Annotated in this window: 367 protein-coding genes, 10 tRNA genes, 3 rRNA genes and 14 pseudogenes (2 of these 394 running past the window's edge); 250 read left to right on the top strand and 144 right to left on the bottom strand. The window is 64.4% G+C overall.

Annotation, left to right across the window (positions count from 1 at the left end; all coding sequences use genetic code 11):
• The 3 genes in view from MB901379_RS17445 to MB901379_RS17435 are tightly spaced (each overlapping or abutting the next) and all read right to left on the bottom strand, a layout consistent with a single transcriptional unit that may run on beyond the window.
• Positions 1-1654, bottom strand: partial view of a dipeptide ABC transporter ATP-binding protein gene (locus tag MB901379_RS17445; protein WP_158017764.1) — the 5' portion only. Its footprint begins 185 nt before the window's first position; 1654 of the gene's 1839 nt are visible here — the first part of the coding sequence; its start codon is at positions 1652-1654; the stop codon falls past the left edge of the window.
• The gene (locus MB901379_RS17440; protein WP_158017763.1) at positions 1651-2550 is read right to left on the bottom strand and encodes an ABC transporter permease; all 900 of its coding nucleotides are present in this window, start codon (positions 2548-2550) and stop codon (positions 1651-1653) included. The genes MB901379_RS17445 and MB901379_RS17440 overlap by 4 nt, the downstream gene beginning before the upstream one ends.
• Positions 2547-3524, bottom strand: coding sequence for an ABC transporter permease (locus MB901379_RS17435; RefSeq protein WP_158017762.1), 978 nt, complete (start codon positions 3522-3524; stop codon positions 2547-2549). The genes MB901379_RS17440 and MB901379_RS17435 overlap by 4 nt, the downstream gene beginning before the upstream one ends.
• A gap of 266 nt (positions 3525-3790) precedes the next feature.
• Here MB901379_RS17435 and MB901379_RS17430 point away from each other — a divergent pair, with 266 nt between their 5' ends.
• A complete protein-coding gene (locus MB901379_RS17430; RefSeq protein ID WP_158017761.1) occupies positions 3791-4282 on the top strand; it encodes a beta-class carbonic anhydrase in 492 nt (163 codons plus the stop codon).
• A 6-nt stretch (positions 4283-4288) separates the two neighbouring features.
• Here the strand turns inward: MB901379_RS17430 and MB901379_RS17425 are convergent, their stop codons facing one another.
• Positions 4289-4678: a PaaI family thioesterase gene (locus MB901379_RS17425; RefSeq protein ID WP_174237112.1), complete on the bottom strand. Its 390-nt coding sequence runs from the start codon at positions 4676-4678 to the stop codon at positions 4289-4291.
• A gap of 152 nt (positions 4679-4830) precedes the next feature.
• Between MB901379_RS17425 and cysD the strand changes: the two are divergent.
• From cysD to MB901379_RS17410, 3 genes and pseudogenes are all read left to right on the top strand, one after another.
• A pseudogene (gene cysD, locus MB901379_RS17420) lies at positions 4831-5833 on the top strand (sulfate adenylyltransferase subunit CysD).
• Entirely contained in the window at positions 5833-7683 is a 1851-nt protein-coding gene (gene cysC / locus MB901379_RS17415; RefSeq protein WP_158017758.1) for an adenylyl-sulfate kinase, read from the top strand. Before cysD ends, cysC begins: the two are co-directional and overlap by 1 nt.
• Positions 7684-7957: 274 nt before the next feature.
• Positions 7958-8443, top strand: a complete 486-nt coding sequence (locus MB901379_RS17410) for an Rrf2 family transcriptional regulator (protein WP_158017757.1) — start codon at positions 7958-7960, stop codon at positions 8441-8443.
• Here MB901379_RS17410 and MB901379_RS17405 read toward each other — a convergent pair.
• The gene (locus tag MB901379_RS17405; protein WP_158019270.1) at positions 8440-8829 is read right to left on the bottom strand and encodes a VOC family protein; all 390 of its coding nucleotides are present in this window, start codon (positions 8827-8829) and stop codon (positions 8440-8442) included. The two genes, MB901379_RS17410 and MB901379_RS17405, sit on opposite strands and share 4 nt — an antisense overlap.
• 85 nt (positions 8830-8914) lie before the next feature.
• Positions 8915-9328 (bottom strand): VOC family protein, encoded by a 414-nt coding sequence (locus tag MB901379_RS17400; protein WP_158017756.1) that lies wholly within the window; start codon positions 9326-9328, stop codon positions 8915-8917.
• A gap of 39 nt (positions 9329-9367) precedes the next feature.
• Here MB901379_RS17400 and MB901379_RS17395 point away from each other — a divergent pair, with 39 nt between their 5' ends.
• On the top strand, positions 9368-10258 hold the full coding sequence (locus tag MB901379_RS17395; protein ID WP_158017755.1) for an LLM class flavin-dependent oxidoreductase: 891 nt from the start codon (positions 9368-9370) through the stop codon (positions 10256-10258).
• 107 nt (positions 10259-10365) lie between these two features.
• Here MB901379_RS17395 and MB901379_RS17390 read toward each other — a convergent pair whose 3' ends face one another.
• Positions 10366-12111: an NAD-binding protein gene (locus MB901379_RS17390; RefSeq protein WP_158017754.1), complete on the bottom strand. Its 1746-nt coding sequence runs from the start codon at positions 12109-12111 to the stop codon at positions 10366-10368.
• Between the two features lie 245 nt (positions 12112-12356).
• Between MB901379_RS17390 and MB901379_RS17385 the strand changes: the two genes are divergently transcribed.
• From MB901379_RS17385 to MB901379_RS17375, 3 genes are all read left to right on the top strand, one after another.
• Complete coding sequence (locus tag MB901379_RS17385) at positions 12357-12842, top strand: NUDIX domain-containing protein (protein WP_232022146.1); 486 nt, start codon at positions 12357-12359, stop codon at positions 12840-12842.
• A 169-nt stretch (positions 12843-13011) separates the two neighbouring features.
• Positions 13012-13533, top strand: coding sequence for an Rv2253 family sensor-like surface protein (locus MB901379_RS17380; protein ID WP_456319938.1), 522 nt, complete (start codon positions 13012-13014; stop codon positions 13531-13533).
• Positions 13534-13653: 120 nt separating this feature from the next.
• Positions 13654-14280, top strand: a complete 627-nt coding sequence (locus MB901379_RS17375) for a hypothetical protein (protein WP_408632299.1) — start codon at positions 13654-13656, stop codon at positions 14278-14280.
• 32 nt (positions 14281-14312) lie between these two features.
• Here MB901379_RS17375 and MB901379_RS17370 read toward each other — a convergent pair whose 3' ends face one another.
• Positions 14313-15746, bottom strand: coding sequence for a DUF2254 domain-containing protein (locus MB901379_RS17370; protein ID WP_158017752.1), 1434 nt, complete (start codon positions 15744-15746; stop codon positions 14313-14315).
• A gap of 179 nt (positions 15747-15925) precedes the next feature.
• Here MB901379_RS17370 and MB901379_RS17365 point away from each other — a divergent pair, with 179 nt between their 5' ends.
• The gene (locus MB901379_RS17365; protein ID WP_232021892.1) at positions 15926-17338 is read left to right on the top strand and encodes a lyase family protein; all 1413 of its coding nucleotides are present in this window, start codon (positions 15926-15928) and stop codon (positions 17336-17338) included.
• A gap of 130 nt (positions 17339-17468) precedes the next feature.
• Here the strand turns inward: MB901379_RS17365 and MB901379_RS17360 are convergent, their stop codons facing one another.
• The 3 genes and pseudogenes from MB901379_RS17360 to MB901379_RS17350 form a co-directional block, all read right to left on the bottom strand.
• Positions 17469-17804 carry a DUF732 domain-containing protein gene (locus MB901379_RS17360; RefSeq protein WP_158017751.1) on the bottom strand — a complete coding sequence of 112 codons (336 nt, stop codon included), beginning with the start codon at positions 17802-17804 and terminating at the stop codon, positions 17469-17471.
• Between the two features lie 418 nt (positions 17805-18222).
• Positions 18223-18518: pseudogene (locus tag MB901379_RS24775) on the bottom strand (hypothetical protein); the annotation flags it as partial.
• A 264-nt stretch (positions 18519-18782) separates the two neighbouring features.
• A complete protein-coding gene (locus tag MB901379_RS17350) occupies positions 18783-19460 on the bottom strand; it encodes a GAF and ANTAR domain-containing protein (protein ID WP_158017750.1) in 678 nt (225 codons plus the stop codon).
• Positions 19461-20500: 1040 nt separating this feature from the next.
• On the opposite strand from MB901379_RS17350, the gene MB901379_RS25085 reads away from it, so the two are divergent.
• The 13 genes from MB901379_RS25085 (at position 20501) to MB901379_RS17290 (ending at position 28729) form a co-directional block, all read left to right on the top strand.
• Positions 20501-20629 (top strand): hypothetical protein, encoded by a 129-nt coding sequence (locus MB901379_RS25085; protein WP_269462766.1) that lies wholly within the window; start codon positions 20501-20503, stop codon positions 20627-20629.
• Positions 20630-21117: 488 nt separating this feature from the next.
• Positions 21118-22245: a tyrosine-type recombinase/integrase gene (locus tag MB901379_RS17345; protein ID WP_158017749.1), complete on the top strand. Its 1128-nt coding sequence runs from the start codon at positions 21118-21120 to the stop codon at positions 22243-22245.
• 176 nt (positions 22246-22421) lie between these two features.
• Positions 22422-22601, top strand: coding sequence for a helix-turn-helix domain-containing protein (locus tag MB901379_RS17340; RefSeq protein ID WP_158017748.1), 180 nt, complete (start codon positions 22422-22424; stop codon positions 22599-22601).
• Positions 22598-23008, top strand: a complete 411-nt coding sequence (locus tag MB901379_RS24770) for a hypothetical protein (RefSeq protein WP_232021891.1) — start codon at positions 22598-22600, stop codon at positions 23006-23008. Before MB901379_RS17340 ends, MB901379_RS24770 begins: the two co-directional genes overlap by 4 nt.
• A complete protein-coding gene (locus tag MB901379_RS24255) occupies positions 23005-24747 on the top strand; it encodes an ATP-binding protein (protein WP_197717820.1) in 1743 nt (580 codons plus the stop codon). The genes MB901379_RS24770 and MB901379_RS24255 overlap by 4 nt, the downstream gene beginning before the upstream one ends.
• Positions 24747-25013 (top strand): hypothetical protein, encoded by a 267-nt coding sequence (locus tag MB901379_RS17325; RefSeq protein ID WP_158017747.1) that lies wholly within the window; start codon positions 24747-24749, stop codon positions 25011-25013. Before MB901379_RS24255 ends, MB901379_RS17325 begins: the two co-directional genes overlap by 1 nt.
• A complete protein-coding gene (locus MB901379_RS17320; protein ID WP_158017746.1) occupies positions 25010-25306 on the top strand; it encodes a WhiB family transcriptional regulator in 297 nt (98 codons plus the stop codon). Before MB901379_RS17325 ends, MB901379_RS17320 begins: the two co-directional genes overlap by 4 nt.
• 37 nt (positions 25307-25343) lie before the next feature.
• The gene (locus MB901379_RS17315) at positions 25344-25961 is read left to right on the top strand and encodes a hypothetical protein (RefSeq protein ID WP_158017745.1); all 618 of its coding nucleotides are present in this window, start codon (positions 25344-25346) and stop codon (positions 25959-25961) included.
• A 37-nt stretch (positions 25962-25998) separates the two neighbouring features.
• Positions 25999-26355: a hypothetical protein gene (locus MB901379_RS17310; protein ID WP_158017744.1), complete on the top strand. Its 357-nt coding sequence runs from the start codon at positions 25999-26001 to the stop codon at positions 26353-26355.
• A complete protein-coding gene (locus MB901379_RS17305) occupies positions 26339-26539 on the top strand; it encodes a hypothetical protein (protein WP_158017743.1) in 201 nt (66 codons plus the stop codon). The genes MB901379_RS17310 and MB901379_RS17305 overlap by 17 nt, the downstream gene beginning before the upstream one ends.
• A gap of 178 nt (positions 26540-26717) precedes the next feature.
• Positions 26718-27563, top strand: a complete 846-nt coding sequence (locus MB901379_RS17300; RefSeq protein WP_158017742.1) for a hypothetical protein — start codon at positions 26718-26720, stop codon at positions 27561-27563.
• A 358-nt stretch (positions 27564-27921) separates the two neighbouring features.
• Positions 27922-28305, top strand: a complete 384-nt coding sequence (locus MB901379_RS17295; protein WP_162334403.1) for a hypothetical protein — start codon at positions 27922-27924, stop codon at positions 28303-28305.
• Positions 28292-28729 (top strand): hypothetical protein, encoded by a 438-nt coding sequence (locus tag MB901379_RS17290; RefSeq protein WP_158017740.1) that lies wholly within the window; start codon positions 28292-28294, stop codon positions 28727-28729. Before MB901379_RS17295 ends, MB901379_RS17290 begins: the two co-directional genes overlap by 14 nt.
• A gap of 32 nt (positions 28730-28761) precedes the next feature.
• Here MB901379_RS17290 and MB901379_RS17285 read toward each other — a convergent pair whose 3' ends face one another.
• Both MB901379_RS17285 and MB901379_RS17280 read right to left on the bottom strand, forming a co-directional pair.
• On the bottom strand, positions 28762-30282 hold the full coding sequence (locus MB901379_RS17285; protein WP_158017739.1) for an AlbA family DNA-binding domain-containing protein: 1521 nt from the start codon (positions 30280-30282) through the stop codon (positions 28762-28764).
• Entirely contained in the window at positions 30279-31427 is a 1149-nt protein-coding gene (locus MB901379_RS17280; protein WP_158017738.1) for a hypothetical protein, read from the bottom strand. The genes MB901379_RS17285 and MB901379_RS17280 overlap by 4 nt, the downstream gene beginning before the upstream one ends.
• A gap of 430 nt (positions 31428-31857) precedes the next feature.
• Between MB901379_RS17280 and MB901379_RS17275 the strand changes: the two genes are divergently transcribed.
• Positions 31858-32301: a hypothetical protein gene (locus MB901379_RS17275; RefSeq protein ID WP_232021890.1), complete on the top strand. Its 444-nt coding sequence runs from the start codon at positions 31858-31860 to the stop codon at positions 32299-32301.
• Here MB901379_RS17275 and MB901379_RS17270 read toward each other — a convergent pair.
• The 7 genes from MB901379_RS17270 to MB901379_RS17235 form a co-directional block, all read right to left on the bottom strand.
• A tRNA-Leu gene (locus tag MB901379_RS17270) sits at positions 32296-32369 on the bottom strand. The genes MB901379_RS17275 and MB901379_RS17270 overlap by 6 nt on opposite strands.
• Before the next feature lie 5 nt (positions 32370-32374).
• Positions 32375-32448, bottom strand: a tRNA-Leu gene (locus MB901379_RS17265).
• Between the two features lie 61 nt (positions 32449-32509).
• Positions 32510-32983 carry an NADAR family protein gene (locus MB901379_RS17260; protein ID WP_158017736.1) on the bottom strand — a complete coding sequence of 158 codons (474 nt, stop codon included), beginning with the start codon at positions 32981-32983 and terminating at the stop codon, positions 32510-32512.
• A gap of 6 nt (positions 32984-32989) precedes the next feature.
• A complete protein-coding gene (locus MB901379_RS17255; RefSeq protein WP_158017735.1) occupies positions 32990-33307 on the bottom strand; it encodes a hypothetical protein in 318 nt (105 codons plus the stop codon).
• Positions 33308-33405: 98 nt separating this feature from the next.
• Positions 33406-34014, bottom strand: coding sequence for a DUF2510 domain-containing protein (locus MB901379_RS23915; protein WP_162334401.1), 609 nt, complete (start codon positions 34012-34014; stop codon positions 33406-33408).
• 185 nt (positions 34015-34199) lie between these two features.
• A complete protein-coding gene (locus MB901379_RS17240) occupies positions 34200-35069 on the bottom strand; it encodes a zinc finger domain-containing protein (RefSeq protein WP_158017734.1) in 870 nt (289 codons plus the stop codon).
• Positions 35070-35537: 468 nt separating this feature from the next.
• Positions 35538-35610 (bottom strand) — tRNA-Arg (locus MB901379_RS17235).
• Positions 35611-35735: 125 nt separating this feature from the next.
• Between MB901379_RS17235 and argS the strand changes: the two genes are divergently transcribed.
• The 21 genes from argS to MB901379_RS17130 all read left to right on the top strand — a co-directional run bounded on the left by argS (position 35736) and on the right by MB901379_RS17130 (position 57747).
• The gene (gene argS, locus MB901379_RS17230; protein WP_158017733.1) at positions 35736-37388 is read left to right on the top strand and encodes an arginine--tRNA ligase; all 1653 of its coding nucleotides are present in this window, start codon (positions 35736-35738) and stop codon (positions 37386-37388) included.
• Positions 37389-37468: 80 nt separating this feature from the next.
• A complete protein-coding gene (gene lysA / locus MB901379_RS17225) occupies positions 37469-38803 on the top strand; it encodes a diaminopimelate decarboxylase (RefSeq protein WP_232022145.1) in 1335 nt (444 codons plus the stop codon).
• A 2-nt stretch (positions 38804-38805) separates the two neighbouring features.
• Positions 38806-40131, top strand: a complete 1326-nt coding sequence (locus MB901379_RS17220) for a homoserine dehydrogenase (protein ID WP_158017731.1) — start codon at positions 38806-38808, stop codon at positions 40129-40131.
• The gene (thrC, locus tag MB901379_RS17215) at positions 40128-41210 is read left to right on the top strand and encodes a threonine synthase (protein ID WP_158017730.1); all 1083 of its coding nucleotides are present in this window, start codon (positions 40128-40130) and stop codon (positions 41208-41210) included. Before MB901379_RS17220 ends, thrC begins: the two co-directional genes overlap by 4 nt.
• Positions 41211-41535: 325 nt before the next feature.
• Positions 41536-42480: a homoserine kinase gene (thrB, locus tag MB901379_RS17210; protein WP_158017729.1), complete on the top strand. Its 945-nt coding sequence runs from the start codon at positions 41536-41538 to the stop codon at positions 42478-42480.
• 267 nt (positions 42481-42747) lie between these two features.
• Positions 42748-44613 carry a transcription termination factor Rho gene (gene rho / locus MB901379_RS17205; RefSeq protein WP_158017728.1) on the top strand — a complete coding sequence of 622 codons (1866 nt, stop codon included), beginning with the start codon at positions 42748-42750 and terminating at the stop codon, positions 44611-44613.
• Positions 44614-44804: 191 nt separating this feature from the next.
• Entirely contained in the window at positions 44805-45050 is a 246-nt protein-coding gene (rpmE, locus tag MB901379_RS17200; protein ID WP_158017727.1) for a 50S ribosomal protein L31, read from the top strand.
• An 88-nt stretch (positions 45051-45138) separates the two neighbouring features.
• Entirely contained in the window at positions 45139-46212 is a 1074-nt protein-coding gene (gene prfA, locus MB901379_RS17195) for a peptide chain release factor 1 (protein WP_158017726.1), read from the top strand.
• Complete coding sequence (gene prmC / locus MB901379_RS17190) at positions 46206-47099, top strand: peptide chain release factor N(5)-glutamine methyltransferase (RefSeq protein ID WP_232022144.1); 894 nt, start codon at positions 46206-46208, stop codon at positions 47097-47099. Before prfA ends, prmC begins: the two co-directional genes overlap by 7 nt.
• Positions 47092-47745: an L-threonylcarbamoyladenylate synthase gene (locus MB901379_RS17185; protein ID WP_158017724.1), complete on the top strand. Its 654-nt coding sequence runs from the start codon at positions 47092-47094 to the stop codon at positions 47743-47745. The genes prmC and MB901379_RS17185 overlap by 8 nt, the downstream gene beginning before the upstream one ends.
• Positions 47746-47808: 63 nt before the next feature.
• Positions 47809-49053 carry a UDP-N-acetylglucosamine--decaprenyl-phosphate N-acetylglucosaminephosphotransferase gene (gene rfe / locus MB901379_RS17180; RefSeq protein ID WP_158017723.1) on the top strand — a complete coding sequence of 415 codons (1245 nt, stop codon included), beginning with the start codon at positions 47809-47811 and terminating at the stop codon, positions 49051-49053.
• A 227-nt stretch (positions 49054-49280) separates the two neighbouring features.
• The gene (locus tag MB901379_RS17175) at positions 49281-49769 is read left to right on the top strand and encodes an ATP synthase subunit I (RefSeq protein ID WP_158017722.1); all 489 of its coding nucleotides are present in this window, start codon (positions 49281-49283) and stop codon (positions 49767-49769) included.
• The gene (atpB, locus tag MB901379_RS17170; RefSeq protein WP_158017721.1) at positions 49762-50514 is read left to right on the top strand and encodes a F0F1 ATP synthase subunit A; all 753 of its coding nucleotides are present in this window, start codon (positions 49762-49764) and stop codon (positions 50512-50514) included. Before MB901379_RS17175 ends, atpB begins: the two co-directional genes overlap by 8 nt.
• Before the next feature lie 78 nt (positions 50515-50592).
• Positions 50593-50838 (top strand): F0F1 ATP synthase subunit C, encoded by a 246-nt coding sequence (locus MB901379_RS17165; protein WP_003406686.1) that lies wholly within the window; start codon positions 50593-50595, stop codon positions 50836-50838.
• A gap of 47 nt (positions 50839-50885) precedes the next feature.
• Complete coding sequence (locus MB901379_RS17160; RefSeq protein WP_158017720.1) at positions 50886-51410, top strand: F0F1 ATP synthase subunit B; 525 nt, start codon at positions 50886-50888, stop codon at positions 51408-51410.
• A 6-nt stretch (positions 51411-51416) separates the two neighbouring features.
• Positions 51417-52757: a F0F1 ATP synthase subunit B/delta gene (locus MB901379_RS17155; RefSeq protein WP_158017719.1), complete on the top strand. Its 1341-nt coding sequence runs from the start codon at positions 51417-51419 to the stop codon at positions 52755-52757.
• A gap of 65 nt (positions 52758-52822) precedes the next feature.
• Positions 52823-54475 carry a F0F1 ATP synthase subunit alpha gene (gene atpA, locus MB901379_RS17150; RefSeq protein ID WP_158017718.1) on the top strand — a complete coding sequence of 551 codons (1653 nt, stop codon included), beginning with the start codon at positions 52823-52825 and terminating at the stop codon, positions 54473-54475.
• A gap of 18 nt (positions 54476-54493) precedes the next feature.
• Positions 54494-55408, top strand: a complete 915-nt coding sequence (locus MB901379_RS17145) for a F0F1 ATP synthase subunit gamma (protein WP_158017717.1) — start codon at positions 54494-54496, stop codon at positions 55406-55408.
• A gap of 39 nt (positions 55409-55447) precedes the next feature.
• Positions 55448-56899 carry a F0F1 ATP synthase subunit beta gene (atpD, locus tag MB901379_RS17140; RefSeq protein WP_158017716.1) on the top strand — a complete coding sequence of 484 codons (1452 nt, stop codon included), beginning with the start codon at positions 55448-55450 and terminating at the stop codon, positions 56897-56899.
• Between the two features lie 32 nt (positions 56900-56931).
• Positions 56932-57297 carry a F0F1 ATP synthase subunit epsilon gene (locus MB901379_RS17135; protein ID WP_158017715.1) on the top strand — a complete coding sequence of 122 codons (366 nt, stop codon included), beginning with the start codon at positions 56932-56934 and terminating at the stop codon, positions 57295-57297.
• A 6-nt stretch (positions 57298-57303) separates the two neighbouring features.
• Complete coding sequence (locus tag MB901379_RS17130) at positions 57304-57747, top strand: DUF2550 domain-containing protein (protein ID WP_158017714.1); 444 nt, start codon at positions 57304-57306, stop codon at positions 57745-57747.
• 139 nt (positions 57748-57886) lie between these two features.
• Here MB901379_RS17130 and MB901379_RS17125 read toward each other — a convergent pair whose 3' ends face one another.
• Positions 57887-58474: a cob(I)yrinic acid a,c-diamide adenosyltransferase gene (locus MB901379_RS17125; RefSeq protein ID WP_158017713.1), complete on the bottom strand. Its 588-nt coding sequence runs from the start codon at positions 58472-58474 to the stop codon at positions 57887-57889.
• 70 nt (positions 58475-58544) lie between these two features.
• Here MB901379_RS17125 and murA point away from each other — a divergent pair, with 70 nt between their 5' ends.
• The 4 genes from murA (at position 58545) to rrf (ending at position 65224) form a co-directional block, all read left to right on the top strand.
• Positions 58545-59801 (top strand): UDP-N-acetylglucosamine 1-carboxyvinyltransferase, encoded by a 1257-nt coding sequence (murA, locus tag MB901379_RS17120; RefSeq protein WP_158017712.1) that lies wholly within the window; start codon positions 58545-58547, stop codon positions 59799-59801.
• Positions 59802-60098: 297 nt separating this feature from the next.
• Positions 60099-61628: ribosomal RNA gene (locus MB901379_RS17115) — 16S ribosomal RNA — on the top strand.
• 283 nt (positions 61629-61911) lie between these two features.
• Positions 61912-65016 (top strand): 23S ribosomal RNA (locus tag MB901379_RS17110).
• Between the two features lie 94 nt (positions 65017-65110).
• Positions 65111-65224: ribosomal RNA gene (rrf, locus tag MB901379_RS17105) — 5S ribosomal RNA — on the top strand.
• Together the 16S, 23S and 5S rRNA genes form the textbook arrangement of a ribosomal RNA operon.
• 61 nt (positions 65225-65285) lie before the next feature.
• Here the strand turns inward: rrf and MB901379_RS17100 are convergent.
• From MB901379_RS17100 to MB901379_RS17080, 5 genes and pseudogenes are all read right to left on the bottom strand, one after another.
• Positions 65286-65783: a methylated-DNA--[protein]-cysteine S-methyltransferase gene (locus MB901379_RS17100; protein ID WP_158017711.1), complete on the bottom strand. Its 498-nt coding sequence runs from the start codon at positions 65781-65783 to the stop codon at positions 65286-65288.
• The gene (locus MB901379_RS17095) at positions 65780-67276 is read right to left on the bottom strand and encodes a DNA-3-methyladenine glycosylase 2 family protein (protein ID WP_158017710.1); all 1497 of its coding nucleotides are present in this window, start codon (positions 67274-67276) and stop codon (positions 65780-65782) included. The genes MB901379_RS17100 and MB901379_RS17095 overlap by 4 nt, the downstream gene beginning before the upstream one ends.
• A gap of 88 nt (positions 67277-67364) precedes the next feature.
• Entirely contained in the window at positions 67365-68948 is a 1584-nt protein-coding gene (locus MB901379_RS17090) for an adenylate/guanylate cyclase domain-containing protein (protein ID WP_158017709.1), read from the bottom strand.
• Positions 68949-68981: 33 nt separating this feature from the next.
• A pseudogene (locus tag MB901379_RS17085) lies at positions 68982-70040 on the bottom strand (adenylate/guanylate cyclase domain-containing protein); the annotation flags it as partial.
• Positions 70041-70397: 357 nt separating this feature from the next.
• A complete protein-coding gene (locus MB901379_RS17080; RefSeq protein WP_158017708.1) occupies positions 70398-72014 on the bottom strand; it encodes an adenylate/guanylate cyclase domain-containing protein in 1617 nt (538 codons plus the stop codon).
• Positions 72015-72059: 45 nt separating this feature from the next.
• Here MB901379_RS17080 and nucS point away from each other — a divergent pair, with 45 nt between their 5' ends.
• Together nucS and MB901379_RS17070 are read left to right on the top strand one after the other, a co-directional pair.
• Positions 72060-72731 (top strand): endonuclease NucS, encoded by a 672-nt coding sequence (nucS, locus tag MB901379_RS17075; protein WP_158017707.1) that lies wholly within the window; start codon positions 72060-72062, stop codon positions 72729-72731.
• 22 nt (positions 72732-72753) lie between these two features.
• The gene (locus MB901379_RS17070) at positions 72754-73047 is read left to right on the top strand and encodes a hypothetical protein (RefSeq protein WP_158017706.1); all 294 of its coding nucleotides are present in this window, start codon (positions 72754-72756) and stop codon (positions 73045-73047) included.
• 9 nt (positions 73048-73056) lie between these two features.
• On the opposite strand, the gene mce is transcribed toward MB901379_RS17070, so the two are convergent.
• Positions 73057-73518: a methylmalonyl-CoA epimerase gene (gene mce, locus MB901379_RS17065; protein WP_158017705.1), complete on the bottom strand. Its 462-nt coding sequence runs from the start codon at positions 73516-73518 to the stop codon at positions 73057-73059.
• An 82-nt stretch (positions 73519-73600) separates the two neighbouring features.
• On the opposite strand from mce, the gene MB901379_RS17060 reads away from it, so the two are divergent.
• Both MB901379_RS17060 and MB901379_RS17055 read left to right on the top strand, forming a co-directional pair.
• Entirely contained in the window at positions 73601-74794 is a 1194-nt protein-coding gene (locus MB901379_RS17060; protein WP_158017704.1) for an acetyl-CoA C-acetyltransferase, read from the top strand.
• Positions 74795-74971: 177 nt separating this feature from the next.
• Positions 74972-75892 carry a tetratricopeptide repeat protein gene (locus tag MB901379_RS17055; RefSeq protein ID WP_158017703.1) on the top strand — a complete coding sequence of 307 codons (921 nt, stop codon included), beginning with the start codon at positions 74972-74974 and terminating at the stop codon, positions 75890-75892.
• 372 nt (positions 75893-76264) lie between these two features.
• Here MB901379_RS17055 and MB901379_RS25080 read toward each other — a convergent pair whose 3' ends face one another.
• From MB901379_RS25080 to MB901379_RS17040, 3 genes are all read right to left on the bottom strand, one after another.
• Positions 76265-77599, bottom strand: coding sequence for a PE family protein (locus tag MB901379_RS25080; RefSeq protein ID WP_158017702.1), 1335 nt, complete (start codon positions 77597-77599; stop codon positions 76265-76267).
• Between the two features lie 218 nt (positions 77600-77817).
• On the bottom strand, positions 77818-80013 hold the full coding sequence (gene glgB / locus MB901379_RS17045) for a 1,4-alpha-glucan branching protein GlgB (protein WP_158017701.1): 2196 nt from the start codon (positions 80011-80013) through the stop codon (positions 77818-77820).
• 6 nt (positions 80014-80019) lie between these two features.
• Entirely contained in the window at positions 80020-82104 is a 2085-nt protein-coding gene (locus MB901379_RS17040) for an alpha-1,4-glucan--maltose-1-phosphate maltosyltransferase (RefSeq protein ID WP_158017700.1), read from the bottom strand.
• A gap of 219 nt (positions 82105-82323) precedes the next feature.
• On the opposite strand from MB901379_RS17040, the gene MB901379_RS17035 reads away from it, so the two are divergent.
• On the top strand, positions 82324-84936 hold the full coding sequence (locus tag MB901379_RS17035) for a glycosyltransferase family 1 protein (protein WP_158017699.1): 2613 nt from the start codon (positions 82324-82326) through the stop codon (positions 84934-84936).
• Between the two features lies 1 nt (position 84937).
• On the opposite strand, the gene MB901379_RS17030 is transcribed toward MB901379_RS17035, so the two are convergent.
• Positions 84938-86956, bottom strand: a complete 2019-nt coding sequence (locus MB901379_RS17030) for an ATP-dependent DNA helicase (RefSeq protein ID WP_158017698.1) — start codon at positions 86954-86956, stop codon at positions 84938-84940.
• A gap of 21 nt (positions 86957-86977) precedes the next feature.
• Entirely contained in the window at positions 86978-88294 is a 1317-nt protein-coding gene (locus MB901379_RS17025) for a nicotinate phosphoribosyltransferase (protein WP_158017697.1), read from the bottom strand.
• Positions 88295-88360: 66 nt separating this feature from the next.
• Between MB901379_RS17025 and clpS the strand changes: the two genes are divergently transcribed.
• The 10 genes from clpS (at position 88361) to rph (ending at position 95494) form a co-directional block, all read left to right on the top strand.
• Positions 88361-88666 carry an ATP-dependent Clp protease adapter ClpS gene (gene clpS / locus MB901379_RS17020; RefSeq protein WP_158017696.1) on the top strand — a complete coding sequence of 102 codons (306 nt, stop codon included), beginning with the start codon at positions 88361-88363 and terminating at the stop codon, positions 88664-88666.
• A gap of 24 nt (positions 88667-88690) precedes the next feature.
• The gene (aosR, locus tag MB901379_RS17015; RefSeq protein ID WP_158017695.1) at positions 88691-89278 is read left to right on the top strand and encodes an oxidative stress transcriptional regulator AosR; all 588 of its coding nucleotides are present in this window, start codon (positions 88691-88693) and stop codon (positions 89276-89278) included.
• The gene (locus tag MB901379_RS17010) at positions 89275-90363 is read left to right on the top strand and encodes a P1 family peptidase (RefSeq protein WP_158017694.1); all 1089 of its coding nucleotides are present in this window, start codon (positions 89275-89277) and stop codon (positions 90361-90363) included. The genes aosR and MB901379_RS17010 overlap by 4 nt, the downstream gene beginning before the upstream one ends.
• A gap of 1 nt (position 90364) precedes the next feature.
• Positions 90365-90778, top strand: a complete 414-nt coding sequence (locus tag MB901379_RS17005) for a Mov34/MPN/PAD-1 family protein (RefSeq protein WP_158017693.1) — start codon at positions 90365-90367, stop codon at positions 90776-90778.
• 21 nt (positions 90779-90799) lie between these two features.
• Entirely contained in the window at positions 90800-91072 is a 273-nt protein-coding gene (locus MB901379_RS17000) for a MoaD/ThiS family protein (protein WP_158017692.1), read from the top strand.
• Between the two features lie 9 nt (positions 91073-91081).
• Positions 91082-92053 (top strand): PLP-dependent cysteine synthase family protein, encoded by a 972-nt coding sequence (locus tag MB901379_RS16995; RefSeq protein WP_158017691.1) that lies wholly within the window; start codon positions 91082-91084, stop codon positions 92051-92053.
• Between the two features lie 49 nt (positions 92054-92102).
• Positions 92103-92789, top strand: coding sequence for a rhomboid family intramembrane serine protease (locus MB901379_RS16990; RefSeq protein ID WP_158017690.1), 687 nt, complete (start codon positions 92103-92105; stop codon positions 92787-92789).
• Entirely contained in the window at positions 92789-93604 is an 816-nt protein-coding gene (murI, locus tag MB901379_RS16985) for a glutamate racemase (protein WP_158019265.1), read from the top strand. The genes MB901379_RS16990 and murI overlap by 1 nt, the downstream gene beginning before the upstream one ends.
• Before the next feature lie 70 nt (positions 93605-93674).
• Positions 93675-94460 carry a cyclic nucleotide-degrading phosphodiesterase gene (locus tag MB901379_RS16980; protein WP_197717819.1) on the top strand — a complete coding sequence of 262 codons (786 nt, stop codon included), beginning with the start codon at positions 93675-93677 and terminating at the stop codon, positions 94458-94460.
• A gap of 254 nt (positions 94461-94714) precedes the next feature.
• Positions 94715-95494 (top strand): ribonuclease PH, encoded by a 780-nt coding sequence (rph, locus tag MB901379_RS16975; RefSeq protein ID WP_158017688.1) that lies wholly within the window; start codon positions 94715-94717, stop codon positions 95492-95494.
• Positions 95495-95616: 122 nt separating this feature from the next.
• Here the strand turns inward: rph and MB901379_RS16970 are convergent, their stop codons facing one another.
• Positions 95617-96717, bottom strand: a complete 1101-nt coding sequence (locus MB901379_RS16970; RefSeq protein WP_158017687.1) for a ferritin-like domain-containing protein — start codon at positions 96715-96717, stop codon at positions 95617-95619.
• 390 nt (positions 96718-97107) lie between these two features.
• On the opposite strand from MB901379_RS16970, the gene rdgB reads away from it, so the two are divergent.
• The gene (gene rdgB / locus MB901379_RS16965) at positions 97108-97719 is read left to right on the top strand and encodes an RdgB/HAM1 family non-canonical purine NTP pyrophosphatase (protein WP_158017686.1); all 612 of its coding nucleotides are present in this window, start codon (positions 97108-97110) and stop codon (positions 97717-97719) included.
• A 22-nt stretch (positions 97720-97741) separates the two neighbouring features.
• On the opposite strand, the gene MB901379_RS16960 is transcribed toward rdgB, so the two are convergent.
• The gene (locus MB901379_RS16960) at positions 97742-98104 is read right to left on the bottom strand and encodes a DUF3817 domain-containing protein (protein WP_158017685.1); all 363 of its coding nucleotides are present in this window, start codon (positions 98102-98104) and stop codon (positions 97742-97744) included.
• Positions 98101-98481 (bottom strand): hypothetical protein, encoded by a 381-nt coding sequence (locus MB901379_RS16955; RefSeq protein ID WP_158017684.1) that lies wholly within the window; start codon positions 98479-98481, stop codon positions 98101-98103. Before MB901379_RS16955 ends, MB901379_RS16960 begins: the two co-directional genes overlap by 4 nt.
• A 38-nt stretch (positions 98482-98519) precedes the next feature.
• Between MB901379_RS16955 and MB901379_RS16950 the strand changes: the two genes are divergently transcribed.
• Positions 98520-98601 (top strand) — tRNA-Leu (locus tag MB901379_RS16950).
• Positions 98602-98874: 273 nt separating this feature from the next.
• The gene (locus MB901379_RS16945) at positions 98875-99960 is read left to right on the top strand and encodes a phosphotransferase family protein (protein WP_232021889.1); all 1086 of its coding nucleotides are present in this window, start codon (positions 98875-98877) and stop codon (positions 99958-99960) included.
• A 17-nt stretch (positions 99961-99977) separates the two neighbouring features.
• Here MB901379_RS16945 and MB901379_RS16940 read toward each other — a convergent pair whose 3' ends face one another.
• On the bottom strand, positions 99978-101141 hold the full coding sequence (locus MB901379_RS16940; RefSeq protein WP_158017682.1) for an acyl-CoA dehydrogenase family protein: 1164 nt from the start codon (positions 101139-101141) through the stop codon (positions 99978-99980).
• 145 nt (positions 101142-101286) lie between these two features.
• Here MB901379_RS16940 and fabG point away from each other — a divergent pair, with 145 nt between their 5' ends.
• From fabG to MB901379_RS16905, 7 genes are all read left to right on the top strand, one after another.
• On the top strand, positions 101287-102036 hold the full coding sequence (gene fabG / locus MB901379_RS16935) for a 3-oxoacyl-ACP reductase FabG (RefSeq protein WP_158019264.1): 750 nt from the start codon (positions 101287-101289) through the stop codon (positions 102034-102036).
• Between the two features lie 10 nt (positions 102037-102046).
• Positions 102047-103258: an acetyl-CoA C-acetyltransferase gene (locus tag MB901379_RS16930; protein WP_158017681.1), complete on the top strand. Its 1212-nt coding sequence runs from the start codon at positions 102047-102049 to the stop codon at positions 103256-103258.
• 2 nt (positions 103259-103260) lie between these two features.
• The gene (locus tag MB901379_RS16925; protein ID WP_158017680.1) at positions 103261-104487 is read left to right on the top strand and encodes a CoA transferase; all 1227 of its coding nucleotides are present in this window, start codon (positions 103261-103263) and stop codon (positions 104485-104487) included.
• Positions 104480-105676, top strand: coding sequence for an acyl-CoA dehydrogenase family protein (locus MB901379_RS16920; RefSeq protein ID WP_158017679.1), 1197 nt, complete (start codon positions 104480-104482; stop codon positions 105674-105676). Before MB901379_RS16925 ends, MB901379_RS16920 begins: the two co-directional genes overlap by 8 nt.
• 4 nt (positions 105677-105680) lie before the next feature.
• On the top strand, positions 105681-106394 hold the full coding sequence (locus MB901379_RS16915) for a GntR family transcriptional regulator (RefSeq protein ID WP_158017678.1): 714 nt from the start codon (positions 105681-105683) through the stop codon (positions 106392-106394).
• A 423-nt stretch (positions 106395-106817) separates the two neighbouring features.
• Positions 106818-108239, top strand: coding sequence for an SLC13 family permease (locus MB901379_RS16910; protein ID WP_232021888.1), 1422 nt, complete (start codon positions 106818-106820; stop codon positions 108237-108239).
• Positions 108240-108278: 39 nt separating this feature from the next.
• Positions 108279-109502: a glycerate kinase family protein gene (locus tag MB901379_RS16905; RefSeq protein ID WP_158017677.1), complete on the top strand. Its 1224-nt coding sequence runs from the start codon at positions 108279-108281 to the stop codon at positions 109500-109502.
• Between the two features lie 258 nt (positions 109503-109760).
• Here the strand turns inward: MB901379_RS16905 and MB901379_RS16900 are convergent, their stop codons facing one another.
• The 7 genes from MB901379_RS16900 to MB901379_RS16870 form a co-directional block, all read right to left on the bottom strand.
• Entirely contained in the window at positions 109761-112325 is a 2565-nt protein-coding gene (locus tag MB901379_RS16900) for a PE family protein (RefSeq protein ID WP_158017676.1), read from the bottom strand.
• Between the two features lie 330 nt (positions 112326-112655).
• A complete protein-coding gene (locus MB901379_RS16895; protein ID WP_158017675.1) occupies positions 112656-114191 on the bottom strand; it encodes a class I adenylate-forming enzyme family protein in 1536 nt (511 codons plus the stop codon).
• Entirely contained in the window at positions 114184-115785 is a 1602-nt protein-coding gene (locus MB901379_RS16890) for a class I adenylate-forming enzyme family protein (RefSeq protein ID WP_158019262.1), read from the bottom strand. The genes MB901379_RS16895 and MB901379_RS16890 overlap by 8 nt, the downstream gene beginning before the upstream one ends.
• Positions 115775-117250, bottom strand: a complete 1476-nt coding sequence (locus MB901379_RS16885) for a class I adenylate-forming enzyme family protein (RefSeq protein ID WP_158017674.1) — start codon at positions 117248-117250, stop codon at positions 115775-115777. The genes MB901379_RS16890 and MB901379_RS16885 overlap by 11 nt, the downstream gene beginning before the upstream one ends.
• A complete protein-coding gene (locus MB901379_RS16880) occupies positions 117250-118056 on the bottom strand; it encodes an enoyl-CoA hydratase/isomerase family protein (protein ID WP_174237039.1) in 807 nt (268 codons plus the stop codon). The genes MB901379_RS16885 and MB901379_RS16880 overlap by 1 nt, the downstream gene beginning before the upstream one ends.
• The gene (locus MB901379_RS16875) at positions 118053-118865 is read right to left on the bottom strand and encodes an enoyl-CoA hydratase/isomerase family protein (protein ID WP_158019261.1); all 813 of its coding nucleotides are present in this window, start codon (positions 118863-118865) and stop codon (positions 118053-118055) included. Before MB901379_RS16875 ends, MB901379_RS16880 begins: the two co-directional genes overlap by 4 nt.
• 2 nt (positions 118866-118867) lie before the next feature.
• Entirely contained in the window at positions 118868-119689 is an 822-nt protein-coding gene (locus MB901379_RS16870) for an enoyl-CoA hydratase-related protein (protein WP_158017672.1), read from the bottom strand.
• A 130-nt stretch (positions 119690-119819) separates the two neighbouring features.
• Between MB901379_RS16870 and MB901379_RS16865 the strand changes: the two genes are divergently transcribed.
• Together MB901379_RS16865 and MB901379_RS16860 are read left to right on the top strand one after the other, a co-directional pair.
• Positions 119820-120500, top strand: a complete 681-nt coding sequence (locus tag MB901379_RS16865) for a hotdog family protein (RefSeq protein ID WP_158017671.1) — start codon at positions 119820-119822, stop codon at positions 120498-120500.
• Positions 120497-121399: an enoyl-CoA hydratase/isomerase family protein gene (locus MB901379_RS16860; protein ID WP_158017670.1), complete on the top strand. Its 903-nt coding sequence runs from the start codon at positions 120497-120499 to the stop codon at positions 121397-121399. The genes MB901379_RS16865 and MB901379_RS16860 overlap by 4 nt, the downstream gene beginning before the upstream one ends.
• Before the next feature lie 11 nt (positions 121400-121410).
• Here MB901379_RS16860 and MB901379_RS16855 read toward each other — a convergent pair whose 3' ends face one another.
• Complete coding sequence (locus tag MB901379_RS16855) at positions 121411-122214, bottom strand: TetR/AcrR family transcriptional regulator (protein ID WP_158019260.1); 804 nt, start codon at positions 122212-122214, stop codon at positions 121411-121413.
• A 181-nt stretch (positions 122215-122395) separates the two neighbouring features.
• On the opposite strand from MB901379_RS16855, the pseudogene MB901379_RS16850 reads away from it, so the two are divergent.
• From MB901379_RS16850 to MB901379_RS16810, 9 genes and pseudogenes are all read left to right on the top strand, one after another.
• Positions 122396-122905 (top strand): annotated as a pseudogene (locus MB901379_RS16850) (dihydrodipicolinate synthase family protein); the annotation flags it as partial.
• A 188-nt stretch (positions 122906-123093) separates the two neighbouring features.
• Positions 123094-123930 carry an enoyl-CoA hydratase gene (locus tag MB901379_RS16845; protein ID WP_158019259.1) on the top strand — a complete coding sequence of 279 codons (837 nt, stop codon included), beginning with the start codon at positions 123094-123096 and terminating at the stop codon, positions 123928-123930.
• Between the two features lie 18 nt (positions 123931-123948).
• Positions 123949-125151 carry an amidohydrolase family protein gene (locus MB901379_RS16840; protein ID WP_158017669.1) on the top strand — a complete coding sequence of 401 codons (1203 nt, stop codon included), beginning with the start codon at positions 123949-123951 and terminating at the stop codon, positions 125149-125151.
• Positions 125152-125166: 15 nt separating this feature from the next.
• Positions 125167-126795, top strand: a complete 1629-nt coding sequence (locus MB901379_RS16835; RefSeq protein WP_158017668.1) for an acyl-CoA synthetase — start codon at positions 125167-125169, stop codon at positions 126793-126795.
• Entirely contained in the window at positions 126792-127622 is an 831-nt protein-coding gene (locus MB901379_RS16830) for an amidohydrolase family protein (RefSeq protein ID WP_158017667.1), read from the top strand. Before MB901379_RS16835 ends, MB901379_RS16830 begins: the two co-directional genes overlap by 4 nt.
• Positions 127623-127624: 2 nt before the next feature.
• Positions 127625-128677 carry an acyl-CoA dehydrogenase family protein gene (locus tag MB901379_RS16825; protein ID WP_158017666.1) on the top strand — a complete coding sequence of 351 codons (1053 nt, stop codon included), beginning with the start codon at positions 127625-127627 and terminating at the stop codon, positions 128675-128677.
• A 15-nt stretch (positions 128678-128692) separates the two neighbouring features.
• The gene (locus MB901379_RS16820; RefSeq protein WP_158017665.1) at positions 128693-129874 is read left to right on the top strand and encodes an acyl-CoA dehydrogenase family protein; all 1182 of its coding nucleotides are present in this window, start codon (positions 128693-128695) and stop codon (positions 129872-129874) included.
• Between the two features lie 229 nt (positions 129875-130103).
• Entirely contained in the window at positions 130104-131807 is a 1704-nt protein-coding gene (locus MB901379_RS16815) for a PE family protein (protein ID WP_158017664.1), read from the top strand.
• Between the two features lie 119 nt (positions 131808-131926).
• On the top strand, positions 131927-133642 hold the full coding sequence (locus MB901379_RS16810; protein ID WP_158017663.1) for a PE family protein: 1716 nt from the start codon (positions 131927-131929) through the stop codon (positions 133640-133642).
• 133 nt (positions 133643-133775) lie between these two features.
• Here the strand turns inward: MB901379_RS16810 and MB901379_RS16805 are convergent, their stop codons facing one another.
• From MB901379_RS16805 to MB901379_RS16795, 3 genes are all read right to left on the bottom strand, one after another.
• Positions 133776-135785, bottom strand: a complete 2010-nt coding sequence (locus MB901379_RS16805) for a PE family protein (RefSeq protein WP_158017662.1) — start codon at positions 135783-135785, stop codon at positions 133776-133778.
• A 214-nt stretch (positions 135786-135999) separates the two neighbouring features.
• Positions 136000-137247: a cytochrome P450 gene (locus MB901379_RS16800; RefSeq protein ID WP_158017661.1), complete on the bottom strand. Its 1248-nt coding sequence runs from the start codon at positions 137245-137247 to the stop codon at positions 136000-136002.
• 68 nt (positions 137248-137315) lie between these two features.
• Entirely contained in the window at positions 137316-138968 is a 1653-nt protein-coding gene (locus tag MB901379_RS16795; protein ID WP_158017660.1) for an acyl-CoA synthetase, read from the bottom strand.
• Between the two features lie 307 nt (positions 138969-139275).
• Between MB901379_RS16795 and MB901379_RS16790 the strand changes: the two genes are divergently transcribed.
• From MB901379_RS16790 to MB901379_RS16770, 5 genes and pseudogenes are all read left to right on the top strand, one after another.
• On the top strand, positions 139276-140361 hold the full coding sequence (locus MB901379_RS16790; RefSeq protein ID WP_158019258.1) for an alpha/beta fold hydrolase: 1086 nt from the start codon (positions 139276-139278) through the stop codon (positions 140359-140361).
• Positions 140358-140735: pseudogene (locus MB901379_RS16785) on the top strand (nuclear transport factor 2 family protein). The gene MB901379_RS16790 and the pseudogene MB901379_RS16785 overlap by 4 nt, the downstream one beginning before the upstream one ends.
• On the top strand, positions 140732-141778 hold the full coding sequence (locus tag MB901379_RS16780; RefSeq protein ID WP_158017659.1) for a TIGR03857 family LLM class F420-dependent oxidoreductase: 1047 nt from the start codon (positions 140732-140734) through the stop codon (positions 141776-141778). The pseudogene MB901379_RS16785 and the gene MB901379_RS16780 overlap by 4 nt, the downstream one beginning before the upstream one ends.
• Positions 141779-141876: 98 nt before the next feature.
• Complete coding sequence (locus MB901379_RS16775; protein WP_158017658.1) at positions 141877-142770, top strand: SDR family NAD(P)-dependent oxidoreductase; 894 nt, start codon at positions 141877-141879, stop codon at positions 142768-142770.
• 25 nt (positions 142771-142795) lie between these two features.
• Positions 142796-143437 (top strand): carboxymuconolactone decarboxylase family protein, encoded by a 642-nt coding sequence (locus MB901379_RS16770; RefSeq protein WP_232021887.1) that lies wholly within the window; start codon positions 142796-142798, stop codon positions 143435-143437.
• On the opposite strand, the gene MB901379_RS16765 is transcribed toward MB901379_RS16770, so the two are convergent.
• Positions 143427-144923: an acyl-CoA carboxylase subunit beta gene (locus tag MB901379_RS16765; protein ID WP_158017656.1), complete on the bottom strand. Its 1497-nt coding sequence runs from the start codon at positions 144921-144923 to the stop codon at positions 143427-143429. The two genes, MB901379_RS16770 and MB901379_RS16765, sit on opposite strands and share 11 nt — an antisense overlap.
• Before the next feature lie 85 nt (positions 144924-145008).
• Here MB901379_RS16765 and MB901379_RS16760 point away from each other — a divergent pair, with 85 nt between their 5' ends.
• The 3 genes from MB901379_RS16760 to MB901379_RS16750 are packed head-to-tail and all read left to right on the top strand — an operon-like array spanning position 145009 to position 148100.
• Positions 145009-146031, top strand: coding sequence for an LLM class F420-dependent oxidoreductase (locus MB901379_RS16760; RefSeq protein ID WP_158017655.1), 1023 nt, complete (start codon positions 145009-145011; stop codon positions 146029-146031).
• A complete protein-coding gene (locus tag MB901379_RS16755) occupies positions 146028-147263 on the top strand; it encodes a cytochrome P450 (RefSeq protein ID WP_158017654.1) in 1236 nt (411 codons plus the stop codon). The genes MB901379_RS16760 and MB901379_RS16755 overlap by 4 nt, the downstream gene beginning before the upstream one ends.
• Positions 147264-147269: 6 nt before the next feature.
• Positions 147270-148100 (top strand): SDR family NAD(P)-dependent oxidoreductase, encoded by an 831-nt coding sequence (locus MB901379_RS16750; RefSeq protein WP_158017653.1) that lies wholly within the window; start codon positions 147270-147272, stop codon positions 148098-148100.
• Positions 148101-148166: 66 nt separating this feature from the next.
• Here MB901379_RS16750 and MB901379_RS16745 read toward each other — a convergent pair whose 3' ends face one another.
• The 4 genes from MB901379_RS16745 to MB901379_RS16730 all read right to left on the bottom strand — a co-directional run bounded on the left by MB901379_RS16745 (position 148167) and on the right by MB901379_RS16730 (position 152234).
• On the bottom strand, positions 148167-149324 hold the full coding sequence (locus MB901379_RS16745; protein ID WP_158017652.1) for a Zn-dependent alcohol dehydrogenase: 1158 nt from the start codon (positions 149322-149324) through the stop codon (positions 148167-148169).
• On the bottom strand, positions 149321-150556 hold the full coding sequence (locus tag MB901379_RS16740; RefSeq protein ID WP_158017651.1) for a cytochrome P450: 1236 nt from the start codon (positions 150554-150556) through the stop codon (positions 149321-149323). The genes MB901379_RS16745 and MB901379_RS16740 overlap by 4 nt, the downstream gene beginning before the upstream one ends.
• A gap of 215 nt (positions 150557-150771) precedes the next feature.
• The gene (locus MB901379_RS16735) at positions 150772-151431 is read right to left on the bottom strand and encodes a hypothetical protein (RefSeq protein ID WP_158017650.1); all 660 of its coding nucleotides are present in this window, start codon (positions 151429-151431) and stop codon (positions 150772-150774) included.
• Entirely contained in the window at positions 151428-152234 is an 807-nt protein-coding gene (locus MB901379_RS16730) for a hypothetical protein (protein ID WP_158017649.1), read from the bottom strand. Before MB901379_RS16730 ends, MB901379_RS16735 begins: the two co-directional genes overlap by 4 nt.
• Positions 152235-152429: 195 nt before the next feature.
• Between MB901379_RS16730 and MB901379_RS16720 the strand changes: the two genes are divergently transcribed.
• Both MB901379_RS16720 and MB901379_RS16715 read left to right on the top strand, forming a co-directional pair.
• The gene (locus MB901379_RS16720) at positions 152430-153572 is read left to right on the top strand and encodes an acyl-CoA dehydrogenase family protein (protein WP_174237038.1); all 1143 of its coding nucleotides are present in this window, start codon (positions 152430-152432) and stop codon (positions 153570-153572) included.
• The gene (locus tag MB901379_RS16715) at positions 153569-154804 is read left to right on the top strand and encodes an acyl-CoA dehydrogenase family protein (protein WP_158017646.1); all 1236 of its coding nucleotides are present in this window, start codon (positions 153569-153571) and stop codon (positions 154802-154804) included. Before MB901379_RS16720 ends, MB901379_RS16715 begins: the two co-directional genes overlap by 4 nt.
• 63 nt (positions 154805-154867) lie before the next feature.
• Here the strand turns inward: MB901379_RS16715 and MB901379_RS16710 are convergent, their stop codons facing one another.
• The 4 genes from MB901379_RS16710 to MB901379_RS16695 form a co-directional block, all read right to left on the bottom strand.
• Positions 154868-156826 (bottom strand): SpoIIE family protein phosphatase, encoded by a 1959-nt coding sequence (locus MB901379_RS16710; protein WP_158017645.1) that lies wholly within the window; start codon positions 156824-156826, stop codon positions 154868-154870.
• 512 nt (positions 156827-157338) lie between these two features.
• The gene (locus MB901379_RS16705) at positions 157339-158544 is read right to left on the bottom strand and encodes an amidohydrolase family protein (protein WP_158017644.1); all 1206 of its coding nucleotides are present in this window, start codon (positions 158542-158544) and stop codon (positions 157339-157341) included.
• Positions 158545-158615: 71 nt separating this feature from the next.
• Positions 158616-159635 (bottom strand): hotdog fold thioesterase, encoded by a 1020-nt coding sequence (locus MB901379_RS16700; RefSeq protein WP_158017643.1) that lies wholly within the window; start codon positions 159633-159635, stop codon positions 158616-158618.
• Positions 159636-159804: 169 nt separating this feature from the next.
• On the bottom strand, positions 159805-160278 hold the full coding sequence (locus MB901379_RS16695) for an Rv1419 family lectin (RefSeq protein WP_158017642.1): 474 nt from the start codon (positions 160276-160278) through the stop codon (positions 159805-159807).
• Positions 160279-160823: 545 nt separating this feature from the next.
• Here MB901379_RS16695 and MB901379_RS16690 point away from each other — a divergent pair.
• From MB901379_RS16690 to MB901379_RS16675, 4 genes are all read left to right on the top strand, one after another.
• Positions 160824-162260: a serine hydrolase domain-containing protein gene (locus MB901379_RS16690; protein ID WP_158019257.1), complete on the top strand. Its 1437-nt coding sequence runs from the start codon at positions 160824-160826 to the stop codon at positions 162258-162260.
• Between the two features lie 128 nt (positions 162261-162388).
• Positions 162389-163297, top strand: a complete 909-nt coding sequence (locus MB901379_RS16685; protein ID WP_158017641.1) for a class I SAM-dependent methyltransferase — start codon at positions 162389-162391, stop codon at positions 163295-163297.
• 347 nt (positions 163298-163644) lie between these two features.
• Positions 163645-164568, top strand: coding sequence for a class I SAM-dependent methyltransferase (locus tag MB901379_RS16680; RefSeq protein ID WP_158017640.1), 924 nt, complete (start codon positions 163645-163647; stop codon positions 164566-164568).
• Between the two features lie 25 nt (positions 164569-164593).
• The gene (locus MB901379_RS16675; protein WP_158017639.1) at positions 164594-165814 is read left to right on the top strand and encodes a peptidoglycan DD-metalloendopeptidase family protein; all 1221 of its coding nucleotides are present in this window, start codon (positions 164594-164596) and stop codon (positions 165812-165814) included.
• A 12-nt stretch (positions 165815-165826) separates the two neighbouring features.
• Here MB901379_RS16675 and MB901379_RS16670 read toward each other — a convergent pair whose 3' ends face one another.
• From MB901379_RS16670 to MB901379_RS16640, 7 genes are all read right to left on the bottom strand, one after another.
• Positions 165827-166861, bottom strand: coding sequence for a hypothetical protein (locus MB901379_RS16670; protein ID WP_232022140.1), 1035 nt, complete (start codon positions 166859-166861; stop codon positions 165827-165829).
• A gap of 147 nt (positions 166862-167008) precedes the next feature.
• Positions 167009-167992, bottom strand: coding sequence for an NAD-dependent epimerase/dehydratase family protein (locus MB901379_RS16665; RefSeq protein ID WP_158017638.1), 984 nt, complete (start codon positions 167990-167992; stop codon positions 167009-167011).
• A 162-nt stretch (positions 167993-168154) separates the two neighbouring features.
• Positions 168155-169648, bottom strand: a complete 1494-nt coding sequence (locus MB901379_RS16660; RefSeq protein WP_158017637.1) for a class I adenylate-forming enzyme family protein — start codon at positions 169646-169648, stop codon at positions 168155-168157.
• On the bottom strand, positions 169645-170580 hold the full coding sequence (locus MB901379_RS16655) for an acyl-CoA dehydrogenase family protein (RefSeq protein WP_158017636.1): 936 nt from the start codon (positions 170578-170580) through the stop codon (positions 169645-169647). The genes MB901379_RS16660 and MB901379_RS16655 overlap by 4 nt, the downstream gene beginning before the upstream one ends.
• Complete coding sequence (locus MB901379_RS16650) at positions 170577-171743, bottom strand: acyl-CoA dehydrogenase family protein (RefSeq protein WP_174237037.1); 1167 nt, start codon at positions 171741-171743, stop codon at positions 170577-170579. The genes MB901379_RS16655 and MB901379_RS16650 overlap by 4 nt, the downstream gene beginning before the upstream one ends.
• Positions 171740-172843, bottom strand: coding sequence for an acyl-CoA dehydrogenase family protein (locus MB901379_RS16645; protein ID WP_158017634.1), 1104 nt, complete (start codon positions 172841-172843; stop codon positions 171740-171742). Before MB901379_RS16645 ends, MB901379_RS16650 begins: the two co-directional genes overlap by 4 nt.
• Positions 172840-173889: an acyl-CoA dehydrogenase family protein gene (locus MB901379_RS16640; RefSeq protein WP_158017633.1), complete on the bottom strand. Its 1050-nt coding sequence runs from the start codon at positions 173887-173889 to the stop codon at positions 172840-172842. Before MB901379_RS16640 ends, MB901379_RS16645 begins: the two co-directional genes overlap by 4 nt.
• An 84-nt stretch (positions 173890-173973) precedes the next feature.
• Here MB901379_RS16640 and MB901379_RS16635 point away from each other — a divergent pair, with 84 nt between their 5' ends.
• The gene (locus MB901379_RS16635; protein WP_158017632.1) at positions 173974-174819 is read left to right on the top strand and encodes an LLM class flavin-dependent oxidoreductase; all 846 of its coding nucleotides are present in this window, start codon (positions 173974-173976) and stop codon (positions 174817-174819) included.
• Here the strand turns inward: MB901379_RS16635 and MB901379_RS16630 are convergent.
• Entirely contained in the window at positions 174797-175525 is a 729-nt protein-coding gene (locus tag MB901379_RS16630) for an SDR family NAD(P)-dependent oxidoreductase (RefSeq protein ID WP_158017631.1), read from the bottom strand. The genes MB901379_RS16635 and MB901379_RS16630 overlap by 23 nt on opposite strands.
• A gap of 14 nt (positions 175526-175539) precedes the next feature.
• Positions 175540-176361 (bottom strand): FadR/GntR family transcriptional regulator, encoded by an 822-nt coding sequence (locus MB901379_RS16625; RefSeq protein WP_158017630.1) that lies wholly within the window; start codon positions 176359-176361, stop codon positions 175540-175542.
• A gap of 99 nt (positions 176362-176460) precedes the next feature.
• Between MB901379_RS16625 and MB901379_RS16620 the strand changes: the two genes are divergently transcribed.
• Together MB901379_RS16620 and MB901379_RS16615 are read left to right on the top strand one after the other, a co-directional pair.
• A complete protein-coding gene (locus MB901379_RS16620; RefSeq protein WP_158017629.1) occupies positions 176461-178863 on the top strand; it encodes a CaiB/BaiF CoA-transferase family protein in 2403 nt (800 codons plus the stop codon).
• A gap of 16 nt (positions 178864-178879) precedes the next feature.
• Complete coding sequence (locus MB901379_RS16615; protein ID WP_158017628.1) at positions 178880-179071, top strand: ferredoxin; 192 nt, start codon at positions 178880-178882, stop codon at positions 179069-179071.
• Between the two features lie 8 nt (positions 179072-179079).
• Here MB901379_RS16615 and MB901379_RS16610 read toward each other — a convergent pair whose 3' ends face one another.
• Complete coding sequence (locus MB901379_RS16610) at positions 179080-180315, bottom strand: cytochrome P450 (RefSeq protein WP_158017627.1); 1236 nt, start codon at positions 180313-180315, stop codon at positions 179080-179082.
• A 141-nt stretch (positions 180316-180456) separates the two neighbouring features.
• Between MB901379_RS16610 and MB901379_RS16605 the strand changes: the two genes are divergently transcribed.
• From MB901379_RS16605 to MB901379_RS16585, 5 genes and pseudogenes are all read left to right on the top strand, one after another.
• Positions 180457-181584, top strand: coding sequence for an aromatic ring-hydroxylating oxygenase subunit alpha (locus tag MB901379_RS16605; protein ID WP_158017626.1), 1128 nt, complete (start codon positions 180457-180459; stop codon positions 181582-181584).
• A 65-nt stretch (positions 181585-181649) separates the two neighbouring features.
• A pseudogene (locus MB901379_RS16600) lies at positions 181650-182467 on the top strand (AMP-binding protein); the annotation flags it as partial.
• A gap of 63 nt (positions 182468-182530) precedes the next feature.
• Positions 182531-182956: a nuclear transport factor 2 family protein gene (locus MB901379_RS16595; protein ID WP_158017625.1), complete on the top strand. Its 426-nt coding sequence runs from the start codon at positions 182531-182533 to the stop codon at positions 182954-182956.
• A 67-nt stretch (positions 182957-183023) separates the two neighbouring features.
• Positions 183024-183494 carry an FAS1-like dehydratase domain-containing protein gene (locus tag MB901379_RS16590; protein ID WP_158019255.1) on the top strand — a complete coding sequence of 157 codons (471 nt, stop codon included), beginning with the start codon at positions 183024-183026 and terminating at the stop codon, positions 183492-183494.
• A complete protein-coding gene (locus tag MB901379_RS16585) occupies positions 183491-183937 on the top strand; it encodes a MaoC family dehydratase (RefSeq protein WP_158017624.1) in 447 nt (148 codons plus the stop codon). The genes MB901379_RS16590 and MB901379_RS16585 overlap by 4 nt, the downstream gene beginning before the upstream one ends.
• On the opposite strand, the gene MB901379_RS16580 is transcribed toward MB901379_RS16585, so the two are convergent.
• A complete protein-coding gene (locus MB901379_RS16580; RefSeq protein ID WP_158017623.1) occupies positions 183909-185399 on the bottom strand; it encodes an aldehyde dehydrogenase in 1491 nt (496 codons plus the stop codon). The genes MB901379_RS16585 and MB901379_RS16580 overlap by 29 nt on opposite strands.
• A gap of 110 nt (positions 185400-185509) precedes the next feature.
• Between MB901379_RS16580 and MB901379_RS16575 the strand changes: the two genes are divergently transcribed.
• Positions 185510-186871, top strand: coding sequence for a secreted hydrolase (locus tag MB901379_RS16575; RefSeq protein ID WP_158017622.1), 1362 nt, complete (start codon positions 185510-185512; stop codon positions 186869-186871).
• Between the two features lie 92 nt (positions 186872-186963).
• Here MB901379_RS16575 and MB901379_RS16570 read toward each other — a convergent pair.
• Positions 186964-187368, bottom strand: a pseudogene (locus MB901379_RS16570) (aromatic ring-hydroxylating oxygenase subunit alpha); the annotation flags it as partial.
• Between the two features lie 199 nt (positions 187369-187567).
• Here MB901379_RS16570 and MB901379_RS16565 point away from each other — a divergent pair.
• From MB901379_RS16565 to acpS, 3 genes are all read left to right on the top strand, one after another.
• Positions 187568-188290: a DUF1906 domain-containing protein gene (locus MB901379_RS16565; RefSeq protein ID WP_158017621.1), complete on the top strand. Its 723-nt coding sequence runs from the start codon at positions 187568-187570 to the stop codon at positions 188288-188290.
• A gap of 516 nt (positions 188291-188806) precedes the next feature.
• Positions 188807-198022 (top strand): type I polyketide synthase, encoded by a 9216-nt coding sequence (locus MB901379_RS16560; RefSeq protein WP_158019254.1) that lies wholly within the window; start codon positions 188807-188809, stop codon positions 198020-198022.
• A 43-nt stretch (positions 198023-198065) separates the two neighbouring features.
• Complete coding sequence (gene acpS, locus MB901379_RS16555) at positions 198066-198458, top strand: holo-ACP synthase AcpS (protein WP_158017620.1); 393 nt, start codon at positions 198066-198068, stop codon at positions 198456-198458.
• 18 nt (positions 198459-198476) lie between these two features.
• Here acpS and MB901379_RS16550 read toward each other — a convergent pair whose 3' ends face one another.
• Genes MB901379_RS16550 through macS form a run of 3 tightly spaced genes read right to left on the bottom strand, consistent with a single transcriptional unit; the run spans position 198477 to position 202127 of the window.
• A complete protein-coding gene (locus MB901379_RS16550) occupies positions 198477-200273 on the bottom strand; it encodes a DUF2339 domain-containing protein (RefSeq protein WP_158017619.1) in 1797 nt (598 codons plus the stop codon).
• Between the two features lie 59 nt (positions 200274-200332).
• The gene (locus tag MB901379_RS16545; protein ID WP_158017618.1) at positions 200333-200989 is read right to left on the bottom strand and encodes a response regulator; all 657 of its coding nucleotides are present in this window, start codon (positions 200987-200989) and stop codon (positions 200333-200335) included.
• Positions 200982-202127 (bottom strand): MacS family sensor histidine kinase, encoded by a 1146-nt coding sequence (macS, locus tag MB901379_RS16540; RefSeq protein ID WP_158017617.1) that lies wholly within the window; start codon positions 202125-202127, stop codon positions 200982-200984. The genes MB901379_RS16545 and macS overlap by 8 nt, the downstream gene beginning before the upstream one ends.
• Before the next feature lie 74 nt (positions 202128-202201).
• Here macS and MB901379_RS16535 point away from each other — a divergent pair, with 74 nt between their 5' ends.
• A complete protein-coding gene (locus MB901379_RS16535) occupies positions 202202-203494 on the top strand; it encodes a dipeptidase (RefSeq protein ID WP_232022139.1) in 1293 nt (430 codons plus the stop codon).
• Here the strand turns inward: MB901379_RS16535 and bcp are convergent, their stop codons facing one another.
• Complete coding sequence (bcp, locus tag MB901379_RS16530) at positions 203495-203968, bottom strand: thioredoxin-dependent thiol peroxidase (protein ID WP_158017615.1); 474 nt, start codon at positions 203966-203968, stop codon at positions 203495-203497. It abuts the gene before it with no gap.
• 106 nt (positions 203969-204074) lie between these two features.
• On the opposite strand from bcp, the gene MB901379_RS16525 reads away from it, so the two are divergent.
• Positions 204075-204302 carry a DUF3618 domain-containing protein gene (locus tag MB901379_RS16525; protein ID WP_158017614.1) on the top strand — a complete coding sequence of 76 codons (228 nt, stop codon included), beginning with the start codon at positions 204075-204077 and terminating at the stop codon, positions 204300-204302.
• 126 nt (positions 204303-204428) lie between these two features.
• On the opposite strand, the gene MB901379_RS16520 is transcribed toward MB901379_RS16525, so the two are convergent.
• On the bottom strand, positions 204429-205307 hold the full coding sequence (locus tag MB901379_RS16520) for a lysophospholipid acyltransferase family protein (protein ID WP_158017613.1): 879 nt from the start codon (positions 205305-205307) through the stop codon (positions 204429-204431).
• A 76-nt stretch (positions 205308-205383) separates the two neighbouring features.
• On the opposite strand from MB901379_RS16520, the gene MB901379_RS16515 reads away from it, so the two are divergent.
• Complete coding sequence (locus MB901379_RS16515) at positions 205384-205953, top strand: TetR family transcriptional regulator (protein WP_158017612.1); 570 nt, start codon at positions 205384-205386, stop codon at positions 205951-205953.
• A gap of 21 nt (positions 205954-205974) precedes the next feature.
• Here MB901379_RS16515 and MB901379_RS16510 read toward each other — a convergent pair.
• Positions 205975-206047: transfer RNA gene (locus MB901379_RS16510), tRNA-Lys, on the bottom strand.
• Positions 206048-206272: 225 nt separating this feature from the next.
• Here MB901379_RS16510 and MB901379_RS16505 point away from each other — a divergent pair.
• Positions 206273-207469, top strand: coding sequence for a L,D-transpeptidase (locus MB901379_RS16505; RefSeq protein ID WP_158017611.1), 1197 nt, complete (start codon positions 206273-206275; stop codon positions 207467-207469).
• Positions 207470-207511: 42 nt separating this feature from the next.
• Here the strand turns inward: MB901379_RS16505 and MB901379_RS16500 are convergent.
• Positions 207512-207587 (bottom strand) — tRNA-His (locus MB901379_RS16500).
• Between the two features lie 52 nt (positions 207588-207639).
• Positions 207640-208287: an oligoribonuclease gene (gene orn / locus MB901379_RS16495; RefSeq protein ID WP_158017610.1), complete on the bottom strand. Its 648-nt coding sequence runs from the start codon at positions 208285-208287 to the stop codon at positions 207640-207642.
• A gap of 109 nt (positions 208288-208396) precedes the next feature.
• Here orn and MB901379_RS16490 point away from each other — a divergent pair, with 109 nt between their 5' ends.
• On the top strand, positions 208397-209998 hold the full coding sequence (locus tag MB901379_RS16490; RefSeq protein ID WP_158017609.1) for a helicase HerA-like domain-containing protein: 1602 nt from the start codon (positions 208397-208399) through the stop codon (positions 209996-209998).
• Between the two features lie 4 nt (positions 209999-210002).
• On the opposite strand, the gene cmrA is transcribed toward MB901379_RS16490, so the two are convergent.
• Positions 210003-210809: a mycolate reductase gene (gene cmrA, locus MB901379_RS16485; RefSeq protein ID WP_158017608.1), complete on the bottom strand. Its 807-nt coding sequence runs from the start codon at positions 210807-210809 to the stop codon at positions 210003-210005.
• A 313-nt stretch (positions 210810-211122) separates the two neighbouring features.
• Here cmrA and MB901379_RS16480 point away from each other — a divergent pair, with 313 nt between their 5' ends.
• Complete coding sequence (locus tag MB901379_RS16480; protein WP_158017607.1) at positions 211123-212451, top strand: MFS transporter; 1329 nt, start codon at positions 211123-211125, stop codon at positions 212449-212451.
• Here the strand turns inward: MB901379_RS16480 and MB901379_RS16475 are convergent.
• Both MB901379_RS16475 and MB901379_RS16470 read right to left on the bottom strand, forming a co-directional pair.
• Complete coding sequence (locus MB901379_RS16475; protein WP_158017606.1) at positions 212448-213245, bottom strand: MmpS family transport accessory protein; 798 nt, start codon at positions 213243-213245, stop codon at positions 212448-212450. The two genes, MB901379_RS16480 and MB901379_RS16475, sit on opposite strands and share 4 nt — an antisense overlap.
• Before the next feature lie 134 nt (positions 213246-213379).
• Positions 213380-214021: an SACE_7040 family transcriptional regulator gene (locus MB901379_RS16470; RefSeq protein ID WP_158017605.1), complete on the bottom strand. Its 642-nt coding sequence runs from the start codon at positions 214019-214021 to the stop codon at positions 213380-213382.
• Between the two features lie 187 nt (positions 214022-214208).
• Here MB901379_RS16470 and MB901379_RS16465 point away from each other — a divergent pair, with 187 nt between their 5' ends.
• The 11 genes from MB901379_RS16465 to MB901379_RS16415 all read left to right on the top strand — a co-directional run bounded on the left by MB901379_RS16465 (position 214209) and on the right by MB901379_RS16415 (position 227097).
• On the top strand, positions 214209-215777 hold the full coding sequence (locus MB901379_RS16465; RefSeq protein ID WP_158019253.1) for an AMP-binding protein: 1569 nt from the start codon (positions 214209-214211) through the stop codon (positions 215775-215777).
• Positions 215778-215902: 125 nt separating this feature from the next.
• Entirely contained in the window at positions 215903-216649 is a 747-nt protein-coding gene (locus MB901379_RS16460; RefSeq protein ID WP_158017604.1) for a CoA transferase subunit A, read from the top strand.
• Positions 216650-216743: 94 nt separating this feature from the next.
• Positions 216744-217391 carry a CoA transferase subunit B gene (locus MB901379_RS16455; RefSeq protein ID WP_158017603.1) on the top strand — a complete coding sequence of 216 codons (648 nt, stop codon included), beginning with the start codon at positions 216744-216746 and terminating at the stop codon, positions 217389-217391.
• Positions 217388-218968, top strand: coding sequence for a carboxyl transferase domain-containing protein (locus MB901379_RS16450; RefSeq protein ID WP_158017602.1), 1581 nt, complete (start codon positions 217388-217390; stop codon positions 218966-218968). The genes MB901379_RS16455 and MB901379_RS16450 overlap by 4 nt, the downstream gene beginning before the upstream one ends.
• A 4-nt stretch (positions 218969-218972) precedes the next feature.
• Positions 218973-220970 carry an acetyl/propionyl/methylcrotonyl-CoA carboxylase subunit alpha gene (locus MB901379_RS16445; RefSeq protein ID WP_158019252.1) on the top strand — a complete coding sequence of 666 codons (1998 nt, stop codon included), beginning with the start codon at positions 218973-218975 and terminating at the stop codon, positions 220968-220970.
• Positions 220967-222133, top strand: coding sequence for an acyl-CoA dehydrogenase family protein (locus MB901379_RS16440; RefSeq protein ID WP_158017601.1), 1167 nt, complete (start codon positions 220967-220969; stop codon positions 222131-222133). The genes MB901379_RS16445 and MB901379_RS16440 overlap by 4 nt, the downstream gene beginning before the upstream one ends.
• Positions 222130-222618, top strand: a complete 489-nt coding sequence (locus tag MB901379_RS16435) for a MaoC family dehydratase (protein WP_158017600.1) — start codon at positions 222130-222132, stop codon at positions 222616-222618. Before MB901379_RS16440 ends, MB901379_RS16435 begins: the two co-directional genes overlap by 4 nt.
• Before the next feature lie 9 nt (positions 222619-222627).
• Positions 222628-223449 carry an HpcH/HpaI aldolase/citrate lyase family protein gene (locus MB901379_RS16430; RefSeq protein WP_158017599.1) on the top strand — a complete coding sequence of 274 codons (822 nt, stop codon included), beginning with the start codon at positions 222628-222630 and terminating at the stop codon, positions 223447-223449.
• 330 nt (positions 223450-223779) lie between these two features.
• Positions 223780-224871: a pyruvate dehydrogenase (acetyl-transferring) E1 component subunit alpha gene (pdhA, locus tag MB901379_RS16425; RefSeq protein WP_158017598.1), complete on the top strand. Its 1092-nt coding sequence runs from the start codon at positions 223780-223782 to the stop codon at positions 224869-224871.
• 10 nt (positions 224872-224881) lie between these two features.
• Positions 224882-225928, top strand: coding sequence for a 3-methyl-2-oxobutanoate dehydrogenase subunit beta (gene bkdB, locus MB901379_RS16420; RefSeq protein ID WP_158017597.1), 1047 nt, complete (start codon positions 224882-224884; stop codon positions 225926-225928).
• Positions 225925-227097, top strand: coding sequence for a dihydrolipoamide acetyltransferase family protein (locus tag MB901379_RS16415; protein WP_158017596.1), 1173 nt, complete (start codon positions 225925-225927; stop codon positions 227095-227097). The genes bkdB and MB901379_RS16415 overlap by 4 nt, the downstream gene beginning before the upstream one ends.
• Here MB901379_RS16415 and MB901379_RS16410 read toward each other — a convergent pair.
• On the bottom strand, positions 227094-228488 hold the full coding sequence (locus MB901379_RS16410; RefSeq protein WP_158017595.1) for an HNH endonuclease signature motif containing protein: 1395 nt from the start codon (positions 228486-228488) through the stop codon (positions 227094-227096). The two genes, MB901379_RS16415 and MB901379_RS16410, sit on opposite strands and share 4 nt — an antisense overlap.
• A 172-nt stretch (positions 228489-228660) precedes the next feature.
• Positions 228661-229365: a cutinase family protein gene (locus MB901379_RS16405; RefSeq protein WP_158017594.1), complete on the bottom strand. Its 705-nt coding sequence runs from the start codon at positions 229363-229365 to the stop codon at positions 228661-228663.
• A gap of 539 nt (positions 229366-229904) precedes the next feature.
• Between MB901379_RS16405 and MB901379_RS16400 the strand changes: the two are divergent.
• Positions 229905-230093 (top strand): annotated as a pseudogene (locus MB901379_RS16400) (polyprenyl synthetase family protein); the annotation flags it as partial.
• A 12-nt stretch (positions 230094-230105) separates the two neighbouring features.
• The gene (uppS, locus tag MB901379_RS16395; RefSeq protein WP_158017592.1) at positions 230106-230804 is read left to right on the top strand and encodes a polyprenyl diphosphate synthase; all 699 of its coding nucleotides are present in this window, start codon (positions 230106-230108) and stop codon (positions 230802-230804) included.
• Positions 230805-230977: 173 nt separating this feature from the next.
• Here uppS and MB901379_RS16390 read toward each other — a convergent pair whose 3' ends face one another.
• Both MB901379_RS16390 and MB901379_RS25075 read right to left on the bottom strand, forming a co-directional pair.
• On the bottom strand, positions 230978-231319 hold the full coding sequence (locus MB901379_RS16390; RefSeq protein ID WP_158017591.1) for a hypothetical protein: 342 nt from the start codon (positions 231317-231319) through the stop codon (positions 230978-230980).
• Positions 231320-231969: 650 nt separating this feature from the next.
• Positions 231970-232095, bottom strand: a complete 126-nt coding sequence (locus MB901379_RS25075) for a hypothetical protein (RefSeq protein WP_269462764.1) — start codon at positions 232093-232095, stop codon at positions 231970-231972.
• Positions 232096-232204: 109 nt separating this feature from the next.
• On the opposite strand from MB901379_RS25075, the gene MB901379_RS16385 reads away from it, so the two are divergent.
• From MB901379_RS16385 to MB901379_RS25345, 3 genes and pseudogenes are all read left to right on the top strand, one after another.
• On the top strand, positions 232205-233377 hold the full coding sequence (locus tag MB901379_RS16385) for a Fic family protein (protein WP_158017590.1): 1173 nt from the start codon (positions 232205-232207) through the stop codon (positions 233375-233377).
• A 50-nt stretch (positions 233378-233427) separates the two neighbouring features.
• Positions 233428-233802: a relaxase domain-containing protein gene (locus tag MB901379_RS16380; protein WP_331852718.1), complete on the top strand. Its 375-nt coding sequence runs from the start codon at positions 233428-233430 to the stop codon at positions 233800-233802.
• 80 nt (positions 233803-233882) lie between these two features.
• A pseudogene (locus tag MB901379_RS25345) lies at positions 233883-234713 on the top strand (hypothetical protein).
• 337 nt (positions 234714-235050) lie between these two features.
• Here the strand turns inward: MB901379_RS25345 and MB901379_RS16365 are convergent.
• Positions 235051-235124 (bottom strand) — tRNA-Arg (locus MB901379_RS16365).
• Between the two features lie 186 nt (positions 235125-235310).
• Between MB901379_RS16365 and lipQ the strand changes: the two genes are divergently transcribed.
• The 4 genes from lipQ (at position 235311) to MB901379_RS16345 (ending at position 242405) form a co-directional block, all read left to right on the top strand.
• The gene (gene lipQ, locus MB901379_RS16360; protein WP_158019251.1) at positions 235311-236564 is read left to right on the top strand and encodes an esterase LipQ; all 1254 of its coding nucleotides are present in this window, start codon (positions 235311-235313) and stop codon (positions 236562-236564) included.
• 227 nt (positions 236565-236791) lie between these two features.
• Positions 236792-238255 carry a WS/DGAT/MGAT family O-acyltransferase gene (locus MB901379_RS16355; RefSeq protein ID WP_158017587.1) on the top strand — a complete coding sequence of 488 codons (1464 nt, stop codon included), beginning with the start codon at positions 236792-236794 and terminating at the stop codon, positions 238253-238255.
• A complete protein-coding gene (locus MB901379_RS16350; protein ID WP_158017586.1) occupies positions 238252-240057 on the top strand; it encodes an HAD-IB family hydrolase/lysophospholipid acyltransferase family protein in 1806 nt (601 codons plus the stop codon). Before MB901379_RS16355 ends, MB901379_RS16350 begins: the two co-directional genes overlap by 4 nt.
• Positions 240054-242405 (top strand): glycerol-3-phosphate 1-O-acyltransferase, encoded by a 2352-nt coding sequence (locus MB901379_RS16345; protein ID WP_158017585.1) that lies wholly within the window; start codon positions 240054-240056, stop codon positions 242403-242405. Before MB901379_RS16350 ends, MB901379_RS16345 begins: the two co-directional genes overlap by 4 nt.
• Here MB901379_RS16345 and MB901379_RS16340 read toward each other — a convergent pair.
• Both MB901379_RS16340 and MB901379_RS24760 read right to left on the bottom strand, forming a co-directional pair.
• A complete protein-coding gene (locus tag MB901379_RS16340; protein WP_158017584.1) occupies positions 242402-243355 on the bottom strand; it encodes a sterol desaturase family protein in 954 nt (317 codons plus the stop codon). The two genes, MB901379_RS16345 and MB901379_RS16340, sit on opposite strands and share 4 nt — an antisense overlap.
• A 126-nt stretch (positions 243356-243481) precedes the next feature.
• Positions 243482-243637, bottom strand: a complete 156-nt coding sequence (locus MB901379_RS24760; RefSeq protein ID WP_232021885.1) for a hypothetical protein — start codon at positions 243635-243637, stop codon at positions 243482-243484.
• 374 nt (positions 243638-244011) lie between these two features.
• Here MB901379_RS24760 and MB901379_RS16335 point away from each other — a divergent pair, with 374 nt between their 5' ends.
• The 5 genes from MB901379_RS16335 to MB901379_RS16315 all read left to right on the top strand — a co-directional run bounded on the left by MB901379_RS16335 (position 244012) and on the right by MB901379_RS16315 (position 252246).
• Positions 244012-244530 (top strand): single-stranded DNA-binding protein, encoded by a 519-nt coding sequence (locus MB901379_RS16335; protein WP_158017583.1) that lies wholly within the window; start codon positions 244012-244014, stop codon positions 244528-244530.
• A gap of 67 nt (positions 244531-244597) precedes the next feature.
• Entirely contained in the window at positions 244598-246274 is a 1677-nt protein-coding gene (gene ettA, locus MB901379_RS16330) for an energy-dependent translational throttle protein EttA (protein ID WP_158017582.1), read from the top strand.
• Between the two features lie 55 nt (positions 246275-246329).
• Positions 246330-251174, top strand: a complete 4845-nt coding sequence (locus MB901379_RS16325; protein ID WP_158017581.1) for an NAD-glutamate dehydrogenase — start codon at positions 246330-246332, stop codon at positions 251172-251174.
• Complete coding sequence (locus tag MB901379_RS16320; protein ID WP_158017580.1) at positions 251171-251587, top strand: acyl-CoA thioesterase; 417 nt, start codon at positions 251171-251173, stop codon at positions 251585-251587. The genes MB901379_RS16325 and MB901379_RS16320 overlap by 4 nt, the downstream gene beginning before the upstream one ends.
• On the top strand, positions 251572-252246 hold the full coding sequence (locus MB901379_RS16315; protein ID WP_408632298.1) for a hypothetical protein: 675 nt from the start codon (positions 251572-251574) through the stop codon (positions 252244-252246). Before MB901379_RS16320 ends, MB901379_RS16315 begins: the two co-directional genes overlap by 16 nt.
• Before the next feature lie 22 nt (positions 252247-252268).
• Here MB901379_RS16315 and MB901379_RS16310 read toward each other — a convergent pair whose 3' ends face one another.
• Positions 252269-252835, bottom strand: a complete 567-nt coding sequence (locus MB901379_RS16310) for a hypothetical protein (RefSeq protein ID WP_232021884.1) — start codon at positions 252833-252835, stop codon at positions 252269-252271.
• Between the two features lie 318 nt (positions 252836-253153).
• On the opposite strand from MB901379_RS16310, the gene MB901379_RS16305 reads away from it, so the two are divergent.
• On the top strand, positions 253154-254875 hold the full coding sequence (locus MB901379_RS16305) for a GMC oxidoreductase (RefSeq protein ID WP_158017579.1): 1722 nt from the start codon (positions 253154-253156) through the stop codon (positions 254873-254875).
• A gap of 452 nt (positions 254876-255327) precedes the next feature.
• Here the strand turns inward: MB901379_RS16305 and MB901379_RS16300 are convergent, their stop codons facing one another.
• The 4 genes from MB901379_RS16300 to MB901379_RS16285 all read right to left on the bottom strand — a co-directional run bounded on the left by MB901379_RS16300 (position 255328) and on the right by MB901379_RS16285 (position 261405).
• Positions 255328-257151, bottom strand: a complete 1824-nt coding sequence (locus MB901379_RS16300; RefSeq protein ID WP_232021883.1) for a PE family protein — start codon at positions 257149-257151, stop codon at positions 255328-255330.
• A 227-nt stretch (positions 257152-257378) separates the two neighbouring features.
• Complete coding sequence (locus MB901379_RS16295; RefSeq protein WP_158017578.1) at positions 257379-259253, bottom strand: PE family protein; 1875 nt, start codon at positions 259251-259253, stop codon at positions 257379-257381.
• Between the two features lie 194 nt (positions 259254-259447).
• Entirely contained in the window at positions 259448-261019 is a 1572-nt protein-coding gene (locus MB901379_RS16290; protein WP_158017577.1) for a glycoside hydrolase family 13 protein, read from the bottom strand.
• Positions 261019-261405, bottom strand: coding sequence for a globin (locus tag MB901379_RS16285; RefSeq protein WP_158019247.1), 387 nt, complete (start codon positions 261403-261405; stop codon positions 261019-261021). Before MB901379_RS16285 ends, MB901379_RS16290 begins: the two co-directional genes overlap by 1 nt.
• 151 nt (positions 261406-261556) lie before the next feature.
• On the opposite strand from MB901379_RS16285, the gene MB901379_RS16280 reads away from it, so the two are divergent.
• From MB901379_RS16280 to MB901379_RS16270, 3 genes are all read left to right on the top strand, one after another.
• On the top strand, positions 261557-262198 hold the full coding sequence (locus MB901379_RS16280) for an HNH endonuclease (protein ID WP_158017576.1): 642 nt from the start codon (positions 261557-261559) through the stop codon (positions 262196-262198).
• A gap of 112 nt (positions 262199-262310) precedes the next feature.
• On the top strand, positions 262311-262538 hold the full coding sequence (ctaJ, locus tag MB901379_RS16275) for an aa3-type cytochrome oxidase subunit CtaJ (protein WP_158019246.1): 228 nt from the start codon (positions 262311-262313) through the stop codon (positions 262536-262538).
• Positions 262525-262992, top strand: coding sequence for a DUF5130 domain-containing protein (locus tag MB901379_RS16270; protein ID WP_197717818.1), 468 nt, complete (start codon positions 262525-262527; stop codon positions 262990-262992). Before ctaJ ends, MB901379_RS16270 begins: the two co-directional genes overlap by 14 nt.
• A 14-nt stretch (positions 262993-263006) precedes the next feature.
• Here the strand turns inward: MB901379_RS16270 and pepN are convergent, their stop codons facing one another.
• Positions 263007-265628, bottom strand: coding sequence for an aminopeptidase N (pepN, locus tag MB901379_RS16265; protein WP_158017574.1), 2622 nt, complete (start codon positions 265626-265628; stop codon positions 263007-263009).
• Between the two features lie 265 nt (positions 265629-265893).
• Here pepN and MB901379_RS16260 point away from each other — a divergent pair, with 265 nt between their 5' ends.
• The 5 genes from MB901379_RS16260 (at position 265894) to MB901379_RS24250 (ending at position 270364) form a co-directional block, all read left to right on the top strand.
• Positions 265894-267618, top strand: a complete 1725-nt coding sequence (locus MB901379_RS16260; RefSeq protein ID WP_158017573.1) for a PE family protein — start codon at positions 265894-265896, stop codon at positions 267616-267618.
• Positions 267619-267717: 99 nt separating this feature from the next.
• The gene (locus MB901379_RS16255) at positions 267718-268341 is read left to right on the top strand and encodes an Rv2466c family mycothiol-dependent reductase (protein WP_158017572.1); all 624 of its coding nucleotides are present in this window, start codon (positions 267718-267720) and stop codon (positions 268339-268341) included.
• Between the two features lie 75 nt (positions 268342-268416).
• Complete coding sequence (locus MB901379_RS16250) at positions 268417-268896, top strand: ribose-5-phosphate isomerase (protein ID WP_197717817.1); 480 nt, start codon at positions 268417-268419, stop codon at positions 268894-268896.
• 20 nt (positions 268897-268916) lie between these two features.
• A complete protein-coding gene (locus MB901379_RS16245) occupies positions 268917-269717 on the top strand; it encodes an Fpg/Nei family DNA glycosylase (RefSeq protein WP_158017571.1) in 801 nt (266 codons plus the stop codon).
• Positions 269718-270031: 314 nt separating this feature from the next.
• Complete coding sequence (locus tag MB901379_RS24250; protein ID WP_197717816.1) at positions 270032-270364, top strand: hypothetical protein; 333 nt, start codon at positions 270032-270034, stop codon at positions 270362-270364.
• Here MB901379_RS24250 and MB901379_RS16235 read toward each other — a convergent pair.
• Together MB901379_RS16235 and MB901379_RS16230 are read right to left on the bottom strand one after the other, a co-directional pair.
• Positions 270331-271518, bottom strand: coding sequence for a serine hydrolase domain-containing protein (locus MB901379_RS16235; protein WP_158017569.1), 1188 nt, complete (start codon positions 271516-271518; stop codon positions 270331-270333). The genes MB901379_RS24250 and MB901379_RS16235 overlap by 34 nt on opposite strands.
• Before the next feature lie 20 nt (positions 271519-271538).
• A tRNA-Gly gene (locus MB901379_RS16230) sits at positions 271539-271609 on the bottom strand.
• 145 nt (positions 271610-271754) lie between these two features.
• Here MB901379_RS16230 and MB901379_RS16225 point away from each other — a divergent pair.
• The 4 genes from MB901379_RS16225 (at position 271755) to clpP2 (ending at position 274691) form a co-directional block, all read left to right on the top strand.
• A tRNA-Pro gene (locus MB901379_RS16225) sits at positions 271755-271831 on the top strand.
• A 36-nt stretch (positions 271832-271867) separates the two neighbouring features.
• Positions 271868-273304 (top strand): trigger factor, encoded by a 1437-nt coding sequence (gene tig / locus MB901379_RS16220; protein ID WP_158017568.1) that lies wholly within the window; start codon positions 271868-271870, stop codon positions 273302-273304.
• A 161-nt stretch (positions 273305-273465) separates the two neighbouring features.
• Positions 273466-274056, top strand: coding sequence for an ATP-dependent CLP protease proteolytic subunit ClpP1 (clpP1, locus tag MB901379_RS16215; RefSeq protein ID WP_269462763.1), 591 nt, complete (start codon positions 273466-273468; stop codon positions 274054-274056).
• A complete protein-coding gene (gene clpP2, locus MB901379_RS16210; RefSeq protein WP_158017567.1) occupies positions 274056-274691 on the top strand; it encodes an ATP-dependent CLP protease proteolytic subunit ClpP2 in 636 nt (211 codons plus the stop codon). The genes clpP1 and clpP2 overlap by 1 nt, the downstream gene beginning before the upstream one ends.
• A gap of 27 nt (positions 274692-274718) precedes the next feature.
• Here the strand turns inward: clpP2 and MB901379_RS16205 are convergent, their stop codons facing one another.
• Complete coding sequence (locus MB901379_RS16205) at positions 274719-276245, bottom strand: MFS transporter (RefSeq protein ID WP_158019243.1); 1527 nt, start codon at positions 276243-276245, stop codon at positions 274719-274721.
• 788 nt (positions 276246-277033) lie between these two features.
• Between MB901379_RS16205 and clpX the strand changes: the two genes are divergently transcribed.
• The 18 genes from clpX (at position 277034) to proB (ending at position 299814) form a co-directional block, all read left to right on the top strand.
• Positions 277034-278314, top strand: coding sequence for an ATP-dependent Clp protease ATP-binding subunit ClpX (clpX, locus tag MB901379_RS16200; RefSeq protein ID WP_158017566.1), 1281 nt, complete (start codon positions 277034-277036; stop codon positions 278312-278314).
• A gap of 9 nt (positions 278315-278323) precedes the next feature.
• Positions 278324-279631, top strand: a complete 1308-nt coding sequence (locus tag MB901379_RS16195) for an MFS transporter (protein ID WP_232021882.1) — start codon at positions 278324-278326, stop codon at positions 279629-279631.
• Between the two features lie 260 nt (positions 279632-279891).
• Positions 279892-281853 (top strand): 2-oxoacid:acceptor oxidoreductase subunit alpha, encoded by a 1962-nt coding sequence (locus tag MB901379_RS16190; protein ID WP_158019241.1) that lies wholly within the window; start codon positions 279892-279894, stop codon positions 281851-281853.
• 66 nt (positions 281854-281919) lie between these two features.
• Positions 281920-283011, top strand: a complete 1092-nt coding sequence (locus MB901379_RS16185) for a 2-oxoacid:ferredoxin oxidoreductase subunit beta (protein ID WP_158017565.1) — start codon at positions 281920-281922, stop codon at positions 283009-283011.
• Position 283012: 1 nt separating this feature from the next.
• The gene (gene mobA, locus MB901379_RS16180) at positions 283013-283618 is read left to right on the top strand and encodes a molybdenum cofactor guanylyltransferase (protein ID WP_158019240.1); all 606 of its coding nucleotides are present in this window, start codon (positions 283013-283015) and stop codon (positions 283616-283618) included.
• 1097 nt (positions 283619-284715) lie between these two features.
• Positions 284716-285279 (top strand): transglycosylase family protein, encoded by a 564-nt coding sequence (locus MB901379_RS16175; RefSeq protein ID WP_158017564.1) that lies wholly within the window; start codon positions 284716-284718, stop codon positions 285277-285279.
• Positions 285280-285365: 86 nt separating this feature from the next.
• Positions 285366-286622, top strand: coding sequence for a saccharopine dehydrogenase family protein (locus MB901379_RS16170; protein ID WP_158017563.1), 1257 nt, complete (start codon positions 285366-285368; stop codon positions 286620-286622).
• Between the two features lie 117 nt (positions 286623-286739).
• A complete protein-coding gene (locus MB901379_RS16165; RefSeq protein WP_158017562.1) occupies positions 286740-287339 on the top strand; it encodes a DUF937 domain-containing protein in 600 nt (199 codons plus the stop codon).
• A gap of 81 nt (positions 287340-287420) precedes the next feature.
• Entirely contained in the window at positions 287421-288029 is a 609-nt protein-coding gene (locus MB901379_RS16160) for a LysM peptidoglycan-binding domain-containing protein (RefSeq protein ID WP_158017561.1), read from the top strand.
• A 76-nt stretch (positions 288030-288105) separates the two neighbouring features.
• The gene (locus tag MB901379_RS16155; protein ID WP_158017560.1) at positions 288106-290766 is read left to right on the top strand and encodes a valine--tRNA ligase; all 2661 of its coding nucleotides are present in this window, start codon (positions 288106-288108) and stop codon (positions 290764-290766) included.
• Positions 290763-292217 carry a bifunctional tetrahydrofolate synthase/dihydrofolate synthase gene (folC, locus tag MB901379_RS16150; protein ID WP_158017559.1) on the top strand — a complete coding sequence of 485 codons (1455 nt, stop codon included), beginning with the start codon at positions 290763-290765 and terminating at the stop codon, positions 292215-292217. Before MB901379_RS16155 ends, folC begins: the two co-directional genes overlap by 4 nt.
• On the top strand, positions 292214-292618 hold the full coding sequence (locus tag MB901379_RS16145; protein WP_158017558.1) for a DUF4233 domain-containing protein: 405 nt from the start codon (positions 292214-292216) through the stop codon (positions 292616-292618). Before folC ends, MB901379_RS16145 begins: the two co-directional genes overlap by 4 nt.
• A 112-nt stretch (positions 292619-292730) precedes the next feature.
• Positions 292731-293141, top strand: coding sequence for a nucleoside-diphosphate kinase (gene ndk, locus MB901379_RS16140; protein WP_158017557.1), 411 nt, complete (start codon positions 292731-292733; stop codon positions 293139-293141).
• Positions 293142-293467: 326 nt separating this feature from the next.
• Complete coding sequence (locus MB901379_RS16135; RefSeq protein WP_158017556.1) at positions 293468-296389, top strand: Rne/Rng family ribonuclease; 2922 nt, start codon at positions 293468-293470, stop codon at positions 296387-296389.
• 198 nt (positions 296390-296587) lie between these two features.
• The gene (gene rplU, locus MB901379_RS16130; RefSeq protein WP_158017555.1) at positions 296588-296899 is read left to right on the top strand and encodes a 50S ribosomal protein L21; all 312 of its coding nucleotides are present in this window, start codon (positions 296588-296590) and stop codon (positions 296897-296899) included.
• 14 nt (positions 296900-296913) lie between these two features.
• Complete coding sequence (gene rpmA, locus MB901379_RS16125) at positions 296914-297165, top strand: 50S ribosomal protein L27 (RefSeq protein WP_158017554.1); 252 nt, start codon at positions 296914-296916, stop codon at positions 297163-297165.
• Positions 297166-297268: 103 nt separating this feature from the next.
• The gene (gene obgE, locus MB901379_RS16120; RefSeq protein WP_158017553.1) at positions 297269-298711 is read left to right on the top strand and encodes a GTPase ObgE; all 1443 of its coding nucleotides are present in this window, start codon (positions 297269-297271) and stop codon (positions 298709-298711) included.
• The gene (gene proB, locus MB901379_RS16115; RefSeq protein ID WP_158017552.1) at positions 298708-299814 is read left to right on the top strand and encodes a glutamate 5-kinase; all 1107 of its coding nucleotides are present in this window, start codon (positions 298708-298710) and stop codon (positions 299812-299814) included. Before obgE ends, proB begins: the two co-directional genes overlap by 4 nt.
• 2 nt (positions 299815-299816) lie before the next feature.
• On the opposite strand, the gene MB901379_RS16110 is transcribed toward proB, so the two are convergent.
• Positions 299817-300455 (bottom strand): TetR/AcrR family transcriptional regulator, encoded by a 639-nt coding sequence (locus MB901379_RS16110; RefSeq protein ID WP_158017551.1) that lies wholly within the window; start codon positions 300453-300455, stop codon positions 299817-299819.
• A 131-nt stretch (positions 300456-300586) separates the two neighbouring features.
• Here MB901379_RS16110 and MB901379_RS16105 point away from each other — a divergent pair, with 131 nt between their 5' ends.
• A complete protein-coding gene (locus MB901379_RS16105; protein ID WP_158017550.1) occupies positions 300587-301846 on the top strand; it encodes a cytochrome P450 in 1260 nt (419 codons plus the stop codon).
• 30 nt (positions 301847-301876) lie between these two features.
• On the opposite strand, the gene MB901379_RS16100 is transcribed toward MB901379_RS16105, so the two are convergent.
• Positions 301877-302728, bottom strand: coding sequence for an NAD-dependent protein deacetylase (locus MB901379_RS16100; protein WP_408632297.1), 852 nt, complete (start codon positions 302726-302728; stop codon positions 301877-301879).
• Between the two features lie 109 nt (positions 302729-302837).
• On the opposite strand from MB901379_RS16100, the gene MB901379_RS16095 reads away from it, so the two are divergent.
• A complete protein-coding gene (locus MB901379_RS16095; RefSeq protein ID WP_158017548.1) occupies positions 302838-304880 on the top strand; it encodes an NAD(+) synthase in 2043 nt (680 codons plus the stop codon).
• 508 nt (positions 304881-305388) lie between these two features.
• On the opposite strand, the gene MB901379_RS16090 is transcribed toward MB901379_RS16095, so the two are convergent.
• A complete protein-coding gene (locus tag MB901379_RS16090) occupies positions 305389-306528 on the bottom strand; it encodes a hypothetical protein (protein WP_269462762.1) in 1140 nt (379 codons plus the stop codon).
• 900 nt (positions 306529-307428) lie between these two features.
• Here MB901379_RS16090 and MB901379_RS16085 point away from each other — a divergent pair.
• Both MB901379_RS16085 and MB901379_RS16080 read left to right on the top strand, forming a co-directional pair.
• Positions 307429-309621 (top strand): adenylate/guanylate cyclase domain-containing protein, encoded by a 2193-nt coding sequence (locus tag MB901379_RS16085; protein WP_158017547.1) that lies wholly within the window; start codon positions 307429-307431, stop codon positions 309619-309621.
• A pseudogene (locus tag MB901379_RS16080) lies at positions 309618-311052 on the top strand (mechanosensitive ion channel family protein); the annotation flags it as partial. The gene MB901379_RS16085 and the pseudogene MB901379_RS16080, both read left to right, overlap by 4 nt.
• Here the strand turns inward: MB901379_RS16080 and MB901379_RS16075 are convergent.
• Complete coding sequence (locus tag MB901379_RS16075; protein ID WP_197717815.1) at positions 311029-312462, bottom strand: B12-binding domain-containing radical SAM protein; 1434 nt, start codon at positions 312460-312462, stop codon at positions 311029-311031. The pseudogene MB901379_RS16080 and the gene MB901379_RS16075 overlap by 24 nt on opposite strands.
• 173 nt (positions 312463-312635) lie before the next feature.
• A complete protein-coding gene (locus tag MB901379_RS16070) occupies positions 312636-314069 on the bottom strand; it encodes a B12-binding domain-containing radical SAM protein (RefSeq protein WP_197717814.1) in 1434 nt (477 codons plus the stop codon).
• Between the two features lie 318 nt (positions 314070-314387).
• Between MB901379_RS16070 and MB901379_RS16065 the strand changes: the two genes are divergently transcribed.
• The 5 genes from MB901379_RS16065 to MB901379_RS16045 all read left to right on the top strand — a co-directional run bounded on the left by MB901379_RS16065 (position 314388) and on the right by MB901379_RS16045 (position 321817).
• Positions 314388-316571: an adenylate/guanylate cyclase domain-containing protein gene (locus MB901379_RS16065; protein WP_158017545.1), complete on the top strand. Its 2184-nt coding sequence runs from the start codon at positions 314388-314390 to the stop codon at positions 316569-316571.
• Complete coding sequence (locus MB901379_RS16060; protein ID WP_158017544.1) at positions 316568-317980, top strand: mechanosensitive ion channel family protein; 1413 nt, start codon at positions 316568-316570, stop codon at positions 317978-317980. The genes MB901379_RS16065 and MB901379_RS16060 overlap by 4 nt, the downstream gene beginning before the upstream one ends.
• A gap of 181 nt (positions 317981-318161) precedes the next feature.
• Positions 318162-319463, top strand: coding sequence for a glutamate-5-semialdehyde dehydrogenase (locus MB901379_RS16055; protein ID WP_232021881.1), 1302 nt, complete (start codon positions 318162-318164; stop codon positions 319461-319463).
• Positions 319464-319489: 26 nt separating this feature from the next.
• On the top strand, positions 319490-320365 hold the full coding sequence (locus MB901379_RS16050; RefSeq protein ID WP_158017543.1) for an AAA family ATPase: 876 nt from the start codon (positions 319490-319492) through the stop codon (positions 320363-320365).
• Positions 320366-320377: 12 nt separating this feature from the next.
• Entirely contained in the window at positions 320378-321817 is a 1440-nt protein-coding gene (locus MB901379_RS16045) for a vWA domain-containing protein (RefSeq protein ID WP_158017542.1), read from the top strand.
• Positions 321818-321909: 92 nt separating this feature from the next.
• Here the strand turns inward: MB901379_RS16045 and MB901379_RS16040 are convergent, their stop codons facing one another.
• Entirely contained in the window at positions 321910-322902 is a 993-nt protein-coding gene (locus tag MB901379_RS16040) for a class I SAM-dependent methyltransferase (protein ID WP_174237036.1), read from the bottom strand.
• Positions 322903-323115: 213 nt separating this feature from the next.
• Between MB901379_RS16040 and nadD the strand changes: the two genes are divergently transcribed.
• The 5 genes from nadD to MB901379_RS16015 are packed head-to-tail and all read left to right on the top strand — an operon-like array spanning position 323116 to position 326402.
• On the top strand, positions 323116-323793 hold the full coding sequence (gene nadD / locus MB901379_RS16035; RefSeq protein ID WP_158017540.1) for a nicotinate-nucleotide adenylyltransferase: 678 nt from the start codon (positions 323116-323118) through the stop codon (positions 323791-323793).
• Positions 323790-324170, top strand: a complete 381-nt coding sequence (gene rsfS, locus MB901379_RS16030; RefSeq protein WP_158017539.1) for a ribosome silencing factor — start codon at positions 323790-323792, stop codon at positions 324168-324170. The genes nadD and rsfS overlap by 4 nt, the downstream gene beginning before the upstream one ends.
• The gene (gpgP, locus tag MB901379_RS16025) at positions 324167-324841 is read left to right on the top strand and encodes a glucosyl-3-phosphoglycerate phosphatase (protein ID WP_158017538.1); all 675 of its coding nucleotides are present in this window, start codon (positions 324167-324169) and stop codon (positions 324839-324841) included. The genes rsfS and gpgP overlap by 4 nt, the downstream gene beginning before the upstream one ends.
• Positions 324831-325568 carry a diglucosylglycerate octanoyltransferase gene (gene octT / locus MB901379_RS16020; protein WP_158017537.1) on the top strand — a complete coding sequence of 246 codons (738 nt, stop codon included), beginning with the start codon at positions 324831-324833 and terminating at the stop codon, positions 325566-325568. Before gpgP ends, octT begins: the two co-directional genes overlap by 11 nt.
• Before the next feature lie 3 nt (positions 325569-325571).
• A complete protein-coding gene (locus MB901379_RS16015; protein WP_158017536.1) occupies positions 325572-326402 on the top strand; it encodes a DegV family protein in 831 nt (276 codons plus the stop codon).
• 10 nt (positions 326403-326412) lie between these two features.
• Here the strand turns inward: MB901379_RS16015 and MB901379_RS25070 are convergent, their stop codons facing one another.
• The 4 genes from MB901379_RS25070 to MB901379_RS15995 all read right to left on the bottom strand — a co-directional run bounded on the left by MB901379_RS25070 (position 326413) and on the right by MB901379_RS15995 (position 333039).
• Positions 326413-327954: a PecA family PE domain-processing aspartic protease gene (locus MB901379_RS25070; protein ID WP_158017535.1), complete on the bottom strand. Its 1542-nt coding sequence runs from the start codon at positions 327952-327954 to the stop codon at positions 326413-326415.
• 71 nt (positions 327955-328025) lie between these two features.
• The gene (locus tag MB901379_RS16005; protein WP_158017534.1) at positions 328026-330929 is read right to left on the bottom strand and encodes an MMPL/RND family transporter; all 2904 of its coding nucleotides are present in this window, start codon (positions 330927-330929) and stop codon (positions 328026-328028) included.
• Positions 330926-331369, bottom strand: coding sequence for an MmpS family transport accessory protein (locus MB901379_RS16000; RefSeq protein WP_158017533.1), 444 nt, complete (start codon positions 331367-331369; stop codon positions 330926-330928). The genes MB901379_RS16005 and MB901379_RS16000 overlap by 4 nt, the downstream gene beginning before the upstream one ends.
• Before the next feature lie 620 nt (positions 331370-331989).
• The gene (locus MB901379_RS15995) at positions 331990-333039 is read right to left on the bottom strand and encodes an NAD(P)H-dependent amine dehydrogenase family protein (RefSeq protein ID WP_158017532.1); all 1050 of its coding nucleotides are present in this window, start codon (positions 333037-333039) and stop codon (positions 331990-331992) included.
• A gap of 130 nt (positions 333040-333169) precedes the next feature.
• Here MB901379_RS15995 and MB901379_RS15990 point away from each other — a divergent pair, with 130 nt between their 5' ends.
• A complete protein-coding gene (locus MB901379_RS15990; protein ID WP_269462761.1) occupies positions 333170-334363 on the top strand; it encodes an enhanced intracellular survival protein Eis in 1194 nt (397 codons plus the stop codon).
• Positions 334364-334452: 89 nt separating this feature from the next.
• On the opposite strand, the gene MB901379_RS15985 is transcribed toward MB901379_RS15990, so the two are convergent.
• Positions 334453-335562 carry an NAD(P)/FAD-dependent oxidoreductase gene (locus MB901379_RS15985; RefSeq protein ID WP_158017531.1) on the bottom strand — a complete coding sequence of 370 codons (1110 nt, stop codon included), beginning with the start codon at positions 335560-335562 and terminating at the stop codon, positions 334453-334455.
• 342 nt (positions 335563-335904) lie between these two features.
• On the opposite strand from MB901379_RS15985, the gene MB901379_RS15980 reads away from it, so the two are divergent.
• Complete coding sequence (locus MB901379_RS15980; protein ID WP_174237035.1) at positions 335905-336573, top strand: AAA family ATPase; 669 nt, start codon at positions 335905-335907, stop codon at positions 336571-336573.
• Here MB901379_RS15980 and MB901379_RS15975 read toward each other — a convergent pair.
• On the bottom strand, positions 336552-337658 hold the full coding sequence (locus tag MB901379_RS15975; protein ID WP_158017530.1) for an acyl-CoA dehydrogenase family protein: 1107 nt from the start codon (positions 337656-337658) through the stop codon (positions 336552-336554). The genes MB901379_RS15980 and MB901379_RS15975 overlap by 22 nt on opposite strands.
• Before the next feature lie 7 nt (positions 337659-337665).
• A complete protein-coding gene (locus MB901379_RS15970; protein ID WP_158017529.1) occupies positions 337666-338832 on the bottom strand; it encodes an acyl-CoA dehydrogenase family protein in 1167 nt (388 codons plus the stop codon).
• Positions 338833-339163: 331 nt separating this feature from the next.
• Here MB901379_RS15970 and MB901379_RS15965 point away from each other — a divergent pair, with 331 nt between their 5' ends.
• From MB901379_RS15965 to holA, 3 genes are read left to right on the top strand one after another with little or no spacing between them, the layout of a single operon-like run.
• Positions 339164-340030 carry a ComEA family DNA-binding protein gene (locus tag MB901379_RS15965; protein ID WP_158017528.1) on the top strand — a complete coding sequence of 289 codons (867 nt, stop codon included), beginning with the start codon at positions 339164-339166 and terminating at the stop codon, positions 340028-340030.
• 31 nt (positions 340031-340061) lie between these two features.
• Positions 340062-341603, top strand: a complete 1542-nt coding sequence (locus MB901379_RS15960) for a ComEC/Rec2 family competence protein (RefSeq protein ID WP_158019233.1) — start codon at positions 340062-340064, stop codon at positions 341601-341603.
• Between the two features lie 30 nt (positions 341604-341633).
• Positions 341634-342608 carry a DNA polymerase III subunit delta gene (gene holA, locus MB901379_RS15955; protein WP_158019234.1) on the top strand — a complete coding sequence of 325 codons (975 nt, stop codon included), beginning with the start codon at positions 341634-341636 and terminating at the stop codon, positions 342606-342608.
• Position 342609: 1 nt separating this feature from the next.
• On the opposite strand, the gene rpsT is transcribed toward holA, so the two are convergent.
• Positions 342610-342873 carry a 30S ribosomal protein S20 gene (gene rpsT, locus MB901379_RS15950; protein ID WP_158017527.1) on the bottom strand — a complete coding sequence of 88 codons (264 nt, stop codon included), beginning with the start codon at positions 342871-342873 and terminating at the stop codon, positions 342610-342612.
• A 136-nt stretch (positions 342874-343009) separates the two neighbouring features.
• Here rpsT and MB901379_RS15945 point away from each other — a divergent pair, with 136 nt between their 5' ends.
• The 3 genes from MB901379_RS15945 to MB901379_RS15935 are packed head-to-tail and all read left to right on the top strand — an operon-like array spanning position 343010 to position 346502.
• Positions 343010-344686 carry a circularly permuted type 2 ATP-grasp protein gene (locus tag MB901379_RS15945; RefSeq protein WP_158017526.1) on the top strand — a complete coding sequence of 559 codons (1677 nt, stop codon included), beginning with the start codon at positions 343010-343012 and terminating at the stop codon, positions 344684-344686.
• Positions 344686-345663, top strand: coding sequence for an alpha-E domain-containing protein (locus MB901379_RS15940; protein ID WP_158017525.1), 978 nt, complete (start codon positions 344686-344688; stop codon positions 345661-345663). The genes MB901379_RS15945 and MB901379_RS15940 overlap by 1 nt, the downstream gene beginning before the upstream one ends.
• Entirely contained in the window at positions 345663-346502 is an 840-nt protein-coding gene (locus tag MB901379_RS15935; protein WP_158017524.1) for a transglutaminase family protein, read from the top strand. The genes MB901379_RS15940 and MB901379_RS15935 overlap by 1 nt, the downstream gene beginning before the upstream one ends.
• Here MB901379_RS15935 and MB901379_RS15930 read toward each other — a convergent pair.
• From MB901379_RS15930 to MB901379_RS15920, 3 genes are all read right to left on the bottom strand, one after another.
• Positions 346499-347914 carry a PE family protein gene (locus MB901379_RS15930; RefSeq protein WP_158017523.1) on the bottom strand — a complete coding sequence of 472 codons (1416 nt, stop codon included), beginning with the start codon at positions 347912-347914 and terminating at the stop codon, positions 346499-346501. The two genes, MB901379_RS15935 and MB901379_RS15930, sit on opposite strands and share 4 nt — an antisense overlap.
• Before the next feature lie 159 nt (positions 347915-348073).
• On the bottom strand, positions 348074-349678 hold the full coding sequence (locus MB901379_RS15925; RefSeq protein WP_158017522.1) for a PE family protein: 1605 nt from the start codon (positions 349676-349678) through the stop codon (positions 348074-348076).
• Positions 349679-349879: 201 nt separating this feature from the next.
• A complete protein-coding gene (locus MB901379_RS15920; protein WP_158017521.1) occupies positions 349880-350719 on the bottom strand; it encodes a ribonuclease Z in 840 nt (279 codons plus the stop codon).
• 185 nt (positions 350720-350904) lie between these two features.
• Here MB901379_RS15920 and MB901379_RS15915 point away from each other — a divergent pair, with 185 nt between their 5' ends.
• The gene (locus tag MB901379_RS15915) at positions 350905-351333 is read left to right on the top strand and encodes a CBS domain-containing protein (protein ID WP_158017520.1); all 429 of its coding nucleotides are present in this window, start codon (positions 350905-350907) and stop codon (positions 351331-351333) included.
• Positions 351334-351405: 72 nt separating this feature from the next.
• Here MB901379_RS15915 and MB901379_RS15910 read toward each other — a convergent pair whose 3' ends face one another.
• Complete coding sequence (locus MB901379_RS15910) at positions 351406-352020, bottom strand: type II toxin-antitoxin system PemK/MazF family toxin (RefSeq protein ID WP_158017519.1); 615 nt, start codon at positions 352018-352020, stop codon at positions 351406-351408.
• Between MB901379_RS15910 and lepA the strand changes: the two are divergent.
• Together lepA and MB901379_RS15900 are read left to right on the top strand one after the other, a co-directional pair.
• Positions 352014-354005: pseudogene (gene lepA / locus MB901379_RS15905) on the top strand (translation elongation factor 4). The gene MB901379_RS15910 and the pseudogene lepA sit on opposite strands and share 7 nt — an antisense overlap.
• 135 nt (positions 354006-354140) lie before the next feature.
• Positions 354141-354905, top strand: coding sequence for a sensor domain-containing protein (locus MB901379_RS15900; RefSeq protein ID WP_158017518.1), 765 nt, complete (start codon positions 354141-354143; stop codon positions 354903-354905).
• A gap of 16 nt (positions 354906-354921) precedes the next feature.
• Here the strand turns inward: MB901379_RS15900 and MB901379_RS15895 are convergent, their stop codons facing one another.
• Both MB901379_RS15895 and MB901379_RS15890 read right to left on the bottom strand, forming a co-directional pair.
• The gene (locus MB901379_RS15895; protein ID WP_408632388.1) at positions 354922-356901 is read right to left on the bottom strand and encodes a glycoside hydrolase family 15 protein; all 1980 of its coding nucleotides are present in this window, start codon (positions 356899-356901) and stop codon (positions 354922-354924) included.
• 146 nt (positions 356902-357047) lie between these two features.
• Complete coding sequence (locus tag MB901379_RS15890) at positions 357048-358304, bottom strand: FAD-dependent oxidoreductase (protein WP_158017516.1); 1257 nt, start codon at positions 358302-358304, stop codon at positions 357048-357050.
• Between the two features lie 35 nt (positions 358305-358339).
• Between MB901379_RS15890 and MB901379_RS15885 the strand changes: the two genes are divergently transcribed.
• The 5 genes from MB901379_RS15885 (at position 358340) to MB901379_RS15865 (ending at position 362776) form a co-directional block, all read left to right on the top strand.
• Positions 358340-358534, top strand: coding sequence for a hypothetical protein (locus tag MB901379_RS15885; protein WP_158017515.1), 195 nt, complete (start codon positions 358340-358342; stop codon positions 358532-358534).
• Between the two features lie 350 nt (positions 358535-358884).
• Complete coding sequence (locus tag MB901379_RS15880) at positions 358885-359940, top strand: sulfate ABC transporter substrate-binding protein (RefSeq protein ID WP_158017514.1); 1056 nt, start codon at positions 358885-358887, stop codon at positions 359938-359940.
• Positions 359937-360788, top strand: a complete 852-nt coding sequence (gene cysT / locus MB901379_RS15875; RefSeq protein WP_158017513.1) for a sulfate ABC transporter permease subunit CysT — start codon at positions 359937-359939, stop codon at positions 360786-360788. Before MB901379_RS15880 ends, cysT begins: the two co-directional genes overlap by 4 nt.
• On the top strand, positions 360785-361603 hold the full coding sequence (gene cysW / locus MB901379_RS15870) for a sulfate ABC transporter permease subunit CysW (protein WP_158017512.1): 819 nt from the start codon (positions 360785-360787) through the stop codon (positions 361601-361603). The genes cysT and cysW overlap by 4 nt, the downstream gene beginning before the upstream one ends.
• Positions 361604-361618: 15 nt before the next feature.
• Positions 361619-362776: a sulfate/molybdate ABC transporter ATP-binding protein gene (locus MB901379_RS15865; RefSeq protein WP_232021880.1), complete on the top strand. Its 1158-nt coding sequence runs from the start codon at positions 361619-361621 to the stop codon at positions 362774-362776.
• Here the strand turns inward: MB901379_RS15865 and MB901379_RS15860 are convergent.
• The 3 genes from MB901379_RS15860 to MB901379_RS15850 form a co-directional block, all read right to left on the bottom strand.
• A complete protein-coding gene (locus tag MB901379_RS15860) occupies positions 362740-364743 on the bottom strand; it encodes an OPT family oligopeptide transporter (protein WP_158017511.1) in 2004 nt (667 codons plus the stop codon). The two genes, MB901379_RS15865 and MB901379_RS15860, sit on opposite strands and share 37 nt — an antisense overlap.
• Positions 364744-364866: 123 nt before the next feature.
• Positions 364867-365607: a phosphoadenylyl-sulfate reductase gene (locus MB901379_RS15855; RefSeq protein ID WP_158017510.1), complete on the bottom strand. Its 741-nt coding sequence runs from the start codon at positions 365605-365607 to the stop codon at positions 364867-364869.
• Positions 365604-367271 carry a nitrite/sulfite reductase gene (locus tag MB901379_RS15850; protein WP_197717813.1) on the bottom strand — a complete coding sequence of 556 codons (1668 nt, stop codon included), beginning with the start codon at positions 367269-367271 and terminating at the stop codon, positions 365604-365606. Before MB901379_RS15850 ends, MB901379_RS15855 begins: the two co-directional genes overlap by 4 nt.
• Before the next feature lie 417 nt (positions 367272-367688).
• Between MB901379_RS15850 and hemW the strand changes: the two genes are divergently transcribed.
• A complete protein-coding gene (hemW, locus tag MB901379_RS15845; protein ID WP_158017509.1) occupies positions 367689-368861 on the top strand; it encodes a radical SAM family heme chaperone HemW in 1173 nt (390 codons plus the stop codon).
• Positions 368862-368886: 25 nt separating this feature from the next.
• Here the strand turns inward: hemW and MB901379_RS15840 are convergent, their stop codons facing one another.
• Both MB901379_RS15840 and MB901379_RS15835 read right to left on the bottom strand, forming a co-directional pair.
• Positions 368887-370116, bottom strand: coding sequence for a sodium-dependent bicarbonate transport family permease (locus tag MB901379_RS15840; protein ID WP_158017508.1), 1230 nt, complete (start codon positions 370114-370116; stop codon positions 368887-368889).
• 285 nt (positions 370117-370401) lie between these two features.
• A complete protein-coding gene (locus MB901379_RS15835) occupies positions 370402-370611 on the bottom strand; it encodes a hypothetical protein (RefSeq protein ID WP_158019230.1) in 210 nt (69 codons plus the stop codon).
• Between the two features lie 455 nt (positions 370612-371066).
• Here MB901379_RS15835 and MB901379_RS15830 point away from each other — a divergent pair, with 455 nt between their 5' ends.
• Positions 371067-372362, top strand: coding sequence for a salicylate synthase (locus MB901379_RS15830; RefSeq protein ID WP_408632387.1), 1296 nt, complete (start codon positions 371067-371069; stop codon positions 372360-372362).
• 316 nt (positions 372363-372678) lie between these two features.
• Here MB901379_RS15830 and MB901379_RS25065 read toward each other — a convergent pair whose 3' ends face one another.
• The gene (locus MB901379_RS25065) at positions 372679-372855 is read right to left on the bottom strand and encodes a hypothetical protein (protein ID WP_269462759.1); all 177 of its coding nucleotides are present in this window, start codon (positions 372853-372855) and stop codon (positions 372679-372681) included.
• 260 nt (positions 372856-373115) lie between these two features.
• Here MB901379_RS25065 and MB901379_RS25060 point away from each other — a divergent pair, with 260 nt between their 5' ends.
• Both MB901379_RS25060 and MB901379_RS15820 read left to right on the top strand, forming a co-directional pair.
• A complete protein-coding gene (locus MB901379_RS25060) occupies positions 373116-373271 on the top strand; it encodes a hypothetical protein (protein WP_269462758.1) in 156 nt (51 codons plus the stop codon).
• An 81-nt stretch (positions 373272-373352) separates the two neighbouring features.
• The gene (locus MB901379_RS15820; protein ID WP_408632386.1) at positions 373353-374357 is read left to right on the top strand and encodes an acyl-ACP desaturase; all 1005 of its coding nucleotides are present in this window, start codon (positions 373353-373355) and stop codon (positions 374355-374357) included.
• Positions 374358-374570: 213 nt separating this feature from the next.
• On the opposite strand, the gene MB901379_RS15815 is transcribed toward MB901379_RS15820, so the two are convergent.
• Positions 374571-375578, bottom strand: a complete 1008-nt coding sequence (locus MB901379_RS15815; RefSeq protein ID WP_197717812.1) for an alpha/beta hydrolase — start codon at positions 375576-375578, stop codon at positions 374571-374573.
• Between the two features lie 64 nt (positions 375579-375642).
• The gene (locus tag MB901379_RS15810) at positions 375643-377292 is read right to left on the bottom strand and encodes a (2,3-dihydroxybenzoyl)adenylate synthase (protein WP_232021879.1); all 1650 of its coding nucleotides are present in this window, start codon (positions 377290-377292) and stop codon (positions 375643-375645) included.
• 193 nt (positions 377293-377485) lie between these two features.
• Between MB901379_RS15810 and mbtG the strand changes: the two genes are divergently transcribed.
• Positions 377486-378772 (top strand): NADPH-dependent L-lysine N(6)-monooxygenase MbtG, encoded by a 1287-nt coding sequence (gene mbtG / locus MB901379_RS15805; RefSeq protein WP_158017505.1) that lies wholly within the window; start codon positions 377486-377488, stop codon positions 378770-378772.
• On the top strand, positions 378753-378968 hold the full coding sequence (locus MB901379_RS15800) for an MbtH family protein (RefSeq protein WP_158017504.1): 216 nt from the start codon (positions 378753-378755) through the stop codon (positions 378966-378968). The genes mbtG and MB901379_RS15800 overlap by 20 nt, the downstream gene beginning before the upstream one ends.
• Here the strand turns inward: MB901379_RS15800 and nbtC are convergent.
• Genes nbtC through MB901379_RS15785 form a run of 3 tightly spaced genes read right to left on the bottom strand, consistent with a single transcriptional unit; the run spans position 378965 to position 384130 of the window.
• Positions 378965-382066, bottom strand: a complete 3102-nt coding sequence (nbtC, locus tag MB901379_RS15795) for a nocobactin polyketide synthase NbtC (RefSeq protein WP_162334398.1) — start codon at positions 382064-382066, stop codon at positions 378965-378967. The two genes, MB901379_RS15800 and nbtC, sit on opposite strands and share 4 nt — an antisense overlap.
• Positions 382067-382070: 4 nt before the next feature.
• A complete protein-coding gene (locus MB901379_RS15790) occupies positions 382071-383375 on the bottom strand; it encodes a beta-ketoacyl [acyl carrier protein] synthase domain-containing protein (RefSeq protein ID WP_162334395.1) in 1305 nt (434 codons plus the stop codon).
• Positions 383372-384130 carry a thioesterase II family protein gene (locus tag MB901379_RS15785; protein ID WP_158019226.1) on the bottom strand — a complete coding sequence of 253 codons (759 nt, stop codon included), beginning with the start codon at positions 384128-384130 and terminating at the stop codon, positions 383372-383374. The genes MB901379_RS15790 and MB901379_RS15785 overlap by 4 nt, the downstream gene beginning before the upstream one ends.
• Before the next feature lie 232 nt (positions 384131-384362).
• Here MB901379_RS15785 and MB901379_RS15780 point away from each other — a divergent pair, with 232 nt between their 5' ends.
• From MB901379_RS15780 to MB901379_RS15760, 5 genes are all read left to right on the top strand, one after another.
• On the top strand, positions 384363-385301 hold the full coding sequence (locus MB901379_RS15780; protein ID WP_158017502.1) for a methionyl-tRNA formyltransferase: 939 nt from the start codon (positions 384363-384365) through the stop codon (positions 385299-385301).
• A 27-nt stretch (positions 385302-385328) separates the two neighbouring features.
• Positions 385329-390320, top strand: coding sequence for a non-ribosomal peptide synthetase (locus MB901379_RS15775; RefSeq protein WP_158017501.1), 4992 nt, complete (start codon positions 385329-385331; stop codon positions 390318-390320).
• Between the two features lie 7 nt (positions 390321-390327).
• Entirely contained in the window at positions 390328-394890 is a 4563-nt protein-coding gene (locus tag MB901379_RS15770) for a non-ribosomal peptide synthetase (RefSeq protein WP_158017500.1), read from the top strand.
• 21 nt (positions 394891-394911) lie between these two features.
• Entirely contained in the window at positions 394912-398394 is a 3483-nt protein-coding gene (locus tag MB901379_RS15765; RefSeq protein WP_158019225.1) for a non-ribosomal peptide synthetase, read from the top strand.
• Between the two features lie 232 nt (positions 398395-398626).
• Positions 398627-399145 carry a hypothetical protein gene (locus MB901379_RS15760; protein ID WP_158019224.1) on the top strand — a complete coding sequence of 173 codons (519 nt, stop codon included), beginning with the start codon at positions 398627-398629 and terminating at the stop codon, positions 399143-399145.
• A 36-nt stretch (positions 399146-399181) separates the two neighbouring features.
• Here MB901379_RS15760 and MB901379_RS15755 read toward each other — a convergent pair whose 3' ends face one another.
• From MB901379_RS15755 to MB901379_RS15745, 3 genes are all read right to left on the bottom strand, one after another.
• Positions 399182-400081, bottom strand: coding sequence for a sigma-70 family RNA polymerase sigma factor (locus MB901379_RS15755; protein ID WP_158017499.1), 900 nt, complete (start codon positions 400079-400081; stop codon positions 399182-399184).
• A complete protein-coding gene (locus MB901379_RS15750) occupies positions 400078-400677 on the bottom strand; it encodes a carboxymuconolactone decarboxylase family protein (RefSeq protein ID WP_158017498.1) in 600 nt (199 codons plus the stop codon). Before MB901379_RS15750 ends, MB901379_RS15755 begins: the two co-directional genes overlap by 4 nt.
• Positions 400678-400779: 102 nt before the next feature.
• Positions 400780-401094, bottom strand: a complete 315-nt coding sequence (locus MB901379_RS15745; RefSeq protein ID WP_158017497.1) for a type II toxin-antitoxin system VapB family antitoxin — start codon at positions 401092-401094, stop codon at positions 400780-400782.
• Positions 401095-401390: 296 nt separating this feature from the next.
• On the opposite strand from MB901379_RS15745, the gene hrcA reads away from it, so the two are divergent.
• The 4 genes from hrcA (at position 401391) to MB901379_RS15725 (ending at position 404969) form a co-directional block, all read left to right on the top strand.
• Positions 401391-402422 carry a heat-inducible transcriptional repressor HrcA gene (gene hrcA / locus MB901379_RS15740; protein ID WP_158019223.1) on the top strand — a complete coding sequence of 344 codons (1032 nt, stop codon included), beginning with the start codon at positions 401391-401393 and terminating at the stop codon, positions 402420-402422.
• Between the two features lie 72 nt (positions 402423-402494).
• A complete protein-coding gene (gene dnaJ / locus MB901379_RS15735; protein ID WP_158017496.1) occupies positions 402495-403643 on the top strand; it encodes a molecular chaperone DnaJ in 1149 nt (382 codons plus the stop codon).
• A 21-nt stretch (positions 403644-403664) separates the two neighbouring features.
• Entirely contained in the window at positions 403665-404426 is a 762-nt protein-coding gene (locus tag MB901379_RS15730) for a 16S rRNA (uracil(1498)-N(3))-methyltransferase (protein WP_158017495.1), read from the top strand.
• 12 nt (positions 404427-404438) lie between these two features.
• On the top strand, positions 404439-404969 hold the full coding sequence (locus tag MB901379_RS15725) for a nuclear transport factor 2 family protein (protein WP_158017494.1): 531 nt from the start codon (positions 404439-404441) through the stop codon (positions 404967-404969).
• Here MB901379_RS15725 and MB901379_RS15720 read toward each other — a convergent pair.
• Entirely contained in the window at positions 404958-405602 is a 645-nt protein-coding gene (locus MB901379_RS15720) for a maleylpyruvate isomerase family mycothiol-dependent enzyme (protein ID WP_158017493.1), read from the bottom strand. The two genes, MB901379_RS15725 and MB901379_RS15720, sit on opposite strands and share 12 nt — an antisense overlap.
• Positions 405586-406491, bottom strand: a complete 906-nt coding sequence (locus MB901379_RS15715; protein WP_158017492.1) for an alpha/beta hydrolase — start codon at positions 406489-406491, stop codon at positions 405586-405588. The genes MB901379_RS15720 and MB901379_RS15715 overlap by 17 nt, the downstream gene beginning before the upstream one ends.
• A 74-nt stretch (positions 406492-406565) precedes the next feature.
• On the opposite strand from MB901379_RS15715, the gene MB901379_RS15710 reads away from it, so the two are divergent.
• From MB901379_RS15710 to era, 6 genes are all read left to right on the top strand, one after another.
• Positions 406566-407231: a TetR/AcrR family transcriptional regulator C-terminal domain-containing protein gene (locus tag MB901379_RS15710; RefSeq protein WP_158017491.1), complete on the top strand. Its 666-nt coding sequence runs from the start codon at positions 406566-406568 to the stop codon at positions 407229-407231.
• A 70-nt stretch (positions 407232-407301) separates the two neighbouring features.
• A complete protein-coding gene (locus MB901379_RS15705; protein ID WP_158017490.1) occupies positions 407302-408360 on the top strand; it encodes a PhoH family protein in 1059 nt (352 codons plus the stop codon).
• A gap of 18 nt (positions 408361-408378) precedes the next feature.
• The gene (ybeY, locus tag MB901379_RS15700) at positions 408379-408915 is read left to right on the top strand and encodes an rRNA maturation RNase YbeY (protein ID WP_158017489.1); all 537 of its coding nucleotides are present in this window, start codon (positions 408379-408381) and stop codon (positions 408913-408915) included.
• Positions 408912-410234, top strand: coding sequence for a hemolysin family protein (locus tag MB901379_RS15695; RefSeq protein ID WP_158017488.1), 1323 nt, complete (start codon positions 408912-408914; stop codon positions 410232-410234). Before ybeY ends, MB901379_RS15695 begins: the two co-directional genes overlap by 4 nt.
• Positions 410227-410547 carry a cytidine deaminase gene (locus MB901379_RS15690; protein ID WP_158017487.1) on the top strand — a complete coding sequence of 107 codons (321 nt, stop codon included), beginning with the start codon at positions 410227-410229 and terminating at the stop codon, positions 410545-410547. Before MB901379_RS15695 ends, MB901379_RS15690 begins: the two co-directional genes overlap by 8 nt.
• Positions 410544-411443 carry a GTPase Era gene (era, locus tag MB901379_RS15685; RefSeq protein ID WP_158017486.1) on the top strand — a complete coding sequence of 300 codons (900 nt, stop codon included), beginning with the start codon at positions 410544-410546 and terminating at the stop codon, positions 411441-411443. Before MB901379_RS15690 ends, era begins: the two co-directional genes overlap by 4 nt.
• A gap of 20 nt (positions 411444-411463) precedes the next feature.
• On the opposite strand, the gene MB901379_RS15680 is transcribed toward era, so the two are convergent.
• Complete coding sequence (locus MB901379_RS15680) at positions 411464-412975, bottom strand: amidase (protein ID WP_158017485.1); 1512 nt, start codon at positions 412973-412975, stop codon at positions 411464-411466.
• Between the two features lie 61 nt (positions 412976-413036).
• Here MB901379_RS15680 and recO point away from each other — a divergent pair, with 61 nt between their 5' ends.
• Genes recO through MB901379_RS15665 form a run of 3 tightly spaced genes read left to right on the top strand, consistent with a single transcriptional unit; the run spans position 413037 to position 415165 of the window.
• Positions 413037-413825 carry a DNA repair protein RecO gene (gene recO, locus MB901379_RS15675; RefSeq protein WP_158017484.1) on the top strand — a complete coding sequence of 263 codons (789 nt, stop codon included), beginning with the start codon at positions 413037-413039 and terminating at the stop codon, positions 413823-413825.
• On the top strand, positions 413826-414716 hold the full coding sequence (locus MB901379_RS15670; protein WP_158017483.1) for a decaprenyl diphosphate synthase: 891 nt from the start codon (positions 413826-413828) through the stop codon (positions 414714-414716).
• Positions 414716-415165, top strand: a complete 450-nt coding sequence (locus tag MB901379_RS15665) for a hypothetical protein (protein ID WP_158017482.1) — start codon at positions 414716-414718, stop codon at positions 415163-415165. The genes MB901379_RS15670 and MB901379_RS15665 overlap by 1 nt, the downstream gene beginning before the upstream one ends.
• Before the next feature lie 8 nt (positions 415166-415173).
• Here MB901379_RS15665 and MB901379_RS15660 read toward each other — a convergent pair whose 3' ends face one another.
• Both MB901379_RS15660 and MB901379_RS15655 read right to left on the bottom strand, forming a co-directional pair.
• Positions 415174-415566, bottom strand: a complete 393-nt coding sequence (locus MB901379_RS15660; protein WP_158019222.1) for a Fur family transcriptional regulator — start codon at positions 415564-415566, stop codon at positions 415174-415176.
• A gap of 43 nt (positions 415567-415609) precedes the next feature.
• Positions 415610-416011 (bottom strand): ArsR/SmtB family transcription factor, encoded by a 402-nt coding sequence (locus MB901379_RS15655; RefSeq protein WP_158017481.1) that lies wholly within the window; start codon positions 416009-416011, stop codon positions 415610-415612.
• 187 nt (positions 416012-416198) lie between these two features.
• On the opposite strand from MB901379_RS15655, the gene MB901379_RS15650 reads away from it, so the two are divergent.
• The 10 genes and pseudogenes from MB901379_RS15650 (at position 416199) to MB901379_RS24245 (ending at position 430005) form a co-directional block, all read left to right on the top strand.
• Positions 416199-417590, top strand: a complete 1392-nt coding sequence (locus tag MB901379_RS15650; RefSeq protein WP_158019221.1) for a glycine--tRNA ligase — start codon at positions 416199-416201, stop codon at positions 417588-417590.
• A 203-nt stretch (positions 417591-417793) separates the two neighbouring features.
• Positions 417794-418292, top strand: a pseudogene (locus tag MB901379_RS25340) (PPE family protein); the annotation flags it as partial.
• Positions 418274-419689 (top strand): beta strand repeat-containing protein, encoded by a 1416-nt coding sequence (locus MB901379_RS15645; RefSeq protein ID WP_408632385.1) that lies wholly within the window; start codon positions 418274-418276, stop codon positions 419687-419689. The pseudogene MB901379_RS25340 and the gene MB901379_RS15645, both read left to right, overlap by 19 nt.
• Before the next feature lie 175 nt (positions 419690-419864).
• Positions 419865-421052: pseudogene (locus MB901379_RS25450) on the top strand (PPE family protein); the annotation flags it as partial.
• A complete protein-coding gene (locus tag MB901379_RS25445; protein ID WP_456319953.1) occupies positions 421053-421772 on the top strand; it encodes a hypothetical protein in 720 nt (239 codons plus the stop codon).
• A 615-nt stretch (positions 421773-422387) separates the two neighbouring features.
• Positions 422388-423557, top strand: a complete 1170-nt coding sequence (locus MB901379_RS15635) for a PPE family protein (RefSeq protein WP_158019219.1) — start codon at positions 422388-422390, stop codon at positions 423555-423557.
• Between the two features lie 72 nt (positions 423558-423629).
• The gene (locus tag MB901379_RS15630) at positions 423630-423926 is read left to right on the top strand and encodes a WXG100 family type VII secretion target (protein WP_158017479.1); all 297 of its coding nucleotides are present in this window, start codon (positions 423630-423632) and stop codon (positions 423924-423926) included.
• A gap of 26 nt (positions 423927-423952) precedes the next feature.
• On the top strand, positions 423953-424237 hold the full coding sequence (locus MB901379_RS15625) for a WXG100 family type VII secretion target (protein ID WP_158017478.1): 285 nt from the start codon (positions 423953-423955) through the stop codon (positions 424235-424237).
• Between the two features lie 286 nt (positions 424238-424523).
• Positions 424524-425693, top strand: a complete 1170-nt coding sequence (locus tag MB901379_RS15620; RefSeq protein WP_158019218.1) for a PPE family protein — start codon at positions 424524-424526, stop codon at positions 425691-425693.
• Between the two features lie 292 nt (positions 425694-425985).
• Entirely contained in the window at positions 425986-430005 is a 4020-nt protein-coding gene (locus MB901379_RS24245; protein WP_158017477.1) for a protein kinase domain-containing protein, read from the top strand.
• Between the two features lie 8 nt (positions 430006-430013).
• On the opposite strand, the gene MB901379_RS15610 is transcribed toward MB901379_RS24245, so the two are convergent.
• The gene (locus MB901379_RS15610; RefSeq protein WP_232021877.1) at positions 430014-430736 is read right to left on the bottom strand and encodes a GAP family protein; all 723 of its coding nucleotides are present in this window, start codon (positions 430734-430736) and stop codon (positions 430014-430016) included.
• 522 nt (positions 430737-431258) lie between these two features.
• On the opposite strand from MB901379_RS15610, the gene MB901379_RS25055 reads away from it, so the two are divergent.
• The 6 genes from MB901379_RS25055 to esxN all read left to right on the top strand — a co-directional run bounded on the left by MB901379_RS25055 (position 431259) and on the right by esxN (position 436214).
• A complete protein-coding gene (locus tag MB901379_RS25055) occupies positions 431259-431393 on the top strand; it encodes a hypothetical protein (RefSeq protein ID WP_269462757.1) in 135 nt (44 codons plus the stop codon).
• Positions 431394-431454: 61 nt separating this feature from the next.
• Positions 431455-432990, top strand: coding sequence for a phospholipase C (locus tag MB901379_RS15605; protein ID WP_158019217.1), 1536 nt, complete (start codon positions 431455-431457; stop codon positions 432988-432990).
• Positions 432991-433306: 316 nt separating this feature from the next.
• Positions 433307-434833 (top strand): alkaline phosphatase family protein, encoded by a 1527-nt coding sequence (locus MB901379_RS15600; protein WP_158019216.1) that lies wholly within the window; start codon positions 433307-433309, stop codon positions 434831-434833.
• 225 nt (positions 434834-435058) lie between these two features.
• The gene (locus MB901379_RS15595; RefSeq protein WP_158017475.1) at positions 435059-435385 is read left to right on the top strand and encodes a hypothetical protein; all 327 of its coding nucleotides are present in this window, start codon (positions 435059-435061) and stop codon (positions 435383-435385) included.
• Positions 435386-435594: 209 nt separating this feature from the next.
• Positions 435595-435891 carry a WXG100 family type VII secretion target gene (locus tag MB901379_RS15590; RefSeq protein WP_158017474.1) on the top strand — a complete coding sequence of 99 codons (297 nt, stop codon included), beginning with the start codon at positions 435595-435597 and terminating at the stop codon, positions 435889-435891.
• Positions 435892-435929: 38 nt separating this feature from the next.
• Positions 435930-436214, top strand: coding sequence for an effector (gene esxN, locus MB901379_RS15585; RefSeq protein WP_158016881.1), 285 nt, complete (start codon positions 435930-435932; stop codon positions 436212-436214).
• Positions 436215-436443: 229 nt separating this feature from the next.
• On the opposite strand, the gene MB901379_RS15580 is transcribed toward esxN, so the two are convergent.
• A complete protein-coding gene (locus MB901379_RS15580; protein WP_158017473.1) occupies positions 436444-438441 on the bottom strand; it encodes a TPM domain-containing protein in 1998 nt (665 codons plus the stop codon).
• 107 nt (positions 438442-438548) lie between these two features.
• Here MB901379_RS15580 and MB901379_RS15575 point away from each other — a divergent pair, with 107 nt between their 5' ends.
• The gene (locus tag MB901379_RS15575; protein WP_158017472.1) at positions 438549-439823 is read left to right on the top strand and encodes a deoxyguanosinetriphosphate triphosphohydrolase; all 1275 of its coding nucleotides are present in this window, start codon (positions 438549-438551) and stop codon (positions 439821-439823) included.
• Between the two features lie 41 nt (positions 439824-439864).
• Entirely contained in the window at positions 439865-441835 is a 1971-nt protein-coding gene (gene dnaG / locus MB901379_RS15570; RefSeq protein WP_158017471.1) for a DNA primase, read from the top strand.
• A gap of 13 nt (positions 441836-441848) precedes the next feature.
• Here the strand turns inward: dnaG and MB901379_RS15565 are convergent, their stop codons facing one another.
• Positions 441849-442106 (bottom strand): hypothetical protein, encoded by a 258-nt coding sequence (locus MB901379_RS15565; RefSeq protein ID WP_158019215.1) that lies wholly within the window; start codon positions 442104-442106, stop codon positions 441849-441851.
• Between the two features lie 472 nt (positions 442107-442578).
• Between MB901379_RS15565 and MB901379_RS15560 the strand changes: the two genes are divergently transcribed.
• Positions 442579-442651, top strand: a tRNA-Asn gene (locus MB901379_RS15560).
• Positions 442652-442729: 78 nt separating this feature from the next.
• On the opposite strand, the gene MB901379_RS15555 is transcribed toward MB901379_RS15560, so the two are convergent.
• The 4 genes from MB901379_RS15555 to MB901379_RS15540 all read right to left on the bottom strand — a co-directional run bounded on the left by MB901379_RS15555 (position 442730) and on the right by MB901379_RS15540 (position 447033).
• On the bottom strand, positions 442730-443158 hold the full coding sequence (locus MB901379_RS15555; RefSeq protein ID WP_158017470.1) for a thioredoxin family protein: 429 nt from the start codon (positions 443156-443158) through the stop codon (positions 442730-442732).
• Between the two features lie 40 nt (positions 443159-443198).
• Positions 443199-443885, bottom strand: coding sequence for a serine O-acetyltransferase (cysE, locus tag MB901379_RS15550; RefSeq protein ID WP_158017469.1), 687 nt, complete (start codon positions 443883-443885; stop codon positions 443199-443201).
• Positions 443886-443887: 2 nt separating this feature from the next.
• A complete protein-coding gene (gene cysK / locus MB901379_RS15545; RefSeq protein ID WP_158017468.1) occupies positions 443888-444820 on the bottom strand; it encodes a cysteine synthase A in 933 nt (310 codons plus the stop codon).
• A gap of 566 nt (positions 444821-445386) precedes the next feature.
• Entirely contained in the window at positions 445387-447033 is a 1647-nt protein-coding gene (locus MB901379_RS15540; RefSeq protein WP_158017467.1) for an NAD-dependent malic enzyme, read from the bottom strand.
• Between the two features lie 442 nt (positions 447034-447475).
• On the opposite strand from MB901379_RS15540, the gene MB901379_RS15535 reads away from it, so the two are divergent.
• Positions 447476-449035: an MFS transporter gene (locus MB901379_RS15535; protein ID WP_158017466.1), complete on the top strand. Its 1560-nt coding sequence runs from the start codon at positions 447476-447478 to the stop codon at positions 449033-449035.
• Positions 449036-449072: 37 nt separating this feature from the next.
• On the opposite strand, the gene MB901379_RS15530 is transcribed toward MB901379_RS15535, so the two are convergent.
• On the bottom strand, positions 449073-453272 hold the full coding sequence (locus MB901379_RS15530) for a bifunctional nitrate reductase/sulfite reductase flavoprotein subunit alpha (protein WP_158019214.1): 4200 nt from the start codon (positions 453270-453272) through the stop codon (positions 449073-449075).
• A gap of 415 nt (positions 453273-453687) precedes the next feature.
• Here MB901379_RS15530 and MB901379_RS15525 point away from each other — a divergent pair, with 415 nt between their 5' ends.
• The gene (locus MB901379_RS15525) at positions 453688-454161 is read left to right on the top strand and encodes an LppP/LprE family lipoprotein (protein WP_158019213.1); all 474 of its coding nucleotides are present in this window, start codon (positions 453688-453690) and stop codon (positions 454159-454161) included.
• A 235-nt stretch (positions 454162-454396) separates the two neighbouring features.
• Positions 454397-455978: pseudogene (locus MB901379_RS15520) on the top strand (nitrate/nitrite transporter).
• Here MB901379_RS15520 and MB901379_RS15515 read toward each other — a convergent pair.
• Positions 455939-457879, bottom strand: coding sequence for an acyl-CoA dehydrogenase family protein (locus MB901379_RS15515; RefSeq protein ID WP_162334393.1), 1941 nt, complete (start codon positions 457877-457879; stop codon positions 455939-455941). The pseudogene MB901379_RS15520 and the gene MB901379_RS15515 overlap by 40 nt on opposite strands.
• 281 nt (positions 457880-458160) lie before the next feature.
• Here MB901379_RS15515 and MB901379_RS15510 point away from each other — a divergent pair, with 281 nt between their 5' ends.
• Both MB901379_RS15510 and MB901379_RS15505 read left to right on the top strand, forming a co-directional pair.
• Positions 458161-458895: a VIT1/CCC1 transporter family protein gene (locus tag MB901379_RS15510; RefSeq protein ID WP_158017463.1), complete on the top strand. Its 735-nt coding sequence runs from the start codon at positions 458161-458163 to the stop codon at positions 458893-458895.
• Positions 458892-460031, top strand: a complete 1140-nt coding sequence (locus MB901379_RS15505; protein ID WP_158017462.1) for an esterase-like activity of phytase family protein — start codon at positions 458892-458894, stop codon at positions 460029-460031. Before MB901379_RS15510 ends, MB901379_RS15505 begins: the two co-directional genes overlap by 4 nt.
• Here MB901379_RS15505 and MB901379_RS15500 read toward each other — a convergent pair.
• On the bottom strand, positions 459987-461373 hold the 3' portion of the coding sequence (locus MB901379_RS15500) for an ABC transporter permease (protein WP_174237106.1). Its footprint extends 1013 nt past the window's final position; the window shows 1387 of its 2400 coding nt (coding positions 1014-2400); its start codon lies beyond the right edge, outside the window; the stop codon is at positions 459987-459989. The genes MB901379_RS15505 and MB901379_RS15500 overlap by 45 nt on opposite strands.

Raw genomic sequence — 461373 nt, 5'->3', positions numbered from 1 at the left:
ATAGCTTGAACCGCTCTTGCAGGTCCAAGAGCAGGTTGATGATCCCGGCCTGGATCGAAACGTCCAGCGCTGACACTGGTTCATCAAGCGCCAAGATCTTGGGTTGCAACGCCAGTGCGCGCGCGATACCGATGCGCTGTTTTTGTCCGCCCGAGAACTCGGCGGGGTAGCGACTGGCGTCCATGCGCCGGAGCCCGACGGTGTCAAGTAGCTCGGCGATCCGGGCGTTGGTGTCGGCCTTGCCGAATCCATTGGCTCGTAGCGGTTCGGCTAGCAAATCTGAGATGGGGAGCCGCGGGTCCAGCGAGGCCACCGGGTCTTGGAAGACGACTTGAATGTCGCGGCGCAGCGATCTGCGGGCCGCATGAGTCAGGGTCGCGACATCGGTGCCGAGCACATCGATCGATCCTGATTGCGGCGCCGTCAGTTCCAGGATCTGGTGCAAGGTAGTGGATTTGCCCGAGCCGGATTCACCGACAATGCCGAGTGTATGACCCTTTTTTAGGTCGAAGCTAACGCCGTCGACGGCGCGAACCTCACCGATCGATCGGCGCAGCAACACGCCCTTGGTTAAGCGATAGGTCTTGACCAGATCGCGCACCTGGACGACAACGGACGAGTCGCCGGGTGCTCGGACGCTGACGTCGACGTTGACGCCGTAGATGTCCGCGGCGCTGCGACCGATGACCTGATCAGTGCGGATGCACGCCGCCCGGTGATCGGCTGCCACGTCGATTAGTTCCGGTTCTTCGCCCCGACATTCGTCAATCACCAACGGGCAACGCGGTGCGAACGGGCAACCCGGATCGAGACCTGCCAGCGACGGCGGTGCGCCCGGAATCGGCACCAGCCGCGTGCCCTGCGCGGCGTCCAGCCTGGGGACGGAGCCCAAAAGGCCTATGGTGTAGGGCATTCTACGATCGCGGTAAAGATCGTTGACCGTTGCCGACTCCACCACTCGTCCGGCATACATCACCAACGCCCGGTCGGCGAATTCGGCCACCACACCCAAGTCGTGGGTGATGATGAGTACCCCGGCACCGGTGACGTCACGTGCCGTCTTGAGCACGTCAAGGATCTGTGCTTGGACCGTAACGTCGAGCGCTGTGGTGGGTTCGTCGCAGATCAACAAGTCGGGGTCGTTGGCGATGGCGATGGCAATAACCACTCGTTGCCGCTCGCCGCCGGAAAGCTCATGCGGGAACGCGCGGGCGCGTTGTTGCGGCTGGGAGATGCCGACGAGGTCAAGCAGTTCCACCGCGCGCTGGCGCGCCGCCTTGTTGCCGACCCGCGGTTGGTGTACTTCGATAGCTTCGGCGATCTGGTCGCCAACGGTGTAGACTGGGGTCAGGGCGGACATCGGATCCTGGAATACCGTGCCGATAGTCTTGCCGCGGTACCGCGACATCGCGTCGTCGGCGAGCCCCAGGAGTTCAGTGCCGTGCAGCCGGACGGAGCCGCGGACGTCGGCGTACTGCGGCAGCAAGCCCACCACCGCCATTGCGGCTGCAGATTTGCCCGAACCGGATTCGCCTACCATCGCCACCACCTCGCCCGGGTTGACGTGGTAGCCGATGCCGCGCACCGCGGTCACTGGATCGCGGTCGGTGGGAAAGGTGACGGCCAGGTCGCTGACCTGAAGCAGCGGGCTCATCGGCCGCCTCGCCGCAGCGTTCGGCTAGCGGGGTCCAATGCGTCGCGTAGGCCATCGCCGGTCAGATTGGCGCACACCAGAATCAGCACCAGTACGCCGGCCGGGAATAGGAAGACCCACGGAAAGGTAGTCGCGGATTGGGTGCCATCAGCGATCAGGGTTCCTAGCGACACATCCGGTGGTTGGATGCCGAAACCGAGGAAGCTCAAACCGGTTTCGGCCAATATTGCCGCGGCAACGTTGAGCGCAGCGTCGATGATCAGAATCGACGCCACGTTCGGTATCACGTGGGCGGTGATGATCCTTCGGGAGGAAACGCCCATATACCTTGCTGCTCTGATGAATTCGCGCTCGCGCAGGCTCATGGTCATGCCACGGACCATGCGCGAGCTGATCATCCAGCCAAATCCGGCCAGCAACAGCACCAGGAACATAATGTTGGCGGAGTTCTTGGTCCGTGGGGTGACGATGGCGATCAGGATGAAGCTGGGGACCACTAGCAGCAGGTCGACCACCCACATCAGCGCCCGGTCCCGCCAGCCGCCGAAGTACCCGGAGATTGCCCCCACGGTGGCTGCGATCCCGGTGGAGATCACCGCCACGCAAACACCGATGAGCATCGACTTCTGCATGCCCCGTAGTGTCTGCGCGAGCAGATCTTGGCCCAGCGCATTGGTGCCCAGCCAATGTCGTGTGTTGGGTGGCTGCAGTAACGCGTCGAAATCAAGGTCGTCGTAGGAATAGGGCAGCAGCGACGGCAGCGTGTAGCAGCCGACGAACAGCAGAACCAGTACCACCAGCGAGGCGACCGCGGCCCAGTTACGTAGGAACCGGCGCAGCACCAGGGCGCGCCGTGACGTGAAATCCGCTGACTCGGTTTGGTCGGTGCTGGTCATGACACCCGCACCCGTGGGTCCAGAGCCGCATAGATGACGTCGGAGAGCAGGCCGGCCAACAAGACCACGGCTCCGGAGAACACGGTGATCGCCGCGACAATGTTGGTGTCCTGCGTTGCGATGCCGCGGACGGCCCATTCACCCATCCCATGCCAGCCGAAGATCTTTTCGACGAACACCGCTCCGGTGACCAGTCCGGCTACCCCGTAGGCGAACAGGGTGGCCATGGGTATCAACGCGGTCCGCAACCCGTGTTTGATCAGCGCGCGCCGGCGGGTGAGTCCTTTGGCGCGGGCGGTACGAATGAAGTCCTGGCCCAAAACGTCGAGCATCGCGTTGCGCTGATATCGGCTGTAACCCGCGGCGGCGCCCAATGCCAGCGTGAGCGAGGGCAGGACCAAATGCTTCAACCGGTCGCCCAAGGCGGCCCAGGTGCCGCCGGTGACGCCCGGTGAGGTCTCTCCGGTGTAGTCGAAAAGCTGAATACCCGCCGCCCAGTTGACTCGCAGCGCGCCCAGGATCAGCAGGTTGGCCACGACGAAGGTCGGCGTGCTCAACACCAGTAGTGCCAGCACGGTGACAACGCGGTCACTGAGGCGGTACTGACGGATCGCGCCCCAGGCCCCAATCGCCACGCCTACCGCGGTGCCGACTACCGATCCGATCAGCAGCAACCGCAGGCTGGTTGCTATGCGGCGGCCCAGTTCGGCAGAGACCGGCTGGCCGGTGATGGTGACTCCGAAGTCGCCCTGAACCGCGTGCGAGACCCAGTGCGCATAACGGAGCGGTATGGGCTTGTTCAATCCGAGTTCGGCGGCCTTGGCATCGATGACTGCTTGTGGAGGGCGCGGGCTGCGCTGCATGAGGCTTTCCAGTGGCGAGAACGCGAGCGACGTCAGGCAGTAGGTCAAGAACGACGCCAGCGCCAATAGCACGAGATAGTTCAGCAACCGGCGCGCCAGAAATCGTGTCATGCCCACCCACCGTGCCGCATTGGGACAGGGTAGCGAGCCAGGGGCGTAGCGCGCCGCCAACCGGCTCGGCTTGTCGATCAGGGGGGCAGATATCCGTTCGTCCTGCCGTCGGAGAGCGCTGCGGTGCATAAGTGACACCGCTTCGCGGTGGGGTCATTGCGATCTTGCTGATTCACATGGGTGAAATCCACGGGCCAGGTTGTTAAGCTCCTCCGCGGTATCGATCTGCGCAGCAAATCCCATCCGCGATACTCGAGGAGACCGGCGTGACGGTTACTGATGACTACCTAAGCAACAATGCCGAATACGCAAGCACGTTTCAGGGTCCGCTTCCGATGCCCCCGAGCAAACACATCGCAATTTTGGCGTGTATGGATGCCCGGCTCGACGTCTACCGCCTGCTGGGCATCAACGAGGGGGAGGCGCACGTCATCCGAAACGCGGGCGGGGTTGCCACCGACGATGCCATCCGCTCGTTGGCCATCAGCCAGCGCCTGCTGGGGACCCGGGAGATTGTCCTGATTCACCACACGGACTGCGGCATGCTCACCTTCACCGACGACGACTTCAAGCGCGCCATTCAGGAAGAGACCGGGGTCAAGCCGCCCTGGGCGGCCGAAGCGTTCCCGGATGCGGCAGAAGATGTCAAGCAATCCTTGCGCCGCATCGAGAACAGCCCGTTTGTCACTAAGCACGTCTCGCTGCGGGGGTTCGTCTTCGACGTCGCCACCGGCAAGCTCAACGAGGTCACGCCGTAGCGAGGTTTAGCCAACCTTGTAGGTCGCCAGGGCTTTGGCGAGCAGCCGGCTTTCGGGATCGAGGATGTCGGCCTCACAGTTGACCAGTGACCGGCCACGACGCAGCACCCGCCCCACCCCGATCACATCGGTGGCGCGCGCCGGAGCCATGAAGTCCACAGCCAACGACACAGTTACCCCGCGCAGGTCTGGCGGTGCCTTAGCGCCGCACCAGGCCGCCGCCATGACCGTGAGGTCGGCGAGGGTGGCGATGGCCCCGCCATGCACCATGTCGCCGATGGTCACGTTGGAGGGGTCCCACGGCAGCCGGAGTCGCACTTCGTCGTCGCCGAGGTGATCTGCGACGATTCCCAGCTTGGTCACGAATGGAGATTGCGGAAGGAACTGTGCGATCACGTCACGTCCGCTTGGAGGTTCGGTGGATCCGGAAGGGCTTGCCATCGGTCCATCCTTTCCTATGGCCTCCGATAGGCATAGGCCGTAGCGGTGCGGTGCACGAACTTTCGTTTAGCAGTCGTTGACACCGACGGGGCGGGCTGGTTCCATGGATGGCAATAACCATAAATATGGTCAATTCAGCCAGTTTTATCAAGTATGAGGCAGACTCATGACAGGTGAACCATGACCAGCGGCATAACGGCTGGTCCGGCGGTCGGGCAGTACGAGTTGAGTCATCTGCGCTCGCTCGAGGCCGAGGCAATGCACATCATTCGCGAGGTGGCTGCGGAGTTCGAGCGGCCGGTGCTGTTGTTCTCCGGCGGCAAAGATTCGATCGTCATGCTCCACTTGGCGCTGAAATCGTTTCGGCCCGGACGGCCGCCATTCCCGGTAATGCACGTCGACACAGGCCACAACTTCGACGAGGTCATCGCGACCCGCGATGAGCTGGTTGCTGCGTCCGGAGTGCGGTTGGTGGTGGCATCGGTGCAAGACGATATCGACGCCGGCCGGGTTGTCGAGACATTCCCGTCGCGCAACCCCATGCAAACGGTGACGCTGTTGCGCGCCATTGGGGAAAACAAGTTCGACGCGGCATTTGGGGGAGCCCGCCGTGATGAGGAAAAGGCGCGCGCCAAGGAGCGGGTGTTCAGTTTCCGCGACGAATTCGGCCAGTGGGACCCCAAGGCGCAGCGCCCGGAACTGTGGAACCTCTACAACGGACGCCATCACAAGGGCGAGCACATCAGGGTCTTTCCGCTGTCCAATTGGACCGAGTTCGACATCTGGTCCTACATCGGTGCCGAGGAGATAACCCTGCCGTCGATCTACTTCGCCCACCGGCGCGAGGTTTTTCAACGCGATGGAATGCTGCTGGCCGTGCACCGACACATGCAGCCGCGCCCCGATGAGCCGGTGTTCGAGGCCACCGTGCGATTCCGCACCGTTGGCGACGTCACGTGCACCGGATGTGTGGAATCGGAGGCCGCCACCGTCGAGCAGGTCATCGCCGAGACCGCGGTGGCCCGGCTGACCGAGCGAGGGGCGACCCGGGCGGACGATCGGATTTCGGAGGCCGGGATGGAAGACCGCAAACGGCAGGGGTACTTCTGATGGCCGCATCAACCACACTGCTGCGCATCGCCACCGCCGGCTCCGTCGATGATGGCAAGTCCACCCTGATCGGGCGGCTGCTCTATGACTCCAAGGCCGTGATGGAAGACCAGTGGGCGTCGGTGGAACGCACGTCGAAGGAACGCGGCCACGACTACACCGATCTGGCTCTGGTCACCGACGGCCTGCGGGCGGAGCGTGAGCAAGGCATCACGATCGATGTGGCTTACCGCTATTTCGCCACTCCCAAGCGAAAATTCATCATTGCCGACACACCCGGACACATCCAGTACACCCGCAACATGGTGACCGGCGCTTCCACCGCGCACCTAGTGATCGTGCTCGTTGATGCACGGCACGGGCTGTTGGAGCAATCCCGTCGACACGCGTTCCTGGCCTCGCTGCTGGGCATCCGCCACCTGGTGCTGGCGGTCAACAAGATGGACCTGATCGGCTGGGACAAAGAGAAATTCGAGGCGATTCGCGACGAGTTCCATGCCTTCGCCGCACGCCTGGACGTGCAGGACGTCACTTCCATTCCGATGTCCGCACTGCATGGCGACAACGTGGTGACCAAGTCGAACCAGACGCCTTGGTACGAGGGGCCGGCGCTGTTGTCCCACCTGGAAGAGGTCTACATCGCCGGTGACCGAAATCTGGTCGACGTGCGGTTCCCGGTTCAATACGTCATCCGGCCGCACACCCTCGAGCATCAAGACCACCGCAGCTACGCCGGCACAGTGGCCAGTGGCGTGATGCGACCGGGCGACGAAGTGGTGGTGCTGCCGATCGGCAAGACCACCCAGATCACCGCCATCGAGGGTCCGAACGGGCCGGTGCCAGAAGCATTTCCGCCGATGGCGGTCTCGCTGAGCCTTGCCGACGATATCGATATCTCCCGCGGCGACATGATTGCCCGCACCAACAACCAGCCCAGGATCACCCAGCAGTTTGACGCAACCGTGTGCTGGATGGCCGATTCCGCCGTCCTCGAGCCTGGCCGCGACTACCTCGTCAAGCACACCACGCGAACCACACGCGCCCGAGTTGTCGAGCTTGAGTATCGGCTCGACGTCAATACCCTGCACCGCGACAAGACCGCAACAGCATTGAAGCTCAACGAACTTGGTCGCATCAGGCTGCGCACGCAGGTGCCGCTTTTACTCGATGAATACAGTCGGAACGCCAGTACCGGTTCGTTCATCCTGATCGACCCGGATACCAATGGCACGGTTGCTGCGGGCATGGTGCTGCGCGACGTGTCTGCTCAGACGACAAGCCCGAACACCGTGCGGCACAAGTCGCTGATCACCACAGCGGAGCGACCGAAAGGTAAGACCGTGTGGTTCACCGGACTGTCCGGCTCGGGCAAGTCATCGGTGGCCATGCTGGTCGAACGCAAGCTACTCGAAAACGGCATTCCCGCCTACGTTCTCGACGGCGACAATCTGCGGCACGGATTGAATGCCGACTTGGGCTTCAGCATGGCCGACCGTGCGGAGAACTTGCGTCGACTTGCCCATGTGGCCACGTTGCTCGCCGACTGCGGTCACGTCGTACTGGTGCCGGCGATCAGCCCGTTGGCCGAGCATCGAGCGCTGGCTCGTAAAGTGCACGCCGATGCCGGATTTGACTTCGTCGAGGTGTTCTGCGACACGCCGCTCGAAGATTGCGAGCGGCGAGATCCCAAGGGGTTATACGCCAAAGCGCGGGCCGGTGAGATCACCCATTTCACCGGGATCGACAGTCCCTATCAGCGGCCCAAGAAGCCCGATCTGCGGCTCACGCCCGAACGTGACTTGGATGCGCAGGCGCAGAGGGTTATCGAACTGCTCGAGTTGCGGTCCTAGTCGTCGCTACAGGCGGGGTTTGATTGCCCCGCTCCTTCTCGCAACGCTTCGCGTTGCGCATCGTCGCTACAGGCGGGGTTTGATTGCCCCGCTCCTTCTCGCAACGCTTCGCGTTGCGCATCGTCGCTACAGGCGGGGTTTGATTGCCCCGCTCCTTCTCGCAACGCTTCGCGTTGCGCATCGTCGCTACAGGCGGGGTTTGATTGCCCCGCTCCTTCTCGCAACGCTTCGCGTTGCGCATCGTCGCTACAGGCGGGTGGCACAATCCTGAAGCATGCGGATGTCTGCCAAAGCGGAGTACGCGGTGCGGGCGATGGTCCAACTCGCGACCGTTGCCAGCGGCACGGTGGTCAAGACCGAAGACTTGGCGCAGGCACAGGGGATACCCCCGCAGTTTCTCGTGGACATCCTGACCAACCTGCGCACTGACCGGCTCGTGCGTAGCCATCGCGGTCGCGAGGGTGGTTACGAACTGGCACGTCCCGGAACTGAGATAAGCATTGCCGACGTGCTGCGTTGCATCGATGGACCGCTGGCCAGCGTGCGCGATATCGGGCTGGGCGACCTGCCCTACTCCGGGCCCACCGCGGCACTGACCGACATCTGGCGGGCGTTGCGGGCTAGCATGCGGTCGGTGCTGGAAGAAACAAGCCTGGCCGACGTCGCGACCGGCGCGCTACCGGCACACGTGGTGAAACTCGCCGATGACTATCGAGCGCAGGAGAGCAAGCGGCACGGCTCAGCGCGCTCCGGCGACTAGCTGCCAGAGCCGTATGGCCGGGTCAGGATCTCCAGCGAGTGTCCCGCGGGATCAGGGAAATAAACGCCGCGTCCACCGTCGCGGTGGTTGATCTCACCGGGCCGGTTGGCGCCTGGATCAGCCCAGTGCGGCAAGCCTCGTGACCGGATCTTGCCGTAGATCGCATCGAATTCCAGGTCGGAGACCAGGAATGCGTAGTGCTGGGGCGCGATCTCCTGATTGTCGGGCACATCGGCGTAGTCCAGAGTGGCGCCGTGCTCGAGCGTGACGACCATGAAGCGGCCAAACGACGTCGGATCCGGCAGGTCAAATAACTCGCAGAGGAACGCCGCGGACTCTCGCTTGTCGTGTGCTGCGACGATGGTGTGGTTGAAGCTGATCGTCATCTCGAAACCTCCCGCGACCGCCGCGGCGGTTGCACTCGCCGTGGCTACTGCCATTGTGCGCGCACCTGGCGCCCGAGCCCGAGTCCTATTTTGGCGCCGAGAGCTCCAAAGCGATGTTGTCGGGATCGCGGAATTCCAGAATGTATACCGGCCCAATATCTTTGACCTGTTCGTGTGCGATGCCGAGCTCGTCGAGATGTACCACTGCGGCGTCCAGCTCGGCCTTACTTCCCACCCGAAACGCCAGATGATCCAGGCCAGTGCGATTCTCGTCGAAGCGGTCGTTGCCGACCGGCCGCAGCCCCAGCAACGTGCCGCCCAGGTCGTAGATCACACCGCCAAACAGGAAGCTCAACTGCTTCCGCATCGCCTCGTCGGCATTCTCGGGAAGCTCGATCAGCACCGGCCAGTTGAATACGCTCTCGTAGAACTGTCGGGACCGTTCGATGTCGGTCACAGTGAGCCGGACGTGCGCAACGGAAGTCGTGGTTAAGCCCATCGGGCCCATGCTGCCAGAATCGCGTTCGTGCATATAGCTATGACCTTGCCCGTGATGGAGCCCGACCTCGATGCAACCGTATTGAAGAACTGGGCACGGGCCATCGACGACGGGCCATTTTCTTCGCTGTGCTGGGGGGAGCGGATCGCGTTCGACAATCCCGACAGTCCGACGCTGCTCGGGGCGGTAGCCGCGTGGACCGATCGCGTGCGGCTGGTCACCACCGTTGTTGTGCCTCAGTTGCACGCGCCGGTCATGCTGGCCAAAGCGCTAGCGACCGGCGACCTGCTCAGCGGCGGGCGGTTGACCGTGGGGCTTGGGGTGGGCGGCCGGCTCGAGGACTACCACGCTGTGGGTGCCGACCCCAACACGCAAACAATGCGCGGCATGGCCGAACGGGTCGCGCTGATGAAAAGGGTGTGGGCCGGTGAACAGATCGCCGAATTGGTGCGTCCGGTGGGACCGGCACCAATCCAGGCCGGCGGTCCGCCGTTGCTGGTTGGCACCATTGGGCCCAAGACCGTTCGCAGCGCTGCAACCTGGGCCGACGGGCTAGCGGGCACCACGTTGGACTTGGACGTCGCCAAGCAGAATGAGTTGTTTGACGTGGCCCGAGCCGCGTGGGCGCAAGCCGGCAAACCCAAGCCCCATCTGGCGACGTCGTTCTGGTTCGCATTCGGGCCGTCGGAACAGGCTCGCGCACAGGTTCATCGCCATTTGCGGCGATACATGACCTGGATTCCGCGGGAGTATGTCGATGCGATGGCGCCCACGACGGGCTGGGCTGGCGGCGAAGACGAGCTGCTGGCGGTGTTGCGGGGGTTTGCCGAGATCGGCACCGACGAGGTGCAACTCATCCCGACCTCGTCGGACCTCGAGCAACTTCGTCGCGCGGCCGACGTGGTCGCGAGGTTCCATAGCGCTGATTGACCGGCAGCGCCGGCGACATTCGGCTCTGGTGCGACAGGACGCACCCGATGGACGACGGTTCGCCCGGTCGCCTCGCATCGCACGGGTCGATCAGGACGCTGCCGGGGTCAACCCGTCGCCGCTTCGGGATAGCGCTCGCCGTCACCATCTTCGCCGACGGTGGTTTGTTGGGGGGGTTGCCCCTTGCGTAACGTCGCCAACAGCTCGCGATAGGCACCCACGAGGTAGACCGTGTCGCCCGCCCGCAACCGGGCATCTCGGCGCGGATGCAGCTGCGTTTGTTCGTCTCGCCTGGTGATCGCGATGACGCGTGTTTCGGTGGACAGTTCGTGCATCGGCAGCCCGTCGAGCTCACTGCCGGTCCCCACATGCATCCCACCGACCATGAAGGAGCTCTGCCCAACCGAAAACGTTCCCAAGACTCGCAGGCCCATTGCGGCGCCGATGAACCAGGGCGCCGCCAGTTCGACGGTCGAGCGCACTGCCTCGAATCCGAACCGTTGAGCCACCGCGCTGCCCAGCGTGCGGTCGTACACCCGCAGGACCAGGGGAAGATTGCGCCGGTTGCCGTCGAGGCCGCCCAACATTTCGCGCAGCACGATGCCGGCCTCAATGTTGACCATGTCGTCCTGGGTTAGCACCGCTACCGCGCGGGCGTGCTCAACGCGAGCCGACTCCAGTGTCTGACGCAGGGTCGCATCACCGAAAATGACCGGCACGTCGAGCTCGGCGGCCGTCGACAAGAAGCGGCTGTTCTCGTCGCGCTCGATAACGGCAACGTCGTAGCCGGCAGCGGTTAAATCGCCGACCACCCGGATGCCAAACGAGCCGAGCCCGACGACGATGACGTGATTTCGCAGTCGGCGTACGCGCCGGCGTCCGGCGGAACGCGTGAAGCGGCGCGACAACAGCAGGTCGGCGATGAACGCGACCAGGATCGCGGTGGTCGTCACGCCGGCAAACATCAATGTGATGCTGAAGATGCGTAGCCACGTGGGTTGATGAAAGAAGCTGAAGTCGCCGTAACCCACGGTCGCAATGGTCTCCGTGCTGAAGTACAACGCATCCAGCCACGTCATCCCCGGCGGGTGTCGGTAGGAAAAGCGCAATACCGCCGTCGACCCGGCCAGCAGGATCAGCATCGCGGCCAAAGCGCGAAAGAACATCGGGTTGACGTCGTTGCGCAGCGTGCGTATCGCATCGGTGAGGTGTCGAACCCTCAGCAAGCGAAAACGCGTGGCCGTCGGGCGCGGGACCTTGACACCGCGCGCGGCCAGCTCCTCCGCTGTGCCGATCACCGCGGTCTGGTCGCCGGCGTTAACCCGCAGATCGCGTCCGGGACAGGTGACCACCTCGCCGGGTGTGGGGGAGTTTTTGCCGCGGATCACCGCCACCGGCGCCAAGTCGCCGTAGAGGTCGCGCAGGGTCGCATCGTGCGCTGCCTCGGCGCGCCAGACGATGAAGTCGATGCCGGCCGCTTCGAACGGATGCGCGTTGCGCGCTAAACATGCCTCGACGACGGACGGCGCCGTCAGTTCGGCGACGTCAAGGATTGCGCCGGGGCCGTTGTCGGCTGCCATCGCTTCGCGCAGGACATCGTTGGCCAGCCGGGCAACCACCCGTACGTTCGGGTTGGCTTTCCTTGCCAACAAAGCGATTTCGAGATTTCGCGCGTCGTCGTCCCCAGCACAGATTACGGCGGCGGCGTGTGCGAGATCGGCATCGTTGAAATCGTCGGTAACCAGCTGGACGATGCCGATGCCGGCGCAGTTCAGCTCCTCGACGATCGTGGTCGCCAACGCGTCGTCGCCACTGACGATGACGTGGCGGCGCGCACCTACCTGTCTTGCCATGGCGTCGTACCGTCCGGCATCTGTCCCGCCTCTGCTGACGTTCACTCGCTGATACGACTATCAAGCACCGTGCCCATTTCTGCCAGCCGAGCACCCCGACCTCCGACGTTTTGGTGCATGAGATGTTCGCGAATCGATCAGGAGGTCGGGCCGTGCACTGTCGACGGCGCTTTCGCGTGCGCCAGACTGGCGGCGTGCCTTTTATCGAATCCCTTGCCTCGCGTGAGATCTATCGGAATCCGTGGATGGTGCTGCGCGAAGATGACATCCGCCGCCCGGACGGCAGCGCGGGCATCTATGCCGTCGTCGACAAGCCGGCATACGCGCTGGTTGTGCCCTACGACGGGCACCGGTTCAAGTTGGTCGAGCAGTTCAGATATCCCGTCGGCGCGCGGCGCTGGGAGTTTCCGCAGGGCACCGCCCCTGACCTGGCTCATGTCGAACCCGCCGAGCTGGCCGCGCGCGAACTACGCGAGGAGACCGGCCTGCGTGCGACATCGTTCGAGGCGCTCGGCCGGATTGACACCGCACCGGGATTGACCAGTCAACGCGGCTGGGTGTTTCTGGCCACCGGCATCTCCGAAGGGGAGGCGGACCGCGAGCACGAGGAGCAAGACATGCGCAGTGCGTGGTTCTCGCGTGCCGACGTTGAAGAAATGATGGACTCGGGTGTGATCGTGGATTCACAGTCCATTGCCGCCTACGGTCTGTTCCTGCTGCGCGGGCGATAACCTGGACGATCCGCGATCTTTGTCTACGGCACCTCGGAACCGTTCGGCACCAACATGTTTCAGCGAGGCGTGGCCGTTGTGGTGAACCTCGCGTCACGACTGGTCAACGCGTGATTGTGTCCATGCCGAGATCCCATTGCGTCATCTCACCGGCACCATGGACATCACCATGTGTCGACGAGGGAGATTTGCGGCCCACCTAGCGGGGTTGCTTGGCGCCGTCGCAATCGGGGCGCTTGGCATCCCGGCCGGTGCTGCGCACTCGGAGATGCCGGCGTGGATTGGCAAGTACTCGCTGGTGCGCTACGCCGACGAAAAGGTGGGCACCAGCATGGCCGCCAGCCAAACCGAACCCACGTTCAGCGCCGACTACGTCTTCACGACTTCGTGTTCGGCGGCCCAGTGCGTTGCCACCGCCACCAATGGGCCCACTCCTAGGAACCCGACGTTGCCGCAGCCCTCCCACTACGCCTGGGACGGAAGTAAGTGGGTGGAGCAGTTCGACTTTCAGTGGGATTGCTACATGGGCGAAGGGGCCGCGAAAGTGTGGGCGCCGGCGAGGTCGTGGGCCTACTACCAGCCCCGGTCCGACGGGTCGTTGCAGGGCACCTGGCACACCGACATCTACGGCGGGCCCTGCGCCGGAACCGTCGAAATGCCGGTTGCGGCATTTCCCGCAGAACAACGGTGACGACCGCGGCGAAAAACCTCACCTGGGGTTGCGGCCAGCTGCTTGCGCGCCCAAACGACAGCCGTCTCGTTCTCGGGTCCATGTTCGGGCGGCCAGCGGCTGACCGATACCCTCATCCGCATGACCGTCGGCGCATCAGTCAAGCAGTCGCTCGAACAGTGGGACCGGAAACTGTGGGACGTGGCGATGCTGCACGCCTGCAACGCCATTGATGAGACCAGCAGGAAGCGCTATCCGACGGCCGGCGTCGGCACTCGATTCCGGAGCGCGATACGCGACTCGATCGACATTTACGGTGTGATGGCCAGCCCCGGCGTTGACCTGGAAAAAACTCGCTTCCCGGTGGCCATCCGATCCGACTTGCTTCCGGACAAGCGTCCCGACATCGCAGACGTGCTATACGGGATCCACCGTTGGTTGCACGGTCATCGTGACGAATCAGCCGTGGAGTTCGAGGTGAGCCCTTACGTGAACGGTAGTTCGGTACTCCGCGTCGCCAATGACGGCAAAATCCAGTTGCCGAAATTCTCGATTTTGGGTCTGCTGGCGGCGGCCGTGTTCTCGCCTGAGAACAAGGGCGAAGTCATTCCCCCCGATTACCAGCTGAGTTGGTTTGACCATGTCTTCTTCATTAGTGCCTGGTGGGGCTGGCAAGATCATTTCCGCGAAATCGTCAACGTCGACCGGTCCTCGCTGGTGCCTCTCGACTTCGGTGACGCGTGGAGCAGGTGGACGCCGGTCTCGTGAAACCCGGCGATGCCGGGGGCATCCCAGGTTCGCTAGGTGAGCTCGCCAGATTCTGCGATTGTTGCGGCCGCTGCCTTCGCCGCAGCCACCTGCCCGAACGCGGACGACGGCGGCGCCAAGGTCCCCGGTCGTTCCAGCACCTGGGTAGCCTGGGCCGCGGCGTTGACCACCAGGGCCCGGTCTGATTCGTCCGCGAACTCGCGCTGTGCCGCTCGGACTACCAAAGCGATCTGGGTCCGCACCGCCGCCCGCCGCGATGGGTTTGCACAATTTTGGGCCACAGCGCTCAACAGCTGGAGCAGCGCCGCCAGTACCAGCGGTTCACGCACTCCGTAGCGGCGGATTTGGGAACATCCGACGTGCAGGTATGCGGCGAAGCCTGGATTGGGAACCCAGACGAGAAACTCTCCAGCGCCGTTCCGGCGAACGGTGTCTGGCAATGCCCGCGAGGCCAGCACCGATTCGACGGCCGAAAGATGATGTACGACTTGGATCGCCGTGTACGGGTCGTTGACCGCGGGGGACAGCGCCCGCAGCGCCACGTCGACCAGCTGCCGCAATCCGAACCGGACGTCCTGCTGCAAGGTGCGCTCGAACCCGATGTGCACATGACGCAAGCAGCGTTGCGGAAAGTCGGACACCGGCGCGCGTGGCGTCGTACCCCTGCGCCAGCACCATCCTAGTTGGCACCCGGCGGTGACGTAGTCGCCGACAAAGGTGACCAGCTGCACTGTGTGTCCGGTGGCCGCAGCACATTCGGCGAGGTCGGCGATGTCGACGGTCTGTACGTAGCCGGATTGCGGGGCCAACAACGGCGTCGCCGCCGCCGGTGGGTCAGGACGCGTTTCCTGTGGCCGGTCCCGGGCATCCGGCTTCGGATACAACTCGTCGATCAGGCACAGCGTCCGCTGCGCGACGTTCTCCATGATCGTGTCGATCTGGATCGAGTGCATGAGGTGGTGCAGAAAGTAGATCAGCGCGCCGATGCTCAGGAACGCCAACGCCAGCGAGCCGGTGACCGCGATCTTGGGAACGAACGCGCTGCCGTCGGCGTGCTGCCCCACGGTATGTAGCCCGCCGGTGCTGTAGGCGAAGGTGCAGGCGAAGATGGCCAGCACCACCTGGTTGGGCATGTCTCGCAGGAAGGTGCGCAGTAGCCGCACCGAGAACTGGCTCGACGCGATCTGCAGGGACAGGACCGTCAACGAGAAGACGATGCCGGTGGTGGTAATCATGGTGGCGGAGACCACGATCAGCACCCCGCGCGCATCGCCCGCGGTGCCCTGGAACATCAGCGTGTCGACCAACGAGCCGGATTTGACAGGGATCATCGACAAGACGGCCCCGGACCCGAGGCCTAACGCAACACCGATTGACGGCAGCGCCCAGACCGTGCCCTGCAGGTAATCCAATATGGCCTTACGGCGGCTGATCAGGCTGTTTGCGCTCACAGACCAAGCATGCACCTGTCGCGGACGTCAAGCGGAAGGTTTGCCATGATGACCACTTGTCCGACCGCGAAGCGCGTTCTACGGGGTTGACAGCAAGCCAAGACGAACAGCATTGTCGAAAGTCGATCCACGTCCGTGCGCCGGTGCGCATGACGTTTCCAATCGCTGGCGCACCTCCGAGGAGCATGAGGGGCATGCTGCCCACATTTTCCCTATTGACCGAGCTCGCGGGTGATCCCATCCAACTTGAGTTGTTCGGTCCCGACGGGTGTTTGCAGAGCTGGCTGGCCGCCGAGCGCGCGTTGGCGCTGGCCCAGTCGGAACTGGGCATCATCGATCCGGCCGACGCGACTGCCATCAGCGCCGCCGCGAGTCTGGACAACATCGATCGCGATGAGCTGTGGGCGTCGGCCAAGCACGCCGGCTATCCCATCCTCGGCCTGGTTCGCCAGATTTCCCGCTTGCTGCCCGCGGGACCGAACGGGCGGGTGCACTTCGGCGCCACCACTCAAGACATCATGGACACCGGGCTGGCGCTGCAATTGCAGCGCTCGCTGTACGAACTGGACAGCCGAGTCGCGCAGCTTGGGCAGGCACTGGCGCGGCAGTGCGAGGCGCACGCCCACACCGTGATGCCGGCTCGCACTCATGCTCAGCAGGCGGTGCCCACGACGCTGGGTGCCACTCTGGCTTCACTTCTCGCGCAGCTTGCCCGTCACCGCGAGCGGATGACCCAAGCGCTACCGCGCGTTGCATCGATCTCGATGTTCGGTGCTGGCGGTACGTCGGCGGCCTACGGTGCGCGATCGATCCAGTTGCGCGAGGGGATGGCGCGGTGGCTCGGATTGCGATCGACCAACGTGCCATGGCACGTCGCTCGCGACGGGCTGGCCGAGTACGGCTGGCTGTGTGTGGTCATCACGGCCACGTGCGCCAGGTTCGCCCGCAATGTCGTCGACCTATCGCGGACCGAGATCGGCGAGGTATCGGAGCCCTTCGTCAGTCATCGCGGGGCATCCTCGACGATGCCGCAAAAAGTCAATCCCATCTCGTCGGAAGCCATCATCGGCCTTTCTGCAACCGCGGGCGCCCTGGCGTCGTCGTTAGCCCGCATGCAAGAGGCAGGGCACGAACGTGCGGCCGGCGAGTGGCAGATCGAATGGCAGGTGATCCCCCAGCTCGGTGTGCTCGCGGGCAGCGCACTGGCAGAAGCGCAGGTCATCATCGACGGATTGCAGGTCGACGCCGACCGGATGGGTCGCAACCTCGACCTCGACGGCGGGCTGATCATGGCCGAAGCCCACATGATTCACCTCGCCCAGAAGTTGGGCCGGGAAGTCGCTCACGACCTGGTCTACGAAGCGGCGCAACGCGCTCGTTCCGAGCATCGAGTCCTGCGAGATACCCTGCCCGAAGTGCTGGCCGAGCATGGCCTGGCCGACGAATTGCCAGCGCCCATCAGGGTGGCCGACTACGTCGGCGAAGCACAACAGATCGTTGCCGAGGCCGTTCGCCTCTGGGGCGCTGCCCCGGCCGTCCCCGCGGTGCCGGCGATGTCGGAACTGGCCGGCGCGGGACCAGCGAGGGGAATACCGAGGGACGTGTAGCCGGCGCAAGTACCGGCCAAACCGGTGTGGCGGTGCTCAACGGTCGCTTCACCTGGAATTCCGCAGGGACTGGAATTCCGCAGGGGAAATGTGGGGACCGGCCGGGGTCCCCACATTGTGATCGTTGTCGCTAGCTTGAGGTCACGTATTCGGGGCAGTAGGCCGATGCGGCGTCAACTGCGAACGTCTTGGCGCCCTGGGCGCTCAGACCGGTCGACTTTGCAACCGCATTGATGACCTCCTTGGCCGAGTGGCCCTGGTCCAGTGCGGAGCAGACGGCGTGTGCGTCGCTGATCGCCCGGGATGCGCTTGGCGGCGTGATCCCATCCGCTTGGATCTGCGCGAGGAAGGCGTCATCGGTCGAGCTCGCGCCGGCGGTCGCGGCGAAGCCCAGTGCGGCCAGGCCGAGGGAGGCGGTGGTCAGTGCGGTGCCGGCCGTGGAGGCGGCGAAGCGGCGAGTGAACATTTGTGGATCTCCTTGTGCTGACGTGATTAGCGTTGGTTTGCTTGACCTCAGAATCAGCACCGGGCCTTTACGGATCCTCAATAACTTCTTGTCGAATTCGAGAACTTCTTGTCGAATTCGAGACCTCGAAGGGGCGCCGGCAACGCCGTATCCGCCGACCGAGGGGGATGTCGGCTGCGGCGGCGCGTTGCTCGTCAGATCCGCTTCCGCACGGTGCCTACTTGGGTAGTGCACTTTGGCTTACGAGAGGCATACCCTGTGTGTCAGTTGCGTGGCGGTGTTGCCGTCGGCATCCTTCGCGTCGCAATCTGGGCGATTGCCGATGTGCTTGCGGGGCAGCTGGTTTGGTGCGGTCTAATCCGGTGGTAGGCGCCGATCGGCGCCGCCATCCGGCCCGTTCGGCGAACGCGGATAGCGCTTCTTCTCCGACAGTAAACCCGGCGTTGTCGGCGGCCTCCACGCCGTACAAGACTCGGCGTTGTGCTGCGCTGATGTCCCTGGCGCCGCTGCGGGCTATTCCGGCGGCCGCAGCTGGTCGGCTTTGTCGCCGACCACGGATAGATCGGCCCCGTGCGGTCCCGCAACGCTTCACCGCCCGCACCATGCCAGGTGATGGAGTGCGACTGGTGCCGCATCGTCAAAAAGGCGTCCTCCCACCGCTCAGCCGTTTTGCGTCCAGTAGGCGGCGGCGGCGCGTGGGCGGCCCTCGAGCAGTGGTTGGCGACGTTGGGGCCGGGGCCTATTTGAACCTGTCACGCTGAGCCTGAACCGGATTTCACTCGCTCCACCGCTACGTTGCGCCGACATCCTTCCAGCCTGACTGCTCGTCAAGCGACCTCAGATGTCACAGATCCGTGCAGCAGCCCAGCGTGGCGGCGATCAAGCTCTTCAATACGCCGCCTCGCTCGCGCGGATACCTCGGCGAAGTGACCGAGTCGAGGAAATTGAGCGTCGGCGTTCATCGAACGATCAAGGGTGTCAGCGTGTTTGGATGATTCTTCGGGCGATGTCGACAAGCTTTTCGTTCGAATCTTGCGACAGTTTTCGAAGTAAGTCGAATGCGGCGAACGCGTCAACGGTGAAGCGTTCCATGATGATTCCCTTGGCCTGACCGATGAGATCGCGACTACTCAACGCATCACCGAATTGAACTTGCGCAGCCGCGCCGAACAACGCAACAGAAGCGTGCTGGGCCAGTAGCTCGCCTATAAAGACGGAATCCTCAGAAAAGACTCCGGCCTCGCCGCCGTATAGATTCAGCGCGCCGAGGTTGCGTTGCGTTACGAAAAGTTGGAACGACAGCAGGCTTCGTGCGCCGAGTTCGACGGCCATCTGACAGAACGTCGGCCAGCGGGTTTCAGTCGCCATGTCGTCAATGAACACCGTGCGATGCTCGCGGAGCGCACTCAAGCATGGTCCTTCATTAACTTCCGACTGATAGGTGTCGAGCTTGGTTACAAGGGGGTCGCTGGGGACGCGCGGTTCTACCTGGTGACCCTCAATCAGCGATATTCCTGCCCACCGTGCCCCCGGCACCATTACAACGGCACTGTCCACGATCGATTGAAGCGTCGCCTCGGCGTCCACCTGGCTCTGCATCTCAATAGCCAGTTCACCCAACTTAGCTGCCAGGTCGGAGTGCGATTCCTCGGCCATGGTGACAACGATAAGCGGTTCGTCAGTGCAAGGCGCAGAGTAAAGGCTGAACAATTGCGCTCAGGAGCGACCACGCGGTAACGCTCGCTGCGGTCGGTGCAAGCTTGCGTGCTCGGCGTTCCCCATGTTGTTGATCCGTGCCGCGCGGATCACGGCTTCATCAAGCGTCAGAAGCTCGTCAGGTGTCGGGTCGGTCCCTCCGAACGCGCTCAGTGTGTCGGCCATCGGATCGTATACGCGTGGGCGCTCGGCTGACTGCACATCGTCGCCGTCTGGTGTGGTCGCCGTCTGGTGTGATTGTGCGACCGTCGTCGTAACGCGGCGCTACGGGCGGATCACAGGCCGTTTCGTCTTGTTCTGCGTCGATCACTTCGGAGTCCATCGGTTGCGTTGGGTCGTTGACAGGCAACGCTTTCGATGGTTCGTCTGCGATGCCTTGGGAACGACGCCACTCGGCGCGACTGCCACCGTCAAGGCGGGGCATGCGAGTCAAAAGCTGTTCGTATGGCTTGGCCGTGACTTCAATATCGAAAGCGGTTCTCACCGCGACTCCGGCACGGTTTAAGGCGTCTTTGATCGCGTTGATTCGCACGTGTTCGGGCACGTTTGGAGTCCGTTGCCATCTTGGGCAGTTCGCGGGCATGCGGTCGGCGGATTCCTCAAGACGGCGGTGCGCGGCTCGCTTGTTCTGCGGTGCTCTCCCGCCATGGGTGCCGCATACGTGTTGACCGTCCATGGCGGCCTTTCCGCAGCGGTCGCCGTTCCTGCGATGTGCGGTGCAACGCTGAGCACCAGGACGGGCAACCGTGGCCCACCACTCGTCACACCATTTCGCGGGAGCCTTCGTGGCTGGCGTGGCCGGTGCCGGCGGAGGTCGCGAGGGCTGCGCGAGGCCGGACCGGCGCGAAAGGCCGACCGATGACGCGGGTGTGGCGCGCGGACCTGCCTGGGGCGCCGTAGGCCGCCCCAGCTGCCGCACGTGGTGAGCCTCACCACGTCGTGGAAGTGGCGGAAAACGAGCAAAAACGAGGTGACCAGAGATGATCCAGTCCAGTTACACCGCCGCTGATGCGTTGTTGCATACGGCCGCATGTATTGAGCAGATGCGGAACGAGTTCGCGCGTGTGCGTGATGCTGCGCCGGATCGCAACGGCCAGGGATTTCGCTGATTACGCAGTGGCGTACGTCGACAAAGTGTTTTAACTGGCATCCAGCAGCATCAGGTCTTGCGCGGCGCGCATGGGGACCATTACTCCAAACGGGCTCCCGGTGTCGACGACTCAACCGCACAATAGGCTCCAACGCGGCTGATTCTGGTTCATGGTCATTGCCACTCGCCTAGCTCGTCAGCGGCATGCAGCGGGGAAGAGGTCGACGTTGTCGTGGGGTGTGCCGGTCATCGTGGGCTCCATTCCGGTTGGAGCCACGCCGCATTAGTTGCTCAAATCTTGTGCGGACATCCATATGTCCTGGTCAAAGGGTGCCCCCGGCAGGATTCGAATTAGCCGTCTGTCATGAAGCCGAGCAGTGCCGGTACCAGCCATAATGATGCTGTCACCTGCTGTGATGCGTACGTTACGCTGTGTACGGGAGTAGTCGCAATACGCCGCGAGATATCTGCTGTATGGCACACAGATAGCACGCGAAAGGGCAGTGGATGGCTGGCAAGAGCGGGCGCCGCGGTTGGGGATTCATCCGCCAGCTACCTTCCAAGCGGTTCCAAGCTTCCTACATCGGCCCTGATCTTGTCCGGCACAAGGCCTCGATGACGTTCTCGACGCGCATGGATGCAGAGGGCTGGCTGACCCGTGAGCGCCGCAAGATCGAACTGGACAACTGGGAGCCGCCGGCGCTCGCCGTCGCGGAGGCGAAGGCCAAGGCGATCACGTTGGGGGAGTACGCGGCGATCTGGATCGAGCAGCGCAACATCAAGCCGCGCACCCGCTCCGCCTACAACGACATTCTGCGCCTTCACATCAAGCCGCTACTGGGCAATATCCCCCTGAAGAACCTCACCGCAGAATCCGTACGTGCTTGGTACGCCAGCCTGGGAACCGAGCATCCGCGGCGCAACAGCCACGCCTACGGCCTGCTGCACGCTGTGTGCGTCACCGCGGTCAATGACGGACTGTTGCCCTCGAACCCGTGCACTCTGCGCGGCGTGATGAATCCGCCGGCCAAACGCAAGCCGATTATCCTCACCGTGCCGGAGATCGCCGCCCTGGCCGACGCCATCAAGCCTGATCGCCTCAAGGCGCTCGTCTTGATCAGCAGCTGGTGCGGTCTCCGGTGGGGCGAGGTCAGTGAGCTTCGGCGCAAAGACGTCAGCGAGGACTGCCAAATACTGCATGTTGACCGGGCAGTCACCCGGCGTGACCGTGTGTACCGCGTCGACACACCAAAGAGCGGCAAAGGCCGCGCGATCGTCATCCCGCCCCACATTCGGCCAGATATCGAAGCTCACCTCAATAGTCACGTCCCACCCGGCCGTGATGCGTTGTTGTTTGCTGCTTCGCGCGGTGGTCACATGAATGATCGTGTATTCAGCCGCGAGTACTTCGCTGACGCATTGAAAGCTATTGGTAGAGAGGGTGTTCGGATACACGACCTACGCCATTTCGCGGGTACCCAGACGGCGCGTGTCGGCAATCTCGTCGAGACCATGGGCCGGCTCGGCCACAGCACGGTGAAAGCGAGCCTGCTCTACCAGCAGATCGTTTCCGGCCGCGATGCTGCTGTCGCTGAGGCGCTTTCGAAGCTCGCTACTGACACGCCCGAAAACTAATTCTGGACAGCTGGCGTCTATCGCTGATATGTTCGAATCACTGCTGAGCATCTGGCCCGCCATGGGCGCTCAGTAGAGGAAGCCGACAGGGCAACCGACGAGCCCGCCAGGGGCATTGCCTAGCCCGACAGGGGCACCCGTCCGTTAGCCCGCTTCCTCACCCGAAGGTGCCTCACATGGCCAAGTCAACCGTCGGCGATCCTGACATCGCCGAAGCCGCCAAAGAACTCAACGTTTCAAAGCAATTCATCCGCCGCCGCATCGCCGACGACACACTCGACGCATACCGGATCAAAGGATCGCGCTTGATTCGTGTCCGCCGGGCCAGCCTCGAAGCAATGAAGGTGTCCGTGTGAACGGCCCTCCGCAACGAGAAAGCCGCCCCGCGGACAACAGGGCGGCTCCCGCAACAACACCAGATACTGACACGATACCCGCCGGCAAGCGGGTCTGCTGGCTGCCCTGCACGTGGGAATTCCGCCAAGACGTGGCCAGCCAGTGGCGGCGACGACGCGTCGCGGCGGCTCGCAGCGTGCCGCTTGACTGTGGTTGCCGGGATCCGTTGCCGTGCCGGTGCACACAACCACCGCTTAGCGAGCATGCCGTCGACAGCTGGATCGACACCATCTTGCACCTGCTCGTCGTTGCCGATGCGATTCCTTCGGTGCCCTTCGAGGTTCTTCGCGAGCTGTGGCGCCGCGGAGGCGCAGACCGTGCCCTTGCTGAGCACGTTCATCGACTCAGCGGCCAGGTGATCAAGTGAGCGACAAGCCGCAACAACGGAGATCCCAATCAGCTCAGCTGGTGGACCTCGCACTGGCCCAGTACACGTTAGGTATTTCCGATCAGGAAGAGCCGTTCGGAACCCTTGGGGTACAGCCCCATATCGCGCTGCCGCTGCGCGGCGGACGGACCGGACTGCGGGCCGAACTCGCCCGCAAATACTTCGAGCTGCACAACGCGGTTCCCTCGCAGCAGGCGCTATCCGATGCCTGCATGGTCCTCGAAGGCCGCGCTGCCCAACAGGTCCGCACCCAGCTGCACCTACGTGTTGCAGAGGGCCGCAACGGGGCGGTCTATCTAGATTTGGGCGACAATTCGGGCCGCATCATCGAGATCAGCGACGGCAGTTGGAAGATCGTTGGTACCGCACCGGTGATGTTTCGGCGTACGAAGCTGACCGGACGGATGCCGCTGCCGCACTCGGGCAGTGGCGATCTGGACTGTCTATGGCAGTTCGTTCCCATCGATGAATCCGACCGCCCGATCGTGCTGGCTTTCCTCATTGCGGCATGGATCACGCCCAATGTGCCGCACCCGATCTTGGCCCTGCTGGCTGAACAAGGCAGCGCCAAGTCCTCGGTAACTCGGACGTTGGTTGATCTCATCGACCCCTCGCCGGTGCCGTTGCGGAAGCCGCCGCGAGACCCTGACAGTTGGGTGACTGCAGCAGCTGCGAGTTGGGTTGTCGCGCTGGACAATTTGAGCGGGAGCCTGCCGCAGTGGCTATCGGATTCCCTATGCAGGGCATCTACGGGAGACGGAGACGTCCGGCGCGCCTTGTACACCGACAGCGACGTCGCGGTCCTGAAGTTCCTGCGCTGCTTGATCCTTAACGGTGTCGATCTGTCCATCGATCAGGGCGACCTCGGTGAACGCATCGCCGCAGTCGACCTAGGTCGGATCTCGGCAAAGCGCCGCCGCACCGAGGCGGACCTGTCCACTTCATGGGCGAAGGTTCGCCGGCAAGTCTTCACCGGATTGCTCGACCTGGCCGCCGAAGTTCACCAACGCTTGCCGCATGTCGTGCTCGACGACTTGCCGCGGATGGCCGACTTCGGGCGTGTGCTGCAGTCGATCGACGAAATCCACGACACGTGTGGGTTGCACCGCTATCGGGAACGGATGCGACGTGTTGCCGCCGACACGTTGGGTGATCCGTTCATCGCGGCACTCATCGAGCACAACCAGCCCGTCGAAGACCTCTCGTCGGCCGAGCTGCTCCGCCTCCTGGAATCGGCCGCCGATCCCGAGTGGCGGCGGCCGCGGGACTGGCCCAAGCGCGCGCGGACCGTCACCGGACTACTCACGCGACATGCCCCAGCATTGCGCTCCCAAGGATGGGCAGTAGACCACGACGGCGGCCGCAATAAACGCAACGTCACGCTTTGGCGTCTCACGCCTCCCGAGAAGGACCCCGAAGCTACCTCGCCACCCTCGCCTAACTCGTCTTCGCAGTTCAACGACCTGGGCGAGGCGAGTCAGGCGAGGCAAGGCGAGTTAGGCGAGGTAGAGGCGAGCCTCACCGAAACCATTCCCTCGCCTGATCTTTGCGGCTTGACCAGCAACAACGAGGCGGCGAGTCAGGCGAGGCAGGCAAACGGTCAATCTCTGGATCCCGTCACCTGCGCATGCGGCGCTGAACTCAACCCCACGAACACCGCCGGCACTTGCGCCGAATGCCGACTAGTTGCAACAAACTCCGACGAGACGGCGAAGTAGTGACGGCGCTCCGTGCGAACCTCGACGGTTTCCCGTCGAAGTCGGTTGTCAGCCGGTCACGACTCCGCGGCGCCATCACGGACCTGCTGGGGCAGGGCTGGGAGCCATGGCGCACCGTGGCCGAGCTGGTGGCCGAGGACACCGGCGCGACCGCCGAGTCCATCGACGCCACGCTGTGGCGAATGTGGCGCGCCGGTGCCATCGATGTTCGCGGCCGCGGCCGCCGCCGGAAGATCCGAGTCCGCGCCGTGGGTCCGGCCCGATGACCGCGCCGTGGGTCTCGTTGGTCGCCGCGATCTTGCAGGGCACGCCGCGCCTCCCGGGCGCGTTGTGTCGCCAGCGCGCCGAGCTGTTCGACGGCGACGACGCCGAAGCCACGTGCCGGGCGCAGCAGCTGTGCCGCCGCTGCCCGGAACGCGAGCCGTGTGGCGCCTGGGCCGCGACATTGCGGCACAACCAGGCCAACGGCGTTCTGGCCGGCCAGATCCGCCAGTGGGTCAGCCACCCAAGCGAAATCCGCATACGCCAACAACAACCAGAAAACGAACCGTTGGCATAGCGCCACGGTTACCACCACGAAAGGAAACCGAGTCACGATGCCCACCAACCCAACCGACAACATGACCATCGACGAGTTCGAATCCGCTGCCGCGACAGCCAAGGACATTCTGCAACGCAGAGTCGAGCAGATCGAAGCCGCACGAGCGACGCAACCTCAACGCCTAACCGAAGCCCGAGCGAAAGCCTCAGTCGAATGCACGGCAACCCTGGAAGAGGAACCCTGGACCGACGCCTGGACAGCATGCCCAGTAACCGATGGCGACGGCTCACTATCGGGCATGATGGCGCTACCCTCGATCGACGGTAAGGAGCTGTGGGGCTGCCGCCTGGCGTACGACATCCTTGACGCCGGCACCGACCGCGCCCGCGTCGAGCATGTGCTTGACCGGTACTTCACCGCTATCGGCGGCACGCCAGATCACATGTTCCTGGTGTTCTCCGCGGCGCTGTGCACTGTTGCGGAGAATATCGTGCCCGTGCTTCTCGACAGCATCGAAAACCAGGGCGGCAATTACGACGCCAGGGTGCATCTCGCCGAAGCCGCAGCGAACGCCTGGGCTGTGCGGATCGACGACGCACGCAAGCGATTCGATGCAGAACACGCGACGAACGACGATCCAGACGAGCACCAACCAGAGTCCGATGCCCAGTAATCGTTACCCGCGGGAAGATCGACGAATCGCGTAAGAAATGAAGCTGTCCGAAGACGAGGCCGAGCAGGCGCTGTACTGCGCGAACGAGTTGATCGATCGTCGTCGCGGCGCTGGTGTTCCCGTGCCCGCTTGGATGATTCGACTAGCCCGCCGACTGGACCTCACCAGCGCCGTGTCCCCAAGGGGACATGAAATTGACAGCGGCAGTGCAGCATTAGAACCGGAGCACCTGATTGGTTCCAAGGAGGCGGCGGCGATTCTGGGCCTGTCGACCAGACAGACCCGCCGCCTCCGCTCCGACCTGGACGGCGAAATGATAAGCGACCGACTGTATTTCAACCGAGACACAGTTGTCGAATATGCTGAGGAAAGACTGAATGGGCGACATCGCTGAAGCGTTCCGAGACCATCTACGAAGCCTGTCCGACACCGAATGGGACGCGCTTGTCGCCGAAGTCCGCACGCCCAAGCCGTGCGCCAGTCCAACGATGGCCAGTGAAGTCACGCAGTCCGAGCGCATCGGCACCGGCCGCAACGAGGGCTTGGCCGAGGCACGCCGCCGCGGCTACATCGACTAGCGACAGAGATCCTGATGTGCCCGCCCAGCATCGACGACGCCGAACTTTCGCGCGCACTCGCCGAATCAAACAGGCGGGCTCGGGATCGACTTGGCCGACCAGATCCATTTCCCAACAACCCCGGCCTGTCTGAAGCATGGCGCCGCGGCTACATCGACGAGAAAGGCGACCCCATCAAATGATCGAGCCCGCAACCACACTCGCGACACTCCAACGAGAAGCACTCCACCCCCTCGACCGCAAAGCCGCCGACAACCAACTACTTCGCGAACTCATCAACGAAGTCATCCCCGAATACGCCGGCGTCAAAGACGTCGAGCGGGCAGTATCGCAGCTGCGGGCCGCAGATCACGACGCCGCAACCCACACCGCACCCTGGCCAGCCACCGCCAGCGAAGTCACCGACACCTGGCTCACCGGCGAAGTCGAACGACGCCACACTCTCGAAGCACACCACGAACGGGCCAAGATCCTCGCAGAAGTCATCATCGACAGCAGACAGCAAGCCTCCATGCTGATCGAAGAGCACGCCGAACAACTGATGAGCGCACTCGACGCCAGACTCCAAGCACTCGTTGCCCACGCAGAGCCCGCGGTCCAAGCCCTAGGCGGCGCCACCACCGCCGCTCAAGCGATCAAAGCCAACGCCGCCGAACACTGGAAGACCGTCGCCGAACTGCGCCCCCAGTACGACGAGATCCGCAGCGTCCAACGCAATCTCTACCAATACGTACTGCAATTCGACATGCTCCCCTTCGGCGACGGCATCCCAAGCGCACACCCCGAAGCCCGCATCTACTACCACCGAAACCTCGACGACATCGCACCACAATGGCGCGGCTGGACCTCCAACGGCGTACAACACCTTCCCGAATACCCATGGCCCACAGACCCCGTCGAGCGCCTCGTCTGGTTCGTACGCAACAACTCCGGGATGTGGTGCCCCGGCCGCATTCAGATGCACAACGACGTTCCGCGACGCTACAGTCTCGCCGAGCGCACAGCCGAGCTAGCCGCAGGCTAAGCAATGAAGACCAGGCACTCAGCAAAGGCAGGGGTACCACCTCCCCGGCCCCCAAAGGGCGGTACGCCGGGGGGTTCTGTGAAAAATGATCTCCGCACGCATAAACGCAGAGTTCTTGTCACAGATATCCGGCCTGAATCCGCTCGCAATCGGTTACTGAGTTCCCCCGAGGAACGCAGTTCGGCGGGTGGCGTCCATGGCTAAGCGCACGTGCGCTAGCTGCGGAAACGGGTTCCTCGGCCGTGCCGGCGCGAAGTACTGTTCGCCGGCGTGTAGGCAGCGTGCGCGGCGCGCCGGCGGGGGCGATAACTGTGACAACGCGGTCGATAAGTGTGACACCGATGTCACAGATACGGCGGTGGCCACCAGGGCGCCGCGGCGTAAGCGTGCGCCGGCTGCCGGCCACTGTCCGGAGGCGGTTGCGCTGCTGGAGAGGCTTGACTCTGAGCTTGCTGAGAACGCCAACGTGCTTGGGAAGGCTCTGAAGTGGTCAGCGAGTGAGACGGCGATTTTGGAGCTGGTAGCCGACACGATCGATCGTCGTGGCGAGCTGCAGAGGCTGTACGAGTCGACCAAGGACGACAAGCTGCGGCTCAAACTTGCCGGCGAGCTGCGGCTGATCGAGGCCGCGTTGTCGCGGTTGCTGGCGAAGATCAAAACCGATCTACCGGAGCCGCCGTCGAGGACGTCGCGCAAGGCTCAAGCCGCGGCGCGCACCAGGTGGGATCGTGCCCAGAATTGATCGCAGCGCCGTACGTCGCGAGCGGCGGCGTTCATCACCCGTCGCCAAACGTAGCGGCGGACTGAAAATCGTTGGCGCGTATGCGCTGTTGCTTGAGCAGGAGCGTGTGTACGGGGGCGAACCGGATCCGCGGTGGGCTTATTCCGAAGCGGGCAAACGGGGCGATCCGTACCCGGAGAGTGCGCGTGGGCCCGCTCTTCTGCTGCCGGCCATGGAGGCTGGCGAACCGGTCCAGGTCTCCGATAGTCGACTGTCCGCACTCCTCCGGAGGGCTGGCAGTCTCGGCCAGTTCCTCACGCCGCAGCGCCCCGACGGGCGCGTCGAGCAGCTCTTCTGGGACGTGTGGAGAGACCGCTCGATTGGCGGCCTGCTGGTGTACAGCGACGACATGGTGGTGCCAGTTCTTGGCGGTATCGCTAGATAGCTGAACGCGGACAATTTTGCGTCTAGAATTCGCTATGCCGAGCCGGTGTCGTATTGGTCAATGAAGTGTTGGATACTGGGGGGCGGCCCGCCCCACCATCCGCCGTATTTCAGGGATTCGCCGATTGCTCGGTCGTACGTTTCGCGAATCGCATGAGCAATGTCAGCATTACTGGTTTCCGGGATCATTCTGTTTCGAATGTCAGTCTCCTCGACGATGCGTCTAGCCATCGGAGTGACGCGCCGCTCGTCAAAAGCTACCGACGATGGCCATGCTTCGCCGTGGGCGGTGCCTTTGGCGAGAACGATTATGCAGTAGGCGAAGTCGAACTGGCAGAGGGAGTTCAGAAGCAAGTCATCGGTAGTGACATCGCTTTCGAAGGTTGCATCGGCCGCTGTGAGGTCTGGTCGCATCGCCGGATGCTCGACGATCAGTTCACGTGCCGCCGAAATGAGGAACCCGTGGCGCTCCTTGGTGAGATTGGCCCGTGAGGCAGCTACCTGGCCGTGTCTTATCCAGGAGGAATACATGTAATCGGCGCCGTAGGTCTCAGACGGGACGGGCTGCAAAGACAGGGAAGTGATTGTCTCCCACGCTTCCAATCTCACTGCGAGGCTTCCGATCACATAAATCCGAATGACGACTGCCAATCGCTTGCGGGTTGCATCTACACCAACTCCGAGTTTCGTATAGGCGTCGCATACCCTTCGGATCGCTTGCCCAACAAGATCAGCCCTTTCGAAGTAGAGTGCTTGGACGCAGAAGATGACCCACTTGTCCATTGCAGACTCGTAGTCGTCCAGGCTCAGGGTTGGCTTAGCGGACTGCGTCAGCGACCGTATGAAATGGCCGAGGCGAATGTTGTTGTTCGATCTCAGCAGTGCCACCTCTGCATTAGCGAACGTGTGGTCGTCCATGTCCATCAACAGCGGCACGTCGGCCGGGTCGCCCGCTGAGTCCACGCGTGCGGCAAGGAACTCTCGGAGCAGCTGCTGGGCAAACTCACTGGCTTCGTTTCTGATTCTCTGGTCGCGCGCGGACAAGATATCCTGCCAGTGGGCGTGACGGATTGGAACGTTCTGTGCACCTTCTCGGACGTAGAGTTCGCCGTCGCGGAAGACCGTGACGCTCTTTCCGTTCAGATCTGGGTACTGCCCGTCTTTGCTGAATGGCACGGGTAGGCCGTCACGGTGATGCTCTACGTAGATCATCACGATTTCGTAGGTGTTGTCGTGTTCGTGGATCTGAACCCTGAGGTGGATCTCGCCCTCTATACACTTGCGAACGAGGTCGCCCAACTTGGCCCCATCGAAATCGCGGCGATTCTGAATCGTTCCTATAGCCATGCATGGATTACCGGCGTCGTCGACGCCAATCAAAAGGTATCCGCCCGGCGGTCGGTTTGACATCGTGACGACGTCCTTCACGAACTTCAATCGGTCTTCGGCGGCGCCGAGATTCACGCTGGCTTTGAGGTCCAGGTGTGTTTCCTCTGGATTGCCTAGTAGCTCTTGAAGTTTCTCGTAGTCGGTTCGCCCGTCAGGAACGATCATGCCTGTCCGCCTGGGCCGTCGCTCTCGTCGATCCAATTTTTAATCGCGGCTTCAAGAGCTGCGCTTACTCCGAGTCCGCGTGCGCCAGCGGCCTTTTCGAACAGCTTTACCAATTCTGTCGGTACCTCGCCCTTAATTGCGCTGCGGTTTGGTCTGGCCTTCGGCACCGGTTGGTGCGCCAGTAGTGGAAGTTCGCGGTGAAGTTCATGCAATAGCTGGTCGTAGTTGGCTGATGTAGGGATCATCGCATCACCCCGGCTGAACCAGTTCAGACGTTTGTTTTTCGACGACCGCGACGTTGCGACTCCCCGGTTGTGCACGTAGTCCTGCCGAAACTTGTTTAGGTCTGCAAATAGTTCGGACACGACGTCATCGGGGTCGGCACCGTGCAACCTGGCTAGGAGAGGGCGATACAACTCGTCCCACTGTGTGATCAGATGCGTAACCCACAGAGAAGCAAAGTATTTCAGAATTGGAGCGCGGTCGGCCAGTTGGTCGCCGGCTATGAATTCCTCTGTTGTCATGACCCCGGGGTCAGCCATCGTCCGGATCTCGGCGTGGCTCATCGTCCGGTAGCTAAGTTGGTCAACTGATTCCAACGACACCAGATCCAACTGGGGTGGCGGTGGTTGTTCCCTGCGTGTCGCGGCCCGGCCGGCCTCGGCGATCCGGCGATCGATCAAGTGCATGATCCCGTTATGTCCGAGGCGTGCGGAGAGCACGGCAAGCTTGACATCCAACTCCAGGTCCTTGAGCACGCCGTCAACAGTAGTTTCGTCGGTCAAGTCTTCAGTCTGGTTCGACTCGCTCGCGGTCGCGTTCTGCACTTTCTCTCGCGCATCACGCACAAGCGCCATGAACTCGACAATCGGTGTCGAGTCAGGACTCGTTTGGTCTAGCGCAATCGCAACGGCGTATGCAGGCCTAATCCACTCGTACAACTGCGACCCGGTTCGCGGCGCATTTGCCTGCCATAAGTCCACCAAAGGGGCCATGATTGCGAGGTTGATAACCGGCCATGCGTGCGGCGGCACAGGCTTACCGGATTCGACGAGCAGTCGGACCCCGGAGGGCTTCATGTCATACGTAGTAACGATCTGCTCGAGGACCTTGCCCCAGCGTGTCAATTCGGCTTCCGTGGCCACAGCCGGCAAGCTTATCGCCACTCAACTCGAAGTATCCGGGCTGAGTGCGGCAGCCCGCTGAATTTTGTTACCGGGTGGTGTGGCGCTGAGCGAGACTGCGCGTCGACTTCGTCAACAAGCGGAATTACCATAAGAAGCTGTGACGAATCCAACGGAGAGCACCGAAAGCCAGCCGAGCTCCGAGGCTGGACCATCGGCTGGGTCAACGTCGCCCTCGCCGCCGCCTGATATTTCTTGGGTTGAATTCGAGACTGGGATCAGAAGCGAGGATCCTGGAATCGTTGAGCGCAAAGTCATTGACGGTAGGGATTAGCCGACCGCCCCCGAAATGACTACCTCTGGCAGCGAGGTTTACGCCTCTTTCATTGAAGCCGAGTTGAAGTCCGAGAACGACCGTCGGGATTCGGTGAACACTCGCGCAGCCTCTGCGGTGACCAGCGCAACGGCCCTAATTACCTTGGCGCTTGCGGTGTTCGGCTTGTTGGTCGGGAAGGACCACGCTTTCCCGGAGTGCGCGCAGCCGCTTCTTGTCCTGGCCTTGGCATTCCTGCTCGGTGCGGGCGCGTCAGCTGTCGCGGCCGGCTTTCCATGGCGCCAGCGGTTCGTCAAGGCCACCACCCTCGACGCCATGCTGAACTCCCGTCGCAATGATTCCGAGGAGGATGCGCGCTACACGGTTTCGTACTGCAACGTGGTGAGTCTCGTCTCGCTTCGATCCGGGACTAATACCAAGACTTGGCTTCTTCTTGCATCCGGAATCTGTCAAATCCTCGCAATCGGAGCCGTAGGTGCATGCATATGGGCGGTCGCGACGGCGGGCCAAGCCGAATATGACGATGCGGTTGTCCCGACTTGGTGCCAGGAATCGTGCTGAGGGTGAGATTCGAACTCACATACACCACATTTTGAGTGTGGCGGCTTTACCTATTTGCCTACCCCAGCAGTGATGCTTGGGGAGGGATTCGAACCCACAGCCACCAGCTTTTAAGGCTGGCCGCTCTGCCAATTGGCGTACCCAAGCAGCAGCTACGGCAACAATCGTGTTGCCGTGTACAGCTTCGGGTGGCTGTGGCGCATGGCGTTCATCCTATCGGAAGCCGCATCCGCACACTCATGAGAATGACGCCCAGGGCGTTGACGCCTGGGGTGCTGCGGTGTTCGTCGCAGCGACATGATCCCCAGGTTTGGTCGTGCCAGTCGTTGCCCTCCACCAGCAGGACGCCGGTGGTTGCGGCCAGCCGTTCGGCCAAGTCGGGGTTGTGGGTGAACTTGGCGGTGACGACCTCCTCCATGACCGCGAACCGCTGCTGCTCCCATCCGTCGACGAGCGGAGCCGCGCGCCCGATCCGCTGAGCCTCCGCCGGATCCGAGGCCGCGAGGATCGCATCGATTACGGCCCTGTCATCTGTCTTGGCGGCCATGTAGGCGTGTTCGCTGCTCGGAAACATGCGCCCGCGGTGCGGAGTGATGGCCGGGTAGAAGTTCGACAGGAAGAAATGCTCACCGCGGAACCGGTCGATCACCGGTACCCACAATTCCTCGGTGGCCGCTTGCATACCGTTTCAGTCGCTTGCTGTGCGTGATGCGAGGATGTCGTCGGTTTCGTCGGATTCGAGCCGGACGTCCCAGTCGGTGTGTTCGACAATGTGGTCGTAGATGCGTTGAGATATCGCGCGTTGTTGGTCCAGGTCGGCGCCGTAGTACACGTCAACGACGATCTCAGGATCGTCGGAGTAGACCGTCAGCGACGTGCGGTTATCGCCTGTGATCAATACGTTGCCGTTGACCAGGTCGGTAGCACCGGAAGCCAGCTTCACGGCATCGGTTACATCGGAGAGAGTCGGGCCAGGGCCGACGACGACATAGTCAACATTCGACATCACTCACCACCCCTTCCTCGTTTTCGCATCGCCGATCGCTATGAGTTGGACAGGCTGCCCGGAAGCCGGTTGCTGTAGGCCAGCAGCAGCAAGCTTCATCAGGAGCCGCCTATCTGGAATTGTCGTGTCGGCCATTGGGTGACGACGTGCCATGGCGCGGGGTTGTCTGGCCGGACTGGCTGCTGGTCGGGGAGGTCCGGCTGCCAGGCAGACTGGCGCATCTGCTCAGCGTCGGGCAGCTGCGGCGGCTGGCCCGATAGTTCGGGCTGGAAAGCCCCGAACACGCCGGCATCGAGGTCCCCGCGCAGCATCGCCTGATGCTCCCGGTCCGCGCGGGCCGCCAGCCCGGCCTCGTATCGACGGACCCGCGCGCGGTACTCGCGATGCTGTCTCGTCTGCCGCACCGCCAGCATGATCAATCCGGCCGGCACACCGACGAGCGCAACCAGGAAAGCCAGACCCAGTAGCGCCTGCCAGCCGCCGGCCACCCCGATCCAGAAAGCGAACGGAACGAAGAAGAGAACAAAAACAGCCTTCCCCGGATGCGCCGAAATCAGGCCACCAAGACGCCGCGCCAGGTCCAGGTCGCTGTCGCGGTACACCGGTGCTGGCGCACGGTGCACAGTCCAGCCCTGCCCGTTCCAGTACCGCACCATCGTCGCCCCGGGCGACTCCGGGTACCAGCCGGGCGGGATCGACTGGGTCACGGTGTGGACGCTACGCCGGCTAGCAACGCTTGGGGAACGGCTGAAGGGCCGCGTTTCAAAGGCGGCCCTTGGTTGGGGAAGGGCCGCATTTGAAATGCGACCCTCGCGCGGGCAGGGGTCTCCCGCGGAAGGCGCCCAATTTTGGACACCCGCAATCGGTGAGAACCCCTGCCCACGAAGGCTTGTCACTGGTCTGATCGTCGGCGTTCTGCTTGCCAGCGGCGGAATGTCCGGTCTGCGGCTTCCTGTAGGAAGGTCCGCAGCTCGCCGACCTCGGTAGCGTTGAGTCGCTCAGCCCTGACGAAGTACCAGCTGATCAGTCTGGCCAGGTCCTCACGAGCCCGCTCCAACACGCCGGCGTTGTACACCCGCAGGCAGTCCACGCAATCGCCGTCGCGCCACGACTCGCCGGTATCGAGGTCGGTGTACTCTTCAAGGCGCACCGGATTCGGCGCCAGATAGCTGGGCTTGATGCGCTCCCTTGCCGACGCGGATTCACCGCGCAGCTGGTGTACACCGCCACACAACGTGGGAACCTCCCGGGCCCCGGCGGTCCGGGCCGCTGTCTCGTCCCGGACCCACCAGATATGCCGCAGGTTCGGGTTCTGCGGCATGGAATCCCGGTACTCCCGCCGCAGCCGCTCGAGGTCGGTCAACTGCTCGTACCGGTTCCGTGGCTGGTCACCGAGCGCCAGGAGCTGTTCACGCTCGTCAGCATCACGGTAGCTCGAGTTCGGATCGACGAGCAGCGCGTGCGTGGTGATCGTCGCGCAGTGCGAGCACTTGAGCCGCCCAACCCAGCGGCGCTTCCACCGGTCTCCCGGGTTGTAGCCGCCCCGGGCGCGCCAAACGCTCTTGTAGGTACGCGGCTGGCCGCACTGGCAGCACAACGCCTGCTTGACCGGCTTCGGCGGTTTCGGTTCGGCCACTTCCCGCCGGCGGATGTGCGGCCAGTCGAGTTCGCGGCCACGGCTGGTGGCGCACGGCGTGCCCGGGTCGGCGCCGCAGAACGGGCACCGATGGGACAAGGACGGGTGTTCTGTTTTCGAGCGCACTGAGATAAGCTCCTCGTACTGAGAGATTGAACCCCCTGCCAGGGGTGAGGTCACAGAAGGCGGTTCCCCTGCCAGGGAGCCGCCTTCAGTCATTTGCGAGGTAGTCCGGCTACCGCACAACTGCGAAAGCGCCTGTAACGGGCTCTATCCCGCTACAGGCGCTGCGGTGGCGCTCGGGGCCAGGGGAGTGGTGGACCGTTCACGGCGGTTCGACTACCGGCCGGTACGTGCGGGTTGTGCGTCTGGTTGGGCGTCGACCCAGGCGGCCGGGATGCGAACGCGGCGGCCGTCGCGGATGGCAGGGCATTGCTCGGTGCGGACCCACCGCTTGACTTGGAGCACGTCTACGCCGAATCGCGCGGCGACTTCGCCGAACGTCAAGCCAGGGTCAGGTGACGTGCTACTTGGAGATAGCACGGGGATGACACGACGGTTCTTTGGTGGAGTGTTTGTGCTGGTCAAGGTGGGTGCCCCCGGCAGGATTCGAACCTGCGGCCTTCTGCTCCGGAGGCAGACGCTCTATCCCCTGAGCTACGGGGGCGCATCGACAAGCATGCTGCGCCATCGGGCATAAACAAGCCCCGCCAGACTAGCGCATGGTTGTCACTGCGCTGTCACCACTATGGATTCGGGGGACAAGCACCTCAGCCCATAGGATGGACGATCGTGACCCCCGCCGACCTGGCTGAGCTGCTCAAGGCCACCGCTGCTGCGGTGCTGGCCGGGCGTGGCCTTGACACCGCTGCTTTGCCGCACGCGGTCGTCGTCGAGCGGCCCCGTAATCCTGAACATGGCGACTACGCCAGCAATCTTGCCCTCCAACTGGCCAAAAAGGTCGGAGCAAACCCGCGTGAACTGGCCGGATGGATAGCCGAATCGCTGGCAAGGGCTGACGGTATTGCCTCGGCAGACATCGCCGGTCCAGGCTTCATCAACATGCGCTTGGAGACCTCGGCGCAGGCCAAAGTCGTCGACACCATCATCGACACCGGGGCGAGCTTCGGTCATTCGGAGCTGCTGGCCGGGCGCAAGATCAACCTGGAATTCGTTTCGGCCAACCCCACCGGGCCCATCCACATCGGCGGCACCCGCTGGGCCGCCGTCGGCGACGCATTGGGCCGGCTGCTTTCCACGCAGGGCGCCGACGTGGTGCGCGAATACTATTTCAACGACCATGGTGCCCAGATCGACCGATTCGCCAACTCCCTGATCGCCGCCGCCAAGGGGGAACCCATTCCGGACGACGGCTACGCTGGCAACTACATCACCGATATCGCGGCGCAGGTACTGCAGAAGGCGCCCGATGCGCTGAATCTGCCCGACGGCGAGATGCGCGAGACCTTCCGCGAGATCGGCGTGGACCTGATGTTTAGCCACATTAAAGAATCGCTGCACGAATTCGGCACCGACTTCGACGTCTATACCCACGAGGATTCGATGCACACCAGCGGTCGTGTAGATCAGGCCATCGCACGGCTGCGCGAAACCGGCAACATCTACCAGCAAGACGGCGCAACTTGGCTGCGCAGCAGCGCTTTTGGCGACGACAAGGATCGCGTTGTGATCAAGAGCGACGGCAAGCCGGCCTATATCGCCGGTGACCTGGCCTACTACCTGGACAAGCGGGAACGCGGCTTCGACCTGTGCATCTACATGCTTGGCGCCGACCACCACGGATATATCGCCAGGCTCAATGCCGCGGCCGCCGCCTTCGGCGAAGACCCGGCCACGGTCGAGGTGCTGATCGGTCAGATGGTCAACCTGGTCCGAGACGGCCAGCCGATCCGGATGAGCAAGCGCGCAGGTACCGTCATCACGCTCGACGATCTGGTAGACGCGATCGGCGTCGATGCCGCGCGATACAGCCTGATCCGCTCCTCTGTGGACACGCCCATCGATATCGACCTGGCGCTGTGGTCCTCGGCGTCGAATGAAAACCCGGTCTATTACGTGCAGTACGCACACGCCCGGCTCTCGGCGCTGGCCCGTAACGCCGCTGAGCTGGGCCTGATTGCCGACACAAAACACCTCGACCTGCTCGACCATGACAAGGAGGGCGTGCTGTTGCGCACCCTGGGTGGGTTCCCGCGGGCGCTCGAAACGGCGGCGTCCTTGCGCGAACCGCACCGGGTGTGCCGTTACTTGGAAGACCTTGCCGGCGACTACCACCGGTTCTACGACTCGTGCCGGGTGTTGCCGCAGGGCGACGAACAGCCCACCGACCTGCACATGGCCCGCCTGGCCCTGTGTCAGGCTACCCGCCAGGTCATCGCCAACGGGCTGGGCATACTCGGTGTTAGCGCCCCGGAGCGAATGTGAACGTCCACCCCGCCGGCCCTCGGCACGCCGAAGAAAGCCGCCTCCCCGACAGTCCGCAACAGCCGCGCTCGTCGGAAGAGTTGTTGGAGTTGGCGCCGAACGTGTGGCCGCGCAACACAACTCGCAACGACGTGGGTGTGGCATGCGTTGCCGGTGTCTCGGTCACCGATCTCGCGCAGGAGTACGGGACTCCACTCTTCATCATCGACGAGGACGACTTTCGCTCTCGCTGCCGAGAAATCGCTGCCGCATTCGGCGGGGGACACAACGTGTACTACGCCGCGAAAGCCTTCCTATGTACCGAGATCGCTCGCTGGGTCGAGGAGGAAGGTCTCTCGATCGACGTATCCACCGGCGGTGAGTTGGCCGTGGCGCTGCATGCCGGCTTCCCGCCGGAGCGGATCACCCTGCACGGCAATAACAAATCCATCGCTGAACTGACGGTTGCGGTCAAAGCTGGTGTGGGACATATTGTTTTGGACTCGATGACCGAAATCGAGCGCCTCGACACCATTGCTGGCGAGGCCGGCGTCGTCCAGGATGTCTTCGTTCGTCTCACCGTCGGCGTCGAGGCACACACCCATGAGTTCATTTCCACCGCGCACGAAGACCAGAAATTCGGGTTGTCGATAGCCAGCGGCGCGGCGCTGGCGGCGATACGCCGAGTTTTCGCCACCGATCATCTGCGGCTCGTGGGGCTGCACAGCCACATTGGTTCTCAGATCTTCGATGTGGATGGTTTCGAATTGGCTGCGCACCGCGTTATCGGTCTGCTGCGTGATGTGGTCGGCGAATTCGGTCCAGAAAAGACGGCACAATTGTCGACCGTGGATCTTGGTGGTGGCCTGGGTATCTCGTATCTGTCATCCGACGACCCACCGCCGATCGGAGACCTGGCCGCCAAGCTGAGCGCCGTGGTGAGCAATGAATCGGCAGCCGTGGGTCTCCCGACGCCCAGGTTGGTAGTCGAGCCAGGACGCGCCATCGCCGGACCGGGCACCGTCACGCTGTATGAGGTCGGCACCGTCAAAGACGTCGACGTCAGCGCCACCGCGAACCGGCGCTACGTCAGCGTCGACGGCGGCATGAGCGACAACATCCGTACCGCGCTCTATGACGCGCAATATGACGTCCGGCTGGTCTCACGAGTCAGTGATGCGCCGGCGGCGCTGGCCCGTCTCGTCGGAAAGCACTGCGAAAGTGGCGATATCATCGTGCGCGACGCGTGGGTGCCCGACGATCTACAGGCCGGCGACCTGGTTGCAGTAGCCGCCACGGGCGCCTATTGCTATTCGCTGTCGAGTCGATACAACATGATCGGCCGTCCCGCCGTGGTGGCGGTGCGCGCGGGGAAGGCGCGCCTGATCCTGCGTCGGGAGACGGTCGATGATCTGCTGAGTCTGGAGGTGAGGTAACCGTGTCCGGTGACGAAAAGCCGGTCGGTGTAGTGGTGCTCGGATTGGGCAACGTCGGTAGCGAAGTTGTCCGAATCATGGACGAGAGCGCCGAGGATTTGGCGGCTCGAGTGGGCGCCCCGCTGGTGCTGCGCGGCGTCGGGGTACGCCGGGTCGCAGCCGACCGCGAGGTGCCGCTAGAGCTACTCACCGACAACGTTGACGAACTCGTCTCGCGCGAGGACGTCGACATCGTCGTGGAAGTGATGGGCCCGGTGGAGCCGTCGCGCAAGGCGATCCTGACCGCCATCGAGCACGGCAAGTCCGTGGTGACGGCCAATAAGGCACTGCTGTCTACCTCCACCGGTGAGTTGGCGCAGGCCGCCGAAGGTGCCCACGTCGATCTCTATTTCGAAGCCGCTGTTGCCGGGGCAATCCCGGTAATTCGTCCGCTGACCCAGTCGCTGGCCGGTGACACCGTGCTGCGTGTGGCCGGAATCGTCAATGGTACAACGAATTACATACTTTCCGAGATGGACAGCACCGGCGCTGACTATGCGAAGGCCCTGGCCGATGCAAGCGCGCTGGGCTATGCCGAGGCCGACCCCACCGCCGATGTGGAAGGCTATGACGCCGCGGCCAAGGCCGCGATTTTGGCGTCCATCGCTTTCCATACCCGGGTGACCGCCGATGACGTCTATCGGGAGGGCATCACCAAGATCACCCCGGCCGACTTCGTATCCGCCCGGGCACTGGGCTGCACCATCAAGCTGTTGTCCATTTGCGAGCGCATTACCACCGACGAAGGTCAGCAACGGGTTTCGGCTCGTGTCTATCCGGCGTTGGTGCCGCTGTCGCATCCCTTGGCGACCGTTAGCGGTGCCTTCAATGCCGTCGTGGTCGAGGCCCAGGCCGCGGGTCGGCTGATGTTCTATGGCCAGGGCGCTGGTGGCGCGCCCACCGCGTCGGCGGTGACTGGCGACTTGGTGATGGCTGCGCGCAACCGGGTTCTCGGTAGCCGCGGTCCGCGTGAATCAAAATACGCTCAACTTCCGGTGGCGCCAATGGGTTTCATCTCAACTCGCTATTACGTCAGCATGAATGTCGCCGATAAGGCGGGCGTGTTGTCGGCGGTGGCAGCGGAGTTCGCCAAACGTGATGTCAGTATCGCCGAGGTGCGCCAAGAAGGTGTGGTGGACGACGAGGGCCAACGGGTGGGCGCCCGGATTGTGGTGGTCACTCACTTGGCCACCGACGCCGCACTTTCGGAAACCGTTGAAGCTCTTGCCGACTTGGACGTCGTCCAGCATGTGGCAAGCGTGCTGCGACTGGAAGGGACCGACCTGTGAGTGTCCCGCGGACAGCTACGCACCGGCCCTGGCCGGGCGTCATCGCGGCATACCGTGACCGGTTGCCGGTGGGGGACGACTGGACCCCGGTCACCTTGCTTGAGGGCGGCACGCCGTTGATCGCGGCGACCAGGCTCTCCAAACAGACCGGTTGCACCATTCACCTCAAGGTGGAGGGCCTCAACCCCACGGGTTCGTTCAAGGACCGGGGCATGACGATGGCGGTCACCGATGCGCTGGCGCGCGGACAACAGGCAGTGTTGTGTGCGTCGACGGGTAACACCTCGGCGTCGGCGGCGGCTTACGCTGCCCGCGCGGGCATCACCTGTGCGGTGCTGATACCCCAGGGCAAGATCGCGATGGGCAAGCTGGCTCAGGCGGTGATGCACGGGGCCAAGATCATCCAGATCGACGGCAACTTCGACGACTGCCTGGAACTGGCCCGCAAGATGGCCGCCGACTTCCCGACTATCTCGTTGGTCAACTCCGTCAACCCGGTGCGCATCGAAGGCCAGAAAACGGCAGCGTTCGAGATTGTCGATGCGCTCGGGGCCGCGCCGGATGTGCATGCGCTTCCGGTCGGCAACGCCGGCAACATCACTGCTTATTGGAAGGGCTACACCGAGTACCACCGCGAAGGCGTGATCGACAAGCTGCCCCGGATGCTGGGTACCCAGGCGGCGGGTGCAGCGCCGCTGGTGTTGGGCGAACCGGTGAGCCACCCGGAAACCATCGCGACCGCGATTCGCATCGGCTCGCCGGCCTCGTGGACCTCGGCCGTCGAGGCCCAGCAGCAATCCAAGGGGCGTTTCCTGGCCGCTACCGATGAGGAAATCCTGGCCGCATACCACTTGGTCGCAACTGCCGAAGGCGTTTTTGTCGAGCCCGCGTCGGCGGCCAGCATCGCGGGTTTGCTCAAGGCCATCGACGACGGCTGGGTGCCGCGCGGATCGAGTGTGGTGTGCACGGTCACCGGCAACGGCTTGAAGGACCCTGACACGGCGCTCAAGGACATGCCCAGTGTGACGCCGGTGCCGGTTGACCCGGGCGCCGTGGTTGAAAAGCTGGGGTTGGGCTAGTGGCGATCGCGAGTGCGGCGCAGCCGAGCGCTGCGGGTCGCCACTTGTTGGGTCGTGTGGCGATCGCGAGTGCGGCGCAGCCGAGCGCTGCGGGTCGCCACTTGTTGGGTCGTGTGGCGATCGCGAGTGCGGCGCAGCCGAGCGCTGCGGGTCGCCACTTGTTGGGTCGTGTGGCGATCGCGAGTGCGGCGCAGCCGAGCGCTGCGGGTCGCCACTTGTTGGGTCGTGTGGCGATCGCGAGTGCGGCGCAGCCGAGCGCTGCGGGTCGCCACTTGTTGGGTCGTGTGGCGATCGCGAGTGCGGCGGGTGCCGCGAAGGGCTGTCCGTGACCCACGTGCTGCCCGCCGGGTTGACGGCGACCTCCGTGGTATCGGCATCAAGTGCCAACCTCGGTCCGGGTTTCGACAGTGTCGGCCTCGCGTTGAGCCTCTACGATGAAATCATCCTTGAGACAACGGATTCCGGACTGGAAGTGGTGGTCGAGGGGGAAGGATCCGGTCAGGTGCCACTGGGCCCCGAGCACCTGGTGGTGCGCGCCATCCAACACGGGCTGCGGGCCGTGGGTGTCAGTGCCGCAGGCCTGGTTGTCCGGTGTCGCAACGACATACCGCATTCACGCGGGTTAGGCTCGTCGGCAGCGGCCGTTGTCGGCGGCCTGGCTGCTGTCAACGGCCTGGTTACACAATGTGATTGGTCTCCGATGGGCGATGCTCAGCTGATCCAGCTGTCCTCGGAGTTTGAAGGTCATCCCGACAACGCGGCGGCGGCCGTGTTGGGTGGTGCGGTCGTTTCCTGGATCGACCGCAGCGGGGATCTGTCCGATTACTCGGCGGTGCCGCTGCACCTGCATCCCGACATCCGGCTGTTCTCCGCGATTCCCGAGGAGCGCTCGTCCACCGCGGAGACCCGGGTGTTGCTTCCTGCCCAGGTCAGCCACCACGATGCACGATTCAACATCAGCCGCGTCGCGTTGCTGGTGGTCGCGCTCACCCAGCGGCCGGATCTGCTGATGCCGGCGACCGAAGACATGCTCCATCAGCCGCAGCGTGCCCGAGCGATGCCGACGTCGGCGGAATATTTGCAGCTTTTGCGGCGCCATAACGTCGCGGCGACCCTGTCAGGTGCCGGACCGGCGCTGATCGCTCTTACGACCCAACCGGAGTTGCCGGCAGAAGCGGTCGAGTACGGGGCCGCAAATGGATTCACGATCTCTGCGATGACCACGGGGAACGGAGTTCGCTGGAACCCGGGATCCGCCCTCACCGAGTGATCCGCCACGCGGTCGGGGGGTTTGCTTGCTTCCGGCCAGGAAGCGGGCTATTCTCGGAGCCGTCCAGCAATTGCAGCATCTGCATCTGCATCCATACTGCCTTGCCGCTGGGACAACCACCAATCCTTCTCGTGGACGAGGTTCGCCGTATTCGCCGCCGATCCGGGCGATCACCGTTAGAGAGTCGATGATTGGGCGCACTCGGCAATTTGGCTGACTGCAACGAACCCTCGTATGACGTAATCAGCGGGGGAAGAAAGGAAATCCGTGACTGATACGGACCTCATCACGGCTGGCGAAAGCACCGACGTCGACACGAAGTCGGATTCCGTGACAAAAGACACTTCTGACGTCGAGACCGCAGCGCCGGGCGATTCACTGTCCACGATGGTATTGCCCGAACTGCGCGCGCTGGCTAATCGAGCCGGCGTCAAGGGGACGTCGGGTATGCGCAAGAGCGAACTGATCGCAGCGATCCAGGAGACGAGGGGACGGGCTAACGGCGCCTCGGCGGCCTCTGAATCCGGCGCTGACTCGGACAACAACCAGTCGTCGAGCGGCGCCGAGGGATCCGCCGTACAGGCAACCGCCGAGGGGTCGGCCTCCGCGAAGCAAGGCGATGCTGCCGACGACACGACGGCTAATGACACGCCGCGCCGCGAACGCCGCAGGTCCGGCCGCGACGCGGGCGCATCGGCCCGCGGCAGCGCGGAGTCGGGTGGCGACGGTACCGCGGGCGGTGAGGACAACGCAGCCACCGGCACCGAGAACCGTCGAAAGGGCGGCCAGGACACCAAGGCCGACGAGCGCGGAACCGACTCGAGCAACGACCAAAGCGGTGACCAGCAAAGCTCGGGCGGGCAGCAGTCTCGTGGCGAGGAAGACGGCGAAGGGCGCCAGGGCCGGCGGGGACGTCGATTCCGCGACCGTCGCCGCCGCGGTGAACGATCTGGCGACGGCTCCGACGCCGAGTTGCGTGAGGACGACGTGGTCCAGCCCGTGGCGGGCATCCTTGACGTCTTGGACAATTACGCGTTCGTGCGTACCTCCGGTTACCTTGCCGGCCCGCACGACGTCTATGTGTCGATGAACATGGTGCGTAAGAACGGCTTGCGCCGCGGCGACGCGGTCACCGGTGCGGTTCGGGTGCCCCGGGAGGGTGAACAGCCCAACCAGCGCCAAAAGTTCAACCCGCTGGTACGTCTGGACAGCATCAACGGTGGGTCCGTTGAAGACGCCAAGAAGCGGCCCGAGTTCGGCAAGCTGACGCCGCTGTATCCCAACCAGCGACTTCGGTTGGAAACGACCACGGAGCGCCTGACCACCCGGGTCATCGACCTGATCATGCCGATCGGCAAGGGCCAGCGCGCGTTGATCGTGTCGCCGCCCAAGGCCGGTAAGACGACGATCCTGCAGGACATCGCCAACGCCATCACCAAGAACAATCCGGAATGCCACCTCATGGTCGTGCTCGTCGACGAGCGGCCTGAGGAGGTGACCGACATGACGCGATCGGTCAAAGGTGAGGTCATCGCCTCGACGTTTGACCGCCCACCATCCGACCACACATCGGTCGCGGAGCTGGCCATCGAGCGCGCCAAGCGCCTCGTGGAGCAGGGCAAGGACGTCGTGGTGCTGCTCGATTCCATCACCCGCTTGGGCCGCGCCTACAACAATGCGTCACCCGCATCGGGCCGCATTCTCTCCGGTGGTGTCGACTCCACAGCGCTGTACCCGCCGAAGCGTTTCTTGGGCGCAGCGCGCAACATCGAGGAGGGCGGCTCGCTGACCATCATCGCGACCGCGATGGTCGAGACCGGATCTACGGGTGACACGGTGATCTTCGAGGAGTTCAAAGGCACTGGTAACGCCGAGCTGAAACTCGACCGCAAGATTGCTGAGCGGCGCGTTTTCCCAGCAGTCGACGTGAACCCGTCGGGTACCCGTAAGGATGAGCTGCTGCTCTCGCCCGATGAGTTCGCCATTGTGCACAAGCTGCGCCGCGTGCTGTCGGGGCTGGATTCGCACCAGGCCATCGATCTGCTGATGTCGCAGCTGCGCAAGACGAAGAACAACTACGAATTCCTGGTCCAGGTGTCCAAGACCACGCCGGGCAGTATGGACAACGACTGACCGATAGCTGAGGCACGTCGCGCGGGAATGTGTGGGCACATCTCGGTGTTTGGGCAGGTGGTAGTTGACCTGGCATAATCGACGTTCGACCACTCCTGGACCGTCTCAGGTTCTCGAGGTAGGCCTGAGCGCCGCATGAACATCGGGGAAGCACCGGGGCCCACGAGCGGCCAACGATCGAAGAGGACAGTATGAAATCTGACATTCATCCCGCCTACGAGGAGACCACGGTGGTCTGCGGGTGCGGGAATACATTCCAGACTCGCAGCACCAAGCCTGGTGGCCGCATCGTGGCCGAGGTTTGCTCGCAGTGTCACCCGTTCTACACCGGCAAGCAGAAGATCCTCGACAGTGGGGGTCGGGTTGCCCGCTTCGAGCGGCGCTACGGCAAGCGCAAAGTCGGCGCCGACAAGAGCGAAGCGGCAACCGACAAGTAGCTGGATTACCGACGCCCGAACTGTGCACGTGCGGCACAGGCCGGGCGTCGGTTCGTGTTTGCGGTAAAGAGCTGGCGGGAGGTGTGACATGGCGCAGCCGGTGCAGACGATCGACGTCCTGCTTGCCGAACACGCGGACCTTGAGGTTGCGCTGGCAGACCCCGAACTGCATAGCAACCCCGCCGAGGCGCGCAAGGCCGGCCGCCGATTTGCCCGACTCGCGCCGATCGTGGCCACCCATCGCAAGCTGGTGGCCGCCCGCGAAGATCTCGAGGCCGCTCGCGAACTGGCGGCCGCCGACGAGTCCTTTGCTGCGGAGGCCGCCGAGTTGGAGGCTCAGGTAGCCGAACTCGATGCCCAACTCACCGACATGCTGGCACCGCGCGACCCGCATGATGCCGACGATATCGTGCTCGAGGTCAAGTCCGGGGAGGGCGGCGAAGAATCGGCCCTGTTTGCCGCCGATCTGGCCAGGATGTACATCCGCTACGCGGAGCGGCACGGCTGGACGGTGACGGTGTTGGACGAAACCACCTCGGACCTGGGCGGCTATAAGGACGCGACGCTGGCCATCGCCAGCAAAGGCGACACGGTCGACGGGGTGTGGTCGCGGATGAAATTCGAGGGCGGGGTGCACCGGGTACAACGCGTTCCGGTAACGGAATCGCAAGGCCGCGTGCATACCTCGGCCGCTGGTGTGCTCGTCTACCCAGAACCTGAAGAGGTCGGTGAGGTGCAGATCGACGAGTCCGACCTGCGCATCGATGTCTACCGGTCTTCGGGCAAGGGCGGCCAAGGTGTCAATACCACCGACTCGGCGGTGCGAATCACCCACCTGCCCACCGGAATTGTCGTCACCTGTCAAAACGAACGGTCGCAGCTGCAAAACAAGATACGCGCCTTGCAGGTGCTGGCGGCTCGGCTACAGGCGATAGCCGAGGAACAAGCGCTGGCTGACGCGTCGGCAGACCGGGCTAGCCAGATTCGCACCGTGGACCGCAGCGAACGGATTCGCACATACAACTTTCCGGAGAACCGGATCACCGATCACCGAATCGGCTACAAGGCATACAACCTCGATCAGGTCCTCGATGGTGACCTGGACGCGCTGTTCGACGCGCTGGCCGCCGCTGACAAGCAGTCCCGGCTACAGCAATCATGACCTCGCTGCGGCACGCGATTGATTCGGCTGCAGCGCTGCTCACCGCGGCCGGGATCGACTCCGCGCGTTGCGATGCCGAGCAGTTAGCGGCCCATTTAACGGGCACGCAGCGTGGTCTGCTGTCCGTGCAGGACGAGGCGCCCGGTGATGGCTTCTTGGGGCGATACCAGGACATTGTCGCCGCGCGTTGCCGGCGGGTGCCGTTGCAGCATCTCACCGGGACGGTGGCGTTCGGGCCGGTCGAGCTGCATGTTGGTCCGGGTGTGTTCATACCGCGCCCAGAGACCGAAGCCATATTGGAATGGGCTACCGCGCAACCACTTCCGGTGCGGCCGGTCATCATCGACGTGTGCACCGGAAGTGGCGCATTGGCTGTCGCGCTGGCCCAGTTGCGGCCGACAGCGCGAATCATCGCTATCGATGACTCCGACGTGGCCCTGGAGTATGCCCGTCGCAACGTTCAGGGCAGCAAGGTGGAACTGGTGCGAGCTGATGTCACCGAACCCGGCCTGCTGGGGGAGCTCGACGGACAAGTCGACCTCGTCGTCGCCAACCCGCCCTATGTCCCCGATGATGCGATCTTGGAACCCGAGGTAGCGCAGCATGATCCACGCCGCGCGGTGTTCGGTGGGCCGGACGGGATGGCAGTGATTCCGCACGTTGTTCGGCTGGCCGGGAGGTGGTTGCGCCCCGGTGGGGGGTTCGCCGTTGAACATGACGAATCCATGTCTTTGCCGACGGTTGAATTGATCAACGGCGCAGGGGTTTTCGATAGCGTCGTTGCTCGCCGGGATCTAGCCGGGCGGCCCAGGTTTGTCACCGCCTGCAGGCGAAACGGCCGTGCCGCGTGCCGCGATGATGATAGGGAGAGTGTCGGCTATGACTGAGGTGTTCGATTGCGCCGACCCCGATCAGCGTTCCGATGGAATCGCCGCGGCGGTCGGGGCGCTCAAGGCGGGGCGCTTGGTAGTCATGCCGACGGACACCGTCTACGGAATCGGCGCCGACGCCTTCGACAGCGCTGCGGTGAACGCGCTACTTGCGGCCAAGGGGCGGGCACGCGACATGCCAGTAGGCGTGCTGGTCGGCTCCTGGCACACAATCGAGGGCCTGGTCTACTCGATGCCCGACGGCGCGCGCGAACTGATCCGCGCCTTCTGGCCGGGTGCGCTGAGCCTGGTCGTCGTGCAAGCGCCCTCATTGCAATGGGATCTCGGTGATGCTTACGGCACGGTGATGTTGCGCATGCCTTTGCATCCGGTCGCCATCGAATTGTTGCGGCAGGTCGGGCCCATGGCGGTCTCCAGCGCAAACGTCTCCGGTCAGCCACCGGCGGGTGACGTCGTCGAGGCACGTCGCCAGCTCGGCGATCGCATCGACATCTATTTGGACGGCGGTCCATCCGCGCAGCAGGCCGCTTCTACCATCGTCGACCTGACCGGAGCATCCCCGCGCATCCTTCGGGCGGGGCCGGTCAGTGCGGAACGGATCGCCGATGTGCTCGGTGTGGACACGGAGACGTTGACCGCCTGAGCATCTTTTGCCCCACCGGCCCTTCGTGGTGAGGCCGGGCGCAGTTGTTGGGGTCTCAGGTTGGTGCAGTACGGTCTCGAGGTGTCCAGCGATGTGGCCAGCCTTGCCGGTGGCGTGCTCGCACTTTCTGCCCCCGGGGCCGGCGTCCCGCTGCGTGAGCTCGCCCTCGTCGGGCTGACCGCGGCGATCATCACCTATTTCGCAACCGGGCCGGTACGGGTGCTAGCAACCCGGTTGGGGGCTGTCGCCTATCCACGGGAGCGTGATGTTCACGTCACACCCACCCCACGCATGGGCGGCTTGGCGATGTTCCTCGGCGTTGTCTCCGCTGTCTTCCTCGCCTCCCAGCTTCCCGCGCTAACCCGCGGTTTCGTTTATTCCACCGGTATGCCCGCGGTGCTGGTCGCGGGTGCAGTGATCATGGGGATAGGTCTGATCGACGACAGGTGGGGTCTTGATGCGCTCACAAAATTCGCTGGCCAGATCACCGCGGCCAGTGTGCTGGTCACCATGGGGGTGGCGTGGAGTGTCCTCTATATCCCGGTGGGTGGGGTCGGAACCATTGTGCTGGACCAAGCCTCCTCGATCCTGCTCACGTTGGCGTTGACCGTGTCGATCGTGAACGCAATGAACTTCGTCGACGGCCTGGACGGTCTGGCGGCTGGGCTGGGTCTGATCACCGCGTTGGCGATCTGCATGTTCTCGGTGGGACTGCTGCGTGACCACGGTGGCGACGTGTTGTTCTATCCGCCCGCGGTGATCTCGGTAGTGCTCGCGGGAGCCTGTCTCGGCTTTCTGCCGCACAACTTTCACCGAGCCAAGATCTTCATGGGTGATTCCGGTTCGATGCTGATCGGGTTGATGCTTGCCGCGGCTTCCACGACCGCTGCCGGCCCGATCTCGCAAAATGCCTACGGCGCGCGCGACGTGTTTGCTTTGCTGTCGCCGTTCTTACTGGTGATTGCTGTCATGTTTGTGCCGATGCTGGACTTGTTGTTGGCGATCGTGCGTCGCACCCGCGCGGGCCGCAGTGCGTTCAGTCCGGACAAGATGCACCTTCACCACCGGCTGTTGCAGATTGGTCATTCCCATCGCCGAGTGGTGCTGCTCATCTACTTGTGGGTGGGCATTGTCGCGTTCGGAGCGGCGAGCACGATCTTTGTCGACCCGCGCCACACCGCGGCGGTGATGCTGGGCGCGATTGTCGTCGCGGGGATCGTGACCGCGATCCCGCTGCTGCGGCGTGGCGACGACTACTACGACGGCGACTACGACGGCGACCACAACAATGACTACGACAAGAAGTAGTAGTGGCATCTACCTTGTGGTACGGTGCAGGTAGAACCCCGAAACAAACCTCGCGGGTTGCCGGCCCCCTGGGCCTTCGGATTGGTTTCCGACCGCGCCCATTGACGACCGACACAGGGAGCTACCCCTTGGGTTATGCCACCGTGCCCTTTGCGATACGCTCGGCGAGCCACCGATCAGTCGATCAGGTGGTTTCCGCTCCACCAACCCGGGATTGAGGTGCTGCAGTGACAACACCAGCGCAGGACGCGCCGTTGGTGTTTCCCTCTGTTGCGTTCCGCCCGGTTCGCCTGCTTGTTATCAGCCTGGGGCTGACCTTGGCCGCGACGCTCATCGCCGGTTTCATCGGGCATGTCATGGTCGGGGTGTTCTTGGGTGTCGGGCTCCTGCTCGGTTTGCTCAACGCCGTGCTGGTGCGGCGTTCAGTCGAGTCGATCACCGCGCAGGCGCATCCGCTGAAGCGGTCGATGGCGCTCAATTCCGCGTCGCGTGTCGCGGTAATCACCATCATCGCGCTGATCATTGCCTACCTATTTCGGCCGGCGGGGCTTGGTGTGGTATTTGGTTTGGCGTTCTTCCAGCTGCTGTTGGTGTTGTCGACTGCCCTGCCGGTTTGGAAGAAACTGCGGACCGGTGTCGACGAGTCGGTGGAGTCGGCCGGCGGCGTTTTGACGGGATCTGAAGGGACGGAAGTGAGGAGCACCAGCGATGACTGAGTCCATCCTGGCCGCCCAGATCGAGGTCGGCGAGCACCACACCGCCACCTGGCTCGGTATGACCGTCAACACTGACACGGTGCTGTCAACAGCGATTGCCGGCCTGATCGTCATCGCCTTGGCCTTCTACCTGCGCTCGAAGGTGACGTCGACGGCTGTGCCCGGTGGGGTGCAGTTGTTCTTCGAGGCGATCACCATACAGATGCGCAACCAGGTCGAGGGCGCTATCGGGATGCGGATCGCTCCCTTTGTGTTGCCGCTCGCGGTGACCATCTTCGTGTTCATCCTGATCTCCAACTGGCTGTCGGTCCTGCCGGTGCAGTACACCGACAAGGACGGGCAAACCACCGAGCTGCTCAAACCGGCCGCCGCGGATATCAATTACGTGCTGGCGCTGGCCTTGTTTGTCTTCGTCTGCTACCACGCCGCGGGGATTTGGCGTCGTGGGATTGTCGGCCACCCCATCAAGCTGGTGAAGGGGCACGTGGCGATACTGGCGCCGATCAACCTTGTTGAAGAGATTGCCAAGCCGATCTCGTTGTCGCTCCGTCTTTTCGGCAACATCTTCGCCGGTGGCATATTGGTTGCATTGATCGCGCTCTTTCCGCCCTACATCATGTGGGCGCCGAATGCGATCTGGAAATCGTTTGACTTGTTCGTGGGCGCCATCCAGGCGTTCATTTTCGCACTGCTGACAATTCTGTACTTCAGCCAAGCGATGGAGCTAGAAGACGAACACCACTAAGACTGTCTCGACCTGTTAGGCACGTACCGATACCGAATCCTGGTAAACCGCTACCAGAGTTATCAAGGAGGATAAGGAATGGACCCCACTATCGCTGCCGGCGCCCTCATCGGCGGCGGACTGATCATGGCCGGTGGCGCAATCGGCGCCGGTATCGGTGACGGTGTCGCCGGTAACGCGCTAATCTCCGGCGTGGCCCGGCAGCCCGAGGCACAGGGGCGGCTATTCACGCCGTTCTTCATCACCGTCGGCCTGGTCGAGGCGGCCTACTTTATCAACCTGGCGTTTATGGCACTGTTCGTATTCGCCACGCCCGTCAAATAATTCGGCTGTAACGGCTGAAGTGGTTGTAGTGGTTGCAATGGGTAGCAATGAGTGACGTGAACTCTATTGTTCTGGCGCTGAGCCAGGCGGCTGCGGAAGGTGAGGAAGGCGGCAAGACCAACAACTTCCTTATTCCCAACGGCACCTTCTTCTTCGTGCTGGCCATCTTCTTGTTGGTCCTCGCCGTTATTGGCACGTTTGTCGTGCCACCGATCCTGAAGGTGTTGCGGGAACGCGACGCCATGGTGGCTAAGACGCTGTCCGACAACAAGAAGTCCGCCGAGCAATTCGCGGCTGCCCAGGCCGACTACGAAGAGGCCATGGCGGAAGCCCGGGCCCAGGCATCGTCCTACCGGGATAACGCCCGCGCTGACGGCCGTAAGGTCGTCGAAGATGCGCGCGCCCGTGCCGAGCAGGAAGTGGCATCAACGTTGCAGGTGGCCAGCGAGGAGCTGAAGCGGGAAAGGGACGCGGTGGAACTGGATTTGCGCGCCAACGTCGCGACTATGTCGGCGACGCTGGCCAGTCGGATCCTCGGTGTCGACGTCAGCACGTCAGCCGCGACGAGGTAAGCAACCATGTCGACATTTCTCGGACAGCTGGTTGGCTTCGCGGCCATCGTGTTTTTGGTGTGGCGCTATGTGGTGCCTCCTGTACGGCGGCTGATGGCTGCGCGGCAGGACACACTGCGACAACAGTTGGCTGATGCGGAAACCGCCGCCGAGCGGCTGACTGAGTCGACGGCCGCGCACAGCAAGGCCATCGAATCCGCCAAGAAAGAGGCCAAGCAGGTCGTTGAAGAGGCCAAGACGGATGCCAAGCGGATTGCCGAACAATTGCAGGAACAGGCCGGTATCGAGGCCGACCGTATCAAGGGACAGGGCGCTCGTCAGGTCGAGTTGATGCGGACCCAACTGGCCCGCCAGCTTCGGCTGGAGCTGGGCCACGAATCCGTCCGGCAGGCAGGCGAACTGGTCCGCAGCTATGTTGCCGACCCGACGCAGCAGTCCGCTACCGTCGAACGCTTCCTGGACGAACTCGATGCGATGGCGCCGGAGCCGGCAGAAGTCGAGCATCCGGTGACCGCGAAAATGCGTTCGGCCAGTCGACGGGCGCTGGGCAGCTTGGTCGGCAAGTTTGGCACCTTGTCGAAGGGCCTCGACAACCAAGCACTGTCGACACTGGCCAGCGACCTGGTCTCGGTTGCCCAAATGCTGGATCGGGAAGCTGTCGTCACGCGGTATCTCACCGTGCCCGCCGAAGACGCGGCGCCCAGGGTGCGGCTACTCGATCGGCTGATCACCGGCAAGGTTGGCGACCCCGCGCTCGAGATATTGCGGGCGGCCGTCTCGGAGAGATGGTCGGCCAATTCCGATCTGATCGATGCCATCGAGCACTTGTCTCGGCAAGCATTGCTGGAAGTCGCCGAGCGGGAGGGTCAGGCCGACGACGTCGAAGACCAGTTGTTCCGGTTTTCTCGAATCCTGGATGCGCAGCCACGACTTTCGATCCTGTTGGGCGACTACGCTGTGCCAGCCGAAGGTCGAGTTCAGTTGTTGCGCAAGGTGCTTGACAGCGCGGGCAGTAGCGTCAATCAGATCGCGGTCGCACTCCTATCCCACACGGTCGAATTATTGAGAGGTCAGCCGGCAGAAGACGCCGTGCTGCTCCTGGCCGAAGTGGCGGTGGCTCGCCACGGCGAAATCGTTGCGCAGGTCAGCGCGGCGGCCGAGCTCAGTGGTGCTCAACGCACCCGCGTTACCGAGGTGCTGAGCCGAATCTACGGTCACCCGGTGACCGTGCAGCTGCAGATTGATCCCGCGTTGCTGGGCGGTCTGTCAATCGCGGTGGGCGACGAGGTCATTGACGGTACGCTCTCTTCGCGCTTGGCCGCTGCCGAGGCTCAATTGCCTGATTGAAAATCGAGTGCCTGATTTGAAACCCGAACCAAGTCAACACAACCGAAGTAGGAAGACGAAAAGCCATGGCCGAGTTGACAATCTCCGCTGATGATATTCAGAGCGCGATCGAAGAGTACGTAAGCTCATTCACCTCGGATACCTCCCGTGAGGAGGTCGGTACCGTGGTCGACGCTGGCGACGGTATTGCGCATGTCGAGGGCTTGCCCTCCGTGATGACCCAGGAGTTGCTCGAATTTCCGGGCGGTGTGCTCGGTGTGGCGTTGAACCTCGACGAACACAGCGTTGGCGCGGTTATCCTCGGTGACTTCGAGAACATCGAAGAAGGCCAGCAGGTCAAGCGCACCGGCGAAGTCCTGTCGGTACCGGTCGGCGACGCCTTTTTGGGCCGCGTGGTCAACCCCCTCGGCCAGCCGATTGACGGGCGTGGAGACATCGAGGCCGAGACGCGGCGTGCGCTGGAGCTGCAAGCGCCGTCGGTGGTGCAGCGGCAAAGCGTCAAGGAGCCGCTGCAGACCGGTATCAAAGCGATCGACGCGATGACCCCGATCGGCCGCGGCCAGCGACAGCTGATCATCGGCGACCGCAAGACCGGCAAGACCGCCGTCTGCGTCGACACCATCCTCAACCAGCGGGAGAACTGGGAGAGCGGTGACGAGAAGAAGCAGGTGCGCTGCGTGTATGTGGCCATCGGTCAGAAGGGCACCACGATCGCGTCGGTGCGGCGTGCTCTTGAAGAGGGCGGCGCGATGGACTACACGACCATCGTGGCGGCGCCCGCGTCGGACTCCGCCGGCTTCAAATGGCTTGCGCCATACACCGGTTCGGCCATTGCCCAGCACTGGATGTACAGCGGCAAGCATGTGCTGATCGTCTTCGACGACCTGACCAAGCAGGCCGAAGCCTACCGCGCAATCTCATTGCTGCTGCGCCGTCCGCCTGGCCGTGAAGCCTATCCAGGTGACGTGTTCTATTTGCACTCACGCCTTTTGGAGCGTTGCGCGAAGTTGTCCGACGAGCTCGGTGGTGGCTCGCTGACCGGTCTACCGATCATCGAGACCAAGGCCAACGACATCTCGGCCTACATCCCGACCAATGTCATCTCGATTACCGACGGGCAGTGCTTTCTGGAGACCGACCTGTTCAACCAGGGCGTTCGTCCGGCCATCAACGTCGGTGTCTCGGTGTCCCGGGTCGGTGGCGCCGCCCAAATCAAGGCCATGAAGGAAGTAGCGGGCTCACTGCGTCTGGATCTGTCGCAATACCGTGAACTGGAAGCGTTTGCTGCGTTTGCCTCGGATCTGGACGCCACGTCCAAGGCGCAGCTGGACCGCGGTGCCCGGCTGGTCGAGCTGCTGAAGCAGCCGCAGTACCAGCCGATGGCCGTTGAGGAGCAAGTTATCTCGATCTTCCTGGGCACCGGCGGTCACCTGGACTCGGTGCCAGTCGAGGACGTCCGGCGATTTGAAACCGAACTGCTGGACCACGTGCGGGCTTCCGAAGAGAAGCTGTTGAGCACCATCCGGGAGACGCAGAAGCTGACCGAGGAGACCGAGGAAGCGCTGACCAAGGTCATCAACCACTTCAAGAAGGGCTTTGCCGCCACCGATGGCGGTTCGGTGGTGCCCGACGAGCACGTCGAGGCACTGGACGAAGAGGATCTCGGCAAAGAATCGGTGAAAGTCAAGAAGCCTGCGCCGCAGAAGAAGAAGAAATAACACACACAGGTATATGACATGGCTGCCACACTTCGCGAACTGCGTGGACGGATCCGCTCGGCGGGCTCGATCAAAAAGATCACCAAGGCCCAGGAGCTGATCGCAACCTCGCGTATCGCCAGGGCGCAGGCTCGGCTTGAGTCCGCCCGGCCTTACGCCGAGCAGATCACGCAGATGCTCACCACCTTGGCCGCTGACGCGGCCCTGGATCACCCGTTGTTGGTGGAACATCCTGAGCCGAAGCGGGCCGGCGTCTTGGTGGTGTCCTCCGACCGTGGCCTGTGCGGCGCTTACAACGCCAACGTATTCCGCCGTTCCGAAGAGTTGTTCTCCCTCCTGCGGGAGGAAGGTAAGCAGCCCGTTCTCTATGTGGTGGGCCGTAAAGCGTTGGCCTACTACACATTCCGTAACTGGGATATCACCGAATCGTGGACGGGTTTTTCCGAACAGCCCAAGTACCAGAATGCCGCGGAGATCGCTTCGACTCTGGTCGACGCATTCATGGTGGGCACCGGTGAAGCCGAGGGGCAGGGGATCGACAGCGACCAGGGCGTTGACGAACTGCACATCGTCTACACCGAGTTCAAGTCAATGCTGTCGCAGTCAACCGAGGCGCGCCGGATGGCACCGATGGTCGTGGAATATGTCGAAGACCAGGGTCCGCGCACGCTGTACTCCTTCGAACCGGACGCGACGACGCTGTTCGAGTCGCTGCTGCCGCGATACCTCACCACCCGGGTGTATGCGGCAATGCTGGAATCGGCGGCCTCGGAGTTGGCGTCGCGCCAGCGAGCGATGAAGTCGGCGACCGACAACGCCGACGACCTCATCAAAGCCCTGACGCTGATGGCAAACCGTGAGCGCCAGGCCCAAATCACCCAGGAGATCAGCGAAATCGTCGGTGGCGCGAATGCGCTAGCCGATGCCCGCTAGGCCCAACTACGTAAGGCCCACGAGGAAGCGAAGAAAGATATGACTGCAACAGCCGAAAAGACTGACAAGTCGACGAATTCAGAGACCAGCGGCCGAGTGGTACGGGTCACTGGGCCCGTCGTCGACGTCGAGTTTCCGCGTGGTTCCGTCCCGGAGCTGTTCAATGCTCTGCACGCCAAGATCGACTTCGAGTCGCTGGCGAAAACCCTGACGCTGGAGGTGGCACAGCACCTCGGCGACAACTTGGTCCGCACGATCTCGCTGCAGCCCACCGACGGCCTGGTGCGTGGCGTCGAGGTCACCGACACCGGCAGGTCGATCTCGGTGCCGGTCGGTGAGGCCGTCAAGGGCCACGTCTTCAACGCGCTGGGGGACTGCCTGGACAAGCCTGGCTACGGCGAAGACTTCGAGCACTGGTCGATTCACCGCAAGCCGCCGGCCTTCGAAGACCTCGAGCCCCGGACCGAGATGCTCGAGACCGGCCTGAAGGTCGTGGACTTGCTCACTCCGTACGTGCGTGGCGGCAAGATCGCCCTGTTCGGTGGTGCCGGGGTGGGCAAGACGGTGCTGATCCAGGAGATGATCAACCGCATCGCGCGCAACTTCGGTGGTACTTCGGTATTCGCCGGTGTGGGCGAGCGCACTCGTGAAGGCAACGACCTGTGGGTCGAGCTGCAGGAAGCCAACGTGCTCAAGGACACCGCGCTGGTCTTCGGCCAGATGGATGAGCCGCCCGGCACTCGTATGCGGGTGGCGCTGTCCGCGCTGACCATGGCCGAGTGGTTCCGTGACGAGGCGGGCCAGGACGTGCTGTTGTTTATCGACAACATCTTCCGGTTCACCCAGGCCGGTTCGGAGGTGTCCACGCTGCTTGGCCGGATGCCCTCCGCGGTGGGATATCAGCCCACCCTGGCCGACGAGATGGGCGAGCTCCAGGAACGCATTACCTCCACCCGGGGACGTTCGATTACCTCGATGCAAGCTGTGTACGTGCCTGCCGACGACTACACCGACCCGGCTCCTGCGACGACGTTCGCTCACCTGGATGCCACCACCGAGCTATCCCGCGCGGTGTTCTCCAAGGGCATCTTCCCGGCGGTGGACCCGCTGGCGTCCAGCTCAACCATTTTGGATCCCGGCGTCGTCGGCGACGAGCATTACCGGGTGGCTCAGGAAGTCATTCGGATTCTGCAGCGCTACAAGGATCTTCAGGACATTATCGCGATTCTGGGTATCGATGAGCTGTCTGAAGAGGACAAGCAGCTGGTCAACCGAGCTCGCCGCATCGAGCGGTTCCTGTCGCAGAACATGATGGCCGCCGAGCAGTTCACCGGGCAGCCCGGTTCGACGGTCCCGGTGAAGGAAACCATCGAGGCATTCGACAAGCTGGCCAAAGGCGACTTCGACCACGTACCCGAGCAGGCTTTCTTCTTGATCGGCGGGCTCGACGATCTGGCGAAGAAGGCCGAGAGCCTCGGCGCCAAGCTGTAGTGGCGTCCAGGTGAGTCGAAAGGTGGTGTGACATGGCCGAATTGAACGTCGAGATCGTTGCTGTTGACCGCAAGGTCTGGTCGGGCAAGGGAACGTTTCTTTTCACCCGCACTACCGTCGGTGAGATTGGGATTCTGCCTCACCACATTCCGCTGGTGGCCCAATTGGTCGACGACGCCATGGTGCGCGTAGAGCGCGAAGACGACAAGGACCTGCGGATCGCGGTGGACGGCGGCTTCATGTCGGTGACCGAGGAGGGAGTCAGCATTCTCGCCGAGTCGGCCGAGTTTGAGTCAGAGATCGATGAGGCCACGGCCAAGCAGGATGCTGAGTCCGACGATCCTCGCATCGCCGCCCGGGGACGAGCCAGATTGCGCGCTGTCGGCGCGATCGACTAACGCCCGATGAGCGCGCCCATGGTCGGCATGGTCGTGCTTGTCGTCGTTCTGGGTATGGCCGTGCTGGCCTTGAGCTATCGACTCTGGAAGCTGCGTCAGGGCGGGACGGCTGGGATCATGCGCGATATCCCAGCGGTCGGAGGCCACGGTTGGCGCCACGGCGTGATCCGGTACCGCGGTGGCGAAGCCGCGTTCTACCGGCTTTCCAGCCTGCGTCTGTGGCCGGATCGGCGTCTCAGCAGACGAGGCGTTGAGATCATTGCGCGGCGGGCGCCAAGGGGCGATGAGTTCGACATCATGACCGATGCGATCGTCGTGCTGGAACTGCGCGACACTACACAAGACCGGAGGCAGGGCTATGAGCTCGCATTCGATCGGGGGGCGCTGACCGCGTTTCAGTCTTGGCTTGAGTCTCGGCCTTCGCCCCGGGCTCAAAAGCGAAGTAGCTGAAGCACTCTGGGTCGGGTCGGATCTGCGGGCGTGGAGGACTTGGGCCGATGGTCGGTCATCCAGAGATCTTCGGGGCGACTCGGTCAGCCAGGCCCGTTGCCGAGCGACTGTGGTTTCGTTGTGGTGTTCTGGGGTTCAACTACGCCGTCGGTGCGCCGCCGCCCGGCCGCCACAGCACGTCACCGCTCGGATTGGCTACCCGCGACAGAATGAAGAGCAGGTCCGACAGTCGATTCAGATATTTCGCCGGCAACGGACTGACGCCTTGGGGGTGTGCGTCCATGGCGGCCCATGCCGATCGTTCGGCGCGGCGGACCACCGTGCGAGCGACGTGCAGAAGCGCAGATAGCGGTGAACCTCCCGGCAGAACAAAAGAATTCAATGCCGGTAGGCCTTCGTTGTATGTGTCGCACCAGTTTTCGATCCGGTCGATATAGCTCTGGGTGATTCGCAGCGGGGGGTGTTCGGGGTTTTCCTCCGGGTTCAACGGTGTCGACAGATCCGCGCCAGCGTCGAACAGGTCATTTTGGATCTGCCTTAGCACGTCCGCGACATGCCCGTCGGGGTGTCCCAGCGCTACCGCGACGCCGATCGCGGAGTTGGCCTCATCACAGTCCGCGTAGGCCACCAGGCGTGCGTCGTTCTTGGAGACCCGCGAGAAATCGCTCAATCCCGTGGTTCCGTCGTCACCGGTCCGGGTGTAAATGCGGGTGAGATGGATTGCCATAGGCAAACGGTACTCGGCCTGACTGCTCACCTGACTGACAAGCCGATAGCGCTTAACTAGACTGACCCGGGTGGCGGAGCGATTCGTGGTCACCGGTGGGAACCGGTTGTCAGGCGAAGTCGCTGTTGGGGGTGCTAAAAATAGCGTTCTCAAGCTCATGGCCGCGACGCTGCTGGCCGAAGGTACCAGCACCATCACTAACTGCCCGGACATCCTCGATGTGCCCTTGATGGCCGAGGTCCTGCGTGGGCTGGGTGCCACCGTCGAACTTGACGGCGATGTCGCCCGTATTACATCTCCCGACGAGCCCAAGTACGACGCTGACTTCGCCGCGGTGAGACAGTTTCGGGCCTCGGTGTGCGTGCTGGGACCGCTTGTTGGGCGATGCAAACGAGCCAAGGTCGCGCTCCCTGGTGGCGACGCGATCGGGTCCCGGCCGCTGGACATGCATCAGGCGGGTCTTCGGCAGTTGGGTGCCAACTGCAATATCGAGCATGGCTGCGTGGTGGCTCAGGCGGAAACGTTGCGCGGGGCAGAGATTCAGTTGGAGTTCCCCTCTGTGGGAGCCACCGAGAACATATTGATGGCCGCGGTCGTCGCAGAGGGTGTCACCACCATCCACAATGCGGCACGCGAACCCGATGTGGTTGACCTGTGCACGATGCTGAACCAGATGGGTGCCCAGATCGAAGGCGCCGGTTCGCCGACGATGACGATCACCGGTGTCCCGCGGTTGCATCCGACTGAGCACCGCGTCATCGGAGATCGCATCGTGGCCGCAACCTGGGGCATTGCCGCGGCCATGACCCGGGGGGACATCAGCGTGACGGGAATTGATCCGTCGCATCTACAACTTGTACTGCACAAGCTGCACGACGCCGGTGCGACCGTCACCCAGACCGACGACAGCTTCCGCATCGTCCAGTACGAGCGCCCGAAGGCGGTCAATGTTGCGACGTTGCCGTTCCCGGGTTTTCCGACCGACCTGCAGCCGATGGCGATCGCCTTGGCGTCAATCGCCGACGGCACGTCGATGATCACCGAGAATGTCTTCGAGGCCAGGTTCCGGTTCGTCGAAGAGATGATTCGGCTGGGCGCGGATGCCCGCACCGACGGGCATCACGCGGTCGTCCGTGGTCTGCCGCAACTATCCAGCGCGCCCGTCTGGTGTTCGGACATCCGGGCAGGCGCCGGGTTGGTGCTGGCGGGGCTGGTGGCAGATGGTGACACCGAGGTCCACGACGTGTTTCACATCGACCGCGGCTACCCGCTGTTCGTCGAGAACCTGGCAAGTCTGGGGGCCGAGATTGAGAGGGTATGCTCGTAGGGTAAGTTCGACAGGTCCCAACAGGCCCGACCAGCCCAAAAAGTTGGCCGGAACCGGGACTTGACTTCACTGCCGGAAATGTATTAAGCTGGCAGGGTTGCCCCGAAGAGGGTGAAAACAAGCAAGATTGTTGTTTGAGAACTCAATAGTGTGTTTGGTGTTTTTGTTTGTTGTTGTTTTTTCGACTACACCTTTCACTCCCCGTGTGAGGGAGTAGTCATATTTTATTGGATGCCAGTATTTGGCGTCTTGTCAGGTATCTCTGATTGTAAATTCACCTCGTTATCGAGGGGTTTTTGTTTGGAGAGTTTGATCCTGGCTCAGGACGAACGCTGGCGGCGTGCTTAACACATGCAAGTCGAACGGAAAGGTCTCTTCGGAGATACTCGAGTGGCGAACGGGTGAGTAACACGTGGGCGATCTGCCCTGCACTTCGGGATAAGCCTGGGAAACTGGGTCTAATACCGGATAGGACCACGGGATTCATGTCCTGTGGTGGAAAGCTTTTGCGGTGTGGGATGGGCCCGCGGCCTATCAGCTTGTTGGTGGGGTAACGGCCTACCAAGGCGACGACGGGTAGCCGGCCTGAGAGGGTGTCCGGCCACACTGGGACTGAGATACGGCCCAGACTCCTACGGGAGGCAGCAGTGGGGAATATTGCACAATGGGCGCAAGCCTGATGCAGCGACGCCGCGTGGGGGATGACGGCCTTCGGGTTGTAAACCTCTTTCACCATCGACGAAGGTCCGGTTTCCCGGATTGACGGTAGGTGGAGAAGAAGCACCGGCCAACTACGTGCCAGCAGCCGCGGTAATACGTAGGGTGCGAGCGTTGTCCGGAATTACTGGGCGTAAAGAGCTCGTAGGTGGTTTGTCGCGTTGTTCGTGAAATCTCACGGCTTAACTGTGAGCGTGCGGGCGATACGGGCAGACTAGAGTACTGCAGGGGAGACTGGAATTCCTGGTGTAGCGGTGGAATGCGCAGATATCAGGAGGAACACCGGTGGCGAAGGCGGGTCTCTGGGCAGTAACTGACGCTGAGGAGCGAAAGCGTGGGGAGCGAACAGGATTAGATACCCTGGTAGTCCACGCCGTAAACGGTGGGTACTAGGTGTGGGTTTCCTTCCTTGGGATCCGTGCCGTAGCTAACGCATTAAGTACCCCGCCTGGGGAGTACGGCCGCAAGGCTAAAACTCAAAGGAATTGACGGGGGCCCGCACAAGCGGCGGAGCATGTGGATTAATTCGATGCAACGCGAAGAACCTTACCTGGGTTTGACATGCACAGGACGCGTCTAGAGATAGGCGTTCCCTTGTGGCCTGTGTGCAGGTGGTGCATGGCTGTCGTCAGCTCGTGTCGTGAGATGTTGGGTTAAGTCCCGCAACGAGCGCAACCCTTGTCTCATGTTGCCAGCACGTAATGGTGGGGACTCGTGAGAGACTGCCGGGGTCAACTCGGAGGAAGGTGGGGATGACGTCAAGTCATCATGCCCCTTATGTCCAGGGCTTCACACATGCTACAATGGCCGGTACAAAGGGCTGCGATGCCGCGAGGTTAAGCGAATCCTTTTAAAGCCGGTCTCAGTTCGGATCGGGGTCTGCAACTCGACCCCGTGAAGTCGGAGTCGCTAGTAATCGCAGATCAGCAACGCTGCGGTGAATACGTTCCCGGGCCTTGTACACACCGCCCGTCACGTCATGAAAGTCGGTAACACCCGAAGCCAGTGGCCTAACCCTTTGGGAGGGAGCTGTCGAAGGTGGGATCGGCGATTGGGACGAAGTCGTAACAAGGTAGCCGTACCGGAAGGTGCGGCTGGATCACCTCCTTTCTAAGGAGCACCACGAGAAACATCCCAACTGGTGGGGTGTAAGCCGTGAGGGGTTCTCTTCTGTAGTGGACGAGGGCCGGGTGCACAACAGCAAATAAATCGCCGGACACACTATTGGGTCCTGAGACAACAACTCGGGCTTGTCTGAGTGGTTGTCCCCCCATCTTGGTGGTGGGGTGTGGTGTTTGAGAACTGGATAGTGGTTGCGAGCATCAAATGGATGCGCTGTCCGTAATGGCGGCGTGTTCTTTTGTGCAATTTTATTCTTTGGTTTTTGTAGTGTTTGTAAGTGTCTAAGGGCGCATGGTGGATGCCTTGGCATCGAGAGCCGATGAAGGACGTGGGAGGCTGCGATATGCCTCGGGGAGCTGTCAACCGAGCGTGGATCCGAGGATTTCCGAATGGGGAAACCCAACACGAGTTATGTCGTGTTACCCGTGCCTGAATATATAGGGTACGGGAGGGAACGCGGGGAAGTGAAACATCTCAGTACCCGTAGGAGAAGAAAACAATTGTGATTCCGTAAGTAGTGGCGAGCGAACGCGGAAAATGGCTAAACCGCACGCATGGGTAACCGAGTAGGGGTTGTGTGTGCGGGGTTGTGGGATTGATATGTCTCAGCTCTACTCGGCTGAGGGGCAGTCAGAAAGTGTCGTGGTTAACGGAAGTGGCCTGGGATGGTCTGCCGTAGACGGTGAGAGCCCGGTACGTGAAAACCCGGCACCTGCCTTATATCAACTCCCGAGTAGCAGCGGGCCCGTGGAATCTGCTGTGAATCTGCCGGGACCACCCGGTAAGCCTAAATACTTCTCGATGACCGATAGCGGATTAGTACCGTGAGGGAATGGTGAAAAGTACCCCGGGAGGGGAGTGAAAGAGTACCTGAAACCGTGTGCCTACAATCCGTCAGAGCCTCCTTGTGGGGTGATGGCGTGCCTTTTGAAGAATGAGCCTGCGAGTCAGGGACATGTCGCGAGGTTAACCCGTGTGGGGTAGCCGCAGCGAAAGCGAGTCTGAATAGGGCGTATCCCCGTAAGGGGTGTAGTGGCATGTTCTGGACCCGAAGCGGAGTGATCTACCCATGGCCAGGGTGAAGCGCGGGTAAGACCGCGTGGAGGCCCGAACCCACTTAGGTTGAAGACTGAGGGGATGAGCTGTGGGTAGGGGTGAAAGGCCAATCAAACTCCGTGATAGCTGGTTCTCCCCGAAATGCATTTAGGTGCAGCGTTGCGTGTTTCACCACGGAGGTAGAGCTACTGGATGGCCGATGGGCCCTACTAGGTTACTGACGTCAGCCAAACTCCGAATGCCGTGGTGTATAGCGTGGCAGTGAGACGGCGGGGGATAAGCTCCGTACGTCGAAAGGGAAACAGCCCAGATCGCCGGCTAAGGCCCCAAAGCGTGTGCTAAGTGGAAAAGGATGTGCAGTCGCAAAGACAACCAGGAGGTTGGCTTAGAAGCAGCCACCCTTGAAAGAGTGCGTAATAGCTCACTGGTCAAGTGATTGTGCGCCGATAATGTAGCGGGGCTCAAGCACACCGCCGAAGCCGCGACAACCGCAAGGTTGGGTAGGGGAGCGTCCCTCATTCAGCGAAGCCGCCGGGTGACCGGCGGTGGAGGATGGGGGAGTGAGAATGCAGGCATGAGTAGCGATAAGGCAAGTGAGAACCTTGCCCGCCGAAAGACCAAGGGTTCCTGGGCCAGGCCAGTCCGCCCAGGGTGAGTCGGGACCTAAGGCGAGGCCGACAGGCGTAGTCGATGGACAACGGGTTGATATTCCCGTACCCGTGTGTGAGCGCCCGTGATGAATCAGCGGTACTAACCACCCAAAACCGGATCGATCATTCCCCTTCGGGGGCGTGGAGTTTCGGGGCTGCGTGGAACCTTCGCTGGTAGTAGTCAAGCGATGGGGTGACGCAGGAAGGCAGCCGTACCAGTCAGTGGTAATACTGGGGCAAACCTGTAGGGAGAGCGATAGGCAAATCCGTCGCTCACTAATCCTGAGAGGTGATGCATAGCCGATTGAGGCGAATTCGGTCATCCTCTGCTGCCAAGAAAAGCCTCTAGCGAGCACACATACGGCCCGTACCCCAAACCGACACAGGTGGTCAGGTAGAGAATACCAAGGCGTACGAGATAACTATGGTTAAGGAACTCGGCAAAATGCCCCCGTAACTTCGGGAGAAGGGGGACCGGAATACCGTGAACACCCTTGCGGTGGGAGCGGGATTCGGTCGCAGAAACCAGTGAGGAGCGACTGTTTACTAAAAACACAGGTCCGTGCGAAGTCGCAAGACGATGTATACGGACTGACGCCTGCCCGGTGCTGGAAGGTTAAGAGGACCCGTTAACCCGCAAGGGTGAAGCGGAGAATTTAAGCCCCAGTAAACGGCGGTGGTAACTATAACCATCCTAAGGTAGCGAAATTCCTTGTCGGGTAAGTTCCGACCTGCACGAATGGCGTAACGACTTCTCAACTGTCTCAACCATAGACTCGGCGAAATTGCACTACGAGTAAAGATGCTCGTTACGCGCGGCAGGACGAAAAGACCCCGGGACCTTCACTACAACTTGGTATTGGTGTTCGGTACGGTTTGTGTAGGATAGGTGGGAGACTGTGAAACTCCAACGCTAGTTGGGGCGGAGTCGTTGTTGAAATACCACTCTGATCGTATTGGGCACCTAACCTCGAACCCTGAATCGGGTTCAGGGACAGTGCCTGGCGGGTAGTTTAACTGGGGCGGTTGCCTCCTAAAATGTAACGGAGGCGCCCAAAGGTTCCCTCAACCTGGACGGCAATCAGGTGACGAGTGTAAGTGCACAAGGGAGCTTGACTGCGAGACTTACAAGTCAAGCAGGGACGAAAGTCGGGACTAGTGATCCGGCACCTCTGAGTGGAAGGGGTGTCGCTCAACGGATAAAAGGTACCCCGGGGATAACAGGCTGATCTTCCCCAAGAGTCCATATCGACGGGATGGTTTGGCACCTCGATGTCGGCTCGTCGCATCCTGGGGCTGGAGCAGGTCCCAAGGGTTGGGCTGTTCGCCCATTAAAGCGGCACGCGAGCTGGGTTTAGAACGTCGTGAGACAGTTCGGTCTCTATCCGCCGCGCGCGTCAGAAACCTGAGGAAACCTGTCCCTAGTACGAGAGGACCGGGACGGACGAACCTCTGGTACACCAGTTGTCCCACCAGGGGCACCGCTGGATAGCCACGTTCGGACAGGATAACCGCTGAAAGCATCTAAGCGGGAAACCTTCTCCAAGATCAGGTTTCTCACCCACTAGGTGGGATAAGGCCCCCCGCAGAACACGGGTTCGATAGGTCAGACCTGGAAGCTCAGTAATGAGTGAAGGGAACTGGCACTAACCGGCCGAAAACTTACCAACACATAATCGCAACCACATATCCAGAACGACGAATTTGTTAGACAAATTGGTCGTGGAACGCCACACCCCCCACCAGTACAAATTTAAATAGAGTTACGGCGGCCACAGCGACAGGGAAACGCCCGGTCCCATTCCGAACCCGGAAGCTAAGCCTGTCTGCGCCGATGATACTGCCCAACTCGGGTGGAAAAGTAGGACACCGCCGAACATACACAAAAACACCCCCGTTATCGGGGGTGTTTTTGCATGTTGAGGTTGGCGTAGCAGCTTCAATCGAAAAGGGTTAGGTGCGCGGCTAGCCGACGTTTCTCCAGTTCGAGTAACGTCTGCTTCCGGTCGAGGCCGCCCCCATACCCGGTGAGCTTTCCGCTCGCGCCGATCACGCGGTGACACGGGACAATTATGGCAATGGGATTCCGGCCGTTGGCCAATCCGACGGCACGTGCCGCTCCGGGGGCTCCTACTTGTTCGGCGATTTCTCCGTAGGATCGAGTTTCGCCGTAGGGAATGGCTAGCAAGGCTTTCCACACCCGCTGTTGAAACTCCGTGCCGCGCAAATCCAGCTCGACATCGAAGTCGGTGCGGTCGCCGGCGAAATAAGCGTTGAGTTGGTCGACTGCGTCGGCAAAAGCGCCGTGGTCGACCTTCCAGCCGGCGCGGCTCGGTTCGTAGGTCTGGTCGACCATGCGCAGGTTGGTCAACACCGAGCCATGACCGGCCAGGGTCAGTGGCCCTATCGGGCTATCGATCGTGCGGCTGTGAATCATGCGATCTCCTTCGGACGTCCCGCTGGCCAATGGTTTACCGGATGCTCCAGGGTGGTCCATAGATGTTGTGTGGCGTAGGAGCGCCAGGGACGCCATCGGGCGCTGTGCTCGATGAGAGTCCGTTGCCCGTTGGGTAGCCCCAATTGTTTTGCCGCCAATCGGATACCGAGGTCGCCGACGGGAAACGCGTCCGGGTCCCCGAGACCTCGCATGGCGATCACCTCTGCGGTCCACGGGCCGATTCCGGGGATGTTGAGTAGCTGCGTCCGCGAGTATGTCCAGTCGCAGCCAGCATCTAGGTTCACCGTCCCGTTGGTGATGCCGCGAACAAGAGCGTTCACCGTGCGTTGGCGCGCGGCGGGGACCGCTAGGTGTTTGGGATCGATGTCGGCAAGCTCCGGCACCGACGGAAACGTATGGGTCAGGGTTCCCGTTGGATCGTTGACTGGCTGCCCGTAAGCGGTGACCAACCTGCTGGCATGGGTGCGCGCGGCCTTGGTCGATACTTGTTGGGCCAACACCGCTCGCACGGCGAGTTCAGCTTCGTCCACGGTGCGAGGAATACGTTGTCCGGGCGCCTTAGCGACCACTTGGCCCAGGTCTGGGTCAGCGCTAAGTGCCTCCACCACCGCCTCGGGATCGGCATCGAGATCCAGCAGCCGTCGACACCTGGCGGTGGCCGCCGCGAGGTCGCGAAAATCCTCGAGCATCAACAGACAGCGCACATGGTCGGGTGCCGGAGACAGGCTGACCAGCCCGTTGCCCCACGAGAGCCGTAGTGTGCGCCGGTACGCGCCGTCGTGCACCTCTTCGCATCCTGGCACCGCGCCGGCCGCGAGGTGGCCGAAGACACCTTCGTAGGCGAACGGCGTGCGGACCGGCAGACGCAGCGACACCGTCCCGGGGGATGTGACGGCAGAACCGAATCGGGTAGCGGCTCGCTTTCGCAACGCGGTTGGCGTGCTGTCGCAGACCACCCTAACGGTGTCGTTGAATTGGCGGATGCTGGCGAACCCGGCGGCAAACGCAACGTCGCCGAACGGCAGATCTGTGGTCTCGATTAGCACCCGGGCGGTCTGCATTCGTTGTGCGCGGGCCAGTGCGAGCGGACCTGCGCCGAGCTCGGCCTGCAACAGTCGCTCCAATTGGCGAGTGGTATAGCCGAGGTGAGCGGCGAGGCCGGTTACACCTTCGCGGTCCACGGCCCCTTCTGCAATGAGCCGCATTGCCCGTGCGACCACGTCGCCACGGATATTCCATTCAGGCGATCCCGGCGACGCGTCGGGACGGCAGCGTTTGCAGGCACGGAAGCCGGCTCGCTGAGCGGCCGCTGCGGTCGGATAGAACTGCACGTTACGAGCGAAGGGCGTCCGCGCGGGGCAGCTGGGGCGGCAATAGATCCGAGTGGTCAGGACCGCGGTGAAGAACCATCCGTCGAACCGCGCGTCCTTGGACTGGACGGCTCGATAGCATCGTTCGAAATCTTCATGCACCCTTCAACAGTTACACCTGAGCGCCGACAAGACTAGCGGAAAAGCGACATTGCAGTGCGGTGCGTTTGGCTTGGTCGCTAGCGAGGCGCTAGCCATCCGGCCTGGTGGGCTCGACGGGTGTGGCCAGCCGGGTGGGCGCGGCGAGCCCGCGGAGCGTCGTAGAATCGCCTAGACGCCAATGGGCACAAACGGTTTCGCTCGCGCCCGCTAGTGTTTCCGATGATGCCAACAAGCGGCTCGGAAATGATTTGGCCAGTTCGCAGAGGCGAGCCGCCTCGTTTACCGGTTCGCCGATCGCTGTGTACTCGAACCGCTCGTTGGCGCCGACATTGCCGGCGACGACCTGACCTGCCGCCACGCCGATCCCAGCCTGGCACTCGGGAACTTCGGTGGCCAGCCGGTCAGCGATGGCCCGCGCGGCAGCCAGTGCCTGATCTTCTGGGTGCTCAAGCCGATTCGGCGCGCCGAAGATGGCTAGCGCGGCGTCACCCAAGAACTTGTTGACCAGGCCGCGGTGGCGATCCACCTCGTCGACGACGATCGCGAAGAACCGGTTCAGCAGTTTGACCACTTCGGCCGGGGGTTGCGTGGTCACCAGCTGCGTAGAGCCGACGATGTCGATGAAAACGACGGCGATGTGGCGATCCTCCCCGCCCAGCTTGGGTCGTTCGCGCTCGGCCGCGGCCGCGACTTCACGCCCGACATGTCTGCCGAAAAGATCGCGTACCCGTTCGCGCTCGCGCAGGCCGGCGACCATGGCGTTGAACCCGCGCTGCAGTTCACCAAGTTCGGTTCCGTCGAACACCACCAGATCTCCTGGCAGTTCGCCCATCTCGACACGCTTGAGTGCCATGCACACCACCCGCACCGGTGTCGTGGTCAGCCACGACAGGATCCACATGAGCAGCAAACCGAATACCAGCGTTGCCGTGGACGCAATCAGAACCGATATCGCGAACTCGTCATCGCTGATTTCCCACAGTGACAGGTCGAAGATTGCCACCAGAGCCATGCCGACGACAGGTACACCCGAACTAGCGAGCCAGACGACTATCGTTCGACCGGTGATCCCCGGGGCCCACCGTCTCGGCGGTGGGCCTGCCGCTAGTGCCATCGCGGCGACGGGACGCAAGGCGAACTCGGTGAACATATAGCTGGCTGTGGTCACTCCAAGACCGCAAAAGGTCAGCGCGAAAAGGAATCTCGGGATAAACATGCTGTTGGCCATGCCGTAAAGGGTCGTCAAGAGCGCCGTGAAGATTCCCCACACAAGGAGATGGAAGACGGCAAACCGTAACGGAGCCAGGAGCGCATTGCGCTGGTCGGTGGGGCTGGGCTTTCGGCCTTCGGTTGCCCAGCGCAACATCTGCGTGGTTCGCCGGGTGAGCCAATAGCTGCCCAGTGCAAATGCGACCACGATGTAGGCCGGTACGACGGCGAATGGAATCCACAACGGCGCATCGGAGAGTACGTTTGGCGCCGGCACGGCGACCGTCGCGATCGCTATCGCGACGCAGATTCCGACTACGTTCGTGACCGCGATGACGGAGGTCAAGATGCTTTGGATGCGGATCCGATGAACCCGTTGGCTTTCGTGCACATGCCCAAGCAGCCAGGATCCGTAGGCCGGACCCTCCACGAACGAGCCGTCTTGATGTGTCACCGTCTCCACCGCCGAGCCGTCTCGTTGGCCAACATGGTGGCGTCAGCTTAATTTATTTGGCACGCCCCACGGCGCGTCCCGGCCGGATAGCCGGATGGCAGCGGGTGAGGCCAACCGGGTGGGCTGTTCGTGGCCGCGCAGTGTGACCGTCTCGCCCAAGCCCCATCGGTTGCGTTCGCCGATCACGGTGTATTCGAACCTTTCGTTGGCCCCGACGTTTCCGGCGACCACTTGTCCGGCTGCCACGCCGATGCCGGCCGGGCATTCGGGCACCTCGGCGGCTAGCCGTTCGGCGATGGCCCGCGCGGCGGCCAGCGCCCCATCCTCCGGGTGCTCAAGACGATTGGGTGCCCCAAAGATGGCCAGCGATGCGTCGCCCTGGAACTTGTTGACAAGTCCCTGACGGCGATCTACCTCGTTGACGATGATTGTGAAGAACCGGTTGAGCAACTGAACAACGTCTGCCGCGGGTCGATTGGTCACCAGCTGCGTCGAGCCGATGATATCGACGAAAACGGCTGCGACGTGGCGTTCTTCACCGCCCAATTTGGGTCGCTCCCGCTCCGCGGCGGCGGCAACCTCCCGCCCGACGTGTCGGCCGAAAAGATCGCGCACGCGTTCTCGCTCACGCAACCCGTCGACCATCGCGTTGAACGCGCGCTGCAGGTCGCCGAGTTCGGTGCCGTCGAACACCGCCAGATCCCCGCGCAGATCGTCCTGTTCGACTCGCTTAAGCGCTGCGCGCACGACACGTACCGGTGCCGCAGTCAGCCACGCCATGATCAACATCAAGAGAAACCCGCCGACCAGCGTCGCCGTTGCGACAATCAGCACACCGACCGCGAACTCGTATTCGGTAAAGTTTTCCTGCACCATCTCGAGGATCGCTAACAGGGCGATACCGAAGACGGGCACTCCAGAGCCGAGAAGCCATACCACCATGGTCCGTCCGACCACTCCGGGAGCTAATCGTCCCGGCGGTAGCCCTGCCTCAAGCGCCTGGGCGGCGACCGGGCGCAGGGCGAACTCGGTGAACATGTAGCAGGCGGTGGCGACCAGAACCCCGCAAAACAATGTCGAGAACATGACTTGTGAGATGAACCCAATGGGCGCACTCATTTCGGCCGCACCGTCCAGCGACTGCAAGGACGCTAGCAGTCGACCGGCTGATGACTTGACAAGCTTCGCAGGAGCACTTCGGCGGGCAGCAGGTGGGCGATGGCCCCTGCGTTGGTCAGCGCCCATCTTCCTGGCGTTCAAGATGATTCGGCGCCCAAAGATGGCCAGTGACGCGCCACCTTTGACCTTGTTTGATCAGTTCATGATGGCGATCCACCCCGGCCGCGATTACCGCGCAGAAAGCATTGAGTCCAATATGTCGATTACCGTTGGCGGCAGAATCGTTCGTCCACCCATGGTGCGAGTTCCGTACGTATGCCAGCCGGTACGGGAGTGCTCTCACACGGGTGTGGCCAATTGAGTGGGCTGGTCATGGCCGCGCAGTGTCACCGTTTCGCCCAAAGACCAACGGGCACGCTCGTTTTCGCTGGCTAAATCTACCGCCGCCGCCGAGGCTAACAGCTTGCCCGGATGATCCTTGGCAAGTTCGCACAAGCGCGCGGCCTCATTGACCGGCTCGCCGATCACGGTGTACTCGAACCGCTCTTTGGAGCCGACGTTACCGGCCACCACCTGCCCCGATGCCACGCCGATACCTGCCGGGCACTCGGGTACCTCTTTGGCCAGCCGTTCGGCGATGGCCCGCGCTGCCGCTAACGCCTCGTCTTCGGGGTTGTCTAGCCGGTTGGGGGCACCGAAGATAGCCAGCGAAGCGTCACCCTCGAACTTGTTGACCAGCCCGCGTCGGCGGTCCACTTCCTCCACCACGACCGCGAAGAACCGGTTGAGCAACTTGACGATGTCGCCTGGAGGTTGGCTGGTCACCAACTTTGTGGAGCCGACGATGTCGATGAACACGACGGCAACATGGCGTTCTTCACCGCCCAGTTTCGGCCGCTCGCGTTCGGCTGCGAGCGCGACTTCGCGCCCAACGTGCCGGCCGAAGAGGTCGCGTACCCTCTCGCGCTCGCGTAGGCCGTCGACCATTGCGTTGAAACCCCGTTGCAGTTCGCCGAGCTCGGTTCCGTCGAATACGACTAGGTCGCCGCGCAGATCGCCCCGCTCGACCCGCTGGAGCGCCGCGCGAACGACACGAACGGGTGTGGCCGTGAGCCACGACATGATCCACATCAGGATGAATCCAAAGACCAGTGTCGCCATCGACACGATGAGCACGCCGACCGCGAATTGAGTCTCCGAAAGATTCCGCAGCACGAGTTGGAAGATCGCAATCAGCGCGATGCCGACGACCGGAACTCCCGAACCGAGCAGCCAAACCATCATGGTTCGGCCCATGATGCCGGCCGCCAAGCGACGGGGCGGTCGGCCGGCCTCAAGCGCTTGTGCTGCCACCGGCCGCAAGGCGTACTCAGTGAGCAGGTAGCTGCCGGTGGCCACCAGTACGCCGCAAAACGTCACCGCAAAGAGGAACCGGGGGATGAAGAGGTGGTTGGCCATGCCGTAGAGGGTGGTCAACAACACCGCTCCGAATCCCCACAGGATCAGGTCACCGACCGCGACCCGCCACGCGACCAGAAACGTATTGTGCCCGTCCCGGCGGGTCGGTGGACGCTCTTCGATTGCCCAGCGCAACGCAAACACCGTTCGGCGGGTGATCCAATAGGTTCCCACCGCCAACGCGAGCACGATATAGGCCGGCACGACCGCGAAGGTGACCCATGATGGTGCTTCGCTAAACACACTCGGTTCGGGGATGGCGACTGTCACCAACACGATCGAGACTCCGATCCCGATCAGGTTGGCTGCCACGATGAGGACGGTCATGATGACCTGGATGCGCACCCGGCGCCGTTGTTGACTTTCCGATACCCGTCCGAGCAGCCAGGAGCCGTACGCGGGGGTCTCTTGCAGCCGGCCGCTCTGGCGGGTGACCCGCTCAAGTACCCGGCCCAGGCGTTGCGCCAGGGTCTTCTTTGAGGCCTTCCTCGACGACATGGTGGCGTCAGCCTAATTTGTTGGACAGGCTCTAAGGTGATTCGGGTGCGCTTAGTCATTGCTCAATGCACGGTCGACTACGTTGGCCGGCTCACCGCGCACCTGCCGTCCGCGCGCAGGTTGCTGTTGTTCAAAGCCGACGGGTCGGTCAGCGTGCATGCCGACGACCGCGCATATAAGCCGTTGAACTGGATGAGCCCACCGTGCTGGGTGACCGAAGAGCCGGTCGGGGACTCATCGGCGTGGGTAGTGACGAACAAAACCGGCGAGCAGCTGCGCATCACGGTCGAGGAGATCGAACATGATTCCAGCCACGAACTGGGCGTGGACCCCGGGCTGGTCAAGGACGGCGTGGAGGCACACCTGCAGGCGCTGCTCGCCGAGCACGTTCAACTGTTGGGCGACGGCTATACGCTGGTCCGCCGCGAATACATGACCGCGATCGGGCCGGTTGACCTGTTGTGCCGTGATGAACGTGGCGGCTGTGTAGCTGTGGAGATCAAGCGGCGGGGCGAGATCGACGGGGTGGAGCAACTCACCCGCTATCTTGAGTTGCTCAATCGCGACAGCGTTCTCGCGCCGGTCAAGGGGGTTTTCGCCGCTCAGCAGATTAAGCCGCAGGCACGCACTCTGGCTACTGACCGCGGGATCCGTTGTATAACACTGGATTACGACAAGATGCGCGGGATGGACAGCGACGAGTACCGACTCTTCTGAGACGCGCGACTAAACTGGCGCAATGGCACGGCGCCGAAAACCGCCACGTCGGCAGGGGTCGGTATCCGCGTCTCTGCCGCCGCGCAGGGTGGAGACGGGACCCGACGGCTACGACTACGAAGTGCACCTGGTAGCGGCTACGCGTGCGGTCAAGACGTATCGATGTCCCGGATGCGATCACGAAATCCGTTCGGGCACTGCACATGTGGTGGTGTGGCCGGCCGACTCGCCGGAAGCGGGGGAGCACCGGCGACATTGGCACACCCCGTGCTGGGCCAACCGCGCTACCCGTGGTCCGACCCGAAAGTGGTCTTAGGTCTGCGCCTTAGCGGGCCGGTTCGACCAATTCGATCAGGACGCCGCCGGCGTCCTTGGGATGGATGAAGTTGATTCGTGAATTTGCGGTGCCGCGCCGGGGAGTCTCGTAGACAAGACGGAGGCCTTGGGAACGCAGCCGCTGGCACAGAGTGTCGAGATCGCTTACTCGACAGGCGAACTGTTGAATGCCCGGCCCCCGCTTCTCCAGGAACTTTGCGATCACTGACGAGTCGTCGATCGGGGCCATCAACTGGATCTGGGCTCCGGTCGGGGCGCTAGGCGCGGCGAGCATCGCCTCGCGGATACCCTGATCGTCGTTGACTTCCTCGTGGACCAGAATCATGCCGAGGTGGTCGTGATACCACTCGATCGCCGCATCCAGGTCGGCGACGGCGATGCCGACATGATCCAAGCCGGTCACCAGGGAGGTGGCCAGCAGGTGACGGGCGTCAACTTGATCGGTCGTCATTACACAACGGTAACCTCATGGGGAAGAATCTGCTTCGCCGGGTTGGCCGGTTCGGCCGTTCCGCTGCGTTTAGGAGGTAGTCATGACGACGTCGGTGATCGTTGCTGGAGCCCGAACCCCGATTGGCAGGTTGATGGGCTCGCTGAAGGATTTCAGTGCCAGTGATCTGGGTGCAATCGCGATCAAGGGCGCCTTGGCGAAGGCCTTCCCGGGAGTAGCGGACCCGGCGTCCCTGGTCGAGTACGTGATCATGGGGCAGGTACTAACCGCGGGGGCGGGGCAGATGCCCGCGCGTCAGGCGGCGGTCTCGGCCGGTATTGGTTGGGACGTGCCGGCGCTGACCATCAACAAGATGTGTCTGTCCGGCGTTGACGCCATTGCGCTCGCTGACCAGCTCATTCGCGCTGGGGAATTCGACGTGGTGGTTGCCGGCGGTCAGGAATCCATGACGAAAGCGCCGCATCTGCTGACGGACAGCCGGTTCGGGTACAGGTACGGCGACCACCCGTTGGTGGACCACATGGCTTACGACGGGTTGCATGACGTCTTCACCGACCAGCCGATGGGCGCACTCACCGAGCAACGGAATGATATTGACCAGTTCACCCGCCGGCAGCAGGACGAGTACGCGGCCGCGTCGCACCAAAAAGCGGCTGCAGCCTGGAAAGACGGCGTTTTCGAGAACGAAGTGGTCCCGGTGAGTATTCCGCAGCGTAAGGGCGATCCGCTGCAGTTCAGCGAAGACGAGGGAATCCGGGCTGACGCCACCGCAGACTCTTTGGCGGGTCTCAAGCCGGCTTTCCGTAAGGACGGCACAATCACCGCCGGCTCGGCCTCCCAAATTTCGGACGGCGCGGCCGCAGTGGTGGTGATGAATAAAAACAAGGCACGGGAGCTGGGGCTGACGTGGCTGGCGGAGATCGGTGCACACGGCGTAGTGGCCGGCCCGGATTCGACGCTGCAATCACAGCCGGCAAATGCGATCAAGAAAGCGCTGGGCCGCGAGGGCATCGGGGTTGACCAGCTCGATGTGGTGGAGATCAACGAAGCTTTCGCTGCGGTGGCCCTGGCCTCGACCAAGGAGCTCGGGTTGAACCCCGAGGTCGTCAACGCCAACGGTGGTGCAATCGCCTTCGGCCATCCGATTGGGATGTCAGGAGCACGGATCACGCTGCATGTTGCCCTAGAGCTGGCGCGCCGCGGATCGGGATACGGGGTTGCCGCGCTGTGCGGTGGCGGCGGACAAGGCGACGCATTGATTCTGCGGGCCGGATAGCGGCTCGGGACTGGCTGGCCGGCGTTGCTGGCGCCACCCGCCGCAGGGGCGGGTGTGAGATTGATCATATTTGCCACCCCTCGGTGCCGGAAATGCGATTGTTCGTCGATTTGTCGTGTTCAGCGCCGGCGCCACCGGGTGCGTCGGTAGCCAATGCCCCGTGACAGACTTGACGACGTGACGCGTCCCCGACCTCCGATCGGGCCTGCCATGGCGGGTGCGGTCGACCTTTCCGGCCTCAAGCAGCGAGCCCAACAGTCCGCCTCGGCGGCTGGCCCCGCGGGCGGCCAGGCACCCGGACCGGGTGCCGCGAATGTCCACGAGATCTCCGAGGCAAACTTCGAAGACGAAGTAATTGGCCGCTCCGACGAGGTGCCTGTGGTGGTGTTGCTGTGGTCGCCGCGCAGTGAGGTGTGCGTCGAGCTGCTCGACGCACTGTCGGCCCTGGCCGCTGAGGACCAGGGCAGCTGGTCCCTGGCTTCGGTCAACGTCGATACGGCGCCCAGGGTTGCCCAGATCTTCGGCGTCCAGGCGGTTCCTACGGTGGTGGCTCTGGCGGCGGGTCAGCCGCTGTCGAGCTTCCAGGGCCCGCAACCGGCCGATCAGTTGCGCGGCTGGGTGGACTCGCTCCTTTCTGCCACGGCTGGAAAGCTCAAGGGCCCCAAGGGGTCGGAGGAGGCCGCGGCAGTCGATCCAGCCCTGGCGCAGGCCCGCACGGAACTCGAGGCGGGCGACTTCGTCGCGGCAGCAAAGTCCTATCAAGCGATCCTGGACTCCGATCCGAGCCACGTTGAAGCAAGGGCGGCCATTCGCCAGATCGAATTTCTCACGCGTGCAACCGCGCAACGGCCCGATGCGATCCAGGCCGCTGATACCGCACCGGAGGACATCGACGCCGCATTTGCGGCCGCCGACGTGCAAATCCTGAACCAGGATGTCGGTGCGGCGTTCGAACGTCTCATCACTCTGGTGCGGAATACATCTGGCGATGAGCGCACGAAGGTGCGCACTCGGTTGATCGAACTCTTTGAATTGTTCGACCCGGCCGATCCGGAGGTAATCGCGGGTCGGCGCAGCCTGGCCAACGCGCTCTACTGAACGGGCGGGCCTCGATGGGCCCATTTCTGCCCGGGTGGTCGGGTCGGACTGGTGGAATTGTGAAGTGCTATTAGCCGCCTGACGATCCGCTGATCCCGGGCGGGCCGAGGATCCCGCCCGCGCCGCAACGCACCGATGTTGGGCGTCCACTGGGTAGCGCCGGCGGCGAATGGCTCGCTTAGCTCGCAGACACCGCCGACGCGTTGCGCTACAGCCAGTGCTGGCTCTTCGCGGCCCTGCGATGACTCTAGGACCCGTTGCAGTGTGCTGCGGCAGCGCCATTCGTTGAGCCGCGGTAAGCATGCACTCATCACCCGAAGCGCGCGGGCGTACTGGTGGTCTTGGGTCCGGATTGCGCCTCTATCAGCCCGGTTACGACGCGTCCAATCCGTCCGACCCGCTGACGCCGAACAGCCCTCCCGCGCCGCCGGTGCCACCGGCGCCGCCGGCGCCAGGGATATTGACCAGTCCGCCGTTGCCGCCGTTGCCACCGTTGCCGATTAGTGCGGCGTCGCCGCCGACCCCGCCGTCACCACCGGTGAAGCCGTCAACAAGCGCGTTACCGCCGACGCCGCCGGCCCCACCGTTGCCGATCAGGCCGGCATTGCCGCCCGCCCCACCGGTCCCTCCGTTGGCGGAGGCGCCGGGCGCTCCGGCGCCGCCGGTCCCTCCGTTGCCCAACAGTGGTCCCGCGTCACCGCCGGCGCCGCCGGCTCCCACGCTGGTGGTGCCGCTGCCGCCGACGCCGCCCGAGCCACCGTTACCGGAGAGCATCCCGCCGTCGCCGCCGTCGCCCCCGTCGCCGCCGGCGCCGCTTACGCTCTGGCCTCCGCTTCCGCCAGCACCGCCGCCGCCGAGCAGCCCGCCGTCTCCGCCGGCGCCGCCGATCCCGCCGATCCCTCCGGCGCCGCTGGCCAGTCCGCCGGCTCCGCCAACACCGCCGACGGCGAGAAGTCCTCCGGTGCCGCCGACTCCGCCGCTGCCTCCGTGAAAGCCCAGCCCGCCCGCGCCGCCGGGACCCCCGAAGCCGAATAGGCCGCCGGTGCCGCCGGCCCCGCCGGTGCCGCCGATTCCGCCGGTTGAGCCGCCGAAGCCGCCGGTACCACCCGTGCCGCCGATGCCGAACAGCAGGCCGCCCGTGCCGCCGGCGCCCCCGGATGCGCCGTTACCCGTGCCGCTTGAGGCGCCGCCACCGGTGCCGCCGGGTCCGCCGTTGCCGAACAGTCCTGCAGCCCCGCCTGCTCCACCGGCTTGAGCCGTGGCTCCGGACCCACCGGCTCCACCGTTGCCATACACCAGTCCACCGTCGCCACCGGCTTGACCGGATCCCGGTGCGGCGTCGACACCGTTGCCGATCAAGGGGCGCCCCAGCAACATCTGGGTGGGCGTATTGACCAGATCGAGCACGCTCTGCAAAGGCGACGCGGCGGCGGTTTCGGCGCTGCCGTATGCGCTGGCAGACGCCGTTAAGGTCTGAACGAATTGCTCGTGAAAGCTTGCTAGTCGAGCGCCGAGCGCTTGATAGGCCTGGGCGTGCTCGCCGAACACTTCCGCGACAGCGGCCGATACCTCATCGGCGCCAGCCGCCAACACCCCCGTGGTCGGTGCCGCAGCCGAGGCATTGGCCGTGCTGATCGCTGAGCCAATGCCGGTCAAGTCCCAAGCCGCCGCCACCATGGTTTCTGCCGAGGTGAATACATACGACATTCCAAATGACCTTCCAATTATGTTTTAGGCCAAATGAATTCGCAATGACGACCGATATTGCCCGGTCGTGATCGACCATTTGGGCCGGGGCCAGCGTATCTTGCCTAGTGCAACATTATCCGGCATTTGGCATTCTTCTTTGTGCCTTCCGCTGGCCCACCGCTGTCCGCCATCGTCGACCCACGTCGAAGATCCCGGGCCCCCGGGTGCTTACCGCTCTACGCGGGCGCCAACCACAACGCGGAGTTGGGCGGTAGTACCAAGACCGCCGACGCTGGGCGTCCGTGCCAGGGATCGTTGGTCGCGTCGACCCCGCCGAGGTTGCCGATCCCGGAGCCGTGATAGACGGTCGCGTCGGTGTTGAGCACCTCACGCCACCGGCCGGCGCACGGAAGGCCCAGCCGATAGCCACCGTGTTCTGCACCCGAAAAGTTGAATACGCACGCCATTACCGAGCCGTTGTTGCCGTAGCGGAGAAAGCTCAACACGTTGTTGGCTGAGTCATTGGCGTCGATCCAGGAATAGCCTTCAGGGGTGGTGTCTTGACTCCACAGTGCGGCATGAGTGCAGTAGATGTCATTGATGTCGCGCACCAGGCGCGAAATTCCGTTGGAAAATCCGTTCTCGTCGAGTTGGAACCAGTCGAGACCACGCTGCTCGGACCATTCGGCGCGTTGGCCGAATTCCTGACCCATGAATAGTAGTTGCTTACCGGGGTGGGCCCATTGATAGGCGAGCAGGCTGCGCAGCCCGGCTGCCTTGGTGTGGTTGTTGCCCGGCATCCGCCCCCACAGCGTGCCCTTGCCGTGCACTACCTCGTCGTGGCTGAGTGGCAGCACGTAGTTTTCGCTGAAGGCATACAACATCGAGAACGTCATCTCGTGGTGGTGATAGCTGCGGTAGATCGGATCGCGACTGACGTAGTCGAGCGTGTCGTGCATCCAGCCCATGTTCCACTTCATCGAAAAGCCGAGGCCGCCGATGTTGGTCGGCCTGGTCACCCCGGGCCACGAGGTGGACTCCTCAGCGATGGTGACGATGCCCGGTGCCGCTTTGTGTGCGGTGGCGTTCATCTCTTGAAGGAACTGCACCGCCTCCAGATTTTCCCGTCCACCATAGACGTTGGGGGTCCAGCCGCCCTCGGGACGCGAGTAGTCCAAATAGAGCATCGATGCCACCGCGTCCACCCGGAAGCCGTCGATATGGAACTCTTGAAGCCAGTACAGCGCGTTGGCTACCAGGAAGTTGCGTACCTCCGGTCGTCCGAAATCGAAAACATAAGTACCCCAGTCGAGTTGCTCGCCACGTTTGGGGTCAGAATGCTCATAGAGCGGGGTTCCGTCGAACCGTCCCAGCGCCCATGCGTCCTTGGGGAAGTGGGCGGGCACCCAGTCGACGATGACGCCGATACCAGCCTGGTGTAGGGCGTCGACCAGAGCCCGAAAATCGTCGGGTGTGCCAAAGCGGGATGTCGGCGCGTAGTAAGACGTGACTTGATATCCCCATGACCCGGCGAACGGATGCTCGGCGATGGGCAGCAACTCAACATGGGTAAAGCGGTGTTCTGCCACGTAGTCGGTCAGCTCGCGGGCTAGCTGACGGTAGCTGAGCCCGGGTCGCCATGAGCCAAGGTGGACTTCGTAGGTGCTCATCGGTTCGAACACGGCATTGCGCTGTGCGCGGCGGGCCATCCATTGGTCGTCATCCCAGGTGTAGGTGCTGACTGTCACCCGCGACCCCGTCTGCGGCGGCACTTCGGTACCGAAGGCAAAGGGGTCAGCTCGATCGGAAACTACGCCGTCGGCGCCGTGCACCCGGAACTTATAGAGGCCGTCGGCGGGGAAGCCGGGCCAGAACAGTTCCCATACGCCAGAGGAACCCAGCACACGCATGGGGGCGTCGTTGCCGGTCCAGCCGTTGAAATCGCCGATCAAGCTCACGCCCTTGGCGTTGGGTGCCCACACGGCGAACGACACCCCCTCCACGACCCCGTCGGCCGTGGTGAACGAGCGAGGGTGAGCGCCAAGGACTTCCCACAGCCGTTCGTGGCGGCCCTCGGCGAACAAATGGAGATCCACTTCGCCCAGGGTGGGCAGAAAACGGTATGCGTCGGCGACCGTGTGCGAATCAGCGCCCTGGTAGCTGACCTGCAACCGGTAATCGATCAGGCCGGTGAATGGCAGCGCCACCGCGAACAGCCCCGCTTCGATGTGCTGCATCGAGAATCGGTCGTCACCGACGAGCGCAACGACGCCCACGGCATGGGGCCGAAACGCCCGGATCACGGTGTGGGCGCCGTATTCGTGGGCGCCCAAGATGCTGTGCGGGTTATGGTGTGCCCCCGCGACCAGGCGTGCCAGTTCGGCAGGGTCGGGCGCCAAGTGCGCCCCGGCCAGTTGATCTGTTCGGCTCACAGCCCCTCACCTCCTACGTAGCAGCGTGATTCGTGATTCGATGGGTACCAGTGGCATGTTGATGATGTGGGCAACGGCACGCCCGGGGTCGATGCGGATGTAATTGGCTTGCCCCCATTGGTATTCCTCGCCGGTGATTTCGTCCCGGACCCAAAACCGTTCGTAGGGCTCCATGCCTAGCGCCGGCATATCCAGCCGCAGTGTTGCTTCTTCCAGCCCAAAGGCGTTGAGGGTGACCACCACCAATACGCTGTCCCCGGTAGCTGGGTCGAACTTGCTGTAGGCCAGCAGAGCGTCGTTGTCGATGTCATGAAAATGGATCGTGCGCAATTGCTGAAGCGCGGGATGCAGCCGCCGAATTGCGTTGAGCTGTGTGATGAATGGCTCCAGCGAGCGGCCTTCGGCCAATGCGCCCGCAAAGTCGCGGGGACGCAGCTCGTACTTTTCTGAGTCCAGGTATTCCTCGCTGCCCTCTCGCACAGCGCGGTGCTCGAACAGCTCGTAGCCAGAGTACACCCCCCAGGCCGGCCCCATGGTCGCCGCCAGCACGGCCCGGATGGCGAACATGCCGGGACCGTGATGCTGCAGCACCGCATGCAGGATATCCGGGGTGTTGACGAACAGGTTGGGCCGGCGAAAGTCGGCGAATTTGGCTATATCGTTGCCGAATTCGGTGAGCTCCCACTTCGCCGTACGCCAGGTGAAGTAGCTGTAGGACTGGGTGAAACCGAGCTTGGCCAGACCGTACTGGCGAGCAGGTGGCGTGAATGCCTCGGACAAGAACAGCACGTCGGGGTCGACAGATTTGACTTCATCGATTAGCCAGGCCCAGAAATTGGGCGGTTTAGTATGAGGGTTGTCGACCCGAAAGAACTTGACGCCATGGTCAATCCAATGTCGCACCACGCGCAGGACTTCGTCGTAGAGCCCGCCGGGATCATTGTCGAAATTGAGCGGGTAAATGTCTTGGTACTTCTTCGGCGGGTTCTCCGCGTAGGCAATGCTGCCGTCCGGCAATTCGGTGAACCAGTTGCGGTGTTCGGTGGCCCACGGGTGGTCCGGCGCGCACTGCAGCGCGAGGTCCAACGCCACTTCCATGCCCAATTCGCGCGCTGCTGCCACGAAGTTGTCGAAGTCGTCGATGGTGCCTAGGCCCGGGTGCACAGCGTCGTGGCCACCCTCGTCGCTTCCGATGGCCCAGGGCGATCCCACATCGCCGGGCGCGGCGGTGGGGTTATTGTTGCGGCCCTTGCGGTGCACCTTGCCGATTGGATGGATCGGCGGAAGGTACACCACATCGAAGCCCATCCGAGCGATACGCGGCAGATCCGCCGCCGCGGTGGCAAACGTCCCGTGCACCGGGTTACCTTGGGCATCGCAGCCGCCGGTCGAGCGCGGAAACATCTCGTACCACCCACCGAACCGAGCCAACGGCCGATCCACCCAGATCCCGAACTGTTCGCCGCGGGTGATCAGATCCCGCAGCGGGTAGGCGTTCAACAGCTCGTCGATTTCCGGCGTGAGGGCCAGTGCGGAGCGGGTTACCGGATCTCCGGGTGTTCGCAGCGCCGTCGCGGCTTCCAAAAGCGGCCAGCGCTGTGCTCGGGGTACCCCCGTCGCGGCCCGTTCGAACAGTCCGGCACCCACCAACAAATCGTTGGATAGTTCGTTTTCACCCTGGCCGGCGTCGAGCTTGGCAACCAGTCCATGACGCCAGGTGTGTATGGGATCACCCCAGCCATCAACCCGGAAGGTCCACAGTCCGACGCTGTCGGGGGTGAACTGACCGTGGAAGACATAGGGCTCTTCGCCCATCGTCATGGGGGACAGCAGGGGTCTGACACGGTGCTGTTCGGCGGTCTTGGGTACCAACTCCGATTCCGGGGCGGTCGCCTTGATCCGGCGAACGTCCGTGACATGCGGATAGCGGGGGCCCAAGTAGCGGACGACCAACGTCGCTGCGACCGCCTCGTGCCCTTCCCGCCATACCGAGGCACGAACCGGGACTACTTCGCCGACCACCGCCTTGGCGGGGTAGGCGCCGCATGAGACGACGGGCTGGACGTCATCGATCTCGACACGACCGGGCACCAATCACTCCGTTTCTGATCTTCGGTCTCCTCGTGGCCCGCTGTTTGCCCCAACCCCGCACCCATTAACAGCGGTTGTCGCCAGGATGTCCTTCGTGTGTCGTTGTCTGCTCGGCTCATAGCGCCCCATACCCACCCTAGTGGCCGGCCACACCGTAGGCGGCGAAGCCGTCGTCGGCTAGCCCTGCACGCAGCGAAATCCTCAGTAAGGTAATGACGCGTGAGAGCCCTCCGCCGGTTTACCGTCCGTGCTCATCTACCCGAGCGTCTCGCCGCGCTGGACCAGCTATCGACCAACCTGCGATGGTCGTGGGAAAAGCCGACGCAGGACCTGTTCGCCAGCATTGACCCGGAGCTGTGGGCAAGTTGCGGGCACGACCCGGTAGCGGTGCTGGGCGCTGTCAGGCCCGCGCGGCTCGACGAGCTGGCTCTCGACGAAGAGTTCGTGAACCGGCTCGACGAGCTGGCGGCCGACTTGAACGACTATCTGACCCGACCGTTGTGGTATCAGCAGCACGAACAGGAGGGCGGCGAGGCCGGGACGTCCGGCTCTGCCATGCCGACCGGTATCGCGTACTTCTCCATGGAGTTCGGTGTCGCCGAGGTGCTACCCAATTACTCCGGCGGCCTCGGGATTCTGGCCGGTGACCATCTGAAGGCCGCGTCCGATCTTGGGTTACCGCTGATTGCCGTGGGTCTTTACTACCGCTCCGGGTACTTTCGGCAGTCGCTGACCGCGGACGGATGGCAGCAGGAAACCTATCCGTCGCTGGACCCGCAGGGGCTACCGTTGCGCCTACTGACCGACGCCAGTGGTGACCCGGCGCTGGTCGAATTGACGCTCCCGGACTCGGCGACGCTGCGGGCGCGGATTTGGGTCGCCCAAGTGGGCCGCGTTCCGTTGCTGTTGCTGGATTCCGACATCCCGGAAAACGAGCACGACCTGCGTGGTGTCACCGACCGGCTGTACGGCGGAGATCAGGAACACCGAATCAAGCAGGAGATCCTGGCCGGCATCGGCGGCGTACGGGCGATTCGTGCTTACACCGCAATCCAAGGACTGCCCGGGCCCGAGGTATTCCACATGAACGAGGGGCACGCGGGCTTCCTCGGAGCCGAACGGATCCGCGAGTTGATCACCGATGCGGGATTGGATTTCGATACCGCCTTGACTGTGGTGCGGTCGAGCACCGTGTTCACCACGCACACCCCGGTGCCCGCCGGAATCGATCGGTTTCCGGTGGAGATGGTGCGGCGCTACTTCGCCGATGACGGAACAACGCTGCTGCCTGGCGTGCCGACGGAGCGAATCCTCGCATTGGGCGCCGAAGACGATCCCACGAAATTCAACATGGCCCACATGGGTCTGCGGTTGGCGCAACGGGCCAACGGTGTCTCGCTATTGCACGGCAGGGTAAGTCGGGCGATGTTCAGCGAGCTGTGGCCAGGATTCGACCACGACGAAGTTCCGATCGGGTCGATCACCAACGGTGTGCACGCGCGTACCTGGGCCGCGCCGCAATGGCTGCAACTGGGTCGTGAGCTGGTGGGGTCGGACTCGTTCAGTATGCCGGCGGTGTGGCTGAGGTTGCAGCAGGTCGATCCCGGTCATCTGTGGTGGATCCGGTCGCAGCTGCGCACATTGTTGGTCGATGACGTTCGCCAGCGGCTGCGCCAATCGTGGCTGGAGCGCGGCGCGTCAGATGCCGAATTAGGTTGGATTGCTACGGCATTCGATCCTGAGGTGCTGACCGTCGGGTTTGCCCGCCGGGTCCCGACGTACAAGCGGCTGACGCTGATGCTGCGTGATCCCGATCGACTCGAGAAGCTGTTGCTCGACCCGGAACGGCCGGTACAGCTGGTCGTTGCCGGAAAATCGCATCCAGCCGACGACGGGGGCAAGGCGCTCATCCAGCAGATCGTGCGCTTCGCCGATCGACCAGAGGTGCGGCACCGCATCGCCTTCCTGCCCAACTACGACATGTCCATGGCTCGGTTGCTGTACTGGGGATGCGACGTTTGGCTGAACAATCCGCTGCGTCCGTTGGAGGCATGCGGCACTTCGGGAATGAAAAGCGCGCTCAACGGTGGGTTGAACCTGTCCATCCGGGACGGTTGGTGGGACGAATGGTACGACGGCGAAAATGGTTGGGAGATACCGTCTGCCGACGGCGTAGCAGATCCGGAAAGGCGCGACGACTTGGAGTCCAGCGCGCTTTACGACCTGCTGGAGCAAGCGGTGGCGCCAAAGTTCTACGAGCGTGACGACCGAGGTGTGCCGCCACGCTGGATCGAGATGGTGCGCCACACCTTGCAGACGTTGGGGCCCAAGGTGTTGGCCTCCCGGATGGTGCGTGATTACGTCGAGCATTATTACGTGCCGGCGGCTCAATCACGGCGCAAGACTATTGCCGGCGCCGATGGCCCTACCGACTTCACCGCAGCCCGCGAGCTGGCCGCCTACTGTCGGCGCGCCGAGCAAGCGTGGCCGAAGATCAGGATCACCGATGTCGATAGCACCGGTCTGCCCGACAGCCCGCTGCTCGGGTCGAAGCTGACCCTGACCGCGATCGTGCAGCTAGCGGGGTTGGCCTGCGATGAGGTGACGGTGCAGGCCGTGCTGGGCAGAGTCGACTCCGGCGATGTGCTGCTGGACCCGGTCACCGTCGAAATGTCGTATACCGGCGGCGCCGACGGGGGCGCCCACGTCTTCTCGACGACAACCCCACTGCCGATGGCAGGCGCGGTCGGGTACACGGTGCGTGTGTTGCCTCGTCATCCAATGCTGGCCGCTGGCAACGAACTTGGGTTGGTAACTCTGGCCACGGGCTAGGTCAGTCCAGCGTCGATAGCCGGCGCAGCGCCTGACGGACCTGGATGGCATCGGTGGTCTGCCAAAACGGCGGCAACGAAGCGCGCAGGTAGCCGCCGTACCGCGCGGTCACCATGCGTGAGTCCAGAATCGCCACCACGCCCCGGTCGGTAACACGGCGTAGTAGCCGACCCGACCCCTGTGCGAGCAGCAGCGCCGCGTGGTTGGCGGCGACCGCCATGAAGCCGTTGCCTCCGCGAGCGGCCACCGCACGTTGGCGCGCACTGAGCAGCGGGTCGTCCGGGCGGGGAAACGGAATGCGGTCGATCAGCACCAAAGACAGCGACGGTCCGGGTACATCGACGCCCTGCCATAGCGACAGCGTGCCGAACAGGGAGGTGGCGGCGTCGGCGGAGAACTGCTCGACCAGCGCAGACGTGCTGTCTTCGCCTTGGCACAACACCGGGGTGGCAATGCGTTCGCGCATGGCATCCGCCGCGGCCCGGGCCGCCCGCATGGAGGAGAACAGGCCGAGCGTGCGTCCGTTGGCCGCGGTGATCAGCTCGGCAATTTCGGTTAGTTGCTCCGCCGAGCCGGTTCCGTCCCGACCCGGCGGCGGGAGATGGGCTGCCACATAGAGGATCCCCGATTTCGCGTGCTCGAACGGCGATCCCACGTCGAGCCCACGCCAGCGGGGTGGTTGCGCGTCTTCGCCAGTCGCGGAGCCGGATTCGACTCCAGTCAGCCCCCAGGACGTCGCCATCGGGTCGAAGGTCCCGCCGACGGTCAGGGTCGCCGACGTCAGCACCGTCGTCGAGCGGGTGAACACGTGCGTGGATAGCAGCTCCGCCACCGATAACGGCGCCACCCGTAACGAGGTGCGTGGTGCACCGCGGCTTTCCTCGTGCGCCAACCACACCACATCGGTGCGATCGGGGATGGCCGGTGCGAACGACGTCAGGATTCGCGATGTGGTCTCGGAAATCTCGTCCAACGCCGCCGCCGCTTCGGCGCGGGCCGCGGCCGCCGCGGCATCGCTGGTGCTGTCTATCGCCGCGCGGGCCGCGCTGGCCGCATCGCGCAGCGCTATCAGGTGTGTCGCCAGTTCGTCGTCGAGATGATCGATACGGCCAGGGCTGGCGTCATGGATTGCCGACAGGAAGGTTGTTGATGCGGCCTCCAGTCGCTGGTTCAATTCCGGGCCGACCAACCGTGCGATCCTGCGGGCGGCGACGCTAAGGGTGGTCGCCGTCAATTCTGCGGTCGCTACCGAGGTCACCCGGTCGGCCAGCTCGTGCGCCTCGTCGACGACCAGTAGTGAATGCTCCGGCAGCACAGCCGATTCGGACACCGCATCGATGGCAAGCAGCGCGTGATTGGTGACTACCACGTCGGCCCGGCTGGCGGCGCCGCGCGCCCGTTCCGAGAAGCATTCGGCGGAATACGGGCAACGGGCAACGCCGATGCATTCCCGCGCCGAAACGCTGACTTGGGACCAGGATCGGTCCGGCACGCCGGGCTTGAGGTCGTCGCGGTCGCCGGAGTCGGTCTCGGTGGCCCAGTCGGTGAGTCGTTGCACGTCGCGGCCCAGCGCGGTAACGGCTACCGGGTTGAATAGTTCCTCTTGCGGCTGTTGGTCATTGGTGTCCGACTCGCCTGTCCCGGTACCGCTATGGATCTTGTTCAGGCACAGATAGTTTCGTCGACCTTTGAGCAGTGCGAACTGCGGTCGGCGGGGCAGCGCGTCAGCGAGCGCGTCGGCGAGCCGGGGCAGGTCACGATCCACCAACTGACGCTGCAGTGCGATCGTCGCAGTAGACACCACAACGGGGGTGTTGTCGTCGACCGCCCGGACGATGGCAGGAATCAGGTAGGCCAGCGATTTGCCGGTGCCGGTGCCGGCCTGCACCACCAGGTGCTCGCCTGTTCGAAATGCCTGCGCTACCGCATCGGCCATCTCCTGCTGTCCGCGCCGTGGGCTGCCCCCCAGCGCGGCCACCGCGGTGGCCAGTAGCGCGGGGACGGACGTCGACTCAGACACGCGGTGATGCCCAGCCTGCTCTTAGGACGCGACCGTTTGCGTCGGGATCGCCGGTTCACCGGGCGACAATTTCAACCCTTCCCACGGAAGGCCGCACAACCCCGCGGTCACAAGTTTTCGGGCCGCCGGCAGCGCGGCTGCACCGGTGTCGACGAGCACTTGCCCACCGCGAACCAGCGGTGTGGTTAGCACCCGATATGGCTCGGTGATGGCGGGTGGGCGGTCGGCCGGATGCACGATCTCCTCGGTGATCGTGCCGCTCGGGCGGGACACCCGTAGCGCCTCCTTGCGGCCGCCGCGGGATTCCTTGTGGCTGCTGCGCTTTTGCACCGGGATGCCGTCGACTTCGACCAGCTTGTAGACCATGCTGGCGGTGGGTGCGCCGGAGCCGGTGACCAGCGAGGTACCGACGCCGTAGCTGTCGACCGGCTCCGCGCGTAGGGCGGCGATGGAGAATTCGTCAAGATCGCCGGAGACCATGATGTGGGTGTTTGTGGCGCCGAGTTGGTCGAGCTGCTGCCGCGCTTGGCGGGCCAGCACCCCCAGCTCACCTGAGTCGATGCGGATCGCGCCGAGCGCGGTGCCGGCTGCCGCCACTGCGTTGGCCACCCCGCTGGTCACGTCATAGGTGTCCACCAACAGTGTGGTTCCGGCGCCAAGAGCTTCGACCTGGGCGCGGAACGCGCTGAGTTCAGCCATTTCTAAGGGTTGGCCCCGCTGGGTGTGCAGCATGGTGAACGCGTGCGCGGCGGTGCCTTCGGCGGGAATCCGGTATCGCCGCTGGGCCTCGAGGTTGGAGGAACCGGCGAAGCCCGCGATATAGGCGGCCCGGGCAGCTGCGACCGCGGCATGTTCATGGGTGCGCCGGGAGCCCATCTCGATCAAGGGGCGTTCCCCGGCGGCGCTGACCATCCGGGCGGCGGCGGAGGCGATGGCCGAGTCGTGATTGAAGATCGACAACACCAGGGTCTCCAGCAGCACGCACTCGGCGAAACTGCCGTGCACGGAAAGTACCGGGGAGCCCGGGAAGTACAGCTCGCCTTCGGCGTAGCCATCGATATCGGCGCCGAACCGAAAATCCCGCAGGTAATCCACCGTGTCGGGATCGAGGAACTCAGCCAGCAATTGACAGGCTTGGTCATCGAACCTGAACTGTGGCAACAGCTCAAGTAGTCGCCCGGTTCCGGCGACCACCCCGTATCGGCGGCCCAGTGGCAGCCGGCGGGCGAACACGTCCCAACTCGTCCGGCGATCGGCGGTACCGTCCCGTAGGGCGGCCGCCAGCATGGTCAACTCGTACTTGTCGGTCAGTAGGCCAGCCAAGACCGGGTCCTTCACACCGCAACCGTAGCGGTTCGCGTCAGGTACTCGGAATCCACGGCATTGGCTCGCTATCCTAGGGCTATGGTTGTTGCCTCAGCGCCCGCCAAGCCCGGCTCGACCGGGCAACGCGAGTCCGCGTCGGTCGATGTGGCGGCCAGTCCGTGGGTGACCATCGTGTGGGACGACCCGGTCAATTTGATGACGTACGTGACGTATGTGTTTCAGAAGTTGTTCGGCTACAGCGAGCCGCATGCCACCAAGCTGATGCTGCAAGTGCACAACGAGGGCAGGGCGGTGGTGTCGGCCGGTAGCCGGGAGGCCATGGAAGTCGACGTGTCCAAACTGCATGCCGCCGGTTTGTGGGCGACGATGCAGCGGGACCGGTGAGATTCGAGGGTATCCCGATCCACTGTGCGCAAATGGAAGCGCGTTGACACCCGCAACGGTCCCCGTTTTCGGTCGTCCTTGGCCCCACACGAGGCGGCCTTGCTCAAAAACTTGGTCGGCGCGATGATCGGACTCCTCGACGACCGCCAATCCTCCTCGCCGTCAGACGAACTCGAGGAGATCACCGGCATAAAGACCGGGCACGCAGAGCGTCCGGGCGACCCGACGCTGCGTCGGCTGTTGCCGGATTTCTACCGGCAGGACGAGGGTGACCCGATGACCCTCGACGCCTCCGAGACGCTCAACTCGGCGTTGCGCAGCTTGCATGAGCCGGAAATTATCGATGCCAAACGTGCTGCTGCACAGCAGCTCTTGGATACCGTTCCGGACAAGGGCGGCCGGCTTGAATTGACCGAGGAGAGCGCCAACGCGTGGGTCACCGCGGTCAACGACCTGCGGTTGACCCTCGGCGTGCTGCTTGACGTCGGTCCGCAAGGCCCCGAGCGTCTGCCGGCCGATCATCCGTTGGGCCCGCATTACGACGTCTACCAGTGGTTGACAGTCCTGCAGGAGTACCTGGTCCTGGTGTTGATGGGGAAGCCCGGCGGATGAGCTCCATCACCGACGTGGGGGGCATCCGCGTCGGCCACTACCAGCGGCTCGACGCCGACGCGTCGGTCGGCGCCGGCTGGGCTTGCGGAGTCACGGTTGTGCTGACGCCGCCAGGGACCGCCGGCGCGGTCGATTGTCGCGGTGGTGCGCCCGGCACCCGGGAGACCGACCTGTTAGCCCCGGTCAACAGCGTGCGGTTCGTGGACGCGGTGCTGCTGGCCGGCGGCAGCGCCTATGGTCTGGCCGCCGCCGACGGCGTCATGCGCTGGCTGGAAGAACACGATCGCGGGGTCGCGATGAGCGGTGGGGTGGTGCCCATCGTGCCGGGTGCAGTCATTTTTGATCTGCCCGTCGGCGGCTGGGATTGTCGCCCGACCGCCGACTTCGGCTATTCGGCCTGTGCGGCCGCCGGCGGGGGTGTGGGCGTCCATGAGCCACTGGCGGTGGGCACGATCGGCGCCGGGGTGGGCGCGCGTGCCGGTGTCCTCAAAGGCGGCGTCGGGACAGCGTCCATCACGTTGCCATCCGGGGTGACGGTCGGCGCGGTGGTGGTGGTGAACTCCGCCGGCGAGGTCGTCGACCCGAGCACCGGCCTGCCCTGGATGGCAGACCTCATCGGCGAGTTCAGGCTGACTGCCCCGCCAGCCGAGCAGATCGCCGCGCTGGCGCAGCTGCCGTCACCATTGAGTGCGCTCGGCAGCCCGCTGAACACAACGATCGGAGTGGTCGCCACGGACGCCGCGCTCAGTCCAGCGGCGTGCCAGCGCGTTGCGATTGCCGCTCATGACGGGTTGGCCCGCACGATCCGGCCGGCACACACGCCGCTGGACGGCGACACAATCTTCGCCCTGGCTACCGGGGCGCTCGACATGCCCCCAGAACCCGGTGTGCCCGCCGCACTGTCCCCGGAAACCGGGCTGGTCACCGCTGTGGGAGTGGCCGCGGCCGATTGCGTGGCTCGTGCGGTGGTGGGCGGTGTGATCGCCGCCAAGTCTTTGACCGGAATACTGAGCTATCGCGACATGTTGCCCGGGGCGTTTGGGGAATCTCGGAGTTCTTCGAAATCCCGGAGAGGCGAGCGGTGAGGTGTTGGTGATTCGTGCCGATTTGGTCGATGCGATGGTCAGCCATGCGCGCCGCGATCATCCCGACGAGGCCTGCGGTGTGCTGGCCGGGCCGGAGGGGTCCGACCGTCCTGAGCGGCATATCCCGATGACCAATGCCGAACGTTCACCGACGTTCTACCGCTTCGATTCGATCGAGCAACTCAAGGTGTGGCGCGCCATGGACAGCGCCGACGAGGTACCGGTGGTCATCTATCACTCACACACGGCCACCGAGGCCTATCCGAGCCGCACCGACGTCAACCTGGCCAGTGAGCCGCAGGCGCATTATGTGCTGGTGTCCACGCGTGATCCCGACCGTGACGAGCTGCGCAGCTATCGCATCGTTGGGGGCGCGGTGACCGAAGAGCCCGTCAATGTCGTCGAGCAGTATTGAACGACCCCGAGAAAGGCCAGCATGAGCGTCACCGTATCCATTCCGACCATCCTGCGACCCCATACCGGTGGGCAGAAACGAGTCTCGGCGACCGGAGACACGCTGGGCGCGGTCATCAACGATCTGGAGGCCAACTACTCGGGCATCTCCGGGCGCCTGATCGATGACGGCAAGTTGCACCGGTTCGTCAACGTCTATGTCAACGACGAGGACGTTCGATTCTCCGGAGGCCTGGACACCGCGATCGCCGACGGCGACTCGGTGACCATCCTGCCCGCCGTAGCGGGCGGATAAGCGGAGCGCATGACCCGATATGAGTCGCTGTTGGCGGCCCTGGGGAACACCCCACTGGTAGGCATGCAGCGCCTGTCGCCGCGCTGGGCCGACGAGGCCGGGGCACCGCACGTGCGGTTGTGGGCCAAACTGGAAGATCGCAATCCGACCGGGTCGATCAAGGATCGGCCGGCGCTGCGCATGATCGAACAGGCCGAAGTGGACGGGCGGCTGGCGCCGGGCGCCACCATCCTCGAGCCGACCAGTGGAAACACCGGTATATCGCTGGCGATGGCGGCCCGGTTGAAGGGCTACCGGCTGATTTGTGTGATGCCGGAGAACACCTCGGTGGAACGGCGTCAGCTGCTGGAACTCTACGGTGCGCGAATAATCTTCTCGGCTGCCGAAGGCGGATCCAATACCGCGGTGGCCACCGCAAAGGAACTTGCCGCGGCAAACCCGTCATGGGTGATGCTGTACCAGTACGGCAATTGTGCCAACAGCGATGCGCACTACTGCGGTACCGGACCCGAGCTGGTCGCGGACCTGCCCGAAATCACCCATTTCATCGCCGGCCTCGGTACCGCCGGCACGCTGATGGGTACCGGCCGGTTTCTGCGCGAGCGGGTTCGCGACGTCAAGATCGTGGCGGCCGAGCCCCGCTACGGCGAAGGGGTGTATGCCCTGCGCAATATCGACGAAGGGTTCGTGCCCGAACTGTATGACTCGTCGGTGCTGACCACCCGCTACTCGGTCAGCGCCCAAGACGCGGTGCGCCGCACCCGTGAGTTGGTGGACACCGAAGGCATCTTCGCCGGGATCTCGACCGGCGCGGTGCTGCATGCCGCACTCGGCATGGGAGCCAAAGCACTGGCCGCCGGTGAGCGTGCAGACATCGCTTTCGTGGTCGCCGACGCCGGCTGGAAGTACCTGTCGACCGGCGCCTACGCCGGTAGCCTTGAAGAAGCCGAGAACGCGCTGGAAGGACAGCTGTGGGCATGACGGGCGCCCACCACGATCAAGGAGGCGATGCGGTGGGGGCATCACCCGCATGCGGGGAAGGGCGTCGCTAATGAGTCGGAAGTCGCGCACACCCGCCAAACAGGCGGACAAGCGGCCGGACTGGATGATCGGCGGGGCCACGATCCTCACCTTTGTCGCGCTGCTCTACGTCATCGAACTGATCGACCAACTGACTCGCCATTCACTGGACATCAACGGCATCAGGCCGCTGGAAACCGACGGCCTGTGGGGGATCATTTTCGCGCCGCTGCTGCACGCCAACTGGCCCCACCTGATGGCCAATACGGTTCCACTGCTCGTGCTGGGTTTTCTGATGACCCTGGCCGGCCTGTCTCGGTTCCTGTGGGCCACCGTGATCGTGTGGATCCTAGGCGGCTTTGGCACCTGGTTGATCGGCAACGTGGGCAGCAGCTGCGGTCCCACCGACCACATCGGGGCCTCCGGCCTGATCTTCGGCTGGCTGGCCTTCCTGCTGGTTTTCGGGCTTTTTGTCCGCAAAGTGTGGGACATCGTGATCGGGTTGGCGGTTTTGTTGCTGTACGGCGGAGTGCTGCTCGGTGCGCTGCCGCGCATTGGCATGTGCGGTGGTGTCTCCTGGCAGGGCCATCTGTGTGGGGCGCTGGCCGGGATTGTGGCCGCGTACGTGCTGTCCGCACCGGAACGTAAGGCCCGTGCGTCGAAAAAGACCGGCACCCGATCGACGCCTCCGAAATGATGACTGCGGCGTTGGCGCCCGTCGGAGTCTTTGACTCCGGCGTCGGCGGGTTGACCGTCGCGAGGGCCATCATCGACCAACTTCCCGATGAGCACATCGTCTACGTCGGAGACACCGGAAACGGCCCCTACGGCCCACTGACCATCCCCGAGATTCGCGCGCATGCTCTAGCGATCGGTGACGACCTGGTCGAGCGCGGGGTGAAGGCGTTAGTGATCGCCTGCAACTCGGCATCGGCGGCATGCCTGCGAGATGCCCGCGAACGCTACGACGTGCCCGTCGTCGAAGTGATACTGCCGGCCGTGCGGCGCGCGGTCGCGGCCACCCACAATGGCCGGATCGGCGTGATCGGCACAAAGGCCACCATCACCTCACACGCCTACCAGGACGCGTTCGCCGCCGCGCGGGACACCGAGATCACCGCCGTGGCCTGCCCCCGGTTCGTGGATTTCGTCGAGCGTGGCGTTACCAGCGGTCGGCAGGTGCTGGGACTGGCTGAGGGCTACCTGGAGCCCCTGCAGCGCGCCGGGGTCGACACATTGGTGCTTGGCTGCACGCACTATCCGCTGCTGTCCGGACTGATTCAGCTGGCGATGGGTGACAACGTCACCCTGGTTTCCAGCGCCGAAGAGACCGCCAAGGAAGTTCTGCGAGTGCTGACTGAATTCGATCTGTTGCGTCCGCATGACGGGCCGCCGGCCACCCGGGTGTTTGAAGCCACCGGTGACCCGGAGGCATTCATTGCATTGGCGGCGCGTTTCCTGGGGCCCGCGGTTACCGGTGTGGAACCCGTTCGTCACACGGTTGTCAAATAACCGTGCGCAAGATTCTGCTGACCCAATGCGGCGATGTATTCTTCATCGCCCTATCGGGCATGGCACAGTAGTGTCCGTGCGAATAACCGTGCTCGGATGCTCCGGCAGCGTCGTGGGTCCGGATTCGGCCGCGTCCGGTTATCTGCTCCGGGCCCCGGATACCCCGCCGATCGTCATCGACTTCGGCGGGGGCGTGCTCGGCGCCCTGCAACGGCACATGGATCCCGCCGAGGCGCACGTGTTGCTGTCACATCTGCACGCCGATCACTGCTTGGATATGCCGGGCTTGTTCGTCTGGCGGCGGTATCACCCCTCACGCCCCAAAGGGAAAGCGTTGTTGTACGGCCCGAGCGACACCTGGTCGCGGTTGGGCGCGGCGTCGTCACCCTTCGGCGGGGAGATCGACGATTGCTCGGACATCTTCGACGTCCACCATTGGGTCGATGGTGAACCGGTGACTTTGGGCACCGTCACGGTGGTGCCCAGGGTGGTGGCGCATCCGACGGAGTCCTACGGTATGCGCTTTACCGATGCCACCGGCGCGTCCTTGGTGTACAGCGGTGATACCGGCATGTGTGACCAGCTTGTCGAGCTGGCTCGCGGCGCCGACGTTTTCTTGTGCGAGGCCTCCTGGACACACTCTCCGGACCGTCCGCCGGACCTGCATCTGTCCGGCACGGAGGCCGGACGGGCCGCCGCGCGTGCCGGTGTGCGCGAGCTTCTGTTGACCCACATTCCGCCGTGGACCTCGCGCGAAGATGTGATCAGTGAGGCCAAGGCCGAGTTTGACGGACCGGTGCACGCGGTGGTGTGCGACGAGACCTTCGAAGTCAGGCGGCCCGCGGCGGCCAGCTAGCCAAGTTTGGTGCTGACGTGGCGCATACCGCGTTGCTTCGCGCATATACGGTGTCTGCGAGACCTTAAGCAGCTGCGGCGATTTCGCGACCGAATGGACCGCGACTGCGCGCAGCCGTTGACCTGCTGGCGTTGGCCCCGCGATGTGCGTATGTCGGCCGGCGCAGCGCGCATCGTCGGCGGGCTGGGGTGGGATTGCCTGCCTCCTGCCCGCGCCTGGGAAGCGGGCGTCGTCGGCGGGCTAGGGTTGGCGTCGTGTCCAAACGAGAAGACGGCCGTCTCGACGACGAGCTGCGCGAGGTGGTCATCACCCGGGGCTTCACCGAAAACCCTGCGGGGTCGGTACTGATTGAATTCGGTCGCACCAAGGTGATGTGCACGGCCAGCGTCACCGAAGGGGTGCCCCGCTGGCGCAAGGGATCGGGTCTGGGCTGGCTCACCGCGGAGTACGCAATGCTGCCGTCGGCCACCCACACTCGCTCGGACCGGGAATCGGTGAAAGGGCGAGTCGGGGGACGCACCCAGGAGATCAGCCGGCTGGTCGGCCGTTCGCTGCGGGCGTGCATCGACTTGGCGGCCCTGGGGGAGAACACCATTGCCGTCGATTGCGATGTGTTGCAGGCCGACGGCGGCACCCGTACTGCGGCCATCACCGGCGCCTACGTGGCGTTGGCAGACGCGGTGACCTATCTGTCGGCGGCGGGCAAACTCTCGGATCCCCGGCCGTTGTCGTGTGCCATTGCCGCGGTCAGTGTCGGCGTGGTGGACGGCCGAATCCGGGTGGATTTGCCCTACGAGGAAGACTCCCGCGCCGAGGTCGACATGAACGTCGTCGCCACCGACACCGGGACCCTGGTGGAGATACAGGGCACCGGCGAGGGCGCGACGTTCCCGCGGTCAACGCTGGACAAGCTACTCGACATGGCGTTGGGTGCCTGCGACACCCTGTTTGCCGCACAGCGCGACGCGCTGGCGCTACCGTATCCCGGTGTGCTGCCGGAGGGGCCGCCGCCGCCGAAAGCATTCGGAAGCTGACCCGGCTGCTGATCGATCGCCGAGGCGGTGGCCACAACGCAAGCGATCGCCGGCCCGTTGACGCGTCGAACGCGTTCGCGATGGCTGGTCGGCGGTAGACCGAAACGAGTCGCCGGGCCCGCCTAGCTCGCGCCCGCCGTGATCATCTCGTCCACCTCGGCGGCCCGGTCGGCCATCTCGGCGTGCGCTTTGTCCAGCGCGTCGGCTTGATCCTCGTCGGCCTTCATCAGCTCCTCGATGTTGGAGCCGGCCATGTCCAGGACGCCCATGTCCCGGAAGGCCTTTTGCACCTTGTCGCCCCACAGCCCGATGTCCTTGACGATCGGCACGATGCGGCTGAATAGGTGCGAGCGGAACTGGATCATCAGCGGCGAGGTGTCGACCCACTCGGCGCACGCTTTGACGTCCATGCCGAGGGTCTCGAAAACTTCCTCGCCGCGGAACCGGTCGCGCATCAGGTAGCAGGCGTCGATGACGAACTCCTCCCGCTCGCCTCGCTCGGTTTCGGTCAACGCGGCGTAGTAGTCCTTCAGGGAGATGCGGCCGAACGCGACATGCCGGGCCTCGTCCTGCATGACGTAGGCCAACACCTGCTTGGCCAGCGAGTCCGGCGCCGCCATGTCACGCAGCACGCCGAAGGCGGCGAGCGCGAGCCCCTCGATGAGTACCTGCATGCCGAGGTAAGGCATGTCCCAGCGCGAGTCACGCAGGGTGTCGTCCAGCAGTGCCGTCAGGTGCTTGTTGATCGGGTAGACCACATCGACCTTCTCTTGCAGCAATCGTGAGAACGCCTCGACATGCCGGGCCTCGTCCATGGTCTGGGTGGCCGCGTAGAACTTGGCGTCCAGGTCCGGCACCACCTCGACGATCTTGGCCGCGCACACCATCGCGCCCTGTTCGCCGTGCAGGAACTGTGAGAGCTGCCAGGCCTGGAAATGCTGACGCATCTCGGCGCGACGTGCGTCGTCTGCGGCGTCCCACATCGGGCTGCCGAACAGCGGATGAAACTCGTCGGGCAGCGCGATCGGGTTCATCGGGTCGACGTCTTGCCCCCAGTCGATGCGTGACTGGGCGTCCCACTGCTTGTCCTTTCCCTTTTGGTACAGGGAAAGGAGCCGGGCGCGACCGTCGTCGTACTCCCACGTGAACCGCGCGTCGCCGGCGCTGGGGACCTCCCACGCGTACGGCTCGGGCACGGCCGTGTACTTGTCTTTCGTGCTCATGAGCTGCCGCCTTTCTGCGCCCCGGCGTGACCAGTGGTCATATGACGAGTATCACATTGTACCGCGTACGGGCCCGCCGGCCCTGACAGTCGTCGTACCGGTTGGATGCCGTCGGCTAGCGGATCTGGTCAACGCGGTTCGAGTCCGTGGGCGTTGTCGTGTTGGTCATTGGGTGGGCAGGGTCGACGGTGCGGTTGCCATCGTCGTCGACGCGTCCATCAGACTCGGGAAGTCGGGCGTGGGCTCCGGGGCCACAGCCGGTGCGGCTAAGTTTTGGGCAGTGATGACGCTTTGGATTCGACAACTGCCCGCGTGGCAGGCCGGCGCCCGCACCGGTTGCACGACGAGGTGGTTCCCGCAGCCGCTGATGACCTCCCTTTGGACGAGTAGGTGATCCGGCTGCTGGTCGCCAGCCGCAATCCCAAGAAGCTGGCCGAGCTACGACGGGTGCTCGACGGCGCCGGGCTGGCCGGGCTGACGCTGGTGTCGCTCAATGATGTGGCGCCCTTTGAAGAAGCACCCGAAACGGGCGCGACATTCGAGGACAACGCGCTGGCCAAAGCGCGGGACGCGGCCATGGCAACCGGTCTGCCCAGCGTCGCCGACGACTCCGGCCTCGAGGTGGCCGCGCTCAACGGAATGCCCGGGGTGTTGTCTGCAAGGTGGTCCGGTCGGCACGGCGACGACGCCGCCAACACCGCGCTATTGCTGGCCCAGCTGAGCGATGTGCCCGACGAGCGCCGCGGTGCGGCATTCGTCTCGGCGTGCGCGCTGGTGACACCATCTGACGCGGTGGTGGTGCGCGGCGAGTGGCCCGGCACAATCGCTCGGCGGGCGAGCGGGGACGGCGGATTCGGCTACGACCCGGTCTTCATCCCCGCGGGTGATGAGCGCACCGCCGCGCAAATGAGTCCCGCCGAGAAGGATGCGGTCTCGCATCGTGGCCGCGCGCTGATGCTGCTGCTGCCGGCGCTGCGAACCCTGGCGGCCGGTCGGCAGTGACACCAGTCACACCGCGGGGCCGTCACACGTCGAGGCGTGCCTTGATGTCTTTGGTCTGGAAGTGCTCGACGATGATGCCCAGCAGCGGGATCGTTCCGGCCAGCAGGACGCCGACGGTTTTGCCGATCGGCCAGCGCACTTTTACCGCCAGATTGGCGGTAAACAGCAGATAGGTGAAGTACACCCAACCGTGTACCACGCCGATCCAGGTTGGCGGGTTGTCCACCTTGACGACGTAGCGCACCACGATCTCGTAGCACAGTGCGATCAGCCAGATACCGGTTGTCCACGCCATGACGCGGTAGCCAAGCAGCGCGGTGCGAATCTTCTCGACGGGGAAGGACGCCGGAGTGTGCTGCGCTTCGGGGGTCTCCGGTGTGGTCATGCGGTGGTCCTGTTCTGTTTTTCGGCATCGTCGTGAGCGAGTTCGGTCAAATAGACGTTGTACTCCAGCAATGCGGGATCGTCGCTGGGCGGTTCGGCGGGCATGGGGCGCTCGGGCAGTAGTCCGGCGGGTATCTCGGTTATCGCGCCGGCGTTATGCGGCTCCGGCGGTGTTTCCTCATAGCGAACGAACTTGCGGTAGGCGTAGACGCAAAACCAGGCGAACAGCGGCCACTGCAGCGCATAACCCAGATTCTGGAAACTACCCGATGTCGATTGAAACCTGGTCCACTGCCACCAGCCGAGCGCCAGGCAGCCGCATGCGGCGATAATCACCAGGGCGATCAGCGCGGGCCTGCGACGATGTGTAGTGGACACCCCTCGACGGTACCGCGCGGTAGTCTATGGAGCGCCAGGCGCGAGTGGCGGAATTGGTAGACGCGCTGGATTTAGGTTCCAGTGTCTTCGGACGTGGGGGTTCGAGTCCCCCCTTGCGCACTTTTGTGTGACTGATATTGATCGGTGGCGGGCGGGCGGTTGGCGTAGACATGCGCTGCGTGTTCGGCATCCGCCTCCCCCGGGCTCTGGGGGTCGGTCAGACCGCCGGTCGCGCACGCGCCCGGGCCGCAGCCAATGCGCCGTCCTGAGCGCACCTCCGATCGACGACCAGCGGCCACCTTCGGGTCAGCGCGCACAACCCGGCAGCTGCCGTATGACTTACAGTTGACCAGTCGGGTCGGTTTGCTGGTTGGTGTCCTCCGGGAGGCGCAAGTGTCCACAACGGTGGGGGGACGGTCGACTCCCCGGTCCCCTGACGATGTGACCCCCGATTGGCTATCGACGGCGCTCAGGAGCCAGGGCACTCACGTCGAGGTTTCCGGCGTCGATGTCGCGCCCATCGGTACCGGACAGACCGGAGCCACCTACCGGGTAACCGCCAGATACGGGACGGATCCGGGTACCTTGCCGCATACGTTTGTGATCAAGCTGCCGGCCCAGGACGACACCGTACGCGACCGAGTCATCATCGGCTATCGCAGCGAATGTGCGTTCTACACCTCCGTTGTCGACCGGGTCCGGGTGCCCGCGCCTCGCTGCTTCTATTGCGAGATTACTGATGATGCAATGCAATTCGCGTTGCTGCTGGCCGACCAGGCGCCGGCGGTGCAGGGTGACCAGCTCGCCGGCTGCGACGCCCAGGAAGCCCGGTTGGCGGTGACGGCGTTGGCCGGTTTGCACGGACCCAGCTGGTGCGATGAGAGCTGGCTGAACCTCCCGGGGATCGCGTTCCCGCTTCCGGACGCGGAATCCGCCAAGGGCCTTGGCGATGTGGCCAAGATGAGCGCCGAGATCACCCTGGACAGGATCGGTACCAGGATCAACCCCGAAGACTGCGAAACATTCAATGCAGCAATGGGTTTGATCACCCCGTGGCTACTTGCCGAACCGCGACGGTTCGCGTTGCTACATGGCGACTTCCGGCTGGACAACCTGTTGTTCGACCCGGACGGCAGCTGGGTGAGTGTGGTTGACTGGCAGACCCTCGGAATAGGTCTGCCCGCCCGGGACTTGGCGTACTTCACGGCCACTAGCCTTGACTCACGCCTGCGTGCGTCGGTCGAGGAAAGCCTCGTCGACGAGTACTACCGAGCCCTCGTGGGCCACGGCGTTACCGGCTACGACCGTGAAACATGTTGGCGCGATTACCGGCTCGGGATGCCCCAGGCGGTGTTGATCTCAGCGCTGGGGTTTGCGTTCGCCACCGCCACTCAGCGCGGTGACGAGATGGTGCTGACCATGCTGCGGCGCGGTTGCCAGGCGATTCGCGATCTGAGAACGCTGGAGCTGATCGGCTGAATTGCCCCAAGCTTCGGCTATCGCTGCGCGGCCTTGACCAGGTTCGAGCCGATGATCAATTGCTGAATCTCGCTCGTGCCTTCATAGAGCCGGAGCAGGCGAACGTCACGATAGATGCGCTCGACCGGAACCCCGCGCATGTAGCCACTGCCGCCGTGGATTTGTACTGCGAGATCGGCTACCTTGCCCGCCATCTCGGTACAGAAGAGCTTCGCGGCCGACGGTGCGATCCGGCGATCCTGCTCGGTAACCCACAACCATGCGGCATCACGGACCAGTGCGCGGCCGGCTAGCACTCCGGCCTGTTGGTCGGCGAGCATCGCCTGGACCAGCTGAAAGTCGCCGATGGGCGTACCCCCCTGGGTCGCGGTGGCCGCGTATGCCACGGATTCGTCGAGCGCACGCTGCGCCGCGCCCACCGCGATCGCGGCGATGTGCACGCGGCCCCGCGCAAGTGAAGTCATTGCCGCGCGGTAGCCGATGTCCTCGGAGCCGCCGACCAGTGCACCGGCCTCGACGCGGACGTCGGTGAAGCTGACGTCGGCGGTCCAGGCGCCTTCTTGACCCATCTTGGCGTCCTTGGCGCCCACTTCGACGCCGTCGGCGTCGGCGGGTACTAGAAAGACCGCGATACCGGGACCCTGGTCGTCGGCGGGCCTGGTGCGCGCAAAGACGACGAACAGGTTGGCCGCCGGGGCGTTGGTGATAAAGCGCTTCTGGCCCGAGATCACCCAATCACCATTGTCACTAACGGCTTTGGTGCGCAGCCCGGCCGGATTGGATCCGGCGCCGGGTTCGGTCAGGGCGAAGGAGGCGACACAGTCACCTGCGGCCATCGGCTCCAGCCAGCGGCCCTTTTGCTCGTCGGTACCGTATCCGACGAGCACCTGCCCGGCGATGCCGTTGTTGGTGCCGAACATCGACCGCAACGCCAGCGAGGTGTAGCCCAGCTCCAGCCCCATCTCGACGTCCTGCACCAGATTGAGACCGAGCCCACCCCACTCCTGGGGAATGGCATAGCCGAACAAGCCCATCTTTTTGGCCTGATCACGCAGCTCGTCGGGTACCCGGTCATGGTCCAGAATCTCCTGTTCGCGCGGGATCACGACGGCGCGAACGAAGTGGCGCGTTTGGGCCAGGATCTGCTGGAAATCCTCGTCAGATACGTCGGGGGCGGTCATCGGTGGATGCTCCTTTGGCGGGTGTTCGGCGAAACCGCAGGTCGGGGGCCAGGGTTTATCGGATGGGCCAGCCTATGGCAGGATCATATATGAAATATGATATTTGAAACTGGAGCCCGGCTGCGGGCAAGAGACGTTGGGATGCGTGATAGCGGTGTCGTTACTGAGCGGTCAGACTGCGGTAGTCACCGGTGGAGCCCAGGGCTTGGGATTCGCCATCGCCGAGCGATTCGTCGCCGAGGGCGCGCGCGTGGTGCTCGGCGACGTGAATCTCGACGCGACCGAGATCGCGGCTAAGCGGCTCGGTGGTGAGGATGTTGCTTTGGCCGTGCGGTGCGATGTAACCAAGACGGACGAAGTCGATGCGCTCATCCAGACCGCCATCAAGCGTTTCGGCGGCCTGCACGTGATGGTTAACAACGCCGGAATCACTCGCGACGCGACGATGCGCAAGATGACCGAAGAGCAGTTCGATCAGGTCATCGACGTGCACCTGAAAGGGACGTGGAACGGCACCCGGCTGGCGGCCGCGGTCATGCGGGAGAACAAGCGCGGCGCGATCGTGAACATGTCGTCGGTATCGGGCAAGGTCGGAATGATTGGGCAAACCAACTACTCGGCGGCCAAAGCCGGAATTGTGGGGATGACCAAGGCGGCCGCCAAAGAGCTCGCACACCTGGGTGTGCGGGTAAACGCGATCGCACCCGGGTTGATCCGCTCGGCCATGACCGAGGCAATGCCGCAGCGCATTTGGGACCAAAAGGTCGCCGAGATCCCGATGGGACGAGCCGGGGAGCCCAGCGAGGTGGCAAGTGTCGCCTTGTTCCTGGCCTCCGACCTTTCCTCATACATGACCGGCACCGTTATGGACGTCACCGGCGGCCGGCACATCTAGGAGAGGAACCATGCGCGAAACCGTGATCTGCGAGCCGGTCCGTACCGCGATCGGTCGCTACGGTGGAATGTTCAAGTCGCAGAGTGCCGTTGACCTTGCCGTCGCCGCACTGCGGGGCCTGCTTGACCGTACGGGTCTGCCGCCCGGCGCGGTCCAGGACGTGATTCTCGGACATTGTTACCCCAGCAGCGAGGCGCCGGCCATCGGACGGGTAGTGGCATTGGATGCTGGCCTGCCGGTGAGTGTTCCGGGTATGCAGGTCGACCGCCGCTGTGGTTCGGGGCTGCAGTCGGTAATTCAAGCGTACTTACAGGTGAGCAGCGGAGATAGCGATCTTGTCATCGCCGGTGGCTGCGAAAGCATGAGCAACGTCCCCTTCTATTCCACCGACATGCGTTGGGGTGGTGCCCGCGGCGGCATCAAGGTGCATGACGGCCTGGCTCGGGGCCGCACCACCGCCGGTGGCCGGCACTACCCGGTGCCGGGCGGAATGCTCGAAACCGCGGAGAACCTGCGTCGCCAGTACGGCATTTCGCGGCAGGAGCAGGATGAGCTCGCCGTGACATCGCATCAGCGCGCCGTTGTTGCGCAAAAGGACGGCGTCTTCGCCGAAGAGATCATCCCCGTGTCGGTGCGCACCCGGCAAGGTGCGGTAGTGATCGATACCGACGAACATCCACGCGCCGACACTTCGGTTGAGTCGTTGGGCAAGCTCAAACCCGTGCTGCTGGAGAGTGATCCGGATTCGACGGTGACGGCGGGCAATGCCAGCGGGCAGAACGACGCGGCATCCATGTGCGTGGTGACCACGCCCGACAAGGCCGCCGACTACGGTTTGACGCCGTTCGTCCGACTGCTGTCATGGGGGCTTGCCGGTGTGCCACCCGACATCATGGGCATCGGGCCTGTTTTTGCTACCGAGACCGCGCTCGACAAGGCGGGCCTACGCTTGGCCGACATCGACATCATTGAACTCAACGAGGCCTTTGCCGCGCAGGCGCTCGCCGTGATGCGGGAATGGAATTTCGGTGCCACCGACCGGTCCCGGACCAACGTGCACGGCTCCGGAATTTCGCTAGGTCATCCGGTCGGCGCGACCGGCGGCAGAATGCTGGCCACACTGGCACGTGAACTCACTCGCCGCCAAGCACGCTACGGGCTGCAAACCATGTGCATCGGCGGCGGCCAGGGCCTGGCCGCGGTCTTTGAGCGGGTCGGGTAAACGTGCACAATCTGCCGCTCAGTGGTGTCAGTGTTGTCGAGGTGTCCAGTTTTGTCGCCGCACCGTTGTGCGGCATGACGCTCAATCAGCTGGGCGCGCGAGTCACCCGCATCGACCCGATCGGCGGGGCGTCGGACATACACCGCTGGCCGCTGACGGCAACTGGCGCGTCGGTCTACTGGACCGGGCTCAATAAGGGGAAGCGCTCGGCCACCATCGATCTGCGCTCGGCAGATGGACAGGAGCTGGTCCGGCGGCTGGTCATTGAGGGCGATGGCATTGTCGTGACCAACGCAAGCCTGTCTTGGCTCAGCTATGAGCTGTTGGCCGCCAAGCGCCCCGACGTGATCCACCTGCAGCTGCTTGGACGTGCAGACGGGTCCACCGGAGTGGATTACACGGTCAACGCGGCCATCGGCTTCCCGCTCGTCACCGGGCCGGTAGGGCACGCCGGTCCGATAAATCATGTGCTGCCGGCCTGGGACGTCTGCTGCGGTCTGTACGCCGCGCTCGCCGTTGTCGCCGCCGTTCGAAGACGTGACCAATCCGGGGCGGGCGCGCGCATTTCCCTTGCGCTGGAAGATGTCGCGCTGGCGACGGCGGGAAATCTGGGGCTGTTGACCGAGCCCCAGGTGAACGGGACACAACGCCCGCGGCTGGGCAACGCGATCTACGGCCAATACGGGCGGGACTTCACCAGTAGCGACGGGGAAGTGTTCATGGTTGTCACGCTGACCGGACGCCACTTTCGCGACTTGGTTGACGCGACGGGCACTGGGCCCGCGGTCTCAGCGCTGGCGGGGGCCCTCGGTGTCGACTTCCACGACGAGGGCGACCGCTACCGCTACCGCGATGTGCTTTCGGGTCTTTTTGCCGTGTGGTTCGGCGCACATACCGCGGACGAAATCGATGCGGCGCTGTCGGCTACCACGGTGCTATTTGAGCGTTACCGCACGTTCGCTCAGGTAGCCAACGGGCCGAAAGTAACTGCCAATGCGTTGTTTTCCCGGTTGCAGCAGCCTGGTGTCGGCGAATACTTTGCCCCCGCCCTGCCGGCTGCTTTCGACGGCCGTCACCCGACTAGTGCGCCGGCTCCGGCATTGGGAGGTGACACCGCCGACGTCCTGACCGAGTGTCTGAACTTGACCTCCGCCGACATCGCGCGTTTGACAACGGCTCAAACGATCTGGTGTCCAGAAGGCGTGAAAGGAGAGGCGGCGCATGACTAGGCTCGCCCAGACGCTCGGCCTGACCGAATTCCAAACCGAAATCCTAGCGGCGGTACGGCAATTCGTTGAAAAGCAAGTCATCCCCAACGCGCCGGAACTTGAACGCTCCGACACCTATCCGCAAGCCATCGTGGACCAGATGCGGGCCATGGGCTTGTTCGGCCTGATGATTCCCGAAGAGCATGGCGGGCTGGGGGAGTCGCTGCTGACCTACGCGCTGTGCGTCGAGGAGCTGGCCCGTGGCTGGATGAGTGTATCCGGTGTGCTCAACACTCACTTCATCGTGGCGTATATGCTGCGCCAGCACGGCACCGAGGCGCAACAGCGGCGGTTCTTGCCTCGGATGGCGACGGGCGAATCGCGTGGTGCCTTTTCGATGTCGGAGCCAGAGCTGGGCTCCGATGTCGCAGCGATCCGCACCCGTGCGCAACATAATTCGGACGGCACCTACACCATCGACGGCCAGAAGATGTGGTTGACCAACGGCGCAAGCTCGACCTTGGTCGCCGTGCTGGTGCGCACCGACAACGACGGCGCCGACGACCCGCACCGTAACTTGACGGCGTTCCTGGTCGAGAAGCCTGTCGGCTTCGGCAAAGTGGCGCCGGGTCTACTGATTCCCGGAAAGATCGACAAGCTGGGCTACAAGGGTATCGACACCACAGAACTGATCTTCGATGGCTACCGGACAGCGGCCGAGAACATCCTTGGCGGGGCTTTGGGGCGAGGCTTCTATCAGATGATGGATGGCATCGAAGTCGGGCGAGTCAACGTGGCCGCGCGCGCCTGCGGCGTCGGTATCCGGGCCTTCGAGTTAGCGATTCGCTATGCGCAGCAACGCCACACATTCGGCAAGCCGATCGCCGGACACCAAGCCATCTCGTTCGAACTTGCGGAGATGGCGACCAAGATTGAGGCGGCACACTTGATGATGGTCAATGCCGCGCGGTTGAAGGACTCCGGCGAGCGCAACGACGTCGCCGCCGGAATGGCCAAGTACCTTGCCAGTGAATATTGTTCAGAGGTAACGCAACAGAGCTTCCGCATCCATGGAGGCTATGGATACTCCAAGGAATACGAGATTGAACGGCTGATGAGGGATGCACCATTCCTGCTCATCGGTGAGGGGACCAGCGAAATTCAGAAGTCGATCATCAGCAAGCGGCTGCTTGCCGCGTACCGGATGTGAACCAATGATTGTCCCGGATTTCGCCGCACGGCCCCAACTTTCCGAAGGGGTGGCTCGTTTTGTCCGCAAGCGGATCTACGAGGGCAGCTATGCCGCGGGCGAGTACATTCGGCTGGACCAACTGGCGGCAGAGTTGGGCATCAGTGTCACACCGGTACGGGAGGCACTATTTACCCTGTGCGCTGAAGGTTTAGTCGCCCAACAACCCCGCCGCGGATTCGTGGTATTGCCGGTTACCAAAAAAGATCTTGTCGACGTAGCCAACGTTCAGGCCCAGGTCGGCGGCGAGCTGGCGGCCCGGGCAGCGATCAACATCAGCGACGAGCAACTACGGCAGCTCAACACGATCCAGGCCCGGCTCGAGGAAGCCTATGCCGCCGACGACGACGAGATGACGGTGCGGCTCAACCATGAGTTCCATCGGGCCATCAACATTGCTGCAGACTCGCCAAAACTGGCTCAACTGATGTCTCAGATCACCCGATATGCACCCGAATGGGTGTTCCCGACGATTGAGCACTGGCCCGCCCAAGCGGTCAGGGATCATCGGCGAGTGTTATCCGCGCTGAACAAGCGCGATGACAAACTGGCCCGCGCAGCGATGGCTGAACATCTTGCGGCCAGCGCAGTTCCCTTGATCGACCACTTGGTTGCGCGGGGGGTGGTTTCCGAGGCGGGGCCGTCGGACACCGGGATTGGCTCGCCGCGGCGCGGTTAGTGGGGTTTCGCCGAAACGCTCCATCGGGGTCGTTGTTACGCCCCGTCTGGTGACCATCGGCAGCGACGCGCCAGAGATGCGTGCCTCTGCGTTTGCCCATGGATCGGGGCGCCACGTGCTGTTCTGATCACCGCCTGCCGGCGTTCCAAGAATCCATCCAGGATCCGGGGATGCCGTCGGCAAAGCATCTACCCAGACGCCAACGGGCTTGAAAAGGGGACATAGATGCTGACCACGCCGACCACGCACGAGATTCTGACCAGCACCGAAGCCCAGTGGTCAACCATGAGAGCCCGTACCGGCTTGCGATCCACGTCGCTGCTTTCGCGCGCAGGCAGTCACCCCACGAGCAGCCCACCGCAGGTGGGCCCTTCGAGCACGCGTGGCACCGCCACCACAAGACAGCGGCCACGAGGACGGTACGTGGTTGTGGCAGTCGCTGCCATCGTTGCTCTGGCGGTCTTGTCAGGGATCATCGACGCGTGCCTGTCCGGCAGTTTGAGCCCGCGGGGTGCGATCACGTTGGTGGTCTTTCTTGCCGCGGTCTCGATGTGGATCGCGGCGCCGATCAAAGACGCGTATGTGGCGGTTGGGGCGGTGTTGGCCTTGGTCGTGACCGGCGCCATCGATATCGGCGATTTCACCGCAGTGTTGAGCCAGGATCTCATCTGGCTGCTGGTTGGCGCCTTCGTCATCGCCGCGGCGGTCACCGCGACGGGGCTGCCGGGCAGGACGGCCGCCCGGCTGGTGGCACTGGCACACACCCCTCGCCAACTCGTACACCTGGTCACGGCAGCACTGGTGGTCGCCACGTTCGCCATTCCGGCCACCTCCGGCCGTGCAGTGCTCGCCCTACCCGTATTCCTGGGCCTCGCCGCGGCATTGTCGGATCGAAAGCGACTGGTGCGTTGTCTGGCCATCGTGATCCCGACGGTCATTCTGCTGTCGGCCATCGCCTCTCCGTTCGGTGCCGGAGCCCATTTGGTGACCAACCAGATCCTGGCTCAAACGGTCGGTGAGAGCATCAGCTTTGTCCAGTGGATCGTTGTCGGCCTGCCGTTGGCGGTGGTGTGGTCACATCTTGCGGCCGAGATCATCCTGCTGCTCTTCACCCGTGCTGAGGACCGGCGGACGCGCATCAGCGTGCCGGTAGGCGCGCTGGCTGCTGGCCAATCAAGCACCGCCGGTGGGCAACTCGGCCCGCCGCAACGTCGAGTGCTCGTCCTGCTCGGAATCGTAATCGCCGGCTGGTGCACCGAGCCGATTCACCACATCGCCCCAGCTGTCATCGCTGTGGTCGGGGCGCTGATCACCGTGGTACCGCGGTTCGGCACCACATCGATGTCGGACGCGCTGAAGACACTGCCGTGGTCGCTGTTGATCTTCATGGTTGCCACGTTGGCATTGGGATCCGCCGTGACAGACAGCGGAGCGGCGGGATGGCTGGCACAAGCCGCCTTCCGTCCGTGCGGTCTCTTAGGGACTTGGGCCACAGACGGTTTCGTGATTGCTCTGATCATCGTTTCGATCGGCGCCCATCTGGTCCTGCAATCGCGCTCGGCACGATCAGCGGTGCTGATCCCGATTATCGTCACCATCGCACCGATGGCGGGCATCGCGCCGGTTGCCGCCGCGTTCATCTCGACGGCCGCAGCCGGGTTTTGCCTGACACTGACCAGCTCGGCAAAACCGGTCGCGATGTTCGCCGCAACCGACGAAATCCCCGGCTATACCAGCAGGGACCTGCTTCGGGTATCGGCCGTGCTTGCACCCGTATCGGCAATCTTGCTCGCATTCTTCGCCTTTCAGGTGTGGCCGGCTCTCGGCCTCTCCCTGTTTGGGTGACCGCCAAGCTGGCACACCGATTCGAACATAGGAGTGACAATGTTGATGTCCATGCCACAACGAATCCTCATCGCCCCCAGCGGATTCAAGGAGAGCCTATCCGCAGAGGACGTCGCCGATGCGATCGCTGCCGGGGTGCGGCGGGCGCTGCCCGGTGTAGCGATAGACATGGCGCCGATCCCCGACGGCGGCGAGGGCACCGCGTACACCCTCGCGATGGCAACCACCGGGCAGCTGGTGCGGGTCCGGGTCCATGGACCGGCCGGAGGTACCGTCGACGCGCACTACGCGCGTCTTGGTGGGGCCGCATCCGGCACCGCGGTGATCGAGATGGCAGCTGCCGCAGGGCTGTCCTTGGTTCCCCGGGATCGTCGCGACCCGTGTGCTACGACCACCTACGGCGTCGGACAACTCATTGCCGCGGCCCTCGACGACGGTGCCGAGCGCATCATCGTGGGTTGCGGCGATTCCGGTACCTGCGACGGCGGCGCCGGCGCGCTGCAGGCGTTGGGAGCTCGGGTGCTGGACTCCACCGGCGCCGATCTCCCGCCGGGCGGGCGTCATCTCGCGCGGGCAGCGTTTTTGGACCTCAGTGGATTGCATCCCCGGCTCGCCGACGTCGACATCGTGCTGGCCTGCAATCCAAATAACGTGCTGTGCGGCGAGAAGGGCGTTGCTCCGGTCTTCGCCAGACAGAAGGGCGCGACCGACGAAGACGTCGAGGTGCTTTCCCATGCCCTGAAGAATTGGGCCACGATCCTCGAGCGCGATGGCAATCCGGTCGCCGACGTGCGGACCGGCCTCGGGACCGGAGCCTCCGGCGGACTGGGCGCCGGACTCGCAGCCGGGATCGGCGCCACACTGCTGTCACGATTCGACGCCTTGCTCGACTCCGGTTTGTGCGGTATCGACCTCGACACCAGGATCGGCCAAGCGGACCTCGTCATCACCGCCGAAGGCTCGATTGACTTCCAGACACCCCGGGGCAAGGTGCCCGCCGAGGTTGCCCGGCGCGCCACCGATGCGGGGGTGCCGGTGATTGCGCTGGCCGGATCGATTGGCCGGGGCGCGGCGGCGGTACACGATGCCGGGATCGACGCGATGGCCTCGATCGTCGCGGCGCCGATGTCGTTGGCCGACGCTGTCGCCAACGGTTGGCGGTTGCTGTCCGACGCGGCCGAACAGACGATGCGAATGATCCTCATTGGCGCATCGGTCGCCAGCCGACAGAACGGGAGGCAGGCGGTGGCCGTTGGGGGCTGAGCCGCAGCGCTTCGTTCGCGATCTCCAGGCACCATCTTGCTGCCGGGCGCGCAGTCTTCAATTTATCGTCCAGTGCGGCTTCTCTGTAATTCACGTCCACCACTGTCACCGGGTTGCGGACAACATTAGTCGCAACTAAATCCGGCGCTACGGCGACTAGAGAGTGTTCGGCGTCCGGCCGGTTTCATAGACAATTCCTATTTTCGACGGTAAATGTGCCGCACCATTACCGTTGTGTCGCCTTGGTGCTGGAAACAGCTAGGGTTGCCCATTTTGCCCGCTGGCACCGAACAGCAACCCTCCTGTCCCGCCGCGGCCAGACTGACCCGGGGGTGTGCTGAATCCACCGTTGCCGCCGTTGGCTCCATTGCCCATCCATCCGGCGTTGCCGCCGGCGCCGCCAGAGCCACCATTGGTGGGACCGTCGGCGCCAGCACCACCGGCACCGCCGCCACCGAACAGCAGGCCAGCTTGGCCCCCGGCGCCGCCGCCACCGCTGGCGCCTGCGCTGAGCCCTCCGGCCCCGCCGACTCCGCCCAAGCCCACAAGGCCCCCGGCACCGCCGGCCCCACCGGCACCGCCGGTGACGAAACCGCCGAGTCCGCCACTGGCACCCGCACCGCCGATGGAGAACAACAGTCCGGCATTACCCCCGTTGCCCCCGGCCCCTCCGGTGGACTGGAGGGTCGCCGCACCGACTCCGCCCGACCCGCCAGCACCGAACAGCAAGCCGCCATTGCCGCCGTTGCCGCCGGCACCCCCGTTGGTGCCGCCGTTGCCGCCGCCTCCCCCGGCCCCGCCGGAACCGAACAGGGGACCGCCGTCGCCGCCGCCACCCCCAGCGCCGCCGGTGATATGGCCGGTTCCGCCGTTGCCGCCATTGCCGGCACCAGCGCCAAACAATCCGCCGAGCAAACCGGCGGTACCGCCGCTACCGCCGTTGCCGCCGACACCACCATCGGCGATCTCCAGGCTCTGGCCACCGGTCCCGCCGTTGCCGCCGCCGCCCAAAAGCCCGCCGGTTCCACCAGCCCCACCGACGCCGCCCACACCCGTCGAAGAGTTCCCACCGGCTCCACCTGCCCCGCCGCTGCCCAAGAGCAGCCCCGCGGCGCCGCCGGTCCCGCCGACCCCACCGGTTCCGGTCGGGGAGCTACCGCCCGCTCCGCCGGCCCCGCCGGTACCTATCAGTCCGGCAGCTCCGCCCGCGCCGCCGGACATGGCGCTGCCAGCAGCGGCGGAGCCGCCGGCACCGCCGTCGCCCAGCAAGATCCCGCCGAGCGCGCCGCCAGCCCCGCTGCCCGCCACCCCGTTGACGCCATTGCCAATCAGCGGGCGCCCGAGCAGTGTCTGAGTAGGGGCGTTGATCGCATCGAGCACCGCCTGCCTCATGGGCGGCAAGGGCGCAGCGGCGGTGGAACCATTGGCGCCGTTGGCGCCCAACACGCTCCCGGCGGAGCCACCCACACCGTCATTGCCCAGGAGCGCGCCCAGTCCGCCGTTGCCCCCATTACCGCCGTTGCCGACCCCTAGCGCACTGCCGCCCGCTCCACCGGCACCGCCGAAGTGGGCGACGGTCATTGAGCCCTGGCCGCCGGTTCCGCCGCCACCACCATTGCCGAACAGCAGGCCCCCTCTACCGCCAATGCCCCCGGCGCCGCCATTGCTCTGGATGCTGACTCCGCCGTTGCCGCCGGCCCCGCCGAAGCCGAAGAGGCCCGCCTTGCCGCCGTTGCCACCGATCCCGCCGTCAAAAGTGGAGTTCGTGCCGCCGGCCCCGCCGGCCCCGCCGTTGCCGAACAGCAGACCGGCGTTGCCGCCAACACCGCCTGCCGCACCGACTCCGCCACCGAACCCGCCTTCGCCGCCAGCTCCGCCCGCGCCGAACAGCATGCCGGCGGTTCCCCCCGCCCCGCCCATCCCGCCAGCGCCGGTGTACGCGGCCCCACCGGCCCCGCCCGCGCCACCAGCGGGGCCGAGGATCCCTCCGGTCCCGCCTGCTCCACCTGCCCCACCGTCAAAGCCCAGTCCACCGGAGCCGCCGTTGCCGCCCGCGCCGAACAACCCGCCGGCGCCACCAATGCCGCCGCCCCCGCCGCTACCGAGGGCGCTAAACCCGCCGACGCCACCGTTTCCGCCGGCGCCGAGCAGTCCACCCGCCCCGCCGGCACCGCCCGCCCCTCCGGAGTTGACGCTAAGGCCGCCCGCCCCGCCGAGTCCGCCATTGCCCCACAGCAGCCCACCAGCACCGCCCGCCCCACCGGCACCGGCGCCTCCACTGGAACCCTCGGTCCCACCCGCTCCACCGGCCCCGCCTGTACCGATCAATCCGGCTGCACCGCCGTTACCGCCGGGCTGGTCCGCGGCGCCGGAGCCGCCGGCACCGCCGTCGCCGAGCAGCCATCCACCCGGCGCGCCATCTTGCCCCGTATTCGGGGCCCCATTGGCGCCGTTGCCGATCAACGGACGTCCGGTCAGCGCCTGGATGGGCCCGTTGATCGCATCCAGCACTCCCTGTTGCGCAACGTGCAGTGGCGAGGCGTTGGCGACCTCGGCGCTTGCGTAGACAGCGCTGGCCGCCTTCAACGCCTGCACAAATTGGTGGTGGAAGCGCCCCGCCTGCGCGCTCAGCGATTGGTAGCTCTGGGCATGCACGCCGAACAATGCCGCCACGGCGCTCGACACCTCGTCGGCGCCGGCGGCCAAGATCCCCGTGGTGGCAATCCTTGCCGCCGCATTGGCCTGGCTGATCGCCGAACCGATGCCGGCCAAATCCGTCGCCGCTGCTGCTTGGATTTCGGGCCGTGCAAATAAAAATGACATGGCGAATCCCCTCATTTTGCGCGCGTTGAAGTGATGAACGAATCGTGACGGTAGTGAAAGTACAAGCAGATCTGTGGCTATAGCTATAGCATCCAAATGGATATCTTCATAGCGCCGCATCCCGGAACTGTGATCGAACCGTTATCAATGATCTTCGCGATGTAAAAACCTTTTACAATGGCGCTCCACGCCAGGTCAACTAATTGCATTGTCAACAAAGCATGCGGGTACCGTGGGTGTTCTGAGAGACCGTTTGGTGATCGATTCGAAGCGGGCGCACCCGCGACAACCTCGAGCGATTTCCCACCGGGATCGGTGACGCACAGACCGTCATGATGCGTCGGCCAGCATTTCTCGAAGGCGCCGGGTATCAACCTTGCCGGTAGAACCGCGCGGAATGTCGTCGTCGGAATCCAACAGCAGCCACACCGTCGGCACCTTGAATGCGCTCAGCAGTTGGCGGCTGGCAGTGGTCAGGCTTTCGACGGTCAACGCGCGTCTTGGGCACACGACCGCCGCTCCCACCTCTTCTCCTCGAGCGCTGGACACGTTGGTGACGAAGGCGCCGTCGACGCCGTCAATGGTCCGCAAGGCACGTTCCACCTCGCCTGGGTAGACGCTGGCCCCGCTGACTTTGAACATGTCGTCGGACCTGCCGTGGTAGAACAGGTAGCCGTCCCGGTCCAGGTGGCCGAGGTCGCCGGTGGGGTAGAAGCCGTCGGCGGTGAACACGTCTTCGCGGCTTCGGCCGTAGATGCCGCGCAACGTGTGCGGACCCCGGATTTGGATCATGCCAACGGTTCCCGCTGGCACCCCCACGCCCGTGTCCTTCCCTACGATGCGGACTTCCACGCCGGGAAATGGCTTTCCGCAACTACCCCATGCGGACCGTGGCAGGTCGGTGTCTGCCGCGTAGCCGCAGTACGGTCCGAATGCCTCCGTCATGCCGAACAGCGTGGCCCGCGCCCCCGGCCGAGCCCGCAGCTCGGATGGCAGCAGGGCGTCCAAGCTGCCGGGCCGGAGGGCCGAGAGGTCTACATTGGCTCTGCCCGGGTGTCGGGCCAGTGTTTCGGCCTGATCGGGCCAGCCGCGAAATAGCGTGACCCGCTCGGCTTCCAGCAGGCGCAGGGTGGTGTCGGGCCGCGGGCTTTCCTCGGTCACCAGCGTGGCGCCGGCCGACAGAACTGACAGGATCCCGCCGCCCAAGCCGCCCACCCAGAAAAAGGGCATCGGCAGATACAGACGGGTGGCAGAGGTGATGCAGCGGGCGTGCAGTCCCGATCGCACCGCACCCAATGCGCTGCCGTGGGAGTGCACGACTCCCTTCGGTGCTCCGCTGCTGCCAGAAGTGAACATGATGACGAACGGGTCCGCGGCAGTGACCGTCTCGGCCATCGGCGCAACCATCCGCCGGTACCGAACGCCGGGATCGGTGGCGGTGAGCCGGTCAGCTGTCCAAACCTGCTGCAAGGCTGGAAGTTCGGATCGCGGCATCGCATCGAGCTCATCGAGGTAACAGTGGCCGCGGAACTCCGGCACGCTCACCAAGAACTGCACCGCTGCGGTGCGCAGCTGGGTGAGCAGCTCGCTGGCACGCAACAGCGTGCTTAGCGGAACCAAAATCGCACCGATGCGTGTCACCGCGATGGCGATCTGCACCCAGCGGGTGCAGTTGGGCATGATCAGACCGACGCGGCTGCCCTTACAGACGCCGGCAGCCACCAGCGTTGCGGCTAAATCGGCTGTCGTCTTTTCGAGTTCGCGATAGCTGATCCGAGAATTCGGATCGATCACCATGGGATTGGTGCCGTCGGTGGCGGCGCGAAACCGCACCAAACCGTCAATGGTTCGTACGAGCTCAACCATCGAACAGAGTCTTCAATTGTTGTGTATCGATTTTGCCGCTGGCCAGGAGCGGGAGCTCGGTACGTGGCAGAGCGGCAAAGCGTTTGGGGATCTTATAGGCGGACAACTCGCTTTTGAGGCGCTCGCGCAGCACCGTTTCGTCGAGTCTGTCGACACCGTCGGGCAGGATGATGACCGCGGCCACCAGCGCCCCGCGCCGAGCATCGGGGAGCCCCACGACGTGCGCCTCCAGGCCGAGCCCGGCGATCGCGGTTTCGACTTCGGTGGCCGATACGTTGGCGCCTGCCGTCTTGATCATCGAGCCGCGCCGGCCGACGAAATAGAAAAAGCCGTCGTCGTCGGCGCGCACCAAATCACCGGTGTGGAACCAGCCATTGGCGTCGAAGACCTCTTCGCGGCAGCGCTTGTAGTAGCCCTGCATTACGAACGGTCCGTGGATCCAAAGCTCGCCGGTCTCGCCGACGCCGACAACCCGGGCGGTGTCGGGCTCGACGATCATGGTGTCGAATTCGGGTGCGGGCTTTCCAAACGACCCGCGTCGACTCTCCGGCTGGTCAGTTTCGTCTCCGCTGAGCAGTACGACGCTGCCCGCTTCGGTCATGCCGAGCATGTTGTGCCGCAGCCGCGGATCGGCCGGTCGTGTGTCGGGTGCCATGATCGGATACAGGTTGCCCCGGCGCGCCGACGAAAAGTTCCGTTCCGGGTAGCTGGGATGATTGGCCAGATGCGCGATCCCAGCCACGAAACCGTTAGTGATCGTCGGCTTTTCGGCTTCCAGTAGATCAAGTGTCGCCTCGGCTGCGCTCGCGTTGGAACACACCAGCGTCGAACCAGCAACCAGCGTGGCTAGCAGCCCGAACGCGAAGCCGCCGATCCAGAAAAACGGCGAATTGCAGAACAGCTTGTCTTCGGCGGTCAAACGCCGAATCATGTTGAGGTTCTGCTGATGTCCAAGCAGGCCGGCATGGGTATGCACCACTCCCTTGGGGGCGTTTGTGGAGCCCGAAGTGTAAACGATGGCCAATGGGTCACAGCCGTTGACATCGTCCTCAAACGCGCGCAGGAGCACGGGATCGACCGTGTCGGCGACCCGGTACATCTGTTCGATGTCGCGGACCCCCCGCGTCGCGCCGGCGTCATCGCCGATCCCGATGTGGCGTAGCTGGGGTACGGCGCTCGAGAGGAGCGGGCCCTCGCCCTCGAACTGGACATCGGCAAGTATCTGGGCCAGCGTTTGTACATAGTCGTGTGAGCGGAACGATGCCGCGCACAACAGGATCTGGACGTCGCTATCGACCAGCTGTTGGCGCAACTCGCGGGCGGTGACGAACGTGGAAATGGCAATGACCACCGCTCCGAGTCGGGCCGCAGCCAGCATCCCCACCACAAACTCGGCGCCGTTCGGATGGAGCAGGCCGACATGGGTGCCCTTCCCGGCGCCCAGCGCGATCAGACCACGGGCGAGCTTCGCTGAACGCCGATCGGCCTCGGCGTAGCTGATGCGTTCATCGTCGCTAATCAGCAGCGGATGGTCTGGTCGCGTACGGACTTGGCCGCGTAGCACCTCCGGGAGCGTGGGCGAGTTAGCGGGCATGGTCACCGTCGACCGCCGCTGCACTGAAGTAGCGTGCGATCGCCCCCAGATCCGGCTTGCCCGAGTCGGTTCGAGGGATCGCAGCGACGATCGCAATCGCGGTGGGGATCTCGTAGCCGGCCAGGCGGGTCCGTAGATACACCATGAGCTCGGTCGCGTCGGCGAAGGTGGACTCCCGAAGTTCCACCATCGCCACCGGTGTTTCGCCCAGCCGCTCGTCGTGACGGCCAACCACCGCCGCGCCGGCCACAGCCGGATGAGTTTCTAGCGCCGTGCGGACGTCATCGGGCATGACCTTGAACCCGCCCCGAATGATCGCTTGATCGGCCCGACCGACGATCCAGACAAAACCGTCCTCGTCGATGCGCGCCAGGTCGGTGGTTCGCATCCACTGCGCCTCGGGGCCCAGCTGTCCTGGCTTGACTTCGAGCAGACCGACCCGATCCCGACCCAGCGAGGCGCCCTCACTATCGACCACCCGAAGTTGGGTGCCGGGGTTGGCCCGGCCGACGCTGCCGCGTTTGGTTGACCAGTGCTGCTGGAAGTCGGCAAGATTCCACCCGGCGACTCCGCCGCCGAATTCTGTCGCCGCATAGGATGTCAAGACGGGTATTCCATACTTTTCGGCAAAGGCGTCGGCGTCATCTGCCGATAGTGGCGCGGTGCCGCAGGTGACCGCTCGAATGCCAGCCAGGTCGGCTCGGGTGAGATCGGAGCGCAACACGGTCCGTAAAGCGGCCGGCACCAGCGATACCGTTCGAGGTCGGTGTCTGCGTACTGCGGCTACCCAGGTATCGAGTTCGAATCGTTCCAGCAGCACAAAAGATCGTGCTTGGGTGACGCATTGCAGTACCCGAAATACGCCGCCGATGTGCACCAGCGGAGAGTTGATGATCGCGACGCCCCGTGGTGGTTTCGTGGGCCTCTGAGCGCTCTCCGGTGCGGGCCCCATGACGCTGCGGGCCAGCATGTCGTAGCTCAGGTCGACGCGTTTGGCTGCACCCGTGGTGCCGCTGGTCAACATCCGAACGGCGATGTTGGATCGAGTATGTCCGGCAAGCTCTGCTCGCGGCCGACCCGGCCGATCGCAAACACCAGAGATCGACATCGTGGTGCCCGAGGAGGCTACCAGCGTGGCGAGGTCCTCGGTCTCGCCGATCACCAGCGGGAGTCCCAACGCGGCAACATCGGCCCTGGCGCGCGCATCACCCCGCGCGGGATTGATGGTAACCACAGTCCCGCCTGCCAGCAGCACGCCAAGCAGAGCAGAAACGTGACCGGGCCTGTTGCGCAACAGCATTCCGACATCCGGGCGCAACTGTTCGGCGACTACCGCGGCGATGCGCCACGCTGCGGCGCCGATCTCGCCCCAGGAAAGCCACCGGCCGTCGTACTCGAGGCCGGGTGTCTGCGGCCGTAGGTCCAATGCATCGTCGATGCGTTGACTCAGTGGGTGAGCCGACATCAGCGGAGCTTTGGCTCGCCAGGGGCATGGGTGCTATCAGGGTGCTGCCGAGCGGCCAGTTCGGTCTTGCCCAACGGGTTGCCCAGCCGGGTGTAGATGAGCCCCTGCTCCAACGCCGCCCGGTAGGGCTTGTCCAGGGACTCCCAGATCGCCTTGACCGTACCCTGGGTGGCCGACGGTGGCTTGGCGGCAATGGCCGCGGCGAGCTCGTGCGCACGATTCCACAGTCGTTCTGGCTCAACCACTTCTGACACCAAGCCAATTCGCAATGCGGTGTTGGAGCCGATACGCTCGTCGTTGCCCATCAGGGCGATGCGCAACGTTTCCCCCAGGCCGATACGCCGCATCAGCCCGACCGGTTCCAACGCACAGACCAGACCCGCCGAAACATGCGAGTCGAAAAACGTCGCGTCGGTCGAGCAGATGACCACGTCGGACTCGTTGATGAAGTAGAACGCGCCCGCGGTGCAAATGCCCTGAACAGCACACACCACTGGCTTCCACATCTTCTGCCATTTCGGGCTCAGCGATTCGCCGGGGTCCTCATGGTTCCAGACATTTTCAGGCTGGCCGTAAGGAGTCTTGATATCGAGGCCGGCGCTGAAGGCCCGACTGCCGGCCGCCCGCAGGACGACCGCGTGCACCGATTCGTCATGCTTGACCAGCTTCCAGGCGGATGCTATTTCCAGACACATGTCGCGGTTGAACGCGTTGAGGTGCTCGGGCCGGTTCAGCGTGATGGTGGCGACGTGGTCGGTGGGGTCGACATCGAGCTGGATGGTCGCAAAGGCGGAAGTCTCACTCATTGACATCGCCACTCCGGTGGCCGTTTCTCGACGAAGGCCCGGGGTCCCTCCGCCGCGTCCTCGGTGCGTAGCACGCGCTCCCGAAAGGCCTCGGCGAGCATCTCGGCCTCGTGCAGCGGCAGATCCCGGCCCTTGAGAATAGCCAGACGGGTACCCCGAACAGCTAGCGGAGCATTGGAATTGACGATTTCTGCGATTTCGTGCGCCCGTTCCAGCAGCCGATCGTGGTCGACTATTTCACTGATCAGGCCGAGGTCGAAGGCGCGTTGTACGCTCATGCGTTCGTGCTTGCCCATTAATGCCATCCGCAGGGCGACCGAGCGGGGCAGTATCCGGGCCAGCCGGACCAACTCCCGTCCGGCGACCAGACCGATGCTGACGTGGGGATCGAAGAAGCTCGCCCGCTCCGACGCTATGACAATATCTGATGTGGTGACCCAGTCCAGACCTGCGCCGCAGCACAACCCGTTCACGGCGGACAACACCGGTTTTGCCATGCTCCGAAACGGGGGGGTGCCCTCCTGTGGGGCCTCCCACTGTTCATAGGTCGACAGATAGGGCCGTTCGTAGATGACCTTGCCGTCGCCGGGTATGGCCTTTACGTCGGCACCCGTGCAGAACGCCCGACCGGTACCGGTGACGATGAGCAGCCAAACCCTGTCGTCGTTCTCAGCCTCGTCGTAGGCCGCGCGCAGCTCGGTGATCATCTGCGGGCTTAGCGCGTTGAGCGCATCGGGTCGATTCAACGTGAGGGTGGCGGTGTGCCCGTCGACCTCGTAGCCGATGGTGTCAAACGACTCGACGTGCATGCTCATCGGCCTTCGAACTTTGCCGCCCGTCGCTGGCGAAAGGCCGCGAGCCCTTCTTTGAAATCACCGGTTCGACAAGATAGTTCGAGGTTGAACAACTCCTGGGTCATCGATTGATTTAACGTTGCATATTGACCGAGGCTCAGGGCCTGTTTGGTCAGACCGAGCGCCACCGTTGGCCCGGCGGCGAGTCGGGTCAACAGCTCGTCAACGGTATCGTCGAGCGCCGCCGCGTCGACGGTTTGATGAATCAATCCCCAGTCGGCCGCCTGGGTGGCGGGTACCCGCTCGCCGAGAAGGAGCATCCGTCGGGCCCGAACCAGACCGACCAGCCGGGGCAGCAGCCAGGTGGAGCCCGAGTCCGGGCTAAACCCACGGTCCACGAATGGTTCCCAGAACACGGCTGCATGCGTGGCCACGGCGAAATCGGCGGCCAACGCCAGGTTGCAACCGATGCCTACAGCCCATCCTTGAACGCTGCAGACCACTGGCAGGTGAATGCCGTGGATGAGCTCGATGACGCGGTGGGCAGCGTGCGGGATCCGCCGCACCAGGTCGCCGGCTCGCGGGCGTCGCTCGTCGGCGCTGTTTGCGGCCAACCAGTCGGCTCCCGCGCAGAAGTCTGCGCCGGCACCACGAATCAGAATTGCGCGCAACGAGTCCTCGGTCGCAGCATCGGCGAGCGTGTCTACCAACGTTTCTATCATCCTCTGGGTCAACGAGTTACGCTGCGAAGGGCGATCGAGCGTGATGCGCAGAACCGCACCGTCCCGGCACGATGTCACTGCACCCTCGGCCCCGGCCGAGTCGGCCTCGAGACTCACCGTCAAATCCGGCCTTTCTCTGCCGATATGGTTACCCATACAGTAGGCAATACGGTTGCTACGCTGTATAAGTTAGCAAGGAATCGTTGCTGACGGAACAGCCGGGTGAAACCCGGTGAAAGAGGGTCGCATGGCTGAAGGCGCACCTCGTGGAGACGCCGGCGTTGCGGGATTCGGCGAGGCCCCACTTGCTCAGACCGTCGCCGCGGCCGGTGCCATTCGCCGGCTGTCCTCGCTGCTGCTGGCGCTGGAACACCCGCACCCGACTGTGGATGTCATGGTCACGCGGTTCGCCGAATGGGAGGAGGACCTAGCGGCGACTGCTCGGCCGGATAGTGTGCCCCGCATGGGTGGGTCCGGTGACGCCACCCGACGTATCTACCTCGACCACGCCACCGATATCGGCGCGTACAATCCCTGCTTCCCCGAGTACCGGTTCGATCAGCTCGACATCGAAAAGGCCTGTGGCCGGGTCACCTTCCCATTGGTCTACGAGGGACCTCCGGGCCTGGTGCACGGAGGCTTTCTCGGCGTATTCTTTGATTGCGTTGTGCAGCACCATAGTTGCGTTAGCGCCCTGTCCGGAAAGACAAGGTCTCTTGCGGTGACGTTCCGTAGGCCGACACCGGTACTGACCGAGCTGCGCTTCGAGATTGTGCGCTCGCAGACGCAACGAGGTGTCAACGCGACCGCGCGGCTGCTGCACGACGACGAAGTGCTCTGCATCGGCGAGGTTGATACTGTGGTCTCACAGCCGGAAGGGCTTGCCCCCTCGCAATTCGCAAGGCGGCGAAAGGAGCCCGACTCATGACCGACCCAGGTACCTCGGACGGTCGCGTGCTTTTGGACGTGGATCCCGACCGCCGAATCGCGACGATAACGTTGAACAATCCGCAACAGCGCAACTCGTATGACGCCGCGATGCGCGATGCGATCGCGTGCTGTTTGGACAGCGTGGCCGACAACGACGACCTCACGGTGGTGCTCTTGCGGGGCGCGGGCGGAGTCTTTAGCACCGGCGCGGACATGAACAACGCGTACCAGTGGTACGGCCGGGAGGCGTCAACGGACCGGCCGCAAGAGTCGGAAGCCCGGCGCCGTCCAAGTCAACGTCGTCGACTTGCCGTGGACCGCAGGGCATTTAGTTTCTACCATAATTTCATGGGCTTTCCGAAAGTGACGGTGGGGGAGATCGCCGGCCACGCGCTGGGCGGTGGCTTCGAGATGGCACTGATGACCGATATCGCGGTCATCGCCCGAGACACAAAGATCGGTATGCCGGCGACGCGTTTCCTGGGGCCGGCACTGGGCAGCCTGCACATGTTTTTCTACCGGCTGGGGCCGGTGTTGGCCCGGCGTCTGCTGCTGACCGGCGACATCATCGCGGCGGGCGACGTAGAGCACCTCGGAATATTCACTGAGACAACGGATCCCGAATCCGTTGCAGCGCGAGCCAGATATTGGGCCGAGAAGGCGGCCAAAATGCCCGCCGACGGAGTCGTCATTGCCAAGGAAGCGTTTCGCTTGGTTGAGCAAACCCAGGCATACCATGGTGAGGAAGTCGCAAGCTACCTGTTCCACGCCTTCGGCACCAACCTGCAGTTCACACCCGGTGAGTTCAACTTCGTCAAGACGCGTGCCGAGCACGGGACTAAAGAGGCTTTCCGGTTGCGCGACGACTATTTTCACGTACCGGAACCAGAGGCTTGATGCCGGTGTGACTAGCGAGTGGCGGGCTTTGCCCGTGTCCGCGAAGTGGCAGATTTGGCCGCCTTGCGTGCTCGCGACGATGCCGACTTGGTTGATTTCGACCGCTGCTCAATCAGTCGGCCGGCATGGTCGAGGATGCAGTTGAGCCCGTATTCAAAGTTGGCTTCATCCGGGGTGGCGATGCGGTGCCCCTTGCCGGTAACTTGCGCAAGCAGTGGGGTGGTTTCGGGGTCGATGTGCATGGCGTCTTCGATTGCACGGGGTCCGTTGTCGGCCGATTGGTTCTTCTCGTAAAGCCGGTGCAGCACCACAGATCCGCGGACGTGAATCGAGACTGCGGCGTAGGTGTCGAAGGCGTCCTCCGGGGATAGGCCTGCCTCCACCAGATTGGCGATTGCTCGCTCCATCTCCTGGGCGCCGAGGCGGGCCGCTCGCGGGCTGAGCGCCGACCGGATCAGAATCAGGTCACACAGTATTGGGTTGCCCATGAAGGTTTTACGCATCAGGCGCGCGTGATTGCGCAACGTCTCCCGCCAGTCGTTGGCCTCCACGTACGGAGTGGCGAAGACGTACTTGCGCAGGGCACGGTCGGTCATCGCGTTGAGCAGATCGTCCTTCTTCCGGAAGTACCAGTAGATGCTGGTGACACCGACGCCAAGGTGTTTGCCCAGCAGCGGCATGCTCAGGTTGTCGATAGATACCTGTTCTGCGAGTTCGAAGGCTCCGGCGATGATGTCGTCAGGGTTGATGGAACCGCGTTCGCGTCGCTGACGCTTGTCGGCGGTCGCCTGCTTTGCCACTACGGGCACCTCCATCAAGATCTGTGCTACGTGTGCGGTCCCGGATAGGTTCGGACCGTCAACCTTACCGGTGGCCATCCAGACGGGCCTGCCCAGCGCTGCGTCGGGGCATCGTTACCTTTGTTACTGTAATACCTATCGTAGGCGTTTTGGTATAACCGGCTGGGCGGGCGAACATGACCGGGCGCAGGTAGCAGTGACAACTGCTGGCGAGGCGCGTGCCTGGGCACCAGGTGCATTGCGGGGTATCGGCGATTCGTTGTACACGCTGTTGTGCGGGGCTGATGGTGACGACATCGACTGGGATGCGTATAGCACCTTGGTTCGCTATTGCGTTAGCGATATGGGGCACCCAATGTTGTGGTGTACCAGTGGCATTGCCGAGTTCTGGTCGTTGACTCTCGACGAGCGGAAGAGCTTGCTCGAAGTCGCGATCGACGAAGGGCGCCGCGCCAATTCCGACGTCATTGTCCAAGCCTGCACCTCGGCCATGACGGCCAACGACTGTCTGGAGTTGACGTTGCACGCCCAGCAGACGAGCGCCGATATCGCCTACCTGCAGACACCGGTGATGGAAGTTCACGGAGGCGAAGGCGTGCTGAGGTTCTGGGTGGCGCGTTCAAGTACGCGGCGTCGTTACTGGGGCTGCCCATCGGGTTATTTCCGCACTCCCGGTCGCCGCAGGCCGAATTACCACCCGAGGCCAAGGCGCAGATCGACAACGCCTACGGCCGTCTCGGGCTTACGATGTGTGACCGAAGAATTGCCCTTCGACGAGGGCGAATTCGCCATCCCTCGCGGCCCGTGCGGCCGTTGTGGAATGCACTACCGATAGGTATACAGTATGTGTTCAGGGGACGCTGTTGTCCGGCAACCAAGGGCAGGGAGATACCGATGAGTACCGCCGAAGCCCAAGACGCGGTGCTCTATGAGGCCACCCCGAGTGGGATCGCAATCATCACGTTCAATCGCCCGGATCGCCTCAACGCTTGGGGGCGCGACATCGCCGCCGGGTTCTACACCGCCATCGATCGCGCAGAACAGGATCCCGGTATCCGGGCGATCGTGCTGACCGGTCGAGGCCGGGGTTTCTGCGCCGGCGCCTATCTAGGTTCGCCGGAATCGGTGGCGGGGTACGGCGCGACCATGGACAAGGCGAAGCAGACCAACCTCGCCGACCTGGTCGGTGACCGTCCGCCCCACTTCGTCACCATGCTCCGCAAACCGGTGATCGCCGCCATCAATGGGTCCTGCGTTGGCATTGGCCTTACCCAGGCGCTGATGTGCGATGTGCGATTCGCGGCCTCCGGCGCCAAGTTCGCCGCGGTGTTCGCCCGCCGCGGACTGATTGCCGAGTTCGGCATTTCTTGGATACTTCCGCGGTTGACCAGCCTGGGTGTCGCCCTTGACCTGCTGCTGAGCGGCCGGACCTTTCTCGCTGACGAGGCGGCCGAATTGGGGCTGGTCAAGGAAGTCGTCGCCCCGGACGAATTGCTGCAGCGCGCTATCGCATACGCAGAAGACGTCGCTCAAAATTGTTCGCCGGCCTCGATGGCGGTGATCAAGCGACAGGTCTATGGTGACGCCACTCGCGATGTCGTGGAAGCCACATCACGCGCCGAAGTTCTCCTGCACGAGGCAATGCCGAGACCGGACGTCATCGAGGGAATCGTGAGCTTCCTGGAAAAACGGCCGCCGGAGTTTCCTTCGCTCTCCGCGTCCGATGCTTGATGCCCCGAAAGGATGAACATGGGTAACTTGAGCTACAAGGCGATCGATGTCGACAACCACTACTACGAACCGCTGGATGCCTTTACCCGGCACTTGGACAAGAAGTTTCGGCGCCGCGGTGTGCAAATGTTTAGTGACGGGCGACACACCCAGGCGATCATCGGTGACCGGGTCAACCGATTCGTTCCCAATCCCACCTTCGATCCGATCATCGTGCCGGGATGCTTGGATCTGCTGTTTCGCGGCGAAATTCCCGAGGGCGTCGATCCGGCATCGTTGATGCAAGTCGAGCAGCTCGAGCTGCGACCGGAATACCAGGACCGGGACGCCCGCGCGGCGGTGATCGACGGCCAGGGCATCGAGACGGCGATCATGTTCCCGACGTTTGGTTGCGGGGTGGAGGAAGCGCTCAAAGACGATGCCGAGGCAACGATGGCATCGCTGCACGCTTTCAATCTGTGGCTGGATGAGGACTGGGGCTTCGATCGAGACGACCACCGGATCCTCGCCGCGCCGATGATTTCCCTCACCGATCCGCAGCGGGCGGTCGAGGAAGTCGACTTTGTGCTCGAACGCGGCGCTCGGTTGGTCCATGTGCGGCCCGCCCCGGTGCCGGGTGTCCCAAAAAACCGATCACTTGGGAATAAGTCAAACGATCCGGTCTGGGCCCGGTTGGCCGAGGCGAATGTGCCGGTGGCCTTCCACCTGGGCGATAGCGGATATCTGAAGATCGCCGGAATGTGGGGCGGCAAGGATACTTTCGAAGCCTTTGCCGCACCCGATCCACTCGACAAGATTCTGGTTGACGACCGCGCCATTCACGACACGATGGCCTCCCTGATTGTGCACGGTGTATTCGATCGCCACCCGAGGCTTCGGGTGGCCAGCATCGAGAACGGTTCAGAATGGGTGCACCGCCTCGCCAAACGGTTGAAGAAGGTGGCTAACCAACAACCTCGTTGGTTTCCCAACGACCCGGTCGACACCTTGCGTCAACACGTCTGGGTGGCGCCCTACTACGAAGAAGACCTTTCGACGCTCGCCGCGCGGATCGGCGTCGACCGCATTATGTTCGGATCCGACTGGCCGCACGGCGAAGGCCTGGAGTCACCACTTTCGTTCACCGGTGAACTATCCGGCTTCAGCGCCGAAGATGTCCGGAAGATAATGCGCGACAATGCATTGGACTTCCTGGGCGCGCATGTCGCTGCGATGGCCTAGGTCGGCTCGCGCCTCGTGACCGAATGGACCATCGGTGCCGTCCTCGACGCCATCGCGGACGTGATTCCCGACCGTCTGATGACCGTATGCGACGCTCGGCGAAGCACCTTCGCCGAGTCGGCACAGCGAACCACCCGATTGGCAAGTTACCTCGGCGACAAAGGCATTGGGATTCACCGCGAGCGTTCGGAGCTGCAGCGCTGGGAATGCGGACAGGACCGGGTGGCCCTCATCATGTTCAACGACCTCTACCCCGACATGGTGATCGGTTGTTTGAAGGCTCGTGCTGTCCCGGTCAACGTGAACCATTACTACTTGGCGGGCGAGATCAGTGACCTACTCGACTACGTGCGGCCCCGCGTCGTCATCTATCACCGCTGCCTCGGTGCGCGGTTCGGTGAAGTGCTGCCGTCCGCCGGAGCGGAGCTGATGATCTCGATAGAGGACGGAAGCGATGCGCCACCGCTTCCCGGTGCGGTTCCGTTGGACGACGTGCTGGCCGCCGGCGATCCGCAACTGTCGGTGGCCGGGTCGCCGGATGACCTGATCATGATGTGCACCGGCGGAACCACGGGGCGCCCCAAGGGCGTGCTATGGCGCCAGGGCGACATGTACGTGGCGTCTATGGTGGGGGCCGATCACGCTCACGTTGACGAGATCCACCAGAAGATTCGCGGCAGCGGTCGGCCGTGGTTCGCGGTGTCACCGCTGATGCACGCGGCCGGCATGTGGACCGCGTTCTCCGCTTTCCTCAACGGGGTGCCCGTGGTGTTGTACGACGACCGCAGAAAGTTCGACGTGAGGTCGGTATGGGCAACCGCGGAGCGCGAAGGGGTGAGCATGGTCACCATGGTCGGTGATGCGTACGCCGGTCCACTGATCGCCGAACTGCGGGCGCATCCCTATGGGCTATCTGCTCTGCAGGCGATTGGCACCGGCGGTGCTGCCACAAACCCGAAATACAAACGGGCACTGATGGAATGCTTGCCGCACGTGACGATCATCGAGGGCTATGGGTCATCGGAAACCGGTAACATGGCTTTTGGTCACAGTCGCGGCGGAGTTGCGAGCGAGGCCTTCGAAATGAGATCGGGCGGAGCGATTGCCTCCGCCGATCGCACCCGCTTTCTACGGCCGGGCGAGCGCGAGATCGGTTGGGCGGCAAGGATGGGACGGATCCCGCTCGGCTACTTCAACGACGCGGAGGCTACCCAACGTACATTTCCCGAAATCGAAGGGCGACGCGTCGTCATACCCGGAGACCGGGCCACCATCGAGGCGGACGGTAGCATCCGCCTGCTTGGTCGCGACTCGCTGGTGGTGAACACCGGTGGCGAAAAGGTATTCGTCGAAGAGGTCGAGGAGGTGCTGCGGGCGCATCCCGACGTTGCCGACGCGTTGGTGGTTGGACGGTCCAGCGAGCGTTGGGGCCAAGAGGTTGTCGGGCTGGTGGCCACACATCCGGGGGTCAGCGCCGATGAGCACGATCTCTACGCCTGCTGTATTTCGCGGCTGGCGCACTTCAAGGCGCCCAAGGCGCTTATCTTCGTCAAGCAGATTGAGCGGCTGGGCAACGGAAAGCCAAACTATCGGTGGGCTAAACAGCTAGCCGAACAACAGCTTTCGGCAAAGGAATTAGGATGACTCACACTGCCATTGACTGCCTGGTGAATGTTCACTTCGGCGAAGCCGAATCTCAGCCTAACTGGATGCTGAAGGTCCGCGACGACTATTTCAACCGACCGGAGTCGGTGTTTGCGCAGGTCGGCCTGGCCGAACTGCTGGCCGAGATGGACGAGCAGGGTGTGCGGAAAGCAATCTTGATGGACTCGCTGGCCAATCCGTCCAGCACGGCGCGCAAGTTCGTCGAAGCCAAACCGGATCGGTTTGCGCTGGCCATGGGCGGGGTCAGACTGCTGCGCCCGGTACGATCGTTGCGCGAATTGAGCGCGCTGGTCAAAGCGCTTCCGGTCGCATATGCCGTTGTGGGGCCTAGCTTTTGGGGTGACGGACAATATCCACCCAGCGATGCCGTGTACTACCCGCTCTATGCCAAATGCGCTGAACTCGAGCTTCCGCTCTGTGTTAATACCGGAATCCCCGGACCACCGATTCCCGGGGAGGTCCAGCATCCCATGCATCTCGACCGGGTGTGTGTCCGATTTCCGGAGCTTCGGCTATGCATGATCCATGGTGCCGATCCATGGTGGGATGTGGCGATCCGCCTGCTGCTCAAGTACGCCAATCTGCGGCTGATGACATCGGCCTGGTCGCCCAAGAGACTTCCGGAAAGCCTGCTGCATTTCATGCGGACGCGGGGCAAGAACAAGGTGATCTTCGCGTCGGATTGGCCGGTACTACCGATGCGCAGGGTCATACCCGAGGCACTTGCGCTGGATCTGCCCCCCAACGTGCTGGACAACTATCTGTGCGGCAACGCACGGGAATTCTTCTTCGGTGAGGAGCACTGACGATGGACCGTTTCGAACTGCGCAGGCTGGACTACAGTTTGTCCGGGGACCACGTAGCCGTGCAGACGGCGTATAGACAGTTCTTCAAGACCCACTGTCCGATCGAGACGGTCCGCGCGGCCGAGCCGACCGGATTCGACAAAAACCTGTGGGAAAGGTTGTGCGCCATGGGCGCCACCACCATGGCACTTCCCGAGTCCAGCGGCGGTGACGGAGCGACGCTGGTCGACCTGACCCTGGTGGCTGAAGAGATCGGTCGTGCCTTGGCGCCGGTGCCGTGGATCGACCATGTTTGCGCCGGAAGGCTTTTGGCGCGTGCGGGAGAACTTGATGCGCAGACCGCGTCGGTGGTCAGCGGGGAGCAAATCGCTGCCTTCGATCCACGCATCGACGAGGTGCCAGGCCCTCGGTTGATCCCGACGGGATCGCTTGCTGATCATATCCTGGTCCGGGACGGCGACAAGGTCGTGCGGCTGTCCTACAGCAGTCGGCCGGCGAAGGTAGACAACATCGGCCGGCTGCCGATGGCCTGGGTGGATCCGGACACAGCGGATTTGCGGGTGCTCGTTGCTCAAGGGCCATCCGCGATGGCGAGCTATGCTCGCGCATTGGATGAGTGGCGATTGTTGACCGCAGCGGCGCTGGTGGGCCTGGTGGAGGAGACCATGACCATCGCCGCGGAGTTCGCCAAGACCCGCTACACGCTGGGCGTTCCCATCGCGACGTTGCAGGCTATCTCCCATCCGCTGGCGAACATGGCTATCACCGTGCGCGGTGGCCGCAACCTGGTTCGGCGTGCGGCTTGGTTCCTGGACAACGAACCCGAGGAAAGGCCGGAGTTGGCGCTCTCGGCGTTCGTGTTCATGGCTGAGGAGGGGGTCAAAGCGGCGACCATGGCGGTGCACATTCAAGGGGGTCTTGGGGTTTCGGCCGAAGCCGCGGCAACCGCGTATTTGGTACGTGCCAGGGGGTGGCCGCTGGCCGGCGGCGATCCCGGTGCCAGCGCCCAGCGCATCGGCGAAATCGTGGCCGCCCGCGAGGGTGCTGGCGTCTAGGACAGGAGCCAAACGATGGATTTCTCCAGGGTCGAGCTGTCCGATGCGGACCAGGCCTTCCGCGCCGAGGGGCTTAGGTTCCTGGCCACTCACGTCACCGAAGAGGTCCATCGTCACGACCGGGAGACGGGCGACAACTTCGATGAAGGCCTCCACCTGAAGTTCGGCGCCGCAGGTTATTTGGCAGCCGAATGGAAGCCAGAGTCCGAGGGCGGTCTCAGCCGGACGCAACGACGGATCTGGGAGTTGGAGAAGCGGCGTGCGCACGTGCCGTGGGTGACCTGGGGGACCACCGCCATGGTGGCGCGGTCGGTGGCGAAATTCGGCTCGGCCGCACTCAAAGAGGAGGTACTACCCAAGGTGTTCAGCGGGCATGTGCGGCTGTGCCTGGGTTACACCGAGCCGGACGGCGGATCGGACGTGGCCACCTGCAAAACCCGCGCGGTACGCGACGGGGACAGCTGGCTGATCAACGGATCGAAGATGTTCACCACGGGAGCGCACAACTGCCAGTACGTGTTCCTGATCACCAACACGGACCCTGATGCGCGAAAACATAAGAGCTTGACCATGTTTCTTGTTCCGCTGGACTCTCCGGGTATCGAGATTCAGGGCATCCGGACCGTGGATGGTGACCGCACCAACATCGTCTATTACACCGACGTCCGAGTCGACGACAAATATCGGTTGGGCGATGTCAACGGCGGCTGGACGGTGCTGCGCGAGCCACTCAATGTCGAGCACGGCGCGGTTGCGGCGGCACCCGATGGATTGCAAGACAATTCGATCATGATGCACCAGGCCGGTTTCCTGGCCGAAGCGGTCGACCGCGCCGCGGCGCGGTCGACTGTGCCAGATCCTGACGGGCGTCGTCTGATCGACGATGGCTCGGTGGCGTATCGATTAGGCCGCAGCATCGCCCGGATGGAGGCGGCGCTATCCGCGCCAAGCATCTTCGGGCGGGTCGCCATCGCACAAACGATGCGCGACGTTTCGCCCGACCTGATGGATCTTCTCGGCACCGGCGCCGCACTGCCGTTCGGGGCCGACGGTGCGGCCGACGACGGCGCCGCCGAGTACGTCTACCGGTTCGCCCCGCTGGTGGGAATCTACGGCGGCACCCTTGAGGTATTTCGCAACATGATCGCCGAGCACGTTCTTGGGCTGGGCAAGCCAAACTACTCGCGCGCAACGTGAATTGGAATCCTCGAGCCCCGATACGGTGAACGCGTTGGCGGCAGTGCCGGCGAGCGGTGTGTCGGCGTCGCGGGTCGCATGCCTGCGCAAACTATTGCTAATCAATATGGATTTCGCCAAATCTACGAGATCGTGCGCCGAGGTCCACTAGCATCCACTTCGTATCTAGCGTGTCGGTTGCCCCAGCGGGCGACGGCCGAGCAGTCCCATGTTCTGGGAGGTTTTCTTAGTGTCTTATGTGGTCGCGGTGCCCGAGTATGTAGCGGCAGCGGCAACGGATTTAGCGAATATCGGTTCGACGCTCACCTCGGCCAACGCCGCAGCGGCGCTCCCCACCACCGGGGTGCTGCCCGCGGGTGCCGATGAAGTGTCGACGGCGATCGCTGGACTTTTCGACGCGCACGCGCAGGCATATCAGGCGCTGAGTGCTCAGGCGACGGCGTTTCATCAGCAATTTGTTCAGCTCATGACCGCCGGCGCCGGTCAGTACGCCGCCGCCGAGGCGGCAAACGCGGCACCCATGGGGCTGCTGGATTGGGTGAACGGGCCGGTGCAGGCGCTGACCGGACGTCCGTTGATCGGTGACGGCGCCGACGCGGCGGCCGGAAGCGGGCTCAACGGTGGCGATGGTGGCTGGTTGCTCGGTAATGGGGGCAATGGTGGTTCTGGCGCGGCGGGTACCGGCCAGGCCGGCGGCAACGGCGGGTCTGCAGGACTGTTCGGCGACGGGGGTCATGGCGGTCTCGGAGCGGACGGGGCCGCGGGTGCGGTCGGTGCCTCCGGCCAAGCCGGAGGTAACGGTGGCCTTGGTGGCGCCGGTGGATTGATTTATGGCCATGGCGGCAACGGCGGGTTTGGCGGCGCTGGTGGTGTGGCTGGTATGGCCGCTGCTGGCAACAATCCCGGCAACGACGGCGGAGCCGGCGGCACTGGCGGGGCCGGTGGCCGTGGCGGGCTGCTGTTCGGTGACGGTGGCAGCGCTGGTAGCGGCGGCGCCGGAGGGGACGGCACCGCCGCCCTCGTCCTCGGCCCCAGATCCGGTACCGCAGGCGCCGGCGGAGATGGCGGCAACGGCGGCCACGGCGGGTGGCTGTTCGGTAACGGAGGCGATGGCGGTGACAGCGGCGACAGCGGGACGTTTGTACCCGACGCCAACGCGTGGAGCGGCGCTGGCGGTGCCTTCTTCAACGGCAGTGGCGGTACCGGCGGGAACGCCGGGTTCTTCGGCAATGGTGGTGCCGGCGGCGACGGTGGATCGGGGGGAGCCGGCCAGTCGGTGACGACTCAGGGACTCAGTGCGGGCGCCGGTGGAGGTGGCGGCAGCGGGGGCCGCGGCGGCGACGGTGGGTTCTTCTTCGGCAACGGCGGTGCCGGAGGATCCGGCGGTGATGGAGCCGACGGTGGAGACTCCCCGAGCGGTTTCCAGTCCTACAACGGCTCCGGTGGTCATGGCGGCTATGGCGGCTCGGGCGGCCAGGGCGGGATCGTCGGCAACGGCGGTAACGCCGGGGCCGGCGGGAATGGCGGCAATGGTGGCAGCGGCGGCGATACCGCTGGTAACGCCGGCTCAGGTGGCAGCGGTGGCCGCGGCGGCGACGCGTTTGTGTGGGGTAACGGTGGTGCCGGCGCTGACGGCGGCATCACGGGACTACCCGGCAACGCGGGCGTCGTCATCGCGACCGGTGATGGGGGCGATGGCGGCGTCGGTGGGTTCTTCTGGGGTAGCGGCGGCGGCGGCGGTGACGCCGGGGCGTCCCCGGCGGGGCTTCCTTCGGGGTTCGATTCCGGCTACGGCGGACAAGGCGGCAACGCCCAGCTCGTGGGCAACGGCGGCAACGGTGGGGCGGGAATCCTTGGTCAGCCCGGCGGCACCGGCGGCAACGGCGGGCTGCTCTTCGGGCAAAGCGGGACGGACGGTCCATCGCAGCCGTAGCCGATGAGCCGAAGATACCGACGTCGGTCCTGTTCCAGTCGTCGGACCGAACGGCTGTCGTGGTGTCGCTTGCCATCTAGCGATTTGTCGGGTCAGCGCACTAGTCAGGGAGGGTTTTTTTGTCGTATGTGATTGCGGTTCCGGAATATTTGTCCGCAGCAGCAGCGGATTTGGCGGGTATCGGATCGACGATCAACTCCGCCAACGCTGCTGCCGCGGCACCCACGACGGCGATTCTGGCCGCGGGCGCCGATGAGGTTTCGGCGACGATCGCGGGTTTGTTCGACGCGCACGCCCAGGCATATCAGGCGCTGAGCGCGCAGGCGGCGTTGTTCCATCAGCAATTCGTGCAGTTGATGACTGCCGGTGCCGGCCAGTATGCCAGCGCAGAAGCCGCAAACGCCTCACCGATGCAACAGCTTCAGAGTCTGGTGAACTCGCCCGTGCAGGCCCTCACCGGCCGTCCGCTGATCGGTGACGGTGCCGACGGCGTCGACGGCACTGGGCAAAACGGTGGCGATGGCGGTTGGTTGTGGGGCAATGGTGGCAACGGCGGTTCGGGTGCTGCCGGGACCAACGCGGCCGGTCAAGCCGGCGGCAGCGGTGGGAATGCCGGGCTCATCGGCCATGGGGGTGACGGCGGCAGCGGCGGAATAGGTGCGTCGGGGGCGACCGGCCAAGACGGCTTCGCGGGCGGTAATGGCGGTCAGGCCGGCGCCGGCGGGTGGCTGTTTGGCCAGGGCGGAAACGGCGGAACCGGCGGTGCGGGCGGGGTAGCCGGCGCGGCCGGCTTCAACGCCGGCAACGATGGCGGCGCCGGCGGCGCAGGGGGTTTGGCTGGTCGCGGCGGGCTGTTCGTTGGCCACGGTGGAACCGGGGGTGCTGGCGGTGACGGCGGCGCCGGCACCGCCGGCACGGTCGCCGGCCAGATGGGCGGCACCGGCGGTGTCGGCGGCAACGGCGGTCACGGCGGAAACAGCGGATTGCTCTACGGCAACGGCGGGGCCGGTGGAAACAGCGGTGACGGCGGGTCCTTCGTGGCCAACGGGAACGCCCTGAACGGCGCTAGCGGTGCTGTCGTCGGCGGCGTAGCCGGCAACGGAGGCAACTCGGGACTGTTCGGTGACGGTGGAGCCGGTGGGAACGGCGGAACCGGTGGGGCCGGCCAGCCCGTTACCTTCCTCGGTTCACAGTTCGGCGGCCAAGGCGGAGTCGGCGGCTCCGCCGGATATGGCGGCGACGGCGGCTTGATCTTTGGCAGCGGCGGGACCGGCGGCACCGGCGGTGCTGGCGGCGATGGTGGTAGCGCCCCGATAGGTCAGACCACCAATGGCCATGGCGGCTATGGCGGCTATGGCGGCAGCGGGGGCCGCAGCGGCATGATCGGCAACGGCGGCAACGCCGGCAACGGTGGCAACGGCGGCAACGGTGGCGGCGGGGCGGCCCTGCAGGGCGGCGACGCGGGCGCCGGCGCGGTCGGGGGCGTCGGAGGCGATGCCTGGCTGTTCGGCAATGGTGGCGCGGGCGGCACCGGCGGCGACACCGGAACCCCGGGGTCGAACGGAACGGTCCTACAGACCAGTAACGGCAGCAACGGCGGCCGTGGCGGCTTCTTTAACGGCAGCGGCGGCAATGGCGGTGACGCGGGTACCGTGCCGGCGGGCTTTGTGGCCCCGGCGGGCAGCGGTATTGGTGGTGATGGCGGCGACGCCCAGATGATCGGCAATGGCGGCAACGGGGGCGCGGGTGCCGGAGCCGGCCAGGGCGGGACCGGCGGCTCGGGCGGGACCGGCGGTTACCTGTTCGGCGCCCGCGGTGCGAACGGTCCGGACTAGCGCACGCGCCGGCAGCCGTGTCGGTGGTGGCGCTTTCCGGTCAGCACGATGCTGATTTGGCTGCCTGCTAATGACTCGCCAGCCACTCCAGCCCCCGTGGGCGCTGCAAGAGGTAATACCCGTCGACGGCCGGCTACGACAGTCCGTCGAATCCGCTCTGGCCGAATAGCCCGCCCGTACCGCCGATGCCGCCGGCGCCTGCCGGGTTGCCGCTGCCACCGTTGCCACCGTTGCCGCCGTTGCCGAGCGGCGCGGTGCCGCCGGCGCCGCCGGTGCCGCCGGCTGTGGAGAAGCTCAGCCCGCCGGCCCCGCCGTCGCCCCCGTTGCCGATGAGCCCGCCATTGCCGCCGCGCCCGCCGGCCCCGCCGTCGCTGGAGACGGCCGTCCCGCCCATGCCGCCGGCGCCGCCGTTGCCGTAGAGGAGACCGGCGTTGCCGCCGTCGCCGCCGTCGCCGCTGTTATCGCCGAATCCGCCGGCCCCGCCGGAGCCGCCCGAGCCGGAGAATGCGCCGGCGTTGCCGCCGTTGCCGCCGTCCCCGCCGACCGAGCCCTTGCCGATGCCGTTGCCGCCGGCGCCGCCCGAGCCGCCGGAACCGAACAGCCCGCCGGTACCGCCGTCCCCGCCGTCAGCGCTGTTTCCGCCGGCGCCACCGGAGCCGCCCGTGCTGAATAGCCCGCCGGTACCGCCCTTGCCGCCAACACCACCGGCGGCATCGGTCGAGCCGACCCCGCTGCTCTGTCCGCCGGTGCCGCCGGCGCCGCCCGACCCGCCGGGCCCGAACAGCCCGCCGGTTCCGCCGCTGCCGCCGATCCCACCGGTCCCGGCGGTTGAGCCGTCGCCGGTGCTTTGCCCGCCGGTTCCGCCGCTGCCGCCGGAGCCGCCCGACCCGAGCAGGCCTGCTGCCCCGCCGGCTCCGCCGGCACCGCCAGCTCCGCCCGTCGAGTTGGCGCCCGTGCTGATCTCGCCGGCGCCGCCGGCACCGCCGGTCCCACCAGAACCGAATATGCCGCCGGCGCCGCCAGCGCCACCATCGCCTCCGGCCGCTGCGATCGCGTTGTCGTTGAAGCTGAACCCGGCGCTGGCGCCGCCGGCGCCGCCGGCCCCGCCCGAGCCGAACAGCCCGCCCGCGCCGCCGACGCCGCCGGCCCCGCCTGCCCCGTCGCTCTGCCCGCCGACGCCACCCGCGCCGCCATTACCGGTCAGCAGGCCACCGGCCCCGCCGGCGCCGCCCATCCCACCGGTGGCGCCGTCGAGGCCGTACCCGCCGTCGCCGCCGGCACCACCGGCGTTGAACAGCCCGCCGGCTCCGCCCGCTCCGCCGGCCCCGGCGGCGCTGCTTCCACCCTCGGCAAGCCCGCCGAGGCCGCCGGCGCCGCCGGTGCCGAACAGCTGGAATAGCCCGCTGTTGCCGCCGGCCCCGCCGACCCCGCCGACGTCTTCGCCCAATCCGCCGGTGCCGCCGACGCCGCCGAAGCCGAACAACAGGCCGGACCCGCCGGCACCGCCCGCCCCACCGATACCGCCGCCACCGAGGCCGCCGGCGCCACCGGTGCCGCCGGTGCCGTACAACAGTCCGGCGGTGCCGCCGACACCGCCGGCGCCCGCGGTGCCGCCAATCGAGTCACCCCCAGCGCCACCCGCTCCGCCGTTTCCGAACAGGCCGGCGGCCCCGCCGGCGCCACCGGCCTGGCCAGCGCCGCCCGACCCGCCGGCGCCGCCGTTGCCGTATAGCAGGCCTCCGTCCCCGCCGGCCTGTCCCGTCCCGGGTGCTCCGTTGGCGCCGTTGCCAATCAACGGACGCCCCAACAACAGCTGGGTGGGCGCATTTATCAGGTCGAGGAGGCCCTGCAACGGTGCCGCAGCGGCGGCCTCGGCGCCGGCATAAGCACCGGCGCTGGCGGTCAGCGACTGGACGAACTGCTCGTGAAAGGATGCCAACCGCATGCCGAGCGCCTGATAGGTCTGGGCGTGCTCGCCGAACAGCGCCGCGACGGCCGCCGACACCTCATCGGCCCCGGCGGCCAGGATCGTCGTGGTTGGGCCCGCCGCTGCCGCGTTGGCTTGGGTGATACCCGACCCGATACCGGACAAGTCCGAGGCCACCGCTGCGAACGCTTCTGGCGCGGCGATTACGTACGACACCTGCTACCTCCCACTGCAAAAAAGGACGCGTGTTACCCGATGTTTGCATGCAGCCTGGGCGAATATTCTCTTTTGGCACGATTTCATGGGTGGCTATTCGCGCGCGGTAATGGGCGAATACATACCGTTTACAAATCAATTGCAGAGATTTGGTAGTGGTATTGGCCGATCAGCAATATCGGTGCGCTCGGGCCGTGCCGTGCGCTCCTGATGTTCAGCACCGCCGTCGGGTAGCCGGTGAGCGCCCTGCCTTCGTGGCTTCAAATGTCACCGGCAGTGCTGTCGGGGAGCGGAACGGCTGACCGTGGATGTGCGGGTCTTCATCGGTGATCAAGTGCACGTTGGTCAACCGAGTGAGCAGACAGTCAAGTGCGACCCGGGTTTCCAGCCGCGAAAGGTGCAGCCCTAAACAGGTATGTTCGCCGGCCGCGAAGGAGATATGGGGGATGTGTTCGCGGAAGATGTCGAATTCTTCGGCACGATTCCAACGCCGCTCATCCCGATTCGCCGAACCCATGCAGACCCCGACGACCGAACGCGCCGGAATCGCTACGCCTTCCAGCTCGGTGTCTCGGGTGGTAAACCGCTGCACCGTGGTCAACGGTGTTTCATAACGCAACCCTTCTTCGATGGCTTGGGGTATCAGCTCACGATGGCCGGCTAGGACAGCGAACTGCTCTGGGTGGGAGAGCAATAGGTAGAGCAGGTTGCCCGCGGACCGGTAGGTGGTTTCCAACCCGGCTGGCAAGAGCAGGCGCAGGAACGAGTAAATGGCCTCGTCGCTGAGCTTTCCGCCCGCGATCTCAGCGGTGACCAGATCGCCGATAATGTCCCGGGTGGGCTTGGCCTTGCGTTCGTCGATCTGGCCGAGAAAGTATGCTTTGAGCGCCGCAGACGCTTCGAAGGCCAGCTCGTGGTTGACGGCGTAGCTGATCAACTGGACGGCCCACTTGTGGAACATCACCAGGTCTTCGTCCGGCAACCCCAGCAGTTTGGCGATGACCCGGGTCGGAAACTCGAAGGTGAAGTCCCGGACCAAATCTGCTCTACCGTCGTTGATGAAGTCGTCGATCAACGCATTGCAGATCGGCCGGATGATTGCCGGCTCCCAACGCGTCAGCGTCTTTGACTTGAAAGCAGCGGAGACCAAGTTGCGGTGGGCGCGGTGCTTGGTGCCGGTCATCGCAAGGATGGTCGGTCCCATGAACAGGCCAATTGTGGTGTCGTACGTCTCGGAGGTGTAGACCTGACTATCCCGGAAGACCTTGTTGACTGCGGCAAACGACATGGCCGAGAACTCGCGCTTGGGTCGCATGGACTCGGGCGTCTTTGAGTAGTCCAAGACAGTTCCTTGAAATACGCTGCCGGCCTTTCGCTTTCGAGCGAAAAACGGATACGGATTGCGCGGATCGAAGCTGTGATCGTCGCCGGTACCGGCGGCGGTATGAACTTGACTCGTCACCTGATCTCCAGCGCACTAGCCCTGTAGGAGATCATACTGTAATTACTACAGTAGGCAATATGGCAAGCTCAGCCGGTTGCCGCCTGCTCGCGCGCCCATCGGTAATCCGCTTTGCCCGATGGACTTCGCTCGATGGCCGCGCGAAACACGATCGCCTTGGGAAGTTTGTAGCGAGCCAGCGATTTCGCGGCATGCGCCACCAGCTCCCCGGCGTCGGCGTCGGCACCGGCATCCAGCGCGACCACAGCGACGACTTCTTGGCCCCAACGCTCGCTGGGCCGTCCGGCGACCACCACGTCGGCCACCGCGGGATGAGACGCGATGGCGGTTTCGACCTCCTCGGCAAAGATTTTCTCGCCGCCGGAGTTGATGGTTGCCGAATCGCGCCCCAACAGCTCAATGCATCCGTCAGCGCGATGGCGAGCCCGGTCTCCGGGAACCGCGTACCGCACGCCGCCGATCACCGGGAAGGTCGCCGCGGTCTTGGCTGCATCGCCCTTGTAACCCAACGGCACATGGCCACGTTGGGCCAGCCAGCCGATCCCTTCGTGGCCCGGGGGCAGGATTGCGGACAAGTCCTCGGCGGCTACGAAGGTATCCGGCCCGGGGTTGAACGTGCCGGTCGATACCGCACCCGACGTGGAGAGATGGTGCATCTGCGCGCCGGTCTCCGACGATCCGACGCCATCGACGACGACCGCGTTGGGCAGTGCCTCGATCAATCGTTGCTTGACGTACGGCGTCAGTAGCGCGCCGCCATTGGCAACCACGGCCAGCGACGACACGTCGGCGTTGCCCTGCTCGATGGCCGCGACCAATGGTCGCGCTATCGCGTCGCCGACGACTGTTAGCACCGACACGCGCTCGCGTTCGATGGTGTGTACGACGTCCTGCGCGTCCAAATGATCGACGACCGAGGGAAAGACCACCGACTGCCCGGTGGTCAATGCGGTCATTACCGTCCATTGTGCGGCGCCATGGATCAGCGGTGGCAACACCATTAGCTTGGTGCCCGGCCCCGCTGTCGTGCGTGCCACGATCTCGTCGACGGATTCGGCCGGCTGACCGCTGTAAAGATCACGGCCACCGAACGATGTCATGAAGATGTCATGTTGGCGCCACAACACGCCCTTCGGCATGCCGGTGGTGCCGCCGGTGTAGAGGACGTAGAGATCGTCGGGTGAGGGCTCCACCGGCGGTGGTGCGGGCGAGCTGTTGGCCAAGGCGCACTCGTAATCCACCGCGCCGCCTAACAAGTCGTTGTCCGAGCCGTCGGCGATCTGAATCAGCACCCGTAGCTGGGGCAGAGCTGGCAGGACCTCGGCCACCCGCGGCGCGAACGCGGCGTGGTAGATCAGCGCGGTTGCGCCCGCATCTGCCAACAGGTACTGCAGCTCGTTTTTTACATACCGGAAGTTGACGTTGAACGGGGCGACCCGGGCCGCAAACGTGGCGAACAAGGCTTCGACGAACTCGTTGCCGTTGTAGGCATAGATGCCGAGCAAATCTTGTCCCACCTGGTGGCCGGCAAGACCGGGTCGCTCGGTGTGGCAGCCCAGGCCCTGCGCGTGCAGGTATGAGGCGAGCCGGCGAGATCGTTCGAGGATTTGTCGGTAGCTGTGCCGCCGGCCGCCCTGGATGATCAGATCTCGGTCGCCAATCGCGGCCGCGACGGCACTGGCGACGGCGGGCACCGTGAATTGGGTTGCGGTCATGGACACGGTTCCCCTTTCTGCCGAGCAGACACAGAATCGCACTCGCGATGCTCTATGCGTGCGATTCTGTGTCTGCTCGCGCAATCATGGTGCGGGCGAGCATGTCGCCGCGCCGGCCGTCTAATACTAAATTCCTTACAGTATAGATTTCAGCTGCTTGGCATCTGTTCGTCCGGGTTGTCCCGGCGACGAAATCGGGGCACAGGTTTCAAGTCGAAGTAGAGGATGAAGTAGAGACTCAATCGGAGATGGGTGATTGGCTGTGTCGTCGAGTACGCGTGCCTGGGGTTTTGCTCGGGACCTGGTGCGGGAGATGGCCATGGTAGTGCCGCGGGCGGTGTCCGGACTCAACGAATCGACCGGTTGGTCTCCGGCCACGCCGCGTGGGGTACGGCAGCTGGCGGAGGTTGTGCTGGACGAGATTGTCCTGAGCGGCTTTTCATTGTTGGGGGCAACCCTGCCTACCATGATGAACCCATTGGACGGATACGCCGTGGCGGCAGAGGAAATCTCGGCACTGGGCATCGACGGTGCGCATGCCGACCCCAATCCGTTGCTGGTGCGCTCAATATGTCAGCGACGAATCGCGGGTATCGGCTACCAGCGGATGACGTTCGAGCATGATCCCGAACTGCCGGCGGCACTGGCGATGCATGGCCTGGGTGGCCCGGCGAAGGCGGTGGTACACCTTTATACGCACCGCGATGGTCCACGGCCATGGCTGGTGTGGGTACACGGCGCCGGTCAGGGCGGCCCGGAGGACCTGTTGCTGTCCCGCATCGATCGGGTACATCGCGGGCTCGGCTTCAACATCGCGATGCCGGTGCAGCCGGGCCACGGTAGCCGGCGTCGCCAGTGGCCGCGCTACCCGGATATGGATCCGTTGAGCAATGTCGCCGGCATGATGCGCGCGGTTTCGGAGGTGCGTGCCGTGGTGCGCTATGCGCGACCACACGCCACTGCCGTGGTGGTGGCGGGCATTTCGATGGGTAGTCCGGTCGCGGCCCTGGTTTCGCACCTGGAACGGGAAGTCGACGCGGTTGCGCTGTACACCCCGATCCTGGGGCTCAACTCGATGATCGCGCGACACTTGGCCCGGCGGGGGGACTCTGCTGCCCGTTTTCGCGAGCGTTTGGAGTCGCCGGCGACGGCGCGATTGACTTCGGTGATCGATCCGTTGGCCGTCGACCCGGCACCACCGCCGCATCGTCGGCTCATTGTGGGAGCGTGGCATGACCGGATGGCCATGCGTGAGCCCGCGATTGAGTTGCAGCAACGGTGGCGTGGTCAGCTGCATTGGTACGACGGCGGCCACGTCGGCCAACTGTTTTCTCGACGTGTCCAGCGGATTTCGGAAGGATTCCTGCGCGGGGTCGCCGAAAGCGCGGGTTCGCAGTGAACGCGGTCGCCCGGACCGCACGCGAATTCGTCGAGCTTACAACCTCGTCTGGAACGCATGCGACATCGGATTGGCCGAGGAACTGTTCGCGGACAAGGTCATCCGACATGAGGGTAGGGATGCATGTGCTGACTCGCGCGCGGGCGGTCCAACGGGTTGCCGACATGTGGCAACAATTCGAGTCGTTGCACTTCGACTTGAACGTCGTCGTTGGGGGTGAGCACGGTGAGCACGTGGCAATTGTTTACGACGCGACCGCCATCGGCGGCGATGGCACCGAAACCAAAATTGCCAGCATCGAGGTGTTCCGCGTCGTCGCCGGCGAGATCAGCGAAGTCTGGAACTGTGGATACCAGCAAGGAGTATGGCAGTGAGCGATCACACGTTTGACGAATTGGGCTACTACCTGTTGGCTGGCGCCGGGGGTGAGGGCCCGTCGACATTGATGGACGAGGCGCGGCGGGGCGAAGAGTTGGGTTTCGGTACCGCATTCATCTCCGAGCGGTGGAATGTCAAGGAGGCGTCCTCTCTGGCGGGGGCCGCATGTGCGGTCACCAACCGTATGCAGATCGCCACCGCCGCAACCAATCACAACACTCGTCATCCCCTGATCACCGCGTCTTGGGCGACGACGATGCACCGGCTGTCGGCCGGACGCTTTACGTTGGGCATCGGCCGCGGTATCGCCGCTATCTACGGAGCGTTCGGCATACCGGCGGTGACGACCGCACAGATGGAGGACTGGGCGCGGGTGATGCGCCGTCTTTGGCATGGTGAGGTGATCCTCAATCACGATGGTCCGATGGGCAGCTACCCGGTATTGGCTTTGGATCAGGACTTCGACGAGGATATTAGATTAGCGCTGGTGGCCTTCGGTCCCAACACCCTCGCGCTCGGCGGCCGGGTGTTCGATGACGTAATATTGCACACTTACTTTACGCCAGAAACGTTGCAGCGCTGCGTCGAGACCGTAAAGTCGGCGGCCGAGAAGGCGGGCCGAGACCGGGACGACGTCCGAGTATGGTCATGTTTCGTGACGGTGGGTGACCACCTTCCACAGCGGCTGCGGCTGAAGAAGACCGTCGCGCGGCTGGCCACCTATTTGCAGGGATACGGGGATCTGCTAGTGCGGACCAACAATTGGGATCCCGCTGTGCTGCAACGGCTCCGTGAAGACAAGGTGGTGACATCGATCGCGGGCGGAATCGACCACAAGGCCACACCGGAGCAGATCGAGCACATCGCCACCTTGCTACCCGAGGAATGGCTGGAGCCGTCGGCCACGGGATCCCCCCGACAGTGCGCGGAGCGTATCCGCAAAGAGTTCGACTACGGCGCAGACGCTGTGATCATGCACGGCGCGACACCTACGGAACTCGAGCCGGTTGTCGCGGCTTATCGAGAGAACCTCTCGTAAGTATCATTGCTCGTGATGCGTGAGTACTCAGCCGGTGGTGCTGGTAGCTCTTGCTGCGCGAAAATCGTTGGATCTCAATCTAGCTGGCGGGAAAGTAGATGAATTGCACACGTCAGCATGTGGTGGTCACCGGGGCATCCTCGGGCATTGGCCGGGCTACGGCACTTCGGCTCGCGGCGGCTGGCTGGCACGTCTACGCGAGTGTGCGCCGGACCGCCGATGGTGAGGCACTCCAGGCGGCCAGCCCGGGTGGGCGGCTCAGCCCGCTGCTGATGGATGTCACCATGGCCGACCAGATCGAAGCGGCGTTGCGCGTGGTCGGCGAGCATGTCGGCGACTCGGGCCTAGACGGCTTGGTCGACAACGCCGGTATTGGCGTTGCCTGGCCGGTTGAGCTTGTGCCACTGGATGCGCTGCGTCGGCAATTGGAGGTCAACGTGGTCGGCCAGATCGCGGTCACGCAGGCGTTTCTGCCGCTGTTGCGTCGCGCCGTGGGTCGCATCGTGGTCATCGCCTCGATCGGAGATCGGTTCACGCCACCATTCGGGGGGCCGCTGGCCGCGTCGAAGGCCGCGATCGCAACGCTGGCTGATGCCTTGCGGCAAGAGGCCGCACCGTGGGGGATAAGGGTAGTGATTGTGGAGCCGGCCAGCATCAACTCGGGGGCCGCCGACAAGCTCGAGCGCGACGCGACGCGCGCGATCGACGATTTCGGCCCTCATGGTGCCGAACTGTACGGCGCGTCTTACTCGGGCATGGTTAAGGCCGCGCTGACTCGCGAACGGCGGGGCAGTCCACCGACGGTCGTGGCCGATCTGGTCCTGAAGGTTCTGACCGTGTCACGTCCACGTGCGCGCAACGTGATCGGTAAGGATTCCCGGATGATGGCCGCTGCTTCCCGGTGGCTACCCATACCAGCTCTGGATGCCCTGCGCCGCAAGGTTTTCGGGCTGCCAAAACCGGGTTCACTGGTAACGCGCAAGGCGACCTAGGAGGACGGCAATGGACGCAGCAAAGATGCCCAACCAGGATCAGGTGGAGGCGCTCGATCCCGTCTTCGGAAAGATGGCCGTTGAACTTGGTCAGCACGCGTGGTCGTTGCCGCAGCTCACGATGCGCGAAAAGAGCTTCGTGTTCATGGCCGCCGACCTGTGCACGGCGAACCTGGGTTTCCCGCTGCTCACCCACGTCCAGATGGCGGGCTTCAACGGCGTGACGCCGGCTGAGTGCGCCGCGGGCATCCGCCACCTGGCGCCCTACGTCGGATACCCGACGGCCGCGGTCGCGCTGCAGCAGCTGCGCCAACAGCGCCCGATGGGTGAAGAGCCGGCTCAGTCCGTCGAACCGCAGACACTGCCGCCGCCCATCGCCGCGACACTCGAAGGGCTCGACGAGGACTTCGCGCGGTTCTTCGGCAACCAGTTCGACCAGCGGTGGGGCGCCGATGCCAGCCTGACGCCGCGCGAGCGCGCGCTCAGTTGCCTGGCCGCCGATGTGCTGAACCAGACGCTGGACGAATCCTTTGCGCTGCATGTCGAACTGGCGGTCGCGGCGGGTGCCGGCCGTGAGCAAGTTAAAGCCGTGCTGTTGTTGGTCGCCGAGTTTGGCATCGCAAAGTCGTGGCGGGCCTATCGCGCCCTGGATGGTCTCACGGCATGATCAGCGTGCGCGTCACCGGTTCGGCCGCGCCCTGCCGGCTGTAGAGACCTCGTTGCAGGGACGCGAGCAGCCCGTCACGGGTTTCCCTGGGGTCGATGAGCTCATCGAAACCCATGTGCGCGGCCGAGCGATACGACGCTTGCAATTCGGCGTCGCGCAGCTTGGTTGACAGGTCCTCATCGGCGTGCGACGCGCGACTGAGTGCCGCGGCGCCCATGGCGCCCATCGTCGCCCCTGGATAGGCGAAGGTTGCTACCTGGTCGTCGAAGCTGATCAGCCCCATGACCATCGACCCGAAGCCGTAGGCCTTGCGCAACGTCACGTGCAGCTTGAGCGTCGTGGCGGCGGTTTGCGCGGCGAACATGCGCGCCCCGCTGCGCAACACGCCATCGCGCTCGGACCGACTGCCCGGAAGCATGCCAGGGTTGTCGGCGAGGAAGACGATCGGTAGATGGAAGGAGTCGGCCACCATGATGAAGTGGGCGGCCTTGTCGGCGGCGTCGGCGTCGATGGATCCGGCGAGCACCTGGGGTTGATTGGCGACCACCGCAACGGGATGCCCGCCCAGGTGCGCCAGCGCACAGATGATCGCCCTACCGAACCGGGGTTGCACCTCCAACCAGTCCGGGCTGTCGAAGACCACATCGAGCACCGCGCGCATGTCGTAGACGCGGCGATTGTCGCGGGAAACGATGTCGAGTAACTCCGGCGTTGGCCGCGGTTCGGCCGCATCGGAGGTGGGCAGCATCGGCGGATACGACCATGCGCTGGGCGGGAAATACGACAGATAGCGGCGGATCGTGTCCAGCGCCGCTGCGTCGTCATCGGCGACGTTGTGAATGACCCCGCTGGCCAAGGCCACCTCCGGCCCGCCTAGGTCCTCCTTCGAAATGTCTTCTCCGGTGGACTCTTTGACCACGGGTGGACCGGCTGTGAAGATCGCGCCCTGACGGGTCATGACGGTGAAGTCGCAGACCGGGGCGACCAGGGCGCCGTGGCCCGCCGAGGGGCCCAACACCGCGGTAACTGTCGGAACTCGGCCCGAGCATCGCGCCTGGGCCAGCAGATCGGTCGGGGTGCGTCCGTAATGCACGCCGGTGGGGCGGAACCCGGCTCCTTCGAGCAGCATGATCAGTGGGATCTTGTCGCGCACCGCGAGTTCGGCGATGCGGTAGCGCTTGGAATTGCTGCCCGGCGCGATGGTCCCGGCTAGCGTGGTGAAATCCTCGGCACCCACCATCACCGGTACGCCGTTGATCCGACCGGTGCCGGCGATGATCGCGTCGGCGGCAATCTCTCCGCCGACCAGCGTGCCCAGCTCGTGGAACGTGCCAGGGTCCAGCAGCTGCTGCACGCGCGCGCGGGCGTCCAGCTTGTTGCTTTCGCGGTGCTTGGTGAGCCGCTGCGGCCCGCCCATGCTTCGTGCGTGCTGACGGCGACCCTCGAGATCCTCCAGCGTTTCCTGCCAGCCTGGGGCTTTTGTCATGCCTCTGTCCTACCTCGTCGGGATCCGGTCGCGCGCGCTGATGAGCAAGCCCGCATACTGGATTGCTTACTGTAAAGTTACCGACATGGCTAGCGGCCCCCGCCTCAAGATCGACGGGGGCATCCCCAATCAGCTTGCCCGAGTGGTCGAGGCCGTCAGCGCCTTGGAACGGAATGGCTATGACGGCGGTTGGGCGGCCGAAACCAGCCACGACCCGTTTTTACCGCTGTTGCTGGCCGCGGAGCACACGTCGCGACTCGAGCTCGGTACCAACATCGCGGTCGCGTTCGCCCGCAATCCGATGACCGTCGCCAACGTCGGCTGGGACCTGCAGACCTACTCGAAGGGCCGATTCATCCTGGGCCTGGGAACCCAGATTCAGGCTCACATCGAAAAGCGATTCAGCATGCCCTGGGGCCATCCGGCGCGACGCATGCGCGAGTTCGTTTCCGCGCTGCACGCGATCTGGTCAGCCTGGAAAAACGGCACCCAGCTTCGGTTCGAGGGCGACTTCTACACCCACAAGATCATGACCCCCATGTTCACCCCGGAGCCACAGCCCTATCCGGCGCCGAAGGTCTTCATCGCCGCCGTCGGTGTCGCGATGACCGAAATGTGCGGCGAAGTCGCCGACGGCCACCTTGGTCACCCGATGGTGTCCAGGCGCTACCTCGATGAGGTGACCATGCCGGCGCTGCTGCGCGGCATGGCCGCCTCCGGCCGCAGTCGCGGCGACTTCGAGGTGTCGAGCGAGGTCATGGTGGCCACCGGCGAAAACGACGCGGAACTGGAAATCGCCACCGCGGCCGTCCGCGAGCGGATCGCGTTCTATGGATCCACGCCCGCTTACCGGAAGGTTCTCGAACTGCACGGTTGGGGCGACTTGCAGCCCGAACTGCGACGCCTGTCCCTGGCAGGGGAGTGGGGCACCATGGGATCGCTGATTGACGATGAGATGCTCACAGCTTTTGCCGTGGTCGGTCCGGTCGCTGAAATCGCCACCGCCGTCCGCCGTCGTTGTGCCGGCGTGGTCGATCGGGTCTTACCGATCTTCTTTGCTGCGTCCCAGGAGTGTGTTAGCGCCGCACTGAAGGAGTTGAGCCAATGAGCGTCACGACGATAGACGACGCCGCCAAGTTGTTGGCAGATCCGTTGGCGTACACCGACGAACGACGGTTGCACGCAGCGCTGACCCAGCTGCGCGCCAACACCCCGGTGTCGTGGGTGGAGGTACCGAATTACCGGCCCTTTTGGGCGATCACCAGACACGCCGACGTCATGGGCATTGAACGCGACAACATGCTGTTCACCAATTGGCCGCGGCCCGTCTTGACCACCGTTGAGGGGGACGAGCAGGCGGCCGCTGTCGGGGTACGCACGCTGATCCATCTCGACGACCCGCGACACCGCGTCGTGCGGGCAATCGGCGCGGATTGGTTTCGGCCAAAGGCGATGCGAGCCCTAAAGATTCGCATCGACGAGTTGGCCAGGATCTATGTCGATAAGATGATGGCCGCAGGACCCGAATGCGACTTTGCGCAGCAAGTCGCGGTCAACTACCCGCTCTACGTCATCATGTCGCTACTAGGCATACCCGAGGTCGACTTTCCCCGCATGCTGAAACTGACCCAGGAATTGTTCGGCAGCGATGACAGCGAGTTCAAACGCGGCAGTACCAGCGAAGAACAGCTGCCGGCGCTGCTCGACATGTTCGGCTATTTCAACATGGTCACCGCGTCGCGCCGGGAACATCCGACCGAGGATCTTGCCTCGGCGATCGCCAACGCTCGCGTCGACGGCGAGCCGCTGTCCGATGTCGACACGGTCTCCTACTACCTGATAGTTGCCACCGCCGGCCACGACACCACCAGCGCCACCATCTCCGGTGGTCTGCATGCGCTCACCGAGAATCCGGACCAGCTGGCGCGGCTACGCGAGGATCTCTGCCTGGTGCCGCTAGCCACCGAGGAGATGATCCGCTGGGTCACTCCGGTCAAGCAGTTCATGCGCACCGCAGCCAAAGACACCGCTGTGCGCGGCATACCCATCGCCGCAGGCGAGTCCGTGCTGTTGTCCTACGTGTCGGCCAACCGCGATGAGGAGGTGTTCGAGGCCCCGTTTCGTTTCGACGTAGGGCGCGAGCCTAACAAGCACGTGGCCTTCGGCTATGGCGTGCACTTCTGTATGGGCGCCGCGCTGGCCCGGATGGAGGTTAATAGCTTCTTCACCGAGCTGTTGCCGCGCCTGAAGTCTATCGAACTGGCTGGTGTTCCGCAGTGGGTCGCGACCACGTTCGTCGGCGGGCTCAAGCACCTGCCGGTGCGCTACTCGTTCAAGTGAGGGCCGATGACACACAAGACGATTGTCATCACGGGGGCCAGTGACGGCATCGGCGCGGCCGCAGCTCGAAGGCTGAGTCGGAATGGCCAAAACGTGGTCGTGGTGGGCCGCTCGGAGAGCAAGACCACAGCGGTGGCCGCGGAAGTGGGTGCGGACCATTTTGTGGCCGACTTCGCTGACCTGGCACAGGTGCGGGTGTTGGCAGACAAGATCCGGTCGGAATACTCCCGCATCGACGTTTTGGCCAACAACGCCGGCGGCATGTCCAGAACGATCGAATTCACCGCCGACGGCTACGAGAAGACCTATCAGGTCAACTATTTGGCGCCGTTCCTGCTTACCACTCACTTGGCGGATGTGCTCGTCGATTCCCGCGCCACCGTGGTCAACACGACCAGCTCTTCGCAGACGTTGCTTCCCAAGAACTTTGTCAAAGACCTGGAGAATACGGGTCGACATCGACCCAGCGTTGCCTACGCTCTGACCAAACTGGCGATCGTGTTGTTCACCATGGAATTGCATCACCGATATCACGGCTGCGGACTGTCGGCCGCGACGTTTCACCCGGGCTACGTCAACTCCAACTTCGGTGACGCATCGGGATCACGAATGCTCGGTTTCATGAAGTACCACGTGCCGGTGACCGCCCGGTTCACCGCCACCGCGGAGCAGGGAGCCGAACAATTGGTCTGGCTGGCATCGAGCACCCCCGGCATCGATTGGAAGTCCGGCGAATACTATTCGAGACACCGGATCGCGAAGGCCAACCGCGTTGCATACGATCCCGGTCGTGCGCGCGAGCTATGGGAACACACCCTGGCCAGACTTTCCGACTGAAGTAGTCGGATATCTGCGCAAGCTCACCGGTGACGCCGATGCCAACGCCGGCGAAACGGTGGCTCTTCAAGCAATGCCGAAGTCGATTACGCCTCGGATGAGTTCACCGTTCAGCAGGTCGTGGTAGGCATCGTTGATGTTTTCGAGGCGATAACGTCTGGTGATCATCTCGTCGAGCTGGAGCTGGCCGGTCTGATAGAGCCGGGCTAACCGGAAGATGTCTGCGTTCGGGTTGCACGACCCGAATATGGTGCCCGCCAACGTCTTGTTCATCAGGATGAAGTCTTGCAGCCCGATCTTGACCGAGCGGGTGAGCTGCGACGTCATGCCGGTGAGTACACAGATCCCGCCCTTGCGGGTAAGGCTGAGCGCATCGCGGACATCCTCGGCCGTGATCAAGGACGGCGACACCACGACGGCGTCGGCCATGACGCCGTCGGTCAGGTCACGTACCACTTCGACGGCCTCAGCCGCCGTTGCCGCACTGTGCGTTGCGCCGAATTGCAACGATGATTTCTGTTTGAACTCCACCGGGTCAACGGCGACGATGTGCGCCGCACCGTTGATTCGGGCACCCTGGATCGCGCCGGTACCGATACCTCCGGCACCGATCACTACGACTGTGTCACCGCCGCGCACCCCGCCCCGATTCGCCACCGAGCCGTAGCCGGTGGGGATAGCGCAGGACAGCAGCGCGCTCGGAACCAGCGGCAAGTGCGGATCGATTTTCACGATCGAATTGGTTGCCACCACAGTGTGTTCGGCGAATGCGCCGATCTTCGAAATGTGGCCGAGGGGGCGGCCTTCGATGGTGTGGTGACGGAATGTTCCGTCAGTGGGCATTCCAGGAGTCAAGGTGCCAATGCCCTTGTCGCACAGGTACTCCATGCCGCTTGCGCACCACCGGCAGTGCCCGCACACGGCGACGAATGACATCACGACGTGGTCTCCGGGAGCGAAATCGGTTACCCCTTCGCCGAGTTCACGAACGATGCCGGAGCCCTCATGACCGCCGATGGTCGGAAACATGGCTGGCCGACCGAGCGATCGCAAAACGTCATTGGGGGCGGACATGTCGCCCTTGAGAATGTGATCGTCGGAGCGGCACAACCCGGCGGCCGCCATTTCGACTAGAACTTCCCCGGAGCGAGGGGCGTCCAGCTCGAATTCCTCGACGGACCAAGGCCCCCCGACGTCGTGCAAGATGGCCGCGCGGCTCCTCATGCGGCCGGGTCGAATGTCACCGGGAGTTTGTTGGGTGAGCGGAAGGTAAGTCCAATGATCCGGGACTGCGCACCGGTGCCATCGTCGGGGACGAACGCCAGGTTCGTGACCCGGTTGAACAGGCTGTTCAACATCACCCGGGTTTCCAGGCGTGCCAGGTGCATGCCGAGACACATATGGATACCACCCGCGAAGGCGATGTGCGCGTGCCGCGGCCGGCGAATGTCGAATGTGTTTGCGTCGGGCCAGCGGCTTTCGTCGCGGTTGGCCGACCCCATGCACAGGTCGATCTGTGCGTTGGGTGGGATTGTCTTGCCGCCAATTTCCACTTCGTCGGTGGTGGTCCGCATCACCATGGTCAGCGGGGTCTCGAACCGCAGGCCCTCTTCGATGGCGACGGGTATCAACGACCGGTCCTGACGGAGCATTGCCAGCTGCTCGGGGTGGGTCAGTAGCAGGTACAACAGGTTGCCTGAAGAGCGGTAGGTGGTTTCCAGCCCGGCCGGCAGCAGCAGCCGCAGGAACGCGATGATGGCCTCGTCATCGAGTTTCTCGCCCTCGATTTCGGCGGCGACCAGGTCCCCGATGATGTCGTCGGTGGCTTTGCTGCGCCGCTGCTCGACTTGACCGAGGAAGTAGTCGTGCAACTCTTCGGCGGCGTTCAACCCCGCCACGATATCGGTGGGGATCGAGATCAGGTCAAACGACAGCCGCCGGAACAGATCGAGATCCTCGGGGGGCAGCCCGAGGAGCGTGGCGATGATCCGGGTGGGAAACTCGAAGGTCAGTGCCGTGACCAGGTCGGCTTGGCCGTCGTTTTTGATTTCGTCAATCAGCTGGTCACAAACCGGGCCGATGACCACGGGTTCCCATCGTTCCAGTGCGGTGGCCCGGAATGCCTTGGCCACCAGGTTTCGGTGGTCGTGGTGTTCTTTGCCGCCCATCGCCAAGATGGTGTGGCCCATGACCAATCCGATGGTCTTGTCGTAGCCGGCCGACGTGAAGATGCGGTCGTCGCGGAAGGCTTGAAACACGCCGTCGTAATCGAACAGCACCCACTCGTCGTTGGGCCGCAGTTCCTCCGGCAGGTGTTCGTGATCCATCAGCGCCCCATGCCAGACCGGATCGGTACGCCTCATGTATTCGAAGAATGGGTAAGGGCTGGTGTCCCCGGTCAGGTCGAGAGTGATGGCCTGACCACTGGGACCGGGGTGGTGGGTGCGCAGTGTCATCAGCGCTCCTCCTGGGCAACCGGTTAAGCCCGCACACGCGGGCCCGACTCGAGTGGAATGTCGCTATCATAATATAAATAGCAACTAAGCCCAATGGCGTGCGGCGGCCGGAACCACCACCGCGCTACCTCGGCCACGTCAGAGGCTGGCCGTCAGCAAATTCGGTTGTCGCCCAAGAGGACCGGGCCTTTGCGAGCTGGCGGCTGCCGGCGGGCCTAGCTGGCCACCGGCGTGAATTTGGTGATCAGCCAGTTGCCGTCGACCCGGGCCAGACTCACCACCACGCTGATGGGTGTCAACGCCGGTTCGGGGTGGTCCTTACTCGTGGTGCTCTGATCTGCGAAGATCAGCACCTCCGCCGCGCCCGGGTGCAGCTCCGATACCGCGGCGCGTACCACGTGAGCGCTGGTCTTGAGGGCCTTTTCCTTGGCGGTTGGCGCGACAAACTGCTCGGTGAACTGGTTGTAGTAGGCCAAGAAGTCGCCGGTCAGGTGCTTCCTGGCCCTGGCAAAGTCCTCGTCGAGCGTGTCGGGTGAGTACGACAGAAGCGCGACGGTGCCGTCGGAGGCCGCGCTGACCGCGGCACGTTCGACGCTAGGGTCGACCTGCTGATCCGGTCGGTACAGCTTGACGTACAGCCAGGCGGCCGTGCCACCGGAGATCAGGATGAGCAGTGTCAAAATCACCGACAGGGGTCTCACGTTGACCTTGATTCGCAACAAGTCCCGTTTCAGGTCGCGTTTGGGTGGGTCGGATTCGGCTTCCGGCCCTTCTTCGTAAACCTCCGCATCGTCGCCGTCTTCGGGGTCGATAGCGGCCATCTCGGTGGTTTCGGTTGCGTCGGCGCCGTCAAGGTCGCGCACATCATCGGTCACGGTACGAAGTCAACCTTCGACATCTTGTATTGTCCGTCCTCCTCGGTCACGGTTACCCTGAGCCGCCACTCACGTGGTTCTTGTTTGCCGTCACCGCCTTCGGTGACACGTGATGTCGCCGACACGAGTACCAAAGCGGTGTGCCCATCCATGGACTCGACACCTATCGCGTTCACCGTTCCCTCGGTGACGACTTTGGACTGCTCGACGACCTTGGTGAAATCGTTTGCCCTTGCTGCAAACTCGTCTCGAAACTCTCCGGTCGAGCTGTCGATTACTCGCTGAACGTCCTCTTTGGCCTTTCGATAGTCCAGCGCAATCATGTTGATGACGCCCTTCTTGGCGCCCTCGGTGAACGCCGCGGCACGTTGCTGACGCTGGGTGGCATCGTGGTGCTGCCACACGAAGTAGGCGCTGAGCCCAGCAAAGCAGCAGATCACGAGGATCGCGGCAACCTTGGTGGCCAGCCAGATCCAATAGCGGTTTCGCCAGGAAAAGGGCTTGCCGGTCTCTTCGTCCTCGGTCTCGGTGGTTTCGGCATCTTGGTCGCCGGCGACGTAGTCGTCATAGTCGACGTACTCGTATTCGTACTCGTACTCGGCGTCGTCCTGGTCGGGGTCGAACTCCTCGCCGTTGGCTTCAGCGATTTCTAGCGCCTCACGTTTCAACTGGGCGGCGCGAGCACGCGCACGCGCCGCAGCGGCCAGCGCCTCCGCTTCGGCGGCTTCGGCTTCTGCCGCCAACGCCATCGCGTTGGCCTTCGACGTCGCCGAATCCGAGTGCGGTTCGTTCGTCTCAGTCATCGCGGTTACAGCCCGTCACCATCATTATCGACCGAACTCCGGTATCTCTTACGGTATACGCCATTGCTAACATCAGAGTCGCCAGCGAACTCCGCTTCAACGAGGACCGATCAGGCGGATGACTAGCCACCCGAACATTTTCCCCGCTGTCCCTCGCAGCGGCGAAGGATGCCCAGGGAAAGCCCGGCCGGCGTCATGACCGCTGTCGACTCTCCCGAAAACATACTCTTTACCTCTACCACCCACGCATTTCTGCAAAAAGAAGCGTCGCTACGGCATGTCCGGGAGCTGCACGCTTCGGGGAAGTCCTTTGACTCAAATTGGTGGCGGCGAGCCGCTGAGCTTGGATGGACCGGCCTGCTGGTTCCCGAGGAACTCGGCGGCGGGAGTATCTCTGGCAACGGCGTTCAAGATCTGGCCGCGGTCGCCGAACAGCTTGGTCGGACCGTGGCACCCGGACCCTTGTATCCGGTCAGCACCGTGCTTGCCGGGCTGGTCGATAGTGCCGATCGGCATGCGCACGCCGGCTTGATCGAATCGTTGATATCGGGTCAAGTGGTGGCCTCCTGGGCGGTTTGTGAGCCGAAGCGGCAGTGGGCCCCGCTGGACCCTACGGTCACGGCGACCCCCACCGGCAACGGCTACCGTATCCGGGGCGCCAAAGACCGCGTGGAAGCCGCGGCGCAAAGCGCGATGCTGTTGGTGGTCGCGCGATGCGGCCCAAATGACTCCGGCGTTCGCCAGTTCCTGGTCCCCACGGATGCGCAGGGGGTGCGGATCACCGGGCAGCAGTCGATAGACCTTGTCAAGCAGTACGCCCGGGTGGATTTCGACGACGTGGCGGTGGCCGATTCCGCCGCGGTGGGGAGCGCCACCGAGACCGCCGCGCTGGTCGACCGGCAGAGTCAGATCGCCCAGGTGCTGCAGTGCGCCGAGGCGGTCGGCATCGTGCAGACGGTCTTTGATTTCACCGTGCAATGGGCGCTGGACCGGCACACATTCGGACGGCCGCTGGCGTCATATCAAGCGCTCAAACACAAATTCGCCGATATGAAGATGTGGGTGGAAGCCTGCCGTGCCACCACCATCGCAGCGGTCGCTGAGGTGGCCGCTCGCTCGCCGGAGGCGGGACGGTTGGCCAGTACCGCCAAGTCCTACGTCGGAGAGATGGCCGGCCAGATCGTGCAGAGTTGTGTACAGCTGCATGGCGGCATCGGCGTCACCTGGGAACATGATCTGCATCTATACCTGAGGCGAGTTACGTTGTACCGCGCCATGTTCGGCACGCCGGAGGAACACAACCTCAGGGTCTATGAAGCCCAGAGGGCAGCGAAATGACGTCGAGCGAATCGGTTGCCCAATTTGCCGGCCGGGCAAGGGAGTGGCTGGCCGCCCATATGCCGCCAATCGATCCACTGTCCCCGCCGGCGGCATCGCGCGATGACGAGGGCTGCTGGCAACGCGCCCGAGAACTGCAAAGGCGGCTCTACGAAGGCGGATTCGCCGGGATCTGCTTTCCCCGAGAGTACGGCGGCCTGGGTCTGCCGTACGAATATCAGCGGGCATTCGACCAGGAGTCGTTGCGCTATGAGATGCCGTTAATCCTCAATACCCCGACGTTTACCATCTGCTGCGCCACACTATTGGACACTGGCAGCGAGGAACAGAAGCAACGACACATCTCGGCGGCACTGCGCGGTGAGGAGGTGTTGGTGCAGTTGCTGTCTGAACCAAGCGGTGGTTCCGACCTTGCCGGCGTGATAACCCGGGCCGAGCGCCAGAGCGATCGATGGGTGATCAACGGTGCCAAGACCTGGAGTACCAGCGCATTTGCCGCCGACTACGGCCTGTGCCTGGCCCGAACCAACTGGGAGGTACCCAAACACGACGGCCTGACCATGTTTCTGGTCCCCATCAATCACCCCGGCATCACATTGCGGCGCATCACCCAGGTGAATGGCTCCACCGAGTTCTGTGAGGAATTCCTCGACGGGGTCGACGTGGGTGACGACGCGGTGATCGGCGAGGTGAACAAGGGCTGGTCGGTGGCGTCTCGACAGCTGTATCACGAACGGCGTGCGGTTGGCATGGGCTCGGAATTCGCCAGCGGCGCCGGCAGCGAGGGCGGTCACTCGACGCCGGTCGACTACGCCCAACTGGCACACACGACCGGCCAGGCCGACAGCGATCGGGTGCGTGAGATGGCGGGCCGGGCGCTGGTGCACCGTGCGGTGGCCGAGCAGCTGATCGAACACGTCTATCGCAGCGTTCGGGACGGCGCATTACCGCCCGCCGGCGGCAGTCTGATACGACTGTTTCACGCTGAAACCGTGACCTTGGAAATGGACACCGCGCTGGCCATCGCGGGACCGGCCGGTGTTGTCGGGCAGCTTGGTGAAGGTTTGCAGACCGGATTGCGTTATCTGGCTCGGCAGTCGGTGGCCATCGGCGGGGGCACGACGGAGATGGCGCGCAACGTCATTGGGGAAAGGGTGCTCAACTTTCCGCGTGAGTACGCCGCCGATCGCGGCGTGCCCTTCAACCAGGTGCGGCGTGGACGCTCGCGGTAGTTCCCCGGAGAACCGGTACGTCACGGACGCCGGGCCTGCCCGGTCCACATCGCGGGTCGTGATCTAGTCTTCGGCGAAGACGTTCTCGGCTTCACCGCTGACCACCGGTATTTGGACCAATGACAAAACGTGGTGAGCCGGACTGCCGGGTGGTGCCACCAGCACACAATCGCCGCCCTGTTTGAGGGCCCGCTCGCGGGCGGCGACCAGCGCGCTGACACCCGCCGACCCAAGGTGGCTGACTGCGCTCAGATCAATTGTCAAAGATGCTATTCCGGAACGGCTTTCGACGGCTACCTGCCGGTCCAAGGTGGATGCGGTATTGGCATCGACGTCACCGCGGACAACGATGCGGCCCGCCTCGGAAACAAGGACGAAGTCGGTGTCGATCGACGGTGAGCGCGTGGTGCGGCCCGCCGCAGCATCGGTGACGAACTGCGCGGGTCGCGAGAGTCTTTGTGTCACAGTGGCCGTCGTCCCGCCCGAGTCATGGGTTACCTGCGACTCGGACACCAGGGCTTCGGCCATGGCCAGTCCGCGTCCCCGGCCCTCTTCTCCCTCTCGGTGGTCCTTCCACGTGCCATGGTCGACCACCGATGCCCGCAGGTTGCCGTCTCCGCCCAATGCCGCTTGGATTTCCAGACCTCCGGAAACGTCGGTGGCGTAACCATGCTCGACCGCGTTCTCCACGAACTCGGAGATGGCGTGGACAATGTCGGAGATATCGCTGAAATCAGCGCCCAGCTCCGACAGCCATTCGCGTAGCCGGGCGCGAATCGCCCGGGCCGCGCGAATGTTCGCATCCGCGGTAATGTGCAGCGGCGGCACCGGGATGCGGCGCTGCGCCGCCAGGAGTGTGACATCGTCGTTGTAACCGGTGGATCGGAGCAGCAGCTCGAGGGTCTCAGAACACAGGCGGTCGATAGGTCGGGATGGCGCATCGATGACAAAGCCGCCGCCGCTGGCAATGGTTGCGGCCAGGTCGGCAAACTCTGCCGTGCTCGCGCCTGGCGGCCGGCCGGGCCGTTCGATCAGGCCATCGGTGTACAGCAGGATCGAGTCGCCCACGCCCAGCATCTCGGTGCGCACCGGGAACCCGTTGCCGCTTCCCAACGGACCCCCGCCCGACGGCTCGACGTAGCGCGACTTGGCCTGGGCGGTCACCACCATCGGTGGCGGGTGCCCGGCGGTGCAGTAACGGAACTCTCCGGTGGCCAGGTCGAGGGAGCCGATGCATATCGTCGCCGACTTGGAGCCGGGCACCTGCTGGTGGAAATCGTCCAGTGCCTCGAGCGCTTTGCCGATCGTGTAGCCGGCCGAGATTTGCATCCGTAGGGCGGTGCGCAATTGCGACATCACGGCCGCGGCTTCGACGCCATGGCCCACCACATCTCCGACGATGAGCACCAGTCGATCGCCCAGCGCCATCGCGTCGAACCAGTCGCCGCCCGCAGCGGTGTCCTGAGCCGCGACGAGATACTGTGCGGCGATGTCGGCGCCCGAAACGACCGGCACTGACGGGGCCAGCAGCGCCTGCTGCATCACGATGGCCGATTCACGGACGTGCCGGTACCGCTCGGATAGTTCCGCCACCCGCGCCTCGGCGGCCAGCCGTGCCCGCACCCGATTGGTGACGTCATCGAAGAGAAGCTGCACGCCCTCTATCGATCCGTCCGGCCGACGCCGCGGTGTAACCACGAAGTCAAAGAAGCGTTCCTCGATCCCAGACCCGTCGAAATCGGCCTGCAGCCGCCACTCGGCCCCGGATTGTGTTTCGCCGGTCTGGTACACGCGGTCGAACATCTGGTAGATCTGCTGGCCCTCCAGCTCGGGATAGACCTCGCGCGCTGGCTGACCCACGGCGACAAATGTTGGGCTGAAGGCCCGATATGCGGCGTTTGCCGCGATGAAGCGATGGTCCGGCCCTTCCAGGCCCACCAGCATGGCGGGCGCGTTTTCGAAGATTCGCCGTACGTCTTGTGCCGCGCCGACCAGCTTGTCCCAGTCCATCTCGGCCGCCATGTGGCCGTCCCTCCTATGGACCGATGAGCTACACGAATCACACGCCCTGACGTCTCCGCCAACCGTTAACATCCAGGTTATCAATGTGTGTGCCCTGCTCGCGGCACCAAAATGTTTTCGCGTCGTCGGTGTGTTCAGCCAGCGCCCGGACGGGTGGGGAGGTCACCGGCGCACGAGCGGTCCCGGTCGGGACCGAACTCTGTGTCGAGCGCGAGTCGGGCGCGCCACCTGGTCCTGCTGGAAGTCGCCGTCCTGCAGTGCGGTTAGGCAGTCGCGTAGGTAGTTATTGTCCCGGTGCGGCAACGTTTTCGGGTGGGTTGGCAGCATTTTCGACGGCGATGATGCGGGACCTCTCGGCGAATTCCGGCCAATTGTGGACGCGCGACAACTGCCAGAAGGAGGGGCTCATACCAGCAGGTCCGGGCGCGATCATGCGCGTACACCATCACCCGACGCCATGTGCACTCCGTGGGGCGTTCTTCCGGACCAAGGGACCAGGGGAGTGGTCTCGGTTACGCGCTAACCGGCTTGGGGGCTGCCGTCCCGACCTTCATCACTTCCATCATGTTGCCGCCCATGATCTTTGCGACGTCTTCCTGGTCGAAATCGGACAGCTCGTCGACAAACGAAATGGGGTCCTTGAGGCCTTCGGGGTGCGGCCAATCGGAGCCGAACACCACGCGGTCGGTACCGACCATTTTCACGATCTCGGTGAACCGGTCCTCCCAGAAGGGGCTGATGTACACGCAACGTTTGAATGCCTCGATCGGGTCTTCGCTGAAAGCGTTCGGCATCTTCTTGTAGACGCCCTTCAAGCCCCGGAACAGGTGTGGCACCCAGTCGGCACCGTTTTCGATTGACAACACGCGCAGCTCGGGGTTGCGCGACAGCGCGCCGTGGCAGACCAACGCCCCCATCGCATCTTCGATCGGTCGGTGGCCCATCGCCAGGCTGCGGAATGCCGTCGGCTTAAAGGGCAGGAATTCGTCGCCGGGCTCCCACACGTTCATCAATTCGGAGTAGCCGCTGTCGGAGGCATGCATCGAGACCGGGATCCCAGCCTTGATGCAGGCTTGCCAGAACGGGTCGAATTCCGCAAAGCCGAACGACCGGCTGCCACGGTAGCCGGGTACTGGCGCCGGGCGCACCAGCACGGTGCGAGCGCCCCGTTGAAGGCACCACTCGAGCTCTTCGAGCGCCCGCCCGACGATGGGCAGCGTGATCACCGGGGTGGCGAAGATGCGGTCCTGGTAGTTGAACGACCACGTCTCATACATCCACTCGTTGAGTGCATGGATGACATCGTGCGTCATCTCCGGGTCGTCCTTCATCCGTTCTTCGACCAGGCTGGCAAGGGTCGGGAACATCAGGGCGTAGTCGAGGCCGAGTTCATCCATGACCTCCAGGCGGGGACCGGGTTCCCGGAAGGCCGGGATCGCCTTCATCGGCTCACCCATCACCTCGCGGTAACTCTTGCCGCCGCTGCCGTGCCGGAAGTACTCCTCCTGCGCGCCCGGTCGCGCCACCACCTCGAACGTCGGGTTCGGTATGTAGTCGCTGATGTGCCCCCGCACCACGATCTTGGTGCGACCGCGGACCTGCACGTAGTCGATCACGTGTTTGCGCTTGTCCGGGAGGAACTTGGTGAGGGCCTCCTGCGGCTCATACATGTGGTTGTCGGCATCGAATACCGGGAAGGGAAGCTCGCGAGACGCCATGGCGATCTCCTCGTAAAAGTCGCGATTGTCAGCTGATGGTAATGACGTTACCACTTGGTGACAGGCTGCCGCTAATCGCTTTCGTCGCCACCTTTCCTATTGATGATTGCAAAATTGAGGGTCGCCGTTGCCGCGAGCTCGCTGCGGCTGTCGCCGAAGATGTCGACCTGCATGACAAGCGCGCGCTGGCCGGCTCGCAGGACCCGAGGCACGGCCAGCGCCGAGCCACGCCTGATCGGACGCAGATATCGAATGACGAGGTCGGACGTCGTCATGGCAGTGCCCGGTGGCAAGTACTGCAAGCCAAGCTGACCACCTGCCACGTCGGCAAGGGTGGCGATCAAACCGCCTTGCAGCGCGCCGGACGTATTGACCACCTGCGGGCTGACCGGCATCGTCATCGCAAACTCGTCGTCGTGGCCGGTATCTTGGCGCATTCCCATGTGGGCGAACAAATCGGCCAGCGAGGACACCGTCGACTCGTCTGTCTCGCGAATCCCAAGGGCCCGGCTGCAGAACTCGTACAGTTGCCCAGCGTCGAGCGGTGTTCCATTCAATTCGGTTCCCAGCCAATGCAATCGCAGTGCGCCCAGCACCGTCTGCATGACAATCGCCGCCGCGGCTCCGACGTCGAGTCCGGGATGGAAGACCCCCTCGGTGATGCCCTGTGCGACGATGTCGCGGATCAGCCGATGAAGGGGAGAAAGGACGCGGGCGTATTCCCGGGGCCGGGTCTCGGCCAGGTGCTGGTTGTAGAGACTCAACGCCCGGTTGAGGCTGTCCTGAGTGGTGGACTCCGGTTGTGCGCTGATGCGATCGATCACTAGCTTTAGTGCGGCGGTGCTGTCGAGTCCGGAGGTTTCGGCCCGCCACAGGTGCGCGGTCTGGGACATGGTCCGGTCGAACAGCGCCAGCAGGAGTTCGTCCTTGCTGTTGAAGTGCTGGTAGAACGCCCGCAACGAGGTCTTGGAACGCGCAACGACTTCCTGCACCGTGAAGTCGGTGCGTCCGGTTTCGCCGAGGATGTCCACCGCCGTTTTGATGAAGCGGTCGGCGCGGGTTGCGTCAACTTGCTCGCTCGGGCCGGCCATGTGCGGATTCTCCTCTTTTGGGGCGCTGAAAGAACGCTTTGAGAATGAGGTTACCGCGCTTTGTTGCATATGTGGGAAAGGTGGACGGCCATGGCGTTGGCGCCCCTGGAATTTCGATCAGTGCGGCCGGCTCGGCTTGCGGTGCTCCGGTCGGCGCCGAATCGCCCGGTCACGGAACGCTATCCCACCCTTGGTCTGCATTTCCGCTGCAAAATCTGTTGGATACCCACGTCCCAGGGTCCGGGCCGCCGAGGACCGTGAGGCAACCCCCGAGTTCACTTGTGACATGGCCGTTGGGCTGGATACTCCAATGCTGGCTTATCCAGTCGATGCAGGGCTGCAAATGCACCACCCAACTCTGTCCCGGCGCGTTGAGGCATTCCCCGGGAAAGGACACGCTCTCAAGCTGGCCGGCGTCGGTGAGATTCCAACGCTGGAAGTCCGTACCATTGCAGGGCTTGACCACCACCGGGGTGATCCAGCTCCCGCTCGGGGCGTCCAAACAAGCGTCGCCCAACCGGCTTTTCAACTGAACCGGGCCATTGGCTTTTGCCTGACCAATGCCCAGCACCGCAACAACGAATACGGTGCCCATGAAGACAAGCGCTCGGCGCACCCCGTTAATCATCCACGTTTGATACATCTCGGTTCCGTCCCTTCGAATCTTCTCGAACCGTGAGCATTCTTGTCACCGGACGTGGCAAATCCGCTCCGGCCGCGACGGGGATGGCGTGAGGGTCGCCGTGTGTCCGCGCGTGTGTCGGCCGCGGCCCGTCGGGCTCGCCGAGATTCTCACGACGCCCCAAGCAGTGCAACCGAATCCGCTCCAGCGGCCGTTGGGCATCCAGCGCGTCATAATGAAGAACCCGCCGAGGCGCACCCACTTCCGAGGCTTCTCGATGCCTAGCCAAGTCCAGCTATATTGATAATCATGTGGACGGCAGTGCCGAACGCCAACGACAAGCTTTGCGCGCTGGTTGACCAAGCCGATACCGCCCACGAAGCCGGTAGATGGGCCGGCGTGCCGCGGACTGGCCGTCACCGAGCTTGTGCGGTTGGCGACCGACTGCGCCGACAACAACTGGGCAGATCCGCAGATGGGATGGCCTGAAGTGACAGGCGGCGACGCGCCCTGGTCGTGTAGCCGCCACCGAAGGCGCGCGTGCGCTAGATCGACTACCGCACGAAATCGCCGCTGCGGTGGTTGAAACCGTTGGCCGCCCAGAACTTGGCGTAGCGTTCGACGAACTCGACGCCAAAATCAACGCGGGCATGAAGGCCTACGCGATTCCGGGTGTCGCGGTGGCCGTCTGGGTCGGCGGCCAAGAGTACGTCAGGGGCTACGGGGTCACCAACGTCGACCATCCGTTGCCTGTCGACGGCGACACTGTCTTCCGAATCGGTTCCACCACAAAGACCTTCACCGGCACCGTGATGATGCGGTTGGTGGAGCAGGGCAAGGTAGACCTGGATTCACCGGTGCGCCGCTACCTCCCCGACTTCGCGGTCGCCGACCAGTCAGTCAGCGCCACGGTTACCGTGCGCCAATTGCTCAACCACACCGGTGGCTGGGATGGTCGCAATGGGCAGGACTTTGGGCGCGGCGATGACGCGGTGGCGCGCTATGTCAACGCGATGAGCGGCTTGCCGCAGCTGACACCTCCGGGAACCGGGTTCGCATACAACAATTCAGGCCTTGTGGTGGCGGGCCGTATCATCGAGCTGGTCGTCGGAACAACCTACGAATCTGCGGTGCAGAAGCTGGTGCTTGACCCGCTGCAGCTGACCCACACCCGCTACTTTTCCGACCAAATTGTCGGACTGAAAGTGGCGGCATCGCACGGCGTTATCGACGGCAAACCCATTGTCGATACCGACTTTTGGGCATTCCCACGCAGCTGCAACCCCACCGGTGGATTGATGTCCACCGCGAGGGATCAGTTGAGCTATGCACGGTTCCACCTCGGCGACGGCAGAGCGCCTAGCGGCGAGCAGATTCTTTGCCGACAGTCGCTGGAGGCAATGCGCTCGAACCCCGGTGCGGGCGGAACCCTTTGGGTCGAGCTGACCGGGATGGGCGTGACGTGGATGCTGCGGCCCTCCGCGGAGGGCGTGACCATTGTGGAACACGGCGGCACCTGGAGAGGACAACGCTCTGGTTTCTTCATGGTGCCCGGCCGCAACTTCGCCATGACCGTTCTCACCAACTCCGATGGCGGATTTCATATGATCAATGACCTTTTTGCCTGCGACTGGGCGTTGCGGAAATTCGCGGGAGTCAGCAACCTGCCGGCAATGCCGCAACGCCTTGGCGTGGTCGAGCTGGCGCCCTACGAGGGCAGGTACATCGCCGAGCAAGTCTCGCAAGATGGCAGCCGCGAGCAAACGGTCATCGACTTCTGGGCAAAGGACGGCCAGCTCACAGGAACGATTGGCACCGGCGACGCCGATCCGGATGGTCCGGACAACGTCAGACTGGGCCTCGCCTTCTACCGGCCTGACTACGGGCTCGACCTTGGACCCGACGACAAGCCCACCGGCAGTCGATCCAACTTCGTCCGTGGACCGGACGGAAATATCGCCTGGCTCTGTAGCGCCCACGGGCGCCTGTTCCGTCGCCAGTAGCACAGCCACCCGTGAGGTCAGCACGGCAGATGGCCGAGCGAAATCGTGCCAGTGGGCGCCCAGCTGGGCCGTCTGAGCGGGCGGCTTCGACGCCCCCCGGATGCTCGACTCACGGTTAAGCTGGGCTGATGCCCCGAGCCGACGACGACGATTGGGATCTGGCGTCTAGCGTCGGCGTCACCGCGACCATTGTCGCCGCCGGGCGCGCGATGGCCACCAAGGATCCGCGCGGGTTGATCAACGATCCGTTTGCCGAACCCCTGGTCCGTGCGGTGGGGCTGGATTTCTTCACCAAAATGATGGACGGTGAACTCGACATGTCGACGATCGCGGATATCTCACCGACGGTGGCGCAGGCGATGGTCGACGGAAACGCGGTCCGCACGAAGTACTTTGACGACTACTGCCGCAACGCCACCGATGGCGGGATTCGGCAACTGGTGATCCTCGCGTCTGGGTTGGACGCGCGTGCCTACCGTCTGCCGTGGCCCACCGGGACGGTGGTGTACGAGATCGACCAACCACAGGTGATGGAGTTTAAGACAACGACGTTGGCCGACCTGGGTGCCGAACCCGGTGCCACTCAGCGCGCCGTGCCGATCGACTTGCGCGCAGATTGGTCGACGGCATTGCGAGCAGCCGGTCTTGACTCGGCCGTGCCGACGGCGTGGCTTGCCGAGGGGCTACTGATCTATCTAAAGCCGGAGGCCCAGGACCGGCTGTTCGACAACATCACCGCCCTCAGCGCGCCCGGGAGCATGGTAGCCACCGAATTCGTGACCAGTATCGTGGATTTCGATGCCGAGCGGGCCCGCACCATATCCAACCCGTTCCGCGGTCACGGCGTCGACGTCGACTTGGCTTCGTTGGTCTACACCGGCCAACGCAACCACGTCCTCGACTACCTTGGTGCCAAGGGTTGGCAGCTCGAAGGCGTGTCGCTCGCCGAACTGTTCCGGCGCAGCGGCCTCGATGCGCCCGCTGGCGACGACGACACGATCTTCATTAGCGGCGGCCTGAGCGACCGGCTGCGGTGATCAGCCCCGCGGTGGACTGCGGTGCGCCCGTCGGCCGATCAATGTGAGTGAACAGCTTCGCTGAAGACCGCATTTGTGTGCAATTCTTGACCGTGGTCGCAAACTAGCCGTGGCTATCCACGATCACGGCGACGGACAGGTGTGCGTCAACGGCGGAGGACAGGTTCGGATGGTCAACGAATCGCCGGGGATAAGGACCCCGGGCCCACGTTGCGCCGGCGGACGAGCTGGGCGTGCAGGGCACAAACGGCGAGGAGGTCGCCCTGAGTTGGGTGTGTGGGCGGCCACGCTGCAGGACTGGATATCCACCGTTACGTGCGCCGAACGCCGCTAGACGGGAGGACTGGGTGCGTACAGACGACGACAGCTGGGATCTGGCCAGCCATGTCGGTGCGACCGCGACGCTGGTGGCGGCGGGCCGCGCAAGGGCTACCAATTCGGCCGAGCCATTGATCGAGGACCGGTTCGCCGAGCCATTGGTCCGCGCGGTGGGTATCGAATTCCTGGTCAAATGGGCCACTGGGGAGCTCAGCGCGTCCGACGTGGACGAGCCCGAAGCGGCCTGGGGTTTACAGCGAATGACCACCGAGTTGGTGGCCCGCACTCGCTACTTCGATCAGTTTCTTGCCGACGCGACGGCCGCCGGGATTCGGCAGGCGGTGATCCTGGCCTCCGGGCTCGACGCGCGCGGCTACCGACTGCCGTGGCCGCCAGGCATGACGGTGTATGAGATCGATCAGCCCGACGTGCTGCAGTTCAAGGCCGAAACGTTGGCGCAGCTGGGTGCCGAGCCAACGGCGCAGCTGACAATGGTGCCGGCCGACCTGCGTCACGACTGGCCGGCCGCGCTGCTGGGTAGTGGGTTCGACCCGGCGCTACCGACCGCCTGGATCGCCGAAGGTCTGTTCGGCTACCTGCCGCCTGAAGCACAGGACCGCTTGCTGGACAACGTCACCGATCTCAGCGCGCCGGCGAGCCGGATGGCGATGGAGACGTTCGTGGGCTCGTCGGACCTGGACTCCGGGCGGGTAGAAGAGATCATCCGCAATGCGACTCACACCTGGCGCGACCATGGATTCCACCTGGATATCTGGTCGCTGAACTATTCCGGGCCCCGTAACGAGGTTTCCGCCTACCTCGACAACCACGGCTGGCGATCGGTGGGGACCACGGCCGCGCAGCTGCTGGCTGATCACGACCTGCCCCGGATGCCTGGCAATTACGTTGCCCCTTCCGACAAGCCCAGCTACTACATTTCGGTTCTCGCGTGATACCTGCGACTATCTGGACACCACGATGCGGATTCTGGCGATAACGCGTGCCCACAATGCCGGGCAGACCTTGGCTGACACTTTGGACTCGCTGGCCTCCTTCTGCGACGACATCTACGCGATCGACGACCGCAGCACCGACGACACCGCCAGGATTCTGGCGAACCACGCCGCGGTCACCAATGTTGTTCGCGCCCGCGCAGATCTACCGTCCACACCGTGGTTGATCCCCGAGTCCACCGGGTTGGAGTTGCTCTACCGGATGGCCGACTTCTGTCGCCCCGATTGGATCGTGATGGTCGACGCCGACTGGATTTTCCAGATCGACGTCGACATCCGCGAGGTGCTGGCCCGCACATCGGACGACGTGGCGGCGCTAATGTGTCCGATGGTCTCCCGCTGGGATGACCCGGAGTATCCGGACATGGTGCCGGTGATGGGCACCGCCGAGGCGCTGCGCGGACCGTTTTGGCGGTGGCGTCCGGGGCTGTATGCGGGATCGAAGTTGATGCACAATTCGCACTGGCCGGCCAACATCACCGATCACGGTCGGATCGGGCAGCTGGACGGAATCCGGTTGACGCACAACGGTTGGTCGACCCTGGAGGAACGCATCTCGCGAGTCCGGCACTACATGCGGCTCGATCCGGATTTTCGGCACAACTTTGGTGTGGCCTACGACCGATCCCTGTTGTTCGGCTACGCGCTCGATGAGGTGGACCTCCTCAAAGCCGACTACCAGCGGCGGGTGCGCGGCGACTTCGAACGGATCGAGCCGGGCGCGCGGCTGCCGATAGAGGCGGAGCCACGCGCGATTGGCCGTGGATACGGACCCCGCGCGGACGGCTTCCACCCCGGCGTCGACTTCGCCGCTGACCCCGGCAGCCCAGTCTACGCCGTCACATCTGGAACTATCCGCCGCGCAAGCGCTGTCGATCACCTTCACTCGGTGACCATCGCGAACGGCGATACCGAAATCCACTATGTGTTTCGGCCTGGTGATGACCAGCGATTCACACCCGGTGATCGAATAGGTGCGGGAACCCGGATCGGCAGCCTCGGTGCGCAAGACCAATCAACAGACGGTTACCTGCATTTCGAGACTCGGGTTCGGCGCGCACACGTCAATCCACTGCGCTATCTGGGCAACATGGGGCTGCGGCCGTGGCCGCCGCCGGGGCGCGTGCGCGCGGTATCGGGCAGCTACCCGCCCGCGACACCGTGCACAATCACCGCCGAGGAGTAGTCTTGGGCGTTCTTAGCGTGGCGGCTTGAGGCGTTCGTGGTAAGCCTCGATCCGTTCCAGCAGACTGCGGCCGGCCCGGATCGTCGAGCGGACCTCCTGCAGCAGCTTGGCGGGATGCTGCAGGTCCATGTCGTGCAGTCCCTCGTAGCGGTCGATGCCGAAGCCCACCGTCTGAATCCCAATTCCGAACGGCAGGGTCAGAGTTCGCAACGCGTCAAAGTTCTGGTACGGGACGAACGGCTGACCGGTCACCAGTAGGCAACTCGATTGCTGCATATCCAGTGTCCGCGCGGTAAAGGTGAAGGTATCCGCGGAGGTGGCGCGGCGGTTGTTCGGGTCCGGAGACGGTGCCTCGAGCAGGGTGATCGGCAGCCCGAGGTCATTGCTGTCTTCGCCGAAGCGCCAGAGTATCTGGCCCCGATGCGGGTCGCCGACCCGCTGCCGGCCATGGCGTACCACTTCGCGGGTATCGATCCCGAACGCGTCGGCCGCAGCGGCTGCCAGCAGCTCGAACTCGGTAGCCGCGCCGGGTGCACAGGACGCGACCGCGTCCTCTTCCGACGGCAAGAGTCGTCGAGAAGCGGCGGCCAAGACGATATGACCGACGCGAAGCTCGGCGGCCAAATCCCGCGCCCACCGGGCCCGAAGTAGGTTCGAGTAGCGTCCGGTTCCGATTACCAGGATGTAGTCGAATGTTGTTTGGGTGGGTGATGACTCATCGGTGAGGCCCAGCTGTTTCGCCAGTGTCGTGATCGTGTCCAGTTGCCCGTCCGACAGGTCCAGACGGGGGATCATCCACCGCGCTCCGCCGTCGGCATCCTGGCACTGCACCTGCTCCCCGCTCGGAGGTACCCTCGTCCGGCCCCGGTAATCCCATACCGTGCTGAACTCGTCCAAGCAGGCCAACCGGGCTGCCAGATTGTCGCGCCGCGGGAAAATTCCGCCGAACATCGCAACCAACTGCGCCAGGGCGTCATGCGCACTCCACGCGTCGACCTCGGCGCGCAGCGACGTTAACAAATCGCCATCGAATTCACCGCCACGCATCGACACCTCAGCCGGCTTGTTCACTTCAGATTCCTTGCTCCCTGAACACGCCACAACATCCCGCCGATGGAATGCACCTTTTCATCAGCCTAACTGTGGTGAACTGGGCCCAGACACGCTTTTTCCGGAGACCCCGAATCGCGGGCCTCACCGGGGAGACAGGACACCGCTGAACCCGTCTTGTTCGTAGGTGTACCGCGGCTGATCCTTCGCCCATTGGATATAGCGATCGATGCCGTCCCAGATACCGACTTCGGGCCGGAATCCGATGCTGGTAGCCCGGTCGATGTTGGCCGGAAAACAGGCGACTTCGCCGGCTCGTGCCTCGCGACGTGCGATTTTGGCGTCGAACTTGCCGGCGATGTACTCGACGATGTCCTTAACCCGGGTGTTTTTACCGCTCGCGAAATTAATCGCCTGTCCCCGAAGCTCGGTATTGTGCAACACCAGGTTGTAGGCATTGATGATATCGCTTACGTACAGATAATCGCGTGTCGCCGAACCATCGCCGAAGATCGTGAGGTCTTCGCCATTGATGGCCTGCCGGACGAGTCGTGGAATCAGCGCACCGAATCGCCCGGTTTTCTGGCGCACCCCGAAGATATTGAATGGCCGGACAATCGTGACGTCAACTCCATAGGAGCGGAAGTAGGAGTAGCACAGCCGATCGGCGGCCGCCTTGGAGGCGCCGTAGGGGCTGTTCGGTTTCAGTTCTGCTCGCTCGTCAAGAAGCTCGCCTTCCTGCAGATCGTGTCCGCCGCCATACACTTCGCAGGTTGACACGTAGATCAACCGGTTCTTGTAGCGCCGTACCGCCTCCAGTACCCGGTAGGTACCCATGACGTTGGTTTCGAGAAAGCTCTCCGGGTCGCCGAGAGACTGGTCGACGTTGATATTGGCGGCCAGATGAAAAACGACGTGGTGCTCGCGCACCGCCCGATGGACCGTTTCTCCATCGGTCACCGAACCCGAGATAAAGGCCGCCCGCTCGTGCGAACGGAAGTCATTTGTGTTTCGGATTGCGCTCTTCGATGACGTATTCAGGACGGTGACCCAATGCCCGTCGGCCAGGAGCGACTCGGATAGATGACTTCCCTGGAAGCCTGCGCCCCCCGTGACGAGTATTTCCATTTGATTCGCCCCTCGCGTGTCATCCTTAAGGCGTGAGCTTAATCGATGCTGGTGGCCAAGTCAGCGATCCGTTATCGATGGCCTACCGAACCCGAGATCACCGGCACGTACGCCGGCGGGAATGTGCCGGCGTCGAGGAAGGCCTTTTTGACCGGCTTACCCTCAACCGCCCCGGGCCGCGATCATCGCCGAACGATTTACCTTCGTGGCCGCCGTGCGTGGAATCTGGTCGACGAATTCGACCGTCTTGGGCACCTTGTACGACGCCAGCCGATTCTTGGCGTAGGCGATCACCTGCTGCTCGGTCAGCGGCGCCGCGGCTTGCACTACGGCGTGTACTCGACGTCCCCAGCGCGCGTCGGTGATACCTAGCACCACCACGTCGGCGATATCGGGATGCCCGGCCAGTGCGGACTCGACCTCTGCCGGAAAGACATTCGCACCGCCGGTGACGATCATGTCGACCCGGCGGTCGACGATGTAGAGGTAGCCGTCCTCGTCCAGATATCCGACATCGCCCGCGCTGCGAAAGCCGTCCACGGTCGACGGCAGCGGTGGGGCTCCACCCAGATAGCGGTATCCGGCGCTCATCGGAGCGCGTAGGTAGACGTCGCCGTGCTCGCCGGGTCCCAGCGGTCGCTGCCGGGAGTCCAGGATCTGGATCTCGGTGTCGCGGAAGCCACGACCAACGCTGCCCGGATGCGAAAGCCATTCGTCGCCGCGGAGCGCGGTCAGCCCGAGATTCTCGGTCATTCCGTAGGCGGTCACGATCTGTTCCGGACTGAGCAGGTCGAACCAGGTGTGCAGCAGCGACGGCGGCATCACGGCGGCGCCTTGCAGGATGAAGACGATGCTGGACAGGTCCCGCTGTCCGATGTCCGGCAGGGCCGCAATGCGCGCCAGCATCGTCGGCGTGGCGGTGAAATTGGTGACCCGAAACCGTTCGATCACGTCCACAACCAGGGCCGCATCGAACTTTTCGAGCACCACCAGGTGGTCGCCCGCCAACAGCATGAGAAACGTGGCGAAACCGTTGGTGTGATACATCGGCGCCGGCACCATGATCGTCTGCGGCTGCACTACCGGTGTCCAGGACGACAAGAACGGCTCGCCGTGCTGGGGAGTCCACAGCGATGGCGCCAGATTGAGGATTACTTTGGGCACGCCGGTCGATCCGCTGCTGCAGATGCCATTGGCGGTGGGGGAAACGGCTGGGGGCAACGGGCTCTGGGACTCCGCTGCGGCGAGTGCCTCCAGCATCCAACGGCTTTGTTCGTCGATGATCACGGTGGGATCGATCACCGCCTGCACCCGGTCGCGCTCCCATTCGGGCAGATCCCAGTGCATGGGAATGGGAACCGCGCCGATCTTCCAGCACCCCAACGTGGCCAGTACCAGGTGCTGTGAGTTCGGAATCGCGAGGGCCACCAGGGAACCCACCTCCGCGCCGTTGCTGGCCAGTGCCCGCCCCCACTGGTTAGCCCGGGCATCGAGCTCACCGAAGGTCATCGAATGCATGCTTCCTTCGAGCCCCACTACGGTCACCGCCAAAGCGCCACGGCGCTCTTGCGAGAGCTCGTAAAGTTTGGTTCCGAACGGAATCCCGTCGGCGAGCGGATCGGGTGTCGCGTCGGAGGCGATCGGTTGGGTGCTCATGTCGAAACCGGATCGCTGAATAGGGTTTCCAGGGAGCCATCCGCGGCATTGGGTATCAGTCGCTGTGCGAGCGCTTCGGCACTCAGCGGCAACCGCAGGAGGGGTTGGCTGTGCCGGTCGAGCACGCTGATGTCGGATTCGTCGCAAAAGCCTAGAGCGCCGAGCAGTTGGTGGGACGTGCGAAGCACCTGCCGTGCGGTGTCGGCGGCCTTGAGCCGCAGCACCAGTGCGTCGGCCGAGCAAATCTGCGCCGGGACCGTTTCCGGTCGGCTTACGGTGTACTTGGCAAGTTCGCAAAGACCGCGTAGCGAGACCGACGCATCCGCGACGGCGAACCTGACGGCTTGGAAATCCGCGAGCGGTTTGCCGAACTGAACTCGCGATCTTACGTGCGCGGTGACGATGTCCAGCGACTGTCCCATCGCGCCCAGAATCCGCCATGATCCCAGCATCAGATGAAGGTTGATGTCGGCAGCGGGGACGGATCCGTCGGGTCCGTCCAACGCGGCCGGGACCAGGAAGGGACCCAGCTTGGCATTGGATCGAGATGCCGGCAGGGGGTGGTAGCGATTACCGTCCAGGTCGGCGGCGATCCAGGCGCCGGACAGATCGCCATGGTCGATGCGCGGGGCGTCGGGATTCACCAACGCCAGGCGGGCCCCGTCGATGGACAGCAGCTCCTCGACCAGTGGGTAGGGGAGGGCCACGGCTCCGGCGGCCTGGCAGAGCACGGCCGCGGCCAGTCGATCATCGGGGCCGGTTCGGACGTCGAGCTCGAAGGCGCCAACGTCGTTGAGGGCATCGCGTGCCGCCTGCCGAATGCCGTCGTCGGCCTCGGCTCGCAGTGCCGCCGGTGGCCCGCCCAGTTGTGCGAGCCGTTCGGCGGCAACAGTTCGAAATTCGGTAACATCTTGTGGTAGTTCGGTATTCACCGGTGGTCTCCCAAGACGTCGCGGGCCACCAACATTCGTTGTACCTCGATCGTGCCCGACGCCACGGTGGCCGCCTGTGCGTAGCGCCAATGATCCTCGATTGCACCGTGCAGTGCGGCGGTGCCGCCGCTATCCAATGCCGCCGGACCTAGTACGTCGAAGAGCAACTCGGCGACCTGTTGGTCGCATGTGGTGGTGGCGATGCGGGCGGCGCTGGCCGCCGCGCTCGCTGCCGGATCGTCCTGCAGCGATATCGCTCGATAGGCCAGCAGTCGAGCCACCCGCAAGTCGACGAGGGCGCGGACCCAGCGGACCCGAATGGATTCCGGCAAGCGATGCCAGTTGTCGCCGAGCTCGCCACGCATCCGGTCGAGCAGCGATTCACAGCGTGCATAACGGGCAATGCCGACACGTTCGAATGCCAGTGCCTCCCGCATGACTCGCCAGCCGTCGCCGGGCTCACCCAGCACATCATTCGGAAATGCCGGCACGCCGTCGAGGAACATCTCGTTGAGGTGGTGCGGTCCCAGCATCGACGGGATTGGACGGATCGTGAAACCTGGCCGATCCATTGGAATCAGAAACAGCGTGAGCCGTTTGGGCTTAGGAGCATCGGGATCGGTACACGCCGCGAGCACGCACCACGACGCCATCTGAGCATACGACGTCCATACCTTCTGACCGGTGATACGCCAACTTGTGCCGTCGGGGCCATCCGGCACCGCCCGGGTGCGCAGCGACGCGAGATCACTTCCCGCCTCCGGTTCGGAAAATCCTTGACACCAAATCACTTCACCGGCCGCAATGGCCGCTAGGTGCCTGGCTTTCTGCTCGGGGGTTCCGTAGCGCATCAGCGCGGGGCCGACCCAGTTGATTCCCATGTATTGTGGTCCGCGCGGCTCGTGGTGGGCCCACATCTCCTCCCGCAGCACGGTCTGCTGCCAGACCGAACCACCGCCGCCGCCATGCTCTTTGGGCCAGGACAGTGCCAGCAGTCCCTCGGCGGCCAGCATCTTGCAGAAGGATTCGGTGGTGGCCAGGTCTTGGGGATCGTCAGTGCAGGCTCCCAGGAAGTCCGCGGGTACGTGATGTGCGATCAATTGCCGCAACCGGGTGCGTACTTCTCCCGCGTCGCTGCCGAGGTCGTAGTCCATCCCGGTCATCCTTTCGGCAGTCCGAGCAGCCGCTCGGCGATGATGTTGCGCTGGACCTCGGATGTTCCACCGTAGATGGTCGCGGCCAGTGCATCTTGGCGTTCAAACAGCAGCGCCGGATCAGCGGCCGAGGTCGGACCGGCGGCCGAGGCGCTCAAGTCCCAAACACGTTGCAAAGTAACCGATCCGAGCAACTTCAAGATGTTCGCCTCGGGGCTGGCGCGGCCCGCGAGTTCGTTTGCCAGCGAGCGGTATCCGGTGGCCCGGAGCGCTTCGGCGTCGGCGAGCAGCGAGCCCAATTCGGTGTAGATGTGTTCGTCGCTGGTGCCCTGCATTGAGGCGAGCCCGCGTTTGATCTCGACCCAGTTCATGATCCAGATCATTTGGCGTTCATGGTGCAGCGACGACAGCGCGACGTTCCACCCGCCGTGGTGGGGGCCCAACAGGTTGTCGGCCGGCACCTCGACGTCCTCGAGGAAGACTTCGCAAAACGTTTCGTCGGAGGTCGTAGCCATCCGAATTGGTTCGATCCGCACTCCGGGTGAGCGCAGGTCGAGGATGAGGCAGGAGATGCCGCGGTGTTTCGGCGCATCGGGATCGGTGCGGGCATATAGGGTGCACCAACGTGACTCGTGGGCCTGGGTGGTCCATATCTTGTGGCCGTTGACCCGGAATATCTCGCCGTCACGTTCGGCGCGAGTGCGCAGGCTGGCGAAGTCCGATCCGGCTTCAGGTTCCGACATGCCCAGCGCCCACCACTCGTCGCCCCGTAGCAGGGGCACCAGCAGCCGATCGATCTGCTCCGGGGTGCCGAACTGACGGATACCGGGCGCGGCGACGTTGGGTCCGGCGATATTGGGCAGCTTGGGCGCGGACCGCAACGCGGCCTCGATTCGAATCCCCATGGCGGAGCGCAAACCCAGCGATCGACCGCCATGCTCGTGCGTCCAGGTCGGTTGTATCCATCCGGCATCGAAGGCGGCCCGTTGGTAGTCGCACCGCAACGGAATATCCCAGCGGTAATCCTGATATCGCTCGTAATAGTCGTCGGGCAGGAAATCGGTTAGCCACTCGACGAATTCAGCGACTATCGGTGCGGGCGCGGTCATGCCGCACCGCTGGCAAAGCGCCGGCCCACTTGGTGGAAAAGCGCACGGCTATCGCCCAGCATCGCCGCGCCCTGCCAGGCGTGCCGGACATAGAGGTGGATGTCGTGTTCCCAGGTCTGAGCCAGGGCCCCGTGTACCTGCACCGCGGTCCGTACACACTTGTCGGCGGCCTCGCCGGCGGCCGCCTTCGCCATGGCGGCGGTGGTCCAGTCCGGATGGGCCGCGGCCGCATAGGTGAGGCCGCGGGCGCGCTCCAGGCTGACGTAGTTGTCGGCCAACACGTGTTTGATTCCTTGGAAGGCGCCGATCGCACTGCCGAACTGACGCCGCGATTTCGCGTGTTCGACGGATCGGTGCAGGGCGGCGCTGGCCACGCCGACCAGGTCGGCCGCGGCGGCAATCAGCGGCGCGGTAAGTGCCGATTCGAGGGTTGCCAGCGGCGCGAGGGCGATGGGGGCTGTGTCGAGCTCGACGTCGGCGAGAGGTTGCGCCGGGTCGGTCGACTCGCCGGGCAGGATCCGTGCGCCGTCGCCGCAGGGAGCGACGGCGGCCACCAGCCCGCTATCGGAGCTCGCCAGTGTGACCACGAGTTCGGCGCGCACCAGATTGGGCACCGCAACGGCGCGTCCGCGCAGGCGTCCATCCCGCAACGTCATCGGTGGCCGCGGTAGCCGATACCCGGGCGAGTGGACGGCCAGGGTAGCCACGACACCGCCGGCGATCTCGGTCAGCACGTCGTGAGCCGTCGGGCCGCAGTCCCGCAGTACGCCGGCGGCCAGACCAACGCTGCTCAGCAACGGGATAGGGGCGACGGCCGCGCCGCACTCTTCGAGGACCAGGACCAGCTCCATAAGGCCGAAATCGCCATTGGAATCAGCCGCGGCAAGCTCAGTCCAACCGAGATCGACCGCGGTTTTCCACAGCGCGCGCCAGCGCTCTGGATCGGTCAGGGCTTGCCGGGCAACGTCCGGTGGACTCTCGGCGCGCAGGATGTCGCGCACGGTGCAACGCAGCGCCAGCTGTTCCGAGGTCAAACCGACATCCATAATACCCCTAACATAATAAAAATAGTAAACTAGGCAGCCCCGCGCAATCGAGTAGGCGGCGGACAGACACCCAAGGTGGTTTGCATGGTCGAGTGGTATCTGTTCTTGCCGCAGGTGCGGTTTCCGGTCGCCGACTTCGTCGAGCGAGCGTTGCGTGCCGAGGCCAATGGGTTCGACGGTGTGGCGTTCATCGATCATCTCGAGGCTCCCGGCCAGCCTGATGAAAACATCTGGGAGGCAATGAGCATCGCCACCTGGGTGGCGGCCAAGACGCGGAGGTTGCGCGTCGGCCATTTGGTGCTGTGTGACGCGTTTCGTCATCCGGCCGTGCTCGCCAAACAGGCGCTTACCCTCTCGGCGGCATCCGGTGGCAGGTTTGATCTTGGCATCGGTTCGGGATCGTGGCCGGCGGAGTTCGCCAGATTCGATGTGGGTCTACACGATCCGCTGGCTCGAGTCGAGCAACTCGACCGGCATCTGGCGTTGATCCGGCAATACTGGAGCGATAGCGGGAATGGCCAATTGCCCACAGCACGGCATCCCATACCGTTGGTGGTGGGTGGCAGTGCACGTCGGATCATGGAATTGGTTCGTAAATACGCGGATTGGTGGAATCTGCCGGCCAACCACATCGGTCGGTTCTCCAGGCTGGCCCAGGAAGCGGGATCGGCCCGGATATCGGTTCAGCAGATGGTGGGCTTTGTCGGTGCCGGCCGCGATCCGAGCGTTGTGCGTGCGGTCAGCACCCGAAGGTTCGGTTACCTGGGACCCGGGCTCGTCTGCGGCGATGCCGACGCGTTGATTGGGCACTTCGCCGCCTTAGCTACACAGCGTGTCGAGCGCTTCTATATTTGGTTCGCCGATTTCGCCGCTGCGGATACCCTGACCGAGTTCGGCGAGTCGGTGATCAAGGCCTTCCCGGATCCTTGATTGAGCGCCGGCGCGCTTCGTCGGGTACCACGGCAGGGCGCGAGAAAGGGCCCCGCTCGACGGCGCTGAGCCGGATCTCGGGCAAATCGACAGCTGGGTCGACGGTGTCGAGCCAGGCGACCGTGGCGGCGACGTCGGAGACCTTGATGGCAAACATTTCGAAGGGAACCTTCTGCAGCATATCGGTTTCCACGGGACCCGGCGTGACAACGTGAACGTTGATACCGTCCCGGTCGACTTCGAGCGCCAGTGCGCGGGCGAACGCGTTCATGCCGGCTTTTGCGGCCGAGTATGCGGTGCGGGCCGGCATCGGTTCGTGTGCCGCCGAGGACGAAATGAACACCAGCCGCGAACCCGCACCCATTCGTGGTAGCACCGCGGAGGTCACCACAAAACAGGAGTCGAGATTGGCCGAGATGATCGCGCGCCACTGCTCGAATGTCTGCTTGCGAGCGTAGGTTCCGCCCAGCGCTCCGGCCGCGTGGACGACAAGGTCGATTCTGTCGAGCTGGCTCATCGCCGTGGAGAATCCAATTGGATCAGCTACATCGGCGACCATGTATCGGGCGCCCAGCCGTGCGGCAGCCTCGCGCAGTGGTTCTTCGCGTCGTGCCACGAGTACCACGTCATAGTCGAGCTCACAGAGCTTGCCGGCGCAGGCCTTTCCAATTCCACCGCTACCGCCGGTGACCAACGCGGTTCGCAAGAGCTTCGGTCGATTCAGGGACGGCGCATGTCGCGCTGGCGTGACAACGCCTGGGGCGAAAGCGCATGGATCCGTTGTTCGGCTCGACCCGACAGGACATAGGTCTGGGTATCGGCGAGATGGCGGCCGGCGATGCGCCGGGCCCGGTCGACGTCGCCGTCGGCAATCGTCTCGGCCAGCTTGATGTGTGTGGTGAGCACCGCGCGGCGCTTGGCCAGCGACGGGTAGGTGCCACGAGCCGCGTTCTCGTCGGCCCATTGTTGTTCGTGGCTGGTCCACAGCGTCTCCAACGTGCCGACAACCGCGATAATCGTGTGGTTCCCGCACCCACGGACGATGAGATCGTGGAATTGGCGCCCGATTTCGGTGAACATGCGACCGTCATCGAGGTTCTCGGCCATGGCGTCGTTGATCCGCTTGAGCTCGGGCACCAAGGTGTCGGCGCGGTCGGGACGCTGGGCCGCCAAGGCGGCACAGGCGGGCTCGAGTTCCTGTAGCGCGGTTCCCAAATCGCTGACGGCAACCGACTCGCTTTGCAACAGCAGGCCGAGCATGTAGGCGGCGCTGGTCTTGGCGGGCGCGTGCACGACGGCGCCGCCACGGTTGCCGCGCCGGACCGACACCAATCCTTCGGTCTCCAAGATCCGCAACGCCTCGCGTAGTGACACCAGACTGACGTTGAACTGTTCGACCAGCAATTCTTGCCGCGGCAGCAAATCGCCGTCGGCGAGTTCGCCGTCGATAATCTGCCGGCGCAACTCATCGGCTACGATTTCGGCGATCCTCGGCGCCGACAACCTGCGTCGGGCATCGGGGCCAACTCCCAGGGCGGTCATCCGGTCCTCGCATACAGGCAACAGGGGAGAGCCGCGGTGGCTGGGGCCCGCGAACTCGATTTGCTTAGCTATCTTAGCAGTAATGGCATAGATAGAACTATGCTCGGCAGCGTGAGTCATGGTTCTGACCGGCGGCCAACCCCGATCGAACAGTTGCGTGTGGTCGAGATCAGTGACCGCATAGCCGGCAGTTACTGCGCCAAGTTGCTCGTTGATGCTGGCGCTCAGGTACGTAAAATCGAACCGCCGCAAGGGGATCCGTTGCGGCGGTACTCGGCGAGCTGTTCACCGCCGCCCGAGGGCGCGCCCGCAGCGCCGCTGTACTGCTATCTCAACGCGGGCAAGCAAAGTCTGACGCTGACTCCGGATTCCGAGCGGTATCGGGCCGAACTCGCCGCCGCCGACGTGCTAATCGTTACCGGCGGCCGGTCACAAGCGGCGGAGGTGGGTATCGAACCCCGCCAACTACTGGCCGCATCGCCGCGCGCGGTCGTGGTCACCATTTCGGACTTCGGCTGGCATGGTCCATTTGCCGATCGTGCCGCCAGTGAGTTCACCCTGCAGGCGTGGGCGGGTTCGCCCGGGTTTCGCGGTGATCCCGCCGGGCCGCCCATCTCCATCGGCGGGGACGTGGGGGAGTACATGGGTGGTGTGTTCGCCGCCTTCGGTGTGCTGGCCGTGCGTCACCGCGTGGAACAGGGCGGTGCTGGCGAGCATCTTGATCTATCCATGCTCGAGGCGATGGCGTTGATGCAAAGCAGCGAATGGCTACATTCACAGCTGCTGCAGGTGCCGCCGGTCCGTCGCACCCTGGAAGTGCCCTCGATCGAACCCGCCAAGGATGGCTACGTCGGGATCACCATGGTCACCGGCCAGCAGTGGCTCGACTTCACCGCGATGGTCGAATGCCCGCAGCTGGAAGACATTCCCCAGCTGCGATTTCAGATTGGCCGATGGGAATACCGCGACCTGATCCGGGAATCGATCCGTCCTTGGATTGCCGAGCGGACCGTCGAGGAGATCGTCGCGCTGGGACAATTGTTCCGGCTACCGATCGCGGCGTTGGGTAACGGCGCCAGCATCGGCGGCATGGACTACATGGTGCAGCGCGGGGTGTTCATCGACAACCCCGCCGGCTTTCACCAACCGCGCCCACCGTGGTTGATGTCGCGGTGTGCGCCGGCTTCGGTGGGAGTCACCACTCGGATCGGCGCCGACAACGACACGCCGGCGGGGCGCGGGGCCGAACCAGAGCCGTTCCCGGCTCCGGCGGGTCTGCCGCTGGAGGGCGTTCGGATTGTAGATTTGACCGCGTTCTGGGCCGGGCCGGCCGCCACCCACCTGCTGGCCGCCTTCGGCGCCGACGTCGTCAAGATCGAATCGATCCAACGTCCCGATGGCATTCGATACTCGGGCGGCATGCGCACCGACGTGGACGACTGGTGGGAATACGGCTGGGTATTCCACGCGATGAACACCAACAAGCGTTCGGTGACACTGGATTTAGGCTCGCCCGAGGGACGTAAGCTGTTCCTTTCGCTGGCGGCTGGGTCGGACGTGGTGATCGAGAACTTCTCGCCGCGGGTGATGGACCACTTCGGGCTCACCGCCGCGAAGTTGCTCGAGGTGAATCCCGAACTCGTCGTCGCACGAATGCCGGCCTTCGGGTTGGAAGGTCCGTGGCGCGATCGGGTCGGATTCGCGCCGACCATGGAGCAGATCGGTGGTCTTACCTGGGTGACCGGGCTGCCGGAGGACCCGCCGGTAACGCCGCGCGGGGCATGTGATCCGCTGGCGGGTGTGCACGCCGCATTCGCGGTGTTGGCCGCGTTGCACTTCGCCCGTCGCACCGGGGTAGGTCAGCAGGTGGAGCTGCCGATGGTCGAAAGCGTGCTGAACACCACCGCAATACAGCCGATCGAATTCGAGGTTTACGCAATCACGCTGGACCGCAGGGGTAATCGTGGCCACGGTGGTGCGCTACAGAATCTCTATCGGTGTGCTGGCGACGGCGATAATTGGATTGCGATCAGCGTGTGTGACGATCGGCAGTGGTCGGCGCTGGTGGGGCTGATGGGCCGGCCGTCCTGGTGTGATGACGGGTTGTCGACCATCGAAGGGCGGCGAGAACGGGCCGACGAGATTGACTGCTGGTTGCGCAATTGGTTCGCCGGTCAGCCGCTGGCATCGGTGCTTGAAGCGCTCGCCGATGCCGGCATTCCAGCCGGGCCAGTGGTATCGCCGTCGTTGGTGACCGAGAATCCTCAACTGCGCGAACGGGGATTCTTCGAGTCGCTGGTGCATCCGCGGGCCGGTGCCGCCCGCTATCCCACGCCGCCGTTCGCTCGATTGGCCGGCCAGCATGAATGGTTGCGCCGGCCGCCGCCGCTGCTTGGCGAGCACAATGCAGAGGTACTGCGTGAAAGGTGTGGGCTATCCGATGAAGAGCTCGCCCGGCTGGCGGCAACCGGGGTGATCGGGACCCGTCCCAAGGGGGCATGAAGACAGGGAGCAACTGATGCGGGTGATTGTCGACAAAAACATGTGTGAGGCCAACGGATTTTGCGAATCGCTGGCCCCCGACATCTTCGAACTTGGTGACCAGGACGTGGTCCAGATCGCCGAATGCCGGGTCCCGCCGGACCGCGAGATCGACGTGCGCGCGGCGGTTGAGCAGTGTCCTAAGGCCGCGCTGCGGATAGTGGACTGAGGACCGTTTCAGCGGGCCCTGACCGTGATCGCCATCTCGTTGTAGATTGACATGTTGGTGGTCAGATTCGGATGGGCCACTTTGGCCGGACCCAACGTGATGTCCGCGCACCGCGGCAACAGCTCGTCGAACACCGCGCGAAGTTCCGCCCGGGCCAACATGGCGCCCAAACAATGGTGTGGCCCACCACCGCCGAAAGCCACATGCGGGTTAGGTTGGCGGCCAACGTCAAAGGCGAACGGCGACTCGAAGACCTCCTCGTCGCGGTTGGCCGAGCGCAGCATCGACACCACCCGCTCGCCCTGGTGGATGTGTTGGCCGTCCAGGTCGAGGTCGACCTTGGCGGTGCGAGTCCAGTACGCCACCGGGGTGGCCCAGCGCAGCACCTCCTCCACCGCGGTGGGACGGAGCGCTTCTTCGTCGCGATACCGTTCGATCTGCTCAGGATTGGCGACGAACGCCTGTAGCCCGGTGGCCAACGCGTTCTTGGTGGTGTCACTGCCGGCGAAGGCCAGTACGAAGAAGAAGAACTCGAGTTCGTTAGCGGGCAAACTGAACTCGTCACCATCGTCGCCGGTGATCACCGCCGATGCCAACGTGCTCCAGATGTCGTCGGCGGGGTCCCGCCGCTTCCGCGCGGTCAGTTCCATCGCATAGGCAAAGATGGTGGCGTAGAGATCCACTTCTGCTTGACGGGTCCGCCGCGTTGCGGACGATTGGGCCGTGAGGATCTGATCGAACGAGTCGAAGATCGACGGTCGATCCGCCTCGGGTATGCCGAGGATGTCGCCGATGACTGTCATCGGGAGCGCATCGGCGACGTCGCGGATCCAGTCGCCGCCGCCCGCCGCCAGCAACCGATCGATCATCCGCGCCGCACGCGCCCGGATACCGTTTTCGAGCTTGGCAATCGATCGCGGCGTGAAGGCGCTGGCGATGAGCTTGCGGCGCTTGTTGAGTTCGGGTGGATCCATATTGATGATCGTCGGGTACGAGGTGAACATGTGGACCGGCTGGATCAGTGGACCGTCGACCGCGGTGAACGACTCGTAGTCTCGATGCAGACGCACGGCGTGCCGATGCTTGGTCGTTATCCAGAACTTGCGGTGAACGGATTTGGCAAAGCCGGGCGTGAAGTCGTGTCGAAAAAGCGGACTGGTTTGCCGCAACTCGGCAAAAAGCTCATCCGGAAAGCCGTTGCGCCACAGGGCGAGGTCGGAGAGGTCGACGGTGACAGATGCCATTGGCCACCCCGTTTCGTGCGGGCGTATTGGACGCCTGCGTTGACGTTCAATGTCTAAAATAGTAAAAATAGAGCTAGTCGTCGAACCGCGGTGATGCACGCGGCCCAAGTTGCCGCGCGGCCGCGTGGGAACGGAGACATCGTGACACATACCGCTTCGGACTCGGCTTCCAACTCGGCCGAAGATCCCGCGGAACGAGAATTCGTCTCGGCAGGTATTGCCCTGTCGTCCTACCGGTTTCCCACGGGCTGGTTCATTGTCGCGTTCGCATCCGATCTGGGCGTCGGTGAAGTCAGGCGTGCGCACTATTTCGGCGAGGAACTGGTGCTGTTCCGTACCGCGTCGGGCAAGGTCCATGCGCTCGACGCGTACTGCCAACATCTGGGCGCCAACCTGGGAGTCGGCGGCACCGTCGAAGGCGAACACATCGCTTGCCCCTGGCACGGCTGGCAGTGGCGGGGTGACGGGACCAATGCGCTAATCCCGTACAGCAAGATCGGCTGCAAGAACAACGTCCGCATCCGCACCTATCCCACGGTGCAGTGGTACGGCTTCATCTTGGTCTGGCACGAACGCCACGGGCGGGCACCATACTGGCATCCACCGGTCTTGCCGGAGTTGGAGACCGGCGAGTACTACCCGCTGCATCCACACACCCGGATGCTCAACCGGGTCAAGGTGCATCCGCAGATGATCATCGAAAACGCCGCGGACCCCTATCACGTCCAGTATGTGCACAAGGCAGCCAACCCGGCCCACACCGCCTCGTTCGAGGTTGCCGGCTACCACCTGCACGCGACCGTTAACGCCAACTTCGGCGGTGGGCGAGTCAAAACCTGGTTAACGCCAAACGGCCCGGTCGACGCCAAGATCATCTACGACAACTATTCGCTCGGACTGGGGATCGTCCGCTTCCCCAGCGAACTCGTAGCCACCGTCCAAGTCACCGGGCAGACACCGGTCGACGAGGACTACACCGACTACTTCTACACCCAGGCCTCGGTGCGGGAGCCGGGCGACACCGGCGACTTGCCCACCGGCCGGGCCGCCAAGTTCCTGGCGCTGCAGCAAGAGGTCATCAAACAGGACTTCTTCACCTGGGAGAACATGAAGTATCTGGAGAAGCCGAACTTGGCGCCCGAAGAGGCGCGTGACTATGCGGCCCTGCGACGCTGGGCGCACCGCTTCTATCCCGGCACCCAACCCGCGCCCGCCGACTTCGGCTACACCGCCAACGGCGAGCCCGACCCGGCCGCCGCGCGGGCTTGATGAAGCCCGACCGGGCGGGACCGTTGTGCCCCTCGGATTTCGGGGTCAAACGTTTCACCGTGCCGGGCGTGCTGGTTTCGATGCTGCAGAAGCTGCCGCACGATCAACGCGACGCCGAGCTGCCGCTGCGGTTCATCTCGGCCGCACCCATCGACGCGCCCACTCCTATCGTGTCATCGAACAGCGCTACCACTGTCGCGTCGTCACGATGTATGGGATGACCGAAGCATTTCCGCTCGCGATCAGCGGCGTTGCCGACGACGGGGTTCCCGGAACCTCGGGACGGCCCGATCCGAACTTCGACGTGCGCATTTGTCGACGCCAATGGCGCCGAACTACCGGCGGGAATGGTGGGGGAGATCGCCTGTCGGCCCAGATATCCACACGTGACGAGCGAGGGATACCTCAGCACACTACCGGCGTCGGATTGGCACATTGCTCCGCACCAGGAGTGGTTTCGCACCGGTGACCTGGGTAGATTCGATAGCGATCAGAACTTGACGTATGTGGACCGCATCAAGGATTCGTTGCGACGACGGGGCGAGAACGTTTCCTCGGTGGAAATCGAGGCCGTCGTCGTCAGTCCTCCGGCGGTACTGGATGCCGCGATCATCGGCGTCCCCAGTGACCTCGGTGAAGACGACATCTTGCTGATCGTGACGTTGCGACCTGGTGCCGCAATGCATTGCGTCGAATGCTCGATTTCTGCGCTGCCCGCATGCCCTACTTCTGTGTCCCGCGCTATGTCGAGGCTGTCGACGAACTTCCGAAGAACGCCGTGGGACGAATACGTAAAGATTTGTTGCGTACCAGGGAATTGCATCCGGCCGCTTGGGACCGGGAGAAAAATGGCTACGTCGTCGCTAAGGTCGTCGCTAAGTGAGTTAGGTTACTGTTACGTCATTCGGTTCCCGTTGTTTCCTCCCGAATCTGGCTGGAGATCAAGATGACCATGTCCTATCAGGAACAACAGCTGTTGCAGGCGGCGATCGGCCGTGCCGCCATTCTAGATCTGACCGCTCGGCACAACCGTGCCTACTCCGATGGCGACCGCGACGAATGGATCGCTACTTTCCGCCATTCCGGGGCCACCTACCTTCGTGATGGTGAGGCCTTCACCGATCTGCGCAGCGCGTTCGACGGCGGTGACGGGCAACGCCTGGTTACCCTCGACCATGAGATCCGGGTGGACGGGGTGAACGCGACCCAGCGCTGCGTGGCGGTGCTATTCGCCGAGGTGCACGGCGAGGTCGGGCTCCGAGCGACGGGGACCTTTCGTGATCAGCTGGTCTATGAGCGTGGCGGCTGGTACTTCACTTCCCGTGCACTGGAATGGGATTCGGTACCAAGCCGGCACCCACTCGTAATGTAGGTGACCGGACTCGGGTTGCCAGGTGAGCTACCAACTGTCTTTCGGTACCTATGACGATGCGCTGCGGATGGTGGGCACGGCGAGTACGCCGCGAACCGCGGCGACCGTCGTCGGCGGTGGCCGTATCCAACTGTTCGCCGCCATGGTCCATGACGGCAATCGTTCGTATTGGGACGTCGACTACGCCCGCGAACAGTGGGGTGGTCTGCTGGCACCACCAGCGTCGTTGATGAGCTGGTTGATACCGCCACCGTGGCGGCCGGGTGAGCGGGCCCCAACGTCATTGGCACTGCGGGTGCCATTGCCGGGAACGTCATTTGTCAACGCCGCCAACGATGTTGAGTTTCTGGAACCGATCGTCGAGGGTGATCGGCTCGCCGTCATCGAGGAACTGGTGTCGGTGTCTCCGGAAAAGCGGACCCGGCTCGGGATGGGACATTTTGTGGAGACACTGGAGACCTACCGTCGCCAGGATGGCGCGGTGGTCGCTAGATCGCGAAATACCTTGTTTCGGTTCACCCCCGAGGCTTCATCGTGACAGATTCCGATCGGCGGTGGAGCGAGATCAACGTTCCACTTGACCTGCCCGAGGTTGTCGATGAGATCAGTTACCAGCGGGTGGTGCAAAACGCGGGAGCGACGTGGGACTATTTTCCGGGCCATTTCGATCCGGTTTACGCGCAACGTCAGGGGCATCCGACGATCTTCGTCAACACCATGCACCTTGCCGGTTTCGCCGATCGGATGGCGACGGACTGGGCGGGCCCGGGCAGCCGGGTGGTGCGTCGATCGATGCGGTTGACGGGTTCGATCTATGCCGGAGACACCATGGTCGGCCGCGGTCGGGTGTTGGCGAAGCGATGTGACACCAGCACCGAGTGGCCCCGCTACCTTGTCGACCTTCACATCGACGTATCCAATCAGCACGGCGCGTTGTGCTGTCCGGTCGATATCACCGTGCAGCTTCCCGAAAGTCCGTAAGCGGAGGCATCTTTCCTTTGCACAGCACCGATTGCAGCTCGACGTACTCGGCCAGTCCCTCCGGCCCGAATTCGCGGCCGATGCCCGATTGTTTGAATCCGCCGAACGGTGCGCTGATGTCGAGCGTGTACATGTTGATGCCGTAGGTGCCGGTGCGCACGCCCGCGGCGATCTCCAGGCCGTGCGCGGTGTCGGCGGTCCACACCGAACCCGCCAGGCCGTAGTCGCTGTCGTTGGCGATCCGGATCGCGTCGGCCTCGTCGGTATAGGTAAGGACCGTCAGCACCGGTCCGAATATTTCCTCCCGGGCGATGCGCATGTCGTTGACGGCGCCGGTGAACAGCGTGGGCCGCACGTACCAGCCGCGCTCGGTCGGGCTGTCCTCGCCGCCCAGTACGAGCCGTGCGCCGTCCTTCAGACCGGAGCGGATGTAGTCCTGGACCCGATGCTGTTGTCGTTGTGCCACAAGAGGTCCGATGTCGGTCTTTTCATCGGCGGGATCGCCGACCTGTAGCGCGGACATCATGTCGGCCAGCGCGTCGACGACGTCGTCGTGTCGACGTTCGCTGACCAGGATCCGAGTCTGAGCGACACAAGCCTGGCCATTGTTCATCAGGGCGGCCGTCTTCAGTCCGCCGACGGTTTTCTCGATGTCGGCATCGTCGAGGATGATGGCCGCGGACTTGCCGCCCAGCTCGAGGCCTACTCGTTTCAGCTGCTCTCCGCATAGGGCGGCGATGCGGCGGCCCGTGGAGCTAGAGCCGGTGAACGCGATCTTGTCTACCCCAGGGTGCCGAACCAGCGCCTCACCGATTGCCGGTCCGCCCGGCAGCACCGATACCACGCCTTGCGGTAATTCGATTTGCTCGATCATTTCGGCCAACCACAATGCATCCAAGGGTGTTTCGGGAGCCGGTTTGATGACGACGGTGCAGCCGGCGATGAGCGCGGGTATCAGCTTGGGCATGATCAGAAACTGCGGTACGTTCCACGGCACGATCGCCCCAACCACGCCGACGGGGGCGCGCCGCAGATGTGTTTCACCGAGCACACCCTGGCGGCGCTCCACCCAGGGGAAGGTCTGGGCGGCCGCCAGGGTCAGGTGGATCAGCGATGCCGCTCCTGCTGCTTGCCCCAGTCTGCTGAAACTGCGCGGCGAACCCATTTCCGCAGTGATCAGATCCGCCATATCATCCAGGTGGCGCGCGTAGATGGCGGCCAGTTCCTCGACCTTGCGCATCCGCTCCTGAGGTTCCCACCGCGGCCAAGGGCCATGGTCGAAGGCCTGCCGCGCGGCGTCGACTGCCATCTCGACATCACCGGGACCGGCGGCCGGTGCGTGGCCGATGGACTCCTCCGAGTGCGGTGAAATGACGTTAAGCCGCTCTGACGTAGCGGGTTTGCGCCAGCGCCCGCCGATGAATAGATCGTCGTAGCAACGATGTGCAGAGTTGTCCGTCATCGGGGCACCACCTCGAGGCACGCGACGGTAAGTTCGCTATTGATGCTAACATAGCTAAAAAGCGTGTCGTGTGGTGCGCGCGAAGGCCCGATTAACCGCGAAGGCCCGACATGAGCTGCGACTGGCGCACCTACCCGTTTCAGTTGGTACCCGGCGACAGTTCGCTGGAATTTCCCGCCGCCGAAGGCCAACACCCAGACCAGGAATCCGACACGTGGTTCATCGCCGGTCAGCTCGACGCGGCCGAAACCGGCCGCTCGTTGGCGTTCCTGACCATCTTCAACAAGAACAGGCCCGGGGGATCGGTGGTCGCCGATTTCTACACGCTGGCGCTGTTCGACCTGGACACCGGCGACTACGGGACCTATACGGATTACGACATGCCGCCAGCCAGTATGGAACCCGACGCCATGCCCAAGCTGTCGACGGCCGTCGGGCATCTGGGACTGGAATACCGCAGCGGTGTCGGTATCGCGTCCTGGACCACCCGACGCGAAGCCGATGGAGAATTGTCGCCGTACACCTACGACGTCGTCCTGGTGGGCGCCGATCAGGCCGGCCGGGCAATGCAGCTGAATCTTGCCGTGACACCGACGCGCGCACCGACGCCGGTCGGAGCCGCTGCCTACAACGGGAAAATCGTCTGCTTCGGACAGCCGGACACTTATTCCTACTTCCAAACCGGAATGATGATGACCGGAACATTGCGCTGGGGCGAGGTGGCGCAACCGGTCTTCGGCAGGGCCGGACACATCGACCGGCAGTGGTTTCCACGGTATGCCGGGGGCGGCGGCAGCGGGGATGACCCACGGGCCAGGTCTCACGAATGGCGGACCATCAGCTTTGATACCGGTGTCGACATGAGCATTTGGCGACAGTTCGACCGCGAAAACAACAATGCGTTGCAACCGTTTGCCGGCGCGACGATAAGCCATTGCGATCCAGGCCTACCACCCGAGTGCGTCGAAGACATCGACGTCACTATCAGTAGCTATGTCCGATGGCCGGAATCGGTGCGTCCGCTGATGCCGCCCGCCGCGCACGCCCGCTACATGCCCGATCGGCACCGAATCACCTGCGCCACAATTGAGCTGGACATCGTCGGCGAGCCACTGATCTGCGCACCGGCACACAGCCTGCCAATCGAATACATGGAGGGGCCATACCGCTACCGCGGCACACTGCGTGGCAAGCCGGTCACCGCCTTCGCGTTTTACGAGCGGTCGTTGGCCTTGTATCGCGACTGGGAGCTGGTCGACGTGCTGGCCACCACCGTGGCGAATGCCGATTCATCCGCCCGAGAGTTGGCCGATGTCGCCAAACGGGTTGCCCCGTTGGTGGAATCGGGTAAACGATGCGAGGCGCTCGCGGTCTTGCGGAGGGTGGTATCCAGCCTGCCGGCGAAATGCGACCGCGATGTCCGAGGCGTTCTGGACGCGCTGATCGCCTCGCTGACGACATGCGGCCGCTAGTTGCGATCCATCGCGTCCAGTGCTTGCTGCCAGCTGGTGTGGCGGTGCCGCAGTCCAGGTTCGTTGCGCCCGAACAAGAGTCGCTCCCGTGCCCCTTCGCGGCCGGGGAGGCCAACCAATCGGCCCGTGTTGTCATAGGTCCAGGCGTGATAGGGGCAGGTGAACCGCCTCGCGGTGCCGCAGCCCGTCACCACCGGTGATTGTCGATGCAGGCAGACATTGTCGAAGGCCTGCACCGACCCATCGGAGGTCCTGGTCAGCAGGATGGCACGCCCCATCACGGATTTGGTGCAGTATGCGCCGGGGTGGGGCAACTCCGAGACATAGCCGACCAGTTGCGGACTGGCCAGCAACATCGCTCTGTCCCGGCCGTGTCTTTCCGGAGACGTGTACTCGCGTGCGTCGACCGTGTGCTGCCCTGGCGCTAGGTCGGTGGTCTTGTCGAGTGCCAGTTTCAGGGCACGCCGAGTGAGGTCGATGAGCTGTTCGTGATCCACCGCAACCCCCGTCGCAGTCAAATGCGGGTCCCGCTGCTGGGGCCTGCCTGTGCAGTTGCTACGCCAACTTTATTAACTTTGTATTGACAAGAAAACGGGGTCCGGACGAGGACCCCGGGTGGTGCGTTGTTGCATTGTGATTCAGATGTAACTGCTGAGGTCGATGTGTCAATTGTTACTATTGCGTACCCTGTGGCATGTGTGGGTATCCCGGCGTGACTTGCTCAAGTTCGCCGCGGCGACCCCAGGCCTGATTGGGCTAGGTGTCGCGGCGGCGTCGTTGCGCGCGGCACCGGCCTCGGCGGGCTCGCTGGGTACCTTGTTGGACTACGCTGCCGGCGTCATCCCCGCCAGTCAGATCAGGGCGGCGGGTGCCGTGGGTTCGATTCGTTACGTTTCTGATCGGCGGCCCGGCGGCGCCTGGATGCTCGGCAAGCCGATCCAGATCGCCGAGGCTCGCGATCTGGTTGGCAACGGCCTCAAGGTCGTCTCCTGCTACCAATATGGCAAGGGCAGCACCTCCGACTGGCTGGGCGGCGCCGCGGCGGGCCTGCAGCATGCCAAGCGCGGGATGGAACTGCACGCCGCGGCAGGCGGTCCGGCGGGTGCTCCCATCTACGCCTCCATTGACGACAACCCGTCCTATGAGCAGTACAAAAACCAGATTGTTCCGTATCTGCGGGCCTGGGAGTCGGTGATCGGACATCAACGAACCGGCGTCTACGCCAACTCCAAGACGATCGATTGGGCGGTGCACGACGGCCTGGGTGCGTATTTTTGGCAGCACAACTGGGGTTCTCCGAAGGGGTACGCCCATCCGGCCGCGAACTTGCATCAGGTCGAGATCGACAAACGCAAGGTTGGTGGCGTCGGCGTCGACATCAACGAGATCCTCAAGCCCCAATTTGGGCAGTGGGCCTGATTTTCTGCTTGCTCAGCGTCTGGCGCACAGCCGCCCAGCAAACACTCGTTCGCTCGAAACGGTGGCTAGCGAACGCGGCCGGCGGCTCGCCGAAACGACTGAAGTGAGGTCGGGCGCCGGCCTGGGCGATAAATTCTAACATAACGATTTGGTAACAATACTGCCTTGATCAGCGCAGTTGTAGCTACTCGGCCGTAACCACCTGCATGCAGGACGTTTGTTCGGGACGCCGATGTCGGCGGTTTAACGCGGTGTTACCCACGACACGGTTACCCGCGCGTAGAACTCGCCAGTAACTTATCCGCGTCAAAAATGTGGACCGATCCTTATGACACTCTTATATGGCCGATGCAGTCCGTCGCGCCGCCCGATCCATGGGCCGGCCCGCCGACAACACACCGGTTAGACGCCTTTCGGCTGCGATTCGACGCGGAATCGAGCAGGCCCCGCACGGAATCCGGGCGGCCGAACGAACTGATACGTACAGACGCATACAGGACGCATACAGGAGATAACGTGACGATCCACGAGCACGACCGGGTGTCAGCTGACCGCGACGGGACCGGCCCGCATAGCGCCCACGCTCTCGTCGATCGTTTGAACGCTGGTGAGCCGTTCGCGGTGGCATTCGGTGGCCAGGGCAGCGCCTGGCTGGAGACTCTTGAGGAACTGGTCTCATCGGCCGGGATCGAAGCGGAGCTGGCGGCGCTGGCAGGTGAGGTCGATCTGCTGCTCGAGCCGGTCGCCAAAGAACTGGTGGTGGTTCGCCCAATCGGTTTCGAGCCGTTGCAGTGGGTCCGTGCCCTGGCCGCCGAAGATACCGTTCCGTCGGAGAAGCACCTGACGTCAGCGGCGGTGTCGTTGCCCGGCGTGCTGCTCACCCAGATCGCCGCCATCCGGGCCCTCGCGCGTCAGGGCATGGACTTGATCGCGACCCCGCCGGTTGCGTTGGCGGGACATTCCCAGGGAGTGCTGGCGGTAGAGGCGCTCAAGGCCAGCGGAACGCGCGATGTTGAGCTACTGGCTCTGGCCCAGCTGCTGGGCGCGGCCGGCACGCTGGTGGCCCGGCGACGCGGAATATCCCTCCTCGGTGACCGCCCGCCCATGGTCGCGGTCACCAACGCCGATCCCGAGCGCATCCAGCAATTGCTCGACGACTTCGCCCAGGATGTGCGCACCGTGCTCTCGCCGGTGTTGTCGATCCGCAACGGTCGGCGGTCGATGGTTATCACCGGGACCCCCGAGCAGTTGTCCCGTTTCGAGCTCTACTGCCGGCAGATATCGGAGAAGGAAGAGGCCGACCGCAAGAACAAGCTCCGCGGCGGTGACGTCTTCTCTCCGGTCTTCGAACCGGTGAAGGTTGAGGTGGGCTTCCACACCCCACGGCTGTCCGACGGCATCGACATCGTCGGCGGCTGGGCGCAGCAGGTGGGCCTTGATGTCGCCCTGGCCCGCGAGCTGGCCCAGGCCATCCTGGTCGACACGGTCGACTGGGTAGCCGAGATCGGCCGCGTCCACGAGGCGGGTGCACGCTGGATCCTCGACCTGGGTCCTGGCGACATCCTGACCAGGCTTACCGCGCCGGTGATCCGCGGCCTAGGCATCGGCATCGTGCCCGCCGCCACCCGCGGTGGTCAGCGCAACTTGTTCACCGTCGGCGCCACTCCCGAGGTCGCCCGGGCCTGGTCGAGCTACGCCCCGACCCTGGTTCGTCTCCCCGACGGTCGGGTGAAGCTGTCGACGAAGTTCACTCGGTTGACCGGCCGCTCGCCGATCCTGCTGGCGGGCATGACGCCGACCACCGTCGACGCCAAGATCGTGGCGGCTGCGGCCAACGCCGGGCATTGGGCCGAACTGGCCGGCGGCGGCCAGGTCACCGAGGAGATTTTCGCCAACCGGATCAAGGAGATGTCCGGTCTGCTCGAGCCCGGCCGTACCTACCAATTCAATGCGCTGTTCCTCGATCCTTACCTGTGGAAGCTGCAGGTTGGTGGCAAGCGGTTGGTGCAGAAGGCACGCCAATCCGGTGCGGCCATAGACGGTGTGGTGGTCAGCGCGGGAATTCCGGACCTGGAGGAAGCCGTCGAGCTGATCAACGAGCTCAATGACATCGGGATCAGCCACGTCGTGTTCAAGCCCGGAACCATCGAGCAGATTCGCTCGGTGATTCGCATCGCCACCGAAGCGCCGACCAAGCCGGTGATCATGCACGTCGAGGGTGGGCGCGCCGGTGGCCACCACTCCTGGGAAGATCTCGACGACTTGCTGCTGGCGACCTACTCGGAACTGCGGTCGCGGGCCAACATCACCGTCTGCGTCGGTGGCGGCATCGGCACCCCCGAGCGGGCGGCCGAGTACCTTTCCGGGCGCTGGGCTCAGGCGCACGGCTTCCCATTGATGCCGATCGACGGAATCCTGGTAGGCACGGCGGCAATGGCAACCTTGGAGTCCACCACATCACCGTCGGTCAAGCGGATGCTGGTGGATACCCAGGGAACCGGAGAATGGATCGGTGCCGGTAAAGCCCAGGGCGGCATGGCTTCTAGCCGCAGTCAGCTTGGTGCCGACATCCACGAGATCGACAATGCCGCGTCCCGTTGTGGCCAGCTCCTCGACGAAGTCGCCGGCGATGCCGAGGCGGTCGAGGCGCGCCGCGACGAAATCATCGCGGCGATGTCGCGCACGGCCAAGCCGTATTTCGGCGACGTCGCGGAGATGACCTACCTGCGATGGCTGCAGCGTTACGTCGAACTCACCATCGGTGAGGGCAACTCGACCGCAGACACCGCCGCGCCGGGAAGCCCCTGGCTGGCCGACACGTGGCGCGATCGGTTCGAGCAGATGCTGCAACGAGCCGAAGCGCGCTTGCATCCACAGGATTTCGGCACCATCGAGACGGTGTTCGCCGATCCGGCAGTGCTGGAAGACCCGAAACAGGCGATCGCCACATTGCTCGACCAATACCCGGATGCCGAAACCGTCCAACTGCATCCGGCGGACGTGCCCTTTTTTGTCACCCTGTGCAAGACCTTGGGCAAGCCCGTCAATTTTGTGCCGGTGATCGACAAGGACGTCCGGCGCTGGTGGCGCAGTGACTCGTTGTGGCAGGCGCACGACGCCCGCTACGACGCCGACCAGGTGTGCATCATCCCCGGTCCCGCGGCGGTGGCCGGTATCACCCGGATGGACGAGCCGGTCGGTGAATTGCTGGACCGTTTTGAGCAGTCCGCGATCGACGGCTTGCTCAACGAGGGTGCGGACGCGCAGGACGTTACCTCGCGGCGGTTGGGACGACCGGACGTGACCGGGCCTTTGGCGGCCGTGTTGGATGCGCCCGATGTGTTGTGGGCCGGCCGTACCGCGACGAACCCGGTTCATCGGATCGCCGACCCAAGCGATTGGCAAGTCCACGACGGGCCCGAAAATCCCAGTGCCACACACTTATCCACCGGGTCTCGGCTGCAGGTTGACGGCGCGGTCGTGGTACTGACCGTGCCCGTGTCGGGCACCTGGGTCGACATCCGATTCACGCTGCCTGCCAATACCGTTGACGGCGGTATCCCGGTGGTCTCTGTTGACGATGCCGCCACCGCTATGCGCTCGGTGCTGGCCATCGCGGCCGGTGTGGACGGACCGAGTTCGTTACCGCCGGTGAACGACGGGACGGCTACCGTGACCGTCGACTGGGATCCCGAGAAAGCCGCTGACCACACCGGCGTGACTGCCACCTTTGGCGAGCCCCTCGCGCCAAGCCTCACCACCATCCCCGATGCGCTGGTCGGGTCCTGCTGGCCGGCGGTCTTCGCCGCGATCGGCGCTGCGGTGACTGACGCCGGCGTGCCGGTGGTGGAGGGCCTGCTGAGCCTCGTGCATCTGGACCACGCCGCCCGCATAGTCGGCCAGCTGCCGCGTGTCCTGACCCAATTGACGGTCACCGCAACGGCTTCCAATGCAACCGACACAGATATGGGCCGTGTAGTTCCCGTTTCGGTGACGGTTGCCGGCCCCGACGGCGCACCGATTGCCAGCCTGCAAGAGCGGTTCGCAATCCTTGGGCGCACCGGAGCAGCGGAACTCACCGATCCGGTGCGTGCAGGTGGCACGGTATCGGAGAATGCGACCGACACTCCGCGTCGTCGTCGCCGTGACGTTTCCCTTGCCGCACCCGTCGACATGCGGCCGTTCGCAGTGGTGTCCGGCGACCACAATCCCATCCACACCGACCGGGCCGCCGCGCTGCTCGCCGGTCTGGAATCACCCATCGTGCATGGCATGTGGCTATCGGCCGCGGCCCAGCACGCGGTGACGGCCACCGATGGCCAAGCTCGACCACCGGCCCGGCTGGTCGGGTGGACCGCGCGCTTCCTGGGCATGGTGCGCCCGGGCGACGACGTGGACTTCCGCGTGGAGCGAGTCGGAATCGACCAGGGTGCAGAGGTTTTGGAGGTCTCTGCACGGGTCGGGTCTGCTCTGGTGATGTCGGCGTCGGCACGGCTGGCCGCACCCAAGACGGTCTATGCCTTCCCGGGCCAGGGCATTCAGCACAAAGGCATGGGTATGGACGTTCGGGCGCGCTCCAAGGCCGCTCGCAAGATATGGGACACCGCGGACAAGTTCACCCGTGACACGCTCGGTTTCTCGGTGCTGCACGTGGTGCGGGACAACCCAACCAGCATCATCGCCAGCGGCGTGCACTACCACCATCCCGATGGGGTGCTGTATCTGACCCAGTTCACGCAGGTTGCGATGGCGACGGTGGCGGCCGCTCAGGTTGCGGAGATGCGTGAGCAGGGTGCGTTCGTTGAGGGTGCCATTGCCTGCGGCCACTCGGTCGGCGAGTACACCGCGCTGGCGTGTGTGACGGGCATCTACGAGCTGGAAGCACTGCTGGAGACGGTGTTTCACCGTGGGTCGAAGATGCACGACATCGTGCCACGCGATGAGCTGGGCCGGTCCAACTACCGGTTGGCGGCCATCCGGCCCTCGCAAATCGACCTCGACGACGCCGACGTTCCGGCATTCGTTGCCGGGATCGCGGAGAGCACCGGTGAATTTCTGGAGATCGTGAACTTCAACCTGCGCGGTTCGCAGTACGCGATCGCCGGCACGGTACGTGGCCTTGAGGCACTGGAAGCAGAAGTGGAGCGGCGCCGAGAACTCAGCGGCGGCCGGCGCTCGTTCATCCTGGTGCCCGGCATTGACGTGCCGTTCCACTCGCGGGTGCTGCGGGTCGGTGTTGCGGAATTCCGCCGCTCGCTGGACCGGGTCATGCCGCGCGACAAGAACCCCGACGTGATCATCGGGCGTTACATCCCGAACCTGGTGCCGCGCCTTTTCACCCTGGACCGCGATTTCATTCAGGAGATCCGTGACCTGGTGCCCGCCGAGCCGCTCGACCCGATCTTGGCTGACTACGACACCTGGCTCGCCGATCGCCGCAATGAGATGGCGCGCATCGTCTTGATCGAGTTGTTGGCTTGGCAGTTCGCCAGCCCGGTGCGCTGGATCGAGACACAGGATCTGCTGTTTATCGAGGACGCCGCTGGCGGCCTGGGGGTGGAGCGGTTCGTCGAGATCGGGGTGAAGTCCTCGCCCACGGTGGCAGGCCTGGCAACCAACACCCTCAAATTGCCCGAATATGCGCACAGCACAGTGGAAGTGCTCAACGCCGAACGTGACGCCGCAGTGCTGTTCGCCACCGATACCGACCCCGAACCGGAGCCGGAAATTGACGAGACGCCAGAGCCGGTCGCCGACGCCGCGGCGGAGGGGGTGGCCCCGGCGCAGGCCGCACCCGCGCCGGTCGCGGCCTCGTCCGGACCCCGCCCGGACGACATCACGTTCGATGCCGCGGACGCTACGCTGGCGCTGATCGCGATTTCGGCCAAGATGCGCATCGACCAGATTGAGGAGTTGGACTCCATCGAGTCCATCACCGACGGTGCGTCATCGCGGCGCAACCAGTTGCTGGTGGATCTGGGCTCCGAGCTGAACCTGGGTGCCATCGATGGCGCTGCCGAGGCAGATCTGGCCGGGCTACGGGCGCAGGTCACCAAGCTGGCGCGCACCTATAAGCCCTACGGGCCGGTGCTTTCCGACGCGATCAACGATCAGCTGCGTACCGTCCTTGGGCCGTCGGGCAAGCGGCCGGCGACCATTGCCGAACGGGTGAAGAAGACCTGGGAGCTCGGTGACGGTTGGACCAAACACGTCACGGTCGAGGTGGCGTTGGGCACTCGGGAGGGGACCAGCGTCCGCGGTGGTGAGTTGGGCAACCTGCACGATGGTGCGTTGGCCGACGCCGCCGCCGTCGACAAGGTGATTGATGCCGCGGTCGCCGCGGTCGCCGCGCGTCGTGGCGTCGCGGTGGCGCTGCCGTCTGCGGGCGGTGGCGGCGGTGCCACCGTCGATGCGGCCGCGCTGAGCGAATTCACCGACCAGATCACCGGCCGCGACGGCGTGCTCGCCTCGGCCGCCCGCCTGGTGCTCAATCAGTTGGGGCTCGACGACCCGGTTTCGGCGTCGCCGGTCGCCACCGACGCTGAGCTCATCGACCTGGTTACCGCCGAACTGGGTGCGGACTGGCCGCGTCTGGTGGCGCCGGTCTTTGACGCCAAGAAGGCCGTGGTCTTCGACGACCGCTGGGCCAGCGCCCGCGAGGACCTGGTGAAGATCTGGCTCACCGATGAAGACGACATCGACGCCGACTGGGCACGGCTATCGGAACAGTTCGAAGGCGCCGGTCACATCGTCGCGACCCAGGCCACCTGGTGGCAGGGCAAAGCGCTGGCCGCCGGGCAGCAGATCCACGCATCGCTGTACGGCCGGATCGCCGCCGGAGCCGAGAACCCGAACCCCGGCCCGCATAGCGGTGAGGTGGCCGTGGTGACGGGCGCTTCGAAGGGCTCGATCGCGGCGTCAGTAGTGGCCCGACTGCTCGGTGGCGGTGCCACCGTCATTGCGACCACATCGAAACTCGACGAAGACCGGCTGGCCTTCTACCGCGCGCTGTACCGCGATCACGCCCGGTACGGCGCGGTGTTGTGGGTGGCTGCGGCCAACATGGCGTCGTACTCAGACATCGACGCCTTGGTCGAATGGGTCGGCAACGAACAGACCGAAAGCCTTGGGCCGCAGTCGATTCACATCAAAGATGCGCAGACGCCGACGCTGCTGTTCCCGTTCGCGGCGCCACGGGTGGTCGGCGACCTGTCGGAGGCCGGTTCGCGCGCCGAGATGGAGATGAAGGTACTGCTGTGGGCCGTGCAGCGGCTGATCGGCGGATTGTCGACCATCGGCGCCGAGCGTGACATCGCGTCTCGGCTGCACGTGGTGTTGCCGGGCTCGCCCAACCGCGGAATGTTCGGCGGTGACGGCGCTTACGGTGAGGCCAAGTCGGCCTTGGACGCGGTGGTGAGCCGCTGGCACGCCGAATCCTCGTGGGCGGCGCGGGTCACGTTGGCGCACGCGCTGATCGGCTGGACCCGGGGCACCGGTCTGATGGGTCATAACGACGCCATCGTCACCGCGGTCGAAGAGGCCGGTGTCACCACCTACTCGACGGACGAGATGGCGGCGTTGCTGCTTGGGCTCTGTGATGTGGAGTCCAAGCTGGCCGCGGCCAGCTCGCCGATCAAGGCGGATCTGACCGGCGGTCTTGCCGACGCCAAGCTCGACATGGCCGAGCTGGCCGCCAAGGCCCGTGAGGAGATGTCGGCCGAGGCTGCTCAAGGGGCGGGCGCCGAGGAAGCCGACGGCGCCGTCAAGGCGCTCCCGTCGCCACCACGAGTGGTGACCCCAGCACCGGCACCGGACTGGGAGGACCTCGCCGTCGACCCGGTCGATCTGGTGGTGATCGTCGGCGGCGCCGAACTCGGGCCCTACGGTTCGTCGCGAACCCGGTTCGAGATGGAGGTCGAGAACGAACTGTCGGCGGCCGGTGTTCTCGAGCTGGCGTGGACGACGGGGTTGGTTCGTTGGGAAGACGACCCGCAGCCTGGTTGGTACGACACCGAATCCGGTGACCTGATCGACGAGGCCGAGCTGGTCGAGCGGTACCACGACATAGTGGTGGAACGCACCGGCATTCGTGAGTTTGTCGATGATGGCGCGATCGATCCCGACCACGCTTCACCACTGCTGGTGTCGGTGTTCCTAGACAAGGACTTCACCTTCGTCGTGTCCTCGGAGGCTGATGCGCGTGCCTTTGCCGAATTCGATCCCGAACACACGGTCGTCCGCGCGATGCCCGACTCCGCCGACTGGCAGGTAACCCGCAAGGCCGGCAGCGAAATTCGGGTGCCGCGAAAGACCAAGTTGTCCCGGACTGTTGGTGCGCAGATCCCCACCGGGTTCGACCCAACGGTGTGGGGTATCAGCCAGGACATGGCAAATTCCCTGGATCGGGTGGCGCTGTGGAACATCGTCGCCACGGTTGACGCGTTCCTGTCCGCCGGATTCAGTCCGGCCGAGGTGATGCGCTATGTGCACCCCAGTCTGGTGGCCAGCACCCAGGGCACCGGTATGGGCGGCATGACGTCGATGCAGACGATGTACCACGGCAATCTGTTGGGCCGCAACAAGCCCAACGATATCCTGCAGGAAGTCTTGCCGAATGTGGTTGCCGCGCATGTGGTTCAGTCCTATATCGGTAGCTACGGATCGATGATCCACCCGGTAGCGGCCTGCGCTACCGCGGCGGTGTCGGTCGAGGAGGGCGTCGACAAGATCCGTTTGGGCAAGGCCGAACTGGTGGTGACCGGTGGCCTGGATGACCTGACGCTGGAGGCAATCATCGGCTTCGGCGACATGGCGGCCACCGCCGACACCGCGATGATGCGTGGCCGCGGCATCCACGACTCGAAGTTCTCCCGGCCCAACGACCGACGTCGTTTGGGCTTCGTCGAAGCCCAGGGGGGCGGCACCATTTTGCTGGCCCGTGGTGACCTGGCGCTCAAGATGGGGTTGCCGGTGCTCGCGGTGGTGGCCTTTGCGCAGTCCTTCGGTGACGGTGTGCATACTTCGATTCCAGCTCCTGGGCTCGGTGCGTTGGGCGCTGGGCGCGGTGGCAGGGACTCCGCGCTGGCGCGGTCGCTGGCGAAGTTGGGCGTGGGTGCCGATGACATTGCGGTCATCTCCAAGCACGACACGTCGACGCTGGCCAATGATCCCAACGAAACCGAATTGCACGAGCGGTTGGCCGACTCGCTGGGTCGATCCGAGGGTGCGCCGCTGTTCGTGGTGTCGCAGAAGAGTTTGACCGGTCACGCCAAAGGCGGTGCCGCAGTCTTTCAGACGATGGGGCTGTGCCAGATTCTGCGGGACGGCGTTATCCCGCCCAACCGCAGCCTGGATTGCGTCGACGACGACCTGGCCGGCGCGGCGCACTTCGTGTGGGTCCGCGACACGTTGCGGCTGGGCGGGAAGTTCCCGCTCAAGGCCGGGATGCTGACGAGTCTCGGATTCGGCCACGTGTCCGGGCTGGTTGCGCTGGTGCACCCGCAGGCTTTCATCGCCGCGCTGGAACCCTCGCAGCGGGCGGACTACCAGCGGCGAGCCGACGCGCGCCTGCTCGCCGGCCAGCGTCGTCTGGTCTCGGCGATGGCCGGGGGTGAGCCGATGTATCAGCGGCCGCCGGACCGTCGTTTCGACCATGACTTGCCCGAGAAGCCGCAGGAGGCCGCGATGCTGTTGAACCCAGCCGCTCGGCTCGGTGACGGCGAGGCCTACTAGGTCTCTGCGGGACGTTTTTAGCCATCGGTTAACGTGGCGGTCCATGGGCATCGTCGGTGTGGGGATCGACCTCGTCTCGATCCCTGACTTCGCCGAGCAGGTCGACCAGCCGGGAACGGTGTTCTCTGCGACGTTCACCCCAGGTGAGCGGCGCGACGCGTCGGACAAGAGTTCTTCTGCGGCGCGGCACTTGGCGGCCCGTTGGGCCGCGAAGGAAGCGGTGATCAAGGCCTGGTCCGGATCGCGGTTCGCGCAGCGGCCGGTGCTGCCGGAAGACATCCACCGCGATATCGAGGTGGTCACCGATATGTGGGGGCGCCCTCGGGTCCGGTTGACTGGCGCCATTGCCAAACATTTGGCCGATGTGACGATCCATGTGTCGCTGACTCACGAGGGCGACACTGCGGCCGCGGTGGCCATTCTCGAGACCGCCTAGCGCTTTGCTCGCGAACACCTAGCGGGCGAGGCTGCGGGCGTACCCGGTGCCCATGCCCAGCAGCACCAAACCCACCACAATGAACGCCGCCACCCGGAAGATGCCGTCCAACGTGGCCAGGTCGAACAGGAACAGCTTGGTGGTGGCCGCCGCGGTCAACGCCAGCCCAGCGGTAATGGGTGCGGTGCGGCGTTTCCGGTCGGCTCGCCGCAGCGCGTAGCTGAACAGCGCGGCCGCCAGACCGATCCAGCAGATGGTGGCCGCCATATGGCCGGCCAGAAACCCCGCCGCGGTACCGCCGACGAGTACCCCGGCAGTGACGGTAAATGCGGTGATGGCGTAGACGATCAGTGCCCCGGTGCCGGCGCCCAGCAGTCGGCGGATATCGGGATTCTGACGCCCCACATCGACGCAGGCTCGGGACATCACGACAGCGAACGCGAGGACGAGCAGGCTGGCCGCCAAGGTGGACACCGAGATCGGCGACGGCAGCACCGTCGCCCGCAACAGCGCATGCAGCGGCGCATAGCTGTAGAACAGCCCGGTGCCGATGAGACCGAAACCGGCTGCGATCCAACGTGCTAGGTCATCGTGGCGGCCGGCGAGGGCAACAATGACGGCCAGCGCGAGTAGCACCGGTCCCTCGACGTAGCCGTTGCAAGCGACGGTGACGGCCACCAGCGTCGAAATCGCTGCCCATGACGACCAGATCTGGCCTACGATCCTGGGCGGCCCGCCGACCGCGACGATGGTCAGCAGCGCTGCAGCCAGGGCGGCCGCCAGCACCGCGGAGAAGGCGCGATCGACGGCGACGGCGGCGGTCAACGCGGGCAGGGTGCCGGTTGCCGTCAGCAGCGCCAGCGCGGTCACGTTGCGGGTGCCCGGCAACACCATCACGGCGCCGGTGATGGCCAGGATCGCGGCGATGCCGCAGGCGCCACCCAACAGCCAGGAGTGCTCGTGCTTCCCGGCGACGACCAGGGCTGCCAGCAGCGGCAAGGTGGTTGCCGCGATCCGGGCGGTGTGTAGCCAAATCCAGTCCTTGCCCAATTGCACCGGCAGCGCGGCGGCCGACAGCGCCAACATGAAGCAGACCAGCAGCAGATCGGCGCCGCCGGTGATGACGGGCGCCAGGCCAATCAGTGGTATCAGCACCAGCGCACTCAGGTATTCGGAGTCCCAGCGGCGGGCCAAGGTTAGACCAGCGCCGCCGACCACCGCGGCCAATGCCAGCCCAATCGGTGCCGGTACCCACTGGTAGATGGTGGTGAGTGCGATGACGTCGAGGTAGGCCGCGGCAATACCAGTGGCGGCCAACGCGATCGCGCCGATCCGCCCGCCTGGGCGGCCGCGCAGCCGAGCGCCCACACCGACGAGCGCCATCGACAGCAGGGTGCCACCGGCGACCCGGATCTGCGGGCGCAGCAGGCCGGCCTGCGCGGCAAGGACGAGCAGCAACGCCACGCCGATCAACGTCACCGCTACCCCCGCGACGGCCAGCAACTTGCCGATCCAGCCGGAGTCACGCGCGGCCGGTGGTGTTGGCTGTGCGGTGCGCGGCGGAGGCTCTTGCCGAGGTGGCGGTGCAGGATACGGACGCGGTGGCGCCGCGACCGGTGTTGCCATCGCTGCCGGCGCCCAGTACTGCCAGTACGGCGCCGTAGGCTGCGGCGGCGCGAACCGGGGTGTGCCGGCTGACTCGGCGATCAGGCGGTCAAGCTGGCCGAGCTCGCCAGATACCCGGGCCAACTGTCGGGATAAGGCGTCGAATTCCACGGTAAGCCGGCTGATCACAGCATGATGCGACGCGGTCATGGTGGCTACCATGCCCGGCGGGGCATCGACATGGATGAGTAGGACTACCCAGATTCGGGCTATTCGTCGAGCCCGTGTTCAATCGCGTAGCGGGTTGCCTCAACCCGGTTTGCGACTTGCAGCTTGCGGAAGGTCGCTTGCACGTGATTTTCGACCGTACGATGACTCAGCGACAGCTTCTCGGCAATCTGCTTGGCGGATAACCCCTTTGCGACATAGCGCAAGACTTCGGTCTCTCGTTCGGTAAGGCTGGGGCGAGCCGGCCCCGAGTCCGGGCTTTGGGCGATCCGTCGATATTCGCCCAGCACCAACCCGGCCAGGCTGGCGGTGAATACAGCTCGGCCCGCCGCGGTGGCTCGCACGGCGTCACTGAGTTCCGACCTCGACGCGCTCTTGACCAGGTAGCCGGTCGCTCCCGCCTTGACCGCTTCCAAGACGTCTTCGCGTTCGTCGGAGGCCGACAACACCAAGACCCGCGTGGATGGTGAGACCTCGAGCACCTCGGCGGTCGCCTGCACGCCGTCGCCGTCGGCGAGCCGCATGTCCATCACCACCACATCGGGCTTGACGATTTCCGCGCGGCGCCGTGCCGCTGCCACCCCGTCGGCGGTGGCTACCACGGCGAACCCGTCATCGGCGAGGTCGCGGGCCACTGCGTCACGCCAGATGGGATGGTCGTCGACGACCATCACCGTCGGTGATTGGTGCTCAGCCATGCGATCCCTCCCGGCGCGGTACGTGCAACTCCCACTCCGTGCCCTCGCCCGCCTTCGTGGTCAGCTGCGCGCTGCCGCCCAGTGCAGCCAACCGTCCCACAATCGAGTGCGAGATTCCGAGCCGACCTTGGCGGGCGGCCTCATCGAGTCGTCCGACCGCGATGCCCGTACCGTCATCGCGAACGCTCACCGTGACCGAGTCACCCAGGTCTTCCAGCAGCACGAACGCGTGGGCTTTCGGCCCGGCGTGTAGGCGCACATTGTCCAAAGCATTGCCCACGGCCGCATCCAGCTCGGTGGCGACCTGCCGCGCCAGCGTTACCGGTGTCGCCGGCAAGCTCATCGTCACCTGGTCGGATGCCCTGCGGCGTAACAGGATACACAGGTCGATCGTTGGGTTGTCGCCATCGCGGTCGCTATCGGTCGAGGTGACCCATCGGCGCAGTGCACGTTCCTGTGCGCTGGCGAGCTCGGCCAGTTCGGATGTGGCGCCACCGATCTCGTGACCCCTCTTGGAGACCAGCGCCAGCACCTGGATCACGCCATCGTGGACTTGTCGGGACAGTCGCTCGCGCTCCTGCAGTGCGGCCGATAAGCGGGCCGCTCGTTGCAGGTCCTCGTGCGCGCGTCGAGCGGTCCGAGCGGCCATACCCACGGCCAATCCGACGGCCAGTTCGATGACGACGGTGGCGCTGCGCCCGAGATTGATGTTCACGTAACCCTTGACGGCTTCGTTGGCGGCGGTGACCACCACGCCGGTCAACATGCCGCCGGCCGAGCCGAACTGCAGGGCCGCCGAAATCGTGGCGTTGGTGGCCCACAATGTTGTCGGCCAGGTCTGGTTGTCCAGCGCCCACTGGCCGGAGGCCAGTGTCTTGGTGGACAGCATGAGCAGGACAACGACGGTGGTTTCTGCCAGCACCCACGCCGGCCGGCGGCCGAACCCACGCAAATAGGCGATCGCGCAGGCCGCGCTCCAGCCGATCAGTACCGCGAAGAGCGCCCAAGCCAGCCTCGGTCTCAGCAGATCGGCATTGATCGCGATCTGGAAGCCCAGCGCGTAACCGCAGCTCAGCAGCCGAAACAGCTGCGCCGCCCGCCAGAGCGGCGTCGTCGGATCGGGACCGCGCGTCGCCATTACGGGCTCAGCATAGCGAGGCCGTTGGCTAGCCTGGGGTCGTGACTGATCTGGTGGAGCGTGTGCGGGAGGTTATGCCGTCGGTGCGGCGTGACCTCGAGGACCTGATACGAATTGAATCGGTGTGGGCCGACCCTGCGCGGCGCGACGAGGTGCACCGCAGCGCAAAGTCGGTAGCGGATTTGTTGTCGCAAGCCGGTTTTGACGATGTTCGGATCGTCAGTGAAGGGGGTGCGCCGGCGGTCATCGCGCAGTACCCCGCGCCGCCCGGGGCTCCGACCGTGCTCCTGTATGCCCATCACGACGTGCAGCCCGAGGGCGACCCAAGCCAATGGGCCTCGCCGCCGTTCGAGCCGACTCAGCGCGATGGGCGGCTCTACGGCCGGGGCAGCGCCGACGACAAGGCAGGAATTGCAACGCATTTAGCGGCATTTCGGGCGCACGGTGGCCGACCCCCGGTGGGCGTGACAGTCTTCGTCGAAGGCGAAGAGGAATCCGGATCCCCGTCCCTGGGCCGATTGCTCGCCGCGCACCGCGACGCGTTGGCCGCTGACGTGATCGTGATTGCTGACTCCGATAATTGGAGCACTGATGTGCCGGCCCTGACGGTATCGCTGCGCGGCATGGCCGACTGCGTCGTGGAGGTCGCCACGCTGGACCACGGGTTGCACTCGGGTTTGTGGGGCGGAGTGGTTCCCGACGCTCTCAGCGTGCTGGTGCGGCTGTTGGCCAGCCTGCACGACGATGACGGCAACGTGGCCGTGCCCGGACTGCACGAAAGCATCGCCGCCGACGTCGATTACTCGCCCGAACGGGTGCGTGCCGACTCCGGCCTGTTGGACGGGGTAGCCGAAATCGGCTCCGGCTCGGTACCCCAGCGCCTCTGGGCTAAGCCGGCCATCACCGTGATCGGCATTGACACCACATCTATTGCGGCAGCATCGAATACGCTAATTCCAAGGGCCCGAGCCAAGATCAGCATTCGGGTTGCACCCGGTGGGGACGCCGTGGACCACCTGGATGCAGTGGAAGCGCACCTGCATCGGCGCACGCCCTGGGGTGCGCACGTGAGGGTCGAGCGCGGCGATGTCGGTCAACCCTACGCGATTGCGGCCAGTGGGCCGGTCTATGACGCCGCGCGGGCGGCATTTCGTCAGGCGTGGGGTACCGACCCGATCGATATGGGGATGGGTGGGTCTATCCCGTTCATCGCCGAATTCGCCGAGGCGTTTCCGAAGGCGAAGATCCTTGTCACCGGGGTGGAGGACCCGGCAACGCAGGCGCACAGCATCAACGAAAGCCTGCACCTGGGTGTGTTGGAGCGGGCCGCGATCGCCGAAGCCCTGCTGTTGGCCAACCTGGCGTGATTAGACCGACAGGTCGCGGCGCAGTTTGGCCACGTGGCCGGTGGCCTTGACGTTGTACTGGGCAACAGCGATCTTGCCCGTTTCGTCGACGACGAACGTGGATCGGATCACGCCCTGGACGGTCTTGCCGTACATCTGCTTCTCCCCGTACGCGCCCCAGGCCGTTAACACCTTGCGTTCGGGATCGGACAGCAGCGGGAACGTCAGCTTTTCGGCGTCTCGGAACTTGGCGAGCTTCTCCGGCTTGTCGGGGGAGATGCCCACAACGTCGAGGCCGGCGTCATTGAGTTCGCGTAGGTTGTCGCGGAAGTCGCAGGCCTGTTTGGTGCATCCCGGCGTTGAGGCCGCGGGGTAGAAATACACAACGACGCGGCGCCCCCGGTAGTCGGCCAGCGATACCTTCTTTCCGTCGGCATCGGGCAGGCTGAAGGCGGGCGCTTTGTCGCCGGTTGCCAGGCGGGTGGTCTCGCTCAACGTAGGTCCTTTCTGTTCACCGGAGCGTTGGGATTCGCACCGGCTGATCTAGGGTAGTTCGGGCAGGTGCATGAGCCGGATAGCGGGAGACTTGGAGGACAGACACGTGGCGGACCGCGATCCTGACACCATCAAGCAGGACATCGACCAAGCCCGCGACCAGCTGGCGACCACTGTCGACTCGCTCGTCGAGCGCGCCAATCCTCGCCGTCTCGCCGATGACGTGAAAGCCAAGGTGATCGGATTCGTCACTAAACCCGCGGTGACCGTGACCTTGGTGGGTGTCGGCTCTGTCGTCGTGGTGGTGGTGATTCGCAAGATCAGGAACCGTTGACCTAGCGCCGACGCAAAGCTGAGGGTTGGCCATGTCGGCCATGGTCGCGTAGCCGCTGGAAGTCACCGGTGCCAAGGTCGACCGCAGACTCAAAAGGGCTGCGAAACCGACTATTGCACTAGAGTTTTAGACGGGCTCGCCGGACGGGTCGGGTTTGACGGCGCTGGTCCAGGCCAACGGGTTGAGCCCGTGGAATGGGTCGTCGGCCCGAATGGCAAGCAACTCGGCCAGTATCGTCTCGAGTGATTGCTGGGTATTTTTCTTCACGGAGCTGACCCACTCCTGGGCCGATACGCAGTCGGGTTGTGCGGTGTCGATCGGCCCGCCAAAACGCAGATACATCCGCTGGGGCCGGGGGATGAGGGTGGGTCCGACGCCGCGCATCAAGGGTATGGCCATGTCGGAACGCCCGGTCAGGCGAGTGCTGATGGCCTGGCTGAGCCGTCCGAGCGCACTGTCACGGGTGATCATGCTCTTATACACGTCGTCGCCACCGACCAGGCCAACGGGAACGACCGGATAGTCGTTTTCGATGGCGATGCGGGCGAATCCGGCGCGCCCATCCCAGTTCAGGTGGTATTCCTCGCCTTTGAATTTGGCTATTTCGCGGCCACCACCGGGGAATACCAGGATGGTCTCATTGCGGCGCATCAGCTCTCGTGCGGTTTCCGGTGCACCGACGACGCCGCCGTAGGCGGTCATCAGGTCGCGACCAAATCCGCGGTGTCGCCCAAACCGGCGATCGGCCAGCGGGCGTACCCGAGTGCCGATCGCGCGACGCACGAAGTGCGGAACCAGCAGCACCTCACCGCCGATAAACTGAGTGTGGTTGCCCACCAACAAGAATCGGCCATCCGCGGGTAACATTTCGAGACCGCTGACGTGGGGTCGGAACAGATCGATAAGGGGCGCAATGACGTCCTGGGTCCGGTCGAGGGCGCTGCGCAGCAGCCGCACTCGACGTGGGGGGTTCGTCACTGCCTCGATATCGATGGGTGCATTCATGGCTTCCTCGGCTCGGATTTCGTCGGTCGGATACCACCCTACCAAACGAACTAGTTCGTATGGATATGATCGTGCTGTGCGGACTACGAGCGAACTTCGCGAGACGATCCTGGCCGCCGCGCGGTCCGAGTTCGCCCAATACGGGCTGGCCGGCGCGCGCATCGATCGGATTGCGCGGGTCGCCGAGGCGAGCAAGGAGCGGCTTTATGCGCACTTCAAGGACAAAGAGGCGTTGTTTCGTAGCGTGGTCGCCGCCGACATGGAGGAGTTCTTTGCCGCCGTCACCCTCCGTTCGGACGCGGTCCCGGAATTTGTCGGCGATATCTACGATCTGGCGTGCAGGCGACCGGAGCACCTGCGGATGATCACGTGGGCCAGTCTGGAAGGTCTGGTGCTCGACCCTCCGGTCGAGGGCCTGGAATCAGTTCAGGCTCGCGACGTCGCCGTGATCGAGGCCGCCCAAGCCGCCGGTCACGTCGACCCCGCTTGGCGTCCGATGGACTTGCTCGTGCTGTTATTTGGGGTTGGCTTGGCCTGGGCGCAATCGCCCCATCCCGACGCCGTGACTACCGATTCCACCGTTATTGCGGCCCGCCGCGCGGCGGCCGTGGAGGCCGCGCGCCGCATTGTGGCTCCCGCAACATGATCGGTGCGTGTTCGTTATGGGTGCGCCGTCAGGGTTTCGAACCCCGGACCCGCTGATTAAGAGTCAGCTGCTCTACCAACTGAGCTAACGGCGCGTCGGACGGCCAAGACCGCGTTGCGACAATAACAGGCATTGCGGCACAGGGGGAAATCCCGGGACCAGAGAGGGTTCAGAAGGGGTTTGACGGGGGTGAGTGCGACACTTGACCTCAGGGGGCGCCATATTTGCCCGGGGGTGCGCCAGCGTGCCACTACAATATGGGGAACAATCCACGGTCAGCGGTGACCAAAGCAATCGAGACAATCTGGAAGGTCACTTGATGACGCCTTTGCGCAGACGTCGATCGTGGCTGGCTGCGATCATGGTCCCGGTTGCTGTCTTTGCCGTTGCATGTGGTGGCGGCAGCGCTCCCGCGCCGGTGAACGTCATCTTCAACAAGGGCACGCCATTCGCCGACCTGCTGGTGCCCAAGCTCACCGCATCGGTGACGGACGGGGCCGTCGGGGTCACGGTGGATGCACCGGTAACCGTCAGTGTTGCCGACGGTGTGTTGGCTGCGGTCACCATGGTCAACGAGAACGGTAAGTCGATCAGCGGACAGCTCAGCCCCGACGGTCTGCACTGGTCGACATCGGAGCAACTCGGCTACAACAGGCGCTACACGCTGAACGTGAGGGCGCTCGGGCTCGCGGGTGTAGCGACCCGGCAGATGACGTTTCAGACCAGCTCGCCTGCGCACCTGACGATGCCCTACGTCAACCCGAGCGATGGGGAGGTCGTCGGTATCGGGCAACCGGTGGCGATCCGGTTCGACGAGAACATTGCCGATCGGCACGCTGCCCAGAAGGCCATCAAGATCACCACCAATCCGCCCGTCGAGGGCGCGTTCTACTGGCTGAACAACCGCGAAGTGCGTTGGCGTCCCGAGCATTTCTGGAAGCCGGGCACATCGGTTGATGTGGCGGTCAATGCCTATGGTGTCGACCTGGGCGAGGGAATGTTCGGCGAAGACAACGTCAAGACGCATTTCACCATCGGCGATGAGGTGATCGCGACCGCAGACGACGACACCAAGATGCTGACCGTGCGGGTCAACGGTGAGGTGGTCAAGACGATGCCCACCTCGATGGGTAAGAACTCCACCCCGACCGCTAACGGTGTTTACATCGTTGGTGCGCGATTCACCCACATCATCATGGATTCCTCGACCTATGGCGTTCCCGTCAACTCGCCCAACGGGTATCGCACCGACGTTAACTGGGCCACGCAGATCTCCTATAGCGGGGTGTTCGTGCACTCGGCGCCGTGGTCGGTGGGTGCTCAAGGGCACACCAACACCAGCCACGGTTGCCTGAACGTGAGCCCAAGCAATGCGGAATGGTTCTACGACCACATCAAGCGCGGGGACATCGTCGAGGTGGTCAACACCGTGGGCGGTACGCTGCCGGGCACCGAGGGCCTTGGGGACTGGAACATCCCCTGGGACCAATGGCGTGCCGGCAATGCCAACGCTTGACGGGGCCTGACCCGTCGGCGAGCAGAAATGCCCGCTGAGCTGTGGGGTGAGTGACGGGACTCGAACCCGCGACCCCCAGGATCACAACCTGGTGCTCTACCAACTGAACTACACTCACCATGGCCGTCGGCCGGCCCCGCCGGCGGGACTAACGAACGGCGACGTCGATACTAACCGCTCGGACGCTCTTGGGCCGAATCCATTGTTTCCGGTGCGTCGGTTTCGCCTTGTAGGTCGGCGACCACCGCGGCAATTTCGCCGGTAGAGGGCCCGGGCGGCGGCACGAAAGCGGTGCGACGGTAGTACCGCAGCTCCCGGATGGATTCGTGAATGTCGGCCAGAGCCCGGTGCGAAAGCCCTTTGGGCGGCTGGCCGAAGTAAATGCGGGGGTACCAGCGCCGGCAGAGTTCCTTGATGGAGCTGACGTCGATCATCCGGTAGTGCAGAAACGAGTCCAGGGCTGGCATGTCGCGAGCGATGAAGGAGCGATCGGTAGCGATCGAGTTGCCCGCCAGCGGCGCGGTCTTGGGCTGTTTGACGTGCTCGTTGATGTAGTCGAGCACCATCGCCTCGGCGGTTGCGAGGTCGACGGTGGACGCCTTCACCTCGTCGATTAGCCCCGAGCGCGAGTGCATCTCGGCGACCACGTCGATCATTGATGAGAGCGCCGCGTCATCGGTGTGGATCACCACATCGACCCCGTCGCCAAGGATATTTAGATCCGCATCGGTGACCAGAACCGCAATCTCGATCAGCTTGTCCGAGGCAATGTCGAGTCCGGTCATCTCGCAATCGATCCACACCAATTCGTCACGCACAGCGCTCAGAGTAAGCCCACGTCGGGCTCGCGCCCTGCGTCCCCCCAGCAAGTAGGGTGATGTTTTGCCCTATGGCAGGGCAAACGACGGGGGAGAGGGACGCGGCACCATGAGCATCGAACAGGCGGCCGGCGGACGCGACAAGCCTGCGCAGCGGATCGCGGCCGGCTATGCCGTGGCGGGTCAAGCGCTGCAATTGGGCACCGTCGTCGTCGATGGCGAGGTCGACCCGACTGCGCCGATTCGCATTCCGCTGGCCACCGTGAATCGGCACGGTTTGGTGGCTGGGGCCACCGGAACGGGCAAGACCAAGACCCTGCAGCTGATCGCCGAACAGCTGAGCGCCGCAGGCGTGGCCGTCCTGATGGCTGACGTGAAGGGCGACCTGTCAGGTCTGTCCCGAGCGAGTGAGGTCAGCGACAAGGCGGCAGCGCGGGCCAGAGATACCGGCGACGACTGGGCGCCGACGGCGTTTCCGGTGGAGTTCCTGTCGCTGGGCACCGGGGGAGTCGGCGTTCCGGTGCGAGCGACCATTTCCAGCTTCGGCCCTATCTTGTTGGCAAAGGTTCTGGGGCTCAATGCAACTCAGGAATCGACGCTCGGACTGATCTTCCATTGGGCCGACCAGCGCGGGCTTCCGCTGCTTGACCTCAAAGACTTGCGCGCCGTCATCAGCCATCTGACCAGTGATGAGGGCAAGGCTGAACTGAAATCTCTGGGGGCGGTTTCGTCCACCACCGCCGGCGTGATCTTGCGGGCATTGGTCAATCTGGAGGCCGAAGGCGCTGACACTTTCTTTGGCGAGCCGGAACTCAAACCCGACGATCTGATCCGCGTTGATGCCCAGGGCCGTGGCATCATCTCGCTGCTCGAGTTCAGCGGGCAGTCGCTGCGCCCGGTGATGTTCTCGACCTTCTTGATGTGGGTGTTGGCCGACCTGTTCAGCTATCTGCCTGAGGTGGGGGATCTGGACAAGCCCAAGTTGGTGTTCTTCTTCGACGAGGCGCACTTGTTGTTCACCGACGCATCGAAGGCTTTCCTCGAACAGGTCGAGCAGACGGTCAAGTTGATCCGATCCAAGGGTGTGGGGGTGTTCTTCTGCACCCAGTTGCCGACCGATTTGCCCAACACTGTGCTTTCCCAGCTGGGTGCGCGAATTCAGCATGCGTTGCGGGCATTCACCCCCGATGACCAAAAGGCGCTCAGCAAGACCGTGCGTACCTATCCGAAAACCGATGTCTACGAACTGGAGTCCGCGCTCACCTCGTTGGGGATCGGGGAGGCGATAGTGACCGTGCTTTCGGAGAAGGGCGCTCCGACGCCGGTCGCATGGACCCGCATGCGGGCACCCCGGTCGCTGATGGGGGCCATCGGTGCCGACGCGATCGCAGCTGTAGCGCAGGCCAGCACGCTGCAGGGCGAGTACGGCCGGACCATCGACCGGCCGTCCGCCTACGAGATGCTGACGACCAAGCTCGCGCCGGCCGAATCGGTCTCGTCTCGGGAAAAGCCGGTGCCGCGCGGGAAATACGATCCGCTACCGTGGCCGGACGACATCGAAGTCCCGCCCATGCCGGCGCCCGTGGAGCCACAGGGCCCCGCGATGTGGGAAGAGATTCTGAAAAATCCGACCGTGAAAAGCGCGATCAAGACCGGAGTACGCGAGATCACCCGCAGCATTTTCGGCACTGGGCGGCGTCGCCGGAAGTAACCGGTTACTCGCCGCCGAGCTTTTTGTAGAAGGTGCCGACTATCGGCGCCACGATGGCGCGTGGGGCGTATTGACTCGCCACCGACATGGCCTTGGACGTCAGCCCCGGTACTACGCGCATCTTGTTGCGCTCCAAAGCATCCAGCGATAGCCGTGCGGTGTGTTCGGTGGAAATCCACAAGAAGTCCGGCACCAGCCTTTCGACCAGGGATGCCTCGGCTTCGGCGGGCAGGTCGGTGCGCACCGGGCCGGGGGCCAGCAGCGTGACGTGCACCCCGGACTTTCGCAGTTCACCCCGCAGGGATTCGCTGAATGTGTTCGCGAACGCCTTGGTGGCGGCATAGGTGGCGTTATAAGGGATCGGCGAATTGCCTGCTGCCGAACCAGAAATCAAGATGCCACCAGCCCTGCGCTCGACCATGCCTGGCAATACCGCCAAGGTAAGGTCGTGCACCGCTACGGCATTGAGCTGCACCTGGGCCTGCTCTCCGGCCGGGTCGAGTGACGCCATCGGGCCGAAGGTCGCGGTACCTGCGTTGGCGCACAGGATCGAGATGGGCCGCGAGGCCAGTTCCTGGGCTAGTTTCGCGCGTTCTGTCGGTTCGGCGAGGTCAGCGGCCCGCACGTCGACTTCTACGCGATACTGTTCCGACAGGCGCGCGGCGAGGTCGGTGAGCAGCGTTTCCCGTCGCGCGGTGATGATCAGGCTGTGCCCGCGGGCGGCCAACTCCGTGGCCAGCGCCTCGCCGATGTTTTGCGACGCTCCGGTGACAACAGCGCGCGCCTCGGGGCTGGGGGCAGGTATCGGCATGAGCCAATGTTAAACAGTGGTGCTCGCGTTGATCGCAAGCGCGGTGGGAGCCGGGCGCGGCGGGTCAGCGCCATTAGCTCGCGTTGATCGCAAGCGCGGTGGGAGCCGGGCGCGGCGGGTCAGCGCCATTAGCTCGCGTTGATCGCAAGCGCGGTGGGAGCCGGGCGCGGCGGGTCAGCGCCATTAGCTCGCGTTGATCGCAAGCGCGGTGGGAGCCGGGCGCGGCGGGTCAGCGCCATTAGCTCGCGTTGATCGCAAGCGCGGTGGGAGCCGGGCGCGGCGGGTCAGCGCCATTAGCAATAGAGTGCCGGACATGACAAATCCGAGCTCGGGCGGTCATGTGCGTTCTCGGATAGTCGCATGGGCGTTGTGGGACTGTGGCGCCACCGGACTGAGCGCGATCGTAGCCACCTTTGTGTTCGCCGTCTATCTCACCAGCACCGTTGGGGAGGGTTTGCCCGGTGGGGCCCCGCCGGCCAGCTGGTTGGGCCGGGCAGCGGCCGCTGCCGGGCTGACCATCGCCCTGCTGGCCCCGGCGGTCGGCGTGTGGGTCGAATCACCGCATCGTCGCCGAGCGACGTTGGCTGCGTTGACCGGGCTCGCGGTGGCGTTGACCTCGGCGATGTTCCTGATCCGCGACAGTCCCGGTTATTTGTGGCCCGGGTTGGTGTTGCTGGCGGCGACGGTGGCAGCAACCGACCTGGCCAGCATTCCCTACAACGCGATGCTGCGGCAGGTTTCGACCCCGGAGGCCGCCGGCCGTATTTCTGGACTCGGGTGGGCGTCGGGTTATGCCGGCAGCGTTCTGTTGTTGGTACTGGTCTACCTGGGCTTTGTTTCCGGCACCGGTGACGTGCGCGGGTTGCTGCAGCTGCCAAGTCAGGACGGGCTCAATGTCCGCGCGGCGATGCTGCTGGCGGCGGCTTGGCTGACGCTATTGGCATTGCCGCTGCTGTTGGTAGCGCACCGGCTGCCCGAACATGGGTTATTGTCCCGCCCCGCAACGAGCATGCGGGGTGCATACCGCAGGCTTTGGACGGACATCACCGCCGAATGGCGCCGCGATCGCAACCTCGTCTATTTCCTGATGGCCAGTGCGATATTCCGGGACGGGCTGGCGGGGATATTCGCCTTTGGTGCGGTACTGGGCGTCAACGCTTATGGGCTTACCCAAGCAAACGTGCTGGTGTTCGGTGTGGCCGGAAGTTTGGTGGCCGCGATGGGTGCGGTGGTGGGCGGGTTCGTTGACCATCGTGTTGGCTCCAAGCCGGTCATCGTCGTGTCGTTGACCGCCATCCTGGCGTCGGCGCTCACGTTGTTGACCCTGTCCGGTGCGCTGGCCTTCTGGGTGTGCGGGCTGTTGTTGTCTGTATTTGTAGGGCCATCGCAGGCCTCCGCGCGCGCCTTGTTGCTGCGCATGGCTCAACACGGCAAAGAGGGCGTTGCCTTCGGTTTGTACACGATGACGGGCCGGGCGGTGTCATTCCTGGCGCCCTGGTTGTTTTCGGTGTTCGTCGATGCGTTCAACGCGGTGCGGGCGGGCCTGGTAGGTATTTGCCTGGTGCTGCTGTTGGGATTGCTGGGCATGCTGGCGGTGCGTGTTCCGCGGCCAGGCGACGTCGTCGTAAGCGAGCCGACCTAGCCGGAGGTGTCGCAGATCGTCAGACCCACCCCGGTGCGCTGGCGCACCTGAACCCCGGCCACGGTAACCGAGCAGGTCACGTTGTGGCCGATGTTGACGATCGTGACGCTGGCCGGATGCACGCCCGACTTCGACAGACTGACCTCTTTGCTCCACGGCAGCGCAACGTTGAACTCGGTCTGAATGACGTCGCCGGTATCCATATACGTGACGCTGATGGCGCGGCCTTCGCCCGTGACTTGATAGACAACGGTCTGCATCGCCGCGGGGGCCGACGTAGCGGTTGGGGTGCCGGAGTCGCTGGTCGTTGTGGGTGCCGGCGTGGCGCTGGGGGAAGGTGAGCTCCGTGTCGTCGGAGGCAGAAATGTTGAACTCGGCCCCGGCATCGGCGGCAAGGGTTCGAGTGCGGTCTGGTTTCTGACGGAGATGTTCGCGATTACCAGCGCGATGACCAATCCGATGACCAGCACTACGGCGGTGCCGGCAGCCACCCACAACCAGCGCGGTGTTTTCGGACGGTCGGGTGATGCCGAACCGTCGCGCAGAACGTCATCGGGCCCGGGTTGGTCCTGTTGCCAGTACTGCGGTGGTAACTGCTGGGTGGGGTTCTGTTCGTAGGGGCCCTGAGCCCATTGGGGGATATGCCCGCTGTACGTCGGCGAGTAGGGCGAGTAGGGAGCCTGGTCGGCATACGCCGGGTCGTTGGGCGGCGCGTTTACCGGACCCTGCGGCCAGGTTGGTCCAGACCCCTGTTGAGGGGGACCATACCGCTGGGGTCGACGTGGATCGGTCATGCCCACCTCATGGGTTGAAGGGTACCCAAGTCTTGTGCGCCCGCGCTGCCAGAGTGCTCTCACCTCCGATGACACCCCCTAAATCCTGGCTGCTCCCGCCATTTCACCGCGGGCTCTGCGAAACGTTCGGCAAACTACCCAGCGTTGGCCATGAGCGCGGCGACAGTCATGGCCCGCATCACGGCACGGGAGTGCGCCGCGCGCCCCGATTTGGTGTCGGTCGATTTCATACTGTGCGGCGTGGAGTTCAGCAGCCCGAACACGGCGTGTGCCATCAGCCGTGCGTCGGCCTCGGCTAGGCCGGGATTGAGTTCCCGGAGCACACCCACCCAGACCTCAACGTATTGCCGCTGGGCTCTGCGCACCTGTCGTTCGGCAGCGGCGGGTAGGTAGCCGAGGTCGCGGTCCTGGATGCGGATGAGGTCGGGTTCGCCGAGCGCAAAGTCGAGGTGAAAATCGATGAGTCCATCGAGTGCGGCCGCGGCGTCTGCGTTGCGGGCGGTCACCTCACCGGCACCCGCGAGAAGTCGCGAACTGATCCCTACCAGCAATTCGACCAGCAATGACTCCTTGTTCGGGAAATGCCGATAGATCGCTGGACCGCTGATGCCGGCCGCAGCACCGATGTCTTCCAGCCGTACCGCGAGGAAGCCTCGTTCGGCGAATAGTCGCTCGGCGGCCGACAGCAGTTGCAAGCGACGGTCCGACTTCAGCTGACTGCGGCGGCTGGGGGTATCGGGCCCGGGGGGCTGGCGGTCCGGAGTGGACGCTGTCATGACGGCCTCCGTACACAACTCGTCCTGGACACTTCGGTTAATCGTCACTAACGTAGCACGAGTTATTCGGTATTAACTCGAAGTCGCGCGGTGAGCAGCAGGCGGAGGAACCGTGGCCGCAGACCATAGTCGGGTTTCCTGTGACCTCTCCTATGAACAGGGTCCAAGCACACCCGCGCTGCTCGGGATGACCATCGGCGCCAATCTTGCCGCTGCCGCTGCCACGCACGGGGACAACGGCGCGCTGGTCGACGTCCACGCGGGGCGCCGATGGAGTTATGCCGAACTGTTGGCCGACGTGCGCCGGCTGGCTACAGGGTTGATCGCAGCCGGCATCGGCGTCGGCGATCGGGTGGGCATCTGGGCGCCGAACCGGTGGGAATGGGTGTTGGTGCAGTACGCGACCGCTGAAATCGGCGCAATTCTGGTGACGCTCAACCCGGCCTACCGCGCTCGCGAATTGGAGTATGCGCTAAGGCAATCGGGCGTGGCGCTGGTCTTTGCCGCGCGTGGGTTCAAAGACACGGACTACACCGCGATATTGGCCGATGTGGCGCCGCGTTGCCCGGACCTGCGCGATGTGGTGATTTTGGAAGGCGACCTCTGGCACCAGCTGGCCGGGCCGGATACCGACCGGAATGCGTTGCGGAAAGTTGCCGCAAAGCTGGCCGCCGCGGATCCGATCAACCTCCAATACACTTCCGGCACAACGGGATACCCGAAAGGCGTCACGCTAACCCACCGCAATATCCTCAACAATGGTTATTTGGTGGGCGAGCTGCTGCAGTACACCGCCGGTGATCGGATATGTATCCCGGTGCCCTTCTATCACTGCTTCGGCATGGTGATGGGCAATTTGGCGGCTACTAGCCACGGTGCCTGCATGGTGATTCCGGCGCCTGGCTTCGATCCGGCGGCCACCCTGCGGGCGGTGCAGGCCGAGCGGTGCACCAGCCTTTATGGTGTGCCGACGATGTTCATCGCCGAACTCGGTCTGCCGGACTTTGCCGACTACGACCTGACCAGCCTGCGTACCGGGATCATGGCGGGCTCGACCTGTCCGGTGGAGGTGATGCGCAAAGTGATCAAAAGCATGCACATGCAAGGGATCTCGATTTGTTATGGCATGACGGAAACATCACCGGTTTCCACCCAGACGCGTACCGACGATTCGCTGGAGCGACGCGTTGCCACGGTTGGTCGGGCCGGCCCGCACCTGGAGATCAAGGTGGTGGACCCGCTCACCGGTGAAACGGTGCCCCGCGGCAACGCCGGTGAATTTTGCACCCGGGGCTATTCGGTGATGTCCGGCTATTGGAATGATCCCGAGCGGACCGCTGAGGTGATCGATGCGGATGGCTGGATGCATACCGGGGATCTGGCTGCGATGGATTCCTGCGGGTACGTGCAGATCACTGGCCGGATTAAAGACATCGTCATCCGGGGCGGGGAGAACATCTCGCCGCGCGAAATCGAGGAGTGCCTCTACACGCATCCGGATATCGTGGACGCGCACGTCATCGGGGTTCCTGACGAACGGTTGGGCGAAGAGCTCATGGCGGTGATCAAGTTACGGGACGGGGCGCCGGAGTTGACCATCGAGCGACTCCACGAATTTTGTGCGGATCAGATCGCCAGGTTCAAGATTCCGCGGTATCTGCGGATAGTCGAGGAGTTCCCGATGACCGTTACCGGCAAGGTCCGCAAGGTCGAAATGCGACAGCAGGCGATCGACTACTTGCGAAGTCGGCGCTGAGCAGTGGTGAGCGCCGGCTACCGTCCCTTTACGCACCGAGCAGGCGATGGTATCCTCAGGCTCCAGTTAATGAAGATTAACTGAAATTATCCGGCCCGGCCCGACGGCGAGGAGACTGTGCAGTAATGGACAAGGTGGTGGCTACCGCCGCCGAGGCGGTAGCAGACATAGCCGACGGGTCGTCCCTGGCGGTCGGGGGGTTCGGGCTCTGCGGGATCCCGGAGGCGCTGATCGCGGCGCTGGCGGACAGCGGAGTCACCGCCCTGGAAACGGTGTCGAACAACTGCGGGGTCGACGGCATCGGGTTGGGGGTGTTGTTGCAGAACAAAAGAATTCGCCGGACCATCTCCTCCTACGTGGGTGAGAACAAGGAATTTGCCCGCCAGTTTCTATCCGGAGAACTCGAGGTGGAACTAACCCCGCAGGGCACGCTGGCCGAGCGGCTGCGCGCCGGGGGCATGGGTATCCCGGGCTTTTACACGCCGGCCGGGGTCGGCACCCAAATCGCCGACGGTGGGCTGCCGTGGCGCTACGACGCGTCCGGCGAGGTTGCGGCGGTGTCGCCGCCCAAGGAAACCCGCGAGTTCGACGGTGTCACCTATGTTCTTGAGCGTGGGATCCGCACCGACTTCGCGTTGGTGCATGCCTGGAAGGGTGATCGGTACGGCAACCTGGTGTATCGGCACTCGGCCGCCAACTTCAACCCCGAATGCGCCCCGGCAGGCAGGATCACGATCGCCGAAGTTGAACACCTCGTCGAGCCCGGAGAGATCGACCCTGCCACAGTGCACACCCCGGGGGTGTTCGTACAACGGGTGGTCCACGTGCCCAATCCCCCCAAGCGGATCGAGAAAGAGACGGTACGGTCGTGACGGTCCCGACAACTGTGCGGTGGGGGTCTTGCTTGACCGAGGGTCATGCCGGCGCGCTTGCCGAGCCAACGGCGATGAGGTGGGGTGGCGCGAAATGAGCTGGAGCAGAGACGGCATGGCCGCACGGGTGGCGGCCGAATTCGAGGACGGCCAATACGTCAACCTCGGCATCGGAATGCCTACCCTGATCCCCAACCACATTCCCGAAGGTGTCACCGTTGTCCTGCACTCGGAGAACGGGATCCTCGGCGTCGGCCCCTACCCCAGGCGCGAGGATCTCGACGCTGACCTGATCAATGCGGGCAAAGAGACGGTGACCACGTTGCCGGGTGCGGCGTTCTTCGGCTCGTCGACCTCATTCGGCATCATTCGCGGCGGCCATCTTGACGTTGCAGTCCTTGGCGCCATGCAGGTCTCGGTCGCCGGCGACCTGGCCAACTGGATGATTCCAGGCAAAATGGTCAAGGGCATGGGCGGTGCGATGGACCTGGTGCACGGCGCCCGTACGGTGATTGTGATGATGGAGCACGCGGCCAAGGACGGCAGCCCCAAGATCCTGGAACGCTGCACCTTGCCATTGACCGGTGTCGGCTGTGTGAATCGCATTGTCACCGAGCTCGCGGTCATCGACGTCTGCGACGACGGCCTACACCTGATCGAGACCGCCCCTGACGTGTCAATTGCGGAAGTTGTCGCGAAAACTCAACCGCCCCTGGTACTTCGGGATTCGGCAAAACGATGACAACCATCGCCGCGCCATCGTTCGCCGACGAACATCGGCGGCTACTGGCCGAATTGAACGCTAAGCTCGCGTCCGCGGCTCTGGGCGGTAATGAACGTGCCCGCGAGCGTCACGTCAGCCGGGGCAAGCTGTTGCCGCGGGAGCGGGTGGACCGGCTACTCGACCCCGGGAGCCCATTCCTCGAACTCTCTCCGCTAGCCGCAGATGATATGTACGGCGACGAATCTCCCGGTGCGGGAATCATCACCGGGATCGGCCCGGTATCCGGGCGCGAGTGTGTGATCGTCGCCAATGACGCGACCGTTAAGGGCGGTACCTACTACCCGATGACGGTCAAGAAGCATCTGCGCGCCCAGGAGGTTGCGCTACAGAACCGGTTGCCGTGTATCTACCTAGTCGACTCCGGTGGCGCCTTCTTGCCACGCCAGGACGAGGTGTTTCCGGACCGGGAACACTTCGGGCGGATCTTCTACAACCAGGCGACCATGAGCGCCAAGGGCATTCCGCAGGTGGCGGCGGTACTGGGTTCGTGCACGGCAGGCGGCGCGTACGTGCCGGCGATGAGTGACGAGGCGGTCATCGTCCGCGAGCAGGGCACAATCTTCCTCGGCGGTCCACCCCTGGTCAAGGCCGCCACCGGCGAGATCGTCTCCGCCGAGGACCTCGGTGGCGGAGACCTGCATTCGCGGGTATCGGGCGTTACCGACCACCTGGCCGACGACGACGAACATGCACTGCGCATCGTCCGCTCGATCGCGGCTACCTTCGGACCGCGAGACCCGGCCCAATGGGATGCGGGCCCGCCGCTGGAGCCCAAACACGACCAGGCCGAGCTCTATGATGTGGTGCCGCCCGATCCGCGGGTGCCCTACGACGTGCACGAGGTCATCGTGCGGTTGGTGGACGGTGGCGAATTCAGCGAATTTAAGACCAAATACGGGAAGACGCTGGTTACTGCCTTCGCACGTATCCATGGCCACCCGGTCGGCATCGTCGCCAACAATGGCGTCCTGTTCAGTGAATCCGCGCTCAAGGGAGCGCATTTCATCGAACTGTGTGACAGGCGGAAGATCCCGTTGCTGTTTCTGCAGAACATCGCCGGATTCATGGTCGGTCGCGACTACGAGGCTGGGGGCATTGCCAAGCACGGAGCCAAGATGGTCACCGCGGTGGCCTGTGCGCGCGTGCCGAAGCTGACCGTAGTGATCGGCGGATCCTATGGCGCGGGCAACTATTCGATGTGCGGACGCGCGTATTCTCCGCGCTTTCTCTGGATGTGGCCGAACGCGCGGATCTCGGTGATGGGCGGAGAACAGGCAGCCTCGGTGCTGGCCACAGTGCGGGGCGAGCAGCTCAGTGCGGCCGGCACGCCCTGGTCTCCCGACGAGGAAGAGGAATTCAAGGCACCGATCCGTACTCAGTATGAGGATCAGGGCAATCCCTACTATTCCACCGCGCGCATATGGGACGACGGAATCATAGACCCCGCTGACACCAGAATGGTTGTTGGACTCGCACTTTCGGTATGCGCTCACGCACCGCTAGAGCCGGTCTCCTACGGCGTCTTTCGGATGTGAAGTGATGTTCGACACCGTACTAGTAGCGAACCGAGGCGAGATCGCCGTGCGGGTGATCCGGACCTTGCGCCGGCTGGGCATCGGGTCGGTCGCCGTCTACAGCGATCCCGATGCCGGCGCGCGCCATGTCCTGGAGGCCGATACCGCCGTACGGCTCGGGCCGGCCGCCGCACGCCAAAGCTATCTGGATATCGACAAGGTGCTTGATGCCGCGAAGCGCACGGGATCTCAGGCAATCCATCCCGGCTACGGGTTTCTTTCCGAGAGCGATGATTTTGCGGCGGCCTGCGAGAGCGCAGGTGTGGTGTTCATCGGGCCGCCGGCGCGCGCGATTGAGGTGATGGGCGACAAGATCACCGCGAAAAACGCGGTCGCCGCCTTCGACGTTCCTGTGGTTCCCGGGGTGGCGCGTTCCGGGCTGAGCGACGACGACCTGGTCACCGCGGCCGAGGAGGTCGGCTATCCGGTGCTGATCAAGCCTTCTGCCGGTGGCGGCGGCAAGGGTATGCGGCTGGTGGAGGAGCCGGCGCGGCTGCGAGAAGCGTTGGTCGGCGCACGGCGCGAGGCCGCCGCATCGTTCGGTGACGACACCCTGTTCTTGGAGCGATTTGTGCTGCGGCCCAGGCACATCGAGGTCCAAATTCTCGCTGATAGCCATGGCAACGTGATCCATCTCGGTGAACGTGAGTGTAGTCTGCAGCGGCGCCACCAGAAGGTCATCGAGGAGGCACCGTCGCCGCTGCTGGACGCGCAATCTCGGGCCCGGATCGGTGCCGCGGCGTGCAACACCGCCCGCAGTGTCGACTACGTCGGCGCCGGAACCGTGGAGTTCATTGTCTCCGCCGAACGCCCGGACGAGTTTTTCTTCATGGAGATGAACACCCGTCTGCAAGTGGAGCATCCGGTCACCGAGGCGGTCACCGGACTCGACCTGGTGGAGTGGCAATTGCGGGTGGCCGCCGGTGAAAAGCTGGCTTTGACCCAAGGCGACGTCGAGCTCCGCGGGCACGCGATCGAAGCCCGCGTGTACGCCGAGGACCCCGCACGGGGATTCCTGCCGACCGGCGGCCGGGTGCTGCAGCTGCTCGAACCGTCCGGAGCGGGTGTGCGGGTGGACTCGTCGCTGCTGAGCGGGACCGTGGTGGGCAGCGACTACGACCCGATGCTGAGCAAGGTGATCGCGCACGGAATCAACCGGGATCAGGCACTGGCGCGCCTGGACCAGGCGCTGGCACACACCGCGGTGCTGGGTGTGCAAACCAACGTCGAATTTCTCCGCTTCCTGCTTGCCGACGACCGGGTGCAGGCCGGGGACCTGGACACCGCACTGCTCGATCATCGGCTGGCCGATTTTGCGCCGCTGGCCGCGCCCGAAGATGTGTTCGCCGCGGGCGGCCTCTATGTCCAATGGGCCTTGGCTGCGAGGGCGCGACGCGCGGGCAACCTGTGGGCAGCGCCCACCGGGTGGCGCATCGGAGGCGACAGCGCCCCGGTGCGCACTGCGATGCGCACGTCCTTGCGTACCGAGACGGTCTCGGTGTGGGGCTTGCCAGAGGCGGCCCGCGTGCAGGTGGGCGATGGTGAAATCCATTGTGGCAGTATTAATCTCTGCGATGAGCGGATGAGCGTAACCCTGGACGGGTTGCGCCGGGAGTACCATTGGGCGGAAGCCGATCGGCATCTTTGGATCGCCGACGATCGTGGAATCTGGCACATTCGCGAGGCCGACGAGCAGAAGATTCACCGAGACGGCGGCGAGCGACAAGCCGAGGTTCTCAGTCCCATGCCCGGCAGCGTGATAGCCGTGCAGGTCCCCTCCGGCGCGGAGATCGGCGAAGGGGACGTGGTGGTGGTGGTCGAGGCGATGAAGATGGAACATTCACTCACCGCGCCGGTTTCGGGACAGGTGGAGCTATTGGTTTCCGTCGGCGATCAGGTGAAAGTCGATCAGGTGTTGGCGCGGCTGGTTCCAGCCGCCGAGACCAAGGATGAAGGACCATGACAACAACGATGACCGCAGGGACGTTAGCGAAGGAATACGAAGAGCTTCGCGACACGGTCGCAGAATTCGCCCGTACCGTGGTGGCGCCGGTTTCAGCCAAACACGATGAGGAGCACAGCTTCCCGTACGAAGTCGTGGCGAAGATGGGGGAGATGGGACTGTTCGGCCTACCGTTCCCAGAAGAATACGGCGGAATGGGCGGCGACTACTTCGCGTTGGCGTTGGCGTTAGAAGAACTGGGCAAGGTCGACCAGTCGGTAGCGATCACGCTCGAGGCGGCGGTGGGCCTGGGTGCGATGCCGATCTACCGCTTCGGCACCGAGGAGCAGAAGCAAACCTGGCTACCGGACCTGATTGCGGGCCGCGCGCTGGCCGGCTTCGGACTCACCGAGCCGGGGGCGGGTTCGGATGCCGGCAGCACTCGCACCTCCGCCCGGCTCGAGGGTGGTGAGTGGATCATCAACGGCAGCAAGCAATTCATCACCAATTCCGGCACCGACATTACGTCGCTGGTCACCGTCACCGCGGTCACGGGAAGCATCGCCGATGGCAAGAAGGAAATCTCAACGATCATCGTGCCCAGCGGCACAGCGGGATTCATTGTGGAACCGGTCTATAACAAGGTCGGCTGGAACGCCTCGGACACCCACCCGCTGACGTTCACCGATGCGCGAGTGCCCGAGGAGAACCTGCTCGGTGCCCGTGGAACCGGCTACGCGAACTTTTTGTCGATCCTCGACGAGGGGCGGATCGCGATCGCTGCGCTAGCTACCGGGGTGGCGCAGGGCTGCGTCGACGAGAGCGTCAAGTACGCCAAGGAACGGGAATCGTTTGGCCGCCCAATCGGTTCGTACCAGGCGATCAGCTTCAAGATCGCGCGGATGGAGGCGCGTGCCCACGTGGCCCGCACGGCGTACTACGAGGCGGCGGCAAGGATGGTGGCGGGCAAGCCGTTCAAGAAGGAGGCGGCGATCGCGAAGATGATTTCCTCGGAGGCGGCGATGGATAATGCACGTGATGCCACCCAAATCCATGGCGGCTACGGCTTCATGAACGAATACCCAGTGGCCCGTCACTACCGCGACAGCAAGATTCTGGAGATTGGCGAGGGCACCACCGAGGTTCAGCTGATGCTGATCGCGCGCTCGCTGGGTCTGGCATGACCGAGCGGCCCGGCAAGTCTGTTGTCCAGCGCGGGTTATGGTTCGAAGAGTTCGAGATCGACACGAGGTACCTGCACCGGCCCGGTCGCACCGTCACCGAAGCCGACAACGTCTTGTTCACCACGCTGACGATGAACACCCAGTCGCTGCACCTCGATGCCGCGTGGGCCGCCGAGCAGCCGGGCTTTGGGGGTGAGCGATTGGTGAACTCGATGTTCACCTTGTCCACCCTGGTGGGGTTGTCGGTGGCGCAGCTGACGTTAGGCACCATCGTGGCCAATCTCGGCTTTTCCGAGGTGTCGTTTCCCAAGCCGGTTTTTCACGGCGACACCCTGTACGCGGAGACGGTGTGTACGGGCAAGCGGGAATCGAACAGCCGTCCCGATGAGGGCATTGTCACCCTCGAGCACACAGCTCGCAACCAGCATGGCGAGGTCGTCGCACGCGCGGTGCGGACCACGCTGGTACAAAAGCGGCCAGTCTAAGGAGGCGCGATGAACCTGCGTGGTGCAGGACCAGGATGGTTGTTCTGTCCGGCAGACCGCCCCGAACGCTTCGCAAAGGCCGCCGCCGCCGCCGACGTGGTGATTCTTGATCTCGAGGACGGTGTGGCCGAGGCGGCGAAGCCCGCCGCCCGCCAAGCGTTGCGTGACACCCCACTAGACCCTGGACGTACCGTTGTTCGGATCAACGCGGCCGACAGCGACGACCATGCCCGCGACCTGGAGGCCTTGGCCGCTACCGCATACACCATGGTGATGCTCCCCAAGGCGGAGTCGGCCGAACAGATCGCTGCCCTGGCCCCACGCGCGGTCATCGCGTTGGTGGAGACGGCACGTGGCGCCCTGTTTGCTGCCGAAATCGCCGCCGCCGACAACACCGTAGGGATGATGTGGGGCGCCGAGGACTTGATCGCCACGCTAGGTGGCAGCTCCAGCCGGCGCGCGGACGGCGGTTACCGGGACGTGGCTCGTCACGTGCGATCGACCACACTGCTGGCGGCCTCTGCATTCGGCCGCTTGGCCCTCGACGCCGTGCATCTGGACATCCGCGACATCGATGGCTTGCAGGAAGAAGCCTTCGACGCCGCGGCGGTGGGCTTTGACGTGACGGTGTGCATTCATCCGAGTCAGGTCCCGGTGGTGCGCAACGCCTATCGACCCAGCGAGGAAAAGCTGGCCTGGGCGCGCCGGGTCCTGGCCGCGTCGCAAAGCGAGCGTGGGGTGTTCGCTTTCGAAGGACAGATGGTCGACTCCCCGGTGCTGCGGCACGCGGAGAGGATGCTGGTGCGGGCGGGGGAATCTGTTCCTGGGTAGCAGTTGCTGGTTTGCGGTCGTCCGAGTTGTTGGCTGAGCGGCGTGCGGATCAACTCGCTGGCCGCGACACGGATCCTGTTGATCCCGCGATCACCAGTGTGTCTTCGGATTTGAGGGCATAATGGGTGGTGCGTCGGTAGTGCGGCGAGCGAAACCCATCGTGGGTTTGACGATGGGTGAGTGCTTGCGGCGGTTGCCGCCCGAGATTTTGCTGTAGCTGTCGCGCCGCGGGCGCCGACGCGCGGGATGCAACGCAGTTGGTTGGTGATCGGACACCGGTAGGTGGCATCTTCTGACGGCGTTAGCCGGCTGCGGGGCGCGGGAGGCGTTATGGCGGGAAAATCTCCGATCTCGGTAACCGTCGCCCTCGACCCGGTCCAGCTGGTCGGCGTGGACGGCTCGCCTACGGCCGAACGTCGCTACAGTCGGGACCTTCCAGTCGAAACGCTGTGCTGGCTCTACGAGATGATGGTCGTCACCCGAGAGCTGGATACCGAGTTCATCAATCTGAAGCGCCAAGGAGAGCTGGCGCTGTTCGCGTCCTGCCGTGGTCAGGAGGCCGCGCAGGTCGGCGCCTCGGCATGTCTACGCAAGACCGACTGGCTTTTCCCGCAATACCGCGAATTGGGCGCCTACCTGGTGCGCGGTATCTCGCCCGGCCATGTTGCGGCCGCATGGCGTGGAACCTGGCACGGCGGACTGGAGTTCACCAAGAAATGCTGTGCCCCGATCTCGATCCCGATCGGCACTCAGACACTGCATGCCGTCGGCGCGGCTATGGCAGCACAGCGCCTCGATGAGGGCTCGGTAACGGTGGCGTTCCTCGGCGATGGCGCCACCAGTGAGGGCGACGTGCATGAGGCGCTCAACTCGGCGGCGGTGTTCGGCGCGCCGTGCGTCTTCTACGTGCAAAACAACCAGTGGGCGATTTCGCTTCCGGTATCCAAGCAGACGGCTGCAGCGTCTCTCGCGCACAAGTCGATTGGCTACGGAATACCCGGGATTCGCGTGGACGGCAACGACGTATTGGCGTGCTATTCGGTGATGGCCGAGGCCGCAGCCCGAGCCAGGTCAGGGGGTGGCCCAACGTTGATCGAGGCGGTTACATATCGCCTCGGCCCGCATACCACCGCCGATGATCCGAAACGGTACCGGAGCCAGGAGGAGGTCGATCGGTGGCTAGCGCGGGACCCTATTCCGCGCTACCGAACGTATTTGCAACGCCAAGGGGTATGGTCGCAGCGTCTGGAGGAGCGGGTCGCCGCTCGTGCGCAACGACTGCGGACCGAACTGCGTGACGCGGTGGTTGGGGCGCCCGATTTCGACGTCGACGACGTCTTCACAACGGTGTTCGCCGAAATCACTCCCGGGTTGCAGGAGCAGCGCCAACAGTTGCGGGCCGAACTCGCCCGATCCGATTGAGGGGTTGAGCATGACGCAGATCGTCGATCCTCCGGCCCGCGCCGACCAAAAGCTGACGATGCCGGTCTCCGACGTCGTGCAGTCGTTGACCATGGTGCAGTCGCTTAATCGCGCGCTGCATGACGCGATGGCCGCCGACGACCGCGTGCTGGTGTTCGGCGAAGACGTTGCCGTCGAGGGCGGGGTGTTCAGGGTAACTGAAGGCCTGACCGAAACCTTCGGTGAGGAGCGCTGTTTCGACACCCCGTTGGCCGAGTCCGCGCTGATCGGCATCGCGGTGGGTCTGGCACTGCGCGGCTTTGTGCCGGTGCCGGAGATCCAATTCGACGGCTTCTCCTATCCCGCTTTCGATCAAGTCGTCAGTCATCTGGCCAAATATCGCACGCGCACCCGTGGCGAGGTGAATATGCCGGTGACGGTGAGGATCCCATCGTTCGGTGGTATCGGAGCCGCCGAGCATCATTCGGAGTCCACCGAGTCCTATTGGGTGCACACTGCGGGTTTGAAAGTGGTGGTTCCCTCGACTCCCGGGGATGCCTATTGGCTGTTGCGGCACGCTATCGCCTGTCCAGATCCGGTGATGTTTCTCGAGCCGAAGCGGCGTTATCAGGTTCGAGGACTGGTTGATACCACCCAGCCCGAGCCTCCGCTCGGTCACGCGATGGTCCGCCACACCGGTACCGATGTGACGGTCGTGACCTACGGAAGCCTCGTCACCACCGCTCAGCGCACCGCGAAAGATGCTGCGCGGCAATTCGGGTGGAGTCTGGAGGTCATCGATCTGCGGTCCCTGATACCGCTTGACTTTGACACCATCGCCGCGTCCATCCACCGGACCGGACGGTGCGTGGTAATGCATGAGGGGCCTCGGAACCTCGGTTACGGTGCCGAGCTGGCCGCCCGAATCCAGGAGAAGATGTTCTACGAGCTGGAAGCTCCGGTATTGCGCGCCTGTGGGTTTGACACTCCCTACCCCCCGGCGCGATTGGAGAAATTGTGGCTACCAGGTCCCGACCGGCTGCTGGACTGCGTCGAACGCGTGCTGTCACAACCATGAGCGCAGACGAGCGGGTCAAGTGTTTCCGAGTCCCGGATCTCGGTGAGGGACTCGAGGAGGTCACGGTTACCTCGTGGAACGTCGCGGTTGGTGAGGACGTCGAACTCAACCAGGTGTTGTGTTCGGTGGAAACCGCTAAGGCCGAAGTCGAGATCCCCAGCCCGTATGCCGGCCGGATCGTCGACTTGGGTGGATCCGAAGGCGATGTGATCCAGGTGGGTGCCGTTCTGGTGCGAATCGACACCGCGCCGGATTTGGCGCCGGCCACCAATGGCGAGACCGCGGCTCCCACGTTGGTCGGCTATGGCGCCGATGAGGAGATCGACGCCACCAGGCGGCCAGGGCGGCCACTTGCCGCACCGCCGGTACGAAAACTGGCCAAGGAGCTCATGGTTGACCTGGCTTCGCTACAGCGCGGTGACGACGGCGTGGTCACTCGCGCCGATGTGTTGGCTGCTGCTCGGGGCGGGGGCACCGGGAACGGGGTCCGGCAGGTCCGTGGTGTGCAGGCACACATGGCGGAAAAGATGACGCTGTCCCACAGAGAAATTCCGGCAGCGAAGATCAGCGTGGAGGTTGTCTGTGCCCAACTGTTGGGGTTGCGGGACCGCATCCGGTTGGTCGCGCCGGAGATCACGCCGTTCGTGTTGGTGATGCGGCTACTGATTATTGCTCTGAAGAACAACCCGATGCTCAACTCGACCTGGATCGACTCATCTGGCGGGCCGCAGGTTCAGATGCACCCCGGAGTGCATTTGGGTTTCGGTGTAGCCACCAAGCGGGGCCTGCTGGTCCCGGTGATCACCGATGCCGATGGCAAGACCACGCGCGAACTGGCCGGCCGCACGGCTGAGCTGATCGCTGGTGCGCGCCAAGGCCGTTTGACACCGGGAGAGTTGCGCGGTTCCACGTTCACCGTCTCGAATTTTGGGGCACTGGGTGTGGACGACGGTGTACCGGTGATCAATTATCCCGAAGCCGCCATCCTTGGGATGGGCGAGATCAAGCCTCGCCCGGTGGTCGTCGGCGATGAGGTGGTCGCGCGTCCCACGATGGCATTGGCCTGCGTGTTCGACCACCGGGTCGCAGATGGCGCTCAGGCCGCACGATTCATGTGCGACCTGCGTGGCCTGATCGAAGCGCCGGAGACCGCAATTTTGGATCTCTAACCGGACGGGCGAATGGTGTTGTCGCCGTCGCCATCATCCTGGGCACGCAGGAGCTTCTCCGGATGATGAAAATTGTTGATTCGAGGTTGGCCCCGGTCTAGATGCGGCGGTGGGATCCATTCGGTGTCGCCGTGCACGTTTTTTCGAGTGGTCCATCCGCCGGGTTTGAGGATCCGATGTTGGGGACCGCACCCGAAGGTGAGGTCGTTGACATCGGTGGTACGGCAGGCGGCGTAGTCGGTGACATGATGGACTTCGCAGTAGTAGCCTTTGACGTCGCATCCCGGGGCTGAGCAGCCACGATCTTTGGCGTACAACACAATTCGTTGCCCTGGTGAGGCTAGGCGCTTGGTGTGATAGAGCGCCAGGGCTTTGCCCTTGTCGAAGATCGCCAAATAGTGGTGGGAATGACGGGCCAACCGGATCACGTCCGACATTGGCAAGAGGGTACCGCCGCCGGTCAGTCCTTTGCCGGCGGCGGCTTCCAACTCCGTCAGAGTGGTAGTGACGATGATGGAGGCGGGCAGCCCGTTGTGCCGGCCGAGTGCTCCGGATGCCAGCATCGCGCGCAGCGCGGCATTGAGCGCGTCGTGGTTGCGCTGGGGTACCGAGCGAACGTCGCGGTCAATGCCGTCTTGGGTGGGTGTGCCGTCGACGCACGGCGTGTCATCGAACGGATTGCACATGCCGGGAGCGGCCAGTTTGGCTAGCACCGCCTCGACGGTGGCGCGCAGTTCCGGGGTAATCCAGCCGCGCAACTCCGACATGCCGTCGGCTTGCTGGTTGTTCAGCGTCAGGCCGCGCCGACGCGCCCGATCTTCGTCGCGATAGGTGCCGTCGGGGTTGAGGCAGTCGGCGATGGTATTGGCGAGACCCGCCAACTGCTCCGGTCGATACTGGCCGCCTTGTCGGGCCAAATCGGCTTCGGCACGCTCGCGGGTGCCCTGGTCGACCCAGCCCGGCAGCTGCTGGCAGAAGCGGCGGATGACCGCTACTTGGCCTGCTCCGAGTTTTCCGTCGCGCTGGGCGGCGGCGGTGGCCGCCAGCAGTGGTGGCAGCGCTTCGCCGGACAGTCCGCGCCGGGGCCCCAGTTCGGCGGCCTCTTTGATGCGCCGGGCGGCCTCGGCGCGGCTGGTCAGGGTCCATTCGGCAACGGCGTGGGAGAGTTTGCCGCCGAGCTCTTCGGCGGTGGCCTGGCGGGCCAGGTTATTGATCAGCCGATGCTCGGGCACCGGGAGCCGCCGGCGGACCCGTTCGCTGCGTTCCAGCAGGATTAGCCACTCGCGGGTGGTCAGTGCGTCGAAATTCAGCTCGGCCACCGCCTCGACCGCGGCGTCCAGGGCGTCGAAGGCAGCCGTGATCTCCTCTCGATCCACGACACCTGAACTCATGGCTCGAAACTAGCGGAGGGCACCGACAAAAATTGCCGTCCAAAGACTCACTGAAATAAAAGTGACACAAGTGATTTCAGATTTCTTTGGCGCTATCTGCCTTGTTCTGAAACTAATTGGTCAGGGCCCTGGCCCACGCAGGACGCCGAACGCAGGCTTACCAGCATGTGCGCTATAGCTGGCTCACCACGAAAGTTGCTGCTTGGCCAGGCATATCGGAATGCTCATACGTGAGGTGTGCCGGCGAGAACATCTCGTCATGTGAAGGCAGCGCGAGGACGCCCGGAGTGCAAATCGGATCGTCCGGCGCACACAGGTCGATTGCCTTGTGTCCATACCATGGGCTGATCGCGCTCACCGGGCCACCCAGATATCGGTCGCTCGGATTTCCGAACAGGGCGACCGCGGCAACATGATCAGCCACCTCCGCTGACAACGTTTGGGGGATAAAGCCGGCAACCGGGGCCTGGGCGATGGTGATCAGGTCTATCACCATCGCCCCTTGGGAATATCCACCTAATACCAGCTTGGTGTCGGGGCAATTGGCTGCCATGGACTCCACGTGAGCGCTGGCATCGTTGGCTCCCGCTGATGCCGACGGAGGCCAATCTTCGGTGGCAGGGTAGTTGACCGGATACACCCCGAGGGACCGACCGCCAACCTGCGAGCGCAGTGAGTCGACAAACGCCTGTCCGACCCCACCGACTCCGGGCGGCTCGGCGGTGCCGCGGGCAAACGTCACTTCGACGTCGGGGCAGGGCGCGGCCGATGCGGAAGAAACGAGGATCGGCGGGCTCAGCGTCGCCCCGGTTGTCACCACCGCGATACCCAGCAAACGAGCAAATCGGCGTGCGTTCACGTCCCAATGCTGACACATCGCGACCGAAACGTGCCTACCAAATTGTGCGGGGCTACTTCGGCAGGTCGCGCGCGGCAGATCGAATGCGGCCCGGGCATCGCAGGGCGTCAGCAGCGGGAGGTTGAGTTGACCCGGTCCCCGATCGGCAAGCTTGCCAGGGGCGATCGCGCATGCTGGGCGAAATCGGCAGCCTCAAGAGGCGATCAGGGGTGGCGTAGCGCGCACGGCGGCTGATGGTCACTGTGTAATCCGCCGCGTGCGGTGGTCCGGGCAGTGCGATTGCAACCTGACTTAGGACGATGTCGGTCAGCGCTCTTTGTGGATGCGGGCAATGAGTCTGCGGACAACGCCGTGTCGGCGCCGCCGCTCCTTGGCGATCCGGGGGCAACGAGATGCCGAGTCCGGTCGTGGAAACCCCGGACAAGGCGGCGGTAAAGATTCGCGGGGAGGCGGTAATGCGGGGCCCAACACTCGCATTCGCATGTACGCGTGCGGCAGACGGTTCGGTGAAGACAACAACTCCCGGTGCGGCCCGGGTGTAGCCATTACACCGCTTTTCGCCACTCCACGATGACATTATGGACAGCGACATGACACGTCGTCACCGTTCCACGGCATGGGCGGCATTCGGGATGCCGAGGGCCCCGATAACCGGTGATGCACTATGCGACGCCGCGGCACGACTACCTGCGGCGCCCATCGCGGCCCGACGAACTTGTTCAACAGCAGAAGACGGCGTGATCTGAGGGCGGAAATTCATGCACCAGCTCGACCATCAGCAGTCAGGGGCAACAGCCCAGCAGCCACCGCGCTGCGTGGCCATCTACACCGACGGGAACGCGCGCTGGGCCACCCGACGCGGGCTCTCTGCGATGGAAGGCCATCTGGCTGGGGGCAAGGTCGCACTCAAACGTGTTCGCGATGCCTGCGAACTGGGCATCGAGCAGCTTTCCCTATTCACCTTCTCCGTTGATAACATGATGCGTTCAGCCGAGGAGGTCGCCACCCTCATGAGCATCATGGCGGCCCTATTCGATCAGGGTATCCAGCTGCTGGGGCCTTGGGGCGTCCGGTTGCGGGTGGTGGGATCGCGCAATGGGCTGCCGCAGGATATGTCTGACGCGGTGGATCGCGCCGAAGCCGGCACCGCGCACAACAGCCGCATGGATCTGTTCTTCGGGCTCAACTACGGGGGCCGTCAAGAGCTGCTGGACGCCGCACAGCGCTACCAGGGTGGCGGCGAGGAAGTATTTCGGCGGCTGCTGTGTGCGCCGGAAATGCGCGATCTCGATCTGGTCATTCGCACCGGTGGCGATAGGCGTCTATCCAACGGCTTTCTCTGGCACGCGGCGTACGCCGAACTGCTGTTCGTCGATGAACTGTGGCCCGACTTCACCCGCGAACGCTTCGAGAATGCGCTTGCCGAGTACGGACGTCGCGCGCACGGTAAGGATTGATCCGGAGCATGGTGCCGAAATTGAAACCAGCCCATAGCGTCTAGGCAAGATCAAAGAGCTTCCGCGAAACGCCCACTCCGCCCCGGCAGGTTGCGTGGCCACTCGACGCCGCTAATCGTCACCCGCCACCCAAGTCCAGGCGCCAACCGGTGTCCTGGAGCGGCCAGCCGCGGTCAGGCCGCGGGAGGGGCAGGTTCGGGCGGAATCGCCCCGTCGCAGCCACCGGGCGGTGGCGGGCCGGGGAGAGGCTCGTCGCCGCTGACGCAGTCGTAGTAGAACTGAGGGCCGACCATCCAGGTTTTCATCCACTGGTGCCAAAACGACCCGTCGGGGTACTTCTCGCCGTCGCACACGGCTAGCTCGCCCCAACCCCATCGACCACCCGGGCACCAGCCCTTCGTCATGTCCGGCTGGTGCGGGTCAGGTGGATCGGCGCTGGCCACCGCGGTGGGAAACACAATGGCTGCAGCACAACCCAATATCGCAGTGCCGAAGCGAATGGGGTTCAACTTCATTTCGACTCCCTCAAAAACGTTGAATCACATACAGCCGATTCCAAGCGATGATCAGAACTCCTGGATGAGCCGCGGCGATCATGCATAGGCGAAGGACCTTCCCGAGGAAATCTGAAGTCCGGTTCGTTCTGATCAAAAACTAGCATTGCCGCACGGGTCCGGGAACAACGTTTTTTCGACGGCTAACGATGGCGCGGATTGGCGACGTCAAACCCGAGGTGGGCCAGGGTGATCTCCGGCCCAAAATCGGCTCTGACGTGCACTTTCAGTGCCCGTTGCTGGTCGTGGCGCCAGGATGGTTAGTCGTCGACATTCCTGTTCCGATTCCGGCTGCGATTGAGCCGATCCGCGGCGCCGACGGCCCGTTGATTTGTTCTCGTTCGTTGCCCGCGTCGTGCCCGGGTATTGACCCGGTCGTCGCGAATAGGAAACCGCAACCCGAGATTGTGGGCACTGATGCTGTCTCCGCAGTTCGTAACGGGGCGGCCGACCGGGAGAATGCCACTTCGACCGAACCCCCGGGTTTGTGGCGCGTTGGACGACCTGGTCCTCGCGAGCGTCAAGAATCAACTGAAATAACTGTCACGTATCAGCCGAAACACTCGTCTCGCAGGATGATCAGTGCCCCCGGCATGACTCGAACGTGCGACCTAGGGATTTGTGATTTCGGGTGCCGACGAGTTCTTGAAGGGCAGCGAAGTGCTGCCGGCAATGTTGTACTGACCGACGCTGACGCCAAACCAGCCGTTGTTAACGTGGTCGCAAGAGGTGCCCATCGGAGGAATCTTTGGGCCGGATTTCGCGCGAGGATCACCCTTGCGGTAACTGAAGTCAACCCCGCCTCTTAACTTCACTTAATCGAATAAATGAAGTTAGAATCGACCCATGACCTCACTTCGCCCTGTCGCCTACGAGAACGTTCGTTGGGAACCGCAGGGGAGGCGGTACGCGAGTGGGACTCTGCCAAAGTACGGCACCTACCACCCCGCTGTGCCAGTCAGCATTGCCGACTTGGTGCTAGATCTGCCGCCAGCGGTGTTAGCAGACGCAGAGGCGGCCAGCCACGAGATCGCACGTTTCGACGCCGAACTGGGCGGCGAGATTGCACCGTTTGCTGCGGTGTTGCTTCGGTCGGAGTCCGCCGCGAGTTCGCAGATCGAAAACTTGACCGCATCAGCGCGCGCAATCGGCGAAGCAGAGTTGTCCGGTGGCAAGGCCAAGCGTAACGCTGAGCTGATCGTTGCCAACACCGCTGCGATGCAAGCAGCAGTCGCTCTGTCCGACACCGTTGACGCCGATGCTATCCGGGCGATGCACCGCGCGTTGATGGTCAATGAGCCACGCCATACGCCAGGCGAATTCCGCACCGAGCCAGTGTGGATCGGTGGTGGGTCCACCCCGATCGGCGCGACGTTTGTCGGCCCGCGCTATGAGTTGATCCCTGGGGCGATTGGTGACCTGATCGCCTTCACGCAGCGCGCCGATGTCCCTACGCTGCCGCAGATCGCGGTGGGCCATGCCCAGTTCGAGACCATCCACCCCTTCACCGACGGCAACGGCCGCACAGGCCGCGCACTGGTTCAAGCCCTGCTGCGCAACAAAGGCCTGACGCGCCAGGTCACGGTGCCGGTCTCAGCCGGGCTGTTGGCCGACACGGGCGCGTACTTCGCCGCGTTGACGAGCTATCGCGACGGTGACTTCGCGCCGATTGTCCAGCGGTTCTCGCAGGCCACCGTGCTGGCTATCGCCAACGGGCGACAACTGGTCGGCGATATCCGCGATATCCGGGAAACCTGGAACGACGTGATCACCGCACGGTCCGACTCCGCGGTGTGGAAGGTCGCCGATCTATTGACCCGCCGTCCAGTCGTGAACGCCGTACTACTGGCGGAGGAGTTGGGTATCGAGTCCACCAACGCTCACCGCTACCTCAACCCGCTTACGGAGGCGGGAATCCTCGTCGAGACAACAAACGGACCTCGCAACCGAGTGTGGCGTTCGCCGGAAGTGCTTGCCGCGCTGGATGCTTTCGGCGAACGCGCCGGCCGACGGGGATAGCTGACCGTTATTTCCCGTTTCTCCACCCGCGCCGCGGGGCGCGGCTGGAAGTGTGGTTGCGTGCAGGCGACACCCACACCGCGGCGCGGTTGGTGGGTTTGACGGATGTGCGGCGCGCGGGTGTGGAAGCCGATTCGGCGGTAGTGACGCGGTGGCTTGACGACGGTGTCGCGCCTAACGGCGGGCGGGGGCGCGCTTTCGGCACCCGCAGCGTGCACGGCTTCGATTTGACCTTCGCAGCGCCCAAAAGCGCGTCATTGTTGCGCGCGCTGCGCGCCGACGACGTGGTCCAAAAGGCCATCGCGGCGGCGCATTCGGCCGCGCCTTCGGAGGCGATGGGTACCTGGCCACGCATGCCGCCTATACCTACGTACACAACAGCGATCCCGCAGCAGCCCCATAGGGCCTGCTGCACGGATCTGTGACATCTGAGGTCGCTTGACGAGCAGTCAGGCTGGAAGGACGTCGTTGTGTCTAAGCCCTACTCTGGGGGGTCCGTCGTGACGTGGTGCGGGTTGCGCGTGAGTGTGGCCCTGGGGTGTCAGTGGAGCAGGTCGCTCATGACTTAGGAATTCGCCAGACCACGTCGAATTCGTGGCTTCGCGCCGCTGATGCCGAGGAAGATCCGAAGTCGGTCGCCGCGCCGGATGTGCTGCGGGAGAATCGGGATTTGACGCGGCGTAATCGGTTGTTGGAGCAGGAGAACGAGGTCCTGCGCAAGGCGGCGGTCTATCTGGCGTGCGGATTGCTACCGGGAAAGGTTCTACCCGTCGTGAAGGAGCTGGCAGCAGCCGGTGGCCCCGATCAGGGTACCGGTGGTGGTCTCGTGTCGGGTCTTGGTTGCGCCGCGATTTCACCGCGCCGCGACCGGATAGGTTGTGGCTCAGCGATATCACCGAGCATCCGCGTGTGGTCCAACCGGATCGTGGGTTACGCCATCGCCGAGCGGATGACCTCGTAGCTGGCCGTCGACGCCCTGCGAATCCGCCGTGTCCCGCAGCGGTGGCACCGTCGCTGGCCGCACGCTAGATACCGACAGGGGCGGTCCATTTCGTTGCCGCAAGCTCTAGCAGTCCCTGCGGCGCATCAGATGCTCGGCTGCATGGGACAGGTCGGCCCCGCCGGAGACAACGCCGCCATGGAGAACTCCTTCTCCCTGCTGCAACGCAACGTTTTGGACCGCCAACGCTGGGCCAGCCGCGAGGACCTCCACATCACGATCGTCACCTGGATCGAACGCACCTACCACCGACGCCGACGACAAACCCGCTTGGGCCGATTGACCCCCATCGAATCCGAAGCCATCATGACCCAGACGGCCAACAAGGCCGCCTGAGGAACTGTCACAGAATCCCGCAGCAGCCCCATTCATTGCCCGACGCGGAAGGTGGCGCGACTTTGGGCCAACAAAGGTTGGATCGGCGTTGATGACGTGTCCCGTGTTGGCCTTGAACAGCCAGCGGACGTGATTTGGCAGGCGGTCAATATAGCTAGAGGTACCGACACCGTTTCGGTGGATCGGGGCGTCACACCTGGCTGGGATGGTGCGCATTGAACTTGATGATGCGCGGCAAAGCGCGAAACTGTGGACGAAGTGTGGACACAGGCAGAGGTGCCGAACGCCAGCAAACTATAGACCGGCTAAGTAGCGGGCTGACCTGCCACTTTGGTTGCGCCCCCGGCACGACTCGAACGTGCGACCTAGGGATTAGAAGGCCCTTGCTCTATCCACCTGAGCTACGGAGGCAATGTGCAGGTCAGTCTATCCAACGGCAAGTCAAGATCAGATTCGGCGACACAACGGGGGCGAAAAGTCTTCCCCTGCGCCAAAAATCGGTTATGGTGTGAGCCTCGACACACGTACAACACCGGCTGGTAATCGGCCGTTAACCGCAATGAAGCGTGTGCCTGACGTCGAGGGGTGGGCTTTGTAATGTGCATGGCCAGTGTTACATCGCGGTGCTCGCGGGCCGGCGCTGAGGCGCTGCGCCACGGAGCGCAGCTTGCGGCCGACGCCAAAGACACCATTCGCTCCGGAGCCCTGCTGCTTAGGGGCTCGCCGTTCGCCCTGGGTTGGGTCGCCGGCTGGGTAACCACAGAATTTCCGCTGCACGTGGTGACGGGGCATGCACTGTCGCGGGTATCGCCGCCGGCGATCGGCCGATACGGCACCGCGTGGGCAGCCCAGCGTGCCGACTCGACCCTGGCGGCGGCGCTCGAGGAGTCACTGGGACCGGATTTCCGCGACCTGGTGGCGCACCCGACCGGCGAACCGTCCGAGGGTGAGCGACGGGGCGGTCTGCTGCCGTCCGGGCCCCGCCGACGCTATGCGGCGCAGACCTCAGACATCTCCTACGGTCCGGGTGGACGCGAACATTTGCTCGACATCTGGCGTCGGCCGGATCTGGCGCCGGGCCGCCGCGCGCCGGTGCTGATCCAGGTCCCCGGGGGAGCATGGGCGGTCAACGGTAAACGTCCGCAGGCCTACACATTGATGAGTCGCATGGTGCAACTGGGCTGGATCTGCGTCTCGATCAATTACAGCAAGAGCCCACGCTGCGCATTTCCGGCACACGTCATCGATGTCAAACGGGCGATTGCGTGGGTCCGCGAGAATATCGCCGACTACGGCGGAGACCCCGATTTCATCGCCATCACCGGCGGTTCGGCCGGTGCGCACCTGGCTTCCCTGGCTGCGTTGACCCCCAACGACCCGGCCTTCCAGCCTGGGTTCGAAAACTCCGACACGACTGTCCAGGCGGTGGCGCCGTACTACGGTGTCTACGACTTCACCGACCTGGACAACATGCACGAGATGATGCTGCCGTTCCTCGAGCACTTCGTGATGAAGACGCGCTATGCCGAAGATCCTGAGCAGTTCAAAGCCGCTTCGCCAATCTCGTACGTGCACCGGGACGCGCCGCCTTTTTTTGTGCTGCACGGCGAGCGGGATCAGCTGATCCCGAGCGCTCAGGCTCGAGCTTTCTGCGATGCGTTGCGGGATGCGGGAGCGGACACGGTCGCCTATGCCGAGCTCGCCAATGCCCACCACGCTTTCGACATCACCCCTACGGTCCGATCCCGGCTGACGGCCAACGCCGTCGCCGACTTCCTGGGGGTTGTCTACGGTCGGCGGACCGGCTCGTTGCTGGGGTCGTCGCGGCTGTCGGCGACGTCGGCCAGCTAACTCGAGTGGGCCGCAGGACCGGGGGCTTTCCAACTCGATTGCTCGCCGGCAGCTCGTGTCGGACGGCCCGCGGCGCCCACTCGACTGAGTCGATCCTCACTTTCACCACCGCGTCAACCGGACTAGCGTTGTGTTGGCAAATCGGGTAGACGGAGCTGAGCAGGAGGCTTGTTCGGCGGTGACAGACTTGGCGCATCGAGTTATCCGGCCCACGCGGGGTCGTGATCATGGTTGAGGCCGTTGGATTGTCCGATGAGCTGGGGCCGGTCGACTATTTGATGCATCGTGGCGAGGCCAATCCACGGACCCGTTCGGGGATCATGGCGCTCGAACTTCTCGACGGCACACCGGACTGGGACCGCTTCCGGGCGCGGTTCGAGAACGCCTCGAGACGAGTGTTGCGGCTACGACAGAAGGTCGTCGTTCCGACGCTGCCGACCGCGGCGCCGCGCTGGGTGGTCGATCCCGATTTCAACCTCGACTTCCATGTGCGCCGGGTGCGCGTCGCCGAACCCGGCACCCTGCGCGAAGTATTCGACCTCGCCGAAGTGATCTTGCAGTCACCGCTGGACATATCGCGGCCGTTGTGGACTGCCACGCTGGTCGAGGGCTTGGCCGACGGCACGGCTGCGACCCTGCTGCACGTCAGCCATGCCGTCACCGATGGGGTGGGCGGCGTAGAGATGTTCGCCCAGATTTACGACCTGGAGCGGGATCCGCCGCCGAGGCCCACGCCGCCGCAGCCCATTCCGCAGGATCTTTCGCCGAACGACTTGATGCGCCAAGGTCTTAACCACCTGCCCATCGCCCTTGTCGGCGGCGTTGTCGGTGCACTGTCCGGGGCGGTATCGGTGGCCGGTCGTGCGGTCTTGGACCCGGCAGCTACCGTGTCGGGGATTGTCAGCTACGCCCTGTCCAGCGTGCGGGTGATGAACCGCGCCGCGGAGCCGTCGCCGCTACTGCGCCGACGCAGCCTGACCACCCGCACCGAGGCGATTGACATCCGGCTTTCTGAACTACACCAGGCTGCCAAGGCCGGCGGCGGGTCGATCAACGACGCATACCTCGCCGGCCTTTGTGGTGCTCTGCGGCGGTACCACGAGAGGCTTGGCATGCCCATCAGCACGTTGCCGATGGCAGTGCCGGTGAACTTGCGGGCCGACGCCGATGCGGCCGGCGGGAACCGATTCACCGGCGTCAATCTGGCGGCTCCCCTCGGCACGATCGATCCGATAGCCCGGATGAAGAAGATCCGGGCGCAGATGACCCAGCGCCGCGATGAGCCCGCAATGAACTTTGTCGGGTCTATCGCTCCGGTCCTCAGCGTGTTGCCCACGGCGGTGCTGGAGGGAATCAGCGGCTCGGTGATCGGCTCGGACGTCCAGGCCAGCAATGTCCCGGTATACCCCGGTGACACCTTTATCGCGGGAGCAAAGATATTGCGGCAGTACGGTATTGGCCCGCTGCCCGGCGTGGCGATGATGGTGGTGCTGATATCCCGGGGCGGTTGGTGCACGATCACTGTGCGCTACGACAGGGCGTCGGTGCGAAACGACGAATTGTTCGCCGAGTGCCTGCTTGAGGGCTTTAACGAGATCCTTGCACTGGCCGGTGATCCGGCACCGCGCGCGGTCCCGGCCTCATTCGCCGGTCCGGCAGGCTCCGCGACTCGATCGGTGTCGGGCTCATGAGCGCCACCGAAGAGCACGCCGACGACGGTAAGCAGTCGCGCGATTTGCGGTTACCCGGCTCAGTGGCCGAGATCATGGCCAGCACGCCGGGAGCCAAGGTGGGCGCATTCTTCGATCTGGATGGCACATTGGTCGCCGGCTTCACCGCCGTCATCCTCACCCAGGAGCGGCTGCGGCGCCGCGATATGGGTGTCGGCGAGCTGCTCAGCATGATTCAAGCAGGGTTGAACCATACGCTCGGACGGATCGAGTTCGAAGACCTGATCAACAAAGCCTCTTCGGCATTGCGCGGGCGGCTCCTGACCGACTTGGAGGAAATCGGCGAGCGCCTGTTCGCGCAGCGGATCGAGTCCCGGATCTACCCGGAAATGCGAGAGTTGGTGCGAGCGCATGTGGCCCGCGGCCACACTGTGGTGCTCAGCTCCTCTGCGCTAACCATTCAAGTGGAGCCGGTGGCGCGTTTTCTTGGTATCACCAACATGCTGACCAACAAGTTCGAGACCAACGAGGACGGGCTGCTCACCGGGGGAGTGATCAAGCCGATTCTATGGGGGCCAGGTAAGGCCTCCGCGGTGCAGCGTTTTGCCGCCGAGCACGACATCGACCTCAAAGAGAGTTACTTCTACGCCGATGGCGACGAGGACGTCGCGCTGATGTACCTGGTCGGAAATCCGCGACCGACCAATCCCGAAGGTAAGATGGCCGCCGTCGCCAAGCGTCGCGGCTGGCCAATTCTGAAGTTCAACAGCCGCGGCGGCGTGGGTCTGCGGCGACAGCTGCGAACCCTGGCCGGATTTAGCACCATGTTCCCGGTGGCCGCCGGTGCGCTCGGGGTCGGCGTGATGACCGGCAGCCGGCGGCGTGGCGTCAACTTCTTTACCTCCAACTTCTCCCAGTTATTGCTTGCCACCAGCGGTGTGCATCTCAATGTCGTGGGTAAGGAGAACCTGACCGCGCAGCGTCCGGCCGTCTTCATCTTCAACCACCGTAACCAGGTCGATCCGGTGATTGCCGGAGCACTCGTGCGCGACAACTGGGTTGGCGTGGGCAAAAAGGAACTGCGGAACGACCCGATCATGGGCACCCTGGGCAAGTTGTTGGACGGCGTCTTCATCGACCGCGACGATCCGGCTTCCGCGGTAGAGACGTTGCACACCGTCGAGGAGCGGGCCAAAAACGGGCTGTCGATCGTGATCGCGCCCGAAGGCACCCGGTTGGACACCACCGAGGTGGGACCCTTCAAGAAGGGGCCCTTCCGCATTGCGATGGCCGCGGGAATCCCGATCGTCCCGATCGTGATTCGCAATGCGGAGATCGTTGCCTCGCGCAATTCCACCACCATCAATCCGGGCACGGTCGACGTGGCGGTATTTCCGCCCATTCCGGTCAATGACTGGACCCTTGACACGCTGCCGGAGCGTATAGCCGAAGTACGCCAGCTCTACCTCGACACCCTCAAGGAATGGCCGGTGGACGAGTTGCCCAGCGTCGACTTGTACGCCGAGCAGAAGGCCGCAAAGAAAGCCAGGACCCGGACGAAGGCAGCGGCGAAAAAGACCCCGGCCAAAAAGAGTCCGGTCAAAGCCACCGCCAACAAGCCGGCCAGCACGGCCGCAAACAAGGCACCGGCCGCGAAAAAGGCACCGGCCAAGAAATCGGCCAAGGCCCCAACACGACGGCCGGTCAAGACCAATCCCGACCAATCCGCGACCGCAGTCAACGACGGTGAGGCGCAACAGCCAAGCAGCAACCAAAGTGACGCCACTCAAGCGCCGAGTTCTAGGCCTCGAGGACGGCCGTGACCAAACCGGTGGCCGATACCAGCGCGGTGCTGACTGCCGAAGACACGCTGGTGCTGGCTTGGATGGATTCACCGGTCGAAATGCAGCTGATCATGGAATGGCTGGGCCACCAGCGCGCCCGCAATCCCGAAGCCAGATTCGACGTGCTCAAGCTGCCGCCCCGCAATGCACCGCCGGCCGCACTGACAGCGCTGGTGGAACAACTCCAGGAGGGCCCCGAGGGGAGCCAAGATCGTTCGATCGTGCCGGTGCAGGTGTTCTGGCAGCCGCCGCCGGATCGCAGCAGGCTGGCCAAGGTGGCCGGGTTGCTCCCCGGCCGTGATCCCTACCATCCCAACCAGCGTTTGCAGCGTCGCATCCTGCGCTCAGATCCCCGGCGGGCCAGGGTGTTGGCCGGCGAGTCGGCCAAGGTTTCTGAATTGCGCCAACAGTGGCGTGACAACACCGTTGGCGAGAACAATCGCGACTTTGCCCGGTTCGTCACCCGCCGCGCCATCCTGGCGTTGGCACGCGCCGAGTACCGAATCCTAGGACCCCAATACAAGTCTCCCCGGCTGGTCAAGCCGGAAATGTTGGCGTCAGCAAGATTCCGTGCCGGCCTAGCGAAGATCCCCGGCGCCACCGTCGAAGAGGCCGGGAAAATGCTCGACGAGTTGGCCACCGGCTGGAGTCAGGTGTCAGTGGACCTGATCTCTGTTCTCGGCCGGCTGATCAGCCGTGGATTCGACCCGGAATTCGACTACGACGAGTACGAGGTCGCGGCCATGCGCGCGGCGCTGGAATCTCATCCTGCGGTCCTACTGTTCTCCCACCGCTCATACATCGACGGCGCAGTGGTGCCCGTGGCCATGCAGGACAACCGGCTACCGCCGGTGCACATGTTCGGCGGCATTAACCTGTCGTTCGGCGTGATGGGACCCCTGATGCGGCGCTCGGGGATGATCTTCATCCGACGCAACATCGGTGACAATGCGCTCTACAAATACGTGCTCAAGGAATACGTCGGCTACGTCGTCGAGAAGCGGTTCAACCTGAGCTGGTCCATCGAAGGCACCCGCTCCCGCACCGGAAAGATGTTGCCGCCCAAGCTCGGCCTGATGAGCTATGTGGCCGACGCCTATCTAGACGGTCGCAGTGACGACATCCTGCTGCAGGGGGTCTCGATCTGCTTCGACCAGCTGCACGAGATCGCCGAGTATGCTGCCTACGCACGCGGCGCCGAGAAGACGCCCGAGGGCGTGAGCTGGCTGTATAACTTCATCAAGGCTCAGGGGGAGCGCAATTACGGCAAGATCTATGTCCGGTTTCCCGAAGCGGTCTCCATGCGAGCGTATCTCGGTGCACCAAATGGTCCGCTGGCCAACGATCAAGCCGCGAAGCGCCTTGCGCTGCAGAAGATGTCGTTCGAAGTCGCGTGGCGGATCCTGCAGGCAACCCCGATGACCGCGACGGGCTTGGTGTCCGCGTTGCTGCTCACCGCCCGTGGGACCGCGTTGACGCAGGATCAGCTGCACCACACGTTGCAAGACGCGCTGGATTACCTCGAGCGCAAGCAGACGCCGATGTCTACTAGTGCCCTACGGCTGCGCTCGCGCGAGGGGGTACGCGCCGCGGTGGACGCGTTGTCCAACGGACACCCGGTAACTCGGGTGGACGGTGGCCGGGAACCGGTGTGGTACATCGCGCCCCAGGACGAACTCGCCGCGGCGTTCTATCGGAACTCGGTGATCCACGCGTTCCTGGAAACCTCGATCGTCGAACTGGCGCTGGCGCACGTCCGGCACAGCGACGGTGACCGCATGGCCGCGTTCTGGGACCAGGCGATGCGGCTGCGAGATCTGCTGAAATTCGATTTCTACTTTGCCGACTCCGCTGCATTTCGGGCCAATATCGCCGAAGAGATGGCGTGGCACCAGGATTGGGAGTCGCAGGTCGCCGCCGGGGGCGATGACATCGACGCAATACTGTATGAAAAGCGGCCGTTGATATCGGACGCGATGTTGCGGGTGTTCTTCGAGGCCTACGAGATCGTCGCCGACGTGTTGCGCGATGCCCCGGCGGATATTAGTCCGAAGGAACTGACGGAGTCGGCGCTGGGTATCGGCCGCCAGTACGTGGCGCAGGGCCGGGTTCGAAGCAGCGAGCCGGTGTCCACGCTGCTGTTCGCCACCGCTCGACAGGTCGTTGAGGATCAGAATCTGATTGCACCGGCACCGGACCTTGGCGAACGCCGGATCGCCTTCCGGCGCGAATTGCGGGACATATTGCGAGATTTCGACTATGTCGAGACCATCGCGCGCAATCGGTTCATCGCCCGTGAGTTCAAATCACGTCAGGCGGGATCCTAGGTGTTTGCTGCCGCCCACCGCAGGTTTTCCTGAGGAGATCGGGATCCGGCTTGCTCGCGGTCAGCTGGCGCGGGGTTTGGAGCCGTTGGCCGCCCTTGGTCGGCATCGGCACTCTCGCTCCACTCCGGCGGGCGCAACAGGTAGCCGATACGGCCTCGCCACGTCCGCGCGTGGCGAATGTCGCCAAGCATCGTCACGAATTCGTGGTAATTGAGCTTGATCGGGTTGTGGGTGGTGATGTTCTTTGTCAACCCGAATTGGATGGGTGCGCCTTCCTCTGCGTAGCTACCGAACAGCCGATCCCACACGATGAAGATGCCCCCGTAGTTCTTGTTGAGGTACGGATTGTTGGCGCCGTGGTGGACGCGATGGTGGGACGGCGTGTTGAACAGATACTCGATCGGCCTCGGCAGTCGGTCGACGCGTTCGGTATGGATCGGGTATTGGTAGAAAATCACGATCGCGTGGCACCCGAAGATCATCCAGACAGGGAAACCCGCGAGCACCAGCGGCACGTATACGACAGCCGATAGGAATAGCCAACCCGGAACGAGCCAGGGCGTCCGGACCCCCGTCGAGAGGTTGAAGTACTGGCTGGAGTGATGCACGCTGTGCGCCGCCCAGAACACCCGAATTCGGTGCGCCATACGGTGTTTGACGTAGTAGGCCAGGTCGGTCAGCACCAGTGCGGATACCCAGACCCACCAATTGGTGACCGGCAGGTGAATCGGCGCTAGCGCACTCGCGAGGAGCACGACGGGTATCCCGGTGAGCTTGCCGGCGGGCCGGGTAACGAGAGCAAGGGCGTAGACCGACACACTCGCCGCCGTATCGCGGGCGGACATGCCGGCCCGCGACCGGGTTTGCCGCTGGTCCAGCCGGTAACTGAGGAACTCCAGGCCCATCAGGACCACTAGCGCGACGAGAACTATTGGCAGGACGCGTTCCATTGGTCACCTGGTATCGCGAAACCCGCCGCGGCCGGGGTTTGTGTCCCCTCGGCCGCGATCGGGTCGGAGGCTACGGGGTGTCGGCGCCGCAACCGCGGCGTCGAACGGCAGCGGTGCACGCGCACCCTAACAACCGGGTATCTCCGTTATCTCCGGACTTGGAGTGTCGACGATGTCCGACGAGCAGCCAACCGCTAGCAGCGCGAACGCTGCGGTCAACACGGCGCCGGCAGCCCAGGCCAACCGGGTTGTCATCTTCCTACTTTTCAGGTTCTCGTTCATCGCCCGTACCCTCCATTTGCTGGTCTGTCGCCGTTGGTCGCATATGCGACGACCATTGGAGCCTATCGCCGGGGTTCTGCGCAGTCGGGCATTTTCGAATACTCGAGAAAATTGGTCTGCGGTCAATGTGGCTCTCCGGTTTCCGGCAATTCCGCCCCTGCCGGCCGGGCGGCCCGCTGCCCTAATCGAGCGCGGTGGTGCGCGTCACCGGCGGGCCTGGAGTTGGTTAATCCACAGTTGCGGCCTTACGCACAGGCCGGGGCGCCTGCCGGCAAATCTCCGAACTGCTGTCGGTGCCACCCAGCTGAATGGCAGTCAGCATCAAGCGGATGCGCCGGGAGACCTCCGGAGAAATCGGTGAAAGGAAACGAGCCATGTTTGAAACGCCTCTGACCGTGGTCGGCCATATTGTCAACGACCCACAGCGCCGAAAGGTCGGTGATCAGGAGGTCATCAAGTTCCGGGTAGCCAGCAATTCCCGCCGACGCACCGGTAACGGTAGCTGGGAGCCGGGAAACTCGTTGTTTATCACCGTCAATTGCTGGGGCCGGTTGGTCACCGGGGTGGGCGCGGCGCTGGGCAAAGGCGCACCCGTCATCGCGGTGGGCCACGTCTACACCAGCGAGTACGAGGACCGGGATGGCAATCGTCGTTCCTCGCTAGAGATGCGGGCGCGGTCGGTCGGCCCCGACCTATCGCGGGTGTTCGTGCGTATCGAGAGGCCCGGCTACACCGGACCTAGCCCGGACAACGTTCCTGCGGCCTCGGCGACGCAAGACCCGAGCGCGGTAGGTGGCGACGACGGGGAGCCGGTGGCGGGCGCGGTCGACTCGGTGCTCGACGTCACCGATGAGGACGCTGCTGGCCGCGCCCCGATGCCACTGTCGGCGTAGCCCCGACACGCGGTGCCTAGGATGGGCGGCGAGTAATTCCGAGCGACCAGAAAGGCAAAACCGCGGCATGGCTGAGTTCATCTACACGATGAAGAAGGTCCGCAAGGCGCACGGTGACAAGGTGATCCTCGACGACGTCACGTTGAGCTTCTACCCCGGCGCCAAGATCGGCGTCGTCGGCCCCAATGGGGCCGGTAAGTCGAGCGTCTTGCGGATCATGGCCGGTCTGGACAAGCCGAACAATGGTGACGCTTTCCTGGCTACCGGCGCCAGCGTCGGCATCCTGCAGCAGGAGCCCCCGCTGGACGAAGAGAAGACCGTTCGAGGCAACGTCGAAGAAGGCTTGGGTGATATCAAGATCAAACTGGATCGGTTCAATGAAGTCGCCGAGTTGATGGCCACCGACTACACCGATGAGTTGATGGAGGAGATGGGCCGGCTGCAGGAGGAACTGGATCACGCCGACGCGTGGGACGTCGATTCACAGCTGGAGCAGGCGATGGATGCGCTGCGCTGCCCGCCGCCCGACGAGCCGGTCAGCAACCTGTCTGGTGGTGAACGTCGCCGCGTCGCCCTGTGCAAACTGCTGCTGTCAAAGCCTGACCTGTTGCTCCTCGACGAGCCGACCAACCACCTGGACGCGGAGAGCGTGCAGTGGCTCGAACAGCACCTTGCCAGCTACCCCGGCGCAATCCTGGCGGTCACACACGACCGGTACTTCCTGGACAATGTCGCCGAATGGATCCTGGAATTGGATCGCGGCCGTGCCTATCCCTACGAAGGCAACTACTCGACCTATCTGGAGAAAAAGGCCGAGCGGCTGGCGGTGCAGGGCCGCAAGGACGCCAAGCTGCAGAAGCGACTGCAAGACGAGCTGGCCTGGGTCCGGTCGGGTGCCAAGGCGCGCCAGGCCAAAAGCAAGGCCCGACTGCAGCGCTACGAGGAGATGGCCGCGGAGGCGGAGAAGACCCGCAAGCTCGACTTCGAGGAGATCCAGATCCCCGTCGGGCCCCGCCTGGGCGCGGTGGTGGTGGAGGTCGAGCACCTGGACAAGGGGTTCGGTGGACGCACCCTGATCAAGGATCTGTCGTTCACCTTGCCGCGCAACGGCATCGTTGGTGTCATCGGCCCCAACGGGGTCGGCAAGACCACCCTGTTCAAGACCATCGTCGGGCTTGAGGAGCCGGACAGCGGCACGGTCAAGGTCGGCGAGACGGTCAAGCTGAGCTATGTCGACCAGGCCCGGGCGGGCATTGATCCGAAGAAGACAGTGTGGGAAGTCGTCTCCGACGGTCTGGACTACATCGAGGTCGGTCAGTCCGAGGTGCCGTCGCGGGCGTATGTGTCGGCGTTCGGGTTCAAAGGACCCGACCAGCAGAAGCCCGCTGGCGTGTTGTCGGGCGGTGAACGCAACAGGCTCAACCTTGCGTTGACCCTCAAGCAGGGCGGCAATCTGATCCTGCTGGATGAACCGACCAACGATCTAGATGTCGAGACCTTGAGTTCACTGGAAAACGCGCTGGTCAATTTCCCTGGTTGCGCGGTGGTGATCTCGCACGATCGCTGGTTTCTCGACCGGACCTGTACGCACATCTTGGCCTGGGAAGGCGACGCCGACAGCGAGGCCAAGTGGTTCTGGTTCGAGGGCAACTTCGGTGCTTACGAGGAGAACAAGGTGGAACGGTTGGGCGTCGAAGCCGCGCGTCCCCACAGGGTCACCCACCGCAGGTTGACACGCGACTAGTGTCAGCTCTGCCGCAATGCGCAGCGGTATCCGTCGTGAGTTGGGAGCACTCGGCATGACGATCGATCCCGAGGCCAAGCAGGATGCGGGGGCGTGGACCGCATTCACCGAGATTGCGGACGTTCCCGAGTGGATCTGCAAGGCCTATCTGGACAGCTATCGCGGCCAGGCGGATGACGGGGCACGGACTTCGGAACCGCCGGCCTCGGCGTTGACGGTGTCGATGCTGCGTGCGCACTATCGGCTGGGCCAGCAGCGTCCGCCCGGGGAAAGCAATGTCGCCGTCTACCCGGCAGATGATCCGGCAGGGTTCGGGCCGGCGTTGCAAGTGGTCACCGAGCACGGCGGCATGCTGATGGACTCCGTGACGGTGCTGCTGCACCGGCTCGGGGTCGATTACACCGCCGTCATGACACCGTTGTTCGAGGTGCGCCGCAGCGACACGGGGGAACTGCTCGGGGTGGAACCCAAAGCGGCCGACACCTCTCGCTATGTCGGTGAGGCCTGGATTCAGGTCCAGCTTTCGCCGTCAGTTGAGGCAAAAACCCTCACCGAGGTGGAACAGCTGCTGCCCAGGGTGCTGGCGGACGTCCAGCGCGTCGCAACCGACGCCTCAGCGATGATCGCCACCCTGGCCGAATTGGCTGCTGCGGTCGACAGTGACCCCGAAGGCCACTATTCGGCGCCCGATCGCACCGATGTCGCGGCACTGCTGCGTTGGCTGGGCGATGGGAACTTTCTCCTCCTGGGTTACCAACCCTGTCGAGTCAACAACGGGATGGTCATTGGCGACGGGTCCAGCGGGCTCGGCGTGTTGCGCGCGCGGACGGGCACTCGGCCGCGGCTGACCGATGAAGCCAAGCTGCTGGTCCTGGCTCAAGCCCGGGTCGGCAGCTATCTGCGTTATGGCGCGTACCCGTATGCCATCGCGGTGCGCGAAAACCTTGGTGGCGGAGACGTTCTCGAGCATCGTTTTGTGGGCCTGTTCAGCGTTGCGGCCATGAACGCCGACGTGCTCGAGATCCCGGCGATCTCGCAGCGGGTGCGTGAGGCGCTCGAGCTGGCCGGCAGCGATCCCAGCCATCCGGGCCAGCTCCTGCTCGATGTCATCCAGACCGTTCCGCGCCCGGAGCTTTTCACGCTGAGCGCCGAAGGGCTGTTGGCGATGGCCAAGGCCGTGGTGGATTTGGGATCGCAACGTCGTGCCTTGTTGTTCCTGCGCGTGGATCGGCTCCAGTTCTTCGTCTCGTGCCTGGTGTACGTGCCTCGTGATCGCTACACGACGCCCGTGCGCTTGCAGATTGAGGACATCCTGGTCCGCGAGTTTGGCGGGACGCGACTGGAATTTACCGCTCGGGTCAGCGAATCACCTTGGGCATTAATGCATTTCATGGTCCGGTTGCCCGAGACGGAAGCGGCCGCCACGCCGGGCGCGGTCGATGTTTCCGAGGCCAACCGCACCCGGATCCAGGCGCTACTCAGTGAAGCCGCGCGAACCTGGGCCGATCGGCTGATCGGGGCCGCCGCCGACGGCTCTGTCGGGCACGCTGACGCCGAGCATTACGCGGCCGCCTTCCCCGAGGCCTACAAGCAGGCAGTGAACCCGACCCACGCCATCGACCACATCGCCATCATCAACGAGCTGGCCGACGATTCGGTCAAGTTGGTATTTTCCGAGGGCGACGATGCCGACGAGAGCGGCGTTGCCCAGCTGACCTGGTTTCTCGGTGGGTGCACCGCATCGCTGAGCGAGCTTTTGCCGATGCTGCAGAGCATGGGTGTGGTGGTGCTCGAAGAGCGTCCGTTCACGGTGACCCGCCCCGACGGGCTACCGGTCTGGATTTATCAATTCAAGATCGCGCTGCATCCGACGATCCCTACGGCCACCACAGTCGCCGAGCGGGATGCGGCCGCAGAGCGATTCGCCGATACCGTCACCGCGATCTGGCAGGGTCGCGTCGAGATTGATCGGTTCAACGAACTGGTGATGCGCGCGGGGTTGACCTGGCAGCAGGTGGTGGTGCTGCGCGCTTACTCGAGGTACCTGCGCCAAGCGGGCTTTTCCTACAGCCAGTCCTACATCGAATCGGTGCTCAACGAACATCCCTCGACCGCGCGGTCATTGATCACACTCTTTGAGGCGTTGTTCGATCCCAGGCCGGCGGGCTCACCGGTGCGTCGAGACGCGCAAGCGGCCGCCGCGGCCGTCGCAGCCGACATCGATGCGCTGGTGAGTTTGGACACCGACCGCATCCTGCGCGCATTCGCGTCGCTGGTTCAGGCCACCTTGCGCACCAACTACTTCGTCTCCCGCGAGGGTTCCGCTCGCGGGCGAGATGTGTTGGTGTTCAAGCTGGATGCACCGTTGATCGACGAGCTGCCGCTGCCGCGTCCCAAGTTTGAGATCTTCGTGTACTCGCCTCGCGTGGAAGGCGTGCACCTGAGGTTCGGACCGGTCGCGCGAGGTGGCCTGCGCTGGTCGGACCGGCGCGATGACTTCCGCACCGAGATTTTGGGTCTGGTCAAGGCCCAAGCGGTGAAGAACGCTGTCATTGTGCCGGTCGGGGCCAAGGGCGGCTTCGTCGTCAAGCGCCCGCCCCTACCGACCGGCGACGGAGCGGCCGACCGTGATGCCACCCGCGCCGAGGGCGTCGCCTGCTACCAGCTGTTCATCTCGGGATTGCTCGACGTCACCGACAACGTCGACCACGCGACTGGGCAGGTCAGCCCTCCGCAGGAGGTGGTGCGTCGCGACGGCGACGACGCCTACCTGGTGGTGGCCGCCGACAAAGGCACCGCCACGTTCTCCGACATCGCCAACGACGTCGCCAAGTCCTACGGGTTCTGGCTGGGTGACGCGTTTGCCTCCGGTGGATCGGTGGGGTACGACCACAAGGCCATGGGCATCACCGCCAAGGGCGCCTGGGAAGCCGTCAAACGCCATTTCCGGGAAATCGGGGTCGACACCCAGACCGAGGACTTCACCGTTGTGGGCATCGGCGACATGAGCGGTGACGTCTTTGGCAACGGCATGCTGCTTAGCAAGCACATCAGGCTGGTTGCGGCCTTCGATCACCGACACGTCTTCCTCGACCCGGAACCCGATGCCGCGTCGTCGTGGGAGGAACGGCGGCGGATGTTCGAGTTGCCTCGGTCCAGCTGGGACGACTACGACAGATCGTTGATCAGCGACGGCGGCGGAGTCTACAGCCGCGAGCAGAAGGCGATTCCGATCAGCCCACAGGTCCGCGACGCGCTCGGTATCGACACCGACGTCGCCGAGATGTCGCCGCCCAACCTGATCCGGGCCATTCTGCAGGCGCCGGTCGACTTACTTTTCAACGGCGGCATCGGCACTTACATCAAGGCCGAGTCGGAGTCCGATGCCGATGTCGGCGATCGGGCCAATAACCCGGTGCGGGTCAACGCGAATCAAGTGCGCGCCAAGGTGGTCGGTGAGGGCGGCAATCTCGGTGTGACGGCACTGGGTCGCGTCGAATTCGATCTGTCCGGCGGCCGGATCAATACCGACGCGATGGACAACTCCGCCGGAGTGGACTGCTCCGATCACGAGGTCAACATCAAGATCCTGATCGACGCACTGGTCACGGCCGGCAAGGTCCAACCCGAGGAACGCAAACAGCTGCTGGAGTCGATGACCGACGAGGTGGCACAGCTGGTGCTCACCGACAACGAGGATCAGAACGACCTCATGGGTACCAGCCGCGCCAATGCGGCCAGCCTGTTGCCGGTCCACGCCGACCAGATCCGGTATTTGGTGGCCGAGCGTGGAGTCAACCGGGAGTTGGAAGCGCTGCCGTCGGAGAAGGAGATCTTGCGGCGCGCCGAGGCGGGTATCGGCCTCACCTCACCCGAGCTGGCGACGTTGATGGCGCACGTCAAGCTGTCGCTCAAAGAGGGGGTATTGGCCACCGAGCTGCCGGACCAGGATGTGTTCGCGTCCAGGTTGCCCTATTACTTCCCGAAACCACTGCGCGAACGGTTCACCCCCGAGATCCGCTCACACCAGCTGCGTCGCGAGATTGTCACCACCATGCTCATCAACGACCTGGTGGACACCGCCGGCATCACCTATGCCTTCCGGATCGCCGAGGATATCGGTGTCACGCCGATCGACGCGGTACGCACCTACGTGGCCACCGACGCCATCTTTGGTGTGGATCACATCTGGCGGCGGATCCGGGCGGCGAACTTGCCGGTCGGCCTGTCGGACCGGTTGACGCTGGATACCCGTAGGTTGATCGATCGCGCCGGTCGCTGGCTGCTCAACTATCGTCCGCAGCCGTTGGCCGTCGGCGCCGAAATCAATCGGTTCGCCGCGAAAGTCAAGGCGCTAACCCCGCGAATGTCGGAGTGGCTGCGCGGTGATGACAAAGCCATTGTGGAAAAAGAGGCCGCGGACTTCATCTCCGAGGGTGCGCCCGCAGATTTGGCCTACCGGGTCGCGGTGGGTCTGTACCGCTACAGCCTGCTGGACATCATCGACATCGCCGATATCGCCGACCTGGACGCCGCCGAAGTCGCCGATACCTATTTCGCGCTGGTGGACCGGCTGGGCGCGGACGGGTTGCTGACGGCGGTCTCGGAGCTACCGCGAAGCGATCGCTGGCATTCATTGGCGCGCTTAGCGATTCGTGACGACATCTACGGTGCGCTGCGGTCGTTGTGTTTCGATGTGCTCGCGGTGGGGGAGCCCGATGAAAGTAGTGAGCAGAAAATTGTCGAATGGGAACACCTCAGCGCTTCCCGGGTGGAGCGGGCCCGCCGGACGCTCAACGAGATCCGCGAAAGCGGTCAGAAGGATCTGGCGACGTTGTCGGTGGCGGCGCGCCAAATCCGCCGAATGACACGGACAAGCGGACGGGGTATCTCCGGATGAGTACTGGGTTCGTCGCGCCAGTGCCGGTGCGCTGGTCCGACATCGACATGTACCAGCACGTCAATCACGCCACCATGGTCACCATCCTCGAAGAGGCGCGCGTCCCGTTCCTCAAGGACGCCTTCGGCGCGGACATCACAACCACCGGCCTGCTGATCGCCGACGTCCGGGTCACCTACAAGGGTCAGTTGCGGCTGTCCGATTCTCCGCTGCAGGTGACAATGTGGGTCAAGCGGCTGCGCGCAGTGGATTTCACGCTGGGCTACGAGGTTCGGTCGGTCAGCGCGGACCCGGACTCCAAGCCGGCCGTCATCGCCGAATCACAGCTAGCCGCGTTCCACATCGACGAGCAACGGCTGGTGCGCTTGTCGGCTCACCATCGGGAGTATCTGCAACGGTGGCTCAGGGCATAGGGGAAGCCGCCGAGCGCGGACTCTGGCTGCACGGTGGGGCGCACCGCGCAGATCTGGCCACGTTCGTCGAGCATGCGATGCGGCTCGACAACGCCGCCGTGATCCGGCTGCGTGCCCGGTCATCGGGACTGCTGACGGCATGGGTGGCAACGGGATTCGATGTGTTGGCCAGCCGGGTGGTGGCCGGCAAGGTGCGACCCAACGACGTTTCGGTCGGTGCCGACGGGCTGGCGCGGGGGCTGACGGCGATGGACGCTTCGGGCTACGTCGATGTGGGGTACCCGATGGACTCGGCGTGGCGCGGGGCGCTACCACCGGAATCCGGTTTCACCCATCTCGATGACGTGCCGGCCCGGACGATGCTCGACCTGGCGCAAAGCGGCGCGCGGCTGGCCAAGGAGCACGGCAGCGCCCATGGCCCGCCGATCTCGCTGCTGGACCAAGAGGTCATCCAGGTCAGTTCGGGCGATGTCGTCGTCGGGCTACCGATGCGCTGCGCGTTCGCTTTGACGGCAATGGGGTTCTTGCCCCAGACCGCGGCGGCGATCGACGCCGACGAAATGATCCGGGTCCGAGTTCTGCCGACGTGGCTGCGGCTCGATGCCCGGTTCGGCTCGGTCTACCGGCGCCGCGGCCACCCCGCTCTCGTGCTGCGTTGACCCAACAGGATCGGGGTCCGGGTCACGTGCAGAGCGAATCCACTGCTCTGGTGCGTTTATCCGACGCCTGTAGCAGGGGAGTTATCACGGAATCCGGGCTTCCGGCGAGGTAGCTCATTGCAAGTTCCTGCAGCAGATTGGCCAGCGATCGGACCGCGTCTCGCAACTCAGCGGGAGTCGCGGGCTCGGCGGCGAGGCGATTCAGCAGGTAGTCACCACCACCGTAGAGCGCCAGGCGAGCGTTCGCTGCTATGGCCAGATCGCCAATCGGATCACCGGGTGACGGGTTGGGTTGATTGGTAGTCGAGACGGCCGCCTGACGCACGATCCGGTGCGCGGCGCAAACGCCTTCCCGTGCGTCAGTGATCTGTTGGGTGCTGAACGTGGGCGTCGGTGGCGTCGGTGGGGTGTTGCGTGGTTGGGGGCGAAACCAGCCCACAACGCCAACGCCCAGCGCGACGACTGCCAGCGCCACGGCCGCCACGACAGCCCAACGCCACGGCCCCGGCGGCGCTGTCGAGGGTGCTGGGGGCAAAGACCAAGGGGCGCCTGGCTCGGGATAGGGCTCGGCGAAAGAAAATTCCGACATCGGCCGATGGTATCGCCGATCGCCGATCGCAGTTGTTTGCGGGAGCCGAGGACAACGGCATCACGGCGGCCGATTGGACGATGGCCGGCAGCGCGGCGTGATGGTGTCCGCGCAAAGCGATCCGGATCGTCGGCTGCCGAGGCCCCGCGGAAGCACCTGTGCCGCGTGTTCTCCTTGACCGCAATAGATTTCCTGCAGCCGTGTCCGGACTGCACTTCAGGCTGAGGAGGCAATCGGGGTAGGGACACCCGTGGGTGCGGGCGAATTTCTCGGTCAACTTCGCCCGCGTAGCCGTTGCCACCGTCTACGTTGCTGTTCATGACCGATGTAGCCGGTTCTTTGGCGACATCCACCGCCGCGCTGCGCAGCGAGTACGACGTACTGATCCTGGGCTCCGGTTACGGCGGTGCTATCACCGCGGCACGACTGGCGGTCGCCAATGCGACCGCCGGTGGCCAACTCGCGATCGCCTTGCTGGAGCGCGGTGCTGAGCATCCGACCGGCACCTTCCCCGAGTCCGAGAAGACCGCGCTGGCTCAACTTCGCTCCTCGTCGAATCCACTGGGTCTCATCGAGATCGAACGATTCAAGACCATCGACGTGATCCGCGCGAATGGACTCGGCGGTACCTCGTTGATCAACTTCAACGTGGCGATCGCGCCCGATCGAGAAGTGTTCCTGGCGTCATGGCCGCGACAGTTCCAGGAATTGGTCGACCAGCAGGGGGACGGGGTCGGCGGGTTGGAGGAATATTTCGCCCGGGCCCGTCGCATGCTGGGAGCGCTGCCCTACGCACAGCAGGTGCCGCTGCGTCGGGTCGAGGCATTCTCGCAGATCGCGAAGAACGCGGGCGCACAGTTGCAGATTCTGGATATCACCGTGAGTAGCGAGGATCGGGTCAGCAAGTACGGCGTGCAGCGGCGACGGTGCCCCAACCACGGCGGCGACGGTACCGGCGACAACACCGGGTCAAAGAACACCCTGATGACCAACTATTTGCCTATGGCCGCGCACCATGGCGTGCACATGTTCTGTGGCACCGAAGCTCAACGAATCGAACCCGCCGATGACGGTCGGTGGCGAGTGATCATCCGGCACACGGGGGCGAAACGCCGGCACGCCGAGACTGCCATCCTTGCCCGTCGCGTCGTGATCGCCGCCGGCACACTGGGGTCCAACGCGATCCTGATGCGCTCGAGACAGGCCGGGCTGAGACTGTCCACCCGGTTGGGCAAGAACTTCAGCGGCAACGGCGACAACTTCGCCATCGCCTACAACACCGACATGCGCACCGACACGCAAACCTGGGCCACTACCGACGGCCCGCCGCGATCCGAGCTTGCGTGCGGGCCGAGCATCACCGCCGTAATGCGTTTCGGCGCCCATCAATCCGACTTGCGCAAGCGGTTCACTGTCGAGGACCTCTCGCTGCCTCGTGCCCTCGTCGACAGTTTCCGGCTGGGGTTGATGGGGTTGGCCGCAACCAACTATCGCGACCTACGATCGGCGAAACTCGACCGCTGGCGCCGCGACATCAGGTTCAACACCGACGGGGCGATGAACCACTCGCTGGGGTTCCTGATCATGGTTCACGACAACTCCGACGGCGAGCTGATGTTGCGCAGGAATGGCTCGGTCAAGATCGTTTGGCCCGGGGCACCCACCGAGGCGGTCTACCGCGACGTTGACGCGATCATGAAGCCGGCGGTCGAGGCGGTCGGTGGGATTTACCTCAAGAACCCTCGGTGGGACAAGCGTTTTCTGGGCAAGCACCTAATCACCGCCCACCCGATGGGTGGATGCGCTACCTCCGACAACGTCGATGCCGGCGTAGTCGACCACGCCGGACGCGTGTTCCACCCCGACGGGGGTACCTACGACGGGCTCTATGTCTGCGACGCCTCGGTGATTCCCCGAGCCATCGGAGTAAACCCGTTTTTGACCATTTCGATGTTCGCCGAACGCAGCGCCGAACTGTTGCGTCGCGAACTTGGGCTACCCGGCTATGACCCCGATACCGAGGCCGACGACCGGATCTGAGTCCCGTTGGTATTGCTGGACTTAACGCGAGACGCGCGACTCCGGAAACCCTTAAGACCAGCCAGGACATCTTTTCGTGGGTGGACAGAGCCCAGGCCCATGCGCGCGAGTTCGGCCGTATTGGCCCGCGGATGTGGCTATCACATGACCGATCCGTGGGGCCGACCTGACCTATTCCCGGGCGGTGCCGGGCGGGCGCCGACCTTGTGAGCAAGGTCATAGTTACAGGGGTGAATACCGCGTATCAAGCCGAGGTCACCGACGCTGAGGACATACGTCAGGCCCGCCGGTGCGCCGGAACATCGCCAGATCGCCACATCGCAGGTAGCGGTCAGCCGCGAGGTCACCGCAGTCGAATCGCGATGATAGCCGTGGTCGCCCATCGGAAAGAAGGTGACCGGGTTGATCCAGATGGCATCGATGCCGCGCCGCCGCGGGCAATCAGTCCGGTGCTACCCGGACGCACCGGGTGTGCCGAACAGCAGCCCGCCAACGCCGTCAGTGCCGCCGGCGCCGCCAGTGCCGTCGGGCACGCCGTCACCGCCCGCGCCGCCGGCGCCGCCGGCGCCGCCACTGCCGACCAATTGAGCGTTGCCGCCGTTGCCGCCGTCGCCGCCGTTGCCGCCGACACCGTTGGTGGCGCCGGTACCGCCGTCGCCACCCTGTCCGCCGGCGCCGCCAGCCCCACCGTTGCCGATCAGCGCTCCGCCCACCCCACCGGTGGCGCCGGCGCCTCCGTTGCCGCCGGCGCCACCGAGGGCGAGGACCGCGTTCCCACCGCCGACGCCGCCGCGCCCGCCGTCACCGCCTATCCCCCCGTCGCCGAACAGCCAACCACCGGCACCGCCGCCGGCACCGGCACCTCCGTCGCCGCCGCTGAATTGGCTGATGTCGCCGCCGTTGCCGCCCTGACCGCCGCTGCCGCCGGCGCCGCCATTGCCATACAGCCAGCCGGCGGCCCCGCCGGTGGCACCCGCTCCTCCGGCTCCACCGAAGCCACCGCCATCGTTGGCGCCGCCGTCGCCGCCGTTCCCGCCGTAGCCGCCTGCGCCACCGTTACCCAGTAGCCACCCGCCGCCCCCGCCGCCGGCACCATCGCCCCCGGCACCGCCGAAGCCGCCGAATCCGGCGTTGGCTCCGCCGTCTCCGCCCGTGCCGCCGTGCCCGCCGTAGCCGCCGGTGCCGCCGTTGCCGAATAGCCATCCGCCCGCGCCGCCGCCAGCACCGTCACCGCCGGCACCGCCGATGCCGCCGAAGTCGGCCAGATCGATGCCGCCGTCGCCACCGTGTCCGCCGTTGCCGCCGGCTCCTCCGGTTCCGTGCAGCCATCCACCGATCCCGCCGGTGGCGCCGTTGCCTCCAGCCCCGCCGGTCCCGCCCAGGCCGAAGACGGTGTCGTCGCCGCCATCGCCCCCGCCTCCGCCGTTGCCGCCGACCCCGCCGTCGCCGTGGACCCAACCCCCGGCTCCGCCGGCGCCGCCGTCGCCGCCTGCGCCGCCGTCCCCGTTGAAGCTGTTATCGGCGCCGCCGCCGCCCTGTCCGCCGGTGCCGCCGGCCCCGCCGTTGCCGAACAGCCCGGTGCCGCCACCGGGACCGCCGACACCTCCGTTGCCGCCGGAGCCGCTACCTCCGGCGCCGCTGGCGCCCGTACCGCCGATGCCGCCGGCTCCGCCGTTGCCCAGCAGCCAGCCGCCGTGGCCGCCAACACCTCCGTTGCCGCCGGCGGCACCGGTTGCGGCGGCCGGGTTGTAGCCGGCCCCGCCGGCGCCTCCATGGCCGATCAGCCCGGCGTCGCCGCCGTTGCCTCCGGTGGGGTGGGCGGCGGTGCCGGCGCCGCCGTTGCCGCCGTTGCCCCACAACAGCCCGCCGGCGCCGCCGTTTTGGCCGGGTGCGCCGTGGGCGCCGTCGCCGATGAGCGGGCGCCCGAACAGGGCTTGGGTGGGGGTGTTGAGCGCTCCGAGGACCTGCTGTTCGAGGGCTTGCAGCGGGGTGGCGTTGGCCGCTTCGGCGGCGGCATATGCGCTCCCGCTGGTGGTTAATGCCTGCACGAACTGCTGGTGAAACCCGGCCATCCGGGCGCTAAGCGCCTGATAGTCCATTGCATGCCCGGAAAACAGTGCGGCGGCGGCCGCCGAGATTTCATCGGAGCCGGCGGCCAGCACTTCGGCCGTCTGGGCAGCTGCGGCCCCGTTGGCCGCCTGTAGCGCTGAGCCGATCCCCGCCAGATCGGTTGCCGCGGCGGCCAGCGTTTCCGGGGCGACCATCAGATACGGCAACTCTGTCCTCCAAGAGCCGCAGCCACACCATCTTTGCTCGTCAAATGGTTGTGGGTATCAAAAATAGTACGGGCCGTCCTCCCGGCGGTTCGCATTCCGAAAGATTGATGAAAGACTCGGTCGCCCGGGTAACTGCCGCGCAGGCAATCGCTCAGAGTTGCGCGCAAGGCCGCTGCGACCGAGAGCAGTTCCCGATGTCGGCTCACGACGATCAGCGATTTGGTGGGCTAGCCGGATGTTCCGGGCGTGCCGAACAGGAGACCGCCGGTCCCGTTGACACCGCCGGTCCCGTCGGATCCGTCGGGCGTGCCGATGCCGCCGGTCCCGTCGGCGCCACCGGTTCCACCGTTGCCGATTAGCTGGGCGTTGCCGCCATCGCCGCCATCGCCGCCATCGCCGCCGGCGCCGTTGACGCCCGCGGTACCGCTGGCGCCGCCCTGCCCGCCGTTGCCACCGTTGCCGCCGCTGCCGTACAACCAGCCGCCACCCCCGCCGGCGGCACCGCTGCCGCCGGTCCCGCCGTCGCCTCCGGTGTCGAAGCCGCCGTTGCCGCCATTCCCGCCGTCACCACCGCTCCCACCAGCACCTCCGGCCCCACCATTGCCCGATAGCCACCCACCGGCTCCACCGACAGCGCCATGACCTCCGACACCACCGTGGCCGCCATCGGAGCCGTCGATTCCGCCAATGGCCACGCTGTCGCCACCGGTTCCACCGTGCCCGCCGGCACCGCCGGCCCCACCGCTGCCGTGTACCCAACCGCCGGTCCCGCCGGCCGCGCCTGCGCCACCGCTACCGCCGTTACCACCGTCGGCGCCGCCGAAGCCGCCGCCGCTACCGCCATCGCCGCCCAGCCCGCCGGCACCTCCGGCACCACCATTGCCGAACAGCAACCCACTAGTCCCGCCGATGGCACCGGCACCACCGGCACCACCGGCACCACCGATGCCGCCGAAGTCGCTGCGATCTCCGCCGCCGCCGCCCTGCCCGCCGACACCTCCGGCCCCACCATTGCCGCATAGCCAGCCGCCGGCGCCGCCGGCAGCACCGGCACCGCCATCACCGCCGATACCGCCGAACGTTCCGTCGCCGCCGTCGCCGCCCTGCCCGCCGGCACCACCGACCCCACCGTGGCCGTACAGCCAGCCGCCGGCGCCGCCGGCGGCACCGGCACCGCCGTTACCACCGACGGCGCCAGTGTCGGGATCGAAGCCGCTGCCGCCGTCGCCGCCTTGTCCGCCGGCAGCTCCGGCGCCGCCGTTGCCGTACAGCCACCCGCCGGCACCGCCGCCGCCGCCGGCGCCGGCTGCACCGCCGGCTCCGCCGATGCTGCTGAAGTGATCGCCGCCGTCGCCGCCTTGTCCGCCGGTGCCGCCGGCCCCGCCGTTGCCGAACAGCCCGGTGGCACCGCCGAGACCGCCGCTTCCACCGGCACCTCCGGCGCCTCCGGTTCCGTCGGCGCCGCTGGCGCCCGTACCGCCGATGCCGCCGGCTCCGCCGTTGCCCAGCAGCCAGCCGCCGTGGCCGCCAACACCTCCGTTGCCGCCGGCGGCACCGGTTGCGGCGGCCGGGTTGTAGCCGGCCCCGCCGGCGCCTCCATGGCCGATCAGCCCGGCGTCGCCGCCGTTGCCTCCGGTGGGGTGGGCGGCGGTGCCGGCGCCGCCGTTGCCGCCGTTGCCCCACAACAGCCCGCCGGCGCCGCCGTTTTGGCCGGGTGCGCCGTGGGCGCCGTCGCCGATGAGCGGGCGCCCGAACAGGGCTTGGGTGGGGGTGTTGAGCGCTCCGAGGACCTGCTGTTCGAGGGCTTGCAGCGGGGTGGCGTTGGCCGCTTCGGCGGCGGCATATGCGCTCCCGCTGGTGGTTAATGCCTGCACGAACTGCTGGTGAAACCCGGCCATCCGGGCGCTAAGCGCCTGATAGTCCATTGCATGCCCGGAAAACAGTGCGGCGACGGCCGCCGAGATTTCATCGGAGCCGGCGGCCAGCACTTCGGCCGTCTGGGCAGCTGCGGCCCCGTTGGCCGCCTGTAGCGCTGAGCCGATCCCCGCCAGATCGGTTGCCGCGGCGGCCAGCGTTTCCGGCGCCAACAACACGTACGACATTGCTTTCCTTCGGTAGCACCGTTTGCGCGTCTTGTCGCAAGTCAATAGTCGCAGTTGGTAATACTGTATGCATACAGTGATTCGGTAGGTCAGACTTTCGATCAAATCTGTTACCCCTGGGACACCTGCTGCGCCCGCGACGCCGTCGCTACGCGGTCATACGGCAAATCCATGTCGGGACGGGGCGGGACGGCCTACACCAGCCAGGCCGCCGCGTCGGGCGGCAACACGCCGTCCAGCAGCGGCGAGCTGGCCAGCAGCGGCTCGCCCGCCGGCAGCGTCAACCCACGGTCGCCGGCGTTAAGGACACACACCAGCCCGTCGCTGCGCCGGAACATCAACACATCGCGGGGAGCGGTCAGCCACTCGAAGTCGCCGCCATCGAATTCAGCGCGTTCCCTGCGTAATTGGAGCGCGTGCCGGAAAAACGACAACGTCGAAGCGGGGTCGTCGAGCTGTTTCTCGACGGTCACCGCCGCCCACTGGTCCGGCATCGGCAACCAGGTGTCGGGGCGTGTGGAAAACCCGAACGGGGGAGCGTTGCCCGACCACGGGATCGGTACCCGGCAGCCGTCCCGGCCACGTTCGGTGTGTCCGGAGCGCTCCCAGGTCGGGTCTTGTAGCACTTCGTCCGGCAGCTCCACGTCGGGCAGCCCGAGTTCTTGGCCGTTGTAGAGGAATACCGCGCCGGGCAGGGCGAGCATGACCATCGCCATGGCCCGCGCCCGGCGCAGCCCGATCTGGCCGCCGCCGTAGCGGGTCACTTCCCGGCCCACGTCGTGATTGGCCAGTGTCCAGGTCGGGACGGCGCTTTCGATGGCGGCGGCGGCCAGCGAGTTCTGAATCGCGTCGTGGATCTCTGTGGCGTCGAAATCGGTTCGGGTGAGTCGGAAATTGAAGCCGAGATGTAGTTCGTCGGCCCGCAGATACTGCGCCCAGCGAGCGTTGTCGTGCACCCACACCTCGCCGATGGTCACCGCTCCGGGGTAGTCGTTGATCACGGTGCGGATGTCGCGGTGAATCGCGTGCACATTCGGGTGGTTGAACCGAGGGTCGTCGTCAGTGTGGCGCAGCACCTGGGCATGGTCCAGCGTGTCCGGCAGGCCGGGCGGCTTCGCCATGCCGTGCGCGACGTCGATGCGGAACCCGTCTACGCCGCGTTCCAGCCAGAAGCGCAGCGTCTTCTCGAAGTCGTCAAAGATATCCGGGTTTTCCCAATTCAGATCGGGCTGTTCGGCGTCGAACAGATGCAAATACCATTGGCCGGGGCTGCCGTCGGGTTCGGTCACCCGGGTCCAGGCCGGTCCGCCGAACACCGACTCCCAGTTGTTCGGCGGCAGCGAACCGTTCGGTCCTCGCCCGTCGCGGAAGAAATAGCGATCCCGAGCGGCACTGCCGGTGCCGGCGGTCAACGCCGCCTGAAACCACGGGTGCGCGGAACTGGTGTGGTTGGGCACCACGTCCATGGTGATCTTGATGCCTCGACGGTGTGCCGCGGCGATCAGCCGTTCGAGGGCGGCCATCCCGCCGAACAGCGGATCGATATCGCGTGGATCGGAGACGTCGTAGCCATGGTCGGCCATCGGGGAGACGGTGACCGGATTGATCCAGATCGCATCGATGCCGAGTAGTTGCAGGTAATCAAGCCCGGCCACCAGCCCGTCCAAGTCGCCGACCCCGTCGCCGTTGCTGTCCGCGAACGATCGGGGATAGACCTGGTAGAACACCGCAGACGACCACCACTGCGCGCTGCTAGGGGTGGACATCAAAACCCGGAGTTGACCAAGGAGTGGGCGGCCATCTCCAGATAATCGAGCAACTCTCGACGGTGCTGGTCGTCGAGCGTTTGCGAGTCGATGGACGCCACGGCGGTGTGCATACAGCGCAGCCAGGCATCGCGTTCGATGGGGGTGATTCGGAAGGGGGCGTGTCGCATGCGCAAACGGGGATGGCCACGCCGGTCCGAGTACGTTCGCGGGCCACCCCAATACTGCTCGAGGAACATCCGCAACCGTTCCTCGGCGGCGGCCAGATCCTCTTCGGGATACAGCTGACGCAGTATCTCGTCCTCGGCGACCTGCGCATAGAAGCGCGACACGATTGCATCGAAGGTCTTGGCGCCGCCGACCGCGTCATAGAAAGACTTGGGCATCTGATCCATCTCTTCCATTGTGGGGCATTCGCCTTTGAGGCATCGCGGCCGCCGGTTCAGCCCCTGGTGTTCACCGCCTCGACATGGGGTGGCCGCGGCAATAAGCGTGCGATCGACAACAAATCATGGTGGACTGTGTCGCGGAGGATCTATGGCGCACGGCAAAAAGCGCCGCGGCCACCGCAGTGCCGGAGCCGCGGCCGGTATATCGGGGTCCGCGTCATGCCTGCACAGCGTCGATACCCATCCGCCCGCGCGGTCGGAGAGTTCGTCGTTATGGAGCCGCCGCCGGGTGTTGTTGCTCAACTCCACCTACGAGCCACTCACCGCGTTGCCGGTGCGACGGGCGGTCGTGATGGTGATCTGCGGTAAGGCCGACGTGGTGCACGATGATCCCACCGGGCCGGTTATCCATTCGGCGACCAGCTCGATCGTGTTGCCATCGGTGATCCAGCTGCGCACCTTTGTGCGAGTCCCGTACCGGGCGCGGGTGCCGATGACCCGGGCCGCGCTCATGCACCGCGACCATTTCTGCTGCGCATATTGCGGGGCGAAGGCCGACACCGTCGACCATGTGGTGCCCCGCAGCCGCGGCGGCGAGCACTCGTGGGAGAACTGCGTCGCGTGCTGCTCGAGGTGCAACCACCGCAAGGGCGACAAGTCGCTCGCCGAACTTGGCTGGTCCCTGCGCCGAACTCCGCTGCCGCCGACCGGTCAGCACTGGCGGCTGCTGTCGACGATCAAGGAACTCGACCCGTCCTGGGCGCGATATCTCGGCGAAGGCGCCGCGTAGGGCGCCGTCCGGGGTGGCATCGGCGCGGCTCACGTCGGTGTTGGCGACACGGTTGGCGTACTAAGTGCTCCGACTGATTCCGGCGTGGGATACGGTTTGCGTCGTGAGCGCTATGGAGATTCACCTCTTTTTCATCGGCATCCCGCTGCTGTTGGTGGTCTTGCTGGGATTGACTTTCTTGACCCGCAAGGGACCGCATGAGCCGACCTATGAGCTGTCGGAGAAATGGACGCATCCGCCAATCCTGTGGGCGGCCACCGATGAGGCCGTCGGAGGTGGCCACGGCGGGCACGACGCATCCGGGTTCACAGTTGGAGGTGGCGCCAGTGGCACATGGTGAAGTAGCGACGAAAGAGCTCACCGAGCTGCCGAGGGGTTGGGCGCTCACCACCAGCGGACGACTTTCCGGGGTCACCGAACCCGCCGAGGCATCGGTGCACTTCCCGTTCCCGATCAAAGACCTGGTGGCCGTCGACGACGCCCTGAAATACAGCTCCCGCGCCTCCAACGCGCGCTTTGCCGTGTACCTGGGCGACCTCGGCAGCGATACCGCCGCACGGGCCCGTGAAATCCTGGCCAAGGTGCCCACACCCGACGACGCGGTGTTAATCGCCGTCTCGCCGAATCAGTGCGCCATCGAGGTTGCTTACGGTTCACAGTTGCGAGGTCGTGGAGCCGAGTCGGCGGCCCCGCTCGGGGTGGCCGCCGCTACCTCGGCGTTCGAGCAGGGCAACCTGATTGACGGCCTGATCAGCGCCATCCGCGTGCTCAGCGCCGGGATCGCGCCAGCTTAGTAGCTAGCCCCTGGCTAGGCCCCGCCGTCGAACCGCCGGGCCCGCAACGAGCGCTTCACCGCGGCCTGGCCTTCCAACACCAACCGGCGCAACGCCGGCGGCACCTCCGACTCCGGGGCGGACAGGAATCGGTCGGCAGCGGCGATGCCCTCCTCCCTGATGTCCCAGTAGGGATACAGGCCCACCACGACCGATTGCGCGACCTCGCTCGATCGCCGCGCCCAGACTCCGGGTATGGCGTCGAAGTAGCGAGCGCTCAAGGGTTTGAGCAGCTCGCCTTGCCCCGGAGCGGCAATGCCCGCGATGATCGCCCGGCCGGTGATGTTGGCCAGGGTGTCGTCTTCGACGACCCTGGTAAACGCGCTGTTCTTGACCTCAAGCTGCGGCCGCGCGGCGCGGGCCTGAGCGCTGTGCCGCTTGCCGGCAGCGGTCGGGTCACGTTGTTCTTCGCTGTCGATCCTTGGTGACTGTGGGCCCTCGGCGTCGATGGCGCCCGCGGTCGCCAGCGCCGTGATGATGCGCCAGCGCAGGTCGGTATCAACTTGCAAGCCTGCCAATCCCAATTCTGCCGGATCCGTCGAGTCAGCGTCGAGTAGGGCGGCCAGGGTCTCGACATGATGTGGTGACAACACCGAGGTGCACAGCGCGTTGATGAAGGCGAGCTGATGGTCCGACCCGGCCTGGGCGGCGTGCGCCAATTCCAGCAACCGGTCACCGAACTGGGGCCAGCCTTCCGTGCGGGCCCAGCCCGGCTCGGCGTAGGAGCCCAGCGCCGTCTGAGCCTGCAACAAGAGCCGTTGCGCCACGCCGACCTCGGTCTCGGCGTGTACGCCACCGGATACCAGTGACACGAAGTCGCGAGCTCGCAGTTCGGCCTCGCGAGTCATCTCCCAAGCGGCGGACCAGACCAGGCTTCGTGGCAGCGGCTCGGCGATGTCGGCGATGCGGGCCAGCGCGGTCTGCAGCGACTGGGCATCGAGCCGCAGTGAGCAATAAGTCAGGTCGTCGTCGTTGACCAGAATCAGCTTTCCGCGTGAAACACCGACCAACGCGGGGACTTCCGATTCCGGGCCGGCGACGTCGAGTTCTTCTCGGTGAACCCGCACCAATTTGCCGGACCCGTCGGAGGCTTCGTCGTCGTAGATGCCCACCGCCAGGCGGTGCACTCGGGTCTCGCCCGCACCCGGGGCGGCACCGCTCTGTTGCACCACAAACCGGGTGAACCGGCCGTCGGCGTCGACGTCGAAATCCGGGCGCAGCGTGTTGAGGCCCGTCGTTTTGAGCCACTGCCGGCCCCAATCCGAAAGATCGCGGCCGGATGCCTTTTCCAACGCCGCGATCAGATCATCGAACGTGGCGTTGCCGAACGCGTGGGTGCGGAAGTAGTCCCGCAATCCGGATAGGAAATGTTCCAATCCCACATAGGCGACGAGTTGTTTGAGTACCGAAGCGCCCTTGGCATAGGTGATTCCATCGAAGTTGACTTCGACCGCTGCCAGGTCGGGAATGTCGGCGGCGATCGGATGCGTCGAGGGCAACTGATCTTGGCGATAGGCCCACGACTTTTCTACCGTGGCAAACGTAGTCCAGGCCTCGGTGAATTCGGTGGCCTCGCTTTGACACAGCACCGAGGCGAAGGTGGCAAAGGACTCGTTGAGCCACAGGTCGTCCCACCACGTCATGGTGACCAGATCGCCGAACCACATGTGTGCCATCTCGTGTAGCACCGTTTCGGCGCGCCGCTCATACGAGGCGCGGGTGACCTTGCTGCGGAATACGTAGTCCTCGAGGAATGTCACCGCGCCCGCATTTTCCATCGCGCCGGCGTTGAACTCCGGGACGAATAGCTGGTCGTATTTGCCGAACGCGTACGGCATGCCAAAGTGCTTGTGGTAGAAGCCGAATCCCTGTTTGGTTTGGGTGAACAACCGCTCGGCGTCCATGTATGGTGCCAGCGACGTCCGGCAGTAGATGCCCAGCGGGATCTCGCCGTGTTCGTCGGTGTAGACGTCGTTCCAGACGGCGTACGGTCCCGCGATCAGCGCCACCAGATATGTGCTCATCCGCGGCGTGGTGGCGAAGGTGTGTACCGCGCAGGAATCGCCTTCCGAGATGCTTTCCGTGGCACCGTTGGACACCACCTGCCAATGCTTGGGCGCGCTCACACGGATATTGAATGTGGCCTTGAGGTCGGGCTGGTCGAAGCAGGCGAACATGCGTTTGGCATCGGCGGTCTCGAACTGCGAGTACAGGTAGGTTTCGCTGTCGACCGGATCGAGAAAGCGGTGCAGGCCCTCGCCCGTGTTGGAGTACCGGCAATCGGCGTCGACGATGACGACGTTGCGGTGGGCCAGCCCGCGCAGCGGGATCCCGGTCGACTCGTCGTAGCCGGATACGTCCAGCTCTTGACCGTTGAGGCTGGCGCTGCGAATGCGGTCGGCGGCGATGTCGATCACGGCATTGGCCCCCGGAAGTGCGTCGAAGGCCACGGTGGTGGTCGAGCGGAAGGTGTGTCCGGCGGGAGTGCTTCTGCCATCCGAGCTGTCGGTCACATCGAGGTTGATCTGGTAGCTGTCGACGGTGATCAAAGCGGCGCGTTCGACCGCTTGGTCCCGGGTGAGATTTGGAAGGGCCACGGCGTCCAACATATCTGCAGCCGCGCACGGGCGAGCGAGAGCCCGTTGGTAAAGCGCGGTCGGCCAACGGAGTTCGGGGTCTGCCGCGGGACGCGGAGTTGATCATTCGGTGAATTAAGTTGAGGCGCAGGTGAATTAAGGGTAGGTGTGGTTGTGATCAATTGCACTCCTGGTTAGTCGTTGGTTGGGTAGGGTGTGAGCCCTGCGATCTGATGTGCACGCTCGGTAGGCGCTAACGGCGCTGTGGTGGCAGGAGGGTAGGGCGATGTCTTTTGTGGTTGTGACGCCGGAGCTCGTGGCGGCGACGGCAACGGAATTGGCGGGCATTGGTTCGACGATCAGTGCGGCCAACGTCGCGGTGGCGGGCCGGACCACGTCGATGCTGGCCGCGGGGGCCGATGAGATTTCGACGGCGATAGCGGCGGTGTTCGGCGCACACGCCGAGGCGTATCAGGCGTTTAGCACTAATACTGCCGCGTTCCACGACCAGATGGTGCGGATGTTGACCGCGGGGGCCCGCGGCTATTCGGCGGCGGAGGCGGCCAATGCGTCGATCCAGCAGGCGGTCAATCTGGTGAATGCGCCCGTGCAGGCGCTGACGGGGCGAGGGTTGATCGGCAATGGAGCCAACGCCACGACGCCGGGCGGCAGCGGCGGCGACGGTGGATGGCTGTTGGGCAACGGCGGTAACGGTGCGGCCGGCGCCGGAGTCGGCCAGGCCGGCGGCAATGGCGGGAATGCAGGGCTATTCGGCTCCGGTGGGGCCGGTGGCGCGGGTGGACTCGGTGCGTCGGGGGGCAATGGCGGGGCCGGCGGCATGCTCTTGGGCAATGGCGGCAATGGTGGTGCCGGTGGGATCGGCGCAACCGGCGCGCTGGGCGGCAACGGCGGTGCCGGCGGCAGCGCCGGGCTGTGGGGGCAAGGTGGTAACGGCGGCGTTGGTGGGGCGGGTGGCGCCGGGGCTAACGGCGCCAATCCCTCCCCGGCGGAGGCGCCCTTCAGCTATGCCGAAAACGGCTCGCAGGGCCATGACGTCATCAATGGCACCGGCACCGGCGGCAGCGACGGTAGCAACGGCGCCGCGACCGGGGAGATCGGCGGCGCCGGAGGCCGCGGCGGCGCCGCGTGGACCGAACCGATACCGGGGCAGGGCAACGTCACCGGTGGTGCCGGTGGCAACGGCGGCGACGGCGGCCCCGGCGCCATGGGCGGTGCCGGTGGTGCCGGCGGCACCGCCATCGGCACGGTCGGACCGAATGCGACGGGCGGCGATGGCGGCATCGGCGGTGCTGGCGGTGCCGGCGCCATCGGCGGGACCGGTGGAGCGGGCGGTGCCGCCACCACCACTACCTCCGCCCAAGGCGGTAGTGCTCACGGTGGGAACGGCGGCGCCGGCGGTCCAGGCGGCACCGGCGCCACGGGCGGCACGGGTGGCGCCGGGGGTAGCGCCGATGTGAACGCCGACGCCTTCCCCGGACAGTCCGCTACGGGCGGCAACGGTGGCGCCGGCGGACGCGGCGGTGACGGTGTTGCTGGCGGCCTTGGCGGCGACGGCGGCCATGGTGGGGTCGGCGGCCGGGGCGGTCTGCTGTTCGGAAACGGCGGGGTCGGTGGGGCTGGTGGTGCCGGGGGTATCGGCGGCAGCGGCTCCCTCGCCGGTGCGGGTGGAACCGGTGGCGTCGCCGGCGACGGCGCGTTCGGCGGCGGCAAGTTCCAGATGGGTCAAGGCGGCGTTGGTGGTGATGGCGGCGACGGCGGTGCCGGCGGTGATGGCGGCAACGGCGGCAATGGCGGGGCGGGCGGCGCGGGCGGGCTGATTGGCCACTCGGGCGCTTCCGGGCTCGGCGGGGCTGCGGGCAGCGGGGGGAGCGGCGGCGCCGGGGGCCTGGGTGGCGCCGGTGGGTTCGGCGACGGCGGCGGCGCAGCGGCCGGCGCTAGCGGCGCGGCCGGTGCAACCGGCGACTCGGGCGACTCCGGCCAGCCGGGCTGACCGAGACCAACAAACGTCCTCGCGGGACACCGCACTCCGGGAACAATCCCGGAGCGCGAACGGTTGCGCTGTTTTGACCGTCGATGAGAGGACCGCACTATGCCCGACCAGACCCCAGTGAAATCTCAGGCCGACCTTTGGTTCGATCCTTTGTGTCCGTGGTGCTGGATTACCTCGCGGTGGATTCTCGAAGTGGAGAAGGTTCGCGATATCGACGTGCACTTCCGCGTGATGAGCTTGGCGATCCTCAACGAGAACCGTGAAGGCCTGCCGGAGCAATACCGGGAACTCATGGCGAAGGCTTGGGGGCCGGTGCGGGTGGCGATCGCCGCCGAGCAGGCCCACGGTGCCAAGGTGTTGGATCCGCTGTACACCGCCATGGGCACCCGAATTCACAATGAAGGCAACAAGAATCTTGAGGAGGTCATCAAGTTGTCTCTGGCCGAGGCGGGTCTGCCCGCCGAGTTGGCTGAGGCCGCCACCAGCGACGCCTACGATGACGCCCTGCGCGCGAGCCACCATGCCGGGATGGATGCGGTCGGCGATGACGTCGGCACCCCGACCATCCACGTTAACGGTGTGGCGTTCTTCGGGCCGGTGCTCTCCAAGATTCCGCGCGGCGAGGAGGCCGGCAAGCTGTGGGATGCCTCGGTGACTTTCGCGGGCTATCCTCACTTTTTCGAGCTCAAGCGGACCCGCACCGAGCCACCCGAATTCGACTGAGCGCCGGAATCGATTGGCGGGCGCCATCACCAGCCGCCAATGGTGCACCGGTTGGCGTCGGGCACAATGTCGGGCATGCGCGTCTACTTGGGTTCCGACCACGCCGGCTACGACCTCAAGCAACAGATCATCGACCACCTGAAGAACTTGGGGCACGAACCGATCGATTGCGGCGCGTACAGCTACGACGCCGACGACGACTATCCGGCGTTTTGCATTGCCGCAGCCACCCGCACGGTGGCCGACCCGGGCAGTTTGGGCATCGTGTTGGGTGGATCGGGCAACGGTGAACAGATCGCCGCCAACAAGGTCATCGGGGCGCGCTGCGCGCTGGCGTGGAGTGTCGAAACGGCGAAGCTGGCCCGAGAACACAACAACGCTCAGCTGATCGGGATCGGAGGTCGCATGCACACCGTTGCCGAGGCGCTGGCTATTGTCGACGCCTTTGTGTCCACACCCTGGTCGAAAGCCGAACGCCATCAACGCCGCATCGACATTCTGAACGAGTACGAACGGACCCATGAAGCGCCGCCCGTGCCCGGCGCGGTGGCCTGAGAACGCGACGAGGACTACTCGTGCCCGAAGGGCATACCCTGCATCGGCTGGCCCGGCTGCATCAGCGTCGTTTCGCCGGTGCGCCGGTGGCGGTATCTAGCCCGCAGGGCAAATTCGCCGGTGCCGCGGTGGATGGCAATGTGCTGCGACGTACCAGCGCCTGGGGTAAGCATCTGTTCCACCACTACGACCGCGGTGGGATAGTCCATGTGCATCTCGGGCTCTACGGGGTGTTTACCGAATGGGAACGCTGCGTGGCCGAACCCCTCCCGGAGCCGACCGGGCAGGTGCGAATGCGCATGGTCGGCGCAGATTACGGTACCGACCTGCGTGGACCCACGGTGTGCGAGGTAATCGATGAGTCCCGGGTCGCCGATGTACTGGCCCGATTGGGACCAGACCCGTTGCGCCGCGATGCCGACCCGTCGTGGGCGTGGGCCCGAATCGCCAAATCCCGCAGGCCTATCGGTGCGCTACTTATGGATCAGACGGTGATCGCGGGGGTCGGCAATGTCTACCGCAGCGAGCTCCTGTTTCGACATCGCCTCGACCCGTATCGGGCCGGACAGCGGATCAGTGAGGCGGAGTTCGTCGCGGCTTGGGCCGATCTGGTGGCGCTGATGAAAGTCGGTTTGCGCCGCGGCAAAATCGTTGTGGTCCATCCCGAACATGACCACGGCCTGCCGTCCTATGCCCCGGGGCGGCCTCGTACCTACGTCTATCGGCGCGCCGGTGACCCGTGCCGCGTGTGCGGGACGACGATCCGTACCGCAGTGCTTGATGGCCGGAACGTATTTTGGTGTCCGTCCTGTCAGACGTGACGGCGGAGGCGAGTGGGGTGTCCCAGTGAGCGGACGCCGCGAAAGTACTCGCCGGTGCGGGTCCGCTGGGGCCCATTGGCGACGAACTGGCGTTGCCAGCTAGTTGTGCGCTGTCGCTTCAGATTCAGTACAGGTTTTCGGGGTAGTTCTGGTGGCTATGAACTCAACAAGAACTTCAGCACGTTTGGCCGCAACGGGTTTCGCAATGATCGTGGGCTTGGGGCTTGCCGGTCTGGGCGCCGCAACGGACGCTCAGGCGCAACCTGCACCCTTCCCGCAATGGTGTCCGGGCGATTTCTGGGACCCGGGCTGGGGTGACAACTGGGACCTGGGGCATTGCCACGGTAACGGGCCGGCGCCCGGCGGCCCTGGGGGACCAGGTGGACCGGCGGGACCGGTGGGACCGGGGGGCGGGCCTGGTGGACCGCAGGGCGGCCCGGGTGGGCCTGGTGGACCGCAGGGCGGCCCGGGTGGGCCTGGTGGACCGCAGGGCGGCCCGGGTGGGCCTGGTGGACCGCTGGGCGGTCCGGGTGGGCCCCGATAGGCCCACGGCCGGCGCGGGACACCGTGTCGTTTCCCGCACGACACGGTTTGCTGCAGCCGAATTCGCCGTTCAGCGGTCCGCGGTAACGCCGAGCACTGCATAGACTTCGCTACTCAACGCGATACTACGCGGGTCAGCGTTGGCTTTGCTGGCGTCGAAGCGGTTCATCACGTAGGCGTAGCCGATGCGGTGTTCCAAATCGACGAACCCGAATGAGCCGCCCAGCCCGCCGTGGCCGAAGATCTGCCGGTTGGGTCCGTTGATCCCGCGCTGGTTGAGCATGTAGCCCAATCCCCAGCCGTGATCGGCAACCCGTGGCCCGAGCACGAGGTCGGTGTCGAAGCCGCCTTGCGATACCCGGACCAAATCCATGTGCTCGCGGCTGAGCAGTTTTTCCTGCGCCAGGGCGTTATAGAAGGTCGCCAGTCCCAGCGCTGACACTTGGCCATTGGTACCGGGGAACTCCAGCTGGCGCCACAACTGGAGGTCGTTGGAGCCGAGTTCGTCGTCGGGCGCAAAGCCCATCGAGATCGACAGTCCGGCCTTGGGGTGTTCCTCGAGGCTGGTCGGATCGGTCGGAGCCTGCACGTCGGCCAGCAGATCTCGGGCGTGTGGTTTGTTCACTCGATCGGCGCAGCGGTGCTGCTCGAACGGGGGGGTGCCGATGTGCACGTCGGCCCCGATCGGCTCGGCGATCTCGGTCCTCAGGTATTGCCCGACCGTGCGATTTGTCACACGACGGAACACTTCGCCGAGAATGAAGCCGAAGGTTGTCATGTGGTAGCCCTGGGCGGTACCCGGTTCCCACCGCGGTTCGGCAACGGCCAGTTGGTCGCACACGAAGTCCCAGTCGGTGACTTGCTGCCAGCTCAATCGCCGGTTCGGCCCGATGACACCGGACCGGTGGCTCAGCACCATTGCCAGCGTGATGGCGTCCTTGCCCGCCTGCGCGAACTCGGGCCAATAGCGGGCCACCGGCGCCTGTAGATCGAGCTCACCGCGATCTGCGAGCTGGTGGATGCAGGTGGCCGTCAGCCCCTTGGTGCCCGACAACACGGTGCACAGGGTGTCCTGCTGCCACGGCCGAATACCAGCGGCGTCCGCCGAACCTCCCCACAGGTTGACCACGAGATCGCCGTCAACCCACACGGCGACAGCGGCGCCGACTTCGTTGAACTGGGAAAAGTTGCGTTGGAAGGCCTCGTGCACTTTGCCGAAGGCGGGCGCGCATGAGCCGTATATCGCGACGTCGCGCATGTCGCCTTTCTATGGATCAGAGCGGGCGACGGGAATCGAACCCGCGTAGCTAGTTTGGAAGACTAGGGCTCTACCATTGAGCTACGCCCGCATGCGTTAAGTCGAGCGAGACTTTACGTGGTAGCCAAGATCAAATCTAATCGACGCAGTTACGTGACCGGCCCGGTCGCAGTGCGTCGCAGTGCGAGGTCGCTGTGGAGCCGCCGCCGTCGGGCCGTAGGATCGCGAGGTCACCGCGGGGTGTAGCGCAGCTTGGTAGCGCATCCGCTTTGGGAGCGGAAGGCCGCAGGTTCAAATCCTGTCACCCCGACCAGCCGACCGTCACTAACGACCACCAAGGAGCACATCCGTGAAGAGCAGCGTCGAGCAGTTGAGCCCCACCCGGGTTCGCATCAAGGTGGAGGTGCCTTTCGCCGAACTCGAGCCGGATTTCCAGCGGGCCTACAAGGAGCTGGCCAAACAGGTGCGGCTACCCGGCTTCCGGCCCGGAAAGGCGCCGGTCAAGCTGCTCGAGGCGCGCTTCAGCCGGGAGGCGATGCTCGATCAGATCGTCAACGACGCATTGCCCACCCGGTACGGCCAAGCGCTCGCCGAGTCGGAGATTGAACCGCTGGGCCGCCCGGACATCGAGGTGACCCACAAGGAGTACGGCCAAGATCTCGCCTTCACCGCGGAAGTTGACGTCCGCCCGAAGATCGAGCTGCCGGATCTGGGTTCGCTGGCGGTCTCGGTCGACCCGGTCGAGGTGACCGACGAAGAGGTGGATGCCGAACTGGAATCGTTGCGCGCCAGGTTCGGCACCCTGACCGGCGTAGATCGCCCGGTGGCGGTCGGCGACTTCGTCTCCATCGATCTGTCCGCCACCGTCGATGGTGAGGACGTGCCCAATGCCGCCGCCGAAGGGCTGTCGCACGAGGTGGGTTCCGGCCGGCTCATCGCCGGCCTCGACGATGCGCTGGTCGGGTTGTCCGCCGATGAGTCCCGGGAATTTACCGCTCAACTGGCTGCTGGCGAACACGCGGGCAAGGATGCTCAGGTCACCGTCACCGTCCGATCCATCAAGGAGCGCGAGCTACCCGAGCCCGACGACGAGTTCGCGCAGTTGGCCAGTGAGTTCGACACGATCGATGAGCTGCGGGCGAACCTGCGCGAACAGGTCGGTCAAACCAAGCGAGCCCAGCAGGCGGAACAGATTCGCAATGCCACCATCGACGCTCTGCTCGAGCAGGTCGAGGTGCCGTTGCCGGAGTCCTATGTACAGGCCCAATACGACAGCGTCATACACAGCGCGCTGCGCGGCATCGACCATGATGAAGCCAGGTTCAACGAACTGCTCTCCGAGCAAGGTTCGTCCCGCGCGGCGTTTGACGCCGAGGCCCGCACCGCATCGGAAAAGGACGTCAAGCGCCAATTGCTGTTGGATGCTTTGGCAAACGATCTCAAAGTCCAGGTTGGTCAGGAGGACCTGACCGAACGGCTGGTCGCGACCTCTCGCCAGTACGGCATCGAGCCGCAGCAGCTATTTGCCTACCTGCAGGAGAACAACCAGCTGCCGTCGATGTTTGCCGACGTTCGGCGCGAGTTGGCGGTACGGGCGGTTGCCCAGGCCGCGACGGTGACCGACACCGCGGGCAACACGATCGACACCAGTGAGTTCTTCGGCAAGCCAGTCGAGAATGACGTGACCGACTTGCTGGACAAGGACACCCCGGAGGACACCGGGGACGCAGCCAGCAACGCCGGGGGGGACGCCGGGGACGCCGATAGCGCCGACGTGGCCGAGTGACGACAGATACCACCGACCAACGAGGGAAGGGGCCGACCAAGGCCGAAGGCATGACGCTGTGAGCGAACGCGGCCACTTCTGGGGGCGCGTGGCCGCCAAACACGGGGTGCCGTTGGTTAGTGTCGGTGCATACGGAACACGAGAAAGCAGGTAACCCAGTCGTGACTGACATGCGTTCGAATTCGCAGGGTCTCAATCTCACGGACTCGGTCTATGAGCGCTTGCTGTCCGAGCGCATCATTTTCCTTGGTTCGGAGGTGAACGACGAGATCGCCAACCGGTTGTGCGCGCAGATTCTGCTGCTCGCCGCCGAAGACGCCGGCAAAGACATCTCGCTCTACATCAACTCCCCGGGCGGATCGATCAGTGCCGGGATGGCGATCTACGACACCATGGTGTTGGCGCCGTGTGACATCGCCACCTACGCGATGGGGATGGCCGCCTCGATGGGCGAATTCTTGCTGGCGGCGGGTACCAAGGGTAAGCGCTACGCCTTGCCGCACGCCCGCATTCTGATGCACCAACCACTGGGCGGCGTGACCGGCAGCGCGGCCGACATCGCCATCCAGGCCGAGCAGTTCGCGGTCATCAAGAAGGAGATGTTCCGGCTCAACGCCGAGTTCACCGGCCAGCCGATCGAGCGTATTGAGGCGGATTCGGATCGCGACCGCTGGTTCACCGCGCAGGAAGCCCTGGAATACGGTTTCGTCGACCACATCATCACCCGCGCCCACGTCAACGGAGAAGCGTAATGAATCCACAGATCCAGCCTCAGGCGCGGTACATCCTGCCGTCGTTCATCGAGCACTCGAGCTTCGGTGTCAAGGAGTCCAACCCCTACAACAAGCTGTTCGAGGAACGCATCATCTTCCTCGGCGTCCAAGTCGACGACGCATCCGCGAACGACATCATGGCGCAGCTGCTGGTGCTGGAGTCGTTGGATCCCGACCGCGACATCACGATGTACATCAACTCGCCGGGCGGCGGCTTCACCTCGCTGATGGCGATCTACGACACCATGCAGTATGTACGTGCCGACATCCAGACGGTGTGCTTGGGGCAGGCGGCCTCGGCGGCGGCGGTCTTGTTGGCTGCGGGAACGCCGGGCAAGCGGATGGCGCTACCCAATGCGCGGGTGCTGATCCATCAGCCGTCATTGTCGGGCGTGATCCAGGGTCAGTTCTCCGATCTGGAAATCCAGGCGGCCGAGATCGAGCGGATGCGTACCCTGATGGAAACCACGCTGGCCCGCCACACCGGCAAGGACGCCGAGGTCATCCGCAAGGACACCGACCGGGACAAGATCTTGACCGCGGAAGAGGCCAAGGACTACGGCATCATCGACACCGTGCTCGAGTATCGGAAGCTGTCCGCGCAAAAGGTGTGAGCCCCGGCGGTGGTGCGACCAACGCGGCTAATCGGGGTCGGGGCGAGGAAACCGCCGAAATCCCAGCACCCACCCGGCCGCCAGCAATGCCGAGGCGCACCCCAAGGCCAGCCGGATGCCCTGCATGAAGTCCCTGTCGGCGGCGCTGACGATCTCTGTCTCCTGCGCCGACGTGATGCGATGCCGTGGCCCGATGAATGCTGCGTGCGCATGCGGATTGGCGCTATCCACGATGGTGTTGACCACAATCTCCCGGACTACCGGGTCGGGGACATCGTCGGCCATGCTGTCCGGCAGCGTGGCACCCAACCACGCGGCGAGGATGGAACCGAGAAAGGCCACCCCAAAAATTCCGCCCATCGACCGCTGCAGATTCAGCAGACCCGCCGCCATGCCGGCCCGGTGGTCATCAACCTTCGTCATCCCAAGGTGCAACAGCGGCGTGACGCTGCCGCCTCCGCCGGCACCAAAAATCATCAGCCCACCAATGGCGACGGGCAGCGCATGGCCCATCGCGGCCATAAACAGCGCCAACCCGATGACCATCGCCAACAGACACGTCAGCACCGTGCGCCGGGCGCCCCACTTGTTGACCGCCGCACCGGCTAGCAGACTCGCCAACCCGAACCCCGCCGGGACGGGCAGCATCATCAGTCCCGCATGCAGCGGAGACAAGCTACGCACATTCTGGAAGTACTGCGTGATCACCATCAAAGTCCCGAAAAAGCAGGACATCACCACGAAGTAGACAATCAGCACCGCTCGGTACACCGGCTCGGCAAATAGCCGAAGATCGATCAACGGGAACGCGGTGCGGCGTTCGTGGAGCACAAAAGCGCCCAACAGCATCACCGCTATCAACAGCAGCGACGTAGCGAAAACCGCCGATTCCCGATGAAAACGCGGCGCCTCGATGATCGTGTATGCCATCACGGCTATCGCGGGTATGAAGGTCAGCTGGCCCACCCAGTCCAGCGCGGTCGGGTCCGGGTCCTGCGACTCATCGATGCCCACCAGCGTCAGTACCCACACGATCGCTCCCAGCGGAATGTTCACCAAGAACACGCTGCGCCAACCGAAGGTTTCGACCATCAGCCCACCCAGCGCTGGGGCCGTCGCCGCCCCGACCATGCCGATGGCCATCCAGTCGGCAATTGCGCGCGCTTTTGCGCGCGGATCGGGAAAGGCGTGGCTGAGCAGGGCAAGGGACAACACCGAAATGAACGAGGCCCCAACGCCCTGGACCATGCGGGCGGCCGTGAAGAGTTCGAGGTTGATCGGCATCGCGCAGACCACCGAGCTTGCGACGAACAGGCCCAGCCCGAGGAAAAAGCCGCGCTTGCGCCCATAACGATCACCCAGCAAGGCGCAGCTCATCAGCATGGCGGCCATGCCCAGGCTGTAGCCGGCGACCGCCCACTGAAGGCCCTGCTCGCCCGTGTGAAAGACCCGTTGGATGCTGGGCAGCGCGACGTTGACGATGTTGACGTCCACGAACACCATGAAGATGCCCAGGCCGGTTCCCGCCACGGTCAGCCGCTGGCGAGGGGTCATGGTCGGGTGGGAATCGGGTGCCACCGCGGGTTCGTCGAACCCGGCAGTCACCGGCTGTTGGACGGGGCTCGGGGCACGGGCATCCGCGTCGTTGAGGTCGGGTACACCGGCCCCGCCCGACTTGTCCGGCTGGCCGCTGATCATGCCGTCGTTAGTCATCGCCCGCCTTGATCTGCGCATTGGAGACGGATAGCTGCCTTGCGGTGAGGTGTGCAGCGCTGCACAGCGGCGGTGGTGGGCCCCGGTGTTGCTGATCCGCCCCCGGCGTTGCTGATCCGCACGATGCCCAGCCTCGCTCTCACAAAAGCAACCCTAGGGAAATAGATACGGCGATAAATGCATTTTGCGCAGCTTGGTGATTGCCGGCTTCGGCATGGTTATGTGGCTGTGGGGACGGTGCTCAGGATTGAATATGGCCGGTTTCGTTTAGTGCCCGAATGCTGGCGTCGACGCCGACAAGTTCGATCGGCGTGAATCACCGGTCAATCACACCGTGGCACTGTAGGGTGGTCGCCTGGGAGTCTGGTGGGCACCCGGGTCCGCCACTTGACGGGCCTCGGTGGCGTAACAACCGCGACACGCCAGAGATACGGATCGCGCGTCTCAGCGAGTAACGGGAGCCGTCGGGCTATATGTTTCATTCAGACGAAAGGCATGAATACCCCAGCGAATACCAAGGACGCTATTCGGCGCTAACGGTCGCGGTGGGCCGGAGCGAGCGGGTAGCGTCGGGGGTTACACGCGGCACGGTAAGACGAACGGCGATTAGGAAGTAGGCCCTCACCATCATGGCGCGCATAGGAGACGGCGGTGACCTGCTGAAGTGCTCGTTCTGCGGGAAGAGCCAGAAGCAAGTCAAGAAGCTCATTGCTGGTCCCGGTGTCTACATCTGCGATGAGTGCATCGATCTGTGCAACGAGATCATCGAGGAGGAGCTCGCCGACGCCGACGATGTGAAGCTCGACGAACTCCCCAAGCCGGTCGAGATTCGAGAATTCCTCGAGGGCTACGTCATCGGACAGGACACGGCCAAACGAACACTGGCCGTCGCGGTCTACAACCACTACAAACGGATCCAGGCAGGTGAGAAGAGCCGGGATTCGCGGTATGAGCCCGTCGAGCTGACCAAGTCCAACATCTTGATGCTCGGACCCACCGGTTGTGGCAAGACCTACCTCGCTCAGACGCTGGCCAAGATGCTCAACGTGCCGTTCGCCATCGCCGACGCGACGGCGCTGACCGAGGCCGGCTACGTCGGCGAGGACGTGGAAAACATCCTGCTCAAACTCATCCAAGCCGCCGACTACGACGTCAAGCGCGCCGAGACGGGCATTATCTACATCGACGAGGTGGACAAGATCGCGCGTAAGAGCGAAAACCCGTCGATCACCCGCGACGTCTCGGGCGAGGGTGTGCAGCAGGCCCTGCTGAAGATTCTGGAAGGCACCCAGGCTTCGGTTCCCCCGCAGGGCGGCCGCAAGCACCCGCACCAGGAATTCATTCAGATCGACACCACCAACGTGCTCTTCATCGTGGCGGGTGCATTCGCCGGGTTGGAAAAGATCATCTACGAGCGCGTCGGGAAACGGGGATTGGGCTTTGGCGCCGAAGTCCGTTCCAAGGCCGAGATCGACACCACCGATCACTTCGCCGAGGTGATGCCCGAGGATCTGATCAAGTTTGGCTTGATCCCCGAATTCATCGGACGGTTGCCGGTGGTTGCTTCGGTGACCAACTTGGACAAGGAATCGTTGGTCAAGATCCTGTCCGAACCCAAGAACGCGTTGGTCAAGCAGTACACCCGGCTCTTCGAGATGGACGGTGTGGAACTGGAATTCACTGACGACGCGCTGGAAGCGATCGCCGACCAAGCGATCCACCGCGGCACCGGTGCCCGCGGTCTGCGAGCGATCATGGAAGAAGTCCTGCTGCCGGTGATGTACGACATCCCAAGCCGCGACGATGTCGCCAAAGTGGTGGTCACCAAGGAGACCGTGCAGGACAACGTGTTGCCGACGATTGTGCCCCGCAAACCGTCACGCTCGGAGCGCCGCGACAAGAGTGCATAACCGGCGCTGATGCCGGGCGCTTCGGGAAACAAGCCGTCGTCGGCCGAGTCGACCGAGTCGAGCAACCAAAGCCCGCCTAACACCGAGACGGCCTCCGCTCCTGTCCTGCCGCGCCGCGTGATTCATGCGCTGGATCTGGTGAACTTCTCGCTGGCCGACGTGCGCGACGGCTTGGGTCCCTACCTGTCGGTGTACCTGCTGGTGACCAATAATTGGGACCAGGCCTCGATCGGGTTTGTGATGGCGGTCGGGGGAATCGCGGCGATCGTGGCACAGACGCCGATGGGCGCCTTGGTGGACCGCACCACCGCCAAGCGAGCGTTGGTAGTCACCGGTGCGGTGGCGGTCACCGCCAGCGCGTTGGCGATGCCGCTCTTTCCCGATCTGCATTCAATCTCTGTGCTGCAGGTCCTCACTGGGATCGCCAGCTCGGTATTCGCGCCGGCGTTGGCCGCGATCACGCTCGGCATCGTCGGCCCGAGGTTCTTCGCGCGACGGATCGGGCGTAACGAATCGTTCAACCACGCCGGTAACGCGTCGGCCGCGGCCGTGACCGGTGGGCTGGCCTTCTTTTTCGGGCCGGTGGTGGTGTTTTGGGTGCTTGCCGGGATGGCGGCGATGAGTGTGGTGGCCACTCTGCGGATTCCGCACGACGCGATCGACCATGACTTGGCGCGGGGGATGGACCACGCGCCGGGAGAGCCGCATCGGCAGCCATCACGATTCGGCGTACTGCTGCGCAACCGCAGACTGATGATCTTTGCCGCGGCGGTCGTGGCCTTTCACTTCGCCAACGCGGCCATGCTGCCGTTGGTCGGCCAGGTGCTGGCATTGCACAACAGGGACGAGGGCACCGCGTTGATGTCGTCGTGCATCGTCGCCGCGCAATTGGTGATGGTGCCGGTCGCGTACCTGACCGGGACCAGGGCCGACAGTTGGGGGCGAAAGCCGATCTTTTTGGTGGCATTCGCCGTGTTGACCGCGCGCGGGTTCCTCTACACGCTGTCGGGCAACTCGTACTGGCTGGTCGGTGTGCAGCTGCTCGACGGTATCGGCGCCGGCATTTTCGGGGCGTTGTTTCCCCTTGTCGTCCAGGACCTCACGCACGGAACCGGTCACTTCAACATCAGCCTTGGAGCGATCACCACGGCGGTCGGTGTCGGTGCGGCACTGTCCAATTTTGCTTCCGGTTGGGTCGTGGTAAGTGCCGGCTACAACGTCGCCTTCATGTCGCTGGGCGCGATCGCCGGCGCGGGTTTCATCTTGTATCTGATCGCAATGCCCGAGACGGCCCCGGCGAGACTGCGCAGAACCTGAATCGTTGGCGTGATTCGGGTGTGCGGAGTGACCAATACCACACTTTCGTTCGGCATCGCTACCGGCTCCCGTTTGACATCGTCTTTTAGCAGGTTGAGTAGCGTCGAAGTGACCACTGACACGGCCATACACCCGAGAAAGAAGTGTCATAATCGGTACCGCCAGTGACACCAAACGCGTGAGGCAGGGGGGACCACTCCGACGGCGTAACCTGAAGCTGCAGCGGAGTGCCTGTCCTGAGACAGACGGAAGGCGGAGACGTGGATCCCAACGGCAACGGAGCCCAGTCTGAGTCACATACCGTGGCGTCCTGCGCCGGGCCCGACCGGCAGCGCCTGGAAAATGTGGTCATCCGTTTCGCCGGGGACTCCGGCGACGGCATGCAGCTGACCGGTGACCGATTCACTTCGGAGGCAGCGCTTTTCGGCAACGATCTGGCGACCCAGCCGAACTATCCCGCCGAGATCCGAGCACCTGCAGGCACGCTGCCCGGCGTTTCGTCGTTCCAGATTCAAATCGCCGATTACGACATCTTGACCGCTGGTGATCGACCCGACGTATTGGTTGCGATGAACCCGGCCGCGTTGAAGGCCAACATCGGTGATCTGCCGCTCGGGGGAATGGTGATCGCGAACTCTGACGAGTTCACCAAGCGCAACCTGACCAAAGTCGGGTATGTGACGAACCCGCTGGAGTCCGACGAGCTAGAGGAATACGTCGTACACGCCGTCCCGATGACCACTCTGACGTTGGGTGCCGTCGAGGCGATCGGTGCGTCCAAGAAGGACGGTCAGCGCGCCAAGAACATGTTCGCACTCGGCCTGTTGTCCTGGATGTACGGGCGGCCGATCCAGACCAGCGAGACCTTCATCAGGGAGAAGTTCGCCCGCAAGCCGGAGATCGCGGAGACCAACGTGCTGGCGCTGAAGGCGGGCTGGAATTTCGGCGAAACCACCGAGGCGTTCGGCACCACCTACGAGGTCCCGCCCGCGACGCTGCCCGCCGGCGAGTACCGGCAGATTTCCGGGAACACCGCACTGGCGTACGGCCTCGTCGCGGCGGGTCAGCTGGCCGACCTCCCAGTCGTGCTCGGCAGCTATCCCATTACTCCGGCGTCGGACATCCTGCACGAGTTGTCCAAACACAAGAACTTCAACGTGACCACCTTCCAGGCCGAGGACGAAATCGGCGGGATCTGTGCGGCGCTGGGTGCGGCTTACGGCGGCGCGCTCGGAGTCACCAGCACGTCGGGTCCGGGTATCTCGTTGAAGTCCGAGGCACTCGGACTTGCCGTGATGACCGAATTGCCGTTGATCGTCATCGACGTCCAACGCGGCGGGCCTTCGACGGGTCTGCCTACCAAGACCGAGCAGGCTGACCTACTGCAGGTGCTCTACGGTCGTAATGGCGAGTCGCCGCTGGCGGTGCTGGCGCCGCGGTCCCCGGCCGATTGCTTTGACACCGCCCTCGAGGCCGTACGCATTGCGGTGTCGTACCACACCCCGGTGATCGTGTTGTCCGATGGCGCCATCGCCAACGGCTCGGAGCCCTGGAAAATCCCGGACGTCGGCACGTTACAGCCCATCAAGCACACCTTCGCCAAACCCGACGAACCTTTCCAGCCCTACGCTCGGGACCCGGAAACCCTGGCTCGCCAGTTCGCTATCCCGGGCACTCCCGGTCTGGAACACCGAATCGGTGGACTGGAAGCCTCCAACGGCTCGGGCGACATCTCTTACGAGCCGACGAATCACGACCTGATGGTTCGGTTGCGCCAGGCCAAGATCGACGGCATCCGGGTCCCCGATCTGGAGGTCGACGATCCGACCGGCGACGCCGAGTTGCTGCTGATCGGTTGGGGCAGTTCCTACGGTCCGATCGGCGAAGCGTGCCGGCGCGCGCGACGGCGGGGCACCAAGGTCGCGCACGCGCATCTGCGCTATCTCAACCCCTTCCCGGCGAACCTGGGCGAGGTGCTGCGACGCTACCCAAAGGTGGTGGCGCCGGAGTTGAACTTGGGGCAGCTTGCGCTGGTGCTGCGCGGAAAGTATCTGGTCGACGTGCAATCGGTGACCAAGGTCAAGGGCGTCTCGTTCCTGGCCGACGAGGTAGGACGCTATATCCGGGCCGCGCTGGCCGGCAGGCTGGGTGAGCTCGAACAGGACAAGACAATGGTCGCCAGGTTGTCGGCGGCCACCGTTGGAGCGGGAGCTACTGCATGACCCGCGGCGCGACAACGCAATTGGGGCACCGCCCGGGCGACGAAGCGATGAGGAGGAGCGGCGCTAATGACTAGCGTGCCTGGCAACCTGGTGGGCACCGACCTAGGTGTGACTCCGGGGTTGACCAAGAACTTTTCGGTGCCCACCACCGACCAGCCGCAGAAGGCCAAGGACTTCACCAGCGACCAGGAGGTCCGCTGGTGCCCGGGCTGCGGTGACTACGTCATCCTCAACACGATCCGCAACTTCCTGCCCGAGTTGGGGTTGCGGCGGGAAAACATCGTGTTCATCAGTGGCATTGGTTGCTCCAGCCGCTTCCCGTACTACCTCGAGACCTATGGATTCCACTCCATCCACGGCCGCGCTCCGGCGATTGCAACGGGTTTGGCGCTGGCCCGCGACGACCTGTCAGTCTGGGTGGTTACCGGCGATGGTGACGCGTTGTCGATCGGTGGCAACCACCTGATCCACGCGATGCGCCGCAACGTCAACATCACGGTTCTGCTGTTCAACAACCGGATCTACGGGCTCACCAAGGGGCAATATTCACCCACGTCCGAGGTGGGCAAGGTGACCAAATCGACCCCGATGGGTTCGCTGGATAACCCGTTCAACCCGGTGTCGTTGGCGCTGGGCGCCGAGGCGACATTCGTTGGCCGAGCGCTGGATTCAGACCGCGCCGGGCTTTCTGAGGTGCTGCGTGCCGCCGCCGAGCATCGTGGTGCTGCCCTGGTCGAAATCCTGCAGGACTGCCCGATCTTCAATGACGGCTCCTTCGACGCGCTCCGCAAGGAGGGCTCCGAAGAGCGGGTTATCAACGTGCGGCACGGCGAACCGATCGTCTTTGGCGCCAACGGTGAATATTGTGTCGTGAGATCGGGTTTTGGCCTCGACGTGGCCAAGACCGCCGACGTGGCTGTCGACGAAATCGTCGTGCACGATGCCCACGCCGACGAGTCGGCCTACGCCTTCGCGCTGTCGCGGCTTTCAGATCAAAACCTCGATCACACCGTGTTGGGAATCTTCCGCAGCATCAGCCGGCCCACCTACGATGACGCGGCGCGCTCCCAGGTCAACGCCGCCCGGGACAGCACCCCGTCCGACACCGCCGCGCTGCAATCGTTGCTGCGTGGGCGCGACACCTGGACTGTTGCCTGAGATGGGCGAGTTCGGTTCGGGCGCAGTGTCGTTGGCCGGGATCGTGCTCGCCGGAGGGGAATCTCGGCGGATGGGCCGAGACAAGGCCACCCTGCAGCTCCCCGGCGGCACCACCACGCTGGTCGAGCACGTGCTCGACATCGTCGGGCAGCGCTGCGAGCCGGTTTTTGTGATGGCCGCACCCGGGCAACCGCTACCCCCGCTGCAGGTGTCCGTGCTGCGCGACGAGGTGCGCGGGCTGGGACCGTTGCCGGCGACGGGGCATGGCTTGCGTGCCGCGGCCGCCGCGGGCGCTAGGTTTGCGTTCGTTTGTGCCGTGGACATGCCTTTGCTGACTGCTGAATTGATCGATAATCTGCTGCGACGTGCCGTCGAGACCAACGCCGAGGTGGTGTTGCCCTGGGACGGCCGCAGCCATTACCTGGCCGCGGTTTACCGGACGGATCTGGCCGACCGGGTTGATGCCTTGGTGGCCGCGGGTGAGCGCAAGATGAGCGCTTTTGTGGACGCTTCGGATGCCCAACGAATCGTGTTGCCGGATTCCGTCCCGCTGTCCAACATCAACACGGCTGCTGATCTACCGGCCCCGGCGCGGCCCGGTCGCTGACGGTTGCCGGGCCCGACGGCCCGCCAAGAGATGTCCAACCGATTTGACTTGAGTGCCATCCTGAATTCGGTTCGGCTAAATTGTCAATTAACACTGCGAATAGTAATTTTCGTCCACTTGATAATGAAAACGTTATTGGCTGTGGGCGTGGCCGCTATTCGTTGTCTGCATCGACCCCATTCGAATACGGTCCTCGGGTTGCGTTGGGGCACCGTATCCTCTTGGTACCGAGAGTATTTGGAGCTCGAAGCGGCCCGCGCTGCCAAGCGTCGTCGAGCGACGCGCTCCGCATTCGAACGAAGTCCACGATGTGAATATTGCAGCAAATGCTGATGGGCGGCCGAGTGTGCTCGCCGGGCTAGCGCTGTGCCGCGCGGCTAGGGCGATTGCACGACCGTGCCCGATGCACCCGCCATCCCGGTTGGCTCGCGGATTGTACTGGTGTAGAACAAGCTTGGGCTGACGTGCGGATTGCCTTACGGGGAAACGTGTTCGTTGTGGTCGGTTGGCGAACATCCTTGTGGTGCTTGATGTTCCGATGAGTTGCTCGCGGCTGTGGAATGCAGTCGTGACATCGAGGTCGCGACAACTATGACTCAGGTCATGGTGGCTATTTCGTGATATCAAGGGCCGCTGCGCCGGGGTACGGCAAACTCGTGTCACAGCTCACAATATGTGCGTGATTCGGCTCACGAAGCGCCCGTTGTGGATAACTTCTGGATGCAGCTAGGAACGGACGGCTGACCTGCAAGGACCATTCCGGAATCCCGCTGTGATTCGCTCGTTATTGAACTGAAATATCGGTTCGGCCGAGATGACGAATCCAAATCGTTATCGTACGGTCCTCTTAGCCCCAATCGGGCGTAGTAAAACAATTGAATCCACGGACTCGCGTGTGAGCGGAGCCGCGGACTGTGCTGGATGACCGGCCGCCGCGGCAGCCGGGGTAGTGCCCCGTTGGGCAGCTCAACGCCCTCCGCTGTCGTGCCGGAACGAGACGGCACGTTCCAAAGCAGCAATTCCACCTGGACATGGCAACCAACCCGCATCTGCGGGCTGGGTGGCTTTGGCGCGCGCGCACCGCGAAAGGAACAACGTTGAAGAACGTCCGCAAGACGCTCATCGTCGCCGCGATCACGGGGACGCTGGTGACGGTGTCGTCCACCGGTACCGCCTACGCCGATGAGGGCCTGGACCCGAACACGGCACCCGGTCCCGACCCGGTGAACTTTGACCCGAACGTGCCTCCGGCCCCGGACGCCCTCGCTCCGCCCGCTCCGGAGGACGCGCCGCCGGCCCCGGAAATTGTGGATTTTGACCCGAACCTGCCCCCGCCGCCGGCTCCCGACGACGTGCCGCCCCCGCCCGCGCCCGTGGGTTTCCTGCCTCCGGCGCCGGACGTTCCGCCTCCACCGCCGGCCCCTGAGGCCTACAGCGTGAATTGGGACGCGATCGCGCAGTGCGAGTCCGGTGGCAACTGGTCGATCAACACCGGCAACGGCTACTCCGGTGGCCTGCAGTTCACCTCCGGCACCTGGCACGCCAACGGTGGTTCCGGATCGGCGGCCAGCGCCAGCCGTGAGGAACAGATTCGGGTGGCCGAGAACGTGCTGCGTTCCCAGGGGATCGGTGCATGGCCGGTCTGCGGCCGACGCGGCTGATCAACATCCGGCGGTAAACCGTCCGTATTCGAGGTCGTATCGGGGTCGTATGGGAGCTGCGCCACGGTACGCGTAGCGTCTGGCCGATGAACGCAACGTCGCGTGAATTCGACCTCATCCTGTACGGGGCCACCGGCTTCGTCGGCAAGCTGACCGCCGAGTACCTGGCCCGAGTCGCCGGAGACGCGCGCATCGCATTGGCCGGCAGGTCAACCGAGCGATTGCTGGCCGTCCGCCAGACCTTGGGCGCGGCCGCACAGTCTTGGCCGGTGGTGGCCGCGGACGCAGCATCGCCGGCCACGCTCAACGACATGGCTGCCCGAGCGCGGGTGGTGGTCACCACGGTCGGGCCCTACCTGCGCTACGGACTGCCGCTGGTGGCCGCGTGCGCCGCCGCCGGGACCGACTACGCCGACCTAACCGGCGAGCCACCGTTCGTCCGGGAAAGCATCGACCTGCACCACAAGCAGGCGGCCGACACCGGCGCCCGCATCGTGCATGCCTGTGGCTTCGACTCGATCCCCTCGGATCTGACGGTTTATGCCCTGCACCGGTCGGTGCGCGAGGACGGTGCGGGTGAGCTCGGCCGGACTGACCTGGTGGTCCGGTCCTTCGCTGGCGGGCTTTCCGGCGGCACTATCGCGTCAATGCTGGAAATTCTGCGGGCCGTCTCCGCCGACCCCGACCTTCGTCGCCAATTCGCCGACCCGTACACGCTGAGCACCGACCGTGCTGCCGAGCCCGAACTAGGGTCGCAACCCGATCTGCCTTGGTGTCGCGGCGATCGACTCGCTCCCGAGCTGCACGGTCTGTGGACCGCCGGCTTCATGATGGCACCGACCAACACCAGGATCGTGCGACGCAGCAACGCGCTGTTGGACTGGGCGTACGGCAGGCGCTTTCAGTACAGCGAACACCTCAGCCTGGGGTCGTCGATCGCAGCTCCGGCGGCGTCCGCCATCGTCAGCGGCGTCGGGACGCTGCTGACCGGGTTGGGCGGACGCTACTTTCGCTTCCTGCCGCGACGATTGGTCGAGCGCGTTGTGCCCAAACCCGGCAGTGGCCCGAGTGCGCGGACCCGCGAGCGCGGTTACTACCGAATCGAGACGTACACCACCACAGCCTCCGGTGCCCGCTACCGCGCGCGCATGGAGCAGGACGGCGATCCCGGCTACAAGGCAACCTCGGTGTTGTTGGGGGAGTGTGGCCTGGCTCTGGCGTTTGACCGCGACGAGCTCTCGGACCTGCGTGGTGTGCTGACCCCCGCGGCCGCGATGGGGGACGCATTGTTGAGCCGATTCTCGGCCGCCGGAGTGTCACTGCAGACCGAGCGGCTGACCTGAACCATTCTGCGACAACAGCTTTCGGCGGTGGTAACTGGCCTTTCGATCGAGCGCACATGGGTCTAATGTCGTAAGGGACTTGCCTCTTCATCTCAGCAACGCTGAAAGGTGGCATCGATGGCTTGTCTGGACGATCTGTACGCTCAGATTCCCACCGCGGAAATCGCACGCCGGCTCGACGCCGCGGAAAGCGAAGTCGACAGCGCGGTTCGCACCCTGGTGCCGGTGCTGGTCAGCGGACTGCACCAGGGCTCGCAAAATCCCGAGCACGCCAGCAAAATCGAGTCCGCGGCCAGCAGCCACGCGGCCCGCGGGCTGCTCGACGCGGGTGGGGGCTTGGACCAGCACTTAGCCATGGCCGAGCAGGCCGATGGGCATCAGACGGTCACGACGTTTTTCGGCGGTAATGACGTTGACCAGGTCGCGTCGGCGTTGTCCAACGGCGGCGCGGGTAACAGTGAACTGCTCAAGAAGCTGCTGCCGATCGTGCTTCCGATCGTGTTGGCGTACATCGGAAATCAGCTGAGCGCCGGTGGGGCCGGGGAGGGCGCGCAGCAGCGGACGGACGCACCCCCGGCCGGTGGCTTGGGTGAAATCTTGGGCAGCATCCTCGGCGGCGGCGACAAGTCCCTGGGCAGCATCCTCGGTGCCGTGCTGGGAGGCAAGGGCGGCACGTTGGGCGACATCCTCGGCGGTTTGTTGGGCGGCAAGAACTAGCGCAGCGACACGCGGGCAGCACGCGTGGTTTCGATCGCGCTACGAAGCCGATCCAAGATGAGTAGTGAAAGGGGAACTGCGATGTCGGACACACTGACCGAAGGACAGCAGCTGCTACGGGGGGAGTCGCTGGTTTCCAGCAACGGGGCCTACACACTGACCCTGCAAGAAGACGGCAATCTTGTGCTAGCTTCCCGTGGCACGCCGGTGTGGGCCACCGGGACCGACGGCCAGGATGTGGTGCGAGCCGAAGTGCAGCGCGACGGCAATTTCGTCGTATATGCGGCGGAAAAACCGGTCTGGCACACCGACACCAAGGGCAAGAAGAACGTCCGGCTGGTGCTGCAAGACGACCGCAATCTGGTGCTCTATGCCGCGGACGGGCCGGCCTGGTCGACACGCACCGAAACCGACGCTCCGCCGCCCGAGCCCGTCGCCACCACGGAAACTGATGCCTCGGAGTCGGCCCGGCCCGTTGCGGAAGCGGTGGCGGAACCGGCTGCCCAAGCCGTCGCCCAGACAGAGCCCGAAGCTGCCCCACGGACGTACACTGTCGTCGCCGGCGACACCTTGTGGGCCATTGCGGAGCGTTTCTATGGTGACGGCAGCAAGTACCGGGTGATCGCCGATGCGAGCGGCATCGCCAATGCCGACCTGATCCATCCCGGCGAAGTGCTCACCATCCCCTAGCCATCCCCCTAATCGGCGTTCACCTGTGGTTTTGGGCCCTTACACGCCCATCTGCGGCGGTTCCTAGAATTGACCGGTGACCGCCAGCCCTCGCCCTACCGCCGACCAGCTGCCCAAGTCGTGGGATCCGGCTGCGATGGAGGACGCGATCTATCAGAGGTGGGTGGACGCCGGCTACTTCGTTGCGGACCCGACCAGCACCAAGCCCGCCTATTCGATCGTGCTGCCGCCGCCGAACGTGACCGGCAGCCTGCACATGGGCCACGCGCTCGAGCACACCATGATGGACGCCCTGACCCGGCGCAAGCGGATGCAGGGTTACCAGGTGCTCTGGCAGCCGGGCATGGACCACGCCGGTATCGCCACCCAAAGCGTGGTGGAAAAACAGCTGTCGGTGGACGGCAAGACCAAAGAGGATTTCGGCCGGGAGCTGTTCGTCGACAAGGTTTGGGACTGGAAGCGTGAGTCCGGTGGTGCGATCGGTGGCCAAATGCGCCGCCTCGGCGACGGGGTGGATTGGAGTCGCGACCGGTTCACCATGGACGAAGGTCTTTCGCGAGCGGTGCGGACGATCTTCAAGAGGCTCTACGATGCCGGGCTGATCTATCAGGCCGAGCGGCTGGTCAACTGGTCACCAATATTGGAGACGGCGATCTCCGACCTCGAGGTCAACTACCTCGAGGTGGAGGGGGAGTTGGTGTCGTTCCGGTACGGCTCGCTGGATGACGCCCAACCGCACATCGTGGTGGCCACCACTCGGGTGGAGACGATGTTGGGTGATACCGCGATCGCGGTCCACCCTGACGACCAGCGCTATCGCCACCTGGTTGGCACCACCCTGGCCCACCCGTTTGTGGACCGGCAGCTCATCATCGTCGCCGACGAGCACGTGGACCCCGAATTCGGCACGGGCGCAGTCAAAGTCACACCGGCTCACGACCCAAACGACTTCGAGATCGGGATGCGTCACCAGCTACCCATGCCGTCGATCCTGGACACCAAGGGTCGGATCGTTGACACCGGAACGCAGTTCGACGGTATGGATCGTTTCGCGGCGCGGGTCGCGGTGCGCGAGGCGCTGGCCGCCCAGGGCCGCGTTGTCGAGGAGAAACGGCCATATCTGCACAGCGTCGGACATTCAGAGCGCAGCGGGGAACCGATTGAGCCACGACTGTCGCTGCAATGGTGGGTCCAAGTCGAATCGCTGGCCAAAGCCGCCGGTGATGCGGTGCGCAACGGTGACACCGTGATTCACCCCGCCAGCTTGGAGCCGCGCTGGTTCGCCTGGGTCGACGACATGCACGACTGGTGCATCTCAAGACAGTTGTGGTGGGGTCACCGCATCCCAATTTGGTACGGGCCCAACGGCGAACGAATATGTATCGGTCCAGACGAGGCGCCCCCAGAGGGCTGGGAGCAGGATCCCGACGTGCTGGATACCTGGTTCTCTTCGGCACTGTGGCCGTTTTCCACCCTGGGCTGGCCCACGCGCACTCCGGAGCTGGAGAAGTTCTATCCCACCAGCGTGTTGGTCACCGGCTATGACATCTTGTTTTTCTGGGTAGCCAGGATGATGATGTTCGGCACCTTCGTGGGCGGCGACGACGTCATTACTCTGGACGGCAGCCGCGGTCCCCAGGTGCCGTTCACCGACGTGTTCCTGCACGGGCTGATTCGTGACGAGTTCGGTCGCAAGATGAGTAAGTCGAAGGGCAACGTCATCGACCCGCTGGACTGGATCGACCAATTCGGCGCCGACGCGTTGCGTTTCACTCTGGCTCGCGGCGCCAGTCCGGGGGGCGACTTGGCCGTGGGCGAGGATGCCGTTCGTGCGTCGCGCAACTTCGGCACCAAACTATTCAACGCGACCCGGTACGCATTGCTCAACGGCGCCGCCTTGGCGCCCTTGCCCGCACTCGCCGAGATGACCGACGCTGACCGCTGGATTCTGGGGCGGCTGGAAGAGGTTAGGGCCGAGGTGGATTCGGCCTTCGACAGCTATGAATTCAGCCGGGCCTGTGAGGCGCTGTATCACTTCGCGTGGGACGAATTCTGTGACTGGTATGTCGAATTGGCCAAAGTCCAGCTCGGCGAGGGGCTTTCGCACACCACCGCGGTGCTGGCTACGGCTTTGGACACGTTGTTGCGGTTGCTGCATCCGGTGATTCCGTTTATCACCGAGGCGCTGTGGCAGGCGATGACCGGCCAGGAGTCGCTGGTCATCGCCGACTGGCCGGAGCCCTCTGGTATCGCTTTGGACTCCATTTCCGCCCAGCGGATCAGCGATATGCAGAGGCTGGTGACCGAGGTCCGGCGATTCCGCAGCGATCAGGGCCTGGCTGACCGGCAAAAGGTGCCGGCGCGGTTGGCCGGGGTGACCCAATCCGACCTGAACACCCAGGTGGCTGCCGTGACGTCGCTGGCGTGGCTCACCGAGCCCGGTGACGATTTCGAGGCGTCGGTCTCGCTGGAGGTCCGGCTCGGTCCCAATTCGGACCGGATGGTGGTCGTCGAACTTGACACTTCGGGAACCATCGATGTGGCCGCCGAGCGCCGTCGTCTCGAAAAAGATTTGGCCACAGCGCAAAAGGAATTGGAATCGACCGGCGCCAAGTTGGCCAACGCGGACTTTCTGGCCAAGGCGCCGGAGGCCGTTGTCGGCAAGATCCGTGATCGTCAACGCCTTGCGCAAGAGGAGACCGACCGGATCGCGGCCAGGCTGGCTGCGCTGCAATGAGTTTCGAGTCACAGGAATTCCCTGAGCTAGGCCAGGATCGCGAAGCCGGTCCCACGCCGGACGAGATCGCCTCCCTGCTACAGGTCGAGCACCTGTTGGACCAACGCTGGCCGGAAACCCGCATCGAACCGAGCCTGACCCGGATCAGCGCGTTGATGGATCTGCTCGGTTCACCCCAACTCGGCTATCCGTCGATCCACATCGCCGGCACCAACGGCAAGACCTCGGTGGCGCGGATGGTCGATGCGCTGGTCACCGCCCTATATCAGCGCACCGGCAGGACCACCAGCCCCCATCTGCAATCGGTGGTGGAACGTATCTCGATCGACGGAAAGCCGATCAGCCCGGCTCGCTACGTGGCGACCTACCGCGAAATCGAGCCGTTTGTGCACATGATCGACCGGCAGTCGCAAGAGGCCGGTGGACCGGCCATGAGCAAGTTCGAGGTACTCACGGCCATGGCGTTCGCGGCGTTTGCGGACGCGCCCGTCGACGTCGCCGTGGTCGAGGTGGGGCTGGGTGGCCGGTGGGACGCCACCAACGTGATCAACGCTGCGGTGACGGTGATTACCCCGATCAGTGTTGACCACGTCGACTACCTCGGCCACGACATCGCGGCGATCGCCGGGGAGAAGGCCGGCATCATCCACCAGGCCGCCGATGGTTCACCCGACACCGTCGTTGTCATTGGGCGGCAGGTGCCGGAGGCCATGGAGGTGGTGCTGGCCCAAGCGGTGCGCGCCGAAGCCGCGGTGGCCCGGGAGGATTCGGAATTCGCGGTGGTGGGGCGGCAGGTGGCGGTTGGCGGGCAACTGCTGCAACTGCAGGGCCTCGGCGGGGTGTACTCCGACGTCTACCTGCCATTGCACGGTGAGCACCAGGCACACAACGCCGCGGTGGCCTTGGCCGCGGTCGAAGCGTTTTTCGGCGCGGGTGCGCGGCGTCAGCTCGATCTTGAGGCGGTCCGGGCGGGTTTTGCCGCCGTCACCAGTCCCGGCCGGTTGGAGCGCTTACGCAGCGCCCCGGCGGTGTTTGCCGATGCCGCGCACAATCCCGCCGGGGCCAGTGCGCTGGCGCACTCGCTATCCACTGAATTCGATTTCCGCACTCTGATTGGCGTGGTCAGCGTGATGGCCGATAAGGACGTGGACGGAATTTTGGCTGCGTTGGAGCCGGTGTTCGACTCCGTGGTGGTGACCCACAATGGGTCACCGCGCGCACTGGATGTGGAGGCGCTGGCCTTGGCGGCCCAGCAGCGCTTCGGTCCGGATCGGGTGATCACCGCCGCGAACCTGCAAGATGCGATCGACGCGGCAACCGCGCTGGTCGATGACGCGGCCGCCGATTCGGAAGCGCAGGGGGTTTCGTTTTCCGGAACTGGGATCGTCATCACCGGCTCGGTGGTTACCGCCGGGGCCGCCCGGACGCTGTTTGGTCGTGATCCGCAATGACGGAGCGACCCCAGCGGCCGGCCGACCCCGGCGATCCGGCGCCGCGGGCTGACCCGTGGAAGAGCTTCGGCGCGGTGATGGCCGCGACATTGCTGCTCGAGTCGATTGTGGTGTTGTTGGCGATACCGGTCGTGGGGGCGGTGGGCGGCGGCCTGAACCCGGTGGCGCTGGGTTACCTCGTCGGTTTGACCGCGCTGCTGGTTTTGCTGGCCGGACTGCAACGCAGATCGTGGGCGATCTGGGTGAACCTTGGCGTGCAGCTGGTCCTCGTCGCCGGTTTCTGGGTGTACCCCGGCATCGGCTTCATCGGAATCTTGTTTGCCCTGGTGTGGGGGCTGATCGCGTATTTCCGCGCCGAGGTGCGCCGGCGGGAGCGACAGGGACTGCCGCCGCCACCTTGATCCGGGCCGGGCGCCGCTGCCATCCGTTCACTGGGCGCACTGTGGGCGCGCTATGTCTCACTGAGGCATCCAGGTTTGGGGCGGCCTGTTGGGCCATCTACTGTTAGCCCCCGTGAGCGAACGGACCCTCGTACTGATCAAGCCCGACGGTGTGCAGCGCCAACTTGTCGGCGAGATCATCAGCCGCATCGAGCGCAAGGGCCTCACCATCGTGGCCCTGGAGCTCAGAAACGTCAGTGAGGAGGTGGCCAGCCGTCACTACGCCGAACACGAAGGCAAGCCATTCTTCGGATCGTTGTTAGAGTTCATTACTTCCGGACCGGTCGTGGCGGCCGTCGTGGCGGGTCCCCGGGCGATTGCCGCGTTTCGTCAGCTCGCCGGTGGCACCGACCCGGTCGACAAGGCCACGCCCGGCACCATCCGAGGTGACTTCGGCCTGGAGACCCAGTTCAACCTGGTGCACGGCTCGGACTCCGCCGAATCGGCGCAGCGCGAAATCGCGCTGTGGTTTCCCGCCGTTTAGCACCTGGGCGCGGGTCGGCGCCATGGTTTCGGGACGCCCGGCTCAGGAGAACGTGAGCTCGCCCAGCGATATGGGATACTGACTCCGGGTGAACGTCGCCGGACCGGCGTCGAACACCCGGATGAAGACTTAGACAAGCGCGACGATCGTTATCACGCGATGCGGCGCGGCATGTCAAGCCGTCATTCGGCACGGCGCCGAGTGGGTTCGTTGTGGGCCGCTCGGAGCAAGACCATTACAAGCGCGGGAGAAGTGACCCGGGCACATAGCGAAGCCCTCGCGTGGCCGCGTTCCACAGGACGCGCCCGGGGGCTTGAGGAGAATACGTGGAAGACGATGTCGCATCTTCAGACGCAGGAAATGAGCAGATACAGCGTGCGGAACTGCCGGACCGACTAAGAGTCCATTCCCTGGCGCGAACGCTGGGAACGAGCAGCAGGCGGGTGCTGGACGCGCTGAACGCACTCGATGGGCGGATCCGCAGCGCGCACTCCAGCGTGGACCGCGTCGATGCGGTGCGGGTGCGTGATCTGCTGGCCGAACAGTCAGCGGAACAAAGCGCCGCTCCCGCGCAGGCGGCCGCCGATCCCGCCGATGAACCAGCGGCTCCCGGCGAACCCGAGTCTCGCCTGATCCTGGAAACCCAGGAGACGGTGCAGATAGTTGAGACCCGGGCGGAGCGGCCCCACTATATGCCGCTGTTCGTGGCGCCTCAGCCGCTCCCCGCGACGGCAGATCAGGACGACGAAGCCGCCGATGACGACGGTGCCGACGACTCCGACGGTGAGGACGACGAAGAGCAGACCGACCGGCCGGCCGGCCGGCGGCGTCGCCGGGGCCGTCGCGGCCGTGGCCGGGGACGCGGTGAGCAAGGCGGATCGGATGGTCAGGGCCAGGGCGGTGAGGACGGTGACGAGCCCGACCAAAAGGGCGCCCGAGGCTCCGGCAGCGCCGATGACACCGGCGGCTCCGACTCCCAAGACCCCCAAGACCCCCAAGACTCCGAAGACTCTGAAGACGGTGACGATGACAGCGCTTCCGCGGAGGGCGGCAACCGCCGGCGCCGGCGGCGTCGGCGGCGCAAGTCGGGCTCCGGTGACGACAACGACGACAGTCCGGCGCCCGACGATCCGCCCAACACCGTCGTGCATGAACGTGCGCCCCGCTCCGGCGGCAAGTCCGGCAACTCGAACGCTGCCGGTAGCAACGAGATCAAGGGAATAGACGGCTCGACCCGGCTGGAAGCCAAGCGGCAGCGCCGCAGGGACGGGCGCGATGCGGGGCGGCGCCGCCCGCCGGTATTGAGTGAGGCCGAATTCCTGGCTCGCCGCGAGGCAGTTGAGCGGGTGATGGTGGTGCGTGACCGGGTGCGCACCGAGCCGCCGCACCCGGGCGCCCGATACACCCAGATCGCGGTGCTCGAAGACGGGATTGTCGTCGAGCATTTCGTGACTTCGGCCGCCTCGGCATCGTTGGTGGGCAACATCTATCTCGGAATCGTGCAAAATGTCCTGCCGTCGATGGAGGCGGCGTTCGTCGACATCGGTCGTGGTCGCAACGGTGTGCTCTACGCGGGCGAGGTCAATTGGGACGCCGCGGGTCTGGGCGGGGCCGACCGGAAAATCGAGCAGGCGCTCAAACCGGGTGACTACGTGGTCGTCCAGGTCAGCAAGGACCCGGTGGGCCACAAGGGAGCACGGCTGACCACCCAGGTGTCGCTGGCCGGCCGTTACCTGGTGTATGTGCCCGGCGCGTCGTCAACTGGTATCAGCCGCAAGCTGCCCGACACCGAACGCCAGCGACTCAAAGAGATCCTGCGTGAGGTGGTGCCCTCCGACGCGGGTGTCATCATCCGCACCGCATCCGAAGGCGTCAAGGCCGACGACATCCGCGCCGATGTGGCCCGGCTTCAGGAGCGCTGGGGCCAGATCGAAGCCCAGTCCGCCGAAATCAAGGGGAAGGCCGCCGGTGCCGCGGTGGCGCTCTACGAGGAGCCGGACGTGCTGGTCAAGGTCATCCGGGACCTGTTCAATGAGGATTTCACCGGGTTGGTCGTCTCCGGGGACCAGGCCTGGGCCACGATCAACGACTACGTCAATTCCGTCGCCCCCGATCTGGTTTCCAAGCTGACCAAGTACGAACCGGTCACCGGGCCGGATGGACAAACCGGCCCGGATGTCTTTGCGGTGCATCGCATCGACGAGCAACTGGTCAAAGCGATGGACCGCAAGGTGTGGTTGCCATCGGGTGGCACGTTGGTGATCGACCGAACCGAAGCGATGACGGTGATCGATGTCAACACCGGCAAGTTCACCGGGTCGGGTGGCAATCTTGAGCAGACGGTCACCAAGAACAACCTCGAGGCGGCCGAGGAGATCGTGCGCCAGCTGCGGTTGCGCGACATCGGCGGCATCGTGGTTATCGACTTCATCGACATGGTGTTGGAATCCAACCGGGACCTGGTGCTGCGCCGGCTGACCGAGGCGCTGGCCCGCGACCGCACTCGCCACCAGGTATCGGAAGTGACTTCGCTGGGTCTGGTCCAGCTGACCCGCAAGCGGCTGGGCACGGGTTTGATCGAGGCCTTCTCGACATCGTGTCCGCATTGCACCGGTCGGGGCATTCTGCTGCATGCCGACCCGGTGGACTCTGCGCCGGCGTCTGGACGCAAGTCCGAATCTGGGGGGCGCCGGAACAGGCGGTCGAAGAAGGGCCGCGCCGAGGAAACTCCGGTCGCCAAAGTCCCCACTCATGCTCCCGGCGAGCACCCGATGTTCAAAGCGATGGCCGCTGGTGCGTCCTCGGGGTCCGGTCGCGGTGACGGGGAATCCGGCGAGTCCGACGAGGAATTCACCGCCGAGATCGACGACCAGAACGCAGCGGCGTTGCCCAACGACACCGACGACACCGGCACCGACGACGAGCTCGACGACTCGGATCTGGATGACGCCGATGACGAGGACGACGACGAGGATGCCGATGACGATGACGACGCCGATGAAGACGATGAAGACGATGAAGACGACGAGGAACTCGATGACGACGCGGACCTCGATGACGACGACTTGGACGACGACCTAGAAGTCGATGATTCGGACAATTCGGCCGCCGAAGATGATGAGGACGAGACTCATCACGGTGATCGTCCCGGCGGCCCATCGGTAGCGGCCGAGGTCGCCTCGGGTTCCGGACGTCCGCGCCGGCGGGCCGCGGGCCGTCCCGCGGGTCCGCCCATACATTTGGACTGACGCCACACCGTGGGCCCAGTTTGACCCTGTAGCTGCTGGTCACGTACCCTGGATCAGTTGTCGTCAGGCCCAGGTTGTTGGGATTTGGCTGGCGACGGCGGGACTTTTGAGGTCCCCAAAACCAGACCCGCACGCGCACGTAACCGGTGATGCGTGCCCGCAAGAGTACGCACGACAACGAGTAGAGGTGCACCTACGATGGCGACCTACGCAATCGTCAAGACCGGCGGCAAGCAATACAAGGTTGCTGTTGGAGACGTGGTCAAGGTCGAGAAGCTCGAATCCGACCCCGGTGCCAAGGTGTCACTGCCCGTCGCGCTGGTCGTAGACGGCGCCACGGTGACTACCGATGCCACGGCCCTGGCCAAAGTCGCCGTAACCGGCGAGGTGCTTGAGCACGTCAAGGGCCCCAAGATCCGGATCCACAAGTTCAAGAACAAGACCGGCTACCACAAGCGCCAGGGACACCGTCAGCAGCTGACGGTGCTCAAAGTCACGGGCATCAAGTAGGGGAGGCGACAGAAATGGCACATAAGAAGGGCGCTTCCAGCTCACGCAATGGTCGCGATTCCGCCGCTCAGCGGCTCGGGGTCAAGCGATTCGGCGGCCAGGTAGTCAAGGCCGGCGAGATCCTGGTCCGTCAGCGCGGCACAAAATTTCACCCAGGCGTCAACGTGGGGCGCGGTGGAGATGACACGTTGTTCGCTAAGGCGGCCGGCGCGGTCGAGTTCGGCGTCAAGCGCGGACGCAAGACCGTCAGCATCGTCGAGGTCTAGTCGTGCGTCGAGATCGACGTTTTGCAGCTGTGCTCTCGCGCAAAGTCTGCAAAACGTAGATCTCGGCCCGGTTCGGTCCTGGAGAGGTATGTGAGGAAACCCGATGCCTCGGTTCGTCGATCGGGTAGTCATTCATGCGCGGGCCGGTTCCGGTGGCAATGGGTGTGCCTCGGTTCACCGTGAGAAATTCAAGCCGTTGGGCGGGCCCGACGGTGGCAACGGAGGGCGGGGCGGCAGCGTCGTTTTCGTGGTAGATCCGCAGGTGCATACGCTGCTCGACTTCCATTTCCGTCCGCATGTCACCGCCCCTTCCGGCAAACAGGGGATGGGCAACAACCGCGACGGCGCCGCGGGCGCCGACCTGGAAATCAAGGTTCCCGACGGCACCGTGGTGCTCGACGAAAACGGACGGCTGCTGGCCGACCTGGTCGGTACTGGTACCCGCTTTGAAGCCGCCGCCGGCGGGCGGGGCGGCTTGGGCAACGCCGCGCTAGCGTCGCGCGCCCGCAAGGCGCCCGGCTTTGCGCTTCTTGGTGAGCCGGGGCAGGCACGCGACCTCACGCTGGAACTCAAGACCGTCGCCGATGTCGGGTTGGTCGGTTTCCCCTCGGCGGGAAAATCCTCGCTAGTGTCGGTGATTTCGGCGGCGAAACCCAAGATCGCTGACTATCCATTCACCACCCTGGTTCCCAATCTCGGTGTGGTGTCGGCGGGCGAGCATTCATTCACCGTGGCCGACGTACCCGGTTTGATCCCGGGGGCATCGCAAGGTCGCGGCCTGGGGCTGGACTTCTTGCGGCACATAGAACGTTGCGCGGTGCTGGTTCATGTTGTGGACTGCGCGACCGCTGAGCCGGATCGCGACCCGATCTCTGACATCGACGCGCTGGAGGCCGAACTCGCGGCCTACCAGCCCACGCTGCAAGGCGACGCTGTGCTCGACGATCTCACCGAGCGGCCCCGTGCCGTGGTGCTCAACAAGATCGACGTTCCCGAGGCCCGCGAGCTTGCCGAATTCGTCCGTGACGAGATCGCTCAACGGGGCTGGCCGGTGTTCCTGGTGTCGACGGCAACCCGCGAAAACCTGCAACCGTTGATCTTTGGGCTGTGGCAGATGGTCTCGGAGTACAACGCCACCCGGCCGCAAGCACCGCCGCGTCGGCCGGTGATCCGTCCCGTGCCGATCGACGACAGCGGCTTCGATGTGCAGCCGGATGGCCGCGGCGGATTCGTGGTGACCGGTGCTCGGCCCGAGCGTTGGATCGGCCAAACCAACTTCGACAATGACGAGGCCGTCGGCTACCTTGCGGACCGCCTCGCGCGGTTGGGTGTTGAGGAGGAACTGCTGAGGCTAGGCGCCCAACCGGGGTGCGCGGTAACCATCGGTGAGATGACCTTCGACTGGGAGCCGCAGACTCCAGCGGGTGGCCACGTTGCAATGTCCGGTCGGGGCACCGATACGCGCCTGGAACGCAACGATCGGACTGGGGCCGCCGAGCGCAAGGCGGCCCGCCAGCAGCGACGTGACCGCGGTGACGGCGGATGACCAGCCCGCACCGGGAGGCCATCCGGACCGCACGCAGCATAGTTGTCAAGGTCGGGACGACGGCGCTGACCACACCGACGGGAGTGTTCGACGCCAGCCGCCTCGCTGAGCTCGCCGATGCGATCGAGGCGCGGATGAAGGCGGGTACCGATGTCATCATCGTTTCGTCGGGAGCGATCGCGGCGGGTATTGAACCGCTCGGATTATCGCGTCGCCCAAATGATTTGGCGACCAAACAGGCCGCGGCCAGCGTCGGTCAGGTGGCGTTGGTGAACTCGTGGAGCGCTGCTTTCGCGCGTTATGGTCGCACGGTAGGACAGGTGTTGCTGACCGCGCACGACATCGCGATGCGAGTACAACACACCAACGCCCAGCGCACCCTGGACCGGTTGCGGGCGCTGCACGCGGTGGCGATCGTCAACGAGAACGACACGGTGGCGACTAACGAAATCCGGTTCGGTGATAATGATCGACTTTCGGCGTTGGTGGCCCATCTGGTGGGCGCCGAGGCGCTGGTGTTGCTGTCGGACATCGATGGTCTCTACGATGCCGATCCCCGAAAGGTCAAGGGGGCGAGTTTCATTCCTGAGGTTGCCGGTCAGGCCGATCTGGATGGTGTGGTCGCCGGGCGAAGTAGTCACTTGGGCACCGGCGGAATGTTGTCCAAGATGTCGTCGGCGTTGCTGGCCGCCGACGCGGGGGTGCCGGTGCTGCTGGCCCCCGCTGACGGTGCCGCGACCGCGCTCACCGATGCGTCGGTGGGCACCGTGTTTGCGGCGCGGGCCCACCGCATGTCCGCCCGCCGGTTCTGGGTGCGATATGCCGCCGAGGCCGCCGGTTCGTTGACTCTTGATGCCGGTGCCGTGCGCGCGGTGGTGCGGCAACGCCGCTCGCTGTTGGCGGCCGGCATTACGGCAGTGTCCGGCAAGTTTTTTGGCGGCGATGTAGTCAACCTATGCGGGCCCGATGCGACCATTGTTGCCCGTGGCGTGGTCGCATATGACGCGACCGAGCTGGCCACCATGATGGGTCGGTCTACCTCCGATTTACCCGGCGAGCTTCGCCGGCCCGCGGTGCACGCCGACGACCTGGTTGCCGTGTAGTCTCAGCTCGCCGATGCTGGCCTGAGATATAGTGCACCCCAAACGATTTCAGACAAAGTAGCGGCCAGCTCGGCGTCGAAATCGGGCGGACTTGCCGGTAGGTTCTGCTGACAGCTTCGCTCGACCATCCAGGTCAGGGCGTTGGCCGTGGTGGTTGGAGATAGTTCGGAACGGATCGAGCCGTCGGCCTGGCCATCCTTGATGACGCGGGCCAACCGCTGGGAGATCGCGGTCAGTATCTGCCGATACGTCTGCGCGGTCGCTGGATCGTAGCCGGCCATCTCGTTGAGGGCGACCAGCACCGGTTGGTGTCGACGATAGCTGGCAATCACCGTGCGCATCGCGGTTCGGATGTCGCCGGGGTTGTGTCTGGAGGCGACGTCCCACCAGCGCTGCGCCCCGGTGGCCAATTCGCCGAAGACCTGGCCGGCCAGGCGGCGCAGTAGGTGGCCCTTGTCCTCGAAGTAGATATAGAAACTGGCCCGCGAGATGCCGGCCGCGGTCGCTAGCCGGTCCACACTGAGTTCGGTGAAGCTGGCGCCATCGAGCATGAGTCGTTCGGTGGCCTCCAGCAGGCGACGCTCCATCTGCTCGCGGCGCTGTTGGCGCTTGGTGTGGGAACTGCGGGTGATGGATGGCATTTCCGCTCCGGGCACCTCCTGTGCGTTGACAGAGTATAGCCGGATGTTCGACTGTATGACTAGACATAGTGTCTAGTCATACAGTCGGGATGGCTGTGACTGGGGTCATAGTTGATGGAGGAAGACGACGCATGACCGTGATTTCGGCAAGTACACGCCCTTACGACGCGATCGATCTGTCCTCGCGCGCGTTTTGGGACTCAACGGCCGCAGAGCGAGAACACTCGTTCGCGGTGCTGCGGAATCAGCGGCCGGTGAGTTGGCATCCGCCGGTTGAAGACGCGCTATTGCAGGATCCCGGCGACCCCGGCTATTGGGCGATCACCCGACGCTCCGACATCGTCACCGTTAGCCGCACCAACGAGGTGTTCCTATCCGGCAACGGTGTGATATTCGAAAACGTCCCCGCCGACCTGCTGGAAGCGTCGCAGTCCTTCCTGGCCATGGATCCACCGCGACACACCAAGATCCGCAAGCTGGTCAGTGCGGCGTTTACCCCCCGCCAGGTCCGTCGCATCGAAGACTCGATCAAGACGAACGCCCGGGCGATCGTCGAGGAACTCCGTGCGGCCGGTAGCGGTGTTGATTTCGTGGCCTCATGCGCCAAAGAACTGCCCGTGCGCACTCTGTCGGACATCGTCGGGATACCGGAATCCGAGCGCGAGGGGGTGGCGCACGCCGCCGACGCGTTGGTCTCCTGGGCCGACCCGGTCTACTTGGATGGCCGGAATCCACTGCAAGTCCTGCTTGAAAATCAGATGTATCTACATCAAGTCGCCCTCACCGTGGCCGCCGACCGGCGAGCAACTCCGCACGATGATCTGTTCAGCAGCCTGGTGAACGCCGAGGTGGACGGTGACCGACTCTCCGATGCCGACGTGGCGGCGTTCTTTGTGCTGCTCGCGGTGGCCGGCAACGACACCACCCGTCAGACCGCCAGCCATGCGTTAAAGGCACTCACCGACCACCCGCTTGAGAAGGATTGGCTGCTTGAGGATTTCGATCAACGAATCGGCCCTGCCGTCGAAGAGTTCATCCGGTGGGCTACCCCGGTGATGACGTTCCGACGCACGGCGGCAAAGGATTTCGAGCTGGGCGGACAGACCATTTGTTCCGGTGAGAAGGTGGTGATGTTTTATGCATCCGGAAACCGGGATCAGGCGGCATTCCAGCATCCCGACCGTCTGGATCTGAGCCGCAGTCCCAACCCTCACCTGGGCTTCGGCGGTGGCGGGGTGCACTTCTGTCTCGGCGCCCAGGTGGCGCGTACGCAGCTGCGCGCGCTGTTCGGCGAGTTGCTCCGGCAACTGCCCGATGTCCAGGCGGGTGATCCCGCCTATGTTCCCGGGAATTTTATCCACGCCATCCGCAGCATGCCCTGCACATTCTGACGGCCGCACGATCGAGGGCGGGTGGAGTCACTACGGAACCGGAGTCTGCCCCACGGTGCCGGCCGCCGGTAGCTCCCCGGCTAGCAGCGTCAACGTTTCCGAACAACCGCCATCGACCTTGACGGTGGCTAGGTGATCGCCGCGGGTGCGGCCACGGTTGAGAATCGCAATCGGGATGCCGCGCGCTGCGGCGTGGCGCACGAACCGATAGCCGGAGAACACCGTCAGCGACGAACCAGCGACCAGCAGCGCGTCGGCTTGTTCGACCATTGAATAAGACTGGGCTACAAGTGATTTAGGTACATTCTCGCCGAAGTAAACGATGTCCGGCTTGAGTATTCCGGTGCATTGTGGACAGTCGAGGTAGCGAAACGATCCGGTATCGGTGACGATGGCGTCAGCGTCGGGAGCCACCGCCGATCCACCGGCGGCCTCCGCGTCGGCGATGAATCCCGGGTTGAGCGCTTCGAGCTCGGCGGCCAAAGCGGTCCGGCTCGTGGTATACGCGCAGCTCAAGCACACTACCCGCGCGTAGGTGCCGTGCAGGTTTATCACGTTTCGGCTGCCGGCCTTCGTATGCAGCAGGTCCACGTTTTGGGTGATCACGCCGCTGACGACGCCGGAGCCCTCCAGTGCGGCCAGCGCCCGGTGGCCAGCGTTGGGCGCCGTGCTGTCCATGTTCCGCCAGCCGACATGGTTGCGCGCCCAATACCGCTGTCGAAACAGCGGATCCGAGACGAACTGGCTGATGGTCATCGGATTGCTCGGTGGTGAATCGGGTCCACGGTAGTCGGGTATTCCCGAATCGGTGGAAATCCCCGCACCCGTCAGTACCGCGATACGACGGCCGGCAAGCTCGGCGACCAGTTCGGCGGTCTCCACAGACTCGAGGGTAAGCACCAGGGCGCGTGGCAAGCCAACGACGGCGCCGATCGGGTTTCAAGCCTGCCGTTTCGGCCTTTGGCGCTCGCATGCCGATAATGGAACGACAATGGACTTCTACAACACATACAGCCAGGGATTTGTGCGCGTCGCCGGGTGCACGCACCGCGCCACCATTGGTGACCCGGCGGCCAACGTCGCGTCGGTACTGGGGCTGGTGCGCGACTGTCACGACGACGGGGTCGCGCTGGCGGTGTTTCCCGAGCTGACGTTGTCGGGCTACTCGATCGAGGACATCCTGCTGCAGGACGCTCTCCTGGACAGCGTGCAGGACGCTCTTCTCGATATCGTGACGGCGTCCACTGACCTGCTGCCGGTCGTGGTGGTGGGTGCACCATTGCGGTACCGGCACCGCATCTACAACACTGCCATTGTCGTGCATCGCGGTGCCGTATTGGGGGTTGTGCCCAAGTCCTATCTGCCGACCTATCGGGAGTTTTACGAACGCCGCCAGGTCGCAGCCGGAGACGACGAGCGGGGCACCATCCGGATCGGTGGCGCGGACGTGCCGTTCGGCGCGGATCTGCTCTTTGCCGCCTCGGACCTGCCCGGGTTCGTTTTGCACGTGGAAATCTGTGAGGACATGTTCGTCCCACTGCCGCCCAGTGCCGAAGCGGCGTTGGCGGGTGCGACAGTGCTGGCCAACCTGTCCGGCAGCCCGATCACAATCGGGCGTGCCGAAGACCGTGCGTTGCTCGCCCGCTCGGCATCGGCGCGGTGCCTGGCCGCCTATGTCTACGCCGCGGCGGGGGAGGGCGAGTCGACGACCGACCTGGCATGGGACGGCCAGACGATGATCTGGGAAAACGGGGTGCTGTTGGCGGAATCGGAGCGCTTTCCACGAGGAGAGCGGCGTTCGGTAGCCGACGTGGACACCGAATTGCTCCGATCGGAGCGGTTGCGGATGGGTACCTTTGACGACAACCGGCGCCACCACCGGGCATTGGCGGATTCGTTTCGGCGCATCGAGTTCGGGTTGGATCCGCCGGCAGGCGACATCGGGTTGCTGCGCAATGTCGAACGTTTCCCGTTCGTGCCGTCGGATGCGCAGCGGCTACAACAGGATTGTTATGAGGCCTACAACATCCAGGTGTCCGGCCTTGAGCAGCGGTTGCGGGCGCTGGCGTATCCGAAGGTGGTCATCGGCGTTTCGGGAGGCCTGGATTCAACGCACGCGCTGATCGTCGCGGCCCGCGCCATGGACCGTGAGGGCCGTCCGCGCAGCGATATTCTGGCGTTTACCCTGCCAGGCTTCGCCACCGGCGAGCGCACCAAGGGCAATGCGGTCAAACTGGCGAAGGCGCTGGGCGTCACCTTCGAGGAAATCGATATCAGGGACACGGCCTCGTTGATGCTGGACACCATCGGACATCCGTTCTCCAGCGGGGAGAAGGTCTACGACGTCACCTTTGAGAATGTCCAGGCCGGCCTGCGTACCGATTACCTCTTCCGTATCGCAAACCAGCGCGGTGGAATCGTGCTGGGGACCGGTGATTTGTCCGAGCTTGCACTGGGCTGGTCGACATACGGAGTCGGCGACCAGATGTCGCACTACAACGTCAACGCCGGTGTGCCCAAGACGCTGATTCAGCATCTGATGCGGTGGGTCATCTCAACGGGTGAGTTCGACGAGCAGGTGGGCGAGGTACTGCAGTCGGTGCTCGACACCGAGATCACTCCCGAACTCGTTCCCACCGGCGAGGAAGAGGAACTGCAGAGCAGCGAGTCAAAGGTAGGGCCGTTTGCGTTGCAGGACTTCTCGCTGTTCTACGCGTTGCGATATGGATACCGCCCAACCAAGATCGCGTTTCTGGCCTGGCACGCGTGGCGCAACCCGCGACATGGTAGCTGGCCGCCCGGCTTCCCCGAGGATAATCGCCCGTGCTATTCGCTGTCGCAGATCCGGCACTGGCTCGCGGTTTTCGTGCAGCGGTTCTATTCGTTTAGCCAGTTCAAACGCTCTGCGTTGCCCAACGGGCCCAAGGTCTCACACGGGGGTGCGTTGTCGCCGCGCGGGGATTGGCGTGCGCCATCGGACATGTCGGCGCGGATCTGGCTCGATGAGATCGAACGTAGTGTGCCGCAGGATTAGCGGGTCAGCCTTCCCTGAGTTCCCTACCCAGGTGTAGAGCTTCGCTGAAGCCGGCTCCGGTGGCGTGCACGGCGCTGCCGCTGGAGCGCTTCGAGCGCTCCGTCGGCGCCGCAATAGCGCTCGGCACCGAACGTGATCACCAGATGCGCTGGTGGTCAACTTTATTGGTTGCATTCCGGCGCTCGAGGTTATCGGCGACGGTAAACACCCGAGCGGTGGCTCTCGCGGAAATTTCTACGGCGGCCGCATGGATCAAGCCGAGTCGTCTCAGCCATCGCGCACGATCCGCGGGGTCCAACAGATCGCGGCGGGGTGTCGGCCTGGGTTCGTCCCCGAAGGTAGGTGGATCCGGCTAGCAACGGCTACGCAGGCACATCGGCTTGCTTAACGGACTTGCACTGTGATCCGAAAATCCGTTGGAAAATAATGCTTTCCGTGATCGGCGAACGCTGGTCTCGATACAGCTAATAAATCGTGGAGGCGCCAGCGTCCGGCTAGACGTGCGGGTTCATCCGGGATTGCCGTCGCTGCCGGTCTGGCCGGGGCGTCCGGACGCAGCGCCGCCTCCGCCCCCGGCGCCGGCGGCCCCAATACCTCCGGCGCCGCCGCCACCGCCGCGGCCGCCGCCACCGCCGTTCGCATTCAGATCACCGACTTGGCCCTTGCCGCCGTCGCCGGCGGTGCCACCGGTACCGCCGGTGCCCCCGTTGCCGCCGTCGGTGGCATTACCGCCGCCGCCACCCTTGCCGCCGTCACCGCCGGTACCGCCGCTGGCACCTAGCTGGGCCGCGTCGCTGCCGCCGCCCCCGTTGCCGCCGATACCGCCGGCACCGCCGGTTCCCCCGCCGACACCGGCGATGCCGGCACCGCCGTTGCCCCCGTTGCCGCCGTCACCCCCGGCGGTGGCGACATCGCCGGTTCCGCCGGTGCCTCCGTTGCCGCCGATGCCCCCGATTCCGGTGCTGCCCACGTGGCCTGGGGTGACCAGTGGACCACCGGCACCCGCGGCGCCGCCGACGCCCGCATGGCCGCCAGCACCACCGTCCCCACCGGTACCGCCGGCCAGGCCTGACCCCACACCGGTGCCACCGGCTCCACCCGCGCCACCGCCGCCACCGGAACCGCCGCTACCACCATCACCGGCCCGGCCCAAGAAGTGACTGGCCCCCGCCGGCCCCCCGGTGCCACCCGCCGATCCGGTCCCGCCGGTCCCACCGGCCGGACCGGTGTCACCCGTGGCACCATCGCCGCCAGCACCGCCGTTGCCACCGGAACCGGCGGCCCCGAACAACCCATTGGCGCCGCCGGTCCCGCCGATCCCGCCGGTCCCGCCGGTCCCGCCCGCCACGTTCACTCCGCCGACCCCGCCGGCTCCGCCGACCCCGCCGGCTCCGCCGACTCCGCCGGCGCCGCCCTGACCGAACACCAGCCCACCGGCCCCGCCGTTGCCCCCGGTGCCACCGGCCTGGCCGGGCCCGCCGACCCCACCGGCTCCGCCGGCACCGCCGTTGCCGATCAGACCGGCGGCCCCGCCGGCCCCGCCGCGCTGGCCGGCCGCGCCGGACCCGCCCGTGCCGCCGTTTGCCGATAAGCAGCCCCGCGTTGCCGCCGGCTTGCCCGGTGCCCCGTCGGCGCCGTCGCCGGTCAATCGATCCGCCGACTGACACCCGCTATTACGTGTGTTGTGAAGCCTGTAGCCACTGCCGAACTTTTCGCGTTTGCTCCGCAGAGCCGGGCAATTCTCACGGGATGCACCGATGGTGGGCGCGTCTGATTGTGGCGCAATCGGCGGTGCCCGACAGCGCTCGAACCCACGGTCAGTCTCGGGTGAAGAAGGGTATTTATGTGGGGTTTTCCATGCTGGAGTGAGGTGATCCGCGGCGCGGTGGTCGGCCGTTGGCCCGGCCTGGCAACATCGCGATTGTGATGGTTAAAACCACCGGAGTCAGCCATTGCGTGTTATCCGCCTCGGGCGCCGTGAGAAACGGGATTGGGCGGAGTGAACTTTACGTTGCTGGTTACCAGACTGGGTCTGTTCGGGCAATTCTATAATTCATAAGTCAACGAATTTTCCGGACATCAATAATTGTCTGATCGATGAATTCTGGTCGCCAGCAGAACCGGTCACATCCCGAAGAATGTCGTTAGCGAGATCCGAATTCCGCACCAGCGGGAAACCGGGATCTCCTCATCGAGCCGCCCCCAACGCCGGGCCCAAACCCGGGACAGCGCGGATTAGGCCAGCGGTAGGCGAGCGCCGCGGCCGTCCCGGCCGGACGGCCGCGGCGTCCCCGTGCCCGTCGCGCATCAGCTGGCTGGCGCCTCCAAGTCGATGCCACCGCCGAGCGTCGGCGACCGCTCGGTTGCCCTTTGCCGACTACCCAGACTCCGGTTGTCATCTCGTCGACGAGCGGTAGATGTTGGCTCTTCCACAGTGCGGCCGCCGAATGCAGCTTCAGCGCAGCTTTCGCTGCGTGTCGGCGCCCGTCTGCCGGATGATCGGTGCATCGTAGAGCAGTCGGGGGGCCTAGGGCAGAAAGGAACCCTGTTGACGACGGGCGAGGCAACAGATTCGCCGCCGGCGGCACACGCCGCACCGGTCCACCTACGCGCGAGGCTCGAGCGTCGCCGTCGGCCGCGCTTGCGGGTAAGTATCCAATCCAAGCTGATGGTGCTGCTGCTGCTGTCGAGCCTAGCGTCGGTGGCGGCAATCCTGGCCGTCGGCTATCAAACCGGTCGGTCCTCGCTAAAGACGGCTGCCTATGAACGCCTGACCGAACTGCGCGAATCGCAGACGCGGGCAATCGAGACACTGTTTTCTGACCTGACGAACTCGCTGGTCATCTATGCCCGCGGGTTGACCGTCGTGGAGGCGGTCGCCCAGTTCACCGCCGGCTTTGATCAGCTCTCCGACGCAACGATAAGTCCCGACCAGCAACAGGCGATCGTCAACTACTACAACAACCAGCTCATCAAACCGGTCGAACGGGTGACCGGTGAAAAACTCGACATCACTGCGCTGCTGCCGACGTCTCCCGCGCAGAAGTACCTGCAGGCCTACTACACCGCTCCCTTTAGTTCGGACCAAGATTCGGAGCGATTTGACGACGCGGGCGACGGCAGCGCGTGGTCGGCGGCCAACGCACGATTCAACGGCTACTTCCGGGAGATCGTTACTCGCTTTGACTACGACGATGCGGTGCTGCTGGACACCCGGGGCAACATCGTTTACAGCCTGAGCAAGGATCCCGACCTCGGCACCAACATTTTGACCGGACCGTATCGCGAATCCAATCTGCGTGATGCCTATCTCAAGGCGTTGGGCGCCAATGCCGTTGACTTCACCTGGATCACTGACTTCAAGCCCTATCAGCCACAACTTGACGTGCCGACGGCGTGGCTGGTGGCCCCGGTGCTGGCGGGCGGCAAGACCGAAGGTGTGTTGGCCCTGCCGCTGCCGATCGCGAAGATCAACCGGATCATGACCGCCAACAAGCGGTGGGAATCCGCCGGCATGGGCGACGGCACGGAGACCTATCTTGCCGGCCCGGACGGTTTTATGCGCTCCGACTCAAGGCTTTTCCTGCAGGACCCCGAAGAGTACCGGCGACAAACGGTGGCCGCGGGCACACCGCCCGATGTGGCAAACCGAGCGATCCAAATCGGCGGTACCACGTTGCTGCAGCCGGTGGCTAGCGAAGGTTTGCGTGCCGCCCAACGCGGCCAGACCGGAACGGTTGCTGCCGTCGACTACACGGGCAACCCGGAACTAGAGGCCTACGCGCCGTTGAATGTACCGAATTCGGATCTGCACTGGTCGATCTTGGCAACTCGCGATGATTCCGCCGCATTCGCGGCTGCGGCAGCGTTCAGCAGGGCCCTGGTGTTGGTCACCGTGGCGATGGTCTTCGTCATCTGCGTGGCCTCGATGCTGATCGCTCAGGCAATGGTGCGGCCGATCCGGCGACTCGAAGCCGGCACGCAGAAAATTAGCTCCGGCGACTACAACGTCGCGATCCCCGTCACGTCCAGCGACGAAATCGGCGACTTGACAACGGCGTTCAACGAGATGAGCCGAAATCTGGAGATCAAGGAGGATCTGCTCAACGAGCAGCGCCGAGAAAACGATCGCTTGCTGTTGTCGATGATGCCCGAGCCGGTAGTGCAACGGTATCGCGAGGGTGAACAGACCATTGCCCAAGAACACCAGGACGTCACGGTGGTCTTCGCCGACATCCTGGGTCTGGACGAGATTTCCAGCAAGCTGTCGGGCAATGCGTTGGTTGCCATCGTCGACGACCTGTTCCGGCAATTCGACTCGGCTGCCGAATCCCTTGGCGTCGAGCGGATCCGTACCTTGCACAATGGGTACTTGGCCAGCTGCGGGGTTACCACGCCGCGGTTGGACAACGTTGGGCGAACGGTCGACTTCGCTCTCGAGATGCGGCGCATCATCGAGCGCTTCAACCACCAAAGTGGACACGAACTGGGGCTGCGCGCCGGTATCAACACCGGCAATGTCACCAGCGGGCTGGTCGGCCGATCAAGTGTTGCCTACGACATGTGGGGGGCGGCGGTCAGTCTGGCTTATCAAATGCACAGTGGTTCACCCCAACCCGGCATCTACGTCACCTCGCAGGTGTACGAGTCGATGAGGGACGTGCGCCAGTTCACGCCGGCGGGCACGATCTCGGTCGGCGGACAAGAGCAGCCGATCTACCGATTATCGGAGCGATCATGAACCTGTTTGGTGCGTCGTGGTTTCACTGGGCCGTCGGCATCGCGATCGGTTTGCCGGCCGCGCTGATCGTGCTTACCGAGCTGCATAACTCGCTCGTGCGCCGGAACAGTCATTTGGCCAGGCAGGTAACCCTGCTACGCAACTATCTGCTGCCCCTGGCGGCGCTGCTGCTGATCCTCGTCAAGGTGTCCCAGATCCCCGCCGACGACGGGCTGGTGCGGATCCTCACCACCCTCTTCGGATTTTTGGTGCTGGTGTTGCTGCTGTCCGGGCTCAACGCGGCCGTGTTTCAAGGTGCGCCAGAAGAGAGCTGGCGCAAGCGGCTTCCCACGATCTTCCTCGATGTCGCCCGGTTTGCGCTGATCGGCGTCGGCCTAGCGATGATTCTGTCCTACATCTGGGGTGTGCGGGTCGGTGGCATCTTCACAGCGCTGGGCGTGACGTCGGTCGTCATCGGCCTGATGCTGCAAAACTCCGTCGGCCAGATCGTGTCGGGCTTGTTCATGCTGTTCGAACAGCCGTTCCGGATCAATGACTGGCTGGACACGCCCACCGCGCGGGGACGCGTCGTGGAGGTGAATTGGCGTGCCGTACACATCGAAACCGGAAGCGGGTTGCGGATCACCCCGAATTCGATGCTGGCGACGACGTCTTTCACCAACCTCAGCCGCCCGGGCGGCTCCCACAAGTGCAGCATCACAACCAAATTCGCCGTAGCGGACCCGCCGGACAAGGTATGCGCGATGCTGACACGGGTTGCCGGGGCTTTGCCCAATCTCAAGGTCGGGGTCATGCCCACCACCGTTGCCCTCGGGGGTGCGGAGTACCGCACCACAATCCGGCTCAGATCACCCGCCGAGGACGGCGCCGCGCAAGCCACATTTGCGCGCTGGGTCTGGTATGCCGCGCGTCGCGAGGGGTTACATCTTGACGACGCCGACGATGACTTCTCGACCACCGAACGCGTGCAGGACGCGTTGCGCACCGTGGTCGTGCCGGAGCTGCGGCTAGGTCTGGTCGATCAACAGTTGTTGGTTCCCTACGCGAAGGTCGTTCGGTACGGCACCGACGAAGTCGTGCAACACGCGGGCGCCGTGCCCAAAGCGATGATTTTCATCATCGCCGGCAGTGTTCGTCTCACGGTGACGGCGGAGGACGGTTCCGTGGTCGGCATCGGCACGCTCAACGCGGGTGCCTTCTTGGGGTTGACCGCGTTGACCCGGCAACCCAATCCCTCGGGCGCGATGGCGTTGGAGGAGGTAACCACATTGGAGATTGATCGAGAACATCTCGAGCGTGTGGTCATGAGCAAGCCCACACTGTTACAGGAATTGGGCCGCCTCATCGATGAGCGCCAGGGCAAGGCGCAGCGGGTAACGCAACGGGAACGGGTTGGCTAGCCCGCTGTCAGCTGGCCACCGGGGCGGTGCGGTGGGCGATGAGTTCGTCCCATTCGTCGAGTCGGGCGAGAAAGAATGCCTCGGCCTCGTCGAAGGTTATCTCGGGGTTGGGACCGATCAGGCCGGCGATATCTTGGTATACCCGGGTGGCTTCCGGGTCGACGAAATCCCATTGACCGAGCGGCCATTCGGAGGTGAGGTAACCCGCATCGGAGTATTGCTGGTACAACTGAGTTCCCGGATACGGAAGGATCCGGCCGAGGAACTTGAAGGCGTTCGTGTACCTTGTCGCCCGCAGCAGGCGTGCGGTCTCGCGTAGCTCGTCTGGTTGCACGGTGGGGTGGAACATGATGGTGCCGGGGATGACCTCGATTCCCAGCCGCTGCAGGGCGATTACCGTGTCCGCGGCATCTTGGCCCCGATTGAGGATCTGCTTGCGGTAGGCGCGCAGCTGGTCATAGGAGCCCGTTTCCAGGCCGATGAAGACTCGACGCAGTCCCGCTCGGTGCAGGTGCTTGTACAGGTCTAGGTCCACGACGGAGTCCAGCCGGATATCGACCATGAAGTTGATGTCGATGCCTCGGCGCAACATTGTGCTGGCAAAGTCGGCGGCGCGTTGCTGTGAGCTGGGGTGTTTGGACACGAACAGGTCATCGCTGATAAAGACGAAATCAAGGTTGAAGTCTGACTTCAGGTATTCGATTTCGTCGACGACGGCGTCCACCGATTTGGCTCGGTAGCTGTTGCGGCCAAACATGGCCGACATGGCTCCGGTGCCACAAAATGTGCAGCGGTAGGGGCATCCGCGGGTGGAGAACACCGAGGCGGCGAAGCCGTCGGCAAGAACGGTGGGTAACTCGTCGCGAGCCGGGCGGGGCAACTCGTCGAGGTCGACCAGGGTGGCGGGGGAGCAGACGATGTGGCCCTGGTCATCGCGGCGGGCAAGGCCGGGCACGTGGTCGACGGCAGCATCGTTGGCCACGGCCAAGGCCAGCTTGGTGAAGGCGAGTTCTCCGTCGCCGACGATGACGAAATCGAAGCAGTCATGCTGGCGCAGGATGCGTTCGTAGTTCAGCGTTGCGATCGCATTCCCGAGCGCAATGTGCACGCCTTCCCAGGTTTCGCGGGCCCGCTGGGCTAGCCACAGCACCTCGGGAAACGTATCGATGGAGGAAAATCCGACAAGTCGCGGCGTACCGGAGAAACGAGCGGCGCGCTGCATGGCCGCCCACGTCTCCTCAACGCACGTATGGCCAGCGACCAATCCGTTGACGCTGGTGATTTCTAGCCCTTGAGCCTCGGCGTATGCCTTGATCGACATCAACCCGAGATGCTCCATTGGCATGGACGCATACAAGCGCGGATCGCCAAGTTTTTGTTCGCCAACGTATGAGCGTCCGTATTCGCGGACGCCGGGAGGATTGACCAGAAGAATCGTCAAGTCGGACCCCGTACCGGAAGAATTGTTGATGAGTTAGTTGGCAAACCTATCCTCGCCTTGCCACGCGTTTCTGTCCGCCAATCGGGCAAATAAGTGGTTGATGTGTGCCCACCGATTGGGGGATGGTAAGGGTACCCGCCAGCCCGTAATACGCGCGGAGGTCGGAAAATGTGTCAGCCTGCCATTGCGGCAGTTCGACCGGCGATCACTTTATCCCAGTCATCGAGTCGCGAGAGAAAATACTCTTCGGCCGTATCGAAGTTCATCCCTACCTCTGGGGCGATCCGGGCGACGACATCGGCATATACCCGCGCGGCCTCCGGGTCGACGAAATCCCATTGCCCCAGGGGCCATTCGGAGGTGAGATAGCCCGCCGCCGAGTATGCCTGGTACAGCGGCGTTCCGGGATAGGGAGTAATCCTGCCCATGAACTTGTAGGTGGAGGTAAATTTCGTCGCCCGCAGCAGGCGTGCGGTCTCGCGTAGCTCGTCTGGTTGCACGGTGGGGTGGAACATGATGGTGCCGGGGATGACCTCAATTCCCAGCCGCTGTAGTGCATTGATCACGTCCGCGGGATCTTGGCCCCGATTGAGGATCTGCTTGCGGTAGGCGCGCAGCTGGTCATAGGAGCCCGTTTCCAGGCCGATGAAGACTCGACGCAGTCCCGCTCGGTGCAGGTGCTTGTACAGGTCTAGGTCCACGACGGAGTCCAGCCGGATATCGACCATGAAGTTGATGTCGATGCCTCGGCGCAACATTGTGCTGGCAAAGTCGGCGGCGCGTTGCTGTGAGCTGGGGTGTTTGGACACGAACAGGTCATCGGTGATGGAGAGGAAATTGATGTTGAAGTCTGACTTCAGGTATTCGATTTCGTCGACGACGGCGTCCACCGATTTGGCTCGGTAGCTGTTGCGGCCAAACATGGCCGACATGGCTCCGGTGCCACAAAATGTGCAGCGGTAGGGGCATCCGCGGGTGGAGAACACCGAGGCGGCGAAGCCGTCGGCAAGAACGGTGGGTAACTCGTCGCGAGCCGGGCGGGGCAACTCGTCGAGGTCGACCAGGGTGGCGGGGGAGCAGACGATGTGGCCCTGGTCATCGCGGCGGGCAAGGCCGGGCACGTGGTCGACGGCAGCATTGTTGGCCACGGCCAAGGCCAGCTTGGTGAAGGCGAGTTCTCCGTCGCCGACGATGACGAAATCGAAGCAGTCATGCTGGCGCAGGATGCGTTCGTAGTTCAGCGTTGCGATCGCATTCCCGAGCGCAATGTGCACGCCTTCCCAGGTTTCGCGGGCCCGCTGGGCTAGCCACAGCACCTCGGGAAACGTATCGATGCAGGAAAGGCCGATAAGCCGGGGTGCTCCCGAGACGCGAACGGCGCGCTGCATGGCCCGCCATGTCTCTTCCACCGATCGGTGCCCGGCAACCAAACCGTTGACGGTTGTGATATCGATCCCTTGGGTCTTGGCGTATGCCTTGATCGACATCAACCCGAGATGCTCCATTGGCATGGACGCATACAGCTGTGGGTCCCCGAGCAGCTGTTCGCCGATGAATGATCGTCCATTTCCGCGGACGCCGGGCGGATTGACCAGAAGAATCGTCAAGTTATGACTCCACGAGCACTAGCAATGAGGCGGTAGCTTCGAACGTATCTTTTGGGTGCCGCCGCTTTCTGTCCGCTAATCGGGCAGCGGTTGGTGAAGTTGCGGCCCACCGATCGGGGGACGGGCCGGCACGGCGCAGAGAGCGCCTGCCGTGGCGCAGGCCGGTGTCCAGCCCCCGGTCCAGCCCAGTCGGTCAGCCACCGGGCCGGGAGTCGGTCGGCGCTCTCTTCTTTGGCGCAAACGCCCTTTTCTGCGCACTTTCGCGCTAGTCTGCTGCGTTATCTGCCGGTCTCGCCGCTGTCAGCGAAAGGAAGCCGATTGAAGTCGGGGGAGCCAACCGAACCGGTATCCGAGTCCGCGCGAACCGATCAACGGCGGCGCCGGTTTCTGCGGTTCTTCCGGCTGGGCATACAGTCCAAGCTCTTGGTGACACTGTTGGTGTGCAGCATCTTGTCTGTGACGGTGGTCGGGGTCATCGGATATGTGACGGGTCGCAATGCGTTGCAACGGGTGGCAATCGAGCGCTTGCTCGAGTTGCGTGAGGCGCAGAAGCGACAGATCGAGGAACTATTCACGGGTTTGACGAAATCGGTGATCGTCTATAGCGACGGTTTTAGCGCCAACGAGGCAAGCCAGTCCTTCGCCGACGGCTTCTCCCAATTAGCAACCGCGACAATCACTCCCGCTCAGCAACAGTCGATCGTCGACTACTACAACCGGGAGCTGATCAGACCGATCGCGCAGGCCACTGGGCACCAGCTCGATCTCAACGCGCTACTGCCCACCACCAACGCACAGAAATACCTGCAGGCCTACTACACGGCACAATTGAGCTCTGCCGGCGGATCGATGGGTCTCACCAATGCCGGCGACGGCAGTGCATGGTCGGCGGCCAATGTCAGGTTCAACGACTTCTTTCGCGGTGTCGTCACCCGATTCGGGTATCGGGATGTGCTGCTGCTGGACCAGCAAGGCAATGTCGTCTACTCCGTGAACAAGGGGCCCGACCTCGGCACCAATATCGACACCGGCCCGTATCGCGAATCCAATCTGCGTGGCGCATACCGAAAGGCGTTGGCATCCAACGAAGTAGACTTTGTCTGGATCACCGACTTCCAGCCATATCAGCCGCAACTCGACGCCCCCACCGCGTGGCTGGTATCACCCGTGGGCATGAACGGCACACTTCAAGGCGTTATGGCCTTGGCGCTGGCGCCCACCAAGCTGAATGAAATCATGAGTGCCAACGAACAATGGGAAGCCGTTGGCATGGGTCGGTCGACCGAAACATATCTAGCCGGTTCGGACAATCTGATGCGTTCGGATTCGCGGGTCTTCCTGGAAGATCCGGCGAAATACCGAGGCGACGCGATGGCGGACGGCACCCCGGCGGATACCGTCGACACCGCAATCCGGTTAGGCACCACGGTGCTGGTGCAGCCGGTTCCCAGTGTGGGGCTGCGCGCCGCGCAACGCGGACAGACCGGCGTCGTGCGTGGTTTTGACTACCTGGGTAATCGGGAGTTGCAGGCGTATACGCCGCTGAACGTGCCGAATTCGGATTTGCAATGGGCGATTCTGGCGACGCGGGACGACTGGGACGCCTATCAACGGCTGTCGTCGTTCGGCAAAACCATGGTGTTGGCGGTGGCCGGGATCGCCTTCGTCATCTGCGTGGTGTCGATCGTCCTTGCCCAGCTGATGGTGCGGCCAATTCGGCGGCTCGAGGCGGGCACCGAGAAAATCAGCTCCGGCGACTACGAGGTCACCGTCCCGGTCAAGTCGCGCGATGAACTCGGCGACCTTACTGCGGCTTTCAACGAGATGAGTCGCAACCTCAAGATCAAAGAGGAGCTGCTCAACGAGCAGCGCCGGGAAAACGACCGCCTACTGCGCTCGCTCATGCCCGAACCGGTGGTGCAGCGGTATCGACGGGGTGAAGACACCATCGCGCAGGAACATCAAGAGGTTACCGTCGTGTTCGCCGAAGTGGTGGGGCTCGACGACGCGTCGGATCTGTCGGGCGATGAATTGATCGGCATTGTCGACGATTTGTTCCGTCAGTTCGATTCCGCGGCTGAAGCCCTTGGCGTCGAACGGATTCGCACGTTTCACAACGGCTACCTGGCCAGCTGCGGGGTCACCACGCCGCGGCTGGACAGCATTCACCGAAGCGTCGAATTTGCCGTCGAGATCGCGCATATCATCGACAGATTCAATAGCCAATCGAAACACCCGGTGCGCTTGCGCGCCGGCGTCGCGACCGGAAGCGTGATCAGCGGCTTGGTCGGCCCATCCAGCCTGGTCTACGACATGTGGGGTGGCGCGGTCCGGCTGGCATACCAAATACACAGTGGCTCAACGCAGCCCGGTAGTGCAGGCATTTTTGTCACGGCGCGGGTCTACGAAGCCATGCGTGACTTGTGGCCGTTTACGTCGGCCGGCACGACATCGGTCGGGGAGGTCGAGCAGCAGATCTGGCAACTGGCGGAACGCCAATGAAGATCTTCGAAGCGGCCTGGTTCTACTGGGCGCTCACGGTCGCCGCAGGATTGCCGGTCCTGATCGTCATCCTGACCGAGTTGCAGCGCTGGCTGCGCCGCAGAGGAAGCTACCTGGCCAGGCAGGTTGGCCTGCTACGCAACTACGTCGCGCCGCTTGGTGCGCTGTTGCTGCTGTTGGTGAACGCCTCCGGTGTCCCCGCCCATGGCACCCTGGTCCGGATTCTCAACACGGTGTTCGGCTTCCTGGTGTTGGTGCTGCTGCTCTCGGGGCTCAATGCCGCCGTTTTTGTCGGGGCGCCGCAAGGTTCCTGGCGTAAGCGGCTACCCGTGATATTTCTCGATGTCGCCAGGTTCGTGCTTATCGGAGCGGGACTGGCGGCAATCCTCGCGTACGTCTGGGGTGTTCGGGTCGGTGGCGTGTTCACCGCGCTGGGCGTCACCTCGGTGGTCATTGGCTTGATGCTGCAGAACTCCGTTGGCCAGATTGTGTCCGGCCTGTTCATGCTGTTCGAACAGCCGTTTCAGATCGATGACTGGCTGGACACCACCACGGCCCGCGGACGAATTGTTGAGGTTAACTGGCGCGCGGTCCACATCGCGACCGGCGGCGGCCTGCGGATCACCCCCAATGCGGTACTTGCCGCCACGCCCTTCACCAATCTGAGCCGCCCGCCCGGCGTCTACCGATTGGCCATCAGGACTACGTTTTCCGACGCCGACGCCCCCGACCGGGTTTGCGCGATGCTCTCCCGCATAGCCAACGCGTTGCCGCAGCTCAACAGCGATTCGGTGCCGATCTCAGAGCCCGTCGGCGGTGCCGAGTACTGCACCACCATCGGGTTGACGTCGCCCGCGGAAGAAGCGGCGACCCGGGCCACGTTTTTGCGCTGGATCTGGTACGCAGCCCGGCGGGAGGGACTGCACCTGGACGGCGCCGACGACGACTTCTCGACGGACGAACGGGTGGGCGACGCGTTGCAAACGGTGGTGAAGCCGGTGCTGCGCCTCAACGAGACCGATCAGCAGTCACTGTTGTCGCACGCCAGGATGGTCCGCTACGGCGCCGGCGAAATTGTGGAGTACGCCGGCCAGGTGCCCGCGGGCATGACGTTCGTGGTGTCCGGGCGGGTGCAGTTGGCCGCGATGGGTTACGACGGTTCTGCCGTGCCGGTCACCACGCTGGACGAAGGCGCATTTCTGGGTCTGACCGCGCTGACCCGGCAGCCGAATCTCGCGAGCGCGTACGCGCTCGACGAAGTCACCGCGCTGGAGATCGGTCGGGAATACATCGAGCATTTGGTGATGCGTCAACCGCTGCTGTTGCAGGACTTCGGCCACATCCTCGAGGAGCGCCAAAGCAAGGTGCGACAGCGTGGCAACGGTGAGTCGGCTGGCAGTGGCGGGTAGCCGTGGTGGTGGGTGATCTGTTTGTTGCGGCGCGTGAGTCCGGGCAGGCCGCACCGCTGGGTGGGTGCCGAGGTCGGCGGTGGGCCGTAGTCGACGAGCCGATCCGGCGGGGAGTTCGGGGACCACGTCGACCGAAGCGGGCCGCCTTACTTGGCTGGCCAACGCCCGTTACCCTGGGGTAATGAGTCTGCACGCAGACACCCTCGGCGGTGGGGGTTCCGCCCATCCGCCGGGCAGCCAAACCAGCCAGCGGCCGGATCCCGATCTGCGCCAAGAGGTGCACGACGCGGCACGCCGTGCGCGGGTAGCCGCGCGGGTGTTGGCCTCGGTTCCCACCGCGGTCAAAGACCGTGCGCTGCACGCCGCCGCCGATGAATTGCTGGCCCACATCGACCAGATCCTGGCTGCCAACGCCGAGGATCTGACCGCGGCGCGGGCCGCCGACACCCCCAGCGCGATGCTCGACCGGCTGGCGCTCAATCCCCCCCGGATCGACGGCATCGCCGCCGGTCTACGGCAGGTCGCGGGTCTAGCCGACCCGGTAGGGGAAGTGCTGCGCGGCTACACGCTGCCCAACGGGCTGCAGCTGCGTCAGCAACGGGTCCCGCTCGGGGTGGTCGGCATGATCTACGAGGGCCGACCCAACGTCACGGTGGATGCCTTCGGACTGGCCCTCAAATCGGGCAACGCCGCGTTATTGCGCGGTAGTTCCTCGGCGGCCCGCTCCAACGAAGCTCTGGTGGGCGTGTTACGCACGGCGCTGGCGGGCCAGCAACTGCCCGCTGACGCGGTGCAGTTGCTGTCGTCTGCCGATCGGTCCACCGTCACTCACCTGATCCAAGCCCGCGGCCTGGTCGACGTGGCGATTCCCCGCGGCGGAGCGGGCTTGATCGACGCGGTCGTGCGCGACGCGCAAATTCCCACCATCGAGACGGGCGTGGGGAACTGCCACGTCTATGTTCACCACGCCGCAGACCTCGAGGTCGCCGAACGGATCCTGCTCAACTCCAAGACGCGCCGGCCCAGCGTCTGCAACGCCGCCGAGACACTGCTGGTCGACGTCGCCATCGCCGAAGCCGCATTGCCCCGACTGCTCGGCGCCCTGCAGAACGCGGGTGTCACCGTGCATCTCGACCCCGACGACGCCGATCTGAGTCGGGAATATCTGGCGCTGGAGATTGCGGTGGCGGTGGTCGACGGCGTCGACGCGGCCATCGCGCATATCAACCAGTACGGCACCGGACACACCGAGGCGATTGTAACAACCAATCTAGCTGCAGCCCAACGCTTTACCGAACAGGTCGACGCGGCCGCGGTGATGGTGAACGCATCGACGGCGTTCACCGACGGCGAGCAGTTCGGCTTTGGTGCCGAGATTGGCATCTCCACCCAGAAGTTGCACGCGCGCGGCCCGATGGGCCTACCGGAGTTGACCTCGACCAAATGGATTGTGTGGGGCGACGGTCAGATTCGTCCGGCCTGACGCCCCTGTCTAGAGGAGAACTGATTGTGACGGTGCCTGCCCGGTCCACGCCGCTGTTCGCCGACATCGCTGACGTCTCGCGGCGGCTGGCCGACACCGGCTACCTACCCGACACCGCCACCGCCACCGCGGTCTTTCTGGCCGACCGGCTGGGCAAGCCGTTGTTGGTGGAGGGCCCCGCGGGAGTCGGCAAGACGGAACTGGCTCGCGCCGTAGCCCAGGCCACCGGTTCCGGGTTGGTCCGGCTGCAGTGTTACGAGGGTGTCGATGAGGCTCGCGCGCTGTACGAGTGGAACCATGCCAAGCAGATCCTGCGCATCCAGGCCGGCTCGGGGGACTGGGAGGCCACCAAAGATGACGTGTTTAGTGAGGAGTTCCTGCTGCAACGTCCTTTGCTGACGGCGATCCGGCGTACCGACCCGACCGTGCTGCTCATCGACGAAACCGACAAGGCCGACATCGAGATTGAGGGCCTGCTGCTCGAGGTGCTGTCGGACTTCGCGGTGACCGTTCCCGAACTGGGCACCCTGGTCGCAACCCGGGCACCGTTGGTGCTGCTCACCTCCAATGCCACCCGGGAGTTGTCGGAGGCGCTCAAGCGTCGCTGCCTGTTCCTGCACATCGACTTTCCGACCCCCGAACTGGAACGACGCATCCTCTTGTCACGGGTCCCCGAGCTTCCCCAACACCTCGCCGAGGAGCTGGTGCGCATCATCGGCGTGCTGCGCGGGATGCAGCTCAAGAAGGTGCCGTCGATCGCCGAGACCATCGACTGGGGCCGCACCGTGCTGGCGCTGGGCTTGGACACCATCGACGACGCGGTGGTCGCCGCGACACTCGGTGTTGTCCTCAAACACCAATCCGACCAGCAGCGCGCGGTCGGGGAACTCCGGTTGAACTAAGGGGCTGAGGTAATGGCAACCCGCCGCACCCGTCCTAGCTATCCGCTGGCACCGCACGGGCTGCCTGGCCACTTAGTTGGTTTTGTGGAAGCGCTTCGGGCCAGCGGCATTTCGGTGGGCCCGTCGGAGACGGTGGACGCGGGCCGGGTGATGGCCACGCTGGGTCTGGCAGATCGCGAGGTGCTGCGCGAGGGTATTGTATGCGCGGTGCTGCGCCGGCCCGACCATCGCGAGACCTACGACGCCATGTTTGACCTGTGGTTCCCCGCTGCCTTGGGCGCCCGTGCCGTACTCACCGAGTCGGATGCGGAGGAGTCCGACGGTTTGCCGCCCGAGGACATCGATGCGATGCGGCAGATGTTGCTCGATCTGCTTACTGACAACCCCGACCTCGCAGACATTGACGAGCGGTTGGTGGGGATGATCGCGCGGATCGTGGAGTCCTACGGCAAATACAGTTCCAGCAGGGGCCCGTCGTTCTCCTCGTACCAGGCGCTCAAAGCCATGGCGCTGGATGAGCTGGAGGGCAAACTGTTGGCGGGTCTACTTGCTCCCTATGGCGACGAACCCACGCCAACCCAAGAGCAGATCGCTAAAGCGCTTGCTGTGCAAAAGATTTCACAACTACGCAGAATGGTAGACGCGGAGACGAAGCGGCGTACCGCGGAGCAACTCGGGCGCGACCATGTCCAGATGTATGGCATCCCACAGCTTTCCGAGAACGTGGAGTTTCTCCGGGCTTCCGGTGATCAACTACGTCAGATGCGGCGGGTGGTGGCCCCCCTGGCACGTACCCTCGCGACCCGCTTGGCGGCCCGTCGGCGCCGGGCTCGGGCCGGCTCGATCGATTTACGCAAGACGCTGCGGAAGTCGATGTCCACCGGCGGGGTGCCGATCGACGTGGTGCTGCGCAAGCCGCGCCCGGCCCGGCCGGAACTGGTGGTGCTGTGCGACGTCTCCGGTTCGGTCGCCGGGTTCAGCCACTTCACGCTGCTACTGGTACACGCGCTGCGTCAACAATTTTCGCGAGTTCGGGTGTTCGCCTTCATCGACACCACCGATGAGGTCACCCACATGTTCGGCCCGGAGGCCGACCTGGCCGTGGCGATCCAGCGGATTACTCGCGAGGCCGGCGTATACAACCGCGATGGTCATTCCGACTACGGGAATGCCTTTGTCTCCTTTATGCAATCCTTCCCCAACGTGCTGTCGCCGCGTAGCTCGCTGCTGGTACTCGGCGACGGCCGTACCAACTACCGCAACCCCGCCACCGATGTGCTTGCCGACATGGTGACCGCAAGTCGGCACGCGCATTGGCTCAACCCGGAGCCCCAACACCTCTGGGGTAGTGGTGATTCAGCGGTTCCGCGCTACCAAGAGGTGATCACCATGCACGAATGCCGCTCGGCCAAGCAGCTGGCAGCGGTGATCGACGAACTGCTCCCAGTTTAGGGTCGAGGCCAATCGTTTCGTCGAGATCGACGTTTTGCCGACAATCACTCGCACTTTCTCTGCAAAACGTCGGTCTCGCGAGCTGCCGACGCTCAGCGCGTCTTCTGGAACACCAGCCAGCGCAGCTCGATCGGGCTCATCTCTCGCTGGACCGGGAATACGTCGCGGCCGCTAACCCAGTCGGCGTACCAGCTCGTGGGCGGCCAGGCTTCGGCGGGCAAATGCGCCTTCTCGTAGTCATACACCGATTCATCCGAGACGAGCTGCAGCGGTAGGCCGGCCACGGCGGTCGACAGTTCGGCCCGGGTGTAGATGCTGGTATACGCCTGCTGGCCGAATTCGCGCGCTGCCTGGTCCGGATGGTAGCCGGCGCCGGCCAGGAAGGCGTTGAAAACCAGCCGCGCACCGGGAGCCAGGCACCGTGCGGCGAGTTCGAACAGGCCGCGCAATTGTTGGGTCGTCCGAAAATCGGATACCACCTCCGACAACACGATCAGTTGATAGTCGTCGCGCAGGTCGTCGGTGCTCGCAAAGACATCACGCACGATGACGCGCACGTCGAGCGACTCGCGCTGCGCGTCGGAGCGAATTATTTCAGCAAATTTCGGGGTCAGCTCCACGACATCGACTGGGTGCCCGCGCCGTGCTAGGGCGAGCGCATTGCGACCGGTTCCGGCGCCGATCTCGAGGATCCGATGGGTCGCGGCGTCGGCCGCTTCATTGGCCAGGGCCCACACGCGAGCGTCGGGTTCGGTACCGAACAGCGGGGGCTTGCGCGTTTCGATCCAGTTCTCGTAGGCAGCCTCGACCGTCCACCAGCGAGCATTGACTTCGTAGTGCAGTGTTGGTCCGATCGGGGCGTTGAACGAGATGACGATGTTCGACCGCGGGGAAGCCGCGTAGGCCTGGGCCAACTGGCTGTCAAGAACCTTTCTGAGATGGTCGAGTTCTTCGGCGGAAAACTCTCTACCCACGCCAGCGAACAGGCGGGAGCACATGGTCACGTACTCCTCGAGCATGGCCGGGACGGCGGGCAGCGAGATCTTGCCGGTAACTTCCGAGCGGCTATAGAACCGCCGAGTCATGGAATCCTTCAGTGATTGCTGGGGATCGATTGATCCGAGCGGCAAGTCAGTCACAGACCCCTTTTACATCACCGAGCGGCCGGATGCGGGGACATTGACCGAAGGCTCATGATTTGCCGAGAGTGTGCGGCCGGCGCGTTGCCACCGTGCCGTCGCGTGCGGGCCGCCCGCACGATCTGAGGCGTGTCACGTGCTCAAGTAAGCTGGCAAACCGTGCAAAAGCAGCTTCGCAGGTTGGGTGTCATGGGCGGGACGTTCGATCCCATCCATTACGGTCACCTGGTTGCTGCCAGTGAGGTGGCTCATCTGTTCGAACTCGATCAGGTCGTGTTCGTGCCCAGCGGGCAGCCATGGCAAAAGGATCGGCAGGTATCCGCCGCCGAAGACCGGTACCTGATGACGGTGATCGCCACCGCCTCCAACCCACGCTTCTCGGTGAGTAGGGTCGACATCGACCGCGGTGGCCCCACCTACACCAAAGACACCCTGCGGGATCTGCGTGCGCTCAACCCGGATTCCGAGCTGTATTTCATCACCGGTGCCGACGCGCTGGCCTCGATCCTGTCGTGGCAGGGGTGGGAGGAAATGTTTGAGTTGGCGCGGTTCGTCGGCGTGAGCAGGCCCGGCTACGAGCTGCGCCATGACCACATCACCGGTGCGCTGGAGGGACTGGCCGAGGACGCGTTGACTTTGGTGGAGATCCCGGCCTTGGCGATTTCCTCGACCGACTGCCGTAGTCGAGCGCAGCAGCGCCGTCCGTTGTGGTACTTGATGCCCGACGGTGTCGTGCAGTACGTCTCGAAGCGCAGGCTCTATTGCACACCGCCGGGCGAGCGAGGCGGGGAAAGCGCACGCGCCAGCACGCGGCTGTCGGCCGGGAACAACACATGACCGCACATCCGGAAGCCATTGACATGGCCACCGTGGCCGCCGGCGCCGCGGCGGCCAAGCTTGCCCACGACGTTGTGGTGATCGATGTGTCCGGGCAGCTGGTCATCACCGACTGCTTCGTGATTGCCTCGGCTTCCAACGAGCGGCAAGTCAACGCCATCGTCGACGAGGTCGAGGAGAAAATGCGCCGGGCGGGCTACCGGCTGGCGCGCCGCGAGGGCGCCCGCGAAGGCCGCTGGACGTTGTTGGACTACCGCGACATCGTGGTGCATATCCAGCATCAAGACGACCGCAACTTCTACGCACTGGACCGGCTGTGGGCCGATTGTCCGGTGGTGCCGGTCGACGTGGCCGATGGGTCGGCGGGTGCGCCGTGAGGAGGCGGCGGCTGGTCATGCTGCGGCACGGGCAAACCGACTTCAACCTCGGTAGCCGGATGCAGGGCCAGTTGGACACCGAGTTGAGCGACCTCGGCCGCACCCAGGCGGTCGCTGCCGCCGAGGTGTTGGGCAAGTTACAGCCACGGCTGATCGTGTCGTCGGATCTGCGCCGCGCCTACGAAACGGCGATCAAGCTGGGGGAGCGTACCGGGCTGTCGGTCCGCGTCGACAGCCGGTTGCGGGAGACACATCTTGGTGACTGGCAAGGCCTGACGCACGTCCAAATCGACGCCGAGGCCCCGGGCGCGCGGCTGGCGTGGCGCGAGGACGCGACCTGGGCCCCGCACGGCGGGGAGAGCAGGCTGGACGTAGCCGCCCGCAGCCTGCCGTTGGTCGCCGAGTTGGTCTCCGGTGAGCCGGAATGGGGTGCGGTCGGCGAGCCAGATCGCCCGGTGGTTCTGGTGGCGCACGGCGGTTTGATCGCCGCCCTGTCCGCCGCATTGCTGAAGCTTCCGGTGGCCAGCTTTCCGATCCTGGGTGGCATGGGTAATTGCAGTTGGGCACAGCTGTCTGGTCATTCCGACGACGCCGCCACCGACTTCGACGCGATTCGGTGGCGCATAGACGTGTGGAACGCTTCGGCCCAGGTCGCCAACGATGTCCTCTGAGACACGGCCCACTTTACTGGTCTTCGCCGACTCGCTGGCCTACTACGGACCGACCGGCGGTCTTCCCGCCGACGATCCGCGGATCTGGCCTAACATCGTTGCTTCCCAATTGGATTGGGATCTGGAACTGATCGGTCGCATCGGCTGGACGTGTCGGGACATCTGGTGGGCGGCCACCCAGGACCCGCGGGCCTGGGCGGCGCTGCCCAGGGCGGGCGCGGTTGTCTTCGCTACCAGCGGGATGGACTCGCTGCCGTCGGTGTTGCCGACGGCGCTGCGGGAATTGATCCGGTATGTGCGGCCCTCCTGGCTGCGTCGGTGGGTGCGCGACGGCTACGCCTGGGTGCAGCCACGGCTGTCGCCGGTGGCTCGATCCGCGCTGCCCCCGAAGCTAACTGTCGACTACCTCGAGCAGACGCGCAGCGCAATCGATTTCAACCGTCCCGGCATTCCGATTGTCGCGTCGCTACCATCCGTACACGTTGCCGAGACATACGGCAAGGCGCACCACGGCCGCGCGGGCACCGTGGCCGCGATCACCCAATGGGCTCAGCAGCGCGATATTCCGTTGGTGGATCTCAAAGCCGCTGTTGCCGAACAGGTTATGAGCGGGCGTGGCAATCCGGACGGCATCCACTGGAATTTCGAGGCTCATCGGGGTGTCGCCGAACTGATGCTCAAGGCGCTTGCCGAAGCCGGGGTGCCGAACCGGAAAGCGCACGGTTGAGTCATGTCCGTGGTGGTGGTGACGGATTCGTCGTCGGGTCTGCCATCCGATCTGCGGGAGAAATTGGCGATACACCAAGTGCCATTGCACATCTTGCTCGACGGCGCCGACCTGCGCGACGGCATCGATCAGCTTCCCGAGGACATTCACCAGAGTCACGCCACCACCGCGGCGGCCACCCCGGCGCAGCTGTGTGCGGCCTACCGGCAGGCGCTCGCCGCCAGCGGCGGTGATGGGGTGGTGGCGGTACATATTTCGTCTGGGCTGTCGGGAACCTTTCGCGCTGCCGAACTGACCGCGGCCGACCTCGGAGCGCCGATACGGGTGGTCGATTCGAAGTCAGCCGCCATGGGCACCGGGTTCGTGGTGCTGTCTGCCGCGCGTGCCGCGGCCGCTGGCGGGGATCTCGATGACGTCGTGCGTGTTACGGAAGCCGCGGTGACGCGCACGCACGCGTTTGTCGTGGTACCTCGGTTGGACAACCTGCGCCGGAGCGGTCGGATCGGCGGCGCCAAGGCGTGGCTGGGTACCGCGCTGGCTCTCAAACCGGTACTGCGGTTCGAGGAAGGCAAACTCGTTCTGGCCCAACGGGTGCGCACCGTCAGGCATGCGATGGCGGCGATGGTGGAACGGGTCTGTGAAGTCGTCGGGGAGCGCCCGGCCACGCTTGCGGTGCACCATGTGGACAATTCCGAGGCCGCCAACAACGTGGCCGCGGAGTTAGTGCAGCGGCTCCCGGCGTGTGGGCCGGCGTCCGTTACATCGCTGGACCCGGTGCTGGCACTGCACGTGGGCACCGGAGCTCTGGCGGTTTGCCTGCAGGTCGCCGAATAACCCTGGGGCGTCAGGCCAGACGGTCGAAAACCGTGGTGCCTACCGGGCTGGGTTCGTTCCAGATGTAGATCGGTCCGACTGAGAAGGGGTAATTCCCGGTGTTGAACACGTTGTTCGATGACACCACGAGTGGGGAGCTGGCCGCAGTGACCGTCTGGGAGTACAGCTTGACGCCGTTGATCGTGTAGACCGTGATGGTTGTTCCCTCGGGCAGGTGATTGCCCACGGCAAGGCCCGGGACCAACGATTGGGGGATGGATCCGTGCACACCACCGGAATCGATGTAGGCGTTGATGGTTTGCACCGGCTGGTCGTCGATTTGTACTTGCAGAACGGTCCCCGGTGCTCCGTTGAGTTGGACGATGGGCGGCTGCGAATTGGGACCGAACTCCAGCAGACCGCGCGGCATGTCGATCAGCACACCCTGATTCATGTTGACCGGTAGTGCCGCGTTCGTCGGGGTGCCGAAGGGGAACTGGTTGTTGGGGCCGATGCCCAGATACGCGGGTAGCGACGAAACCGGGATGGTGTTCGATGGGTCGCCCAGCCATGCCGAGGTGGCGACGCCCACGGTGGTCGACGGGCTGACGATGCCATTCCCGTAATTTACGGTCGTTTGGAATGTTTGGTATTCGATGTTGAGTCGACCGGTGTCGCTCAGGCCGTAACTGACGGAACCAGTACCAGTGGGCGGGCCCAGGGCCGCCAGATTGACGTATTGGGGTGGAATCAGTAGGCCGGTGGAGCCGGAGTCGACGATGACGGGCATGCTCGGTCCGCCGCCCACCGAGATGTTTATCAGTGGGTTGCCGTATTGATCCACGTAGAGCAGTGTTTGGTTCGCGGTGAGCGGGGTGTTGACGCCGGGGGCGCCGGTTTGCCCCCATAGCAACCCGGCGTGGCCCCCGATGCCGGCAACGCCGCCAGGTCCGCTGGCCCCGCCGGTGCCGCCGTCGCCGATTAGACCTGCGGCCCCGCCGGCACCCCCGGGTGCTCCGCCGTAGAGGCTGATGCCACCGGTACCGCCGTTGCCGATCAACAACCCGCCGTTGCCGCCGGTACCTCCGGGCACTCCAGCGCGCGTGCTGATGCCACCCGTGCCACCGTTGCCGTACAGCCACCCGCCGGCCCCGCCGCTGGTCCCGATGCCCTCGGAGTTGGTGTATCCGTTGGCGCCGTTGCCGATCATTGGGCGCCCGGTCAGTTCTCGGACTGGCTCGTTGACCAGGTCGGCCGGCCCGCTGGCCATGCCCCAAACCAACCGTTCCAGGTTGGCCGACTCGGCGGCCACATACGACTTCGTGCCGACCAGGATGTCACGGGTGAACTGTTCGACCAGCGTCTCGACCTGACCGGCCAGCACCCGATACTGCCGAGCGTAGTTGGCCAGAAACGCCGCAATCGCCGCCGAAACCTCGTCGGCGGCCGAAGGCAAAACCGTCGTGGTCGCGACCGCGGCGGCCGCATTCGCCGCGCCAATCGCCGAACCGATACCCGCAAGATCCGCTGTCGCGGTTGCCACCAATTCCGGCGCCACACTCACGAACGACATAGGCAAATGCAATCACGTTCCGCGGGAATATTTCTCGAATCGCCAGGATAGCGGCATTTCCCGGTGCCGGATCAGCCGCTGGAGGCGCGCCGCATGTTGTCGGCGCCGCGCGGATGCACGACTTGCGGCCACCAGAACCAACGTCCCAGCAGCGTCGCGATCGATGGCATCAGCAGGGTGCGCACGATCAGCGTGTCCAACAGCAGACCGATGCACACGGTTGACCCGAATTGTCCAAGCACCCGCAACTCGCTGCCCAGCATGGACGCCATGGTGAAGGCGAACACCAAGCCGGCGGCCGTCACCACTCCTCCGGTGCCGGCCATGGAGCGGATGGTTCCGGTTTTGAGTCCAGCATGGATCTCTTCCCGGAACCGCGAAACCAGAAGCAGGTTGTAGTCGGATCCGACAGCCAACAGGATTATCACCGATAGCGCCGCCACGATCCAGTGGATCTTGATGCCGAACAGATCCTGCCAAATGAGTACGGACAAGCCGAATGATGCGGCGATCGAGCTGGCCGCGGTACCCACGATGACTAACGCGGCAACTATGCTGCGGGTGAGCAACAGCATGATCATGAAGATCAAGGTGAGGGCCGAAACCACCGCGATCATCAGGTCGTACTTTTCGCCGTCGGCCATGTCTTTGAACGTTGCGGCGGTTCCGCCGAGATAGACCTTGGCATCCGAGAGGGACGATTGCTTCAGGCCCTCCTGGGCAGCCGTTCGCTCCGCTTCTACCCGTGAGATCCCTTCCGGGGTCATCGGATCGCCCTGGTGGGTGATGAAAAAGCGCGCCGATTTGCCGTCCGGGGACAAGAACATCCGCAACCCCGTTTGAAAGTCCGGGTTATCGAACGCCTCCGGCGGCAGGTAGAAGAAGTCGTCGTTCTTGGAGGCGTCGAAACTTTGCCCCATGACGATCGCCGTGTTGCTCAGCTCGTCCATCTGGTCGAGCATTGCCGAGAAGGTGGACTGCATGGTCAGCGTCAACGCCTTGGTGGTCTTCATGGTTTCAATCATCGGCGGGATCAGTGCCCGCATTTGCGACGTGAGCCCCGCGGTGTGCTGGATGTCTTGGGTGAGTTCTTGAAACTTCTCCGACAGCTTGTCTATCCCGTCCAGCGAGTCGAACAGGGATCTGAAGGACCAGCAGATCGGAATGTCGAAACAGTGCCGTTCCCAATAGAAGTAAGACCGGATCGGTCGCCAGAAGTCATCGAAATCGGCCAGATGGTTTCGCAGTTCATCGGTAATTCCTGCGGTTTCGGCGGTGACGCGTGCCGTGTCGGTGGTAGTGGCATCCAAATCCACCATGATGGCGTACATCCGCTGCATCGTGTCGATCAGGAACTGCATTTCGTCAGCCATCCTGGTCATGTCGGCCATGCGGTCTTTCAGAAATGCCATGTTCTGCATGGTGGTCTGGCTTTGCATGCTGTTCTGAAACGGTATGGAGCTGTGCTGAATAGGGATGCCCAGCGGTCTGGTGATGTCCTGGATCATCGCAATTCCGACGGTTCGGATGACGTTCTTGGCGACCTTGTCCAAAACCAGCATGTCCGCCGTGTTGCGCATGTCATGGTTGGCTTCGATCATCAAGATGTCCGGGTTCATCCGGGCCGGAGAGAAGTGTCGGTCGGCGGCGGCTTGCCCGAGATTGGAGGGGGCAGAGGTCGGCAGGTAGTAGCGGTCGTTATAGCTGGTGTGAAAGCCCGGCAGGGCGACCATGCCGATCAGCACGATCGCCGAACTCAGTGCCAGAATCGGTGCGGGCCACCGCACAACGGCGGTGCCCACCCGTCGCCACAGCCGACCTTTCTTTGCCGCCCGTTTGGACTCGAAAAGGTGGAATCGACTGCCGACGAAGACCACTGCGGGGCCGAGTGTGAGCCCGGCCAACACCACAACCAGCATCCCGATCGCCACCGGCGCGCCCATGGTGCTGAACCAGGGCAGCCGAGCAAAACTCAGACAGTAGGTCGCCCCGGCGATGGTCAGACCGGACCCCAATACCACCGGGGCAACGCCGCGAAAAGTGGTGTAATAGGCGGTCTCTCGGTCTTCTCCGGCGCGGAGCGCCTCTTGATAGCGGCCCAGGAGAAATATTCCGTAGTCAGTTCCGGCGGCGATCGCCAGCATGGTGAGGATGTTGGCCGCGAACGTGGTGAGACCAAATACGTTGTTGTATCCGAGGACCGCGACGATTCCGCGCGCCGAGGCCAACGCGATACCGGTCATGAACAGCTGGATCAGCGTGGTGACGATCGAGCGGTAGACCAATAGCAACATGACGGCAATGGCGCCGAGGGTGAACAGCGTGATCTTGGCCAGGCTGGCATTGCCGATGATGTGCATGTCGTCGCTGAGCGCCGCGGGACCGGTGACGTAGGCCGTCACCCCGGACGGCGGCTGGTTGCGCTCGATCACCTCGCGCACGGCTTCCACGGAATCGTTGGCCAGCGTGGTGCCTTGGTTGCCGGCGAGGTTCAACATGACGTAGGCGCTCTTGGCATCAGCGCTTTGGGCCCCCGCAGCGGTCAGCCGGTCCCCCCAGAAATCTTGGATGTGTTGGATGTGCGTGGGATCCTGCCGAAGTTGGCGGATCAGGTGGTCGTAGTAGTGATGCGCGTCGTCGCCCAGGGGGCGCTGGCCTTCCAGCACGATCATGACGGTGCTGTTGGAATCGAATTCCCGGAAGTTGTGCCCCAGCAGCATCATCGCCTTCATCGACGGTGCATCGACCGGGGTCATCGGAGCGGAGTGTTGCTCGCTGACCACCTCCAAGCGCGGAACGGCGACGTTCACCAGGATCGTCACGAATACCCAGGCGATGATGATCGGCACCGCGAAAATCCGGATTGTGTGGGGGAGGAGGGGGCGGTGTGGCCGGGCGGTGGGCGGCGCGTCGCCGGCTTGTTCGATTTCGCGGGTCTCGATCGGGCCCGTGGTCTCGTCCTCGACGTTGCTCATGCGGATTTCACCAGGCAGAACGTCTGGGGCCGCACCCCTTCGGCCCTTTTCTCCTCGCGGACAACACCGTCCACGGTGATGCGGCAGCCGATCTGGCTACCGTCGCCCTGGGCCATGATGTTGGCGGTCACCGACGGTAGCGTGGTCGAAATTGTGAAAAACCACGGCAGGGGGGCGGTGTTGACCTGGTGGGTGTCGGCCGCCGCGTCCCAGTAGTTGATGTTGGCGGTAGATCCCGGTGCCCCGTAGATCTCGTAGGTGACGACCTTCGGATTGAATTGCACGATGTCGATCCCGGCTCCGGCATTGGCGTTGAGGTCTTCGGACCCGAAGATCCGGTGCAGCCGCATGACAACCAAACCCGAAACCGCGAGCACAACGATCAGGACCAGCGGGATCCAGGCTTGTTTGACCCAGCGGGCAACGGGAATTGTTTTCATCCGGACCGCCCTCCGCTCGACGTTGCAGGTCATCGCGGTCTGCCGGCCGGGCGTGCGTGCGCCGTGCCAGCAGAATCTTTGCTTGGCTAAGCATCCTAATCCTTAGTGCACGCTACCGTTCCTCGGGGTGCGTTGACACGCCGGGTGGTTCGCTGCGCGCCGCCCTGGCGCCGGCTCTCCCGGCGCTGGTGGCTGCGGGATCGGCCTTGGTGAGTGCCGGGTCGGCCAGATTTGGTCAGTCGCTGCCGCATCGCACGCCTAGGTATTTGAGCTGCGGATTCACTCAATTGTGAGGTGCTGGGGTGTGGCGTGCATGGCGCGGCTTCGGGAAATCTCGCTTCCGCTCTAGCAAGCAATAGCTTCTATGCCGACGATGCTCAGATTCGGCGCCGCCGCGCACGAGTCATAAGCCTTGGCGACGATCTGCGGCGTGTCGGGTACCTCGCTTATGCGTCGCGGCAGGGCAACGACCGGACGCGGATCGTGTTCTGCGCCGGCCGGTAGGGATGCAATGAGTATCCGCTCGGCACAGAGGTCGAAAACCTGGACATCGCAAGGTCGGCATCGTGAAGAAAGGGAGGCCAGGCATCAGACCCCGGCGTGACCAGCCAAGTCAACCATTAGCCGGATGCCCGGCCGGTGATCGGAGGTAGATCGGCCAACGTCACGATTCCGGGTTCGGCGCGCACCACCGCCGGAACCGCGTTGGTGACTGGCATCGCGGTGTAGATCATGCCCAAGCCCATGAATCCCGGCTCGGTCCAATCTTTCGGCGGCAGACAGTGCAGCACCGTTCGCATGTTGGGCAACCCGAACACCTGGATGACGTGGCCGTGCTCCAATGGTTTGGGTGGCACTACGTGATCGCCCATGCTCCAGTTGAACCCGACGCTGACGACGTTGCGATCGCCGGCCCAGCCACGGTGATAGCCGAAGACGCTGCCGACGGTTCCGGCGGGAATCTTCATAAATCCCAGATCGGTGTCGGCGGTGGCCGGCGTGAAGGTGACGTCGAAGGTCATCCTGTCCAGCGTCGCCCCAATCGCGTCGGCCATCATCGCCGCGGACTCGGCAAAGACTTCGCTTTCCCGCCGCACGCTCTCGGCCAGCCCCGGGGTATCGGGATCCTGCGAGAACCCCATGGCCTTCTGGGTTTCGGCCGACGCATAGGTCGAGCAATCCACCGATTCGGTGATGCGGATCTCGTCGACTCGTTCGCACGCGCCGCTGAGCACCATGCCCACCATGTTCGTCATCCCGGGGTGTGCGCCGCTGCCAAAGATCGTCGAGCCGCCGCGCTGGCAGGCCGCGATGATGCGTTCGCGGTCCCGCGGTGTCTGCTTGCCCCCGGTGATCCACGCGGCGCTGGTGCACACGTTGACCCCCGACTCGAGCAGACACACCAGCTCATCGATGTTGGGCCACAACGGGTTGTAGCAACATGCGTCAGCGCCTAATGCGAGCAGCGCGTCGATGTCGTTGGTCGCGAATACGCCGGTCGGCTCGGGCCAGCCGGCCAGGTAGGCGGCGTCGACACCGACTTTGTCCGGGCCGTGCGCGTAGACCCCGACCAGCTCCATATCGGACCGGCCGATCATGGCGTGCAGCGATCGGCGCCCGATGTTTCCGGTAGTCCATTGGATTACCCGCAGCGAACGGTCTCTGCTCATCGAAGGCTCCTCTGCCGATGCGATGGGACCCATTATGTTCGCCGACCTGGCGCCTAGGTCAGGGCGCACCCAGGGCCACTCCCGGAAATGGGATGCGCGGCGGCACTGCCGTGTGCCAGAGTCGGAGCCCGTGACTGCGACCCAACCCGCACCGGTGACTCTGAGCAGCCCTATCGAGGACGACTGGCCGGGAATGTACTTTCTGGCCGCGGCCAGCTTCCCCGATTTCATCGGCGTCGAATCGGCCAATGCGTGGCGGGAGCTGGTGCCGGCCAACGGCGCGGTGGTCGCCCGAGACGGCGACGATGTCGTCGGAATCGCGCTTTTCGTGGACCTGCGCCTGACCGTGCCCGGTGGCGCAGTGCTGCCGACCGCGGGTTTGAGCTTCGTCGCCGTCGCTCCGACCCATCGCAGACGCGGTGTGCTGCGCGCAATGATCACCACATTGCACCGGCGCATCAGCGATTCTGACTACCCGATGGCGGCGTTATATGCCAGCGAGGGTGGCATATACGGTCGGTTCGGCTACGGGCCGGCGACCATCCTGCACGAGTTGACCGTCGACCGACGGTTCGCTCGATTTCACGCTGATGTTCCCGCTGGCGGGCCGGTCAGGTTGGTCAAACCCGAACCACATCGGGATGCGTTCGAGGCGATCTACCGGCGCTGGTGCCGCCAGGTTCCGGGCGGGCTGGTCCGGCCGCCGGTCCTGTGGGACCAGCTGATGGCCGAATGCAAAGCCACCGCCGGCGGCGACCGCGAATCGTTTGCGCTGTTGCACGCCGACGGTTACGCCCTGTACCGGGTCGACAAATCGGATCCCAAGCTGGCCCGGGTCGGCGAGCTGCGGGCGGCCACCGCGGAGGCGCACAGTGCATTGTGGCGAGCTCTGCTCGGCCTGGACTCGATGGAGCGGGTCAGCATCATCACCCACCCCGATGAGCCGATGCCGTTTCTGCTCACCGATACCCGCCTTGCCCGCACGACCTGGCGTCAGGACGGCCTGTGGCTGAGAATCGTGGACGTGGCGGCGGCGCTGGAGGCTCGTTGCTACCCGGCCGATCTCGATGCGGTGATCGACGTGTCCGATGGAGGTCGATTCGCGTTACATATCCGCGACGGACGTGCGAGGTGCGCTCCGACCGACGCGCCGGCGCAGGTCGAGCTGGGCCTTGACGTGCTGGGTAGCCTCTACCTGGGCGCGCACCGGGCGTCGACGTTGGCCGCGGCGAACCGGTTGCGTGCCAAGGACTCTGAGCTAATAAGTGGGCTCGATGCGGCCTTCGTCAGCGATGTGCCCGCTCAGGCAGCCTTCGAGTTCTAGCCCCCGCGGGCCGGGCGGGGCCGGCGTGCTTGGTTCCCGGCAGGTCAACACGCCTGCCACCGAGTTGCGGTGCCCGCCGTGCTGGATCCCTAGACGTTCGCGCCCGCGAGCAAGGGGCTGCGATCCGGGTCAACGGTCGACGATTGTCCGGTCTGGACCAAGGATTCGCCGCAATGCAGCCACAGCGGCAGGACATTGTTCAAGCGCTGCATGAACTTTGACATGCCTACCCGGTGCTCGCCGAATCCCAGCGGATCGGTCCGGTACTCGGGGAATGCGATGCCGATCCCGAATAGCCCGGGCGCGAGAATCCCGTTGGCACCGTCATGGTCGAGCTGTCCCCATTGCGGGGTCAGGGGGAGCTGCCGGCGTTCAAATCCGACGGTGTAGATGACGTGATCGCATTCGTGGAGCAGCTCGCCAAATTCCGGGCTATCGACCAAACACCTGTGCAGCCGCTCCGGATGTTGCCCGTCGATGTTCTCCCGTGCCCAGCGGGCCGCATCGCCTTTGAGGCCGGTGTCGTCGAAGAGGATCCAATCCTCTAAGGGAACAGCGTATCTGAGTGGGCTGCGGTAGAAGTTGATTACCTTCTGTACTGGACGCTCGAGCAGGTTCGGCAATGCGATCATCGTCGAGTGTGACGAGCCGAATACGGCAACGGTCGCGCCTTCCAGGGGAAGTCGCTTGAGCCGTTCGGGATTGAGGGCCGCCTCGACCGGTATCTCCGTCAGCCCGGAATAAGACAGCTTTTTGGGAACCGAGCCAACCGCCAGAATGACATTCTGCGAGGAGATTTCGCCGTCGAACGTGCTGATGGTCCAGCGCTTGTCGGACAGCGAAAGCTCGGTTGCGGTGGTTTGAAGAGCTGCTACCTCTGCCCGCAGGTGCGCAGTGATCCACAGGAGCGGCTCGGCGACCTCGCCGAGTCGGCAGGTGTGTCGGGGATCGATGTCGTGCAGCTCGAAATGTGGCGCCGCACCGAACTTGAACGCGGGTGAGGCGTTGAAGTAGTCGAGGAACAGTGAAACCTGGGTGTTGCTCGGGACGGCGCGCCATTTTCCACCGAGGTCACCTGCGGCGAATTCGGGATCTATCCATGCGATTTCGTTGGGCAGCACGCCGTGGTCGAGCAGCCTGCCCACACTGGCGATCCCTGCGGGTCCGGCTCCGATGACGGTCCACGTATAGTGATTCATGTCTCCTCTTGAGGCTCGTTCGCAATACGTTGTCGAGTTTGCTTGGTCGTGCCGACACTTGGCTGCGCCGACGTACCCAGTGTTTCGTCGGCGACCGATCGTGTGTAGAGGGCACTTCATTGAGGAATCACAACCTATGGTTGTGACTTCGGGCGGTGTGTTTCCGCGTCCCGATCGGGTGCCGGCAGGAACTGTGCTGTCTGGGTGAAGGTTGCAATGTCCGCGTCAAGGTTTGCCACGGGTTGCGACGTCCGCGACACAGGGAACCAGGCCATCGTGCACTAATGCCCCCACCCGCGTCCGTGTCCACCCTCGACCCGACTCAGTACGGAGCTCTCGATCATGCGCCGATACATCATCACCGGCACACCGGGCGCCGGCAAAACATCGATCGTGCGAGGTCTCGCGCGTCTAGGACACCGCGTCGTCGAGGAAGCCGCCACCGACATCATCGCCTGCCGACAGCTGCACGGTGAGACCCAACCGTGGACCGGGGCAGCCTTTATCGACGAGATCGTCACCGTGCAACGCGAACGTCAACGCGCCACCGACGCGGCCACCGACGACGTCGTGGTCTTCGATCGCTCACCGGTTTGCACCCATGCTTTGGCCAGGCATTTGGGGCAGCCCATTTCCGCGACCCTGTCGAGCGAGCTCGACCGGATCAACACCGAGCACGTATACGAAAGTGCCGTGATTTTCATCCGCAATCTGGGCTTCTGCGAACCCACTGCCGCCCGTCGGATCAGCTATCAGGACGCGCTGAAATTCGAGCGGATCCATCAGCACAGCTACCGCGCGTTCGGGTACCAGATCATCGACATCCCCGCCGACAGCCTGAACGCCCGCATCCAGGCCGTCCACCAAGAGATCGCTCGGCTAGACAAGGTGAACACGACCACCCGAGGGGTGGCCACGATCGGTGCCGGGAAGATCGGTCAGCACGCTGCGCAGGTGGATTGGATGCCCGGCCGATCGGCGGACCGCAGCTACAGCCTGACCAGGTCGTAGTCATCGACGTGGTCGGTGAGGACCCGCAGGTGGTCTTGCGCGGAGCCCAGGGTGTGGTCGATCGCGGTGAGTCGGGCCGCGTAGTGGCCCACCGGATATTCCGCGGTCATCCCGATGCCACCGTGCAGCTGAATCGACTCTTGCGCGATATGCCGGCCCGAGCGACCGATCTGCAGTTTGGCCCGGGATGCGATCACCGAGTCAAGGTTTCCGTCGGCGATCGACATTGCCGCGTAGAGGTTCATGCTGCGTGCCAACTCCAGGGACACATACATCTCGGCCGCGCGCTGGGTTAGTGCCTGGAACTTGTTGAGGGTGACCCCGAACTGTTTGCGCGTCTTCAGATAATCGGTGGTCAGCCGCAGCGCCTCGGCCATCGCGCCGACGGCTTCGGCGCAGATCGCCGATTGGATTCGAATGATGGTGTCACGAATGGCAGTTGACGCGTCGATCGCGTCGCCCAGCGGTTCGGCCGGGGCCTGGTCCAGGTCGATTTGAGCGCCGCGCTGATTGTCGAACGTGGGGTACGGGTGTCGGATGATGGCACCGCTGTCGACAAGAAATAGGCCAACGCCGCCATCCGGCAACGTGGCGCTGACGACCAGCGTGTCGGCGCAGTCTCCGGCCAAAACTGGGTTCTTGCATCCGTTGAGCGTCCACGAATCACCTTGCCGTACCGCCTGAGTCGAAATCTCGGCGGAGGGCTGCCGGCGCCCGGGCTCGCAGTGCGCGAAGGCCAGCAGGTGTTGGCCGGCCACGACCTCGTCGAGCAACGCGAGCTGCGCGTCGGTGCCCCGCTGGGCAATGAGTCCGCCTGGCGCCAGAGCGGCGTGCACGATAGGTTCCGGTGCCAGCCGAGCGCCGATCTCCGTCATCACCAGCATGATCTCGATCTGGCCGGCCTCTGCCGGATCGAATCCGAGCCCCAGAATCCCGGTGTCGGCGAGTTGGCCCCAAACTTCGCGACTCCAGCCCAGCTCGGTGTCGGTGATCTTGTTGCGGCTTTCGGCGTCATAACTGCGAGACAGCAGATCGCGGGTGGTGTCGCGGAGCAACGCCTGCTCGTCGCTGAGCTGAAAGTCCATGACTGCCTCACAATCCCAAAATGGTGGACGCGATGATGTTGCGCTGCACTTCGTTGCTGCCGCCGTAGATGGAGGTCTTGCGGTAGTTGAGGTAGCGAGGGGCGCTGCTTTGGGCCCACGACGGCGACGCAATGTCGTCCGCTGGGGAACCTTCCGCCGGCAGCGCATCGGGTCCGGCCACTTCCATCAGCAATTCGGTGGCGACCTGCTGCAGTTGGCTCCCGCGGAGTTTGAGCACCGACGACGCCGGGTTGGGCTTGCCGTCCGCCGAGTCGGTGACCACTCGCGCCTGGGTGAGTTCCAGTGCCAGCAGCTCGTTTTCCGCCTCGGCGAGCCGAGCCGCGAACAGCGGATCGTCGAGCAATCCGGTCTGTGTGGCGTACTTCTTCACCTCGGCGAGGCGCACCTTGGTTCGGCCGACACCGGCGATTCCGGTCCGTTCGTTGCCGAGGAGGAACTTGGCGTATGTCCAGCCCTGATTCTCCTGCCCGACAAGCTGATCGGCGGGCACTCGCACGTCGGAGAAGAACACCTCGTTGACTTCGTGGCCACCATCAATCGTCTTGATGGGTCGCAGTGTGATGCCGGGCGTCGACATGTCGATAAGCAGAAAGGAGATGCCGGCCTGGCGCTTGGGTGCCTGGGGGTCGGTGCGTACCAGGCAGAAGATCCAGTCCGCATGCTGACCCAGTGTGGTCCACGTCTTCTGCCCGTTGACCACGTAACTATGGCCGTCGCGCACGGCGGTGGTGCGCAGTGAGGCAAGGTCTGAACCGGCATCCGGCTCGGAGAAGCCCTGACACCACCAGATGTCGATACTCGCCGTGGGCGGCAGGAAACGCTCTTTGATCTCTTGGGAACCGAATTCGGCGATCACCGGGCCGACCATCTTGGTGTTGAAGTTCAGCGGCTCGGGGACGCAGGCCAATTGCATCTCGTCGGCCCAAATTTGGTGCTGAGTTGGGGTCCAATCCTTGCCGCCCCATTCGACCGGCCAGTTGGGTACGGCCAGACCGTGATCGTTGAGGATCTTGTGACAGGTGACGATCTCGTCGCGACCCAGTGACTCGCCTCGACGCACCCGCTCGCGAAGGTTTTCCGGAATCTCGGTGGTGTAGAACGTGCGAAGCTCGTCGCGCAAGGCGGCTTCATCGGGTGTAAGCGCCAGCTTCATCGGCAGCCTCCTGTATCGGATGACCACCGGTGGGGCGCCTCCCGCAACGGGACCACCCGCGTGCCGGGAAACCGGCAGTCCTGTCTTGCACGTTAGGCGCTCAGCCGGGACAGACGTCAACCGGGTGGCGCCGTGGTGGCGGGCCTGCCGGTGTCCGGGCCGCCGCGGTGCGCACCGACAAGGGCAGGTCGAGGCGCCCGGGGCCGCCCCAGCGCGGTCGGGCGCCGTCCCGGCATCACGATCCGTGCACAGTCCCGGACTTGTCCCCAGCCAGGCGGCGGAGCGCCGGTGTCGGACGGGTTGTGGTGGTCGGCGCACCTACGGTCGGCGCATGCGAACAGAACTTCCCGCAGAACGACTGCACCGGCGGCTCGGAGCCGAGCCGGATTCCCATCCCGCCGTCGGCTCGGCGGCGGTCGCATCCGACGACGCCGACCAAGACCCGGATGACGACCCGAACTCGCTGCTGCCGCGCTGGCTTCCCGACGCGTCGGGAAGCCAGGGTTGGCTGGCCAGGCTGCGCGCCGATCCCGGGCGTACCGGGGCGATCGCCCTGGCGCTGATTGCCGCTCTGGCCGTGCTGGTCACGGTATTTACCTTGGTGCGCGACCGGCCGGCGCCGGTGATGTCGGCCAAGCTACCTGCAGTGCAGCGGGTTTCGGCGGCCCCGGGGGCAGGTCCCAGATCGACGGCAAGTCCCGGGCCGCCGTCCGGCCCGGACCGGCCGGTGGTGGTCAGCGTCGTCGGCCTGGTACATAACCCCGGGCTGGTCACTCTGGCACCGGGGGCGCGGATCGCCGATGCGCTGCAGGCCGCAGGCGGCGCGTTGGATGGGGCCGACACCATTGGCCTCAATATGGCCCGCCAGCTCGCCGACGGTGAGCAAATTGTGGTCGGGCTCGCCGTCGTGTCAGGCCAGCCGACCACGCTCGGCAGCTCCGTCGGTGGGGGCGGCGCCGGGCCGGCGACCGCCTCGGGCCCGCCCAAACCAGGACCCAAACCGGCCGAGATCCTTGACCTCAACACCGCGACCATCGAGCAGCTGGATGCCCTGCCAGGCGTCGGCCCGGTCACCGCGGCCGCGATCGTGGCGTGGCGGCAGGCCAACGGGAGGTTCACCAGCGTCGATCAGCTCGCCGACGTCGACGGCATCGGCCCGGCGAGATTGGACAAACTGAGGCCCCTGGTACGTGTCTGACGCCGCCGCCGCGGGTCCCGGCGACCCCATCGTGGGCGTGGGGCCGCAGCTGGATGTCCGTCTAGTTCCGGCGGCGTTGACCAGCTGGATCGTCACCGCCGTGGGAATCGGATGGCCAATCGGTGCGACATGCGCGGCCTGCTGCGCGCTCCTGGCCATCGGCGCCGGCGTGCTCTCCTGGTTGGCCCTATCCCGGCCGAACCGCACGGACCGATTGCGTGCCGTCAGTAGTGGGCTGGTGGCTATTGGAGTGGTCGGTGCGGGATACGGACTCGCGATCGCGCTGCGAGCCGAGGCGAGCGGGAGCCACCCGATTGGTGCGGCGTTCGGAACGTCGGCGCCAGTGACGGTGACGCCCAGCGAAAGCCCGCTGTCGCTGGGGTCCGGTCGGTTGATGTTTCGTGCAAACCTGCAACGGCTGCGCGACGAGGAGCTGACCGGTCGCGTGGTGGTCTTTGCTCGAGCGTCCGAATTCGGCGAGGTGGTGGTGGGTCGGCCGATACGCTTCACCGCACGTATCACCCGGCCGGCCCGCCGTGACCTGACAGTCGCGGTGCTCAACGCGGTGGGCAGACCGACGCCGGGCCGGGCCGGTGTGGTGCAGCGGGCGGCCCATACGGTTCGCGGTCGGTTTGCCCAGGCCGCGTGCGAAGCATTGCCGGTCGATCAGGCCGCGATGTTGCCCGCACTGGTTCTCGGTGATACCTCGATGGTGAGCACCGTTACCAGTCGCGAGTTCCGCACGGCGGGGATGACGCATCTGACGGCGGTCTCGGGCGCCAACGTCACCATGGTCTGCGCCGCGGTGTTGTTGGTGGCGCGGTGGCTCGGCCCGCGCGTCGCGGTGGCGCTCGCCGGGGTCGCGCTGCTGGCATTTGTGATCGTCGTGCAGCCGACCGCCAGTGTGCTGCGAGCGGCGGTGATGGGCGCGATCGCCCTGGCGGCGATGTTGACTTCGCGTCGACGGCAGGCGATTCCGGCCCTGTCGGCCACCGTATTGGTGCTGATGGTTGCGGCGCCGCAGCTGGCCGTCGACGTTGGTTTTGCCTTGTCGGTGGTGGCCACGGCCGCGTTGATCGTCATCGCCCCCGGATGGTCGGTGCGACTGGTCGGCCGCGGATGGCCCAAACCGCTGGCCGATGCGCTCGCCGTCGCGACCGCGGCGCAGCTGGTGACCGCTCCACTGGTGGCCGCCATCTCTGGTCGGTTCAGCCTGGTCGCCGTGGTTGCCAACCTCGCGGTGGCGGCCACGATCGTGCCGATCACCGTGCTGGGCAGCGCCGCGGCCGCGCTGGTTGTCCCGTGGCCGGCCGGCGCCCAGCTGCTGATCCGCGGCACCGGACCCGAATTGTGGTGGGTGTTGCGGATCGCGCGTTGGGCCTCCGAGGTCCCGGCGGCGACCATCCCGGTGCCCACGGGCCCCGCCGGCCTGATAATCGTCGGCGGAGTCACCATGCTGGTGGTTGCGTTGTGGCGATTCCGGTGGTTTGCCCTGCCGATGAGAGCAGCGCTGGTGACCGCCGCGGGCTGTCTACTGGCCTGGTCACTGGCCGGGCTGGTCGGTCGTCCATGACACCATTGGGCGGTGAGCGAGATTTCGCCGTTGCATTTGGTCCTGGGCGATGAAGAACTGCTGGTTGAGCGGGCGGTGGGGGAGATCCTGCGGTCAGCACGGCAGCGGGCCGGCGCCAAATCGGGTGGGGACCCAGGCGTTGACAGTGTGCCGGTTGACCGCATGCGTGCGGGCGACGTCAGCACCTATGAGCTGGCCGAACTGCTGAGTCCATCGCTGTTCACCGAGGAACGCATCGTGGTGCTCGAGGCCGCCGCGGAGGCGGGTAAGGATGCGGTGGCCATCATTGCTTCGACGGCCGCTGACATCCCGCAGGGCACCACCTTGGTGGTGGTGCACTCCGGTGGCGGGCGAGCCAAGGCGTTGGCCGGGCAGCTGCAGTCGCTGGGTGCTCGGGTCCATCAATGCAACCGGATCACCAAGGCCGGCGAGCGCGCCGACTTCGTGCGTGCCGAGTTTGGCTCGTTGCGGGTCAAAGTCGACGACGAAACGGTGACCGCCCTGCTCGACGCCGTCGGCTCCGACATTCGCGAGCTCGCCTCGGCGTGTTCACAGCTGGTGGCCGACACGGGTGGCCATGTCGATACCGCCGCCGTTCGCCGCTATCACAGCGGCAAAGCCGAAGTGAAAGGGTTCGACATCGCCGACAAGGCGGTCGCCGGCGACGTGGCCGGTGCCGCGGAGGCGTTGCGATGGGCGATGCTGCGTGGCGAACCGCTGGTCGTGCTGGCCGACGCGCTGGCCGAGGCCGTGCACATGATCGGCCGGGTGGGACCGTTGTCCGGCGACCCGTACCGGCTGGCCGGGCAGCTGGGTATGCCGCCCTGGCGGATACAGAAAGCCCAGAAGCAGGCGCGACGATGGTCGCGCGACAAGGTGGCAACGGCGATGAGATTGGTGGCTGACCTCAACGCCGACGTCAAGGGAGCGGCAGCCGATGCCGACTACGCATTGGAATCCGCGGTCAGGCAGGTGGCCGAATTGGTCGCCGACCGGAGCGGATGAGTCAGGCCAGCTTGTTGAGGGCCCTTGCCAGGGCCGACTTCTTGTTGGCGGCCTGATTCTTGTGGATCACGCCTTTGCTGGCAGCCTTGTCCAGCTTGCGGTTGGTCGACGCCAGCAATTCCGCAGCCTTTTCCTTGTCGCCAGCGTGAGTGGCCTCGCGGAACGCCCGGACGGCGGTGCGTAGCGACGACTTCACCGACTTGTTGCGCAGTCGGGCGCGCTCGTTCGTGCGGTTGCGCTTTTGCTGCGACTTGATGTTGGCCACGCGTCAGTTCCTTATGTCGATTCGGCGATTGCTCGGGTGCACTGATACCCGACAGCGACTGCTCAGGTTATCAGTCGGTTACGTTTTCGCCCAAAAGACCAACCCGTGGCCTGCCGGAATGTCGGATTAAGGCAGCATGTCACGAGTGAGGCTTTCGGACCCGATCGAGGTGAACAGGCGGCGGTCGCCCGCTCGCAAGGAACGTATTTTCGACGGCTACAACGAGTCGGATGCCTATTCGATGGCTTTCGACGAGATGTTCGATGCACAGGGCAGCGTTCGTGGCCCCTACAAGGGCATCTACGCCGAGTTGGCGCCGTCGGATGCGTCCGATTTGAAGGCACGCGCCGAGGCGTTAGACCGCGCCTTCATTGACCAGGGCATCACGTTTTCGCTGTCCGGCCAGGAGCGCCCGTTCCCGCTCGACCTGGTGCCTCGGGTGATCTCGGCTACCGAATGGGCCCGCTTGGAGCGGGGTATCACCCAACGCGTCAAGGCCCTCGAGATGTACCTGGACGACATCTACGGTGATCAAGAGATTCTGCGCGACGGCGTGATACCACGACGATTGGTGACGTCCTGTGAGCACTTTCACCGGGAGGCCGTGGGGATCGTTCCACCCAACGGCGTTCGGATCCATGTCGCCGGTATCGACCTGATTCGTGACGACCGTGGCGACTTCCGGGTTCTCGAAGACAATCTGCGCTCGCCGTCGGGGGTGTCCTATGTCATCGAGAACCGGCGCACGATGGCGCGGGTCTTCCCGAACCTGTTCGCCACGCACCGGGTCCGCCCGGTTGACGACTACCCCGCGCATCTGCTGCGGGCACTGCGCAACTCCGCGGCCACCAACGAGGCCGACCCCACCGTGGTGGTGTTGACCCCGGGCGTGCACAACTCGGCGTATTTCGAGCACTCGCTGCTGGCCCGGCAGATGGGGGTCGAGCTCGTCGAAGGCCGCGACCTGTTCTGTCGCGACAACCAGGTGTACATGCGCACCACGGAGGGCGAGCGTCAGGTGGATGTCATCTACCGGCGCATCGACGACGCGTTTCTGGACCCGCTGCAGTTCCGTGCCGACTCGGTGCTGGGGGTCGCCGGCCTGGTGAACGCCGCCCGCGCGGGCAACGTGGTGGTTTCCAGCGCCATCGGCAACGGCGTGGGTGACGACAAGCTCGTCTACACCTACGTGCCCACGATGATCGAGTACTACCTGGGTGAGACGCCGCTGCTGGCTAACGTGGACACCCTGCGGTGCTGGCTGGATGACGAACGCGAAGAAGTGCTGGATCGGATCGGCGAACTGGTTCTCAAACCGGTCGAGGGATCCGGGGGCTACGGCATCGTGTTCGGTCCGGACGCTTCCGAGAAGGAACGGGCCACGGTGAGCAAGAAGATTCGTGACGATCCCCGTAGCTGGATCGCGCAGCCAATGATGGAGTTGTCCACCGTGCCCACCGGGATCAAGGGCGCGCTGGCACCGCGGTATGTCGATCTGCGCCCGTTTGCGGTCAACGACGGCGAGGACATCTGGGTGCTGCCGGGCGGCCTGACCAGGGTGGCTTTGGTGGAGGGATCCCGAGTGGTCAATTCCAGCCAGGGAGGTGGATCCAAGGACACCTGGGTGCTGGCGCCACGGGCGATGGCCGCCGATCGTGAACTGGGCCGTGCTCAGGTGGTGCGGAAACTGCCGCCGCCGGTGCCCGAGGCGAACCTAGATGGTTCCTGGCCGACACAGCAGCAACCGCAGCAGATTCAACAACCGCAGGACGAACTTCCCCAGCAACAACAGCAGCAGAAGGTGATCGACTGATGCTCGCCCGTAATGCCGAAGCTCTGTATTGGATCGGTCGCTACGTCGAGCGCGCCGACGACACCGCGCGGATCTTGGACGTCGCGGTGCACCAATTGCTCGAAGATTCCAGCATCGACCCCGACCAGGCCTCCCGGGTGTTGCTCAAAGTGCTTGGGATAGAGCCCCCCGACCACGAGTTGGACGTCTGGTCGCTGACGGACCTGGTGGCTTTCAGCACCAACGCCCAGGGCGGCAGCTCGATCGTCGACGCCATCTCAGCGGCGCGGGAAAACGCAAAGTCGGCCCGCGAGGTGACGTCCATTGAGACCTGGGAGTGTCTCAATACCACCTACCATGCTCTTCCCGAACGCGAGCGAGCCGCCAAACGACTTGGGCCGCATGAGTTTCTATCCTTCATCGAGGGCCGCGCGGCAATGTTCGCCGGGTTGGCCGACTCGACGCTCTCGCGTGACGACGGATACCGATTCATGTTGCTTGGTCGTGCGATTGAGCGGGTCGACATGACCGTGCGCCTGCTGTTGTCGCGGGTGGGGGACAGTGCGTCATCGCCGGCGTGGGTCACTCTGCTGCGCTCGGCCGGCGCGCATGACACCTATCTGCGAACCTATCGAGGTGTGTTGGATGCCGGAAGGGTGGTGGAGTTCATGATGCTTGACCGGCTGTTCCCGCGCTCGGTCTACTACTCGTTGCGGTTGGCCGAACACAACCTCGACGAATTACTGCACAATCCGCAGAGTCGGGTCGGGGCGACCACCGAAGCGCAGCGGCTGCTCGGCCAGGCCCGCAGCAAACTCGAATTCGTGCAGCCCGGTGTGCTGCTCGAGTCCCTGGACAGCCGCCTGGCGGGCTTGCAGAGAACCTGCCGAGACGTCGGAGAAGCACTAGCGCTGCAGTATTTCCACGTAACACCGTGGGTGGCATGGACCGATGCTGGCCGCAGTGGCCAACTGGTCGGTCGGCAAGGAGAAGCCTGATGTGGCGAATGCGGGTGGTGCACAGCACCGGGTACGCCTACGAATCGCCGGTCACCGCGTCCTATAACGAAGCGCGGTTGACGCCGCGCTCCAATACCCGGCAGAACGTCATCCTCAATCGTGTCGAAACCATCCCGGCTACGCGGTCCTACCGCTACGTCGACTATTGGGGTACCGCGGTAACGGCGTTCGATCTGCATGCGCCGCATACCGAATTGACGGTCACGTCCTCGTCCGTCGTCGAGACCGAGCGTCCGGAACCTCCGTCGGCGAAGACCACCTGGGAGGAACTGCAATCCGACGCCGTCATCGATCGGTTCGACGAGGTGTTGCGCCCCACCGAGTACACCCCGACGAGCAAGCGCGTGGCCGCCGTGGGTAGGAGGATCACCAAGTATCACGATCCCCGCGAAGCCGTGATTGCCGCGGCCCGATGGGCGCGCAGCGAATTGGATTACCTCCCTGGTACCACCGGAGTGAGTTCGTCCGGGCTAGACGCGTTGGAACAAGGTAAGGGCGTCTGTCAGGACTTCGCGCATTTGTCGCTGATTATATTGCGCGGCATGGGAATTCCGGCGCGCTACGTTTCCGGATACTTGCACCCCAAGCGTGACGCCAAGGTCGGCAAAACCGTAGAAGGACGTAGCCATGCCTGGATTCAGGCCTGGACCGGTGTGTGGTGGAACTATGACCCCACCAATGACACCGAAATCACCGAGCAGTACATCAGCGTCGGTGTCGGTCGCGACTACCGCGACGTGTCCCCGCTGAAGGGTATTTACTCCGGGCTCGGGGCGACCGACCTGGATGTGGAGGTGGAGATCACCCGGCTGGCCTAGGGACTGGGGCCGGTGGCGCCGTTACCGCCGTACAGGAATCCACCCGCGCCGCCGGGCCCCCCGGCGCCGTTGGCGCCGACGCCGAAGCCTCGCCCGCCCGCTCCGCCATTGCCTCCGTAGCCGATTAGTCGCGCGTCGCCACCGGCGCCGCCATTGCCGCCCTCGGTGCTCAACGCGTTGCCCACGCCACCGGCCCCACCGTCGCCGGCGTTGCCGATCAGGAAGGCGCCGGCCCCGCCGGATCCGCCATAGCCGCCACCGGAACCACCGGCCCCACCTATGCCGCCTAGGCCGAACAATCCGGCTCCGCCGCCATCCCCGCCGGTTCCCCCGGCGAGCGGGACGGCGACGTTGCCCACGCCACCGTTGCCGCCCGCACCTCCGAGGCCGAAGAACACCGCCGCGCGGCCACCCGATCCTCCCGCGCCCCCGAAGCCGGAGACGCCGTCCCCGCCCAGGCCGCCAACACCGCCATTGCCGAACGCGTATCCTCCGGCGCCCCCGGCACCGCCGCCCCCGCCCGCCATCGCGCCCAGCCCGCCGCCGCCGCCGACTCCGCCGCTGCCCAGCAGTGCACCGGCGCTGCCGCCGTCGCCGCCTTGACCGCCCTGGCCGGCCGCGCCGAGGGAGTTGCTACCACCAAGGCCGCCGGTCCCGCCGTTGCCGAACAGCTGCGCGTCGCCGCCGAGTCCGCCGAGCCCTCCCAGGACGGCGCCGGCCACGCCCGCGCCGCCAGCTCCGCCGGTCCCGCCGTCGCCGTAGAGCAGGCCGCCGGAGCCACCGTTGCCGCCGGTGCCACCGAAACCAGCCGCGACGCCGACGCCCCCGGTGCCCCCGGTACCGCCGGTCCCCAGCAGCCCGGCGTTGCCGCCCAGTCCGCCGCTGCCACCCGGGCCCCCGGTACCGCCGGCGCCGCCATTGCCGATCAGCCCGCCGGCGCCGCCACCACCGCCGGCCACACCGGCGAGCGTGCTGTCGCCTCCGCGGCCGCCGTCGCCGACCAGCAGGCCGCCGGCCTCGCCGGGTTGCCCGATTCCGCCGACGGTCCCACCGTCAGCGCCGTTGCCGATCAGGGGCCGGCCCAGCAAGGCCTGGGTGGGCGCGTTGATCAGGCCGAGCAGGCTCTGCGCACCGGCGGCCTCGGCGCCAGCATACGAGGCGCCGCCGACGGACAGGGCCTGCACGAGTTGGTCGTGAAAAGCCGACATCTGGGTGCTGATGCTTCGATAACCCTGGGCGTGGGCCCCGAAAAACGCCGCGACGGCGGCCGACACTTGATCGGCGGCTGCGGCCTGCACGCCGATGGTCTCGGGCGCCGCCATGACATTGGCCTCGGCGATTGTCGAACCGATACCGGCCAGGTCGGCCGCGGCCGCAGCGATCGCCTCGGGACTGAACAGCACATATGACATGCGGCACCCCCGCGATCAACCACTGGACCAGGTGCGGATGATAGCGCGATGTGATTGCCCGGTGGGGGCATTTCGTTGCCTCCGGACCGCCGGGGCGATGCAGGCCGGTGCGCTTGTTTGCACCGCGACCGAATTCGTCAGGCTCGGCGAGGCGTCTAGCTAGCCTCCGGAGGTGCCGTCTTGTCCGAACAGGATGCCGCCGCTGCCGCCGCTGCCACTCGCGCCGTCGGGGGTACCGTCGCCGCCGTGCGCGCCGTCGCCGCCGTTGCCAATGAGCCGTGCATCGCCGCCATTTCCACCGGCCCCACCTGTCACGGAGCTGGCGCCGCCCTCGGCGCCGTTGCCGCCGTTGCCGAGTAGCCACCCCCCGTACCCGCCGTTGCCTCCTTGGCCGCCCTCGCCGGTACCGGTGCCTGCGCCGCCGACCGCCCCCCAGCCGCCGTTGCCGATCAGGTAGGCGCTGCCACCGTCGCCGCCTTGACCACCGGCGGGGTTGCCAGAATCGCCGGCGCCGCCCACGCCGCCATTGCCGCCGTTGCCGATCAGCAGGCCGCCGGTGCCGCCTCGCGCGCCCTGGCCACCGCCGGCACCACCGTGGCCGCCGGCCCCGCCGTTGCCGAAGAGCAGGGCCGAGCCGCCGCTGCTGCCGACGCCGCCCCCGTTGGCGACGTTGAAACCGTCGCCGCCGTTGCCGCCGTCGCCGCCGTTGCCGTAGAACAAACCGCCGCTGCCGCCGAGCCCACCGAAACCGCCGAACCCATCGCCGCTGGTGGCCACGCTGCTGGCGCCGTCGCCGCCGTTGCCGCCGTTGCCGAAGAGGATGGCGGTGCCGGCGGTGCCGCCGGACCCGGAGGTGAACCGGCCGGCGCCGCCGTCGCCGCCGTCGCCGCCGTTGCCGATGATGATCCCGGCCCGACCCCCGTCGCCACCGCTGCCGCCATCACCGTCGGTGCTCGTACCACCCAGACCACCGGCCGCGCCGTTGCCGAACAGCCCGGCTTCGCCACCGGCACCGCCCCTACCCCCGAATCCGCTGGTGCCGGCACCGACCCCGCCGTCGCCGCCGGCTCCGCCGGAGCCAAACAGGTAGGAGCGACCGCCGGTTCCGCCGTCGCCGCCGGTCGCGGCAAAGGCGTCGTACCCGCTGCCCCCGGTGCCGCCGGACCCGCCGTTGCCGAACACCAGTCCGCCGTTGCCGCCGGCCCCGCCGGCGCCGCCGTTGGTGCTGCTGGCATCGGCATCGCCGCCGTTGCCGCCGCCACCACCGTTGCCGAAGAGTCCGGCACTACCGCCCGCGCCGCCGCCTACGCCGGCATTGGTGCTGTCGCCACCCTTGCCGCCATTGCCCCACAGGAAGCCGCCGTCTCCGCCGTTTTGTCCCACCCCGTTGACGGTTCCGCCGTCGGCGCCGTCGCCGATCAGCGGGCGGCCGAACAGCGCCTCGGTAGGCCCGTTGATCGCGTTGAGCAGGGTCTGCTCGACGTTGGTGGCCTCGGCGGACCAGTATGCGGACCCGCTGGTGGACAGGGCCTGCACAAGCCGCTCGTGAAATGCCGCCGCCTGGGCGCTGAATGATTGATAGACCTGCGCGTGCTCGCCGAACACCGCGGCGATGGCGGCCGACACTTCATCGGCGGCCGCTGCCGGTAGGAAGGTCGTGTGGGCTGCCGCCGCCGCGTTGGCGGCGCTGACAATCGAGCCGACGTTGGTCCAATCGGATACCGCCGCGCCCACTAGCTCCGGTGTCACGACCACAAACGACATTTACGACCACCACCACTTCACGGCCACACACCCACAGCTGGTCAATATCGACGGGAGAAATATTACTCAGCTGCAACAGGGCTGATTTGTGTTTCCACAAAACCGCGCGTCGAGTCATCCGAGCGTTGGGAACTCGGTGTCAACCTTGTCATAGCGCGGGTTCCGCCGCCGCCGTGGTTCGTCGGCGGGTCTGGCGAGCCGCTACCGGGCGTGCACTTCGACCCGATGCAGATCGTCGCCCAGTTCGATGGTTCCGTCGAATTCGGTTGCGGCCAAGGACCGCCACTGGTCCTCTTGGCCCGGGACCGGGGCCGGCACATAGTGCGTCATGATCAGCGTCCCCACACCGGCACGAGCCGCGGTTGCGGCCGCTTCCTGCACCGACGAATGGTAGTCGCAGATATCTTTGACCCGCTGCTGCGGGAAGTGGGTGACGATGTCCTTGCGGATCACGGTGTGCACCAATGCCCCTGCACCGGTAGCTAATTCGTCCAGGCTGGTGCAGGGCACCGTATCGCCGGCCAGCACCACCGACGCGCCGTCGGATTCGATGCGGAATCCGATGGTAGGCGCCACCGGACGATGATCGGTGGGTGCCACCCGGATCGTCACGCCGTCGCGGTCCCACACCGTGCCCGCGGTGAATTCGTGGACGTCGACAGGTGGCGGCGCGGTCAGATCGGCGTGGTGGGCGATTCGGTAGCCGATGTCGTGGCCGAACGCCTTCAGCGTCGCCGCCACCACCTCCGCGGTGCCCGGCGGGCCGATGATCTGTAGGGGCGGGGGATCGGGCGCGAAGTTGGCGACCCAGCTGGTAATGATCACGTCGCCGAGTTCGGCGATGTGGTCGCTGTGCAGGTGGGTGAGCAGCAGAGCCGACAATCCGGCGGCGCCCACGCCGACCGCCGCCGCACGCTGCAGCACCCCACGGCCGCAATCGACCAGGAATACCTGTCCGCCCGCCCGTACCAACGTGGATGGCCCAGCACGGTTCGGGTCGGGGATCGGGCTTCCGGTGCCGAGCAACGTGATCTCAATCATGGCCCCATCTTTGCAAGCCGGATCCGGTAGTTGGTGGTCCGATCCGTCGATTCGGCCGGGGCCACCGGATGGGTACCGGCGGGCGGGTGTCGGCATTACCGCCCGTGTTGGGGTGTTGGCTTTCCCGTTGCGCGAGTTAGCCGTAGCCTGGGTGTGAATCGGGTCACAATTAGTGGGAGGCCTTAATGCGGATCGCGGACGTCTTGCGGAACAAGGGGGCGGCGGTTGTGACGATCAACCCCGAAGCGACGGTCCGGGAATTGCTTGCCGGTCTGGCTGAGCAGAACATCGGCGCGATGGTGGTCGTCGGCGCGGAAGGTGTGGTCGGCATCGTGTCGGAACGCGATGTGGTCCGCCAGCTGCACATACACGGCGCCAGTGTGTTGACTCGCCCGGTTTCCAAAATCATGACCAGTGCCGTTGCCACCTGCGCGAAATCGGACACGGTCGACAGCATCAGCGTGCTGATGACCCAGAACCGGGTCCGCCACGTGCCGGTGCTCGACGGCCGGAAGCTGATCGGCATCGTCAGCATCGGTGACGTGGTGAAGTCGCGCATGGGTGAACTCGAGGCCGAGCAGCAGCAGCTGCAGTCCTACATCACGCAGGGGTGATGCCTCCAGGCTGAAGGTCTGGCCGATTGGTCGGGTTGATCGCTCGACCCGACGCCAGGTGCGCGCGTCCACTCAGCGCCAGGAGTAGTCGGCACGCAATCGCGCGGCAACCACATCGAAGACCTCACGCTGCAGGATGGCGCCCTGACGCCGGATGCTTTCCTCGGGCACGTCGAGCACCCGGTCTAGCCGCACCCAGCTCGGTCGTTGCTCATGGTCCCAGTCACCGGTGCCGATTTCGACCCAGTCTCGATCCGCGGCGTGGTGTTGCTGGCTGGACACGGTAAGCCCCAGCAATACGTTGCGGTCGCGGCCCACAACAAGCACCGGCAGGTCTTCGCCCTGGGTGGGATCGTCCTGGTAGACCACCCAGGTCCAGACGATTTCGCCCGGGTCCGCCCGGCCATCCAGGTTCGCGGCGTAGACGAGCTTGCGGGCGCGCTGTGCGGTGGGAAAGCTGGTGTCGGTGACCGGCCGGCCCGCAGTGATCTCGGCGGGCGGCGGCGGTAGACCCATCGCCATGATGTTGGCGGTGATCTTCACGGCTTGCTGGATGGTTCGGAGTGTTTCCTGCGTGTTTTGCAGCCGCTGGACAACCCGCGGGGCCTCATTGAACACCAAGTTCTCGGTAAAACGCTGGAACGCCTTCCACTGTGACTTTCCGGGCGACTTCTTGTCCGGTGCCATATTCGCAGCATAGACGCGATCGGTGGGGCGGATTGGGTCTCCAATGTGTCCGGGCGGTGCCGCACGGATAGGCTGGATACCCGCAAACCGCCTTCCAGGAGATTCCCATCAGCAGTTTCGCCGACAAAACCTTCACCCCGCCGGCGCAGATACGGAACTTCTGCATCATCGCTCACATCGACCATGGGAAGTCGACGCTGGCAGACCGGATGCTGCAGTTGACCGGGGTGGTTGACGAACGTTCCATGCGGGCCCAGTACCTGGACCGGATGGATATCGAGCGCGAACGCGGCATCACGATCAAGGCACAGAACGTGCGCCTGCCGTGGCGTTTCTCGGGTGGCGCACCGACCGATCCGTCGGCCGACTATGTGTTGCATCTGATCGACACCCCGGGCCACGTCGACTTCACCTACGAGGTGTCGCGCGCGCTGGAAGCTTGCGAGGGGGCCGTGCTGCTGGTCGATGCCGCGCAGGGCATCGAGGCTCAGACGCTGGCCAACCTCTACCTGGCGCTGGATCGGGACTTGCACATCATTCCGGTGCTGAACAAGATCGACCTGCCTGCCGCTGACCCGGACCGCTACGCCGGCGAGATCGCGCACATCATCGGCTGTGAGCCGGACGACGTGCTGCGGGTGTCCGGCAAGACCGGGGAAGGCGTTGCGCAACTTCTCGACGAGGTGGTCCAGCAGGTGCCGCCCCCGCGGGGCGACGCCGATGCGCCGCTGCGCGCGATGATCTTCGACTCGGTCTATGACATTTATCGCGGTGTGGTGACTTATGTGCGCGTGGTCGACGGCAAGATCAGCCCTCGCGAGCGCATTGCGATGATGTCGACCGGGGCCACGCACGAATTGCTCGAGGTCGGCATCGTCTCGCCCGAGCCGAAGCCATGCAAGGGCCTGGGTGTCGGCGAGGTCGGCTACCTGATCACCGGGGTCAAGGATGTCCGCCAGTCCAAGGTCGGCGACACCGTCACGACGGCACGAAACGGTGCCACCGAAGCGCTGACCGGCTACCGCGAACCCAAACCGATGGTCTACTCGGGCCTGTATCCGGTCGACGGCTCGGACTACCCGAATCTGCGCGACGCCCTGGACAAGTTGCAGCTCAACGATGCGGCCCTGACCTACGAGCCGGAAACCTCGGTGGCGCTGGGTTTCGGCTTCCGGTGTGGCTTCCTGGGCCTGCTGCACATGGAGATTACTCGTGAGCGTCTCGAGCGCGAGTTTGACCTGGATCTGATTTCGACGTCACCGAACGTCGTGTACCGGGTGATCCTGGAGGGACGCGAGGGCGACTCGGATGACGGCCTGTTGGTGACCAATCCGTCGGACTGGCCGGAGGGCAAGATCCGCACGGTCTACGAGCCCGTCGTCAAGACGACCATCATCGCGCCCAGCGAGTTCATCGGCACCATCATGGAACTGTGCCAATCGCGTCGTGGAGAGTTGGGCGGCATGGACTATCTGTCGCCCGAGCGCGTGGAGTTGCGCTACACGATGCCGCTGGGGGAGATCATCTTTGACTTCTTTGATGCCCTCAAGTCGCGCACTCGTGGCTATGCCAGCCTCGACTACGAAGAGGCCGGCGAGCAGGAGGCGCAACTGGTCAAGGTCGATATCCTGCTGCAAGGGGAGGCCGTCGACGCGTTCAGTGCGATCGTGCACAAGGATTCGGCTTACGCGTACGGCAACAAGATGACCACCAAACTCAAAGAGCTGATCCCACGTCAGCAGTTCGAGGTACCGGTCCAGGCCGCCATTGGATCGAAAATTATTGCGCGCGAAAACATCCGCGCAATCCGCAAGGACGTGCTGTCGAAGTGCTATGGCGGTGACATCACCCGCAAGCGCAAACTTCTGGAAAAGCAGAAGGAAGGCAAGAAGCGGATGAAAACCATTGGGCGCGTCGAGGTGCCGCAGGAAGCGTTTGTCGCGGCGCTGTCCACCGACGCCGCGGGGGACAAGGGCAAAAAGTAGCTGTGAGACGCAGACCAGCCACATGTACTCGATAGTGACCGACACCGAAGTCGATGGATCGATACCTCGTGCGACGACGTTGGTCCGGGTGCATCGCATCGAGGTGACGTTGCCGAAAGCCTCGGGCACGAACCGATGAGAGTTCGTCGGGTCGTGGCATGTTTGGTGCTTGTGGCGGTGGTCAGCGGCTGCACCTCCGTCATCGCCGGCAACGTCCGGCCGGCGCCGGGGCTCAAGCCGCGTCCCCTCACCGGAGAAACCATCAAACGGGTGCTCCTCGATGACGCTGCCCTATCAAGAATTCTTGACCAGCCCTTGACCACCAAGTCCGATTTGCCGCCGCGGTTCGGCGGCCCGGAAAAGCTCCAGCAGAACTTTGGCGCGGTCTCGCCGGCGGAGTGCGTGGGCGTCACGTTGATGTTGGCGCACGGCGCGTACCGGTCCGGCCCCGTCAAGAACGTCGCGCGCGAGACGTGGTGGAACGCGGCTACCCAACCTGCGACGGTGATCGATGTGTCGGAGGGCGTGGTCGCCTTGCCCACGGCCGCCGACGCCACGGCGCTGTTCGCCACCTTCTCGCAGCAATGGGACCGGTGCAACGGCGCCACGGTCACCATCAGCAGCGGCAGCGTGGCCTTCGCCGACCAGATCTCCGATGTGCGTGTGGTCAACTCTGTGCTGGCGGCAACCGTGTCGATCCAAACGCGGTTGGCCGGCTCGCCAACAACCGGAGCCAGGCCGGAAGCCCGGGCCCTTGGCGTGCGGGGCAATTGCCTGGTCGAAGTTGAGGTCGCGTTCTTCAGCACGCGAAACCCGTCGGACCAAGGGACCGGCGACGTCAACACCAGCGCCATTGACATCGCACACGCCATGATGGACAAGGTCAGCGCGCTGAGCTGATTCGACCGGTGGGGCCTTACATGGGTGCGTTGGCCGGCTGGAAGATTCCCGAGCTGTCGGCTTCCTCCTCGGCGCGGATCACGTGGACCACCGCGTTGATCAGCGCCAGATGGGTGAAAGCCTGCGGGAAGTTGCCCAGGTGTCGCCCCGTCCGCGGTTCGATCTCTTCGGCGTAGAGATGCAAAGGGCTGGCGTAGGACAACAGCCGTTCACACAGTCGCTTGGCGCGGGCCACCTCGCCGATCTCGACCAGCGCCGACACCAGCCAGAACGAGCAGATGGTGAAGGTGCCCTCCTCACCGGACAGGCCGTCGTCGGTCTCCTCGACTCGGTATCGCAGCACCAACCCCTCTTCGGTGAGTTCGTTGGCGATCGCCAGCACGGTGTTGCGCACGCGTGGGTCGTCCGGCGGCAGGAATCGGGTCAGCACCACCAGCAGCAGCGACGCGTCCAGTGCGTCGTCGCCGTAGCGCTGGGTGAACACCCCGCGCGAGTCCACCCCGTGCTCGAGGATGTCTGCCTTGATCTGGTCGGCGATTTGGTGCCATTGCTGAGCGTAGCTCTTCTCGCCCTGCCGTTCGGCTAGCTTGGCTCCGCGGTCCAGCGCCACCCAGCACATCACCTTCGATGAGGTGAAGTGCTGCGGTTCTCCGCGCACCTCCCAGATCCCGCGGTCCGGATCACGCCAGTGCTTGATCGCCTCTTCCACCTGACGCTTCAGCACCGGCCACAACGTCTCGGGAACCTGCTCGCGCGACTTGGCGTGCAGGTAGAACGAATCCAGGATGGAACCCCAGATGTCGTGTTGGTCCTGGTTGTAGGCGCCATTGCCGATGCGTACCGGGCGTGCTTGGTCGTAGCCGGACAGGTGGTGCAGTTCCTCTTCGACCAGGCTGCGTTCGCCCCCGACGCCGTACATGACCTGCAGTGGATGGCGTTCATTGTCGTTGGCGCCGGACACGTCGGCAATGAAGGCGAAGAAGTCGTCGGCCTCGCGGTCCAATCCCAAGGTGTAAAGCCCCCACAGGGCGAAGGTGGAGTCACGGACCCAGGCATAGCGGTAGTCCCAATTGCGTTCGCCACGTGGCGTTTCCGGCAGCGATGTGGTGCTGGCCGCCAGTAGCGCGCCGGTGGGTGAGTAGGTCAGCCCCTTCAATGTAAGCGCGCTGCGTTGCAGGTAGGCCCGCCATGGGTGGTCGGGGAAGTTGCCGATGTTGATCCACTGCCGCCAGCACTCGGTGGTTTGCCACATCTTCGCCGCGGCCTCGTCGTAGGTCTGCGGTGCGGGGTGCTTGGTCCAGCTCAGCGCGACGAACACGTCGTCGCCCTCTTTCATTCTGGTGCGAGCGCGTGCTTCCCGGCCCTCCAGACCGATCCGCAGGTTGGTCGTCAGACGCAGCGTCGGGTGGGCGTCTGGTTGCTTGCTGGACCGGGCGATGGCCTCGCTGTACGCGTTCGCCGAGTATTCCCAGGTAGCGCCGAGTCGGTGATAGTCGAACGCCGGCTCGCAGCTCATCATCAGCTCCACCGTGCCGCTGACACAGCGCACCGTTCGCAGCAGGATGTGCTCGGCGTCCCAGTCCATCGGCGTGCGACGGTGGGTCCGGGATCGACGCTCGATGTCGTGCCAGGGCCCCATGACCAGCGCATCGCGCACGATCAGCCACCCGGTGTGGGTCTGCCAGGTGGTCTCCATGATGAGGCTGCCGGGAAGGTAGCGGCGGGCCGATGGCACCGACACCCCGTATGGGCCGAGCCGGAAATGCCCGGCGCTACGGTCCAGAATCGCGCCGAACACACTCGGGGAGTCCGGCCGGGGCACACACATCCATTCCACCGAACCGGCCGGTGAGATCAGGCAGGTCGTCTCCCAGTCGGACAGGAACGCGTAGTCGGCGATGGGCGGGAATGGATTGCGCAGCGACGAGCTGGACGGCAGGACCGCGGCCGCGCTGAGAGCGACGGACTCGCTGGGCGGTGCCTCGAAAGTTCGGATATCGGCGCTTTGAGCGCTTTGAGCGCCAATGCTGGACTCGGAGTCCTCGTCTGCGTGTTGGGCGTGCAGGACCATCCCGACATCATCGACTGTTGACCTACCCCGCGTCCACCCGTTCGGCTTCTTGTCCGCAGGTGTGTCCGGATTTATCCTGCGCGCCTTGCGTATTTGGGTGCGTGCTCGGGCAGCGGACCAATCGCAATCAGGTAGCCCATCATCCTGCGTAATGCCAGCGACCGGCTCACCAGACGCACCGCCCGGGACGGCTCAGGGGTGGTCTCTTGCACCGCGACCGCGACCACGACGGCGTGGATTGCCCGTTGTATCGCTTGCAGAAACGCGGTTGGGGCCCATCGGCGGGCCTGTAACCACACCAGCCGGCTCCTGGACACCCGTCCACGGCGCAGTCCACCTGCCAGGATTCGTGCGGCGGCGACCGCGTCCGCCACGGCCAGGTTGATGCCAACGCCGCCGACCGGCGACATCGCGTGCGCCGCATCACCGATGCACAGCACGCCGCCGGTGTGCCAGTTCCGGAGTCGATTCAATTGCACATCAAGCAATTTCACGTCGTCGAACGAATTCAAGCTGTCGACGCGGTCGGCGAGCCAGGGCATCATGTTGGTCAGTACCCGGTGCAGCTCGGTGATGCCCTGCGCCCGCAGCTTGGCATCGCTTCCTTTGGGGATGACGAAGGCGATCTGGTAGTAGTCACCGCGGTCGATCGCGATCGCTCCGTGCCCGGCATCGAAGATGCCGGCAAGTCCAGTGGGATCATCGGCCCGGCGAGGCATACGGAACCACCAGACGTCCATCGGGGCACCGAACCCGCGAGGTCTTAGCCCCACTGCGGAGCGCACCGTGGAGCCCCGGCCGTCACAGGCCACGGTAAGGGTGGCGCGCATTTCACGGGTTTCGCCGGACTGGTCACGGTAGGTGACGCCGACGACGCGGTCGTGATCCGATCCGTTGCCCCGCAGTACTCCGGTCGCCTCGGTGCTGCGCAGCAACCGGAAGGTGGGCTCCAGCGCCGCGGAGGTGGCCAACAATTCCAGGAAATCCCACTGCGGCACCAGGGCGATGTGCCGATGGGATCCGGGGAGCCGAGTTAGGTCGATATCCACCGGTTGTCCCTGCATCTTCATCCGAATGGTGTCGATGAGCCGATGTGGAGTCTGGGCAAACCGGGCCTCGAGACCAAGTTCGTCGAGCAGACTCAACGTGCTGGCGTGCACGGTGTCCCCGCGAAAGTCGCGCAGGAAGTCGGCATGCTTTTCCATCACCGTGACGTCTACCCCGGCCCGGGCCAGCAACAGACCGAGCATCATCCCTGCCGGTCCGCCGCCGACGACGAGGCACGTCGTTTCGTCCGATCTTTGCGGCACCCGCCGATCTTGACACATTGGTTTCGGGTACTGGGCCGCATAGTGTGTGTCGGGTGAGCGGGTTCCTGAATTGGTGGGACGGCGTTGAGCTGTGGCTCTCCGGCCTGCCGTTCGCACTGCAGGCGCTGGCCGTGATGCCGGTTGTGCTGGCGTTGGCCTACCCCACCGCGGTGCTGCTCGATGCCCTGCTGGGTAGGGGCATCACGTTGATGCGGCGTGCCCGCCACTCCGACGAGACGTCGGGTTGAGCGGATGCCGCGATCGCACGTCACGTTGGTTCTTGTCGCGCTCATAGTGCTGGTGATTGCGATGTGGTTGCTCACGCATTGAGGCCCGCCGGCGCCGGCGCCGCGGCGAATTCTGTTAGGCTTCGCGACATGCACGCGGAAGCCGGTGTTTTGGGGCGCTCTGAGTTCGCGCCCGGCTGCGTGCGCGCGGTTTCGGTGACCTGCACCGCGGCCCACCTGCACTGTTGTCGCTGACTCCCAATCCGTGCGCGGTCTGGTGTGGAGTTGGTGAATTTCCATCAGTTGTAACTGAACGCCTTCCGCAGCTACGGGAAACTGTCGTCTATAAGTCCCGCATCGGAAGGCCACCAATGTCGCACACGTTGACCGACGTCGCCGGCGCGTCGCGCTGGCGGCCACGGTTGGCATTCGGGATAGCGCTGGCTCTGGTCGGCGCCGTTGCCGCGTGTCACGGTGGACCGAGCGATGTTGTCGGAGGTGGGGGACCCCTCGACGCGAATTCGAGTATCACGCTGGTCGCGTACTCGGCGCCAGAACCCGGGTGGAGCAACGTGATCCCCGCCTTCAACGCAACCGAGGAAGGCAAAGACGTACAGGTGGTGGTCTCCTATGGCGCGTCCAGCGACCAGTCCCGTGGGGTCGCCGACGGCAAACCGGCCGACCTGGTGAACTTTTCGGTCGAACCGGATATCGCTCGATTGGTCAAGGCCGGCAAGGTTTCCAAGGACTGGAACACCGACGCCACCAAGGGGATCCCGTTCGGGTCGGTGGTGACATTGGTGGTCCGTGCCGGAAATCCCAAGAACATCAGGGATTGGGATGACTTGCTCAGGCCCGGTGTGGAGGTCATCACACCCAGCCCGCTGAGTTCTGGTTCGGCCAGGTGGAATCTGCTCGCGCCATACGCGGTGAAAAGCGAAGGGGGCAGGAATAGTCAGGCGGGGATCGATTTCGTCAACAGGCTGGTTCGTGAACACGTTAAGTTGCGGCCCGACTCCGGACGGGCGGCTACCGATGTCTTTGTCCAGGGCAGCGGTGACGTGTTGATCAGCTACGAGAACGAGGCCATCGTGACCGAGCGGCAGGGTAAGCGGGTCCAGCACATCACCCCGCCGCAAACGTTCAAGATCGAGAACCCGCTGGCGGTGGTGACCAGCAGCCCACACTTGGCCGCCGCGACGGCATTCAAGAACTTCCAGTACACGGCCCAGGCGCAGAATCTTTGGGCGCAGGCCGGATTCCGGCCCGTCGATCCCGCGGTGGCCGCCGAATTCCGCGACCAGTTTCCGCCGCCGGTGAAACTGTGGACAATCGCCGACCTGGGCGGCTGGGATACGGTCGATGCACAGTTGTTCGACAAAGCCGGCGGCAGCATCACGAAGATCTATATGCAGGCCACCGGATGACCACCGAGACGCAATCGGATTCACCGCCCGGGCCTTCGGGCCTGCGTCGTGCTGGCCGCACCGGTAGCACCTCGCTTCGGGTCGGTGTGTCGGTGGTGTGGCTGTCGGTCATCGTGTTGATGCCGCTAGCGGCCATCGCGTGGCAGGCCGCGGACGGCGGCTGGCAGGCCTTCTGGCTGTCGGTAACCTCGCACGCCGCGCTGGAGTCATTCCGTGTGACACTGACCATTTCTGTCGGAGTCACGATCCTCAACGCGGTGTTCGGCTTGCTGATCGCCTGGGTGCTGATCCGCGACGACTTCGTCGGCAAACGGTTCGTCGACGCGATCATCGATCTACCCTTTGCCTTGCCCACCATCGTGGCGAGTTTGGTCATGCTGGCGCTCTACGGACACAACAGCCCGGCGGGACTTCATTTGCAGCACACCGTGTGGGGAGTGGGTGTGGCGCTGGCGTTTGTCACCTTGCCGTTCGTGGTGCGCGCGGTCCAACCGGTGTTATTGGAAATCGATCGTGAGACCGAGGAAGCGGCGGCGTCGTTGGGTGCCAGTGGTCCGAAGATCTTCACCTCCGTCGTGCTGCCGTCGCTGACGCCGGCGCTGTTGTCCGGCGCGGGCCTGGCGTTTTCGCGGGCGATCGGTGAATACGGTTCGGTGGTGTTGATCGGGGGCGCCGTTCCGGGAAAGACCGAAGTGTCGTCGCAGTGGATCCGCACCTTGATCGAGAACGACGACCGAACCGGTGCTGCTGCGATTTCCATTGTGCTGTTGTCGATTTCGTTCGTCGTGTTGGTGTTGCTACGCCTAGCTGGCGCGCGTGCGGCTAAGCGTGCGGAGATGGCCGCGTGACGCCCTCCCTCGGGGTTCGCTATCTGATCCGATCGGTAGCGCTCGCGTACATCTTTGCGCTACTGGCGGTTCCGGTGGCGCTGATCCTGTGGCGGACATTCGAGCCCGGGTTCGGCCAGTTCTATGCCTGGATCAGTACGCCGGCCGCGATATCGGCGCTGAACCTGTCGCTTCTGGTGGTGGCAATCGTGGTGCCACTCAACGTCGTGTTCGGGATCCCCACCGCGTTGGTACTTGCCCGCAACCGGTTTCGCGGCAAGGGCGTGCTGCAGGCGATCATCGATCTGCCTTTCGCGGTGTCGCCCGTCATTGTGGGTGTCGCGCTGATCCTGCTATGGGGATCTGCTGGTGCGCTCGGGTTTGTCGAGAAGGACCTGGGCATAAAGATCATCTTCGGACTGCCCGGCATCGTGCTTGCCAGTGTGTTTGTCACCCTGCCGTTTGTGGTGCGCGAAGTCGAACCGGTGCTGCATGAGCTGGGCACCGACCAGGAACAGGCGGCCGCCACCTTGGGTTCTGGCTGGTGGCAGACATTCTGGCGGATTACCCTGCCTTCGATCAGGTGGGGCCTGACATACGGCATCGTGTTGACCGTCGCACGCACGCTCGGCGAGTACGGCGCCGTCCTGATCGTGTCATCGAACCTTCCCGGAAAGTCGCAGACCCTGACATTGTTGGTCTCGGACCGCTACAACCGAGGTGCCGAATACGGGGCCTACGCATTGTCAACATTGTTGATGGCGGTCGCGGTGGTGGTCCTGATCGTGCAAGTGTTACTTGACGCGCGCCGGTCAAGGGCGATCAACCAGGCTTGACAAGGAGACTGTGAAATGACAGCAGCCGCAGCGGAATCCAGCACGCGCGGGTACGCGATCGTCGTTCGCGACGCCTACAAGCAGTACGGCGACTTCGTTGCCCTGGACCATGTCGACTTCGTGGTACCCGCCGGCTCCCTGACTGCATTGCTGGGCCCCAGCGGTTCGGGCAAGTCCACCCTGCTGCGCACCATCGCCGGTCTCGATGAGCCGGATCGCGGCACCATCACGATCAATGGGCGAGACGTGACGGGGGTGCCGCCGCAGCGGCGCGACATCGGCTTCGTATTTCAGCACTATGCCGCCTTCAAGCACCTCAACGTGCACGACAACGTGGCCTACGGGTTGAAGATCCGCAAACGGCCCAAGACCGAAATTAAAGAAAAGGTTGATCACCTCTTGGAGGTGGTGGGCCTGAGTGGATTTCACGGTCGCTATCCCCATCAGCTTTCCGGTGGTCAGCGTCAGCGGATGGCGTTGGCCCGCGCACTGGCGGTGGACCCGGAAGTGTTATTGCTCGACGAACCGTTCGGGGCGCTGGATGCCAAAGTGCGCGAGGATCTGCGGGCATGGCTACGCCGGCTGCATGACGAGGTGCATGTCACAACGGTCCTGGTCACCCATGATCAGGCGGAGGCGTTGGATGTGGCCGATCGGATAGCCGTGCTCAACAAGGGCCGCATCGAACAGGTCGGATCGCCGACCGAGGTGTACGACGCTCCGACCAACGCCTTCGTCATGTCATTTCTGGGCGCGGTTTCCTCGCTCAACGGCGCCTTGGTCCGCCCGCACGACATCCGGGTCGGCCGGACTCCCGAAATGGCGGTCGCCGCCGCCGACGGTACCGGGGAATCCACCGGTGTCTCGCGCGCCATCGTGCACCGGATAGTGGTGTTGGGGTTCGAGGTTCGCGTCGAGTTGACCAGCGCGGCCACCGGCGGAGCCTTCACCGCCCAGATCACCCGCGGCGACGCCGAGGCGCTTGCCCTGCACGAGGGTGACACCGTCTATGTGCGCGCCACCCGGGTGCCGCCGATCGCCGGAGAGGCGCTAGCTCCCGATGGCGACGGTGACGGTGACGGTGACGGTTCTGCCACGCAGGTCAGTATCGGCAGACGTCGGCGGGATCGGGCGGTCTATCCAGCGCGGTCGGGTAGCGGTTCGGGTTCTTGACCAGGTGCCGTTGCCCGAGGTGAGGCCATGGCTCGGGTGTACCGGTAGAGCCACGTGATGACGCCGGCAAAGGCGATTACGCCAAACAGCTGAAACCAGGGCGTGCCTGCGTCGCCCACGATAGCCAACGGCTCGTCCTTGCCGGTGGTCACCACCACCCCGGCAAAGGCGACACCATACAGGCTCTCACCCACTATGAGACCGGTAGCCAGCAGGACGCCCGTTCGTCGCTTGCGCTCATCGGGATCTCCGGATCGGCGCGCCCAAGAGTCGTAGATCCGGCCGAGGACGGCGCCGATGGGGATTACCAGCGTCAGCGCGATCGGCAGGTACATGCCCATGCCCACCGCCAGCGGCGGCAGCCGAAGCTTGGTGGTGGTCTTGGCCAGCGCTTCGTCGAGTACCACCACCGCCGCGCCGATCACCGCACCCAGCCCCACCAGCGACCAATTCAGCGATCCGCCAAATACTCCATTTGCCAGCGCCGAGATCAGCGCGGCCTGCGGGGCGGCCAATGCGTTTCCGGTTGCGCCCGGGGCTCCCTGAAACCCGAACGCGGTTTGCATCAGCTGCAGAATCGGTGCCATGACTACCGATCCGACGACCACGCCAATGACCAGAGCGACCTGCTGTTTCCATGGTGTAGCTCCAACCAACTGACCGGTCTTGAGGTCCTGCAGATTGTCATTGGAAATCGTCGCCACTCCGAAGATCACCGCCGCGGTAAACACCGCGTACGCCACCAGCGCGGGCATCTGGGCGGCGCTGGCAGGGCCATACGTCGCCTTGATCAGCAACGCGGCCACCAGCACCACAAGGATGCCGACACCCGAGATCGGGCTGTTCGACGATCCGATCAAACCGGCCATGTACCCGCACACCGAGGCAACCACCAGCCCGATAACCATGACCAACAACACGCCGGCGGCGACGATGTCGCCGGCGTGTGCATCGATAGGCGTACCGGCGGTGAAGTCCGCGAGCAGTAGTCCGATTGGGATCAGCGAGCCAAGAATCACCAGACCCACAACCTGGATCGGGATGTCGCGCTCGTGCATGCCGACCGCGTGGCCCCGGCGGCGCGTTCGGGCAGAGACGGCGGCATCGGTGATGCCCCGCAGTATCGGACCGGAGATCTTCAAAAAAGTCCAAACCGCTGCTACCGCAATGGCTCCTGCTCCGATGAACCGCACGTCGGACGAGAAGGTTTCCGAGACCACGGTGGTCAGAGCTTCGTCGCGTGGTAGGTGTCCGGCGGTGCGCAAGGGCAGCAATGCGCCATAGGAGATGAGCACTCCCACAAGCATCGCGATACCGACGGTCACTCCTACAAGATGACCCACACCGATCAACGCCAGCGACAAGCTGGCGCCAGCCATCGTTGCGCCCGAACCGGCCCGGAAAGTCGCCGTCAGCGCGTTGCTGATCACCTTCATCGACGCCAGCAGTGCGTAGCCTGCGGCCGCCGCCGCGCCCAGCGCAATTACCCGAAGTCCCCGTCGGTTTTCCTGTGCCCCCTGCGCAGACTCACCAATCTTTAGAACCTCAGCTCCCGCAACACCTTCCGGGTACGGAAGGTCGGAGCCGGTGACCAGTGCGCGGCGCAGGGGGATCGAGTACATCACGCCGAGCAGGCCACCGAGCCCGCACACCGCCATCGTGGTCCAGTACGGGAACCCGCTCCACCAGCCGATCATGATCAACGCCGGCAATACGAAGATGATTGCCGACAGCGTGCCTGCCGCCGAGGCGATGGTCTGCACAATGTTGTTTTCCACCACCGAATGGTTCGCGAAAAAGCGCAGCACGCCCATCGAAATCACCGCGGCTGGTATGGAAGTGGCAAACGTCAACCCAATTCGTAGGCCAAGATAGACGTTCGCTGCGGTGAACACCAACGTAATCAATGCACCCAGGATCACACCGCGAATGGTGATTTCGCGGGTACCAGCCAGCGCCGACGGCATGGGGGTAGACGATATCCGTTGCTGCCGAATCCGCGAAAACGCGGCCGCCGGCTGTCGGCCGGGATGTGCCCGTACGTTGCGGCGCGTGGCCGCGCATCGGCGGGTCGTGCCTGGCGGGTGTTGCTACGAGGCGTGCAAACCGCATTCGGTCTTGGCCAGACCCTGCCAGCGCCCGCTGCGCGGGTCGGCGCCGGCGACGGGTTTGGCCGTGCACGGGGCGCAGCCGATCGATGGGTAGCCTTCGTCGATGAGCGGATTGACCAAAACGCCGTTGGCTTCGATGTAGTCCTGGACGTCCCGGTCGGTCCAGGCGGCCAATGGGTTGATCTTCACCAATTTGAACGCCTCGTCGAAAGTGATCAGCGGGGCATTGGCGCGGGTCGGCGCCTCGACCCGGCGCAGTCCGGTCACCCAGGCGGAGTAGTTGCACAGTGTCTTGCTCAGCGGGACGACCTTGCGCAACCGGCAGCATTCGGCGGGGTCGCTTGCGAAGAGGTCCTTGCCCACTAGTTCGTCTTGCTCGGCGACCGTGTGTTCGGGAGTGACATTGAGCACCCGGATGTCGTAGACGGATTGGATCGCGTCGCGGCTGCCGATGGTTTCCGCGAAGTGGTAACCGGTGTCCAAGAACAGCACCGGTACGCCCGGTCGCACCTTGGCGGCCAGATCCACCAGCACGGCATCGGCCATGTTGGAGGCTACGACATAGTTACATGTCGCCCATCCGCGAGGGCCGTTGCTACCGCCGAAGTTTTCCTCGGTCCACCGCAGCAGCTCGGTGGCATCGGCTCCGTCCAGTTCGGCCGCGCCGCGCGCCGCCAACGCACGCAGTTCCGGTTCGGTCAGCCTGGTTGCCTCGCTCATCGCAGTTCGTCCTCCTCGGCCCGAATGGCCCATTGTGCGAATCGCTCACCGTCGGCGCGTTGTTTGACAAAATTGCGCACCACCCGCTCGATGTAGTCGCCAAGCTCTTCACTGGTGACTTTGTGTTGACGCAGCTTGCGGCCAAAACCACTATCCAATCCCAGGCTTCCGCCGAGATGCACCTGGAACCCCTCGACCGATCCGTCATGGCCATCGTCGACCATCTGTCCCTTAAAACCGATGTCGGCCACTTGAATTCGCGCGCACGAGTTGGGGCAGCCATTGATGTTGACGGTGATCGGCACGTCAAGTGTGGAGTTGATATCTTCCAGTCGACGTTCTAGCTCTGGGACCAACGATTGTGCCCGGACTCGGGTTTCGGCGAACGACAGCTTGCAGAACTCGATTCCGCTGCACGCCATCAGGTTGCGGCGCCAACGCGATGGCCGCGATTGCAGACCCAATGCTTCTAGGCCAGCAACGGTACCGTCGAGCTTGTCGTCGGGTACGTCGAGGATGACCAGCTTCTGGTAGGGAGTGAACCGGATGCGGTTCGAACCCGCCTGATCGGCAAGGTCGGCGACCGCCGACAAGATGGTTCCGGATACCCGTCCCGCGATAGGGGCAACCCCAATCGCGTTGAGCCCGTTCTTTAGCCGCTGCACTCCGACGTGGTCGATCGGATGCGTGACCGGCTCGGGAGCCGGGCCGTCGATCAACTGACGGCCGAGGTACTCGCGTTCGAGAACGTCGCGGAATTTTTCTATGCCCCAGTCCTTGATCAAGAATTTCAGCCGCGCCTTGGACCGCAGTCGCCGGTAGCCGTAGTCGCGGAACACCGACGTCACCGCCGCCCACACCTCGGGCACCTCTTGCAACGGAACCCAGGCCCCGACCCGTTGGCCCAACATCGGGTTGGTGGACAGGCCGCCGCCGACCCACAGGTCCAGGCCAGGACCGTGCTCGGGGTGGTTGACGCCGATGAACGCGACGTCGTTGACCTCGTGTACCACATCTTGCAAACCCGAGATGGCGGTCTTGTACTTGCGTGGCAAGTCGGCGAAGTCGGGCTTGCCGATGTAGCGACGTACTATTTCGTCGATCGCCCAGGTCGGGTCAATTACCTCGTCGAGTGATTCGCCGGCCAGCGGCGAGCCCAGCACCACCCGGGGGCAGTCTCCGCAGGCCTCGGTGGTCTGCAGTCCGACTTCATCGAGCCGACGCCAGATTTCGGGGACGTTTTCCACCTCGATCCAGTGGTATTGGATGTTTTCCCGATCCGAGATGTCGGCGGTGTCCCTGGCAAATTGCGTCGAAATCGTGCCCAGGGTGCGCAGTGCGGCAGCCGAGATCGCGCCGCCGTCGCAGCGAACCCGCAGCATGAAGTACCTGGCCTCGAGCTTTTCGATGTTCTCGTCGCCGGTCCAGGAGCCGTCATAACCCTGCTCGCGTTGGGTGTAGAGACCCCACCAGCGAAACCGCCCACGCAGGTCGGTTTTGTCGATGCTGTCGAACCCGTGCTGGGCGTAGAGGGTTTCGATGCGTTCCCGAACGTCGAGCGGGTTGCCTGCCTTCTTGAGCTCTTCATTGGGGTTGAGTGGCTCGCGATTTCCCAGCGCCCACTGGCCCTCGTTGCGGGGCTTGGCGGCGCGTGCGGTGGTCATTGGGCTGTTCTCCTTCGCGAACAGTGCCGACTCCGGCGCGCGCCAAACACCCAGAATTTTCGGGGGACGCAGATCCGGTGGCCAGCTGGAGCTAGCAGATGGGCTGGGTCTACGACGTCAAAACAGACAGCTACAGCTGCAGACGCGCTTGAGGTCGATGTGCCGACGCACGATCAGTGCGATACGCAGATTCGGGTTCGCAGCGGCCACGGTGACATTCTGCCATGGACCGCGCTCGGGCGCGCGACCAGGCCCAATTTCTTCTCACGCTGAGCAGAACTACCGCCGAGGTGGGTGCTTGGACGGTCGACACGGGCGTGCGCTGGATGGGGGAGGAACGTGGCCAGGTAGGGCGACGTGCGCTCGGCCGAGCCGGCCATCCGGCCGATCGCCCGTCGCATCGTGGGAAGATTTGGCATGACTGTTCGCGAGGCACCGGTCGACCTGCCCGCCATACTGCCGAATCCGGACCATCCGTTTGGGCTGTATGTGCACGTTCCGTTCTGTGTGACCCGGTGCGGGTATTGCGACTTCAACACGTACACGCCGGCCGAGTTGGGCGGCGTCAACCCGGATGCCTGGCTGCTGGCGGTGCGCACGGAACTCGAGTTGGCGGCCGCGCGGCTCAATGCGCCGACGGTGAATACCGTGTTCGTGGGTGGCGGGACACCGTCCTTGCTGGGTGGTGAGCGGCTGGCCACATTGCTGGGCATGGTGCGAGAGCATTTTGTGCTTGCCTCCGATGCCGAGGTCACCACCGAGGCCAACCCCGAGTCCACCTGGCCAGAGTTCTTTGGTGCCATCCGGGCAGCCGGGTACACCCGGGTGTCACTGGGCATGCAGTCGGTTGCGCCGCGGGTGCTGGCCACCCTGGACCGGGTGCACTCGCCGGGTCGGGCCGCGGCGGCGGCGGGCGAGGCGTTGGCGGCGGGCTTCCAACATGTCAACCTAGACCTGATCTACGGCACTCCCGGAGAGTCCGATGACGACTTGCTGCGTTCGGTGGATGCTGCCGTCGAGTCCGGTGTCGACCATGTTTCGGCCTACGCCCTAGTGGTCGAGGAGGGCACGGCAATGGCCCGGCGGGTACGCAGCGGAGAGCTGGCGGTACCCGAAAACGACGTGCTGGCGCACCGCTACGAGCTGGTCGACGCGCGGCTGACCGAAGCCGGGCTGGCATGGTACGAGGTGTCCAATTGGTCGCGGCCGGGAGGCCAGTGCCAACACAACCTCGGTTACTGGGACGGTGGCCAGTGGTGGGGGGTCGGTCCCGGCGCACACGGGTACGTCGGCGCGACTCGATGGTGGAATGTCAAGCATCCCAACACTTATGCTGAGATGCTGGCGGCGAGGGCGTTGCCGGTGAAGGACTACGAGCAGCTCGAGGCGGGCGCACTGCACACCGAAGATGTGCTGCTGAAAATCCGGCTGCGGCAAGGTTTGCCGCTGGCTGGGCTCGATGCCGCCGAACGGGAGCGTGCGAAAGCGGTGGTGGCCGATGGTCTGCTGACCTCCGACGGCGACAGGCTGGTTCTCACCGATCGGGGGCGGCTGCTGGCCGACGCTGTTGTGCGCACACTGCTCGGGTAACTCCGGCCGAGGGTGGTGTGGCCGATCACCCGGTGGTGTGGAACCAAATGCCAACCATGCGGGCGATCTCGATGTAGAGCGGGATCCCGATCGTGACGTTGTAGGAGAAGGTCAAACCCAGTGATGCTGCCAGCGGCAGCGTTGGGCTGGCTTCGGGGATCGCCAGCCGCTGGACGGCCGGCACCGCGATGTAAGACGCCGCACCGCAAAGTACCGCGAACAACACATAGGTGCCCGGTTTGAAGTCGCTGTTGGTGAGGTAGGCGTAGCTGTGAGCGACGATGATGCCGAGCGTGGCAAAAAGATTCGGGGCCAGTAGACCGAAGAAGATGAAGCCGCGACCGGCCGTCCTCAGGTCCTTCAACTTGCGGGAGGCCGTCATGCCCATCTCCAGCAGGAAAAGGGCGAGCACACCTTGGAATGCGGTGACGAAGAACGTGTCGTCGTCGTGGACCACCTTCTCGCCTTGCAGCCCGCTGATGAGGCCGATGATGATGCCGCCGAGGAGGAGGCAGAGCCCGGGGTTGAGGAACACTTCTTGCAGCAGCTCTCGTGAAAACAGCGAAGCCTTCCGGTTGGCCTTCTTTGTTTCGTCCCAGTCCTGATGCTCCGGTTTTTCCAGCGAAAGTTCCAGCTCCTGCTCGATGTCGCGGTCGGTGGCCAGGCTTTCCCCACGTGCCGGCCGTGCGGCGGTTCCCGGTCCGACCGAGACCTTCGCCGGGGGTGTGTAGCCCGGCTCGTCGGGCATGAATCCGGCCTCGTCCATGCCGCGGTGCCGCAGGCGTGCCACCAGATAAAGCGCCACCAGGCAGCCGGGAATCTCCATCACCGCCAGCATGACGGGCATGTACGCGTTGAAGGCGATGCCGACGCTGGTAAGGACGGCCACACAGGTGGCAAAGGTTCCGGCCGAGTCTGACCCGTAATAGCCGGCAACCGTCGCCCGGTCGACTTTTCGCATGGTGCTCAGGCGGCTCAGGAGCAGGTAAGCAAGCCCCCCGATCAAAAAATTCAGGAGGAAGCCAACGGCCATGAACCCGACGATGGTGCCGATGCTGGACGGTTTGATCTTGGCGAGCTCCTCACCGCCATGCCAGCCGATGGCCAGCAGGAGGTACATGGTGAGGCCCTGGTAGATGACATACGGGAACTCGAACCGCACCTTGAGGATCGGAATCAGGAACCCGAAGTAGAAGAACAGCAAAAGCGGTTTGAACAGGTTATGGGTGAAGTTCTCCCAGAACTCGTGCAGCATTGGCGCCTCCCATCGTGCCTCGATCCAGGCAGCACCCACGATCAGCGGAGCAACCGGGAACACACCCCATACAACGCTGAGAATTTAGCGAGGCTGCAGGCAAATCTCCACTCGAACCCACGCCGAAGTACCTGGATGTTGCCTGTTTTGGCGGCCGCAGTGACCCGCGAAACCGTCCTGTAACAGCTTGCGATGCCAATTGCGCTGGCCCTGCGCAGGTGGGGCGCGAAAGGGGAGAGTTTAGTGTGAATCGACTGCCAATTGACTGTGAGCTTGTGAATATGGTCAGCGTGCGGAGGAAACCAGCGATGGGCGCACACCGATGTCGCGCTTGCGGTGTGTTACCGAATGCCACGCGATGGGCGAGTAGTGGGTGGTGGTTTCTTCGAAGCCGTCGACTCGGCAAACGGTCAGCACGCCAGTGTTCTCATTGATCGAGAACTCTTCGTTTTCGCCGTGGATTTCTTCTCCATCGGCAAGCCGGATTATGAACATGTGCAGGGCCTCCCTGATGCGTGCTGCAGCTGGGCGTAGAAAACCACCGCTGACGGGCTCCATTGTTCCGCACGGTTAACCAGCGATCATAGGCCGATCGTGGGGGCGGCGTCGGCGGCCACAAACGTAAATGGTTTGTGAAGGTTTCTTCTCGGCATTCCGGATCAGGCCATGGGAGCGGTCCTGCCACGCCCATCGATCGTCGGCATGCGGGCCTGCGCACGACACCGCAGCCGCAGCAGCGCCCTTGCCGCGCTGGCGGATGGCACCGCCCAACCTCGACACCCGTTGGGGGGTTGGGGCCGCAAGCGTTTCACTCCGGCTGAATCCAACCGCATGCGCGGTGAATCGGTGGGCGAGGCAGCGTTCCTATGTAGGTTAGGCTACATTTACTAACTGTGGTGGAGGTCAGTGTCGAAGCGAGTGGTGTCAGTACCGCCGAACTGTCGATTCCGATGCCGGCCGATATCGAGCCGGCCGATCTTGTCGCGGAGCTAGCCGCCGCGCTCTGCGAGCCGGTCGATGAGGAATATCTGCTCTATGAGCACGACGGGCAATGGGTCCTGGCTTTGGGCGTGCAAGCCACGGTGGAGCTGGACAGCGACGAACTGCGGGTCACGCGCGACGGCGTGACCCAGCGGCAACTGTGGTCGAGTAGACCGGGCCATGTGCTGGGTGAAGCTGTCGACCGGTTGTTGTTGGAGACCGATCAAGTCTTCGGCTGGATTACGTTCGAATTCGGTGTCTATCGCTACGGGCTGCAGGAGCGGCTGGCGCCTGGCACCCCGCTGGCCCGGGTCTTTTGGCCGCAAACCCGCATCGTGGTGACTCGGGAAAGCATCTGCCTTCTCGGTGCGGCAACCCACCACCGTGAGGCGGTGGAACGAGTGCTCCGCAACGGGGTCAGCGACGTGTGCCATTCGCGCGTGGTCGACGTGTCCGGCGACCCGTCCGGTTACCGCGATCGGGTAGCTCGGGCTGTCGGTGAGATCGTCGCCGGCCGATACCGCAAGGTCATCCTATCTCGTTGTGTTCAAGTTCCTTTCGAACTCGACTTCCCGTCAACCTATCGACTGGGGCGCCGGAACAACACACCGGTGAGGTCTTTTCTGTTGCAATTCAGTGGAATCCGCGCTCTTGGTTACAGTCCGGAGCTTGTCGCCGCCGTTGCACCCGACGGTACGGTGGTCACCGAACCGTTGGCCGGCACCCGGGCGCTGGGCCGCGGTCCCGCGCACGACCGCCAAGCGCGCGACGACCTGGAGACGAATTCCAAAGAGATCGTTGAGCATGCAATTTCGGTGCGCACCTCACTTGACGAGATCGCCGAGGTTGCCGAGCCGGGAACCGCAGCCGTCACCGATTTCATGGCGGTGCGTGAGCGCGGAAGTGTGCAACACCTCGGCTCCACGGTCACTGCGCGGCTGGATCCGTCCAGCGACCGGATGGACGCCCTAGAGGCCCTATTCCCCGCGGTAACGGCTTCTGGAATTCCCAAGGCCGACGGGGTCGAAGCAATCTTGCGTCTGGATGAAGGTCCGCGGGGGTTGTATTCGGGTGCGGTCGTAATGTTTTCCGCGGACGGCGGCCTTGATGCCGCACTGGCGCTACGAGCCGCCTACGAATGCGATGGCCACACGTGGCTGCGTGCCGGCGCCGGCATCATCGAGGCTTCGGCTCCCGAGCGCGAATTCGAAGAGACGTGCGAGAAGCTGTCCACGCTGGCGCCGTATCTGGTTGAGCGTCAGTAACCGTCGTCACTAGCTGAGGCGCGGCATCGCCGCGCCGTACAACTGGGCCATTGGCCCGGCCGCAACACCGCGCGATCGGTGCGGACTTCGATTTGGTTACGGGGACTTTCGGCCCTAGTGGAGATCAGCGTCAACCGGCGAGGCTTCGACTCTGGCGGCAATCGATGTTGCGGATCACCGGAAGAAAGCGGGGCTGCTGCGCGTGTCTACCATCAGGCCCTGGTCGGTGCGGGCGTTTCCCAATGTCGCCGTGCGGTGCGATGAGCGGGTTTCGGTTCGTCAAGGCGAACGCGTGGCGCGCGCGGTGGGCCGAGTGCTAGCTGATCGGGAGATCATCGGTGATGCCCGGGTTCGTTTGAAATCGGGAACCTGTGGCCGCGGTCCGGTGCTGGTGCAGGTGAATCTGCGCATGGGCGGGCTCCCGGTGCGGGTACTCGCTGTCACCCCGGGCATCGATGATCTGGCGCCGGCGCTGCTCCGACTGGATCGCCATGTCGAGCGGATGTACCAGCAGTGGTGCCCCCGGTCGTGGCCTGATCCCACCCGCCGGCTGTTGACCGCATCCAGCGAGGCGGTTGTTCGGCGCCGTAAATCGGTTGCGCTGCAGCGCACTACGCCTTTGGAAGCGGTGGTCTACAGAGCTGGACCGTCGGGGCTACGACTGGCCCGTCAGCGGCACGTGTATCCACCGGGATGGGCGTGGTCGCCCAGCATCGCCGGACCGCCGGTGTCGCGGATCGTGAATCTCGCCCGATGCCAAATCTGGACGAAGAGGCGGCGCCGAGCCGTGCCCGCGAGCACGCACTTCATCTGCTGTTCTTCACCGATTCGGCCACCGGACGGGGCAGCCTGCTCTATCAGCGCTACGACGGGAACCTTGGACTGATCAGTCCCGCGCGGCGTGGCTGATTTGAATGTTACTGATATATACAGATATATTGACTGTTACTGTTCGATACACATAGCTGGGAGACGGTCGTGCCCAAAGAGATGACAAACCTACAGCTACTTCATGAGCTAGAGCCGGTGGTTGAGAACCTGCTCAATCGCCATCTGTCGATGTTTAAGGAATGGAGCCCCCACGACTACATACCCTGGTCGGATGGCAAGAATTTCTACGCCCTGGACGGCCGGCACTGGGAGCCGGGGCAGACCCAGCTCTCCGACGTCGCCCAGGTGGCGATGGTGCAGAACTTGTTGACCGAGGATAATTTACCGTCGTATCACCGTGAGATCGCGATGAACTTCAGCATGGACGGCCCCTGGGGGCAGTGGGTCAATCGATGGACCGCCGAGGAGAACCGGCACAGTATCGCGCTGCGCGACTATTTGGTGGTCACGCGTGCGGTCGATCCCGTCGAGCTGGAAAAGTTGCGCATGGAGCAAATGACAAGGGGTTTCAGTCCGGGCCAGAACCACCAGGGCGAAATGTTTGCTGAGAGTATTTTCGACTCGGTCATGTACGTCTCCTTCCAAGAGTTGGCGACCCGTGTCTCGCATCGCAACACGGGCAAGGCGTGCCGCGATCCCATCGCGGACCAACTGCTTGCCAGGGTGTCGGCGGACGAAAATCTGCACATGATCTTCTACCGCGATATCAGCGCGGCCGGTCTGGAGATCGCCCCCAATCAAGCGATGCAGTCCGTCCACCGGATCTTGCGCAACTTCAAGATGCCCGGCTTTACCGTGCCCGAGTTCCGCCGCAAGGCGGTGATTATCGCCGTCGGTGGTGTCTACGATCCACGGATCCACCTCAACGAGGTGGTGCTGCCGGTGCTGAAGAAGTGGCGAATTTTCGAGCGTGAGGACTTCACCGGCGAGGCCGCATGGATGCGTGACGATCTGGCGTTGCTGATTGAGGAACTCGAGGAAACCTGCGAAAAATTCGAGGAATCCAAGCAGCGCTATCTCGAGCGCGAGGCCCGCAAAGCCGAGAAGATCACTGCCAACAAGGTGCTCAAAACCGAAGGGACGCTTACGCTCAGTCGACGCTGAACGCGGTCGTATGCCGTCCTCGGCCCGGGGCCCCGGACTGCTATCGGCCATCGCTCCGGATGGTCGCCCGGCATGTGGCTGGCCGACGATTCGATTACTGATTCGATCGCAGACACAAAAAGGGGCCGCGGCCGCAAGGGTCGGAGCGCGAAGCGCACCGAGGTGAGCCGCTCCCGGGTTGGACCCTGCCCGCCAGGCGCGCGGCGCATCGCGTCAGCTCGCCCCGGCGGCAGCGTTCTCCCGCAATGAGTTTGCGATAAATTGAGCGACATAAGCCATGGCGCTAGCGGCTTCCGGCGACATGCGGGGAAGTGCCTGGAATACATGCATCTGATCTGGCCAGACCTGCAATTCGCAACTGCCTCCGGCGGTACGGATGTCGTCGGCGAGCTGACGGGCGTCCGCCTCCAGCATTTCCGCCGCACCCACCTGGATCAGCGTCGCGGGGAGTTTGGGTCCGCCGGCGACGTCGAGGGTTAACCGGTGATGACCGGGATCGACCCCGGCATGGTAGAGGCTGACCACGCGGGCGGCGGCGGCGGCCCGGACCGCGGGGTCGGGGCGGAGCCGTTCGCGAGCTGCCGAGAGGGTAAACGTCAGATCGATCAATGGCGAGAACAATACCAGCGATGCGGGCGGTGCCGCGGCGATTTCGGGTTGCAGCAATAGGTCGACTGTCAAATGTCCGCCCGCCGAATCGGCAACGACGGCAAGACGTTCCGGTGCGAAGCCACACGCTGTAGGCAGCCAATCCCAGCCCGCCCGCACGTCGTCGGCAGCGGCGGGGAAGCGGTAACGCGGCGCCAGCCGGTAGGCGACCGCGAACACCGGCAGCTCGGTTACCGACGACAGCCAGGACGTCAGTCGGCGGTGCGTGCGTGGCGAGCACATCGTGTACCCGCTGCCGTGCACATAGTAGATTGCCCCGGAGGCTGGACTCGGGCGATGCGCCCCGGCCGGCGGCGGTAGGTATGGCCCGTAGACCCACTCGCCGGTGACACGACGCCCGTCCGGCAGCACGGTGTTGACCTGTTTGACGTGTGTGCCCGCCAGCGATGGCCCGAAGGTGTCCATGAGTCTGGCGATCAGCTGGCGCGTCACCCACATTCCCCAGGCTCGTTCTGGCGGTATCGCCGCGGTGATGGCCGGCAGCATCACCGAACTCAGCGCTACCGCGGTGCGTGATCGCAGTGACCCGCGCGCTGGAACACCGTCGATCATGCAACGAAGTCAATACCAAATGCTGACACTAATCAATGTCGGCCCGCGCGATCGCTTCAGCGGTTTACCGGGATGGCGTGTTCGAGTCGCTCAACTGCCGCGCGATCGCGTTCTTGTCAATCTTGCCCACGGGCGTGGTGGGCAGTGACGGCAGCGTGAGTAGCAGATCGACCCGAGCGTGCGTCGCCACCCCCCGCTTATCGAGGTAGCCGTTCAACTCGGTGACGGTCATCGGGGAACCGTCAAAAACAACTGCCGCACAGATTTTTTCACCTAGGTAAGGATCAGGTATCGGCACGGCGGCGGCAGACGAAATCGCCGGGTGGCTGAGCAGTTGGTCTTCGAGGTCCTGAGCGGAGACCGTTTCACCGCTCCGGCAGATGACGTCTTTGACGCGACCGGTGACCACCAGGTAGCCGTCTGCGCGCAGCCGTACTAGGTCGCCGCTGCGGTAGAAGCCGTCACGGTCGAAGCAGCGCTCGTTATCGTCGTCGGCGCGAAAGTAGCCGTTGATCGTGTACGGTCCGCGCACCAGTAGCTCGCCTTCCTCCCCAGGGGACACTGGCGTGCCCGCGCCGTCGACGATGCGCAGTTCGTCGGCGGCACACAGTGGTCGTCCCTGGGTGTGCTCGAGCAGCTCTGGTTCGTCATCGAGCCGAGTGAAATTCAGCAGTCCCTCGGCCATCCCGAAGACCTGCTGAAGCCCCGGTGTCAACGCTGTGCGTATGCGTCGAGCGTCCGCGGGTTCCAGCCTGGCGCCGCCGACCTGCAAAAGCCGCAATGACTTCGGTGTCACCGGCTCCCAGTCACAGGCCTGGGCCCATAATTTGGCCAGCGCCGGCACCAACGCGGTGGCAGTGACACCATGGCGATCGATGGTGGCGAACGCGGCCTCGGGGCTGGGATCGACGCCGAAAACAATTGTGGCGCCGACGCTTATCGCGCCGAGGATGCCAGGGCAGGCCAGCGGAAAGTTGTGTGCGGCCGGGAGCGCCACCAGGTATACATCCGCACTGGTCAGCTGGCACAACTGCGCACTCGCGGTGGCGTTGTAGACATAGTCGTCGTGTGTCCGCGGAATTAGCTTGGGCATACCGGTGGTGCCGCCGGACACCAGTAGCAACGCGGGGGACCCGGTATCGATGGTGATCTCGGGGACCGCCCCGGCGGGCAGGGCTGACCAGGCCAAGAACGGGCCGGCGTTGCCGTCGACGATGATGTGCCGCAGCGTGGGGTGCGCGGCCAGCAGCTGCTCAGCCATCGAGCGGTAGTCGAATCCGCCCGCCGCTTCGGTCACGACCAGCCCGACCGCACCGCTGACTTGTGCGAAGCGACGCAGCTCGGCCAGCCGATGCCCGGGCAGGCACATCACCGGGACAGCGCCGGCGCGCAGCAGCCCGAATAGTGCCACAACGAACTGGCAGGAATTGGGCAGCTGCAGCAGCACCCGGTCACCCGGCGCGATCCCAACACTGGCGAACCCGCCGGCGGCGCGGTCCGCCAATTCGTCCAGTTCGGAATAGGTATGGCTGTTGCCGGCATCCACCACGCCCACCCGGTCGGGCCAGCCCGTGGCCGCCTGTCGCAGCAGGGAATCAACGGGGTGGCCGGTCCAATACCCGGCGGCACGGTAGCTGGCCGCTCGGTCGGGGGGAAACGGTGTAAACCCCGCCAGCGACCCGGGTTGCGGCGGTAGAGCAGCGATATCAGGCACTCGGTAGCTCCCCCTGGGGCGAGAGTGTCCCGCCTCTTGGACATAGGGTAGCGTACACGAAGTTAGGACAGCCTGGGCTAACAGCGGAGGTGGGTGTGGGCGGCGCAGCATGCGTCGGTGTGGCGGCGAACGGAACATGCCACCCGTATGAGCTGGCGTGTTTCCAGCGGCCTTGGCGATTGCGAGGTGGCTCATGAGCGGCACGCTCGCGATCGTCGGTGCCGGCGCAAAGGCGGTGGCGGTGGCGGCCAAGGCCGCGGCGTTGCGTGAGATGGACGTCGAGGTTCCCGACGTCGTGGCGATCGAATCCTCCGGAGTGGCCGCCAATTGGTGCGCCGGGGGTGGCTGGACCGACGGCCGGCAGCGGTTGGGGACCAGCCCCGAAAAGGACATCGGCTTCCCGTACCGATCGGCGTTGGTGCCGGGACGCAACACGGAGCTCGACGAGCGCATGATGCGGTTCAGCTGGCAGTCGTATCTGGTTGACACCGACCAATTTGTGGGCTGGATTGATCGCGGCAGGCCGGCGCCGGTGCACGATACGTGGGCTCGTTACCTGCAATGGGTTGCCGACCGGATTGGCTTGAAAGTCGTTCGGGGCGAGGTGGTCCAGCTCGCGATGAACGACTCGAGGTGGCTGGTGTGCACGCCCGATACGCGTTTGGCAGCGGAAATGGTGATGTTTACCGGTCCCGGTCAACCGCAGCGGTCGATACTGACCGGCGATCCGCGGGTGCTCTCGATTGCGCAGTTTTGGCAGCGTGCGGCGCGCCATGATCGCATAGTCGCCGACCGCGTCGCAGTCATCGGTGGCGGAGAGACCGCCGCGTCGATTCTCAACGAGCTTTTTCATCATCGGGTTTCGGCGATCACGGCGATCGCACCACAAGCAACCCTGTTCACCCGCGGCGAGGGCTTCTTCGAAAACTCGCTGTTTTCCGATCCAACCGGCTGGCATAGCCTCACTCAGGCCGAACGGCGCGACTGCATTGCACGCACCGATCGCGGGGTTTTCTCCGCGCGCGTGCAAGAGTCCCTGCTTGCCGACGAACGAATCACACATATGCGCGGCCGCGTTGCTCGTGCGACAAACCGCGACGAGCGTGTTTGGATCACGCTGTCGACCGATTGCTGCGGTGAGCCACGGGAAACCTTGCACGAATTCGATATCGTCATAGACGGTTCCGGTGCTGACCCACTGTGGTTTTTGCCGTTGCTCAGTAGGGATGTGATTAACCGGCTGGAGATGGGCCTGGGCGGGTCGCTAACCGGCGAGCGCCTGGAGGAGTCGATCGGTCCTGACTTAGCTGTTATGGGTGTCGATCCGAAACTTTTCTTGCCCAACCTATCCGGTCTCAATGCGGGGCCAGGATTCCCTAATCTGAGTTGCCTGGGCCTGCTGTCCGACCGGGTCCTCGGTGCGGATCTCGGTGTCACCCAGCGACCGATAAGGAGAAGCGGTGAGTACCAATCCGTTTGACGACGACAATGGTTCGTTCTACGTCCTGGCCAACGATGAGGATCAGCACAGCCTGTGGCCGGCATTCGCTGATGTTCCCGCCGGCTGGCGCATCGTGTTCGGAGAGGACACCCGCGTCAATTGTCTGTCCTACGTTGAGGAGCGTTGGACCGACATGCGTCCCAAGAGCCTTCGCGAGGCAATGGCCAACGACTAACGTCCCTGAGTAGATGCGCCGAGCATGCCTACGACGTCCGCGATCGACGCCCCGCCGAGGAGTTCGGCGACGTCAAGATCATGATCGAACTCGTTCTTGACGCGCCGGCGTAACTCAAGCGCCTGCAACGAATCCAGCCCGATCGCAACCATGGGAACCGTGGTGTCGATCGTTTCGGCCCGGTCGACGCCGATGGCCCCGGCCAGCAGGTTGACCAGCCGGTGCGAGAGACCGGCAGGCCCGATTGTGTTCTGGGACTGGGCTGACGGTGTCACCTCGGCGAGCGGCGCCGACAGCTGAGACAACAATTGGGCGTGGCCGCAGGTTTCCAGCACCGAGCGGGCGCGATCCAGGTCGAACGCGGCGATGATGGCATTCCCCGGGAGCCGGCTCATTCCTAGGGCGAGCGCATCGGCAGCGGTCATTGGGAGCAGACCGGTAAAGGCCAATTTCGCCATGCCGGTGTTGCCCGGATCGGAACTAACCTGCCACTGACCCCATTGCACCGCGACGCAGTCCACTCCGTCGGCGCGTAGCCGGTGTGCCATGGCGTCGAGCATTCGATTGGACGCTGCGTAGATGATCAGGCCACGGCCGCCGACGGTTGCTGCGACTGACGAGCAGAGAATGATTCGGCAATCCGCGGTGCGAGGAAAGGTTTGTAGGATTCGCCAAATGCCGACCACCTTGGCACGCAACGCCTGGTCGACCTTTTCGGCCGTGATATCGGCCAGTTCTATACCCGAATACTGCACGGCTGCATGGATAATCAAATCCGCGGGGTCATCTTGGTTGCTGCGTGCCAATAGCGACACTGCCGCTTGATCCCCTACGTCGCAGGCGGCGACGTGGATGTGCGTCGACGTGGTAGCACGGATGTGTTGCAATCGTTCTGCGACGGTAGCGGTCTCACCCGATCGGCTGACAATGGTGATGCGCCGCGCGCCGCGACGTGCGAAGTGTTCGGTGAAGTCGAGCCCGAGCGTGCCGGTCCCACCGATGACAAGCACGTGTTGTGGGGCCGAGCCGGAATCCGGAGTGTCAGCATCGATTTCCACGACTCGTTTCGCATACAGCCCGCCATCGCGCATGGCCAGCGCGGACTCCCCGTCGGTGTGCAACGCCGAAAGGATGGTGGCGGCCGCATCCGAAGACATTGGTGCGGTCGGCAGATCGAGGTGGCGGAAATTTACTCCCGGATACTCCGATCCGATGCTGCGCAAACCCGCAATTGCCGCCGCGTGTACCGGATCCGGCGGTGCATCGTCGTTAAGGACCGCCTCACCGCCTACCGTTACCAGCCAGCAATCGTTGATCGTCTTGTTGGCTCCCGGCCACCACGCGCGGTCGGAGAAGAATGTGGTCACCGCCGCCGCGGCCGCTCCGTCGTCCAGCCTCGGTGACCTGGCCAAGAGGATAACGAGGGCATTGAGATCGGTGCTGCTATCGATGTTGTCCGTGACCAAAGTGGCCGTGGCGCCGAGTTCTCGGGCCGCTTCCGACAGATCGGTGACAAGCTCCGCGTAGGCCCCGGTGTGGTCAACCAGTCCGATAGATCTGGGCCTCACCAGCGAGCGTCGCGATAGCCGAATCCATTTCTCCACGAGGAGGCGCGGCGGTGCGACTGTTTCGTGCGCCGGTGCGGCCGTCTCTGCGGGCCCCGCGGTCGAGGTTGACGTTCGGCCGGTGCCCTGAGTTGGGACCTCAGCATAGGGCAGCCAGAGCCGGCTGTCGTTGGTCAGACTGTTGGGAAAGTCGGGCAAAGGGAGCCAGGGGCGGCCCTCGGTGTCGATGCGCAGGCAGCCCCACGAGTAGTTCAGGTCGTGCAGGGCCAGCTGCGCGAGATTATGCGTGAATTCGCCCAGACTGGTCGCGGTTCGGTTGGATGTGCCGACCACTGTGGTCGTGCGGTCGTCGTCTTCGCTGAGGCCGGCAGCCAAATTCTCTTGAATGGCCAGCTGCAGCGTTGGATGCTCGGCCAGTTCGACGAACGTGTCGACGCCGAGGGTCGCCGCGGCCGCGACCGCCTTGTCGAACCGAACGGTGTTGCGTAGATTCCAAAACCAGTACTCGTCAACCGGTAGCTCCTGGGTGATGGCGTCACCGAGGGTGGCGCCCAGACATTCGATGTCGGTGTCGAGGAACTTCGGATTCTGCAGCTCGCGTTGCGCGGTCGCGCGCACATTGTCGCCGAGTTGATTGATCAAGCTGGTGTGGGCGGGGAACTGGACCCGGATGACTCGGGCGAACACATCGCGTTGGGTGAACGCGTTCACTACGGCTTCGACCGTTTGTCGCTCGCCGGAGATTCCGACCATGTTCGGTGAATTCACCACCGAGAGCTGTGCCCAACCCGAACAACGCGCCAGCACGTCCTCGCAGACGTCGCGGTCGGCGGCGATGACTGCCATTGCATAGTCGCCAGCGGCGAACTCGTCTGCGGCGCCAGCGCGGATGCCGACCACGCGAACGGCGTCTGCCAGGGTGACCTTGCCGGAGAAGTAGGCCGCCGCGATCTCTCCCTGGCTGTGCCCGACGGTGATGTCGGGTGCAATGCCGAATGATCGCCACATCGCCGCCAGTCCGGCCATTTGGGTAAACAACGCGGGTTGGACGGTGCTGGCGTTGTCTTCGGCGGGATGGTGCTCGTCGAGAAGGTAGGCCAGTGGGGATTGGCCCAGGTGTGCCTCGAAAGCCTCGGTGCAGCGGTCCACCTCAGCCCGAAACGCGGGGACCGACTCATAAAACAGCCGGCCCATCCCGGGGCGCTGGCCGCCTTGCCCCGGAAAGACATAGGCAAGTCGGCGGGTCGTCGCGGGCGCGGTGGTGCGTACCACCGCTGGGTGTTCGCGGCCATCGGTTACCGCCCGTAGCGCGCTGAGCAGCTCGTCACGATTGGCCACCATGGCTAGGGCACGGTGCTTGCGCGGCATGCGAGTGCGAAACAGCATGCTTGCGATCGCCTGCGCGTCGATGTCGGGATGATCCGCGGCGTAGCTAAGCAGGGCAGCGGCCTCGCCCGGCACCAGCTCGGCCGTATCCGATGTCAAAAGGACGGGAATGTTGCCATCCGGGAGCCGGTAGTTAGTAGCCGTCACTGTCTCACTCCCTGGTGCTCTCGGGCATTGCGATGATCGCGTGCGCATTGGCGCCACCGGCGCCGAACGACGACACGGCACCATGGCGCAGGCCGCCTTTGGGTTGCCAGTCATGCAGCTTTGTCGCCAGCCGCAGTCCGGTGAGGTCCCAATCCAGCTTCGTGGTCGGATTGTCCGCGAAGAGGGTTGGCGGAATTTGGCCGTGCTGGCCGGCAAGCAGCAACTTGATGAGTCCGAGGATTCCCGCTGCCGCCTGGGCATGACCGGCGTTGGACTTGATCGAGCCCATCAGCGCCGCGCAGCCGGCGGCGCCGTAGGTCTTGAACAGTGCCAGTAGTTCCACCGGGTCGCCGGCAAGCGTTGCGGTGCCGTGGCCTTCGATCATTCCCACATCGGCCGGGTCGATTCCGGCGGCGTCGAACGTCTTGCGGATGACCTGCTCCTGTGCGCGCACTCGCGGAACCAGGATCGGCTTACCCTTGCCGTTGTGGTTGGTGCGGACAGCTAGCACGCGGCCATAAATCCGATGTCCCAATTGCTTTGCTCGCGACTCACGTTCGACAAGCACCATCCCGGCGCCTTCGCCCCAGACGGTGCCGCTGGCGTCGTCGGCATAGGCACGGCAGTGCCCGTCGCTGGACAGTGCGTTGAGTTTTGCGAACTCGTAGAACGCCGTCGGTGCACCCAGTACACAAACCGCGCCCGCCAGCGCCCACTCGCATTCGTCGAGCTGCACCGCGTTGACAGCCAATTGTAGTGCGGTCAAAGACGATCCACATGCTGTATCGAGACTGATCGATGGGCCAGTCAGGCCGAGGCAGTGCGAGATCCGAGCGGCGCCGCCGAGTTGACCCATGCCGACGGTCCGGTGTCCGGTATAGGCATCGATGCTCGCGGTGCGTGGGCCGTATTCGGTCATCGACATGCCGACGTAGCAGCCGCCGAATTCGCCTTCAACCGAGGCCGGGTTGATCCCGGAGTTTTCCAACGCCCGCCATGCAACCCGCATCGCGACGCGCTGCTGCGGATGCATGACTATGGCCTCGCGGTGGGTGATGCCGAAGAAGGGTGGATCGAATGTCGTCGCACTATCCAGGAATCCGCCCGCGTCGCAGACATTGCCGAAGCCGTCCAGCTTGGACAGCCCGAGCAGTTCGTCGATCGGCCAGCCGCGGTCCCGGGGAAAGGGGCCAATCAGCTCCCTGGATTCGGATAGCGCCGACCACAACGCCTTGGGTGTCGAAATCCCGCCGGGCGCCTCCACCGCCAGACCAGAGATAACGATGGGGTCAGAGGATTCGCCGGTCACGATGTCTGCTCGTACTGCGTGCAAGATGCCAACAGTTCGGCGACGGCCTCGATGTGATCGTTCAGGTAGAAGTGTCCGCCCTCGAACATGGTGACGTTTACGGTGCCGCTGTGTTTGCCCCACCCGTAGAGGTCGCCCAGTCCAACGATCGGATCCTGATCACCGCCGAGGGCATGAATGGCAGCCGATATTTTTACGTCTTCCGAGCATGAGTACGCGTCGAAAGCTGCATAGTCGGCTTTGATGACCGGAAGCGCGAGCCTCATCAGGTCAGGGTTGCCGTAGACGCCCGAATCGGTGCCTTCCAGCCCCGCGATATGAGCGAGGATCTCCTCGTCATCGGTGGGATGGCCCGGCTTGGCCGCGGCATGACACGGGGCCACCGCCGCGGAAACGTTGAGCTGTCGCACCTCGATTCCCTGGGCCTCGGCGAGCCGTACGAACTCGAACGCGACCATCGCCCCCAGGCTGTGGCCAAAGGCGACGATCGGGACGCTGCGGTTGTGCTCCGAGGTGGAGAACTCACCGAACGCGCCTTGCGCGATCTCGGGGATGGACCCCAGCAACGGTTCGCCTGCCCGATCCTGCCGCCCCGGGTACTGGAAGACGAGAACCCTGAACTGTGCGCTCAGCGCTTTCGAGAACGCCCGATAGGCCGATGCTCCGGCTCCGGCGTGCGGAAAAACCAACAGCGTAGGGCCGTCGAGCGATTCTGGTTCATGGAACTGCCTGATCCACCCCATGTTGCGTGGCATGAACTCAAACCTCACCGTCTTGATCGTGTCGTTCGCCAGTGACCGGCATGGTCCGACACGAGCACATCGGGCAAATGGTTTCGATCCGGTTTGGTTGCCGCGACGGCCGCAAGAGCCATGCAACTTAGCGAAGGCTAACATAATCTGCTGGGCGGGTGGTTCGTGTGCGTAGCTGTTCCGGATCACAGGTCCTCGCCCTGGTAGGCAGCGAAAAAGTTAGAGGGGTTTGTATATGCGCATCGTGATGTTCGGCTTCCAGACCTGGGGTCGCAAGACCTTGCAGGCTCTGATCGATCTGGATCACCACGTCGCGCTCGCTGTCACCCATCCGGCCAGCGAACAGTCCTACAAGGCGATCTTCTCGGCGTCGGTCGAGGAGCTCGCCCGTGACCACGGGATTCCGGTGCACCTCACCGAGCGGGTCGACGCCGAAACGATCGACCTTGTCAAACGGGCCGAACCCGATGTCATCGTGGTCAATAGCTGGTACACCTGGATGCCGGCCGATTTGTACGACCTGCCGCCGCACGGCACGCTGAACCTGCACGATTCGCTGTTACCGAAGTTCACCGGGTTTTCCCCGGTGCTATGGGCATTGATCAGCGGCGAATCCGAGTTCGGGTTGACGATTCACCGGATGGACGACGGGCTGGACACCGGCGACATTCTGATCCAGCATGCGCTGCCCATCGGACCCGCCGACACCGGCACCGAGCTGGTCATGCGGGCAATCGAACTGATTCCGGGGGCGCTGCGCGATGCGTTGGGTGCGTTGGAGGCGGGCACCGCGGTCTGGCGCCCGCAGAACAAGGCCGAGCGGACGTATTTTCACAAACGCTCGCAGCGCGACAGTCTGATCGACTGGACTTGGCCGGCCGAGGATCTCGAACGTTTCGTGCGTGCATTGTCCGACCCGTATCCCCGCGCGTTTACCTACTACCGTGGCGAGCGGATCGAGGTGTTGGCGGCGTCCGTCTCCGAGGCCCGCTACGGCGGTACGCCGGGGCGGGTGATCGTGCAAGAAGGCGGCGGCGCGGTGGTGTCCGGCCCGGAGGCATTTCGCGGCGGCAACCGCGGCCTGGTGATTACCGGTGTCCGGTGTGCGGATGGAACCGAGCATGCCGGGGATGAGTTCTTTGTGCGCGGCGGCTATCTGACCAACCAGGCCTGAACCTGCAACACCAAGGAGCGAAAAGCCATGGCAGACGATGCCAAAACCGTGCAGGAACGTCGTCGCGAGTTGTTGCGCAAGCGCGTCGCCGAAAGCGGCTTGGCGGCAGGGCAATCGGTCGAAAAGCAACCTGTGCGAGTGGGGCAACGTTACCCGTTGTCGACCGGTCAGCGCCGGATGTGGTTTCTGCAGACCATGGACCCCAGCGACTCCACGCTGAACATCTGTGTCGCCTATCGGATCACGGGTTCGTTGGATGAGCAGCGGTTGCGGGCGGCCTTCCGCAGCGTTATCGCGCGTCACGCCATCTTGCGCACCATCTACGGCGTGGACTCCGAGGGAGAACCCTACCAAGTCATCTCCGACAACGTTGAGATCACCTGGCACGGTCACGATTTGACTCCTCTCCCTGGGAAAGACCGGGAACGCCAGATCGAGACGGTAGCTCGAGTCGAGTTCGGCACCCCCTTTGATCTGACCAAGGATCTGCCCGTACGGGTCACCCTGTTGCGCACTGGCACCGATGATTTCGTACTGCTGCTGGCAGTGCATCACATCTGTTGGGATGACGACAGCTGGGGCATCTTTTTCGAGGAGCTCAGCGCTGCCTACAACGGCCGCCAGCTGAGCGGGACTGCGGCGCAATACGTCGCGGTCGAAGTGTTGGAAACCTCGGCCGAACCTTCGATTGCCGACGTCGGCTATTGGGCGGACACCTTGCGGCCGGCGCCCGAACCGCTGGAGCTTCCCGGTGCGGCGGCGGCCCACCAAACCAGGCAGGCGAAGCGGCGAACTCGGGCGCTGGCTGCGGATCTGTTCGCCCGGGTCGAAGACTTCGCCCGCCAGCGCTCCGCCTCCCCGTTCATGGTGTTGCTGGCCGCGTTCGGGGTGCTGGTGCGCCGCTACACGGGAGCGTCCGATTTTCTGATTTCGGTGCCGGTAACCGACCGTGGGCCCGCGGCCAACGATGCCATCGGATATTTCGGCAACACGCTGTTGCTGCGGCTGAGCCCCCGCCCACAGCACACGTTTGGCTCGTTCGTCGACGCGGTACGGGAGACCTGTCTTGGCGGTTTCGCGCATCAGTGCGTCGGCATCGATCGCGTGGTGCGGGAAGTCAATCCGGAGCGGATGGGACATGACGGCATGGACCAGCTGGTGCGACTGGGCTTTTCCCTGCGCAAGAGCACGAGTGGGCTTGCGTTGGACGGCGTTACCGTGCAACAAAGCCACCTGGGGGCGGTGACCGCCCATCTTCCCCTTGCCCTGGCCGTGGTGCTCGACCCGGATGGTGTATGGACCGAGTTCGAGTACCAGACACAGCTCAGCGACGCCCTCGTAGAACAGATGCTGGCGCACTACCTACAACTGCTCGACCACGCGCTGGCCGCACCGCAACACCGCCTGGCCAGCTTGGACTTGCTCAGTGCCGGCGAACGGGATGCGGTCTTGGCGACGTCGCACGGTGAACTTGTCCCAACACCGGCCACCACCATGGTGGCCATGCTTGAAGCGGTTGCCTCGGAAACGTCCGGCACCCCGGACGCGGTCGCGCTGGTTTCCGACGAAATCGAACTGACCTACGCCGCGTTGCATCGACGCGCAAATCGCTTGGCCCGCTGGTTCATCGGACAGGGCTTCGGTGCTGAAGACATCATCGGTTTGCGGATGACCACCTCGATCGAGTTCATCGTCGCGATGGTGGCCGTGCTGAAATCCGGTGCCGCCTACCTACCGATAGATCCCGCCTACCCGGACGAACGCATCGAATACCTGGTCGCCAACGCTCGCCCACGCGTGGTCATCGGGAAGCGGGAACTGGCGGCCGCGGAACGCGACGCCGCGGGGTTGTCGGAGCTAGACCTTACCGATGCCGACCGGTTATGCCCGCTGCGGCCGGGGCATTTGGCGTACGTCATCTACACGTCGGGTTCCACCGGCCAGCCCAAGGGTGTGGCGGTTTCGCACCAGGCAATCGCCGAGCACATCGACGGCTTCATCGCCGAGTGGAGCATGACCGCGCAAGACCGCCTGCTGCAATCGTCCTCGGTGAGCTTCGATGCGTCACTACTGGATATCTTCGTCACGTTGGCCCTCGGCGCACAACTGATCGTGCCGAAGCCCGCCGAGACCGGGGCGTTCGGCGATATCGGCTACATCGCCGATCTCATCAGCCGCCACCGCATCACCGTGCTGCACATGGTCCCCTCCATGCTGAGTACCCTGTTGCTACTGCCGCAGGTGAAACAGTGGCGGCAGTTGCGCCACGTGCCGGTCGGAGGAGAGGCGCTGCGCGGTGAGGTCGCCGACAAGTTCGCCGGCTACTTTGACGCGGAGTTGCGCAACCACTACGGCCCGACCGAAGCCGTCGTCTGCTCGACGCACATGCGGGTGACGGGGTCATACGGCGCACGAGTGGTACCGATTGGCACGCCGAACCGCAACGTGTACGCCTACGTCCTGGACGAGGAACTGCAACCCGTTCCCGCCGAGGTCATCGGTGAACTTTATCTGGGCGGCAATCAGCTGGCGCGCGGATATCTCGGACGCGCCGGGCTGACCGCAGAGCGATTCGTCGCCGACCCGTTCAACGTTGGCCTGCGGATGTATCGCACCGGAGACCTGGTCCGCCGCAACATCTCTGGCGAGCTGGAATTTATCGGCCGAGCCGACGAGCAGGTGAAGATCCGTGGCTTCCGCATTGAACTCGGCGAGGTCGAGTCGGTGATGGCGACGCATCCCGCGGTGCGGCACTGCCTGGTCGTCACCGAAGACACCGAGGCGGGACCCATGCTCGCCGCATATCTGGTGCCGACCGCGGACAGCGACACCATCGCGCTCGACGAGTTACGCGCCCATGCCGCGTCGATGTTGCCGGAATACATGGTGCCCAACGCTTTTGCGGTGATCCCTGATATCCCGTTGACCGTCAGCGGCAAACTGGACAAGCGCGCATTGCCCGCACCAACCCCGGTCGCGGTACGTAGCTATCGTGCGCCGGCGACGATCGCCGAGCGTCGGATGTGTTCGCTATTCGCCCGGCTATTCGGGTGGGAGAAAGTCGGTGCCGACGACTCGTTTTTCGGATTGGGCGGCCATTCACTGTTGGCAGCTCGCCTGGTAGCGCAGATTCGCGCGGAGTTCGGCGCGGAGTTGACCGTACGAGCCATCTTCGATACCCCGACCCCGGCCGGGCTGGCCGCTCGGCTGGACGCGACCGATCCGGCGGCCCCACGGCAATCGCCTTCGGACCCGCCGCGTCCGGACATTGTCGGGCTACCGCGCCCGCAACGGCCACCCCTGTCGTACTCGCAGCTGGCGATGTGGTTCCAGTACCGGATGCGAGGGGCAAATGACGTCTTCAATATGGCGCTCGGACTTCGCTTCAGCGGTCCGCTGAACAGGTCCGTACTCACTGAGGCGCTCAACGACGTAGTTGGTCGGCATGAAGCGTTGCGTACTAATTTTGTTGACCACGAAGGTGTTCCGTATCAGCTTGTGCACCCCACAATGGAGCTGCAGCTGGACATCACCGAGATCCGTGCGGATCAACTTGACGAGACGGTGGCCGAGCTGCGCCGGTACGTGTTCACGTTGGAGTCAGAGCCGCTTGTTAGGCCGACGTTGTTGGCGTTGAACCCGGACACCCACGTGCTGCTGCTACTGGTCCACCACATCGTGACCGATCACAGCTCGCTGGGCGTGGTGTTCGAAGACCTCGTCACTGCCTACCGGGCGCGATTGCGGGGCGAGGCGCCGCGGTGGTCAACATCGCCCCTTCAGTTTGCCGATTACGCAGTGTGGCAACGCAACACCTTCGACGCGCCGCGCGATTGGGCACACGGGGAACTCGCGCACTGGTGCGCGGCGCTGGCCGGATTGCCCGAGGATATTTCGATCGTTCCAGACCACGTTCGCCCGCTGGTGCTCGGCAAGCGTGGAGAGGTGGTGGATTTCCGGGTATCGGCGGCCCGCCGGGCCGCCCTGACCGGGCTCGCCGAGCAACATGGTGCCACCGAATTCATGGTTTATCAGGCCGCTCTTGCGGTCTTGCTGCACAAGCTCGGCGGCGGCGCCGATATCGCCATCGGGAGCCCAGTGGCGTCCCGGGTGGACGTGGCCACGGCTGAATTGACCGGTCCATGTGCCAACGTGGTGGTGCTGCGCACCGACCTGTCCGACGATCCGACGCTGCACACCGCGGTCACCCGCAGCCGGGACGCGGTGTTGGATGCATTGGCGCACCAAGAACTTCCGATTGAACGCTTGGTTGAGGCGATTAACCCGCCGCGCTCGCCCTCGCGCAATCACCCGTTGTTTCAGAACTCGATTCACTTCCGCGGCGAAGACTGGTCGCTGCTGCCGCGCGATCTCACCGCTGAGACGACGGTCGCTGCGCTGCCGATGGACTTCGAGATCTCGCTGCTTGATCTGAACGTCGGCGTGAACGTGACACCGGATGCGGAGTTGGACGTGCGAGTTGTCGCCAATGCCGACCTGTACGGTCCGGAGACGGTGGGGCGCATCGCCGCCGCGCTGAATTGCACGCTGGATGCGTTCGCGACCATGCCCGACTCCCGGCTGTCCGGGCTCGAGCTACTATCACCAGCCGAGCTGGAGCGGCTGCTAGCGCCGCCAGTACGGAACGACGAGCAACGGTCACAACCGCTCACCGGCGGCTCCGTCGAAACCGAATCGGCGATCATCGCCTTGCTGAAGGAGCTGCTCGATATCGCCGAGATCGACCGCGAGGACAACTTTTTCGCACTGGGCGGCGACAGCATCATTTCCGTTCAGTTGGCGGCCCGAGCCACCGCACAGGGACTGAACCTGACCCCCGCAATGGTGTTCGAACACATGACGATCGCCGAGCTGGCCGCGGCCGTCGATGCCGCCGCCGACCAGCCCGCGCCCGATATCGACTCGGCAACCCGTGAGCCCGCCGCGCCGATGAGTGCCTCGGGCTTGGACGCCGATGCGCTTGCCCAAGTGACCGCGTCCTGGCTCAACCGTTCGTGAGGCGCTCGTGACCACAGCTTCGCCGCAGATCGAAGACGTCCTTGCGCTCAGCCCGCTGCAAGAAGGGCTGTTTGCGTTGTACCGGCTGGCGCAGGACAGCGTCGACCTCTACACCATGCAGTTGCGGGTCGATATCGACGGACCGGTTGACCTCGCCCTGCTTCGCCGCAGCGCTGCCGCGATGCTGGATCGGCACCCAAATCTGCGCGCCGCCTTCTGGGATCGTGACGTGCCCAAGCCGGTGCAAATCGTGCCCGCCCACGTCGAGTTACCGTGGACCGAACGAACGGCATTATCCAGTGAATTCGATTCGATTGCGCGCTCGGAGCGACGCCGCCCGTTCGACTTGAGTCGCGGCCCGGCGGTACGCGTGGTGTTGATCACCGTCCCCGGCGAGACCAGACGCCGGATGATCTTCACCGCGCACCACATTCTGATGGACGGCTGGGCGCTCGCCGTGTTCTTCACCGAGATGCTCGCGGTGTACCGGGCCGGCGGATCGACCGATGCGCTACCGACTCCTCGCCCCTACCGCGACTACATCGCGTGGCTCACGCAACAGGATAGGGCCGCGGCCGTTGCAAAGTGGACGGAGTATCTGCAGGGTGCGTCCGAGCCGCTGATGGTCGCCGAGGGCACCGTCGCCGTGCGTGACGGCGTGCCGCAAAAGACGGAGCGCCTGCTGAGCCCGGCCGATACGTCCCGGCTGCGAAATTGGGCCGGGAGTAGCGGGCTGACGCTCAATACCGCCGTGCTGTTCGCCTGGGTCGTTGTGCTCAGCCGGCTCACCGACCGTCGCGATGTGGTGTTCGGCACCATCGTGTCCGGCCGTCCCGAACACCTGACCGGAGTGGAGAACATGGTCGGGCTGTTCATCAACTCGGTGCCAGTCGTCCACCGGGTGAGCGGCACCACCTCGGTGGTCGAGCAGTGTGTGCAGTTGCAACGCGAGTTATCGGCGATGCGCGACCTCGGCTATCTGAGCCTGTCCGAACTGCAGCGCGCACACGGGCGTGGAGCGTTGTTCGACAGCATGTTCGTCTTCGAGAACGCGCCCGTCGAGGACGCCATCCATGAAGTGACCACTCCCGACGGCGCGCGGTTTTGTCCGGTTGAAATGGAAAGCCTGACCCACTACCCATTGACGGTTGTTGCGCACCTCCGAGACGACGCGTTGGTGGTGCTGGCCGAGACGATTCCCGAAGCATTGCCATACCTTCCCGCCGAGCAAATCTGCGAGCGGTTGATAAATGTGCTGCTGCAACTGCCCGATGTTGCCGATCAAGGCGCTGACTCGCTCGACGTTCTCACCGTCGCCGAGCGCGCCGAGTTCGCCGACCTTGCCACCTTGCCGGTGCCCAATCCGGACGTCACCGTGTGGCAGCAATTCGAGCGGCAGGTCGGCGCCACGCCGGACGCCGAAGCGCTGGGCACGGGCAGCGGCGAACGCTACACCTATGCGGAATTACACGCTGCCGCGTGCCGGTTGGCGGCGGAGCTGGCCGCCCGCGGAATAGGACCGGAAAAGGTCGTTGCGCTGATACTGCCGCGCTCGACCCGATCTGTCGTCGCCATCCTGGCGGTGCTCGCCGCCGGTGGCGCTTATCTACCAATCGATATCACTCTTCCCCAGGTCCGTATTGATTCCATTCTGCGCCAAGCCAAACCGGAGCTGGTGATCACCGAGGCCGGATACTCGCAGATGGCCGGAGCCGTGATTCCGACGCTCGTGGTCGATGATCCAGCGGTCGCAAAACGTATTTCGCACCGCCCCGCGCACGCGCCCGTGGTTCATCGGGATCCAAAGCACTGTGCGTATGTCATCTTCACCTCCGGTTCGACCGGTGAACCCAAAGGCGTCATCGGCACCAATGCCGCGCTACTGAGTTACTTTGCCGATCACCGCGACCGGGTATATCGGCCGGCCATGGCCCAACTTGGCCGCCCCCTGCGCATCGCGCACGCTTGGTCGTTCAGCTTCGACGCTTCCTGGCAGCCCATGGTCGGCCTGCTCGACGGCCATGCGTTGCACCTCTTCGACGCCGAGGAGATGCGCGATGCGGACCGGTTGGTCAAAGGTATTGCCGCGCATCGGATCGACATGATCGATACCACGCCGTCGATGCTGGTTCAACTGAGCGCGGCGGGACTGCCAGATCATCAACTGCCGGTGTTGGCCTTGGGCGGCGAGGCAATAGACAGCGCATTGTGGCAGCAGCTGCGCGAGCTGTCGGAGGGCCCGGGCTGTCGCGCGGTCTACAACTGCTACGGCCCCACCGAGATGACGGTTGAGGCCGTGGTGGCCGCGATCAACGACTACCCAGCACCGACGATCGGTACGGCCAACTCCGGGACTTTCGGCTACGTTTTGGATTCGCTGTTGCGGGTGGTCCCCTGTGGTGTGGTTGGTGAGCTTTATCTGTCTGGTGCGCAACTGGCGCGCGGCTATGTCGACCAAACGGCGATGACCGCAACACGCTTCGTAGCCGACCCATTTCGGCCCGGTCAACGCATGTACCGCACTGGCGATTTGGTCCGCAGCTTGCCCCTTGGTGCGTATGCCTATCTGGGGCGAGGTGACACCCAGGTCAAGATCCGCGGATACCGGGTGGAGGTCGACGAGATCGAAGCCGCCCTGCGTGGACAAGCCGGAGTGCATGACGCGGCAGTCTCGGTGTTGCGTCATCACGATCGCACCAGCCTGGTCGGTTTTGTGGTGTGGCAAGCAGACACCGACGAAGACCCGATCCAGCTGCGAACCACGCTGGCCGAGCGGCTGCCCTCCTACATGGTGCCCGCGCGTATCGTGGCGCTGCCGCGGCTGCCGGTGAACGCCAACGGCAAGCTGGATGGGTATGCATTGGATCGGCTCGCCGAGAAGGCGATCTCCGACGTCGGCGGGGGCGCGGCGGGCTCGGCATCGACAGACACCGAGCGGCTGCTGTGCGAATTGTTTGAAGAGCAATTCAACGGTGTGGTACCGCATGTCGATGACGACTTCTTTCTGTTCGGATTGGACAGCATTGTGGCGATCTCGCTGGTTCATAAGGCGCGACGGCGGGGTCTGTCGATGAGTCCACGAATGGTCTTTTCCGCTCCGACAATTCGCCAGCTTGGGGCAACGATCGACGCCGCGGCGGATGCGGAATGCGCCGTCGTCAGTGCCGAATACGGTCAAGTGTTGCCGCTGCCCATGGTGTCCTGGCTCTTTGAGCACGGAAACTTTCGACGCTTCACCCATACCGTGCTGCTTCGGTTGCCCTCCGATATCGACAGCTCATCGATCGAGCTGATGCTGCAGTTGCTGCTCGACGGCCACGACACCTTGCGGTCGATCCTGACCGACACCGACGAAGGACCGCGGCTGGTAACTCGGGAACCCGGTGTGGTGCGTGCTGCCGACGTGCTTGTCCGGGTTGAGCTGGCGACAGGTGACGAACTATTCACCGCTATCAAGCATTCTGCGCGCGACGTGATGGACGAGATCGATCCCCATGCCGGTGTGATGGTGCGCGGTGTCTGGTTCTCCGCCGCTGACACGCCCCGCGGGCCGGGAGACGTGCTGCTACTCACGGCGCATCACCTGGCAGTGGACGTGGTGTCCTGGCACATCATGCTGGGGGACCTGATCGAGGCATGGCGCTCGGTGAAAGCGGACATGCCGCCAAAGATGTTGCCCGAGTTCACTTCCTACCGCCGATGGTGCGAGCTGATGTGGGAACGTGCCGCTGCGCCGGAGGTGCAAGCCCAGCGCGAGTACTGGGCGGGACAGGTCCGCGCGTCCGATCCGGTGTTGGGGTTGCGGCTTGCGGATCCGACGCGCGACACGTGGTCCACGTTGCGGGTCACGCGGGTGGTGACGCCGACCGACACCACCGAGCGTGTGTTGGCCGCGGTCAAGCGAGACGAAGGTGTGCGTGAGTTCCTACTTGCCGCAACAACGATGGCGGTCGCAAGTTGGCGCCGCGCCCGTGCACAGGATCCGGCAGCAGGCACCCTGATCGCGCTGGAGGGTCACGGTCGTGCTGACGCCGTGGTGGACACCGACACTACAAATACGGTCGGGTGGTTTACCTCTGCATTCCCCGTGCGCCTTGGAGTGGGGGCGACGGCACTCGATGTCGACCGGGCAGAGCGAACGCCGGTGGTGGCCCGGGATCTGGTGGACTCCGTGGTTGCTCACCTCGGTGCTATCCCAAACGACGGCTTGGATTACGGTTTGCTTCGCTATGTCGACCGTGTGCCCGAGCTGCGGGACGCTGCCGAACCCCAGATCCAGTTCAGCTATTTGGGGCGTCTCGACCTCGGTGGGGTCACCGATCAACCCTGGTCGTTACTGACCGGGCCGTACATCGATGCTCTTCCCGATGACCCCGAGCCAGATCTCCCGCTGCGTTTTGCGTTGAACCTCAGCGCGTTTGTTGCCACGACGCCGGAGGGTACGCAGCTCATCAGCAATTGGCGCTGGAGTGATGCCCTGTTCGACAGCTCCGACATTGACTGCTTGACGGACTTCTGGCAGCGCGGTATCGCCGCGCTGGCAATTGGCTTGGACAAAGACCGGGGTTAGCAAGTGGCCGAAAGGACTGCGATGGTGTCGCTCGGCGAAGAGTGGATCAGCAAGGACGAGATCAGGACCTTGATTGCGGCTCAGTTGGATTGCCCGGCGCCCGAAGTCGGCGACCGGGATGACCTCATCCAATTGGGTTTGAATTCGATCCGCATGATGGCGCTCGCGGGTCGCTGGCGTAGGTGCGGGGCCGACATCACCTTCGCCCAACTCGCATCGTCGCCCACGGTCGATTCCTGGTACGAACTGCTCGGTGCGGATCGGCCGCTGGGGGCGGTGGCTTCGCCTCCGGTCGCGCCCGCCGAACCGGTGGCCGAGGAAGCGCCGTTCCCGTTGGCCGGCATGCAGCACGCCTATTGGATCGGTCGCTCCGACGAGCAACAGTTGGGCGGGGTGGCGGCGCACCTGTACGTCGAATTCGACGGAACCGGAGTCGATGCCGTGGTTTTGGAACGCGCGGCATCAGATCTCGTCGCGATACATCCGATGCTGCGTACCCGCTTTCTGCCGGACGGGACTCAGCAGACGATGTCCAAGCCCGGCCGGCCGGTATTTGCAGTACAGGATCTCCGCGGCCGCACTGCCGACGAGGCCGAGTCCGCGCTGGCCGAATTGCGCGAGCGAAAATCTCACCAACGTCTTCGAATCGAAGACGGCCAGGTCATTGACATCACGTTGAGCCTTTGGGGGCACAACCGCAGTAGGCTGCATCTGGACATCGACATGTTGGCCGGCGACGCAATGAGTTATCGCGTGCTGGTCTCGGATCTGGCCGAGTTGTACCGGGGAGTCGCACTGCGGGCGCCAGGCTACAGCTACCGTCGTTATCGCACCGAGCGTCAACGAGACATGGCGGCGCATGCCCGGGACCGCGACTGGTGGCAGCAGCGGTTGCCCGAGATGTCCGGCGCACCCGAACTACCGACCGTCGCGATGGCGGGCCCAGCACATCGCACCGTCCGCTATGAGCACTGGCTGGCGCCGGAGGGCAAGCAGAAGCTGATCGCCGGAGCCCATGCCCGTGGCGTGACGCCGGCGATGGCCTTGGCGTCGGTCTTCGCCGATGTCATAGGCGGTTGGTCGGCGGACGGCAAGTTCCTGCTCAACGTGCCGCTGTTTCAACGTGAATCGGTGCATCCGGACATCGACAGGGTGGTCGGAGACTTCACCTCGTCGGTCATGCTCGAGGTCGATGTCACTGAAAACGTGTCGGTGGCTGACCGGGCCAGGGACATTCAACGGCGAATGTACGAAAGCGGTTCGCACGCTGCCTATTCCGGCCTCGAAGTGTTGCGTGATCTAGGCAGATATCGTGGTGAGCCGGTGTTGGCCCCTGTCGTTTTCACCAGCGCGCTCGACCTCGGGGAGCTGTTCGCCGACGGCGTTATCGACACCTTCGGCGAGCCGGTGTGGATCATCTCGCAAGGACCGCAAGTCTTGTTGGACGCTCAAATCACCGAGCTGCGTGGCGGATTGCTGGTGAACTGGGACGTCCGCGAATCAGCCTTTCCGCAGGGCATGGTCGAGGCCATGTTCACCCGGTTCACCGAAATGGTCGAGCGGCTTGCCCACGGCGATGCGGGCTGGGACGCCGAGGCGGTGGTGCAGTTGCCGAGCGAACAGGCGACGGTACGTGCGGCGATCAACGCGACCGACGGACCGGTCAGCGGGCGTCGTCTTCATCAAGGCTTCTTCGAACATGCGGCGGCCACACCGGATGCGCCGGCCGTCGTGTGGGGCAGTGGCGATGTCGGGGGCAACTGGAGCTATCGGGAGCTGTGCAGCCGGGCATTGGCCGTGGCCGGTGCGCTGCACGCCCGTGGCGTGCGAACCGGCGACGCGGTCGCGGTTCAATTACCGAACGGCCCCGACCAAATCCTGGCGGTGCTGGGGGTACTCGCCGCCGGGTGTTCTTACGTACCGATCGGATTCGACCAGCCGGATGCGAGGCGAGCCAGGATTCTTCAGACCGCCGATGCGGCAGCCGCGCTGACGGTCGAAGGAGCCGATCTGGGCGCGGGAGTTCCTTGCCTAGCCATCGATGAGGCGGGCAGCTATCCAGAACCGTTGCAGGCACCGATCTATCCCGACACCGGTGAGATCGCGTACGTGATATTCACCTCCGGTTCGACGGGTCTGCCCAAGGGGGTCGAGGTAGCGCATCGCGCGGCGATGAACACGATCGATGCGGTCAACGAGTGGTTCGAGGTCAGTGCAACCGACCGTGTGCTCGCGCTGTCCGCCCTGGAGTTCGATCTCTCCGTATATGACATGTTCGGCATGTTCTCGGTTGGTGGTTCGTTGGTGGCAGTCGACTCGCAGCAGAAGGCCGCGGCTACCGCGTGGGTGGAATTGCTTCGACACCACCGAGTTTCGATCCTCAATGTGGTGCCGAGCATGCTCGACATGATCTTGGAGCTTGGCGGCGATCGGCTGGGCAACTCGTTGCGCGCCGTCATTCTGGGCGGTGACTGGGTGGGTGCGGACTTGGCCCGCAGACTGGCCAGACAAGTGCCGGGATGCCGGTTCTCCGGGCTGGGCGGAGCAACCGAGGCCGCCATCCACGACACGATTTGCGAAGTAGTCGGCGAACCGCCAGGGCACTGGGCGACCGTGCCGTTCGGGGTACCGCTGCGCAATGTGCGGTGTCGCATCGTCGGGCCTTCCGGCCGTGATTGCCTCGATTGGGTTCCCGGTGAATTGTGGGTCGGCGGTGCAAGTGTCGCTGCTGGCTACCGCAATGACCCGGAACGTACCGCACAGCGGTTTGTCGAGTACGACGGTATTCGCTGGTACAAGACCGGCGACATGGCCAGGTACTGGCCCGACGGCACCATTGAGTTCCTGGGCCGCACCGACCATCAGGTGCAGATTCGCGGATACCGGGTCGAGCTCGGCGAGGTCGAGAGCGCGATTCGTACCGTGCCCGGGGTGCGGCATGCTGTTGCGGCAGTCGTCGGCGCCACGGCTCCCAAATTGGTCGCGGCGGTGGCCGGCGATCCGGGTGAAATGAGCGATATCATTGCCGCCGTTTCAGATCTGTTGCCCAACTACATGGTTCCGAGCCGGATCGTCTTTTTAGAACGATTTCCGCTGACCTCGAACGGCAAGCTGGACCGCCGCGCCGTGGCCGCGCTGCTTGCGTCGGACGCCAACCAAACCGGCGATGACAACAGCGCTCCGCGCGGCCCGCTGGAAGCCGCCCTATGCGACATCGTCGCCGAGGTACTGGGTGCGGATGCGATTGGCGTGCACGAGGATTTCTTTGCGCTAGGGGGTGACTCCGTGCTGGCCACCAGTGTGATCGCTCGGCTCCGCGACTGGTTGGACATCGACCATGCCGTGGTCGCGGATATGTTCGCGACACGAACCGTTGCCGGGCTGGCCGAGCGGTTCAACGCTCGGGAATCCCACCGCGGCACGCCGGAACGACTGATCCTGATCGCTCGCCACTACCTCGACGTCGCCGCGTTGACCGACGAGGAGGTTCTTGCCGAGGGATAGGTTGCCGGCCGCACGGGGCTGCACAGGTTGGTCACAGAATCCCTCACGATCCTCACAGAAATCTCGGCTATAAATCGAACAGTCCGCCATCCAAGTGTCAGTAGGACGGTGGACGATCACCACACGGGTACCACGCGGAGCAGGAGCGGCCAGGACCGGTGCAGCGACGCCTTACCGAGGTTTCCGTGCGAAATCGATAGGGGGGAACCTAACCGTGAAAACCGAGAGTTCGATCAAATCGCTGGCCACCGCGGCGGCAGTGGTGGCGGTTATCGGCGCCGCAGCGGCCAGTGTGACAACTATCACCTCCGCTGGTATCGCCTCCGCCGGCCCGGCGCCCTATCAGGTGCAGCCGGTCTTCTTCGGTGCGCCGCTTCCGCAGGACCCGGCGCCTGCCCCGGCAATCGACGTACCGACGGCCGCCGAGCTGACCGCCTTGCTCAACAGCCTCGCCGATCCCGGCGTCTCGTTCACCAACAAGAGCAATCTGGTCGAGGGCGGGATTGGCGGGGCCGAAGCGCGCATTGCCGACCATGAGCTGAAGAAGGCGGCTAAGAACGGGGACCTGCCGTTGTCGTTCAGCGTGGCCAACATTCAACCGGTTGAGGCCGGTTCGGCCACCGCCGACGTGTCCGTTTCCGGGCCCAAGCTTGCGGCGCCGGTTACCCAGAACGTGACGTTCGTCAACGAAGGTAGCTGGGTGCTGTCACGCAGCTCGGCGATGGCGTTGCTGCAGGCCGCCGGGCGCTGATCTGCGCTCCGGGCGCAGAAGCAACGCACTGCACCGCTATTCGCCCGACCTGTTGTGACCGCTCAACTTGAGTTTGGCGATCCGCTCCGGATCGGCGAGCACGTCGATCGCGGTGATGCGACCGGCGCGCACCAAAAACCCCATCACCGCGGATGGTCGACCAGCGACGACGATGATGGCGCCGGCGGCGCCGTTGACGAGGGCGTCGAGCACCTCGCGCTCTGGACCGGCGTAGCTTTCGGCAAGCCTGGCAACCGAAGATGCGCCCTGGGCGCGGAACCCGCGAGTGTTGGGTCCAAAGTCACCGCGCAGCACCACGTCGGGATGCAGCACCGAGACCAAGCGCTCGAAGTCACCGGTGCGCCCGGCCGCAAAAAATGCATCGGCGACCTCGCGTTGCACCGCGATGTCGCCGTCCGGAAAGGGTGCCGCCCGCTCGATGCGGCGCCGCGCGCGGCTGGCCAGTTTGCGTGTCGCCCCCGGTGATCGCTCAACAATGGGCGCGATCTGGTTAAACGGGACCGCGAAGACGTCATGCAGCACGAAAGCCAACCGTTCGGCAGGGGGCAGGGTGTCCAGCACCACGAACAACGCCAGGCCAACCGCGTCCGCCAGCATCGCGTGGTGTTCGGGGTCGAACTCGCCGACCGCGTCCACGATCGGATCCGGCAGCTGCCCGAGCCGCTCTTCGTGGCCCGCGCCGCGTCGATCACGCAACATGTTGAGACAAATCCGAGCCACCACCGTGGTCAGCCAGGCATCGAGGTTGGCAATTTCTTCGCCGTCCTGGGCGCGGCCCACACTGGTGTTAAGCCGTAGCCATGCTTCCTGCACGGCGTCTTCGGCGTCATCAAGGGAGCCCAGCATGCGATACGCGAGGGCCCCCAGCTGCGGCCTAGCGGCCTCGAATCGTGCCAGCAACGCCGGGTCGGTCATCGGCACCCGGTGTGGTCGGGTAGCGCGCACACCCGGCCGGCCGAGAAGCCTGACGACCCAATATCCAGCGCGATGTTGAACCGGGCGCGCAGGTTGCCCAGCGTGATGATGTGGGTCAGTCCGACCAGTTGAGCCGTATCGAAGTGGGCGCGCAGCGCTTCGAAAAGCTCGTCGCCGACCACGACGGGGGTACGACTGATCGCGGTGGCGTAGTCCAGAATCAACCGGTCGACCTCGGAGAAGCACGAGGCGTCCCGATAACCGGCCAGTGCCTGCAATTCCCGGTCGTTGATCCCCAACTCGCGGGCGATCTGCGAACCCAGATCGATGCAATATTCGCAGCGAACCGTTGTCGCGGCCTTCAATTCGGCCAACGCCCGCTGCCGAGGAGTGAGAATATCTATTTTCGACTCGGCTTGTTCCAGCCTGCCGTAGGCGTTGAGCAATTTAGGGATATGGGCGTACATGCGCAGCGGTTCGAGCATGCCGGCCGTTTTCAGCCCGGTCATTCTTGCCAGCTTGCGCCCGGTGAAGAAGAAGGCGATTTTGGCGCCCAAGCCGGCGTCGCGGTCGGAGACCCCCACAAGGCGAGACATGACTGCTCCTAACGGGACGGTGGTCGTTATTGCCGCCACTTGGTACGACACCCGGGGGCGGGCAAATGTGACCAAACCGACCTCGGTTCGCCTGTCGGCGCGCTACCTCGGCCTGCCGGGCGGCAGGTCCATGTCGAACACCCGCGCGTGTAGCACGGTGCGGTTTCGTAGCGCCGCACGTACGGCCCGGTGCAAACCATCCTCGAGGTAGGTGATACCTCGCCACTTGACCGCGTGCGGGAACAGGTCTCCATAGAACGTGGAGTCCTCCGAAAGCAACCGATCCAATGCGAGCACGGTGGTCGTTGTGACCAATTCGTCAAGCCGAATCTGTTGCGGCGGAATCTGGGACCAATCTCGATAGGACAGCCCATGTTCGGGGTATGGCTTACCTTCCCGCACGCCCTTGAAAATCATTGGCGGATCGTCCCTGACGCGTTGTTTGTGCCGGACAGGATCATGCGCAATAGGCTAGTCGCAAAATGGTCCTGGGGAATTGACGCGCTCAGGACCAGTGGGACCATACGGTCTGCACCACGCACCGTGCGGGCGTCCGCGACGGAGCGATCCGCACTGATCCAGCGCTTGGGGCCGTCGGTGACCGGCGTTTGCGCGACTGCGCGGTCCGCCGCTGACAAGCCCGTAAAATGAACGCGGCCGGCCCGGTGCAAGGCATCCAAGGAATGCAACCAATGCAGGGGAATGGGGAGTCGATGGGAAGTGCGGACGACCGCCGCTTCGAGGTGCTGCGCGCCATCGTCGCCGACTTCGTTTCCACCCAGGAGCCGATTGGTTCGAAATCCCTGGTGGAGCGCCACAACCTCGGCGTCTCCAGCGCCACCATCCGCAACGATATGGCAGTTCTGGAGGCGGAGGGGTACATCACCCAGCCGCACACCAGTTCCGGCCGGGTGCCCACGGAGAAGGGATACCGCGAGTTCGTCGACCGCTTGGACGACGTCAAGCCGATGTCCATGGCAGAACGGCGGGCCATCCAAAGCTTCCTGGAGTCCGGCGTCGACCTCGACGACGTGCTGCGTCGCGCGGTACGGCTGTTGGCGCAGCTGACCCGGCAAGTCGCCGTGGTGCAATATCCCACCTTGTCCACCTCGACCGTTCGCCATCTGGAAGTGATCGCGCTAACGCCGGCGCGGCTGCTCATGGTGGTGATCACCGACACCGGGCGGGTGGATCAGCGCCTGGTCGAACTCGGCGATGTCATTGACGACCACCAACTGGCCCAGCTGCGCGAGCTGCTGGGCCAGGCATTGGAAGGCAAGAAGCTCGCGGCGGCCTCGGTGGCGGTGGCCGAACTCGCCGGCCAGTTGCATGGTTCCGGCCGGTTGGGCGACGCGGTCGGCCGGTCGGCCACGGTGTTGCTGGAATCGTTGGTGGAACACACCGAAGAACGCATGCTCATGGGTGGCACCGCGAACCTGACCCGCAACGCCGCGGATTTCGGCGGGTCACTACGCTCCATCCTCGAAGCGCTTGAAGAGCAGGTCGTGGTGCTGCGACTGTTGGCGGCACAGCAGGAAGCCGGCAAGGTGACCGTACGCATCGGCCATGAAACGGAGGCCGAGCAGATGGTCGGCACCTCGATGGTGTCGACCGCCTATGGCAGCAACGACATCGTTTACGGCGGCATGGGCGTGCTGGGCCCGACGCGGATGGACTATCCGGGAACTATCGCCAGTGTTGCCGCGGTTGCGATGTATATCGGCGAAGTGCTGGGTGCTCGATGACCGCGCACCTGCTACAGAATTTATGGACAGCCGCGTAGGGGCGGCGTAAGACCTCGCATAGGAGAGTCAACCGTGGCACGCGACTACTACGGGCTGCTCGGCGTGAGCAAAGGCGCCAGCGATGCAGACATCAAACGCGCCTATCGCAAGTTGGCGCGCGAACTGCACCCCGATGTCAATCCCGACGAGGTGGCGCAGGCGAAATTCAAGGAGATCAGCGTCGCCTACGAGGTCCTCAGCGACCCGGAGAAACGCCGGATCGTCGATTTGGGCGGGGATCCGCTGGAAAACGCGGGTGCGTCGGCCAACGGGTTCGCCGGTTTCGGTGGACTGGGTGATGTCTTCGAAGCCTTTTTCGGCGGTGGATTCGGCGGCAGTTCCGCCTCGCGCGGTCCGATCGGTCGGGTTCGGCCGGGGTCGGACTCCTTGTTGCGGATGAGACTCGATCTCGAAGAGTGCGCGACCGGTGTGACCAAGCAAGTGACGGTCGATACCGCGGTGTTGTGCGACCGCTGCCAGGGCAAGGGCACCAACGGCGATTCCGCGCCGATACCCTGCGATACCTGCGGGGGTCGCGGGGAGGTGCAAACCGTTCAGCGTTCGCTGCTCGGGCAGATGCTGACCTCGCGTCCGTGTCCCACCTGCCGCGGTGTCGGGGTGGTCATTCCCGACCCCTGCCACCAGTGCATGGGTGACGGCCGGGTGCGGGCTCGCCGGGAGATCAGCGTCAAGATTCCGGCCGGTGTCGGCGATGGAATGCGGGTCCGGCTCGCCGCTCAGGGCGAGGTCGGGCCCGGGGGAGGACCGGCCGGTGACCTTTACGTCGAGGTCCATGAGCAGGCCCACGACGTCTTTGTGCGCGAGGGCGACGACTTGCACTGCACGGTTTCGGTGCCGATGGTCGATGCGGCGCTAGGCATCACGGTGACGCTGGACGCCATCCTCGATGGCATCAGCGAGATCGTCATTCCGCCCGGCACGCAACCGGGTGCCGTGATCACGTTGCGGGGTCGCGGGATGCCGCATCTGCGCTCCTCCACCCGCGGTGATTTGCACGTGCACGTCGAGGTGGTGGTGCCGGCTCGGCTGGACAATCATGATGCCGAGTTGTTGCGCGAGCTGAAGAGCCGTCGTAGTCGCGACGTGGCTGAGGTCCGGTCGACGCATGCCGGCGGGGGTGGACTGTTCAGCCGGCTGCGCGAGACGTTCACCGGGCGCTAGCGGCAGTCGCAGAGGCCGCACATGGTGGCGACCCTGTTCTACGTCGAGGAGCTGCCCGACGTCGGCGCGCTCGCGGTTGTCGGCGGCGACGACGGTTTTCACGCCGCCACGGTGCGGCGGATCCGGCCCGGCGAGCAGGTGGTGCTCGGCGACGGGGTGGGCGGATTGGCGAGTTGTGTGGTGGAGCAGGCCGAGCGGGACCGGTTGGGTGCGCGGGTGCGGGAGCGCTGGAGGGTGCCGGCCATCCGGCCGGCGGTGACCGTGGTGCAGGCGCTGCCCAAGTCGGATCGATCCGAACTGGCGATTGAGTTGGCCACCGAGGCCGGCGCCGACGCGTTCGTGGCTTGGCAAGCAGGCCGCTGCGTGGCCAGTTGGGACGGCGCTCGGGTCGATAAGGGTTTGCGCCGCTGGCGCGCGGTCGCTCGGTCTGCGGCGCGGCAGTCCCGGCGAGCCTACATTCCGTCGGTCCAGGGCGTGTGGTCCACCGCGGCCCTAACCCAGCGGATTGGTGATCAGGTGGCCGCGGGCGCGGCGGTGCTGGCCCTACACGAATCGGCGACCGGTCGGCTCGCAGATGTTGTTTTGGCGCAAGCGAACTCATTGATGCTCGTGGTCGGCCCCGAAGGCGGTATCGCGCCGGATGAGCTCGATTCGCTGACCGACGCCGGTGCCGTCGCGGTCCGGCTGGGCCCGACCGTGTTGCGGACGTCGACGGCGGCGGCGGTGGCGTTGGGGGCCCTAGGCGTGCTCACCTCGCGCTGGGATGGCCCGTCAGGCCGGTAATTACAATGCACTATGAGTGATAGCCCGCAGGATCTCAGTGCGCTCTTTGACCGACATGTCGACACCGAGTTCGTCGCCAGGGACGTTGCCGCCACGATGGCCACGATGTCCGCGGATCCGTTCGTTAATCATGTTCCCACCATGATGGGTGGGGTCGGCTCCGCCGGGGTGGCCGATTTCTACGCCAGGTATTTTATCGGTCACTGGCCCGCCGACACCACGATCACCCCGATCTGTCGCACCGTCGGCACCGACCGCGTCGTGGACGAGATGGTCATGTCCTTCACCCACGACGTCCCGATGCCGACGTTGCTTCCCGGCGTGGCCCCTACCGGTCGCGCGGTAATGCTTCCTGTGGTGGTCGTGATGGGGTTCCAGGGACATCAGGTTGCCTACGAACGCATCTACTGGGACCAGGCGTCGTTGCTGCTGCAAGTGGGGCTGCTCGAGGGCCTCTCGAAGACGCTGCCCGTCACCGGCGCCGAACAAGCCCGCAAGGTGCTCGACAAGAATCTGCCGGCGAACACGTTGCTAGGCCGCTGAGAGGCGTTGGCGCAGGGTGCCGACTCCATGGCCGCTGAGCTGGTTTAGCGCCCACGCCCGACCCGCCAGCACCGAGGCCAACTGTGCGGCGCGGCCTACCACCGTGCATTCGCCCTCCCCATGGTCCCAATCGGCATCCGTGGCCTCTAGCCGCAGCCCGCGCGCCCGCTTGGCTGCCGGTACGAACGGATTCGGAACCCGCACTTGAGTGTTCAGCACCGACACCAACGCCTCCACCCCAACCGCGGGATCCTGGCCAATCGCAAATGCGATGTCGAGCTCGTGAATAACATGATCACCCAACAGGAGTCGCCGGGGAAAGACCCGTCCGATGCCGCGCGGATGGTGCGTCAACGCGGCGAACTCGGCGATCAGCGCGCCCGGACTCTGCCGTCGAGCCAGATCGGTGGCCAGCGTGGCGTTGGCACGATCGAACGAACCGCGATGGGTGACCATGCCGGCCGTCAGGGTGGCCAACGACACCCGGTACCCGATCACCAGGTGCGCCAGCACGTCGTGGTTGGTCCATGCGGTGCACAAGCTCGGGCGGCTCCACTGGTCGTCCGACAAACCACGGGCGAATTCGACAAAGCCGGCGTCGTGCTGGCGCAGCAAGTCACGCGGCTTCGACATGGAGATGCTCGCGCAGAAAGTCGATCTGGTCGGCCAGCAGGTCGGCAATCAGGGGTGGGTGGTAAATCTGGAAATGGTCGCCGTCGTAGTGGCGCATGGTGCCGCGCGGTGCCCGCCGGGCGACGTCTTCGGCGTGACGTGGATCCATCAGGGTCTCCCGGCGCGACACGCACACCAGCAGCGGCGCCGCAATGCGGCGAGCCGCACGCTTGGCGCTCGATGCGGCGATACCCACAACGTTGGCGGCCGCCACACGGTTGTCGAAAGACCCGTCGGGGTCCACGGTGGAATTCCAGCCTTCCTCGGCGCCGGCCACTGTCACCGCCGCCAGGCTTCCCGGCCGACCGACGATGGGGATGTATCGACGCCCACGCCCCGTGGCGCTGCGCAGGGCGTCCTCGACGATCGCCGGTCCTACCCGCATCATCGCCGCCACCCCCAACCGGCGCATGGCCGCCGGACCGTCGACGATCGGACACTGCACCACCACCGCGGCCAGATCACGCCGGTCGGCGGCGACCCGCAACACGTGCATGGCGCCGAGGCTGGTGCCCCACAGTGCAACGCGGCTGGTATCGACGTCGGCGACGTCGGGCAATTTGTGGACGAAATCCAGGGCCGCTGCAATGTCTTGGCGATGCCGGCGCAGGCTGAGCCGTTGCCGCGGTGTGCCCTCGGAGGCTCCGAGATTGCGATAGTCGAAGGCGAGCGTGGCGATTCCGGCGGCCGTGAAGTGCCGCTCGTATTCAGACAACGCCATGGTGTGGTTGGCGCCGAATCCGTGGGCGAGCAGGGCCACCGGATGCGGACCAGGATCCGACGGACAGGTTAGCCAGGCCGCGCAGCGGGTGCCGTGTGAGGTGAATGTGGTGGGGATCGTCGCGGTCATGAAACCTCCAATACGTACGGTGTACGTGTTGTATCTTACGTACGTCGTACGTGTCAACTGGCGGAAGGATCATCGTGCGCGCGCGCTTCACGGTTTCCGATATCGCAACGAGTGCCCTCGAGATCGTCGACCGAGATGGGCTGGGCGGACTGAGCATGCGTTCGTTGGCCGCCTCGCTACAGACAGGTCCCATGACGCTCTACAACTACGTCAAGGATCGCGGAGAACTCGAAGCGCTGGTCGCAGACGCAGTGATTGCGGATATCGGGGATAACTGGGGCGCTGAGCCATCCGACGATTGGCGAGCCGATGTACGAACGATCGCGATGGCGATGTGGGAGACGATGCGACGCCATCCCAATGCCGTCCCGCTGGTGTTGACTCGTCGCACCGTTTCGGCCTCCAGCTATGCGGTCGCGGACCGGCTGATCGCGGCGCTGAAGGGTGCCGGGCTCACCGACATGGATCTGCTGGCCGGCTTTCGGGCGGTGCTGGGCCTGGTGATGGGTAGCGCCCAGGCAGAGTTGGCCGGACCGCTGGCCGGCATCTGGCGGGAGCAAGAGCAGGCCGCGGTGGCGGCTCGGATAGGTGGGCTGGCCGGTGCCGAGCACCCACACATTGCGGCGCTGTCCTGGACCAGTCAGCAGTCCAGCGCCCTGGCTGACTTCGAGCGCGCGCTGGACATCCTGCTTGCGGGCATCGAATCACTCGGACGTCGTCTCGGACCGGCGGTAGACTGAAAACCCGACGAATTTCTCTTCCCAGCTCGTCGCACCTACGACAGGCCAGAAAGCAGGCATCGAAAGCCACGTGACGCCTCGCGAGACCCGCGCTGCTGACGCAGTTGGAGGCCGGCAGGCCGACGCCCAGGTTCGCAGCAGCATCGATGTTCCGCCCGACCTCGTCGTGGGCCTGCTAGGTTCGGCCGACGAGAATCTGCGAGCCCTGGAACGAACCCTCGGTGCCGATCTGCATGTGCGGGGCAACGCAATCACACTTTCGGGTGAGCCCGCCGATGTTGCGCTCGCCGAGCGGGCCGTTTCCGAGCTGGTGACGATCGTGTCCAACGGACAGCCGTTGACGCCCGAGGTGGTGCGTCGCAGCATTGCGATGTTGATTGGGGCAGGCAATGAGTCGCCGGCGGAGGTGCTCACCCTCGATATCCTGTCGCGCCGGGGTAAGACGATCCGGCCCAAGACGCTCAATCAAAAACGGTATGTCGATGCGATCGATGCCAACACCATCGTCTTCGGGATCGGCCCGGCCGGGACCGGGAAGACCTATCTGGCCATGGCCAAGGCCGTGCACGCATTGCAAACCAAGCAGGTGACCCGCATCATCCTGACCCGCCCTGCCGTGGAAGCCGGTGAGCGCCTTGGCTTTCTGCCCGGCACGCTGAGTGAGAAGATCGACCCCTATCTGCGGCCGCTCTATGACGCCCTCTACGACATGATGGACCCCGAGTTGATCCCAAAGCTGATGTCCGCCGGTATCATCGAGGTCGCACCGCTGGCTTACATGCGTGGTAGGACCCTCAATGACGCGTTCATCGTCCTCGATGAGGCGCAGAACACCACCGCCGAGCAGATGAAGATGTTTCTCACCCGGCTGGGCTTCGGATCCAAGGTGGTCGTTACCGGAGACATCACCCAAATCGACCTACCGGGTGGGGCCAGATCCGGCCTGCGGGCGGCGGTCGACATTCTCGAGGATATCGACGACATCCACATCGCGGAGTTGACCAGTGCGGATGTGGTGCGCCACCGACTTGTCTCGGAGATCGTCGACGCCTACGCAAAATACGAGGAGCCGGCATCGGGGATGAACCGGGCGGCTCGGCGGGCATCCGGTGCCCGCAATCGTCGATGATGGTGCGGTGAGCGTCTTATGAGCATCGAAGTATCCAACGAGTCGGGCATCGACATCTCCGAAGCGGAATTGGTCAGCGTCGCACGCTTTGTCATCGACAAGATGGAGGTCAACCCGGGGGCCGAGTTGTCGATGGTGCTACTGGACACCGCCGCGATGGCCGACTTGCACATGCGGTGGATGGATCTGCCCGGCCCGACCGACGTGATGAGCTTTCCGATGGATGAGCTGGAGCCGGGCGGGCGCCCCGATGCTCCCGATCCCGGGCCGGCCATGCTGGGCGATATCGTGCTGTGCCCGGAGTTCGCGGCCGAGCAGGCGGCCGCGGCGGGCCATAGCCTGGGGCACGAGCTGGCCCTGTTGACCGTCCACGGTGTCCTGCACCTGCTCGGCTACGATCACGGCGAGCCTGATGAGGAGAGGGAGATGTTCGCCCTGCAGGAGCGGCTACTTGAGGAATGGGTGGCCGATCAGGTGGAGGCCTACCAGCACGACCGTCAGGACGAGAGAGATCGCCGGCTGCTGGACAAGTCAAGGTATTTCGACGAGCCGTGAAAGGTCTTCCGCAGCTGCTCGGTGCGATCGCGTTGATTGGTCTGGGCGGCCTGTTCGCGGCGATTGACGCCGCCATCAGCACAGTTTCCCTGGCCCGGGTGCACGAGCTGGTGCGCGACAGACGGCCGGGCGCGGTGGCACTGCTGAAGGTGATGGCCGAACGACCACGCTACATCAACCTGGTGGTGCTGCTTCGGATCGTATGTGAGATCACCGCCACCGCGCTGCTGGTGGTGTTCTTCCGCCACAACCTGAATATCAATGGCGGGTTGTTTGTCGCAGCGGCCGTGATGGTGGTAACCAGCTTCGTCGTGATGGGCGTCGGCCCCCGGACCCTCGGTCGGCAGAATGCGTACTCCATCTCGCTGGCGACCGCTGTTCCGTTGCAGGTGATTTCATGGCTGCTGATGCCGATCAGCCGGCTGCTGGTACTGCTTGGGAACGCGCTCACTCCGGGCCGTGGTTTCCGCAACGGGCCGTTCGCATCCGAGGTCGAGCTGCGCGAAGTCGTCGACCTCGCGCAGCAGCGCGGCGTCGTTGCCGCCGACGAACGCCGGATGATCGAGTCGGTCTTCGAACTCGGAGACACTCCGGCGCGCGAGGTGATGGTCCCACGAACCGAGATGATCTGGATCGAAGGCGACAAATCGGCCGGCCAGGCAATGACCTTGGCCGTCCGCAGCGGACATTCCCGCATTCCGGTGACTGGTGAGAACGTTGACGATATCTTGGGCGTGGTCTATCTGAAAGACCTTGTGCAGCAGACATTCTGCTCGGGTGACCAGGGCAAGGAATCCACCGTGACGGACGTCATGCGTCCGGCGGTGTTCGTGCCGGACTCCAAGCCACTGGATGCGCTGTTGCGTGAAATGCAGCACGACCGCAACCACATGGCGCTGCTGGTCGACGAGTACGGCGCCATTGCCGGCCTGGTGAGCATCGAAGATGTGCTTGAGGAAATCGTCGGCGAGATCGCCGACGAATACGACGAAGCGGAGACCGCCCCGGTAGAACAGCTGGGTGACAATCGTTTCCGAGTGTCGGCGCGCTTGCCCATCGAGGATGTCGGCGAACTGTATGGCATCGAATTCGACGACGATCTCGATGTCGACACGGTTGGTGGTCTGCTGGCTCTGGAATTAGGCCGGGTTCCCCTGCCAGGAGCCGAGGTGATATCCCATGGTCTACGCCTGTACGCCGAGGGCGGCCGCGACCATCGCGGTCGGGTGCGGGTTGGTACCGTCCTGCTCAGCCCGGCAGCGACGGAGGATACCGAGGGAGCTGGCCATACCGTAGCAGAGGACGAATCGGATGGCTGAGCCGTTGGATGCGGAGAATGCCAAGCTGCTGGCGCTGGCCCGGTCGGCGATGGTGCGCGCCGAAGCGGACCATGGCGCCGCGGTGCGCGATGGCGACGGTCGTACGTATGCCGCTGCACCGGTGTGCCTTTCGACGCTGCAGTTGACCGGATTGCAGGCGGCGGTGGCGGCCGCCGTGTCCAGCGGCGCGATTAAATTGGAGGCCGCGCTGCTGGTGGCCGGACCGGTCAATGATCCCGGCATTGCCGCGCTGCGTGAACTGTCGCCGACGGCTGCGGTGATCCGTACCGACGGTTCCGGAAACCCGCTATGACTGAATTCCGTTCCGGTTTCGTGTGTTTGGTAGGCCGGCCAAATACCGGCAAGTCGACGCTGACCAACGCGTTGGTCGGCACCAAGGTCGCGATCACCTCGATGCGGCCGCAAACCACCCGGCATACCATCCGCGGGATCGTGCATCGGCAGGACTTCCAGATCATCCTGGTCGATACCCCGGGTCTGCATCGGCCTCGGACGCTGTTGGGCAAGCGGCTCAACGACTTGGTTCGAGACACCTACGGCGAGGTGGACGTGATCGGGCTGTGCATCCCCGCCGACGAACCGATCGGCCCCGGCGACCGGTGGATCGTCGACGAAATTCGTTCCACGGCACCAAATACCACACTGGTCGTCATTGTCACCAAGATCGACAAGGCCTCCCGGGAGCAAGTGGCTACACAGCTGGTTGCGGTCAGTCAGTTGGTCGCGAACTCGACCGAGATCGTTCCGGTGTCTGCGGTTACCGGCGCCCAGATCGAGGTGCTGATCGAGGTGCTGGCCGCGGCATTGCCCCCCGGGCCGGCGTATTACCCGGACGGTGAGCTGACCGACGAACCCGAAGAGGTGCTGATGGCCGAGCTCATCCGCGAAGCGGCCCTGGAGGGAGTCCATGACGAACTTCCGCATTCGCTCGCGGTGGTGATCGACGAGTTCAGCAGCCGCGAGGGCCGTGACGACCTGATCGACGTGCGTGCCGTGCTGTACGTCGAGCGGGACAGTCAGAAGGGCATCGTCATCGGCAAGCGCGGCGCCCGGCTACGGGAGGTCGGCACCGCTGCCCGAGGTCAGATCGAGAAGCTGCTGGGCACGAAGGTGTACTTGGAACTGCACGTGAAGGTCGCAAAGAACTGGCAGCGTGACCCTAAACAGCTTGGTCGACTGGGTTTTTAACATGGTCGAACTTCTGGCGGTCAACGTTGCGGCGGCCGGACACGGTGGATCGGCGGAGTGCTTGTCCCGGTGTTCCACCACACGGTAGGTTGCTTGGTCGCCCAGCCGCTGACGGCTTCCAACTCGGCGGCCAGTGAGACGAGCATGCCCTCGCTATTGGCCGGTCCCATGAGTTGAACACCGATCGGCAGGCCCTCGACGGTGAATCCGGCCGGCACGTTGATCGATGGCCAGCCCAGCACGTTCCACGGCCAGGTCAGCGGGCACGCGGCGATCATGGTGCGGTCGGTGGCCAACGCGCTCAACTCATCAAAGGCGCGTGCTAGCGGCGCAGGCTGCGCAGTGGTGGGCGCCAGCACCACGTCGACGATGTCGAAGATGGAGCCCACTCGTCGTTGGGCCGCAGCCTCGTGGCGGCGCGCGGTGCGCAGAATTGCCTGCGAAAGCGCGTGGCCCGTACGCAGATTGGACAACGTGCGCGGGTCCAGTGTGACGCCGTCGCCAAGGCGGTCCGCCCATTCCCACACGCCTGCGGTGGAGCGGGCGAGAAAATCCCATGACAAACGCAGGCCGTAGTCAGGGTTGCCCGGCACGACGGTGTGGCCGAGTAGCTGCAGCTGTTCGCCCACTCGCTGGGTGGCGGCCAAGATCTCCGGATGCAATTTGGCTCGAAAACCTGTGTATGGGAACCGGGTTGACAGTGCGATCTTCAGCGGCCCGGGGGCGATGCTGACATAGTCGGAGGTTCTCACCGGGGGCGGCTTGTGTAGGTCGCCGTCGACGTTGCCGGACGCGGCATCCAGCACCAGCGCGGCATCGGCCACGGTGCGGGCCAGCACGCCGTTGACCGTGATGCCGTTAAACGCCTCCGGTAACGGCCAGGTGGAGATGCGGCCTCGTTGAGGCTTGATGCCTACCAAGTGGGTCCACGCGGCGGGAATGCGAATGCTACCGGCCCCATCAGAGCCAATGGCCGCGGTGACCAGACCCGCGGCCACCGCCGCCGCGCTGCCGCCCGATGATCCGCCCGGGGTATGCCGGCGTGCCCACGGGTTGCGGGTGTGTCCGAATCCGGGCCCGCTGGTGAACGGCCACTGGCCCAGTTCGCAGGTGTTGGTCTTGCCGATGATCACCGCTCCGGCCGCCTTGAGTCGGCGCACCGCCTCGCAGTCCCGGGCTGCGGGCGGGACGTATCCCTGGGTACCGAACGCGGTCGGCACTCCAGCAACGTCGACGTCGTCCTTGACGGCGATGGGGATGCCCAACAGCGGCGCGGTATCGCCAGCGGCTCGTCGCCGGTCGGCGTCGGCCGCGTCGGCCAATGCGGACTCGGCGAGCACCACCCGGAATGCGTTCAATGTCGACTGGCTCACCTCGATCTCGCGCAGGGATCGGCGTGCCAGGTCAACGGCGGTTACCGAGCCGGTGGCCAGCTGATAGAGCAGGTCGGTGAGGGTAGGCAGGCGCTGGCCGCCGGTCCCGGAAACGGACCCGGACACGGCTCCAAAAGCGGACCCAGAAGCGCCAACCACGGGGTACGAGACTATCGGCGCGGATACCCGCGATGTCGCGGCGGGGTGCGAAACTATTGTGATGCGGCTGTATCGTGACCGGGCTGTGGTGTTGCGCCAGCACAAGCTCGGCGAAGCCGACCGGATCGTCACCCTGTTGACCCGTGATCATGGGCTGGTTCGTGCGGTGGCCAAAGGTGTTCGCCGTACCCGTAGCAAATTCGGCGCTCGACTGGAGCCGTTCGCGCACATCGATGCGCAATTGCATCCCGGCCGCAATCTCGACATCGTCACCCAGGTCGTCTCTATCGATGCCTTCGCCACCGACATCGTCAACGATTACGGCAGGTACACCTGCGGCTGCGCAATGCTGGAGACCGCCGAACGCCTTGCCGGTGAGGAGCGAGCGCCCGCCCCGGCCCTGCACCGGCTGACGGTGGGTGCGTTACGAGCGGTGGCCGACGGACATCGGCCCCGTGACCTGCTGTTGGACGCCTACCTATTACGTGCCATGGGCATCGCCGGATGGGCGCCGGCGTTGACCGAGTGCGCGCGCTGCGCTACACCCGGGCCGCATCGGGCATTTCACATCGCCGCGGGGGGCAGCGTCTGCACACACTGCCGTCCGGCCGGTTCAACGACACCGCCACTGGGCGTGCTGGACCTGATGTCCGCCCTACACGACGGCGATTGGGCGGCCGCCGAGCAGACACCGCAATCCCATCGCAGCTATGTCAGTGGGTTGGTGGCCGCGCACCTGCAATGGCATCTGGAACGGCAGCTCAAGACGCTGCCGCTGGTCGAGCGGTACTACCAGGCTGATCGATCGGTAGCCGAACGTCGTGCCGCGCCGATCGGGCAGGATAGCTGAGTGGCCAAGAACGCCCGAAAGCTGAAGTCCACCGACTTCCCGCAGCTGCCCCCGGCGCCGGACGACTATCCCACTTTTCCCGATACCTCGAGCTGGCCCGTCGTCTTCCCCGCGCTGCCCCCGTCCCCGGACGGTGGTCCTCGCCGACCGCCCCAGCACATCTCGAAAGCGGCCGCCCCACGAATTCCCGTTGACCGGTTGCCCAACCATGTCGCCATCGTGATGGACGGCAACGGCCGCTGGGCCACCCAACGTGGACTGAGCCGCACCGAGGGGCACAAGATGGGCGAGGCCGTGGTAATCGATATTGCCTGCGGCGCAGTCGAACTCGGGATAAAATGGCTCAGCCTCTATGCCTTCTCCACCGAGAACTGGAAGCGGTCTGCCGAGGAAGTGCGTTTCTTGATGGGCTTCAATCGTGACGTGGTGCGGCGACGCCGGGACGTGCTCAACCAGATGGGTGTCCGGATCCGGTGGGTGGGTTCGAGGCCACGGCTGTGGCGCAGCGTCATCAACGAGCTAGCGGTTGCGGAGGCCATGACCGAGCACAACGACGTCATCACCATCAACTACTGCGTCAACTACGGGGGGCGGACCGAAATCGCCGACGCCACCAGGGAAATCGCGCGCGAGGTTGCCGCGGGCAGACTGAATCCGGACCGGATCACCGAGTCGACGATCGCCCGCCACATGCAGCGACCCGACATCCCCGACGTCGACCTGTTTTTGCGAACGTCGGGGGAGCAGCGGTCCAGCAATTTCATGTTGTGGCAGTCGGCCTACGCCGAATACATATTCCAAGACAAGCTCTGGCCTGACTATGACCGCCGCGATCTGTGGGCGGCCTGCGAAGAGTACGTCTCTCGTAATCGCCGGTTCGGGAGTGCCTAGTGCAGTCATTGCAGCAGCGGCTGGCCTCGATACTGCGCGACGTTCTCCCGGTCGAGCAGGAAGCCGACGGAGCGCTCACGGTCCGCCATGCCGGCACGTTCGCCTCGCTACGGGTGGTGAGCATTGTCGAAGACCTGGAACTGGTCTCGCTGACGCAGATATTGGCCTGGGATTTGCCACTGACCAAGAAGATCGGCGACCAGGTGGCCAAGCAGGCGCGCGACTCTAATTTTGGCGCGGTGATCTTGCTGGAGAAGGACGCGGCGAAGCAGGAGAGGGCGGTCCAGCGCAACTCGAGCAAGGGCACGGGCAAGACGGCGCCGAAAACCGTGGACGTCATGTTGCGATACAACTTTCCCGGTGCTGGCTTAACCGACGACGCGCTACGTACCCTGCTCCTGCTGGTGTTGGACACCGGTGCCCAGATGCGCACCGCGCTGACATCGTAGGCGCCGCCTCAGGAGCGGCAATCGGCACAGGTGCCGAAGATCTCAATGGTGTGGCTGACATCGGAGAATCCATGTCTGCTGGCTACCTCGGCCGCCCAGGTCTCAACTTCGTGATCCGCCACCTCGATGGTGGAACCGCAATCGCGGCAGACCAGATGGTGGTGATGGTGCTCCGAGCATCTGCGGTAGACCGATTCACCCGTGTCGGTGCGCAGGGTGTCGACCGTTCCAGCCGATGCCATCGATTGCAGTGTTCGGTAGACGGTAGTCAGGCCGATGTTCTCGCCGCGGCGGCGCAGTTCGTCGTGCAGTTCCTGAGCCGAGCGGAAGTCGTCGACCGCGTCCAGAAGCGTCGCGATCGCCGCTCGCTGGCGAGTGGACCGGACACTGGCCCCCGCCATCAGGGCCGCGCCGCCGCAGCGCTTGGCTCGTCGCCCGCCCAGGTCACGGCGTGTCCTCACTCGCGTGGGCGACCGCGTCGACGACGATGTGGGCAAGGTGATGGTCGGCCAGCCGGTACAGCACTTCGCGGCCGGATCGCTCCCCGGTAACGACGCCGGCCGCCTTGAGAATCTTCAAATGCTGGCTGACCAGCGGTTGCGGCACTCCGAGCGCGTCAACCAGCTCGTGCACGCAGCGCTGGGATTCGCGCAACTGCAGCACGATGGCGATCCGGACCGGTGCGGCCAGCGCGCGCAGCAGCTCGCCGGCCGCATCGAGAATCTCCCGCGGTGGCGGCACGGGAAATACAGGGTGTTCGGCCAAACCATCAACGCTGTGCTCGTGATCACCGATCACGTCGTCTGCGGTGGGAGGTAAAGAAGGCGCAGATGGCGAAGTCGTCATATCGTGGTCACCACCTCAACGAGTGCATGTTTTCCGACCGCCTTCATGCCAGCGCATCAGCTTGCGGATGACCTCCACTGTCACATGCATGATGATGCATGTCAAAGACCGCGCACCGGTCGCTACCATGACTGAGGTTTTGCGCGGTGACTTGCCGCCGCATGCGATTGCCCGATCTGGGAAGGGAGTGCACCAGCCCGTGGCGTCTGTCATCGACACCGTGGTAAACCTCGCGAAACGGCGTGGCTTCGTTTTTCCGTCGGGCGAGATCTACGGCGGTACCAAGTCGGCGTGGGACTATGGCCCACTGGGGGTGGAGCTCAAGGAGAACATCAAACGCCAGTGGTGGCGATCGGTGGTTTCTGGCCGCGACGACGTTGTCGGTATCGATTCCTCGATCATCCTGCCCCGTGAGGTGTGGGTGGCCTCGGGGCATGTCGAGGTCTTCCACGACCCGCTGGTCGAGTCGCTGATTACGCACAAGCGCTACCGGGCCGACCACCTCATCGAAGCCTACGAAGCAAAACACGGGCACCCGCCACCCAACGGGCTGGCCGATATCCGCGACCCGGAAACCGGTGAGCCGGGCCAGTGGACCGAGCCGCGCGAATTCAACATGATGCTCAAGACCCATCTCGGACCGATCGAGACCGACGAGGGGCTGCACTATCTGAGGCCCGAGACCGCGCAGGGCATCTTCATCAACTTCGCCAACGTGTTGACAACGTCTCGCAAGAAGCCGCCGTTCGGCATCGGCCAGATCGGCAAGAGCTTCCGCAACGAGATCACCCCGGGCAACTTCATCTTTCGCACCCGCGAGTTCGAGCAGATGGAGATGGAGTTCTTCGTCGAGCCGACGACCGCCAAAGAGTGGCATCAGTATTGGATTGACACCCGGTTGCAGTGGTATGTCGAGCTTGGTATCGACCCGCAGAACTTGCGGCTCTACGAACACCCCAAGGAGAAGCTGTCGCACTACTCTGATCGCACCGTCGACATCGAGTACAAGTTCGGCTTCGTCGGCAATCCATGGGGCGAGCTAGAGGGTGTCGCCAACCGAACCGACTTCGACCTGTCGACGCACTCCAAGCATTCCGGCGCCGAGCTGTCCTTCTACGATCAGGTCAACGACACCCGATACACGCCCTATGTCATCGAACCGGCGGCGGGACTGACCCGGTCGTTCATGGCCTTCTTGATTGACGCGTACTCCGAGGACGAAGCCCCGAATGCCAAGGGTGTGCTGGAAAAGCGCACGGTGGTGCGACTGGACCCACGCCTGGCCCCGGTCAAGGCCGCGGTGTTGCCGCTGTCGCGCCATGCCGACCTGAGTCCCAAAGCTCGGGACCTGGCCGCCGAGTTACGCAAATGCTGGAACATCGACTTCGACGATGCCGGCGCCATCGGTCGCCGCTACCGGCGCCAGGACGAGATCGGCACCCCGTTTTGCGTGACGGTTGACTTCGACTCGCTCGAGGACAATGCCGTCACCGTTCGTGAGCGCGACGCCATGACCCAGGAGCGGGTCGCGACGGACAAGGTCGCCGACTACTTGGCGGTACGACTCAAAGGCTGCTAGCAACCCCGCCAGGCTGCTGCCGGAACTGGCTTGCGATGCCGCGGCGCCCCGGCTGGCGGGAACCCAGGCCGCCCCCAGGGGCCCAATCCTCGGGGTTGCGGCGTGCGGCCGCTTGGGGGGCGTGGGGGCGGGTCGTGCGTGTCGGTGCCGGTAACGCCTTGGCGTGCGGTTGAGAATATTCCGGTGAAGGAGGGGCTGTTCTGATGAATTTTGCGATGTTGCCGCCGGAGATCAATTCGTTGCGGATGTTTTCTGGTGCGGGGTCGGCGCCGATGTTGGGGGCGGCGGCGGCGTGGGGTGGTTTGGCTGAGGAGTTGGGTACGGCGGCGGAGGCGTTTGCGTCGGTGACCTCGGGGTTGGCGGGTCAGGCGTGGCAGGGTCCGGCGGCGGCGGCGATGGCGGCTGCGGCGGCGCCGTATGCGCGTTGGTTGAGTGCGGCGGCGGCGCGGGCGGTGGGTGCGGCTGGGCAGGCCAAGGCGGTGGCCGGGGTTTTTGAGGCGGCGCGGGCGGCGATGGTGCATCCGTTGGCGGTGGCGGCGAATCGTGATGCGTTTGTGCAGTTGGTGATGTCGAACTTGTTTGGTCAGAATGCGCCGGCGATTGCTGCTGCGGAGGGCATTTACGAGCAGATGTGGGCCGCTGATGTGGCGGCGATGGTGGGTTATCACGGCGGGGCTTCGGCGGTGGCGGCCCAGTTGGGTTCCTGGCAGGGTGCCCTGTCGGGTCTGCCCGGTCTGTCGGGTTTGGTCGGCGGCGCGGCCTGGGCCAGCACCCCGCTGGCCAATGCGCAACTGAGCTTGCAGGCGCTCGGCGCCGGGGCGGCCGCCGCGCCGGCTGCCGCTTCGCAAGGCCTGTCCGACCTGGTCTTCAACCTGGGGTTCGGCAACATCGGCACCTTCAACCTGGGCAGCGGCAATATTGGCGACACCAATATCGGCAACGGCAATATTGGCACCGGTAATCTGGGCAGCGGGAATTTCGGCGGCGGAAACTGGGGTAGCGGCAATATCGGGACCGGAAATTTCGGCAGCGGGAATATCGGTGACTTCAACCCCGGTAGCGGAAATTTCGGTAGCGGAAACCTGGGCAGCGGCAATATCGGCAGCCTCAATGTGAGTAGCGGAAATTTCGGCACCCTGAATATTTTCGGCGGGAACAACGGTGACGTAAATCTGGGCAGCGGAAATTTCGGTGACTTCAACCTTGGCAGTGGAAACCTGGGAAGCAATAACATCGGATTCGGGAATCTCGGAAGCGGAAATATCGGATTCGGCAACAACGGCAGCGACAACATTGGAATTGGCCTCACCGGCGATGGCGGATTTGGATTTGGTGGCTTCAATTCGGGCACCGGAAACATCGGATTGTTCAACTCCGGAAACAACAACATCGGTTTCTTCAACTCCGGGGACAACAACTTCGGCTTCGGCAACTCGGGAAGCGGAAACACGGGCTTTGGAAACGCGGGGAACTTCAACACCGGTTTCTGGAACGCGGGCAGCTCAAACACCAGTTTCGGGAGCGCTGGTGATGGAAACTTCGGCATCTTCGATGCGGGCAGTGGAAACATGGGTAGCTTTAACGTGGGCACTCACAACACGGGATTCGCGAATGCGGGTGCGGGCAACACTGGCTTCATGAACTCGGGTGATTCGAACACTGGCTTCTGGAATGGTGGCAACGTCAACACGGGCTTGTTCAACGGCGGAGATACCAACACCGGCTTCTTCAATGGCGGCAATGTGAACACCGGTTTTGGCAGCTCGGTTGACCAACCGTTTGCCAACTCGGGCTTCGGGAACTCCGGTACCGGGAATTCGGGCTGGGGTAACAGTGATCCCAACGGCAGTGTGAACTCCGGATTCTTCAATACCGGAATCGGCAACTCCGGTGTCTCGAACGCGGGCCCGGCCTTGGTCCCGGGCTTCAACTCCGGTTTTGGGAATGTCGGCACCAACAATGCGGGATATGTAAACTCCGGTAGCAGTCTCGCGGGGATTTCGAATTCCGGTAATAACAGTTCGGGTATCGTAAATTCGGGCGACGACAACTCCGGCGGATTCAACTCGGGTACCGGGCTTTCGGGCTTCTTCAGGTAGTCGCTGCAATTAACAGCGGTTCGGTTTGCCGCTTGACCAATCGCTCATGGCCATGCGACCGGGACGGTGTGGTCGCTTGGGCGCTGGCGTGGTTGGGAGGCGGGTCGTGCGTGTCGGTGCCGGTAACGCCTTGGCGTGCGGTTGAGAATATTCCGGTGAAGGAGGGGCTGTTCTGATGAATTTTGCGATGTTGCCGCCGGAGATCAATTCGTTGCGGATGTTTTCTGGTGCGGGGTCGGCGCCGATGTTGGGGGCGGCGGCGGCGTGGGGTGGTTTGGCTGAGGAGTTGGGTACGGCGGCGGAGGCGTTTGCGTCGGTGACCTCGGGGTTGGCGGGTCAGGCGTGGCAGGGTCCGGCGGCGGCGGCGATGGCGGCTGCGGCGGCGCCGTATGCGCGTTGGTTGAGTGCGGCGGCGGCGCGGGCGGTGGGTGCGGCTGGGCAGGCCAAGGCGGTGGCCGGGGTTTTTGAGGCGGCGCGGGCGGCGATGGTGCATCCGTTGGCGGTGGCGGCGAATCGTGATGCGTTTGTGCAGTTGGTGATGTCGAACTTGTTTGGTCAGAATGCGCCGGCGATTGCTGCTGCGGAGGGCATTTACGAGCAGATGTGGGCCGCTGATGTGGCGGCGATGGTGGGTTATCACGGCGGGGCTTCGGCGGTGGCGGCCCAGTTGGGTTCCTGGCAGGGTGCCCTGTCGGGTCTGCCCGGTCTGTCGGGTTTGGTCGGCGGCGCGGCCTGGGCCAGCACCCCGCTGGCCAGTACGGCACAGGTCAGCGCGCAATTGACCGGTGTTTCATCCGGTGTTGCCCAGGCCGCCAGTGCGGTGCCGGCAGCGCTTCAGGGGATCAACTTCGGTTTCGGCAATATCGGTTCCCTCAATTTGGGCAGTGGAAACACTGGCGACGGGAATTTTGGCAGCGGCAATATCGGCAACATCAACTTGGGCTGGGGCAACATCGGCAGTACCAACCTAGGCAGTGGCAACCAGGGGGACATCAACCTGGGCAGCGGCAACATCGGGAACTTCAACCTCGGCAGCGGGAACTTCGGCAGCCAGAACCTGGGCTCGGGCAACATCGGTAGCACCAACCTGGGCGTCGGCAACATCGGCAACACCAACGTGGGCAGCGGCAACATCGGCGACACGAACTTTGGCAACGGGAACAACGGCAACTTCAATTTTGGCAGCGGAAATTTTGGTAGCAACAATATCGGCTTCGGCAATAGCGGTAGTGGCAACTTCGGCTTCGGAAACTCCGGTAACAACAACATCGGCTTCGGGCTCACCGGCAACGGTGAGTTCGGAATCGGCGGTTTGAACTCGGGCAGCGGAAACATCGGTTTCGGAAACTCCGGTACCGGGAACGTGGGCTTCTTCAACTCGGGGAGCGGCAATTTCGGATTCGGAAACTCTGGCGATGGGAACACGGGCTTCGGAAACGCCGGCAACATCAACACCGGATGGTGGAACGGTGGCAGCACCAACACGGGCGTCGGCCACGCTGGAGCCAGCAACTTTGGATTTTTCGATTCGGGTAACTACAACGCCGGCAGCTTCAACTCGGGCAGCTCGAATACGAGTTTCGGAAACTCGGGCGACGTCAACACCGGCTTCCTCAACGCGGGCAACATCAATTCCGGCTTCGGCAATGCCGGAGACGTCAACACCGGCTGGGCAAACTCCGGCAACACGAATACCGGGGGGTTCAACGCCGGAGCCCTCAACACCGGCTTCTTCAGCGCGGCAACCCAACCGGGCCCCAACTCGGGCTTCGCTAACGTTGGTACCGGCAACTCCGGTTTCGGGCATAACGATCCTGCCGGCGCCGACAACTCGGGCATCCAAAACTCCGGTTTTGGTAACTCGGGCTACGTAAATACCAGCACCACGGCCATGTTCGGCGGCAACTCGGGCGTGCTCGACACTGGTTATGGAAACGCCGGGTTCTACAACGCGGCCGTCCAAAATGCGGGCATTTTCATCGCCGGTGTTATGAGTTCTGGCATGTTTACCTTCGGCACTGGAAGCTCAGGGTTTTTTGTCAATGGAGACAGTCTTTCAGGCTTTTTTAGGAACTTTTTCTAACAGCTTCGATCCACGTTTCCGAATGCGATATTGCAATTGAGATGTGGGGCTTCGGCCGGCGGTCAAAGCGATAGCGGATACCCGCAAGATTCTGGCCGCCAGAGCGGCAGGTCGGGCCGCCGCACCGGCGGCCGATACCAGTTTTCCGATGAGCGCCTCCCGTAGGTATATCGGCCTGAATGTGGCTGCTGACCAGGCGAAACAAGGTCGGTGGGAAAGGCTTACCCGAGTTTGACGGATGGCCCGACCCGCCGACCCGCCGCGCGTGCGAGTCCGCCAAGGTGGCCCGGGCTCGGGCCACCGATATGAATTCATCGCCGATATGGCTCGCGGTAACGCCGAAACCGAAACTCATTGGCAGCTGAATTTATGAGCAACTGGACAGTTGTCTGGCCAGTTTGAGTAAGCACCGGGATGGTTCCGAGATCGGTGATCCGTCGGCTGACCTGCTGGTATCCGCGAATTTGCCGGTTCGCTTTGCGAAAAGTGGAGATTTTTGCTGTGATTTACCTTACGATTCTCCAGTGGGTCGCTGTGGGTGCGGGGTTGTTTGTCAGTGAGTGTCGGTGAGTGTCTGTTGGAGCCGTTGATGCGGCTGATTGGGTTGGGGTTGTGATGGTTTTGGACTTTGCTTGGTTGCCGCCGGAGATCAATTCGGCGCGGATCTTCTCTGGTGCTGGGTCGGGGCCGCTGTATGTGGCCGCGGCGGCGTGGGAGGGGTTGGCTGCGGATTTAGCGGCGTCGGCGTCGTCGTTTGATGCGGTGGTGTCCGGGTTGGCGTCTGGGCCGTGGTCGGGGCCGGCGTCGGTGTCGATGGCGGCTGCTGCGGCGCCGTATGTGGGGTGGTTGAGCGCGGCGGCGGGGCAGGCGTCGGCGGCTGCTAGTCAGGCTGTGGCGGCGGCGACGGCGTTTGAGGCGGCGTTGTCGGCGACGGTGCATCCGGCGGCGGTGGCGGCCAATCGGGTGTCGTTGGTGTCGTTGATTGCGACGAACTTTTTGGGGCAGAACACCCCGGCGATTGCGGCGACTGAGTTCGATTATGTGGAGATGTGGGCTCAGGATGTGGCCGCGATGGTGGGGTATGACTCCGGGGCGTCGTCGGTGGCTGCGGCGTTGACGCCGTTTAGTTTGCCGCCGGTGGATTTGGCGGGTTTGGCCAGTGAGGTTAATGCGCAGGTTGCTGGGGCGGCGACGGCGTTGACGGCTGCGGTGTCTCCGATGGCGCAGGGCGTGGTTGAGGGATTGCCGGGTGTGGTGACTGGGGTGCAGTCGGCGGCCGCGGCGGTACCGCTGGACGCGGTGATGTCGGTGGCGCAGGTCGGGATGTATCCGGCCAGCATGATGCTGGGTCCGTTGATGCAATTGGGCAGTACCGCTAATGCCGGCACCGCGGGCTTGGCCAATGCGGGCGCGGCGGCATTGGTCGACGCCCCCAAGATGGTCGATGCGATCAATCCGATGAAGGGCCTGGGTGGTGCGGGTCTGGGTGCGGGGATGGCGGCGGATTTGGGTAAGGCTCGGTTGGTAGGGGCGATGTCGGTGCCGCCGACGTGGGAGGGGTCGATCCCGAAGGGGATGGCCACTTCGGCGATGTCGGGGTTTGGTGCCATGCCGCCTGAGATGGCCACGCCGACGGGTGGGGCTCCGATGGGGATGATGCCGATGCCGATGGGTATGGGCGGTGCTGGGGCTGGTATGCCCGGCGGGATGATGGGTCGTGGGGGTGCAAATCCGCATGTGGTGCAGGCGCGGCCCAGTGTGGTGCCGCGGATCGGTGTCGGCTAGGGGGTGATCGGTCGGGGTTCGCGTTGCGGCACGTGAGCAGAACTGGGCGTTATTGGGGAAGGGAGATATGGGATGGCTACTCGGTTTATGACCGACCCGCACGCGATGCGTGCCATGGCGGGTCGTTTTGAGGCGCATGCGCAGACGGTTGAGGATGAAGCCCGTCGGATGTGGGCGTCGTCGCAGAACATTTCGGGTGCGGGGTGGAGCGGCTTGGCCTCGGCGACTTCGTTGGACACGATGGGTCAGATGAATCAGGCGTTTCGCAACATTGTGAACATGTTGCACGGGGTGCGTGACGGGCTGGTGCGCGACGCTAATCATTACGAGACCCAAGAGCAGTCTTCGCAGCAGGTCTTGAGCAGTTAGCCGGGATGTAGAGAGGGGCACGGTCGATGACGATCAATTACCAGTTCGGTGATGTGGACGCCCATGGGGCGTTGATTCGGGCTCAGGCGGCGGCGTTGGAGGCCGAGCATCAGGCCATCGTGCGTGATGTGTTGGCGGCGGGGGATTTCTGGGGTGGTGCCGGGTCGGTGGCCTGCCAGGAGTTCATCACGCAGTTGGGTCGTAATTTTCAGGTTATCTACCAGCAGGCCAATGCTCACGGTCAGAAGGTGCAGGCCGCTGGCAACAACATGGCCAGCACCGATTCGGCGGTGGGTTCTAGCTGGGCCTAGCTAGCCGGCTCCACCAAGCTGTCAGGGGCGCGGGTAACACAGGGGGCGCGGTGTTACCCGCGCCCTCATGGTGCCGGAGTCCGGCGCGGCGCCGGGGGGAGCGAAGAGCGTGTCGAGACGCGATCGCCAATTATCAGAGTTGATTGGCGATTTGTTAAAAGCCCAGACCTTCGGAATCCGGTTGTCCTAGTATCCGGCCGTGGGGTCTAAGCGTGGGGTGTTTGTCAGTGTTTGTCGGTGAGTGTCTGTTGGAGCCGTTGATGCGGCCGATTGGGTTGGGGTTGTGATGGTTTTGGACTTTGCTTGGTTGCCGCCGGAGATCAATTCGGCGCGGATCTTCTCTGGTGCTGGGTCGGGGCCGCTGTATGTGGCCGCGGCGGCGTGGGAGGGGTTGGCTGCGGATTTAGCGGCGTCGGCGTCGTCGTTTGATGCGGTGGTGTCCGGGTTGGCGTCTGGGCCGTGGTCGGGGCCGGCGTCGGTGTCGATGGCGGCTGCTGCGGCGCCGTATGTGGGGTGGTTGAGCGCGGCGGCGGGGCAGGCGTCGGCGGCTGCTAGTCAGGCTGTGGCGGCGGCGACGGCGTTTGAGGCGGCGTTGTCGGCGACGGTGCATCCGGCGGCGGTGGCGGCCAATCGGGTGTCGTTGGTGTCGTTGATTGCGACGAACTTTTTGGGGCAGAACACCCCGGCGATTGCGGCGACTGAGTTCGATTATGTGGAGATGTGGGCTCAGGATGTGGCCGCGATGGTGGGGTATGACTCCGGGGCGTCGTCGGTGGCTGCGGCGTTGACGCCGTTTAGTTTGCCGCCGGTGGATTTGGCGGGTTTGGCCAGTGGGGTTAATGCGCAGGTTGCTGGGGCGGCGACGGCGTTGACGGCTGCGGTGTCTCCGATGGCGCAGGGCGTGGTTGAGGGATTGCCGGGTGTGGTGACTGGGGTGCAGTCGGCGGCCGCGGCGGTACCGCTGGACGCGGTGATGTCGGTGGCGCAGGTCGGGATGTATCCGGCCAGCATGATGCTGGGTCCGTTGATGCAATTGGGCAATACAGCCAATGCGGGCACCGCGGGCCTGGCGGGTATGGAGACCGCGGGGTTGGCCGCCGCCGATATGCCGAAGTTGGCCGGTGACATCAATCCGATGAAGGGCCTGGGTGGTGCGGGTCTGGGTGCGGGGATGGCGGCGGATTTGGGTAAGGCTCGGTTGGTGGGGGCGATGTCGGTGCCGCCGACGTGGGAGGGGTCGATCCCGAAGGGGATGGCCACTTCGGCGATGTCGGGGTTTGGTGCCATGCCGCCTGAGATGGCCACGCCGACGGGTGGGGCTCCGATGGGGATGATGCCGATGCCGATGGGTGGTGCTGGGGCTGGTATGCCCGGCGGGATGATGGGTCGTGGGGGTGCAAATCCGCATGTGGTGCAGGCGCGGCCCAGTGTGGTGCCGCGGATCGGTGTCGGCTAGAGGGGCACGGTCGATGACGATCAATTGCCAGTTCGGTGGTGTGGACGCCCATGGGGCGTTGATTCGGGCCAGCACCGATTCGGCGGTGGGTTCTAGCTGGGCCTAGCTAGCCGGCTCTACCAAGCTGTCAAGGGCGCGGGTAACACAGGGGACGCAAGTGTTACCCGCGCTCTTGTGATTTCATCGCCCCAGCAACGGCGAATCGCTCAACTCGTCTGCAGCACAGCACCGCCTACCTCCGGCAGCTTTGGCTCTCAGCTTGAAAGGCTAGAGCGGGAGTAGTGTTCCCTTTATGCCGTTGGCGACCGGCGCCATTTTCGCGGGCTACCACATCATCCGGTTGCTGGGTTCGGGGGCAAGCGGTGAAGTTTACCTCGCTCAGCATCCCAGATTGCCACGGCGTGATGCGGTCAAGATCATTTCTCCGGAACTGATGGCCGACCTTGACTTTCGTGAGCGTTTCGCCCGAGAGGCCGAGGCCGCTGCCACGCTGTTTCACCCCAATATTGTGGCGGTGCATGATCGCGGCGAGTTCGATGGACGCCTGTGGATGGCGATGAGCTATGTCGAAGGCACCGATGCCGCACGGCTGGTGATGGAGCAGCATCCGGCCGGCATGGCTATAGACGATGCGTGCGAAATCGTCACCGCGGTGGCGGACGCACTCGACTACGCCAACCAGCGTGGCCTGCTGCATCGCGATGTTAAGCCTGCCAATATCCTGCTGACCAATCCCCAGGATGGCGGCCGGCGCATCATGCTGGCCGACTTCGGAATCGTGCGTCCACTTGGTGATTCCGGGGGACTCACCGTCACGAATTTCGCGGTGGGCACGATGGCCTACTCTGCGCCTGAGCAGTTGATGGGAGCACGCATTGACGGCCGAGCCGATCAATACGGATTGGCCGCCACCGCCTTCCACCTGCTCACTGGCGCGCCGCCGTTCGTGACCGCGAACCCGCTGGCGATCATCGAGAAGCATCTGAACAGCGGTCCGCCGCCGCTCAGCGATCGCCGCCCGGAGTTGGCGCACCTTGACCGGCTGTTCGCGAAGGCGCTGTCCAAGGACCCGGGGAACCGTTTCCGTCGGTGTCGTGAGTTTGCGATAGCCCTGCGTCAGCGGGGTTCGGTGGACTCCGTGGACTCGGCAGCCCGTCGCCGGACGACACCGCCGCGCCGCCCGGTCCGCGTGCCGGTGTTCGGAGCGGATGCTGCTCGGGACCCGTTCGAAGGAATCGTGGCCGAACTGGCAGACGCAGGATTCCTCGACGCCCGCGAAGTGGGACGCGGCGCCTACGGCGTGGTTTATCGGTGTGTGCAGCCCCAGAACGGCCGGCAGGTGGCAGTGAAAGTGCTCACCGCGGTCTTCGACAGGGACAACTACGAACGGTTCCGCCGCGAAGTGTTTGTCATGGGTCGCTTGTCAGGTCATCCGAACATCGCCGCGATCCTGCAGGTCGGAGCGCTCCCCGGCGGACGGCCGTACGTTGTCATGCCGTTCTACCCGGGCAATTCGCTAGAAACCTTGGTGCGCAACCGAGGTCCATGCGATTGGGCCTGGGCGATACGCGTCGGGGTCAAATTGGCAGGTGCCCTGGAAACGGCGCATCGTGCCGGGATACTTCATCGAGATGTCAAGCCGGCCAACATCCTGCTCACGGAGTTCGCCGAACCGCAACTAACCGACTTTGGTATCTCGCGCATCGTCGGCGGCTACGAAACCGGCAGCGGATACATCACCGGTTCGCTGGCCTTCACGGCGCCAGAAGTGCTTGCGGGCGCCGCGGTGAGCGCGGCGGCCGACATCTACAGTCTGGGCGCCACACTGTTCAATCTGGTCGCCGGCCGTCCCGCCTTCGAACGTCGGCTAGGGGAGGAGCGCGTGGCGCAGTTCTTGCGGATCACCACCCATGAACCGCCGATCCTGCTCGGCCCGGAGGTGCCCGCCGACCTGTCGGCGCTCGTCAAGCGGGTGATGGCCCGAAACCCGTTGGCGCGCCCGGCCACCGCGGCCGAGGTGGGGGAGCTGCTGCGAGGCGTGCAACATGAGCACGGGTTGGTGCCCGACGATATGGCCATTCCCGCGGAGACCGGCGGGCCGGCCACCATGGTCGGACCCGCAACTTTGCTTCCCGTCGGCGGACAGCCCAGCACGGGGGCCGTCGACATTGGCTGCCGATATCCGGCGAATCAATGGCCGCCCGATCGGCACCTGCACACGCCGCTGACATCATTTGTGGGGCGAAGCAGCGAGCTGGACGAACTTGCGGCGCTGCTGAGCAGCGATGTCCGGTTGGTCACCTTGACCGGGCCTGGTGGAGTCGGCAAGACCCGGCTGGCCATGCAATTGGCAAGCCAACTTGAACACACGGTCCCCGGGGGTGTCTGGCTTGTCGAACTCGGGAACCTGTTGGAGGCAGAGCACCTGATCGAGGTCATTGCCGACGCATTGCTACTTGGCGAGCCGACCGCGCAGGCTTCCAACCCGACCCGAGAGCTGGCGCGGCGGCTGCACGGCACCTTGGGAAATCGGCGCGCGCTGGTCGTGTTGGACAATTGCGAGCATTTGATCCCGGCCTGCAGTCCGCTGATCGACCAGTTGCTACGCGCCGTTGCGGGCCTACAACTGCTGGTGACCAGTCGGCAGGTGCTGGGTATCCCCGGCGAACGCGTCTACGTCGTGGCGCCGTTGTCGGTGCCCGATCCCGCCGAGGTTAAGGACGATCCGGCCATCTTGACCCGGTTGATGGACCACGACGCCGTCCGGTTGTTCATCGACCGGGCGAAGGCCGTGCTGCCGGACTTCTCCATGACAGACGAGGAACGATTGAACGTCGTCCGATTGTGCGCACAATTGGGCGGCATGCCGTTGATGATCGAGCTCGCCGCGGCCCGATTGCCAACCTTCGGTGTCACCACATTGCTGAAGATCATCACCGACCGATTCCAGCTGCTCTCCCCCGAGAGCGGCACCGTGGTGGCGTCAAGTCACCGCACCTTGCCGGCCCTGGTTGACTGGAGCTACCAGTTGCTGACCCCCGATGAGCGCGAAATATGGCTTGCCATTTCCCTTTTCGCCAGCGAATTCGATGCGGAGTCGGCGCTGGAACTATGCGCCGCGTCGGCGCGAAGCGCCCAGGACGTACATCTGATTCTGGCGTCTCTGGTCGACAAGTCGATGGTCGCGAGCAACCCATGCAATGGTAGCCATCGATATCGGCTACTGGTAACGCTGCGGGAATACGCGGCGGAGCTGCTGTCGGAGTCTGGTAGTCGCCGAGACCTTGTCAAACGGTACGTCGACCGCTATCAGCGCATCGCCGACGAGTTCGGCAGGAATTGGTTTGGTGCTCGTCAGGTCGAGTTGTTCAACGCGGTTCACGACGACCGCGAAAACCTTCGTGCCGCCTTGGTGTACTGCCAAGGCGATGATGAGCTGGCACCGGCATGCGCGCAGATAATCACTTCGCTGCACTATTACTGGCTGGCCAGTACGACGGTGACCGAGACCCGGCGATGGCTCGCCGAGGTTGCTGATTCGGACCTGCTCGCCCCAGCCATACGAGTTCGGGCACTGTGGAGTGCCGGCTTCGCCGCGGTGATCCAGAACGACCTCGAGACCGCCGGCCGCTATGCCAGCGCTGCCAGGGAGTTAGCGATCGAACTGGGAGATCAATCGAGCGAGGGCTACGCAAATTTGGTGCTGGGCATGGTCGCGGCGGGCCGCAGGGATGTGACCGTCGGACTCGCCGCCTACGATCGGGCGCTGGAGTGCCACCGAGCTCACGGTGACGCGCAGGGGATCGTCGCCACCATATCGGCCCTGATCACTGCTCTCCCATCATCCGACGACCCGAAACGCGGGACCCGGCTGTGGCAGGAAGCGGTCGCCCTATGCGAGCAGGCTGGAGATCGCTGGCAATTGGCCTATCTGATGTTCGCGCGAGGTTTGTTCCTCTACTTCGCCGGGGATTATGAGCGGGCCGCGGCCGCAGAATTGCAGTCACTGGAGCTCTCCAGGCCATTCGCCGACCGGATCGTTGCCGCGTTCGCGCTGGAGGTACTGGCGTGGACGGCCGCGCGAAGTGGCGATTACGAATTGGCGGCCAGAAGGTTGGGGGCCGCGGCTGGAAGCTGGTCCAGCGGAGATGTTTCGGTGGTCCGCTACGGCGGATTGACCTTCCACCGGCGCGCGGTGGACAGGTTGATTCATGAGCATCTCGGCGACGAGCGCGGCACCGAAATGCGTGCAGAAGGCAGCGTGCTAGGCGTCGACCCGTTGGTTGCCGAGGCTCTCGGGTACGGGGACTGAAGCCCGGCTCAGACGTGTCCTATTCCGCTGGTCATCAGGAAAACGCCGAGCAGGGCGATGATGACTGCGAAGAACTGTTGCCGTCGTGCCTTGACCCAGCCGTGCACCACCGACATGATCTGGCTGGTTCTTGTCGGCGCCGCTAGTTGGCTGGCCAGTGGGAGCTCGACGAAGGACAGCGCGATGACGGTGTAGATCCCCGCCGCGCTGATCTGGGTGCTTACCGTGGATCCCGAGGCGACGATCGCGGTGAGGGCCGCCAAGAACCTAAAATCGACCAACATCCCGACTCCGAGGAGGAATGCCACCCGCAACGGTCGGGCCTGCAACGCAAGCTCCGCACGTGCGGAGAGTCTGGAGATCGCCGTCGAGGTCTGCACCTGCCAATGTGACCCGGCGACGTCAGAGATTCCCAGGCGCGCCCGCTGATGCGGCGCGCGGCCAACCGCTATCGCGGCGATAAGCAAAGCCAGCACCCCCATCGCGATCTGCACGTGACCGGCGGTGGAGCTGGCCGTGGCGATTTCCCACCGATGCATTGCGCTGAGTGCGAACTCACGTAGCCCGAAAAGCACTCCCACGGCCAAGGCAACGCTGGTGGTAATGCCGCCGAGCCAGAACGCAACCAGTTGAGTCGCCGCATGAGGCCGCGATGAAATCAGCACGCCGACCCCGATGCGCACCGGGTCGGCCGTCGCCACAAGAGCCAACACCAGCACCGTGCCCCACATGGCAACGGACGCTACAACCACCCTTCGGATTGCGGAACCCTGATCAGACATTGTTTTTTCAATCACGGCGAGATTACTTGAGCTGCAAATCTTTTCTGGCGCCAGAATAAGACAGCCGGCATCTAATGCGATCGCACAAGAAATGGTATGTGGCGGTCTGACCTGGAACGATGTCACGGCCTGTGGAGCTGCTGGCCGTCGGAGAAATAGCTCTATGAGGGATCGATTAGGAATGTGGGATTAGATAAATTTTTCGTCGTGCGCCGTTAATCCCACGGGTTTGCGCGCCATCAGCCAATGGTCGTTGTCGAAGGCCGCGGTGGCGGCGCGCAGAGATCGGGTCAGACACCCACCCGAGGGGCTTCCAGGAGCCGCGAATTCGTTGACTTTCGTTGCCCGCCAGCCGATGAGGCGGCCGGGCGCCGATCGACACGGTCGTTCACGGGGTGGATTGCTGGCCTTCTCCGCCGGTGTTTACCCATGCGGTCGACCCAGCGTGGTGGGGCCGCGTAGGAGAACCCGTTGGACCACTGGATGGCGGTCCGATATCCGGCAGGCGGTCACGCGCCGACGTCGAAAACGGTGCTGGGGCATTTGCTACTCAGAGACGCCAACCGCGACACGCCGTTGCTGTATCCCGGCGCACAGCTGTCGTAACTATACCGTGACTTGGACTATTCGCAGGGAGGCAGATTCAGTGAGAAACCCGTTCCAGGGGATGTCACGTCGGGAGTTTCTCACCAAGCTCAGTGGTGCTGGCGCGGCGGCGTTGCTGATGGACTATGCCGCCCCGGTGATTGAGAAGGCCTACGGTGCCGGGCCATGCTCTGGGCATCTCTCCGATATCGAACACATCGTGTTGTTGATGCAGGAGAACCGGTCGTTCGATCACTACTTTGGCACCCTGTCCAGCGTCCAGGGTTTCAACGACCCGTCGCCAGCGTTTCAGCAAAAGGGCTGGAACCCGAGGACGCAATCGCTCGACCCGGCCGGGACTACCATTCCGTTCCGCCTGGACACGACGCGAGGCCCATTCCTGGACGGCGAATGCGTCAACGATCCGGAGCACCAGTGGACTGCGATGCACCAGTCGTGGAACGGCGGCGCCAACGACAACTGGTTGCCGGCGCAGGCCAATACTCGTACGGGACCCTATGTGCCCATGACGATGGGTCATTACACGCGCCAGGATATTCCGATCCATTACTTGCTGGCCGACACGTTCACGGTTTGCGACGGCTATTATTGTTCACTGCTGACCGGCACCTTGCCCAACAGGCTGTACTGGTTAAGCGCCTGGATCGACCCGGCCGGTACCAATGGCGGTCCCCAGCTCGTGGAACCCGGTTTCCTGCCGTTGCATCAATACAGCTGGCGAATCATGCCACAAAACCTCGAAGATGCCGGCGTCAGTTGGAAGGTGTATCAGAACAAGGATGCGGGGCGGTTCATAAATACGCCCATCAGCAACAACGGGCTGGTGCAGGCCTTCGCACAGTCCGCTGATCCGAGATCGAACCTGGCTCGTTACGGCATCGCGCCGAGCTACCCGGTGGACTTCGCGGCCGATGTCAAAGCCAATAGATTGCCGCGAGTCTCCTGGTTGGTGCCGAACTTCATCCAGTCCGAGCACCCCGCGTTGCCGGTGGCGCTCGGTGCGGTGGCCATGGTGACCGCGCTAAGGATCTTGCTGTCCAATCCCGCGGTGTGGGAAAAAACAGCCCTGATCATCAGTTACGACGAGAACGGCGGCTTCTTCGATCACGTGACCCCGCCGACTGCACCACCGGGGACGCCCGGCGAATGGGTAACGGTGCCAGATATCAACGCGGTTTCCGGGTCCGGGGGCATCCGCGGGCCGCTCGGTCTGGGCTTTCGCGTGCCCTGCATAGTCGTTTCCCCGTTCAGCCGCGGCGGATTGATGGTCCACGACACGTTCGACCACACCTCGCAGCTGAAGTTGATCCGGGCGCGATTTGGGGTGCCGGTGCCCAACCTGACCGCCTGGCGCGACGGTGTGGTTGGCGATATGACGTCGGCATTCAACTTCGCCACCCCGCCGAACCCGTCCAGACCGAACCTGAGCCACCCGCTGCTGGCCGCGGTGCCGAAACTGCCGCAATGCATTCCCAACGTGGTGTTGGGAACCACCGACGGCGCGCTGCCGGCCATTCCCTATCGGGTGCCCTATCCGCAGATGATGCCCTCGCAGGAAAGTACTCCGACTCGCGGAATTCCCAGCGGTCTCTGTTGATCGACTAGGAACTTGCTCGTGCGTATCTGCTGTAGACGTCGAAAGGAATTCCCGCTCAGGAATTGATCGCCGAAATCTCAGAGCAAACGCCCGTACGGGGTATGTTCGACCATCTGGTTGGGCAGGACTCGCGGTGGTACCGGCTGACGCTGGGTTTCGAGTTTCCGTGCGCTCAGCGGCGACCGCAGTCGTATACGGCGTAAATCCCCTATGCGACACGCCGGTTGACGTGTGGATGCTGTCCCCGTTGTGAATATACGGTGGGCCGGAATAAGTGAAGGAGTGCAATGTGGTGAGCCAGGATGCTTTCGCTGGGATGTCGCGTCGAGAATTCCTGGCAAAGGCGACTGGTGCTGGCGCGGCGGCATTTCTGACGGACTGGGCCGCGCCAGTGATTGAAAAGGCTTATGCGGCTGGCCCTTGCTCTGGGAATTTGACCGACATCGAGCACATCGTGTTGTGTCTGCAGGAGAACAGATCATTCGATCACTACTTCGGCACCCTCTCGGGTATCGACGGGTTCGATACCCCGACGCCGTTGTTTGCCCAGCGGGGGTGGAATCCACGAACCCAAGCGATCGACCCCGCCGGCACCACGTTGCCGTACCGCATTGATACGACCCGGGGGCCCAACGGTGTGGGCGAATGCGTCAACGATCCCGATCACCAGTGGATTGCGGCCCATTTGTCCTGGAACGGTGGGGCCAACGACGGTTGGCTTCCGGCTCAGGCCAGAACCCGATCGGCGGGCAATACTCCGGTGGTTATGGGCTACTACGCGCGTCCCGATATCCCCATCCACTACCTACTGGCCGACACCTTCACAATCTGCGACCGCTACCACTCGTCGCTGTTGGGCGGCACGATGCCGAACCGACTCTATTGGATCAGCGGCACTGTCAACCCTGAGGGAGACCAAGGCGGTCCGCAGATAGTGGAGCCGAGCATCCAGCCGAAATTGACATTCAGCTGGCGCATCATGCCGCAGAACCTCAGCGATGCCGGCGTCAGTTGGAAGGTCTACAACAGCAAGTTGCTCGGTGGTCTCAACGACACGACCCTAAGCCGCAACGGGTACGTCGGGAGTTTCAAGCAGGCGGCGGATCCGAGGTCGGATCTGGCTCGCTACGGCATTGCTCCGACCTACCCAGGGGACTTTGTCCTCGACATCATGAACAACAGGCTGCCCAATGTCTCTTGGGTTGTCCCGCTGACCATCAATTCTGAGCACCCTTCGTTTCCGATCGCGGTGGGTGCGGTCACCATCGTCAATCTGCTACGTGCGTTGCTTCGCAATCCAGCGGTGTGGGAGAAAACCGCGCTGATCATTGCCTACGACGAACACGGTGGCTTTTTCGACCACGTCACGCCGCCGACTGCGCCGGTAGGCACGCCCGGCGAATGGATTCCCAACACCGTTGACATCGACAAAGTGGACGGCTCAGGCGGCATACGCGGGCCGATCGGGCTGGGCTACCGCGTGCCCTGTTTCGTCATCTCGCCCTACAGCCGCGGTGGGCTGATGGTTCATGACCAGTTCGATCACACCTCACAGTTGCAACTCATCGGCAAGCGGTTCGGGGTTCCGGTTCCCAACCTGACCCCTTGGCGTGCCAGCGTGACCGGGGACATGACGTCGGCGTTCAATTTTGCCGTTCCGCCCAACCCGTCTCCGCCCAACCTGGACCACCCCGGCCGCCAGCTGCCCAAGGTGGCCAAGTGCCTGCCGAATGCGGTGTTGGGTTTCTTGAACCGGGGGCTTCCCTATCGGGTTCCGTACCCGCAGGTGATGCCGACGCAGGAAACAACGCCGGTGCGCGGTATCCCCAGCGGCATCTGTTAGCCGAGCTGACCGGTGCGGATCAACTGACCGGTTGGTGATTATTGGGGTAATGCCACAAACGCTGGATCGCATACACAGGACCGCGGCCTTTCTTGTGGGCATGCGAAAAAATCCTGGATTTGGGCGATATCGCTCCCGATATTGCCTTACGATTCGGAGTGCTCGGTGGTTTGCGTTAGCCGTCGAGTGTTGAGTTCTTGAGATCGGCACTTGGAAGGGGACAACGTGCTTTTGCCTCTTGGTCCGCCCCTACCGCCCGATGCCGTGGCGGCGAAGCGTGGCGAGTCGGGAATGCTCTGCGGGTTGTCGGTTCCGCTCAGCTGGGGTACGGCTGTTCCGCCGGATGACTATGACCACTGGGCGCCGGAGCCTGAAGAGGGCGCCGACGCCGTGGCGGTCGACGCGGCGGATGCGGATGCGGCCGCGGCAGCCACAGACGAATGGGACGAGTGGGCCGAATGGCGAGAGTGGGAGGCAGCCAATGCCGAACCTCGCTTCGAAGTGCCGCGTAGCAGCAGCAGCGTCATACCGAATTCCCCGGCGGCCGGCTAAGAGAGAGGGGGCAGACTGTCGTTCTTTCACGATTGATTGGCGGCTTCGGTATCCGGCGGCCGGTGATCCCAGCAATCAATCTGTCCGAGTAGTCCCAACAACCAATCTGTCCGAGTACACCTAACAACCAATCTGTCCGAGTACATCCAACAACCAATCTGTCCGAGAAGTCCCAAGTAGTAGGTCCAGGTAGCAAGGAGACAAGGAACATGGCCACACGCTTTATGACGGACCCGCACGCTATGCGGGCAATGGCGGGACGCTTTGAGGCCCACGCCCAGACGGTGGAAGACGAGGCTCGTCGGATGTGGGCGTCCTCGCAGAACATCGCCGGTGCGGGCTGGAGCGGCCTGGCCTCGGCGACCTCGCTGGACACTATGGGCCAGATGAACCAGGCCTTCCGCAACATTGTCAACATGCTGCACGGTGTGCGCGACGGGCTCGTCCGCGACGCCAACCACTACGAGACTCAAGAGCAGTCTTCGCAGCAGGTCCTGAGCAGCTAGTACCAACCAGACAGCTTCGATCCAGGAGGACAAAACCAATGACCATTAACTACCAGTTCGGTGATGTCGACGCCCACGGCGCTCTCATCCGCGCCCAGGCCGCCTCGCTCGAGGCCGAGCACCAGGCCATCGTTCGCGATGTGCTGGCTGCCGGTGACTTTTGGGGTGGCGCCGGTTCGGTGGCTTGCCAGGAGTTCATTACCCAGTTGGGCCGTAACTTCCAGGTGATCTACGAGCAGGCTAACGCCCACGGCCAGAAGGTTCAGGCCGCCGGCAACAACATGGCGCAGACCGACAGCGCGGTCGGCTCCAGCTGGGCCTGATAGGTCTCAGAGGGTTACGGTTCGCGGCGGCGCACCGCTAGCGGTGCGCCGCCGGGCCGATGACCAGGTACGTCCGCGTACGGGTACCAAGTGCCCGTACGCGGACGTACGCTTTTGGACGTACGCAGTCGTGGGTGCACCCCATTTATTGGGCACTGATGGACGGCTTGGCCTTCCGCTCGACGCTGTCCGCTCGATCTTGGATGGCTGCTTCGTTCGTGGGCGGGGGCTAGAACCGCCCACCGCCTCCCAGGAATCCGCCATCGGATGAGCCGCCGGATGAGCCGGAGGAACCGCCGAACGATGTTGGGCTCCAGCCGCCGAAACCTCCTCGCATGCCGCCGCTGAGCAGATCGCCGATGATGATCCCGCCGAGGATCGCGCCGGTGTTGTTGCCCCCTTGTCGGGTGTACGCGCGCTGGGCGGCTTGCACGTCGGCGTTGGCCAGTGCCTGGGCGTCGGCGGCCAGCGTCGACGCCGCATTGGCATAGGCAATCGCGTGGGACAGGTCCGCCGGTTTTTTGTCCTGGGCGGCATCAAGTTGACGTTTGGCCTCCGCGAGCCTGGTCCTGGCTTCAGGGCCGATGCTGCCGCGTCGGGTATCGATGTATTCCGAGACCGCCCGCACCCTGGACTCCGCGGTAAAGAGCGCCTGCTCGAACGAACGGTTGAGGCGCTCGGCATTCGCGCGTTCCTGAGCCATGGCGGCCAGCAGCCGATCAAGATCCGTGTCGGCCTTGGTGAGCTGAGCAAATGCGCTGAGCGGATCGGCGGCGCCGGCGCCGCCTGCGCTGCGGGCATTGTCCAACGCTCTGGCGGCGGCGTCGCGCGCCGCGATCAGTTCTGCTGTGTAGGCGGATTTGTTCCTCGGTGCTTTCTGTAGTTGTTCGTTGGCGCACTTGATGTCCGCCTGAATGTCAGCCACTACCGAGGGCAGCGCGGCGACCGCGTGTCTGATGTCGCTGGCGGCGCTGTCCACCGCATCGAGCAGGGAGCGGGCTTGCCCGAGCGCGGACTCGGCTGCGCGAACCGCATCCACCAATCGCGCCTGCTGGCCGCTGATGGCCTTGGTGGCCAAATCACGCGCCGTGCTGATGTTGGCGTCGGCGAACACCAGCCGCTCCTGGGCCGTGGTGACGTTGGCGGAGATGGAGCTCAGGGCAGCGGCTCCGAATTCGTTGTGCAGCTCGACCAATCGTTGTTCGGTCGGGGCAATGCGGGTGGTGAGTTCGACATACTTCTGGGTCAGCAAGTCGAGCCGAGCCGGCGCGTTGATTACCAAATCACGTAGCTTCTCAAAGGATTCGGTCTGCGACTCGAGTTCGCGGTCGGCGTTGGCCGCCGATACGATCACCCGGGTAAGCAACTCACGCCGTTGCGCCGGCGTCTCCGGTCTGCTGTCGTCAAGTTGCTGACGCACCGTGAACGCTTGGGACAGAGCGGCTTTGGCGTTGTTCAGCGCTCGGCTGAAAGGCGCCGTTCGTTCATCACCGAACTCATCAATGGCCAGCGCGAGTTCATTGGAGCTGGTACGTAATGCGTTGTCGACGTCTACCACCATCGCGCGGGACAACTCGTCCAACACGTCCAGCGGCACGGCGGCCAACGCGCGCGGATCTGTGGGGTCGACCCGTCGTGCCGCAGCCAATGCGTCTGTGCGTCGTCGGCGGGCGCGGAACCGCATTACCAGCCACAGGGTCAGGGCGGCGGCGACGATGACGCCGAGGACAACCAGCAGCGACACGCCACCGGCCGGGCTGGGTGACTTGTTGAGTCCGTTGGCTGCGGCAACGGCGGCGCCGGCCCAGTCGTTCTTACGCAACGCGGGCTCGATCTGATTGCGGCGGATGCTTTCGACCTGACTGGCGCTGACCTCTTTCACCGTCGACGGCACCAGGAAGGCATAGGAACGGGCGACGGTGGCCACCGCCAACAGTGCGTCGTAGTTGCCCAAGTCGCTGGTGCGTACCGTGCTCTGCGCCCAGTTCACCGCGCTTTGGTCGGAGAACTCGTCGACATAGACCACCCACAGCCGGATGTGTTGATCGGAGTAGAGCTGGTCGACGGCCAGTTTCACATCGGCGCGACCGGCAGCGGTCAATGCATCGGCGTTGTCGGTGATGTAACTCGGCAGCCGGAACGGTGGTTGCGCGCTGGACGGCGGCGCCAGTAGCAGGCCGAGGGTGAAGATCGTCAAGACCGCGCCGAGCAGGCGAGCGATGCGCATAACCTAATTTAGCCTGGCGGCGCCCGCCGGCGAGGTGCCAGCGGCGCCAAGGCTAGTGCGGGGAGAACGCGTCGAGGCCGACGACCTGCCTGGCAGACTGTGGATCGGTGAGCACGACGCAAGAGCCTTATGACGACTTCGACCGTCAGCGGCGGGTATTGGAAGCGCCCAAGACCGCCGGTCTGCCGGGGACCGAAGCTCAGCACCGCACCGACTTTGCCCGGGACCGGGCTCGGGTGCTGCACAGTGCCGCGCTGCGCAGGCTCGCCGACAAGACCCAGGTCGTGGGGCCGAGGGAAGGCGACACTCCGCGCACCCGACTGACCCACTCGCTGGAAGTGGCCCAGATTGGGCGGGGAATGGCGATCGGACTGGGCTGTGACCTGGATCTGGTCGAGTTGGCTGGTCTGGCCCACGACATCGGGCACCCGCCCTACGGGCACAACGGCGAACGGGCGCTCGACGACGTCGCCGCCGGCTACGGTGGCTTCGAAGGCAACGCGCAGAATTTCCGCATCCTGACCAGCCTTGAGCCCAAGGTTCTCGACGACGACGGTGCCAGCGTGGGGCTGAACCTGACGCGGGCGGCGCTGGACGCGGTGACCAAATACCCATGGGCGCGCGATGACAAGCGACGCAAGTTCGGTTTCTACGACGAAGACCGGGAACCGGCCGCTTGGGTCCGCGAGCGTGCACCCGCGGACCGGCCGTGCTTGGAAGCCCAGGTGATGGATTGGGCTGACGACGTCGCGTACTCGGTGCACGACGTTGAGGACGGCGTCGTCTCCGAACGCATCGACCTGCGTGTGCTCGCCGATAATGACGATGCGGCGGCGCTCGCCGCGCTGGGGGAGAGCGAATTCGCCCGGGTGACTGCCGACGATCTGATGCAAGCCGCCCGCCGCTTATCCGGCTTGCCGGTGGTGGCCGCGGTCGGCAAATACGATGCGACGCTATCGGCGGCGGTGGCATTGAAGCGGCTGACCAGCGAGCTGGTGGGACGGTTCGCGTCGGCCGCGATCGCGACCACCCGCGCCGCGGCCGGCCCGGGTCCGTTGGTGCGCTACCAGGCCGATCTGCAAGTGCCCGATCTGGTGCGAGCCGAGGTCGCCTTGCTCAAGATCTTGGCGTTGCAGTTCATCATGTCCGACCCACGTCATCTGCAAGCGCAGGCGACTCAGCGCGAACGCATCCATCGCGTGGCGCAGTGGCTGTGCTCGGGGGCACCCGGGACACTCGACCCGCTCTATGCCGCTGCGTTCACTGCCGCCGGCGATGATGGTGCCCGGATGCGGGTCATCGTCGATCAGATCGCCTCGTATACCGAGGGCCGGCTGGAACGAATCGATACCGGTCAGCTTGGTGGGAGCCGCGGCCAGTGACTGGCCCCATCGGGCGACGATCAACGCTCTACACTGAGCCGATGTCCGGTCCCGCGGGTGCCAGAGATGTGGGCCGTTCCGCTTCGGGAGGCCGATCCAGAATCTCCGATCGCGATATCGCCGCCATTCGCGAAGGTGCCCGCATCGACGATGTCGTCGGCGACTACGTCCAGCTACGACGGGCGGGTGCTGACTCGTTGAAGGGGCTGTGCCCGTTTCATGACGAAAAGTCACCGTCGTTTCATGTGCGTCCCAACCACGGTCACTTCCACTGCTTCGGCTGCGGAGAAGGCGGCGACGTGTACGCGTTCATCCAGAAGATCGAGCACGTCAGCTTCGTCGAGGCGGTGGAACTGCTTGCCGATCGGATCGGCTACACGATCAGCTACACCGGTGCGGCCACCAGCGTGCAGCGCGACCGGGGCAGCCGCAGCAGGCTGATCGCGGCGAACGCGGCCGCAGCGGCGTTTTACGCCGAAGCGCTGGAGTCCGACGACGCCGCACCGGCGCGGCGTTACCTCACCGAGCGCAGCTTCGACGCCGAGGCCGCCCGCCGTTTCGGCTGCGGTTTCGCGCCGTCGGGCTGGGACTCGCTGACAAAACACTTGCAGCGCAAAGGGTTTGAGTTCAAAGAACTGGAGGCTGCGGGCCTGTCCCGACTGGGTCGGCACGGTCCGATGGACCGGTTTCACCGGCGGCTGCTTTGGCCGATCCGCTCGTCGGCCGGCGAGGTGATTGGATTCGGGGCTCGTCGACTCTTCGACGACGACCCGATGGAAGCCAAGTACGTCAATACGCCCGAGACGCTGCTGTACAAGAAGTCGGCGGTGATGTTCGGCATCGACTTGGCCAAACGCGACATCGCCAGGGGTCATCAAGCCGTGGTGGTCGAGGGCTACACCGACGTGATGGCGATGCATCTGGCCGGAGTGACCACCGCCGTCGCGTCCTGCGGGACGGCGTTCGGTGACGAGCACCTGGCGATGCTGCGCCGGCTGATGATGGACGACAGCTTTTTTCGAGGCGAGCTGATTTACGTTTTCGACGGCGACGCGGCGGGCCGGGCCGCTGCGCTCAAGGCCTTCGACGGGGAGCAGAATTTGGCCGGCCAGTCCTTTGTTGCGGTTGCTCCGGACGGCATGGACCCCTGCGATCTGCGGCTGGCCTCTGGCGACGCTGCGCTGCGTGACCTGGTCGCACGGCGAACCCCGTTGTTCGAGTTCGCGATTCGCAGTGCACTTGCTGAGCTGGACTTGGACACCGCCGAAGGCCGGGTGTCGGCGTTACGGCGCTGCGTACCCACGGTGGGCCGGATCAAAGACGCCACGTTGCGTGACGAGTACGCCCGGCAGTTGGCCGGCTGGGTCGGTTGGGACGATGTGGCTCAGGTGATCGACCGGGTGCGCGGCGAAGCCAGCACCGCCGGCAGGCCCGGCCGCGGTGGTCCCAGAACCAAGACGCCCCGTCGTGCCGCCCACGAGCCCGCTGCGGCGATTTCCGGCGAAGCCTCGGCAACCCGTCCCGACCCACGCGACCCGACCCTGTGGCCGCAACGTGAGGCACTCAAATCGGCACTGCAGTACCCGGCTTTGGCCGGACCTGTCTTCGACGGCTTGACCGTTGAGAGTTTCACCCACCCCGGTTACGCGGCCGTGCGTGCGGCCATCGAAGCGGCGGGCGGCACGTCGACCGGTGCCAGCGGGGCGCAGTGGCTGGACCTGGTGGGCCGGCAGACCACATCACCATTGACCGCCGGTCTGATCAGCGAGTTGGGCGTGGAGGCGGTTCAAGTCGACGACGAGAAGTTGCCGCGCTATATCGCCGGCGTGTTGGCCCGCCTGCAGGAGGTGTGGATGGGCCGGCAAATCGCGGAGGTGAAGTCCAAGCTGCAACGCATGTCGCCGATCGAACACGGCGAGGAGTATCACGCATTGTTCGGCGACCTGGTCGCCATGGAAGCCTATCGGCGTAGCCTGCTAGAACAGGCCAGCGGCGACGATCTCACGGCGTAACGGTTCGTAACGGTCAGCGCGCCGCTCGTGGCTGCGGCTCGATCGGACGTTCCACCACCGTGGTCTCGGCGTCGATCTCGGCCAGCGTCACAAAGCCGGAATCGGGCGAGACTCGATCGGCGATCTTGCGGCGTCCCGCTTCGATCACCGACTTGGCGGCCGGGTTAGCGGTAACCGCCCGATAGGTGCCGGCGATCTGCTCGTAGCGGCGGCGCCCGGCTTTTGCGCCCAATACGTAACCCAGTCCCAACACGGCGACATACCCGATCAATGCGGTCCCTCCGACTAACGGTGCGGTTGGCTCCATCCTGCCTCACTGGCCCGGTGGCGCGCGCGCCCGATCCCCCAAGACAGGCGGTGAGGTGGGGCAGCCTGCACATCCCAGCAAGATGAGCAGGCGCGGCCGAGGGGGATCCGTTTTGTGCTCCCGTCGCTATGCGGCTTGGTGGGTCGTGTCCTCAACTACAGTGCGAACTCGGTTGGGCTGAGTTCGCCGTGCGCGCAGTGGGCGCTGTTGGCGTGGGCAGCCGCGAGCGCGTGGAAGCTCCCGGCGTTGACCAGCTCGGCGCGGAGCGGCCGGTGAACGACCCGACCCAGGCGTGCACCGGGCAAACCGAAGTCGTATCACAACTGGATCATGACGGCGGGCTCACCTCAGGGCGGTTGCTGCCTCTAGTTGGGTGCCGGCGTCTCGGTACGCTAGAGTCGTCCCGCGGTCTGCGAGCGGTCGCACGGACGAGTAGTCCCCTGTAGCTCAACTGGCAGAGCATTCGGCTGTTAACCGAAGGGTTGGAGGTTCGAGTCCTCCCGGGGGAGCCGAGATTCGTGGTGTCTCAATGTCTCGCTGTCAAGGTTGGCGCTGGATGGGTGCTCTCGTGGCACACGCCGCTCAAGTCAAGCGAGTAGCGGAACCAGAGCTGTCCGCAGGTCGGCCGCCTTCGGCACACCCGCCGTGCGGTATCGCTGGCGCCCGTCGGCATCGAAAATGAACGTGGTGGGCAACGACAGCACCGAAAGCCCTTTGGCGGCAGCCGGATTCGCATCCAGGTCGATCTCCACGTGTGCTACTTCGGGCAGTTCGGCGCACACCCGGTCGACCACTTGGCGCACCGCTGCACACGGTCCGCACCACTCGGCGCTGAAGTGCACGACGGTGGGCCCGGTGGTGGACAAACCCAGATCCCCGACATTGGTGCTGTCGCGCTGTCCCGCGGAGCCGACGTGCCGCAACACACCCGAGCGCCGATTGAGCGCGAGGCCGATGCCACACGCCGCCGCGATGGCCGCGACGATCGTGCTGGTCGCGATCGCAACAGTACTCAACGGGGCTTCCTCTGCTGGACTGGGATGGACCTGGCTGGGCTTAGATGGAAAAGTCTTCGCCGTGCCAAACCCCGGCCTCGGGCGGCCGGATCACCCGTTCGGTCGGTGTGCGCTCATCAACCTGTGCCTCGAGTCTGGCGACCCTGGTGAGCAGCGATTGCAGGCTGACGCCCACCAGATCGGGCAGCAACGAGTCATCCTCGCGAGACGGACGCTGGCGGCTGATGACCTGTCCTGGCACCCCGACGACCACAGAGCTGGACGGAACCTCCTTGACCACCACCGAGTTGGCGCCGATTCGGCTGTCGTCGCCGATTTTGATCGGACCGAGGACTTTGGCGCCGGCGCCGATGATCACCCGGTCACCAACGGTGGGATGGCGTTTGCCGATATCGGTGCCGGTGCCACCCAGCGTCACGCCGTGATAGAGCATGACGTCGTCGCCCACCTCAGCGGTTTCTCCGATCACCACACCGGTCGCATGGTCGATGAACAGGCCAGCACCGAGGACCGCACCGGGATGGATATCGACGCCGGTCACGATGCGAGTGAGCTCCGACAGCGTTCGAGCCGCAAGCCGCGCGTTGTGCAGCCACAGCCAGTGGCTGATGCGGTGGCCCCAGATGGCATGCACGCCCGGATAGCTGAAGATGACCTCCAGCGCCGTCGGCCGGGCCGGATCCCGTTGCTTGGCCGCCTGTATGTCGCGCCGTATCGCCGCCAGCATGGCTAGTCGCTCAAATCCGCGAACAACACCGTGCTCAGATATCGCTCACCGAAGTCGGGGAGCACGACGACGATGAGCTTGCCGGCGTTCTCCGGCCGATGGGCCAGCTGGCATGCGGCCCACATCGCCGCGCCCGACGAGATACCGACCAGCAGCCCCTCTTCCCGCGCCAGCCGCCGGGCAACTTCGAGCGCGTCCTCGTTGCCGACGGTGATCACCTCGTCCACCAAAGCGAGGTCCAGTACCGGCGGGACGAATCCCGCACCGATGCCCTGGATCGGGTGGGGACCCTTCTGGCCGCCGGACAGCACCGGCGAGGCAGCGGGTTCCACGGCCACGAACTGAGCCGATGGCCTGCGTTCCTTGATGACCTGGGCGACGCCGGTGATGGTGCCGCCGGTGCCGATACCGGAGACAAAGATGTCGACCTTGCCGTCGGTGTCCTGCCACACCTCTTCGGCGGTCGTGACCGCGTGCACCGCCGGATTCGCCGGGTTCTCGAACTGCTGCGGGATGAAAAAGCGCTCGTCGGACTTGGCCAATTCCTCGGCCTTGGCGATCGCGCCCGCCATGCCCTCGGCGCCGGGGGTAAGGACCAGCTCCGCGCCGTAAGCCCGTAGCAACATCCGGCGCTCGATACTCATGGTGTCCGGCATGGTCAGCACGCACTTGTAGCCGCGGGCCGCGGACACCATGGCCAACGCAATGCCAGTGTTACCGCTGGTTGGCTCGAGGATTACGGTGTCCGGCTTGATCAGGCCCGCTTTCTCGGCCGCGTCGATCATCGCTACCCCGATACGGTCCTTCACGCTGCCCGCTGGATTGAAGGATTCCAGCTTGGCGACCACATCGGCCGCCGCGCCGTCGGTGATCCGCCGCAACCGCACCAGCGGCGTGCCGCCAATCAGTTGCGTGATGTTATCGGCAATGGTCATTGGTGATCTCCAACGCTGTCGTCACGGGCCTCGACGGCCTCCCGGTTGATGCAGAAATCGACTGTCGCGTGCGCAGTCGGCGCTGACAGCGCCTCCCATGCCGGCATCGGTCGGGGCGCCACCCGTTTCGGCGCCCGATTGCGTGTGGTTGAGGCAGTCATAAGGCGGTTGGGCTTCCCTAGGACTTTTCGTCATGTACGTCATGGTCCGCGTAGTCCGCGAAACGACCGAGCGCAACGATTACTTGCCGGTCAGAAGGCATCAGGAATCAACAGCAACAACAACAGTCCACGCCGACGCAGCGCGTAAGGACAATGCGCAGGTGTACGGCCTGTTGCATGGCTCCACTATAGGGCATTTGGCGCGTTGCGCTTTGCTGGGCTCAGTTCCGGACGTCACGGTTGCCCGTCCGGCCCGGTCGAGTACGCCGGGCGTGGCATGGCGCGGGGCGCGTCGGGGCCGCTGTTCCCGACGTCTCGCCACGGCGTGCAATCAAGCACGCGAACAAGTCTCAGATACGGTGTTGGACCCGCCGGCGCTCCATCGGCGCTGAATTGAATTGCCATTCAGTCGTATACCGGCAGCCACATGGTGTCACGGACCGCTTGTTCAATGTTGTCATGGTTCTTGGTGGCCACCCCATCTGCGGCGGCGGCGTGATAGACCGCCTCGGCGACCGCGGTCGAGATGCCGCGCAAGTCGTGGACATCCGGGAGCAGCGAATCCCCCGGATTCGTCGGGTTGGCTTGGTGTACCAGGGCTTTCGCTGCAGCACGCAGCATGCCCTGGGTGAGTAGGCGGGCGCCGGCCACCGTGACACCCAGCCCGATACCGGGGAATACCAACACATTGTTGGCCTGGCCGATGGTGTAGGTGGTCTGGTTGTATTCGACGGGCGCGACCGGGCTGCCGGTAGCCACCAACGCTGTGCCGCCCGACCAGGTGAGCACGTCGACCGGCATCGCTTCCATGCGTGAGGTGGGGTTGGACAGCGGAAAGATCATTGGTCGGTCACAGGACGCCGTCATCGCCTTGACGACCTCCTCGGTGAACGCGCCCGAGACCGCCGAGCAGCCCAGCAGCATCGTCGGTGACGCCAATTTGATCGCATCGACCAGCCCTATCCGATCATCGGTGTCCAGGCCCAGCCGGCGGCGGTTCTTCGCGTAGGGCACCTGAAAGTCGCGCAGGTCGTCCATGTCGTCGCAGAGCAGGCCCTGCCGGTCGATCGGCCAGATCTGCGAGGTGGCTTGTTCGACGGTGGCGCCGTCGGCCACCATGGCGTCCCGGATCTGGTCGGCGACTCCGATCCCGGCGGTCCCGGCCCCAAAGACGATCGTTTTCTGGTCGCGCATCGGAACGCCGGTGACGCGTGATCCGCCGAACGCGGCTGCCACCACCACCGCGCCGGTTCCCTGGACGTCATCGTTGAATACGCAGTAGTCCGCCCCGTATGTGTTCAGGATGTGGCGCGCATTGATCGGCCCGAAGTCCTCGAAGTGCAGCATCGCGTGTGGAAACAGCCGGTGGGCGGTCTCGATGTAGCGCCTGACAAACTCGTCGTATTCGGTGCCGTGGCGTCGGCCGTGGCGATTCCCCAGATAGAACGGGTCCTGCAGCAGCTGCTCGTTGTCGGTGCCGACATCCAGCGACACCGCTAGACTCCGGCGCGGATCGATGCCGCCGCCGGCGGTATAAAGGGCCAACTTGCCCACCGCGATCTGGATGCCACCCACACCCCAATCACCGATACCGAGGATGGCTTCGGCATCGGTGCAAACGATCAGATCGACGTCGTCGGGGCCCAAGCCGAATGTTTGGAATCCCGCGGCGATCTCGTCGGGCTCATCGATGCTCAGAAACAACCCGCGCTGGCCGCGGTACTCGTCGGAGAAGCGCTGGATAGCCTCACCAACCGTCGGCGTATATACCACCGGCATAAGTTCGGTCAGGTGGTCGGTCAGCACCTTGAAGTAGAGCAGCTCGTGGCGATAGTGCAGCTGTTCCAGCAGCAGATTGCGGCCCAGATCGGTGGCGAGGCTTTGCAATTGATGCCATACGCGCTCGGCCTGTTGGTCGAGTGTGAGTACCGCGGCGGGAAGCCGACCGGTCAACCCCAGCAATTGTCGTTGCTCGTGGGTGAACCCGACTCCGCGGTTGAGGCTGGGCGTGGACAGTGCGGCCGGGAACCGGGGTGTGCGGGCGTCGCTCATCACAACCTCCGTCGGGATTTAGCAAGCGCTGGGGCAGCACCGGCACAGCGCTGGGACAGCACTCGGGAGCCATGTCACGGTAACGCCCTCGTGGTGCGGCTCGGAAGCTTTCGGTGTTCGCAGCGCACCGGCGATGGCTTCGGTGGCACCGGCTCCGGCGTTCTCCAATGCGAGATGAGATCGAATGGGGTTGCAGACGAGGAGGTTTGAGCGCGAACCCGATAGCATTGGTTACGGCCGCGGCGATTCGGGGAGTCGGGGCACAGTCGATCGCGTCCTGCGCTCGGCGGCCAAAGTGGCGCGCGCGGGCCCACGCCCGCGCTGATATCAATCCCGCCAAATTGGCCGACACCGTTGGTGCCGCCGCCTAAAGTGCACCTCAGATCGGTAAGAAATACGCACATCGGGGCACGCTTCCCTGGCCTGACGAATGGGGCCCGGCATGAACCGCACGCAGCTTCTGACCCTCCTGGCGACCGGCCTTGGGCTGTTCATGATCTTTCTCGACGCGCTGATCGTGAACGTGGCGCTGCCCGAGATTCAACGCAACTTCGCTGTTGGCGAGGACGGCCTGCAGTGGGTGGTGGCGTCGTACAGCCTCGGCATGGCGGTCTTCATCATGTCGGCGGCAACGCTCGCCGATCTCTACGGCCGCCGCCTCTGGTACCTCACGGGCATTTCGTTGTTCACGGTGGGATCGATTGCGTGCGGCCTGGCCCCCTCCCTTGCTGTTCTGACCGCGGCGCGGGGCGTTCAGGGGTTGGGCGCCGCCACCGTCAGCGTGACCTCGCTCGCTTTGGTCAGTGCCGCATTCCCGGACCCAAAGCTGAAGGCACGGGCGATCGGAATCTGGACCGCCATCGCCAGCATCGGCACGGCAACCGGCCCGACCCTCGGTGGATTGCTGGTTGACATGTGGGGCTGGCGCAGCATTTTCTACGTCAACGTTCCGGTGGGCGTGATCGTTCTGGCGCTCACCTCTGCCTGCGTGCAGGAATCGCGCACCGAGCGGCCCGGCCGCTTCGATTTGTCCGGTCAGCTTCTATTCGTCGTCACCGTGGGCGCCTTCGTGTATGCCGTCATCGAAGGTCCGCAAGTTGGCTGGACATCGCCTCGGATCCTCGCGCTGCTGCTCACCGCCGTCGTCGGTTGCGTGCTGTTCCTGTGGCTGGAGCGAAGGACATCGGCTCCGATGATGGACCTGACGTTGTTCCGCGACACCTCCTACGCGCTGTCCATCGGGACCATCTGCACGGTGTTTTTCGCCGTCTACGGGATGCTGCTGCTCACCACGCAGTTCTTGCAGAATGTGCGCGGCTACACCCCGGGGGCCACCGGCCTGATGATTCTGCCGTTCAGCGCCGCGGTGGCCGTGGTATCCCCGCTGGTCGGGAACCTGGTCGGCCGGATCGGCGCACGCATGCTGATCCTGGTGGGGCTCTGCTTGTTGATGTTGGGTCTGCTCACGTTGATTGCCAGCGAGCACCGGAGTTCGGCCCTGGTCCTCGTCGGTCTCGGGCTGTGCGGTACCGGTGTGGCCCTGTGCCTGACGCCGATCACGACACTGGCCATGACCGCTGTTCCCCCGGATCGTGCCGGCATGGCGTCCGGCATCATGAGCGCCCAACGGGCGATCGGGTCCACAATCGGCTTCGCGGTCTTGGGCTCGGTGCTTGCAGCCTGGTTGTCGGCCACCCTCGAGCCCCACCTGGAGCCCGCGGTGCCCGATCCCATCCAGCGCCATGCGATTGCCGAAGTCATCATCGACAGCGCCAATCCACGAGCACATGTCAACGGAATCGCACCACGGCGAGCAAGTGTGCACCGTGATCCAGTCCAGATTGCCGAAGACGATTTCATCGATGGCATCCGCGTGGCATTCCTCGTCGCCACCGTGTCGCTCGCTTTGGTGTTCCTTGCCGGCTGGCGCTGGTTTCCGCGTGAGGGCAGCGTCGCGCGCCGCGAAGTGCCCCATGAAACTGCCGATGCCGCCGGTCTGTGAGTAACTAGCGGTGCTGCGGCACGAAGCCGCAGCACCGCTAGTACACGTCGCGGTGGTAGCGCTTGTCGGCGCTCAGCGCGCGGACGTAGGCCGTGGCTGATTCCGGGGTCAGGTCGCCGTGTTCGGCCACGATTTCGCGAAGTGCATGGTCGACGTCCTTGGCCATCGGGTCGGCGGTGCCGCAGACGTACAGCTGCGCCCCGTCCAGCAACCACTGCCACAGCTGTGCTCCGCGCCTGCGCATCAGGTGTTGCACGTAGACCTTGTCCCGCTGGTCGCGGGAAAATGCGAGATCGAGCTCGGTAAGCAACCCGTCGGCATGCATCGTCTGGATCTCATCGCGGTAGTAGAAGTCGGTGGCGGCGTGCTGTTCACCGAAGAACAACCAGTTCGGTCCGGTGTGGCCGAGTGCGCGTCGTTCCTGCAAAAAGCCGCGGAAGGGCGCGATCCCGGTACCCGGCCCGATCATGATCATCGGTGTTCCCGGATCGCTGGGAGGGCGGAAGTTACTGGACTTGCGGACGTAGACGGCGATCTCATCGCTGGGGGAGCGGTCGGCCAGGTAGGTCGAGCACACCCCGCGTCTCGGCACACCCTGGAAGTTGTAGCGCACCGGCGACACCGTGAGGTGTACTTCGCCCGGATGTTCTTTGGGGCTGGACGAAATCGAATACAGCCGCGGCTGCAGCGGCTTGAGCACAGTCAGCCACTCCTCGACAGGAGCGACCACTTTGCACTGCGTGAGCAGGTCGACCGATTGCCTTCCCCAGCTCCAATCGGCCAGCATCGCTTTGTTTTCCGGCCGCATCAACTCGTGCAGTTGGTCCGCGGCGCTGGAGTCGAGGGTGCGTTGACGCACGAAGCGCAGCAGGTCTGGGCTGATGTGAGCGATCTCGAAGCGGTCTGTTAGCGCCGCTCGCAGCGACATCGAACCGCGGCCGGCGACCTCGACCTCGGTGTGGCCGCTCAACCCGGTCACTGACAGCCATTCCTCGACGAACTGGTCGTTGTTGCGCGGCCATACCCCGAGCGCGTCACCGGCCTCATAGCTGACGGTTTGTTCGGGCACGTGAAACACCAGCTGCCGCACGTCTTTTGCCGACTGTGGCTGACACAGGGTTGTGTTGCTGACCACGTTGGTCACCAATGGACGCTTCTTGCTGTATGTCTGTGCTGAGGGTGACCGGCCGACGACGGGTGTTGCCGCGGTCGAGCAAGCTCCGTTGTCTCCTGCGCCGCCCGGCGCGTCGGTGGGACGCAACTCCCGCAGTATCTGTCTTAGCCAAATGGCCACGGCATCTTCGTAATCCGGTTCGCAATCGACGCGATCGACGATGCGCTTTGCTCCCAGCTCAGCGAGGCGCTTGTCCAACGCACGACCATGGCCGCAAAATTCGTCGTAATTGGAATCACCCAGTGCCAGAACGGCGTAGCGAGTCTCGCCAAGCCTGGGAGCGGCCGGCGCGGACAGCGCGTGCCAAAAGGCGGCACCGTTGTCGGGCGGGTCACCGTCACCGGTGGTACTGGTGACAAACAATATCTGCGGTGTTGCGGGCAGGTCGGCTACCGGGAAGTCGTCCATGCCATGCAATGCGACCGGTAGTTGCGCGGCGCGAAGCTCTGCGGCGATGTCGGCGGCGAGCTCTTCCGCGGTCCCGGTTTGGGAAGCCCACAGCACCACCACCGGCGCTGGCGCGCCGGCGTCGTCTTTACCTGTGGTGGCCGGACGCGGTTCGGCTGCCGCTGCTACCTGCGTTGTCTCAACACGGGAAAACATGCCCGCGAGCAGGCCGTCCAACCACAGCCGGGTGCTGGTATCGAACGGTGAGCTGATCGGCAGGGTGGGCACCCCGGCGAGGTGCCGGCCGGTTTCCGAACGTAGACCCGCGATCAGGCCGGCGAGGTAGGAGCGAGCGAACGGACCGAATTGCGGCTTGGGTTCCTCGGCGACGCCCAAAAACTCGGCCAGTGCATCGATTTGGCCGATACTGAATTGCGGTGTTTTGGCCATCAGCTTCGGTGCGGCGGGCTCGTCCGAGGAACCGGGCCGCCGCTCCGGTTGGGCCACCTTGGTCAAGGTGACCGCGCAGGCCTTGTATTCCGGTTGGCGCGATATGGGGTCGATGGCGTCGTTGGTGACGGCATTGATCGAGAGGTACTCGCCAAAGGCGTCATTCCAATGGAAGGGCGCAAAGCAGTTCCCGCGGCGCACGCGATCGGTGATCACGGCGGGCAACACCGCGCGCCCACGGCGGGAAGCGATCTCAATGTGGTCACCTTCGCAGATGTCCAGCCCGGCCGCATCTTCCGGATTGATTTCGACGAACGGACCCGGGTTGAGCTTGTTGAGCTTGGCGATCTTGCCGGTCTTGGTCAGCGTGTGCCACTGGTGCGGCAGCCGCCCGGTATTGAGTAAGAACGGATAGTCGCCGTTGGGCATCTCGTCGGGCAATAGATGCGGGCGGGCGAAGAACGCCGCGCGGCCGCTCGGGGTTGGGAACGCCAACCGCGGAACTGTGCCGTCCGCACGAACCAGCTGGTTCTGGCTGACACCGTCGTTGAGGTAACGGATTGGGTTGCGGTCGCTGCTGCTACCCGATGGACACGGCCATTGCAACGGAGTCTGCCGCAGTCGGTCGTAACTGACACCGCGCAGGTCGTATCCGGTCGCCGGATTGGAGAACCGCGTGATCTCGTCGAACACCTCTGCGGCAGATTGATAACTGAACGCCTCGGAAAAGCCCATCTCGCAGGCGATCCGGGCGATGATCTGCCAGTCCGGCAGGGCTTGTCCCACCGGTTCGACCGCCTGCTGGAACAACGTCAGGTTGCGTTCGGAATTGACCATCACCCCCTCGGACTCGGTCCACAACGCCGCCGGCAGCAATACGTGGGCGTACTCGTTGGTCTCGGTCTCGAAGAACGCGTCCTGGCAGATCACCAGTTCTGCCTTCTCCAGCCCGGCCAGCACCGTTTTCCGATTAGCCACGGTAGCAACGGGATTGGTGCAAATAATCCAGCAGGCCTTGATGTCGCCGTCGGCCATGCGGGAAAACATGTCCACCACGCCTGCGCTGACGTCCGTGCGCAGCGATCCACGGGGAATGCCCCACTGTGCTTCCACAAACTCGCGGTCCTCGCCAGATAGCACCGAACGCTGACCCGGCAGACCCGGTCCCATATAACCCATCTCACGCCCGCCCATGGCGTTGGGTTGACCGGTGAGTGAGAACGGGCCGTTGCCGGGCTTGCAGATCGCCCCCGTGGCCAGATGCAGATTGCACAGGGCGTTGGTGTTCCAGGTGCCGTGGGTGCTCTGGTTGAGTCCCATCGTCCAGCAACTCATCCAGTTTGGAGCCTCACCGATCCAACGCGCTGCGGTGCGAATGTCTTCGGGAGGGATGCCGGTGATTTCGCTGACCTTGTCGGGAGTGAACTGATCGAGGAAACTTGGCATCACCTCCCACCCCTCGGTGAATTCGGCAATGAAATGCGGATCGGTGTGTTCGTTGTGAACGATCAGGTGCAGCAAGCCGTTGAGCAGCGCAAGGTCGGTGCCAGGAGCGATCTGCAGGAAGAGGTCTGCCTTGTCCGCGGTCGCCGTGCGACGTGGATCGACGACGATCAATTTGGCACCGGCCTTGACCCGTTCCATCATCCGCAGGAACAGGATCGGATGGCAGTCGGCCATATTGGCGCCGATGACGAAGAAGACGTCGGCTTGGTCGAAATCCTCGTATGAGCCGGGGGGTCCATCCGCGCCCAGCGACAGCTTGTAGCCCGAACTGGCACCGGCCATGCACAGCCGCGAGTTGGACTCGATCTGGTTGGTCCCGATGAACCCCTTGGTCAGCTTGTTCGCCAGATACTGCGCCTCGATCGACATCTGACCGGATACATACACCGCAACGGCATCCGGGCCATGTTCGTCGATGATGGCCCGTAGCCGCTTGGCGCTGTGCGTGATGGCATCGTCGATCCCGACGGGCTCAAGCGGCGAATGACGATCGGCCTGCACGTATGCCGACTCCATCCGGCCCGGCGCGGCCAGCAGATCTACGGTGGTGGTGCCCTTGGTGCAAAGCCGACCGAAGTTGGCCGGATGCGAGTTGCGCCCAATTGACTTGGTGATGTGCCGGTTTCCGGTCTCCGGATCCGATGTGACCTGCAGCACAATGCCGCAACCGACGCCGCAGTAGGCGCACATGGTCTCCACGGCGTCCGTTTCCGGCGCCATGAGTTCCCTGGCCACGCCTATGTCCTCTCTTTGCAGCTGCGCAACGCGGTATGCGCTGAATACTGCGGTAGGGATGTTTCGGTACGGGATGTCGCAGGTTTCGCGCGCTTTACGGTTTTCTCGCACGAGGTCGGGCGGGTCCGTGCGTTGTTGGAAACCGGCGAAACGGAGGGTGCCCGAAATCGCTGGTCATCGTCGGTCAGCCAACCCCAACTAACCCTGGTCACGCTACTCGTCGATCCCGTCGCTTGCAGGCCGTGCACCTGGGCTTTTAACCAATTTGGGGGATATTCACAGTTGCCACCAAGCCGTTGGCCGACCCGGTCAATGGGGCCGTGTCCACGGACTCACCCGGTGTTAACCGAATTTCGCTTAGGCTCGGTGGGTGCGTCGCCGGTTGAGCTCGATCCTGCTGATGGTGGCGCTGGTTTGGGCTTTTCCGGCGACCGGCTGCAGCGGGAAGTCGGCGGGGCCGCCAGTTTCGCCGCCGGATGCCTGCAAGCAGTCCGACGGTCCGACGGCGGACACGGTGCGCCAGTCGATTGCCTCGGTACCGGTAGTGGTTCCCGGCTCGAGCTGGGTCGAAATCGCGCGCGGGCACACCAGAAATTGCCGCTTGTACTGGGTGCAGATCATCCCCACCATTGCTGATCAGTCAACCCCGCAGCAGCTGTTGTTCTTCGACCGCAACACCGCGCTGGGCTCACCCACCCCAAATGCCAAGCCGTATATAAGAGTGTTGCCGCCGGGCCAGGGCACCGTGACCGTCGAGTATCAGTGGCGGGTGGGGAGCGATCCCGAGTGTTGTCCCACCGGTTCCGGCGCCGTGCGCTTTCAGATCGGCCCGGACGGCAGATTGAAGGCACTTGGCCCGATACCGCACCAGTAGCTCCCCATCGTTGCCTCCCGCCATCGTTTGCGTTTCACCTATGCAACTCGTTGCTGTGAACAACCTGGCAACGTTGTCTCGCTGTGCTCGACGTCACTGAATTAGCTTTGCCTACAGCTGCTTTACAGGAGTTCCCCAGCAGTTTCAGGCTGTCCACAGCGTGCCGCGGGCGTTCGAATTTGGCACGCTGGTAAATCGTTGCCGTTTCGCCAGAAGGCCAGGTCGAAGGAGAGTGATGGAACAGCAGATGCTGCTGCAACGCGAGGAGACGCCGAGCAGTTCTGGCGACCCCAAAGCCGCATCAGTCTTCTCGAATGCTTCCGCCAAATGCCGGGTTGGCTCACGCCACATCTCGCATTGGGACGCAGAGGATCTGGTGGCGTGGGAGGCCGGCAATAAGCTCATCGCGCGGCGCAACCTGTTCTGGTCGGTCGTTACGGTCCACCTCGGTTACTCGGTGTGGACGCTGTGGCCGGTGCTGGTGCTGTTCATGCCGCAGAACGTCTACGGCTTTTCCGCGAGTGACAAGTTCCTACTCGACGTGGTGGCCACCCTGGTAGGCGCGGGCCTGCGGGTGCCCTACTCGATGGCCACCACGATATTCGGCGGTCGCAACTGGGCGATCTTCTCGGCGATCGTGTTGCTGGTTCCTACCGTTGGCACCATGATGCTGTTGACGCACCCGGGCCTGCCGCTGTGGCCGTACCTGGTGTGTGCCGCCCTCAGCGGTTTGGGCGGAGGTAATTTCGCGGCATCGATGAGCAATGCCAATGCGTTCTACCCGCATCGACTCAAAGGGTCAGCACTCGGAATTGCGGGCGGCGTAGGCAATCTCGGGGTCCCGGCGATTCAGTTGGCGGGTTTGACGGTCATCGCGGTGGCCGGGGATGGAAAACCGTACCTGGTCTGCGCGCTGTACGCGGTGCTGCTGACGACCGCGGCGATCGGGGTGGCGTTGTTCATGAACAACGTTGAACAGCACCGGGTCAAGGCGAGCCAAATGCGCCCGATAATCACTGCGGTCCTGTCCAACCGCGACACCTACCTGCTCTCACTGCTGTATCTGGGTACCTTCGGATCGTTCATCGGGTTCTCCTTCGCATTCGGTCAGGTCCTGCAAACCAACTTCATGGCGGTCGGTCAAAGCGCCGCACACGCCACGCTGCACGCCGCCGAACTGGCCTTCCTTGGTCCGCTCCTGGCGGCGCTGGCCCGGATTTATGGAGGCAGACTGGCCGATCGCATTGGCGGGAGTCGGCTCACGCTGGCGGTGTTTGTGGCGATGACCGTCGTTGCCGGGCTATTGATCAGCGCAAGCAGCCTCGAGGGCCGACACACCGGGCCGCTGCGGGGCGCCACCATGGCCGGCTACTTCGTCTGCTTTATCGTGTTGTTCATTCTTGCCGGGGTGGGCAACGGCTCTGTCTACAAGATGATTCCGACCATTTTCGAGGCGTGCGGCCGCGTTTTGGCCCTCGGCCCGCAAGTCGGAGAAGTCGAGAGTCGCGACCGATCGCGGGTGATCTCCGGCGTCGCCATCGGCTTCGTCGCGGCCCTCGGCGCGCTCGGTGGGGTTGGCATCAACTTGGCGCTACGCGAGTCCTACGTGATGACCGGCACCACCACCGACGCGTTCTGGATCTTCATGGCGTTCTACGCCGGTGCCGCCGCGCTGACGTGGAGGGTATACGTGCGTCGCCAAACCGTGCACCTGCAGGCGCTGCCACCGGCCATCGCGGCGCAGCCAGCACCGGCGGAGCTCATCGGCTCCTGAGGTTCAGTCGGGCAGATTCTCCGGGTGCAGCATCTCGGCATAACGAAGCTGCTCCGGAATACCGAAACCGTCCACCAGAGTCTTGGCGTGCGGGCGTAGCACCCGGCACCGATCGTTGAGGCCACGGGTCACCGCCTTGGCGCGCTCGGTCGAGAGGTACCGGTGCTCGATGTACCAGGCCCTGTCTTCTTCGATCACGGACAGCGCATACAGGTCACAGACGACACCTAGGAGCTCGCGGGCCTCGGGGTCGGGGCACGACTCGATTCCGGCGACGAAGGCTTCCAGCACCACCCGGTCGATGTGGGCTTGGGCCGCGTGCAACACGTGATCCTGCACCGCATTGAACGCTTCGAACGCCGACATCTCATTGGACTTGCTTTGCAGCCGCCGTGCCACCGAGGACAGTAGATAGTCTTCGCGGTCTTCGAGCATCTTGACCTGGGTACCACGGTTGAAGAGGCTGCCCTCCTCTTCGCTGTCCTGCCTGGCGTCGATGATCCGCTGCATGATTGCCTCGGCTGCAGTGCGTTTCATTACCCGATCACCGACTGCGTTGGCGGCGAAACGCACCCATTCCACCGGACTCATGCTGCGGATGTCGTCGGCGTAGGCCGTCAGCAGCTCTTTGGCCACCAACTGCGTCAGCACATGATTGTCACCCTCGAAGGTGGTGAATACGTCGGTATCGGCGCGCAACGCGATTAGCCGGTTCTCGGCCATGTAGCCCGCGCCGCCGCAGGCCTCCCGCGCCTCCTGAATGGCGCGGCTCGCGTGCCAGGTGTTGGCCGCCTTCAAACCGGCGGCGCGAGCCTCCAACTCGCGCTGCTCCTCGGCGTCGGGAGAGTCCGCGGTCTGCAGGTCGTGGCATTTGGAAACCAACTCGTTTTGCGCGAACTGCAGGGCATACGACCGGGCTATCAACGGCAACAGCCGTCGTTGATGCACGAGATAGTCCATGATCAGTACTTCATCGTCGTCGTCCGGAGCGCTGAACTGCCTGCGCTGCAACGCATACCGGGTGGCAATGTCCAGCGCTACGCGTGCCGCCGCCGCCGCGCTGCCGCCGACCGTGACCCGGCCGCGGATCAGCGTGCCGATCATGGTGAAGAATCTGCGGTTTGCGTTCTCGATCGGTGAGCTGTACGTGCCGTCGGCCGCGACGTCGCCGTATTTGTTGAGCAGGTTCACCCGCGGAACGCGGACGTGATCGAACACGATCCGGCCGTTGTCAACGCCAGGGAGACCACCTTTGTAGTGACAGTCCGACGTCGTCACGCCGGGCAGATCGTGCCCGTCGTCGTCGCGGATCGGGACCAGTAGGCAATGCACCCCATGGTTCACCTGATCGCCGTCCTCGTGCGTGATCAGCTGTGCGAAAACGGCTGCAATGGTCGCGGTTTCGGCTGCGCCGCCAATGTAGTCCTTGCGGGCGGTCGGGGTGGGAGAGTCGATGACGAACTCTTGGGTCTCGACGTCGTAGGTCGCGGTCGTTTCCAATGCCTGAACGTCGCTGCCGTGTCCGGTCTCGGTCATCGCAAAGCAGCCGCGCAATTCCAGGTCGATGATCTTGGGAACGTATTGCTCGTGGTGGCGCTCGGTGCCCAGGTTTTCGACGGCCCCCCCGAAAAGCCCCCACTGCACTCCCGCCTTGACCATCAGGGACAGATCCGACATCGCCAGCATCTCGATCATCGTGATCGCCGCACCCACGTTCCCGGTGCCGCCATGTTCCTTGCGGAAGCTGTCTTCGGCAGCGCCGGCGGCGGCCATGAACCGCATCTGCTCGGCCACCTTGGCGCGTGCAATGACCGTATTCGGGGTGTAGTGCGGGTGGAATATTTCCAGACCTAGCTTCTCGCGCATGTTGTTCTTCACGTCACGGAAGCGTCCGTCGAGCGCGTCGCGCAGATGTTTGGCTGTGTTGGTCATGTCCGGCGCCATACCCGAACCGTAGCCCCCTCAATCGGAGCGTGGGAATGAATCTTTGGCTCGGAAATGTTGGCGGCCGCCATCGCGGGCATGAGCTTTGCGTCCGGACCCCAGCTCCAGTGCGTGCCCAGGCGGTATTGCGGCCGGTCTGGCGCCGATTGGCTGCGCCGCGGCGGCCCTTCGTCAGCTGGTGCGCATCGGCCCATGGTGCTTGGGCGTAGGCTTCGGAGCGCGCCGGAACGTGCCGATCCTGGCCGGGATGCGGCCCCCGGGATAGGTGTCAGAAAGTTGCGATGACAGAGCTAGAACCGGACGACTCGAGGGGGCGCCCAGACGCCGTCCTCGATGTCGGCCACCGCCACTCCGATGTCAGTGGCGGCTGGTTGCGGGCAGCGGCTTTCGGCGCGATGGACGGACTGGTCAGCAATACCAGCTTGATCGCTGGTGTGGCGGCAGCGGAAAGCGTTCACCTCACCATCGTCAGTGGTGTCGCCGGGCTGCTGGCGGGCGCGTTCTCGATGGCACTGGGTGAGTACACGTCTGTTACCACCGCCAACGAACAGATCGACTCCGAGGTGCACGTCGAACGTCGTGCGTTGCGTGCTCGGCCCCAGGCCGAACGGGCCGAATTGGTGGCGATGCTGGTGGACATGGGAATGACCGAGCAGACCGCGCAGATCGCTACCGATGAGATTCATCGCGACGAGAACCGCGCGGTCAACTTTCATATGGTCGGAGAAATCGGTGTCCACCCGGCGGAGAAGCCGTCCGCGCCGGTGGCCGCGGTATCGTCCTTCGCGATGTTCGCTGTTGGTGCGCTCATGCCGTTGATTCCCTACTTGCTCGGGTTCGGCTCGTTGGCGGCCGGGTTGGTGTTCGGTGGGGTCGGCTTGTTGGTCGCCGGTGGGTTGACCGCGCGGTTCACCCGTAAACCGTGGTGGTGGAGTGCCTCTCGACAATTGCTGTTCGGTGCCGTCGCTGTCGCCGCTACCTATCTGGTAGGGCTGTTTATCGCCGCGGTGATGTGAAGACGGTAGTGCGCCGGCTGCTGGCCACTTTGCTGGTCGGGTCGGTGGTGTTCGGGTGCGCATCGCCGCATCCGGCCCGCCCGGCGGACTCCCCGCGGGCATTGCTGAGTTACCTCGGCCAGGCGCAGATTCCGTTCGGCGCCACCGTGGATGGTGTCGTTATTGGTGGACTTTCGGGCATCAGCTACGACGCCGGCCGCGAGGTGTACTACGCGATCAGCGACGACCGCTCCGAGGAGGGCCCGGTCCGTTTCTTCTCAGTCCGGTTATCGCTGTCGGACAAGGGAATTGACAACGTCTCGGTCATCGCTTCGCATACGCTGCTGGATCGGAGCGGTGAGCCGTTTGAGCCGCTGAACCTCAGCGCCAGCCCACCGGTGGTTCCTCCCGACCCGGAAGGCATCGCTTTCGACCCGCAGCGACAGCGGCTGTATTGGAGCTCCGAAGGTGAGCGGCTCACCGACCGGGAACCGGTACTGGTGAATCCGTGGATCTGGATTGCTGGGCTCGATGGCCATTACCTGGGCCAGTTCACCCTGCCGGCCAATCTGGCGATGTCTGCCCAGCTCACCGGGCCGCGGCACAACCAGGCACTCGAGGGCCTGGCCCTAGCACCCGACGGCCGATCGTTATATGCCGCGATGGAGGAACCGCGCTACGACGACGGGCCAGAGACCGGCCGCGACCATCGGACGCTGACCCGGATCACCAAGTTCGACGTCGCTACCGCCGAGCCGACCGCGCAGTTCGGCTATCCGCTGGAAGCGCCGGTCTGGCCCGCGAGCCGCAACGGCGTTTCAGACCTGGTCGCGCTGTCGGACACCAGCTTTCTGGTGGTCGAACGCTCGGTTGCGCTGCCCCCGGTGATCCGCGTATTCCGTACCGAGATCACCGGCGCGACCGACGTGCTGGGGCTGCCGTCGATGCGGGGCGCCGCGGTGACCCCGGCGAGCAAATCGTTGGCCGTTGATCTGTCCACCTTGTCCAACGCACCCGGGTTGTCGCCGCTACACAACGTCGAAGGCATTACCTTGGGGCCGAAGTTGTCCGACGGTCGGCAATCGGTGGTGCTGGTCAGCGATGACGACTTTTCACCGGTCACCGTTACCCAGTTCCTGTTGTTCGCCATGGACTGAGGAGTCCCGAGTGCCATCACCGGGCGGTCGCAGCCGGTATCGGACAACCCCAGCGCAGAGCACTCCGAACACGACGAGCATGACCATGTCGAATGACCACCAGCCCACATAGTGCGCCCACACCTCGCGATGGGTGGCCAACGCATCGACCCTGCGCAGGTCGACGGTGGCCGCCGTCGCGGCAAAGCCCCAGTGGGCGGGGACCAGCCACGAGAGCTGTTCGAATCCCCACCTGCCCACCAGCGGCAGCAGTCCGCCGGCGAACAGCAAGGATGCCAGGATCACCGGCACGGCCAGGGGCACAACCTCACGTTGCGTGTGTCCCAACGTCGACAACGCCAGTCCAAGGATCGCCGAGACGATGGCCGTTGCCGCCACGCTCGCGTAGAGCTCCACGCCGGGATTGCGGAGCAACACCGCATCGTGCACCGGCTGACCCTTGGCGATCACGACGATGGCGGTGAGGATCGCGGCCTGGATGGCTGCGGCGACGCCGAACACCACAATCTTTCCGGTGAGGTAGGCCGACGCCGACAGTCCGACCGCCTGCTCGCGCCGGAAGATCCGGCGCTCGCCGACCAGATCGCGAACTGTCAGCGCGGTGCCCATGAGCACTGCGGCGATGTTGAGTGCGGCCAGGATTTCGATGGCTTCGTGAGGATTGGTGGCAGTTGGGCCGGCGCGATCCAATCCGGAATCGCCGGGAATCAGCAACGTCAATGCTGCCAACGCGAACGGCAGCAGCATCAGAAAAAGGATGTACGGCCGGCCGGCCAATAACAGTCGGACTTGCCGACGGGCAACCAACCGAACCTGCCGGCCGAAGGTGAGTTTGGTGGGGAGTCGCTCGGGCGGCGCCACCGACGGGGGTGTCGTGGAAACCGATGCCCGCTGCCGCTGCAGGAACGCGTGGTGGGCGCCCTGGGGATCGGTGCTGACCTGCGAGAAAACATCGGTCCAGCTGCTGGTACCCATCGCCGACTCGAGGTGCACGGGCGGTCCGGCGAAGGCCAGGCTGCCCGCGGGGGTGAGCAGCAGCACCTGGTCGCACATGTTGAGGTGCGCCAGTGACGTGGTGGCCACCACGACGACGCAGCCGAGGTCGGCCTGGCGGCGCAACATCGCCATGACATGGTTTTCCTGCTCCGGATCCAGCCCGGCGCTGGGTTCGTCGACGACCAGCAGCGACGGCCGGGTGATGAGTTCGATTGCCATCGACGCGCACCGGCGCACTTCGGGGGCCACCTTGGCCACCCGGCTCTTGCGGTGCGGCGTCAATTCGAGTTCGTCGAGGACCTGGTTGATCACTCGGGTGCGGTTATCTGGCGAAGTGTCGGGCGGC

This window comes from Mycobacterium basiliense, assembly GCF_900292015.1.
Classification (GTDB): Bacteria; Actinomycetota; Actinomycetes; order Mycobacteriales; family Mycobacteriaceae; genus Mycobacterium; species Mycobacterium basiliense.
This window is presented reverse-complemented; position numbering and strand designations above follow the sequence as displayed.

Coding starts and splice junctions, on each gene's coding strand:
- MB901379_RS17340 (WP_158017748.1), top strand. CDS start 22,422: ATGGCCAAGTCAACCGTCGGCGATCCTGACATCGCCGAAGCCGCCAAA.
- MB901379_RS16665 (WP_158017638.1), bottom strand. CDS start 167,992: ATGGAAATACTCGTCACGGGGGGCGCAGGCTTCCAGGGAAGTCATCTA.
- MB901379_RS16830 (WP_158017667.1), top strand. CDS start 126,792: ATGACTCACACTGCCATTGACTGCCTGGTGAATGTTCACTTCGGCGAA.
- MB901379_RS16820 (WP_158017665.1), top strand. CDS start 128,693: ATGGATTTCTCCAGGGTCGAGCTGTCCGATGCGGACCAGGCCTTCCGC.
- MB901379_RS16170 (WP_158017563.1), top strand. CDS start 285,366: ATGAACGCAACGTCGCGTGAATTCGACCTCATCCTGTACGGGGCCACC.
- MB901379_RS16260 (WP_158017573.1), top strand. CDS start 265,894: ATGTCTTTTGTGGTTGTGACGCCGGAGCTCGTGGCGGCGACGGCAACG.
- esxN (WP_158016881.1), top strand. CDS start 435,930: ATGACCATTAACTACCAGTTCGGTGATGTCGACGCCCACGGCGCTCTC.
- MB901379_RS16845 (WP_158019259.1), top strand. CDS start 123,094: ATGAGTACCGCCGAAGCCCAAGACGCGGTGCTCTATGAGGCCACCCCG.
- MB901379_RS17390 (WP_158017754.1), bottom strand. CDS start 12,111: ATGGCAAGACAGGTAGGTGCGCGCCGCCACGTCATCGTCAGTGGCGAC.
- MB901379_RS16410 (WP_158017595.1), bottom strand. CDS start 228,488: ATGAGTTCAGGTGTCGTGGATCGAGAGGAGATCACGGCTGCCTTCGAC.
- MB901379_RS17300 (WP_158017742.1), top strand. CDS start 26,718: ATGATCGAGCCCGCAACCACACTCGCGACACTCCAACGAGAAGCACTC.
- MB901379_RS17160 (WP_158017720.1), top strand. CDS start 50,886: ATGAGTGACGTGAACTCTATTGTTCTGGCGCTGAGCCAGGCGGCTGCG.
- MB901379_RS16895 (WP_158017675.1), bottom strand. CDS start 114,191: ATGGTTGAGCTCGTACGAACCATTGACGGTTTGGTGCGGTTTCGCGCC.
- MB901379_RS15745 (WP_158017497.1), bottom strand. CDS start 401,094: ATGATTTTCAAGGGCGTGCGGGAAGGTAAGCCATACCCCGAACATGGG.
- MB901379_RS16520 (WP_158017613.1), bottom strand. CDS start 205,307: ATGAATGCACCCATCGATATCGAGGCAGTGACGAACCCCCCACGTCGA.
- MB901379_RS16740 (WP_158017651.1), bottom strand. CDS start 150,556: ATGACACTGCGCACCCACCACCCCGGTCCCAGTGGTCAGGCCATCACT.
- MB901379_RS16660 (WP_158017637.1), bottom strand. CDS start 169,648: ATGAGCACCCAACCGATCGCCTCCGACGCGACACCCGATCCGCTCGCC.
- MB901379_RS17385 (WP_232022146.1), top strand. CDS start 12,357: ATGGTGCTGCGCGAAGATGACATCCGCCGCCCGGACGGCAGCGCGGGC.
- MB901379_RS17070 (WP_158017706.1), top strand. CDS start 72,754: ATGGCACGGCGCCGAAAACCGCCACGTCGGCAGGGGTCGGTATCCGCG.
- MB901379_RS16535 (WP_232022139.1), top strand. CDS start 202,202: ATGCCGTCGGTGCGGCGTGACCTCGAGGACCTGATACGAATTGAATCG.
- MB901379_RS16695 (WP_158017642.1), bottom strand. CDS start 160,278: ATGTATCAAACGTGGATGATTAACGGGGTGCGCCGAGCGCTTGTCTTC.
- MB901379_RS16430 (WP_158017599.1), top strand. CDS start 222,628: ATGAACCTGCGTGGTGCAGGACCAGGATGGTTGTTCTGTCCGGCAGAC.
- MB901379_RS16460 (WP_158017604.1), top strand. CDS start 215,903: ATGGACAAGGTGGTGGCTACCGCCGCCGAGGCGGTAGCAGACATAGCC.
- MB901379_RS15915 (WP_158017520.1), top strand. CDS start 350,905: ATGCGGATCGCGGACGTCTTGCGGAACAAGGGGGCGGCGGTTGTGACG.
- MB901379_RS16205 (WP_158019243.1), bottom strand. CDS start 276,245: ATGACCCCTCGCCAGCGGCTGACCGTGGCGGGAACCGGCCTGGGCATC.
- MB901379_RS16480 (WP_158017607.1), top strand. CDS start 211,123: ATGACAAATCCGAGCTCGGGCGGTCATGTGCGTTCTCGGATAGTCGCA.
- MB901379_RS17080 (WP_158017708.1), bottom strand. CDS start 72,014: ATGTCGTCGAGGAAGGCCTCAAAGAAGACCCTGGCGCAACGCCTGGGC.
- uppS (WP_158017592.1), top strand. CDS start 230,106: ATGCACCAGCTCGACCATCAGCAGTCAGGGGCAACAGCCCAGCAGCCA.
- MB901379_RS17165 (WP_003406686.1), top strand. CDS start 50,593: ATGGACCCCACTATCGCTGCCGGCGCCCTCATCGGCGGCGGACTGATC.
- MB901379_RS15815 (WP_197717812.1), bottom strand. CDS start 375,578: ATGATCGACGGTGTTCCAGCGCGCGGGTCACTGCGATCACGCACCGCG.
- MB901379_RS16710 (WP_158017645.1), bottom strand. CDS start 156,826: ATGGCGGCCGAGATGGACTGGGACAAGCTGGTCGGCGCGGCACAAGAC.
- MB901379_RS15630 (WP_158017479.1), top strand. CDS start 423,630: ATGGCTACTCGGTTTATGACCGACCCGCACGCGATGCGTGCCATGGCG.
- MB901379_RS17100 (WP_158017711.1), bottom strand. CDS start 65,783: ATGATTCACAGCCGCACGATCGATAGCCCGATAGGGCCACTGACCCTG.
- MB901379_RS16005 (WP_158017534.1), bottom strand. CDS start 330,929: ATGAGCAACGTCGAGGACGAGACCACGGGCCCGATCGAGACCCGCGAA.
- MB901379_RS15725 (WP_158017494.1), top strand. CDS start 404,439: ATGAGTGATAGCCCGCAGGATCTCAGTGCGCTCTTTGACCGACATGTC.
- dnaG (WP_158017471.1), top strand. CDS start 439,865: ATGTCCGGTCCCGCGGGTGCCAGAGATGTGGGCCGTTCCGCTTCGGGA.
- MB901379_RS17135 (WP_158017715.1), top strand. CDS start 56,932: ATGGCCGAATTGAACGTCGAGATCGTTGCTGTTGACCGCAAGGTCTGG.
- MB901379_RS15655 (WP_158017481.1), bottom strand. CDS start 416,011: ATGACGACTTCGCCATCTGCGCCTTCTTTACCTCCCACCGCAGACGAC.
- MB901379_RS16405 (WP_158017594.1), bottom strand. CDS start 229,365: ATGTGTCAGCATTGGGACGTGAACGCACGCCGATTTGCTCGTTTGCTG.
- atpA (WP_158017718.1), top strand. CDS start 52,823: ATGGCCGAGTTGACAATCTCCGCTGATGATATTCAGAGCGCGATCGAA.
- MB901379_RS16455 (WP_158017603.1), top strand. CDS start 216,744: ATGAGCTGGAGCAGAGACGGCATGGCCGCACGGGTGGCGGCCGAATTC.
- era (WP_158017486.1), top strand. CDS start 410,544: ATGACTGAATTCCGTTCCGGTTTCGTGTGTTTGGTAGGCCGGCCAAAT.
- MB901379_RS16920 (WP_158017679.1), top strand. CDS start 104,480: ATGACTAGGCTCGCCCAGACGCTCGGCCTGACCGAATTCCAAACCGAA.
- clpX (WP_158017566.1), top strand. CDS start 277,034: ATGGCGCGCATAGGAGACGGCGGTGACCTGCTGAAGTGCTCGTTCTGC.
- MB901379_RS17130 (WP_158017714.1), top strand. CDS start 57,304: ATGAGCGCGCCCATGGTCGGCATGGTCGTGCTTGTCGTCGTTCTGGGT.
- MB901379_RS16905 (WP_158017677.1), top strand. CDS start 108,279: ATGTTGATGTCCATGCCACAACGAATCCTCATCGCCCCCAGCGGATTC.
- MB901379_RS25085 (WP_269462766.1), top strand. CDS start 20,501: ATGATCCAGTCCAGTTACACCGCCGCTGATGCGTTGTTGCATACGGCC.
- MB901379_RS16445 (WP_158019252.1), top strand. CDS start 218,973: ATGTTCGACACCGTACTAGTAGCGAACCGAGGCGAGATCGCCGTGCGG.
- MB901379_RS16060 (WP_158017544.1), top strand. CDS start 316,568: ATGAAGATCTTCGAAGCGGCCTGGTTCTACTGGGCGCTCACGGTCGCC.
- MB901379_RS25075 (WP_269462764.1), bottom strand. CDS start 232,095: ATGGGCACCTCTTGCGACCACGTTAACAACGGCTGGTTTGGCGTCAGC.
- MB901379_RS15635 (WP_158019219.1), top strand. CDS start 422,388: ATGGTTTTGGACTTTGCTTGGTTGCCGCCGGAGATCAATTCGGCGCGG.
- MB901379_RS16335 (WP_158017583.1), top strand. CDS start 244,012: ATGTTTGAAACGCCTCTGACCGTGGTCGGCCATATTGTCAACGACCCA.
- MB901379_RS16165 (WP_158017562.1), top strand. CDS start 286,740: ATGGCTTGTCTGGACGATCTGTACGCTCAGATTCCCACCGCGGAAATC.
- MB901379_RS15940 (WP_158017525.1), top strand. CDS start 344,686: ATGCTCGCCCGTAATGCCGAAGCTCTGTATTGGATCGGTCGCTACGTC.
- MB901379_RS15935 (WP_158017524.1), top strand. CDS start 345,663: ATGTGGCGAATGCGGGTGGTGCACAGCACCGGGTACGCCTACGAATCG.
- murI (WP_158019265.1), top strand. CDS start 92,789: ATGACTGCGGCGTTGGCGCCCGTCGGAGTCTTTGACTCCGGCGTCGGC.
- MB901379_RS16590 (WP_158019255.1), top strand. CDS start 183,024: ATGGTGGGCACGGCGAGTACGCCGCGAACCGCGGCGACCGTCGTCGGC.
- MB901379_RS15995 (WP_158017532.1), bottom strand. CDS start 333,039: ATGAGCAGAGACCGTTCGCTGCGGGTAATCCAATGGACTACCGGAAAC.
- MB901379_RS16145 (WP_158017558.1), top strand. CDS start 292,214: ATGACGGAGCGACCCCAGCGGCCGGCCGACCCCGGCGATCCGGCGCCG.
- MB901379_RS16255 (WP_158017572.1), top strand. CDS start 267,718: ATGCCCGACCAGACCCCAGTGAAATCTCAGGCCGACCTTTGGTTCGAT.
- MB901379_RS15720 (WP_158017493.1), bottom strand. CDS start 405,602: ATGTCGAAGCCGCGTGACTTGCTGCGCCAGCACGACGCCGGCTTTGTC.
- MB901379_RS15525 (WP_158019213.1), top strand. CDS start 453,688: ATGGTGGCGCTGGTTTGGGCTTTTCCGGCGACCGGCTGCAGCGGGAAG.
- MB901379_RS25060 (WP_269462758.1), top strand. CDS start 373,116: ATGCCAAATCTGGACGAAGAGGCGGCGCCGAGCCGTGCCCGCGAGCAC.
- MB901379_RS17400 (WP_158017756.1), bottom strand. CDS start 9,328: ATGGGCTTAACCACGACTTCCGTTGCGCACGTCCGGCTCACTGTGACC.
- MB901379_RS15890 (WP_158017516.1), bottom strand. CDS start 358,304: ATGTGTCAAGATCGGCGGGTGCCGCAAAGATCGGACGAAACGACGTGC.
- MB901379_RS15715 (WP_158017492.1), bottom strand. CDS start 406,491: ATGACCGCGACGATCCCCACCACATTCACCTCACACGGCACCCGCTGC.
- MB901379_RS16015 (WP_158017536.1), top strand. CDS start 325,572: ATGTCCGTGGTGGTGGTGACGGATTCGTCGTCGGGTCTGCCATCCGAT.
- MB901379_RS16290 (WP_158017577.1), bottom strand. CDS start 261,019: ATGTCCACCCCTAGCAGCGCGCAGTGGTGGTCGTCTGCGGTGTTCTAC.
- MB901379_RS15835 (WP_158019230.1), bottom strand. CDS start 370,611: ATGTTCATAATCCGGCTTGCCGATGGAGAAGAAATCCACGGCGAAAAC.
- MB901379_RS16235 (WP_158017569.1), bottom strand. CDS start 271,518: ATGCGCGACGTCGCGATATACGGCTCATGCGCGCCCGCCTTCGGCAAA.
- MB901379_RS16825 (WP_158017666.1), top strand. CDS start 127,625: ATGGACCGTTTCGAACTGCGCAGGCTGGACTACAGTTTGTCCGGGGAC.
- MB901379_RS15930 (WP_158017523.1), bottom strand. CDS start 347,914: ATGTCATATGTGCTGTTCAGTCCCGAGGCGATCGCTGCGGCCGCGGCC.
- MB901379_RS16615 (WP_158017628.1), top strand. CDS start 178,880: ATGCGGGTGATTGTCGACAAAAACATGTGTGAGGCCAACGGATTTTGC.
- rsfS (WP_158017539.1), top strand. CDS start 323,790: ATGACCGCACATCCGGAAGCCATTGACATGGCCACCGTGGCCGCCGGC.
- MB901379_RS16745 (WP_158017652.1), bottom strand. CDS start 149,324: ATGAGGAGCCGCGCGGCCATCTTGCACGACGTCGGGGGGCCTTGGTCC.
- MB901379_RS16045 (WP_158017542.1), top strand. CDS start 320,378: ATGGCAACCCGCCGCACCCGTCCTAGCTATCCGCTGGCACCGCACGGG.
- cysT (WP_158017513.1), top strand. CDS start 359,937: ATGACCACCGAGACGCAATCGGATTCACCGCCCGGGCCTTCGGGCCTG.
- lipQ (WP_158019251.1), top strand. CDS start 235,311: ATGTGCATGGCCAGTGTTACATCGCGGTGCTCGCGGGCCGGCGCTGAG.
- MB901379_RS15690 (WP_158017487.1), top strand. CDS start 410,227: ATGGCTGAGCCGTTGGATGCGGAGAATGCCAAGCTGCTGGCGCTGGCC.
- MB901379_RS16880 (WP_174237039.1), bottom strand. CDS start 118,056: ATGAGTGAGACTTCCGCCTTTGCGACCATCCAGCTCGATGTCGACCCC.
- MB901379_RS16700 (WP_158017643.1), bottom strand. CDS start 159,635: ATGGCCGGCCCGAGCGAGCAAGTTGACGCAACCCGCGCCGACCGCTTC.
- MB901379_RS15510 (WP_158017463.1), top strand. CDS start 458,161: ATGACAGAGCTAGAACCGGACGACTCGAGGGGGCGCCCAGACGCCGTC.
- MB901379_RS17375 (WP_408632299.1), top strand. CDS start 13,654: ATGACCGTCGGCGCATCAGTCAAGCAGTCGCTCGAACAGTGGGACCGG.
- MB901379_RS16320 (WP_158017580.1), top strand. CDS start 251,171: ATGAGTACTGGGTTCGTCGCGCCAGTGCCGGTGCGCTGGTCCGACATC.
- cysC (WP_158017758.1), top strand. CDS start 5,833: ATGGCCGCATCAACCACACTGCTGCGCATCGCCACCGCCGGCTCCGTC.
- mobA (WP_158019240.1), top strand. CDS start 283,013: ATGGGCGAGTTCGGTTCGGGCGCAGTGTCGTTGGCCGGGATCGTGCTC.
- atpB (WP_158017721.1), top strand. CDS start 49,762: ATGACTGAGTCCATCCTGGCCGCCCAGATCGAGGTCGGCGAGCACCAC.
- MB901379_RS17345 (WP_158017749.1), top strand. CDS start 21,118: ATGGCTGGCAAGAGCGGGCGCCGCGGTTGGGGATTCATCCGCCAGCTA.
- MB901379_RS15860 (WP_158017511.1), bottom strand. CDS start 364,743: ATGCCGTCGGCGCTGGCTGGTACCCGCGAAATCACCATTCGCGGTGTG.
- MB901379_RS17145 (WP_158017717.1), top strand. CDS start 54,494: ATGGCTGCCACACTTCGCGAACTGCGTGGACGGATCCGCTCGGCGGGC.
- ettA (WP_158017582.1), top strand. CDS start 244,598: ATGGCTGAGTTCATCTACACGATGAAGAAGGTCCGCAAGGCGCACGGT.
- MB901379_RS15910 (WP_158017519.1), bottom strand. CDS start 352,020: ATGGCACCGGACAAGAAGTCGCCCGGAAAGTCACAGTGGAAGGCGTTC.
- MB901379_RS16790 (WP_158019258.1), top strand. CDS start 139,276: ATGGCCATGGTAGTGCCGCGGGCGGTGTCCGGACTCAACGAATCGACC.
- MB901379_RS16110 (WP_158017551.1), bottom strand. CDS start 300,455: ATGCCATCCATCACCCGCAGTTCCCACACCAAGCGCCAACAGCGCCGC.
- MB901379_RS16640 (WP_158017633.1), bottom strand. CDS start 173,889: ATGGATGTCGGTTTGACCTCGGAACAGCTGGCGCTGCGTTGCACCGTG.
- MB901379_RS15965 (WP_158017528.1), top strand. CDS start 339,164: ATGCGAACAGAACTTCCCGCAGAACGACTGCACCGGCGGCTCGGAGCC.
- MB901379_RS15610 (WP_232021877.1), bottom strand. CDS start 430,736: ATGTGGGGCACGGTGCTGGTGTTGGCTCTTGTGGCGACGGCCGACCCG.
- MB901379_RS16580 (WP_158017623.1), bottom strand. CDS start 185,399: ATGACGGACAACTCTGCACATCGTTGCTACGACGATCTATTCATCGGC.
- MB901379_RS15515 (WP_162334393.1), bottom strand. CDS start 457,879: ATGGCGCCGGACATGACCAACACAGCCAAACATCTGCGCGACGCGCTC.
- MB901379_RS15765 (WP_158019225.1), top strand. CDS start 394,912: ATGGTGTCGCTCGGCGAAGAGTGGATCAGCAAGGACGAGATCAGGACC.
- MB901379_RS16860 (WP_158017670.1), top strand. CDS start 120,497: ATGACCGACCCAGGTACCTCGGACGGTCGCGTGCTTTTGGACGTGGAT.
- MB901379_RS15600 (WP_158019216.1), top strand. CDS start 433,307: ATGTCGCGTCGAGAATTCCTGGCAAAGGCGACTGGTGCTGGCGCGGCG.
- MB901379_RS16670 (WP_232022140.1), bottom strand. CDS start 166,861: ATGCGTGGCGGTGAATTCGATGGCGATTTGTTAACGTCGCTGCGCGCC.
- MB901379_RS16705 (WP_158017644.1), bottom strand. CDS start 158,544: ATGGCGTCTCGCGAGCTTCCCTTCCCGGTATTCGATGCCGACAACCAC.
- MB901379_RS17365 (WP_232021892.1), top strand. CDS start 15,926: ATGCTGCCCACATTTTCCCTATTGACCGAGCTCGCGGGTGATCCCATC.
- cmrA (WP_158017608.1), bottom strand. CDS start 210,809: ATGCCGATACCTGCCCCCAGCCCCGAGGCGCGCGCTGTTGTCACCGGA.
- MB901379_RS15755 (WP_158017499.1), bottom strand. CDS start 400,081: ATGACCGACCCGGCGTTGCTGGCACGATTCGAGGCCGCTAGGCCGCAG.
- MB901379_RS17060 (WP_158017704.1), top strand. CDS start 73,601: ATGACGACGTCGGTGATCGTTGCTGGAGCCCGAACCCCGATTGGCAGG.
- MB901379_RS16900 (WP_158017676.1), bottom strand. CDS start 112,325: ATGTCATTTTTATTTGCACGGCCCGAAATCCAAGCAGCAGCGGCGACG.
- MB901379_RS15970 (WP_158017529.1), bottom strand. CDS start 338,832: ATGAAGCTGGCGCTTACACCCGATGAAGCCGCCTTGCGCGACGAGCTT.
- hrcA (WP_158019223.1), top strand. CDS start 401,391: ATGGGAAGTGCGGACGACCGCCGCTTCGAGGTGCTGCGCGCCATCGTC.
- MB901379_RS16715 (WP_158017646.1), top strand. CDS start 153,569: ATGACGTCGAGCGAATCGGTTGCCCAATTTGCCGGCCGGGCAAGGGAG.
- mce (WP_158017705.1), bottom strand. CDS start 73,518: ATGACGACCGATCAAGTTGACGCCCGTCACCTGCTGGCCACCTCCCTG.
- MB901379_RS16475 (WP_158017606.1), bottom strand. CDS start 213,245: ATGACCGATCCACGTCGACCCCAGCGGTATGGTCCCCCTCAACAGGGG.
- MB901379_RS15945 (WP_158017526.1), top strand. CDS start 343,010: ATGTCACGAGTGAGGCTTTCGGACCCGATCGAGGTGAACAGGCGGCGG.
- MB901379_RS16350 (WP_158017586.1), top strand. CDS start 238,252: ATGAGCGCCACCGAAGAGCACGCCGACGACGGTAAGCAGTCGCGCGAT.
- MB901379_RS16435 (WP_158017600.1), top strand. CDS start 222,130: ATGACCGAGCGGCCCGGCAAGTCTGTTGTCCAGCGCGGGTTATGGTTC.
- MB901379_RS15880 (WP_158017514.1), top strand. CDS start 358,885: ATGTCGCACACGTTGACCGACGTCGCCGGCGCGTCGCGCTGGCGGCCA.
- MB901379_RS15620 (WP_158019218.1), top strand. CDS start 424,524: ATGGTTTTGGACTTTGCTTGGTTGCCGCCGGAGATCAATTCGGCGCGG.
- cysE (WP_158017469.1), bottom strand. CDS start 443,885: ATGCTGGCGGCGATACGGCGCGACATACAGGCGGCCAAGCAACGGGAT.
- MB901379_RS17435 (WP_158017762.1), bottom strand. CDS start 3,524: ATGACACGATTTCTGGCGCGCCGGTTGCTGAACTATCTCGTGCTATTG.
- MB901379_RS16280 (WP_158017576.1), top strand. CDS start 261,557: ATGGCGCACGGCAAAAAGCGCCGCGGCCACCGCAGTGCCGGAGCCGCG.
- MB901379_RS16305 (WP_158017579.1), top strand. CDS start 253,154: ATGACCGATGTAGCCGGTTCTTTGGCGACATCCACCGCCGCGCTGCGC.
- cysK (WP_158017468.1), bottom strand. CDS start 444,820: ATGACCATTGCCGATAACATCACGCAACTGATTGGCGGCACGCCGCTG.
- MB901379_RS17410 (WP_158017757.1), top strand. CDS start 7,958: ATGCGGATGTCTGCCAAAGCGGAGTACGCGGTGCGGGCGATGGTCCAA.
- MB901379_RS16685 (WP_158017641.1), top strand. CDS start 162,389: ATGCCCCGAGCCGACGACGACGATTGGGATCTGGCGTCTAGCGTCGGC.
- MB901379_RS16185 (WP_158017565.1), top strand. CDS start 281,920: ATGACTAGCGTGCCTGGCAACCTGGTGGGCACCGACCTAGGTGTGACT.
- MB901379_RS16490 (WP_158017609.1), top strand. CDS start 208,397: ATGAGCATCGAACAGGCGGCCGGCGGACGCGACAAGCCTGCGCAGCGG.
- MB901379_RS16635 (WP_158017632.1), top strand. CDS start 173,974: ATGGTCGAGTGGTATCTGTTCTTGCCGCAGGTGCGGTTTCCGGTCGCC.
- MB901379_RS16385 (WP_158017590.1), top strand. CDS start 232,205: ATGACCTCACTTCGCCCTGTCGCCTACGAGAACGTTCGTTGGGAACCG.
- MB901379_RS16575 (WP_158017622.1), top strand. CDS start 185,510: ATGAGCTGCGACTGGCGCACCTACCCGTTTCAGTTGGTACCCGGCGAC.
- MB901379_RS16415 (WP_158017596.1), top strand. CDS start 225,925: ATGAGCGCAGACGAGCGGGTCAAGTGTTTCCGAGTCCCGGATCTCGGT.
- MB901379_RS16885 (WP_158017674.1), bottom strand. CDS start 117,250: ATGTCGGCTCACCCACTGAGTCAACGCATCGACGATGCATTGGACCTA.
- MB901379_RS17255 (WP_158017735.1), bottom strand. CDS start 33,307: ATGTCGAATGTTGACTATGTCGTCGTCGGCCCTGGCCCGACTCTCTCC.
- MB901379_RS17285 (WP_158017739.1), bottom strand. CDS start 30,282: ATGATCGTTCCTGACGGGCGAACCGACTACGAGAAACTTCAAGAGCTA.
- MB901379_RS17305 (WP_158017743.1), top strand. CDS start 26,339: ATGGGCGACATCGCTGAAGCGTTCCGAGACCATCTACGAAGCCTGTCC.
- MB901379_RS15920 (WP_158017521.1), bottom strand. CDS start 350,719: ATGATTGAGATCACGTTGCTCGGCACCGGAAGCCCGATCCCCGACCCG.
- obgE (WP_158017553.1), top strand. CDS start 297,269: ATGCCTCGGTTCGTCGATCGGGTAGTCATTCATGCGCGGGCCGGTTCC.
- clpS (WP_158017696.1), top strand. CDS start 88,361: ATGGTTGTTGCCTCAGCGCCCGCCAAGCCCGGCTCGACCGGGCAACGC.
- MB901379_RS16875 (WP_158019261.1), bottom strand. CDS start 118,865: ATGCACGTCGAGTCGTTTGACACCATCGGCTACGAGGTCGACGGGCAC.
- MB901379_RS16970 (WP_158017687.1), bottom strand. CDS start 96,717: ATGAGCACGAAAGACAAGTACACGGCCGTGCCCGAGCCGTACGCGTGG.
- atpD (WP_158017716.1), top strand. CDS start 55,448: ATGACTGCAACAGCCGAAAAGACTGACAAGTCGACGAATTCAGAGACC.
- MB901379_RS16610 (WP_158017627.1), bottom strand. CDS start 180,315: ATGGCATCTGTCACCGTCGACCTCTCCGACCTCGCCCTGTGGCGCAAC.
- MB901379_RS16960 (WP_158017685.1), bottom strand. CDS start 98,104: ATGACCACACCGGAGACCCCCGAAGCGCAGCACACTCCGGCGTCCTTC.
- MB901379_RS17350 (WP_158017750.1), bottom strand. CDS start 19,460: ATGGCCGAGGAATCGCACTCCGACCTGGCAGCTAAGTTGGGTGAACTG.
- hemW (WP_158017509.1), top strand. CDS start 367,689: ATGACTGTTCGCGAGGCACCGGTCGACCTGCCCGCCATACTGCCGAAT.
- pdhA (WP_158017598.1), top strand. CDS start 223,780: ATGGCGGGAAAATCTCCGATCTCGGTAACCGTCGCCCTCGACCCGGTC.
- MB901379_RS17010 (WP_158017694.1), top strand. CDS start 89,275: ATGAGCTCCATCACCGACGTGGGGGGCATCCGCGTCGGCCACTACCAG.
- MB901379_RS16055 (WP_232021881.1), top strand. CDS start 318,162: ATGAGTCTGCACGCAGACACCCTCGGCGGTGGGGGTTCCGCCCATCCG.
- MB901379_RS16620 (WP_158017629.1), top strand. CDS start 176,461: ATGCTCGGCAGCGTGAGTCATGGTTCTGACCGGCGGCCAACCCCGATC.
- MB901379_RS24245 (WP_158017477.1), top strand. CDS start 425,986: ATGCCGTTGGCGACCGGCGCCATTTTCGCGGGCTACCACATCATCCGG.
- mbtG (WP_158017505.1), top strand. CDS start 377,486: ATGAGCGGCACGCTCGCGATCGTCGGTGCCGGCGCAAAGGCGGTGGCG.
- MB901379_RS16095 (WP_158017548.1), top strand. CDS start 302,838: ATGGACTTCTACAACACATACAGCCAGGGATTTGTGCGCGTCGCCGGG.
- MB901379_RS16595 (WP_158017625.1), top strand. CDS start 182,531: ATGACCATGTCCTATCAGGAACAACAGCTGTTGCAGGCGGCGATCGGC.
- MB901379_RS16995 (WP_158017691.1), top strand. CDS start 91,082: ATGACCCGATATGAGTCGCTGTTGGCGGCCCTGGGGAACACCCCACTG.
- MB901379_RS25065 (WP_269462759.1), bottom strand. CDS start 372,855: ATGGCGATCCAGTCGGAGCAGCGCCGGCGCCAGATCATCGATGCCCGG.
- MB901379_RS25080 (WP_158017702.1), bottom strand. CDS start 77,599: ATGTCGTATGTATTCACCTCGGCAGAAACCATGGTGGCGGCGGCTTGG.
- MB901379_RS16645 (WP_158017634.1), bottom strand. CDS start 172,843: ATGACCGCGCCCGCACCGATAGTCGCTGAATTCGTCGAGTGGCTAACC.
- MB901379_RS15530 (WP_158019214.1), bottom strand. CDS start 453,272: ATGGCGCCGGAAACGGACGCCGTGGAGACCATGTGCGCCTACTGCGGC.
- MB901379_RS15830 (WP_408632387.1), top strand. CDS start 371,067: ATGCCGGCCGATATCGAGCCGGCCGATCTTGTCGCGGAGCTAGCCGCC.
- MB901379_RS16325 (WP_158017581.1), top strand. CDS start 246,330: ATGACGATCGATCCCGAGGCCAAGCAGGATGCGGGGGCGTGGACCGCA.
- MB901379_RS16550 (WP_158017619.1), bottom strand. CDS start 200,273: ATGACCGCGTCGCATCATGCTGTGATCAGCCGGCTTACCGTGGAATTC.
- MB901379_RS16940 (WP_158017682.1), bottom strand. CDS start 101,141: ATGACCGCCCCCGACGTATCTGACGAGGATTTCCAGCAGATCCTGGCC.
- MB901379_RS16650 (WP_174237037.1), bottom strand. CDS start 171,743: ATGACCGGGATGGACTACGACCTCGGCAGCGACGCGGGAGAAGTACGC.
- MB901379_RS16000 (WP_158017533.1), bottom strand. CDS start 331,369: ATGAAAACAATTCCCGTTGCCCGCTGGGTCAAACAAGCCTGGATCCCG.
- MB901379_RS17405 (WP_158019270.1), bottom strand. CDS start 8,829: ATGACGATCAGCTTCAACCACACCATCGTCGCAGCACACGACAAGCGA.
- MB901379_RS16355 (WP_158017587.1), top strand. CDS start 236,792: ATGGTTGAGGCCGTTGGATTGTCCGATGAGCTGGGGCCGGTCGACTAT.
- MB901379_RS15750 (WP_158017498.1), bottom strand. CDS start 400,677: ATGTCTCGCCTTGTGGGGGTCTCCGACCGCGACGCCGGCTTGGGCGCC.
- MB901379_RS15660 (WP_158019222.1), bottom strand. CDS start 415,566: ATGGCGGGGGCCAGTGTCCGGTCCACTCGCCAGCGAGCGGCGATCGCG.
- MB901379_RS15855 (WP_158017510.1), bottom strand. CDS start 365,607: ATGAGCGAGGCAACCAGGCTGACCGAACCGGAACTGCGTGCGTTGGCG.
- folC (WP_158017559.1), top strand. CDS start 290,763: ATGAGTTTCGAGTCACAGGAATTCCCTGAGCTAGGCCAGGATCGCGAA.
- MB901379_RS16720 (WP_174237038.1), top strand. CDS start 152,430: ATGACCGCTGTCGACTCTCCCGAAAACATACTCTTTACCTCTACCACC.
- MB901379_RS16505 (WP_158017611.1), top strand. CDS start 206,273: ATGACGCCTTTGCGCAGACGTCGATCGTGGCTGGCTGCGATCATGGTC.
- MB901379_RS15730 (WP_158017495.1), top strand. CDS start 403,665: ATGGTGGCGACCCTGTTCTACGTCGAGGAGCTGCCCGACGTCGGCGCG.
- MB901379_RS17380 (WP_456319938.1), top strand. CDS start 13,012: ATGTGTCGACGAGGGAGATTTGCGGCCCACCTAGCGGGGTTGCTTGGC.
- MB901379_RS17310 (WP_158017744.1), top strand. CDS start 25,999: ATGAAGCTGTCCGAAGACGAGGCCGAGCAGGCGCTGTACTGCGCGAAC.
- MB901379_RS16340 (WP_158017584.1), bottom strand. CDS start 243,355: ATGGAACGCGTCCTGCCAATAGTTCTCGTCGCGCTAGTGGTCCTGATG.
- MB901379_RS16040 (WP_174237036.1), bottom strand. CDS start 322,902: ATGACTCGGCGGTTCTATAGCCGCTCGGAAGTTACCGGCAAGATCTCG.
- MB901379_RS16105 (WP_158017550.1), top strand. CDS start 300,587: ATGACCGTGATTTCGGCAAGTACACGCCCTTACGACGCGATCGATCTG.
- MB901379_RS24760 (WP_232021885.1), bottom strand. CDS start 243,637: ATGAACGAGAACCTGAAAAGTAGGAAGATGACAACCCGGTTGGCCTGG.
- MB901379_RS17185 (WP_158017724.1), top strand. CDS start 47,092: ATGACTGAGGTGTTCGATTGCGCCGACCCCGATCAGCGTTCCGATGGA.
- MB901379_RS16160 (WP_158017561.1), top strand. CDS start 287,421: ATGTCGGACACACTGACCGAAGGACAGCAGCTGCTACGGGGGGAGTCG.
- MB901379_RS16915 (WP_158017678.1), top strand. CDS start 105,681: ATGATTGTCCCGGATTTCGCCGCACGGCCCCAACTTTCCGAAGGGGTG.
- MB901379_RS16295 (WP_158017578.1), bottom strand. CDS start 259,253: ATGTCGTACGTGTTGTTGGCGCCGGAAACGCTGGCCGCCGCGGCAACC.
- MB901379_RS16865 (WP_158017671.1), top strand. CDS start 119,820: ATGGCTGAAGGCGCACCTCGTGGAGACGCCGGCGTTGCGGGATTCGGC.
- MB901379_RS15865 (WP_232021880.1), top strand. CDS start 361,619: ATGACAGCAGCCGCAGCGGAATCCAGCACGCGCGGGTACGCGATCGTC.
- MB901379_RS16250 (WP_197717817.1), top strand. CDS start 268,417: ATGCGCGTCTACTTGGGTTCCGACCACGCCGGCTACGACCTCAAGCAA.
- clpP2 (WP_158017567.1), top strand. CDS start 274,056: ATGAATCCACAGATCCAGCCTCAGGCGCGGTACATCCTGCCGTCGTTC.
- MB901379_RS16545 (WP_158017618.1), bottom strand. CDS start 200,989: ATGGCTGAGCACCAATCACCGACGGTGATGGTCGTCGACGACCATCCC.
- MB901379_RS15850 (WP_197717813.1), bottom strand. CDS start 367,271: ATGACCACCGCACGCGCCGCCAAGCCCCGCAACGAGGGCCAGTGGGCG.
- recO (WP_158017484.1), top strand. CDS start 413,037: ATGCGGCTGTATCGTGACCGGGCTGTGGTGTTGCGCCAGCACAAGCTC.
- MB901379_RS15780 (WP_158017502.1), top strand. CDS start 384,363: ATGCGCATCGTGATGTTCGGCTTCCAGACCTGGGGTCGCAAGACCTTG.
- MB901379_RS15980 (WP_174237035.1), top strand. CDS start 335,905: ATGCGCCGATACATCATCACCGGCACACCGGGCGCCGGCAAAACATCG.
- MB901379_RS25070 (WP_158017535.1), bottom strand. CDS start 327,954: ATGTCGTTCGTGAGTGTGGCGCCGGAATTGGTGGCAACCGCGACAGCG.
- MB901379_RS15605 (WP_158019217.1), top strand. CDS start 431,455: ATGTCACGTCGGGAGTTTCTCACCAAGCTCAGTGGTGCTGGCGCGGCG.
- MB901379_RS16930 (WP_158017681.1), top strand. CDS start 102,047: ATGCGCGAAACCGTGATCTGCGAGCCGGTCCGTACCGCGATCGGTCGC.
- MB901379_RS16730 (WP_158017649.1), bottom strand. CDS start 152,234: ATGACTGAGACGAACGAACCGCACTCGGATTCGGCGACGTCGAAGGCC.
- MB901379_RS16775 (WP_158017658.1), top strand. CDS start 141,877: ATGAATTGCACACGTCAGCATGTGGTGGTCACCGGGGCATCCTCGGGC.
- ctaJ (WP_158019246.1), top strand. CDS start 262,311: ATGGAGATTCACCTCTTTTTCATCGGCATCCCGCTGCTGTTGGTGGTC.
- MB901379_RS16625 (WP_158017630.1), bottom strand. CDS start 176,361: ATGACCGCCCTGGGAGTTGGCCCCGATGCCCGACGCAGGTTGTCGGCG.
- MB901379_RS15900 (WP_158017518.1), top strand. CDS start 354,141: ATGAGAGTTCGTCGGGTCGTGGCATGTTTGGTGCTTGTGGCGGTGGTC.
- MB901379_RS16195 (WP_232021882.1), top strand. CDS start 278,324: ATGCCGGGCGCTTCGGGAAACAAGCCGTCGTCGGCCGAGTCGACCGAG.
- MB901379_RS17260 (WP_158017736.1), bottom strand. CDS start 32,983: ATGCAAGCGGCCACCGAGGAATTGTGGGTACCGGTGATCGACCGGTTC.
- MB901379_RS16675 (WP_158017639.1), top strand. CDS start 164,594: ATGCGGATTCTGGCGATAACGCGTGCCCACAATGCCGGGCAGACCTTG.
- MB901379_RS16750 (WP_158017653.1), top strand. CDS start 147,270: ATGACACACAAGACGATTGTCATCACGGGGGCCAGTGACGGCATCGGC.
- MB901379_RS16890 (WP_158019262.1), bottom strand. CDS start 115,785: ATGCCCGCTAACTCGCCCACGCTCCCGGAGGTGCTACGCGGCCAAGTC.
- MB901379_RS15625 (WP_158017478.1), top strand. CDS start 423,953: ATGACGATCAATTACCAGTTCGGTGATGTGGACGCCCATGGGGCGTTG.
- MB901379_RS15535 (WP_158017466.1), top strand. CDS start 447,476: ATGAACCGCACGCAGCTTCTGACCCTCCTGGCGACCGGCCTTGGGCTG.
- MB901379_RS16310 (WP_232021884.1), bottom strand. CDS start 252,835: ATGTCGGAATTTTCTTTCGCCGAGCCCTATCCCGAGCCAGGCGCCCCT.
- MB901379_RS15820 (WP_408632386.1), top strand. CDS start 373,353: ATGACAAACCTACAGCTACTTCATGAGCTAGAGCCGGTGGTTGAGAAC.
- rpmE (WP_158017727.1), top strand. CDS start 44,805: ATGAAATCTGACATTCATCCCGCCTACGAGGAGACCACGGTGGTCTGC.
- MB901379_RS15985 (WP_158017531.1), bottom strand. CDS start 335,562: ATGAATCACTATACGTGGACCGTCATCGGAGCCGGACCCGCAGGGATC.
- MB901379_RS15775 (WP_158017501.1), top strand. CDS start 385,329: ATGGCAGACGATGCCAAAACCGTGCAGGAACGTCGTCGCGAGTTGTTG.
- MB901379_RS17360 (WP_158017751.1), bottom strand. CDS start 17,804: ATGTTCACTCGCCGCTTCGCCGCCTCCACGGCCGGCACCGCACTGACC.
- MB901379_RS16450 (WP_158017602.1), top strand. CDS start 217,388: ATGACAACCATCGCCGCGCCATCGTTCGCCGACGAACATCGGCGGCTA.
- octT (WP_158017537.1), top strand. CDS start 324,831: ATGTCCTCTGAGACACGGCCCACTTTACTGGTCTTCGCCGACTCGCTG.
- MB901379_RS17395 (WP_158017755.1), top strand. CDS start 9,368: ATGACCTTGCCCGTGATGGAGCCCGACCTCGATGCAACCGTATTGAAG.
- MB901379_RS17320 (WP_158017746.1), top strand. CDS start 25,010: ATGACCGCGCCGTGGGTCTCGTTGGTCGCCGCGATCTTGCAGGGCACG.
- MB901379_RS17315 (WP_158017745.1), top strand. CDS start 25,344: ATGCCCACCAACCCAACCGACAACATGACCATCGACGAGTTCGAATCC.
- MB901379_RS16855 (WP_158019260.1), bottom strand. CDS start 122,214: ATGGAGGTGCCCGTAGTGGCAAAGCAGGCGACCGCCGACAAGCGTCAG.
- MB901379_RS15540 (WP_158017467.1), bottom strand. CDS start 447,033: ATGAGCGACGCCCGCACACCCCGGTTCCCGGCCGCACTGTCCACGCCC.
- MB901379_RS16465 (WP_158019253.1), top strand. CDS start 214,209: ATGACCATCGGCGCCAATCTTGCCGCTGCCGCTGCCACGCACGGGGAC.
- MB901379_RS16285 (WP_158019247.1), bottom strand. CDS start 261,405: ATGCCCAAGTCTTTCTATGACGCGGTCGGCGGCGCCAAGACCTTCGAT.
- acpS (WP_158017620.1), top strand. CDS start 198,066: ATGGGCATCGTCGGTGTGGGGATCGACCTCGTCTCGATCCCTGACTTC.
- MB901379_RS16440 (WP_158017601.1), top strand. CDS start 220,967: ATGACAACAACGATGACCGCAGGGACGTTAGCGAAGGAATACGAAGAG.
- macS (WP_158017617.1), bottom strand. CDS start 202,127: ATGGCGACGCGCGGTCCCGATCCGACGACGCCGCTCTGGCGGGCGGCG.
- MB901379_RS16770 (WP_232021887.1), top strand. CDS start 142,796: ATGCCCAACCAGGATCAGGTGGAGGCGCTCGATCCCGTCTTCGGAAAG.
- rplU (WP_158017555.1), top strand. CDS start 296,588: ATGGCGACCTACGCAATCGTCAAGACCGGCGGCAAGCAATACAAGGTT.
- rpmA (WP_158017554.1), top strand. CDS start 296,914: ATGGCACATAAGAAGGGCGCTTCCAGCTCACGCAATGGTCGCGATTCC.
- MB901379_RS16765 (WP_158017656.1), bottom strand. CDS start 144,923: ATGACAAAAGCCCCAGGCTGGCAGGAAACGCTGGAGGATCTCGAGGGT.
- MB901379_RS15925 (WP_158017522.1), bottom strand. CDS start 349,678: ATGTCGTTTGTGGTCGTGACACCGGAGCTAGTGGGCGCGGCGGTATCC.
- ybeY (WP_158017489.1), top strand. CDS start 408,379: ATGAGCATCGAAGTATCCAACGAGTCGGGCATCGACATCTCCGAAGCG.
- MB901379_RS15580 (WP_158017473.1), bottom strand. CDS start 438,441: ATGCGCATCGCTCGCCTGCTCGGCGCGGTCTTGACGATCTTCACCCTC.
- MB901379_RS16760 (WP_158017655.1), top strand. CDS start 145,009: ATGGCTAGCGGCCCCCGCCTCAAGATCGACGGGGGCATCCCCAATCAG.
- MB901379_RS17000 (WP_158017692.1), top strand. CDS start 90,800: ATGAGCGTCACCGTATCCATTCCGACCATCCTGCGACCCCATACCGGT.
- MB901379_RS16470 (WP_158017605.1), bottom strand. CDS start 214,021: ATGACAGCGTCCACTCCGGACCGCCAGCCCCCCGGGCCCGATACCCCC.
- MB901379_RS16990 (WP_158017690.1), top strand. CDS start 92,103: ATGCGGGGAAGGGCGTCGCTAATGAGTCGGAAGTCGCGCACACCCGCC.
- MB901379_RS17440 (WP_158017763.1), bottom strand. CDS start 2,550: ATGACCAGCACCGACCAAACCGAGTCAGCGGATTTCACGTCACGGCGC.
- MB901379_RS17125 (WP_158017713.1), bottom strand. CDS start 58,474: ATGGCAATCCATCTCACCCGCATTTACACCCGGACCGGTGACGACGGA.
- proB (WP_158017552.1), top strand. CDS start 298,708: ATGACCAGCCCGCACCGGGAGGCCATCCGGACCGCACGCAGCATAGTT.
- MB901379_RS15785 (WP_158019226.1), bottom strand. CDS start 384,130: ATGCCACGCAACATGGGGTGGATCAGGCAGTTCCATGAACCAGAATCG.
- bkdB (WP_158017597.1), top strand. CDS start 224,882: ATGACGCAGATCGTCGATCCTCCGGCCCGCGCCGACCAAAAGCTGACG.
- MB901379_RS15590 (WP_158017474.1), top strand. CDS start 435,595: ATGGCCACACGCTTTATGACGGACCCGCACGCTATGCGGGCAATGGCG.
- MB901379_RS16755 (WP_158017654.1), top strand. CDS start 146,028: ATGAGCGTCACGACGATAGACGACGCCGCCAAGTTGTTGGCAGATCCG.
- MB901379_RS16840 (WP_158017669.1), top strand. CDS start 123,949: ATGGGTAACTTGAGCTACAAGGCGATCGATGTCGACAACCACTACTAC.
- MB901379_RS17155 (WP_158017719.1), top strand. CDS start 51,417: ATGTCGACATTTCTCGGACAGCTGGTTGGCTTCGCGGCCATCGTGTTT.
- MB901379_RS16390 (WP_158017591.1), bottom strand. CDS start 231,319: ATGAAGTTGAACCCCATTCGCTTCGGCACTGCGATATTGGGTTGTGCT.
- MB901379_RS15975 (WP_158017530.1), bottom strand. CDS start 337,658: ATGGACTTTCAGCTCAGCGACGAGCAGGCGTTGCTCCGCGACACCACC.
- prfA (WP_158017726.1), top strand. CDS start 45,139: ATGGCGCAGCCGGTGCAGACGATCGACGTCCTGCTTGCCGAACACGCG.
- MB901379_RS15840 (WP_158017508.1), bottom strand. CDS start 370,116: ATGCTGCACGAGTTCTGGGAGAACTTCACCCATAACCTGTTCAAACCG.